326 protein-coding genes and 37 pseudogenes (2 of these 363 running past the window's edge) are annotated in these 461,373 nt (G+C 69.8%); 179 read left to right on the forward strand and 184 right to left on the reverse strand.

Going from position 1 to position 461,373, the window contains the following annotated elements:
- The 9 genes from OG254_RS00780 to eccD (OG254_RS00820) form a co-directional block, all read right to left on the reverse strand.
- On the reverse strand, positions 1-7,690 hold the beginning of the coding sequence (locus tag OG254_RS00780; protein ID WP_405576346.1) for a toxin glutamine deamidase domain-containing protein. The gene continues 26,588 nt to the left of window position 1, outside the view; the window shows 7,690 of its 34,278 coding nt (coding positions 1-7,690); its start codon is at positions 7,688-7,690; its stop codon lies off the left edge, out of view.
- Between the two features lie 30 nt (positions 7,691-7,720).
- Positions 7,721-8,056 carry a hypothetical protein gene (locus OG254_RS00785; protein WP_405576348.1) on the reverse strand — a complete coding sequence of 112 codons (336 nt, stop codon included), beginning with the start codon at positions 8,054-8,056 and terminating at the stop codon, positions 7,721-7,723.
- Positions 8,057-8,059: 3 nt separating this feature from the next.
- On the reverse strand, positions 8,060-8,494 hold the full coding sequence (locus OG254_RS00790; protein ID WP_405576350.1) for a YbaB/EbfC family nucleoid-associated protein: 435 nt from the start codon (positions 8,492-8,494) through the stop codon (positions 8,060-8,062).
- Positions 8,495-8,515: 21 nt separating this feature from the next.
- Positions 8,516-10,975 (reverse strand): AAWKG family protein, encoded by a 2,460-nt coding sequence (locus OG254_RS00795; RefSeq protein ID WP_405576352.1) that lies wholly within the window; start codon positions 10,973-10,975, stop codon positions 8,516-8,518.
- A 96-nt stretch (positions 10,976-11,071) separates the two neighbouring features.
- Positions 11,072-11,617: a type VII secretion system-associated protein gene (locus tag OG254_RS00800; RefSeq protein WP_405594766.1), complete on the reverse strand. Its 546-nt coding sequence runs from the start codon at positions 11,615-11,617 to the stop codon at positions 11,072-11,074.
- A 26-nt stretch (positions 11,618-11,643) separates the two neighbouring features.
- Complete coding sequence (locus tag OG254_RS00805) at positions 11,644-11,961, reverse strand: WXG100 family type VII secretion target (RefSeq protein WP_405576354.1); 318 nt, start codon at positions 11,959-11,961, stop codon at positions 11,644-11,646.
- 53 nt (positions 11,962-12,014) lie between these two features.
- Positions 12,015-12,365 carry a hypothetical protein gene (locus tag OG254_RS00810; protein ID WP_405576356.1) on the reverse strand — a complete coding sequence of 117 codons (351 nt, stop codon included), beginning with the start codon at positions 12,363-12,365 and terminating at the stop codon, positions 12,015-12,017.
- Positions 12,366-12,536: 171 nt separating this feature from the next.
- Positions 12,537-13,988, reverse strand: coding sequence for a type VII secretion protein EccB (eccB, locus tag OG254_RS00815; RefSeq protein ID WP_405576358.1), 1,452 nt, complete (start codon positions 13,986-13,988; stop codon positions 12,537-12,539).
- 16 nt (positions 13,989-14,004) lie between these two features.
- Entirely contained in the window at positions 14,005-15,405 is a 1,401-nt protein-coding gene (gene eccD / locus OG254_RS00820; RefSeq protein WP_405576360.1) for a type VII secretion integral membrane protein EccD, read from the reverse strand.
- Between the two features lie 259 nt (positions 15,406-15,664).
- Here eccD (OG254_RS00820) and eccCa (OG254_RS00825) point away from each other — a divergent pair, with 259 nt between their 5' ends.
- The 3 genes from eccCa (OG254_RS00825) (at position 15,665) to OG254_RS00835 (ending at position 21,958) form a co-directional block, all read left to right on the forward strand.
- Positions 15,665-19,645 (forward strand): type VII secretion protein EccCa, encoded by a 3,981-nt coding sequence (gene eccCa, locus OG254_RS00825; RefSeq protein WP_405576362.1) that lies wholly within the window; start codon positions 15,665-15,667, stop codon positions 19,643-19,645.
- A gap of 323 nt (positions 19,646-19,968) precedes the next feature.
- Positions 19,969-20,859, forward strand: coding sequence for an SAM-dependent methyltransferase (locus OG254_RS00830; RefSeq protein WP_405576364.1), 891 nt, complete (start codon positions 19,969-19,971; stop codon positions 20,857-20,859).
- A 43-nt stretch (positions 20,860-20,902) separates the two neighbouring features.
- Positions 20,903-21,958: a Rieske 2Fe-2S domain-containing protein gene (locus OG254_RS00835; RefSeq protein ID WP_405576366.1), complete on the forward strand. Its 1,056-nt coding sequence runs from the start codon at positions 20,903-20,905 to the stop codon at positions 21,956-21,958.
- 175 nt (positions 21,959-22,133) lie between these two features.
- Here the strand turns inward: OG254_RS00835 and OG254_RS00840 are convergent.
- A pseudogene (locus tag OG254_RS00840) lies at positions 22,134-23,635 on the reverse strand (ISL3 family transposase).
- Between the two features lie 383 nt (positions 23,636-24,018).
- Here OG254_RS00840 and OG254_RS00845 point away from each other — a divergent pair.
- A complete protein-coding gene (locus tag OG254_RS00845) occupies positions 24,019-24,825 on the forward strand; it encodes a transposase family protein (protein ID WP_405576368.1) in 807 nt (268 codons plus the stop codon).
- Positions 24,826-24,988: 163 nt separating this feature from the next.
- Here OG254_RS00845 and OG254_RS00850 read toward each other — a convergent pair whose 3' ends face one another.
- From OG254_RS00850 to OG254_RS00870, 5 genes are read right to left on the reverse strand one after another with little or no spacing between them, the layout of a single operon-like run.
- Positions 24,989-25,762 carry an FAD-dependent oxidoreductase gene (locus OG254_RS00850; RefSeq protein WP_405576370.1) on the reverse strand — a complete coding sequence of 258 codons (774 nt, stop codon included), beginning with the start codon at positions 25,760-25,762 and terminating at the stop codon, positions 24,989-24,991.
- Complete coding sequence (locus tag OG254_RS00855; RefSeq protein ID WP_405594768.1) at positions 25,759-27,642, reverse strand: prenyltransferase/squalene oxidase repeat-containing protein; 1,884 nt, start codon at positions 27,640-27,642, stop codon at positions 25,759-25,761. The genes OG254_RS00850 and OG254_RS00855 overlap by 4 nt, the downstream gene beginning before the upstream one ends.
- A gap of 25 nt (positions 27,643-27,667) precedes the next feature.
- Positions 27,668-28,819: a Rieske 2Fe-2S domain-containing protein gene (locus OG254_RS00860; RefSeq protein ID WP_405576372.1), complete on the reverse strand. Its 1,152-nt coding sequence runs from the start codon at positions 28,817-28,819 to the stop codon at positions 27,668-27,670.
- Positions 28,820-28,827: 8 nt separating this feature from the next.
- Positions 28,828-30,183, reverse strand: a complete 1,356-nt coding sequence (locus OG254_RS00865; RefSeq protein WP_405576374.1) for a cytochrome P450 — start codon at positions 30,181-30,183, stop codon at positions 28,828-28,830.
- Positions 30,180-31,301, reverse strand: coding sequence for an NAD-dependent epimerase/dehydratase family protein (locus tag OG254_RS00870; RefSeq protein ID WP_405576375.1), 1,122 nt, complete (start codon positions 31,299-31,301; stop codon positions 30,180-30,182). The genes OG254_RS00865 and OG254_RS00870 overlap by 4 nt, the downstream gene beginning before the upstream one ends.
- A 391-nt stretch (positions 31,302-31,692) precedes the next feature.
- Between OG254_RS00870 and OG254_RS00875 the strand changes: the two genes are divergently transcribed.
- The 4 genes and pseudogenes from OG254_RS00875 to OG254_RS00890 all read left to right on the forward strand — a co-directional run.
- Positions 31,693-32,991 carry an FAD-dependent oxidoreductase gene (locus OG254_RS00875; protein WP_405576376.1) on the forward strand — a complete coding sequence of 433 codons (1,299 nt, stop codon included), beginning with the start codon at positions 31,693-31,695 and terminating at the stop codon, positions 32,989-32,991.
- Between the two features lie 122 nt (positions 32,992-33,113).
- Positions 33,114-34,203, forward strand: a pseudogene (locus OG254_RS00880) (IS701 family transposase); the annotation flags it as partial.
- A 429-nt stretch (positions 34,204-34,632) separates the two neighbouring features.
- Positions 34,633-35,970 (forward strand): ferric reductase-like transmembrane domain-containing protein, encoded by a 1,338-nt coding sequence (locus OG254_RS00885; protein WP_405576378.1) that lies wholly within the window; start codon positions 34,633-34,635, stop codon positions 35,968-35,970.
- A gap of 150 nt (positions 35,971-36,120) precedes the next feature.
- A pseudogene (locus OG254_RS00890) lies at positions 36,121-36,291 on the forward strand (IS5/IS1182 family transposase); the annotation flags it as partial.
- Between the two features lie 76 nt (positions 36,292-36,367).
- Here the strand turns inward: OG254_RS00890 and OG254_RS00895 are convergent.
- Positions 36,368-36,961, reverse strand: a complete 594-nt coding sequence (locus tag OG254_RS00895) for an IS630 family transposase (RefSeq protein ID WP_405594770.1) — start codon at positions 36,959-36,961, stop codon at positions 36,368-36,370.
- Entirely contained in the window at positions 36,892-37,446 is a 555-nt protein-coding gene (locus OG254_RS00900) for a helix-turn-helix domain-containing protein (RefSeq protein ID WP_405576380.1), read from the reverse strand. Before OG254_RS00900 ends, OG254_RS00895 begins: the two co-directional genes overlap by 70 nt.
- A 180-nt stretch (positions 37,447-37,626) precedes the next feature.
- Between OG254_RS00900 and OG254_RS00905 the strand changes: the two genes are divergently transcribed.
- The 5 genes from OG254_RS00905 (at position 37,627) to OG254_RS00925 (ending at position 42,082) form a co-directional block, all read left to right on the forward strand.
- Complete coding sequence (locus OG254_RS00905; protein ID WP_405576382.1) at positions 37,627-38,811, forward strand: IS701 family transposase; 1,185 nt, start codon at positions 37,627-37,629, stop codon at positions 38,809-38,811.
- Positions 38,812-39,098: 287 nt separating this feature from the next.
- Positions 39,099-39,653: a helix-turn-helix domain-containing protein gene (locus tag OG254_RS00910; RefSeq protein ID WP_405576380.1), complete on the forward strand. Its 555-nt coding sequence runs from the start codon at positions 39,099-39,101 to the stop codon at positions 39,651-39,653.
- Positions 39,587-40,177, forward strand: coding sequence for an IS630 family transposase (locus OG254_RS00915; protein WP_405594773.1), 591 nt, complete (start codon positions 39,587-39,589; stop codon positions 40,175-40,177). Before OG254_RS00910 ends, OG254_RS00915 begins: the two co-directional genes overlap by 67 nt.
- A 20-nt stretch (positions 40,178-40,197) precedes the next feature.
- Positions 40,198-40,518 (forward strand): hypothetical protein, encoded by a 321-nt coding sequence (locus OG254_RS00920; RefSeq protein WP_405576384.1) that lies wholly within the window; start codon positions 40,198-40,200, stop codon positions 40,516-40,518.
- Between the two features lie 376 nt (positions 40,519-40,894).
- On the forward strand, positions 40,895-42,082 hold the full coding sequence (locus OG254_RS00925; protein WP_405576386.1) for a sulfotransferase family protein: 1,188 nt from the start codon (positions 40,895-40,897) through the stop codon (positions 42,080-42,082).
- A 36-nt stretch (positions 42,083-42,118) separates the two neighbouring features.
- Here OG254_RS00925 and OG254_RS00930 read toward each other — a convergent pair whose 3' ends face one another.
- From OG254_RS00930 to OG254_RS00945, 4 genes and pseudogenes are all read right to left on the reverse strand, one after another.
- The gene (locus OG254_RS00930) at positions 42,119-42,835 is read right to left on the reverse strand and encodes a glycoside hydrolase family 12 protein (RefSeq protein ID WP_405576388.1); all 717 of its coding nucleotides are present in this window, start codon (positions 42,833-42,835) and stop codon (positions 42,119-42,121) included.
- Positions 42,836-42,870: 35 nt separating this feature from the next.
- Positions 42,871-43,620, reverse strand: a pseudogene (locus OG254_RS00935) (glycosyl hydrolase family 95 catalytic domain-containing protein); the annotation flags it as partial.
- Between the two features lie 54 nt (positions 43,621-43,674).
- Positions 43,675-44,193 (reverse strand): hypothetical protein, encoded by a 519-nt coding sequence (locus OG254_RS00940; protein WP_405576390.1) that lies wholly within the window; start codon positions 44,191-44,193, stop codon positions 43,675-43,677.
- A gap of 52 nt (positions 44,194-44,245) precedes the next feature.
- A pseudogene (locus OG254_RS00945) lies at positions 44,246-45,414 on the reverse strand (IS256 family transposase).
- A 251-nt stretch (positions 45,415-45,665) separates the two neighbouring features.
- Between OG254_RS00945 and OG254_RS00950 the strand changes: the two are divergent.
- Positions 45,666-45,956, forward strand: coding sequence for a hypothetical protein (locus OG254_RS00950; protein WP_405576392.1), 291 nt, complete (start codon positions 45,666-45,668; stop codon positions 45,954-45,956).
- Between the two features lie 11 nt (positions 45,957-45,967).
- Here the strand turns inward: OG254_RS00950 and OG254_RS00955 are convergent, their stop codons facing one another.
- Positions 45,968-46,690, reverse strand: coding sequence for a DNA-binding response regulator (locus tag OG254_RS00955; RefSeq protein WP_405576394.1), 723 nt, complete (start codon positions 46,688-46,690; stop codon positions 45,968-45,970).
- A gap of 70 nt (positions 46,691-46,760) precedes the next feature.
- On the reverse strand, positions 46,761-47,180 hold the full coding sequence (locus tag OG254_RS00960; protein WP_405576396.1) for an Hsp20/alpha crystallin family protein: 420 nt from the start codon (positions 47,178-47,180) through the stop codon (positions 46,761-46,763).
- Positions 47,181-47,780: 600 nt separating this feature from the next.
- Between OG254_RS00960 and OG254_RS00965 the strand changes: the two genes are divergently transcribed.
- Both OG254_RS00965 and OG254_RS00970 read left to right on the forward strand, forming a co-directional pair.
- Complete coding sequence (locus OG254_RS00965; protein WP_405576398.1) at positions 47,781-48,161, forward strand: hypothetical protein; 381 nt, start codon at positions 47,781-47,783, stop codon at positions 48,159-48,161.
- Between the two features lie 290 nt (positions 48,162-48,451).
- Positions 48,452-49,309 (forward strand): transposase family protein, encoded by an 858-nt coding sequence (locus OG254_RS00970; protein ID WP_405576400.1) that lies wholly within the window; start codon positions 48,452-48,454, stop codon positions 49,307-49,309.
- Here the strand turns inward: OG254_RS00970 and OG254_RS00975 are convergent.
- From OG254_RS00975 to OG254_RS00985, 3 genes and pseudogenes are all read right to left on the reverse strand, one after another.
- The gene (locus OG254_RS00975; RefSeq protein ID WP_405576402.1) at positions 49,218-49,781 is read right to left on the reverse strand and encodes a DinB family protein; all 564 of its coding nucleotides are present in this window, start codon (positions 49,779-49,781) and stop codon (positions 49,218-49,220) included. The genes OG254_RS00970 and OG254_RS00975 overlap by 92 nt on opposite strands.
- Before the next feature lie 318 nt (positions 49,782-50,099).
- Positions 50,100-50,393 (reverse strand): annotated as a pseudogene (locus tag OG254_RS00980) (IS701 family transposase); the annotation flags it as partial.
- Between the two features lie 178 nt (positions 50,394-50,571).
- Positions 50,572-51,388 (reverse strand): annotated as a pseudogene (locus OG254_RS00985) (IS5 family transposase).
- Between the two features lie 411 nt (positions 51,389-51,799).
- On the opposite strand from OG254_RS00985, the gene OG254_RS00990 reads away from it, so the two are divergent.
- A complete protein-coding gene (locus OG254_RS00990) occupies positions 51,800-54,160 on the forward strand; it encodes an ATP-binding protein (RefSeq protein WP_405576404.1) in 2,361 nt (786 codons plus the stop codon).
- Positions 54,161-54,214: 54 nt separating this feature from the next.
- Here the strand turns inward: OG254_RS00990 and OG254_RS00995 are convergent.
- Both OG254_RS00995 and OG254_RS01000 read right to left on the reverse strand, forming a co-directional pair.
- A pseudogene (locus tag OG254_RS00995) lies at positions 54,215-54,580 on the reverse strand (transposase); the annotation flags it as partial.
- Positions 54,577-55,017: pseudogene (locus tag OG254_RS01000) on the reverse strand (5,10-methylene tetrahydromethanopterin reductase); the annotation flags it as partial. The pseudogenes OG254_RS01000 and OG254_RS00995, both read right to left, overlap by 4 nt.
- Between OG254_RS01000 and OG254_RS01005 the strand changes: the two are divergent.
- On the forward strand, positions 55,017-55,211 hold the full coding sequence (locus OG254_RS01005; protein ID WP_405576406.1) for a hypothetical protein: 195 nt from the start codon (positions 55,017-55,019) through the stop codon (positions 55,209-55,211). The pseudogene OG254_RS01000 and the gene OG254_RS01005 sit on opposite strands and share 1 nt — an antisense overlap.
- A pseudogene (gene istB / locus OG254_RS01010) lies at positions 55,208-56,012 on the forward strand (IS21-like element helper ATPase IstB). Before OG254_RS01005 ends, istB begins: the two are co-directional and overlap by 4 nt.
- 247 nt (positions 56,013-56,259) lie before the next feature.
- Here the strand turns inward: istB and OG254_RS01015 are convergent.
- Positions 56,260-57,065 (reverse strand): annotated as a pseudogene (locus OG254_RS01015) (transposase family protein).
- Between the two features lie 266 nt (positions 57,066-57,331).
- On the opposite strand from OG254_RS01015, the gene OG254_RS01020 reads away from it, so the two are divergent.
- Both OG254_RS01020 and OG254_RS01025 read left to right on the forward strand, forming a co-directional pair.
- Complete coding sequence (locus OG254_RS01020) at positions 57,332-58,084, forward strand: serine hydrolase (protein WP_405576408.1); 753 nt, start codon at positions 57,332-57,334, stop codon at positions 58,082-58,084.
- Positions 58,029-58,805: pseudogene (locus OG254_RS01025) on the forward strand (transposase family protein). The gene OG254_RS01020 and the pseudogene OG254_RS01025 overlap by 56 nt, the downstream one beginning before the upstream one ends.
- A gap of 496 nt (positions 58,806-59,301) precedes the next feature.
- On the opposite strand, the gene OG254_RS01030 reads toward OG254_RS01025, so the two are convergent.
- Positions 59,302-59,667 (reverse strand): hypothetical protein, encoded by a 366-nt coding sequence (locus OG254_RS01030; protein ID WP_405576410.1) that lies wholly within the window; start codon positions 59,665-59,667, stop codon positions 59,302-59,304.
- Between the two features lie 439 nt (positions 59,668-60,106).
- On the opposite strand from OG254_RS01030, the pseudogene OG254_RS01035 reads away from it, so the two are divergent.
- Together OG254_RS01035 and OG254_RS01040 are read left to right on the forward strand one after the other, a co-directional pair.
- Positions 60,107-60,770 (forward strand): annotated as a pseudogene (locus OG254_RS01035) (IS5 family transposase); the annotation flags it as partial.
- Between the two features lie 592 nt (positions 60,771-61,362).
- Complete coding sequence (locus tag OG254_RS01040) at positions 61,363-62,964, forward strand: ABC transporter substrate-binding protein (protein ID WP_405594775.1); 1,602 nt, start codon at positions 61,363-61,365, stop codon at positions 62,962-62,964.
- Positions 62,965-63,632: 668 nt separating this feature from the next.
- Here the strand turns inward: OG254_RS01040 and OG254_RS01045 are convergent.
- Together OG254_RS01045 and OG254_RS01050 are read right to left on the reverse strand one after the other, a co-directional pair.
- A complete protein-coding gene (locus OG254_RS01045) occupies positions 63,633-63,899 on the reverse strand; it encodes a hypothetical protein (RefSeq protein WP_405576412.1) in 267 nt (88 codons plus the stop codon).
- A gap of 335 nt (positions 63,900-64,234) precedes the next feature.
- Complete coding sequence (locus tag OG254_RS01050) at positions 64,235-66,577, reverse strand: ATP-binding protein (RefSeq protein WP_405576414.1); 2,343 nt, start codon at positions 66,575-66,577, stop codon at positions 64,235-64,237.
- A 445-nt stretch (positions 66,578-67,022) separates the two neighbouring features.
- On the opposite strand from OG254_RS01050, the pseudogene OG254_RS01055 reads away from it, so the two are divergent.
- Positions 67,023-67,322, forward strand: a pseudogene (locus OG254_RS01055) (transposase); the annotation flags it as partial.
- Positions 67,323-67,454: 132 nt separating this feature from the next.
- On the opposite strand, the pseudogene OG254_RS01060 reads toward OG254_RS01055, so the two are convergent.
- Positions 67,455-67,585, reverse strand: a pseudogene (locus OG254_RS01060) (IS5/IS1182 family transposase); the annotation flags it as partial.
- A gap of 113 nt (positions 67,586-67,698) precedes the next feature.
- Here OG254_RS01060 and OG254_RS01065 point away from each other — a divergent pair.
- The 3 genes and pseudogenes from OG254_RS01065 (at position 67,699) to OG254_RS01075 (ending at position 69,021) form a co-directional block, all read left to right on the forward strand.
- Positions 67,699-68,088 (forward strand): hypothetical protein, encoded by a 390-nt coding sequence (locus tag OG254_RS01065; RefSeq protein WP_405576416.1) that lies wholly within the window; start codon positions 67,699-67,701, stop codon positions 68,086-68,088.
- Positions 67,976-68,884, forward strand: a pseudogene (locus tag OG254_RS01070) (YcaO-like family protein). The gene OG254_RS01065 and the pseudogene OG254_RS01070 overlap by 113 nt, the downstream one beginning before the upstream one ends.
- On the forward strand, positions 68,881-69,021 hold the full coding sequence (locus OG254_RS01075) for a hypothetical protein (protein ID WP_405595661.1): 141 nt from the start codon (positions 68,881-68,883) through the stop codon (positions 69,019-69,021). The pseudogene OG254_RS01070 and the gene OG254_RS01075 overlap by 4 nt, the downstream one beginning before the upstream one ends.
- Before the next feature lie 148 nt (positions 69,022-69,169).
- On the opposite strand, the pseudogene OG254_RS01080 reads toward OG254_RS01075, so the two are convergent.
- Positions 69,170-69,370: pseudogene (locus OG254_RS01080) on the reverse strand (hypothetical protein); the annotation flags it as partial.
- Between the two features lie 308 nt (positions 69,371-69,678).
- On the opposite strand from OG254_RS01080, the gene OG254_RS01085 reads away from it, so the two are divergent.
- Together OG254_RS01085 and OG254_RS01090 are read left to right on the forward strand one after the other, a co-directional pair.
- A complete protein-coding gene (locus OG254_RS01085; RefSeq protein WP_328395468.1) occupies positions 69,679-70,263 on the forward strand; it encodes a GNAT family protein in 585 nt (194 codons plus the stop codon).
- Positions 70,264-70,338: 75 nt separating this feature from the next.
- Entirely contained in the window at positions 70,339-70,590 is a 252-nt protein-coding gene (locus OG254_RS01090) for a hypothetical protein (protein ID WP_405576418.1), read from the forward strand.
- 61 nt (positions 70,591-70,651) lie between these two features.
- Here OG254_RS01090 and OG254_RS01095 read toward each other — a convergent pair.
- A pseudogene (locus OG254_RS01095) lies at positions 70,652-71,390 on the reverse strand (transposase).
- Positions 71,391-71,569: 179 nt separating this feature from the next.
- Entirely contained in the window at positions 71,570-73,189 is a 1,620-nt protein-coding gene (locus OG254_RS01100; RefSeq protein WP_405576420.1) for an ISL3 family transposase, read from the reverse strand.
- A 374-nt stretch (positions 73,190-73,563) separates the two neighbouring features.
- Between OG254_RS01100 and OG254_RS01105 the strand changes: the two genes are divergently transcribed.
- Both OG254_RS01105 and OG254_RS01110 read left to right on the forward strand, forming a co-directional pair.
- A complete protein-coding gene (locus OG254_RS01105) occupies positions 73,564-74,622 on the forward strand; it encodes an alpha/beta fold hydrolase (RefSeq protein WP_405594777.1) in 1,059 nt (352 codons plus the stop codon).
- 143 nt (positions 74,623-74,765) lie between these two features.
- Positions 74,766-75,399, forward strand: a pseudogene (locus OG254_RS01110) (transposase); the annotation flags it as partial.
- Positions 75,400-75,465: 66 nt separating this feature from the next.
- Here the strand turns inward: OG254_RS01110 and OG254_RS01115 are convergent.
- Positions 75,466-76,842 carry a S8 family serine peptidase gene (locus OG254_RS01115; protein ID WP_405576422.1) on the reverse strand — a complete coding sequence of 459 codons (1,377 nt, stop codon included), beginning with the start codon at positions 76,840-76,842 and terminating at the stop codon, positions 75,466-75,468.
- Entirely contained in the window at positions 76,835-80,173 is a 3,339-nt protein-coding gene (locus OG254_RS01120; protein WP_405576424.1) for a right-handed parallel beta-helix repeat-containing protein, read from the reverse strand. Before OG254_RS01120 ends, OG254_RS01115 begins: the two co-directional genes overlap by 8 nt.
- A gap of 4,554 nt (positions 80,174-84,727) precedes the next feature.
- Here OG254_RS01120 and OG254_RS01125 point away from each other — a divergent pair.
- The 4 genes from OG254_RS01125 to OG254_RS01140 all read left to right on the forward strand — a co-directional run bounded on the left by OG254_RS01125 (position 84,728) and on the right by OG254_RS01140 (position 87,887).
- Positions 84,728-85,558, forward strand: coding sequence for a hypothetical protein (locus OG254_RS01125; RefSeq protein ID WP_405576426.1), 831 nt, complete (start codon positions 84,728-84,730; stop codon positions 85,556-85,558).
- Positions 85,559-86,015: 457 nt separating this feature from the next.
- Positions 86,016-86,591 carry a hypothetical protein gene (locus OG254_RS01130; protein ID WP_405576428.1) on the forward strand — a complete coding sequence of 192 codons (576 nt, stop codon included), beginning with the start codon at positions 86,016-86,018 and terminating at the stop codon, positions 86,589-86,591.
- 547 nt (positions 86,592-87,138) lie between these two features.
- Complete coding sequence (locus OG254_RS01135) at positions 87,139-87,642, forward strand: transposase family protein (protein WP_405576430.1); 504 nt, start codon at positions 87,139-87,141, stop codon at positions 87,640-87,642.
- Positions 87,612-87,887 (forward strand): transposase, encoded by a 276-nt coding sequence (locus tag OG254_RS01140; RefSeq protein WP_405576432.1) that lies wholly within the window; start codon positions 87,612-87,614, stop codon positions 87,885-87,887. Before OG254_RS01135 ends, OG254_RS01140 begins: the two co-directional genes overlap by 31 nt.
- Positions 87,888-87,958: 71 nt before the next feature.
- On the opposite strand, the gene OG254_RS01145 is transcribed toward OG254_RS01140, so the two are convergent.
- Positions 87,959-89,650 carry an ISAzo13 family transposase gene (locus OG254_RS01145; protein ID WP_405576434.1) on the reverse strand — a complete coding sequence of 564 codons (1,692 nt, stop codon included), beginning with the start codon at positions 89,648-89,650 and terminating at the stop codon, positions 87,959-87,961.
- Between the two features lie 99 nt (positions 89,651-89,749).
- On the opposite strand from OG254_RS01145, the pseudogene OG254_RS01150 reads away from it, so the two are divergent.
- Together OG254_RS01150 and OG254_RS01155 are read left to right on the forward strand one after the other, a co-directional pair.
- A pseudogene (locus OG254_RS01150) lies at positions 89,750-89,955 on the forward strand (transposase); the annotation flags it as partial.
- A gap of 399 nt (positions 89,956-90,354) precedes the next feature.
- Positions 90,355-91,308, forward strand: a complete 954-nt coding sequence (locus OG254_RS01155; RefSeq protein WP_405576436.1) for a LysR family transcriptional regulator — start codon at positions 90,355-90,357, stop codon at positions 91,306-91,308.
- Between the two features lie 63 nt (positions 91,309-91,371).
- On the opposite strand, the gene OG254_RS01160 is transcribed toward OG254_RS01155, so the two are convergent.
- Positions 91,372-92,022 (reverse strand): LuxR C-terminal-related transcriptional regulator, encoded by a 651-nt coding sequence (locus tag OG254_RS01160; protein WP_405576438.1) that lies wholly within the window; start codon positions 92,020-92,022, stop codon positions 91,372-91,374.
- 741 nt (positions 92,023-92,763) lie between these two features.
- On the opposite strand from OG254_RS01160, the pseudogene OG254_RS01165 reads away from it, so the two are divergent.
- The 3 genes and pseudogenes from OG254_RS01165 to OG254_RS01175 form a co-directional block, all read left to right on the forward strand.
- Positions 92,764-93,375, forward strand: a pseudogene (locus OG254_RS01165) (transposase); the annotation flags it as partial.
- A gap of 83 nt (positions 93,376-93,458) precedes the next feature.
- Positions 93,459-94,463 carry a polyprenyl synthetase family protein gene (locus OG254_RS01170; protein WP_405576440.1) on the forward strand — a complete coding sequence of 335 codons (1,005 nt, stop codon included), beginning with the start codon at positions 93,459-93,461 and terminating at the stop codon, positions 94,461-94,463.
- A 206-nt stretch (positions 94,464-94,669) separates the two neighbouring features.
- Positions 94,670-96,007: a cytochrome P450 gene (locus OG254_RS01175; RefSeq protein ID WP_405594779.1), complete on the forward strand. Its 1,338-nt coding sequence runs from the start codon at positions 94,670-94,672 to the stop codon at positions 96,005-96,007.
- Here OG254_RS01175 and OG254_RS01180 read toward each other — a convergent pair.
- The 7 genes and pseudogenes from OG254_RS01180 to OG254_RS01210 all read right to left on the reverse strand — a co-directional run.
- Positions 95,968-96,503, reverse strand: a pseudogene (locus OG254_RS01180) (helix-turn-helix domain-containing protein); the annotation flags it as partial. The gene OG254_RS01175 and the pseudogene OG254_RS01180 overlap by 40 nt on opposite strands.
- A gap of 540 nt (positions 96,504-97,043) precedes the next feature.
- Complete coding sequence (locus tag OG254_RS01185; protein ID WP_405576442.1) at positions 97,044-98,288, reverse strand: beta-ketoacyl-[acyl-carrier-protein] synthase family protein; 1,245 nt, start codon at positions 98,286-98,288, stop codon at positions 97,044-97,046.
- Positions 98,285-99,259, reverse strand: a complete 975-nt coding sequence (locus tag OG254_RS01190) for an acyl-ACP desaturase (RefSeq protein WP_405576444.1) — start codon at positions 99,257-99,259, stop codon at positions 98,285-98,287. Before OG254_RS01190 ends, OG254_RS01185 begins: the two co-directional genes overlap by 4 nt.
- A 162-nt stretch (positions 99,260-99,421) precedes the next feature.
- On the reverse strand, positions 99,422-100,645 hold the full coding sequence (locus OG254_RS01195) for an alpha/beta fold hydrolase (protein ID WP_405576446.1): 1,224 nt from the start codon (positions 100,643-100,645) through the stop codon (positions 99,422-99,424).
- A gap of 323 nt (positions 100,646-100,968) precedes the next feature.
- Entirely contained in the window at positions 100,969-101,379 is a 411-nt protein-coding gene (locus tag OG254_RS01200; RefSeq protein WP_405576448.1) for a hypothetical protein, read from the reverse strand.
- A 37-nt stretch (positions 101,380-101,416) separates the two neighbouring features.
- Positions 101,417-101,737, reverse strand: a complete 321-nt coding sequence (locus tag OG254_RS01205; RefSeq protein WP_405576450.1) for a GNAT family N-acetyltransferase — start codon at positions 101,735-101,737, stop codon at positions 101,417-101,419.
- 680 nt (positions 101,738-102,417) lie between these two features.
- A complete protein-coding gene (locus OG254_RS01210) occupies positions 102,418-103,260 on the reverse strand; it encodes a phosphotransferase family protein (protein ID WP_405576452.1) in 843 nt (280 codons plus the stop codon).
- 154 nt (positions 103,261-103,414) lie between these two features.
- Here OG254_RS01210 and OG254_RS01215 point away from each other — a divergent pair, with 154 nt between their 5' ends.
- A complete protein-coding gene (locus tag OG254_RS01215; protein ID WP_405576454.1) occupies positions 103,415-103,588 on the forward strand; it encodes a hypothetical protein in 174 nt (57 codons plus the stop codon).
- A 386-nt stretch (positions 103,589-103,974) separates the two neighbouring features.
- Here OG254_RS01215 and OG254_RS01220 read toward each other — a convergent pair whose 3' ends face one another.
- The gene (locus OG254_RS01220) at positions 103,975-104,430 is read right to left on the reverse strand and encodes a GNAT family N-acetyltransferase (RefSeq protein ID WP_405576456.1); all 456 of its coding nucleotides are present in this window, start codon (positions 104,428-104,430) and stop codon (positions 103,975-103,977) included.
- A gap of 629 nt (positions 104,431-105,059) precedes the next feature.
- Here OG254_RS01220 and OG254_RS01225 point away from each other — a divergent pair.
- Positions 105,060-105,813: pseudogene (locus OG254_RS01225) on the forward strand (IS5 family transposase); the annotation flags it as partial.
- A 36-nt stretch (positions 105,814-105,849) separates the two neighbouring features.
- Here the strand turns inward: OG254_RS01225 and OG254_RS01230 are convergent.
- Both OG254_RS01230 and OG254_RS01235 read right to left on the reverse strand, forming a co-directional pair.
- A complete protein-coding gene (locus OG254_RS01230; protein WP_405576458.1) occupies positions 105,850-106,251 on the reverse strand; it encodes a DUF6896 domain-containing protein in 402 nt (133 codons plus the stop codon).
- 600 nt (positions 106,252-106,851) lie between these two features.
- Complete coding sequence (locus tag OG254_RS01235; protein ID WP_405576460.1) at positions 106,852-107,913, reverse strand: Lrp/AsnC family transcriptional regulator; 1,062 nt, start codon at positions 107,911-107,913, stop codon at positions 106,852-106,854.
- 106 nt (positions 107,914-108,019) lie between these two features.
- Between OG254_RS01235 and OG254_RS01240 the strand changes: the two genes are divergently transcribed.
- The 4 genes from OG254_RS01240 to OG254_RS01255 all read left to right on the forward strand — a co-directional run bounded on the left by OG254_RS01240 (position 108,020) and on the right by OG254_RS01255 (position 110,940).
- Complete coding sequence (locus tag OG254_RS01240) at positions 108,020-108,409, forward strand: VOC family protein (RefSeq protein ID WP_405576462.1); 390 nt, start codon at positions 108,020-108,022, stop codon at positions 108,407-108,409.
- Between the two features lie 88 nt (positions 108,410-108,497).
- Positions 108,498-109,007 carry a hypothetical protein gene (locus OG254_RS01245; protein ID WP_405576464.1) on the forward strand — a complete coding sequence of 170 codons (510 nt, stop codon included), beginning with the start codon at positions 108,498-108,500 and terminating at the stop codon, positions 109,005-109,007.
- Between the two features lie 430 nt (positions 109,008-109,437).
- Entirely contained in the window at positions 109,438-109,806 is a 369-nt protein-coding gene (locus OG254_RS01250; RefSeq protein WP_405576466.1) for a DUF6207 family protein, read from the forward strand.
- A gap of 489 nt (positions 109,807-110,295) precedes the next feature.
- Complete coding sequence (locus tag OG254_RS01255) at positions 110,296-110,940, forward strand: GAP family protein (protein ID WP_405576468.1); 645 nt, start codon at positions 110,296-110,298, stop codon at positions 110,938-110,940.
- 375 nt (positions 110,941-111,315) lie between these two features.
- Here the strand turns inward: OG254_RS01255 and OG254_RS01260 are convergent, their stop codons facing one another.
- Both OG254_RS01260 and OG254_RS01265 read right to left on the reverse strand, forming a co-directional pair.
- Positions 111,316-111,948, reverse strand: a complete 633-nt coding sequence (locus OG254_RS01260; protein ID WP_405576470.1) for an HAD-IA family hydrolase — start codon at positions 111,946-111,948, stop codon at positions 111,316-111,318.
- 32 nt (positions 111,949-111,980) lie between these two features.
- Positions 111,981-113,156, reverse strand: a complete 1,176-nt coding sequence (locus tag OG254_RS01265; RefSeq protein ID WP_405576472.1) for an MFS transporter — start codon at positions 113,154-113,156, stop codon at positions 111,981-111,983.
- A 117-nt stretch (positions 113,157-113,273) separates the two neighbouring features.
- Here OG254_RS01265 and OG254_RS01270 point away from each other — a divergent pair, with 117 nt between their 5' ends.
- Positions 113,274-114,035: a DeoR/GlpR family DNA-binding transcription regulator gene (locus tag OG254_RS01270; RefSeq protein WP_405576474.1), complete on the forward strand. Its 762-nt coding sequence runs from the start codon at positions 113,274-113,276 to the stop codon at positions 114,033-114,035.
- Positions 114,036-114,128: 93 nt separating this feature from the next.
- Here OG254_RS01270 and OG254_RS01275 read toward each other — a convergent pair whose 3' ends face one another.
- Complete coding sequence (locus OG254_RS01275; protein ID WP_405576476.1) at positions 114,129-114,476, reverse strand: hypothetical protein; 348 nt, start codon at positions 114,474-114,476, stop codon at positions 114,129-114,131.
- 372 nt (positions 114,477-114,848) lie between these two features.
- Here OG254_RS01275 and OG254_RS01280 point away from each other — a divergent pair.
- The 5 genes and pseudogenes from OG254_RS01280 to OG254_RS01300 form a co-directional block, all read left to right on the forward strand.
- Positions 114,849-115,606 (forward strand): annotated as a pseudogene (locus OG254_RS01280) (serine/threonine-protein kinase); the annotation flags it as partial.
- 173 nt (positions 115,607-115,779) lie between these two features.
- Complete coding sequence (locus tag OG254_RS01285; protein WP_405576478.1) at positions 115,780-116,025, forward strand: hypothetical protein; 246 nt, start codon at positions 115,780-115,782, stop codon at positions 116,023-116,025.
- 680 nt (positions 116,026-116,705) lie between these two features.
- Positions 116,706-117,278 (forward strand): YceI family protein, encoded by a 573-nt coding sequence (locus OG254_RS01290; protein ID WP_405576480.1) that lies wholly within the window; start codon positions 116,706-116,708, stop codon positions 117,276-117,278.
- 88 nt (positions 117,279-117,366) lie between these two features.
- Entirely contained in the window at positions 117,367-117,648 is a 282-nt protein-coding gene (locus OG254_RS01295; RefSeq protein ID WP_405576482.1) for a hypothetical protein, read from the forward strand.
- Between the two features lie 264 nt (positions 117,649-117,912).
- Positions 117,913-118,938, forward strand: coding sequence for a 6-phosphofructokinase (locus OG254_RS01300; RefSeq protein ID WP_405576484.1), 1,026 nt, complete (start codon positions 117,913-117,915; stop codon positions 118,936-118,938).
- 1,059 nt (positions 118,939-119,997) lie between these two features.
- Here the strand turns inward: OG254_RS01300 and OG254_RS01305 are convergent.
- Together OG254_RS01305 and OG254_RS01310 are read right to left on the reverse strand one after the other, a co-directional pair.
- On the reverse strand, positions 119,998-120,204 hold the full coding sequence (locus tag OG254_RS01305) for an STAS domain-containing protein (protein ID WP_405576486.1): 207 nt from the start codon (positions 120,202-120,204) through the stop codon (positions 119,998-120,000).
- 518 nt (positions 120,205-120,722) lie between these two features.
- Entirely contained in the window at positions 120,723-121,388 is a 666-nt protein-coding gene (locus tag OG254_RS01310) for a class I SAM-dependent methyltransferase (RefSeq protein ID WP_405576488.1), read from the reverse strand.
- A gap of 334 nt (positions 121,389-121,722) precedes the next feature.
- Here OG254_RS01310 and OG254_RS01315 point away from each other — a divergent pair.
- Positions 121,723-122,527, forward strand: a pseudogene (locus OG254_RS01315) (TniB family NTP-binding protein).
- A gap of 701 nt (positions 122,528-123,228) precedes the next feature.
- On the opposite strand, the gene OG254_RS01320 reads toward OG254_RS01315, so the two are convergent.
- Positions 123,229-123,561, reverse strand: coding sequence for an ANTAR domain-containing protein (locus OG254_RS01320; RefSeq protein ID WP_405576490.1), 333 nt, complete (start codon positions 123,559-123,561; stop codon positions 123,229-123,231).
- A 114-nt stretch (positions 123,562-123,675) separates the two neighbouring features.
- On the opposite strand from OG254_RS01320, the gene OG254_RS01325 reads away from it, so the two are divergent.
- From OG254_RS01325 to OG254_RS01335, 3 genes and pseudogenes are all read left to right on the forward strand, one after another.
- Positions 123,676-124,239: a dihydrofolate reductase family protein gene (locus tag OG254_RS01325; RefSeq protein ID WP_405576492.1), complete on the forward strand. Its 564-nt coding sequence runs from the start codon at positions 123,676-123,678 to the stop codon at positions 124,237-124,239.
- A gap of 133 nt (positions 124,240-124,372) precedes the next feature.
- Positions 124,373-124,591 (forward strand): annotated as a pseudogene (locus tag OG254_RS01330) (DUF6233 domain-containing protein); the annotation flags it as partial.
- Between the two features lie 106 nt (positions 124,592-124,697).
- Positions 124,698-125,081 carry a helicase associated domain-containing protein gene (locus OG254_RS01335; protein WP_405595663.1) on the forward strand — a complete coding sequence of 128 codons (384 nt, stop codon included), beginning with the start codon at positions 124,698-124,700 and terminating at the stop codon, positions 125,079-125,081.
- A gap of 233 nt (positions 125,082-125,314) precedes the next feature.
- Here the strand turns inward: OG254_RS01335 and OG254_RS01340 are convergent, their stop codons facing one another.
- Positions 125,315-126,022, reverse strand: coding sequence for a hypothetical protein (locus tag OG254_RS01340; RefSeq protein WP_405576494.1), 708 nt, complete (start codon positions 126,020-126,022; stop codon positions 125,315-125,317).
- A 1,196-nt stretch (positions 126,023-127,218) separates the two neighbouring features.
- Positions 127,219-127,699: pseudogene (locus OG254_RS01345) on the reverse strand (DUF5990 family protein).
- Between the two features lie 282 nt (positions 127,700-127,981).
- On the opposite strand from OG254_RS01345, the gene OG254_RS01350 reads away from it, so the two are divergent.
- Positions 127,982-128,986, forward strand: a complete 1,005-nt coding sequence (locus tag OG254_RS01350; RefSeq protein WP_405576496.1) for a M64 family metallopeptidase — start codon at positions 127,982-127,984, stop codon at positions 128,984-128,986.
- Positions 128,987-129,295: 309 nt separating this feature from the next.
- Here the strand turns inward: OG254_RS01350 and OG254_RS01355 are convergent.
- A pseudogene (locus OG254_RS01355) lies at positions 129,296-129,945 on the reverse strand (IS5 family transposase); the annotation flags it as partial.
- Between the two features lies 1 nt (position 129,946).
- On the opposite strand from OG254_RS01355, the pseudogene OG254_RS01360 reads away from it, so the two are divergent.
- A pseudogene (locus tag OG254_RS01360) lies at positions 129,947-130,633 on the forward strand (GNAT family N-acetyltransferase); the annotation flags it as partial.
- Positions 130,634-130,886: 253 nt separating this feature from the next.
- Here OG254_RS01360 and OG254_RS01365 read toward each other — a convergent pair.
- On the reverse strand, positions 130,887-131,369 hold the full coding sequence (locus OG254_RS01365; protein ID WP_405576498.1) for an HIT family protein: 483 nt from the start codon (positions 131,367-131,369) through the stop codon (positions 130,887-130,889).
- Positions 131,370-131,525: 156 nt separating this feature from the next.
- On the opposite strand from OG254_RS01365, the gene OG254_RS01370 reads away from it, so the two are divergent.
- Together OG254_RS01370 and OG254_RS01375 are read left to right on the forward strand one after the other, a co-directional pair.
- Positions 131,526-131,897: a DUF2975 domain-containing protein gene (locus tag OG254_RS01370; RefSeq protein WP_405576500.1), complete on the forward strand. Its 372-nt coding sequence runs from the start codon at positions 131,526-131,528 to the stop codon at positions 131,895-131,897.
- Positions 131,897-132,139 (forward strand): helix-turn-helix domain-containing protein, encoded by a 243-nt coding sequence (locus OG254_RS01375; RefSeq protein ID WP_405594781.1) that lies wholly within the window; start codon positions 131,897-131,899, stop codon positions 132,137-132,139. The genes OG254_RS01370 and OG254_RS01375 overlap by 1 nt, the downstream gene beginning before the upstream one ends.
- Before the next feature lie 429 nt (positions 132,140-132,568).
- Here OG254_RS01375 and OG254_RS01380 read toward each other — a convergent pair whose 3' ends face one another.
- Both OG254_RS01380 and OG254_RS01385 read right to left on the reverse strand, forming a co-directional pair.
- Positions 132,569-133,339: a hypothetical protein gene (locus tag OG254_RS01380; RefSeq protein ID WP_405576502.1), complete on the reverse strand. Its 771-nt coding sequence runs from the start codon at positions 133,337-133,339 to the stop codon at positions 132,569-132,571.
- On the reverse strand, positions 133,332-133,913 hold the full coding sequence (locus OG254_RS01385; RefSeq protein ID WP_405576504.1) for an RNA polymerase sigma factor: 582 nt from the start codon (positions 133,911-133,913) through the stop codon (positions 133,332-133,334). The genes OG254_RS01380 and OG254_RS01385 overlap by 8 nt, the downstream gene beginning before the upstream one ends.
- Before the next feature lie 154 nt (positions 133,914-134,067).
- On the opposite strand from OG254_RS01385, the gene OG254_RS01390 reads away from it, so the two are divergent.
- Positions 134,068-134,541 (forward strand): cupredoxin domain-containing protein, encoded by a 474-nt coding sequence (locus tag OG254_RS01390; protein WP_405576506.1) that lies wholly within the window; start codon positions 134,068-134,070, stop codon positions 134,539-134,541.
- Between the two features lie 228 nt (positions 134,542-134,769).
- Positions 134,770-135,546, forward strand: a complete 777-nt coding sequence (locus OG254_RS01395; RefSeq protein ID WP_405576508.1) for an alpha/beta fold hydrolase — start codon at positions 134,770-134,772, stop codon at positions 135,544-135,546.
- A gap of 153 nt (positions 135,547-135,699) precedes the next feature.
- On the opposite strand, the pseudogene OG254_RS01400 reads toward OG254_RS01395, so the two are convergent.
- From OG254_RS01400 to OG254_RS01420, 5 genes and pseudogenes are all read right to left on the reverse strand, one after another.
- Positions 135,700-135,937 (reverse strand): annotated as a pseudogene (locus OG254_RS01400) (transposase); the annotation flags it as partial.
- Positions 135,938-135,990: 53 nt separating this feature from the next.
- Positions 135,991-136,383, reverse strand: coding sequence for a nuclear transport factor 2 family protein (locus OG254_RS01405; protein ID WP_405576510.1), 393 nt, complete (start codon positions 136,381-136,383; stop codon positions 135,991-135,993).
- 738 nt (positions 136,384-137,121) lie between these two features.
- The gene (locus OG254_RS01410; protein WP_405576512.1) at positions 137,122-138,051 is read right to left on the reverse strand and encodes a hypothetical protein; all 930 of its coding nucleotides are present in this window, start codon (positions 138,049-138,051) and stop codon (positions 137,122-137,124) included.
- Positions 138,052-138,363: 312 nt separating this feature from the next.
- Entirely contained in the window at positions 138,364-138,549 is a 186-nt protein-coding gene (locus OG254_RS01415) for a hypothetical protein (protein ID WP_405576514.1), read from the reverse strand.
- 633 nt (positions 138,550-139,182) lie between these two features.
- Positions 139,183-139,710, reverse strand: a complete 528-nt coding sequence (locus OG254_RS01420; RefSeq protein WP_405576516.1) for an SRPBCC family protein — start codon at positions 139,708-139,710, stop codon at positions 139,183-139,185.
- Positions 139,711-139,773: 63 nt separating this feature from the next.
- On the opposite strand from OG254_RS01420, the gene OG254_RS01425 reads away from it, so the two are divergent.
- Positions 139,774-140,370 carry a TetR/AcrR family transcriptional regulator gene (locus OG254_RS01425; protein WP_405576518.1) on the forward strand — a complete coding sequence of 199 codons (597 nt, stop codon included), beginning with the start codon at positions 139,774-139,776 and terminating at the stop codon, positions 140,368-140,370.
- A gap of 465 nt (positions 140,371-140,835) precedes the next feature.
- Here the strand turns inward: OG254_RS01425 and OG254_RS01430 are convergent, their stop codons facing one another.
- Positions 140,836-141,378: a hypothetical protein gene (locus OG254_RS01430; RefSeq protein ID WP_405576520.1), complete on the reverse strand. Its 543-nt coding sequence runs from the start codon at positions 141,376-141,378 to the stop codon at positions 140,836-140,838.
- Between the two features lie 479 nt (positions 141,379-141,857).
- Positions 141,858-142,115: a hypothetical protein gene (locus OG254_RS01435; RefSeq protein WP_405576522.1), complete on the reverse strand. Its 258-nt coding sequence runs from the start codon at positions 142,113-142,115 to the stop codon at positions 141,858-141,860.
- Positions 142,116-142,794: 679 nt separating this feature from the next.
- Here OG254_RS01435 and OG254_RS01440 point away from each other — a divergent pair.
- On the forward strand, positions 142,795-143,229 hold the full coding sequence (locus tag OG254_RS01440; RefSeq protein ID WP_405576524.1) for a subtilase-type protease inhibitor: 435 nt from the start codon (positions 142,795-142,797) through the stop codon (positions 143,227-143,229).
- A 646-nt stretch (positions 143,230-143,875) separates the two neighbouring features.
- Positions 143,876-143,974, forward strand: coding sequence for a hypothetical protein (locus OG254_RS01445; protein ID WP_405576526.1), 99 nt, complete (start codon positions 143,876-143,878; stop codon positions 143,972-143,974).
- A 496-nt stretch (positions 143,975-144,470) separates the two neighbouring features.
- On the opposite strand, the gene OG254_RS01450 is transcribed toward OG254_RS01445, so the two are convergent.
- Positions 144,471-145,436 carry an NAD(P)-dependent alcohol dehydrogenase gene (locus OG254_RS01450; protein ID WP_405576528.1) on the reverse strand — a complete coding sequence of 322 codons (966 nt, stop codon included), beginning with the start codon at positions 145,434-145,436 and terminating at the stop codon, positions 144,471-144,473.
- A 100-nt stretch (positions 145,437-145,536) separates the two neighbouring features.
- Here OG254_RS01450 and OG254_RS01455 point away from each other — a divergent pair, with 100 nt between their 5' ends.
- From OG254_RS01455 to OG254_RS01475, 5 genes are all read left to right on the forward strand, one after another.
- On the forward strand, positions 145,537-146,217 hold the full coding sequence (locus OG254_RS01455; protein ID WP_405576530.1) for a TetR/AcrR family transcriptional regulator: 681 nt from the start codon (positions 145,537-145,539) through the stop codon (positions 146,215-146,217).
- A gap of 198 nt (positions 146,218-146,415) precedes the next feature.
- Positions 146,416-147,882, forward strand: coding sequence for an aldehyde dehydrogenase family protein (locus tag OG254_RS01460; RefSeq protein WP_405576532.1), 1,467 nt, complete (start codon positions 146,416-146,418; stop codon positions 147,880-147,882).
- A 101-nt stretch (positions 147,883-147,983) separates the two neighbouring features.
- Positions 147,984-149,540, forward strand: a complete 1,557-nt coding sequence (locus OG254_RS01465; RefSeq protein ID WP_405576534.1) for a GMC family oxidoreductase — start codon at positions 147,984-147,986, stop codon at positions 149,538-149,540.
- The gene (locus OG254_RS01470; protein WP_405576536.1) at positions 149,537-151,003 is read left to right on the forward strand and encodes an APC family permease; all 1,467 of its coding nucleotides are present in this window, start codon (positions 149,537-149,539) and stop codon (positions 151,001-151,003) included. The genes OG254_RS01465 and OG254_RS01470 overlap by 4 nt, the downstream gene beginning before the upstream one ends.
- A 392-nt stretch (positions 151,004-151,395) precedes the next feature.
- Complete coding sequence (locus OG254_RS01475; protein WP_405594783.1) at positions 151,396-152,493, forward strand: methyltransferase domain-containing protein; 1,098 nt, start codon at positions 151,396-151,398, stop codon at positions 152,491-152,493.
- Positions 152,494-152,596: 103 nt separating this feature from the next.
- Here the strand turns inward: OG254_RS01475 and OG254_RS01480 are convergent, their stop codons facing one another.
- Entirely contained in the window at positions 152,597-153,505 is a 909-nt protein-coding gene (locus tag OG254_RS01480; protein WP_405576538.1) for an NAD-dependent epimerase/dehydratase family protein, read from the reverse strand.
- A gap of 142 nt (positions 153,506-153,647) precedes the next feature.
- On the opposite strand from OG254_RS01480, the gene OG254_RS01485 reads away from it, so the two are divergent.
- Positions 153,648-154,400, forward strand: coding sequence for a TetR/AcrR family transcriptional regulator (locus OG254_RS01485; RefSeq protein ID WP_405576540.1), 753 nt, complete (start codon positions 153,648-153,650; stop codon positions 154,398-154,400).
- Between the two features lie 61 nt (positions 154,401-154,461).
- On the opposite strand, the gene OG254_RS01490 is transcribed toward OG254_RS01485, so the two are convergent.
- Both OG254_RS01490 and OG254_RS01495 read right to left on the reverse strand, forming a co-directional pair.
- Complete coding sequence (locus OG254_RS01490; protein ID WP_405576542.1) at positions 154,462-155,172, reverse strand: response regulator; 711 nt, start codon at positions 155,170-155,172, stop codon at positions 154,462-154,464.
- Positions 155,120-156,319, reverse strand: a complete 1,200-nt coding sequence (locus OG254_RS01495) for a sensor histidine kinase (protein WP_405576544.1) — start codon at positions 156,317-156,319, stop codon at positions 155,120-155,122. The genes OG254_RS01490 and OG254_RS01495 overlap by 53 nt, the downstream gene beginning before the upstream one ends.
- Before the next feature lie 213 nt (positions 156,320-156,532).
- Here OG254_RS01495 and OG254_RS01500 point away from each other — a divergent pair, with 213 nt between their 5' ends.
- The 7 genes and pseudogenes from OG254_RS01500 to OG254_RS01530 all read left to right on the forward strand — a co-directional run bounded on the left by OG254_RS01500 (position 156,533) and on the right by OG254_RS01530 (position 163,039).
- Positions 156,533-157,129: a DUF308 domain-containing protein gene (locus OG254_RS01500; protein WP_405576546.1), complete on the forward strand. Its 597-nt coding sequence runs from the start codon at positions 156,533-156,535 to the stop codon at positions 157,127-157,129.
- Positions 157,130-157,467: 338 nt separating this feature from the next.
- Positions 157,468-157,896, forward strand: coding sequence for a hypothetical protein (locus OG254_RS01505; RefSeq protein WP_405576548.1), 429 nt, complete (start codon positions 157,468-157,470; stop codon positions 157,894-157,896).
- Positions 157,897-158,384: 488 nt separating this feature from the next.
- Positions 158,385-159,510, forward strand: a pseudogene (locus tag OG254_RS01510) (DUF6192 family protein).
- Positions 159,511-159,513: 3 nt separating this feature from the next.
- A complete protein-coding gene (locus OG254_RS01515) occupies positions 159,514-159,942 on the forward strand; it encodes a RacP protein (protein WP_405576550.1) in 429 nt (142 codons plus the stop codon).
- Positions 159,943-160,000: 58 nt separating this feature from the next.
- Positions 160,001-160,798: pseudogene (locus OG254_RS01520) on the forward strand (IS5 family transposase); the annotation flags it as partial.
- Positions 160,799-161,879: 1,081 nt separating this feature from the next.
- Positions 161,880-162,218, forward strand: a complete 339-nt coding sequence (locus OG254_RS01525) for a MerR family transcriptional regulator (protein ID WP_405576552.1) — start codon at positions 161,880-161,882, stop codon at positions 162,216-162,218.
- A gap of 695 nt (positions 162,219-162,913) precedes the next feature.
- On the forward strand, positions 162,914-163,039 hold the full coding sequence (locus OG254_RS01530; protein WP_405576554.1) for a hypothetical protein: 126 nt from the start codon (positions 162,914-162,916) through the stop codon (positions 163,037-163,039).
- Positions 163,040-163,316: 277 nt separating this feature from the next.
- Here the strand turns inward: OG254_RS01530 and OG254_RS01535 are convergent, their stop codons facing one another.
- A complete protein-coding gene (locus tag OG254_RS01535; protein WP_405576556.1) occupies positions 163,317-163,622 on the reverse strand; it encodes a hypothetical protein in 306 nt (101 codons plus the stop codon).
- A gap of 823 nt (positions 163,623-164,445) precedes the next feature.
- The gene (locus OG254_RS01540; protein ID WP_405576558.1) at positions 164,446-164,889 is read right to left on the reverse strand and encodes a nuclear transport factor 2 family protein; all 444 of its coding nucleotides are present in this window, start codon (positions 164,887-164,889) and stop codon (positions 164,446-164,448) included.
- Between the two features lie 202 nt (positions 164,890-165,091).
- Between OG254_RS01540 and OG254_RS01545 the strand changes: the two are divergent.
- Positions 165,092-165,629 (forward strand): annotated as a pseudogene (locus OG254_RS01545) (hypothetical protein).
- A 239-nt stretch (positions 165,630-165,868) separates the two neighbouring features.
- Here the strand turns inward: OG254_RS01545 and OG254_RS01550 are convergent.
- The gene (locus tag OG254_RS01550) at positions 165,869-166,228 is read right to left on the reverse strand and encodes a low affinity iron permease family protein (protein ID WP_405576560.1); all 360 of its coding nucleotides are present in this window, start codon (positions 166,226-166,228) and stop codon (positions 165,869-165,871) included.
- Between the two features lie 692 nt (positions 166,229-166,920).
- On the opposite strand from OG254_RS01550, the gene OG254_RS01555 reads away from it, so the two are divergent.
- From OG254_RS01555 to OG254_RS01565, 3 genes are all read left to right on the forward strand, one after another.
- A complete protein-coding gene (locus tag OG254_RS01555; RefSeq protein WP_405576562.1) occupies positions 166,921-167,679 on the forward strand; it encodes a serine hydrolase in 759 nt (252 codons plus the stop codon).
- 371 nt (positions 167,680-168,050) lie between these two features.
- Entirely contained in the window at positions 168,051-168,839 is a 789-nt protein-coding gene (locus tag OG254_RS01560; RefSeq protein WP_405576564.1) for an SAM-dependent methyltransferase, read from the forward strand.
- A gap of 646 nt (positions 168,840-169,485) precedes the next feature.
- On the forward strand, positions 169,486-170,670 hold the full coding sequence (locus OG254_RS01565) for a type III polyketide synthase (protein ID WP_405576566.1): 1,185 nt from the start codon (positions 169,486-169,488) through the stop codon (positions 170,668-170,670).
- A 99-nt stretch (positions 170,671-170,769) separates the two neighbouring features.
- On the opposite strand, the gene OG254_RS01570 is transcribed toward OG254_RS01565, so the two are convergent.
- Complete coding sequence (locus OG254_RS01570) at positions 170,770-172,932, reverse strand: SpoIIE family protein phosphatase (RefSeq protein ID WP_405576568.1); 2,163 nt, start codon at positions 172,930-172,932, stop codon at positions 170,770-170,772.
- 254 nt (positions 172,933-173,186) lie between these two features.
- Between OG254_RS01570 and OG254_RS01575 the strand changes: the two genes are divergently transcribed.
- The gene (locus OG254_RS01575) at positions 173,187-174,071 is read left to right on the forward strand and encodes an NAD-dependent protein deacetylase (protein ID WP_405576570.1); all 885 of its coding nucleotides are present in this window, start codon (positions 173,187-173,189) and stop codon (positions 174,069-174,071) included.
- 80 nt (positions 174,072-174,151) lie between these two features.
- Here OG254_RS01575 and OG254_RS01580 read toward each other — a convergent pair whose 3' ends face one another.
- The 8 genes from OG254_RS01580 to OG254_RS01615 all read right to left on the reverse strand — a co-directional run bounded on the left by OG254_RS01580 (position 174,152) and on the right by OG254_RS01615 (position 182,141).
- Positions 174,152-176,185 carry a hypothetical protein gene (locus OG254_RS01580; protein ID WP_405576572.1) on the reverse strand — a complete coding sequence of 678 codons (2,034 nt, stop codon included), beginning with the start codon at positions 176,183-176,185 and terminating at the stop codon, positions 174,152-174,154.
- Between the two features lie 550 nt (positions 176,186-176,735).
- Positions 176,736-177,401: a dihydrofolate reductase family protein gene (locus OG254_RS01585; RefSeq protein WP_405576574.1), complete on the reverse strand. Its 666-nt coding sequence runs from the start codon at positions 177,399-177,401 to the stop codon at positions 176,736-176,738.
- Positions 177,401-177,937: an SRPBCC family protein gene (locus OG254_RS01590; RefSeq protein ID WP_405576576.1), complete on the reverse strand. Its 537-nt coding sequence runs from the start codon at positions 177,935-177,937 to the stop codon at positions 177,401-177,403. The genes OG254_RS01585 and OG254_RS01590 overlap by 1 nt, the downstream gene beginning before the upstream one ends.
- Entirely contained in the window at positions 177,921-178,283 is a 363-nt protein-coding gene (locus OG254_RS01595; RefSeq protein ID WP_147994692.1) for a helix-turn-helix transcriptional regulator, read from the reverse strand. Before OG254_RS01595 ends, OG254_RS01590 begins: the two co-directional genes overlap by 17 nt.
- Positions 178,284-178,412: 129 nt before the next feature.
- The gene (locus tag OG254_RS01600; RefSeq protein ID WP_405576578.1) at positions 178,413-178,880 is read right to left on the reverse strand and encodes a GntR family transcriptional regulator; all 468 of its coding nucleotides are present in this window, start codon (positions 178,878-178,880) and stop codon (positions 178,413-178,415) included.
- Positions 178,873-179,667: a hypothetical protein gene (locus OG254_RS01605; protein WP_405576580.1), complete on the reverse strand. Its 795-nt coding sequence runs from the start codon at positions 179,665-179,667 to the stop codon at positions 178,873-178,875. Before OG254_RS01605 ends, OG254_RS01600 begins: the two co-directional genes overlap by 8 nt.
- Positions 179,668-179,858: 191 nt before the next feature.
- The gene (locus OG254_RS01610) at positions 179,859-181,112 is read right to left on the reverse strand and encodes a low temperature requirement protein A (RefSeq protein ID WP_405576582.1); all 1,254 of its coding nucleotides are present in this window, start codon (positions 181,110-181,112) and stop codon (positions 179,859-179,861) included.
- 186 nt (positions 181,113-181,298) lie between these two features.
- On the reverse strand, positions 181,299-182,141 hold the full coding sequence (locus OG254_RS01615; protein ID WP_405576584.1) for a GntR family transcriptional regulator: 843 nt from the start codon (positions 182,139-182,141) through the stop codon (positions 181,299-181,301).
- Between the two features lie 289 nt (positions 182,142-182,430).
- Here OG254_RS01615 and OG254_RS01620 point away from each other — a divergent pair, with 289 nt between their 5' ends.
- From OG254_RS01620 to OG254_RS01645, 6 genes are all read left to right on the forward strand, one after another.
- Positions 182,431-183,687 (forward strand): extracellular solute-binding protein, encoded by a 1,257-nt coding sequence (locus tag OG254_RS01620; RefSeq protein WP_405576586.1) that lies wholly within the window; start codon positions 182,431-182,433, stop codon positions 183,685-183,687.
- An 84-nt stretch (positions 183,688-183,771) separates the two neighbouring features.
- Positions 183,772-184,764: a carbohydrate ABC transporter permease gene (locus OG254_RS01625; protein WP_405576588.1), complete on the forward strand. Its 993-nt coding sequence runs from the start codon at positions 183,772-183,774 to the stop codon at positions 184,762-184,764.
- On the forward strand, positions 184,761-185,630 hold the full coding sequence (locus OG254_RS01630) for a carbohydrate ABC transporter permease (protein ID WP_405576590.1): 870 nt from the start codon (positions 184,761-184,763) through the stop codon (positions 185,628-185,630). The genes OG254_RS01625 and OG254_RS01630 overlap by 4 nt, the downstream gene beginning before the upstream one ends.
- 42 nt (positions 185,631-185,672) lie before the next feature.
- Positions 185,673-187,229, forward strand: coding sequence for a beta-N-acetylhexosaminidase (locus OG254_RS01635; RefSeq protein ID WP_405576592.1), 1,557 nt, complete (start codon positions 185,673-185,675; stop codon positions 187,227-187,229).
- Positions 187,230-187,276: 47 nt separating this feature from the next.
- Positions 187,277-188,710 carry a cellulose binding domain-containing protein gene (locus tag OG254_RS01640; RefSeq protein WP_405576594.1) on the forward strand — a complete coding sequence of 478 codons (1,434 nt, stop codon included), beginning with the start codon at positions 187,277-187,279 and terminating at the stop codon, positions 188,708-188,710.
- Positions 188,711-188,842: 132 nt separating this feature from the next.
- Positions 188,843-189,451, forward strand: coding sequence for a hypothetical protein (locus tag OG254_RS01645; protein ID WP_405576596.1), 609 nt, complete (start codon positions 188,843-188,845; stop codon positions 189,449-189,451).
- Positions 189,452-189,454: 3 nt separating this feature from the next.
- Here OG254_RS01645 and OG254_RS01650 read toward each other — a convergent pair whose 3' ends face one another.
- Complete coding sequence (locus tag OG254_RS01650) at positions 189,455-190,756, reverse strand: YhgE/Pip domain-containing protein (protein WP_405576598.1); 1,302 nt, start codon at positions 190,754-190,756, stop codon at positions 189,455-189,457.
- A 285-nt stretch (positions 190,757-191,041) separates the two neighbouring features.
- On the opposite strand from OG254_RS01650, the gene OG254_RS01655 reads away from it, so the two are divergent.
- Complete coding sequence (locus tag OG254_RS01655; protein WP_405576600.1) at positions 191,042-191,704, forward strand: pyridoxamine 5'-phosphate oxidase family protein; 663 nt, start codon at positions 191,042-191,044, stop codon at positions 191,702-191,704.
- A 120-nt stretch (positions 191,705-191,824) separates the two neighbouring features.
- Here OG254_RS01655 and OG254_RS01660 read toward each other — a convergent pair whose 3' ends face one another.
- Both OG254_RS01660 and OG254_RS01665 read right to left on the reverse strand, forming a co-directional pair.
- Complete coding sequence (locus OG254_RS01660) at positions 191,825-193,546, reverse strand: acyl-CoA dehydrogenase family protein (protein WP_405576602.1); 1,722 nt, start codon at positions 193,544-193,546, stop codon at positions 191,825-191,827.
- A gap of 78 nt (positions 193,547-193,624) precedes the next feature.
- Positions 193,625-194,191 carry a PadR family transcriptional regulator gene (locus tag OG254_RS01665; RefSeq protein ID WP_405576604.1) on the reverse strand — a complete coding sequence of 189 codons (567 nt, stop codon included), beginning with the start codon at positions 194,189-194,191 and terminating at the stop codon, positions 193,625-193,627.
- 363 nt (positions 194,192-194,554) lie between these two features.
- On the opposite strand from OG254_RS01665, the gene pqqA reads away from it, so the two are divergent.
- From pqqA to OG254_RS01725, 12 genes and pseudogenes are all read left to right on the forward strand, one after another.
- Entirely contained in the window at positions 194,555-194,683 is a 129-nt protein-coding gene (gene pqqA, locus OG254_RS01670) for a pyrroloquinoline quinone precursor peptide PqqA (RefSeq protein ID WP_147995344.1), read from the forward strand.
- Between the two features lie 10 nt (positions 194,684-194,693).
- Positions 194,694-195,581 (forward strand): pyrroloquinoline quinone biosynthesis protein PqqB, encoded by an 888-nt coding sequence (gene pqqB / locus OG254_RS01675; RefSeq protein ID WP_405576607.1) that lies wholly within the window; start codon positions 194,694-194,696, stop codon positions 195,579-195,581.
- A 32-nt stretch (positions 195,582-195,613) separates the two neighbouring features.
- Positions 195,614-196,357 (forward strand): pyrroloquinoline-quinone synthase PqqC, encoded by a 744-nt coding sequence (gene pqqC, locus OG254_RS01680; RefSeq protein ID WP_405594785.1) that lies wholly within the window; start codon positions 195,614-195,616, stop codon positions 196,355-196,357.
- A complete protein-coding gene (gene pqqD / locus OG254_RS01685) occupies positions 196,354-196,659 on the forward strand; it encodes a pyrroloquinoline quinone biosynthesis peptide chaperone PqqD (RefSeq protein WP_405576609.1) in 306 nt (101 codons plus the stop codon). The genes pqqC and pqqD overlap by 4 nt, the downstream gene beginning before the upstream one ends.
- A complete protein-coding gene (gene pqqE, locus OG254_RS01690; RefSeq protein WP_405576611.1) occupies positions 196,656-197,795 on the forward strand; it encodes a pyrroloquinoline quinone biosynthesis protein PqqE in 1,140 nt (379 codons plus the stop codon). The genes pqqD and pqqE overlap by 4 nt, the downstream gene beginning before the upstream one ends.
- A 47-nt stretch (positions 197,796-197,842) precedes the next feature.
- Positions 197,843-198,193, forward strand: a pseudogene (locus OG254_RS01695) (chemotaxis protein); the annotation flags it as partial.
- Positions 198,194-198,271: 78 nt separating this feature from the next.
- Positions 198,272-199,360, forward strand: coding sequence for a glycoside hydrolase family 105 protein (locus OG254_RS01700; RefSeq protein ID WP_405594788.1), 1,089 nt, complete (start codon positions 198,272-198,274; stop codon positions 199,358-199,360).
- Positions 199,361-199,484: 124 nt separating this feature from the next.
- Positions 199,485-201,443, forward strand: a complete 1,959-nt coding sequence (locus OG254_RS01705) for a glycosyl hydrolase family 28 protein (RefSeq protein WP_405576613.1) — start codon at positions 199,485-199,487, stop codon at positions 201,441-201,443.
- On the forward strand, positions 201,440-203,422 hold the full coding sequence (locus OG254_RS01710; protein ID WP_405576615.1) for a discoidin domain-containing protein: 1,983 nt from the start codon (positions 201,440-201,442) through the stop codon (positions 203,420-203,422). Before OG254_RS01705 ends, OG254_RS01710 begins: the two co-directional genes overlap by 4 nt.
- A gap of 262 nt (positions 203,423-203,684) precedes the next feature.
- Complete coding sequence (locus OG254_RS01715; protein WP_405576617.1) at positions 203,685-205,103, forward strand: CBM35 domain-containing protein; 1,419 nt, start codon at positions 203,685-203,687, stop codon at positions 205,101-205,103.
- Positions 205,104-205,108: 5 nt separating this feature from the next.
- Entirely contained in the window at positions 205,109-206,851 is a 1,743-nt protein-coding gene (locus OG254_RS01720) for a glycosyl hydrolase family 8 (RefSeq protein WP_405576619.1), read from the forward strand.
- A 13-nt stretch (positions 206,852-206,864) separates the two neighbouring features.
- The gene (locus OG254_RS01725; protein ID WP_405576621.1) at positions 206,865-209,315 is read left to right on the forward strand and encodes a PQQ-dependent sugar dehydrogenase; all 2,451 of its coding nucleotides are present in this window, start codon (positions 206,865-206,867) and stop codon (positions 209,313-209,315) included.
- A gap of 98 nt (positions 209,316-209,413) precedes the next feature.
- Here OG254_RS01725 and OG254_RS01730 read toward each other — a convergent pair whose 3' ends face one another.
- Positions 209,414-211,387 carry a protein-arginine deiminase domain-containing protein gene (locus OG254_RS01730; RefSeq protein ID WP_405576623.1) on the reverse strand — a complete coding sequence of 658 codons (1,974 nt, stop codon included), beginning with the start codon at positions 211,385-211,387 and terminating at the stop codon, positions 209,414-209,416.
- A 244-nt stretch (positions 211,388-211,631) separates the two neighbouring features.
- Here OG254_RS01730 and OG254_RS01735 point away from each other — a divergent pair, with 244 nt between their 5' ends.
- On the forward strand, positions 211,632-211,952 hold the full coding sequence (locus OG254_RS01735; RefSeq protein WP_405576625.1) for a hypothetical protein: 321 nt from the start codon (positions 211,632-211,634) through the stop codon (positions 211,950-211,952).
- Between the two features lie 263 nt (positions 211,953-212,215).
- Here the strand turns inward: OG254_RS01735 and OG254_RS01740 are convergent, their stop codons facing one another.
- Positions 212,216-212,848: a TetR/AcrR family transcriptional regulator gene (locus OG254_RS01740; protein WP_405576627.1), complete on the reverse strand. Its 633-nt coding sequence runs from the start codon at positions 212,846-212,848 to the stop codon at positions 212,216-212,218.
- A gap of 255 nt (positions 212,849-213,103) precedes the next feature.
- Between OG254_RS01740 and OG254_RS01745 the strand changes: the two genes are divergently transcribed.
- The 3 genes from OG254_RS01745 to OG254_RS01755 all read left to right on the forward strand — a co-directional run bounded on the left by OG254_RS01745 (position 213,104) and on the right by OG254_RS01755 (position 217,148).
- Complete coding sequence (locus tag OG254_RS01745) at positions 213,104-214,501, forward strand: MFS transporter (RefSeq protein WP_405576629.1); 1,398 nt, start codon at positions 213,104-213,106, stop codon at positions 214,499-214,501.
- Positions 214,498-215,718 carry an FAD-dependent monooxygenase gene (locus tag OG254_RS01750; RefSeq protein ID WP_405576631.1) on the forward strand — a complete coding sequence of 407 codons (1,221 nt, stop codon included), beginning with the start codon at positions 214,498-214,500 and terminating at the stop codon, positions 215,716-215,718. Before OG254_RS01745 ends, OG254_RS01750 begins: the two co-directional genes overlap by 4 nt.
- Before the next feature lie 407 nt (positions 215,719-216,125).
- The gene (locus tag OG254_RS01755) at positions 216,126-217,148 is read left to right on the forward strand and encodes a DNA-directed RNA polymerase subunit alpha (protein ID WP_405576633.1); all 1,023 of its coding nucleotides are present in this window, start codon (positions 216,126-216,128) and stop codon (positions 217,146-217,148) included.
- 509 nt (positions 217,149-217,657) lie between these two features.
- On the opposite strand, the gene OG254_RS01760 is transcribed toward OG254_RS01755, so the two are convergent.
- Entirely contained in the window at positions 217,658-218,104 is a 447-nt protein-coding gene (locus OG254_RS01760) for a DUF6924 domain-containing protein (protein ID WP_405576635.1), read from the reverse strand.
- A gap of 142 nt (positions 218,105-218,246) precedes the next feature.
- Between OG254_RS01760 and OG254_RS01765 the strand changes: the two genes are divergently transcribed.
- Entirely contained in the window at positions 218,247-218,771 is a 525-nt protein-coding gene (locus tag OG254_RS01765) for a GNAT family N-acetyltransferase (RefSeq protein ID WP_405576637.1), read from the forward strand.
- A gap of 261 nt (positions 218,772-219,032) precedes the next feature.
- Here OG254_RS01765 and OG254_RS01770 read toward each other — a convergent pair whose 3' ends face one another.
- Positions 219,033-219,866: a PIG-L family deacetylase gene (locus tag OG254_RS01770; protein ID WP_405576639.1), complete on the reverse strand. Its 834-nt coding sequence runs from the start codon at positions 219,864-219,866 to the stop codon at positions 219,033-219,035.
- A gap of 299 nt (positions 219,867-220,165) precedes the next feature.
- On the opposite strand from OG254_RS01770, the gene OG254_RS01775 reads away from it, so the two are divergent.
- Positions 220,166-221,233 (forward strand): PQQ-dependent sugar dehydrogenase, encoded by a 1,068-nt coding sequence (locus OG254_RS01775; RefSeq protein ID WP_405576641.1) that lies wholly within the window; start codon positions 220,166-220,168, stop codon positions 221,231-221,233.
- Positions 221,234-221,242: 9 nt separating this feature from the next.
- Here OG254_RS01775 and OG254_RS01780 read toward each other — a convergent pair whose 3' ends face one another.
- The 4 genes and pseudogenes from OG254_RS01780 to OG254_RS01795 form a co-directional block, all read right to left on the reverse strand.
- Complete coding sequence (locus tag OG254_RS01780; protein WP_405576643.1) at positions 221,243-221,938, reverse strand: hemerythrin domain-containing protein; 696 nt, start codon at positions 221,936-221,938, stop codon at positions 221,243-221,245.
- A gap of 7 nt (positions 221,939-221,945) precedes the next feature.
- Positions 221,946-222,425, reverse strand: coding sequence for an LLM class flavin-dependent oxidoreductase (locus OG254_RS01785; RefSeq protein WP_405594790.1), 480 nt, complete (start codon positions 222,423-222,425; stop codon positions 221,946-221,948).
- Positions 222,376-223,749, reverse strand: a pseudogene (locus OG254_RS01790) (BTAD domain-containing putative transcriptional regulator). Before OG254_RS01790 ends, OG254_RS01785 begins: the two are co-directional and overlap by 50 nt.
- A 62-nt stretch (positions 223,750-223,811) precedes the next feature.
- Entirely contained in the window at positions 223,812-224,183 is a 372-nt protein-coding gene (locus OG254_RS01795; protein WP_405576645.1) for a hypothetical protein, read from the reverse strand.
- A gap of 233 nt (positions 224,184-224,416) precedes the next feature.
- On the opposite strand from OG254_RS01795, the gene OG254_RS01800 reads away from it, so the two are divergent.
- The gene (locus OG254_RS01800; protein WP_405576647.1) at positions 224,417-225,052 is read left to right on the forward strand and encodes a nuclear transport factor 2 family protein; all 636 of its coding nucleotides are present in this window, start codon (positions 224,417-224,419) and stop codon (positions 225,050-225,052) included.
- A 192-nt stretch (positions 225,053-225,244) separates the two neighbouring features.
- On the opposite strand, the gene OG254_RS01805 is transcribed toward OG254_RS01800, so the two are convergent.
- The 15 genes and pseudogenes from OG254_RS01805 to OG254_RS01875 form a co-directional block, all read right to left on the reverse strand.
- Positions 225,245-225,451, reverse strand: coding sequence for a DUF2180 family protein (locus OG254_RS01805; RefSeq protein WP_405576648.1), 207 nt, complete (start codon positions 225,449-225,451; stop codon positions 225,245-225,247).
- A 167-nt stretch (positions 225,452-225,618) separates the two neighbouring features.
- A complete protein-coding gene (locus tag OG254_RS01810; RefSeq protein WP_405576650.1) occupies positions 225,619-228,066 on the reverse strand; it encodes a SpoIIE family protein phosphatase in 2,448 nt (815 codons plus the stop codon).
- Between the two features lie 149 nt (positions 228,067-228,215).
- Positions 228,216-229,622 carry a carboxylesterase/lipase family protein gene (locus OG254_RS01815; RefSeq protein WP_405576651.1) on the reverse strand — a complete coding sequence of 469 codons (1,407 nt, stop codon included), beginning with the start codon at positions 229,620-229,622 and terminating at the stop codon, positions 228,216-228,218.
- Positions 229,623-229,734: 112 nt separating this feature from the next.
- On the reverse strand, positions 229,735-231,285 hold the full coding sequence (locus OG254_RS01820) for an ABC transporter substrate-binding protein (RefSeq protein WP_405576652.1): 1,551 nt from the start codon (positions 231,283-231,285) through the stop codon (positions 229,735-229,737).
- Entirely contained in the window at positions 231,267-232,355 is a 1,089-nt protein-coding gene (locus tag OG254_RS01825; protein WP_405576653.1) for an ABC transporter ATP-binding protein, read from the reverse strand. The genes OG254_RS01820 and OG254_RS01825 overlap by 19 nt, the downstream gene beginning before the upstream one ends.
- Positions 232,352-234,298, reverse strand: a complete 1,947-nt coding sequence (locus OG254_RS01830) for a dipeptide/oligopeptide/nickel ABC transporter permease/ATP-binding protein (RefSeq protein ID WP_405576655.1) — start codon at positions 234,296-234,298, stop codon at positions 232,352-232,354. Before OG254_RS01830 ends, OG254_RS01825 begins: the two co-directional genes overlap by 4 nt.
- Positions 234,295-235,242, reverse strand: coding sequence for an ABC transporter permease (locus OG254_RS01835; protein WP_405576657.1), 948 nt, complete (start codon positions 235,240-235,242; stop codon positions 234,295-234,297). Before OG254_RS01835 ends, OG254_RS01830 begins: the two co-directional genes overlap by 4 nt.
- Before the next feature lie 475 nt (positions 235,243-235,717).
- A complete protein-coding gene (locus tag OG254_RS01840) occupies positions 235,718-236,533 on the reverse strand; it encodes a PaaX family transcriptional regulator C-terminal domain-containing protein (protein ID WP_405576659.1) in 816 nt (271 codons plus the stop codon).
- Positions 236,534-236,616: 83 nt separating this feature from the next.
- Complete coding sequence (locus OG254_RS01845; protein ID WP_405594792.1) at positions 236,617-237,357, reverse strand: Asp/Glu racemase; 741 nt, start codon at positions 237,355-237,357, stop codon at positions 236,617-236,619.
- Positions 237,358-237,448: 91 nt separating this feature from the next.
- Positions 237,449-238,354: a fumarylacetoacetate hydrolase family protein gene (locus OG254_RS01850; protein WP_405576661.1), complete on the reverse strand. Its 906-nt coding sequence runs from the start codon at positions 238,352-238,354 to the stop codon at positions 237,449-237,451.
- Between the two features lie 198 nt (positions 238,355-238,552).
- A complete protein-coding gene (locus OG254_RS01855) occupies positions 238,553-239,665 on the reverse strand; it encodes a cupin domain-containing protein (RefSeq protein WP_405576663.1) in 1,113 nt (370 codons plus the stop codon).
- Positions 239,662-240,705 (reverse strand): carbon-nitrogen hydrolase family protein, encoded by a 1,044-nt coding sequence (locus tag OG254_RS01860; protein ID WP_405576665.1) that lies wholly within the window; start codon positions 240,703-240,705, stop codon positions 239,662-239,664. The genes OG254_RS01855 and OG254_RS01860 overlap by 4 nt, the downstream gene beginning before the upstream one ends.
- A 35-nt stretch (positions 240,706-240,740) precedes the next feature.
- Positions 240,741-243,131 carry a bifunctional salicylyl-CoA 5-hydroxylase/oxidoreductase gene (locus OG254_RS01865; protein ID WP_405576667.1) on the reverse strand — a complete coding sequence of 797 codons (2,391 nt, stop codon included), beginning with the start codon at positions 243,129-243,131 and terminating at the stop codon, positions 240,741-240,743.
- Between the two features lie 73 nt (positions 243,132-243,204).
- Positions 243,205-243,618: an acyl-CoA thioesterase gene (locus tag OG254_RS01870; protein WP_405594794.1), complete on the reverse strand. Its 414-nt coding sequence runs from the start codon at positions 243,616-243,618 to the stop codon at positions 243,205-243,207.
- 96 nt (positions 243,619-243,714) lie between these two features.
- Positions 243,715-245,331: pseudogene (locus OG254_RS01875) on the reverse strand (AMP-binding protein); the annotation flags it as partial.
- Positions 245,332-245,791: 460 nt separating this feature from the next.
- Between OG254_RS01875 and OG254_RS01880 the strand changes: the two are divergent.
- Positions 245,792-246,751, forward strand: a complete 960-nt coding sequence (locus tag OG254_RS01880; RefSeq protein ID WP_405576669.1) for an alpha/beta hydrolase fold domain-containing protein — start codon at positions 245,792-245,794, stop codon at positions 246,749-246,751.
- Positions 246,752-247,020: 269 nt separating this feature from the next.
- Here OG254_RS01880 and OG254_RS01885 read toward each other — a convergent pair whose 3' ends face one another.
- Positions 247,021-248,034, reverse strand: a complete 1,014-nt coding sequence (locus OG254_RS01885) for a LacI family DNA-binding transcriptional regulator (protein ID WP_405576671.1) — start codon at positions 248,032-248,034, stop codon at positions 247,021-247,023.
- Positions 248,035-248,354: 320 nt separating this feature from the next.
- On the opposite strand from OG254_RS01885, the gene OG254_RS01890 reads away from it, so the two are divergent.
- A complete protein-coding gene (locus tag OG254_RS01890; protein ID WP_405576673.1) occupies positions 248,355-249,641 on the forward strand; it encodes a cytochrome P450 in 1,287 nt (428 codons plus the stop codon).
- Positions 249,642-249,778: 137 nt separating this feature from the next.
- Here OG254_RS01890 and OG254_RS01895 read toward each other — a convergent pair whose 3' ends face one another.
- Both OG254_RS01895 and OG254_RS01900 read right to left on the reverse strand, forming a co-directional pair.
- A complete protein-coding gene (locus OG254_RS01895) occupies positions 249,779-251,638 on the reverse strand; it encodes a glycoside hydrolase family 3 protein (protein WP_405576675.1) in 1,860 nt (619 codons plus the stop codon).
- 249 nt (positions 251,639-251,887) lie between these two features.
- Entirely contained in the window at positions 251,888-253,495 is a 1,608-nt protein-coding gene (locus OG254_RS01900) for a carboxylesterase/lipase family protein (protein ID WP_405576677.1), read from the reverse strand.
- Positions 253,496-254,006: 511 nt separating this feature from the next.
- On the opposite strand from OG254_RS01900, the gene OG254_RS01905 reads away from it, so the two are divergent.
- Positions 254,007-255,248, forward strand: coding sequence for an MFS transporter (locus OG254_RS01905; protein WP_405576679.1), 1,242 nt, complete (start codon positions 254,007-254,009; stop codon positions 255,246-255,248).
- Between the two features lie 114 nt (positions 255,249-255,362).
- Positions 255,363-256,268 carry a 5'/3'-nucleotidase SurE gene (gene surE, locus OG254_RS01910; protein WP_405576681.1) on the forward strand — a complete coding sequence of 302 codons (906 nt, stop codon included), beginning with the start codon at positions 255,363-255,365 and terminating at the stop codon, positions 256,266-256,268.
- Positions 256,269-256,304: 36 nt separating this feature from the next.
- Here surE and OG254_RS01915 read toward each other — a convergent pair whose 3' ends face one another.
- The 4 genes from OG254_RS01915 to OG254_RS01930 all read right to left on the reverse strand — a co-directional run bounded on the left by OG254_RS01915 (position 256,305) and on the right by OG254_RS01930 (position 259,999).
- Complete coding sequence (locus OG254_RS01915) at positions 256,305-257,606, reverse strand: glycosyltransferase family 39 protein (protein ID WP_405576683.1); 1,302 nt, start codon at positions 257,604-257,606, stop codon at positions 256,305-256,307.
- Positions 257,606-258,889: a glycosyltransferase gene (locus OG254_RS01920; RefSeq protein WP_405594796.1), complete on the reverse strand. Its 1,284-nt coding sequence runs from the start codon at positions 258,887-258,889 to the stop codon at positions 257,606-257,608. Before OG254_RS01920 ends, OG254_RS01915 begins: the two co-directional genes overlap by 1 nt.
- Positions 258,890-258,995: 106 nt before the next feature.
- Complete coding sequence (locus OG254_RS01925) at positions 258,996-259,472, reverse strand: hypothetical protein (RefSeq protein WP_405576685.1); 477 nt, start codon at positions 259,470-259,472, stop codon at positions 258,996-258,998.
- 20 nt (positions 259,473-259,492) lie between these two features.
- Positions 259,493-259,999, reverse strand: coding sequence for a SigE family RNA polymerase sigma factor (locus tag OG254_RS01930; RefSeq protein WP_147998802.1), 507 nt, complete (start codon positions 259,997-259,999; stop codon positions 259,493-259,495).
- Between the two features lie 286 nt (positions 260,000-260,285).
- On the opposite strand from OG254_RS01930, the gene OG254_RS01935 reads away from it, so the two are divergent.
- Positions 260,286-261,794: an endonuclease/exonuclease/phosphatase family protein gene (locus tag OG254_RS01935; protein WP_405576688.1), complete on the forward strand. Its 1,509-nt coding sequence runs from the start codon at positions 260,286-260,288 to the stop codon at positions 261,792-261,794.
- A 46-nt stretch (positions 261,795-261,840) separates the two neighbouring features.
- Here the strand turns inward: OG254_RS01935 and OG254_RS01940 are convergent, their stop codons facing one another.
- Both OG254_RS01940 and OG254_RS01945 read right to left on the reverse strand, forming a co-directional pair.
- Positions 261,841-263,199 carry an ABC transporter substrate-binding protein gene (locus OG254_RS01940; protein WP_405576690.1) on the reverse strand — a complete coding sequence of 453 codons (1,359 nt, stop codon included), beginning with the start codon at positions 263,197-263,199 and terminating at the stop codon, positions 261,841-261,843.
- Between the two features lie 7 nt (positions 263,200-263,206).
- On the reverse strand, positions 263,207-264,208 hold the full coding sequence (locus OG254_RS01945) for a DUF4239 domain-containing protein (RefSeq protein ID WP_405576692.1): 1,002 nt from the start codon (positions 264,206-264,208) through the stop codon (positions 263,207-263,209).
- A gap of 118 nt (positions 264,209-264,326) precedes the next feature.
- Here OG254_RS01945 and OG254_RS01950 point away from each other — a divergent pair, with 118 nt between their 5' ends.
- Together OG254_RS01950 and OG254_RS01955 are read left to right on the forward strand one after the other, a co-directional pair.
- Positions 264,327-265,067 (forward strand): VOC family protein, encoded by a 741-nt coding sequence (locus OG254_RS01950; protein ID WP_405576694.1) that lies wholly within the window; start codon positions 264,327-264,329, stop codon positions 265,065-265,067.
- Positions 265,068-265,188: 121 nt separating this feature from the next.
- Positions 265,189-266,127 carry a MerR family transcriptional regulator gene (locus OG254_RS01955; protein WP_405576696.1) on the forward strand — a complete coding sequence of 313 codons (939 nt, stop codon included), beginning with the start codon at positions 265,189-265,191 and terminating at the stop codon, positions 266,125-266,127.
- A gap of 108 nt (positions 266,128-266,235) precedes the next feature.
- Here OG254_RS01955 and OG254_RS01960 read toward each other — a convergent pair whose 3' ends face one another.
- The gene (locus tag OG254_RS01960; RefSeq protein WP_405576698.1) at positions 266,236-266,994 is read right to left on the reverse strand and encodes a DeoR/GlpR family DNA-binding transcription regulator; all 759 of its coding nucleotides are present in this window, start codon (positions 266,992-266,994) and stop codon (positions 266,236-266,238) included.
- A gap of 48 nt (positions 266,995-267,042) precedes the next feature.
- Here OG254_RS01960 and OG254_RS01965 point away from each other — a divergent pair, with 48 nt between their 5' ends.
- On the forward strand, positions 267,043-267,426 hold the full coding sequence (locus tag OG254_RS01965) for a DUF4406 domain-containing protein (protein WP_187284676.1): 384 nt from the start codon (positions 267,043-267,045) through the stop codon (positions 267,424-267,426).
- Entirely contained in the window at positions 267,423-268,100 is a 678-nt protein-coding gene (locus OG254_RS01970) for an NUDIX domain-containing protein (protein WP_405576700.1), read from the forward strand. Before OG254_RS01965 ends, OG254_RS01970 begins: the two co-directional genes overlap by 4 nt.
- A 59-nt stretch (positions 268,101-268,159) precedes the next feature.
- On the opposite strand, the gene OG254_RS01975 is transcribed toward OG254_RS01970, so the two are convergent.
- Positions 268,160-268,543 carry a nuclear transport factor 2 family protein gene (locus OG254_RS01975; protein WP_405576702.1) on the reverse strand — a complete coding sequence of 128 codons (384 nt, stop codon included), beginning with the start codon at positions 268,541-268,543 and terminating at the stop codon, positions 268,160-268,162.
- A gap of 87 nt (positions 268,544-268,630) precedes the next feature.
- On the opposite strand from OG254_RS01975, the gene OG254_RS01980 reads away from it, so the two are divergent.
- The 6 genes from OG254_RS01980 (at position 268,631) to OG254_RS02005 (ending at position 276,915) form a co-directional block, all read left to right on the forward strand.
- Positions 268,631-269,455 (forward strand): helix-turn-helix domain-containing protein, encoded by an 825-nt coding sequence (locus OG254_RS01980; protein WP_405576704.1) that lies wholly within the window; start codon positions 268,631-268,633, stop codon positions 269,453-269,455.
- Positions 269,456-269,563: 108 nt separating this feature from the next.
- The gene (locus tag OG254_RS01985; protein ID WP_405576706.1) at positions 269,564-271,183 is read left to right on the forward strand and encodes a serine/threonine-protein kinase; all 1,620 of its coding nucleotides are present in this window, start codon (positions 269,564-269,566) and stop codon (positions 271,181-271,183) included.
- Positions 271,184-271,399: 216 nt separating this feature from the next.
- On the forward strand, positions 271,400-271,903 hold the full coding sequence (locus OG254_RS01990) for a hypothetical protein (RefSeq protein WP_405576708.1): 504 nt from the start codon (positions 271,400-271,402) through the stop codon (positions 271,901-271,903).
- Between the two features lie 1,014 nt (positions 271,904-272,917).
- The gene (locus OG254_RS01995; protein WP_405576710.1) at positions 272,918-273,796 is read left to right on the forward strand and encodes an SDR family NAD(P)-dependent oxidoreductase; all 879 of its coding nucleotides are present in this window, start codon (positions 272,918-272,920) and stop codon (positions 273,794-273,796) included.
- Between the two features lie 115 nt (positions 273,797-273,911).
- Positions 273,912-274,478: a TetR/AcrR family transcriptional regulator gene (locus OG254_RS02000; RefSeq protein WP_405576712.1), complete on the forward strand. Its 567-nt coding sequence runs from the start codon at positions 273,912-273,914 to the stop codon at positions 274,476-274,478.
- A 262-nt stretch (positions 274,479-274,740) separates the two neighbouring features.
- Complete coding sequence (locus OG254_RS02005; RefSeq protein WP_405576714.1) at positions 274,741-276,915, forward strand: FG-GAP repeat domain-containing protein; 2,175 nt, start codon at positions 274,741-274,743, stop codon at positions 276,913-276,915.
- 772 nt (positions 276,916-277,687) lie between these two features.
- Here OG254_RS02005 and OG254_RS02010 read toward each other — a convergent pair.
- Positions 277,688-277,948: a hypothetical protein gene (locus OG254_RS02010; RefSeq protein ID WP_405576716.1), complete on the reverse strand. Its 261-nt coding sequence runs from the start codon at positions 277,946-277,948 to the stop codon at positions 277,688-277,690.
- 116 nt (positions 277,949-278,064) lie between these two features.
- Between OG254_RS02010 and OG254_RS02015 the strand changes: the two genes are divergently transcribed.
- Entirely contained in the window at positions 278,065-278,319 is a 255-nt protein-coding gene (locus OG254_RS02015) for a hypothetical protein (protein ID WP_405576718.1), read from the forward strand.
- Between the two features lie 390 nt (positions 278,320-278,709).
- Here the strand turns inward: OG254_RS02015 and OG254_RS02020 are convergent, their stop codons facing one another.
- From OG254_RS02020 to eccD (OG254_RS02060), 9 genes are all read right to left on the reverse strand, one after another.
- Positions 278,710-299,061 carry a hypothetical protein gene (locus tag OG254_RS02020; RefSeq protein WP_405594798.1) on the reverse strand — a complete coding sequence of 6,784 codons (20,352 nt, stop codon included), beginning with the start codon at positions 299,059-299,061 and terminating at the stop codon, positions 278,710-278,712.
- Positions 299,062-299,175: 114 nt separating this feature from the next.
- Entirely contained in the window at positions 299,176-299,553 is a 378-nt protein-coding gene (locus OG254_RS02025; RefSeq protein ID WP_351198089.1) for a hypothetical protein, read from the reverse strand.
- Between the two features lie 2 nt (positions 299,554-299,555).
- Complete coding sequence (locus tag OG254_RS02030) at positions 299,556-300,011, reverse strand: YbaB/EbfC family nucleoid-associated protein (RefSeq protein WP_147994537.1); 456 nt, start codon at positions 300,009-300,011, stop codon at positions 299,556-299,558.
- 157 nt (positions 300,012-300,168) lie between these two features.
- Positions 300,169-303,513 carry an AAWKG family protein gene (locus OG254_RS02035; protein WP_405576721.1) on the reverse strand — a complete coding sequence of 1,115 codons (3,345 nt, stop codon included), beginning with the start codon at positions 303,511-303,513 and terminating at the stop codon, positions 300,169-300,171.
- 24 nt (positions 303,514-303,537) lie between these two features.
- Positions 303,538-304,008: a type VII secretion system-associated protein gene (locus OG254_RS02040; RefSeq protein ID WP_405576723.1), complete on the reverse strand. Its 471-nt coding sequence runs from the start codon at positions 304,006-304,008 to the stop codon at positions 303,538-303,540.
- Positions 304,009-304,190: 182 nt separating this feature from the next.
- A complete protein-coding gene (locus OG254_RS02045) occupies positions 304,191-304,499 on the reverse strand; it encodes a WXG100 family type VII secretion target (RefSeq protein ID WP_351198083.1) in 309 nt (102 codons plus the stop codon).
- 88 nt (positions 304,500-304,587) lie between these two features.
- Positions 304,588-304,923, reverse strand: a complete 336-nt coding sequence (locus tag OG254_RS02050; protein ID WP_030955148.1) for a hypothetical protein — start codon at positions 304,921-304,923, stop codon at positions 304,588-304,590.
- Positions 304,924-305,400: 477 nt separating this feature from the next.
- A complete protein-coding gene (gene eccB / locus OG254_RS02055) occupies positions 305,401-306,966 on the reverse strand; it encodes a type VII secretion protein EccB (protein WP_405576726.1) in 1,566 nt (521 codons plus the stop codon).
- Positions 306,967-307,006: 40 nt separating this feature from the next.
- Complete coding sequence (eccD, locus tag OG254_RS02060; RefSeq protein WP_405576728.1) at positions 307,007-308,413, reverse strand: type VII secretion integral membrane protein EccD; 1,407 nt, start codon at positions 308,411-308,413, stop codon at positions 307,007-307,009.
- A gap of 457 nt (positions 308,414-308,870) precedes the next feature.
- Between eccD (OG254_RS02060) and eccCa (OG254_RS02065) the strand changes: the two genes are divergently transcribed.
- Complete coding sequence (eccCa, locus tag OG254_RS02065; protein ID WP_405594800.1) at positions 308,871-312,890, forward strand: type VII secretion protein EccCa; 4,020 nt, start codon at positions 308,871-308,873, stop codon at positions 312,888-312,890.
- A 361-nt stretch (positions 312,891-313,251) separates the two neighbouring features.
- On the opposite strand, the gene OG254_RS02070 is transcribed toward eccCa (OG254_RS02065), so the two are convergent.
- The 4 genes from OG254_RS02070 to OG254_RS02085 form a co-directional block, all read right to left on the reverse strand.
- Positions 313,252-314,472: a S8 family serine peptidase gene (locus OG254_RS02070; RefSeq protein ID WP_405576730.1), complete on the reverse strand. Its 1,221-nt coding sequence runs from the start codon at positions 314,470-314,472 to the stop codon at positions 313,252-313,254.
- Positions 314,469-317,780 (reverse strand): right-handed parallel beta-helix repeat-containing protein, encoded by a 3,312-nt coding sequence (locus tag OG254_RS02075; protein WP_405576732.1) that lies wholly within the window; start codon positions 317,778-317,780, stop codon positions 314,469-314,471. The genes OG254_RS02070 and OG254_RS02075 overlap by 4 nt, the downstream gene beginning before the upstream one ends.
- A 162-nt stretch (positions 317,781-317,942) precedes the next feature.
- Positions 317,943-319,148: a ricin-type beta-trefoil lectin domain protein gene (locus OG254_RS02080; RefSeq protein ID WP_405576734.1), complete on the reverse strand. Its 1,206-nt coding sequence runs from the start codon at positions 319,146-319,148 to the stop codon at positions 317,943-317,945.
- Positions 319,145-319,897, reverse strand: a complete 753-nt coding sequence (locus OG254_RS02085) for a type VII secretion system-associated protein (protein WP_405594802.1) — start codon at positions 319,895-319,897, stop codon at positions 319,145-319,147. The genes OG254_RS02080 and OG254_RS02085 overlap by 4 nt, the downstream gene beginning before the upstream one ends.
- Before the next feature lie 485 nt (positions 319,898-320,382).
- Between OG254_RS02085 and OG254_RS02090 the strand changes: the two genes are divergently transcribed.
- From OG254_RS02090 to OG254_RS02100, 3 genes are all read left to right on the forward strand, one after another.
- Positions 320,383-321,393, forward strand: a complete 1,011-nt coding sequence (locus OG254_RS02090; RefSeq protein ID WP_405594804.1) for a mannose-binding protein — start codon at positions 320,383-320,385, stop codon at positions 321,391-321,393.
- Between the two features lie 327 nt (positions 321,394-321,720).
- Positions 321,721-323,007 (forward strand): ThuA domain-containing protein, encoded by a 1,287-nt coding sequence (locus OG254_RS02095; protein WP_405576736.1) that lies wholly within the window; start codon positions 321,721-321,723, stop codon positions 323,005-323,007.
- Positions 323,008-323,055: 48 nt separating this feature from the next.
- Positions 323,056-323,619, forward strand: coding sequence for a hypothetical protein (locus OG254_RS02100; RefSeq protein ID WP_405576738.1), 564 nt, complete (start codon positions 323,056-323,058; stop codon positions 323,617-323,619).
- Here the strand turns inward: OG254_RS02100 and OG254_RS02105 are convergent.
- The 4 genes from OG254_RS02105 to OG254_RS02120 are packed head-to-tail and all read right to left on the reverse strand — an operon-like array spanning position 323,588 to position 328,378.
- On the reverse strand, positions 323,588-323,917 hold the full coding sequence (locus OG254_RS02105; RefSeq protein ID WP_405594806.1) for a SpoIIE family protein phosphatase: 330 nt from the start codon (positions 323,915-323,917) through the stop codon (positions 323,588-323,590). The genes OG254_RS02100 and OG254_RS02105 overlap by 32 nt on opposite strands.
- Complete coding sequence (locus tag OG254_RS02110) at positions 323,800-324,723, reverse strand: PP2C family protein-serine/threonine phosphatase (protein WP_405576740.1); 924 nt, start codon at positions 324,721-324,723, stop codon at positions 323,800-323,802. Before OG254_RS02110 ends, OG254_RS02105 begins: the two co-directional genes overlap by 118 nt.
- Positions 324,720-326,912 carry an FUSC family protein gene (locus tag OG254_RS02115; RefSeq protein WP_405576742.1) on the reverse strand — a complete coding sequence of 731 codons (2,193 nt, stop codon included), beginning with the start codon at positions 326,910-326,912 and terminating at the stop codon, positions 324,720-324,722. The genes OG254_RS02110 and OG254_RS02115 overlap by 4 nt, the downstream gene beginning before the upstream one ends.
- Positions 326,909-328,378, reverse strand: a complete 1,470-nt coding sequence (locus OG254_RS02120; protein ID WP_405576744.1) for an MFS transporter — start codon at positions 328,376-328,378, stop codon at positions 326,909-326,911. The genes OG254_RS02115 and OG254_RS02120 overlap by 4 nt, the downstream gene beginning before the upstream one ends.
- Positions 328,379-328,610: 232 nt before the next feature.
- Here OG254_RS02120 and OG254_RS02125 point away from each other — a divergent pair, with 232 nt between their 5' ends.
- Entirely contained in the window at positions 328,611-329,744 is a 1,134-nt protein-coding gene (locus OG254_RS02125; RefSeq protein WP_405576746.1) for an AI-2E family transporter, read from the forward strand.
- Between the two features lie 25 nt (positions 329,745-329,769).
- Here the strand turns inward: OG254_RS02125 and OG254_RS02130 are convergent, their stop codons facing one another.
- A complete protein-coding gene (locus tag OG254_RS02130) occupies positions 329,770-331,374 on the reverse strand; it encodes an FAD-binding oxidoreductase (RefSeq protein WP_405576748.1) in 1,605 nt (534 codons plus the stop codon).
- Positions 331,375-331,443: 69 nt separating this feature from the next.
- On the opposite strand from OG254_RS02130, the gene OG254_RS02135 reads away from it, so the two are divergent.
- The gene (locus OG254_RS02135) at positions 331,444-332,082 is read left to right on the forward strand and encodes a TetR/AcrR family transcriptional regulator (RefSeq protein ID WP_405576750.1); all 639 of its coding nucleotides are present in this window, start codon (positions 331,444-331,446) and stop codon (positions 332,080-332,082) included.
- Positions 332,083-332,140: 58 nt separating this feature from the next.
- On the opposite strand, the gene OG254_RS02140 is transcribed toward OG254_RS02135, so the two are convergent.
- The 8 genes from OG254_RS02140 to OG254_RS02175 all read right to left on the reverse strand — a co-directional run bounded on the left by OG254_RS02140 (position 332,141) and on the right by OG254_RS02175 (position 339,773).
- The gene (locus OG254_RS02140) at positions 332,141-333,436 is read right to left on the reverse strand and encodes an ABC transporter substrate-binding protein (protein WP_405576752.1); all 1,296 of its coding nucleotides are present in this window, start codon (positions 333,434-333,436) and stop codon (positions 332,141-332,143) included.
- Positions 333,433-334,572 (reverse strand): branched-chain amino acid ABC transporter permease, encoded by a 1,140-nt coding sequence (locus OG254_RS02145; protein ID WP_405576754.1) that lies wholly within the window; start codon positions 334,570-334,572, stop codon positions 333,433-333,435. Before OG254_RS02145 ends, OG254_RS02140 begins: the two co-directional genes overlap by 4 nt.
- Positions 334,565-335,464: a branched-chain amino acid ABC transporter permease gene (locus tag OG254_RS02150; RefSeq protein ID WP_405576756.1), complete on the reverse strand. Its 900-nt coding sequence runs from the start codon at positions 335,462-335,464 to the stop codon at positions 334,565-334,567. Before OG254_RS02150 ends, OG254_RS02145 begins: the two co-directional genes overlap by 8 nt.
- Positions 335,461-336,261 (reverse strand): ABC transporter ATP-binding protein, encoded by an 801-nt coding sequence (locus tag OG254_RS02155; RefSeq protein ID WP_405576758.1) that lies wholly within the window; start codon positions 336,259-336,261, stop codon positions 335,461-335,463. Before OG254_RS02155 ends, OG254_RS02150 begins: the two co-directional genes overlap by 4 nt.
- Complete coding sequence (locus OG254_RS02160; protein ID WP_405576761.1) at positions 336,258-337,139, reverse strand: ABC transporter ATP-binding protein; 882 nt, start codon at positions 337,137-337,139, stop codon at positions 336,258-336,260. The genes OG254_RS02155 and OG254_RS02160 overlap by 4 nt, the downstream gene beginning before the upstream one ends.
- Before the next feature lie 302 nt (positions 337,140-337,441).
- Entirely contained in the window at positions 337,442-338,770 is a 1,329-nt protein-coding gene (locus tag OG254_RS02165) for a helix-turn-helix domain-containing protein (RefSeq protein WP_405576763.1), read from the reverse strand.
- A 221-nt stretch (positions 338,771-338,991) separates the two neighbouring features.
- Positions 338,992-339,192 carry a hypothetical protein gene (locus tag OG254_RS02170; protein WP_351198043.1) on the reverse strand — a complete coding sequence of 67 codons (201 nt, stop codon included), beginning with the start codon at positions 339,190-339,192 and terminating at the stop codon, positions 338,992-338,994.
- A gap of 359 nt (positions 339,193-339,551) precedes the next feature.
- A complete protein-coding gene (locus tag OG254_RS02175; RefSeq protein ID WP_405576765.1) occupies positions 339,552-339,773 on the reverse strand; it encodes a hypothetical protein in 222 nt (73 codons plus the stop codon).
- Between the two features lie 239 nt (positions 339,774-340,012).
- Between OG254_RS02175 and OG254_RS02180 the strand changes: the two genes are divergently transcribed.
- Together OG254_RS02180 and OG254_RS02185 are read left to right on the forward strand one after the other, a co-directional pair.
- Positions 340,013-347,872 (forward strand): SDR family NAD(P)-dependent oxidoreductase, encoded by a 7,860-nt coding sequence (locus OG254_RS02180; RefSeq protein WP_405576767.1) that lies wholly within the window; start codon positions 340,013-340,015, stop codon positions 347,870-347,872.
- Between the two features lie 34 nt (positions 347,873-347,906).
- Positions 347,907-349,388 carry a tryptophan 7-halogenase gene (locus tag OG254_RS02185; RefSeq protein WP_405576769.1) on the forward strand — a complete coding sequence of 494 codons (1,482 nt, stop codon included), beginning with the start codon at positions 347,907-347,909 and terminating at the stop codon, positions 349,386-349,388.
- A gap of 104 nt (positions 349,389-349,492) precedes the next feature.
- Here the strand turns inward: OG254_RS02185 and OG254_RS02190 are convergent, their stop codons facing one another.
- Positions 349,493-351,025: an alpha/beta fold hydrolase gene (locus tag OG254_RS02190; protein ID WP_405576771.1), complete on the reverse strand. Its 1,533-nt coding sequence runs from the start codon at positions 351,023-351,025 to the stop codon at positions 349,493-349,495.
- A 179-nt stretch (positions 351,026-351,204) separates the two neighbouring features.
- Between OG254_RS02190 and OG254_RS02195 the strand changes: the two genes are divergently transcribed.
- A complete protein-coding gene (locus OG254_RS02195) occupies positions 351,205-352,170 on the forward strand; it encodes an NAD(P)-dependent alcohol dehydrogenase (RefSeq protein ID WP_405576773.1) in 966 nt (321 codons plus the stop codon).
- A gap of 300 nt (positions 352,171-352,470) precedes the next feature.
- On the opposite strand, the gene OG254_RS02200 is transcribed toward OG254_RS02195, so the two are convergent.
- The 3 genes and pseudogenes from OG254_RS02200 to OG254_RS02210 all read right to left on the reverse strand — a co-directional run.
- Positions 352,471-353,853: an MFS transporter gene (locus OG254_RS02200; RefSeq protein WP_405594809.1), complete on the reverse strand. Its 1,383-nt coding sequence runs from the start codon at positions 353,851-353,853 to the stop codon at positions 352,471-352,473.
- Positions 353,854-353,990: 137 nt separating this feature from the next.
- Positions 353,991-354,218: an EF-hand domain-containing protein gene (locus tag OG254_RS02205; protein ID WP_351198031.1), complete on the reverse strand. Its 228-nt coding sequence runs from the start codon at positions 354,216-354,218 to the stop codon at positions 353,991-353,993.
- Positions 354,219-354,393: 175 nt separating this feature from the next.
- Positions 354,394-355,296: pseudogene (locus OG254_RS02210) on the reverse strand (aminoglycoside phosphotransferase family protein); the annotation flags it as partial.
- Positions 355,297-355,429: 133 nt separating this feature from the next.
- On the opposite strand from OG254_RS02210, the gene OG254_RS02215 reads away from it, so the two are divergent.
- The 7 genes from OG254_RS02215 to OG254_RS02245 all read left to right on the forward strand — a co-directional run bounded on the left by OG254_RS02215 (position 355,430) and on the right by OG254_RS02245 (position 363,101).
- Complete coding sequence (locus tag OG254_RS02215; protein WP_405576776.1) at positions 355,430-356,119, forward strand: GAF and ANTAR domain-containing protein; 690 nt, start codon at positions 355,430-355,432, stop codon at positions 356,117-356,119.
- Between the two features lie 322 nt (positions 356,120-356,441).
- A complete protein-coding gene (abc-f, locus tag OG254_RS02220) occupies positions 356,442-358,103 on the forward strand; it encodes a ribosomal protection-like ABC-F family protein (RefSeq protein WP_405576778.1) in 1,662 nt (553 codons plus the stop codon).
- An 89-nt stretch (positions 358,104-358,192) separates the two neighbouring features.
- A complete protein-coding gene (locus tag OG254_RS02225; RefSeq protein WP_405576780.1) occupies positions 358,193-359,536 on the forward strand; it encodes an MFS transporter in 1,344 nt (447 codons plus the stop codon).
- 16 nt (positions 359,537-359,552) lie between these two features.
- Complete coding sequence (locus tag OG254_RS02230) at positions 359,553-360,212, forward strand: response regulator transcription factor (RefSeq protein ID WP_405576782.1); 660 nt, start codon at positions 359,553-359,555, stop codon at positions 360,210-360,212.
- Positions 360,213-360,221: 9 nt separating this feature from the next.
- Complete coding sequence (locus OG254_RS02235) at positions 360,222-361,640, forward strand: ATP-binding protein (RefSeq protein WP_405576784.1); 1,419 nt, start codon at positions 360,222-360,224, stop codon at positions 361,638-361,640.
- Positions 361,637-362,629, forward strand: a complete 993-nt coding sequence (locus OG254_RS02240) for a TAXI family TRAP transporter solute-binding subunit (RefSeq protein WP_405576786.1) — start codon at positions 361,637-361,639, stop codon at positions 362,627-362,629. The genes OG254_RS02235 and OG254_RS02240 overlap by 4 nt, the downstream gene beginning before the upstream one ends.
- Positions 362,630-362,705: 76 nt before the next feature.
- Positions 362,706-363,101 carry a helix-turn-helix transcriptional regulator gene (locus OG254_RS02245; protein WP_351198017.1) on the forward strand — a complete coding sequence of 132 codons (396 nt, stop codon included), beginning with the start codon at positions 362,706-362,708 and terminating at the stop codon, positions 363,099-363,101.
- A gap of 25 nt (positions 363,102-363,126) precedes the next feature.
- Here OG254_RS02245 and OG254_RS02250 read toward each other — a convergent pair whose 3' ends face one another.
- The 3 genes from OG254_RS02250 to OG254_RS02260 all read right to left on the reverse strand — a co-directional run bounded on the left by OG254_RS02250 (position 363,127) and on the right by OG254_RS02260 (position 365,938).
- Positions 363,127-364,287 (reverse strand): NAD-dependent formate dehydrogenase, encoded by a 1,161-nt coding sequence (locus tag OG254_RS02250; protein WP_405576788.1) that lies wholly within the window; start codon positions 364,285-364,287, stop codon positions 363,127-363,129.
- Between the two features lie 105 nt (positions 364,288-364,392).
- On the reverse strand, positions 364,393-365,319 hold the full coding sequence (locus OG254_RS02255; RefSeq protein ID WP_405576790.1) for a LysR substrate-binding domain-containing protein: 927 nt from the start codon (positions 365,317-365,319) through the stop codon (positions 364,393-364,395).
- A gap of 136 nt (positions 365,320-365,455) precedes the next feature.
- The gene (locus tag OG254_RS02260) at positions 365,456-365,938 is read right to left on the reverse strand and encodes a molybdopterin-dependent oxidoreductase (protein WP_405576792.1); all 483 of its coding nucleotides are present in this window, start codon (positions 365,936-365,938) and stop codon (positions 365,456-365,458) included.
- Between the two features lie 268 nt (positions 365,939-366,206).
- Here OG254_RS02260 and modA point away from each other — a divergent pair, with 268 nt between their 5' ends.
- The 4 genes from modA to OG254_RS02280 all read left to right on the forward strand — a co-directional run bounded on the left by modA (position 366,207) and on the right by OG254_RS02280 (position 369,589).
- On the forward strand, positions 366,207-367,031 hold the full coding sequence (gene modA, locus OG254_RS02265; protein WP_405576794.1) for a molybdate ABC transporter substrate-binding protein: 825 nt from the start codon (positions 366,207-366,209) through the stop codon (positions 367,029-367,031).
- An 11-nt stretch (positions 367,032-367,042) separates the two neighbouring features.
- Positions 367,043-367,906 (forward strand): molybdate ABC transporter permease subunit, encoded by an 864-nt coding sequence (gene modB / locus OG254_RS02270; protein ID WP_351198126.1) that lies wholly within the window; start codon positions 367,043-367,045, stop codon positions 367,904-367,906.
- Positions 367,903-369,006 carry an ABC transporter ATP-binding protein gene (locus OG254_RS02275; RefSeq protein ID WP_405576796.1) on the forward strand — a complete coding sequence of 368 codons (1,104 nt, stop codon included), beginning with the start codon at positions 367,903-367,905 and terminating at the stop codon, positions 369,004-369,006. Before modB ends, OG254_RS02275 begins: the two co-directional genes overlap by 4 nt.
- A gap of 163 nt (positions 369,007-369,169) precedes the next feature.
- Positions 369,170-369,589, forward strand: coding sequence for a molybdopterin-binding protein (locus tag OG254_RS02280; RefSeq protein ID WP_405576798.1), 420 nt, complete (start codon positions 369,170-369,172; stop codon positions 369,587-369,589).
- Positions 369,590-369,627: 38 nt separating this feature from the next.
- Here OG254_RS02280 and OG254_RS02285 read toward each other — a convergent pair whose 3' ends face one another.
- Entirely contained in the window at positions 369,628-369,843 is a 216-nt protein-coding gene (locus tag OG254_RS02285) for a tautomerase family protein (RefSeq protein WP_405576800.1), read from the reverse strand.
- A gap of 144 nt (positions 369,844-369,987) precedes the next feature.
- Here OG254_RS02285 and OG254_RS02290 point away from each other — a divergent pair, with 144 nt between their 5' ends.
- On the forward strand, positions 369,988-370,866 hold the full coding sequence (locus tag OG254_RS02290; RefSeq protein WP_405576802.1) for a helix-turn-helix domain-containing protein: 879 nt from the start codon (positions 369,988-369,990) through the stop codon (positions 370,864-370,866).
- A 42-nt stretch (positions 370,867-370,908) separates the two neighbouring features.
- Here the strand turns inward: OG254_RS02290 and OG254_RS02295 are convergent, their stop codons facing one another.
- The gene (locus OG254_RS02295; RefSeq protein ID WP_405576804.1) at positions 370,909-372,279 is read right to left on the reverse strand and encodes a helix-turn-helix domain-containing protein; all 1,371 of its coding nucleotides are present in this window, start codon (positions 372,277-372,279) and stop codon (positions 370,909-370,911) included.
- 214 nt (positions 372,280-372,493) lie between these two features.
- On the opposite strand from OG254_RS02295, the gene OG254_RS02300 reads away from it, so the two are divergent.
- Together OG254_RS02300 and OG254_RS02305 are read left to right on the forward strand one after the other, a co-directional pair.
- Positions 372,494-373,249 carry a DUF4232 domain-containing protein gene (locus OG254_RS02300; protein WP_405576806.1) on the forward strand — a complete coding sequence of 252 codons (756 nt, stop codon included), beginning with the start codon at positions 372,494-372,496 and terminating at the stop codon, positions 373,247-373,249.
- A gap of 167 nt (positions 373,250-373,416) precedes the next feature.
- The gene (locus OG254_RS02305; RefSeq protein ID WP_351197829.1) at positions 373,417-373,776 is read left to right on the forward strand and encodes a VOC family protein; all 360 of its coding nucleotides are present in this window, start codon (positions 373,417-373,419) and stop codon (positions 373,774-373,776) included.
- A gap of 7 nt (positions 373,777-373,783) precedes the next feature.
- Here OG254_RS02305 and OG254_RS02310 read toward each other — a convergent pair whose 3' ends face one another.
- Positions 373,784-374,713, reverse strand: coding sequence for a carbohydrate kinase family protein (locus tag OG254_RS02310; RefSeq protein ID WP_405576808.1), 930 nt, complete (start codon positions 374,711-374,713; stop codon positions 373,784-373,786).
- Positions 374,710-375,396, reverse strand: coding sequence for a class II aldolase/adducin family protein (locus tag OG254_RS02315; protein WP_405576810.1), 687 nt, complete (start codon positions 375,394-375,396; stop codon positions 374,710-374,712). The genes OG254_RS02310 and OG254_RS02315 overlap by 4 nt, the downstream gene beginning before the upstream one ends.
- A 57-nt stretch (positions 375,397-375,453) precedes the next feature.
- Here OG254_RS02315 and OG254_RS02320 point away from each other — a divergent pair, with 57 nt between their 5' ends.
- From OG254_RS02320 to OG254_RS02330, 3 genes are all read left to right on the forward strand, one after another.
- Entirely contained in the window at positions 375,454-376,104 is a 651-nt protein-coding gene (locus OG254_RS02320) for a TetR/AcrR family transcriptional regulator (protein WP_405576812.1), read from the forward strand.
- 46 nt (positions 376,105-376,150) lie between these two features.
- Positions 376,151-376,912: a YqjF family protein gene (locus OG254_RS02325; protein WP_405576814.1), complete on the forward strand. Its 762-nt coding sequence runs from the start codon at positions 376,151-376,153 to the stop codon at positions 376,910-376,912.
- Between the two features lie 110 nt (positions 376,913-377,022).
- On the forward strand, positions 377,023-377,772 hold the full coding sequence (locus OG254_RS02330) for an SDR family NAD(P)-dependent oxidoreductase (protein ID WP_405576816.1): 750 nt from the start codon (positions 377,023-377,025) through the stop codon (positions 377,770-377,772).
- Positions 377,773-377,881: 109 nt separating this feature from the next.
- Here the strand turns inward: OG254_RS02330 and OG254_RS02335 are convergent, their stop codons facing one another.
- The 3 genes from OG254_RS02335 to OG254_RS02345 form a co-directional block, all read right to left on the reverse strand.
- Positions 377,882-379,888 carry a DUF1996 domain-containing protein gene (locus OG254_RS02335; RefSeq protein ID WP_405576817.1) on the reverse strand — a complete coding sequence of 669 codons (2,007 nt, stop codon included), beginning with the start codon at positions 379,886-379,888 and terminating at the stop codon, positions 377,882-377,884.
- Between the two features lie 239 nt (positions 379,889-380,127).
- A complete protein-coding gene (locus tag OG254_RS02340) occupies positions 380,128-380,580 on the reverse strand; it encodes a flavodoxin family protein (protein ID WP_405576818.1) in 453 nt (150 codons plus the stop codon).
- 28 nt (positions 380,581-380,608) lie between these two features.
- Positions 380,609-381,295 carry an ANTAR domain-containing protein gene (locus tag OG254_RS02345; RefSeq protein ID WP_405576820.1) on the reverse strand — a complete coding sequence of 229 codons (687 nt, stop codon included), beginning with the start codon at positions 381,293-381,295 and terminating at the stop codon, positions 380,609-380,611.
- 129 nt (positions 381,296-381,424) lie between these two features.
- Here OG254_RS02345 and OG254_RS02350 point away from each other — a divergent pair, with 129 nt between their 5' ends.
- Positions 381,425-381,790, forward strand: a complete 366-nt coding sequence (locus OG254_RS02350; RefSeq protein WP_351197847.1) for a helix-turn-helix domain-containing protein — start codon at positions 381,425-381,427, stop codon at positions 381,788-381,790.
- A 45-nt stretch (positions 381,791-381,835) separates the two neighbouring features.
- Here the strand turns inward: OG254_RS02350 and OG254_RS02355 are convergent, their stop codons facing one another.
- Both OG254_RS02355 and OG254_RS02360 read right to left on the reverse strand, forming a co-directional pair.
- Positions 381,836-382,717 (reverse strand): YegS/Rv2252/BmrU family lipid kinase, encoded by an 882-nt coding sequence (locus OG254_RS02355; RefSeq protein ID WP_405576823.1) that lies wholly within the window; start codon positions 382,715-382,717, stop codon positions 381,836-381,838.
- 108 nt (positions 382,718-382,825) lie between these two features.
- Positions 382,826-384,424 (reverse strand): FAD-binding oxidoreductase, encoded by a 1,599-nt coding sequence (locus OG254_RS02360; RefSeq protein WP_405576825.1) that lies wholly within the window; start codon positions 384,422-384,424, stop codon positions 382,826-382,828.
- 73 nt (positions 384,425-384,497) lie between these two features.
- Between OG254_RS02360 and OG254_RS02365 the strand changes: the two genes are divergently transcribed.
- Positions 384,498-385,097, forward strand: a complete 600-nt coding sequence (locus OG254_RS02365) for a TetR/AcrR family transcriptional regulator (RefSeq protein WP_405576827.1) — start codon at positions 384,498-384,500, stop codon at positions 385,095-385,097.
- Positions 385,094-386,680, forward strand: coding sequence for a glycerol-3-phosphate dehydrogenase/oxidase (locus OG254_RS02370; protein ID WP_405576829.1), 1,587 nt, complete (start codon positions 385,094-385,096; stop codon positions 386,678-386,680). Before OG254_RS02365 ends, OG254_RS02370 begins: the two co-directional genes overlap by 4 nt.
- A 23-nt stretch (positions 386,681-386,703) precedes the next feature.
- Here the strand turns inward: OG254_RS02370 and OG254_RS02375 are convergent, their stop codons facing one another.
- Both OG254_RS02375 and OG254_RS02380 read right to left on the reverse strand, forming a co-directional pair.
- The gene (locus tag OG254_RS02375; RefSeq protein ID WP_405576831.1) at positions 386,704-387,342 is read right to left on the reverse strand and encodes a class I SAM-dependent methyltransferase; all 639 of its coding nucleotides are present in this window, start codon (positions 387,340-387,342) and stop codon (positions 386,704-386,706) included.
- A gap of 299 nt (positions 387,343-387,641) precedes the next feature.
- A complete protein-coding gene (locus tag OG254_RS02380) occupies positions 387,642-388,433 on the reverse strand; it encodes a maleylpyruvate isomerase N-terminal domain-containing protein (RefSeq protein WP_405576833.1) in 792 nt (263 codons plus the stop codon).
- A 92-nt stretch (positions 388,434-388,525) separates the two neighbouring features.
- Between OG254_RS02380 and OG254_RS02385 the strand changes: the two genes are divergently transcribed.
- Positions 388,526-389,224 carry a lipoprotein gene (locus OG254_RS02385; RefSeq protein ID WP_405576835.1) on the forward strand — a complete coding sequence of 233 codons (699 nt, stop codon included), beginning with the start codon at positions 388,526-388,528 and terminating at the stop codon, positions 389,222-389,224.
- A 63-nt stretch (positions 389,225-389,287) separates the two neighbouring features.
- Here OG254_RS02385 and OG254_RS02390 read toward each other — a convergent pair whose 3' ends face one another.
- The 8 genes from OG254_RS02390 to OG254_RS02425 all read right to left on the reverse strand — a co-directional run bounded on the left by OG254_RS02390 (position 389,288) and on the right by OG254_RS02425 (position 411,871).
- A complete protein-coding gene (locus OG254_RS02390) occupies positions 389,288-390,607 on the reverse strand; it encodes an endo-1,4-beta-xylanase (RefSeq protein WP_405576837.1) in 1,320 nt (439 codons plus the stop codon).
- 119 nt (positions 390,608-390,726) lie between these two features.
- Positions 390,727-391,380: an SRPBCC family protein gene (locus OG254_RS02395; protein WP_405576839.1), complete on the reverse strand. Its 654-nt coding sequence runs from the start codon at positions 391,378-391,380 to the stop codon at positions 390,727-390,729.
- On the reverse strand, positions 391,373-391,735 hold the full coding sequence (locus OG254_RS02400; protein ID WP_405576841.1) for an ArsR/SmtB family transcription factor: 363 nt from the start codon (positions 391,733-391,735) through the stop codon (positions 391,373-391,375). Before OG254_RS02400 ends, OG254_RS02395 begins: the two co-directional genes overlap by 8 nt.
- 81 nt (positions 391,736-391,816) lie before the next feature.
- On the reverse strand, positions 391,817-392,596 hold the full coding sequence (locus OG254_RS02405; RefSeq protein WP_405576843.1) for an alpha/beta fold hydrolase: 780 nt from the start codon (positions 392,594-392,596) through the stop codon (positions 391,817-391,819).
- A 69-nt stretch (positions 392,597-392,665) separates the two neighbouring features.
- Positions 392,666-393,805, reverse strand: a complete 1,140-nt coding sequence (locus OG254_RS02410; protein ID WP_405576845.1) for an alpha/beta hydrolase — start codon at positions 393,803-393,805, stop codon at positions 392,666-392,668.
- Positions 393,802-396,267, reverse strand: coding sequence for a thioester reductase domain-containing protein (locus OG254_RS02415; RefSeq protein ID WP_405576847.1), 2,466 nt, complete (start codon positions 396,265-396,267; stop codon positions 393,802-393,804). The genes OG254_RS02410 and OG254_RS02415 overlap by 4 nt, the downstream gene beginning before the upstream one ends.
- A 72-nt stretch (positions 396,268-396,339) precedes the next feature.
- Positions 396,340-409,965, reverse strand: a complete 13,626-nt coding sequence (locus OG254_RS02420; protein ID WP_405576849.1) for an SDR family NAD(P)-dependent oxidoreductase — start codon at positions 409,963-409,965, stop codon at positions 396,340-396,342.
- Between the two features lie 169 nt (positions 409,966-410,134).
- Positions 410,135-411,871 carry a fatty acyl-AMP ligase gene (locus tag OG254_RS02425; protein ID WP_405576851.1) on the reverse strand — a complete coding sequence of 579 codons (1,737 nt, stop codon included), beginning with the start codon at positions 411,869-411,871 and terminating at the stop codon, positions 410,135-410,137.
- Between the two features lie 504 nt (positions 411,872-412,375).
- Here OG254_RS02425 and OG254_RS02430 point away from each other — a divergent pair.
- From OG254_RS02430 to OG254_RS02455, 6 genes are read left to right on the forward strand one after another with little or no spacing between them, the layout of a single operon-like run.
- Positions 412,376-413,953 carry an ATP-binding protein gene (locus OG254_RS02430; RefSeq protein ID WP_405576853.1) on the forward strand — a complete coding sequence of 526 codons (1,578 nt, stop codon included), beginning with the start codon at positions 412,376-412,378 and terminating at the stop codon, positions 413,951-413,953.
- Positions 413,950-414,372: a roadblock/LC7 domain-containing protein gene (locus OG254_RS02435; protein ID WP_351197880.1), complete on the forward strand. Its 423-nt coding sequence runs from the start codon at positions 413,950-413,952 to the stop codon at positions 414,370-414,372. The genes OG254_RS02430 and OG254_RS02435 overlap by 4 nt, the downstream gene beginning before the upstream one ends.
- Complete coding sequence (locus OG254_RS02440; RefSeq protein WP_405576856.1) at positions 414,369-414,731, forward strand: DUF742 domain-containing protein; 363 nt, start codon at positions 414,369-414,371, stop codon at positions 414,729-414,731. The genes OG254_RS02435 and OG254_RS02440 overlap by 4 nt, the downstream gene beginning before the upstream one ends.
- Positions 414,703-415,341, forward strand: a complete 639-nt coding sequence (locus OG254_RS02445; protein ID WP_405576858.1) for a GTP-binding protein — start codon at positions 414,703-414,705, stop codon at positions 415,339-415,341. Before OG254_RS02440 ends, OG254_RS02445 begins: the two co-directional genes overlap by 29 nt.
- A gap of 5 nt (positions 415,342-415,346) precedes the next feature.
- On the forward strand, positions 415,347-416,585 hold the full coding sequence (locus OG254_RS02450; RefSeq protein WP_405576860.1) for a cytochrome P450: 1,239 nt from the start codon (positions 415,347-415,349) through the stop codon (positions 416,583-416,585).
- Positions 416,582-417,814 (forward strand): cytochrome P450, encoded by a 1,233-nt coding sequence (locus tag OG254_RS02455; protein ID WP_405576862.1) that lies wholly within the window; start codon positions 416,582-416,584, stop codon positions 417,812-417,814. The genes OG254_RS02450 and OG254_RS02455 overlap by 4 nt, the downstream gene beginning before the upstream one ends.
- Before the next feature lie 123 nt (positions 417,815-417,937).
- On the opposite strand, the gene OG254_RS02460 is transcribed toward OG254_RS02455, so the two are convergent.
- Entirely contained in the window at positions 417,938-419,467 is a 1,530-nt protein-coding gene (locus OG254_RS02460) for a helix-turn-helix domain-containing protein (RefSeq protein ID WP_405576864.1), read from the reverse strand.
- A 171-nt stretch (positions 419,468-419,638) separates the two neighbouring features.
- Between OG254_RS02460 and OG254_RS02465 the strand changes: the two genes are divergently transcribed.
- The 6 genes from OG254_RS02465 (at position 419,639) to OG254_RS02490 (ending at position 424,870) form a co-directional block, all read left to right on the forward strand.
- Positions 419,639-420,259: an L-threonylcarbamoyladenylate synthase gene (locus OG254_RS02465; protein ID WP_405576866.1), complete on the forward strand. Its 621-nt coding sequence runs from the start codon at positions 419,639-419,641 to the stop codon at positions 420,257-420,259.
- 123 nt (positions 420,260-420,382) lie between these two features.
- Positions 420,383-421,138: a dienelactone hydrolase family protein gene (locus OG254_RS02470; RefSeq protein ID WP_405576868.1), complete on the forward strand. Its 756-nt coding sequence runs from the start codon at positions 420,383-420,385 to the stop codon at positions 421,136-421,138.
- A gap of 99 nt (positions 421,139-421,237) precedes the next feature.
- Complete coding sequence (locus tag OG254_RS02475; RefSeq protein WP_405576870.1) at positions 421,238-421,831, forward strand: carboxymuconolactone decarboxylase family protein; 594 nt, start codon at positions 421,238-421,240, stop codon at positions 421,829-421,831.
- Entirely contained in the window at positions 421,828-422,688 is an 861-nt protein-coding gene (locus OG254_RS02480; RefSeq protein WP_405576872.1) for an RNA polymerase sigma-70 factor, read from the forward strand. The genes OG254_RS02475 and OG254_RS02480 overlap by 4 nt, the downstream gene beginning before the upstream one ends.
- A 158-nt stretch (positions 422,689-422,846) precedes the next feature.
- The gene (locus tag OG254_RS02485; protein WP_405576874.1) at positions 422,847-423,647 is read left to right on the forward strand and encodes a DUF899 domain-containing protein; all 801 of its coding nucleotides are present in this window, start codon (positions 422,847-422,849) and stop codon (positions 423,645-423,647) included.
- A 2-nt stretch (positions 423,648-423,649) separates the two neighbouring features.
- Entirely contained in the window at positions 423,650-424,870 is a 1,221-nt protein-coding gene (locus OG254_RS02490; protein WP_405576876.1) for an MFS transporter, read from the forward strand.
- Positions 424,871-424,882: 12 nt separating this feature from the next.
- Here OG254_RS02490 and OG254_RS02495 read toward each other — a convergent pair whose 3' ends face one another.
- Complete coding sequence (locus OG254_RS02495) at positions 424,883-425,881, reverse strand: alpha/beta fold hydrolase (RefSeq protein ID WP_405576878.1); 999 nt, start codon at positions 425,879-425,881, stop codon at positions 424,883-424,885.
- 152 nt (positions 425,882-426,033) lie between these two features.
- A complete protein-coding gene (locus tag OG254_RS02500) occupies positions 426,034-426,930 on the reverse strand; it encodes an arginase family protein (RefSeq protein WP_405576880.1) in 897 nt (298 codons plus the stop codon).
- A gap of 266 nt (positions 426,931-427,196) precedes the next feature.
- Here OG254_RS02500 and OG254_RS02505 point away from each other — a divergent pair, with 266 nt between their 5' ends.
- From OG254_RS02505 to OG254_RS02515, 3 genes are all read left to right on the forward strand, one after another.
- Positions 427,197-428,072: an MHYT domain-containing protein gene (locus OG254_RS02505; protein ID WP_405576882.1), complete on the forward strand. Its 876-nt coding sequence runs from the start codon at positions 427,197-427,199 to the stop codon at positions 428,070-428,072.
- A 74-nt stretch (positions 428,073-428,146) separates the two neighbouring features.
- Complete coding sequence (locus tag OG254_RS02510) at positions 428,147-429,649, forward strand: metallophosphoesterase family protein (protein WP_405576884.1); 1,503 nt, start codon at positions 428,147-428,149, stop codon at positions 429,647-429,649.
- 83 nt (positions 429,650-429,732) lie between these two features.
- Entirely contained in the window at positions 429,733-430,773 is a 1,041-nt protein-coding gene (locus tag OG254_RS02515) for an LLM class flavin-dependent oxidoreductase (RefSeq protein ID WP_405576886.1), read from the forward strand.
- Here the strand turns inward: OG254_RS02515 and OG254_RS02520 are convergent.
- Positions 430,718-443,068 carry an amino acid adenylation domain-containing protein gene (locus OG254_RS02520; protein WP_405576888.1) on the reverse strand — a complete coding sequence of 4,117 codons (12,351 nt, stop codon included), beginning with the start codon at positions 443,066-443,068 and terminating at the stop codon, positions 430,718-430,720. The genes OG254_RS02515 and OG254_RS02520 overlap by 56 nt on opposite strands.
- Positions 443,069-443,446: 378 nt before the next feature.
- Here OG254_RS02520 and OG254_RS02525 point away from each other — a divergent pair, with 378 nt between their 5' ends.
- Positions 443,447-445,717 carry a polyprenyl synthetase family protein gene (locus OG254_RS02525; protein ID WP_405576890.1) on the forward strand — a complete coding sequence of 757 codons (2,271 nt, stop codon included), beginning with the start codon at positions 443,447-443,449 and terminating at the stop codon, positions 445,715-445,717.
- A 238-nt stretch (positions 445,718-445,955) separates the two neighbouring features.
- On the opposite strand, the gene OG254_RS02530 is transcribed toward OG254_RS02525, so the two are convergent.
- Entirely contained in the window at positions 445,956-447,941 is a 1,986-nt protein-coding gene (locus OG254_RS02530) for a BTAD domain-containing putative transcriptional regulator (protein ID WP_405594811.1), read from the reverse strand.
- Positions 447,942-448,144: 203 nt separating this feature from the next.
- Here OG254_RS02530 and OG254_RS02535 point away from each other — a divergent pair, with 203 nt between their 5' ends.
- Both OG254_RS02535 and OG254_RS02540 read left to right on the forward strand, forming a co-directional pair.
- On the forward strand, positions 448,145-448,453 hold the full coding sequence (locus tag OG254_RS02535) for a hypothetical protein (protein WP_405576892.1): 309 nt from the start codon (positions 448,145-448,147) through the stop codon (positions 448,451-448,453).
- 112 nt (positions 448,454-448,565) lie between these two features.
- Positions 448,566-449,444 (forward strand): alpha/beta fold hydrolase, encoded by an 879-nt coding sequence (locus OG254_RS02540; RefSeq protein WP_405576894.1) that lies wholly within the window; start codon positions 448,566-448,568, stop codon positions 449,442-449,444.
- Between the two features lie 35 nt (positions 449,445-449,479).
- On the opposite strand, the gene OG254_RS02545 is transcribed toward OG254_RS02540, so the two are convergent.
- Positions 449,480-450,454, reverse strand: coding sequence for a TauD/TfdA dioxygenase family protein (locus OG254_RS02545; protein WP_405576896.1), 975 nt, complete (start codon positions 450,452-450,454; stop codon positions 449,480-449,482).
- A 128-nt stretch (positions 450,455-450,582) separates the two neighbouring features.
- The gene (locus OG254_RS02550; protein WP_405576898.1) at positions 450,583-452,133 is read right to left on the reverse strand and encodes a glycoside hydrolase family 32 protein; all 1,551 of its coding nucleotides are present in this window, start codon (positions 452,131-452,133) and stop codon (positions 450,583-450,585) included.
- 176 nt (positions 452,134-452,309) lie between these two features.
- Between OG254_RS02550 and OG254_RS02555 the strand changes: the two genes are divergently transcribed.
- Genes OG254_RS02555 through OG254_RS02570 form a run of 4 tightly spaced genes read left to right on the forward strand, consistent with a single transcriptional unit; the run spans position 452,310 to position 456,936 of the window.
- Positions 452,310-453,719 carry an extracellular solute-binding protein gene (locus tag OG254_RS02555; RefSeq protein ID WP_405576900.1) on the forward strand — a complete coding sequence of 470 codons (1,410 nt, stop codon included), beginning with the start codon at positions 452,310-452,312 and terminating at the stop codon, positions 453,717-453,719.
- Positions 453,716-454,669 (forward strand): carbohydrate ABC transporter permease, encoded by a 954-nt coding sequence (locus OG254_RS02560; protein WP_405576902.1) that lies wholly within the window; start codon positions 453,716-453,718, stop codon positions 454,667-454,669. Before OG254_RS02555 ends, OG254_RS02560 begins: the two co-directional genes overlap by 4 nt.
- Before the next feature lie 15 nt (positions 454,670-454,684).
- A complete protein-coding gene (locus OG254_RS02565; protein ID WP_405576904.1) occupies positions 454,685-455,539 on the forward strand; it encodes a carbohydrate ABC transporter permease in 855 nt (284 codons plus the stop codon).
- Entirely contained in the window at positions 455,536-456,936 is a 1,401-nt protein-coding gene (locus OG254_RS02570) for a glycoside hydrolase family 32 protein (protein WP_405576906.1), read from the forward strand. The genes OG254_RS02565 and OG254_RS02570 overlap by 4 nt, the downstream gene beginning before the upstream one ends.
- Here the strand turns inward: OG254_RS02570 and OG254_RS02575 are convergent.
- Positions 456,899-457,963, reverse strand: coding sequence for a LacI family DNA-binding transcriptional regulator (locus tag OG254_RS02575; protein ID WP_405594814.1), 1,065 nt, complete (start codon positions 457,961-457,963; stop codon positions 456,899-456,901). The two genes, OG254_RS02570 and OG254_RS02575, sit on opposite strands and share 38 nt — an antisense overlap.
- 96 nt (positions 457,964-458,059) lie before the next feature.
- On the opposite strand from OG254_RS02575, the gene OG254_RS02580 reads away from it, so the two are divergent.
- Complete coding sequence (locus OG254_RS02580; RefSeq protein WP_405576908.1) at positions 458,060-458,890, forward strand: aldo/keto reductase; 831 nt, start codon at positions 458,060-458,062, stop codon at positions 458,888-458,890.
- Between the two features lie 108 nt (positions 458,891-458,998).
- The gene (locus OG254_RS02585) at positions 458,999-459,433 is read left to right on the forward strand and encodes a cupin domain-containing protein (protein ID WP_405576910.1); all 435 of its coding nucleotides are present in this window, start codon (positions 458,999-459,001) and stop codon (positions 459,431-459,433) included.
- On the opposite strand, the gene OG254_RS02590 is transcribed toward OG254_RS02585, so the two are convergent.
- Positions 459,434-461,373, reverse strand: the 3' portion of a protein-coding gene (locus OG254_RS02590) for a SpoIIE family protein phosphatase (RefSeq protein WP_405576912.1). The gene runs 394 nt beyond the window's last position; 1,940 of the gene's 2,334 nt are visible here — the last part of the coding sequence; its start codon lies off the right edge, out of view — the gene reads right to left on this strand; the stop codon is at positions 459,434-459,436. It abuts the gene before it with no gap.

Raw genomic sequence — 461,373 nt, forward strand, 5'->3', positions numbered from 1 at the left:
CCTTGTCCATGACATCCCGGGCATGGCGGCCCTGGGATTGCGCGTGAACGAACGTCTCCGCTTCATTACGCCACCATTGCCCCTGGCTGAACACCTTGTCCCGGGGCCAACCGCCCTTGCTGGACATGGCATTCCAGTGTCCCTCCATCTGACCGTTGCCGGTGTGGACCCCCGCGGCCTCATACTCCTCGGTGCCCGGGGTCTCGAAGGCCCACGCGGTCGCAGAGGGGGCGAGTTCGGTGAACACATTACGTTCGAGACCGGCCAGGAGCCCGGAGTGGCCGATGCGCATGTGGTTGCGGGACACCGTCTCGTCCGCGGAGCGGCTACCTGGGGCATCCTCCAGCAGGGCGAGCACCTGGTCACGGCTGAGCGGGAGCGGCGTGGGCTCCGTGAGCCGGCCCGAGTCGCGGTGCACCGGGCGCACCTGGTGGGGCATGAAGGAATCCGGTTGCGAGAGCTGCCCCGTGACCTTGAAGACCAGCGCTCCGTCCTTTTCACCACTCAGAGGAATCGGGCAGGGCGCTTTCCGGAATATGTTGCCGGTGGACGCCAAGAGCCATCTTCGTGGCCGCTCTTGGTAGGTGGCCGTTACCCGAATTTCTCCGGTGGTGTCATAAACGTGCGTGCCCTTCCCACCCCACGTGCCATACCCACTGCCGGCCTGGAGGTTCGTCTCGGTACCGCGGCCCCGAGCGCGCCCGTACAGGAACTGCCCGCCGAGCCCGAAAAGACCTTCTCCGGCCAGACTCACTCCGCCCGTCACGTCCGGGCCCGCCCGCCACCCCTGGGTGACCCACATGCGCTGGGACGTACCCGTGGTGGCGAAGAGTATGTTCTCACCGACAATGTCAGGCCTTATACCCATCCATCTCGGATTCTCCACCCAATTCCCCCCATGCACCGTCAGGGTGAGTGCGTGCTTGCACCAACCTCCATCCCGGCGGAGCACCACGGTGTATTCGTCCTTTTGCGGGTTGTACAGGAGACGGACCCGGGTGGCGAGGCGGAGCGGGGAGAAGGACACGGGCAGTCGGTGCTCCGTGTTCCGACGTGCACTCCGGGTCGGCCATTTCCGGGTCCCCCGTCGCTGGACGCTTGTGCCCGCGCGATCCGGATCCTGCCCCTTGTTGCGCGTGTTGCGCGCCTTGCGAAGGGTGTGGGAGGCCTGGCGCGATGCTTCCCGGGCGATGCGCCGCCGCCATGCGCTCCAGGCCGACCGGACAGGCGGATCGACCAGCCGCCGCGTTTTCGGGTTCTGGCGCAGCGCATCCGTGATGGCGTCCGGTATCTGGAAATCCAGGGCCGACGGCTCATCATCTGGTAGGGGCAACGAGCCCTCGTACAGCAGAATGGGGTCGGTAGCTCCCCGCGCGGGGGACGACTTGGTGGGCCGCGGATGCGGCCGGCTTACCGGCGGCCCGCCGTTCCGCGCCGAGAAGAGCGCGGGAGCGGAGTGTGTTCGCGACAAGGTCCCCGTTGGCGTGCTCGGTTGGGTCGGCAGGGGCTTGCTGGTGAGTTTGGTCGACGAAAAGTGAGCGCCGTTAAGCGGTATGACATCTTTGGTACTGCCCACCAGTCTGGGCGGCGGGACGGGTTCTTTCGGTGGTGGCGTCGGCATACGGTCCCGATACTCTTCCGGCAGTGCCGATTTATCCTGCTTCCGCGGTCCGGCGTCCGGGTCGAATCCGCCCCAACCGCGAGCATCCTGCCTGGGTATGTTCAGCACGGCGTACGCGGGGAACCTCTTCGTCAACTCCCTGCCTTGCGTGCCTGCCGAAGATGTCGGGCCATCCGGCGTCGGCTTTGCTGCCTCGTTCGGGGGCGCCGAAGACTCCAATCCGGCAGCCCCGTCAGGGTGGAAGGTGACCTCCACCCGGAAGGGCGACGTGTACTGCCCGTGGACTCCGCGGTGGATCTTTGTGAACAGAGTCTGGCCGCTGTCCGTGCCCGACGTCGCGTCGGTGCGAGACGTGCTGACCTCCCCGAGGAGAGCCCCCCTCCCATACACCAGGGGGAATTTATACGCCGGCCCTAGAGCACTCGTCAGCTGCCCGGTCTTGATCACCCCCCGTTCACGGGAAACACCGGCCTCAGCGCTCACGGACACCCACAACTGGTCGCCGTTGACAGCTCGGTCCAGGATCGCGGGCTGGGAGTCGTCCACGACGGTGCGGTATGTGAAGCGCCCCAGAACCTTCCCCTTGGCATCCAGGAGGTCCAGGGGCGAATGCGCGCCCTGCATTGATCGGATCAGCCTGTTGGTCATCGCTTCCCGGCTGAATGACCTGAGAATGGTCCCGACCGCGGGCATGTCGAGGGTCACCCCATACTGGTGCGCCACTTCCCACACCCAGAGGAACAACTCCGGAGAGGAGGCGAAGTCACCGGCCAGGATGGGCATTTGCGACAGATCCTGCGGGACCCTGATCTTACTGGGCAGCCCAGTGACGCCCTCTCCCCTGCTGGTCAGGCTGTCAGGTACTCGCCACTGGAACCCGTTTCGCACAACGAACCGTTCGCCCCGCTCCTCCACGGCTTGCAGTTTGCCGTCGCTCCCCTGCTCGTACACCTCAACGTCGTACGCCATGTCGCTGACGTAGGTGGAGGAAGGGCCCGTACGGCGTGACATCCGCTGCTCAAGGGACGAATAGATGAGCTCAGTGGAGTGGGCCGTCTGGTTGTAGCTGCCGGCCGGCGTCACAGACACGACCGCGGGCACCCCGACGGCGTTCAGGGCGCCCCCCACGCCGAAGCCGAAGACGCGGTTCGTGGCCTCATTCGACTTCTGCTTGCTGCTATCGGTGTTCCTCTGGGTCCCCTCGGGCCGTACAATGTGCGCGTCCGCATAACGGCTGTAGGGTCCCGTATTGCGTCCCCCGATCCTTGCCATCCGGTGGCGTTTGTCCGCGTCTTGGAAGCGCAGAAGGTAACCATCTCCGAGCAGGATGCGACGCGCCTCCTCGCGCGATTCGCGGCCAGAGCGTTCCGAAGTCAGTCGCGCCCGGATGGCGCCCGGACTCCCGGTCAGGACGTCGAGGACTTCGCGGTATACCTTCTCCGCATCGTATGGGTCAAGGACCTTGACGATGGCGCGGGCCACGTCCTCCGTGGCCCGCAACATGAGGTCCGTGCCGCCGATCGAGGTGACGTCCCGCGACAGACTGACGCCGTCCTCGAAGACGTCCACAGCGCCTTCCTCGAACGACGGGTTGGTGTACTCGCGGTCCAGGAAAGCAGGCCTGTCAGCCTCCAAGACCCCGACCGAAAGCGTCAGATCACGGTCGTTCACAGATTCGGCAGGGGCGCCGTCGTCACGTCGCGGCGCGAACTTGACCTCACGCTGGAGGTTTCGCACATACGCCCACGCCTCGTCGCGGGCCTTCTTCACGCGGGCCTTGCGATCACCGGTGCTCTCACGCACCACAACTGCCAGTTCGCGCTCGACGACGTGTTCCACCCAGTCCCGCTGCTCGCCTGCGGTCAGGCTGCGGAGCGCAACTGTCTTCGACGGTGAGGCTGGAACGGTGGGATATCCGGGGAGCCCGGGCACGTGGGCGGGGTCGCGGCCGTGGACGCGGCGCAGACGGGTGCGCTCGTTCTCCAAGGTCTGGAGGGCTCGGAGTATGCGCTGGATCCGAGGGCGAGAGTAGCTCACCGGTTTCACCGGTTCGGGGGCGAACCGGACGCGCCGTACAGGGGCCGGACCCTCCTCTCGATTCCCCGGCGCCTTGGAGGCCGGCTGCTCCTGGCGGGCGGCCGACGGGCCCACGGCAGTGGCGCCCCGCGCACCGCGCTGCGGCCACCACCGGCTCCATGAGGTACCGCCACGCAACCTCAGCGGCTCATGTCCAGCCCTCTCGTCCCCCTGCGCCAGGCCAGTGGGTCGGATGCTGAAGCCTTCCCGCACGAGATTCCTCGCAAAGGCTTCGGTTTCCGAGTCAGGGTCGTCAAGGCCGCTCTCGTACAGGTGATAGGCAACCCGCCGGACGATCAAGTCGACCTGTCTATTGGACCCGTCCTGACTGACCGGGACGTGCACACGCAGCTCTCGGATCTGGCGTTCGACGAGGTCCTCGGCCTCGTCCACGGACCAGACAAGGCGATCACTGTCGGGGAGCTTGCCCCAGCGCCGTTCGAATGCCTTGGGGTCGAACGAGTTCTGACGCAACCATGCGGTTCCGCCGGGTACCTGCCATGGTCGAGCTTCGGGGAACCAGATGGTGCCCTCAGTGCGTGAGGCCCAAGCGTCGACCCGCCACAGGGGTGTGCTCGCGGTCTGTGCTGGGACGCTGCGAGAGCCCGACGGAGGCGGATCGGGAATGGCCTTGCCCCATCGAGAGCTTGGAAGCAGCACGGCCTGTCTGCGGGTGGGCTCATCACCACGACCGGCAACAGGGAAGGTCGACCAGGGTCCCTCCTTGGGGAACCAGATGGTGCGTCCGGTGCGTGAGGCCCAATGGTCGACCCGACCCCGACGCGAGTCGGCTTGCTCCCATTGGCCAGGAAGCACAACGACAGCCACCTCGGGTGCCTGGCCGGCCAGGGCGGGGTCGTTGGCGAGCAGTTTGCCGAATTCCTCGTCCGAGAGAGGGACGGTGTGCCCGCCTCTGGCGAGGACGACGGTCCCAGGCCGCCCCATATTCTTGATTTCGACCAGATAGACACCGGCTCCATGCTCCCGCCACGGTGGCGGCTCGTCGTGTGGACGGGGCCTTCCCTCGTGGCCTACGGGCCACCGGGCGGTGCTGACGTCGAAGGGGAGCTGAGGCGTTGCGGTGGCCCAGTTTCGACCGCACATCCCGCCCCAAGGCTCGGTGAGCGTTTCGTCATCCAGCAGGATCGGCATCACCTCGTGCGTGAAGTGAGTACTGCGCAGTTGCTGGAGGGAGAGCTGCTGACGACCTGGACCGAAGATGACGAAGTCATCCACCATCTTGTTGATCTTCTGCCAGTGCTCCTTGGTGACGGGCGTGTCGAGGTCCATGTGGAGCACGTGCCGGGCGAGGCCGTCCATGTCCTTGATGCCATGCGACGCCCCTTCCTTGCGCAGCAACTCGTCCAGGACGGGCTCGCTGCGAGGGGGCTGAATCTCCCTGGAGGCCGGCTGCTCCTGCCGGGCGGCCGACGGGCCCACGGCAGTGGCGCCCTGCGCACCACGCTTCCCCCACCACTGCCACCACCGGCTACCGGCGCCGCCCCGCAACCTCAGCGGCTCGTGTCCCGCCCCCCCGTCCTCCTGCTGCCCGGACCGGAAGAAGGGCGCCTCTCTCACGCTCCGGGATTCCGAATCCGGCTCCGGCGGCGAGTCCTCGAGGGCCTCACTCGTGATCCGCAGGGGAGCGGGAACGGACGGTGCGGCATCGGGGTCCACGCCGCGCGGGTCGTGCACAGGGTGGTCGCGGACGGCGGGCCCGGAGTCAGGCAACCGCCCGGCAGCCGAGCCGAGACCGGCATCCGCGCCGGACTCGGTGACCGGGCGCGGGGATGCCACCGACGGGATGGCAGCACCGGTGACCGAGTCAGTGACGGAGTCGGTGACCTCGAGGTGACCGGTCCCGGCAACGGCGGCCGGGGCAGAGGAGGCCTGGCCGGTGAGCCGTGCCATCACCCCGTCCACCGAACCAGGCATATTCCCCGAGACCACACCCTCAGAGCCCTTGGAGCCCGTGGAGCCCGTGGAGCCTTTAGAACCTTCGGGTGCAGGAACTGGTGGGGTGAAACGCCCGGAAGACTCCAGCACCTGGTGCCGCTGCGCAGGGGCTTGCAACGAGCCCGACGTCACCGGCCCGGCCTGGGGTTGGGCCTGGACCTGGGGTTGAGGCTGGGCCTGGGGCCCGGCCTGGGGCTGGGGCCCGGCCTGGGGCTGGGCCTGGGGCCCGGCCTGGGGCTGGGCCTGGGGCTGGGCCTGGGGCTGGGCCTGGGGCCCGGCCTGGGGCTGGGCCTGGGGCCCGGCCTGGGGCCCGGGCTGGGGCTGGGGCTGGGGCTGGGAGCTCACCGTGTCCTGCCGTGGCACCGTATCGATCGGCGGGAGCGCGCCCGGCCGAGCTGACACCTCGCCGGGTCCCGGCTGCTGCGCGGGCGCGGCAGCCGGGGCAGGCGCGTGTTCGTCCCGCCCGGTGAGGGAGACGGCGCCCGTCTCCTGAGTCGGTGCGGTGGAATCGCGGTCCTGCCCAGAGGAGGTGGGGTCCTCGGCATCTGGGCCGGCGCCCATCCCGCTGCTCGCCTGGGGCGGCAGATGCGATGCACCCACCGTCTGGAACCCATCCGGGAGCGGGGGCCGGCTGACCGCGTCCGGCTGCCCCTGCCCCCCCGCCGCCCCGGTGTCCGTCTGCGCGTGCGGCTCCGCCGCGGGCGGGCCTGGGACACCCGGCACCGAACCGGGCCCGCTTGGCCCGCCGCCCGCCTGCGGCGCCAGCGTGCCCGCCTGCTGGTCCACGGCATCCGGCCCTGCGGAGCCGGTACGCGCAGTCCCCGCCCCCGTCACCGCCTGCCCGGCCCCGCCAGGCAACGCATCCCCGCCCGCGCTCTCAGCCAAGGAGTCCGCCACCGACGACCGGGCCCCGCCCGCCCCCACAGCCGGCGCAGACCCCGGCCTATCCGAGACAGGTGTGTCATCCCCGCTGCTCACCACCAGCCCATCCGGCTGACGCCCCGCCCCGCCCCCGGGCGAGAACCCGGCACCGTCCCGCCCGCCATCGAGCGGGGGCCCGGTGAAGACCATGTCGCGCAGCGAGGACCCGGCGGCGACGACGCCCGCCTCGAGCCCCAGTTCACTCGTATTACTCAACCCCGCACCGAGAAATGTCGCCGCATCGAACTTCACCCGGTCACCGAAGAGGACGCTGGTCACCGGGACAGCAAGAAACTCCGCACCACCTTCAGCGACGAAGCCGCGCGAAGCCACACCGGCCCCATTCACAAAATCCTTCGCCGTGATCCGCGTCCCCGGATTCACTTTGCCCAGGACATCGCCGGCCAGATCCTTCTTCAACCCGCCGCCCAACGAGTTGGCCAACGCCTTGCCGGCATTATTCAAGGCCTCGTCGAAAACACCATGGAAAGCACCCGCAAAGCCCCCCATCACACCGGACTTCAAGATGTCGCCCACATCGAAGCCACCCGGACGGCGCCCCTTCGGCCCAGCCACGATCATCGCCAGACGCACCGCGAACGTCTGGAACGCCTCCTCGAACGCCTCCGACAACGAAGGCATCAAACGCGTACGACTGAGCAGCGTATCGAGCACCGTCAGCAAGAACACCCTGCTACGGAGCATCGCCAACGCCGACTGACCCGACGACAACCCCCCCGTGAAAAATGCCATCGCCGCCAGAACAGCCAATTCCGCAAGCAGCCGGAAAAGCTCAGCCATGATCTGCGACTTAGACTCCGTGATATGCATCGAAGTCTCAACACGGCCCCGGGAAATCTCCTCCAACTGACCGGCGAAATCCGCCAGCGCATTCTTGCCACCATCATCGACCAGCATCTTCATCGCACGGACATAACTCTCACCCGCACCCCCGGGAAGAGCATGCCCAATCGACACCACCGACCCCTCGATGGCGTCAGCCAGACCACGCACCTGCCTGGCCAGCGTGATATACGGATCGTGACTCTGGTAGCCAAGATCCTCATTCGCCCTCAGGGGCTTCTCCCCAATGAGAACGACCAGAAGGTTCTCCATTTCCCCCGAGAATTGAAGTGCCACCTACACTCAGGCCCTTCGTCCGCCCCGCCGCCGCTCCTGCGCGACAGCATCCATCACATCACCCTGATTGCGCAGAATGCTCTCCACATCACTCTTCGTGGCCCTCCCCGCAGCGGAGATCGCTTCCGCAATCGCCTCGAGGGTATCCACCGACGTCCTGTCCTCCCGCTCCACCCGAGGCCCGTTCTCCCCCGCGAAACTGTCACCCTCCCCAGGCCAACCCCGAGTCTCAGCAACCCCACCCTTAAAGTCCTCCAGCATCGCAGCCAAACGGCCGTTGTTCTTTTCTATCTCCTGCTGGAGTTGCAGGAGCCGCGCTGGATTGGCGTCGTACGCAGTCATGGCTTACTCCTCTTCGTTGATCTCGTCGCGCAACTGGTCGCTACCCGAAGGCTTCAGAGCATCAGTGAGATCGACTTCGCCGAAGATATCCGCCCAGTCGATCTGAGTGCCGGGTAGCTCGGACAAGGTGGGGCTGGCGGACAGCAGAGGCTGAAAGGTTTCCATCACACGACGGCTCATCAGTGCCCGCGCTTCGCCCGCAGCCTCAAGTACACTCGCAGCCAGCTGAGTGCCCTGCATAGTGCGGTACTTCTCTTCCAGAAACCTCAACCCCTTCAGCTCCCCTTGCGGGCCCACGGTCACCTCTACCGCCCGGTCCCGGGACCTCGACACGACCGTGGCGCCGCGCAGTTCGTCTTGTGCCTTAGCGAGCGCCGCCTCTGCGCGTTCGAGTTCACTCTTCGCCTGGGCCAGGCGCATTTCGATCGACTCGCTCACTGTGATTCCTCCTCGTCCCATTTATCGTCCGATCGCCGCTGGGGCACCGCCTTCGTCGGTGCCCCAGACGTCATCGTTCTCAGGTGTCCAATCGGCGCGCCGCGGGCCGCCGCTTTGCGTGAACCGAGCACCCTGGCCGGCGTCGTTCGTCCCGCTCTCCGGTCCAGCGGAACTGCTCGTGGCATTCCTGTGGCGGACATCGACCAGGTCCTCCTCCTCAACGCCTGCAGATGCGTGACTGATCGGCCTGGAGCGTCGGTCAATGGTGGCATCGGACGGATCGATCAGGACGTTTCGGACACGCTCATTGGATGACTGGCCAGTACCACCCATGCCACCCATGCCACCCATGCCACCCATGCCCATGGGCATTGGGTTCAGCGGAGTTTGGTTCCCGCTCATAGCGGAGCCGGCGCCGAAGGTTCCCGAAGGACCCCCAAGTGGTCGCGCGCCCGGGTCGTCGTAGTCGTCGTACGAGACCTGCTCTCCGGTCCTGTCTTGCGAGCTCGGGGACGACCCGCCTACGTTGTCGGCTGACTGATTGCCAGCAGTCCCAAGAATATCTCCGCCACCGGACCCTACGGACGACCCAAAGTCGTCAACTCCCAGGTTACTGGTGTCGAGGCTCGGGTTGAGCTGGCTGGTGGAGACATCGCCGTTGGGAGCCGTAGTCGTAACGGATCCACTATCCGGATTGATCGTGGTCTTGGTGCCGTCGGGGAACTGGGTGCTCAGGGTGCCGTCCGAGTTCAGCCTCGTGCTGCTGCCGTCCGCGTTGGTAACTGCACGACCGGAATTGAGGTCCGTGACGGTTTCGTCGCCGTCCGGGCTGACCGTCGTGATCGTCCCGGTGTCCGGATTGAACTTGCTAACGCTACCGTCGGGATTGGTGGTGACCAACGAGCCATTGGAGTCCAGCGCCGTCTTGCTGCCATCCGGGTTGTTGAGGTTGTCGGTGCTCAGATTTGGGTTAAGCAGCGATTCCGAAATCGACCTGTCCCGGCCCGTACCTACGGTCGACGGAGACACATTCGGCGGGATGTTCAATGGAACGAACGGCGGGGCTTGCCCCAGACCCTGTCCATTGAGATTGGATGACTCCCCGAAACCACCCAAGCCATTGTTGAGTTGACTCAGTTGGTCATTGAGCTTCTGCGAGGCCTGCTCGGTCTGCGCCTTGTTCTGCGCCGCCAGCTCAGTCTGGGTCTGCTGGGAGAGCGAACTGGTGGTTTTGGTCTCTACAGGCTCGCCGACGGCCGAGCTGGCATCTGCCCACTGGTTGTTTATGTTGGACAGTGCTATCTCGGCGGCGGTTACCAGTACATTGTTGACGTGCAAGTTCCATAGGTCGACGGCCGCCTCGCCGACCTGCTTCCAGGTGTTGGTGTCCTGGAGACTGCCCGAGATTGTACGGCCGAGTTCAGGTATCTCGAGGACTAGGTTTTCCTTGAAGGCTGCAGTGGTGGAGTAGTGAATGACGTCTGCCTTCTTCTTCGTAATGACCTGACTGATGTTGTTGACCCACACCCACACGGCCACGCGGTCGAGGATGCTGAGCACGGCATGGTGCGGATCATGAATGTAGTTGAAGTCGTGCGACCAGGTGTGCCAGGCCTCGTACAGGCGCCTCGCCTCTCCCGCCAGGACCTGCTGCATCTGGGCCATCGCCTCGCCGTACTTGGACGTGGGTACGTAGCCTCCGAGCGTCTGCTGGGCGCTCCGAAAGTCGGCACCCCCCATTTGGTCGGCGTATCCGTCATAGTTCGTGCGCAGCGCGTGGAGCAGATTCTTGAAGACACCGGCGGCTTGGCCGCTCCAGGCTGCGTCCTCGCGGCCCAGTGATTTCTCCCACGTGTTGAGCGTGGCGGCGTGGTCGACGAAGAACTGCTTCGCACGGTCGAACGCCTGAGCCACTGACTCAAAGGAGCCGAGATCCACGGCGTTCGCGTCGGCGACGCCAGCTCCGTAAGCGTCGCCGTAGCCTTTGGTCGTGTACGGGGGCTGCACAAGTGCACTCAACGCTCCGCCCGGACCGCCGATGTACTGGGCTTTACCGCTGCTGTCCCACTCGTCGCCCAAGATGCCCGTAAACTCGTTACTGGGGCCTCCTGAACCCTGGTCGAGCAGGCGTGCCCTGCCGTCTTCGACCGACGCTCCGATCATGATGATGTTGGCCTCACGCATCGACTCCTTTATTGCAGTAGACCCGTGCTCGCCATCCCCGCCTGCGATGTAGAACGGTATGTAGTAGTCCTCGCCCTCCCTCTTCATCCATCCGAGGTTGTTGGCGATCCACTCGAGGTCGCCGCCCTTGTTTTTACCCGCCGCCTCGATACTCATGCGGAAAAGGGGGATTCCTTCTTTACTGCTGAGATGTTCGAACAGAGACTTCCGACTGGGCATCGGAAAACCGGTAAGCAGCGTGACCGCCCTTGCCCAAGTATCATCGGGGTCAAATTGGGGCTCAGTGTTGTAGGGCATGACGGCGGCACTCCACGTGAAGTAGGGGCGAGGCCGAGGAAAATGAGTCCGACACGTTCGAGGCCTGCCGGAAGTCTGGCTTCCATGGTCCAAGATCTAGATCTGAACGTTGGACTGCTGTCCCGATGCAAGGTTCGGGGTCTGGCCAGGCACAAATCCCTGATCGACGTCCGAAAAGACTTCGAGCATCTTCTCCGCATTGATGGACGTGAGACTGTCACCTTGATTTTTCAGCAGAGTTTCTATCGTATCTGCCAAATTGCTGTCGATTTTCGGGAACAGGGTCTGCTGACCGTCGAGGATGCCCGATATCGAGGACAGTGCAGTCTTGACATTCTTGAGGAGCGTCTGCCCTTGCACGCTGTCATCAGCACCCAACATGCCGATCGCCACTGCGGGGTGGGCCGACGTGCCGGCGTACCAGAGCGTCTCCGGGGTGGTCCGGCCCTCCGCGAGGCTCTTAACGGCCTGGACACCTGCAGGGTCGTCCTTCTGAATCCTGTCGAGGTCACCGATGAACCCCGCCAAGTCGTTTTCCCGGAAGGTCTTCAGCGCCTGGGAGTCCAGGTGCGTAAGGTCTGGCATGGCAATTTCCTCCTCTCTCTTCTTCGTCGACGCATCGGGCTGTCCGGGGCGGAACATCACGGAGACGGACCGCCCCGGCTCAGTCACCCGATCTGCACGCTCTCCCAGCCCTGGGCCAGTTTCCTCTCATTGAGGTCGTAACTGGCCGATATGTCGTCCAGCAGGCCACTGTGGCTGAGCAGGATCTGGTTCAGCCGATCCGCGGCCTGGCCCCACTCACGCTGTTTCACATAGTATGCGTCGCGGTCCTGGCCCTCCCAGCTATTGACCAGAGGCTGCAAGCCCTGCTCCAGTTCTGAGAGCCTCTGGCGGATAGCGTTCGTGATCTGCTGCATCGAAGACACTGCTTCGCCCACAGTGTTGTAGTTGACGTGAACTATGCCGTCGTTCCCGTAGGGCATCGGTGAACCTCACATCTGTTGATCGCGCCTGTGAATCTGCTGCTTTTCGTTTACTACGGTGCCAGCCGACTGAATACGGCGTCGCCCGAACCCGCGCTGTTCCGCGCAGCCGTAATCATCTCCTGCGCTGCCTGTTGATTGTCACTCTTCGTCTTGAGGGTGCCCTCAAGGGTCTCCCGCATTTCGTCGAGCTTGCGGGCAACGACTTCGCACTGGGTCAGCCAGTCGTTCAGCAGGCGGGCGAACTCAGCTCCGTCGGTACCCTGATAGCCCGGGAGTAGGATGTTCTTGACGTCGTCGATGGAGGCCCTGCCACGCCTGATGTCGCCGGCTCCGTCGCTAAGGGAACTGATCCCCAGTTGTGTTTTCTGAAAGTCGAAGGTCTGCCTGGCACTGCCCGCCATGTTCCTGTCTCCCATTCCTTTGGGTCAACAATTTCTCCGACGCGCCACAAAGGCTTCTTGCCGCAGTATACGAACACCCTGCTAGCCTCACTCAAGGGCGAACCGAAAGGTAGCCGTTCATACTTTCACTTCCGGTACATTCGGCCAGCACCTAAGGTGCTTTGTCTCTATTCATGCGTAATCGCCACTGCGCAAGCACCCTGCCGTGGTGGCGCCCTCGCCGAGAGCAGCTGCCTTGACGTCGAGGTCCGGCCCCGAGGGGAGCATCGACAGTAGGGGGGAAGGCAGGGGCTGCGCCTTAGCGTCGGCGTAGCCGAGCGCTTGCAGTGCCTGTCCCGACCGCACGCGGTACTTGACCCCGTTGTCGGACACGAAGTACGTGGTGTCGCCAACCGCCTTGCCCCCAGCGCTGAGGGCCTGTACCAGAACGCCCCGTCCAGGTCGGACGATCAGCCGGTCCACCTGGATGCAGGACCCGTCAACAAGCGTTGGATCAGCCTTGGCGACCGGGGTCAGCGATGCCACGGGCACCACCTCCGAGGTCACTCGCGGAGCACCGCTCCCTGGCTGCACCCGAGCGCACGCCGACTGGCCGTCCGGTACGTCGACGGCGCGCGGCGGTGCCTTGGGAAGCCCCGTAGCCATGTCCCGGCCCCCATCACCCGCGGCCTGATGATCCTTGAGCGCGACGGCACCGAGTTCTACGGGCTCGGGTGAAACACCCTCGTATGCCTCTTCGCGTGTGGCGGGGTCACCGAGCACCAGAGCTGCCTGAGTAACCGTCAGTGGTACGAGCCCCTCGCGCTTGAGTAGGTAGTACTTCGGGGCCGAGCCGGGCACTTGCACCTGGAAGACCTGGCCCACCTTGCTGGCGTGGCTGCCCAGATCGGGCCCGTCATCGCCGCGGCCCGGCACATCGGGAGGGGTGAGGTCGGGGCCCGGCACCAGGGCCTGCAGGAAGGCCGCGGATACCGGGCGCGGGGTAACCGACCCGTAGCCGAGTGAGGCGGCCGTCTCCTCGTCCTCGTCCAGCCTCAGCCGTTGGCCCTGCCATACCAGATACGTCGTATTCATGTCCGGGCCGACCACGACCAGACCCTCGTCAGCTCCGAGCCTGTCCCCGTCGGCCGGCGCACCCGCTATCAAGGCGGTGGAATAACTTTCGTTCACGACGGAGCACACCTGCCACGCCCCCGTCTCCAGGTCGTCCTTGCCAGGCACGGAGTCCGGGGCACCAGGTATGCCGACCGGGGAACCCAGGGGCTTGCCGCGCAGTGAGGAGGTGTGCACAGCATCGGACTTCAGCCCATCCCCACCGAGGAGCAGCGCTGACGCATAGTTACGCACCGGCCTGAGCCGACCGTCGACATAAAGGTACCGGGCCCCTGTGTCCTTGTTGATGATCAAGGTGTTGGGGGACAGCTCATGCCCTCCGGGGTTGATCAGGCCGAAGACGAAGGCGCCTGCCGCCACCACGACACCGATGATCACGCCGAATACCGTGCCTCGTGTGGTGCGTCCGAGCGGGCTGTCCGGGGCATCCGGGTCAGCGAGCAACATGCCCGAGGTCAGCCGGCCCATCAGAAAGACGTGCGCCTGAACCTGGTCACGTTTGGACTGCATGAAGTCGCTCCCTTGGTCAGCCGTTGAGCGCTCTAAGGGCCCCGTACACGCCGAGCGTCCACAGCGTTAGGGGCAGCAGACTGATAGCCAGCACGGACTGCAGCAGCTCGGCAGCGCGGCCCCAGTGCGGCACGATCCGGCGGCCCGGGACCGTCCACGAGGCGACGGCCAGCAATGCGGTGACCATGAGAAGAGCAGCCACCACCACTAGCCCTTCGTGCGGGGCGTGCTCCTTGGCCCAGGCCAGCGCCAGCAGTATCAACCCCCAGGCGCCCGGCAAGACCAGGGCAAGCCGCTGCCAAACGTTTACCATGCCGCGTCCGTGCAGGAGCAGAAGCGCCGTCAGAACGCTGGCGGTCAGCACCTCCGGGAGTTCAGCCTGCGCGAGCAGGGCCGTCAGACAGCCCACGCAGATCGCGCCGGTCGCTCCATACAGCGCGGTCATCCACTCCCCGGCCCTCACCGTACGGGTGGTGACATCGCGTGGGTCGTACGGGTCGATATCCTCTTGAAGCTGCTGTGCATTGGTCGGCAGCGCCGGCATGCGCATCCCGGCGAGTTTGAAAGAGATCGCCGGTACGAACCCACCGAAAATCACAAGGAGCGCCCCCACCGCCGCCGAGGCGGCGGCGAGCGGCAGGTCGAAGCCGATCATCACTGCCCCGGCAGTTCCCGCGGCCACCGCCACCAGTGCGGCTGCCAGGAAGACGGCAACTTGGGTGCCGACTGCTACCGCAGCCAGCGCAGCCCCACCCGCTCCGGCGGCGGCAGCTGCAAGTAGCCGGGCTCCGACCATGTGGTGTGCGTTCGGGCCGCTGATGTCACCGCCGGGCAGCAACCAGCCGGCCAGCATCAGATAGGGCACTGCCATGAATCCGAGCGTCGCACCAACTGCCGTATCGCCCACCGCCCGGCTCGCCGAGGCGGCGCCGGCGAGCAGCAGTACCCCGCTGACAGCCGCGGTGATCACGCGGAGACCGACCGGGCCGCCCGCCCAGGCCAGCACCACCAAGCCGGTTACCAGAGCCAGCACGACCAGCCCACGGAGCAGCCTCCTGCTCGCCTCAGGGCTCCACTGGTGCTGCCGGTCACGTGTCACTGTGGCAATGCCGTCCACAAGGTCGTCGAGCCGTACCTCCGGCAACTCATCGCTGTACGGCCTCAGGTAGAGCACCTCGCCGTCCCGCAATTCCAGAGTTTCCAGGGTGCCCTCCCCGTCCAGGGCCGGGCGCCCGAGGCGCTGGAGCACCCAACCACCGTGATCCAGTCCGTTCTCCTCCAGGTTCTCACCGGCATACCGCAGCACAGTGGGAAGCAGGTCAGCTACCGGGACGTCGGCAGGAACGGCCAGATCGATGATGCGGGAGGGAGCACGCACGGTGAGACGGCAAAGCCCGGCCACGGAGTTGTCGGTCATCGCAAACGCCTCTCCGTTTCCCCAAGCGCCATCGGGCTTGGGAGTGGAAACACCGGTTGATGCGGAGCAGAGTACTGGGCATTGGCAGCCAATACAGATGAGTTAGATCCGTCAGGCGTCTGTGACCTTGATGCACTCGCGTTATCGTGCCCAGAATTACCTCGACATTTTCCCGAAATTACCTCTACTCGTTCGGAATCCCCAGGCGCGCTCCCCCTGGCCGTACGGTTGAGTCAGTTCTTCGTAAGGAGCCAGTGCGTTGAGTGTGATCCTTTTCCGCCGCCCAGCTCGCCGGCCCGACCCGGGCATACCCGAGGGAGAGCTGAGCATTCAGGAGCCGCCCACGCTGCCCGAGAAGGTGCCGGACTCGTCCGCCGTATGGACGTATTTGCCGATGGCCATGATGTCGATCTCGATGATCCTGGTCTTCCTCCGCCCGAGAGGGTCAGGCATCTTCGCCTATTTGGCGGCTGGCCTGATGGTGCTGGCAGCTGCCGCGATGATCGTCGGACACGTGGCACGTCAGAGCAGTGATCGTAAGCACCGACTGCTCGGCGAGCGCCGAGACTACCTACGCTATCTTTCGCAAATCCGACGCAAAGTGCATGATGCGGTCATAGGGCAACAGTTGGCGCTGTCCTGGCGTCATCCTCCGCCAACAGCTCTGTCATCGATGGTGCGGACAACCAGGTTGTGGGAGCGGCGCCCGAAGGACGAGGACTTCGCCGAGGTGCGGATTGCTGTCGGCGATCAGCAGCTCGCGCTACGCTTGACTCCGCTGTCGACGAAGCCGGTAGAGGACCTGGAGCCATTGTGCGCTCAGGCTCTGCGCCGGTTCATGCGTGCATACAGCACCGTGCCCGACCAGCCAATTGCGCTCTACCTGCGCTCTTGGTCGCGAGTGCTCTTGCGCGGCGATGAGACAGCCGTGCGATCCGCAGTACGCGCTCTGCTGTGTCAACTCGCCGTGTTCCACCCGCCGGAGGACCTGTGGATTGCGCTGTGTGTATCTGAGGAGCGGCGCTCGGAGTGGGAGTGGGCCAAGTGGCTGCCACACAACCTGCACCCGGATGAGCAGGACGGCGCCGGACCGGTGCGCATGATGGCGTCCTCGTGCAACGACCTGGAGGATCTGCTCGGCGCGGAATTTACGGAACGATCGGTGTTCGACCCGGAGGCCCAGGCTCTCAAGGACGAACCGTTCACCGTGATCGTGGTGGATGGCGTCTCGGTGCCGGCCAGCCACAGACTGGACGGCTCGGGCTTCCGTAACGCGGTCGTCCTGGACTTGTCCGGCACACTGCGCTGGCGCCCTGGCCGCACCACGCTGCGCCTAGATGTACACCCTGACTCCGTCGAACTGGTGCGCACCAACCGCAGCCGCAAGGAGCAGACCACGTACCTCGGCTGCCCAGATGCCGTCGGTCCCGTTGCTGCGGAGTCGCTTGCCAGGCTGTTGGCCCCGTACCGGATGAGCCTGAGTGCGGATGCCTCCGAACCACTTGCCAGTGATGTCGAGTTGACCACCCTGCTGGGCATCCCCGACCTGTACCGCCACGAACCTGCCTCGCTATGGCGGCGCCGTCATTCAGCAGAACGGCTGAGGGTGCCTATCGCCGTAGGGGCCGACGGTGTCCCTGTCGAGCTGGACATCAAGGAATCTGCACAGGGCGGCATGGGTCCGCACGGCATGCTTATCGGCGCAACCGGTTCAGGTAAGAGTGAGCTGCTGCGCACCCTGGTGCTGGGGCTGGCGCTGACCAATTCTTCGGAGACGCTCAATTTCGTCCTGGTGGACTTCAAGGGCGGCGCCACGTTCCTGGGCCTGGACGAGCTACCGCACACGTCGGCGCTGATCACCAACCTGGCCGACGAAGTGGCGCTGGTGGGGCGCATGCAGGACGCCTTGCACGGTGAGCTGATCCGCCGTCAGGAACTGCTGCGTGCCGCCGGCAATTACACGTCGGCGTTGGATTACGAGAAGGCACGGGCTGCAGGCGCCCCCCTTGCTCCACTGCCCAGCCTGTTCATCGTGGTCGACGAGTTCAGCGAGTTGCTGGCTGCCCACCGTGAATTCATGGACCTTTTCGTGATGATCGGCCGACTCGGCCGGTCGCTCGGCGTACACCTGCTGCTCGCCTCGCAACGCTTGGACGAAGGCCGGATGCACCAGTTGGAGAGCCACCTTTCATACCGCATCGGCCTGCGCACTTTCTCGGCGATGGAAAGCCGTGGAGTGCTCGGAGTCCCGGATGCCTACGAGTTGCCGCCACAGCCCGGCAGTGGCTTCCTCAAGAGCGGGGTGGAGGCACTGACCCGGTTCCGGGCCGCATACGTCTCGGGAGCCTACCGGCATCGCCGGGGATCGGTCGCGCAGGCACGCGTGGCCAGCCAAGTGGTGCCATGGACGTCGGAGTGGGTGGCAACGCGCGCACCCGAAACCGAGCCCAACGCAGAGCCCCCGGGCGTGGAGGAGGGCGAGGCCGACGACACCCTCCTGTCCGTGGCTCTCGACCGGCTGCGCGGCTCGGGTCCGCCGGCGTTCCAGGTGTGGCTGCCTCCGCTGGAACTGTCACCAACCCTCGACGGGCTGCTGCCGCCGCTGGCCCCCGAACCGGGGCGCGGACTCACCGCAATGGACTGGCCGGGAACTGGGAAGCTGCGGGTGCCGGTTGGGTTGGTAGACAAGCCTTTCGAGCAGTTGCGGGACCTGCTCATGGTGGACGTCTCGGGAGCTGGCGGTCACGTGGCGATCGCGGGCGGTTCGCAGAGCGGCAAGTCGACCGTGGTCCGTACCCTGATCGCCTCGCTGGCGCTCACCCACACCCCGCGCGAAGTGCAGTTCTACTGCCTGGACTTCGGCGGCGGCACACTGTCCGGGCTCGCCCGTGTACCACATGTGGGCGGTGTAGCCGCCCGGCTGGACAGCGATCGGATCAACCGCACGGTGGCCGAAGTCATGACGGTGCTCAACCACCGGGAACAGTTCTTCTTGGACCATGGCATCGACTCCATGGCGTCCTACCGGCGCAAGCGCGCAGCAGGTGAGTTCCCCGACGAGCCGCACGGCGATGTCTTCCTCGTGGTGGACGGTTGGCAGACGGTCCGCCAGGATTTTGACTCGGTCATCCCGACGTTCAACCAAATCGCCAGCCGCGGGCTGAACTACGGCGTCCACCTGATCATCACCACTGCCCGCTGGGTGGAGCTGTCGGCACAGGTCCGCGACCAGGCCGCCACCCGCCTGGAACTCCGGCTGGGTGACGCCATGGACTCGATGGTGGACATTCGCAAGGCCGCCACGGTGCCGCGCACTCCAGGGCGAGGTCTGACGACGGAAGGCAAGATGCACTTTCTGGCCGCCCTGCCGCGCATCAACGGCCAAGAGAGCACAGACGACCTCACTGACGGCGTCACAGCGCTGGTCGAGGGGATCGCCGAACACTGGCCCGGTCCCCCGGCGCCCCCCGTGCGGATGCTGCCGCACCGGCTTCCCGCCACCCAATTGCCGGAGCCGGAGTTGGCCGATGGTCTTCGCGTGCCCCTCGGACTCAACGAGGAGACTCTTTCCACTGTCTGGCACGACTTCGCTCGTACCCCGCACCTGGTCGGCATCGGCGACACCGAGAGCGGAAAGACAAACCTCCTGAGGCTGGTGGCGAAAGCTGTGACCGCGCGCTACAGCCCAGCAGAGGCCAATATTCTCGTAGTGGACTACCGGCGCGAGCTAGTCGACGCAGTGCCCGAGGCGTACCGGTTGGGACACGCTGTGGCAACGGACAGCCTCAAGGAACTCGTCGACGGCTCGGCCCGAGCTATCCGGACGCGGCTCCCGGGGCCAGACATCACGCCAGCACGGATGCGGAAGAGTGACTGGTGGCAAGGACCGCGCTTGTTCGTGCTCGTGGACGACTACGACATGGTCGGTGGCGGAAACTCATTCGACCAGCCTTTCGCCCCGCTCTTCGACTTTCTCGCCCTCGGCCACGAAGTGGGAATGCACTTGGTCGTGCTACGTTCCGCCACCGGCGCCGGCCGTAGTGTGAGCGACCAGCTCCTCCGCCGCCTCGACGAGGTGAACAGCCCGGGCCTGTTGATGTCCTGCCCGCCATCCGAGGGGCTCCTGTTCAGCAACATCAAGCCCCGAAATCTGCCGCCGGGTCGCGCCCAATACATCTCGCGCCGGAAGGCCACACTGATCCAGACAGCCTTGCTGGAAGAAGCTCCGCGGAACGAGTGATCTGAGTCAGAGATTCGTCGGCAATAGGTGGCGATTATGACGAGGATTTTGTCGGCGGTCTTGGTCCAGACGAAGGGCCTGGAGTGCTCATTCCAGTCGGCGAGGCAGTCTCAGATGTCGCGTTCGAGGGCCTGGACGGAGCGGTGGACGCCTCGCCGAGCGGGGGCAACGCCGTTCCCACGCTTGCCACGGCGAGGGGTCGTTCTGCTCTAGCACCGCGGCGAAAGCACAGACTCAGAGTCTGCGAACACTAGGCATGCAGACTCGGAATATCACAAGCGAAAAAAGCACGCGAAAACGACAAGGAATGAGAGGAAATACTGATGACTCAGGTATCACTCGACCACTACCAGCGACTGGCCTCGGCGGATGACACCGTACGAGGGGACAACTACCGCGAGCTGGTGACGTCCTACTACGAACTGGTGACGGATCTCTATCTCACCGGCTGGGGCGAGTCCCACCACTTCGCGCCGCTGACGTCCGGCGGTTCGCTCGCCGACGCGGTCGTGGCGCGCCAGATGTTCCTCGCCGACCGCGCGGGCCTCGCCCCCGGCATGACGGTGCTCGACGTGGGCAGCGGGGTCGGCGGTCCGGCGCTCAACATCGCCGAACGCACCGGCGCCCACGTGACCGGCCTCGACCTCAGCTCCAAGCGCATCGGACACGCCCGTGAGCTGACCCGGCAGCGCGGGCTGCTCGACCGGGCCGAGTTCGTCGAGGGCGATGCGATGGACATGCCCTTCGCGGACGGCACCTTCGACGTGGCCTACGCCTTCGAGGCCATCTGCCACTCGGCCGACAAGGACCGCGTCCACGCCGAGGTGGCCCGGGTCCTCAAGCCCGGTGGCATGTCGATCGGATACGAGTGGCTGGCCGCGGACGGGCTGAGCACCGAGGACGTGCACCGTCTTATCGACCCGATCTGCCGCTATCACGCCATGCCGCACCTCTCCACGCCCGGACAGCTCACCGAGCAGTTGCGCGGCGCCGGATTCACCGACATCGAGGTGGGCGATCCCGAGGCTGCCGGGAATCTGACCGCCACCTGGGACTACCTCGACCAGATGGCCGACGTGGGTGAGACCCCCGACGCGCCGCCCCTGCTGCGCTTCATGTGCGAGGGGGCGCGGGCGCTGACGCGGGGGGCCAGGGAGGGGGCCTTTGTCATCGAGTTCTGGCAGGCACGTAAGCCGGAGTCTGCGGCGGACTGACCGTCATCACAGTGGGGTACACACGACCGACAGAGGAGTTGCGATGTCAGACACCCGCGCGCACACTAACGACGACGCCGAACTGCCTTACCCCGATGGCTGGTTTGCGGTCGCCTACCAGGCCGAGCTCAAGCCGGGGCAGGTGCTTCGCCGTCGGCTGATGGGCGAGGACATCGTCGTCTATCGCACCTGCGGCGGGGCGGTCCGCGTCGTCGAGCCGCACTGCCCCCACCTCGGCGCGCATCTCGGCTACGGCGGCCGGGTCGAGGGCGAGAATCTGATCTGCCCCTTCCACCACTTCGCGTACGCACCGGGCGGCGCGTGCGTGCGGGCGTACGGCGGAAAGGTGCCCAAGCTCGCCTTGCGCGGGCGTGAATTCCGCGAGCGCAACGGCGTGATCATGGTATGGCGGCACGCCGCAGGACTGCCGCCGCAGTGGGAGATCCCGGAGCTGGGCGAGGACGGCTTCACCGCGCCGCTCCCGCGCACCATGCTGCTGACGGCGTACCCGCAGGACATCCACGAGAACGCCTTCGATGTGGGGCACTTCCCTACCCTGCACGACTATCGCAGCGCTACGATCACCTCCACCTCGTTCGAGGGGACCCGCTCCACCTGCCGGCTGGTGACCGAGCGCTACTTCCCCGTCATCGGCGCGCTCCACTTCCCGGTGTACTCACAGGGATTCGGCCTCAGCCTCAGCTACGTGCAGGTCAAGATGCCGTCGATCGGCGCGCAGGGGTTCGCCTACATCTACACGACGCCGGTGGGGCCCCGGCAGATGGAGCTGCGGGTCCTGTCAGCCTCCCGGTTCGGGGGCGGCGAAACGGCGCCGAAGGGCGCGCTCGGCCGCGTGAGTGTAGCGCTGTCGCGGCTGCTCACGCTCGCGCTGCGGCCGAGCACGGACAAGGACTTCGACGCCGACGGCCCGGTGTGGGAGCACAAGCGCTACGTGAACCTGCCCCGCCTGGCCGAGGGGGACGGCCCGATCGGCCCGTACCGGCGCTGGGCGCGGCAGTTCTACACCTGGCCGTCGGCAGCGCCGGAGCAGCTGCCGGGCGCCCGCGCCGCGGCACCTCACGTCAGCCAACGGCCTTGAAGCGCACGCCCATGCACATCCGGCCGAAGAGGTTGAAGCACTGGTTGGCCTCCGGGTTCACCCTGAACGGGTAGTCCGCGCCCAGCTGCCGGGCCACCGCCAGGCCGGAGAGGGGTCTATCAGGAATCAGGCTCTGACAAGATTTTCGTAGCTATTGATCGCTCGCCGGGATGGATCAGTTGAGCAGGATGCGGTGGCGGAGGAGGCGGAAGCCGGCCCGGCCGTACATCTGACGCTTGATCAGTTTTGTCTTGGTGTTGACGCCTTCGGTCCCGCCGTTGTGGAACGGGGGGGTGAGCCCGCTGGCGACGGCGTCGTGGTCGCGTTCCAAGCCGCGGGTGAAGGCGTGCAGGTGGGGGAGGTCGTCCTCGCGAACACGGGAGATCCACTCGTGGAAGCGACGGCTGTTGTCCGCGGCGGGTTTGAGGAGGTCCGCGAAGGTGCGGATGTGCCCGGTCAGGGCGGTCATCTCGGGGCACGACCCGGTCAGGGCCGTGAGGAGCTCGCGGTCTTTGTCCTTCAGCTGATTGGGGGCGGTGCAGAGCAGGCCCTTGAAGCGGCGGGGCGAGACGGCGGGGCGGTCGGACTCGACACGGCCTTGGTTGATGTAGCGGTAGAGGAGGCTCGAGCTGCCTTGGTAGCCGAGGTTCCTGATCTCCTTCAGGTGCTGCCTGACGCTCACGGCAGGATCGTCCTCGCGGCGCCGTCGCAAGTGGTCGCGGTAGGGGTGGGCCGGTACTGCGGGGCCTTCTTCAGCTGCTCGGGCTCGGGGACGCGGGCATAGCGCTTGACGGTGTTCAGCGCCAGTTGCAGGCGGCGGGCGCATTCCAGCAGGCCGACGCCCTGGTCAAGCAGGGTGTGGACCTGATGCCGGCGCTCGCGGGTGGTCTCCTCGCGGACGCGGGCCTGGGAGGGCGGCCCGCACTTCGCCCAGCAGCCGGCGTGCGCGTGGACCTCCTTGAGGACGGCCTCGCCGAGGATGTGCCACAGGTGCCAGCGGTCGGCGACCTGCAGCACCTCGGGCAGTGCATCGGTGACGGCCTGCGCGTAGCCAGCCGCGCCGTCCCGGCAGACCGCCTCGATACCGGGACGGCCACGCAGCCAGGCCGTCAGGGTCTCGGCCGTGCGGTCGGGCAGGACGGACCTCGACGCGCTCGCGGGTTTCGGCGTCGATCAGGATCGTGGCGTAGCGGTGGCCGCGAGCAGAGCGAAGTCGTCCACACCGAGCACCGTGGGCACCGCCACTGCGGGCAGGGGGATGCGTAACAAGCAGGTCAGCATCCTCGCCCACGACAAGGTCTGGTGCAGATGAAGCAGCAGCCAGGCCCCGGCTCTCCTGGCCAGGGCCGTCGCGACCGCCGCGATCACTTTCTGCAGGTTCGGGGTACGCCGCTGGTAGCGCACGGTCAGCCCGGGGACTTGTTCGACGAACGTGGTCTTGGAGCAGTCCGGGTTCTCGCAGTACAAGCGGCGCACCGACACATCGATCACCACCGGTCTCCCGCCGATCGCCTCGTCGGCGACATGCCGCACGTACCGGCTGTGCTCCCACGTCGATTCCTGCCCGCAGCCCGGGCAGACCACCGAGGCTCCGGCGGCGGTCCGCACCATGATCCTGACCAGGCCCTTGCCTGTCTCTACTGCCTCGACCAGCACCGAAGCCAGGTGAGGAAGCAGCGCCGTCAACTCGACATCACACGCCACCAGCCTGCCCCAACGGGTCACCCACCAAGGCCGGAACCGAGAAGACGATCAACAGCTACGAAATCTTGTCAGAGCCTGATTCATGACACTCCCGCACTTCAATATGACGCTGACCTGCGTAAAGGGGTTGGCAGCGCATGTGCCGACATATTGTTACCGGTCGTGCTACCTGCGGAAAATAGCGCAGGCAAGGGACAGGTAAAGGGGCCGTGGATCGGGTATGCAAGTGCACGCGATGGGATTATTCGCGCTGGAATGTGGTGTTTCGGTAAGTGAGCCTCTTTCATCCTGGGGTGGGAGGGTGAGATGGGCAGGTCGGGCGGGGTGGTGACGAGGCAGGGCCCCTGGTCGTTGGCGTGGTGATCTCACTCATCACACCGGCGACCGAGGGGCCCCTGTTGGTTCCGTATCCTTCCATGCTCGACGTCCCGTACGAGCTTGTCGAGCATGTCTCCTGGCTCATCTACGCCCGAAGGCGTGAACTGCGCTCACCCTGGCGGACGTTGAGTTGCTTCCGGCAGGCCCTGCCCGCCCTGGCCCATCTACGCAAGAACGAGACGTATCGGCAGGTCGGCGCCGGATTCGGGGTGTCCGAGGCAACCGCCTGGCACTACGTCGACGAGACCATCGACATACTCGCCTCCTGGGCGCCCGGCCTGCACGAAGCCCTGACCGGACTCGGCGAAGGCGACTTCGTCATCGTCGACGGCACCCTCATTCCCACTGACCGCATCAAGACCGATGAGCCGTACTACTCCCAGAAGCACAGGAAACACGGCATGAACGTCCAGGTCATCGCACGGCCGGACGGAACTCCGCTCTGGTTCTCGCGTGCGACACCGGGACGCACCCACGACCTGACCGCAGCACGAGCCCACGACATCATCCAGGCGTGCCTGACCCGGCAGATCCCCGTGCTCACGGATCGCGCCTACCAGGGCGCCGGCGCCACCGTCCGCACCCCCTACAACCACCACAGCATCCAGCCGCTCCACTACCAGCAGATCAACCGCGACCACGCACGACTGCGGGCACCCGGCGAACGCACCTTCGCCCAGCCGAAGTCCCGGCGACTGCTCCGGCGAGCACGCTGCTCCACCCGCCGCATCAGCACCATCGTCCAAGCCATCCACACGCTGCTGACCTGCGCCTATTCAGGATGAAAGAAGTTCAGTGATTGTCCTGCTGCAAAGAGCTCCTGCAGGCACCATGTCGACTCCCTGTAGGCATACGCAATCCCCGACGTTACCGCAGGTCAACGGCTTGCTCGGTTTCGTGTGCCTACCAACTGTAGAACTCGGGCGTCCGAGGATCCAACAAAGATCCTCAGAGGGTCACGAAGCCCCTTGCTGACCTGCACGAACGCCAACGCGTGTACCTGGTGACACCAGTCTTACAGACACCCCTTGTCGGGCCGGTCGCCGTAGTGGCGTACGAAGGTGCTCCGGCTCTCGGACACCTGCAGGCCGTCGTCGGGCAGGACCGAATCGTCCGTGTGTGCGCCACGGCCTCGTCGTGTGGCCCGGTGTCGTAGCGTACGGCCCCGAGGAGGCGCCGCTCCCTGGCGCTCGGGCGGGCGAGAAGCGCCAGCGACTGATCGACGTTGCAGGCCAGGATCACTTGGTCGAAGCGCTCGGTCCCGCCGCGCACGTCCTGCACCAGCACGCCTTCCGCCCGCCGGATCACCCCGCGCACGGGGCAGTCCAGAAGAATGCGGTCCGCGTAGTCCCCGGTGAGCCGCTGGTAGATGGCGCGGGTTGCGCCCCGCCAGGTGACCATGGGGATGCTGTGCTCGACGTCGAAGAAGTCCAGGCAGCGCACGAAGACGGATGCCGGCATGTCGCAGCGCCGCGGTAGGCACGGCCACCAGCAGCTCCAGCCGGTGCAGCTCCGCATGGCTCGCCGTCTCCCCTTCTCCGGCCAGATCGGACAGCGTGTGGTGTGGCCCCGCTTCCGCAGCGTCTGTGCGGCCTGTACGGACGGGGAGGCGGGGGCGAGATACTCACCAAAGACGGTGCGATCGAAGAACGGCCGCTCCGTCGCCACCCGGGCGAACCACCGCAGCACGGCGGCGTCCCCGTGCGGGCGGGTGCCCATCACGACCGCTTCTCCGAAGTCTCCGCCGACAGCCAGCGACCCAGCGCCGACAGCGGGAAGTACGCCTCGTACAGCCGGTAGTCGAGCATCGCGGAGCCGAAGAACACCCCGGCGGGCGCGTCCTGCCGCCAGCCGCCGCCCTGCTGCTGGTGGGCACAAAGCCACTCGATGCCGCGCCGGACGGCCGGGGCGCCGGGCTCGAGCAGGTCGAGCAGGGCAAGCAGGGCCCAGGCGGTCTGCACCGGGCGGCTGACGGTGTCCTCGGTGTACCGCCCGGTGAGGCAGCCGCTGTGGTGCTCGCCCCAGCCACCGTCCGGGCGCTGTACGGATTCGAGCCAGTCGGCTGCGCGCCGCAGGGCCGGATGCTCCTGGGGGACCCCGGCGGCGCGCAGCCCGCGGACCGCGAAGTAAGTGCCGTAGATTCGATACACGCCCCAGGCCGCGGGCCAGGAACCGTCGGGCAGCTGGCTGCCGAGCAGGAAGCGCACGGCCCGCCCGCAGGCCGGTCCCCGGTCCCGCATCGCGGCGAGCGCGGCCAGAGCGGAGCCGGTGCACTCGATGTACGAGTCCTCCACCACGCAGTTGGTGAACATCTCGGAGGGGTTGAGCCGTTCGAGGGCCTTCGGGCCGCGGCGCGGTTCGTACGTGCCGAAGCCGCCGTCGCGGTTCTGCCGGTGCAGCAGGAAGGCGCGCGCCCGCGCCACCCCGTCCGGTGGCAGCGCGGGGGCCTCCAGGTCTCCGGCCGCATGCAGCAGTGCCCCGGCGGCCTCGGCGGTGCAATCGCTGACCGGCCACCGGTGGCCGCCCTCGGAGAAGCACCAGCCGCCGACGCTGGGCGCCCGCGCGGTCACCGCGGCATCCGGCACGTCCCCGGTGAGCTGGGCTCCGGCCAGGAACCGGCAGGCGTTCCGCAGCGCGGCGGGGACCTCGGGGGTACGTGGCCCGGCGAGCAGGGCCTCCACGGCGAAGGCGGTGTCCCAGGACTGGGAGCGGGCGCCGGCATAGCGGATGCCCTCCGCCTCGTCCTGCAGGCGCCACTTCTCCACGCCCTCAAGCGCCTCGTCGACCCGCCGCGATCCGGCTCCCGAGGCGTGCAGCACCAGGACGTTCAGCAGCGAGCTCACCGGGGAGATGCCCGCCTGCCCGGTCACCGCCTGCTCGTGGACGACGCGGCGCAGACAGCGGCGCAGGGCACGGCCGCGCAGCCAGCCCACGGGGGCGCGTTCGTACCAGGTCAGGGCCGTGAAGAGCGCGCGCAGCAGCCGGTGCGGCGGATAGTGGGCGTCCGGGCCGAGCGCGGTCCGGTCCGCCGGTACCGGCGGCCGGCCGGCGAACAGCTCCACGCGGAGCTCGGGCGCAATGTCCGGGCGGGTGACGGCGCGGGCCCCGTACAGATAGGCCATGGCCTGATAGATGGTCCGGGTGTGGCAGTACAGCCGGTCGGGGTGGAACGGCAGCGCGCGCGGCAGCAGGAACAGCTCCGGCGGCAGCGGGTTGACGGCCGCGTAGTCGTACAGCCCGAGCTGTGCCAGCCAGAACTTGCCCCAGGTGGGGATGGCCCGCACCTGCCCCGGCTGGGCGTGCAGCCAGCCGCGGGCGCCCTCGCACAGCGGGTGCCCGGCATCGAGGCCGAGCAGCCGCAGGGCGCAGTACGCGAGCGTGGTGCAATAGACCGACGGGCCGGCGTCCGGGTGCAGGCCCCAGCCGCCCTCGGGCGTGCGCGTCACCTCGAAGTGCCGTACGACCAGGGCGTGATCGGCGGCCGGCACCGGGGAGGCGACCAGGGCGCGCACGATGACGTACTGCGAGAGGATCATGGTATTCCACACCACCTCCCCCTCCCAGCTGCCATCCGGCCGCTGCAGGGAGAGCAGGTGGGCCACCGCCCGCCGGTGGACGGCGCGGGCGTCAGCGGTGCGGGGGAATGCGCCCGTCGGCGGCGGCGATGCTCGATGGGCGGGTCCTGGCCCGGTCTCGGTCAAGGAATTCCTCCCACTTGCGGATGGTGAGGTCCTGGAAGAGGCCCACCGCGGGGTTGAGTTCGACGATGGGGGCGGTGTGGTGGATCTCGTAGCCGAGCTGCTCGGACTCCACAGCCGCGCCGTCCTCGCGCAGCAGCGGCCAGATGGCAAGGGCGCCGGCGACGCGCATGAACAGCGGCATGAGCCGGCGCGGCAGTGACCTGCGGGTGCCGGGGATCTTCAGCATGTCGAAGTAGAAGATGAAGAACGTCCGGGTGGTACGCCGGTCCAGCGGGAGCACAAAGCACCAGGACTTGATCGATCCGGCGGTGTCGGAGCGCTGGTACGGGTAGTCGAAGGCGAGCTCGATGGAGGTGGTGTCCACCTTGCGCCGGTCGATGAAGCAATTGAAGCGGCCGGCGCCAATGAAGGTGTCGTAGCTCAGCTCCACCCGGTCGTCGATCAGCTCGAGCCGGGTGAGCTTGGCGTCCCAGAACGGGCGGAAGCGGCGGTGCAGATAGGCGTGGGTGAAGTCGCTGACGTTGTCGATGATCATCGAGTGGTGGGCCCGCCAGGTGTACGAGGCGTCCAGCCGGGCCCAGGGGCGGTCGCCGGACAGCTCCGGAATTCCGGGGATGGCGCGGGTGCCTGCCTGCTCCGGGTTGCCCGGAAAGACCCAGATCAGCCCGTGCCGACTGGTCACCGGGTAGCTGGGCACCTTGACCTCGGGCTGGGCGCGGCCGAAAAGGTCGTGGGCGTAGTGCACGACCTTGCCGTCGCCGTCGTAGGTCCAGCCGTGGTATGTGCAGGTCAGATGGCAGCCGTTGACCTCGCCGCCGGACAGCTTCAACTGCCGGTGCGCGCACCGGTCGGCGAGCGCGTGCAGGCTGCCGTCCGTGCCCCGGTAGACCACGATGGGGTGGCCCCAGAAGCGGGTGGCCAGGGTCTTGCCGCGGGGCAGCTCGCTCTCGTACGCGACCGGGTACCAGTAGTCCGGGTCCATGCCGGCGGCCCGTACCTTGGCGCGCTTGCTGCGGGCGTCGGCGAACGCCGGGGGCTGGTCCGGGGCCGGGCGGGCGCGGCGGGCGTCGGGGCTCATGGTGACTCCTAGGAACGCTTGTGGATACGGACGGTGCAGGGCGCGGCCGGGGCGGCGACGAAGGTGGAGTAGTCCGGCTCGTAGGCGGGCCTGGCCGGCCGCAGGTCCACCTCCCGGAGCAGGACGTTCCAGATGGCCTTCACTTGCAGATAGGCGAGGGCGAAGCCGATGCAGCGGTGTTTGCCGCCGCCGAAGCCGATCAGGCTGTAGGGGCGCCGGTGTTCGGCCCGTCCGGGCCCGTAGCGCTCCGGGTCGAAGCGATCGGGGTTGGCGAAGACCTCGGGCATGCGGTGTGCCACGGCGGGCGAGATCATAACCAGCGTCCCGGCCGGGACGTCGTGGCCGCACAGTGTGGTGCCCTTCAGGGCCTTGCGCATCAGAAGGACGAGCGGCGGGTGCAGCCGCTCGGCCTCGCGGACGCAGGCGTCCAACAGCTCCAGCCTGTGCAGGACGCGGACGCTGGGTGGGGTGCCGGGCGGGCACACATCGTCCTGTTCGGCGCGCAGCCGCGAGACGAACTCCGGATGGCGCAGCAGCATTACGCCGGTCCAGGTGGCGAGCACGGTGCTCTGGTGCTGGCCGGCGAAGATCGTCCCGATCAGGATGCCGGTCACGATCTCGTCCGGCAGAGGGTCGCCCGCTGGCGTACGGACTGCTAGCAGGGCGGCCAGCATGTCGTCGCTCTCGGAAGGTCTGCGGCGGCGCTCGGCGATCACCTCCCCGTTGGCATGGGCGATGGCCGCCCGAGCACGGTCGCGGCGCCGGAAGGAGGGCAGCGGAACGCTCGGACTGAGCAGCCCCGCGAGCCGGATGCCGCTCTCCAGGTCGTGGTAGAGGCGGGACACTTGCGGTCCCATGCGGCGGACGAACTCCTCGCCAATGAGGCAGCGGGTGGCGATCGCCACCATCGTCCGCTGCATCGCGGCGAGCAGGTCTAGCTCGCCATGCACCGGCCAACTCGCCACCTCGCGGCGGGCCTCGGCGTCCATAATGCGGGTGTACGCGCCCAGTTGCCGGGACCGGAGGGCCGACCGCAGATGGGCGAGATGGGCGTCCATCTCCTCAGGCTCGACGTCGTAGGCGACGCCCTTACCGAACACCGGGGTCATGAAGCGATACGCCTCGCGTGGCGAGAGCACAGTCTCGTCGGCCTCGAACACCTCCGCGTGCGCCTCGGGCCCGCAGATGAAGACGACTTGCTGGCCGAGCAACGGGAAGGCGAAGGCGTTTCCGGCCCGTTCCCGGGCCGTGCGCAGGAGCGCGACCGGGTCGCGCCGAAAGGCGTGCAGCGGCCCGAGCCAGGGGAGGTGGCGGTCTGGCAGCCGGGGTGCCGGCAGGCGGCCCGCGGAGGTCTCGGCGGTCATCGGCCGCACACCCCCTGGCCTTTGGTGCGCGCGGTCGGGATCGTCGCCCGGCGGCGCTCCACAAGCCCACGCTCCACGAAGCAGCGGTATGCCTCCTCGACAGCGGCGGCGATGTCAGTGGGGCGATAGTGGAGGACTTCGCGGCTGAGGGAGATGTCGGCGCGCCGCTCGGAGCGTAGAAAACGAACCGCGGCGGGCGTGAAGCGCGCCTCCCGGCCGGGTGCGAGCAGCGCCCGCGGCCCATCGGCGAGCCGGGCCAGGGCCGCCATGGCCCCGGCGGGCATACGCAGCCGTGGCACAGGTTGTCCGGTGACCTGCGTGTAAAGCTCCATCATCTGGTCCACGGTGCGGAACTCGGTGGAGAGCAGGTACTTGTGCCCGGAGCGTCCGTGCTCCATGGCCAGCAGGTGGCCTTGGACGAGGTCGGACACGGATACGAACTCGAAGCCACCGGGGATATAGGCGAGCAGGCGCCCCTGAGCCTGGTCGAGCAGCACTCGGCCCATGCGCGATGGGCCGTAGTCGTGTGGGCCGATGATCGCCGTCGATACGGCGATCACCACCTCGAGACCTTGCGCGGCGGCCTTGTAGCACTCGTGTTCCATCTGCACCTTGCTGCGGGTGTACGGGGTGTCGTTGTCGCCCGGGCAGAACAGGTCCCGCTCCGTGCTGGGCCCCCCCGGCGTCGTACCCGTCGCGCTGAACGAGCCGGTCGCCACGACCCGCCGCACACCGTGCCTTCCGGCTGCCTGAAGCACATTGCGGGTTCCCAGCACATTCACCGCGTGGATCTCCCGGTGATTGCGGGCAGTGGTCGAGATGCGGGCCGCGCAGTGGTACACGCGCTCACAGCCTTTGACGGCGGCGTCGACCGCGTCCGGGTCCCGCAGATCACCGACCGCGCGCTGTACGGACAGGCCGGCCAATGCTCGTCCGTGCCGCTTGGTGGGTCGTATGAGGACCCGGATCTCATGGCCGTCTGCAAGTAGACGCCGGACCAGGTTCGCGCCCAAGTGCCCGCTCCCGCCCGTCACCAGAATCATGATCGCCTCCCGGGCGCGTACTAAACGGTGCCCGCGCTTCAGGGGAAAGCCCCCCGACACCAAGAACCGGCCCATGCCACATCCATGCAGCACAACCGAGGCAAGCAAGGATTGGCAACGCGCCCGTGTCCTACACGGTCACGCCTCATTTCCACTGTGCTGACCTCCACTGGTCGCACATCTCATATTCGCCAATAGTCACACGTATTTCGACACTTCGGACAACCCCTTTCGAGACCGGGCACTTTAAGGCAGCTCTGGTGCCTGTCTCTACCCTGAGCTGCTCTAAATAGCTGAAGAAATATACCGTTATCGTTCCTAGTTTTAACACACCTCTCTCAACGGGTTATTCGCGCCAAGGGTGGGGTCGATAATTGCCGATAGACCGTTTCGAATGAATGCTTAGTAAATGGTGACGCTGCAGCACCGTGCCACCGATCCGCCAACTCGAACAAAGGAACGCCGTGTGACTGGAGTGGAGGGTGTGGACGCAGTTGTGGTTGGTGCGGGTCCCGCCGGCTGTGCGGCAGCCCTGGGGCTGGCCCGCGGCGGGGCGCGGGTCCTGGTGCTGGAGCCCCATCCGGACCGGTCGACCCGCTTCGCCGGCGAGTGGCTGCACCCGACGGGCGCGGCGGTGTTGGCGCGCTTGGGTGTGGCCGTGCGCCCCCCGGATTTCATCCGCAATCGAGGCTTCGTGCTGCATCCCGGCGGCGGCGAGCCGCCCATCCAACTGCCCTACACGTGGGGCGAGGCCGCGGCCGCGCCCCATCATGCCTTCGTACGACCGCTCCAGGACGCGCTGGCCGCACAGACCGGCGTGCGGTTCGCGACGGGGCGCCGCTTTCGCGGTCTGACGGCGGGTGGCTGTCTCACGGACGAGGGCCCCGTCACGGCCGGGCTGGTGGTCGGAGCAGATGGGCGGAGCTCCGCCGTGCGCCGGGCAGTGCGTCCCGATGCGCCCCCGGGGGTCGCGCTGTCGTACACGGTGGGGGTCACGCTGCCCCATGTCCCGCTGCCGGCCGAGGGCTTCGGCCACGTCTTCCTGGGCGGCCCGGGACCGGCCCTGGCCTATCGCATCACCCCCGACCTGGTCCGCCTGACCATGGATGTCCCGCTCACCCGGCCCGGCCCGCAGCAGGTTCTCGGATACCTGGAAGGCAGCTTCACACCGCACCTGTCGCGGGAGCTGGCCGATGCTCTCAGGGCCCGGCTGCGCCGCGGCGGCGTGCAGTGGGCCGCCAACTCCTTCCGCAGGCGGGCCGACTTCGGCGCGGGCAGCGTGGCCCTGGTCGGCGACGCCGCCGGGCACGGCCATCCGCTCGCCGCCCAAGGCATCAGCTGCGCGCTGCTGGATGCCGAGTGCCTGGCCGCGCACGCCTGCCCGGATACGTACCGCCGCCTGCGCATGGCGAGCTCGCGGGTGCCCGAGCGAGTCGCGGCAGCTATCCACCGGGTGCTCACGGCCGAGGATCGGGCCACGGCAGCGCTGCGGCAGTCGCTCTTTGCCCTGTGGCGCGCCGCCCCACGGGAGCGCGCGCGCGCCATGGGTCTGCTCGGCCTGCAGGACGACCGCAGGACGGACTTTGGCCGCTCGGTCGCCGGCATCGCCGCGGGCGCCCTGACCTGTGCCACCAGGAGCCCGGACCTCCTCGATGCGGCCCTGACCGTCGGCGGACTCGTGCGGTGGCTGGGCTGGCTGGGCGGTCCTCACGTCGGCGTACCGCCGCGACCATCCGGCCGGCGGGTGGCGCTGATGTGGCCCTAGTACTCCAGTTGCGCTTCTCCATTTTCCCTGGTCAGCGTGCCTGTTTCGAGTCTAATGAGCTGACGCTGTATCAGGGTGGTGGTGGTTCGTGACCCACCCGATCGAGGTGCGTTGAGCCTGCCATGGAGCCGGATATCGAAGCAGGGCTGTGGGCCACCGAGTTAGAATCGTTGCTGTTGCGGGTGGGCCAGCGGTTCGGCCGCATCGAGCCGGGGCGTCGGATGCGGGACTATGTGCGCGGGCTGCTCGGCCCGGTGGGCCGGAAGAACTGCTGGCAGCTCGCCGAGCACGCCGGCCATCCCACCCCGTACGGCCTGCAGCGGTTGCTGTCGGCCGACCTGACGGTGTGCTGATCGTGGACGACACCGGCTTCCTGAAGAAGGGCACCATCTCAGCCGGGGTGGAGCGCCAGTACTCCGGCACGGCCGGCCGCACGGAAAACTGCCAGATCGGCGTGTTCGCCGCCTATGCCTCGGCGAGGGGGCGGGCCCTGGTGGACCGAGAACTGTATCTGCCCAGGTCCTGGACCGATGATCCGGATCGGTGCCGCACGGCGAGAATTCCTGAGGACAGGTCCTTTGCTACGAAGCCCGAACTGGCGCGGGCAATGGTGTCGAAGGCACTCGACTCCGCGCTGCCGATCGCCTGGGTGACCGCCGATGCGGCCTACGGTCAGGAGCGGGGTTTCCGGCGGATGCTGGAGGAGGCCGGTGTGGGCTATGTCCTGGCGGTTCCCAAGTCGCAGCAGGTCAAGTCGCCTGCCGGGAGTGGGCGCATCGACCATGTTCTGACCGGTGCCCCGGATGACGCGTGGGAGCTGATCTCGTGCGGGGACGGTGCGAAGGGTCCTCGGGTCTACGACTGGGCCGCAGCCAGGCTCCCCGCCGCCGACGAGCGAACGGCGGGGCACTGATGCATCACCGCTGGGTGCTGGCCCGCCGTGGCCTGGCCCGCCCCGAGGAGATCGCCTATTACCTCGCCTTCGCCCCCGCGGAGGCGAACGTCTCCGAACTGGTCCGCGTGGCCGGCTCCCGATGGGCCATCGAGGAATGCTTCCAGGCCGCGAAGAACGAGTGCAGCCTGGACCAGTACGAAGTCCGCCGCTACGTGGGCTGGTATCGCCACATCACGCTGGCCATGCTGGCGCACACCTTCCTGGCTGCGATGGCCGCCCACGCCCTCGAAAAGGGGGCCGACGAAACGGTCCGAGCAGCCTCGTTCCCCTCACCGTGGCAGAAGTGCGACGGCTCCTGGATCTTGCCCATTCCTCAGCAGCCTGGCTACCGAGGCCCGGGCACCGGCTCCACTGGTCGCGCTGGCGCCGACGCCATCAAGCCGTCGCCCGCCACTGTCACTACCACTGCCGCGTGCACCTCGATCGGATGGGTCACGAACCACCACCACCCTGATACAGCGTCAGCTCATTAGACTCGAAACAGGCACGCTGACCAGGGAAAATGGAGAAGCACAACTGGAGTACTAGAAGCGACTGGCAGGGTGGGGTGTTCTGGCATGAACTGATTGGGCCCAGCGGTCGTATTCATGTTTAGTCGAGGCACGTGGCTGCCTGATTTTCTCGGTTTTCATGGGGTTTGTGCGGACGGGTCGCGACTACCGCGGCCCGGGGGATGAGAGGCGACCATGGCGACAGCGAGCAACACGGTGCGCGGTACCGTGGTTCCGGTGCAGGCGGCGCGCTGGGCGATGTGGACATTCGTCATCGTCAATGTGGTGATCGTCGAGGCGTTGTTCGCCACTGCGGGCTCGGGCAAGAACGGCGTGCTGACGGTCGCCAAGTTCTTCGGCCTGCACGCGGCCCTGCTGTTGCTGTTCCAACTGGTGCTGGTGGCCCGGCTGCCGTGGCTGGACCGCCGTATCGGAATGGACCGGCTCACGGTGTGGCACCGCTGGGTCGGCTTCACGCTGCTGTGGACCGTCCTCACCCACGCCACCCTGGTGGTGCTCGGCTACGCCACACTCGACGACACGTCTATGGGGAAGACGTTCGTCGCGCTGAGCGGTGTGCCGGCCTCCCTGCTCGGCATGCTCGCCGCGACCCTCATCGTCGTGATCGCCGTGATCTCCACCCGTGGCCTGCGGCGGCGGCTCCAGTACGAGGTCTGGCACGGTCTGCACCTGCTGCTGTACGTGGCCCTGGGCCTGGCGTTCGTCCACCAGTTGCAGGAGACGACGACATTCACGTCCTCCGCGTTCGCCACGGCCTACTGGTGGGTCCTGTGGCTGTTCGCCTTCGGCTCCCTGCTGACGGGCCGTGTTGTCATGCCGCTGTGGCGCAACGCCTACCACCGGTTCACCGTCGCCGCCGTGGTGCCGGAGTCGGACAACGTGGTCTCCGTGTACGTCACCGGCCGGCACCTCGACAAACTCCCCGCCCGGGCGGGCCAGTTCTGCATCTGGCGGTTCCCCGGACACCACCACTGGTGGCTGGCCAACCCCTTCTCCCTGTCGGCGGCGCCCGACGGACAGGGGCTGCGCCTCACGGCGAAGGCGGCGGGCAGCACCAGCGCCGGCCTGCGGAACGTCCCGGTCGGCAGCCGCGCCTTCGTCGAGGGACCGTACGGGGCGTTCACCTCGCTGCACCGCACCCGGCCCGGCGCCCTGCTGATCGCCGGCGGCATCGGCATCACACCCGTACGCGCCATGCTGGAGGAACAGGCGACCGGCGACTTCGTCGTCCTGTACCGGGTCCGCAGCGAGGCCGACGCCGTACTCCTGGACGAGGTCCGCCACCTGGTCGCGCTGCGGGGCGGACGGCTACACCTCCTCACCGGCAGGACCGGCGAGGGCGGCACCCCGCCCTTCGACCCGCACAACCTGCACCGACTGGTCCCCGACATCACCGAACGCGACGTGTACGTCTGCGGCCCACCGGCCATGACCACGGCCGTCCTCACGGGCCTGCGGGCCTTGCGGGTACCGGCCCGGCAGGTCCACGCCGAGCGGTTCGGCCTCGCCTGACCCGGAAGATGTGTCGAAGCGGTCACATGCGGGATAGCGTCATCGACACAGGCCGCTGAACCTGCCCAGTGAACCTCCTCATCCTGTGCCGCGAGGGTGAACAGGCTGGTCAGAGGGCACGGTGACAAGGCAGGGCCCCTCGTCGTTGGCGTGGTGATTCCATTCAGCACACCGGCGACCGAAGGGGCCCTGTTGGTTCCGTATCGAGCCATGCTCGACGTCCCGTACGAGCTCGTTGAGCATGCTGCCTGGCTGCTGTACGAGCACCGCCGGGCCCGTAACACCAGATGGCGGAAGCTCGGCTGCTTCAAGCAGGCACTCCGCCCCATGCCTGACACAACGAGCCAACCGTCAGACAGTCACTTAATCGGGCGGACAAGTCCTAGTGCTGGGTTCCTCAAACGGCGTACGCATATCGGCGCCGTAGTCGGCGGGTTGGCGGTGCGGGCCTGCCCCAGACCCAGGGCTGGGCTCGGGTGTTGAGCTGGGCTGTTGCGAGACGGGTGGCTTGCTCGATCTCGGGTGGTCCTGCGAAGGACTGCCCGGCGAGGGCGGCCTTGCGGAAGATGCGCCACCAGCCTTCCTGAAGGTTGAGCCAGCAGGCGCCGACGGGGATGAAGACGTGCCGGATTCTGGGGTGGTCCACCAGCCAAGTCCGGGTGGACAGGCTGTTGTGTGAGGACAGGTTGTCGGTAACGACGTAGATGTCCCCAGCGGGATTGGCTGCCTCGACCTTCTGAAGAAACTGCTGGTAGAAGGCACTGTTGCGAGAGGAAGCGGTCATGGTGATTTCCTGTCCGTCCCGCACTCGCAGCGCACCGTAGACCCAGGTCTTCTCCGGTCCGCGGCTGTAGTCGACTTCGGACTTGATGCGGTGGCCGTCCGGCGACCAGCCCGGCGCCGGCGGGAACGTGCGGGGGATCACCGGTCCGAGCTCGTCGGCGCAGACGACCGTCGCGCCGCCGGGCGGGCGGGTGTAGAGCTCGATGATCCTTGTCCTTTTCCCTCGAAGTCTGCGTCCCTCGAGCGGGTCCAGGACCGGGTGCGGCGCCAGCGCACCCTCTCGGCCAGCAGGATCCGACGGACCTGGCTGCGGCCGATCTCGATGCCCCGCCGCTGGGCCTCCGCGGCCAGTGCGTCAAGGGTCCACTCCGGCGGCCCGGACTCGTCCTCTGCGGCCAGTTCGCCGCCTGCCTGCACGGTCAGCCGGCCCGGCGCCGGCTGTCTGACCAAGCCGATGATCATCGAGCGTTCCGCCTCGGTGATCCGCCGTTTGCGGCCCTGACCGCCCATATCCTCCAGTCCGTCCAGGCCAGAGCGGTTGAAGCGGTGCAACCAGCGGCGGACCGTCTTGGGGTTGCACCTCAACTCTTCCGCGATGGCCGGCACCCGCTGTCCGGACCAGCTCAGCTCGACCATGCGCGCCCGCACCACCAGATCGCGCGGCGCTTTGCGGGCTCGCGACAGTCGAAGCACGAGCCGTTGCTCGTTCTCGTCACGGCTCGGCCGTGCCCGTAACACCACCGTCCAGCACCCGCTCCCGAGCAACCGAACAGCCCCGCCACCAGGACATATACCCAGCAAAAGAGGAACCCAGCACTAGTACTGCAACGGTGCTTGCCGTGACTGCTGGCCAGCTCGTTCGTTGGTGTGGTTATGGGTGGGGACCTTGCTGAAGTCAGGCTGTGGGCCGGAGAGCTGGACGTACTGCATGAGCGGTTCGTGCACCGGTTCAGCCGGGAGGAGCCGCGTCAGTCGGCGCTTGCTTATATGCGGGGGCTGGTTGCGCCGCTGCAGCGCAAGAACGGCTGGACGCTGGCGGAGGAGGCCGGGCATGCCGGACCCGATCGCATCCACCGGCTGCTGAACCGGATCGAGTGGGACGCCGACGAGGTCCTGGACGACGTCCGCGACTACGTCGTCGAACACCTCGGAGACCGGGACGCCGTCCTGATCGTCGATGACACCGGGTTTCTGAAGAAGGGCATCCGTTCGGCCGGCGTGCAAAGGCAGTACTCCGGCACCGCCGGCCGCACCGAGAACAGCCAGATCGGGGTGTTCCTCGCCTACGCCACAGATCGCGGACGCACGCTCATCGACCGGCGGTTGTATCTGCCCACGTCCTGGACGGACGACCGGGAACGCTGCCGGCGGGCGGGCATCGACGACACGGTCGGCTTCGAGACGAAGGTGGCCATGGCCAAGGCGATGGTCCGCCGGGCCATCGCCGACCGGGTGCCGTTCGGCTGGGTGACGGCGGACGCCGCCTACGGCTTCAGCAAGGGCTGGCGGTTCGAGCTGGAGCAGGCGGACGTCTTCCACGTCATGGCCACCACGCGGCACGACACGGTCGTCACCCGCTGGTCCATCGACCACCCCGTCCACGACCTGTTTCCCGGCCTGCCGCGGCAGAAATGGAAGCGCCGTTCCTGCGGTGAAGGAGCACACGGCCGGCGGATCTATGACTGGGCCCGCGTCGAGGTGAGGCCCTGGCACCGCGAGGACCGCCGGCACTGGGTGATCGCCCGCCGCAGCGTGAGCAGGCCCGAGGAGATCTCCTACTACATCGCCTACTGCCCGGCCCAGACCACGCTGGACGAGCTGATCCGCATCGCGGGCAGCCGATGGGCGGTGGAGGAGTGTTTCCAGACGGCGAAGCAGGAGTGCGGTCTCGACGACTACCAGGTCCGCCGCTACCCCGGCTGGCATCGCCACATGACCCTCGCCATGGCCGCGCATGCCTGCCTGACAGTCCTGCGGGCCCGCGAGCTGGATGCGGAGAAAGCAGAAACGGATCCTCCCAGCTCATCCACTACAGCCTCGCCGAGATCAGAAGATTGATCACCCGCCTCACCAACCGCCGTCCCACCCCGGCCGACCACATCCTTCACTGGTCGACATGGCGTCGTCAACGCCAGCACCAAGCCCGCATCAGCCACTACAAACGACGCGGACACAGCCCCTGAACTGGTCAGCAATCAGCTCAAGCACCGTTGCAGTACTAGTGCTGGGTTCCTCTTTTGCTGGGTATATGTCCTGGTGGCGGGGCTGTTCGGTTGCTCGGGAGCGGGTGCTGGACGGTGGTGTTACGGGCACGGCCGAGCCGTGACGAGAACGAGCAACGGCTCGTGCTTCGACTGTCGCGAGCCCGCAAAGCGCCGCGCGATCTGGTGGTGCGGGCGCGCATGGTCGAGCTGAGCTGGTCCGGACAGCGGGTGCCGGCCATCGCGGAAGAGTTGAGGTGCAACCCCAAGACGGTCCGCCGCTGGTTGCACCGCTTCAACCGCTCTGGCCTGGACGGACTGGAGGATATGGGCGGTCAGGGCCGCAAACGGCGGATCACCGAGGCGGAACGCTCGATGATCATCGGCTTGGTCAGACAGCCGGCGCCGGGCCGGCTGACCGTGCAGGCAGGCGGCGAACTGGCCGCAGAGGACGAGTCCGGGCCGCCGGAGTGGACCCTTGACGCACTGGCCGCGGAGGCCCAGCGGCGGGGCATCGAGATCGGCCGCAGCCAGGTCCGTCGGATCCTGCTGGCCGAGAGGGTGCGCTGGCGCCGCACCCGGTCCTGGACCCGCTCGAGGGACGCAGACTTCGAGGGAAAAGGACAAGGATCATCGAGCTCTACACCCGCCCGCCCGGCGGCGCGACGGTCGTCTGCGCCGACGAGCTCGGACCGGTGATCCCCCGCACGTTCCCGCCGGCGCCGGGCTGGTCGCCGGACGGCCACCGCATCAAGTCCGAAGTCGACTACAGCCGCGGACCGGAGAAGACCTGGGTCTACGGTGCGCTGCGAGTGCGGGACGGACAGGAAATCACCATGACCGCTTCCTCTCGCAACAGTGCCTTCTACCAGCAGTTTCTTCAGAAGGTCGAGGCAGCCAATCCCGCTGGGGACATCTACGTCGTTACCGACAACCTGTCCTCACACAACAGCCTGTCCACCCGGACTTGGCTGGTGGACCACCCCAGAATCCGGCACGTCTTCATCCCCGTCGGCGCCTGCTGGCTCAACCTTCAGGAAGGCTGGTGGCGCATCTTCCGCAAGGCCGCCCTCGCCGGGCAGTCCTTCGCAGGACCACCCGAGATCGAGCAAGCCACCCGTCTCGCAACAGCCCAGCTCAACACCCGAGCCCAGCCCTGGGTCTGGGGCAGGCCCGCACCGCCAACCCGCCGACTACGGCGCCGATATGCGTACGCCGTTTGAGGAACCCAGCACTAGTCGGCGTGACCGCGACGGACCACTGGGCGTGGCCGCTGTGGAGCTACAGCCAGGCGGACAGCCGTTACCTCACCGCTGACTCGTTCGTGGTCGCGATGGAGGCGGTCACCGTGTTCGCCGGAGCCACCGGGCAGCTGTGCGCGCTGGTGCTGTTCCGGGCGGGCCGCAGGCGGATCGCGGCGATGATCGCCGTGCTGGTCGGTGTTACGCAGATCTACAGAGATGTGCTCTACTTCGCGACTGCGGCGCTCGACGGGTTCGCCGCGATCGACCTGGCGAACCCGATCAACCTGTGGCTGAAGTTCGTGCTCCTGAACGCGATGTGAATCGTTTCCCGCTGGTCACGGTGCCGATGCTGGTGGTCGCTCTGCTCCACGGTCACCCGGCGGTCTCGGACCGCGCTGCCGCGAGCAGGGCCGAGGCCGGGGAAAGCTGAGAGGTCGAGCCGGGAGTCGAGCACGGCGCTGCCGAAGAAGACCCCCTCGCGGACAATCTCGTCGATCAAGGAGCCAGACTCCGTCAAAGCGTCGGCATTCACTATGCTGAGCACGGGCGTGCCTTCCCGACCCGCGCTGCGAACGCGGGCCTACTCGGTGACCATCACAGGATCATTCGGGAAGGTACGCCCTCTGTACACCTCCCGGAACCGATCCACAAGTCCTGAGCAGTGCTCCGGTCAGTTCGGCGCGATAGGGTCCCTGCATGCCCACGCCCCCGCCGGCCCTCACCCTGGCCAATCAGCTGCTGCGACCGGCCTTCGGCTCGCGCCGCGACCCCGACCGCGTCTTCGACCGGATCGCCGTCGAAGCGGGAGAGGCGAAGGGAGACCGGCAGTTCGTCGACGACTTCCGGTCGCTGCTGACCTGGTGGGCGAAGGCCGAGAACCTCACCCCGGTCGGCTGGAAGTCCGCGCAGGTCTTCGTGCGCAGGCATCTCGCCAACCGGGCCCGCATCCGGCGGCTGATCGCCGAGCACCCTCACATCGAGCGGGAACCGGTCGACAAGCCGGTGTTCGTGGTGGGCCTGCCGCGCACCGCGACCACGGTGACGCACGCCGTGCTGTCGCTGTCGGCCGAGCACCGCGCTCCGCTGCTGTGGGAACTGCTGGCCCCCGACCTGGAGTTGCCACCCCGCGAGCGCCGCAGGGCGATCACCGCCGCGCGCCGGATGGTCCAGGGCGCCCACCTGTTCTCGCCGCGCTCCCGCGACATCCACCCGATGGCGGCCGAGGGCCCGGAGGAGTGCACCTTCGCCCTGCCGCACGCCCTGATGCCGCTGTCACAGGCGCTGATCCCCGAGTACGAGGCGTGGTACCGCGAGCGGGACTTCACCGACGACTACCGGTATCTCAAGCAGGTGTTCCAGGTCCTGCAGTACGGCCGTCCGCGCCGCCGCTGGATCCTCAAGTCGCCGGTGCACCTGGGCAACCTGGACGCGCTGCGCACGGTGTTCCCGGACGCCACGCTCGTGTGGTGCCACCGTGACCCGGTCACCGCGGTGGCCTCCCTCTGCAGCCTGATCGAGCACGCCATGGGCGTCAGCACCCGCCCCCTGGACCTGCACGGCATCGGGGCCACCTGGTTCGGCCTGCTCAGCCGTGCCATGGAGCGCGGGCTCGCGGCCCGTGCCGCCCTCCCGCGCGAGGCGGTGGTGGACGCCCCGTACTCCTGGCTCGGCGTCGAGCCCGCCACGGGCGCGCCCAAGCTCCACGACGCGGTGGGCGCACGCTGGACCGATGCCGAGGCAGCCCGGCTCGCCGGTGCGGTCGCCCGCCCGAAGGGCACCCGCCCGCACCGCTACGACCTGGCCCGCTACGGCCTGACCCGCGCCGAGGTCGAGGCCGCGTTCGCGGACTACAACGCACTGCGGGCCGAGGTCGACCCCGCCTGAGGCGAGACGCGGACCGATCCCGGCCCTGCTCACACGTCAGCTGCTGCTGACCGTCAGGTTGTTGGTGACGAAGTCCAGTCCGCCGGACGACGAGGTGATCTCGTAGCCGAACTGGACGTCACCGATGGTCTCGCCGCTGGACATCCAGCCCTTGGTGTTGGCTATCCAGCCGAGGATCGGCTTGATGTCCACGCTGCCGGAGCTGGAGTCGGACGTCCGCAGGAACGAGAACACCTCGTTCGCGCCGTTGCTGCCCTTGTAGACGGTCCAGGTGTGGCCGCCGAGGGTGACATTGCCCTGCGAGGTGCCGAGCGGGCCGACGCCGCCGTTGTAGTTGACCCAGAGCATGATCTCGTAGTCGTAGTCGGTGTCCCAGATGTCGTACGACGTGTTGTACGCGCCGGACGACGGAACGGTGACGTTGTAGCTGCTGGTGAGCGAACCGAGGGAGGCGATCGTCTTGTTGATCACCTTCTTGGAGTTCGGGTAGGACTTGATGCCGCCGGTGTTCGGGTGGTTGGCCCAGACGCCCCAGTTGGTGCCGGAGTTGGCCCAGATGCACTGGCTGACGGCACCGGAGCCCCAGATGTTGTTGTAGAGGGTGTAGCCGTTCAGGCTGGTGCTGCCCCACTGGTCGCAGGAGTTCCAGACGGCGGCCTGTGCCGGGGCGGAGGCGAGGCCGACGGTGGCGCCGAGGGCCATCGCCGGGGCCAGCACGGCCATGGTGATCTTGCGGAGCTTGCTGTGTGCCATGGTGTCCCTTCCATGGGTGGGGGGAGTTGCGGGGGTTACCACGCCCCGAGGCTGAGGACGTGGTCTTCTCCGGCGGTGAGGTCGAGCGATCGGGCTTTACCGTCGCCGGAGGAAGTCCGGAGTTCGATACGGAGGGTGCGGGTCGGCCTGAGGATCGCCGTGACCCCGCCGGGCGCCCAGGTCAGATCGAGCTGCGCGCCGAACCGGGTACGGATGCCCCGCAGTCGGCCTTCCGGCAGGTCGGGCGGCAGCGCCGGCAGCAGGACCAGCCGGTCCGGGGTCGACTGCACGAGCATCTCGATCAGTACGGCGGGCAGGGTGTGCGCCGCGTCCGCGTTGTAGACGTCGCGGTTCGGGTAGTGGGCGCTCATCAGGGAGGCGTGGAAGAAGTCGCCGCCGAGGACCTGGTCGAGGGCGTGGGCGACCCGGTCGCCGTCCCTGAGGCGGGCCGCGATCAGGGCGTGGTGGAGGTGGCCGTGCGCGGAGTCGTTCTCGGCGCCGCGCAGTTCGAGGGCGCGATGGGCGGCCGACGCGAGGTCCGGGGTGTCGTACGGGGTGATCTCGTCGAGCGGCCAGACGCCGTAGAGGTGGCTGAGATGGCGGTGGTCGTAGGTGTCCGCCAGGCCGGGCCAGGCCCACTCGGCGAGGGCGCCGTCGGCGTTGATCCGGTGCGGTGGGAGACGGTCGGCGAGGGTGCGCCAGCGGTCGGTCTCGGGGGTGTCCGGGTGGTAGTGGGCGGCCGTGCGCAGGGCGTGCCGGGCGGCCGAGAGGTCCATGGCCGCGTTGTAGTCAATACCTGTGGATCACGGCTGTCCGTTGAGGCCGAGCTTCCTCTTGCCTTAGGGGGAGAAGATCGATCCCCAGCCGGTCCAGCCGGCGTGGACCTGGGCGATCTGGGAGGGCAGCGGCATGACCGGGAGCAGGTCTCTGCCCTTGGCCCAGTTGGTGAGCAAGCCCTCGGTGGTGTCCACGGCGGAGACGACCATGGTGACCTTCGCGTTGCCGTCGACCCAGGTCTCCCACAACGCCCACCCTTCGGGGCGTGCTTCCACTCCCAGCCGGACACAGGCATGCGGGTAGGTCTCGTCGGTGCCGGCGGGCATGGCCTCGGGACGGATGACGGCCACGGCGGCGAGAGGAACCTGTAGGCGCTCTGCCTCCTCCTCCAGGCACCCGTCCAGGGGGAAGTGGTAGTGCAGCAGCGCCCGTCCCAGAGCGTTGACACTACGTTGGAGCGGCCCCTCGCCTTCGGTGTCGCCGGCGTACCACTGCTCACCGGCGGCCGCGGAGGCAACTGCCTTGGCGAGCCGTTCGATCTCCCGCAGATAGTCGAGTTCGGGGAGCTCTGGCCTGGTCATGGGGGCAGTGTCGCACCGCTGAGCCGGATCTGTGCACCTGTTTTTCGCGTGGTCACGCGGCCTGCTCCTGGCGCTCGACCAGGACGCCGTTCTCGAACCGGGCCCCCGCGCGGACGAGTGCCACCAGGCGGGCACCGGTGATCGCCCGCCATCGGTCCTGGGCGGACTCGACCAGCTTGAACACCATCGCCAGGGCGGCGGCCGGGCTGCCGGCGCCGCGGGTGACCTTGGTGCGGAGCTTGACGGTGGAAAAGGTGGACTCGATTGGGTTGGTGGTCCGCAGGTGGATCCAGTGCTCGGCGGGGAAGTCGTAGAACGCCAGCAGTTCGTCCCGGTCGTCGGTGATCTTCGCGGCGGCCTTGGGCCACTTGGTGCCGTAGGTCTTCGCGAATGCTTCGATGGCCTTCTCGGCGTGGGCGCGGTCCTCGGCGTTGTAGATCTCCTGCATCGCCCTGGTCGCGCCGGGCTGGGCCGACTTCGGCAGGGCATTGGTGACATTCCGGGATTTGTGAACCCAGCACCTCTGATGCCGGGCTGCGGGGAACACCGCAGCCAGGCCCGCCACAGTCCCATCGCACCATCGCCGACCACCAGCTCAGGGTCCCCCATGCCGCGTCGGCGGCAGTCCCGCAGCAGGTCCGCCCACGACTCCGTCGACTCCCGCAACCCCTCCGCGAGCGCGATCAACTCCTTGGTGCCGTCCACGCGGACGCCGAGCAGGACCAGCACGCACGAATGCGCCTGCCCGAGCCGGGCCTTCGGGTGCACCCCGTCGGCCCACACGTAGACGAAATCCCGGTCCGACAGGTCCCGGCTCTGGAACGCGGCATGATCCTCGCCCCACTGCTTCGTCAGCCGGGTCACAGTTGCGGCCGACAGGCCGGCGGCAGAGCCGAGGAACTGCTCCAGCGCCGACACGAAGTCCCCCGATGACAGCCCGTGCAAGTAGAGCAGCGGCAGCACCTCGCTCACCTTGGGCGACTTGCGGCACCACGGCGCCAGGATCTTCGAGGAGAACCGCTTCCGCTCGCCGGTGGCCTCATCGACGCAGCGGTCGTTCACCCGAGGCGCCGTGACGTCCACCGGGCCGGCCGCGGTGGCCACGGTCCGCGGCTGGTGGCGGCCGTTGCGCACCACCAGGCGCCGCCCTCGCTCGTCGGTCTCGGCCGCCAACTCGGCTATGGACTGGTTGACTTCCGCCTCCAGCGCGGCGGCCAGCATCCGCCGGGCGCCCTCGCGGACAATCTCGTCGATCAAGGAGCCAGACTCCGTCAAACCGTCGGCATTCACTACGCTGAGCACGGGCGTGCCTTCCCGACCCGCGCTGCGAACGCGGGCCTACTCGGTGACCATCACAGGATCATTCGGGAAGGTACGCCCTCTGTACACCTCCCGGAACCGATCCACAAGTCCTGAGCAGTGCTGGTTCCTGCCGGTTGGCCTCGGGCAGGGCGAGGAACGGCTCGGGTGGCATGCCGCGTGGACCGGATCGCGGCAACGATGCCAGCCAGCCACGTCGCTGGAGGAAGGCCGTCGCGCACGTCCTGCTCTGCGCGGTCGAGGTGCTGGAGCCGGTCACCGGGGGCGGAGTCGCCGAGCTTGTCGATCCACCTGGCGACTCCGGCAAGGAGATCTCGCCTGATCCCGCGCGGCAGCATCCGCATCGCGACGGGGAATTTCTCCTGCCCGGCACGCTTGCGCGGCTCCCTCGGCGACATCGCGAAGCGCGCGGCGACCGCTTCGCGCGGCTGCGCGCCGTCTAGCGGGGCCGTGCTCACTCCGCTATCTGGTGACCGACGCCGAGCCACTGCAGGATCGCCTGCGCACGGGTGGCTACCTGAAGCTTCGCGTAGATCTGGTTGATGTGGTTCTTGACCGTCTTCTCCCTAATGCCGAGAAGCATGGCGATGTCGGAGTTGCACAGCCCGCGCGCGACCTGGTCCATGACGTCCACTTCCCGTCTCGAGAGGTACCGCCGGACGTCGTGAGTGCCGCTGACGGGGAACTCGATAACGTCCGCTTCCCGGCTCCGGCCGTGTGTCTGGGGCTGTGTTGCCGCGGCACGGGATGGGTCGACGGCGGGGAGACCTGGCGACAACGGCGTCCGGCCCGTGGACAGCACCTCGTGCACCGCTCCGACGAAACCGGCGCGGCATACGTCGGCCCGGAGCAAGGTGTGCGCGCCCGTCCGGTGGGCCGGTCCGGTCACGTGTTCGTTCGGCAGCAGCACCAGCACCTTCGTGATCGCGGTGAGCCGCGGCAGCACGGTCAGCACCAGATGGGTGGAGCGTGATCCGTCGAGCACGACGATGTCGGGCCGCAGGCGAGGGGTGAGCCCGATCGCTTCGGGCAAGGTGGTCGTCTCGACAACCACAGCGTCACGCGCGCAGTCGCGCAGCAGAGCGCGCACGCCGCGGCGGGTGATGAGGTCGTGCGAGTAGACGAGGGCCCGCGCGAGGTGCGCCGCGACTTCCTCGTCTGCCTTCGGCGAGTGCATCGTCGACCTCCCAGTGCTGTTCGTCGTGAGTGGACCGGTGATCCACGATCGTTCTGTGGTGTGCCAACCGTCAGCCGATCCCGGCAGAGGCGCCAGGACACACGAGGGTGTGTGCCTCGTATGCACGCCGAACCTGCCCGTTAGGGCCTGTGTGGTTGTGATCAACTAGCCAGGACGTCACCTCGATGTGGCGTGCCCTGGCCTCCTCCGCCTTGGGCACCTGTACCGTGCGGACTCCGTCCGACAGCTCCGCGGTGATCTGCACGGGCGTCGACATCACCGGGCAGGCCGAGCCGGTAGTCGAAGCGCCGGAGTCTGCGGGCTTGCCGACGCACCACCCCCAGTGTTCAGTGTCTTTGGCCTCGCCGTGGATGGACAGCTGGGAGTCGGCGACTTTGAACTCCACCTGACCCTTCCGGGCTCCGAGCATGTCCACCACAACCAGGTAGGCGTCCTCGGTCTCCTCGACGTCGTCCCGAGGTGACCACATTCCAGGGGGGATGGACGGGACATCGGGAACAGGGAGGTGAAGCCATCGGCCCGTGAGGGGCGTACAGATCACGGAGCTGCCGGCGCCGGTGAGCTCCCCCCTTCGCCCACGGTGCCGCAGGACGCGCGGGAGCACACCCCGGCGCGGAGCCGTCACGCTTGCCGCGCCATCGGGCGCATCGGCAACCGAGATGCCATCGGACTCGATCAGGGGTTGCTGGGGCGTGGCAGCCGCCGGGGGCGTTACCCAGCCAGCCCATGTCGACAACGCGGGCCAGGAAGTCGACGGCTACGTAGGGCATTTGATCATCGAGATCCGCGCCCTCCAAACGCTGATGATCGCCCTCGGGGTCCTGCCCCCGGACCGGGCCTCGCGCCTCCGCCATCCGCGACCCGTGCTCCTCCTGGTGCGGCCTGGCAGGGTTTTCCCGCCTCACTGAAGCTGCGCCATCTTGAAGTAGCTGATCAGGGTGGTGGCGTGAGGGTCGTTCGGGGTGCTCGTGCTGGTGGTGGGCGGCAGTCTGAGGTGTAGATCGTCTGGCAGGGTTGGTTTTGCGGGTTCTCGTCCGTCGGGATCGGCGCCGCTCGTACGCTCCGGCGCATGATGGACCTCGAGATACAGGAACGAATCGCCGCGCGTCGTGCGGAGCTGGTCGGACTCGAAGAACAGCTGGTCAAGCAGCTGGCGGAGGCGCGGGATGAGCTTGCCGTGGCCGAGCGGGTGTGGCAGCGGATGAGTGAGCAGCTCGCCGACGAGCGGGCCCAGGCCGGATCGCCGGTGGTTCAGGTGGCGGGTCGGGCAGTGAAGGGTGGTCCCGGAGCGTGGCCGGGAGTTTTGGAGTCCGCGTTGCCGGCGGAGTATCAGCGCATCCTGGCTTGCGTGCGGGCGGCCGGCAGTCCGGTCGCTACCCGGCAGATCGGCGAGGCGCTGGGCGTGGACACCGGGGTGCGGGGCAAGCTGGAGCCCTGCGCGGGAGGCTGACGAAGCTGGCCGACCGCGGCTGGCTGCAGAAACGGCCCGACGGGAAGTTCACCGTCCGCCCGTGACCGGCCCGCACCGACGGCAGGGCGTAACCAAGGTACCCCCGGCGGCTGTTGGAATTGTGTGACGAAAACCAATAAGCATGCCGGGGACACCGTGTCCTGGTCCACCAGTGCCGCCTGCCGCTGTCCACGCGCACCGTGAACTACCTCGCCGATCTGCTGCGCGGCCACCTGAAGTCGATACGGTCCAGGTGGCGGGCACTGCCGGCCGGGAGGATCGCGACCATTGTGCTGGCCGTGCTGCGGCACGATCAGCGCCTGACCGACATGGCCGGCGGCAACGACGTCTCGGCCACCACCATCCGGCGCTGGCGCGACGAGCTGATCACCTTGCTGGCCGCCAAGGCCCCACGGCTGGACCGCGCCCTGAAGAAGATCGCCCGGCGGGGCGGCGAGGTCGTCCTGATCGACTGCACCCTGATCCCCACCCAGCGCCGCATCGGGACGGCGAACCGGCCGAACTACTCCGGCAAATACCACCGTCACGGCCTGCACGTCCTCGCCCTGACCGACGAACGGGGCCGGATGATCTGGATCTCCGCGGCTCGGCCCGGCCGCACTCACGACATCACCGCCGCCCGCCGTGACCGCATCCTGTCCCACCTACGCGCCGCTGGCCTCGGCGCCCTGGCCGATCTCGGCTTCCTCGGCCTGGACGACGACCCGGATGACCCCGTGGTCGTCACCGGCTTCAAGGCCACCCGCGCCCGCAAGCTCACCACCAGCGAAAAGGAAGCGAACCGGGCGCTCGCCGCCACACGCGCCCCGGTCAAGCACGGCTTCGCCCATCTCAAGAACTGGCGGATCCTCACCAAGCTCCGCACCGATCCCGCCCGCGCGACCGGCCTGCACCAGCATGACCACCCCGAACGACCCTCACGCCACCACCCTGACCAGCTACTTCAAGAGGGCGCAGCTTCACTGAAGCTCGCAGCCACGGAGCGTCACGGAGTCCACGTAGGTTTCCGAAGCTCGATCGCCGGTTACCGAAAAGTCATATTCGGCGCGGTACGGCTCCGTCCTGCCAGCGGTAGAGGTCGCGCAGCAGGGAAATCTCAGCGCCGTGATGGATCAGCTCCCTATTGACGTGCAGGACCCTGTTCTCCATGGGAAACCGCTCGGGACCCACCGTGGGCGGATTCTCCAGGTCAGCGTCCGAGAGCGCGCGGACCCCCTCGTTCCATCTCCCGTACATCTCATCGAGCTGTTTCAGCGCCTCGTCAGCGGTCCCCGCGTAGGCGAATGTCTCGGAGTCGACGTCCTGGCCGCCGAAGTACCATCCGACCCGATAGCCCAGGCACGAGACGATGATGTGCGCCAGCCGCCAGGCAATCGTGGTCACCGGCGCCGGCACCGGGCCAGGGGACGCGAAGTCCATCGTCCACTCGCCCGAACCTTCCGACATCGGTGCGGCCGACGTGCCACGCGGGCGGACGCTCCAGCAGCCACGCACCGGCTCCCAGAAGTACTCCTCATCGGTAAGACCGTCCAGCCGCGGCCGCAGGTTCGTGCGCCAGTGCCAGTCCAACTGCTCCGCGAGCCGCTCGCTTGTTGTCATTTCCGCACACTACAAACAATGGAGACCTGGCTGCGACCCTCGCGGACGCCGTCGCCGTCCGTGGGCCGCGAGAGCGTACCGCACCGGGAGATGACGCTGGGGGCTGATGTGCCCTTCGAGCCGCGCCGCCGCGAGCGACTGTTTGACATTGACAACCCGGCTGGCTGGGCTGGGTTCAATGACCCGAATGTGACAGCCCCGACCGATGACATGACGGATGATCAAGACCGCAGACTCCCGCCCGAGATCAGCATGAGTATCCCGAGCGAGCGCCACGCCAGAGCCTCCGACCTGCATGTTCGAAGATGGCGAAGACTCTCAGTACCTGATCAATGTGCCAGTGGTGTCCTGCCCTGGGGCGGCAAGTTGCCATGAGCCTTCGGATTTCCGCCAAGGTGAGGGGCGCGAGGGCTGATCCGTTTCTGCGGCCCCCCTTTCCGTTCCGCCCTTGGCGGCCATGGCGGCGAGGAAGGCGTGGGCGAGCATGGCCAGGGTGATGTGCCGGTACCAGCCGATGTACCGGCGGACCTCGTACTGGTCCAGGCCGCACTCGTTCTTCGCGCTCTCAAAACAGGCTTCGATGGCCCAGCGGCTTCCTGCGACCTCGACCAGCTCACTGACGGAGGTGCCGGTGGGAGCATGGGCCAGGTAGTAGGCGATGTTGTCCGGACGGGAGATGCTTCGGCGGGCCATGACCCACCTGTGATGGCTTGGCTCGTCGCCGTCGAAGAACGGGACGGCGGGAAGTTGAGGGGCTGCCCAGTCATAGAGGCGGGGGCCTTTACTGGCCCTAACAAAGCCTCTCGACGTGTCTGTGGGTGATCAGGCAGACGGCGAGTCCGAGGAAGGCCTCATGGATGTCGTCGCGGCGTTCCCAGCGGATCCGTAGGCGGCGGAAGCCGTGTAGCCAGGAGATCGTCCGCTCGACGACCCAGCGGAAGGTGCCCAGGCCGGTGCCGTGCGGTTGTCCCCGCTCGGCGATCGCGGGCCTGATCCCGCGCTGGCGCAGCAGCCGACGGTACTTGTCATGGTCGTAGCCGCGGTCCGCGAAGAGCATGTCGGGCCGTCGGCGCGGTCGGCCGACCACTCCCGCCACTGCTGGGATCTTGTCCAGCAGTGGCAGCAGTTGGGTGACGTCGTTGCGGTTGCCACCGGTCAAAGACACCGCGAGCGGGATGCCCTGCCCGTCCGTGATGATGTGGTGTTTGCTGCCCGGGCGTGCGCGGTCGACCGGGCTGGGCCCGCTTTTGGGCCTCGCCGTACGGCCCGGACGCGGGAGGAGTCGATCACCGCCCGCGACCAGTCCAGCTGGTTCTTCGACCGCAGCTTGTTCAGCAGCAGCTGGTGCAGCTGGTCCCAGACACCTGCCTCGTTCCAGGCCGCCAGGCGACGCCAGCAGGTCATGCCCGAGCCGAAGCCGAGCTCCTGGGGCAGGTACTCCCACTGGATGCCGGTGTGCAGCACGAACAGGATGCCGCACAAGGCCTGACGGTCGGGCACTCGCGGCCGTCCCTCCACCAGCTCGGCGCCGGCTCAGGCAGCAACGGCTCGATAAGCGACCACAGTTCGTCCGACACGATCCACGGCCGCGACTGACGCTTCCCCATGCCCCCTCAACGAGCGACAAAGCAGACAGTCACATGATCAACCCGCCCGAACCGGTGGCCAACCCGCAACAGCACCTCGTCCAGCTCTCCCGCCCACACATCAGGGCACACATCATCTTGCACGATCAGAACAACATCGATCGCGCACCGCCGGTCACGAACACCCGCCACATGACAGCCCATCAGCTCGCTACACTCGGAAACAGGCTCCTGACCAGCGGCGATAGCGAACTGCAACAGCCTTTAGTGGGCATACCGCAGGCATCAAGGGCCGTCAGCCCCTGTCGACACCACGCCTTGCAGGTCAGTAGACACTCCCCAGGGTCTCGGCAAACCGAACGAGAGGGGATCGGTATGACGTGGTCCCGGTGTGAAGAGTAGGCTTGGTGTCGGGTTGGGTAGGAATGGAGCATGTTCGAGATGGCACTCCGGACTGCGTCTGATGCTCGGGAGGGTGTGAGCAGTCTGCCAGTCGACGTCACCAGTTTCGTGGGGCGTCGGACTCAGATTGCTGATGCGAAGCGGCTTTTGTCGGGCGCTCGTCTGTTGACACTGACGGGTCCGGGTGGGGTGGGTAAGACGCGTCTTGCTCTGCGGGTGGCCTATGCAGTGCGTCGGGCCTTTGGTGACGGGGTGCGTTTCGTCGAGCTTGCGGAGTTGCGTGAACCGTCGCTGCTTGCCTACGCGGTGGCGGAGAAGCTGGGTCTGCAGGACCGGCCGTTTCAGTCTGCGTTGGAGACGATTGTCGAGCACCTTCAGCCCCGTGAGGTGCTGTTGGTGCTGGATAACTGTGAGCATATGGCTGAGGACACTGCGCTGTTCGTTGATGCTGTGTTGGGGGCGTGTCCTCAGGTGCGGATTCTGGCGACGAGTCGGCAACCGTTGGAGGCGTACGGGGAGACGACCTTGGTGGTCCCGCCGCTGCCGGTGCCCGAACCTGATGTGGCGCTCTCGCCTGATGCGCTGATGTTGTACGACTCGGTCGCGTTGTTTGCGGAGCGTGCGCGTGCAGTGCTGCCCGGGTTCGATGTGCGGAGCCAGGATTGTGCAGTGCTGGCGCGTGTGTGCCGGGATCTGGACGGGATTCCACTGGCGATCGAGCTGGCCGTGGTGTGGTTGCGGGCGCTGTCGCTTGACCAGATCGCGGAGCGGTTGTCAGAGCGTTTCCGGTTGCTTGCGCGGGGCCCCCGGAATGTGCCCCCGCGGCAGCGGACGCTGCGGTCGATGGTCGAGTGGAGCTATGACCTGTGCTCGGAGCCGGAGAAACGGGTCTGGGCTCGTGCGTCGGTGTTTTCCGGTGGTTTCGATCTGGCGGCGGTGGAGTATGTCGGCGGTGGCGAGGAGGCGGACCGTGAGGCGATGGCTGACACAGTCCGCTCCCTGGTCGACAAGTCCATTCTGATCCGGGAAGAGGCCGAGGGTGTGGTGCGCTATCGGATGCTGGAGACGATGCGGGAGTACGGTCAGGAACGGCTGGTGTCGGCGGGTGAGGACATCGCAATGCGGCGCCGTCACCGGGACTGGTGTGTGCGTCTGGTTGACCGTTTCGAGGCGGAGTGGATCGGGCCGGACCAGGAGGTGTGGGTCAGGCACTTGCGGCGTGAGCACGCCAACCTGAGGATCGCCCTCGACTTCTGCCTCGCCCAGCCCGGCGAGGCCCACGTCGCGCTGCGCATGGCCGTCAAGATTGATGACTACTGGAGCATCCGCGGAATCTACACGGAGGCGCGCCATTGGCTCGATCATGCGCTGACGGCCTCACCGGAGCCCACCAACGAACGCGTCCTGGCCATGTGCCTCAACGCCGTGATGAGGTATATGCAGGGTGACCACGACGCTGCGTTGACGATGCTGGCCGAGGCGGACGAACTATTGGAGCAGAGCGTCGCCAGCACCGCAGAACGTGCCTACGTGATGCTCAACACGGGCATAGTTCTCGGATCCACCGCAGATGTGGCACGCGGGATATCACTCATCGGCGATGCCGTCTCCGGGTTCCGGACCGCAAACGCAGCCCGTGGCCAGTTGCATGCACAGTTCCTACTCGGGCTGGCCCTTGGCTTGATGGGCGAACGCGAGCGAGGTCTGACCCTTCTCGACGAATGCCTTGCCAAAACGTCCCGATGGGGTGAGACATACTGGCGCTCGTGGGCACTGTGGGCTCTCGCCTTCATCGAGGTCGACCACGACCCCGAGCGAGCGGAGGCGGCAATAAGCGAGGCCCTGGGCGTCCAAAGCCGCATGCAGAGCAAGACCGGGATCGCCATGGGGATCGACATTCTCGCCTGGGTGAACGCACGGCAAGGACGACACAGGCGGGCCGCCACGCTCTTTGGTGTCGCCGCTGCCTTGTGGGACGAGATGGGCGTGTCCCCGGACAGCATCTCCCACCAACTCCGAATGACTGATCAGCAGTTCATCAGCACGACCCGGGCGGCCTTGGGAGATGACGGCTACGATGAGGCCTTTCGACGCGGATACCAGCTCTCCGAGCAGCGAGCGGTGGATTACGCACTCGAGAAGGACACACCAGTGCGGACAACGGCTCACCCCCGCGAGGAGGAAACACCGTTGACTCCCCGAGAACAGCAGATCTCCGCGCTGCTCGCCGAAGGCTTGTCCAATAAGGAGATCGCAGCCAGGCTGGTCATCGCCCAACGCACGGCGGAGTCACACGTGGATCACATCCTCACCAAACTCGGGTTCACCTCACGGGCACAGGTCGCTTCCTGGTTCACCGTGCAAAATTCCGCGCCGCCGACCGATGGCTGATCTTCTCAACTACCTGAGACGGTGCAATACCAGCACTGGAGCGCCAGCGCCTATGCGAACTTTTAACGCGCGGATGTGGGAGCCGTCGACCGCCGCCCGGGAGAAGTCAAGGGAGTTCACCCCACGGAACTCGGCGAGGTGGACCTCGTGCAGCCGAGGCCACACCCCGGCCTCGGTCCGTTCCGCCGGACGCTGCCAGCAGGTCATGCCGGAACCGAAGCCGAGTTCCTGTGGCAGGTGTTCCCAGGCAATCCCGGTGTGCAGCACGAACAGAATGCCCTGGAACACCAGCCGGTCCGGATGCCGCTTGCGTCCCGGATGCCGGGTCCGACGCTCCACCTTCGGCAGCAGAGGCTCGATCACCGCCCACAACGCAGGGCGATTGCAAAGTCTTGGTGATCTTGTAGGTGTACAGGTCAAGGACGTGCGGCAGGCGGGTCAGCCCAGGTGAGGAGTTTCGCGAGCAGGGCCATCTCGGTGGGCGGGTCGATCACCGGCTGGATGAGGAGTTCGTCGACGCCGGCCTGTTCCAGGGTGGTGATGCGGGCGAGGAGGTCCTCGCGGGTGCCGACCAGGGCCAGGGTGTTCATCAGGGAGGGCAGCACCAGGTCCCGGTCGTGCGGTGCGATGCGTCCGAGGTAGTTGGGGTAGAGCTTGGTGTGCCGGTCCGGCGCGGTGGCGGTGGTGCCGCGCCGGTCGAGGAGCCGCCGCACCGCCTCGCGTTCCTCGGGGCCGAGTTGTTCGGCGAAGGCGGGTGTGTCGGCGGCTGTGTCGGCGGCGAAGGCCAGCAGTGACAGGACGAGGTGGCCCGTCGCGTCCCGGGCCGCGTCGCCGTGGGGGTCCTCGTCCTCGTCGAGTGCAGGTTCCCGACTTCGCCGTCCGGCCCCGGCAGGCCGGCCCCTCTGACAGCCCGCTGCAGAACCTGCTCAACCGGCATGCCGTCGCCCAAGTCGCGGTCGGGAAAAGGACGTTGTCGTTCTACGACGACATCGTCGGCACCCGGCCCAAGCCCCGTCCCCACATCGTCCCGGACTCGAGGGACACCGCGTGAGTGAACTGGTCACCGCCCGACTGCGGTCCACTGCCACCAAGCTCGGCCTGCCCCACACCGCCATCAGCCTGGAGCATCTGATCCAGCGGGCGGACGCCAGCAAGATGGGCTATCTCGACTTCCTCGACCTGGCACTGTCCGAGGAGCTCGCCATCCGTGACGACCGCAGATTCCACACCGCACTGCGGCTCTCCCGGCTGCCGCACCACAAGACCCTGGACGAGTACGACTTCCCTTTCCAGCCCGACCTCGACCCTCGCAAGATCAGGGACCTGGCCACCTGGTCGTTCGTCGAGACCAAGACCAACGTCGCCCTGCTGGGACCGCCTGGCGTCGGCAAGACCCACATCGCCGTCGGCCTGGCCGTCGCGGGCCTGCCGGGCCGGCTTCACCGTCTACTTCACCAGCCTCGACGACATGGTCCGCCAGCTCAAAGAGGCCGACTCCATCGGCCGTCTGCCTGCCAAGATGCGGCTCTACCAGCGGCCCGACGTCCTGGTGGTCGACGAGGTCGGCTACCTCCCGCTCGACCGTGACGAGGCCAACCTCGTCTTCCAACTGATCTCGAAACGCTACGAAAAGGGCGCGATCATCCTGACCTCGAACAAGACCTTCGGCGAGTGGGGCCAGGTCTTCGGCGACGAGGTCCTGGCCACCGCGACCCTTGACCGCCTTCTCCACCACTGCGAAGTCGTCTCGATCAACGGCAACAGCTACCGGCTCCACAACAAGCTCTTCGCGATCGACGGCGGCGACGCAGCGACCGCCTGGTCACACCACGCCCACACCCCTGCCTCTTGACCTCAAACGACATGGGGTGTCTGAACCTGCGGCATCACCCCACACGGCCGGGGGGTCGAGGGCTGACGCCCTCGACCCCCCGGCCAAAACTTCGTACACACCTCTGCATTTGAGCCCGTACTTCACTCTGCAGATGAGCTAGAGCTCGTCCCGTATGGGGCGTGAGTTATTCAGTGAGGGCCAGGTTGTGGAGCCGGGCGATGCCCAGCATCGCTTAGTGAACGCCCTGGCCCTCACTGAACTTCTTTCATCCTGAATAGGCGCAGGTCAGCAGCGTGTGGATGGCTTGGACGATGGTGCTGATGCGGCGGGTGGAGCAGCGTGCTCGCCGGAGCAGTCGCCGGGACTTCGGCTGGGCGAAGGCGTGTTCGCCGGGAGTTCGCAGTCGTGCGTGGTCGCGGTTGATCTGCTGGTAGTGGAGCGGCTGGATGCTGTGGTGGTTGTAGGGGGTGCGGACGGTGGCGCCGGCGCCCTGGTAGGCGCGATCCGTGAGCACGGGGATCTGCCGGGTCAGGCACGCCTGGATGATGTCGTGGGCTCGTGCTGCGGTCAGGTCGTGGGTGCGTCCCGGTGTCGCACGCGAGAACCAGAGCGGAGTTCCGTCCGGCCGTGCGATGACCTGGACGTTCATGCCGTGTTTCCTGTGCTTCTGGGAGTAGTACGGCTCATCGGTCTTGATGCGGTCAGTGGGAATGAGGGTGCCGTCGACGATGACGAAGTCGCCTTCGCCGAGTCCGGTCAGGGCTTCGTGCAGGCCGGGCGCCCAGGAGGCGAGTATGTCGATGGTCTCGTCGACGTAGTGCCAGGCGGTTGCCTCGGACACCCCGAATCCGGCGCCGACCTGCCGATACGTCTCGTTCTTGCGTAGATGGGCCAGGGCGGGCAGGGCCTGCCGGAAGCAACTCAACGTCCGCCAGGGTGAGCGCAGTTCACGCCTTCGGGCGTAGATGAGCCAGGAGACATGCTCGACAAGCTCGTACGGGACGTCGAGCATGGAAGGATACGGAACCAACAGGGCCCCTCGGTCGCCGGTGTGATGAGTGAGATCACCACGCCAACGACCAGGGGCCCTGCCTCGTCACCACCCCGCCCGACCTGCCCATTTCACCCTCCCGCCCCAGGATGAAAGAGGCTCCTTGTCCAGGGCGGCGACGGAGGCGGGGATGCGTCGCCGTAGTCGTAGTTGCCGCTGAGGCGCAGGGGGTTGGGGCTTGGAGGCACTCTAGTGTCACCTGAAAAGTGGGCAGGGCGGGGATGACTAGCCAACATGCGACTTCTTTCACTCCCATTTCTTCGTATGGCTCAAGGGAGATTTGTGGGTGAGCATATTCAGGCTGGGGTGCTGGCTGATAGCGGCCGCGACGTCGCTTACCGTCATCGCGGGTGCCGGGGTTACTGGTACGACCGCTGCCGCACCGTGCAAGACTGGAGCGCCCGTTTCCGGCAACCTCTCCGTGGCCGTCGTCGACATGAGCACAGGAGCGACCGGCCAGTGCGCGCCTGCTGACCACAAGTTCGCCACCGCCAGCACCGTCAAAGTCGACATCCTGGCCGCTCTCCTTCTGAAGGCGCAGGAGGAAGGGCGCGAGCTGACCGCGGTCGAGCAGGCCAACGCCGAGAAGGTGATCAAGGTCAGTGACAACGCCGCCGCCACGTACCTCTGGAACGAGATCGGTGGAACGGACGGCCTGGCCAAGGCCAACCAGCAGCTCGGCCTCGTTGAGACCGCACCCGACACGGCCTGGGGCGTGACGACCACCACCGCGTCCGACCAGATACGCTTGCTCAAGGCGATCACAACCAGGCACTCACCCCTGACCCCCGAGAACCGCGCCTACGCGCACGACCTCATGACCCAGGTCGAGGCGGACCAGGCCTGGGGCGTATCGGCAGCAGCCGACCCCGGCAGCACAACGGCCCTGAAGAACGGATGGCTCCCCCGCAGCGCAACGGGCCTGTGGGTGGTCAACACCATCGGCGAGGTCCAGCACGACGGGCACCGACTCCTGATGGCCGTTGTTTCGGACGACCAGGAGTCGATGGAGGCCGGCGTCGGTCGACGTGCCGAATGAGCTGGTTGAACATGTCTCACCCATGCCCGAAGGTGTGAACTCCGCTCGCGATGGCGCAAGTTGGGCTGCTTCAAGCAAGCCCTGCCGGCACTGGTACACCTGCGCAAGAACGAGACCCTGCCCCACCTCGCGGCGGGGTTCGGTGTCTCCACCGCAACCGCATGACGGTACGTGCACGAAACTCTTGAGGTCCTGGCCTCCTGGGCGCCCGGCCTGCACGAGGCCCTCGCCGGCTTGGGCGAAGGAGACTTCGTCATCGTCGGCGGCATGCTCATCCCCATCGACCGCATCGCCGCGGACGAGCCGTACCACTCCCAGAAACATAAGCAGCACGGCATGAACCGTGCAGGTCGTCGCACGCCCGGACAGCACCCCGCTGTGGTTCTCCCGCGCAATGCCGGGCCGCACACACGACCTGACCGCAGCCCGCGCGCACGGAATCGTCCAAGCCTGCCTCACGAGACAGATTCGGGTGCTGGCGGACCGCGCCTACCAGGGTGCCGGCGCCAGGGTACGCACCCCGTACTACCACCACCGCGAACAGCCCGCCCACTACCAGCAGTTCAACCGCGACCACGCACGGCTCCGCACCCCCGGCGAACGCGCCTTCACCCAGCTCAAGACCTGGCGGCTGCTACGGCGAGCACGGTGCTCCACCCGCCGCACCAGCACAGCAATCCAAGCCGTCCACACCCCTATGACCTGCACGTATTCAGGATGAAAACGGTTCAAGGATCCAGCAACAGGGTCTACGCGGAGCGATCTGTTGGCGCTACGAAGACAGAACTAGCGCGTTACGGTTTTCGCGCGCTGCCCTTCGTCGAGAGGCTAGATCTGCACCCCGCCGCAAGTGAACGATAGTTTAGGAAAAATTGAGTAAGTTTGAGCTACTTTTCCCTCGAGGTCAGGGAGGTCAGGCATTTTCGGGCACCAGCGAAGCCATGTAGCTCTTGTTCGGCAGGTGTCCCCGCACTGAACTCCGCCGCGAACTGACCCAAGGCTCTGCGCACTGGAGGTGTCAGGCGGCGCCCTCGCCGTCTGGCCGGCCGCTGGCGCTCAAGAGCTGTCAACAACATGATCGGGGCGGCCGGTGCCGTGGGCGGGCCTGTGACCAGGGCGTGTCGCAGCTCGCGGGGTCGGGGTCGTACAGGGCGTGCCCCTGGCCACCGCGACAGCTCGGTGTGCCAGGGCCACACGGTCATCGCAGACGGACGACTTCAGACGCTCCACTGGTGGGCGCAGCCGCGCCACTCAATCCACCGGTCGTCGTCCAGGATGCTGTCGGGGTCGTGGATACCCGCGGCTTCGAGGAACACCACCAGGTCGTGATCACTGTGAGCGGTACCGAGGATTTCGTCAGTGCCGAGAATGTGTAGGGTGACGGTCCGGCCGCCGGTGAGGGAAGGCGGGTGCACGATGATCGGCGCTCTGCTCACACTTCCCAGCCTGCGCTGGCCAAGCCCGCGGGGCGAATCCTGGCCGCCGAGCTTCGCGGGCCTGAGGTTCCCTCGCTGTGCAGCAATGGCGGAGCGAGCGGTGCTGCGTGTCTGCCAGTCGCAAGCATCGTTGAATGAAGACAGCACGCAAGGACGAAACGAGTGTGCGACAACGGAGGACCTGGGACTCTGTACGTAGCCCTGCGCCCTCACCTTCCTCCACCCGGTACCCGTAACCAGCACACCGTCATGATCGTTAAGCAGAGCGGGCCCAACACAGCGAACGCTGCTCCGCCGAGGCCCGGCCGCCAAGAAACCGAACGCACCCCGACCGGAATCCTGACGGCCAGAGACCCGCTCCAGGCTTCCCCGGTCCTCAAGCGGGTCTTCTCCACGACCAACCCCAAGATCACTCCGGGGACCTTGACTGAGGGGCCTCGCGTTTCCCGGACAGGGATCTGACGTCACGAGGGGAGACCTTGGAGCGCGAGCAGCGCTGCGAGGGCTGTGGCGGGGTCGGGGTCGGGTTGACCGATGGGCCACCAGGCGCCGTCTTCCTTCGCGTTCGGATACCAGCGGCCGTAGCGCAGTTGGCGGTTGCGGCCGACGACGTTCTTCCCGTCTTCCGGGCTTGTCGATGACGAAGCATCACAGGGTGACCGAGAACTACGCCCTCCGCCGCCCCTCTTGGTCCCAGGCCCGTGGCTGGGCCAGACACCACCTCCTGGTGCCCGACGAACTCGGCGGCCAGGGCGAGCCGGACTGGTCCCGGTGCGCCATCGACTCCGTCAGCGTCCACGCTGTCAAAGGGAGCAGCTGACGGGACCGAATCCGACCCACCGCGGCAAAAGCGGATCGAAAATCCACCTCATCGTAGACAGCAAGGGCCTGCCTCTCTCTCCCTCGGTATCACCGGCGCCAACAAGCACGACAGCCAGGCATTCGAACCGCTCGTCCGCGGGATGCCGCCCATCCGCTCCCGACGCGGACCCCGCAGCCGGCGCCCGTCGAAACGTCACGCCGACAAGGGATACGACTACCCTCACCTGCGACGATCATTATGGACGCGAGGCATCACCCCACGCATCGCCCGCCGAGGAGTCGAGATCTCCCAACGGCTCCGTCGGCAGGTGGGTCGTAGAACGCACCACCGCCTGGCTCGGCGGACTGCACCTGCGCTACGAAGCAAGGCCGACCACTTCCCAGCCTTCGCCGCCATCGCCTGCAGCCTCATCTGCTACCGCAGACTCCCCACCATGAAATGGCCTGTAAGACAGAACACGGTCGGTATAAAAGGGAAGTCCGCGTGGCATTACGTGCCGCATTTGTGCGACGCCACGCATTGACCCACGGAGCGTTCCTACAGTCGTCGACGGCGCTGTGGAGGTAACACCTCCTCCAGACGCTTCAAGTCTCCGCCTCCCATGGGGAAAACAACATAATGGGCACCACGACGAATACCGCGGCAGCGATGCGGACACATGCCTTGGATCGGTGCTGTGCCGAGCCACATCCACCTGCCACAACAAGTGCGACTACGCTTCCTGCGGTACCGGAGACGCGTAAGGATCACTCAGTCCCTTAAACCCCTGACAAGTCCAATCGTTCTGCGCTGGAAAACTGCCTGCAGAAGCGGGGCATGCTCGGCCCCAGTAAGACGGTGATGGGCCAGACGGATACCGAGGCCTGCACAGACGATATTCCATGGACACAACACATCTTGCCTCGCCGATCCGTCCCGCTCTCTCAAGCATCTGGCTGAAGCATGTGACCCCCCGCCTCAACTTCAATCCGTCATACGCGGCCTGCGACGCAAGTTTGACTGTTCTGGAGAAATCGAGAATGAACCGTAAAGTCCTGGCGCTGACGGCTGTTGTCGGCGTGCTCATAGCTGTCCTGACTGTCTATTACAGGTACAGTCCCCTGCATCCGCACCGTGATTTCATCGTCGCAGGCACCACAGATCGACTCACCACCTCCCGCGATGTCTCTGCTCCGGTCGACCCAGCGTACGCGTACGACGTGGGTGCATGGAATCTATTGCGACAGACGGTACAAACGCTGATGGTCCATCGCGGCAATGGTGAACCCGAGCCAGAGGCCGCGCAGAACTGCGGGTTTACCGATACCGGTAGCGAGCGCTACGCATGTGTGCTGCGTAAGGGATTGAAATTCTCTGATGGCACCCCGCTGACTGCAGCCGACGTGAAATTTTCCATCGACCGCGCCCGTACCATCAAGGCGAACAGCGGCGCCTCGGCACTGCTCTCGAGTATTGACATGGTCGAGACGCTGGGTGTCGACAAGGTCGTCTTCCATCTCAAAACTGCAGACGCCACATTCCCGTTCAAGCTGTCAACACCCGTCGCCGGTATCGTCAGCTCAAAAAACTATGCGGAGGGCAAGCTCCGAAAGGGTTTCGCGATTGACGGATCCGGACCATATGCGATGCGGGCTTACGTGAAAGACAACACGTTGGTGAAAGCTACCTTCACCAAGAACCCTAACTATCATGGGTTGCTCACGCCGAAAACAGACACAGTGGTGCTGAAGTATTTCAAGAATGCGGCCGAAATGGGAGACTCGCTCGAGAAGGGCGGTATCGATGTTATGACCCGCACAATGTCGCCTGACCAGATCCGAAAATTCAAGGATGACGGTGATGGCAGTGCGAAACTCGTGGAGATGCTAGGGCTTGAGATACGCTTTCTCGGTTTTAATACCAACGCCGCTTCTGTGAAGAGCAAGGCTGTTCGCCAGGCCATAGCGCAGGCCATTGACCGTAGCGAGCTAGTGTCCACCGTATACGGCACCGAAGCGCAGCCGCTGTACTCGCTTGTCCCAGCCACCATCGTCGGCCACACCAACGCGTTCTTCAACAAATACGGCGAGCCAAGTGTGGCTAAGGCTCGCACCATCCTGGCCAACGGAGGCATCACCACCCCTGTGAAGCTGACACTGCACTACGCAAGCGACCGCTACGGCCCGACCTCCAAAAAGGAGTTCGAAGTGCTAAAGAACCAACTCAACAGCAGCAGGCTGTTCAACGTCAGCATCGAGGACACTCCCTGGTCACAGTTCCGTATAGCTAAACAGAAGGGCGGCTTCGACGTCTACGGCATGGGCTGGTTCCCGGACTACCCGGACGCCGAGAACTTCCTCGCGCCGTTCCTTGACACCAACAACGTTCTCAATTCGCCCTACAACAACAGCGTGATCCGTGACACCCTGATTCCGGAGTCCCGCCGCACGCCTGACCGAATCGCCGCGTCGAAGACCTTGGAAAGAATCCAGGAAATTGCCGCTGCCGATGTACCCATCCTTCCTCTGTGGCAGGGCAAGCAGTACCTTGCCGCCACCGACAGTACCGCGCGCAGCCAGTTCGCGACGAATAGCTCCTCCACCTTGCAGTTGTGGGAACTGGAACTCACTGGACTTCGTTAGGTCCTCACCACAGGCTGGTGCGGGAGCATGTTGGGTGTGTGGACCCACAGGAAGCGATCCGTGTCCAGGTGACGTTGGCCATATACGTGGTTGATGTGTTCGCCTCAGTGCCCCGCGAAGATCAGTGGGCCCAAAGGCGACGGCTATCTGCGGGACCTGATACTAAGCTTGGCGTTTATGCAGCTTTGCTACTTGTTGTGGCTGTCTCGAGGTTTGGTTTGGCCTGTTTCCCGACGGGGTGCTCGAGTGCACGGTGCTTGTTCGTCATGCCGGTTGGCTGGCCGGTGCCTGCGGTGCTGGGTTTCGGTGCGCTGGCCGGCTCAGAGATTTTCCCGTGGTGGCGGCGAAATCCTCGACGGACAAGCGCGGGTGTGAGGCGCCCTTGGCGTGCGGGTCGTTCCCGGGGCTTGCGGAGGCCTTCTGCGAGGGGCCGCGCGAGGCGGAGTTGGGTGTGGACGGCAACGACGAGCCAGACACCTCATGAAGCTAAGTGGTGGGCTTTGGAAGTCCTTCGGGGGTTGCTCCGGAGTCGATGTCGTGGGTGGCGTCTTGTCAGATGCCGGGCCTGCGAGGTAGAGGCCGCAGGCGCAATCCAGGGCTTTTTCGGGGGTCTCGACGAAGCTGCCGGTGGGTAGGATGTTGTCCTGGTACTTGTCGTTGCTGGCGAGCTAGAGGGCGAACCCCCAGGGGCCGGCGGATCCGGCGTAGCGCAGACGCATGAGCTTGATGTTCTCGCCATCGGTCAGTTCGCCGTCGAGGTAGGCGAACTGGCTGCGGTAGCGGACGTCCAGGCCTGCGAGTCCCGGCCAGGCGATACGGGCTCGCGCGGTCAGTTTCTGGGTGAGGAAGGACTTGGTCGACTCCGGCACGGTGGCCATGGGGGCATTGAGGACGACCAGGACCGGCGGGTCACCGACCTGCCACTGGCCTGCCACATACAGTGAGCGTTTTCAGCACGGCCACTGATCGGGTGACGCTGGTGGTGTGCGAAACGCACGAGGCTCCCGTGCCGTTGGGGGAGGTGTTCGATCGAACACAGCGTCGGGCCTTCGGGTCAGACAGACATATGACTCCGTCCGGAAGCCTGGCAGTTCGGCAAACGCATCTCGCGGAACATTCCGCTGCAACAGACTCATCGCTAGGGCCTTCGTGCTGGTCAAGCGCCTCTGTGACGGAGCACAGTATCCAGCGAAGGCCGCTCTCGCGTCAGGCACCCGGCCGAAAGCGTCAGCAAGTTCGAGGACATGTTCGACCACGGGCGATAAACAAGCTAAGCGTCGGCAGCCGGGGACGATTGTTGCGCGGCGAACCAGGCGGCAACCTGCGCCCGGGAGGTGAAGCCGAGTTTGGTCAGGATGTGCTGCACATGTGCTTCGGCGGTGCGCGGCGCGATGAACAGCCTTTCCGCGATGTCCTTGTTGGACAGGCCGGCAGCGATCTGCTCGGCGATCTGCCGTTCCCGCGGAGTCAGTGGTGTCTTCTCGTCGCTGGTGCGAGGCGCCTCCCTCGCCAGCGTCTTGGTCTCCAGCGCGTAGCCGAGTCCTTTGTGTCCGGGAAGCTGGTAGCCGCGGTGGAAGGCGGCCTCGTAGCGGTCGTCACCGATGGCCGCCCGGACCCTGGCGGCGTGCTCTTGGTGGTACGGCGCGAAAAAGTCGTAATTATCCGCGGACGCGCCGATCTCGTGCCACACGGCGGCGGCGATACCGAAGAGCGTGGCCGCCCGGATGTGGCGTCCCTGCCGTTCATTCACCCAGGCCAGGGTGTCGATCATAAACGCTATCCCGTGTCTGCTGTCCATCCGTCCGTGGATGCGCAGGGCCTCTTTTACGGCATCGTCAGCACGTTCCAGTTTGTCGCGGAGCACCTCAACATAGGAGACGCCCCACAGCGACCATGCGCGCCAGTACGACTCACCGTACTGCGAGGACAGCGCGACGGATTTCTCGAGAAGGGCCAAGCCCCGTTCGCGCTCTCCCTTCGCCCCCAAAGTAAGGCCGAGCATGAACAGCGCGAAGTGCTCGCCATCGGCCTCTTGTACAGCCCGGTGCCGGAGCACGGCGTCGCTGAGGAGCACCTCAGCCTTCTCCAAATCCCCGGTGAACAGGGCCGCCATGCCCCGGACGTGTGTCACCCAGGCGCTTTCGGCCTCGAAGCCGATGCGTTCGGCCAGCTCGGCTGCCTCGGTCAGCAGCGACATCCCGACCTTGCCGCCGCCCTGCAGGATGCTCTGCCACCCGCCCAGGCGCAGCGCCGAGGCACGTTCACGGGTGGGCTCGGGTGCTGCGGCAAGTGCCTGATCGAGCCAGTGGCGGGCCTCGGTGTGGAAGCCTCGGATGGTCCAGTAATGGTCGATGGTGGCCATGCGCAGGCCGGTCACGGCCTCGCCCGGCTCGGTGACGCAGAAATCCAGGGCGACGCGCAGGTTGGAATGCTCCTGCCGCAGTCGGCTGACCCAGGTTTCCTGGTCCGGCCCGAGCCACTCCGCCTTGAACTGCTCGACCAGGCCGGCGTACCAGTCTCGGTGGCGGCGCCGGACCGCGGTGTACTCCCCGGCCGCCATCAGCCGCTCCTGGCCGTATTCGCGCGTCGTCTCGAGCATCCGGTAGCGCACGCTGCCGCCGTGCTCTTCCCGGATCAGGACGGACTTGTCGACCAGAGAACGAACGACATCGGGGACCTCCGTCATTCCGTCGCCGCTGCCGACATATTCGATCGCGGCCAGGTCGAAGCTGCCGGAGAACACGGACGCGCGGGCCCAGATCCGCTGCTCGGTCTCCGCGCACAGGTCGTAGCTCCAGTCGATCAGTGCGCGCAGGGTCCGCTGCCGGGTGGGGGCCGACCGCGAGCCCCTGGTGAGCAGGCGGAAGCGCTCGGCGAGGCGTTCGTTGATCTGCTCCAGCGAGAGTGCACGCAACCACACTGCGGCCAGCTCGATGGCCAGCGGTATACCGTCGAGGGTGTGACACAGGTGGGCGAGTACCGCGCAGTCCTGGCTGCGCAGGTCGAAGTCGGGCAGGACGGCGGTGGCCCGGTCGGCGAACATCTGTACCGCGTCGTACTGGGCGAGCGCGTCGGGGGAGAACGTCTGCTCGGGATCGGGTGCGGGCAGCGGGGGTACCAGCAGGATCGCTTCGCCGTACAGGTTGAGTGACTGCCGGCTGGTTGCCAGAATGCTCACCTGAGGACAGGCCCGGATCAGGGTGTCCACGAGCAGCGCGCAGTCGTCGATCAGATGCTCACAGTTGTCGAGCACCAGGAGCGCGGTACGAGACCTGAGGTGGTCGATGATCGTGTCGACCGCAGCACGCGAGGCCTGGTCGTGTAGGCCGAGCTTCTCCATGACCGTGTGCCCGAGCAGGGCGGGGTCACGCAATTCCGCAAGCTCGACGAACCACACGCCGTCCTTGAAGGAAGCGCGCCGCATGGTGTCGGCCACGCGCAGGGCCAAGCGGGTCTTTCCGACCCCGCCGGGGCCCGTGAGGGTGAGCAGGCGGGATGCGGACAGGAACCGTTTCGCGTCGGAGATCTGGCGTCGTCGCCCGACGAAGCTGGTGACGTCGGCCGGCAGATTGCCGGCGCCCTCCCGAACACCGCGGGTAGCTGAAGGAGCCATTTCAAAGCAAACGAATGAGCGAATAATGCGACCCTAGTGCGAAACCCTGCATGCCTCACCCCTGAGTGTAGGGACCAGATTCCAATGCTAATGGCACGAGTCGACGGCTGGCCAGGGAAAATTCATCCCGGCCACGACGCTGGAGCCGGATGCACATGGTCGAGTGCGTCTCCGGCCCGTCCCCCCAGTCCTGTTCGAATGCGAAGGCGTCAGGGGTCGGGGAAGGCTGGGGAGCTGAGAAGCATCCATGTCAGATCATACACTGAAAGAGCTTTCTGTCCTGGCAGAGTTGGTGGCTCAGGATGCCGTACCTCGGGCCGTTTCGCCGTATTCGCTCCTGTCTGATCGCAAGGCGCGCCCCGTTGCCGCCGTTTGCGCCCTGGGGCAGTGCCATGCCTGACGGCACTACCGGAACACGGAGCGAGACCGACCGTATCCGAGTGACTTGCCCAACGCCCGCTGGGATCTGCTGGAGCCCGTCCTTTCAGAATGGCGGGCCGAGCGCAGAGGCAGAGGACTCGACATCGGCCGGCCACCCGAGCACGGCCTACGCCGCATCATGAACGCCATCCTGTATGTGGGCCGCACTGGAGTTCCCTGGCGCTACCTGCCGCACGATTTACCGCCCTGGGAAACCGTCTACGGGTGTTTTGCCGCCTGGCAGGAAGAAGGCGTCTTCCACCGGCTCAACAGCCTGCTGCGCCGCCCGGTACGCGAGGCAGAAGGCCGCGATGCAGAGCCGAGTGTCAACAGCTCGGGAGCCTCGCTCGTTGCGCTTCGTGGACCGTCACCTTTCGGCCCTCAGCGAAGGGGAGCTGGTTGAGGAGACCGGCTGAATCGGCTGCAGATCGAACGCGCCGCGGGGCGAGCCTGCGCCGACTCCGTGGCGACGCCCGCATGCGCCTGACCTTGCTGAGGTGGCCCGACCCTGCCGCACTCGGCGAGAGTGCCGTCCAGCAGGACGAAGCCACGTCGGACCTCGCCCAGGACCTTCAGCAGGCCCGACGCCCCTCAATGGCACACCCCGCTCGACACCAGCTCGCGCGAGGTGCTGCTCACCATCTGCTTCACCGACCTCACACGGTGTAGCAGTCCCTTCGAGTACAGGAGGAATCTCGCTCATGGCCGCTCAGATCACTCAGTCGTCGACCACGCAGGCGGTCGACCCGGCGGACTTCATCACCGACCTCCACGCGGAAGGCCAGCTGCGGCAGAGATTCAAGCCGCTGCTGGCCGGCTACGGGATGACCCGCGTCGCCGACGTCACCGGCCTCGACGATCTCGTCATCCCCGTCACCATGGCCGTACGGCCGCTCGCGCGGACGCTGTCGGTCGCTCAAGGCAAGGGCGTCACCCTGGACGCGGCCGCGTCGCCGGCGCCATGGAGGCTATCGAGGTATGGCACGCCGAGTGAGCCCTCCCGCCCGCCTCCTTCACCCCCGCCCCTGCTGCAGACCTCCAGTTGCCCTACGCAGTCACGGACTTGGAGCAGCATCCCGGCAGTCTCCTGACCGACCGCGTGCGGCTGGACCGGATCTCCGCACGCTCTGCGCTCGACAACACCGAGACCTTCGTGCCGGAGGCCGCAGTGCGGATGGGCCGCGGGGTCCACGACGACTGGCGCCAGCATCTGCCCACCGCCTCCAGAACGGCCTGGCGTCCGGGAACACGAGGGCCGAGGCGACCGTGCACGGACTGTGCGAGGTGATCGAGCGCGACGTCCTGTCCGGCCTCACCGACGGGGCCTAGGCCGAGCTGGTGGACCCGGCAACGGTGAACGCCCCATACTGCGCCGCGTTGTTGGAGCGGCTCGCCGAGCGAGGCTGCTGGTGGGAGCTACGGCACGTGCCCAACCGGTACGGCGTTCCGGTGATGTGCTGGCGCCTGTGGCGCGAGCCCCAGTCCGCGACCGTCGTCGCCGGGTCCGGCGCCCACCCGGACCCGGGCATCGCACTGTCGCGGGCGATCACCGAGGACGCGCAGACCCGGCTCACGCTGACCAGCGGGAGCCGCGAGGACAATCAGCCGCTCGCCTACCGCCCCGCCCCGCACCGTGCCCCTGCTCCCTCCGCCGGGAAGGCGATGCTGTGGCAGGAGATCGCGAGTCGCTACGGCGTCCCCGCCGACACCCAGCTCGCGCACGATCTGGCAACCGCCGTAGCCACCGCGACCGGACGAGCGCCGCTGACGGTGGATCTGACCTGGGGCCCGTACGGCGCGCGGTCGCCGTGGTCAAGGTGTGTGCCCCATCCCTGCGCTACACCGCCCGGCACACCGTGCCCCGGCCGAAGAAGGTGGCCTGAGTGAGCACGCATGTCTTCGCCGGGCCGACCATCACCGCGGCCCGCATCACGAGCATCCTGCCGGGCGCGATCGTGCACCCACCCGTTCAGCGCGGAGACCTCCTCTCCGTCTTCCCCTCAAGGCCGGCGACCGCGTCCTGATCATCGACGGGTTGTGGCACCATAGCGCACCCGTGCGGCACAAGGAGATCCTGATGCTCCTGGCCAAGGGGGGTCGCCGTCCCCAGCCGATCACCCAGCTCGACCCGACGGCGGCGACCAGCACCCCACCCACCGCAGGGCCCGCAATCTTGACGGTGTTCTGGCCGATCTTGAGCAGCGCGTTCGCCGCGTACCGCATCTCGGCTGGCACCACTTCCACCACGACGCCTCTGGCGGCCGGGGTGGAGAAGCTGCTCGCCGCGCCGCACAGTGCGGACACTGCCACCATGGCAGCCACCCGGGGCCCCAACGAAGAACTCTTGGCCCGCGGAATCCGCAGCCGCACCATCTACCTCGACAGCGTGCGAAACGACAAAGCCACACTTGAGAGGTCGTTAAGTCCGTTTCTAGTAGTGGCCTTGTGCGGTTGGGTGAGGAAGCCTTGGCGTCCGAGGCGGCTGCGGGTGACGTTCATGTCTGGGCCGTCGGTGGGCAGGCCGAGTAGTCGTGCCGTTCGCAGACCCTGAATGTCTGGTCGGGGGTGCTGGTTGAAGGCATGCACCAATCTGCTGGTAGGCGGTGCCTTGGTCGTGATGGCCGGACCGGGAACGGATATTCGGTGTTCTGCCCGCCCCATGAGGACACAAGATGGTGCGCATGACTTTGGCCACCCCCATACTGCACACCGCTCGCCTGCGACTGCGACCCTTCACCGACGCCGACGCGGACCCCCTGTTCGCGCTGCACAGCAGCACCTACGTGATGCGCTACTGGGACTCTCCGCCGTGGACCGACCGGGCCCGCGCCGAGCGTTTCATCGCGATGTGCCGGACGATGGCGGACGAAGGCACCGGGGCGCGGGTGGCCATCGACCGTGCTTCTGACGGGGCCTTCGTCGGCTGGTGCGTTCTGGCCGAATGGAACCCGGACTACCGCAGCGCGTCGTTGGGCTACTGCCTCGCCGAGGCGATGTGGGGCCACGGCTACGCGACGGAGGCGGCACACGCCCTGCTGCAGTGGGCATTCGACACACTGGACCTGAATCGAATCCAGGCCGAGACCGACACGCGCAATGTGGCGTCTGCCCGGGTCCTGGAGAAGATCGGATTCATGCGTGAAGGGACGTTGCGGGAAGACTGCGTCGTGAACGGCGAAGTATCCGACTCGTGGGTGTTCGGATTGATCAGGCGAGAGTGGCGGCCGTCGGCCGTGCCGATTCCAGCTCACGCAAAGCGGCGCTAAGCCCGTTTCTGGTAGAGACCGCGTCCGGGTTGAGTGAGGAAGCCTTGACGGGTGAGGCGTCCGAGGCGGCTGCGGGTGACGTTTCATGGCCGGTTCGCCGGTGGGCATGCCGAGGAGTTCGTGCAGCTCACGGACCCGGAACGCCTGGTCGGGGTGGGTGTTGAAGGCGTTGACGATGACCTGGCAGGCGGTGGTCAACTCAGGCGGTTCGCTTTCGGTTCCTGCCAGTGCGACTTCTGCGATGACCTTTCGGGCAGTGGCCAGATCGGCAAGCCGTCCTTCGGTTTTGACCAGAGCGGAGGTCAAGTGCTCTATCTGGTTGCGTAGTTCACCGGCCCGGGTGGTGGTCTCGTCATGCTGCGCTAGGAGGTCTGCCAGGAGTTGACGTTCATGCGGCCAGTCCGAGGGTGTCGCGCCAGGCCGGACTCGGGGTGGTGAGGCGGCGGGTCATGTTCGCGGTGGGGGCCCAGTAGACGCGCGAGGTGGAGGTGTCTGGTCGGTGGTCGTACTCACGGGCGAGGCGCCGGTGCAGGAGCAGGGTGCCGTTCGTCTGCTCCACCACCCACCGCTTCGGCTGCGGACCGAAGCCTTTGCCCTGGTCGGCGGGGTTGCGGCGGACGACGTCGACGGTGATGTCGAGCATCGCGCCGTGGATGACGACTTCGTCCTTGAAGCCCTGGTCCACCAGGGCCTTCTCCAGGCGGTGTCCGCATCGTTCGGCGGCCTGGTCGAGCAGAGCGTGCCGGCGGCGTTGTCGTGGGCGGACGCGGCCAGCACGACGACGCCGATAATCAGCCCCATCACATCCACGGCCAGCCCCCGCTTGCGGCCCGACACCTTCTTGTGCGCAGGAGTTCCTGGATCCGCTGGTCAAGCCCGTCCTCGCGCCACAGGCCGAAGTAGTAGAACACCGCCGACCAGGCCGGGAAGTCATGGGGAAGGTAGCACCACTGACAGCCCGTCCGGTTCTGATAGAAGATCGCGTTTACGACCTCCCGCAGGTCACAGGCTCCAGGGTACCCAGTCGCTGACCGCGCCACCCGGTCCTGCTTCCAGGCAGTGATCATCGGCTCGATCAACGCCCACTGGGCATCCGATAAATCGCTGAGGTACGACCCCCTCTCCATGCCCCGCATCTCAACATGGACATGCCCAAAGGATGACCCGCATGGCGACCAATACCACGATCGAGCGATCACCAACCGACGTGTCGGCGACGCTTGAAATGTGAGCCGATTCCGGCGGGTGAAAAGTGGTTCTGGATCACTTTCAGTGCCGAAGCAACGGAGGGTCACCACAAGCGCGATCATGAACGGCCTCGCGCCGCGAGAAGGACCCGTTTGCGGAGCAGATCGAAGTTGGCCCGGCCGAACATCTGCCGCTTCAGCATCTTGATCTTGTTGTTGTGGCCCTCGACGGCGCCGGAGCTGTAGCTAAGGCTGAGCCCGGCGACGACGGCGTCGAAGTCCTGGCCCAGGCCGTTGACGAAGCCGTGCAGGGCAGGCAGGTCGTCGGCCTGGGCATGCTCGATCCACTGGTCGAGGTGCTGGCCTTGGCGGTTGTTCATCAACTCGGCGAAGGCGCGGACGTGTTCGGCGGCCTGGTTGAGTTCGGGGCAGCGGGCAAGGATCTCCTTGAGCTGCTGGGCCTGATCGTCATTGAGCCGGTCTGGGCGGCGGGTGATCCAGCCGGTGACGTCCCGCACGGACGGCGCTTTGCGGGGCGGATCGTCGTGCGGGAAGGCTTTCCGGAGCCGCTGCACGTACTTCTTCACCACGCTCTCGCCGCCGGGGTAGCCGCGCTCGCGGAGTTCCTCGAACAGGCGGCGAGCGACGGTGCAGCCCTCCGCCCACCGCTGATGCAGATAGGGCTTGTAGGGATCGAGGACACTGGGGCGCCCGGTCCACCGCCCGACGAGGAGTTCGTCCGCATTGGTCGCGTGTGCGAGCCGGCGGACGGTGTTGCGGGCCAGCCCGAGCTGACGGGCGATCGCCCGCAGCCCGAGTCCCTCGTCCAGCAAGGCGTGAACGGCCGAGTGGTGCTCGCGCACCCGATCCGACAGGCGGCCGGACTGTCGCGGCTCGGATGGAGACTCCGCCGCAAGTCCGGCGGTCGCCGGCGGGAGGGCCGTGCGGACCGGGGCGATGTCCTCCGGTTTGCGGAGCAAGGCCCGATGCTGGACGACAGTCTTCTCGACCGCCTCGGCGAGGTTTTTCCAGATGTGCCAGCGGTCTGCGACATGGATCGCGTCCGGGGCGCCGAGCCGTCCGGCCTCTGCATAGGCGACGGAACGGTCCCGGCAGATCACTTCGACACCGGGATGGTCGGCCAGCCACCGGGCGACCGTCGCCGTGGTCCGGTCGGGAAGCAGATCGACCGGACGACGCGTGTCGATGTCGACCAGGACGGTGCCGTAGTTGTGGCCCTTGCGCAGCGCGAACTCATCCACCCCGAGCACCCTGGGGACATGCGTTGCGGGATCCGGCAGACGGCGTATCAGCCGCAGGAGCGTCGACCGGCTGGCCTGGACCGCGAGCGTATGCGCCAGACGGGCGCCAGCACGGCCGGCCAGCATCACCGCCAGCCGCTCAAGCACCGCTTGTAGACCGGCACTTCGCCTACCGTGCCGGAACGTCAGCCCGTCGACCTGCTCGGCGAACGTCGCCTGCGGACAGGCGCCCTGGCAGCAACGGAACCGACGGACCTGTAACTCGATCACCACAGGGCGCCCGCCGACCGCACTGTCGGCGAGGCGGCGTACGTACCGGCTGTGCACCCGGGCCGACACCGTTCCACATGCAGGACAGCCGGCGCGCTCCGCTGACGCGCGTGCCCGCACGACCACCAACTCACCGTCAGGTTCGACGTCTTCGATCAGAACACCTTCGACCTGGTGGAACCACAGGTCCTGGAGAAGCGCATCCACGGCCGTTCATGATCGCGCTTGTGGTGACCCTCCGTTGCTTCGGCACTGAAAGTGATCCAGAACCACTTTTCAGCCGTCGCCGACACCGACGAAGATCGGACTTAACGCCCACTAAGAGGCGGGATGCGCTACCTGCGTGGTGTATATCACACGGGGCGCCTTTACGGTGAGCCGCATCCGCGTCCAACAGTGCAGGTCGCAACGGCAATCCGGGATCCCCGCAGCAAATACCGTCGAAGCACGCGTGATGTAGCCAGCTCCGAAAATATCGCCTTGTCGTTTAGATTCCTCCAATACGCAGGTCGTTACAACCGCCTTAACCTGCGAGTCGCCGAGGGTCGCGGACGCCCTAGAAAGGAGTCGCTGTGGCAAGCATCTCCCCAGAGTCCGGCGAGTCCGCGCAGCTGCGGGTGATTCATCAGTCCCTCTCTCGCCAGTATCGGGTCATTCACGGCCACCGCTGGGCGTTCCGCATGATGGGCAAAGGACCGGCCATACTGCTGATCCATGGCATCGGCTCCTCGTCCGACACATGGGCCAATCTGATTCCCGAACTGGCACGCAACCGCACGGTGATCGCCCCCGACCTGATGGGCCACGGTTCCTCCGACAAGCCCCGCGGCGACTATTCGGTGCCCGCCTTCGCCAACGGGATGCGGGACCTGCTGGGAGTGCTGGGTATCGACAAGACGACGCTCGTCGGGCACTCACTCGGCGGCGGGGTGGCCATGCAGTTCGCCTACCAGTTCCCTGATCGCACCGAACGGCTGGCGCTGGTGAGTACTGGCGGGGCGGGCCGCGACGTCACACCATGGTTGCGCGCGGCCTCACTACCCGGGGCCCACCTGGCACTGTCGTCCCTGCGCTTTCCGACGGTGCGAATGCAGACAGCCAGGGCGATCCGGCTGCTGAAACTGCTCGACACCGGGCTCAGTCAGGACGCCCTGGATCTGCTGCGGCTGGTGGACACGCTGCCCGATGCCGCTTCGCGTGATGCGTTCATCCGAACGCTGCGAACCGTGGTCGACTGGCGCGGCCAAGTTGTGACCATGCTCGACCGCTGCTATCTGACCGCCGGGATCCCGACCCTGCTTGTCTGGGGATCCCGTGATCAAGTCGTGCCCGCCCGGCACGCCGAAGTGGCGCACGCAGCGATGCCCGGCAGCCGCCTGGAAGTCTTCGAGGGTGCGGGCCACTACCCGTTCCACACCGATCCGCGGCGGTTCCTGGCCGTACTGGAGGACTTCATCACTGCGACTGAGCCGGTCACCTGGAGCGCGGAGGAGTGGCGGGAACTACTGCGCTCAGGCGGCCCTGGTGCGGGGGCGTCGGTATCGCCAAGTACAGCGGCCGTCGCGGCCACGCACGAAATCGAGGGCCCCGCGAGCCCGAGGATGATCCGTATCCCGATGCAGCGCAGGGCCGATCCCTGATCGCTCCGGCTGCCAGCTGGTCAGAAGTCCAGGGTCGGAGGACGGGGTCATATACGGAGCCGGTTAGGAGAAGCCGTGAGGATGGACTGCGTGTCGCCCGAACCTCCCTGGTTGTGAGGTGCGCGGTCGGCCCAGTCGGCTCTTTCCCTGGAGTCGGTCGAATTTTACGAGGTCACCTCGCCGCCTGGCGCAACGAGGGAATCCTCACCCAGGTCAACTACGACCTCCCCAGCCTGGCCCGTGTGAAGGAAGGACGCAAGCCCGAACCGACCGCCTCCGTCATCGCCCCCCAGAGCGTGAAGACCTCCACCTATGCGCCCCTAACCAGCCAGGGAACCGACGCCGAAAAAGAAGATCGTCGGCAGGAAGCGGGGCATCCTCACCGACACGAACTCATCCTCGCCGTGCCTGTCACCACCGCGAGCCTGTCCGAGAACGCCGTCGGCATCCAACTCCTCGACCAGGCCAAGAAGACCCACCCGACCATCTCCAAGAGCTGAGGGCGTCACCGGCTTCAAGAACGCCGTCATCGAGCACGGCGCCAACCTCGGAATCGACGTCGAGGTCGTCAACAGAAACCCAGCTGTTCGCGGCTTCCACGTCGTCAAAAGGCGCTGGGCTGTCGAACGAAGTCTGGGATGCTCCAGCGGCGCCTCGCCCGCGACTCCGAGACCCTGCCCGCCACCTCCGAAGCCATGATCCACATCGCCTCGATCGACAACCTCACCAAGCGCATAAATGGAGGAGACGACACCCACCTGGCGAGGAACTTACTAGGAGATTAAGGGCAATCCACCCAGATCAAACGCCCTCTGACACCAATGGCCAACATAACCATCCTCCTTACAGATTTTCCTCTGAACTAGCTCTCACCCTGGGTCCTGGTCGATCATTTGGGTAGGGCTCCGTGACCCTTCGTGGAGAAGGACGGGCAGCCCACGGTCGCCATCCGCGCGAGCGTCCACGTGGGATCACGACAGTGCACCAGCCGACCATCACTAGGACACCAACGCCTGTGCCGACGAGAGTGAACGCCGCTCGGATGGCGCGGATCTCGGCCGGGTCTGCCGCTGGCAATCGGACCGGGTCGGGGTCGCGGGGCGGGGCCTCCGAGGAGGAGGAAGGAATCGCTGTCACTGCGGCGTACGGGTCGAGGTACGGCACGCTGGCCGGGAAGGCCGTGGAAATCAGGCGCTTCGTGACCTCGGCCCCAGTCAGGTTTGGGTACGCGGACAAGACGAGGGCCGCAGTACCCGCTGTGAAAGCAGCTGCGAGTGAGGACCCGGTTCCGAGAAAGTGTCCTGAACCCTTGGGGCCGATGCTCATGACCTTGTCCCCGGGCGCCGCAACATCGGCATAGCGAGGTGCGGGCACACCATCGGGCGGCTGACCGTCGGTGCCCAATCCCCACACGGAAACGACCCCAGCTTGAGCTGCCGGCCAGTAGTCCCGCGGAGTGTCGTCGGCGCTCCCTGACACGGAGTCGTCGGGGGCCGCTGCAGCAATCACGACGGCACCCTCAGCCAACGCGCCGGCGACAGCCGACGTCAGTTCGGCCGAGCGCTGGGGCAGCGCTGCGGAGATATTGATGACGTCGGCCCCCGCCTCGGCCGCTGCGCGAATACCGCTCGCCACGGACGTTGCGCTCGGCACCCCGCGTCTGTCGGTGCCGCGTACGGCGAGTATTCGGGCCTTGGGCGCCACTCCGGCGAAGCCGACATCCTCCTTGATTCGTGCGGCGATCAGACCAGCGACAAACGTGCCGTGGCCGACGCAGTCGTCGCCTGCGTCGGCCACGGTGGACACCCGACCGGCGAGCGCAGGTGACCGGGTCGACACTCCGGTGTCGACGACCGCCACGGTCACACCCTCACCCGATGCGAATCGCCAAGCTTCGGGGAGCTCGAGTCTCTGCTGTTCCCAAGGTGCTTCCTCGACCTTGGTATCCGACGAGCCGGTGCACGTGTCCCCGTCGGCCAAAGTTGGGGGCATCAAGGGGAGTCTCGCCGAGTCCGCCGGCAGTGCGGACACCGGCGGTGCTCCGAATAGCGAGGTGACGGCGGCGAGCACCAAAGAGAGCAGCAGGCACGGCAAACAACGGATCGGGCCAACGCGGGGAAGGCGCCGCGCAACCGTGCAGACGCGCCGACTGCCCCTGCCTGGCCGCCAGGTCTTCAACTGCCCAGGGACTCGTGCCTGGTATTTGCCTACCTCATCCATGAACCGCCCCCCGGCGCCGCACGTCCTCGGGCAGCAGCAGTCTCAGGTCGTCGATCCCCGGGGCGGCTATAGAACTGAGCCGACCGGCCTGGCGGGTAATCATTTCCTCGAGCACCTGACGGGCCAGGCGCGCGTTACCGAAGCTGCGATCGCGTGCCAGCGTGTTGAAGTAGTCCCGCAGTACGGCCCCGGTGCCCGGCCCGCAGTCGTATCCAGCCGCGGTTGCGTGCTGCCGTACGATGGTGACCAGTTCGTCGGACGTGTAGTCGGTGAATCTCACCCGCCGGGAGAACCGGGACGATAGACCGGGGTTGGAGGCCAGGAAGTGATCCATCTCCTCCGTATAGCCAGCGACAATGACAACCACCTGGTCGCGGTAGTCCTCCATGAGCTTCAACAGGGTGTCCACGGCCTCCTGCCCGAAATCCGAGCCGGACGACCCGCCACGGGGGGTGAGCGTGTACGCCTCGTCGATGAACAGCACGCCGCCCAGGGCACGTTCGAAGACTTCTCGGGTCAGCTGCGCGGTGTGGCCGATGTAGCGGCCAACGAGGTCCGCACGAGCCACTTCGACGAGCTGCCCGCTCGGTAGAACCCCCAAAGACACCAGCAGCGAAGCGTAGAGCCGCGCCACCGTCGTCTTGCCAGTGCCCGGCGGCCCGGTGAAAACCAGATGGTTACTGATACGCATAGCCGGCAGGCCCGCCGCTTCCCGCTGACGTGTGGTTGACAGGAGATTGACCATGTCGGTGACGTCTCGTTTGACAGCGTCGAGCCCGATCATCTCGCCCAACTGCGCAAGCGGGTCGCTCCCTTCGGGACCGTTGGGGGACGCCTCTTGGAGGACGGCCGCCGCCGCATCGTCGCTCACATCCTGTGGCAGCAGCAGCCGCAGGTCCCGCTCTCCCACGTCCGTCTGGGTGGCAAGCCGGAATGCCTGCCGGTCAACCATCTCCTCGAACACCTGTCGGGCCGTGCGGCCATTGCCGAATGCGGCGTCGCGCGGCATCCGCTCGAAGTGCACCGCAAGCGCCTTCACCGTGCTTTCGTCCAACTCGTACTGGTGCTGGGCGCACATGCTCTCCATGATCGCCACCAATTCGGGCACCGAGTAGTTCTCAAACTCGACGGTGCGAGAGAACCGGGAGGCCAGGCCAGGGTTGGATCCCAGGAAGGACTGCATCTCCTTGGGGTAGCCGGCGACGACCACGACCACGTCGTCACGGTGGTCCTCCATGAGCTTCAGCAGAGTGTCCACTGCCTCCCGACCGAAGTCCGCGCCGGAGCCACGGCCGTCGGACATCAGGCTGTACGCCTCGTCAATGAACAGCACGCCGCCCAAGGCCCGTTTAAAGGTCTCGGTGGTCTTGATGGCGGTGCCACCGATGACCTGAGCCACGAGATCGGCTCGGGACACCTCGACGAGGTGACCTGAGGGCAGGGCGCCCAGCTCGGCAAGGATCGCCCCGTACAGCCGAGCAACCGTAGTCTTGCCGGTGCCAGGCGGGCCAGCAAAGACGAGGTGGCGGCTCATGGGCGGAGCCGACATGCCGAGCCGGGCGCGACGCTGGGCGAGCTGAGTAAGATTGACCAGCATGCGAACCTGGTGCTTGACGTTGGCCAGGCCGATCAGTGCCTCAAGCGTGGCGAACGGACCTCCATCGCGGGCCAATGTGTCGACGTCACCGGGCCCACCCGCCCCCAACGCCGGGTCCGCACCCTGAGCCTCCCCAAGGCCCCAGGCGTCCCGCTTTCCGTTACCCGAGCTTGAGAGGCCCTCGACCGCCAGCCGTTCGCCGGGCCGGGCCTGGATAAGCCCCCCGCCGCGGTTGTCACGAGTGGTGCAATTGACGAGGGAGATCGGCTCGGTGGAATCAATCCGAAAGCCGTCTCCCCCGCTGTCACTGATCTCGCAGGCGTTGAAGGAGCCCCGACTTCCGGAGCCGAGCAGGACACCGTGGCCATCACTTCCCACGATCCGAACCCGTGTCGCGGTCAGCACCCCGTCCTGTTCCAGCAGGATTCCGGCTTGCGACGCCGCCTCGATCTCACAGTCGCGAATGGTGGCGTTGCCGTCCGCTCCCACTGACAGGCCGGCCGCACCGGCCGAGCGCACAGCTCCTGCGCCGACGTGCAGGTTGCCGCCGTCCTCGACCCGGATACCGGCGCCACCGGTCCTCTCGATCTCGCAGTCCTCCAGGCGCCCCTGCCCGTCGTTGACGACCTCCACCCCATGGCCCTTCGCCCCGCTGATCCTCGCCCGTCGCACCAGGGGCTTGGCGCCAGAACGGATGGTGATCCCGGCCCCGGCGGCATCGACGATCTCGAGTCGGTCGAATTCCGCCGCTGACTCCTCTTCCAGCACCACCGCGGTCTCCGCGCAGTCGCGGACCGACAGTCCGAGCAGTGTGGGAGAGCATGGGCCGCTCACCTTGAGAGCTGGTGCCGCCGAGGAGTCGAGCGAACAGCCCTCAAAGGTGCCGCGCGCACGGTCGACGACGAGCACGCCGTGGCCCTGGGTGCGTGAGGTACGGCAGTCGCGCAGTATGGGATTCGTGTCGCCGGACAGCACGATGCCGACTCCCGTGGTGCCGGTCACATGTACCTGCTCCAGCAGCGTCCGAGCCTGGCTGGCGAGGTGGACGCCGATCTCGGCGTCGTGCACCGTACTGCGCAACAGCCGCGTCGTGCTTCGCTCCTCCAGGGCTATCCCCGGCTTGCCCGTAGAGGAGATTTGGCAGTCTTCTACGGTGCCCTCAGCCTCGCCATTGGCGAATACCCCGTTACCGCGGGCGTCACGGATCGTGCACCCCCGAATCCTGATGCGGCCCCGCTCGCCGATGACCACGCCCGAGGTCTCCAGGTGTTCGATTGTGCAGGATTGGGCCAGACTGTCCGCAGCCGAGGTCACGACGAGTCCAGCACCGCGCGGATTGCTCACACGGCAGTCGCGCATGGCGAGGGAGCCCGAGCCGCGGGCAACGAGGGCTGCCCAAGCAGAGCCGATGACCTCGCAACCGTCCAATGCGGCCTGCCCCCGTTGCGCGTCCACGACCGGCAATTCCTCGTCCCTGCCACGCAACACAAGGTTGGTGAGCATCGCCGCGTCCCCCTGAAACACAACTGCAATGCCCCGACGGGGGCAGATCTCAACGCTGCCGGACGCCTCTTCGGCGGCGATGGTGACACGGGTGGTGACGATCAAGTTCTCCGTGTACGTACCCGGCCGGACGCTGATTACTGCGCCGCTCCGCGCGCGTGCCAAAGCCTCACCGATCGTAGGGAAGCTGGCCGACCCATCCGGACCGACCGTCAGTACCTGGCGTGACACGCACGAACCTCCTCGGGACGCCCAGTCAGACGAAACCTCAACTAGTGCTCTCCTTCGAGCCGGAGTGCGCGGCAGGACGCCGAGATTTGATCTCTCGCGAGAGGGCCTGAGTCCGGGCGACACGAACCATGGTCGTCATCGTGATAATCAGGGGCCGCCAGCTGCGTGAGATTGTCATGGCGTCCTTTCCGGTGCGGGGCCGTGCAGCGACACGGCACCAGGTCTCGGCTCCGTGCCCGCTGAGCGGCAGGGTCCGTGCGGGCTCCCGACCGGAACGTCCCGCCACCTCAGCGGTCCGCTGGTGCGGTGCCTCGGAGGCGCGATACGCCAGTGCCTTGCGCCGTCCCCACAGGCGCCTCCTGATCCCAGCAGGAATGCGTCGCTGCACGGCATATCTGAGTGAACCGGCTGACGCAGCGTGCTCCAAGGCGCTAGTTCAGAAGAGGCCAGCTGTACAGCAACATCTGCCTCAATACACTTTGGGCTGCATCGTCAACGGCTTACTTACGCCGTCCCCTCGTCCTCGTTAGGCGGGACTCCTTCGGTGGCATGCGTACTCACCCGCCCGAGCGGCGCAGAGACAATCAGCCCTGGTGGTGCGCTGAAAAACCATGCATACGACCTGGGGAGTGGTTCGCCGGCTCGCGCCTCCCGTACGGTGACGGCCGCAGTCTCCAATCCGGTGAGCGCGACGTCGTCCAGGGACGAGTGCTCGCTACGAGGCGGGCCGCCCATCGTGTTCTCCGAGGGAGCGAGTTCCCGCAACAGGAGCTGGTATCGGTCTCCGCTGGCCACCCGCAGGACCTTGAAACGGGTTCCAGGCAGGAACAGCACTCGGTCGGGGACTTCCGTCTCCATCAGAGCCGTACGACGTGCGGTCCTCGACCAAATCAGAAAGTCCGTGTTCCCCGGCAACCCGGAGCGGGCCGTGGTCAACGCACTGACGAAGCCCCAATCGGGCACCACCAGGCCCTCGCGATACCAGGCTCGTTCCTCATCTCCGAGCGCTGCCCTGAGTACCACAGCACCACGATAGGAGGGCAATCTGCGCAGACCGGAGGCTACGCAGCGAGCGAGCGACACATGAGGGCCGTCTTCACCTCGCCGTATCGGTTCGTCGACCGGACCGGCAGTCCCGGAGAGGTAGACCCATACCGCCACCAAGTCGTCCCGTGCCCCTGACACGCCGTCCCCCACGCGCAGGCCCGGGGACTCCGACATGATCCGCGCCACCGAACCCACAGCGGCGTCGTACCGTTTGCCGAGATGTCCCCTCAGCCAAGCACGTTCCCGGTCTATGCCGCCCTCGGGAGGCATGACGCACACCGCAGGCCCAGGAACCGGCTGAACCCGGACGCCAGGCTCCTCAGTCCGCGGCTCATCGCCGTTGTGGACAGGGGTGACCTCCCTCGTCGCCGTAGGTGAAGGCTTGTATCCGTCGGTGTCTGGGCGGTGCAAGCTCCGCCCGCTCGTCGCCGGATCCTCTTCTCCGCCAGCAGCTTGATGGTTGGCCATAGGTGTGGCGGCAACGGGCTCTCCCAACAGGTCCCTGAGGTCTCCACCATGCGGCGGGCCCGCCCCGGCACTGAGTGCTGTACCCCCGACCGCAACCGAGGCGGTTGGTAGACCCGTCTGTGGTGCAGTCCCTGAAGCCGGTGTTGGGGGTTCCAGGGCCGCGGCCAGTGGGATCGGCTCTGATTTCAGGCGGATTTCTGGGCCCGGCGCACTTGCAGCCTTTGTCCCATGCACCAACGGAGTGTCCGGCATCCTTGTCGGCTCGATCGCCTCTTCGCCTGACACCCATGGTGGACCTTCCCTTCCGACCATGTGCGCTGCGACCACTACGGCGGACGACGTTGTCGCAGGTGGGTGTGACACCGGGGGCGAAGCGTCCATCTCGGAGTCCAACGCAGGACCGTGAGCCACGGCGGCCTGCTCGGCGCCGGGCGGGTAGCCGACCTCGTCAAGACGCCGTGAAGGTGCCGCCCAGGGGTTCTCAATGCTCCCCGGAGCCGCCGTTGGCCAAGGAGAAGCCGTCGGATTGGCCACAGTCGTGGGATCGGCCGCCGCACTCGGCCCGTTCGGGGCAGAGGAGCGCCAAATGGCGTCAATGTTCGGTGCGGGTGTCACCGGGGCACGCCTGTCGTACCCGTCGTCCCACACGACTCGCCTGCCCGCAACCCGGCTGGCTGGCAGTACCAGACTGAGCCTCCGCGTGGCGAGGTCCAACTGCTCAAGGACCTCGTGGGCGAGGGTCCGCATCCGCTCGGCCGTCCTCGGCGTGGATTCGTCGAAGAGGATCGTGGCATGCTGCGGGTCTGCGGGTGTGAGCCGAACCGCGTCGGCGTCCTCTGGGTCCTCCAGTGGTCGCAGCCACAGACCACTCTGGACAATCTCCAAGACGGCGTCTGGCTCGTACCGGTAGACCCCCGGACCAATTTCGGCGAGCCCTGGCACCGGGGCACGACAACCCAGTGGTAGCGGGGGGCACGGGACGCCGACGGCCCCTGCCACAGGCGAGTAGCCGAGCTCACTCGCAAAGGGTCTCCAGCCGAGCGGTCCGTCCTCGCGGAGCGTGTGCACCTCGAGGGTGCCACCTGCCCGTCCCACTGCGGGGAAACCGTTGTAGAGGACGACTTGATGTGCGAGAAGGTTGGCGAGTGCCTGGCCCAATGCGCCCTCCGCCACCGCGACGGGCCCGTATGGGACGAATCGCACTCGTGGGCGAATGCTGGGCGCGAGATTCTCCCAGAAGGCGGAGACGGCCTCCAACGGCAGTGGCGCGGCGCCGGGCACTCCGAGCACCACGGCTAGCAGCTCGGAGTCCGCAATGACCCGGTCGACCAACTGCTGGCGCCGTTCCTCCCCCGGTTCCGCGTCAACGGACCGCAGCCACACCCCACCCGGTATTGGCTCAGTTGTGAGGTGCAGACCGAGAGGCGTTGGCCTGTCAGGGGTCGAGTACTCCCACTGTGGCTTGGGGAAGCGGCGCGAATCCGGCAGTGCTTGCCGGCCGGGCTGGTGACGCAGCCAGCCGAGCCCTTGCCCGGGTGGGACAAAGAGGCCGCCTCCGCCGGCCGGAATCAGCGTGCCATCTGGCGCCAGTACCACCCGGTGCAGGCGATCGGCCAACCACTGTGCCATCGTGCACGCAAATCTCCCGGAGCCTCGGGCAGGCACGAGGCGAAAACTCCCTGAGCGCCGCTGGAGCAACCGGACCAATGACTCGAGTTCCGACGCCTTCGGCTCAGGCGGAAGATCAAGGACCACCGGGGTGTGCTGACGGTCATGTGCCAGCCCCTCAGCAAATGCCTGGGCCTGCCGATCCAACTCTCGGCGTGGATGGATGATCAGGGCGTTACCACTGCCCCGGGCCACTGTAGATCGCAGTGGCCCACGTCGTCGCTCTGGCATTGGTATCACACGATCAGCCATCCCCGGTGAGGCCGGCCCCAGTCGTCGGCACGGCCAGAAGGGCAGAAGCATGCACCACTAGGAGCCCTGTCGGGCTGACACCAGCGGCGGGAGTCATAGATGGTCCGTGCATGAAAATGATCATAAACCTCTCGAGGAGGCGAAGGCACGCATGCTCGTCATGCGCCGGGCCGACAACGACATAAGCCCTGCAATATTGATACCGCCCAATTTGACACAGAGCGTCGCATTGTTGGAAGGAACGAGGAGGCCCGAGGAACTCACCGTCACCGATGGAACTGCCCGAGCGAGATCAGTCACAGCCGTACTCATCACAGCCCCCGTGTTCGGCTGTCGCGCCTGGGACATGCATACGCAACACTTTCATAAGCAAGACTAAGAAGCCGGAGGCGGGAGACCGCGCCCCCACTGGAAAGGTTACCCGGAAAACCACAGCAACCTGCCCCAATTTCCTGGACGGCAATGGAATTCCGTGCTCGCTCACGCTCAAGTAGAACTCTGTCGGTCGGTGCACCTACGCGATTGCACAGCCTTGGCACCTGCCAACACGTCGGTCAGGCGGCACATCTGGCAAGGGGTGTCGGAAACGCATGCAATCCAGGCCACTTCGAAAGGTGACCAGCGTAGGCCGACCGTGCTGCGGGAGCGGGTACGTGAGCTGCGGGCCGACTACAGTACCTACCTGCGGCTCCCGTCCAAGCCGGAGCACGAGGCCAAGCCCGCTCATCCCGTGCGATGTATGGTTCCCGCCGGCGGAGATCCCCGCTCGGCTTCGGGCAGGTGGGCACCCGGCCGGCCGGGGAACACGACCGCCTACTCACCTGGATCACGGCGAGGATGGCAGGCACCTGCACCTTGAGTGGACCGGCCGGACGATCGAGTACCACCGTGCGTAGATCCGCGGGCACCTGGGCTTCCATGAGTGCACCGTCGCGGACACGGACAGCTGACGGCCTGGCTGGCCGAGCACGTCGCATGCAAGAAACGGCGGCCGGAACAGGTGCGGGCGGAGCTGTTGGCCCGCTGTCGTAGTGCATCGAGCCGCCCACCCCAGGGCGGTGCGACCAGATCGCGGCGGCGCTGCGGGCCGCCGAGGAGGCGCTGACGGCGCGGCTTACGGTGGAGAGCGTCGAGCGGATCGTCGTCCTGGGCGCCAGCGCCGACCAGGACGACGACACCGAACCCGGTGACGCCGGTGCTGGTGAGGGCGAGGGCGGCCCACCGGTCCTGGGGAAGATCAAGGAGGCGCCCGGCAACGTCAGCCTGGAGACGATGCCCACCGAGATCGACGAACTGCTGGCGGTCCGGGCGGTCGGCCTGCCGCTGGACCTGTTCGCCGACATCGCGCCCAAGGTGGTGGCCGGGTGGCGGGCACGGGCCGCGGTGGAGTCTCCTTCCCATCTGCGGACGCATCCGCTGCCGTTGCGGGTGACGCTGCTGGCCGCGCTGCTGCACGAGCGGGAGCGGGAGATCACCGACACGCTGGTGGAGCTGCTGATCTCCACGGTGCACCGGGTCGGGGCGCGGGCGGAGAAGAAGGTCACCGAGCAGCTGCTCAACGCGTTCAAGAACCTCAAGCTCGCCGAGGCGTCGATCAGCGAGCCGGAGGGCACGGTCCGTGAGGTGGTCTACCCTGCGGTGTCCGGCGGTGAGCAGACTCTGCGGGAGCTGGTGCACGAGTGCAAGACCCGCGGCCCGGTCTACCGGCGCACGGTGCAGACCACGTTGAAGGCGTCGTACACCAACCACTGCCAGCGCGGGCTGATCAAGCTGCTGAACGTGCTGGAGTTCCGCTCAAACAACCACACCCACCAGCCGGTGATCGAGGCCTTGGCCTTGGCGGCCCGGTACGCGGCGGCGGGCAACACCACGTACTACCCGCTCGGCGAGACGGTGCCGGTCCACAAGGCGATGGGCGGCGACTGGGCGGAGGTCGTGCACAGCTCCTAGGTAGCGGTGGGGGCGTCGAACGGGAAGCCGCCGCCCGGCAAGCGTAGATCCACGCTACATCTTGCCGGGCGGCTTGTGGTCCCGCTAAAGCCAGGGAGACGGGACCTATTCCTGCCTGACAAGCCCCCCCACGGGCTTGCTAGGCAGCTGGTGGTCCCGCCACCTTGGGGGGCGACGGGACCGACTTCAGTATCGCGCAGACTGGCATTCCACCCAGGGGAACGAGCGCAGAGGGGCGGAAAGGCCATCGTCATTGCCCGTTCGAAGCCACGTGTCGGCGTACGAGTTGGAATGGCCCTGGCAAGATTTCCGTGAAGCCAGGGTGTGCCACCGTGCGCCGGTGACGCTCCGTCGCGGGTGGCGGTCGGGTGGGGGTGGAGTGCGGCGTGGTCCGTATCTCGGCACGCACTCGCCAGTTGACGGTGGCCTGTCGGGACTTTGGTTGGGGTTCAGCGCGGTGCACAGCCGCTATACCCGCAAGCTGGCTGATATCGCCGTCGGTGACCGCCCTGTGATGATCGGCCTGTCGGTGCGGTTGCTCTGTGACAGCCCGCGCTGCCGTCGTCGGACGCTCGCCGAGCAGATCGACGGGCTGACGGTGCGCTATCAGCGCCCCAGCCCACTGCTGCAGCACCTGGTGGAGATGGCGGACGTGCTGCTCGCCGGCCGAGGCGGCGCCCGGCTGCTGCAGATCCTGAATGTGTCGCTGTCGCGGACCAGCGTACTGTTCCACTTGATGCGCATGTCGCTGCCGTCGGCAGCGACTCCACGGATGCTGAGCGTGGACGATTTCGCACTGTACGCAGACGTCTGCGGCACGCTGCTGGTGGATGCCGATGCCCGACTGCCGATCGAGCTGTGGGCGAGACGCGACGCCGAGCAGTTGGCTGCCTGGCTGCGCGCGCATCCCGGGGTTGAGGTGGTGTGCCGGTACGGCTCACTGGTCTACCGGCAGGGCATCACCGACGGTGCTCCAGACGCGGTGCAGGTCAGCGACCTCTTCCACCTCTGGCAGGGCTGTCGAATCGGGTAACGGATATCGCCGCCGCCCATCGCAGCTGCCTTTCGGCTGCGGCGCCCGACCCCGAACCAGCCGCTCCGCCCATGGCCACGGCTGCACCGTCCGACCAGGAGGATACGCCCGCCTGTCGCCACGCCAAGCGGGTGCTTGAGGCAGTTCACGTGGTGACCGACACAGGCCGCTCGATCAACGCGGCAACGCGCGAGCTGAGCTTGGACTGGCGCACGGCGCGCAAGTACGCCCAAGCCGCCACCTGGCACGAGTGCGTACGCCGCCTCCGTCCCCGCCGACCGACGAGCCTCGATCCGTGCCTGGAGTACCTGCGGCATTGCTGAGAAGAAGGCGAGCACAGCGCGAAGCTGCTGCACCAGGAGCTGGTCGCCAAGGGCTACCGCGGCCGCTAACGACCTCGTGCACGCTTGGCCGTGGCTCGGCGCCCAGGTGACTCGTTGAGCTGTGCATGTTGGGGGCTGGGGCGCGTGAGTTGATCGTGGCGGAGTACCGGGTCATCGGGTTGTTGCCGGATGTGATTGCTGAACTCATTGCTGAGGTAGGGCCGTTGTGGCATCAGGGTCGGCTCGCTGCTCGGTCACGCCGGCGGGCTGTAGGAGCCGGAGCGAAGCACAAGCTCGTCTTCGTCGACCGGCTGCTGGCCACCCTGGTGAGTCTGCGCCATGGCACCACTCATGATGTGCTGGCCTGCTGGTTCGGTGTGGACCGTTCCACCATCACGCGCGCCATCGGCGAGGTGCGGCCGCTGCTGGCGCAGCGGGGCTGCACGGTCGCGCCGGGCATCCGGCTGTGCACTCCCGCCGAGGTCATCGAGCACCTGGGCGCCGATGGCCGGACTGGGATCATCGACGGCACGGAGATCGGTGTGCGACGTCCGGCCGCAGGCCGCAAGGACCGGGACAGGTTCGTCTCCGGCAAGACCAAGCAGAACGCCGTGAAGTCCATGGTCCTCACGGACGCCGAGGGCTTCTGGCTGACGGTCCGTTCATGGAGATCCTCGCGGATGCCGGCTATCAAGGCATGGGCGCCCAGACCGGCGGACGGGTGGTGACACCGCCCCACCGCAAGTTCAAGAAGAACGCTCCCGACTGGTACGAGGAACGGCACGAACTCCAGCCCAAGGCACACTCCTCACGGCGCATCCGCATCGAGCACGGCATCGCACACCTGAAGAACTGGCGGGCACTTGCCCGCCACCACGGCCGCCGCGAGCACATGAGTGACATCGTCCAAGCCGTCGCCGTACTGCCATCACACCAACAGACAGCCACACTCCACCGCGGCCGTCGAGCGTGAACACCGCCAGCACCGCACACCTCGACGAGCCACGGCCAACCGTGCACAAGGTCGTTAGGGCTCGCAGAGAATCAACATGCTGATTTGGTCTCTGTGGGGCTGCTGTTCGCGAGGAACGCGGTGACGTCAGCGGGCGTGCGGAACCTGGCTGTCGAGGGTGGAATGGTGTAGCCGTGCTCGGCCAGGAGGGGCTGGATTTGGTGAACGGCCCTGGTGAGGGTGCTGCCGTTGACTCCGAAGAGCTGGGCGAGCAGATCTCGGGTGCCGAGTTTGCGCAGGTAGAGCACGGTGGCCAGGACTCTGTCAGCGGTGGTCAGCTTGTCTTTGGCCCCTGCGCCGCGAGCACGGATGCGCTCCCCGCCTCGTTGCTGGAGCCGCCCTCGCTCACGTAACTCATTGAGCTTCTGGGCAAGTTGGTCGACGAGTTCGTCCAGCGCCGGTTCCGGCATGCCGGTCAGCTCCGGGTCGCGCAGGCATCCAGTGCAGGGCTGCGGGGACGGGATGCTGGCTGGCCGTGGGTTCTTGGCTGCGCTGGTGATGTCGTGAGGTTGAGGGTGGAGGGTGTAGTTCCAGTCGCCGTGGAAACGGTGCCGGTGCATGGGCAAGGCGTCGATGTCGCTGTCGCTGTCGGTGACCTTGATGCCGGTGTCGTAGGTGCTCGGGTCGAGTTCGGCGTGGACTGTCAGCCCAGTGCGGGTGGTGGTCGCCGCGATGCTGTTGACGATGACGTCGTGGCTGGTCAGCGGGCGGCCCCGCCAGTTCATAGAGATGTGGGAGAAGAGCCGGTGCTCGATCTTGTTCCACTTCGAGGTGCCCGGCGGCATGTGGCAGACCGTGATGTCCAAGCCCGTCTCGGCGGCCAGAGCAGCGAGTTCGGTCTTCCAGGCGCGGGTGCGGTAGCCGTTGGACCCGCCTGCGTCCGCAGTGATCAGCAGACGGGTGGCGGCCGGATAGTCGTGCCGGCCTTGGGCCTGCCACCAACGGCGGATGGAGGCGACAGCGAACGCGGCGGTGTCGTGATCAGTGCCGACACTGACCCAGCCGGTGTTCGCGGCGATGTCATAGATCCCGTACGGGATCGCCTTGCCCGGTCCCTGCCGGTCCAGGAAATCGTGCGTCTTGACCAGCACCGGCTCATGGGCCGGCCGCCACTGATGGCCCGCGTTCTTGTAGTCGCCGACGAGCTCCTTCTTCTTCGTGTCCACACTGACCACCGGCTGGCCGGCGCCCATGTGTTCGCAGGCCCGCTCGTTGATGTAGCGGAACTGGGCGTCACGGTCCGGATGCTGCTTGCCCTCGATGGTCTTGGCGCCGGCCTGCAGACTGAAGCCCTCCTCACGCAGCAAGTCCCCGACCGTGTCCGCGCTCACCCTGTGTCCCTGACGGGTGAGCTCGGCCGCGAGGCTTCTGGTCGACTTCACCGTCCAACGCAGCGGCGACATCGGATCGCCCCGCTCGTCAGGCTCCACCAGCGCCAGCAGCGCGGGCCGCAGACCCGCATCAAGGTCCACGGCCCTCTTTCGGCCACCACCGGGCCTGCGGACCCGACCCATTGGCTCCTCGCCGGCCTCCAACTCGTCCACGCCCTTACGGACCGTCGTCTCGCTGACCTGGGCCGCCCGCGCAACCGTCCGGATGCCGCCGTGGCCCAGGATCCGGGCCTCAGCCCCCATCATCAGCCGTCGCTGCCGCTCGTCCAGATGCGGGAACAACACCGCAAACTTCACCGCGAGTTGGTGACAGATCGACTCGGAGATGCGCATACCACACCAACGAGCCGGATCAGTGGAAGCAACAGGTTGATTCTCTGCGAGCCCTTAGTCAGGGTCGGCTCCCATCATCACGCCTCACCTGGTGCCACCCCCAAGGTCGCCGAGCATCTCGACGCCGTACAGGCAGAGCTGCTGGCGTTCGCTGCGTCCCCGCCTGAGATCTGGCGGCAGATCTGGCCGAACAGTCCGCAAGAGCGGCTGAAAAGGAGTTCCGCAGACGCACCGATGCGGTCGGCGTCTTCCCCGACCGCACCCTCATCCGTCTGGTTGGCGTGGTCCTGGCCAAGCAGAGCGACGCGGACCGCGGCCCGCCGCTGCGGGCCGCGAACTCCACGCCAAAACCCGCACCCACCCGATCGAGCCAGAGACCGACGAGCCCGCCCTGCCCACCGAACTCACCGCCTAGCCTGAAAACGAGATCACCGAGCGGCCGTCGATACACCACTCCCACGGACGGCCGTCGAGAGCAGCGCTGGGTACTTTTGTGCATAGCGGCAGGGACTTTTCCGCAGATGGCCTTGCGGGCTGGGCTGGCGTCGCCGTGTAGTGTCAGGCGAATAACCATCAAAGCGACCTGCTCGTCGAAAAATTTGGAAGGAAGCGTACTTCGACCGATAAGATCTTTCGGCCGTGGGCGATTTGTCCGAGTGGGGCAGCGGTAAAGTTGGGGTCACGAGTGCCTTTACGATGACCAAGTGCTTGATGTGCATCAATTGCAGGTATTGACTGAAGTCGCCCGTCTCGGATCGTACAGTGCTGCCGCAAAATCACTCGGTTTCACTCAGCCGGCGATCTCCTACCGTATGCGAGCTTTGGAGCGGGCGGTTGGAGTGCCGCTCGCTGTCAAAGTCGGTCGACGCGCCGAGCTCACATCGGCAGGAATGGAGCTTGCTCGTCGTGCCGAGGAGGTACTAGTTGCGCTGCGTGCGGTAGAGAACTACTTCGAGGGCCTTGCCGCGCATACTGTGGGGAAAGTGAGGGTCGGGGCGATCCAGAGCGTCAGTGCGGCTCTCATTCCCGGAGCAATGGCTAAGGTGCGTGCAGTGTATCCCGACATCGAAGTAGTGCTCAGCCAAGCAGCCTGCCCGGATTCCTACCGGATGGTACGCGCAGGAGAGATTGATCTCGCGCTGATGTGTGACTTGGAGATTGCGGACGGGTCACAACAGATTGTGGTGCCTGACCCCGCAATGATCCGGATTCCCCTGCTTGCCGACCGGAGATGCATTCTTCTCCCTCCTGAGCATCCACTGGCAGGACAGGAGACTATCCTCCTCAAGGATCTCGTAAACGAGCGATGGATCTTGGAAAGTAGGCATTCGCGCTTTCTCGCCAACTGTCAAGAGCTAGGGTTCGATCCCCACGTCATCGCTACTACGGATGATCAAGAGACAATATGGAACCTGGTCGCTAGTGGCGTGGGCGTGGCGATGATGGGCGGTTTGGGCGTCGTAGTGCCACGAAACCCTGACGTTGCAGTCCGCCTTCTCGGCGACTGGCCCCCTCGGCGCGTTTTCGCGCTGTTGTGGCCCGACACGATCAAGGTGCCGGCGGTGGCTGCGTTGATCCGCGCCTTGTGCTCCGAAGCAAAAGCGATCTCTCCAAGGCGAACCACAGCTCCGGAATCAGCTTGGGGTACCGCACCCTGAACGGTCGTAAACCGCCGTGGTTCTCAGCATTGAGGCTGGCGTCAGCTGGCATTGCGACTGTTGTCAGATAAGTCCGCTGCGTATCGCATGCGACACGGCGTGAGTGCGGTTGCGAAATTGATGGCGTTTCATCGCGTTGTAGAGAATGTTCTTGACCGTTCGCTCGGAGTACCGCATCTCTTGCGAGACTTGCTCAAGATCCAAGCCTTCCGATAGTAGCCGTAGAACTTCGATCTCACGGTGTGAGAAGGCCGATGAAGTAAGGCCGCGCGGGGCCAGAACTTCTCGCTGTACCTGCTGCACTTGGTGCATGAGCGTGCCCTGCAGCGAGGGCGGCAAGAAGCCCTCTCCTTCCGCCACCGCTTTAATCATGCGAGTGGCGGTAGCAATCGAGAACTTCGAGCGCCAAAGCACCGCGCGCACACCTGCCTCCACGGCGGCGTGCACGTCAGCATGCCATTTCCTGTCGACGACCAGAACGAAACGGCCCGTATGGGCTGGTGAGAGGCTCTTCAGCAATTCCAATGCAGAGAGGTCGGCATTCTCCACGGCAACAAGGTACACGTCGGGTTGCGCCTCTGTGTTGCAGTCGAGCACGGTGAACTGTGTCGAATCCCTCAAGCAGTTCACCAAGCCAACGTGAGTGAGTACGTCATCGGCGCGAATCCGTATGGTGATCGTCCGTGCGATTGCATCCGCGTGGACGGCAGTCACGCGAGTTGGCTTGTCCGTGGCTCTCTCCATCTGTCATTCCCCTGGTGGATCCAACCTGGAACGGTCGCACCGAGTCCAGGTCAGTGCACTGCGACTGTTCGGACGTGCACAGCTGGTGGCCTGAAGTCAACCTCTATGGCTCAGCACTCAACGCATCGGGCCTTCGCGGCCGACGGCTGCCACAGAGCATGCACATGCCAAGAGATCGAATGCGCGCTCGCGCGTGACTGTGAGCAACGCCCCGGGTGATTCAGCGAGGTGACTCCCGGCGGCCCTCATGCAACCCGGAATGTGCACGCCGCGCCCCAAAGAATCGTCATCGGCTTGGTCTCTGTTCATCGTGCAGGTGTATGTGCGTCGCGAGATACGAGTGATTCTGGGCATGGTGGAGCGTTTCGTCCAATCAGAACTTCAATCAAGTTGAATAAATAGAGTTAATCGTTAATCTGTTCGAGTAAATGTTGTTGGCAACGGGCACGTTGCCGAATCTGGGATTTTCCAAGCGCATCGGCAAGTACGCAGTGACGAGGGATGGGGCGTGTCCGCGTTCTGTCACCTGCGATGCCCGATTAGTGACCCACTCCGCCGTCGAATGGTCCGTCGAACTTGATCACTCGGTTCGGTAACTGCCGTACAGGGAGGCGGCCTTCGTCTGAACGTGTGCTCCGACCAAGGACCACACACATCCAGCACGAAGGCCGTGAGGATGAGTCTGCTGCATCACGACGCCCGGCGAGAGCCGTGGCGCAACTGTCATGCTTCCGGGGCGAGTTCTATGCCTGTCTCACTGCTCGTTCGGACGCGTTGTTCGAGCTGGCTGATGCTGTTCTGTGCGGCCACGGGCCGGTGAGGTCGCTGGCCGAGCTGTCGCTGATGAGTGAACACCGCCGCGGCCATGGAGGGCTCTACGCGGCGGTTGCTCGTGGACGCATCGATGCCGGCCGGCTGCGGCGGGCACTGGCCGAAGTACCACTGCCGCGGGCTGCCGACGGCCGGCTGGTCCTGGCCGTCGATGTCACCTGCTGGCTGAGACCCGACGCTCACACCTCACCGGAACGGATCCTCTGCCACACCTACGGCAGAGGCAAGGACCACCACGTCCCCGTCCCCGGCTGGCCCTACTCGATCATCTGCGCGTCGAGCCCGGCCGCAGCTCATGGACCGCACCGCTGGACGCACTGCGGTCTGACGCCCGGCGACGACACCGCCACCGTCACCGCCCGGCAACTGCGCGATCTGCTGCAGCGACTGATCACAGGGGGGCCGTGGCAGGCGGGCGACCCCGACATCCTCAACGTCGCGGACGCCGGATACGACGCACCCCATCTCGGCTTCCTCCTCAAAGACCTGCCGGTCCAGGTGCTGGCCAGGATGCGATCCGACCGCGTTCTGCGCAGAGCCGTCCCACCACGGCTCTGCGGGAGCCGGTCGAGGCGGTGCTGGCGGACTTCCTGGACCGCCGCGCTGAAGAGGCTGCGCAATGCGGGCACCCCGTCGAAGCCACTGAGGTGCTGCGCGGGTTGCTGTGCGCGGGTGTCAAGCGCATCCGGCCGGCGCTGTGCGCACTGGGATGGGCGTGCGCGGGCCGCGCGTCGGTGCCCGCGCCGGTGGTGCGGGTAGATGCGGCGCTGGAGACGTTCCACACCTTCGCCCTGATCCACGACGACGTCATGGACGGCAGCAGTGCCCGTCGCGGCCGGCCGACGGCGCACCGGGTCCTGGCCGCCCGGCACGCCGGACACACGGATGCGGACCGGCTGGGTACCAGCTCGGCCGTCCTCGTCGGTGATGTGGCGCTGGTCTGGTCCGAGCAGCTCGTGCGAGCGGCCGGGTTGACCGCGTCGCAGTTGGCCGGGGTGTTCCCGGTGCTGGATGTGATGCGCACGGAGCTCATGTACGGCCAGTATCTGGACCTGCTCGCCACCGGCGAGCCGACCGAGGATGTCGCGCATGCGCTGGCGATTGCCCGTTTCAAGACTGCCAAGTACAGCGTGGAACGTCCCCTGCACCTGGGTGCCGCGCTCGCCGAGGCAGGTCTTGAGCTCCCGGCGGCGCTGAGCTCTTTCGCCCTGCCGGCCGGCGAGGCGTTCCAGCTGCGCGACGACCTGCTCGGGGTGTTCGGCGACCCGGTGCTGACCGGCAAGTCGGCCGCCGAGGATCTGCGGGATGCCAAACACACCGTGCTGGTCGCCCTGGCCCTGCGCGCCGACAGCGGCCGCTACGGAATCCGCTCCCTGTTGTGTAGCCGAGAGAGGGGGACGGGCCGGATCGCCGCGTTGCGGTCGGCTCTTGAGGCATGCGGGGCCCGTGCCGCGGTCGAGGACATGATCGCTGACCGGTGCCGTCAAGCCCTGGACGCCTTGGAGCATCCGCTCATCGACCCGGCGGCGGCCGCCACTTTGCGCGTACTCACCCGGTCCCTGTGGAGCAGAACCGCGTGAACTCCGGCTGCCTCCTGGCACCGTGCCCGGGCTCCGAGCGGTTCCCATCCACAGCCCGCCATCCGCCGCCCCATACCGAGAGGACCGCCTCGCACGGCAGCGCCCGTACCCGCCCCTCTTGCCCCCCGCCTACACACGAAGTAGGAGGCTCCACCTTGAGCGTCCGCAACCAGACCGGCACCACAGTGCCCACCGCACCTGGGCGCATGCGCGGCCTGGGGCACACCGTCCAGCTGTACCGACGCCCGCTGGAGTTCCTTACCTCCCTCACCGCTCTGGGAGACGTAGTCCGCGTGTACCTCGGCCCACTTCCCGCCTACGTGCTCACCGCCGCCGACGTGGTCCGCCAGGTCCTGCACGACAACGGGCAGAACTTCGACAAGGGCCGTCTGTTCGAGCGGTCGCGGCCACTGGTCGGCCAGGGCCTGCTCACCGCTGAACCGCAACTGCACGGACTCCAGCGGCCGATGATCCAACCGGCCTTCCACCGGGCCCGGATCGCCCACTACACCGCCACCATGCGCGCCGCAGCCGAGGAAACCATGGCCGCCTGGCAGCCGGGCCAGACCGTGGCCGTCGACCGGGCCATGACCGACCTGACCCTCAGCGTCATCGCCCGCACCCTCTTCTCCGCCCCGCCCGGCGGCGCCGCCTTCACCGAGGTCCACCAGACCCTGCCGGTCTTCGTCAGCGGAGCCGGCCTGCGCGCCCTGCTCCCCGCCTGGCTGCTGCGTCTGCCTCTGCCCGCCAACCGCCGCTTCACCGATGCCGTCGCCCGCCTGCTCGCCCTCACCGACCAGGTCGAAAGCAGCCACAGAAGCACCCCCAACGGCCCCGATCGCCCTGACGAACCTGAGGACATCCTCACCCTCCTCCTGCAGGCCCGCGACGAGCACGGCCGTCCGATGAGCGCCCAGCAACTGCGCGACGAGGTGCTCACTTTGATCACCGCCGGAACCGAGACCAGCCAGGCCGCCCTCACCTGGGCCCTCTGCCCGACGGTCGAACAGCACCTGCACGAGGAGGTCGACACCGTCCTGGACGGACGCCCCGTCACCTTCACCGACCTCCCGCACCTGCCCCACACCACCCGGATCACCAACGAGGTCCTGCGCCTGTACCCGCCCTGGCTGCTCATGCGCCGCGCCCTGCGCCCGGTCACACTCGGCCCCGCCCGCCTCCCGGCCGGCACCGAGATCATCTACAGCCCCTGCCTGCTCCACCACGACCCGCGCCACGTCCCCGACCCGGACCGCTGGCTGACCGACCGCGCCCGCACCCTGCCCCGCCGCGCCTACATCCCCTTCGGCGCCGGCCCGCGCAAATGCATCGGCGACTCCTTCGCCGCCGCCCAGGCCACCACCGTCCTGGCCACCCTCGCCACCCACTGGACCCTGCGGCCCCACACCAATAGCCCCGTGCCGCCCCGCCCGACCGGCCCGCTCATCCGCCCGCCAGAGCTCCGCATGAGCGTCCTGCCCCGCCACCCGCACCCCACCAGTCCCGCCAGGCGGCTGTGGTCGTCGACGGCGGAGTGGATGTAGTCGAAGCCATGCTGTTGCGGGTGGCGCGGCCGGCCTGGCGGCCCAGGACCTTGTGGCCGCCGCCGTCGGGGATCCGGCCGAGTTTCTTGACGTCCACGTGGACCAGTTCGCCGGGCCGGTCGCGTTCGTAGCGGCGGATGACCTGCCCGGTGGGCCGGTCCAGGAAGGCCAGCCGGTTCAGGCCGTGGCGGACCAGAATGCGATGCGCGGTGGAGGCGGGCAGGCCGAGGACCGGGCCGATGCGGGCCGGGCCGAGTTTGCGGGCCTGCCGCAGTTGGCAGACGCGGGCTTCCACGGTCGCCGCAGTGCGGTGTGGCGTCGTGCGCGGCCTGCTGGAGCGGTCAGCAAGGCCCGGCTCGCCCTCGGATCGCCAGCGGCGGATCCACTTGTGGGCCGTGACGCGGGAGATGCCCATCTCGGCGGCGACATGGGCGACCGGGCGACCTGAGCGGACCTGCGTGTCGAGGTGCTCGACGGCCGCAGCCGAGGAGCTGATTCCGCTGTCGGTGAGTTTCTGCCGGGAGTGCACCAGACAGACGACGTTCCACCACTCAGCGGCCAGCGCAGTGGTGAGGTCGGCCGGGTCGACGAGAGATGGGATCGTGACTGCCGCCTGCCAGGCCGTTCGGCAGGCCTGCCACTCAGTGATGAGGTAGTCGCGCGCCTCGCCTTCAGGCCGATGGCTCAAGCGTCGGCCGGTTGCAGTGGCGTATCCCCGCATCTCCCAGCCAGAATGCTCACCCCAGATTCGGGCTCCGCGGCGGACGCGGGTCGCCGTGCCCCGACGGCCGCGCCAGCTCGGCGCAGCATGAGCAGACGGCGGGCTCGCCGTACGTCCTCGACCGTCAGCCCTGGTGCATAGGCGATGGCCGGCATGAAGCGACTCGACCAATCGTAGTGATGCCCCATCAGTGCCCTCCCCTCCCTGCCCACGCTCAGTGTGACAGAACAGCTGGCCCCGAGGGGCGGCACGCGCTTTCAGAGAGCTCATGGTTCCGTACAAGGCTCCCAGCGCCACGTGTGCCCCTGGCGCTCTCTAGGGCGACACGATGGCGAGCGCGGCGTTGTGCCCGCCGAATGCGGAGGCTCCGACGACAGCACACGTGGAAGCTGACGGCCGGGGTGTCCTTGCGACGATATCCAAGTCGGCTTCTGGGTCGAGATTGTCCAGATTGGCTGTTGGAGGGATTTCGCCCTGTTCCAGGGACATGATCGCGGCGACGGCGGCGAATGCGGCGGCCGCTCCTACTCCGTGGCCCAGTGTCCCTTTGAGCGCGGTGACGGGTGGGCTGTCGTTGAAGACACGGCGCACCGCGGCGGCCTCCGCGAGGTCCCCTTTCCCGGTTGATGTGGCGTGTGCGCTGTAGTGACCGACCTCATGTGGTGATAGTCCCGCGTCTCTGAGGGCCAATTCGATCGCACGCGCCGTCCCGTCGCCGGATGGGTGCGGTGCTACTGGGTGGCGGGCGTCGCAGGTCGCTCCGGTCCCGGCGATGAGCGCCCGTGCTCGCACCCCACGAGCGAGCGCGTCCTGGGGCCGTTCCAGCACCAGCACGCCGGCGCCCTCACCGAGGACAAAGCCGTCCCGATCGGCGTCGAACGGGCGTGATGCGGCTGCGGGTTCAGTGTTGCGACGGGAGAGGGCCCGCAGTTGGTCGAAGCAGGCCACGGTCATCGCACCGAAGGATTCGGCGCCACCGCAGAGGACGATGTCGCAGTCGTCGTCGTTGAGGAGCTTGCGTGCTTGGGCGATGGCCGTGGCACCTGAGGCACAGGCAGTGCCGACGGCGTAGGTGGTCCCCCGGGTGCCCAGGTCGAGGGCGATCTCCGACACCGGACTGCTGGGCAGACTCCGTGGGATCGCATGGGGGGAGATCTTGCTGGCGGAGCCCGCCGCGAGGCGGGCGAACTCGGGTGACCAGCTTTCCATCGAGCTGCTTCCCACACCCATCACCACTCCCACCCGCTGTGCGTCCCATACTGTCGGGTCCAAGGCGGCGTCGCTGATCGCTTCCCTGGCCGCGAGTACCGCGAAGGAGGCGAACCGGTCCAGGCGCCGCGCTGTCGGGCGGCTGTCCAGCCAGGTGGTGGCGTCAAAGTCTGGGACGCGGCAGGAGATACGGACGCGCAGGCCGTCGAGGCGGGTGAGTGCATCGTCGATCGCTGCGGTGGAGAGTCCTCGGCGCAGGGTGTTCCACATGGCCGCGGCGCCGATGCCCCCTGGTGAGACGGCTCCGATGCCGGTGACGGCGACCGGGTCCCGGTGGATGCGGGCTGTCATGCGCTCGCCCTCCGACTGCGGTGTTCAGGTTCCGTGCTGGACAGCTGCGCCCGCCGCATTTCGATCTTCTCCTGTTGCTTCGCTTTCTGGTCGTCGAGCACTGCGAGGAAGGCGGCCAGCTCCTCGCGGGCGCGCTCCCCCTCAGGGCCGACGTCGGTGCGGTGCAGGGCGTCGACGGATCGCAGCAGGGACTTGAGGACGTCGTCGCGGTGGATGCGCAGGTTGTAGATGTCGGCGTAAGCGATGGCCAGGCTCATCCGGTTGAAGCCGGGGATGAGGTGTCCGGGCATGCGGAAGGTGGTGACGGTGTCGGTCAGGGCGCGCATTGTCTGGTCGGGCCAGGCGTCGAAGGACGCTCCGAGCAGGCCCCGGTAGATGACCATGTGCAGGTTCTCGTCGGTCGCGATGCGTGCGAGGAGCCGGTCGCATACAGGATCGCCGGACATGCGGCCGGTGTTGCGGTGGCTGATGCGAGTGGCGAGTTCCTGTAGGGCGACGTAGGCGATGGAGTGCAGGCCGTGGGGCTGGTCGGCGGTGAAGCCTGTGGAGATCAGGCTCATGCGGGTTCGTTCCAGCTGGATGGGGTCGACGGCCCGGGTGGTGTGGAGGTAGGAACGGATGGCGGCGCCGTGCCGGTCCTCTTCTGCCGTCCACCGGTGCACCCATGTCCCCCACGCGCCGTCTCGTCCGAAGAGTGTGGCGATCTCGTGGTGATAGGAGGGCAGGTTGTCCTCGGTGAGAAGGGTCACGATCAGTGAGGCACGGACGGCGGGGGGCAGCGCCGATTGGGTGTCGTCCCAGGCCGCACCTTCGAGGGGGCCGTCGAAGTCGCGGCCTCGGCTCCAGGGCACGTATTGGTGAGGGAACCACTCCTGGGCTCGCATCAGGTGCGCGTGCAGTTGTGTTTCGACGATGGGCTCCAGGTCGTGGAGCCAGCCTCTGGGGGGTGTGGTTCGGGCGTCCGTGCTCATGCTGGCTCCCGGGCGGCGGCGGCGCGTTGCTTGTTGCGGAATGAGGCGAAGGTACATCGTGGTGCCGGGGCCGAGGCGCACGCTGGCGGGTGGGTCGGGCTGGTGCTGGAGGTCCTGGTTCATGTGCCGGTCACCTCACCAGCGGTTCATGAGCGTGTGCGATCACATCGGGTACAGCCGCCGCCGGCGCGTGCTCAGCGCGTGCGGCGTCGCACATGCGGGCCAGGATCGCGGTGACCGCGGCATGCCCGTGTTTGTCCGTCGGCAGACGATGCCCGGCTCCTGGAACGGCGGGTGCATGCGCGCGCGTGGGAGTGCGCGGGCCAGCTGATGCGTCTGGGTGCCGGGGATCATGTCGTCGAGCTCACCGGTGACGATCTCGATGCGGTGGCCGAGAGCGTTGAGCGCGGCGAGGGATGTGCTTGTGTCCAGGGTGCGCATGGAGCGCCAGAACTCAGCGACCGGTGCGGTGGGCGTGTGGTGGATGGCCTCTCGGCACGGTGGCGGAGTGCTGGGATCGGCCTCGTCGCTGGGCTTGAGCGCCCAGAAGTGACTGACCGGGAGATGGCGCCGCACGCGGTCGCTCAGGGACGGCAGCCGACAGGTCGGGTAGGCATACATCGCTCGGGATGCGGCTTTGGCCCAGTCCAGGGGGCGGTTGCCTGGTCTGAAGATCTTGGTACAGGAGGTCGAGATCAGGGCGACGCGCGGGCGGAACTGGGCGATCACCTGAGGCTGGGTGGCGGCCAGGGCCATGATCGACATGCCGCCCAGGCTGTGTCCGGCGAGCACGAGGGGGCCGCCGGTGATCGTGTGAGTGAGGATCTGTCCGAGGTCCGCGGCCAGCCGGCGAATCGTGGTGCGTTCAGTCCCGCCGGTGCTGTTGCCGTGGAACCTCTGGTCGTACCGGATGACTCGCCATCCGAGGGCTGTGAGTTCGCGAGCCTGCCTGCGCCATACGTCGGCGGACATCATGTATCCGTGGGTGACGAGCACGGTGGCGCCGGGGTCGCGGGGGCCGCTCGTATAGACGGCCAGGCGGGCGCCGTCGTCTGCCAGCACGGTGGAGCGTTCCGGTGCGTGCGTCATGTGGGTCCTCAGAGTTGGATGCGAAGCTCGATGTCTTGGGCGGGTTGGCCGGGCGTCGGGCCGCACACCGAGGAGGGCCATGCCGCGCAGGTGCGCGGTGTGGGACAGGACGGGGCCGCCGAGGTGCTCGATGATGGCCAGGACGCGCCAGTTCGTTTCGTAGGTGGTCACTGACAGCGTGTGGAAGCCGATCCCGCGGGCCCGGTCGGCGGCCAGGTCGGCGAGGGCGGTCCCGAGCCCGAGCGACTGGTAGTTCTCGGGCGCCTGGTCCGCGATCAGGATGGCCACATCGCACACGCCCCGTTCGTGTCGTACCGCAGCGATGGAGGTCAACGCGGGCAGTGCCGGCGCTGCACGGGCCGCGCCGACTCGGCTTCCAGGTGCTTGCACTGCCTGCACCAGGTAGAGCCTTCACAACCCGAGGCCAGCTGAACGCACTGCCGGACAGACGCGTGACGCCAGCGACGCGCCGTCGTTGAACCGTACGACTCCATATGTCACGGGCCTCGGGGACGCCTTTCCCCCCGGGGCCCGTGGAATGTCCGGTCCCGGCCTGGACGGCGGGTCACGTCGCAGCGGCGCACGCATGGCGGCGCTGCGTGGTCATTTCCTCCAGGAGTTCAGGGGGCCGGTGGGGAGGTCGGCGTCGTATTCTCCGACCAATCAACCACTGCGGCAGGGATGTTGTGACCGTAGGCGGCCCGTACTGCTGCGATGGCGCGCTCGAAGGTGTCGGCCTGGGTGTCGATGGTCAGCTGCATGCCCTCCCCATCTGAGGTACCCGTGCCCGTTTCGGGTGCGACGTCTCCCTCTTGGCGGCCGACGGGGGCGAGGCCGAACACGGCGGGGCGGAAGTCGCGGGCGGCGGCGCGCACTTCCCGGGCGCCGTCCCACTCCGTGCTGTGCTCGACATCGGGCACCCGCACCGTACGCACGAGGTGTTCGGCGACGTCGGCCACGTCCTGCGGTGTCGGGATGAGCGTGCGGAACGTGGGGAGCACGGTGTAGAGGAGGACGTCCTGGGGGCTCATGGCGATCAGTGCGTAGTACCAGCTGGCTTTGTCGAAGCTATGCCCTGACCACGGGTGCCGTTGCCGTCGTCCAGTAGGACACCCATCCAGTGGCATGACGCCGATCCACCGGGCCAACACACACCTGGCCGAGAACGAGGCCACGGCCATCGACGACGGCGAAGGAATAGGAAGAGTCCGCAGCCCACTGCTCACCACGAGCCGTTAGCCACCGCTCGGCGGCCTGGACAGAATCAACCGGCTCGATGGACTGGCCCCGCATCAGCGGATCCGCGAACGCGGTCATCAACGCCCGGGCGTCCTCGGCCTTCCATCCCCGCAGCACCAGGCCAGAGGACGCATCTACACGATCGCGCACGACGCGAGTCTTCCTCAGCAGGCATCGCCTGTCACGTCGGCCCCAGCAGTCGGCAACTCCCGCCAGGGAGCCCGGGCTCGTGTCAGGGACGTGAACCAGCTTCCACCACCGTTCGTGCCGTCATTTCTCATCGACATCCAGGCGACGAAAGATCACCAACTGCCTCCCGACCCCGTCCACATCTGCTGTTCCTAGAGATGAACGAAGCCAGTGCAGGGAGCGTGTCAGCAGCGGTCGGGGGCTGGAATCCGTGAAGTGGGTGCTGTCCCCGTTCATCATGCCCGTATCCCCCATCCTGTCCCGCATCCGTCCGGCTGTGCCCGCTCGCCTGCCCTGCACCCCGGCAGCGGCAGGTCTTCGTCATCAACCGGCCGGCCGCGGCCCGCTACCGCGACCGGAACAGCGTCAGCGGCAAGCAGTCCGGCCCCGGCAACGGGGGCGAGCCACTCAGCACTTGCGCAGAAGGCATGGGGGGCGTCCTGCAGACCGCATCTCATGTACGTGACGTGGATGAGGTGCGGTCCGAGGGACGTCAGGTCGCGCGGCCCAGGGGAATGCGGCGCAGGGGAATGGGCGCAGGGGAAATGACGACGTTCTCCCCCATGCGCTTGGGGTCGAGCCGTAGGCGCCCACGGCCTGGTCACGTGCGCGCGCCGGACCGGCACCGAGTTGCATCGAGTTCAGCCCGGTCCGCAGCGGTCGAGTGCGGCACGAACCTGGTTGAGCCCCTCTACTCTGCGCTGGCCCCGGTCGGGCATTTGGTCGTCTCGGCGCCAGCGCCAGGCCGAGTACATCGCCCAGCCCAGAGCGCGGCACCGGTGAATCAGATCGTGGTCGGCTCCCGCATAGTGCTGTGCCACCTCTTCGGGCGCATGGGCGAGGTCGAACTCGACCGGTCCACGGCAGCACGTGGCGAGGTCTACGAAAAGCGGCCCTCTCCTGGTGTTGAGGAGGTTGCCCGGATGCGGCTCGCCGTGCAACAGCTGGTCGCCGGCTTTTCCGATGCTGATCGCGGTGCTCAGTTCGCTGAGTGTGTTGCTGAGGAGTTCCCGGTCAGAATCGGGCAGCTCGGGGGACTGCTGCCGGTCGTTCACCTCTCTGAGCGCCCCGGCGACTCGATCGGTGAAATGCGGTGCGTCCAGATCAATCTGGCGCAGGGCGGCATGGTGGCGCCGGAGCGCGTCTGCGTAGTCGGCCGGCGCGATCTGTGATTCCACGGGTTCGTAGTAGGTCCAGAGCGAGATGGCGAAGGCATCACGTACATGGACTCGGGGGTCGAGGCGGGGCTCGAGCTCAGCCACAGGAGCGTCGACGTCGGCGAGACGGTGAGCAACCTCTACTTCGAACTCAGAACCAGCCAGATGTCCCGAAGGTGCGACCCGGGCCAGAACATCGCACGGGACCAGGCGCAGCACGACACGGTCCGAGTTGTTGATGACGACCACATCGTCGACGTGGAGGCCGAGCTCCGAAGCGGTCGCCCGTCCTGCCTCGACTGCGCGACTGAGTTCCCGTGGCTCCATACCGTCCTGCCTCCTTGTCCAGGCTCGTGAAGAGCCCGGGCCGAGGGTAGTTGAGCACGTCATCGGTGTTAACCGGGTTTCGTACGGGCCGGGGCTGACGCCAGGAGCGGGCTCGGCCGCGGCCGGACTCTGGTGTTGTGGGACTGCCGCGATCGTGGGCGCACTGATCACCGTGCTGCTCGCCCTGTCGTCGGTATACCTGGCCTGGGTGGCTTTGCGGCCCAATCCCGCCGAGGTCTGCGTCGTCGGCTTGGAGACGTCAAACCGGCGGCCTGGCACAAGCCGGCCCATCGAACTGCGACGCCACCTTGCTCAGCAACAGGCCTGAACGTCCTGCCGCTGTCCTGACGGTGTCACGCTGTCCGCCCCGGGTCCCCACGGATATGTCGTCGTGGCAGGGTCCGTGTGGCTGTGTCACTTTGTGAGGGCGTCATTGGGAGGTGGTTCCGGGAGCCACCTCGCATGAATCAGCAAGATCAATGTCCGTGAGTTTCGGCTCTGGCTCAAGTTCTCTGGTGCATCCACGCTCCGCTCCAGCACCGCGAGCCGAGGATTTCCAAGTGCCCGACTGCACCCTTACCGCTCCACCCCTTCAGGTGTACTACGGCCACTGTGCCAGCAGCGTGGTCAAGTCTCAGCCGGATTCGATACGAGAAGACCGCATTCGTTGCAGGGGTCGCCTGGATGCCCGCTGCGCAGGGGAATTGAGGGGAGCTACAGCTCCCGCTCGGCGACGATCTCGCCATCCACTACCTCGCCGGTGATGCGGAAGCCGAGCTGCACGTAGAAGGGTTCGGGTCCGCCGTCGCCCGGCTGCCAGGACACCCATAGCCGGCGTTGGCCGCGACGGCGGGCCTCGGCGCACACCGCTGCCACCGCGAAGCTGCCGTACCCCTGCCTCTGCCGGTCGGCGGCGATGTTCAGCCGCCACAGATAGCTCCGGTAGGGCTGAACCGGATGCACCGGGTCGAAACCGGCCATGACGAACCCGACCAACTCCTCGCCGTCACAGATCACTCGGGGCCAGGCGACGTTCCCGTACGCGTACGCCTCGGCGAGGGAGGTGACGACCGGATCGACGAAGCGCTCCTGGCCGGGCCGTACGCGCAGGCGGCATGCCGCATCGATGTTGTGCGGTGTGACCATCGCCAGGTACAGGGATGAACTCACGAATCGGCGCTCCTCGAATGCCAGGTCGGCACCCACTCCTACCAGCAGCCCGCTGATGAGTCACACGCTTTGTGCGGAATCTGGTGCGGTGGTGCTGGAGGGCGGCTTCGGAGCGGGCGCTCGCTTGCCGCCGGGCGTCAGCACCAGCAGGACATTGCCGCTGCAGGCGCCCGGCCCGAAAATACGAAGGAGGTCATCCCCTCTCGTACGGCCGATGTCGGCGGTGCTTTTGTGTGCTTTTCCAGGGAGCAGGGCCGGACTGGGTCCGAACGTACGTGGGGCGGGGTCGCGGCACGCGCCGGGAGATCCTGCGCGGCGGGACCGGATGGCAGCGTGTCGTCATCCGAGGCGTGATCACACGGCTCGTCGACCCGTAGGCCCATGTCCCGCAAACCCACCGCCGGTGGCCGATGAGGACGGCAGTGTCTGGAGGCAGGCGAAGTACTCCTGGAGGTCGTCGAAACGAGGCGGTGCCGCCCGGTGAAGGCCAGGCGGCGCAGTACGGCCCGGCGCCGGGCCGTACGCGGGTGAGGGTGTCGAACAGCATCCGGTCCGTGCGGCCTCCCGGAGGACGTCGCCGCTCAGGGTCTTAATGATCGTTTCAGAATGCTGATCTTGTTCCTGACGACCTGTGGGAGCGGGTGGCCCCGCTGCTGCCATCCGCTCTCGAACGGCGTCGGCGCTACCCCGGGTGACTGCGTGTTCCCGACCGACTGGCACTCGCCAGCGTTATGGACGTGCTGCGGACAGGTGTCACGTGGCGCGATGTCCCCGCAGAGACCGTGGGCTGCTCCGTTGTGACGGCCTGGCGCCGGCTGCGGGACTGGACCGAGGCCGGCGTGTGGCCGCGCCTGCACGCTGTCCTGCTGACCGAGCTTCGCGACGCGGGCGTGCTGGACCTGGACGACTGCTTGGTGGACGGTCGCACGTCCGAGCTCTCAAAGGGGGATCACGTCGGCCCCTCGCCGGTCGGCCGTGCCCGCCCCGGCTCCGAAAACCACCTGATCGTCGCCCGACACGGAACCCCGCTCGCCGTCAATCTGGCTGGCGGCAACCGACGTGACGTCACTCAACTCCTGCCGCTGCTGAACGCCATCCCCTCGATTCGGGGTCTGCGGGGACGCCCCCGACGCAAGCCCCGGCGCCTGTACGCCGACCGAGGCTACGACTTCGTAAGCACCGTCGCCTGCCGCGGAGGTGCGACATCAAACCCGTGATTGCCCGACGCAGGCGTCGGCCCACGGCTCCGGACTGGGCAAGGTGGGCTGGGTGGTCGAGCGCGCCTTCGCCTGGCTGCAGCAGTTCAAACGGCTCCGCACTCGCTACGAGCGATGCGCGGATCTCCACCAGGGCCTACTCGAACTGACCTGCAGCCTCATATGCCTCCTCCGCCGCCTTACGGGCCTGATCCTGAGACGATCAGTTGGCTACGCTGAACCACCCCGGTCGCACCTCGGTCAGAAGAGGTTGCAGCGACTGCACTGCGGACCGCACGTCCTGATCCGTGAGGTCAAGAGGCTCCGGCAGACTCCGCCCATACCAGCGCAGCCGCCAGAGGTCGAAAATCTCCCTCCCGTCGGCTGCGAAGTCCACATCCACCACAGTGCCGTCGCCGCTAACGAAGCGGCACCCTGCCCCATGGACCTTGTAGAAGTAGGTGCTGACGTGATCACTGCGGCTGATCCGGCGCGAACGGGCCAGGCCGACGACGTCCGCCAGCCGCTCAAGCGAGGGGATCGTCACCCTCATGGCCTCATCAATCGCGTTCAGAGCGCGGACGTAACCGAGTACGAGATCTCGCGCAACCTCAGTCCGTTCCATATGGCGTCATCCCCCCTGGGCCCGTGATTGACGGGATTGTTCCATGGGCCCCCAACGTCTCCGTCGGACGGCATTCCTGAAACGATCAGTTAGGGCCCGGCCGGGACGCCGGCGCGGGGACGTCCCGGGTCAACTGCCCGCCACGGCTGCGGGGCCTGAGTTTCCTTCGCGGCCTGCGCCACGGCGATCGCCTTCTCTTAGGTGTTGTGCCGGCCTGCGTCGATGGTCAGCTGCAGTCCCGGCCCCGTGCGTGATGTCCGGCCCCGTCCTGGACCCCGCCCCCGATCCGTGCCGGCCGGCGGGAGGCCGGAAGACAGCGCGGCGGGCGCCCAGCGCGTACAGCCGCGGCGCCTTCCAACTCCCGTACGGTGCTCCACATCGGGCCCCTTCACCGGGCGGACCGACTGGCCGGTCACGCCGGCCACGCCTGCGGCGGCGGGAGATGCGTGCGGAACGCGCGCGATGCCGGCGACTGCCCTTTGGCAGGCAAGTGCCGCCGCGCGATCAGCCGTGACGAAGCCCGGCGGCTCCTGGCCGCAGGACCGCCCGGGTGCAGCAGCTGCGAAGGCGGCGTCCCGCTGCGCAGGGACGACCTGGACGTCATCTCATGTGGCCGGCCCGGTGGGTTGTCGGTCGTGGCGGGAATCGTTGAGCGCGCTGCGCCATCGCCGGCACCAGGAGCGGCCCGGCCCGCTTGGCGCGGCGCTGGACAAGGGCGGTCTCCACCCGGGCGATGCCCGCCAGCGCGGCCAACTCGCCGGCCAGGTAGTCGTACAGGGCGCCGGTGTCACGGCACTGGACCATGGCGAAGACCGACGCCCGGCCTGTCGTGACGGCCGCGAAGGCGACTGCAGCGTGCCGTGAGAGTGCCTGCGTCACCTCGCCCAGCGCGGCCGGCGCCACTTCCAGCCACAGCAGCGCCTCCACCGGAAAGCCGAAGTGGGACGGGCTCACGTCCACCTCGAAGTGCAGCACTCCGGCCGCCCGCAGTGCGGCGACGCGGCGGCGCACGGTCGAGGCCGACCACCCGGTGGCGGCGGCGAGGTGGGCGATGTCCGCCCGGCCGTCCAGGGCCAGTTCGCCCGCAAGGCGCGCCTCCGCCTCGCCCCAGCCGGACGCCTCGGCAGGAACGTCCGGGCTGTGCGGTGATGGGAGTGCGAGGCCCAGGAGAGCCGCCTGCTCGGACGCGTCGAGCGCGCTCGTGCGGCCCGCCCAGCCGCCGACCCCGGCGACCGCGCGCAGCACGCAGCCCGCCTCGACGTCGCGTATCCCCGGGGTCCGCAGCAGGTGGTCGAAGAGCGGTCGTCCGCCGTCCGATCCCGCGCCCGGGGTACGGACCATGCACGTCAGCCGCGTCCCGCCGGCGAGCGGGGCGATCCACGAGGTGTCGTCGCGCTGCGCGAGGGCGGCGGTCAGCGCGTCGGTGGCCTCCGGCGTGCAGTCGATGCGGACGAACCAGTCGAGCATGCCGATACGCCCGCTGTCGACCAGCCCGACCACCCGGACCACCAGGGCCGACCGCAGCCGGTGGTAGCGGCGCGCCAGGGTGCGCTCCGGGACTTTGATGACGGCGGCGATGCTGCTGAACGAGGCGCGCCCGTCGATCTGGAGGGCATGGATCAGACGACGGTCCAGCGCGTCGAGCGTGACGGACTGCGTCACCTGACCCCCTCCGAACGACCGATCACGTCCATCTCGGCGACTTTACAGCGCGTAAGGGAGCACCGGACGGGACGCTGGCGGCGACCGTCGCAGAAAGGGGCAGACCATGCTGACCGTCCTTCCCATCAGGTACGTGGCCGACGTCGAGGCGTCCCGGGACTTCTACGCCGGGCTGGGGCTCGCCGTCCGGCAGGAGCCCGGCGCGGCCGTCTGGGTCCAGCTGAGCGCTGCCGCGGGCGCCGTCGGCGTCCACGCCGCCGCCGTCTCGCAGGGCCGGCCGCCCGGCACCACCGAACTGGGCTTCGCGACGGACGAACCGCTGGAGCAGATCGCGCAGCGCCTCGAACGCGACGGCTACCCGTACGAGCTCGTCGAGGAGAACTTCGGCCGCAGCATCCGGGTCACCGACCCGGACGGGGTCGTCGTGCAGATCCAGCACATCGACCCGGACACCGTCCGCACGTCAGCCGCGGCCTTGACCGGCGACACCGCCTGACCGGCAGGCCGGGAGGACCCGGCCGACCCGCCCCTCGCATTCCCAACAGATCCGTCACCGCATCGCTCAAGGGCAGGAAGGCCCGGACATGGAACCGCTCGTCACACTCGTTGCCGTCACAGGCCTGCTGCTGCTCGCCGGGGCGCTCGGGGTCATGCGGCTGCGCCGGCCGGCCGCCGCCCTGCGGGGCGGCCTGGCAGCCATGTTCACGCTCACGGCGGGCGCGCACTTCGTCGGGATGCGCGAGGAGATCGTCGCCATGGTGCCGCCGGCCCTGCCGGCCCCCGGCCTGCTCGTCACGCTCACCGGCATCGCCGAACTGGCCTGTGCGCTCGGGCTGCTGTGGTCGCGGACCGCCTGGGCCTCGGCCGCCGTGCTCAGTGCGATGCTGGTCGTGATGTTCCCCGCCAACGTGTACGCCGCCGACGGCGACGTGCCCTGGTGGGACGGGCTCGGCCCTCGGACAGTCATGCAGGTCGTCTTCCTCACGGCCACCGTCACCGTGCTGATCCGCCACCCCCGGGCAATCGCGGGGACCTCTACGGAGCCCCCGCTCAGCCCTCCGGCACCGCGACCGTCACCGGGCCAAGGCCAATGACCGCGACGATCGGTGATCCGCACCCGCGCGAGAGAAGGCTCGGCGCCGCCGGGCCCGCCACACAGCACACTTCGAACACTCGCGTCACCGGAGCGCTGCCCCTCAATCGCAGTGACGGGTGTTCGGGTGTTCGTCACCCGGAACAGCACCCGCGATGCCGACTCCCCCGCCCCCGGCCCGCGAGCCAGCCCCATCCGCACCGACCTGCACCCGGCAGCCACCACCACACGTACTGCCACAGCAGCCGCCCCGCGCGACAACACTGCCCGGCACCCGCGAGAAACGTTGAGGGCCCTGCGCGCGCGGCATCCTCACACGCAAACAGCACGACCAACACCGAACAAGGTCCCCTCCCAGCTCCCCGAACACCGGTACATGAGGCCGATCAACAAGAGGCCCAAGGCAGAGCCCGGGCCGGCCGAGGTGGAGGTTGCGGCCGCCGACGACGCGACCGCCTCAGGCCTTCTATGAGCCGCGCGCTGCGCCATCGCGCCGGCTGACCGTACGACCCGGCGAGCCCGGCGTACGGCTGCGATGCTTCTTGGACCGGCGCCAGGAGCCGATCCCGCAACTGTCGTACACCGCACGACGCCTACTCCCCCACGGCTCACGGAGTCGGCCCGGAAGCGGGCTCCGTGTCGCACGGGCCGACCGCCCGCCGGGAGAGCGAAGTTGCGGCCGTACGCAGCCTGTACCGCCGCAATGGCCCGCTCGTAGGTGCCGGCCTGGCCGTCCTGACGTACATCCTTTGGAGCTGGGCAGTCGCCAGCAACGCCCGCCCTGGTCCGGCTCCTGGTGACGGACCTGACCGAGCTCCTCGCTGCCACTCCAGAGGACTCCGCCGTGCAGGCGGCCGACGCCGCGCCGGAGCAGACCATCGAGCACGGGCGTCGGGGTATGGGCCCGGCCGCACCCGGCCCGGGCCGTGCTGCCAGCAGCTACGAGGACACGGTCACCTGGGCGTGTCGCCGGAGCAGTCCGGTTGTGCTGGTGCACCGTCATTGTCATGACGACGGCCGCCCACTGCCCGTCCGCGGCGCCGGCCCGCGCGATGGTGCGGATTCCCGGTGGTTCCTTCCCGGTGCGATCCGAGAATTCCTGTCCGGAGGAGCGTTTGGTACACCCGGTGGCGGCCGACGGCTCCTGGATGGACGAGCGTGAAACCAGCCAGCCGGGCCGCCGCCCGCAGAGGCGGGACACAGCACCACGGCAGCACCCCCTCACATGCCCGGCCGGTCCTCCCGTCCACAGGCGGCAGACGGCCCTGACACCCGGGAGCGGCTGACCGATGGTCCTCGACCTGATCGTGATCGGTACGGCCATCACCCTGGGGCCTTTGCACAACAGCGCCTTCATCCTGCTGCTCTCCTCACAGCGCGGCGTTCGCCTGGGCCTGGCATTCCTGTTGTCGTGGCTGGCCAACCTGATCGCGGTGATCGCCTGCGTGGTGCTGCTGACCGGCGGTCAGCCCCCCGCCCGTCACAGCGTGCCCTCGACCGCCGTGATCGATGTGAAACTCGCCATCGGCCTGGCACTGGTGCTGTACAGCGCATACCGGCACCACCGACCACCCCGCCCACACAACCCGCCACGCTGGACCACCCGGATCGACGACACCTCCCCGGTCACGGCCGCCGGCCTGGCATGGGTGCTGCAGCCCTGGGCACTGGTCGGCGCCGGCGCAGCAACCGCCGTCGACGCCGACCTCTCCACCCTCGCCAACTGGCTTGCACTGACCGGCTACTGCCTGCTCGCCACACTCAGCCTCATCGTCATGGAGACGTATGTGGTCCGGGCGCCCGCAGTCGCGAACGCCCGGCTGAACGCCCTGCGGAGCCGGCTGGAACGACACCAGGAACAACTGATCGTCACACTCTCCCTCCTCCTCGGCCTGTGGCTGACCGCCCGAAGCATCACCGAACTCGTCACCTGACACCGACAGCCCCGACGACACCAACCCCAACACACGCCACTCCGGTGCCTTCCTGGACGAGGCCGACCACCCCCACCACAACCAAACGACAGACCTCACCGCCTACGCCAAGCGGCGCGTGAGGGTCCATTTCCTATGACGAGACCGCGTTCTCCGTCTAGGAGCTGTTCGCCGGGCGATGGGCGATGGGGCCCGGCGGACCGTACTCGGGTCTGGTCGGCCGGAGTCGGCGTACCGCATTTCCTGCGGTGCGCCACCGCGGCCGGGCCTCGTGCGCTCCGCCAGCACCCCGGAGGATCCCTCCGAGGCACTGATGCGGTTGCCGGTCCGGGGTACCAGGACAGCTGGTCCCGGAGGCAGGTGGTGACGGATGTGTCATTTCCGCGTGAGTCCTCGCGTCGGCAACCAGGTGTCGATGACGGTTGCCAGCTCGTCGCGATCGGTGAAGACGTGTCCGTTCATACCGATGACCTGCGCGGTGCGTACGTTCTCCTCGCGGTCGTCGACGAAGAGGAAGTCGGTCGGGGCGGCCCGCATGGCGACGACGCAGTGATGGAAAGCTGCCGGGGCCGGCTTCGCCTCTTTGATCTTCCCGGAGAAGGCGACGTGGTCCAGATGGTGCAGCCAGGGCTGCGCGGCGAGGAACGCGTCCGCGTGGTCCGAGGGGATGTTGGACAGCAGGGCGACCTCGGCGACGTCGCGGAGGGACTGGGCGTAGGCGACCATCCGGTCGTCGACGCGTGACCAGCTGTCGATGTCGGTGAGGCGCAGTTCCTCGATGGTGTCGGCGTCGACGGGCAGGGACAGCCGTCGCAGTACGGCGGACCAGTACTCGGGCGCGGACTGCCGACCGGCGTCGTAGGGCGGGCGGCAGGCCCAGTAGGCCGCGGTGAAGGCGTCGGTTGGTGTGTGACAGCGGGCGGCCATCTTTCCCAAGGCGCCCGGGCGTTGGTGGCGGGCGATGACCCCGAAGAGGTCGAACAGCACGATGCGGCGGTCGGTGGACATCAGCGTGGGTTCCTCCGGATCCCGAGGGGTGTTCAGCTGCTGCTTGCTGCCATCTCGCTCCTGCGGTCGGATCCGGCGCGCAGGATCCCGGCCGCCACGGCGGTGGTCGCACAAAGCAGGATCAGCAGGACGAAGGCGTGGTTCAGGGCGACGAGGTGGGTCAGCCAGCCGATGGCGGCGGGGCCGGCGAGCATCCCGACGTAGCCGAGCCCGGCGACGCGGGAGACATTGGCCCCCGCGGCGGAGGGGTCGGCATGCCCTGCCGCGCTGAACAACTGCGGGACACAGCCGGACAGCCCCAGACCGAACAGCGCCCACCCCGCGAACGCGGCCCACGTCCACGGGGAGACGGTCACGATCGTGATGCCGACGGCAGCCGTCGCCGCGCCGTATCTCAGGATCGCCATGGACCCGAACCGGGCGACGAGGCGGTCGGCGAGCAGTCTGCCGATGGTCATGGTCGCCGCGAAGGTGCCGTACGCGAACGCGGCAGTGCTCGCGGGTGCGCCGAGGACGTCCTTCAGGTGCAGCGCGCTCCAGTCGTTGGCGGCTCCCTCGCACAGCATGACCAGCAGGGCCAGGGTGGCGAGGATCCAGATGCGCCTGCTGGTGCGGCGGCGCCCGGCGGCCGGCGCCTGCTTGGTCTCCCGCGCGGAGCCGGTGCCGGCAGCGGTGGGTGCGGTCGGCAGCAGGGCACGCGCCGACACCAGGGCGATGGCGATGCCCAGGACTCCCATGGCGGCCATACCCGTGGCGGGGCTCAGCCCGGCGCTCGCCGTAGCCGCTCCGACGAGCGCGGCGATGACGCCGCCGACCGAGAACGTGGCGTGGAAGGCCGACATGACGGGCCGGCCGTACGCCTTCTCCACGTGCACGGCGTGGGCGTTCATGCTCACGTCCAGGCAACCGTTGCAGAATCCGAAGGCCAGCAGGGCAGCTGCCAGCGTCCACGGCTCCCGGGGAAGGCCGGGCAGCACCAGGGTCGCGCTGCACAGCACGCCGGTGGCGGGAACGACGACGCGCGCCCCGAGCCTGTCAGTCAGAGACCCGGCCACCTGCATACCGATGAAGGCACCCAACCCCAGCAGCACCAGCAGTCCCCCGAGCGTCGCGTGGCTGATGCCCACGCGCTCCTCGATGGCGGGGATGTTCACCACCCAGGTGCCCATCAGGGTTCCGCACAGACTGAAGTAGACAAAGGTCGCCATTCGGGCAGCTCGAAGCGAATCATTCATGACGGACACCGTAACGAACATTCTGAGCGGTTGAACACTGTCACTTCGCACACATTGAATGTTCGTTTCGCGTGGTGTTCAATCGCGGTTATGAGCAACGCAGACCGGCACGGGGTGATCGCGCAGGCCGTCAGAGAGACGGGAAGGATCACGGTCCAGGAACTCGCCGAACTGACCGGCGCCAGCGAGATGACCATCCGGCGTGACCTCGACGCGCTGGCCGCGCAAGGCGTCCTCGAGCGCGTCCGCGGCGGGGCGCGCACCCTGCTGCTCAGGGGCGAGGAGCCGCCCTTCGCGCTGCGTGCTCACGAGGCCGTCGACGCCAAGCGACGCATCGCGGCCGAGGTGTCCTCGCTCATCGCCGACGGCGAGACCGTCCTCCTCGACAGCGGCACCACCTGCCTGGAGATCGCCCATCTGCTGCGCCGACGGCCGGTCACGGTGATGCCCCTGTCCTTGCAGGCCATCCAGGTATTCGGCGAGGGCCCGGGCCCGGCCACGCTGATGGTGCCCGGCGGGCAGCCACGGGCCGCCGAGGGAGCCCTCACCGGCCCCCTCACCCTCGCGTCCCTGGCGGCACTGCGCTTCGACACCGCGATCATGGGCTGCTGCGGTCTCAGCGCAGCTCAGGGCCTGACTGCCTACGACCTCGACGACGCGGCCGTGAAGAAGGCCGGCATCGCCTCCACACGCCGCATCATCGTCGCCGCCGACGGCAGCAAACTCGGCCACACCGCCTACGCCTACGTCGGTCCCTCCACCCTCCTGCACACCCTCGTCACCGACACCGCAGCACCCGTCGAGGAGATCAGCGCGCTCGAAAGCACCGGCACCGTTGTCAAGGCTGTCTGACAAGACCCGTCGGCCATCCGGTCGTGAGATTTGACCAAGGGACGTGAGGGCGACCGACATCGATCCCGTGCCGCGCCCTACGGCGAACCTCGCTCACGCAGGGCGCGAGGGAACCCCTCCGACCGACGGCCGCCGGGAAGCTGTGTCGCGGGTCGCTCGCAGGGATGCAAGGAGTTGGAGGCGCTCTGCGTCCGCAGTGCCGGGTTCGGCCGTGAAGACCAGGAGGACCGGACCCGGGTTGCCGGGCAGGGGGTAGGTATCCCAGTCGAGGGTGATTCCGCCGACCTCGGGGTGCTGGAACAGGGTCGTCCCGTGGACGTTCTCCCGAACGTCATGCCGAGCCCACAGCCGCCGGAAGTCGACACTGTGGATGCTCAGTTCGCCTACGACTGCCGTGGCACGCGGGTGATCCGGATCGTCCGCGACTGCGGCTCGCAGCATCGCCACATACGTCGGCGTGCAAGCGCCGCTGGGCGATCCTCACTATGCCGTTGACGACGCTGACGGCCACGGCCACCGCCGCGCCGACGATCACCGGATCCATGCCGTACTCTCCCCTTCCGGAGGGCCTACTCGGGTACGCCTGCGCATCGCATGCACCACAACAGTGCTGATTTCTCCGGCAGTTGTGACATTCGCCTGGTCACAGCCGCATCCCTGTTCCGGCTAAGTGCGCCCCCGCCGCGCAGCGGTGTTGGTTCCGCCGCCCGAGGCGGCGCACGGCTGATCTATTCAGTCGACTGCCGTCGGTCGCTACGGGGCATCGATTAGGCTCGATTCGTCGCGTCATGGACGAACGGCGGGGGTGGTCCCATGGCGGCACAGCGCAATCCCGGCGCGAACGCGGAGGCAGAACGTCCCGAGTACGCCGGCCGCTATCGCCTGGAGTCTCGTATCAGCTCCGATGGCATCGGCGTCGTGCTCCTAGCCCAAACCGACTCCGGAATGAAGGTCGTCGTGAAGGTCGTTCACGCCGAACTTGCCAGCAATCCCGAGTTCAGGCGGCGCCTGCGGCAAAATATCGCTGCGGCCCGCAGAGTGAGCGGCGCCTTCACCGCACCTCTCGTCGACGCCGATCCCGACGCCGAACGGCCCTGGCTGGCCCGGCCGTTCATCAGCGGCCGAACTCGCGGAAGCCTTGCGTGACATCCACAGTGCTGGGGTCGTACACCGGGACCTGAACCCTCACAATGTGTTGATCACTGAGGGCGAACTGAAGGTCATCGATTTCGGCATCATCCGACCCATGAACAGCGGACTTCGATCCGATGCCAGCGAGTTGATCGGTAGACCGCCCTTCATGGCTCCGGAGCAGTTCCAACGACCGCAGACGGTGCCCCGCCGCCGACGTCTTTGCCTTCGCGTGCGTGATCGTGCACGCGGCGACGGGAAGCGGACCGTTCACTTCCGACAGCCCCTACGTCACCGCCTACCAGGTCGTGCATGACGAGCCGGATCTGACCGGCGTACCGAAGGACATGACTCCGTTGCTGCGGCTGTGCCTGGCCAAGGATCCTGCGGAGCGCCCCACCCCCGCCCTTCTCATCCAGAAGCTGCACGACGCGTCATCACCGCTGGGGCGCCTGTGGCTCCCCCACAACCTCGTGCCGGCCGGCTGCCGGCGGAACTGACTCTCCTGGACGACAATCCCCGCGCCGGAATACCGGTCCGCCTCGCCGTGCGTCCGGTCGCCGAGCCCTCGCATCCCTGGGCCCGCCGGGAAGCAAAGCCTTCACTGGACATCATGGCCCTGCCGCTGAGCGGTGCCGAGATCGAGCCAGCCACCGTGCAGTACGGGCCCGGACACGCTGACGCCGCGCGATTTCGCGTCACGGCGCCCGAGCCGGGCCCTCACCGCATCCGGTTCAAGTTCATACATCACGACACCGGGATCGCCCTGCAGCAGGTAGAGACCGACCTGGAAGTCGCTGATGCCGCAGCCACCAGGGCGTGGACACGGCGGTGGTTGCCGCTGCCGGGGAGGTCCTGAGTCCATGCCGCGCGCCCTCCCCACTCGTATCGTCCAGGATCCCAGCGACGGCTTCCGCTGCCTGCCACACCTCGAAACCCAGCCTCCGGATCTCCGTGTCAGCTTCGATGTCCTTGGCGGCGACCGCATTCGAGCCCGTATGTCAGGCAGGTCGGTCCCCGCGCTGCAGGGCGGTGAACACAAGGCCGACCTGAGCTCCCGGCCCGAAGAGGTGCTTGGGGCGACGGCCAGGCTCTGTGCCCGCTGGAAGGAGCGGTTCGTCGACTTCCAACCAGCCGACGACCAAGGCCGGCCGCTGGCCGACCGGCGGCGCCCGTACGCATCGGCCGCCGATCTCCCCGCAGCGCGCCACCCTCGAGGCCGCGGCCAGACTCGGGCAACAAGATGGCTCCCGGGTGTCGCTCCGACGGCCTTGGGGTGCCATGGTTCGGGCCTGTGGTCGACTGGCCGACAGTGTGAGGTTCGCCCAGTGGCCCGCGGCGGGCGGGGGACACTGATCGGCAGGGCAATGTGGGCGGGCTCACCGCCCCGCCCACGGGGTCTCGCGGTGCGTCAAAGGGCACCGGCGACTGCGACCTTGCCCTCCGGCTCTGTTGCGACACCCTCTCGCCCCATGGGGGGACACGCCGACCGAACCGCGTCGATGGGTCCTTGCCGTGTCCGCCCGTACTCTCGGCGCTGTGACGCTGACAGACGGAACGTACCGGCTCGGGCCGTCGACCGGCCGCCTGTTGATCAAGACCGGCCGCGCCGGGCTGGGTCGCCGGGCGGGACACGACCTCACGTTCGAGGCCACCCAATGGTCCGGGGAGGCGGTCGTGGTCGTCGATGACCCCGAGAGGTCGTCGGTGAGGGTGACGGTCGAGACGGGCTCGCTGGAGGTCCGGGAAGGATCCGGCGGGCTGAAGGCGCTCACCGATGCCGACCGGGCCGAGATCAAACGGACGCTGGCGGACAAGGCCCTGCTGCACACCGCAGAGCACCCCACAATCACGTTCCGTTCCACCCGCATCACGGGAACCCCGCAGTCCTTCGAGATCACCGGGGAGCTCACCATCAAGGCCCGGACCCAACCGGCGACGGTGCACGGGAAGGCGAACGGCGAAGGGCTCTTGCGCGGCTGGGCTACCGTCACCCAGTCCGCCTGGGGAATCAAGCCCTACACCGCGTTCCTGGGTGCACTGCGGCTGGCCGACGAGATCCGGGTGGAGTTCGACGTGGCCAGGCTCGAACCGGTGGACAGGCTCGGATAGCCGCCGCGCGCGGCCAGGCGCGACAGCCCATCACAGCCGCCCGGCTCGAAGCTGCGGGCGGATCGGCCCCGCGGCCTACGGTAGAGGCATGAGCGACATCGTCGTCGTGTACGAGCTCGACAAGCCGACAGCCACACGCTCCTCCCCAGTTTCACCGGGGGAGGAAGAACGGCCCGTCCGCAGGGTGCACGCGGCGCCCACCGCTCCAGGCATGCCCACCGCGACGGGACCACGAACCCTCTGTGGCAAGGACACGTTCGCCATGGAGACCGCCCGATGCAGTCCCTCCGAGCACCGCGGGGCGCCCTGGTACCCGACGGAGTACGCATCCGTGGTCTGCCCCGACTGCGATGCCGTCATGGTGATCTGACCGGCGCACGCGCCAACAGCCCCGCCGCCTCCCCACACCGCCCTGCATGCGGAACTCAGATGATCAGCATGCAGTCGGCCGTCGCCGTCGGCGCTGACCGAAACTCCGAGCGAGCCGCCTGGATCGTACCGGGAGTCCGTGGAGTGGTCACTGCAGACCGGATGGAGGGAGGCTGGAGTGAGACGAACCATGTCCCACGACAGCCGTTCCAGTCGCCGAGAAGCTGCGACCAGGTGGGGGTGACCCAGCGGAAGGGAGGCAGCCATGAAGGTCGGAGTGCTGACCGGCGGCGGTGACTGTCCCGGCCTCAATGCCGTGATCCGCAGCGTCGTCCGCAAGGGCGTCCAAGAGTACGCCTTTGAGTTCGTCGGACTGCGAGACGGCTGGCTCGGCGCGCTCCAGGGCAATGTCGTGCCCCTCGACATCTCCAGCGTGCGAGGCATCCTCCCCCGCGGCGGAACCATCCTTGGCTCCTCCCGCACCAACCCGTTCAAGCACGAGGACGGGCTAAGACGCGTGCAGAACACCCTTGACATGCACAACCTGGATGCGCTCGTCGTGATCGGCGGCGAGGACACCCTCGGTGTGGCCGCCGAACTGAGCCGGCAAGGGATCAATCTCGTCGGCGTGCCGAAGACCATCGACAACGACGTGTCCGGCACCGACTACACCTTCGGCTTCGACACCGCCGTCGGCATCGCGACCGAGGCCATCGACCGCCTCCACACCACGGCCGAGTCGCACATGCGCACCCTGGTGGTGGAGGTGATGGGGCGGCACTCCGGGTGGATCGCACTGCACGCCGGCATCGCGGGCGGCGCCAACGTGATCCTCATCCCGGAACGACCGTTCGACATCGATCAAGTCTGCTCATGGGTGCAGAGCCGATTCAAGATCAACTATGCGCCGATCGTCGTGGTGGCCGAAGGAGCCGTCCCCAAAGAGGGGCGAGTGATCCTCAAGGATCGGACGCTGGACGAGTTCGACCATGTACGCCTGTCCGGCATCGGCGAGTGGCTGGCCCGGGAGATCTCGCACCGCACGGGCACGGATGCCCGCACCACGGTCCTTGGTCACATCCAGCGCGGCGGCACCCCCAGCGCCTTCGACCGGTGGCTGGCCACCCGCTTCGGGCTGCATGCCGTCGACGCGGTCAAGGACAGTGACTTCGGTGTGATGGTGGCCCTGCACGGCACCCAGATCATTCGTCTTCCCCTCGCCGAGGCCACAGCACAGACCAAGATGGTCGATCCGTCGCTGTACGACGAGTTCGAGGTGTTCTTCGGCTGACGGGCTGGGCGCCCGCCTGGCTGTCGGCTTGACCATCCTCGGTCATCCCGCCCAGCGCCCAGAGCGGGATGCTCTGGACCTCGATGCCCTTCCGTCGGGCAGTGCTCGCGTGAGCGGCCTCATAAGCCAACAGACTCTCCACAAGTAGCAAGTCACTTGACCTCGCACGACGCTCTGGCCGCGGCCGCAACCAGTCTTCAATCGCAACTGGAAACTCTGCTTCCCGACCCCCAAAGCTGGCGAGCACCTCACCAGCACCAAGGAGGTCTGCTCCCAGGATCCCGCCGCCGGCACCAAGCTCGAAGGCCAACCGGTGACGCTCAACGCCCGGAGTTCGAAGAGTCCTGCTGACACCCGCCCACTAACAGTCCCAGCAGCGGCGTCAAGGCCACTACTACCCGCGCCGACGCAACGCTGTCCCCAACCCGACGGCACCATGGAGGGTGTGAATCGATGGACGGACGTCACCGTCGCCGAGGCGTACGCCTCTCGGCGCGGCTAGGAGGTCGGCTACCGCGGAGCGGGCGAGCAGGAGTCGACGTACGGAACCCTCGACGACCACGCGTTGCGCTATGGCGCGGAGGTGCTCGTCCGCGGGGCCCTCAATGGCCGCCACGAGCGGCGGCTGTGGTCAGTCGTCCTCGTCGCCGCTATGGCGGTCCCGGCTTGTTCTGCTTGCCGCCCCTCTCCCCCTTCGGGGCTCTCTGTCCCTTCCGAGTCCTGCCCCTCGTCGTCGGCACGGGTAGAGGCGGAGGGCGACGACAGGGAGCCCGTAGGCATCGGCGATGCGCTCGGGTCGGTCTGAGTCTCATCGGCGGGGCCGCAGTCGGCGCGGGGAGGAGGCATCCCTCGGCAGGGTGACCTTTCCGCCCGGCGCCGGGCTTGTCCAGCGACGGACAGTGAGGCGAGAAGACTGGAGAAGTCCCGTCCTCGGGACGCCGTGTCCGCCCGCACAGCGGAGGCCGTGGTTCCGATGCGTCACTGGAGAGCAGGGTGTTGTCCATGGAGGGAGGATCCGCAGTACCTGATCGAGACCGGTGATGCGCAGCATGCGCAGGATCAGCGGGTCTGCGCACACGAGGACGTGCCGCCGCGCTCCCGCAGTCGTCGCCTGGCCTGCACGAGCAGGGACAGGCCCGAACAGTCGATGAACGTCACTGGGCGCAGGTCCACGACCACCTTGGCTAACCGACGGCGTGTCACCGAGTCGAAGCGGTCACGAAGGGCCGTCGCACCGCTGATGTCGATCTCGCCGACGAGCTCCACGATCGGTGTCCTGCGACGCTGCGCCGACGTAGGGCAGTGGCGGCGGCGTTGCCTGTCGAGTACGACGGCAGCGACTGCCCGGCGTCCTGCTGCTCCTCACGCATCACAGCGCTCCTCCGATCGAGCGGACAGCGCCTCCACGCCCGCAGAAGGCGTCATCCCGAGGTCTACAGGCGCGACTCGAGGTCCGTACATCGGAGTGTCGGCAGACCGCCGTCACTCGATCGGGTGAGTGAACAGGCAGGAGTCGATGGCGCAGGGATGCGAGAGGCAAGCAGGCGTGCCAGGTATCGCACGCGGGCGTCCGACGCTCGCCAGCCGCCGGCGCAGAGCAGATCGCCGCCCGGCAACCAGGGGTGCGCCGTCCACAGCGCAGGCAGGACGAGCGGCGGGCGGATCGGCTGGAGCAGTCCTTCGCGGGCGGCCTCCAACCCCCAATGGCACGGCCGGTGTTCGCCTCCACTGGTTCCGGATCGGGCCGCGGCGCCATCAGTCGGCACAGTGGGCGGCTGTGGCGTTCACCGGGGACGGGTCTGGGTGATGCGCCACAGGCGGCGGGGCAGCTCGCCTTCCTCGAAGGCGTGGACCTCGTTCAGGATCCACCCGTCGGCGAGGGCGTCTACGAGGTGCCGTGGGAAGAAGTGCACGGCGAAGCCGCCGTGCTCGAAGATGTCGTCGCCGTGAGCGGTGCCGGCGCCGTAGTGGGCGTCGCCGGTGTGGCGGACGGTGTAGACGAACACGCCGCTCGGCCGGAGCACGCGGTGGATCTCGTCGACGGCTGCGTGGATCTCCCTGGTGGACAGGGCCATGCACAGCAGCATGTGCGCGAACACTGCGTCCACGGAGGCGTCGGCCAGTGCCAGCGGCTCGCGTACGTCGTGCACGGAGACGGTGACCTGCTCGGCCACGCCCCGGGTGCGGGCGGTTGCCTGCAGTTGCTGAAGGCCAACAGGGCTGAAGTCGGTCGCCTGGACGGCGAAGCCTTCCCGCGCGAAGTACAGGGCGTCGCGGCCGTGCCCCGCGCCGAGCTCCAGCACGTCGCGGGCACCGGCCGCATGGAAGACGGCGGCGGCATGGACAGCTGCGCCGGAGGGCTCCTCGCCGTACATGCCGGGGTGCGCCGTGTAGGCGTGCTGCCAGTGCTCTTGCTGGGCTTGGGCAAGGTCGCCGTCGCGATCTGGCATGGCGCCTCCCGCCGCTCGTTCCCCGCCCGCCGCGCGGCGGGCTGTCGGAGCTGATCCTGCCACGCTGTGCGACCACGGCGTGGCCGCGACGGATCAGTCAGCGGGCTGTTGCGACCGGTCGCGGCGAGACGCTCGATCATGCCGAGGCAGTAGCGGTCGCGGCGGCTGATGGTGAACCCCGCCTCCTGGGCCAGACGCAGCGGGCGGCGTAGCTGGTGGCCGCCCGCGAAAGGGCTGCGACATCGGCCCCGCCGCAGAACACTGCCCCTTCTTCCGGCAGCGCAAGGGCAGCCACCTCCTCGCATTCCTCGACCTCGCCGCCGCACTGACCTTGATGATCCTCGGCCGCCATCAACAGGCCACCGCACGGCCCTCACTGAATCGTCACCGGACCCGCCGCAGCCGGCAAAACCACCGCCCTCCTCCACGTCGGCCGCGCCTGCCACCTCGCCCACACCCGCAAAAGCCCCACGCCGCCCGGGTCAGCCCACACCGCGGCACCCGTGGCGTACGTCCTCGTCCCGCCCGGCGCCACCGCGAAAACCCTCATCACCGAATTCGCCCGCTACCTCGGCATCCCCACAACCACGCGCATGACCCAGACCCAGATCACCGACGCCGTCTGCCACACCTACACCGCCGCTGGTGTCCAACTCGTCCTCATCGACGAAATCCACCGCCTCAACCCCCGCACCACCACCGGCGCACAAACCGCCGACCTATTGAAAGACCTCACCGAACGCCTCCCCGCAACGTTCGTCTACGCCGGCATCAACGTCACCGACACACCCCTCTTCTCCGGGACACGCGGCGCCCAACTCGCCGGACGCGCCAGCCTCATCGACTGCGGCCCACTCCCCGCCCGCCACGGCACCCGCCGCCCCTTCGCCCACGTCATCACCGACATCGAAAACAACCTCGACCTCCAACAGCACAAACCCGGCATCCTCCCCCGCCACGCCCCATACCTCCACCAACGCATCGCCGGCCACATCGGAAGCCTCACCCGACTCATCCGCCAAGCAGCCATCACCGCCATCAGCGACGGCACCGAACGCATCACCAAACGATCACTCGAAGCCATCCGCCTCGACCACCTCGCCGAAACCCACCACCGCCCCCGCACACGAGGCCGCTAACCCCACCACCCCGCCAGCACAAACAGCCCTGACCAGTACAAACACCAACCAAGCCTTTTCACGCTAGAGCTACCTACGACGAACCCAGCCAGGCTCAGCGCACAACACACAACCCCAGCTCACACACCCCGACCTCACCGCTGGAACCGGTCACCCGACCTCTCAACAAACCAGCAACGCACCAGGTCAGCCAGCGCCCGGTACACCAACCAGCCCCCCTCCGAGCGTCACGTTCGGCCTGGGCCATGGTGGGCGAGCTCGTTGGACTCCGTGCCGGTATGGATGATCGCGCGTCAGGACAGATCGTGGAGCGGGTGGAGCCGCAGGGCGGTGTGAGTTACCTGGGCGGCGTGCGCTTCGTTGAGCTGGTGATCGCGCCATGAACATCCGTCCCCCACGGATGCGCGATTCCTCGTGAGGGCCCGGCTTAGCCAGTCGCCCGGCCCCGGGCCCTCACCCCTCTTGGGTTGCACGTGGTCGGCAGCGTTTTGTCCCAGATCGGGATCACGACGCGGAACCGGGACCAAGCCAGCCAGGCACGGGCCCCTCAGTCGCTCCGAACCGTTGAACGCGATAGCGGCCCCGCGCCCCGCCTGCCTGGCCAGGGAGCGGGCCGCCAGCCTCATCCAGCTGAGCCAGCGCCCACACCGGACCGGCCTGGGCGCGCAGGGCCGCAGTAACAGCGGATCCGAAGGACCAGGTCACTCCTGTGGCGACCCGGGAATCTGCGTCGGGCCGAGCCGCTCCAAGGCCTCTTCGAGCTCGACACGAATCTCGGACGGCATCCTCCCGTCCCGCCCCCAGATGAGAATCAACTCCGCCACATGACGGAGCTTGATGTTCGTGTGCTGGGAGACCTCCTTCAAAACCTCCCACCCCTGCTCCGGCGTCACCCGCCCGAGCGCGACGACCATGCCGATCGCCTGGTCCACCACGGCATGCGAAACCACAGCCTCCTTGAGCTGATCAACCTCGGCCTCCAGCTCAACGCCCCGCTCGCTGCCGTCATCGGACTCATCCGGTACCTGCGCCACACCCCCATCCTGTCCCCTGTGTCAACCATTGGGCCCTCGGTGTGGCCTGACCGATGAGTTTTGCGCGCCGTGCTGGTCTGTACGCCGAATACCGACTCACGGGAGGCTGACGCCATGCGGAATCTGACCTTCGCCATGAACATGAGCCTGGACGGCTGCATCGCCGCGCCCGGCGACGACCTCGGCTGGAGTGTGCCGAGCGACGAGCTGTTCCAGTGGTGGTCCGACCGGGTGGACGCGACGGGCCTGGCGCTGTACGGGCGCAAGCTGTGGGAGACCATGAGCTCCCACTGGCCGACCGCCGACAAGCAGCCGGGTGCTACACCGGCGGCGATCGAGTTCGCCGGCCGCTGGCAGGACATGCCGAAGGTGGTGTTCTCCTCTACGACCAGCACGGTCGACTGGAACACCCGTCTGGTCACCGGCGACGCCGTCACCGAGATCACCAGGCTCAAGGCCGACGACGGCGGCCCCATGGACATCGGCGGTGCCACACTCGCCGCGGCGGCCATGCGGGCCGGACCCATCGACGAGTACGCGATCGTCACCCATCCGGTCCTGGTGGGCGGCGGCACGCCGTTCTTCACAGCCCTGGACAACTGGGTGAACCTGAGCCTGGTGGAGACCCGGACGTTTCCCGACGGCGTGGTGCTGACCAGGTACGAGACCAAGCGCTGAGTGCCCGACGGCGGATCAGCGCGGGCTTCGGGCCACCCAAGGATCTCGTGGCGCTGTGCTCCGAGGCGATCGTGACGTCCCTGCCGGATCGATCCTGTTCTTCACCGCAGACGATCCGTCCGGATAGAGATCCGTGCAACGACGGCAGGCGGAAGAAGAATGCGGCCGGCGCAGCCGGCCGGAGCGCCCGGACTGGATCGTCGAACTCGGCATCGGCGCCGACCGCACCCCCGTCCAGGTCCACGCCGGCGACTGCTACATCGCGGGCAAGCGGCGCCGCGCGGTCAGCCGCAACGAAGCCCGCCGCCTCCTCGCCGCAGGCCTCGAAGCCGGCACCCACCGCGAACCCGACACCCAGCTGCACATCCTCGACCTAGCCCGACCCTCGCAGCAGTGGCCCCTCGCGCCTGGAATGCGAGCTGGAGGACATCGACCCGTCCAGGTGCTCCGCCTGGCCCGTGGAGTGGCAGCGCGCCTTCCACCTCACCTGCCTACACCTGGACGAAGGCGGTGCGCTGCCCACGAAGGCCAGGAGTGTCGTGCGCCAGGGCGAGGACCTCGGGCGGTGGGTACGCGCCCAGCGCCTCGGCTTCGACAAGCTCACCGCCGTCCAGCAGTGGATGCAGGTCCTCGGCATCGAGCCCGCGAGTGAGGACGAGAAGCCGAAGCCGCGCCTTACCCAGGCCGACAAGTGGGCGCTCAACTTCGCCGCCGCCACCCAGTTCTACGAGCGTGAGGGGCATCTCCGGGTGCCGCGCAAACACGTCGAGACGCTCGCGCCCGCCGCCTGGCCGCCATCGCCCTGCCCGAGCAGGAAACCGACGCGCTGGTCCGGCTGCTGACCGTCCGCCAAGTACCGGTCCGCGTCGCATGACCCTTCGTGCTGTCTGGCCCTGTACGCGCCAGGGACAGATAGCTCATGGCCGAGGCCTGTGGCAGGGCTGCGGTTAGTCCTTCAGGACTGCAGTCGTGCTCGCACTGGACGATCCGGAAAGACAAAACGCAGTTACACAGGAGAGACCATGTGAGGGTAGAGCCAATGCGGGTACGACTACAGAATGCCGCCAGGCGGCACTCAAATTAGTCCCTTCAGCGATTTCTCAGAAATTCTGACAGCATGCTCACCATCGCAACCGTCAGCAATCCCCGCCACCTCTCGGTCAATCACGCCACCAATCCGATTGAGCTCACTCAATCCAACAGATGGGAAGGCCCACCGCATCCATTCAATGATTTGCCGCACTCTGGCAGAACGGCGCACCGCGGCGCGCTGTGACGTATCCGCCACCGACTCACGAATGATCAAGTCCACAGCATTAACTAGGCGCGCTTTAGGGCGGTCGAAATCCGCGAAGATCAGATTCAAGATATCAGCAGGCGCGAGAGGAGCGGAAACCCCTGCGATGGCGGACAATGGGTAGGCATCAAGCTTGGAAAGCTCCATCATATTTTCTCCGCCATCCAGCACCAGATCAATTCTGGCCGCCTCGGCCACTTCGTCCATACGGACGGTGAGACGATGACTGCCGGGCGCGCCGCACTTGCGAGAAAATACAGTCAGTCGTTCGACATCAAGAACAAACAACGACCCGTCAGGGAGGTAGGCGGAACCGTCAAATGCGACTGTTCCCAGATCTGGATGGGGTCCACGCCAAACCTGAACCAATACCGGCGCCACCTGAGCCCGTGTCCGAGCTGCAAGGTGGCCACCCTCAACGAGACTAGCTTCAGGTGATGGAATTTCCATAAAATCCTCCACCACCTCTGTCGAGCCAAAAATCACACGCGGGTGGTTCCAGCATCTGAACGGCTGCGATTCGCATATTCTGCTCCCGAAGATCTATTACACCAGAACGGGGGTCGCCGCAGCGAGGCGACCCCCGTCATCCATTCGGACTATCCGCTGGTATGACTTTCCAGGATCGACATTAGCCTCGAATAGTAACCGTCGGCACTGGGGTCTGGCATGTTGAAATGATCTCGCATCAGTTTTTGTGCCCTCGTAACGGCCCTCGACTGCTCCCCACTGCACGCTGGGCACTGCGGATAGAGATTCTGTGAGGCACCGGGAGCGAGTCCCGTCGGTGGCTGATGATCTCCGACCATCGTGGCACCTTCAGGAGACTCACCACAGGAATGGCAGCGCAAGCCCTGCATGGCTTCAGACTGAGCCGCAGTCACATCTGCACCAGTTGCGGGGACTGACTCATCCGCGTGTGGCCCCTCCCTGATGAGACTCACCTGACGCTCCGGACGCGAGAACCCACCCACGGCGTCGCACACCACTCCCCGGACAGCACACAGGGGCCTCTCGCGCCTCCTGCCACGGAAAGCTCGCCGAAGCCCCTGCTGTGCAGTCCACCCCTACCTCTATTCGCTTCTGTATCTACAGAGCGTGTAAGGAGAAGAGACCGTATGGCCGACCTTACGCCGCCTGCCCCGACGCCACCCCCCAATTCGGGGGAGGCTCAGAGAGAAGCCAAGGTGTTGCTCGGCGACTGGGCATTCACCGGACTCACGGTGGTTCTGTACGTGGCCGTTGTGGCTCTGCTTCTCCTGGCTTTGTCGATGTTCCAGGCCGGGGACTACACAGCCTTTGGCCCACTGCTCCTTGGCGGCGTTGCCTTGGGGTCGGTCGCTCACAAGCCATACCGGCACGCCAAGCGGCGCAATAGGCAGCGGGCCGAATCGCACGCCCGCCGTGAAGTCGAGTGGGCCAATGCAGAGGCGGACGCTGCCGCGGCTGAGGAGCTAAGGACTTCCACACAGAGTGGGCCGGTCAGCCAACTGACCGGCCCACTCTTGAGGGGGGCGTCAATGGTCACAGCGGCGGCCCGCCAACTGCGGATCGACTCGTCGGCCGGGTCCGGCTCGTAGTGACCGACATGCTCAAGGTGCGGGGCTCCGCGCCCAGGTAGACGGACAGTCGTGACGGTCCGCGGCAGCAGCAGAGCCGCGGACCGTCACACAACCGTGCACTCAGTCATCGGCGTCGGCGGGTTCTGCGGTCCAGGTGATGTGTGGCGGCACCACTCGTGCACACAACGGTCCCCGCGAACATCGGTGAGGCCGAGACGGCCGACCAGGAGGCCGGTGCCCACGGAGGCATCCAGGACCTCGACGGGTACGGCGTCAAGCAGCAGCTTGGCCCGGCGGAACATGGTGAAGGTTCCGGAGTCGCCGATGGTGCCCCCCGACAGGTAGATGAACCGGCCGCCTGGACGGCCCTGAATGTGGCTCCCCTCACATCGCGGCCACTCGGTGTTGCCGGCATGGCGCAGTCCAGGGTCCAGGTGGCGAAGACGGCGTCGCCGGGCTGCGGGGCGAGGAGTTCGGTAGGTCGGTCTCGGCGTTGCACGGCAACGTGGATGTTGCGGTACTCCGGGACGTCGGCGCCGGAGAATGTTTCCGGCGGGCAGGTGAGTCCGGGCAGGTCGACGGCGTCGATGCGGATGTGCATGCCGGTCATCGTCTGCCCATCTGGGTCAACTCTCCGCAACTCAGGCGCACTTCATCTCTGATCGACCCGAATGGCTTGTCGGTGACCCTTCATGTCGCTAACTTAAGTCGTCAAGTAACCCAAGTTAATTGGCGACTTACACTCCTCCTCTCCTCCCCTCTCTCCGGGGCCGGGAGTTCCAGGGTCCGAGGTCGCACCTGTCGCGGCAGCGCGTGCACTCCCCATGACGCCGCGGCAGGGCACACCCCCCACCGCACCCATCGAGGTACCAGGAGGGCGCTGATGCGCCGAAGAGGTTCCAACTTCCTGACCGCGGCCATGCTCTGCGCCGCGGGATTCGCCGCGGCACCCGCTCCCGCCGGAGCGGCGGACGCAGGCCCATCAAAGCCGACCGAATGGCGAGAGGCATTCTCGCCGGACGGCACCATCACCCGCGTGAAGATACCGAGGCAGGCCGAGGCCGCACCCTCACGCGCCGACGAACAAGCAGCCGCAGCTGCCGACGTGATCCCCATCCAGAACTCCGGGCCTTCCGACTCCCGCTTCGACATGGTGATCGTGGGCGACGGCTACACCGCCTCCGAGATGGGCCTTCTCCGTCAGCACGCACAGTCGAAGTGGGACGAGCTCTCCACCACGGCCCCCTGGGACAAGTACCGCCAGAGCATCAACGTATGGCTGGTAAACGTCGTCTCCAACCAGTCTGGCGTGGACAACGACCCCACCGAGGGCGTCGACCGTGACACCGCCCTGGACATGGGCTTCTTCTGCGGCGGCCTCGAACGGCTGCTGTGCCTGAGCGAGCCGAAGGCCCAGGCGTACGCGGCCCAGGCCCCCGGCGTCGATGCGATCGTCGCCGTCGGCCACACCACCAAGTACGGCGGTGCCGGCTACCCCAGCCTCGCCACCGTCGCGGGCGGCAACGAGCACTCCGGACGCATCGCCATCCACGAACTCGGCCACTCCGTGGGCGGCTTGGCCGACGAGTACTTCACCCCGGACACGACCTACCCCGGCGGCGAACCCGGCGAGCCCAACGTCACCACCGACCCGTCCGGCTCCAAGTGGGCGTCCCACCTCGGACAGAGCACTCCGGACGGCGGCACCATCGGCGCCCACGAGGGCGGCAGCCAGTACGAGCGCGGCATCTACCGGCCGTCGCAGGACTCCCTGATGCGCAGCCTCGACAAGCCGTTCAACCTCATCGGCCTCGCCGCGATGGACCAGGCCATCGACTCCAAGATCAGTGGAGTGGCACCCGGCACCTCCGAACCGGCCCCACGCTAGACAGCAAGGCCCTCGGCCCGTCCGCGCCCTCACCTCACCAAGGGCCGGACGGGCACGAGTGAACGAGGAACCCCGCCGGCACCGCTGCCCACCGGCAACCAGACCAACGCCCTGAACAGCACGTACACAGAACTGCTTCCGCCTGGCAGAAGCTGCCTTGCCGAGCCACCACAAACCTCACGACCCTGATTCCAACCAAGGACAGGCGGGGCGACACTCGCCGTCGACCGCAAGAATTTTCGCGGCCGACAGTGTGCTCACCCTCACCCTGCGCCCCCCGCTTGGCGAGCAGCTCCCTCAGACGTCATTTCAGTTGGTGAGTCTGCGGTGGCATATGAGGGTCGCGGCGATGGCGGTGAAGGCGAGGAAGTATTCCGGCTTGCGCTCGTAGCGGCGGTGGAGGCGTCGGCAGCCGGACAGCCAGGAGACGGTTCGTTCCACGACCCAGCGGTGTTTGCCCAAGCGTTGGGATGACTCGATGCCTCTGCGGGCAAGGCGGTGCCGGATGCCTCGGGAGGACAGCCAGCGCCGCAGGTGCCGATAGTTGTCTCCGTTGTCTCCGTTGTCTCCGTGCAGCTTTCCGGGGCGTCGGCGCCGGGGGACCGCGACGTGAGCGGATGGGTGGGATGCCGCGGACAAGCGGGATGAGGGCCTGGCTGTCGTGGAGGTTGGCGGCGGAGATACCGATCGCCAGGGCGGACCGCGACGGTCGACGATGAGGTGGATTTTCGATCCGTTCTTGCCGCGGTCGGTCGGATTCGGTCCCGTCAGCTGCCCCCTTTGAGGGCTCGAACGCTGACGGAGTCGATCGCGCACCGCGACCAGTCCAGGTCGCCGCGGGAAGCGAGTTCGTCCAGGACCATGCGGTGGAGTTTGGCCCACACCCGGGCCTCGGTCCACTCGGTGAACCGGGGGAAGGCGGTGACTCCCGACAGTCCCAAGCCCGGTGGCAGTTGGTGGATCCTCGCTGTCGGGATGCTGGATTCGCCGACGGTGGTGCGGATGACGGTCGCGCCTGACGCTTTCCATGACGAGGACTTGGCGCGGCGGCTCGTCGAGGACTTCTCGCTGCCCGAGCGCGGCGTGCTGCCGGAAGGAGCGGTGTCCATCGAGGCGCCGCAGGGCCTGCTGCTCCACGACCTGTTGACCAAGGAGGGCTGGGGCGTCGACGACCCGTGGACGCCGCTCTTCCGCGACCTCGCCGAAGCGGTGGAGGACCCCGGCGTGCGGATCAAGGAGATCGGCCTGGAGCAGGCGCAGGACTTCGCCGACGTCCTGCGGTCCGCGTTCAACACCACGAAGCCCACGCGCGAGTACCGGCACAAGATGTCCGCGGCACCGTTCTACGCCGACGCCCGCTGCCTGGGTGCTTACGACGACCAGGGCAACGCCGCGGCGGTGGTGACGGTCTGGTCGGCCGGCCCGGGGAGACCAGGACTGGTCGAGCCGATGGGCGTCCACACGGACCACCGCGGCCGCGGCTATGGCCGGGCGATCACCGTCGCGGGGGCGGCCGCACTGCGGGAGATGGGCTCGTCAAGCGTGCGCGTGTGCACGCCGAGCTCCAACGTCGGCGGCGTCGCCACGTACATGGCGGCCGGGTTCGCGGCGAGGCCGGAGATCGCCGACCGGATCCGGAAGGTCTGACGTCGGGTCTGCGGACCTTCTCACCATGCCGCAGCACCTCGTATGGCGGCCATGCGCGCGCCAGAGCCTCGTGCGGTAGCCGTACGAGGTGCTCTGCTCTCGACTCGATCGAACATCCACTGCTCCAACTCCGAGGAGTCCGGCCGACGAGGGCGGTTCCATCCGTCATCCGCATAGCACCTACCAACGACGTACTGCGCAAATGACCGTCCGCCAGCCGTACAAACCAACCAACCACTTCAAAGCGCCGAAATCAGTAGCGCGCGGACTGCAACTGGTCCAGCTCCTCGCCGATCGCCTCCCGCAGCACATCGTGCTGCGGACTGAGCGCGAACTGCTCGTCGCTCCACCTCTCGCGCGGATACAGCCACACCGGCATACCCACGAGTTCCGCCGGCTCCCACTCAAACCGCGGCCACACATGCGCATGCAGAAATCCATCGGTATTGCCAAGAATCTCCAGGTTCACCCGACGGAAAGCCGGATCCAACCGACTGCACGCACGCGCGACCGCTTCCCCCAGCTGATCCATGTCGGACAAGAAGGCCAATCTCCTCGCTCTCGGCAGGTCCGACAGCCGCTGCACAGTCGCGTCATCCGCCAGGAGCACTGAATAGCCCGGCAGGAACTGGACGTCTCCGATCACCGCGAAACCCGCTTCGAGACGCCTGAGCACGGCGGGATTCTCCCCTCGCAGTGCGCTTCCGATCCGGTCCATCCGCCAGTCATCACTCATGCCGGGACCCTACACACACATGATCAACCTGCCCCCGAGCCCATCCTGCCAGGGGAACCACGCTCTTCACTCCCCATCCCCCTCACACCGTTCAAGATCCAACCATGTGAGGGGAAGAGCGATACCGGCCGATTCCAAGGCTCTGTCCGCGCTTTCGTGAACCTGCGCACTGGGGTGCTGTCCCTCACCCTGTCAGTAGGAGGGTCGACCCAAGTCGCCCTGGTCAGCGTCTGGCGGCTGGTGACGATGGTGCGACGCCGAACCATGTTCTCCCATGCCGCCTTCCGGTACGTGGACGCCGTGATCGGCACGATCGTGGCGGCCGCCCACCTGTGGTTCACGGTCACGGCCCTCAATGCGCCGGGCCAGCGGGACGACCCGGGCGTCACCGTCATCATGGGCGGGATCGGCCTGGCCATCCTGGGGGTCGCGCTCATCGTGCTCGTACTGCGGATGCTGCTCGCCCAGGCCGTCGCGCGCGACGTCGAAGCGGCGCAGATGCAGGCCGAGTTGGATGAGGTGATCTGATACCGATCGTCGTCGACATCGACGTGATGCTGGCCAGGCGGAAGATGTCCGTGGGCGACCTCGCGGACCGCGTCGGGATCACGCCCGCCAACCTGGCGGTACTCAAGAACGGCCGCGCCAAGGCGGTGCGCTTCGCGACGCTCGCCGCGCTCTGCGAGGTACTCAAGTGCCAGCCGGGCGACCTGCTGCGCTGGGAGGCCGAGGACGCCGCGAGCGGGCGACGTGCCCCAGAGCGGGCGTGAAAACGCCTAGCACCACCGGCCCGTGACACGGCACGTCGACCGCATGGACGTGAATCGCCGATCAACCGCAGCACCATCCCGACCTCGTTGGGCAGATTCCGGTTGACTTGCACCGCACCGTCTTGGTCGACGATCGCGACCTGCGAACGTGACCTCCCGACAGCGAGCCCCCGCCCTTCCAGCGCGGAAGGGCGGGGGGTCGTCGCTGGGCGGGCAGCCAGGGCTTCGCCGTAGTCGCTTTACACCAGATTCGCGACGATCCGTCAGGTCGACGGGGTTACTCGACGGATCTGGTTCTGCGAGAGAGACGAGACGCGGTGCATTCAGCGGATCGTGGACCGCCACGAGGAGTTCAGTTGCGACGGCTACTGCGGACGACGCGTCTGACGACACTGGCCGAACCGGGCCGGGCAGAGGGGTGAACTGCGGTCACGGGTTCTGCCGTGCGTCGAAGTGGGCCGTGGCCAGGACGGAGCCGTCCGCGTCCAGCACCCGGGCACCGGACACCGTGTCCAGGTCGACTCGCGTGGGGGCTCCCCAGTAACCCCGGCCGGCGTCGTCGAGGGAGAACTCCCCGATGTTGACCGACGTGCCGTCCGTACGCTCCAGCCGGCAGCTGACCCTCCCCGCCTCCGCGTATTCGTCGCGCGAGTCGGCGGCCTCGGACTCGTCGTCGGCCCGGGAGTCGGATCCGGACCCGTCCGGGCCGAGGTGGACCGACATGTAGATCCAGCCCGGAGATCCGGTATAGGCGAAGATCCGGCCCACCGGTCGATCGTCGGGGGCCAGCAGAGACGCTTCGAGCAGGCCGTGCTCCGCGCCGCGGGGCTCCGAACTCCGCGAGGAGGGAGCCGACGCTCCCTCGATGACCGTACCGACGGCCCAGCCACCGAAGCCGAACCCGACGGCGGTCACGGCGGCGGCCGCGATCGCCACGCCGGCCCGTGGTCGCCGCCGACGTGCCGGCCGGTTCAGGCGCAGCCTGTCCGTCACCCGGGTCTCGAAGCCAGCGGGTGGCTCGCTGCCCGGCAGGAGAGAGAGCAGTCCGTCCCCGACGAGCGTCAGCTGCTCGACGTGCTCCCGGCAGGTGGGGCAGCGGTCCAGGTGGGCGATGGCCTCGGCGCGCTCCTGACCGGGGAGGATACCCAGCGCCAGCTCGCCGGCGACGGCCCTCAGCCACTCGCAGTCCCGGTCAGTCATGATCGGCTCGCTCGGGTCCCAGAACCGTCCGCAGTCTCCCCATCGCCGTCCTGATCCGTGTCTTCGCGGTGCCCAGGGGGATCCCTTCGAACTCGGCGATCTGCCGTGCGGTCATCCCGTAGATCCCGGCCATGACCACGGCACGCGCCTGCTGGCGCGGCAGACCGGCCACCGCGGCCCGTATCCGGGATGCCGCCTCGCCGGCCAGTGCCCACTGTTCGGGCGTCCGCGTCACGATGCCGAGCAGAGCCTCGAGGTCCTCGGGGGAGACCGGGGTCGCGTTGCGCGCGCGGACGGCGTCGATCGCCAGGTTGTGCGTGATGGTCGCCAGCCAGGTCTTCACCGATCCGCGCCGGGAATCGTAGACCTGCGCGTGACGCCAAGCCCTTTCGAAGGTCTGCTGGGCGATGTCCTCGGCGAGCTGGGGGTCGTCGATGACAGCGATGGCGATACCGAAGACCATGCGCTGGAACCGGCGGACGAACGCGAGGGCGCTCTCCGGGGCGCCGGTCGCCATTCCCGCCAGCAGCGCCTCGTCCGAGAGCCGCCCGAGTGGTAGGCCCGATCTGCGCATACCAGTGGATACGGCGAACCTCGCCGAACGGATTCCCCCCGTTCCACGCGGGACCACGGCCCCATTCTCCCGCTTGCTCCCGCTTGCCGGAAATCCCCTGGCGCGGTCCGCCCGTACCTCTGGGCAGGAACGATTTCTCACGGAGGGCCGAGACATGGCGACGACGCTCATGACGTTCGTGCGCAGGAACGTCGGGCCCGGGCTGGCCGCCGGAGCACTGGCGGGCATCCTCGTGGCGTGCGGAGGCGGAAACGACAACGACTCGACATCGTCGGCCCCGGAACAGAGCGGCGAGTCGGGAACCAGCCAGGTGGACGTCAAGATGACCGACTTCAAGATGCAATTGTCCCGAACGACGCTGGAGGCGGGTGACTACACCTTCGTCGCCAAGAACGACGGAGACCACGACCACGCCCTGGAGATCGAGGGCTCCGGAACGGAAGAGAAGACGCGCACGCTGGAACCCGGAGAGTCGGCGAACCTCACGATCACGCTGAAGGACGGCACGTACGAGGTCTACTGTCCCGTCGACGGGCACAAGGACATGGGCATGAAGACCGAGCTCACCGTCGGTGGCACCGCTTCACAGGACGGCGGCACCAACACGACCGACGGCAATGGCTACTGAGCGCACGGTCGCGCTCATCGCGCTACGGCTGGCCGCGGCGGGAACGGGCGCGGCCATGGGCGCGATCCACCTCCACCCCGCAGTTGTTGCGTTAGCCAAGTAGACGCTCCCAAGAGAGGAAGGTCTGACGATCCGGCCCCCGCGGCCCGCTCGAGCTGCTACGCCGTTGGAGCGGACACTCCAGCCGACGGGATTCCTGGCCCGGCCCGGAGGGGGAGACCCAGCATTGTGACAGGCCATGTAGCAGGACACGCAATTCCGTATGAGGTACAGGGCAGCGGTCCGGAGCGGGTCCTCGCACTCCACCACTGGCTCAGCGACAGGTCGAGTTTCGGCAATCTGCGGCGGTACCTGGACGGCAGCGCGTTCAGTTACGCATTCGTGGACTGCCGTGGGTATGGCGAGGCGATGGACACCCCCGGCACGTACACGATGGAGGAGGTCGCGGCGGACGTCCTCGCCGTGGCCGACGACCTCGGCTGGGACACCTTCTCGGTCATCGGTCACTCCATGGGCGGCAAGGCCGCCCAGCTGATGTTGTTGGACGCCCCCGCGCGGGTCCGCTCGATCGTCGGCATCTCGCCGGTACCCGCGTCCGGGTTCCCGCTCGAAGGGGAGATGTGGGAGCTGTTCGTCGGGGCCGCGGAGGATTTCGGCAACCGCAGGACGATCTTTGACGTCACCACCGGTAGCCGGCACGACGATGCATGGCTGGATGCCAGGGTGCGCGGCTCGGAACGCTCCTCATCGGCTGCCCTACGCTCCTACCTCGAATCCTGGACTCGCGGCTCCGACATCCACGAGCGGCTCGAGGGAAATCCGACCCCGGTGCTTGTCGTGGCTGGTGCGAACGACCCGGCGATGGGCCCCGACACCATGCGGTCCACCTGGCTGCAGTGGTATCCGAACGCCGAGCTCCAGGTCTTCAACGACGCCGGCCACTTCGCCCCGGATGAGAGCCCAGAGGCCCTGGCCACAGTGCTCGAAAGATTCCTCAGCCGCTAGCCCAGATCTTTCGTGACAGGTCGTCGGATTCTCCAGCGGCCCGTTTCGGCCTTTCGAGCCGATGATGGACAGGGCGACGGCCCGCCTTTCACGCCGGGTTCCACGATTCCGGTCATGGTCGTTCTGCTCGTCGAGCCAGATGATTGCTGCAGGTCAGCCGCGGTCGGGGAGCGTGTCGAGAGTGTCGATTGCTGGTGATCACGCCGGTCTGGGGCCCGTTGACGAGCGAATCTCAGGTGCCGCCTGCGGGCCGTGGTGACCAGCCGGGCGGCGGCGGAGAAGAGGCGGAGCCGTAGCCGGCGGGGTTCCTAGAGCCGGGGCTTGCCACTCAGGGCCCGCAACGGCAGCCAGGCCAGCAAGTCAAGCGCGAGCTGAACGATCTCAGCCAGATCTGTTTCCGGACGGTCCCGCGCAGGAGGGCGCCGCTTGGCGACGTGAGCTTCATCAGCTCCAAAACTCGTCGAGCTCGGTCTGGTCTGTCCAGGTCTCCCAGCCCTCCACGATCTTTCCGTCCTGGATATGGAGGATCAGGGCGTAGTTCATGTCGAGTGTCTTGCCCTCGCGCGCTGCCGTCACGTGGAGCAGTGCGACCGTGTGGGTGTCGTTGGCGAGCACGTCGTGGATCACCGGCCGGTAGGTGCCACCAGAGCGCTCGAACTCCTGTGCGAATGAAGCGAATGCGGCATCCCGGCCCACATGGTCTCCCGACTGGGGGTGGCGGCCCGGTGTGTGCCATACGACATCGGCGGAGAACACCCGCGCCAGCGCTTCCATATCGCCCGCGGTGAAGGCCGCGTACGCCTTCCTGAACACAGCGATGTCAGGGTGCTCGGTCATGGCCCGTCCTCCTGGAACTCGGCCCCGACGGGCCATCCCTTCCGATCCCACCACGACTATGCGCTCCTCACCCGCCGTGGTGGTCCTTGATGCTGTGCCCGTGCGACGGCGGCCAAGGCGCCCCAGCTGCTGGCTTGGGCCAGAGCGCTCGCGAACAGGTCGTCGTGTCGGCCGTTCGATGCCGGCGACGCAGAGGGCTTCGCAGGACGAGGTCGGGTTCGCCCGGCGCGGTGGGTTCGCCGAGGGTATTGCACTGCAGGTCGTGCGGTTCCTTGTCCGCCGGTCCGCCGGCGCGTTCGGCGTTGAGGGCCCGTCCAGGAGAGGCGTCTATTCTGTGCCGCCCGGACTGGGCCGCTCCACCGGTCCCCATGCGAGACGATCCACTTCAGAGCGGCGGCGTGCCGCTGGAACGCCTGCCCGCTGTGCGGGGCGAGTCGCACGTGGGCGCGCGCAACTGCCTGCCTTCTATGGGCGTCAGGCTGTACGAACTCCGGACTCATCACCTGCGTCAGCCTCAACTCAGCTGCCACGGTCATGGGTTGCACGGTAGGTCCGACCACCGACGTCCCTCCCCCGCGTCGAACGCTGGGGGCGACACCGCCCGTACTGGTGCTTGTTCAAGGAGGTCCCCGCAGCCTGCGCCCTGGTCACTGGGTGTTGGAGCCAGGATCACGGCGAACCGGTGCACCACTGCGCGACCCGACCGGGATACCGGCGGGTGGGCCTCGGTGACAGGGATCAGAAGTGCTCGCCGCGGGAGGGATGCGTGGGTAGGCCAAGGCCCGTGAGCCACAGGTCGCCGTTATCACCCGCACTGATGTCGTGCGCCCGCAGCTCGTCCGGACAGGTGGCTCTGCGCGCTCGGCACTCGGCGATCATGAGCTCAGCGATCAGCCGGGGCCCGTCAGGATCCGTTTCCGGCAGTTCGGTACGCCACCACTGATGGTCGGTCAGGGTGTGCCAGCCACGCTCCCCCATCTGGGCCTGACGCTCCGCAGTCTGTTCGCTGCCTCGGTCATGGATGCAGACGGCCAGTTCCCTCCCGTGATCGGCCGGTGTGTACGACACGATCATGTCGCGGCGCCAGTCGCGGGCGGTCCACAGATTGAAGCCGATCCAGTCTCCGGGAGCCTGCACGGGATACTGCTCCACCCAAGCGGCGAGCATGAGCTCAAGACCCGTGACCGCGTGATCCCAACTACCCGCGACAAAGATCCCGTTGAACGTCCATGACGTTGCGTTTCCCGGCCCCTTGCGGTCCAGCTGCCACGTGTAAGGCAGCGCATCGAAGGCGTGTGGCTGCCCCTTGCGCCCGGGCTTCGTGCGGTCGAAGGTCTTCCATTCCTCGTCTACGAACCTGTCCGCGTCGTGCACCGACAGTTCGGCGTGGGTGTGGTCGCCGGACAGCAGCAGGATCCGTTCACGAGTGCACCAGCGCACGCTTGGCCCGCTGGCGGATCCTCCCAGCAGGGTAGGCGCGCCGATACGGGCCACGATCGCCTCATACACCGGCCGCAGCGCCTCACGGCGAGCGAGGCGACCTGCTCCGTCGGGGTAGGCCAGGACGGTGACAGGCTCTGGGGCAAGGGCGCCAGGAGTGTTGAACAGCGTCTCTGCTATCTCCCCGGCCCGAACGGCATGCTCACTAGCGTTCATCATGTGCGCCATCGTTGCAGTCCTGATCTGGTCTCATACAACTGGCCCGCCGTCGATCCGGCGCCGGCTGCAGAAGCACTCCGAGCACCCGTGGGTGCGGGGGTTCACTGGGAACCCTCAGACCTCAGCGCGGGATGTCGACGCGACGTGAGCCGTGTTTGCGCACGTCAGAGAGTTCCGTCGGCGGCTCGCAGGACACGGCGGCGGCGAGCGGCGAGGAAATCCATTCGAGGGTCGCTCCGATTCCTGGTCACCGGACGTCGAGCACAGAACCCGGTAGGTACTTGCGCTCGCCTCGCGACTGGGGGGCGGGGCGTTCGCGCACTATGCCTTGGGGTCGGGCAGCCGGCCAGGTCCGGCGGGCACGATCTCTCTGTCGGCGGCGCCGGCGGTCTCGAGTTCGGCCCGTCGTTGTTCGGCGGTCTTCATGTCGTGGGCGACGGCGGATGCGCGGAGTGTGCCGTCGAGGTCGGTCCAGGTGAGCGCGAAGTTCCGCATGGTGATCGTCATGCGGCCATCATCGCTGGTGGCACTGACAATGCCCCGGTTGCAGGGTCTCGCGGTTGGTATCGGAGACCGCCCTCGTGACCTGCTTCTTCCTGTGTTGCAGACCGCCGGGCTTTTGACCCGGGCTGTCGCGCACCTTCGGAGTCAGCAGCCCACAGGTCTCCCAACTGAGCGGTTGCCAGGGTTGGGGACGAGCTGGGTGTCGAGTCGGCAGTGCGGGCACGCGTCGACTCCGTCGGCGAGGGCCTGGACGCGGGCTGCCGGACGATGAGTTCGGCCTGGCCGGGGCCCTGAATGCTCACGCTGGAGGAAGACGTGGGTGCTCACGCTCTGCGTCGCCAGGGATGGACGATCTCGGCGATCACACGGCATCTGGGCCGGGCCGCAAGACGATCCGCGCCTATCTGAACGGTGAGCGGCTCCCCGGGCAGCGGCCCACTCCGTGCGGTGCCCCACATCGGGCACCATTCGCCCGCACACCAGTTGGGGAGGGACGTCCGGCCACGTCGGCGACCACTTCCGGCTGCCAGTGAGGCGCCTTTCACGAGCCCGAGGTATTCGGGCAGGTTCATCCAGGTGCCCCGGCTCGGTCCGTGCCCACTGCGGCACGCGGGGCTCCGTCCCGCACTCTGCGCCTCAGTCGCCGGTCGGGCCCTTTCGTGCGGGGCGGCGGATGGCGCGGGCGGCCAGGGCGTGGAGGAAGCGGACGTACGGTGACCAGCGGGCCGGCCGGGATACTGTTCCCGTACAGGCGAGTTCGGCGCGGTCGAAGGCGTCCTCCAGGCAGGCGTCGTGCATCGGGCGGAAGGCCAGCGGCCAAGTGAGCCTGGCCAGGCCGCTGGTGGACATCGTCAGCGTGTGGTGCAGCCGCGTGTGCTCCGGACCGGCGGGCAGTACGGCCAGCTCGTGGAAGCCGTGGAACCCCCGTGGACCGGTGAACTCGAAGCGGATCCAGCGCCCGGGCACGTAACCCGACACCGTGTAGCGCACGGGCCCGTGGCCCCCTACCGCGCCGGGCCCCAGCGGACGGTCGAACTCCATTGGCGACCAGTGGCGGCCGGGCCACAGCCGGTCGCGCTGCCCACTTGCCAAGGTATCGACGAGCGCCCCCACTTCGCTCTCCTCGGCGGCCAACAGGCGTTCGTGCACGTTATGGACGCCCATGCGTCCTCCCCTCAACCATATTGGAGGCTGTCCTCCAATAAATTGGAGGGTACTCTCTGATTCATGGCGAGACCACCCCGCTTCGACACCGACCAGCTCCTCGACGCAGCCGTCCGCCTCGCCGCCGCGGGCGGACCGGCCGCCGTGACCATGTCGGCGGTCGCCCACGCCGTCGGCGCCCCCAGCGGCTCCCTGTACCACCGCTTCGCCGGGCGCACGGCACTCCTCGCCGAGGTGTGGCTGCGGACCGTCGAGCGCTTCCAGGAGAGCTACCAAGCCGTCCTCGGCAGCCAGAGCGACCCCCGCCGGGCAGCGCGTGCGGCCGCCCGCCACGTGGTCGGCTGGAGCCGGGAGCACCCGGACGAAGCGGCCCTCCTCCTCTACGGCGCCGCCGACTTCGGCCGCGCCCAGTGGTCCGAGGAGCACACCCGGCGCGCCGACTCCGGCAACCGGCAGGTGTTCGCCTCCCTGAGCGCCCTCGCCGAGGCCCTGGACGCCACGGACGAGCAGGGCCTCGACCGCGTCACCCTGGCCCTGGTCGACCTACCGCTAGCCATGGTCCGCCGCCACCTGCGCGCGGGCACACCGCTGCCGCCACACGCCGAAGACCTCACCGAAGAGTGCACCAAAGCGCTGCTGCGGCAACAGCCTTGCCCCTGACCCAGATCACCCCGCAGCCCACACGAGGACGGGGGCGAAGTGGAGTCCGGCTTCGTAGCCCGTGACCGTCGGTCGTAGCGGGCGGCAATGCCTCATCAACACCCGAGCGGTTGATGCATCGCCGGACAGTACTGCGCTGCTTGGCTCCCGCAGCGCGTAAGCGGGCCATGACGTGTGTTCGCAGCGACCCGCAAGGCCCGCGAAAACACCGCACCACCGGGTCCTCTCCATGGAGAGGACCAAGGCCCTGGGGAGGCCGCATAAGGTCGACCCGCCCCACAACACCCTGCACACCGGCTCTGACGGTGGGCCCGTCACCGTCAGACGGTGCTGTCGTGCCCTCGTCCGGGGGCTTTCCGACGATGACGAATATGACGAACCCAAACGGCCTTCGCGCAGATCAACAACCAGTCCGACGGCTCCTCGTGGCGATGAGGGCCACCGCCCGGTTCCGGGCCCGGTGCATCAGGTGGCATCCGCGCGGTGAGAGCTTCGTACCGGGGGACGGGTTCGCAGACGTGCAGCAGCGTGGACATCCTGCATGGTGGTCCGGCCAGCCCTGTATGCCAGGTCTTCGAAGTACACCATGGAGAGGTTTCGGTACTTTTCTCGCTCGGCGTACACGTACGGCGCGAGGGTGTCCCAGGTGCGGGAGATCGCGTTGCCATAGGCGCCGAGGATGAGTTGTTCGCCGACAATGTCATGGGCGACGAGCTTCCCGACGTCGTCGTAGAACAGTCCCACGCGGCGGATGTGCACCTTCACCTCTTCTGGAAGGTTGCGGTATCCGTTGCCGGCGGGGTGGTCGGCCGCCAGCCGGTCCCGGATGTACTCCATCGACCGGGAGAACTCGAGGGTCCGGGTCTCTTTGAACAGATCGAGGACGATCGGCAGCAGGTTGGAGTGATGAGTGAGTCTGAGCTGCCGACGTGCTGCCACGAAGGACGTGGCGAGAGCTGCGGCCGAGACCACCAGTGCGAGCGCGTTTAGTGCCACCGAACCGTCCATCCGACAACTGTGCCCGTTCTCGCCTGCCGTGCGAAGGGCTTCATGCGGGCTGGACCGGGCCGTCGGCCTGGCCCGCTACGCGCCTTCGCCTCGTAGTGCTGTCTGCAGCTAGGGGCTGGTGCTCGTGCGGGTGACGAGAACATCCGCTTGGCGCCCTCGCAGGAGGCACGGACTGGCCGACGTCCGGCGGGTGTCGGGGCGCACGCTTGGCAATCCGCGCGTCCTCATCATCTGGACCGTTGGACCTCCACACGCGTGCAGCCAGGCCTCGTGCCGGCACCAGGCCGGACAGGCCGCCCGCTTCAAGGGAGGCACGGATGCCCCCCGGGTTCGCAGACGAGGATCTGATGGCGGTCTGTGCCGTCAGGGGCGGGACAGCGTGGTGGGGGCCTGCGGCAACAGGCCCCCGTTCGAAGGGCAACCGCCGTGTGGACCTCGGCGTCAGTCGCAGTGTCGCTCTGAGCTGTCCCTGACCGTCCTCATTGATCCAACGGTTTGCCAACCAGTGTGAAGATCGGGCCCCTTGCCCCGTGTCGTTCCGTCCCTTCGCCGTCGATCTGCCGCTGCATGAGCTGCAATTGGGCTTCAGCCGCATCAGCCTGCCGCCGAGCAGACAGCGCCGAGTCCTGCGCAGTCTGCGCTTGCTGCGTCGCGAGCACCGCCTGCCAGACCGCGACTCCTGCTGCGACGGCGCTGACCGCAGCGCCGGCAATAGCCACTACGGCTTGCGTGTTCACCGTTCCCCTCCCCGCCCTGCTGATCTCCGAGCAGCGCGATAGCGCGCCCCGCCCACCGAGCCGCGCGCCAGTTCGACGTACGTACCCCGGGCGTCCTGCTACCGCAGATCACCGTGTTCACCAGGCCGAAGGCAATCCGTGCTGAGGTCATGATTCTCAGTGTGACGCCTGCGACGGGTGCGCTGCTCGCTACCCGCACCCCGCCGCCACTAGCACCGCCCCCACGCACCATGCGTCATCCCCTCCCCCGAGAACAGCGCGACCCTAGATCATCCGTACGACTACCGAATCGACATAAAGCCCGTCCACCCGCCGGGTACAGCGCCTCGCCCGGCAGCTGGTGGCCTTCGAGCCCGAGCTAGATTTCGCCGCCGGCATGCATCCGCCTCATGGTCCTGCGCTGTACGGCAGCGCATTACGACACCCACGGCACGCTCACAACATTCAGGCCATTTCGCACCCCGGGCACCTCGGCCACACCCGCAGCTGACGGGTAGCGCGAAAAGCCCCTCACCTCCTCAGCCATGAAGACCGCCCAGCCAATCAAGCCACTTATTCAATAGGCAATTTGGTCCGAATTATAGCGATGAGAGCGGTTGATTCTTGTCCGCCCTGAAACGGGGGCACTAGGACGGGTACTTCGAAGCCTTCAGCACCGCAAGGAGAAGGGAGACACACCATGCGACCAATGGCACGCTGGGCAGTGTCAGGAGCTTTGCTCACCGCAGCCGTGGCGGGACCCTTGAGTACGCCCGCCCACAGCGCCCCCGCAACGCTGTACGCCCCCTCGGCCCTGGTCTTCACCACAGGTCACGGCGAGAAGGCCGTCACCACGACGCCGGAGCGCGCGGTGACGCTGAACTGTGCGTACACCACCTCGGGGACTCACCCCGACCCGCGGCAAGCCTGTGCGGAACTGGATCGCGTGAACGGGGACCTCGGACGCCTGGCCACCCTGCGCGGAAATGAGGCCGGGCGACCCTGCACGAAGGAGTACCGGCCCGTGGTCGTCACCATCCAAGGTGTATGGCGAGGGACGCGCGTGAACTACGAGCACACGTTCGCCAATTCATGCGTCAAGGAAACCCAAGGAGCAGCGGTATTCGCCTTCTGAGCATCACGGCTCAGTAGGCCTCTATCCGGTGGGACCTGGTGGTCGGCCGCATATCGCCGGGCGAGACCTCAGCGTCAGGTGAGAAAACCGGCCACAAGGTCCCTTCGCTCCAGGTACGGCAGAGGATGCCTCGAGTCCAATTCAGCGAGGCCCCCTGGAAAGTGACGTACGAACAGGCATCTTGAGCATTTCCCAGCCTTCGCAGCCGACGTATGCGGGCAGCGAAGACTCGGTCATGCCGAGCCACGGCGATGGTGCCGCGACCGAGCCAGCGTGACCTCGGAGCGCCGAAGGTCAGGAGTTCCGGGAGGCGAGGTACTCCTCCACACCGGGCGCCAGGGGGTCTGCGCGTCCACCACGTTCACCGCGGCGCCGACCTCGATAGGGGGACGCGCCGCTCCGCGACCCCGGGGGCAGGACGATGCGAGAGAGCTCCGACGGCGACCTCGGCCGTCGCGCTTTAGGGCCGAAGGGCGCGCTGCGGCTCTTCAAGGTCGCCAGCGAGTGCCCGGGCACCGCGTTCGCTCCGCGCCGCCAGAACGAGGACGGGCCCGGGCCTGTTGCGAAAGTGGATCATCGCCGTGAATGATTACGCCTTGCGGGGCGTGGAGATCTGACAACTGGACAGTGGGCCCGGCTGCAGGCGTTGCTGCCGCAGGACATCAAGCCGGGTCGTCCGCGGGTGTGGACGCGGCGGGAACTGGTAGACGGGATACGTTGGCGGACCCGGACCGGCGCCCCGTGACGTGATGTTCCGGAACGCTATGGGCCATGGGACCGGGTCTATGACCTGTTCCGACGCCGGCAGCGGAACGGTACCTGGGCGAAGATCGTCGTCCAGCTCCAGGCCCAGGCCGCTGCGCAGGGTCTCATCATCTGAGACGTGAACGTCGACTCGACCGTTCTGCCGAGCCCACCAGCACGCCGCTGGGGCTGCGAAAAGGGGGATCTCCAGAAGGAGTCACCCGGCGGGGTCGTCGCCGAGCCAGCCGATTCCCCACAGTTCGAGCCGGTCCTTGAAGCGATCCGTGTCCCCCGGATCGGACTTGGACGACCGAGCAAACGCCCGGACAGGATCCGCGCCGACAAGGCATACGACTCCCGCAAAAAAGCCGTTCCTACCGGCTCAAGCGCCATCGGGCCGTGGCTACGAGGTGCGACAGACTCTCCGTCCGATACGAAGCGACCGTGCTGATCGCAGCGATCAACGAGTGGCTCTGACCAGAACCTTCACAGGGGTCCTATGCGACCCTGACCACGTACTTACCCTGCACGCCACCCGCCTCCAGCGCCCGGTGTGCCGCTGCTGTCTCCTCCAGAGGGAAGACCGTGTCCACCGCCGGGCTCAGCTTCCCCTCGACCACATGGCGGGCGAGGTCGTCCAAGTGCCCCTGCGTGGGGTTGCCGCTGAAGAAGCGCACCCGGCCGTGTCCGTGGACGGTGCTGGCCGCGAGGTAGCCGAGCGATACGGCGGGCCGTTTCAGGTCGAAGGCGATGGTGACCATCCGCCCGTCGGGATTCAGTAGGCGCCGGAAGGCCCGCAGGTCGGTCCCCGCGGTGTCCAGGACCACGTCGAAGCGACCCAGATCCGCTGGCCGGACGGTCCGGTGGTCGACGGCCTGGTGCGCGCCGAGCCCGCGGACGAAGTCGACGTTGGCGGCGCGGGCGAGGGCCGTGACCTCAGCACCGTACGCCCGTCCGAGCTGGACGGCGGCGTTGCCGACGCCGCCCGCCGCGCCCCGTACGAGGAGTCGTTCGCCGGGGCGCAGCCCGGCTTTGTCCCGCAGCGCGGTGACGGCCGTGGTGGCCACCGGCAGCGCGGCGGCGTCCACCAGTTCCAGCCCGTCGGGGACCCGGCCGACCCGCTCGGCGGGCACGGTCACGTACTCGGCGGCACTCCCGAACCCGGAGGTGCGGCCCAAGACCCCCCATATGCGGTCGCCGACCGCGAACCGCGTTACTCCGGCTCCCAGTGCGGCGACCTCGCCGGTGAAGTCCAATCCGACGCGCTGGGGGAATTTCCGACCGGTGAGGAGGCGGAGACGGCCGGCCCGGGCTGCCAGTTCGCCGCCGTTGACGCTGAACGCGCGCACCTTCACAAGGACCTCGCCGGGGACCGGCTCGGGGCGTGGCACCTGGCCCACGTAGAGCACATCGGGGCCGCCGTAGCGGTCGTAGAGCACTGCCTTCATCATGCGGTCGTTCATCGTCTGCCTTTGCCGCCGGTGGCCGAACAGGAATCTGACAGCGACCGTAAGCTCTTAAGTGGACGCAATCGTCCGCTTGGACCGGAAGCGAGAGACAGTGATGGCGGAATCCTCTCGGATCACAGCCCAACACGGGGTACGGGCGGACGCCCGGCGCAACCGGGAACGCGTCCTTGTCGCCGCCCGCGCGGTCTTCGCCGAGCACGGGATCGACGCCCCGATGGCGACCGTGGCCCGCCGGGCCGGGGTCGGCGTTGCGACGCTGTACCGGCATTTCCCGACCCGGGACGCGCTGGTACGGGGCGCGTTCGCGCAGCAGATGGATACCTGCGCGCGGGCGCTCACCGAGGCTCTGACCGCTCCTGACCCATGGCAGGGCTTCCAGCAGCTGGTCGAGACAGTCTGCGGGCTCCAACGGGAGGAACGAGGGTTCCCGGCCGCGTTCGTCGCAGCCTTCCCGGAAAGCACGTCGGAGCACACGCAGTCCCGGAAACAAGCCGAGCGGGACTTCATGACCCTGGTACGCAGGGCTCAGGCGGCGGGCGCGCTGCGGGCCGATTTTCACCCTTCCGACCTCGCCGTGGTCCTGTTGGCACACTGCGGTCTGGTGAGCGCCCTACCGGGTGACGGTGCAGCATCCCGGCGCCTGGTGGCCTACCTGCTCCAGTCGTTCCGCGCCGACGCGGCCAACCAACCGCTGCCTCCGCCGGCTGCGCTGACCCTGCACAGTCTCCCGATCGTAGCCGACAGCCCCCAGGGGCGGCGGTCCTCCAGAGCCTGACATGAAGCGGTACCTGCGCGGGGCACGTCCAGTCCGGCAACTCCACTTTCGCAACAGGCCCTAGCCCACCCGGGTCCTCTGGGCCACCCGGACGCAATCCCGGCGGTGCGTCCCGCGGTCGCAGGCCGTCAGATGGGCCATGTTGCTGAAACGTCGAACTGATCGATCGGCCCCGGCCGGACGCGAAGGAGGCCCGCGGTGGGTGAGCTCTACATCGGCGGTGAGTGGACCCAGGCTGCGGCCGGTGCGCGGCGGGAGGTGGTCAACCCCTACGACGCCTCCGTCGTCACCACGGTCGACGAGGCCGACGCCACCGACGTGGACCGCGCCGTGCGGGCTGCCCGGCGTGCCTTCGACGAGGGGGAATGGGCGAACGCACCCTCCCGGCGCCGGGCCGACCTCCTGCTGCGCGTCCGCGATCTGCTGCTGCGTGACAAGGAGGACATCGCCCGCACCGAGACACTCGACACCGGCAAGACGCTGACCGAGGGCCGGATCGATGTGGAGGACGTGGCGAATGCCTTCCGCTACTTCGCCGAACTCGCGGGCAAGGACGGCGGCAGGGTCGTGGACGTGGGCCCGGACGTCCTGAGTCGTGTCGTCTACCAGCCGGTCGGCGTGTGCGCGCTCATCGCCCCCTGGAACTACCCCCTCCTCCAGGCCTCCTGGAAGGTGGCCCCGGCCTTGGCCGCCGGCAACACCTTCGTCCTCAAACCCAGCGAGATCACACCGCTCACCACGATCGCCATGATCCGGCTCATCGAGGAGGCCGGCGCGCCACCCGGCGTCGCCAACCTGGTGCTCGGATCCGGTGCCACCGTCGGCGCCGCCCTCACCAGCCACCCCGAGGTCGACCTGGTGTCCTTCACCGGTGGCCTGTCCACCGGACGGTCCATCATGGCCAGCGCCGCCCAGGGGCCGAGGAACATCGCCCTGGAGCTGGGCGGCAAGAACCCCAACATCGTGTTCGCGGACGCCGACTTCGACGCCGCCGTGGACTACGCGTTGGACGCCGCCTTCCTGCACTCCGGGCAGGTCTGCTCAGCCGGTTCGCGTCTGATGGTCGAGGACTCGCTGCACGACCGCTTCGTCGAGGCGTACGCCGACCGCGCGCGGGCGATCCGGCTCGGGAACGGACTGGAAGAGGGCACCGAAAGCGGTCCGCTCAGCTCCGCCGCGCACCGCGAGAAGGTCGAGAGCTACATCGCCGTCGGCCGGGAGGAGGGCGCTCGGCTCGTCACCGGCGGCACCCGCCCCGACGACCCCGCCCTGAGCCGCGGCTTCTTCCTGCTGCCGACGATCTTCGCCGACTGCGACCGGTCCATGCGCATCGTCCAGGAAGAGGTCTTCGGCCCGGTGGTCACCGTGGAGCGTTTCCGCACCGAGGACGAGGCGGTCGAACTGGCCAACGACACCCGCTACGGCCTGGCCGGCGGCGTGTGGACCTCCGACGCGAGCCGCGCCCAACGCGTCGCGCAGCGGCTGCGGCACGGCACCGTGTGGATCAACGACTTCCACCCCTACGTGCCGCAGGCCGAGTGGGGTGGCTTCGGCCGCTCCGGCGTCGGACGCGAACTGGGCCCCACCGGGCTACGCGAGTACCAGGAGGCAAAGCACATCTACCAGAACCTCGCCCCCGCCCGCTCCGGCTGGTTCAAGGGCTGACCTCGGCCTACTCAGCGCCCGTCCGCCCGTCCCTGGCGCGACGACCACCACAGACCTGCCGTGCGCCCCTTTGCGCGACAGCCGACGAAGAAAGGCACCGCATGGCCCCCACTACCGCGTACGGCGCCGAGTCCGCCTACGACTACGTCATCGTCGGCGGCGGCACCGCCGGCTGCGTGCTCGCCGCCCGGCTGAGCGAGGACCCCGACTGCCGCGTCTGCGTCATCGAGGGCGGCCCCAGCGACGTCGGCGACGAACGCATTCTGCGCCTGCGCAACTGGATCAACCTGCTCGGCTCGGAGTTCGACTACGGCTACACGACCGTGGAGCAGCCGCGCGGCAACTCCCACATCCTGCACTCACGTGCCCGCGTGCTCGGCGGCTGCTCCTCCCACAACACGCTGATCAGCTTCCTGCCGCTGCCGCAGGACCTGGAGGACTGGGTGAGCCGGGGCTGCGCCGGCTGGGACCCGGCGACGATCCTCCCGTACCGTGACCGGCTGCTGACCGAGATCGTCCCGGTGGCCGAGGCCGACCGCAATCCCATCGCCAAGGACTTCGTCACCGCGGCCGCCCGCGCCCTCGGCGTCCCCGTCGTCGACGACTTCAACGCCAAACCCTTCGCCGACGGCGTCGGATTCTTCTCACTGGCCTACCAGCCGGAGGGCAACCTACGCTCCTCCGCCTCCGTCGCCTACCTCCACCCCGTCCTGGACCGGCCCAACCTCACGCTCCTGCTGGAGACCTGGGCCCACCAACTCCTCACCGACGAGTCGGGACGGATGACCCGCGTCGCCGTCCGCGGCGCCGATGGCGAGCCGGCCACCGTACGCGCCGAGCGGGAACTCCTGCTGTGCGCGGGTGCCATCGACACCCCGCGCCTGCTGATGCTGTCCGGTATCGGCCCGGCCGACGACCTGTACGGCCTGGGCATCCCCGTGAGGGCCGACCTGACCGGCGTAGGGGAAAACCTGCTGGACCACCCCGAGTCGGTGATCATCTGGGAGACCGACGGGCCGCTGCCGCCCAACTCCGCGATGGACTCCGACGCCGGGCTGTTCCTGCGCCGCGACAAGGACCAGCCTCGCCCCGACCTGATGTTCCACTTCTACCAAGTGCCCTTCACCGTCAACACCGAGCGTCTGGGCTACCCCGTGCCGCAACACGGAGTGTGTATGACGCCGAACGTGCCGCGTGCCCGCTCCACCGGCCGCATGTGGCTGCGCAGCGCCGACCCCGCCGAGCACCCCGCCCTGGACTTCCGGTACTTCACCGACCCGGAGGGCCATGACGAGCGCACCATCGTGGACGGACTGAGGATCGCCCGCGAGGTCGCCGCCACCGACCCGCTGAGCGACTGGCTGGTCCGCGAGGTCGCGCCCGGCCCGGACGTCGTCTCCGACGCCGACCTGTCGGAGTACGGCCGCCGTGCGGCACACACCGTCTACCACCCGGCAGGTACCTGCCGCATGGGCGCTCCGGACGACCCGATGGCCGTCTGCGACCCGGAGTTGAGAGTGCGCGGCGTCGAGGGCCTGCGGATCGTCGACGCGTCGGTGTTCCCGACGATGCCCACCATCAACCCCATGGTGACCGTCCTGCTCGCCGCCGAACGCGCCGCCGACCTGATCACCGCGGGACAGGGGGCGCGGCCATGACCGGTACCCAACCCCCCGCACCCGCGTCCGGCATCCCGACCGGGGAGCCCGGCTCGGAGTTCCGCAAGGACATGGGCCCCTGGGCCAACTTCGCCCTCGGCTTCACCTATCTCTCCCCGGTGGTGGGCACCTACACCCTCTTCGGCATCGCGATCGCCGACGGCGGACCGCCGATGATCTGGGCGTTCTTGATCGCCGGCTGCGGTCAGTTCCTCGTCGCGCTGATCTTCGGCGAGGTCGTCGCCCAGTACCCGATCGCAGGCGGTGTCTACCCCTGGGCCCGGCGGCTGTGGGGGAAGCGCTGGGCGTGGATGACCGGCTGGGTGTACATGTGGGCGCTGCTGGTGACCATCACCTCCGTCGCCTATGGCGCCGGCCCTTACATCGCCATCCTCTTCGGCTTCAGAGCCACCGTGCACACCACCGTGCTGTGCACCGCCGTGCTCATCGTCGTCGCCATCCTCATCAACTACCTGGGCACCAAGGCACTGTCGGTGGCGGCCCTCATCGGTTTCGCCGGCGAGCTCATCGGCGCCCTCGTCGTCGGCATCTACCTGCTGGCCACCCACCGTCACCACGGCCTCGGCGTCATCTTCGACACCTACGGCGTCGAACAGGACGGCTCCTACCTCCCGGCGTTCCTGGCAGCCGCCATCATCGGCCTCTACCAGTACTACGGCTTCGAGGCGTGCGGCGACACGGCAGAGGAGGTCGCCCACCCCGGTCGGGTCATCCCCCGCGCGATGCGCCGCACCATCTACATCGGCGGCGCCGCGGCCACGTTCACCTGCATGTCGCTGCTGCTGTCGGTCACGGACTTCAACGCGATCATCTCCGGCGAGCAGGCCGACCCGGTGGTGGACGTGCTGTACGACGCCATGGGCGAGACCGGGGCCCGACTGGTGATGGCCGTGGTACTGATCTCCTTCCTGTCCTGCACCATCAGCCTCCAGGCCGCCGCCGGACGGCTCATCTACTCCTACGCCCGAGACAAGATGATCGTCGGGCACCAGCTGCTACGGCGGTTCTCACACGCCCGCGCGGTGCCGGGTTATGCGCTGTTCGTGTCCGCGGCGGTGCCGCTGCTCATCGCCTTCGCCTCGCTGCTCTCCGAAGACGCCCTCACCAACATCGTCTCGTTCGCGATCCTCGGCATCTACGCCTCGTTCCAGATGGTTGTCCTGGCCGCGCTGCGCGCCCGGCTCAAGGGCTGGCGCCCGGCAGGAGAATTCACCCTGGGCCGCTGGGGCCTCACGGTGAACATCGCGGCGCTGGTCTACGGCATCCTCGCCATCATCAACATCTCCTGGGCCCGCAGCCCGGAGAAGACATGGTGGGAAAACTGGATCGTGCTGCTGTGCGGCGCGGTCGTCCTGGTCACCGGCCTGCTCTACATGTTCATCACCCATCACTACGGCCGCGGGGACGCCCCCGCCGGTGACGCCGTACCGGAAAAACGATGACCGTCCGACGACTGACCTGCGAGGCGCCGGTTCGACGCGATGCTTCGGCGGTTGCGGCGAGCAATGTGTGAGCGCCGGGCCGGGTGCTGCAAGATCTGCGGATGGTGGACAAAACTCCACTGCGGACGCTGACGCGCCCCTGAGAAACTGAGACCAGGCCCCGTCGCGGAATCCCCCGTCGCGACGGGGCCGTCGTACGCCATCCTGAACCCATGCCTGCTGCGTCGGGGCAGCCTTTTGAGGTTCTCCGCACGCCGGATGCGATCGATCAAGCTTCCCTGAAGCAGACCATCGCCCTGGCGCGTGGGACTCGCCTCGTACCGCTTCGTTCGGCTCTTGACCCTCACGTGGCGTCAGGCTGCACAGTCTCTCCCGTGGAGGATCACTGGACCGTGGGACGCGTGGCCGAGCTGGCCGGTGTCAGTGTCCGCACGCTGCATCACTATGACGAGATCAGGCTCGTTCGGCCGTCGGCGCGGACCGCGGCCGGGTACCGGGCCTATTCGGCGGGCGACGTGGAGCGGCTGCGGGAGGTGCTGGCCTATCGGCGGTTGGGCTTCGGGCTGCGGGAGGTTGCAGAACTGGTCGACGACCCGTCCACCGACGCGGTCGCCCACCTGCGCCGACTGCGCGGCCTGCTGCTGGAGCGGCGTGATCGCGCTGCCGCCATGGTCACGGCCATCGACAGGGAACTCGACGCACGCGCGAAGGGGCAGAAGGTGACACCGCAGGAGCAGCTGGAGATGCTCGGTGCGCGGCTGTACGACGCGATCGGCGACGCGTACACCGCGACGCGGCGTACCGAACCGCGGATCGCCGCGCAGATCTGGGACGCGCTCGGGGACGCGCAGACGGTGCTGAACGTCGGGGCCGGCACCGGCTCCTACGAGCCTGTTGATCGCAACGTGACCGCGGTGGAGCCATCGGCGGTCATGCGGGGACAGCGGCCCGTCGGCTCGGCGCCGTGCGTGGCAGCCGCCGCGGAGAGCCTGCCGTTCGAGGATCAGTCCTTCGACGTCGCGATGGCCGTCTCCACCGTTCACCACTGGGGGGACCCGCTGGCGGGGCTGCGCGAGATGCGGCGCGTGGCCCGCCGCGTGGTGGTGCTCACGTTCGATACCGACGAGCCCGGATGGCAGGACCGGTTCTGGCTCACCCGCGACTACCTGCCCGAGTTCACCGCAGTCCTCGCGGACTTTCCCTCACTTACCGGGATGGCAGACGCGATCGACGCCCGCGCTGAGCCGGTGCCCATCCCGTGGAACTGCGCCGACGGCCTGTTCGAGGCGTACTGGCGCCGACCGGGGGCGTACTTGGAGGATCACGTGCGCCGTGCGATGTCGGTCTGGACGAGGGTCGGGCCGGAGGCCGAGCAGCGGGCGGTGCGATGCCTCAGCGGCGACCTCGAGTCCGGCCGGTGGGCCGAGCGCAACAGCGATCTCACCGATCTCGACGCGGCAGATCTCGGCCTCCGCCTGCTCGTCGCTTGAGCCGGGTCCAAGTGTCGCCGTCATGGCGGCTTCCGGCCTACCAGCCGGTCATGTGCGGCGCTGAGGGGCTCGTATTCTCCTGTGCCGGTCAAACGCTGGGCAGTCAGGCGACCATCTCGCGTAGTGATTCCGCCAGTGGATTGGCCTCGATGCCGAAAGTGGTGGTCGTGGCCGAGGAGTCCAGTAGGAACGGGCGGCGGAACTGGTATTGCGTCTCGCGGAGTTCGCGGACGAGCGGGTCGCTGAGCCCGCCGAGCCACAGCACGGCCTTGGGCATGGTGGAGAGGCGCGGCGCCGGAGCTCCGGCCAGCGCGCAGGCCCTGGCGGCGAGTTCGCGCATGGACACCGGCGCTGCGCTGGGCACGTGCCACGGCCGGCCCCACGCCCGCTCGTCTGCGCCGACGGTCACAAGGGTGCGGGCGACGTCTCCGGTGTAGGTCCAGCTGTGCGGGGCGTCCAGGTCTGCGGGGACACTCACGCGGGCTCCGGCCAGCACTTTGGGCAGGACAAGCATGCTCAGCAGGGACTGGGTGTCGGCGCCGAGGTAGTCCGAACCGCGGACCTCGGTCGCCCGGACGTCGCCGGCCTCATGCGCCGCGAGGGCTTCACGCCACAGGTGGGCCCGGAGTCGGCCCTTGACGCTCGTCGCGCGCTGTGGGGTTTGCTCGGTCATGGGGCCGTCGACCGGCCCGTAGCCGTAGAGGTTGCTCGTGGTGACCAGGACGGCGTCCGTGGCATGCGCGGCGGTCAGGCACGCCGCCGCCAGCGGCGGTAGATAGGTCGGCCACTGGTGATAGGGAGCGCCTGCGCAGTTGTACAGGGCACTTGCGCCGTTGGCGAGTTTGGTGAGCGTGCTCGGGTCGGACGCGTCGGCCGCTACCTTCTCGATGGCCGGGTGGTCGGGTCCGGTACCGCGTCGCGTCACGATACGGACCTGCTCGCCGCGGTCGGCCAGCAGCCGCGCTGTGGCTGAGCCGACCGGCCCGGCCCCGACGATCACATGCAGTGACATGACTGTACACCTCTAAGTACGGTGATCCGATCAGAGAACACTGTTCTCTCTTTATGTCGAGCATGTCGCGGCGATCGCCCCCTGTCAAGAACAGTGTTCTCTGATCGGTCGCTCGTTCTCGCAGCGTGCCAGAATCGGTGGCGTGACGGCAAAGACACTCCGCGAGCGCGTGCGCGCGGAAATGACCGAAGAGATCCGGGCGGTCGCCCGTCGGCATCTCGCGATCGACGGTGCGAACCTCTCCCTGCGGGCGGTGGCGCGCGATGCCGGCCTCGTCCCCTCCGCGCTCTACCGTTACTTCGCCAGTCGCGACGCCTTGCTCACCGCGCTGATCATCGAGGCGTACGAGGCGCTGGCCGAGGCGGTCGAAACAGCCGAGGCGGCCGTGCCGAGAGCGGACCTCGGTGGCCGGTGGCTGGCCGTGTGCCGAGCCGTGCGTGCCTGGGGGCTGGACAACCCCGCCGAGTACGCCTTGATCTACGGCAGCCCGGTACCCGGCTATGCAGCCCCGGAGGACACGGTGAGCCCTGCATCGCGAGTTCTCCTCACCTTGAGCGGCATCCTGTTCGACGGTGCGGACGCCGGGCAACGCGCAGTGAGCCCTGCCAGACCGCTGCCCGCGGCGGTACACGAGGACCTGGCCCGGCTGATGAACCACTGGCCAGGAGAACAGCCGCAAGAGCAGGAGCCGTCATCGCCCGAGGCTCTCCTCGCGATGGCGTTGACGCTGTGGACGCACCTGTTCGGCCTGGTCGGATTCGAAGTCTTCGGCAGGCTCAACACCATGATTGACGCACGCGAGGAGTACTTCGACCATCAGGCGCGGGTGATGGCCGACCTGGCCGGCCTCACCACTCCCACCGAAGGCACCGACGGCGACACAGCGCCCGCCTGATCGCCGACGCACGGCCTCTCTGCTCGGGCGGCCACCCGTTTCGAGGTTCTGCTCGGCAGACTCAGGGGTAGAGGCCGGCCCGGAACGTGAACGAGACGAGTTGTGCTCGATCACGTGCGCCGACCTTCGTCATGGCCCGCACCGCATGCGTCTTCACGGTGAAGGGCGACACGGACATCTGGGCCGCGATCTCGTCGTTGCCGAGACCGCTCGCGACGAGAACGACCACGTCCCGCTCCCTGGGTGTCAGTGCGTCGAAGCGTCGCAGCAGTTCCCGGTCGATCACCGGAGGCGGACTGTCGGTCATGTGGCCGATGAGCGCGGCCGTCGCGGCGGCCGACAGCGCACCGCCGCCGCCTACGACCTCGGTGATCCCGGCGACGAGTTCAGCGGGGCTCACGGTCTTGCTCAGGAAACCGTTGGCGCCCGCGCGAAGGGCGGCGAGAACGATGTCGTCCTGATCAAAAGTGGTCAGCACGATCACCCGCAACTCTTCGGGTGGGTGCTCTTTGCGGATCCGGCGAGTGGCTTCGACGCCGTCGATGCCGGGCATCCGGATGTCCATCAGAACCAGGTCGACGGGATGGTCCCGGAGGAAGGGGATGACCTGGAGTCCGTCGGAGAGATCACCCGCAACAACGAGACTCGGGTCGAGCCGAGCATCGCTTTGATGCCGGCCCTTATCTCGTCCTGGTCGTCGACGATCAGAATCCGCGTCGTCATACGGCAGCGCCCAGGGGGCTGAATTCCGCGTGGACCCGGAATCGCCCATCGTCACTGTCGATCGTCAGCCGCCCGCTGGAGGACTCGACGCGTTCACGCATCCCCACAAGTCCGAGTCCGCTGCCGGAGCCGGAGCCCGAGCCGGAACCGGAGCCACGTAGTGAGTGCCCGACGCGGTTCTCCACGGTGACGCAGACCCTGCCGTCGCGCTCGCGCACCTCCACCGTCGCCGCACCCTCTCCGTGCCGATAGGCATTCGTGAGAGCTTCCTGAACGACTCGGTAGACCGTCACGCCGACGCTGGGCTCCACGAAACCGGCGGGGATGTCGATGGAGGGCCGCACGTCGAGGCCGATGCTCTCGAAGGAGGCGATGAGGCCTTCCAGACCACTGAGCGCCGGGGTCGGCCGAAGCGCCTCGTCGTCCGAGATCTCGTCCCCGATGCGCAGGAGCGCGAGGATCCGTTGCGTTTCGACCACGACGGTGCGGGCGCTGGACCTGGCTGAGACGAGGGCCTGCCGGGAGGAATCGGAGTCCTCGGGCAGCCCGATCTCCGCGGCACCGAGATGCATGCTCAGCATCGCGACCTGGTGGCCGATGACGTCGTGGAGGTCCCGGGCGATGCGGAGTCGCTCCTCGGTCACCCGTCGGGTGGCTTCGATCTCGCGGGTGGCGATGGCGCTTTCTGCCCGTTCCTCCAGGGTGCGCCAGTGCTCTCGATGGATGCGCAGCGCGGCCCCTGTCGCACCTCCTGCGATGGCGGAGAAGAGCGCGGCGGCTCCTACGATCGCGCCGCCCCGGAATCCTCCCAGCGTCATGAACGCCCCCAGGAAGAACGCCGCCACGATGCCGGTTCCGGCCAGCGGCTGCTTGCCCCTGAGGGTGACCGAGAACAGCACGAGCACCGCCATCATCCACACCGACAGGGGGTCGTGACCCACCGCTGTGACCGCGAAGGACGCCGCGCTGGTCACGACCAGTCCTGCCCACGGCCTCCACCACGAGAGGGCGACACCGCCGCCGGCGAGGAGGACGGAGAGGGCCGTCGGCCAATCCGCCCCTCGCGCAATCGCTGCCACGATCTGGCTGGTGAACACCAGCGCGGCCGCCGAGTAGGCGACCAGGTGCAGTGCCTCGGGGCGGCGGACCCACAGGGGTGCCATGGGCCCGTCCGGATTGTTCTGCGCCTTGACCATGGCCTGATTCTCGTCCACGTGTGCGGCGGCCGTGTACTTCGAATGATGTAGACGGCGAGCCCGGGCCGGGCGATGAGGACGGCAGAACTCATTCGATTCGAAGTGGATGGCAGAACTACTTCGCTCGAAGTACGCGGCCCCTCCCGAGGCCGCTGAGACTCCTCATCGAGGCGACCGCCTCACACCATCACGATCACAAAAACGGGACACCGGATGACTCAGACCACCATCACTTCGAGCACGACTACGACCACGCCGACGCCGCCCGGACTCCGATCGCTGTACCTGATTCGAGTCGCCTTCTCCCTGATCTGGGCGGCACTCGTCGTCACGACCTCGGCCTCGCTCGTGTCGACGGACAAGCCCACAGTGATCGCGGCCGTGCTGTTGGTCATCTACCCCCTGTGGGACGTCATCGCCACGCTCCTCGAGCGTCGCATGACCGGCACCGGCTCCACGGACCGCGTCGGTACCACCAACATGGCTCTCGGCCTCGCCACCACCGCCGCGATGATCATTGCCGTCTTCTCCGCCATCGGGACGGCCCTGCTCGTGTTCGGCATCTGGGCCCTCCTTTCCGGAGCGATCCAGCTCGTCGTGGCGATCCGGCGCCGACGCACCGTCGGTGCCCAGTGGCCCATGGTCATCAGCGGCGGACTGTCCGTCCTCGCCGGTGCCTCCTTCGCTGCCATGGCCACCTCGGCGACGAGCGGCCTGTCCTCCGTCGCCGGATACTCGGCCTTCGGTGCCTTCTGGTTCCTCGTCTCCGTCATCGCCCTGAGCGTCCGCGGCCGACACGAGAGGCGTTGACCACCGCCGCCGGAGCCACCGCCTCTCCCGGAGGCGCCGTCTTCACCAGAGGCCGGCCCAGCCCACCCTCGGAGAGGCATGACCATCGACATTCAGCTGAACAACGGAATCACCATGCCCGTCAGAGCCCCGACTCCGACTGCTCGGAGATATCGGACACGACCTCGGACCGCTTGCCCCAAGAACGCTTGCCGTCTCATGATTTCGCGCACTCATTCCTCGCCCGCGAAACAGCCCACACGGGCATCCGGCACGAATGACAGACTCGACCCATGTCCTCCTCAACATCCGCCCGCCTCAGGGCAGTTGCCGGAGCCGGCCTTGTGCTCACTGGCGCGTTGACCCTCACTGCCTGCGGTGAGGTGCGTGCCCCGGGCTCAACGGCCGCAGCCACGCCGTCCGCTTCGGCGAGTGCCCGGGGAGCCTCACCGTACGTCGAGCCGGGGACCGGTGACGGCGCCCCGCACTACAACGAGAACAACGCCTACCGCCAGTCCGGCGATATGTCGCCCGCGCATGCGAAGGACGCCGAGCGGGAGGCCGAGCGCATCAGACCGGTGCTCAAGCAACTGTGGGAGCAGCGGAAGTGGGAACCCTCGGCAGTGCGCTCGGCTCTGCTGCGGCTCGGCTACGAGGAGGAACGCATCACGAAGGACGGCAAGCGGCTCGGCGGGACGCTCACTGTCCGGGATATGTTCTCGCGCTACGAGAACGACGGTTACGTCACGCCCGAGGGCTCAGAGCCTGTTCCATATCTCCGGTTCTGAGTGGACTTGGCGCCTAGGCTGGCTGTGTGTCCGAGGGCGCCGGGCGGGCCGGGGAGCGGGTGTGCGGGGGCTGTGGTGAACGGCTGAGGCCGGGAGCGCGGCCCGATGCGGTGTTCTGTTCTGGTGTCGTGCCAGGCAGTGGCGTCGGATTCGTCGGCTGCGGAAGCGGGTGGCGGCCGAGCTGGGCGGCGACGGAGTGGCCAAGTGCCTGGTCTGTGGGGCGACTTGGGTGGTGGGGGTGGACCGGCGGTCGAATGCCGTCTACTGCTCGCGGCGGTGCGTGACGAGGGCCTGGCGGGCCCGGAAGGATTCGTACGGCGAACGGTCACGGTGACCGTTGCGCGAACACGTCCGGATCGCACTTCTGACCGAATCCCGGTCAATCATTGTGATCATAGGATTTACGGTCTGACTCTCGGGTTTGAGAGGCGGGCCGTGTCTCGTCACGGTCAACGGCCGTGCCCGGCCCGCGGGTTGGGGTGAGAACCGTGCCCGAAGAGACCGGGAAGACCGGCGACGGCGACAGGGTCGGCAGTGTCAGCGCGAGCCGGTACGCGGCGATTGTGGCCGAGCTGCGGAAGCTGGTGGAGACGGCCAGCCGCATCCAATTCGCGATCGGCGACTACGCGCTGGAAGTCGAGCCGATGCGCGAGTACGGCGGCAACGAGAGGAGTGAGGCGCCGTTCACGGCGAAGGAGTCGCTGTTCCGGCTGGCCGAGGACATCGGGGTGTCGTACTCGATGGTGACCCGGACGAGGTGGACCGCGTCCCGGTGGCCCAAGGAGTTCCGGGTCTCGGGTGTCTCCTACACGGTCCACCGGATTCTGGCCGGGATCGCGGACGAGGAGGAGCGGTTCGAGGCGATCGGCACCCCGCCCGAGGGGAAGTCGCGGTGGACGCCGGACGAGGCGAACCGGCGGGCGGGCCGTCAGGTCGTCAAGCCCGTCACCCCACAGGAGAAGGTCAGCGCGATCCACACGCTGGCGAAAGGGGAGAAGATCGCGGCGACGGTGACCGGGGACCTGCTGAAACGTCCGGCGGTCGTCGCGCGGGTGAGGACCGAGGACCGGGTGAAGGCGGTCACGGAGCTGGCCCGTGAGGACGCGGTCGCCGCCGCGGTCGCGCCGGAGATCCTGCGCCGTCCGGACGTGGTGGCGAAGGTCGCGCTGGCCGACCGGGTGAAGGGTGCAGGCGCTGACGCAGGACGAGTCCGTCGCGGCCGAGGTGACCACCGGTCTGCTGCGCCGCCCGGATGTCGCGTTCAAGGCGATGTCGGACGACACCGCCCGTCACCAGGTCAACCACGCGCAGGTCGAACGCAGCCGGCAGGCCCGCGAGGACTTCGAGGAGAACAGCCCGATCGCCCCGGCGATCCGCGCGATCGACCGGTCGGTGGAGTTCCTCGACCTCGTCACCGCCTGCCACGCGTTCGTCGCGTCGGCCGGACGGACCGTTCCGGGGCTGCGCGACCGGCAGCTCGGTGACGACGAACGCGTCCTGGTCCACGAGAACGTCGCCCGGGTGCGGGCCACCCTGGACTGGATCGAGACGGCCGTCGACACCGGGAAGGTCGATGTCGACGGCGAACTGGCCAAGCTCCTGCAAGGCGAATAGCCGGTGCCACGCGCTTTAGAGCGCAGATCGGCGGCCTCCCAGCGGCACGCCGACACCGTCCGGTTCGTACTCTTCGAGGCCCGCCCGGCCGGGCTGACCTTCCCCCAGCTCGTCCGCTCCGGCGAGCTGACACCCAGCCAGACCCGCGCGGGCCTGGCCTGCCTGCGCGACATCATCACCGAACGGGGCTGGCCTCCCCTGATCTGGACGAAGAAGGACGGCTACCGCTTCTGCACCGACACCGCCGAGCTCCAGGCATACGAGATCGGGATCGTGAGGGAGAAGCTCACCGAGATCCGCCGGTTCATCACCGCCGTCGTCGGCCCGCACGCGTCCCTCCAGCCGAAAGGACGGTGGATCAAGCACCTCAACACCCAGCTCAGCTCGGTGGAGTCCACGCTCGACATCATCTCCGAGTACATCGACAACTGACCGGGTTGGGGGATGGCGTCGCCGTCCCCCAACCCCCGTTCCTCGAAGGGGGGTTGAGTTGTCCCGGCACCGCTGCTACCCCTCCGACACCTACGACGAATGGACCCTCATCGAGCCCCTCCTCCCGCTGCCGGCCTGCGAGTCCCCCAAAGGGGGCCGCCCCGAGAAGCACCCGCGCCGCGAGGTCGTCGACGCGATCCGCTACGTCGTCGATACCGGATGCAAGTGGAGGGCCCTGCCCAGGGACTTCCCGCCCTGGCGGACCTGCTACAACTTCATGGCCCGCTGGGCGGCGGCCGGCGTCGTCGGGCAGATCCGCGACCATCTGCGCAAACGCATCCGCCGTGAGAGGGGCCGGGCGCCCGGCGCGGTCGCCACCGCCATCGACTCCCAGTCCGTGAAGGCCGCCGAGACCGTCGGGATGGACTCGCGCGGCTACGACGGCGCGAAGAAGATCAACGCCCGCAAGCGGCACCTGGTCGTGGACACCAAGGGCCTGCCGCTGTTCGTCATGGTCACCCCGGCCGACATGACCGACCGTGATGCGGCGAAGGAAGTGTTGTTCCGGCTGCGGCTGATGCACCCTGAGATCACCATCGTCTGGGCCGACTCCGGCTATGCCGGAAAGCTCGTGACCTGGGCGAAGAAGCACCTCGACCTGACGCTCAAGACCGTCAGCCGACCACCGAACACTCCCGGCTTCGTCATGCTGCCTCGCCGCTGGGTCGTCGAGAGGTCGCTCGCCTGGATCATGCACGCCCGCCGTCACGCCCGGGACTACGAGCGGCTCATCCAGCACTCGGAATCTTTGATCACCTGGGCCGCGATCACACTGATGACCAGGCGCATCACCCGTCGGTCCTCCCGCAGGAGCGGACAGCCCGTCTCCCGCGAGGCCAACCGGGACTGATCGTTCTCAAGTTCACGGTCGGCAACTCCACCGGACCGGCCCGGGATCCCGGCCGGGAGCCCACTTTCCCACGAACTCCCCTGATCCCGCAGACGGTTCAGCCGTCGAGCCGCCGCATCAACGTGGCCTTCACCTCCAGCCTGCACCACTCTTCGGATCGCCCATTCCCGGTCTCGTCTGCGCGGTGCTTGTGCCCCGGGACTGCGCCCGTTGATCGGGCCGTGTCGGCTTCGCACCTGCCCGCGCCACTGTTCGAAGCCGACTGTCTCACCCTCGAATGCGCGGAAATCTGTGTTTGTTGGAGTAGACATTGGGGTGGGAGCGTGGTTATGGTTTCTCTCGTAGCCGAGATCAAACGGGGCCTGGCAGACACGAACTGCCGGGCAGCACTACAAGCAGGTGCAGTACGCAGGACGGTGCGGTGGTGGAGTTGCGAAGCCAGGGTTGTTGCAGGACGGCGACGGGACTGGCGACCGGACCGGGTGGCCCGCAGTGATCAGGGGCCGCCGTGAGCAGGACCGCGGTTGACGCGGTGGCAGTACCCGTAAGTGCAGTTCGCGGTACCCAGCAGTGAAGTCAGTGAGCAGCACCTCGGTGAAGGCGTCGGCTGCGGACGCGCGCACCGGGAGGTTCGGCAGTGGGGTTCCAAGCCAGAGCAGACGCAGGACGGGCGACGGGGCTGGCTGCCGAATGCGGCGCTGTCACAGGCCGCTGAGCAGTTCGCATCACCAGCAGTACGCAGTACCCACTAGTAGGCAGTTGATCCCAGAGGGAAGAACGGAGGAGCCGAGCGCCATCAGGATCGCCCGGGCCGACATCTTGAACCCGGGTACCGCAGGACATCGATAGTGAGGTGGTCTCCGGTCAAGCAACCGCGATCCCAGCACCCCCGACAGCATCAAGGTCAGGGCTGCGGAAACAGACGGCCGACGCCCTGTCAGGGTCGGCAGATGGTGTAGCAGTTCCTTCGGGGCCTTGGTGCCGTACGGCACCAAGGCCCCTCGACGCGTTCCACAGAGAGGTGCAGATGACAGCAGACGACTCGTTTGGCCGTATCGACGACGAGGACTACCCCGCCTACACGATGGGCCGGGCCGCCGAACTCCTCGGCACCACCCAGGGCTTCCTCCGCGCCATCGGCGAAGCCCGCCTCATCACCCCGCTCCGCTCCGAAGGCGGACACCGCCGCTACTCCCGCTACCAGCTGCGCATCGCCGCCCGCGCCCGGGAACTCGTCGACCGCGGGACTCCCATCGAGGCCGCCTGCCGCATCATTGTCCTCGAAGACCAGCTCGAAGAAGCCCAGCGCATCAACGCCGAACACCGCCGCGCCGCCCAATCAGCGGACCCGACGGCCACGGCCTGAAACGGCTATGCCCTGAGGGCTCGCCCAGGAGCTTCGCGGCTGCCGCCCACGCATGCTGCTCGGAACGCAGGCGTTCCGAGCAACTTCGTCTTTTGCGGACACCAAACGGCGACCGTCGCGCCGGCTGCGGCACAGCACCCTGTCCGGGACACTAGGCGAGCCCGATTTCCAGCAGTTCCGGACAGGTGTCCGCGGCGAGTCGCCGACAAGGGTGGTGAAGGCGCTGAGCGGTATGAACAGCCAGGCTGAACGGTGGACCCTCCTGACCAGCCATGCACGGGTACTGCTGACCCTTGCCCGCGACCCGACCGCACGGCTACGGGACATCGCCGCAGCATGCCGGATCACCGAACGCACTGTCCTGGCCATCGTGACCGACCTTGAACAGGCGCCTACCTACATCGGGAACGCATCGGGCCACGCAATCAGTACGCCCTCCACCTGGACGGATCGTTCCGGCACCCAGCGGAGGCCGACATGCCCATCCGCGTCCTCTTGGAACTCTTCACCGGCCGCGAAGAAAGAGCCGCACCACCCCCGCCGCGCAAAGCACTGCCGCCACAAGGAGAACCCAAGGCACAGCCCCGGCCTGACTAACGCCTGCACAGGCCGTCCAGCGTGTGGCCGACCAGCACGAACGACGCACGGCCCTGACACTTGGCCAATGGCATGCCCGCTTCAGGAACAGGCACTCATTGGTCGCGCTGCGCGTCCATGACGACGCGTGTGTCTCGGCGTTCGTGCAGAAATCCAACTACGGCGTGGAGACCAACGGCCCGTACCCGGAGACAGGCTGCTTCGAGCCGCCCTACGGCCACTGAACGGCGTACCCGTCAGGTCCCTCTCCACCTCGTTCCCGGCGCCCATTCCCGCGCACCCCACGATCGTGCCCTCACCCCGGAGGCGATCGCCCGTATCACCGACACCGGCCGGCCGGCCCCCCTGATCGCCCGTGCGGCGCAGACCTCTCCACTGTGCCCGCACGGGCCAGAACAATCGGCAGATTGGAGGCCGTCGGCCCGGGTACGCGTGCTCGGCCACCGCTGACCAAGCCGCTGGCCGGATCCCCCTGTGGCGTTCCGGCCAGTGGCCACAGTGCTATGCGAAGCGTGCCCAGTCCGGGTCTCGCGGATGTGCCGGGCTGTCCCACACCAATGTCTCATCGACAAGACCGGGCACCTTCGTGTCCTGGTGTCCGTCCGCGTACTCCACGCCTCGGTTCTCATACAGGGCATCGGCGACTTCGATGAGGTAGTCGGCAAACGACAGCCACACGCCCAGCTTGGGGATGCCGGCTTCTTCGAAGGTTCCGATCCGTCCGTAGCCGGGTCCCGGGGTGCAGTCCGCAAACAGCCCGTACAGACCGGTGCCGTCGGTCGCAGCGAAGGCCAGGTACTGCACCATGGGGTCGTCCGGCCGGCCGATCGTGAGGGCCCTCATCCCAGTACGGCAGATGCTGCACCGGAGGGATCCCATGCTTCCTCGGCAACAGCCAGGCTGTTCCCTGTCCATGCGGCGCGAGCCCGGTCCAAGGCGCAGGCGTCCAGCCGAAGTCGGCAGGGTGACCACCAGTGCCGTCGTGAAGAAGGTAGAAGGCCCGTAAGCCCGCGGGGACGGTCAGATCGAGGTCCTGCTCAACCCCACGGATATCGGCCTCCGCAGCGGGCGGAGCAAGCATCCGATAGGAACGCGGGGCATACCGCTGCAGCCACGCTTCGATCCTCACCCACGCGCCTTCAACTACCCGTGCCTGCTGATGGTCGTCACTCATGCCTGCGACTCTACGAACCTCCAGCGAACGCAACTGTGGCCCGCCCCCACGGCAGTTCACACGTCAAGGACTGGTCCTCGCGCCGAGCACGGCGTCAATCCGGCTGACGATCCGTCGGAGTTCGCGAGCACTTCGCGGCGAAATCGCCTGCATCACGGCATCAAAGGAGAGCACGGGCCTCGAAGGGGTTACCTCAATGACCGGCGTCGCTTCTCGTGTCTGGTGGCGGGTATTGCCAACCCGGATGTCTCGTGGCCGCCTACGGGGCATGGACCTTTCGGTTCGTCGTCATGCCGTACGTCGTGGCACGATCTCGAACGGTTTTGAACGGGTTAAAGGCGCCGAGCCATGGCGACGAGGTACGACCAACTCGCATTCCGCTATGAGGTGACCGTCCTCGTCGCGGCCATCGTCGAGTGGCTGTGAGCAGGACCTTCGCGACTGGCCTGGTGCCCTTCACCGATTGTCCGCCTCGAATGCCTGGGCGACGGCCAGGCTGTCCTCATAGACGTGGTGCCGGGTGACGAGGCCGTCTTCGACGGTGAGATGGAGAGCGAACCGCGCGTGATACGCACGTCCGGTGGGCCGTGCGGTCTGACGGATCTCGCCGATCACGACCGCGTCGCTTCCGTCGATGAGGATGCGCTCGACCTCAGTAGCCACACACTCGGGCACGTGGTACTCGGCCAGCTCGCGATAATGGGTGGCTGCGTCGGCCCGGGTGGACCGGTGACGGATCCACGGTGTGGCGCTACGGCCGTGCTCTGCCTCCGGCCAGTTGAACTTCCAATCGCCCTGTTCGGCATACAGCTCGGCGATGCGCTCGGGGTCGCCCTTGCCAATCCTTCGCAGTAGCTCCTCTACCGCAGTGCGCGTATTCGTAGGCGCGGCTGTTGACATCTCTGACCTCTCCGTCTGATCCGCGTCCTCTGACGCGGAGAGATCGCCAAGCCTGCCAGCGCAGGGATCCCGCGACGATTACCACCGAGGTAAGGCAAGCGCAGCATCGAGATCCACTCTCGAACCATCTGGCCAGGCTCCATCTCGTTCGGCCTGCTTACTTCTCTGAACAACCAGTTGAGGCAGCTCGTTGTTTCGATGACTGAGTCAGCGCACCTGGTGCATCGCCGCCGGGTGGGCGCTGGATCTGTTCCGCGGAGGACAGTCGCGGCCCCACGGCGATCTGGAGATCGCGGTGCCCTTGGCGGGGTTCGCCGAGATTCGAGATCGCTTTCCTGAATACGTGTTTGACGCGGTGGGGTCAGGACGGCTCTGGGTGAGTGCAGGAGATGAGGCAGTCGCAGCAACTCATCAGACATGGCTGCGGGATCCGGCGACCGGACAGCTTCTGCTAGACGTCTTCCGCGAGCCGCGCCAGGGCGGGACGTGGATCTGTTGGCGGGACGAGCGCCCTGCGGCTGCCGTACGAGGCGGTCATCGAGCGGACCGCGGACGGCATCCCCTATCTGGTGCCGGAGCTGGTGCTGCTGTTCAAAGCGAAGGCGGCGCGGCCCAAGGATCACGCGGACTTCGACAGGGTCCTACCGATGCTGAGCCAGACGCGGCGCGATGTTCTTGGCACGTGGCTGACACATGTTCATCCCGGACATCCCTGGCTGGTGACATTGGCAGGGCGATGACGCGGGGCCTGAGGGCAGGGGTGGGCGGGGTCTCGGTCCAGAGGGGAAGCTGATCTCGTGTCGGGCTGGGCTGCAGGTGGCTGAGGAGCCTGTCCAGATGGGCTGTCAGGTTCCTGTGACGCCGTAGCTCGCGGATCTGCTCGACTGAACGCTCACGCCAGTTGCCGGGAGCGGACAGCTGGTGAAGCAGGGGGCCCGGCGTACTGTGCTGCGCCCCCTGCGCAGCAACCACTGAGGCGTCAGACCTCCTCGTCCATCCCGATGGTCTTCCGCAGCTCTTCCGAGGCCTCGCCGGTCTTGCCCTCCCGCTCCTCCAGGAGCGCGGCAGCGATGGCGTCCAGCTTCTTCTGGATCGCGTGCTCGGCCCTCTGCTCGGAGTTCTTCAGCAGGGCGAGCAGCAGCAAGGTCACTGCGGTCATCATGTCCCCCGCCAGGAACTGCCAGTGCTCCCCCAGTCCTGCCACATGCACGGCGATGAAAAAGGCCACGAGCGTCAGGCAGATGGCGTAGAAGGGCGGGGAGCTCGTGAAGTGGGCCGCGGCTTCGGACAGACGGTTGTACCGTCCGCCGGACCGCTCAACAGGGTGTCGAACTGCCATTGCGTGTGCCTTCCACCCGGACGGGCAAGATCCCACACCATGTTCCCGCCTCGGCCGGCTGCATGCCCTGCGCACCGCCGCTGGCGCCTGCCCGTGCCATCGCTGTGACGAGCCATCGGCTGGCACGTGCGGGCACGCCCATAGCGGACCGTCACCGCGCTGCGGGCCGCCCGCCAGGAGCGTGAGGTGTCCGTCTCGTTCTAGGCGTCGACACGTTCGGCGAATGCAAACGCGCTGTGCTGGGGCCTGGCAGGCACTGCGGTGTGGTCCGTGTCAGTCGCCGGCCGTTTCCCCCGGAGAACCGGGCCGGACTGGGTCGGCATGAACTGGGCTGGGCCAGGGGCCGTATGTGTGAGGCTGCTCCGCCTTTCAGGTAGTGACCCGCCTGTCGGGTGTCAGATCACCGCCTCCACATCCCGCATGCCATATTTTCCAATTGCTCGCTGTCGTTCCCCACAGAAATACCAAGGCCTGCCCCACCCATGCTCGACGCACCGAACCGGACGCACCCCAAGCGCGGCCTGCGCGCACGCACGCTGAGGGTCTGCGCCGCGTGCGCCGCCGCCGCGGTTGCGGCGTCGCTCGTCGCCTGCTCCCCCATCGGCCCTCCCTCCCGGAAGCAAGACCCATCAGTACGCGCGGCGCCGCCTGCCCTGGGCCCACCGCAAAGTGAGAGGCAGGGGCGGGGCGCGATGCTCGCGCGGGCGCTGAAGCCCCTCCTGCCGGACGGTGACAGGCGGCTGGCGGTGGCGGTGTTCGATCTGGACAGCGCCGACCAGGAGGTCGCCTCCTACAGGGCAAAAGACTCGTTCGACACGGCCAGCATCAGCAAGCTGGGAATCCTCGCGGCGCTGCTGCTTCAGGCGCAGGATGAGGACCGTGCGCTGACGGCCGAGGAGCGCGGGTACGCCGAGGAGATGATCCGCACCAGCGACAACGAAGCAGCCAACTCCCTGTGGCAATCGATCGGCGAGGCGGTGGGCCTCGACGCGGCGCACGAACGGCTGGGACTGGAGGCGACCAAAGGCGGTCCCGGCACCAGTTGGGGCCTCACCCAGACCACCGCCAGAGATCAGGTCCAACTGCTGCGCGCGGTCTTCGCCCGGGGACCGGTGTCCACCCCCCGCCCGCCGAAGGGACTGAACCAAACCTCCCGCGCCTACATCCGCCGGTTGATGGGCCAGATCATCGACGAGCAGGACTGGGGGGTCTCCGCGGCCGGCTCCCCCGGCGCCCAGTGGGCCCTGAAGAACGGCTGGATCCAGCGCAACACCACCGGCCTGTGGGTCATCAACAGCGTCGGCCAGGTCACCGTGCACGGCCACCGCTACCTGGTCTCGGTCCTCAGCAGCGGCAACCAGTCGATGGAAAGCGGCGTCAGGCTGGTCGAACGCGCGGCGCGAGCAGCCATCGGCGCGGCCAGCGCCCACGTGCGGCCCTGGCCACAGTAAGACCTGACCGAGCCTCGCCGGCCCACTGATGGAGGCAGCCCGCTGCGGACCGACTGGCCGCACTCGTCCTACGTTCCCGCCCATGCGCCCTTTGCCCCGGTGGCACCCGGGCCGACCGCCAGGCTCCAGCCGACCCCGCCTTCGCCAGCCTGCTGCGACAGACCAGCGGCCGGGTCCTCACCCCTACCCGGAACAGCTGCGCCTCGTGGCGCACGATCCGGCACCGCAAGGCAGAGTCACGCTGAGCAGTCTGTCGGCGGTCGTAGCGAGTTGCGTTGTTCAACTCGGCCCGTACGCAAGGAAGATGAGATACCCGAGTATGATCATGGCGAACTCGGTCTGCATCTCTCACCCGGCGCGATGGAGCTGTCATGACGACCAACCCACAGCCGTCTCTGCCGATCGACACCAGTAAGGCACACCCTGCGCGGGTCTATGACTGGCTGCTCGGCGGCAAGGACAACTACCCGGTCGACGAGGCGGTCGGTGAGATGCTGCCGCCCGAGGCGAGGGACGCTGCGCGGCAGAACCGGCAGTTCATGCACCGGGCGGCCGCGTGGCTCGCCGCGCAGGGCATCGATCAGTTCCTGGACATAGGCACGGGAGTTCCGACCGAGCCGAATCTCCACCAGATCGTGCAGAACGTCGTGCCGTCGGCCAAGGTCGTCTACACCGACAACGACCCGATCGTCCTGCGTCACGCAGAGGCGCTGCTGATCAGCCGCCCCGAGGGAACGACCGATTACATCCAGGCCGATGTGCGCGACCCGGAAGCGATCGTCCAGCATGCCCGACACGTTCTGGAGTTCGACCGCCCCATCGCGCTGTCGCTCATCGCGCTGATGCACTTCATCACCGATGAACAGGACGCCCACGGAATCGTCCGCGCCCTGATCGACACGCTGCCGTCGGGTAGTTATCTGATCCTGTCGCACGCCGCGTCCGACCTGTTTCCGGAACTCGCCGAACAGGTCGTCGCCCAGTACGCCAAGGGCGGTATCCAGCTCGCCTTCCGCACACGCGGAGAGGTGGAGCGCTTCTTCGACGGCCTGGATCTCATGCCACCCGGCCTGGTGACGGCAACCGACTGGTTCTCTTCCACCCCGGCCCCGGAGGCGGAGGCGAGCGGCATCTACGCAGGAGTGGCCCGCATACGCTGAACCAGGTCGTCCCAGTGGGCCTGGAAGTTCCGCCGCCGGCTGACCAACTGACCAACCGCAGTGCACAGGTTCGCGACGGCATCGCGACAGCCCCAGCCATGGCCCCGTAACCGATGGCGGGGGGCACGGGGGCGCCGGGGACATCCACTAGGCAGACCGAGACCTCCTGCCATGAGTGCCGTCAGCTAAGCGGCCGGGCGGAAGCCGTCTGATCACGTCGAAACGGCGACGTCACGGCGACGCCCTCTTTGCTGTTGTCCATCAGACGACAGCCCTTCCGAAGCGAGCCCGAGCCTGCATCAGCGCCGCCACGGTGCGAGACACGGTGCGAAATACGGGCATCCGTGCCGCCGCCTCCTTTGGAGGCCGAGCCGCGAACCCCTCACCTTCGGACTGACGGTACGCCAGGTAAGTAGGGCACCGCGTCGGACCCCTGAGGCAACGATGCGCGCCGTGTCACGCATCACAAGGCCCACCCAAGTTGCCCAGATCACAGCGCAAATGTCCATTTAGCGTCCATGCTCGAACCGGACACAGAGGCCCGAAGTAGAGCGCATAGGCAGTGACTTGGATGCGCCGTGCCGAAGTGATCCATGACACAGCGTTCGTGATGTTCCACCTCGTTCCCCGTAGAAAGGTGCCAACCATGGCCGCTTACCTCTGCCCGCCTGCCGTGATACACGGCAAGCACACCGTGAAGACCAGCGAGATCGTGGCGGAAGTGCGCGGCCGGCACCCGCACGCGGCGTGGGCGCCGCGGATTGACGGCATCGCGGCCAGTACGGGCATCGAGACCCGCGGGTGGATGCTGCCGCTGGAGACCGCCGTCGCGCCTGGCAGCGGGAGCGGCCTGCCGGCCGCCGGCATCGGGCCGACCCGAGAGGCGCTGGCCGGCGACGGGTTCAACGAGCAGGACGTGGATCGCGTGATCGCCGCCCTTGAGTCGATACCCGCGCCGCAGACCGTCCAGGAACGCACCGCGCCGGCGTGGGCAGCCGTGCAGTCCTACGGGGAGCATGCGGCGCGCGGGGCCCTGCAGATCGCCGGGCTGGACGCCGCAGACGTCGACTGCTTGATCACCAGCCACTCCACCACCCCGGCGCTGCCGGGGCTGGACGTCGCCCTGGCCAACAAGCTCCCGCTCCGCAGCGACGCCATGCTGCTGCCGGCCACGCAGTGGGCCTGCATCGCCGGGACCCGCTCCCTTGCGCTGGCGGCGGATCTCGTGGCCGCGGACCCCGACCGGGTGGTCCTGGTCGTGATAGCGGAGGCACTGAGCACGACCTACCAGCCCGCGGACGACACTCTGGAGTCCTTGATCGTGCGGTTGCTGTTCGCGGACACCGCGGTCGCCGCGGTGGTCACGGGCCGCCCGAGGCCCGAGTCGGTGCTGCGACTGGACGCTGCCTGGAACCACACTCTGCCCGGCACCCAGGACCTGCACCGCCTGGAGACACAGGCGGACGGCACCCACTTCGTGATGGACCGGCGCGGGCCGCGCGCCGTGCAGGAGACGGTCACCGCAATGTGGGAGTGGTTGCGCCTGCGTCACCAGGACGACCCCGAGTCCTGGCACCCCGATGTTCTGCTCGCGCACCCCGGTGGGACGCGAGTGCTGGAGTACATGGAGCAGACGATGCCCGACGGCTGGCCGTCGGGGCTGCTGGACCACAGCCGGGACAGCTACACCAGCGGCAACCGCGGTGGCGCCGCCGTGTTCGACATCATGCGCAGGGCGCACGACGCCGGGCAGGAACCGGGCAGTCGTGCCGTGCTGTACGCAGCCGCCCCGGGCCTCACGGCCACCGCCCTGGCAGGGGAATGGCTGTAGCGCGAGTTCGTGTCATCCGTGACAGCGGTCGCCGCCCATTCCGCCGTGGCGGCGTCTGACGAGCGCACGCCACCCGCGCCACCCGCAGCCGCAGCCGCGTCACCTCGCGACCGACGCCCAGACCACCTTGCCGGTGTCTGTCCACCGCACCCCCCACCGGGTGGTGAGTCCATGCACGACGTGCAGGCCTCGGCCACCGTCGTCCAGGACCCCGCCCCGGCCCAGCCGCGGCCTGCCGTTCCCTGTGTCGCCCACCTCGCACAGCAGCCCGTCGCCGGTCCTGATCAGCCGCAGCGTGATGGGTCCGGTGGCGAAGCGGACCGCGTTGGCGACCAGTTCGCTGACCACCAGCAGCACGGTGTCCCGGGTGTCATCCCGGGTGCCCCATTGCCCCAGCAGCACGGAGACCAGCGCGCGGGCCCGGGCGGCCGCGTCGATGCGGGCGGGCAGACGCCAGGTCGCGGTGTCCTCCTTGCGGTAGCCGATCATGCGCGCGAGCAGCAGAGTCACGTCGTCGCGTCGGCGCGCGGGCGCCAGCGCGGAGACCAAGCGCCGCGCGGCCTGCGGCAGGCCGTCCCACGGGTGCACCGTGGACACCGCGTCCGCCAGCATGCCGATGCCCTCGTCGATCGGCAGGGCGGGATCCTCCACCAGGCCGTCGGTGTAGAGGGCCAGCAGCGAGCCCGGGGGTGCGGCGAACGCGTGCACCTCGAACGGCTCCCGCAGTGCGAATTCGGCGCCCAGCCCGGGGTGGGGGCGTATGTCGACCGGGCCGCCGGGGCCGTCCGGGGGCACCAGGACCGGGGGGAGGTGGCCGGCGCTGGACAGTGCCACTTGGTGGCTGACCGGGTCGTATACGGCAATGCAGCAGGTCGAGCCGAGGGCGCTGTAACCGGCCGCCAGCCCGGACTCCGCGTCGTCCAGCAGCGTCACGGTCTCGTCCAGGTGCTCCAGCACCTCGTCGGGCGCCAGCCCCGCAGACAGCAGCGCGCGGGCCTCCATGCTCAGCTGTCCCATGGTCGCCGCTGCTCCCAGGCCGTGCCCGACGACGTCACCGACCACCAGTGCAGTACGGCCGTCCGGCAGCGGAAAACTGTTCACCCAGTCACCGCCGACGCCCGCACTGTCGGGGGTGGCGGGCTGGTAGACGCTGGCAGTCTCGATGGTGTCGCCGCCGGACCGTGGCAGGAGTCGGCGCTGCAGTGCCAGCACCTGTGTGTGCTCGCGCTGGTGCTGACGGGCCAGGTCGACGTGATGCGAGGTCCTGGCCACCAGCTCTTGCAGGTCGAGCAGCTCGCTGTCGTGGAAGGGGCGGTCCGCCCGCCGCCAGATCTCCGCCACCCCCAGAACGACGGGCGGCGCACCGTCCAGGACCAGCGGTATGTACGCCACACCTGCCGCTCGGTCACTGGGCACCAGGGCCCTTACCAGTCGCGCACTGCCGAGTACCCGCTCGATCGCCGCCCGGTCGGGTATGACGATGGCCTGCGCGGCGTCATCACGCCGTATCGCCTGTGACAGCAAGCGACTCGCATCGCTGGGAAGATCGTCGCCCGGAGTCATGTAGCCGTCGGGCCACGCCCGGTCCGGGACCAGGGCCGCTCGCCGCAGCCGGATGCGCCGCTGTGGCTGCTCGGTGACCACCTCGCCCGTCCACACGGCGAAGTCGAGGTCGATGGCGGCCACATCTCCCCAGGCCAGCAGAGACTCGGCCAGCGATTGCGCGGTCTCTCCGATGTCCAACGAGGTGCCGATCGCGGTCTCGGCGGCGTACAGGTGCAGCCTCTTGGCCATGGCGATCACAGTGACGGTCAAACCCTCCTGGGGCGCCGCGGCGGCCAGGATGCTCATCGAGACGACCAGCTCCGACCCGTCGCTGCGCCGCAGGCGCTGGACCCGGGCGACGTGTGGCTCACCGGTCTCGAGGACCTGTCGCAACCGTCGCGTGACCGTCGGTACGTCCCAGGGCGGCAGAAGAGCGACGAAAGGCCTCCCGGTCACGGCCACGACCCCCGCGAAGACGGGGGCGTCCAGATTGCTGCCGGTGATTCTCAGCTCCCGGTCCAGGTTGACCACGCCGAGGATCTGCTCCTGACGGCCGGGGGGCGAATTGGCGTGTACGCGCTGGCGGGCGGCGCTGTCGCCCTGCGGGTCGGCCGAACCGGCTGCCGCTGCCGCTGCGCCGCGTGGGATGTACCGCCCCAAAGCGCTGCTGACCTTGTCGAACGGCGACGAAGAGGAGGAGGACGATGTGGATTCCATGCGGCTCTCTCAGCTCGCTCGCCAACCCCGGCACAGCGTCGGGGCCGTACCAGAACCCGGGCGACAGGGTCCCGAGATTCCTGACCGCACACCTCATTCAATAACACCCGGGGCTGCTTCGCCCACACAGCGGACCGCACGCCTCACCGACGCCCCCTGGACCTGTCCATCGCGCCGGGGCTGGCCGCGCGCAGGTCAGGACGGGGTCACCGTGCGCGAGAACCTCACGGCAGCCCGCTGCGTACCCTGGCGGCATGCGCATGCGCCCCACTCTCGCCTGGACCCCGCCTCAGGACTGGCCGTCGGGCACCACGGATCTGGAGCCGGTCGCCAATGCGCTGAGCACCGGCGGTGTGCTGGTACTCAGCGGGGCGGGCATCTCCACGGAGTCGGGCATCCCTGACTACCGGGGCGAAGGCGGGAGCCTGAGCCGGCACACGCCGATGACGTATCAGGAGTTCACCGCCAGTGACCAGGCCCGGCGTCGGTACTGGGCACGCAGCCACCTCGGCTGGCGCACGTTCGGTCGTGCCCGCCCCAATGCCGGGCACCGGGCCGTGGCCGCGTTCGCGCGGCACGGCCTGGTGGCTGCGGTGATCACTCAGAATGTCGACGGCTTGCACCAGGCCGCGGGCAGCAAGGATGTCGTCGAGCTTCACGGAAGCCTGGGGCGGGTCGTCTGCCTCTCCTGCGGCACCTTCAGCCCGCGCGGTGAACTGGCCAAACGGCTTCAGGAGGCCAACGCGGGCTTCGATCCGGTGGCCGCAGCGATCAACCCGGACGGTGACGCCGACCTCACCGACGAACAGGTGGGGGACTTCCGAGTCGTGCCCTGCACGCTGTGCGGAGGCATTCTCAAACCGGACGTGGTGTTCTTCGGCGAGAACGTCCCCCCGCAGCGGGTCGAACACTGCCGCACGCTGGTCCGTGAGGCGGCCTCGCTGCTGGTCCTGGGCTCCTCACTGACAGTGATGTCCGGGCTCCGGTTCGTCCGCCAGACGGTCCAGTCCGACAAACCGGTGCTGATCATCAACCGGGATCCGACTCGGGGCGACCTCCACGCCGTCACCCGCGTCGCCCTCCCGCTGGGAACAGCCCTCACCACCATGGCTGAACGGTTGGACATCCAGGTCGATTGAGGTCCGGCAGTGATCCGACTGGACGTGCGTGCCGCGTCCGGTGATCCGGTGCCGTTCAGAAGAAACCCCTTGGTCTCGGCTTATGCGGATGGCCGCCGGAACGGTGACCACGGCTTCCGGCCGGTGGCATGGAGGGTGATCGCGCAGGCCAGCGTCAAAACGAACAGGGCGCCGGACAGCGTCCCCGCGAACGGGGTCTCAGGACCGGGTTCGGTGAACGGGAGGGCGCGGACCCGGGGCCACTTCACGGTCACGTCGCCCGAGGCGTCGAGGTAGGCCACCGCGCCGTCGAAGCGGTCCACCGCCCAGAACAGGCCGCGCCGGTCCTGCGGGGTGTGGGCCGGTGACGGCAGTGGGCTCAGCTCGCTCGTGCCGACGCGGTCGGCGGGCACCGCGTCCGGGAAGTAGGTGATCAGCAGCTTGCGTGCCGCGGTCGCCTGGCTGACCAGGTATCCGTTGGCCAGCTGTGCGTATCCGGACGGTACGTCGATCAGCCGCCCCGTGGCCCGGTCGTACACACCCGCATCACCGCCGGGCCCGCAGGACCAGTAGATCCAGCGGCCCACCACCTGCAGCTCCTCGGGAACGCAGGTGGCGCCGACGGACTGCGTGCCCACTGTCTTCAGGGACGGCAGAGAGACCGCAAAGACCCTGCCGGGTTCGCTGCCCGGCGTCCACAGAGTGTTGTTCCACAGGGCCGCGGGCTGCCGGGGACCGCTGCTCAGTACCTTGTCCCCGTCCCGTACCTCCTGGCTGCCGGTTCCTACCGGGCAGATCTTCTGGTCCGACGGGCGGACCACCCGGTAGGGACCGGCGGCCGCCACGACCTTCCCGACCCCGCAGACGTTGTGGGCGACGGACGACCTGCCCGTGGCGGTGAGCTGCAGGCAGTCCTCGTAGCACGGCTGGTCCCAGCCCGCGCTCATGGCGTCGACGTAGGGCTCTTGGTCCGGCACCCGGTACCCCAGGTTGCCCAGCTCCTCGAGCGGTCCGGCGGTCAGCTTTCCGCCCGCCGTGAGGGAGAGTTTGGACGCGGTGAGGAAGGTGTTGCCCTCGCCCGGTGCGGGCGCCCTCTCGGTGGCGAGCAGCAGCCGCCCGTGGTCGAGGGCCATGCCGCCGGCCTCCCACACCGTGACCGCAGGCAGCGGCACGACCGGTTCGGCGACCGGAGTGCCGTCTCCGGCAAGTGTGATGCGCTGCACCGCCCAGTGCTCCTGGTCGCTGCCACCGTCGATGTAGACGCTGCCGTCCTGGGCGTTGACGAAGCGGGTACGGAGGGTGGAACGGGGCAGCAGCGTCCGTGCCGGGCCGCCCGCGACGGGTACGGCGTGGACCGTGCCGTCGATCATGTTGGCGTACACCAGCCAGTCGCCGACCGCCCGGACCATGTCCGCGCTCCATTGGCCTTCGAGGGGCTTCTCCTCGTCATGCAGCCGGTCGACGAAGGTTCCGGGCTTGTCCGGCCGGGCACGGTCGATGACGTACAGTTTCGACCTTTTGAAACTCTTGTCGCCAACCTCGAAGACGACCTTGTCGCGGCCGAGGTGCAAGGCGCGCATCCGGTCGAAGCCCCGTCGCGGTACATAGGTCACCCGGGCGGTCGCGAGATCCAGCAGCGCGGTGCGCCCGGCATCGCCGCCCGCGGGACTGTAATGGAACACGCCGCCGCGCCCGTCCGATGTCGCGCCGTGGACGAAGTCGCCGTCGTCGTTGGCAACAGCGTTGTCGAGGTCGTTCTGGATTCCGGACACTTGGCGATCAGTCGGCGGGCCGCCGCCGTCGGGGATTTCGAGAAGGTGCAGGGTTCTCTCGCCGTCGACCACGCGCTGGGTCACCAGACGGTTCTCGGCGAACATCTGGGTGGCGGTGTCGGTCGCGGGCAGGTCCACCTGTACGACCTCGCCGGTCACGTAGTGGCGGATCCGGTAGGTGTTCGTCTCCTTCACCCGTTCCAGCCCGAGGCCACCGAGGACAGCCACCGGAGTGGGCAGGCCTTCAATGGTCGAGCCGTCGTCGCCGACCCACGTCGACAGGCTCGACGGGTCGGTGGGCGATGGCGACGACAGATAGCCGGAGCTGTCCGCGGCGTGCAGGTGCGCCGGCCTTGTCGTCATGTGTGCTGCCTGAAGCGTGACGGACGGCATCCCCTCGTCGTCCGTCACGGCCGCCGAGGCCGGTGTCAAGGTCAGCAGCCCGGCCCCTACCGACAGAACCGCGGCACCGACGGCCAGTCCCAGCGTGCCTCTTCTTCCTCTCCCTCGCGCTGTTCGCACCACGCGCCCCCTGAACCCTTGAGTGCCCTTGATCGGCTGTCCAGCCGGTCCGACTCACAGCACGGGGCACAGGTTGCGTGCGCCTGGCGGAAAGATCCGAACTGACTCAGGCCTCTTCGAAGCAGACATTCGGCGGTCATGTGCCATACCTGCGGGGGCCGTTCGGTATTCATCTCGCCGGCATTGGTCAGCCACACCTACTCATCCGTTTCAGCCGCGTCGTCACCAACGCGGTGAGCTGGTCGAGGCTGTGTTTGGTGAGGTTGGCCAGCGAACTCGGTGAAGCCCTTGCGACGGCCCTTGGCAGGACCACGGTCGAGGTGGATGCGGTCTGCGCCCCACCCTGCGCGACCCGGGCCGCGGGGTGGGGCCCGCCGGCGTGGTGCGTCGGCTACCGCTTCCCGACGGTGTACGTCAGGTGGGTCACCCGGGATGATGCGTCCGTGCGGGTCTGGTCGAGGGCGAGGTGGGACGGGTCCACGCGGTCGAACAGGCGGATGCCAGTGCCGAACAGGACGGGCGCGAGGGTGATCGAGAACTCGTCGATCAGGCCGCCGTCCAGGTACCCCTGGATCGTCTCGGCGCCGCCGGCGATGCGGACGTCGCGGTCGCCGGCGACCTCGCGGGCCTGGTCGAGGGCGCTGGAGATGCCGTCGTTGACGAAGTGGAAGGTGGTGCCGCCCGGCCGCTCCCACGGGTCACGCTTGGTGTGGGTGACGACGAACACCGGGGTGTGGAACGGCGCCTTCTCCGGCCATGCCAGCTCGCCGGCGTCGAACATGCGCTTGCCCATGACGCTCACGCCGGTGCGCTCGTACGTCGCCCGTGCGATGTCGTTGTCGAGTCCTTCCTCGCCGCCCTCGCCGAGCCCCAGGTTCTCCCTGAACCACCGCTGCGGGAACGCCCACGCCTGCAGTTCCGACCACTTCGCCATCCAGCGCTGGACCCTCGGGTCGTTCTGACCTTCGGGCGAGAAGACGTCCTCGACGGGCACGGCCTCCGGCGCCATGAAGCCGTCGAGCGACATCGTCACGCTGAAGAACACCTTCCCGGCCATCAGCCCTGCGCTCCCTTCGGTCCGGTCTCGTTCCGGGCGGTCTCGCTCCGGGTGAGTTCGGCGACGTAGGCCGCCAGGTTGCCCAGCGTCTGCTCGCCACCCTCGACCGCGTGGTACTTCTCCACCGCCTCGTCGCGCAGTTCCTTGGTGGGGAACACCGTGCGCATCACGATCCTGGTCTCCTCGCCGGCCGGCTCGAAAGTCAGGACCGACTCGAAGGCGTTGGGGTCGTCGCGGGACTCGCCGTGCACCAACGCGATCCGCTCCGGCGGGACGATCTCGGTCCAGGTGATCCACTCCTGGTAGTCGGTCCCGTCCGGGCCGTGCATCACGAAGGCCCAAGCGCCGCCCGCGCGGAACTCGAAGGACCGCGTCGTGGTGGTGAACCCTTCCGGTCCCCACCACCGCGACAGGTGCCGGACCTGCGTGAACGCCTCGAACACCAGCTCCCGTGGGGCGCCGATGGCCCGGGAGATCACGATCTCGCGGTCCGCGGTCGTGCGGTCAGGCTCGCCGCCGCTACTGGTCGTCGTCATCCGGTGGTTCCTCCTGCCTTGCCTGTTTCAGATCCTGCACGTACTCGTCCAGCCGGTCGAAGGTCGCGTTCCAGAACTGTTCGAAGCCGCCCACCCACTCGTGGACCGGCCGCAGCCCGCGGGCGTCCAGGTCGTACAGCCGCTGCTTGCCCGCCCCGCGGACCCGCACCAGACCGACCTCGCGAAGCACCCGCAGGTGCTTGGACGCCTGCGGTTGGGTCATCCCCAGGTCCCGCGCCAGTTCGGTCACGGGCCGCTCGCCGCCCCGCAGCAGCGCCAGGATCTCCCGCCGCTGCGGCTCGGCGATCGCGTTGAACGCGTCCGAGGTCGTCGCCGCTCGTGCCATGCCAGCAATCATATGCCTATATCGGAATGCGTCAACGCGAGGACTGCGGACTGAGGACCGTGTGAGCAACGACCGACTCGGACTTGCAGAGGTCCGGGTGGCACTACCGCGGCTTGCAACGCCCGTCCACTACGTCTGCTGCTCAAGCCCGTTCCTCACGCCTGTGACTTTCACCGACGCCTCGGTCGTCTTGGAGCCACTGGCCGAAGCGGGGGCGGGGCCCGAGTTCAGCGCGTTGCGGACGGCCGTCAGGATGTCCTCGGTGTCGGCGCCGAGCGCTCGGGCCGCGGAGGTGAAGTCCCGGGCCAGAGTGCCGAGTTGGTGGGCATCGTGCGCGTGCGGCCCGGACGGGAGCGCCGCCACTCGCGTACCCGCGCCACGGCGGGTGCGGATCAGTTCGGCGGCCTCCAGCTCGCGGTAGGCACGGGCCACGGTGCCCGGCGCCAGGCCGAGGTCGGCAGCGAGCTGGCGCACGGTGGGCAGGCGTTCGCCCTCCGACAGCTGGCCGGTGCGAATCAGCGCGGCCAGCTGGGCGCGGATCTGCTCGTACGGCGGTACCTGACTGGTGGTGTCGACACGGACTGCGCGGTCACTCATCGTCGAACGTCCCATCGTCTGCTGCCTCGTCGCCAACCGCCCGCGGTGCCACCACGGTTACCAGGGACCATCCGAACGTGAACACACTCAGCAGACCCAGGGGACAGATCGCCACGATGGTGACGGCGCCCAGCACGCCGGCGCAGGCCCTCTCGGTGAGTGCGATGAGAAGCATCAGAACGACGAGGAGCACCTGACTGGACACCAACAGCCCCCAGGCTCCCGTAATCGCCCACGCACGGTCGCGGCGCTGCTGGTAGTCGCCCGGCCCGAAGGCGATACGGCGCAGGGCCCAGACGCAGGCGGGGGTTCCGGCCGCGAGGGCGGCGAACATCGGGCCGCTGTAGTACAGGCCGGGCCAGGGACCGAGGGACGCGGTCATCCCTTCGCAGGCGACGGTCATGACACGCCCCGCTCCGCCTATCCGGTCGGGGCCGGAGGAGGCCGTGACGGCGCCCATGACCAGCAGAGCGACGAGGGAGGCCGCCTGCAGAAGGAGCAGGGGTCCCATACGGGGCGGCACGTGCTCTCGGACCAGACGTGGGGCGAGACTCGCGGTGCGTACCGCTTCCTGGGGACGCAGGGTCAGGGCGTCGCCGAGCAGGACACCGCCCACCGCGCACAAGCCGAAAGCAGTGATGGCGAACACGAGGGGAATGGTGATGTCGCCGCTCTCCATCGTGACCAACTGCTGTGCGACCACGATTCCGATGGCCAGGCCGGACCAGCGGGCGTAGTGGTCGGCGTGGTCGAGAAGCCGGGACTGGAGCGGGACGGTGTCGAGCACGTGGAGATCCCCCAGAGCATCTTGTACCAAACTGTGGGTACAAGATGCCCTGGTCGGAATCTTGTGTCAAACGCTCGATACAACGAGACGCGGGCAATTGCCCGGTGCGGTCCGGTTCTTGGGCGTGAGGGCAAAGCCGGCGAGGTCCACCTGCTCCTCAATGCCGCGTGCGCGTCGAGGCCGGCGCGGCCTCAGTCGGCTGACCTCTCGTTGATCAGGGAGCCCTGGCTCAGCCATCGAACGAATGCGAAAACCCAGGTCGCGGAGAGGAGGAGCAACAAGATGAGGGCCAGGAGCCAGGGGGCGGGGCGGGACCAGCCGACGAGGAGGGCGACGACGGCTGCCGCGACGAGTACGGCTTGCACCGACTTGTAGACGGATGGATAGCGGTCGTAGTCCTCCAGGGTGGGCAGAAGCACCACGGTGGTGAGCAGCATGACGGCTACGGACCCACCCATCAGCCAGCTGATGGCGACTGGTGTCCGGTGATCGGTGGCGTGCTCCACAAGCCCGACCGTGCCCGCCCCGGCTGCCGCCACCGCCATGGCCATAGGCAAGTGAGTGAAGATCCACGTCGCCAGGAAGTGGCCGGCCTCGCGGGGCAGCCGTCCGGACACCAAGTCGGCGTAGTTCCACCAGAAGCCGAAGCCGATGGCGAGCCCGAGCAGGCCCGTGGTCGTGACGAGGGTGCTGCGTTCGGTGTCCGTCAGGCCGTTCACGACACCGATGACGACTTCACCGAGCACGATGATGATGAACAGTCCGAAGCGCTCGACCATGGGGTCGGTCACGACGCCATAACTCGGCGTCCTGCGCCAGAAAATGAGAATGACGCACTCAACGCTGCACCACGCGACGACGAACACCGCCCAGACGACGAGACGGACGTCGGCCGACAGAGGTACCGAAGCCGCGATCACGATGATGCCCGCGACCATGACGATCAGATAGCGACGGGGCGTCCTGCGCAGTTCCGGCGGGTCCTGCCGGTACACGGAGTACCACTGGTAGGTCAGCAGAGCCAGAAGCAGTGCGTAGAGTGCCGCCAGGGTGCGGCCGTCGTCGCCGTCGGCGTGGCCGACGTAGACCGCCATGAGGGACAGCAGCAGCATCTGCACGAAGATCAGCAAGCGGGTGTGACCGTCTTCGCGGCCGTGCAGTTCGTAGAAGAGTGTGCCGTTCAGCCAGGCGATCCAGATCAGCCCGAAGACCACTGCGAAAGTCGCCGTGCCTCGCCAGGTGAAGTCCTCCGCGAGGGTGTGGGCCGCCTGCCCGACCAGGACGACGTAGACCAGGTCGTAGAAGAGCTCCAGGAAGCTGACGCTGCGACTGGTGTCGACCTCACCGTGGCGCCGCGGCGGGCGGAAGAGCCATCGGCGGGTACCCGTGCCCAGGGGGACTGCCTCCGCGGCGACGGGACGAGGCTCGGGGGCACTGTCGGACATGTGAGGCTCCTGTAGGGCGCGGCCGAACGTGTGGCGCAGCGATGGTGACGGCTGCACTGCCGCGGTAGCCGCGGGCACGCCGCAGTACGTCGGACTGCTGCCGGTATTTCGGCAGGGCGGAGCAGCGAGGGTTGCGGCACTCGATCCGCGCGGTTGCGCGAGCCGCCAGGACCACCCGGGGCCCCGTCACCGGTCAGCGTGGACGTCCCCCTGAGCCGTGAGGACGACGGCTTCTTGCTGGGGGAAGGCGCCGGGCGGGATGCCCGGGAAGGATTGCGCCGGGGTAGCTTGCTCGTCACCGGCCGACAGACCCAAGGTCAGGCGGGTGACGATGCGGTAGCGGTCGCCGCGGTAGATGGAGTGGACGTACTCGACGGCCTGGCCATTCGTGTCGCTGGTGAGGCGCTCGAAGAGGAGCGCCGGCGACAGGTGCGGCACCCCGAGGATCTTGGCCTCGGCCTGACTGACGACGGTGGGCTCGATCGTCTGCACGGCTTCACTCACCCGGACTCCGTGGCGGTCGTGAAGGTGCTCGTACAGGTCGCCCGTCTCCAGTTCCTGCGCGGTCAGCGCGGGCACCAGGCTCGCGGGAATGTGCAGGTGCTCGATGGCCATGGGGGCGCCGTCGACGAGCCGTAGCCGCGCCACGTAGACGATGTCGGCGGCGGGTGACAGGTGCAGTTTGCGGCCGACCCGGGCCCCGGCGGCGATGGTGGTGAACTCCAGCAGGCGGCTCGTCCAGGCGCCGGATGCCCTGGGAACGACCATGGCCCGGCGGTCCGACACCAGCTCCTGCGTGATCTTCTCCGGCGCCACGAACATGCCTCGGCCGTGCTCACGCACGAGACGTCCTGCGGCGACCAGTTCGTCGACGGCTGCCCGCAGGGTTGGCCTGGAGACGTGCAGAGCAGCGCACAGGGACCGCTCGGAGGGGATGGCGTCGCCGGGGTTGAGCGATTCCATGAGTTCGAGGATGTGGTCCCGGACGCGTTCTCGCTTGAGAACCGTCCCCGACTCGCCAGCGTTCATGCTGCTGCTCCCGCCCCGCCGTCCGTGACTTCACCTGACCAGTCCTCACTTCTTCTTACCACTGGTCGAGTACTGGTCAGCCGGAGTGTAGCCATCAATCGTCCACCATGGCAGCCGTGTCGCACGGCTCAACGTGCATCGTTCAACCAACAGCCAGGCCAGCGTGGAGGGTTGACGCTTCGATTGGTCTATGCCACCTTCATCGACCAACAAGAGGTCACCTGACCAGTCGATGAACTGGTCAGGTGGCGTGGTGCTTTCCTCTCAGGGGTGAACTGTGAAGCTCCGCATGCTTGCTGGTGTTTCCGCGCTGGTGATCGCCGGCGGCCTCAGTGGCTGCGGCGGCGATTCGGAGTCGTCCGGCGATTCCGCCGACGGCCGGACGACGATCGATGTCTGGCTCATGCGCGACAGCGTCTCGGCGCAGTTCCAGAAGGAGTTCGTCGCGGGCTTCGAGGCAGCTCACGCGGACATCGACGTGAAGGTCCAGATCCAGGAGTGGGACGGAATCGGCGAGAAGGTGACCGCCGCCCTCGCCAGCAATGACGCTCCGGATGTCATCGAGACGGGCAACACCCAGGTCGCCCAGTTCGCGCAGAGCGGCGGCCTGCTCGACCTCAGTGACAAGGCCGACGAGCTCGGGGGCGGCAACTGGCTGAAGGGGCTCGCCGAACCGGGCGCGTACGAGGGCAAGCAGTACGGCATCCCGTACTACGCGGCCAACCGAGTCGTGATCTACCGCACTGACCTGTTCAAGAAGGCCGGCGTCGACGCCGCTGCCATCAAGACCCGCGCCCAGTGGATCGCCGCGACCGAGAAGCTCAACGCGGGCGGGACACAAGGCATCTACCTGCCGGGGCAGATGTGGTACGCGCTGGCCGGGTTCATCTGGGACGAGGGCGGCGACCTCGCCACCCGGTCCGGCGACACCTGGAAAGGCGCACTCGACACCCCGCAGGCCATACGCGGCATGAACTTCTACGAGCAGTTGCAGGGCCTCGGCAAGGGCCCCAAGGACTCCGACGAGGCGCAGCCCCCGCAGGCCGAGGTCATGGCCAAGGGGCAGGTGGCGCAGATCATTTCGACCCCCGGCGGGGCCAACGTCGTCATCGCGAACAATCCCGGCCTCAAGGGCAAGCTCGGCTTCTTCCCGATCCCCGGCAAGACCGCCGGGCGGCCCGGTTCGGTGTTCATCGGCGGTTCCGACCTCGTCATCCCGGCGGCATCGGGCAAACAGGACGCCGCCTTCACGTTCATCAAGGAACTCACCGGTGACACCTGGCAGCGCAAGCTCGCCGCGGCCATGAGCTACGTACCGAACAAGACGACCCTGGCCGACGCGGTCGCCGCCGACCCCGGCGCCTCCGCGATGGCAGTGGGCGCCGCCGTCGGCCGGGCGACACCCAACACCCCCGGCTGGGCCGCCGTCGAGGCGAAGAACCCCATCAAGGACTACATGACCGCGGTGCTCACCGGCGCCGATGCCCAGGCCGAGGCCGAGAAGGCGTCCGCATCGATCACGGCGGCCATGGCGACCGGATCCTGAGCCGTCATCGACGCCGCGCTCGGCCCGCCCGTGCCCTTGGACCCACCGCACAGCACGAGCCGCACACCGAGAGGAGAGGACATCGTGACCGTCGTCCGTGAAGCCGGCGCTCCGCCCACCTCGCTCCCCCGGCCGGCCGACGGCTCCGCCCGACCGGGCCGCGGGGGCAAGCGCGGGCGCGGGCCCGTCGGGAGCGGAGCCTGGCCCTATCTGCTGATCGCCCCCGCGGTCCTGGGCATGCTGTATCTGCTCGCCTACCCCCTGGTGCGCACGGTGCTGATATCGCTCCAGGACTTCCGCTTGCGTCAACTCATCCAAGGTGACGCCCGGTTCGTGGGCCTGCGGAACTACGAGACCCTGCTGACGGATGCCCACTTCTGGCAGGTCGTGCGCCGCACGTTCCTCTTCATGGCCGTGAACGTCGCCCTGATCATGCTGCTCGCCACCCTGGTCGCCCTGGTGATCGAGCGGTTGGGCCGCGTGGGCCGCATCGCCGTACTCAGTGCGCTCGTGCTGACCTGGGCCATGCCGGTGATCGCCGCCACGACGGTCTTCCAGTGGCTGTTCCACTCGGAGTTCGGCATCGTCAACTGGGCCTTGCAGCAGCTGGGGTTCACGTCGTTCGACCGCTACCCCTGGTTCGCCCACGGCACGGCCGCCTTCAGCATCCTGGTCGCGCTGATCGTCTGGCAGTCGGTGCCGTTCGCGGCCATCACCCTGTACTCGGCCCTGGTCACCGTGCCGACGGAACTGTACGAGTCGGCGCGCATCGACGGCGCCTCGGCACGGCGCATCTTCCGCGCCATCACGTTTCCCATGATCCGGCCGATCTTCATGCTGGTGTTCTCGCTGGAGGTCATCTGGACCTTCAAGGCGTTCGTACAGATCTGGGTGATGACCAACGGCGGCCCCGGCGACGCCACCACGATCCTGCCCGTCTACGCCGTGCAGACCGCGCTGTCGAGTCAGCGCTACGACCTCGGCTCGGCCGCCTCGATGGTCACCGTGCTGATGCTGGCCGGCGTGCTCGTCTTCTACTTCCGTCAGATGTTCCGCCAGGAGGGCGAGGCCCTATGAGCGTCCCGCGAGGCGTCACCAGCAGCACGACGCGCCCCCGGCTTCGGCTTCGGCGCATGCCGCTGCACATCGCCGCCGGAGTGATCGTCGTAGTCTGTCTCTTCCCCGTCTACTGGATGGTCGCCACCGCGTTCAAGCCCAGCCGGGACATCCAGTCCGCCAGTCCCCAACTGCTGCCCCAGACCTGGACGCTGGACCACTTCCGTGCCGCTGTCGACGCCGACGGCTTCGGATTGTTCTGGCGCAACAGCATCCTCGTGACCCTGGGCGCCGTCCTGCTCTCCCTGCTTGTCGCACTGGGCGCGTCGTTCGCCGTCGCCCGCATGCGCTGGCGCGGCAGACGGCAGTTCATGCTCATGGTGTTCATCGCGCAGATGGCGCCGTGGGAGGCGCTGATCATCCCGGTGTACATCATCTCCCGCGACACCGGCATGCTCGACCGGCTGCCCACCCTGACGCTGGTCTACTTCATGATGACGCTGCCGTTCACCATCGTGGTGCTGCGCGGGTTCATCGCCGCCATCCCACCGGAGCTGGAGGAGGCGGCACAGGTCGACGGCTGCACACGCCTGACGGCTTTCCGTCACATCGCCTTCCCGCTGCTCGCCCCCGGGCTGATGGCCACCTCACTGTTCGGCTACATCACCGCCTGGAACGAGTTCACCTACGCCAACTTCCTGATCATCAAGCACCAGGACAGCCGCACCCTGCCGGTATGGCTGTCCTCCTTCCAGAACGTCTTCGGCACGGACTGGGGCGCCACCATGGCCGCCTCCACACTCTTCGCCCTCCCCGCGCTCGCCGTGTTCCTGCTGCTCCAGCGCCATGTGACGGCCGGCTTCGCCGCCGGCGCCGTCAAGGGCTGACACTCCCCCGCTCTGTCCCGCACCCGACCCCCGGAGACAGCTGTGCCCGCACCCCCGCCCGTGGCCTTCTCCCTGCTCCCCCGCCCCACCAAGGCCCATGCCAGAGCCGGCCACTTCACCTTCGGCCCCGATACCTGCCTGCGCATCAGCAGCGGTGCCGAACCCGCCGCCCAGCTGCTGCGCACCCTGCTCACCCCCGCCACCGGTCTGCCGCTGCAATCCGCCGAGGACGCAGCCGTCGTCCTGGCTCTCGACCCGGCCCTGACCGGACTCGGCAGCGAGGGCTACGGGCTGACGGTCGGACAGCACTCCGTGCTGCTGCGCGCCGCACAGGCCACCGGCCTGCTGCGCGGAGTGCAGACGATCCGCCAGCTCCTGCCCGTGCAGGCCCTGGCGGCATCCCCGCAGCGTGGTGTGCGATGGTCAATTCCCTGCCTGGAGATCACGGACATCCCCCGGCACCGCTGGCGCGGAGCGATGCTCGACGTGGCCCGCCACTTCCAGCCGGTGTCCTACCTACGCCGCTACGTCGACCTCCTCGCCCTGCACAAGATCAATGTCTTTCATCTGCATCTGACCGACGACCAGGGCTGGCGGATGCCGATCTCGGCCTACCCCAAGCTCACTGAGATCGGCGCCCATCGACTCCAGTCCATGATCCGCGCCGGCAGCGATGACTACGACGGCGTGCCGCACGGCGGCGCCTACACCCGCGCCGAGTTGACCGACCTGGTGGAGTACGCGGCTACCCGAGGCATCACCGTGATGCCCGAGATCGAGATGCCCGGCCACGTCCGTGCCGCCCTGGCCGCGTATCCGCACCTGGGAAACCGTCCCGACCGGGTGCTGGACGTGTGGACCAGGTGGGGAGTCTGCGACACCGTCCTCGGCGTCCACGAGGAGGTCTTCGACTTCTGCCGCACCGTGCTGGAGGAGGTCATGGACGTCTTCCCCTCCCCCTACCTCCACATCGGCGGGGAAGAGTGCCCCGTCACCGAATGGGAGCAGAGCCCGGAAGCCAGGGCGCGTGCCCGGTATGCGGGGTTGAGCGGTCCCGCCGCACTGCACGGGTGGTTCATGGGCCGCGTCGGAGCGTTCCTGGTCCGGAACGGTCGACGGCCGGTCGGCTGGGCCGAGTCCGGTACCGAGCTGTCCGACGACTTCACCGTGATGGCCTGGCGCGACCCTGCGCATGCCCTTGCCGCCGCCGGGCGCGGCCACGACGTGATCAACGCCCATTACCGCGCCACCTACTTCGACTATCCGCAGAGCAGCGGTACCCAGGAGCAGCCGGCGCAGCCAGGAGCCGTCGTGGCGCTGAAGGACGTACACGCGCACGATCCCGTCCCCGAGGGGGCGGCACCCGAAGCCGCCGCCCGCATCCTGGGCACCCAGGCGCAGCTGTGGACCGAGTACGCCGCAACGCCCTCCCGCCTCGAGTACCTCACCTATCCGCGCCTGTGCGCCTTGGCGGACCGCGCCTGGAGCGGTCCCACGCCCTTGGCGGAGTTCCGCTCCCGTCTGGCCCGGCACACTGCGCGCCTCGACGCCCTCGGCGTCAGCCGCCATCCCGGAAGCCGCACCACAGCACAGCCCTGATCCCCCGAGCACGACGAACCCCACATCCCGTCCCGGAAGGATTCAGCATGAAGTCCCGAACCAAGCCGAACAGACTGCGCGTCGCCGCAGCCGCCGCTGTGGCCATGGCCATGGGCACCGTCGGTCTCACCGCCCTGACCGGCACCGCGAGCGCCGCGACGGACAACGTGACGGTGCAGTACCGGACCAGCGCCACGGGCGCATCGGCTGACCAGGCCGAACCCTGGCTCAAGGTCAGGAACACCGGCGACAGCGCCCTGCCGCTCAGCACCGTCAAGGTGCGCTACTACTTCAGGGCCGACTCGGCCGGCGCCGCCTACCGTTTCGCCTGCTCCTGGGCGGTCAAGGGCTGCGCCAACATCACCGGCACCTTCGGCACACTGGCCAACCCCACGGCCACGGCCGACCGTTACCTGGACATCGGTTTCACCTCAGGGGCGGGCACCCTCGCCGCCGGAGCCGACACCGGGGACATGCAACTGCGCTTCCACCGGGCCGACTGGCAGCCCCTCAACCAGAGCGACGACTACTCCTTCGGCGGTGCCCAGACGTCGTACGCGGACTGGTCGAAGATCACCGCCCAGGTGTCGGGCAGCACGGTGTGGGGCACTGCCCCCGAGGGCAACGAGCCGACCGATCCCCCGACCGACCCGCCCACCGACCCTCCGGCCGGCGGACCGAGCCTGTTCGACGACTTCAACTACAGCGGCTCCAGCGACCCGAAGATCTCGGCCAACGGCTGGAGTGTTCGCTCGAACTCCGGCGGGCCCGGAGTGCCCGGTGCGACGTGGTCCCCGGAAAACGTCACCTTCGCCAGTTCCGGCGGCAACTCGGTGATGAACCTGCGGACCTCGACCGCGGGAACGCCCGAGAGCACCAAGCAGACCGAAGTCCTCACCAAGGCGATGAAGTTCAAGAACGGCACTTACGCGGCCCGGGTCAAGTTCGCCGACGCGCCGGTGTCCGGACCGGACGGTGACCGCCTCGTCCAGACGTTCTTCACCATCAACGACCTCAAGGCGCCCATGGCCGACGACTACGCGGAGTACGACTTCGAGTACCTGCCCAACGGCGGCTGGGGCGAGCCGGCCAACATCCTGTACACGACGTCCTGGGAGACCTACAACCCCGATCCCTGGCAGGCCGTCAATCAGCACACCGAGTCCCGGCAGAGCTGGGCGGGCTGGCACGACCTGGTGCTCACCATCGACAACAGCACCATCAAGTACTACGTCGACGGCGGGCTCTTCGGCACCCACGACGCCGCCTATCTGCCCGAGCGCCCCATGTCCATCAATTTCAACCAGTGGCTGATCGACCTCGCGGGCCAGACCAGCACCACCCCGCGTGCCTACGACGAGCAGGTCGATTACGTCCTGCACGTCAAGGACCAGGTCTTGAGCCCCGCTGAGGTCGCCGCCAAGATCAGCACCTACCGCACGGCCGGCATCACGTTCGAGGACACCGTCCCCAACAGCTAGGCGTTTCTGCGGGCGGCGGCATCCGACCTCCCAAAGTGCCCCCTCGGCCCGGGACCTGACGGTAGATCAGCGGGCCGTGGTGGCGCATCATGGAGGCCGCCCGTCCCGTCAGAAGCGAGGTGGCGCGTCCCGATGAACCGCAAGACCAGAATCCTCCTGGCGGGCCTGGCCTCCGTGGGCGGCGCCGTCGCCGGGGCGGGCCTGCTGCACAACCGCCGGCCTGATCGCAGGGAACACCTCCACGTCACGGTCTTCAGCGAGCCCGGCTACATGGGCCGCAACGAGAGACTGACGTGGACCGGCGGCGTCCGCGAAGTCGTACCGCTCACCCGGGTACAGCTGCCGCGCATCGGCTCGATCAGGCTGGAGCGGCTCGTGTACCGCTTCCAGCCCGAGGTGCGGCTACCGAACATGTACATCCTCTGGCACGCCCTCACCGAGCGCCCGGACCGCACGGACCCCGAGGAGGGCGTGCTCAGCTTCATCGCCATGCACCAGCTCGCCGGCATGTTCTCGGTGGGCTGGTGGGAGCCGGTCCGCGAGTCCGAGGCGCGGTCGGGAGTGCGGCTCTGGGCCGAGCGCCCCGGCCATCCGCTGCCCGCGCACGGTGAGGGGGACCGTGCCGGCAAGGCGGCCGCTCCCGGCGCCCAGTCCTGGCAAGACATCCTGGCCAACACGCCCGACCTCGGCTCCTGGAGCACCCGCGCCCGCTACCTCGAACTCGGCTACCACAAGGAATGATCTTCAGTCCTCGGCATCTGTTGTGGCAGGCCGCGCAGTCAGGCGGTGCAGGCCCTTGCGGTCGTAATAGAGGGTCATGGCGAAGCCGAACAGCAGGGCGAGGGCAACGCCGATGGCGATCATGACCCAACCGCGGGTCAGCCCGGCGTCGGCCCGGGCGTCGAAGTAGAGGATGGCCCGCACACCGTCGCTCAGTTGCCGCATCGGTTCGAAGAGCGCCAGGAAGCGGTAGAAGCCCGGAACGGCATGGAGGGGAATCGTCGCCCCCGAGGACGGCAGGGCCAGGGCGATGAACACGAACATGGACACCACCTGACCGATCCCGCCGAAGGCCGCGTTGATGGCCTGCACTCCCAGGCCCACGGCCAGGCTCGCGCAGTAGGAGAAGATCCACAGCAGTGGCAGGTGCGACGCGTCCATGCCCAGGATCCCGATCGCGGCGATCATCAGGAGGCTGGTGGTGAGCACGGTGATGCCCGCGGTCATCAGCATCTTCAGCAGCAGCGTCTGCGTCCGACTGATCGGCACCGTGGGGCGCCGGGTGTGCCAGGGCCCGATCTCGTTGTCGGTGTAGCCCAGGCCCGCGTCGACGCCGTTGGTGATGATGTTTCCGCCCACGAACCCGGTGAGCACCAGGAGCAGAGTGAAGTAGAAGGCGGTCAGGCCGAGGCCACTGTGCTTGCCGAGGGGGTGGCCCACCTGGGTGGTGACGGTGATCGGGTCGCCGAGGAGCACGCGGGTCGTGGCGTTGACGCCCTGGGCGGAAGGCTGGGTCGTCAGCTGTCGGCCGATCGACAGGGATGCCTGGTGAGCCGCGCGCTGGGTGATCTGACTGGCCAAGGAGGAGCCGAGGCTGCCCAGGCCGGGGTTGGTCAGGACAGTGAGGGCGGGCTGCGCCGTGGCCTGAGGGGTCGTCAGCGCCGCCACCGACGAGGTGAAGTCGGCTGGGATGACCAAGGCGCCGTAGATCTTGCCCGACGCCAGTTGGTCCTCCATCTGGGCCTGGCTGAGCCGGCGCCACTCCACGGTGCCTGCCGGGGTCGCTGCGGTGACCGAGCTGCTCACCTGCGCGCCCAAGGTCTGTTGTTGTCCCGGCAGCGGCGGGCCCTTGTCCTCGTTGACCAGGGCGATCGGCAGATCGCGCAGGTTCCCGTTCGGGTTGAGGATGCCACCCAAGTAGAGCAGCGTCAGGCACAGGGCCACCAGTGCGCACAGGATGGTCGGCACCAGCCAGAGCTTTCCGTGACGCGCCACAACAAGGGCGCGTGCGAGCGATGGCTGCTGCCCGGAACCCGGCGCGGTCATGGAACTCCCATGGGGACACGGTCCTGCGCTGTCTGGACCTGCCTGCGGAGTTGGCTGTGGCACAGGAGCCGTACGCCCTGTGCCACAGCAGTCCACACACTCGGGAGTGACGAGCTCGGCCGACCCTCGAGCGACGATAGCCCTCTGTCGTCAGGGCATCACTCCACGACACGACCCGGTCGCGGGTCGCCTGGCTGTCCCGCCCACGACACCGTGCTGCATCCGGAGTTAGAGTGCCGTCGCTCCCCACGCCCAGCTGAAGGCCAGAGGAAGGCAGCGCATTCCGTGACCCACCCCCACGAATCCACGGGCTCCGTCGGCGAGCGCCGCCTGCAGCACGTTCTCGGCACGGCCGACCAAGCCGCCACCTTCTACGACCGCCAGGTGCAGACCTGTCTGACCCCACAGATGACGGACTTCATAGGACGGCAGACCATGGCGTTCCTGTCCACGTCGGACGCCGGCGGAGCCTGTGACGTCACCTTCCGTGCCGGCCCCCCGGGCTTCGTCACGGTGCTGGACGACGGCACCCTCACCTACCCCGAATACCGTGGCAACGGCGTCCTCGCCAGTGCGGGAAACATCACCGAGAACCCTCATATCGGCCTGCTCTTCGTCGACTTCGCCCATGACCACATCGGCCTCCACGTCAATGGCGCGGCTCGGCTCCATCGGGACGAGGAGCAGCGGCGGGCCTACCCCCACCTTCCTGTGGACACCGCTCCGGGACGCAGGCCCGAATTCTGGGTGCACATCACGGTGGAGGAGGCGTATGTGCACTGCTCGAAGCACATCCCCCATCTCGAGCCGGCGCCGCGTCCACGCCCCGGGGCCCAGCGGCCGAAGGATGCCGATTACTTCGTCCCCCGAACCGAGCACCAGTTCCCGCCGCACCAGAGCGAGCAGACCGCGGGAATTCATACCGGATCGCTGCCGGGCAGGGGTTGATCCGGCACCACGTACCGTCGCGGCCTCCGCGCGGCAGGGCGCGCGGAGGGCCACGGTACGGGTGTCACTGCTCCCGGGGACCATGACCGTCACGGGTCGACGAGCCCCCTGGGCACGCCGTCAGGGCGCCATCTCGTACGCCCCGGACAGTGCCTCGACACGCTCCCAGACGCGCTGCGAACGCGCTTCGTCGACGACGGGACGCCGGACCGCACCGAGCGCCCAGCTCTGCTGATCGGCAGTGGCGGAGTCCTTGCCGTGCAGCTCGACGGCGAAGGCGGAGAAGTCGCGGACGAGGACGGAGAACAGCTCGTCGAGCACGTCCTCGTCAAGGCCCGTCAGGCGGGCCTGCTCCAGGATCAGCTGGCCGTGCACCACGAGTGCGAACAGCTGGCCGACGGCGAGCAGGAGATCGAGGTCGCGGCTCTGCTCCTCGTCGGGGGCCGCGGTGGTGACGAACTCGCACAGGGCGTCGGCCTGCTCCCGGAAGCGGGCGACGTTCGGGACGCCGGCGTACGCGTCGTAGGCGGGGCGCCAGTCGTGGAAGCGTACGGAGCCGAGGCCACGGGCCGGTCCCTGATCGAAGAGGAACGTGTCGTCGGCCGCGTCGAGGCGGGTCGGCACGGGTGTGAACTCGGCCGGGTTCAGGAGGTGGTTGCGCATGAACTTGAGGATCAGCGCGAGGTTGACGTGGACCGTGCCCTCCAGCTTGGGCAGCCCCCGGATCTCGACGGCGGCCTGCGCGAAGTAGGTGTCCTTCTCGAAGCCCTTGGCGGCGATCACGTCCCACATCAGGTCGATGACCTTCTCGCCCTCCGTGGTCACCTTCATCTTCGTCATCGGGTTGAAGAGCAGGTAGCGGCGGTCGTCCGGCGAGGCGGAGCGGAAGTAGTCGACGGCGCGGTCGCTGAACAGCTTCATGCCGACGAGGCGGACGTACGCGTCGGCCAGCTCGCGGCGCACGTGCGGGAATGCGGTGACGGGGCGGCCGTACAGGATGCGGTTGTGCGCGTGGGTGACCGCCTCGTACATCGCGTGCTCGCAGATGCCGATCGAGGCGGTGCAGAGATTGAACTTGCCGACGTTGACGGTGTTGAGGGCGGCGTCGAAGGCAGCGCGGCCCGTGTGCAGAACGTCCTCCGGGCCCACCGGGTAGTCCTCGAGGCGGAACTCGCTGACGTACTTCGAGGAGTCGACGACGTTCTTTACGAGGTGGTAGGCCGGGTGGCGGCTGTCGGCGGCGAAGAAGACGTAGCCGTCCGGGCCCTCGATGTCGGTGCGCCGGCCGAAGACCGAGACGAGCGCTGCGGCATTGCCGTTGCCGATGTAGTACTTGGAACCCGACGCCCTGAAGCCGCCGTTGCCGTCCGGCGTCAGCAGCATGTCGGTGGAGTAGATGTCGGCGCCATGGGTCTTCTCGGAGAGGCCGAAGGCGAACACCTCGCCCTGGGTGAGGAGTTCGGCCGCGCGGGCGCGAGCCGCAGCGTTGTCGCTCTGCCAGACCGGTCCGAGACCGAGGATGGTCACCTGCCACGCGTACCAGTAGTCGAGACCGTAGAACCCGAAGATCTCGTTGAGGGCGGCGATCCGGGCCGTGTCCCAGCGCTGGTCCTTGTCGCCGGTGGCGGCGGACGCCGGGGTGAGGAAGGTGGCGAAGAGCCTTTCCTTGGCGGAGAACGCGAGGAAGTCGGCCAGCCAGGCGCGGGAACGGTAGTCCTCGATGAGCCTGCGCTTGCCTCGGTCCTCGAACCAGTCGACGGTGGCACGCAGCAACCTGCGGGTCTCCGGGTCGAACTGTGCCGGGTCGTACGTGCGCGGGTTGAAGAGGAGGGAGTCGGCCATGGAGGTCCGCCTTCCGTGGGTTGAGGGTGAGGGTGAGGGAATGAAGGTCGCGGAGCGCGGGCGGCGGTGGCCGGCGGCTCAGGGGTGTGGGTGCGGCGTGCAGAGTCGGTGGAGGGTGGCGAGTACGTCGTCGAGCCAGGCGATCGTCATCCGCTCGTACGCGATGCCGCCGCGCAGCACGACATGCTGGAGCTCCTGACCGGCGTCGAGCGAGGTGGGGGCCGTCGGGCCGGTGAAGTCGCGCAGTTCCCCGGCGAGATAGTGCGCGAGCCGGTCGCTGTGCACCTGGTGGTGTCGTTCGACCTCACGGATCAGCACGGACGGGTCGTCGAAGGCCGCGCCGCGGATCTTCACGGCGAGGTCGTGCCGGATGCTCTCGGGTTCGATCGGTTCGTGCAGCCACTCAGCGAGGGCGGCGCGGCCGGGGCCTACGACGGAGTACTCCTTCTTGTCCGGCCGACTCTGCTGAGGCAACCCGCGGACGGTGAGCAGGCCGTCGCTCTCCATGCGCTTGAGAACGCGGTAGATCTGCTGGTGCGTGGCGGTCCAGAAGTATCCGATAGACCGGTCGAACCGCCGGGCCAGCTCATAGCCGGAGCCCGGCTTCTCCAGCAGGGAGACGAGGATCGCGTGCTCGAGCGCCATTCCTCGATCTTCATATGCAACTCGTTGCATAGCCAAGGGGCCATGCCCGGATGAGACGGGGCTCACGCCGTGACACGTCGCCCGGTCGATCCCCGACCGCCAGTGCAGGGCGAGCTCAAGGCTTGGGCGTGACAGGGGGCAGCTCATATGACACCCCGGCGTATTGCTCCGACCTTCTTCGTCCAGACCATTGACCGGGTACGGCCAAGTCGCCACTCTGATGCATGTAGCTATGTAGCTGAATGCAGATCAGTTATATGAACCCCAATGAACCCCTGATCGCGTTCTGTGTCCTCGCGCCGCATCACGGCGTGCACCTCGTTCACTCCTGAACCCCCCACCTCAGGAAGGCAGGCCCCACCCATGAATCCTGTCCTGGACGTCATGGAGGAAGCACAGGAAACATCGGAGGAGAGCGCCTGGCAGAGCCCCGGGTACGCGGTCGTCGAGACCGCGCTCGAGGTCACCGCCTACGCCCTCGCCGACCGGTAGCCGCTCCGCCATGCTGCTGCGGGTGCTCGGCACCGCGGCGGGCGGCGGACTGCCCCAGTGGAACTGCGCGTGTCCCGGCTGTGCCGGGGCGCGCGCACACCCGCAGCGGCGCCGTCGGCACGCCAGTCTCGCCGTATGCACCGAAGCCGGCCGGTGGTACCTCGTCAACGCCACCCCAGACCTCGGCGACCAGATCGAGGACAGCCCCGAGCTGCACCCGGGCCCAGGCCCGCGCCAGACCCCCGTGGCCGGAGTCCTGCTGACCGATGCGGAGCTCGACCACACCCTCGGCCTGGCCCGGTTGCGCGAGGCGCGCAGCGTCGAGGTCCTGGCGACGGCCCCGGTGCTCACCGCGCTCCTCGACCGGCTGAGCCTGGGCGAGGTCCTCGGCCCCTATACCGGCATCGAATGGGGGGAGTTGACCACCCTCCCGAGACCGCTGGGCGAGCTGACGGTCAGCGCCGTCCCGGTGTCGGCCAAGCGCCCCCGCTATGCGGCCGGTACCGGCACGGACGAGCCGATGTGGTCGGTGGCACTACGGCTGCACGATCCCGCCGCGCGCAAGACGCTGCTGTACGCTCCCGCGCTCGCGGTGTGGAGCGAGGAGTTCCAGGAGGCCTGCGAGGGCGCCGACTGCGTCCTGGTCGACGGCACCTTCTGGGACGACGACGAACCGCTGCGCGCCGGATTCTCCACCCGCACCGCGACCGGCATGGGACATCTGCCGATCGCGGGACCGGGCGGCACCGCGCACCGGCTGTCGGCCCTGCGAGCCCGCTGTCTCTACACGCATCTGAACAACACCAATCCCCTCGGGGACCCCGGCGCCGCCGAGCACGAACAGCTCGCCGCCTGGGGACTCGAGACCGCCACCGACCGGATGGTGATAGAGCTTTGACCACCAACGCCCAGCCGGACGCCGCCTTGCCCCTGCCCGCGCCGGCCCCGGTAGCACCCCGCGCCCCGCTTCCTGAGGTCGCGCCAGCATGGAGCGCCGCGGAGTTCGAGGAGCGGTTACGCACCGTCGGCGCCGAGTCCTACCACGACCGCCACCCCTTCAACGTACGGATGCACGCGGGCGATCTCACCCCCGGCGAACTGCGCCGATGGATCACCAACCGGTTCCACTACCAGCGGCACATCCCCGTCAAGGACGCGCTGATCCTCGCCAAGTTCGACAGCGCGGCACTGCGCCGCAGCTGGCTGCGGCGGATCCAGGACCACGACGGCACCGTCGACGGCGAGGGCGGCATCGAGCGCTGGCTGCGCCTCGGCGAGGCCGCCGGGATCGAGCGGTCGCTGCTGCTCGACGGGCGGGCGGTGCTGCCGGGTGTGCGGCTGGCCGTGGACGGTTATGTGAACTTCTGCCGGCTGCGCCCCGCACTGGACGCCGTCGCCGCGTCCCTGACCGAACTGACCGCCCCCGCCATCATGCGCACCCGCATCGCCGCCTTCGAGCGCCACTACCGGTGGATCGACGAGGCGGGGCTCGGCTACTTCCGCGGGCGGATCGGGCAGGGCCGACGCGACAGTCAGGAAGCGCTCGCTCTGGTGCTCGCCTGGGCCCGCACCCGCGAGCAGCAGGAGCGCGCCATGGCCGCCCTCACCTTCAAGTGCGAGGTGCTCTGGTCGCTGCTCGACGCGGTGGACCGAGCCGAGGGAGGCGTGGCATGACGGGCGATACGTCGGCCGCAGCCGGGGTGCGAGAGGCCGAACCTGTCATGAGCTGGCGGCCCGCGCTCCGTCGCTCGGTCATGCTCCGCCACGACCGGATACGCGGCTGCGACCTGCTGCTCCTGCCGGAGCGGGTGGTCGTGCTGCACGGCGCCGGTGGGCAGATCCTGCGGCTCTGCGACGGCGTACGCGACCTCGGTGCGATCGTCGCCGTCCTGGCGGAGCGCCACCCCGACGCCCCCGTGGCATCGGAAGTGCCCGCGTTCCTGGCGCGACTGCGCGAGGAGGGCTGGCTGCGATGACCTCCGCCCTGCCCCACCCCGCAGCCGCGCAGGGTTCGGTCCCCGTGCCCGAGCCGCCCTGGGCCCTGCTCGCCGAACTGACCCACGGCTGTCCGCTGCGCTGCGCCTATTGTTCGAACCCCGACCAACTGGTTGGCCGGTCAGTAGAGTTGACCACGCAGCAGTGGACCGACGTGCTGCGCCAGGCCGCCGCGCTGGGTGTCGTACAGACCCATCTGTCGGGCGGCGAACCGCTGTTGCGGCGCGATCTGACGGCCATCGTGGCGACCGCGGTGGAGGCGGGCATCCACACCCAGCTCGTCACCAGCGGCGTCGGCCTTCACCAGGCCCGCCTCGAGGGACTGACAGCGGCCGGCCTGCACAGCGTCCAGTTGTCCGTGCAGCACTCCGACGCCGGGGCCGCCCAGCGCATCGCGGGTGCGCGGGCGTCGGCCGCCAAGGAGAAGGCGGCCCGCCTGGTCCGCGCCGCAGGGCTGCCGTTCGGCGTGAATGTGGTGCTGCACCGGGCCAACCTGGACGCCCTCGACGACCTGATCCGCCTCGCCCTGTCCTGGGGCGCGGACCGCCTGGAGCTGGCCAACACCCAGTTCTACGGCTGGGCCCTGCGCAACCGCGACGCCCTGCTGCCCGGCCCGGATCAGGTGGCCCGCGCCCGCGAGGTCCTGGAGACCTGGCGTACGCGGCTCGCCGGCCGCATGGAGCTGGTCTGGGTGGCCCCCGACTACGTGGACGGCGTCGCCAAGCCCTGCATGGGCGGCTGGGGTGCCCGTTCGCTCACCGTCGCACCGGACGGCTCCGTGCTGCCCTGCCCGGCCGCGGCCATGCTGCCCGACCTGGATCCGCCCCGGGTCACCGAGCATGAACTGGCCTGGATCTGGCGGGAGTCGAAGGCCTTCAACCGCTTCCGCGGCACGTCCTGGATGGGCGAGCAGTGCCGCACCTGCCCGCAGCGCGAGCGCGATTTCGGCGGTTGTCGCTGCCAGGCGTACGCGCTGACCGGCGACGCAGCCCGCACCGACCCGGCCTGCCGGCTCTCGCCCGACCACCACCTGGTCCGCGGCCTCGTCGAGCGGGCCGACCAGGGACATTCCACCGCCGTCAGCCCGCCCTACATCTACCGCACGGAGGGACCGTGAGAAGACCGTATGCGCTGCTGACAGCGGGCCTGGTACTGGCCGGCTGCGTGCTGACCGCACCACCCGGCGCCGCCTCGCCGGCAGCGGCCGACGCCCGCCGCGCCGACGTACAGGCTCCGCCGTACGAGGCCGAGAACGCCCGGATCTTCCAGGGCGCAGTCGAATCCAACCACTCCGGATTCACCGGCACGGGATTCGTCAACTACACCAACACCAGCGGGAGTTACGTCGAGCTCACTGTCACCGCCGACCAGGCCGCCGCCACCGCCCTCACCCTGCGCTACGCGAACGGAACCACCACCGACCGGCCGCTGGCCCTCACCGTCAACGGGACCCCCGCCGCCACCCCGGCCTTCGCGCCCACCGGCGGCTGGTCCAGCTGGCGCACCCAGTCCCTGACCGTCCCGCTGAGACAGGGCAGCAACACCATCCGCGCGACCGCGACCACCGCAGGCGGCGGCCCCAACCTCGACGCCCTGCTCCTCGGGCACGACGACACGGGCGCCATCGACTGGTCGACCGCCATGATCGACTCCACGATGGCGCGCTACACCCCCACCACCATCGGCGGCTGGTCCTACCCGGTCGGCCTGTACCTGTACGGGCAGTACCTCACCTATCAACGCACGCACGACGCCCGCTACCTGACGTACATCAAGAGCTATGTGGACCGCTTCGTCGCCGCTGACGGCTCGATCGGGCAGAGCTTCAGCAACCTCGACAGCATGCAGGCCGGCCGGCTGCTGACGATCCTGCACCACGAGACCGGCCAGGACCGCTACCGCATCGCCGCCCGCAAGATCCGCGACCGGTTGAACACCTACCCGCGCACCAGCGAGGGCGGCTTCTGGCACGCCACCTCCGACAGTCGCGCGCACCAGCTGTGGGCGGACGGCGTCTACATGGTCAACCCGTTCCTCGTCGAGTACGGCAAGGAGTTCGCCGACACCACGTATGCACATGACGAGGCGGCCAAGCAGCTCTACGTCTACGGCAGCCATCTTCAGGTCGGAAACGGCCTGCTGCGCCACGCCTGGGACGAGTCCAAGACCGTGAGCTGGGCCGATCCGCAGACGGGGCTCGCGCCCGAGCACTGGTGCCGGGCCGTCGGCTGGTACTCGATGGCCCTGGTCAACGTCCTGGACGCGATTCCCGCCGACCATCCGCGCCGCACCCAGCTCCTTGCCATCCTCACCAAGCTCGCCGCCGGCCTGGAGCGCTACCAGGACCCGGCCACCGGCCGCTGGTTCCAGGTGATCGACAAGGGCGGGCGCAGCGACAACTGGACCGAGACCTCGTGCTCCAGCATGTTCACCTACGCCCTCTCGCGCGGCGCCGAACAGGGCTATCTGGACGCCCACTACGCGGACGTGGCCCAGCGCGGCTACCAGGGCGTCCTGGCGAAGATCGCGCTCGGCGGCGACGGCCGGACCAACCTCACCGACATCTCCATCGGCACGAACGTCGGCGACTACGCCTACTACGTGGCCCGCACCAGGGCGACCGACGACTTCCACGGTCTCGGCGCCTTCCTGATCATGAACGAGCAGCTGAGAGGCAGGTAATCCGCCAGGTGCGCCTCAAGCGGGGCTTCCACCGCTCCCTGGGCGACACCTCCGGTCCCTGCAGGACTACCGCACGCTCCTGACGAATCTGCGCGCCTATCAACTCGTCCGAGGAGGCGACGACATGAGCCGCACGGGAATGTTCCGCACGAGATGCACCGTCATCGTCACGCTCCTGGCCCTGCTCGGCCTGTTGGGCATCGACCGCCCCTCGGCCGTGTCCGCCGCGCCCGCACCGGTCGCACTGCCCGTCGTCCAACCGGCCGAGCCACTCGCGGAGTTCGACGTCCGCGACTACGGTGCCAAGGGCGACGGCTCCACCAACGACAGCGGCGCCATCCAGAAGGCCATCGACGCGGCCGACGCGGCAGGCGGCGGCGCCGTACGCTTCCCGGCGACTTCCGGCAGCGCGACGTACGAGTCGAAGAACACCCTGCACATGAAGAGCCATGTGACGCTCCAGGTCGACACCGGCGCCACCCTCTCCGGCAACGGCGCCGACACCTACGACCCGCCCGAGCCCAACCAGTGGGACGACTATCAGGACTACGGGCACAGCCACTTCCACAACGCCATGATCTACGGCGACCGGCTCACCGACATCGGCTTCGTGGGCGGCGGCGTCATCGACGGCGACGGCGCGCTGATCACCGGCAACCCTGCTGCCGGCGAAGCCGACAAGATCATCTCGCTGACGCGGTGCTCCGGGCTGCGCATCGGCGACGGGCTCACGCTGCGCGAGGGCGGCCACTTCGCGGCGCTCATCAACGGCTGCGACAACGTGGTCTCCGACCGGCTCACCATCGACACCGCGATGGACCGCGACGGCTGGAACATCATCTCCACCACCAACGTCACCGTCACCAATGCCCACTTCGAGGCGAACGACGACGCCCTCGCCTTCAAGAGCGACTACGCACTCGGCGCCAAGCTGGCCAACGGCCATGTGCGGGTGGGTGATTCGTTCCTCTCCGCCGACTGCTGCAACGCCCTCATGTTCGGCTCGGAGACCTGCGGCGACTTCACCGACTACCGCTTCGACCGCATCACCATCCGCGGCTCGGACAAGTCCGGGCTCGGCCTGGTCTCCATGGACGGCGCGAAGATCACCGACGTCCACTACCGGGACATCACCATGACCGACGTCCACTCGCCGATCATGCAGAAGGTCGGCACGAGAAAACGCTGCGGCAACAGCCCGGGCGTCGGCTCCATCAGCAACATCACCTACACCAACATCAAGGCCACCGGCTCAAGCCCGTCCTTCTCGCCGACCCTGTGGGGCGAGTCCGGCAGCGGCCGCATCCACGACGTCACCTTCGACAACGTCGACATCACCGTGCCCGGCGGCAACGGCACCATGTCCACGACCCCGCCCAGCAATGACCCGAACAACTACAACCCGAACTCGATCGGCACCCGGCCCGCGTACGGCTGGTACGTCCGCAACGCCGACAACATCCGCTGGACCGACAGCGAGGTCCGCTTCGGCGCCGACGACGGCCGGCCCGCGGTCATCGCGAACACCTCCACGCACCTGCGCTTCGACCGCTTCACCGCCCAGCGCGGCAGCAACAGCCCCGCCGACCTCAACTTCCAGACGGTGACCGGCTATTGCGTCGCGGACAGTCACAACACGAGCGGTGGCGCCCTGCGGATCACCCAGTCGGGGTCGACGCAGAACTGCGGGACCGCGCCGCAGCGGTACGAGGCGGAGAGCGCCGCCTACCCGGCGGGCTCCACCATCGACTCCCACCACGCCGGCTACAGCGGCACCGGCTTCGTGAACACGCCCAACGCGGCGGGCGCCTATGTGGAGTGGACCGTGAACGCCGCGCAGGCCGGCACCGCGAACCTGGTCATCGGCTACGCGAACGGCACCACCACCGACCGGCCCATGGACCTCGCCGTCAACGGCACCGTCGTACGCGCCGGCGCCTCCTTCGCCCCCACCGGGGCTTGGTCCACTTGGCGCACGGTGACCGTCCCCGTCCTGCTGGCGGCGGGCGCCAACAAGGTCAAGGTCACCGCGACCGGGGCCGCCGGCTGTCCCAACCTCGATTACCTGGACGGCCCGGCATGAGACGGAGACGACGCCTGCACCTGAGCGTTCTGGCCGTCCTGGCGCTGCTCCTCGGAGCCGTGATCGCCCTGCCAGGACCCGCCGCCCGTGCCGATGTGATCCACCCCCGCCAGGACTTCCTGCGGGGCTCCACCTCCGGCCTTTTCCTGCACTGGGGGCAGCGCACCGCACCGGCCCACACCAGCTGCAGCGGCTGGGAGAACGATGTGACCAGCGGCGGCTGGAGCGCGGACTACTGGGTGCGGGAAGCCCAGAAGCTGCACTCCCAGTACCTGGTCCTGGCCACCTTCCACTCCCGGCTCGGCTATGCCCGCCCCTGGCCCTCCAAGATCCCCGGCAGCTGTGCGACCGAGCGGGACTTCCTCGGCGAGCTGATCGCCGCGGCCAAGGCCAAGGGCCTCAAGACGATCCTCTACATGACCGACGACCCCCAGTGGCACGACGAGGGCGGCCACGAGTGGCTCGACTCGGCGGCGTACTCCGCCTACAAGGGCCGCGACATCGACCTCACCACACGGGACGGCTTCGGCGAGTACTCGTACGACCTGTTCTTCGAGGCCATGGACCGCTACCCCGACCTCGGCGGGTTCTGGATCGACAACGACAACGCCTACTGGGAGCGGAACAACCTCTACTCGAAGATCTACGAGAAGCGGCCCAACTACACCCTCAGCAACAACAACGAGGACACGCCGATCATGGACATGGTCAGCAATGAGCAGAAGACCGGCATGTCCCCGGCCTACGACTACCCGCAGGCCGTCTACACCTCGGCCCCGCGCCTGATCGAGGCGGACTTCAAACTCCCCTCCACCGGCGCCTGGTGGTACGACGGTTCCGATCCGAGCGTCGACCGCAAGCTCACCCTGGGGCGGCTCGTCAGCAACGCCGGCTCGTCCGTCAAGGCCCTCATGGCGGAGACAGCCCAGGTCAACAGCAAGTTCCCGGCCAACCAGGCCGCGTTCAACGACTTCGCGAGCGGCTACCTCGGCCCGATCCGGGAGTCCCTGAACGAGGTCGATGGTGGCGGCTATCTGCACGGCGGCCTCAAACCGGGGCTCTGGAACGACGGCGCGCACGGCGTGACGACCGTCAGCAAGAGCGATCCCCTCCGGCACTACGTGCATGTGCTCACCCCGCCCGACACCTCCACGCTGAAAGTGCGGGACAACGGCTACAGGGTCACCGGTGTCACCAATCTGCGTACCGGGGCGGCGATTTCCTTCTCCCAGTCCGGCGGCACGCTGACCCTGACGGGCCTGGGCGACTGGGACGCGTACGACACCGTCCTCAAGGTCATCACCGCCGGCCGCGAGGGAATCATCGACCCCTCCTCGTACACGATGAGCGCCAGCGCCTCGGCGAGCGGGCACGGCGCCGCGGCGGCCACGGACGGCGACTACCAGACCTACTGGGACAGCAGCAAGACCACCCCCGTCTCGCTCCGCTTCGACCTCGGCTCGGCCAAGCGCGTGCAGTACCTCGCCGTCAACCAGCGCGAGGACTCGGTCAGTTACGCACGCTCCGCCACCGAGCAGTCAGCGCGGATCAGGGACTATCGGGTGTACGTCAGCAGCGACGGCACGAACTGGGGCAGCCCGGTGAAGACCGGCACGCTGCCCAGCCACCGTGGCGTGGCGATCGTCGACCTGCCGGCGACCACCACCCGCCATGTGCGGCTCGAGGTCGTCAACACCCATGCGGCGTCCACCGATACGACCCGCTACCAGCGGCTTCGGATCGACGAGGCATGGCTCGGCACCGCGTACGCAGGCGGCGGATCGACGCCGACGCCAGTGCGGTACGAGGCGGAGAGCGCTGCGTACTCGGCGGGTTCGACGGTGGACTCGGCGAGCGCGAGGGACATCTGGGCCACTTCGACGCTCACCGTGCCGCTGAACGCGGGCAGCAACACCGTTCGCGTCACGGCCACTACAGCGAATGGGGCACCCAACCTGGATTATCTCGACAGGGAGTAGAACCAGGCCTTTCGAGGTCCTTTCGAGGTCCTTTCGAGGTCCTTTCGGAGAGGGGCGGCGGGAATTCCCGTCGCCCCTGATAAGGCTGCCCAATTCCGGGTGAACAGCCCGCTGACAAACCGGAATTGACCCCTGTCGGTGCCATTGACAACACGCCTTTGAGGCACTGCTATTCAGTGTTGGTTAGGAACCTTTCCTAACCCGCTTCACGCGTCCCCGTCCCGTCCTCGTCCAACTTCCGTCCTCCGAAGGGTGATCCCCCGTGCACGCTGCCGCGCCTCCACGCCGCACCTGGGCGATACTCGTCGCCGTCTGCGGGCTGCTCCTGCCGCTGATCATCACGTCGATGCCGACGGCCCGGGCCGCCGCCACCGCACACCGAACGGCGAACGCCGACGCCACCCGGTACGAGGCGGAGAGCGCCGCCTCCATATCCGGCAGCACTGTCGACACCAACCACACCGGCTACTCGGGCACAGGATTCGTCAACACGCCCAATGCGAGCGGCGCCTGGATCGAGTGGACCGTCAACGCCGATGCCGCGGGCACGGCCGCCCTCGGGATCCGCTACTCCAACGGCACCACCGCCGACCGGCCGCTGACCATCACAGTCAACGGGAGCACCCTCGGCACGGGGACGGCCTTCGCGGCCACCCCCGACTGGGACACCTGGGCCACGAACAACATCACCGCCACGCTGAAGGCGGGCAGCAACACGGTCCGCGTCACCGCCACCACCGCAGGTGGCGCCCCCAACCTGGACTACCTGGAGACCGGCACCTCGGCCCCGATGATCCCGGGCATGGCCGTCGCCCCGTACGAATACTTCGGCTGGGGCAATCCGCCCAGCCCGACCGCGGTCATGGCGGCCACCGGCGTGAAGTGGTTCACCCTCGCCTTCATCCTCTCCGACGGTGGCTGCAACCCCGCCTGGGACGGCTCACGGCCGCTCACCGGCGGCGACGACCAGGCGAAGATCAACGCGATCCGGTCGGCCGGCGGCGACGTCATCATCTCGTTCGGCGGCTGGAGCGGCGCCAAGCTCGGCGAGAAGTGCGGCAGCGCCTCCGCCCTGGCCGGCGCGTATCAGAAGGTGATCAACGCCTATGGGCTGAAGGTCATCGACATCGACATCGAGAACACCGAGTGGGCAAACGCCACCGTGCGCCAGCGGGTGGTCGACGCACTGAAGATCGTCAAGCAGAACAACGCGGGCATCAAGACCATCATCACTTTCGGCACCACCACCTCGGGTCCGGACTCCACCGGCGCCGACATGATCAACCGGGCCGCGCGCTCCGGTCTGGCCAACGACATCTGGTGCATCATGCCGTTCGACTTCGGCGGCGGAAGCACCAACATGGGCACGCTCACCACCCAGGCCATGGAGGGCCTGAAGGCGAAGGTGAAGGCGGCCTACGGCTACAGCGACGCGGCAACGTACGCGCACATCGGCCTGTCGTCGATGAACGGCAAGACCGACGTCGCCGGGGAACTGGTCCGCATCCAGGACTTCCAGACGATGCTCGCCTACGCACAGCAGCACCACATCGCCCGCCTCACCTACTGGTCGGTCAACCGGGACCGGGCCTGCGGCTCAGGCAGCGACGGCGATTCCTGCAGTGGTGTCCCGCAGCAGCCGTACGACTTCCTCAAGGTCTTCGCCCGGTACGCGGGGTGATGCCCATGACGACGACTGCCGCCGCCGGCGCACCCGCCGTCCGGCGCCGCCTCGGCTTCGGCGCGATCCAGATCGACCCTCCGGCCCACGAGAGGACGAACGTGCGGTTCACACGACTCAGAAGAATCCTGCCCTGGTGCGCGGCGGCGACCCTGGCCGCCGGACTGCTCGGCACGCTGGCGGCGGCCCCCTCGGCCGCGGCCCTCGTCCGCTACGAGGCGGAGTCCGCGACCATTTCACAGGGCACGGTCGCCGGCAACCACACCGGCTACTCCGGCACCGGCTTCGTCGACTACACCAACGTCGCAGGCTCGTACGTGGAGTTCACCGTCGACGCCCCGGCGGCGGGCAGCATGGCGTTGTCACTGCGCTACGCCAACGGCACCACCACCAACCGCCCCATGGACCTCACGGTGAATGGGACCGCGGCGGCGTCGGGCCTGTCCTTCAACGGCACCGGCAGCTGGGACACCTGGGCCGGCAAGTCCGTCAACGCGAACCTGAACGCGGGCATCAACAAGATCCGGCTGACCGCGACCACCGCGAGCGGCGGCCCCAACGTCGACTACCTCGACCTCGGCGCACCCGCCGGCGGCGGCCCGGCCGTGCCCTTCGGCAGTCATCAATTCCCCTACGCGCCCGGCACGTTGAAGCCCACCGGCGCGCAGTCGACCATCGACCAGGCCGTCGTGAGCAAGTACAACGCCTGGAAGTCGGCCTTCGTCCGGCACAACTGCGGCAACGGCTGGTACCAGGTCATCTCCCCCGACGCCGACCATCCCTACGTCGCCGAGGCACAGGGCTACGGCATGGTCCTCACCGCGATCATGGCGGGCGCCGACCCGGAGGCCAAGACCGTCTTCGACGGCCTCACCAAGTACATGCTCGCCCACCCCTCGGTGAACAATCCCAACCTCCTCGCCGCCGAGCAGGACACCTCCTGCCGCAGCGTCAACGGCTCGGACTCCGCCACCGACGGCGACCTCGACGTCGCCTACGGACTGCTGCTCGCCGACATGCAGTGGGGCTCCTCGGGGACGTACAACTACAAGGACCTGGCGATCAAGCACATCAATGCCATCAAGGCGAGCGAGGTCAACCCGACCACCCATCTGATGCGGCTCGGCGACTGGTCCACCCCCGGCGAACCCCACTACTGGATCACCCGCTCCTCGGACTGGACCGTCGACCACTTCCGCGCCTTCAAGAAGGCCACGGGCGACAGCGCCTGGGACACCATCCGCACGGCCCACCAGAACCTCATCACCTCCCAGCAGAACGCCTACGCCCCCAACACCGGCCTCCTCGCCGACTTCGTCGTCAACACCAACACCACCCCCAAGCCCGCGCCCGGCGAGGTCCTCGAAGGCCCCAACGACGGCGACTACTCCTGGAATGCCTGTCGCGACCCCTGGCGCCTGGGCGCCGACGCGGTCACCAGCGGCGACTCGGCGTCCCTGGCCTCCGCACGCAAGATCAACTCCTGGATCAAGGCCAAGACCGGGTCCAACCCCAACAACATCACCACCGGCTACCGCCTGGGCGGGTCCGCGCTGGACAGCGGCCACGACATGGCCTTCACGGCCCCGTTCGCCGTCACCGCGCTGACCGACCCCGGCTCACAGGCATGGCTCGACGCCCTGTGGAACAAGCTGACCGCCACCCCCATCGACCCCCAGCTCTACTACGGCGGCAGCGTCCAGCTCCAGTCCATGATCGTCGCATCCGGCAACTACTGGGTGCCCTGACGGAGGAAGCAGCATGAGATTCAGCAGATCCGCCGGCGCCCTGCGCGGGAAGGTCGCCGCCACAGCCGTCGTACTCCTGTGCGCGGGGCTCGTCCAGGCCGCACCGCCGTCCGCGTCGGCCGCCCCCACCCGGTACGAGGCGGAGTCGGCGACCATCTCCCAAGGGGTGGTGGAGGCCAACCACACCGGCTACTCCGGCACCGGCTTCGTCAACGGCGACAACATCGCGGGCTCCTACGTGGAGTTCACCGTGAACGCCGCCACCGCCGGCACCGCGACCATCGCCCTGCGCTACGCCAACGGCACCACCACCAACCGCCCGGCCGACATCGCCGTCAACGGCAGCGTGGTCTCCGCCGGACGCGCCTTCAACGGCACCGGAACCTGGGACACCTGGGCAACCTCGACGCTGACCGCCCAACTCACCGCGGGCACCAACAAGATCAGGCTGACGTCGACCACCGCGGCCGGCCTGCCCAACCTCGACCACCTCGAGACCGAGGTCACCGCGGCCGGCACCGACTACCAGGCCGAGAGCGCCACCATCTCCCAGGGCGTCGTGGCCACCAACCACACCGGCTACACCGGCACGGGCTTCGTCGACTACACCAACGTCGCCGGGTCGTACGTGGAGTTCACCGTCAGCGCCGCGGCGGCGGGCAGCGCCTCGATCACCCCGCGCTATGCCAATGGGACGACCACCGACAGACCCCTGGACATCTCCGTCAACGGCACGGTCGTCGCGTCGGGGGTCTCCTTCGCCGGCACCACCAACTGGGACACCTGGGCCACCAAGTCCGTCAACGCGAACCTGAACGCGGGCAGCAACAAGATCCGGCTGACCGCGACCACCGCGGGCGGCGGCCCCAACCTCGACAAGCTCACCGTCGGGGAGCCCGCCGACACCGAGGCCCCGAGCCGTCCCGGCCAGCTCAGCTGCACCGACATCGGCGAGACCGGCCTCACCCTCAACTGGGGCGCCTCCACGGACAACGTCGCCGTCACCGCATACGACCTCTACGAACACGGCAACAAGCTCGGCGAGGCCTCCGGCAGCGCCACCTCCAAGGCCCTGACCGGGCTCACCCCCGACACGACCTACAACCTGACCGTGATCGCCCGCGACGCCGCGGGCAACACCTCCCCGGCGAGCATCGCCCTCGACTGCAAGACGCTCGTCTCCACCGACCCGCCGCCCAGCAAGCCGGGCACACCGACCGTCTCCGGGATCACCGCCACCAGCGCCCATCTCACCTGGGGCGCCGCCACGGACGACAAGGGCGTGGCGGCGTACGAGATCCGCAGCGGCGGCACCGTACTGAAGACCGTCACCGGCACCCCGCCGGCCACCTCCACCACGGTCAGCGGGCTGGCCTGCCATGCCTCCTTCAGCCTGACCGTGGTCGCCAAGGACACCGTCGGCGGCTACTCCACGCCGTCCGACCCGGTGACCTTCTCGACCGCCGACTGCCCCTCCGACGGTGGCATCCCCGGCACCCCGACCACGCTCTCCAGCGGCTGGTCCATTCCCTGGGGCACGTACTGGATGCCCGACGGCAGCCATGCGCTGATCACCGAACGGGACAGCTTCAAGGTGTTCAAGCTGACCGGGTCCGGCACCAGGACCCAGGTCGGCAGCGTGCCGAACGTGGTGACCACCGACGGCGAGGGCGGCCTGCTGGGCGTCGCCGTCGACCCCAACTGGTCGAGCAACCACTACGTCTACTTCATGCACACCGCCAGTGAAGGCAACCGCATCGCCCGCATGACGTACAACGGCACGTCGCTCAGCGACTACACGACCCTGGTGCGGGGCATCAAGAAGAACCGCTACCACAACGGCGGCCGGCTCCTCTTCGGCCCCGACGGCTACCTGTACGCCACCACCGGCGAGGCCCAGACCCCCGACCTCGCGCAGGACAAGAACTCCCTCAACGGCAAGATCCTGCGCATGACCACCGAGGGCAAACCCGCCCCCGGCAACCCCTTCGGCACCCTCGTCTACAGCTACGGCCACCGCAATCCGCAGGGCCTGGCCTTCGACCGCAACGGACGGCTGTGGGAATCCGAGCTTGGCAACAGCTCGCAGGACGAGCTCAACCTGATCAAGGCTGGCGCCAACTACGGCTGGCCGATCTGTGAGGGCTCCTGCTCCACCTCGGGCATGACCAACCCGAAGAAGACCTGGTCCGTCTCGACGGCCTCGCCCAGCGGCATCTCCATCGTCCGCAACGTCATCTACATGGCGTCCCTGCGCGGCGAACGCCTGTGGCGCATCCCGATCTCCGGCGACACCGAGAACGTGGGCACGGCCACCGCCTACTACGTCGGCACCTACGGACGCCTGCGCACCGTCACCGAGGTGCCCGGCAAGGACGAGCTGTGGCTGTCCACGACCAACAGCGACAACAACGGAGGAGAGCCGGACGGATCCGACAAGATCTTCCGGATCACGATCTCCTAGGCATCCGCCCGTCCTCAGATCGAGGCGGGCCGCCCGGCGCATCGCGCGCCGGGCGGCCCGGCCCACCCTTGGTGGCTATGAACGCCCGCCACCAGGTGCTACGGCGTCGTCAGTCCTGCCGGCTTCCACCAGGCGGCGGAGGCATCACGCAGGGTGTTGGTGCCGCAGTGCACCTCGCCCATGCCGAGGTGGTACGTGTACCAGTCGTCGATGTACGACACCTTCAGGCCCGCCCGTACGTAGGCCGCTGTGACGGCTTGGGTGAAGATGTCCTTGCCGCCGATGACAGGACCCCATTGGCGAGGAGCAAGGTAACGGTCGCGGCTGAGGAGGATGCCGTTGACCGCGCCGGGGACGTATGCGCTCGTCTCGGCGGTCGCCCGTGGAGCCGCGGCGGAGTCGTTTCCGTCCCCGGCCAGCCACCGCTGTTGGCCGTGGTTCTTCACCGCGTCCGGCAGGCGGGTGTTACCACCCATGCGTGTCAGTCGCGGCACGGGGACGTCCTCCCCGCCCTCCGTACGGGCCATCGAGCCACGGGTGTACAGAGCCGGCACGCGCACGATCTCGTCCTCGGTCACGCCGGTCTCACGTTTGAGGGTCTCCAGATTGGCCGTAATCCGCTGGGTCGCCAAGGTGTTGTCGGCCACCAGGTGTCGAGAGGCGAGGGCCTGGTCGATGGTCTCCTGCAGCGGCGGGGAGCCCCCGAGGCCCGGGACGGAGAACATCCTGGTGCCTCCATGGCCCGCGCGCTGGGCATCGCGCAGCAGTTTCAGCCCCGCTTCGGGGTCGGCAACGCCGATCCGCCAGCCGCGCGGGGTGTCGGCAGGCAGGAACTGCACGAACTCGTCGACGTGGCCGACTTCCAGCCAGGAGGTGTCCAGGAGCAACGGGTCCTGGAGTCCCTGGGACTTCAGCAGCGTGCGCATCGTCGCCGAGGGCCGCTTGCCGCTGTCCTTGCGCCACCCCATGATGATCCGTCCGGCCGGGAACGAGCGGCCGCCCAGGGCGTACGGCGGGATGGTCTCCAGGTTCCCCATGGAGTTGAGCGACCAGTCCGCCGGTGCCGATCTGTCGAAGGCCTGCACGACGCCGATGTCCCGTCCGCGGACCTTCTCGAACAGTTCCCGGCCGGCCTTGCGGTCCGGTTGCGCAGAGCGGAGCATCACACGGATCACGTGCCGGCGCCCGTCGGTTCCGGTCATGCTGACGTAGGCCGGTTCGACGAAGTCTTGCGCCCAGGAGTCCTGGTACTTGTCGAATGTCACCAGCGGCCGGGTGATGCCGGCTTTCTCCGCTTCGCGCTTCAGGTCGGTGACGAACTTGCCCTGCAGCCCGCTCCAGTCTGCGTCGGAGCCCAGCTTGGTGACCATGAGCTGCTGGGTCTTCTGGAGATGGTGGTGAGTGAGGAGTGGGGCGACGCGCAGGGTGACCGAGTCGGATGTGCTCCGGTCGCCCGCGGCCACGGTCAGGCGGATGACCGCCCTGCCGTCCCACTTGCTGGCGTCCCGGATGACGTCGGTGGCTTCGACCCCGAACTCCACGCCGACGCGCAACTCCGCGGCCGACAAGCTGGTCCGCGACGTGACCATGACCCAGTTGCCCGCACGCTTGAGGTAGACGCGGGTGTGGTCGGCTCCCGTGGTGACCTTGACGGTGCCCTTGGCTCCTGTGGGCAGGTCCCGCATCGGCATCGTGCGGACCCGGGCGAGGTCGGCGGCGTCGGCCGAGCCGTTGACCCGGGTGTCGGAGGCGTCGTTGCACGCGGCCAGTTTGGCGTCGGACAGCGGTCTGCCGCCGGGTCCGGTGACCGGGCAGCGTTTGGTGTCATCGTCGATGTTGGGCAGGTAGACCGCTCCACGGCCCAAGGTCCAGGTGTCCTCACCAGTCGTGTCGGTGGCGCCGGTGACATCGACCCGCCCGTCGCGGTTCACATCGGCACGGAGATCGGCCCGTGCGGCCGGCTCCGCGGCCGAGGCTGGTGAAATCGGCGCAGCCAGGGCGGTTCCGACCGCGGCGAGCGCGAGGACCACGGGCCCAGCAGGGTTCGTCCGTATACGTCGGTGTGAGCGCACAGCGCGTTCCTCCTCAGTTCGGGGGGTGCACCGTGCAAGAGATGAAGAAGCGGCTGTGCGTTCACTGTGCTGACAGAAAGTCATGCCGGAGTGCGACGGGATCACGCCCGTCGCACGTCTGCGCGTACAAGGTCGACGAGGATGGCCCGGCAGTCCAACAGTTGGTCTTCCGCTTGCGCAACCCGCTCCGACGTCTCCGCGTCCAACTCCACGACAGACGACTGTCGATCACCCGGGAGAGCACGTGGCGAAGAAGGACCAGACGACGGACGCGGCCAAGGAGAAGGACCGCGAGAAGTGGATGGCACGCTTCCAGGTACGACTGGCCATGCAGCCGGGCGTGGACCGGACAGTCGTGCTCCAGGCGGTCAAGGAGGTCACGACGCACTGCGCGGAGACAGGAGCACACCCGCGAAGCGCCTTCGGCGACCCGGACGCCTACGCCGTGGAGGTCGCCGCGCGGCTGGTGCCATCGGATCAAGCGGAGCGCGCAGGGCGCCGCAACGCCGTCGTGGACGCGCTCGACTCCGTACGTAACGCGGCTGGCAAGATCGCCGGTCTGTGACCGGTTGAAGCGACTGCTCCCGCCACGACGACAGCCCTCCTCCCCCGCGGAGCAACGTTCGGAGTCCTCGCGGGTGATGGCCCACACGACGTCGAGGTCACCGGCCGGGTCGAGCGGCCGGTGACCGGCTCGGCACGGATCCGGCCGAGGGCCGACCCTGTCTCGCCAGGGCACCGAAACCAGACCGGCCCCGCGTCCCGGGACGCCCGCGCAGTACGAGAACAGGCGCCGTGCGACGCCGCCTCCTTCGTGCCGCCCCAGCCCTACCTGGTTCGGTAGGCCCGCAGAAAGGTCCGCACTCCCTCGACGACGAGTGGCCGGACGCGGATGTCCTCCGCCGCATTCGCGGAGCCGAGCCTGTCCAGCGCGACGCCGAAGGTCAGCGCGATGAACTGGTCGGCCGCGAGTCGGGGGTCGGGGACGTCGAGGAGCCCGGCCGCGGCGAGGGCGGCGAACCGCTCGGCCAGTGCCTCGTCGGGAGTGTCGGCCATGGAGTTGTAGCCGCGGTGCGGCAGATGGCCGGATTCCGCCCGGACCAGCCGTTGCAGCGTGGCGTACTCCGCCGAGCCGAGCATGTCCGTCGCGATGCGCATCGAGAACGTGACCAGGGCGTCCTCGAGGTCGACGTCCTCGGTGACCTCGGTGAGGGTGTCGTCGAGCGTGCGCCGGATCGTGGTGATCAGTGACTGGCCGACGGAGTCGACGACTGCTTTCAGCAGCGTCTGCTTGTCGCCGAAGTAGTCGTAGACCGTCCGCTTGGACACCTCGGCCCGGGCGGCGACCGCGTCGACGCTGGACCGGTCGAAGCCGTCGGCGAGGAACAGTTCCCGGGCCGCCGAGAGGATGGCGGCCCGCTTCCGCGTGGATCCCTCGCGCAGTGTCTTCGTGGTCGGCATGGGCACATCTTAACCGTTCTACACTGCACGGTGTAGTGTAGTCTCAGAATGGTGGCGGGCGGAGCCGTGGCCGCGCCAACTCCGGGTCTGCTTCCCCGGGCTCATCCGGCGGGACGAATTCGGCTCCGGCCACAAAGCACCACACACACTGCGCCCCGCGTGAATGGCCGCTGTGTCCGCGCCGGGCCCGGCAAGGCGGCAGCGCTTCGGGTACGGCCGACCCCTACCCGCCCGGCAATGACGGAAAGGACGTCCATGACCGCAACTCAGGCTCCCCCGGTCCTCATCGGCAAGGCCGCTGTCGGGGCCCTCGGCATGCTGGCAGTCGCCACAGGGGCCTTGGAGTCGGTGGTGACGCCGACGCTCCCGCTCCTGCAACGCGAGCTGGCCATGAGTCCCGCCGAAGGGGCGTTGCTCAGCATCATGTTGCTCATTACCGGCGCGCTCGTCACACCGGTCGCAGGCAAGTTAGGCGACCGCTACGGCGGAAAGCGGGTCCTGATCCGGCTGATGGCGGTGGTCTCGGCCGGCGGCCTGGTGTCGGCCCTGGCGCCCAACCTGCCCGTGCTGCTGCTCGGCCAGGTACTGCAGGGGGCGATGGTGGGCGCGCTGCCCCTGTCGTTCATCCTGGTGCGCAAACACCTCCCCGCGGGAGAGTCGAAGGTGGCCATCGGGACGGTCAGCGGGCTGTTCGTGGGTGGCGGGATGGCGGGGACACTGTCGGCCGGACCCGTGGCGGAAGGACTGTCCCGCCACTGGATGTTCGCGCTGTCGACGATCGCGGTCATCGGGGCCACCATGCTGGTGAACAGGCTGATGCCGCATGATCCGCCGGGCCGTTCGGACGGCGCCGGGATCGACTGGCCCGGCCTGGTTCTCCTGAGCGGGACGCTGGTCACGCTCATGCTCGTACTCGCGCTCGCGCCCGACATCGCCTCGCAGCCACTCGTGCTCGGCGCCCTCATCGCGGTCCTCGCCGCCTTCGTGACCGGATGGATCGCCGTCGAGCGCCGTGCGGCCTCGCCGATGGTCGACCTGGGCATGCTGGCACGGCCCGCCGTGTGGAAGTCGTGCGTGCTGACGTTCGCCATCTGCGTCGGTACCTCGGTGCCGGTCTATCTCGTCCCGCAGCTGTTCGCGGTGCCCGCCGACGAGTACGGCTTCGGGGCCGGCGCCACCGAGATCGGCTTCTACCTGCTGCCCGGCGCCGTGGCGGCGTCGCTGGCCGGGCCGATCAGCGGGATCGGGGCCCGGCGTTTCGGCTCGCGTGCCGTGGTCACCACCGGAATCGTCCTCATGGCCGCCGCCCTGATCGTCCTGGCGGCCGTGCACACCGAGGTCTGGCACCTCGTCATCGGCAAGATGCTGATCGCGCTGGCCAACGGCCTGTGCGTCACCGCGATGGTGACCAGCACCGCCACATCCGTCGATCAGAGCGACACCGGCATCGCCACCAGCCTGGTCCTGGTGACTCGCGTGATCGGCTTCGCCGTGGGTGTGCAGGTCAGTGGCGCGATCCTCACCGCCGGAACGCCTTCCGGGTCGGACGTCCCGGCCGAATCGGCCTTCGTCACCGGCTTCGTCATAGCCGGCGTCGTCACGGCGCTGTGCCTGCTTGTCGCCCGTTCCATGAGCAAGGGAGTCGAGAAATGACCCGCAGTGATCGGTCGAAGAACATCCGTACGACGCCGGGGCGCAAGGTCCTGATATCCGGGGCCAGCGTCGCGGGACCCGCCCTCGCGTTCTGGCTGAACCGCTACGGATTCGCGGTCACGGTGGTCGAAAAGGCGGACGCCCTTCGTGACGGTGGTTACCCCATCGACGTACGCGGCACCGCACTCGAGGTCGTCCGGAGGATGGGAATCCTGCCGCGGCTGCGGGCCGCGCACATCGACCTGCGCCGGCTGACCTTCCTCGCCGGGGACGGCAGCGAGGTGGCCTCGCTCAACCCGCACGCCGTCACGGGCGGTGTCGCGGGACAGGACCTGGAGGTGAGGCGCGGGGATCTGACCAGCGCTCTCTACTCGGCGGTCCGTGACGACGTGGAGTTCTTGTTCGACGACTCCATCGACACCCTCGACCAGTCCGGCCACGGGGTCGACGTCACCTTCCGCGGGGGCAGCAGGCGTACGTTCGACATGGTGTTCGGTGCGGACGGTCTGCATTCACGTACCCGCGAGTTCCTGTTCGGCCCCGAAGGGCAGTTCCACCGGTATCTCGGCTACTGCTTCGCCGGGTTCACCATGCGCAACACCTTCGGGCTCACCCGCGAGACCGTGATGTGGAACACCCCGGGCAGGGCCGCGGCACTCTACGCCGTGGGGGACAACGACGACGTTCACGCCTTCCTGAACTTCGCCCACCCGGAACTGCCGTTCGATGCCTTCCGGAACCCACAAGCCCAACGGGACCTGGTCGCCGCGGTCTTCGCCGACGCGGGATGGGAGGTCCCGGGCATGCTTGCCGCCCTGCGTGACGCGGATGACCTGTTCTTCGACGGGGTCAGCCAGATCCGCATGCCCCGCTGGTCCAGCGGCAGGGTCGCGCTGGTGGGCGACGCCGCGTACGCGCCCTCGTTCCTCACCGGACAGGGCACCAGCCTCGCACTCGTCGGCGCGTACATGCTCGCCGCTTCCCTGGCCGACCGGGACCACGCCGCGGGCCTCGCCGCTTACGAGCACGACACCCGTGAGTTTGTGACCGTCAACCAGGATCAGGTCGGCGAGGGCGATGCCACCCTTTTCCCGACCACCGCTCGGGCCCTGGAGCAGCGCAACGACATGCTGCGCAATCTCAGCGCCCTGCCCTCCGCGGAGGGACGACCGGCCCATTCGGGCCTCACCCTGCCCGAATACATGCCGATGACGTGACCCCGGACCCTCGCGCCGATGACGGGCGTCACCGGCTGTCGGGGCCGGCGGTTCGGACTCAGCGCTGGTCACGGTGGGTGCGCTGATCGCGGAGCGCCACCCGGCCGATTCCGTCGCTCGCACCCGCCGACGGACCGGCGGCTGTCCCGGCCAACACCATGATCAGGGCATCATCACCCCGGCCACGGCCGCGCGTGCCTGCCTGCGCGTCCTGCGCGCCCGAGGGCTGACACACGCGGAGCGCGAACGGCCTGCACAGCGGTCGGAAGGGAGGCCAGAAGCCTCCTCGGTGGGACAGAGTCGGGCGGCTCGGCCTCCTCGGAGAACGTATCGCCCGAACTGCCCGTACCCTTCATGGTGTCAACGGCGTCACATAGCGGGCGCCAAACCACTGGAGGCAACACCTCGTGCTGATTGCTCAGCGTCCGTCCCTGACCGAAGAGGTCGTCGACGAGTTCCGCTCCCGGTTCGTGATCGAGCCGCTGGAGCCGGGCTTCGGTTACACCCTCGGCAACTCCCTGCGTCGCACTCTCCTCTCCTCGATTCCGGGTGCGGCGGTCACGTCCATCCGCGTCGACGGGGTCCTGCACGAGTTCACCACCGTGCCGGGCGTCAAGGAGGACGTCACCGACCTGATCCTCAACATCAAGCAGCTGGTCGTCTCCTCGGAGCACGACGAGCCGGTCGTGATGTACCTGCGCAAGCAGGGCCCGGGTCTGGTCACCGCCGCCGACATCGCGCCGCCGGCCGGTGTCGAGGTGCACAACCCCGACCTGGTCCTCGCCACGCTCAACGGCAAGGGCAAGCTGGAGATGGAGCTCACGGTCGAGCGTGGCCGTGGTTACGTCTCCGCCGTGCAGAACAAGCAGGTCGGCCAGGAGATCGGTCGTATCCCGGTCGACTCGATCTACTCGCCGGTGCTGAAGGTCACGTACAAGGTCGAGGCCACGCGTGTCGAGCAGCGCACCGACTTCGACAAGCTGATCGTCGACGTCGAGACCAAGCAGGCGATGCGTCCGCGTGACGCCATGGCCTCCGCCGGTAAGACGCTGGTCGAGCTGTTCGGGCTCGCCCGCGAGCTCAACATCGACGCCGAGGGCATCGACATGGGCCCGTCCCCCACGGACGCCGCCCTTGCCGCTGACCTGGTCCTGCCGATCGAGGAGCTGGAGCTCACGGTCCGCTCCTACAACTGCCTCAAGCGCGAGGGCGTCCACTCCGTGGGTGAACTCGTGGCTCGTTCCGAGGCGGACCTCCTCGACATTCGTAACTTCGGTGCGAAGTCCATCGACGAGGTCAAGGCGAAGCTGGCCGGCATGGGCCTGGCCCTGAAGGACAGCCCGCCCGGATTCGACCCCACCGCCGCTGCCGACGCCTTTGGTGCAGGCAATGACTCGGACGCGGGCTTTGTGGAGACCGAGCAGTACTGAACGCTGCGCTAGGGCCGGGTCACGGGGGACCCGACCCGGTGCTGAGGACACGGTGCAGCGGACGACCGCATGCCTTTCCCCAGCCAGGAGGTCCCGGCAGGCGCGCCATGACTATCGCCGAATCACGGTGTAGCTACTGGCCGGCCCCCGTGACCTCCCCGTGCGCCTCCCCGCCGCTGAGCCTGACCGTCAAGGCGGATCCGGGGTTGCGCGGGCCATGGTCCGGACGCCCTTCGTACGGCGCCCGGACTCCGGGCTCTTGAGCGGTCGATGGCCGTTCGAGAAGCGCTTGGTTGGTGCTACGGGCCGACCGCGTCGCCGGTGCACTGGCCTACGCTCTTGGCCGGCGCACCGGCATCTCCCCGCGTCGGCCCGGCCGATTTGCGACCAAGATTCCAGGGCATTCCCGGGCCGGCCAGAGGCCGGTCCTGGCAGCGCTCGGCTGCACGAGGGCGGATGGCACGACCAACACCTGCACACCCTGGTACAGGGAGACCCCACCTGTGAGGTCACAGATCGACGAAGTCGCAGAAGTCCATGTTGGCGAGGGACAGGTTGCAGTGCATCTCGTGCGGGACCTCCAACGCCGGTATACGGAATGGCTGCTCGGTCTCCTCCGCGTCAGTACTCACCGCGAGCAGCGTCGGTTCCGCTCCCTCCATTCCGGCGCAGTCGGCGAGGAAAACCACGTCCCAGCCGCACTCTGACGGTTCCTCGCCGTCCTCGGGCGCGATGAGCGCGGCGAGGATGTCGGCGGGAGTAGCCTCCGCCCACACTGGGTCGTCCACGCAGAGGATCTCCTCCTTGAGCCGGCCCTCGTCCTCGTCGGCTTCATCGAAGACCCAAGGCTGGTCGAGGGCGGCTCGCACCCGCCGCCAGGCGTCATCGTCCCCGTAGTGGGTGCGGACGAGCAGCATGGGCGGGTACGACTCGTCGGTCTTCGGTAGAACGCGCACAGGCAGGCACTCCTTCCAACGGGCGGCGCAGTGAGCCGCGTTGACGGTAGGTCGAAGCGTAGAGGCCGCGTCCTCCAGGGGGCCTGTCGGGCCTCTGGCCGCTGATTGCCGCATGGGTGGACGTCTGTGCGAAGATCGCGGCGTGGATGATCTACGTTTCCGTCTCGCCGGCGACGCCGACCTTGCCGCTGTCGTCCATCTGCGTGACGACGCTGCCCGCTGGATGATCGCCCAGGGCGTCACTGGTCAGTGGCGGCCCGGTGAGCTGGGTGGAGACCACTTCCGCCGGATCATGGCGAGCGGGGAGCTTTGGCTCGCGGAGGCTGCCGATCGTGTGGTCGGGGCCTGGGAGCTGTGGTGGGAGGACGAGGATGCCTGGGGGCCGCAGCCCCCGACGGCCGGCTATGTGCATCGGCTGATGGTGGATCACAGCAGTGTTCCGCCCGGGACCGGGAGGCAGCTCCTGCGAGTCGCGGAGCGCCGCGTGGCCGAGGTGGGCCGACCGCTCGTACGTCTGGACTGCCTGGCCGGCAACGCGCGCCTGAAGGCGTACTACCTCGACCTCGGCTACCAGGTCGTCGGGTGCAAGGAGGGAAAGCCGCAGCCGAGCGGCACGCCCAAGTCGTTCACGCTCCTCGAAAAGTCCATACGGGACGGCGGGGAGTAGGAATCGCTTGGGCCTTCGACCACCCAACGGCGAGGCAAGGCTTCGACCAGGGCCCATTCGGCGTCGGTGGTGTCTTCTGGTCGTGCCAGGCGGGGCCGTCGCCGACGTACAGGCACGCGCCGACGGCGCCGATGAGAGCCTGTCGGCCTGGTCGCGGGCTGCCGGAGCGGAACCCGAGTGGGCAAGCCTCGGGGCGTGCGAGCATGCTCGATCACGCCGTGCGGCCGATGCGCCTTCCCGGGCCCCGGTCCGACAGGCGGATCAGCGCAGGCCGGCGAAGAGATCGTTCTCGGGTATGGCCGCGCCGGTGGAGTCCTGGACGCGTACGAAGGTCTCCATGCCCATCAACTCGCCGAACCTCTCCTTGCCCATCTTGAGGAAGAAGATGTTCTCGCCCTGACTGGCGTGCGCGGCCAGCGCGTCGAACTTCTGACCGCTGAACGCGGTGGTGTCCACCCACGTGGTGATCTCGTCGTCGGGGAGGCCGATCTCGGCGATCGCGGCGGCCTCGGCAGGATCCGGCTCCGGCATGTCCTCATGGAACTCGCGCATGATCTCACCGAACCGCTGCATCATCGAGCGGGGCATCGTCGTCCAGTACACCTTCGGTGTCAGGTCAGTCATCTTCACCGCCGCCATCGTGATGCGGTGGGCCTGGATGTGGTCGGGGTGGCCGTAGAAGCCGTTCTCGTCGTAGGTGACGACCACATCGGGACGGTAGTGCCGCATGAGTTCCGCGAGTCGGGCCGCACCTTCCTCCACGGGGGTCTGCCAGAAGGATCCGGGGGCGTCGTTGCTCGGCCAGCCCGCCATCCCGGAGTCGGCATAGTCCAGCATCTCCAGATCGCTGACCTTCAGGACGTCACAGCTAGCTTCGAGTTCTTGGCGGCGCATCGAAGCAACGGCCGCCGGATCGTGCCCGGGATCGCCCGGCTTGACGCCTCCCGGTCCATCACCGCAACCGCCGTCGGTACACGTCACGAGAACCGTGCGGATGCCCTCCGCCGCGTACTGCGCGAGGACACCTCCGGTTCCGGTGGCCTCGTCGTCGGGGTGAGCGTGCACTGCCATGAGCGTCAACGGCCGGTCAGTCATGAAACGGTCCTCCTGCAGAAATACGTATCGGTCCGAGTGCGCGGCGGGCGTACCGCGATCCCGAGGGCCCGGATCCTGTCGGGGCGACGACCCAGTGGTCTCCGTGTTCCCCGCCCGTGCGGCGCCGGTCCCTCGCTCGATGCAACAGTGCCGGCCGGACCTGCTGTTCCCGGCGCGGCGGTGCAGTCGGGATCACGCAGCAGGTCACCGTCATTGGCCGGCTTGCATAGCCAATCCTTCAGCTAACGGTCACCGTTTCGAGGTGGATGCCCCGCAGGGGCAATTCCTAAGGTCACCGGGTGCGATGGCGACGGGTACTCGTACTTGGCCTGGCCGGCCTGCTGGCGGCGGCGGGCGCTGTTGGGGTGTACTCCTACGGTTCCTTCTATGGCTGGTGGGCCCGCCCGACCGTCCGCGACGCTCCGGAGGCGAAACCGGCGGCCGTGGAGCCGCTCGTGAGCGGGCTGCGCTACCCCTTCGACCTGGCGTTCCTCCCCGACGGGTCGGCGCTGGTCACCGAGCGTGAGAGCGGCCGCCTGCGGAAGGTCTCCCCGGACGGGCAGCTCACCGACGTCCGGACGATCGAGGAGATCGCCGAGCCGGTCGTCCAAGCCGGGCTGCAGGGGGTAGCCGTCTCCCCCTCCTACGAACGGGACGGCTGGATCTACGTCTACTACACCACCGAGCAGGACAGCCGGGTGAGCCGGCTGCGGCTGGACTCGTCGGCTCCACCCGAGCCGATCCTGACCGGGATCCCCAGCGGCGAAATCCACAATGGCGGGCGGATCAGGTTCGGCCCGGACGGCATGCTCTACGTGACCACCGGCGAAGCCGACGACCGTTCCAGGGCCCAGGATCGCAACGATCTGGGCGGCAAGATCCTGCGAGTCACGCCGGAGGGCAATCCCGCACCGGGCAACCCGATCGAGGGCTCACCGGTGTACAGCTGGGGGTTCCGCGACCCGCAGGGGCTCGCCTGGGACGAGAAGGGTCAGCTCTACGTCTCCGAGTTCGGCCACCACAACCTCGACGAGCTGAACCGGGTCGAACCCGGCGCCAACTACGGCTGGCCCGAGGTGGAAGGCACCGGTGGGGAGCCCGACTTCACGGACCCGATCGCGACCTGGAAACCCGCCGACGCCTCACCCAGCGGGATGACGTACCACGACGGGCGGATCTGGGTCGCCTGCCTGCGCGGGGAGCGGCTCTACCGGATCGCCACCGACGGCTCGTCGCCCGAGCAGTTGCTGACCGGCCAGTTCGGCCGGCTACGACTCGTGACAGAGGCCCCGGACGGCTCGCTCTGGGTGCTGACCAACGGCCGCACCGGCCCCGACCACGACCTGATCCTCCGGGTGACCCCGTGACGTGACGGGTCACGTCCCGTACAGACGGGCCTCCCAGCGGGCGTGGGAGCGGCGGCCGGACAGGCGCCACAGGATGCGGGCGGGCAGGGGCGCCTTGCTGAGGAACGTGCGCTGCTCTTCGGGCCTCGCCACCGCCATCAACGCGCTGAAGGCGCGCAGCAGATGCTTCCTCTCCAGCTTCGCCAGGCTGATCTCGCCGAGTTCCTCCCATTCGGCGACGCTGAGATGTTCGGCGGCCAGCGGCAGGATCGTCTTCTCCTCCTCGTCCATGTGTGCGTTCAACACCGAGCCCAGTTCGGCGAGTTGGTCCGCCACCTGAACGCAGAGGGATGGCCGGGGATCGGCGGTCAGTTCGTCCAGCGCGCCCGTGACCTGCGTGACCAGCTCTTCGAGGCGGTGGTGCTGTTCCTCCATGCGCGTGATCGCCTCGGCGTGCCCCGCCGTCCGGGCCGCGAGCCGGGGCCAGAGGAATTCGTCCTCGCTGACGTGGTGGGCTTCCAGGCTCATGAGCATGAACCGCACCGCGTCGACGACCAGCGCGGCCCGCGCGGTGTCGCCGGGCCGCAGTCCGCGCACCAGACGCGGCAGTTCCGCGCACGACTGACGGAAGCTGCGATGCACCACCACCATGTCGTGGACATCCGGCTTCGAGTTGACTGCCTCGGACATGTTGCCTGCCTCGGACACGTTGACTGCCTCGGACATGCTGTTCCTAGCCCATGCTCAGTTGGTCGTGAAAGCGGTGTGCGAGGTCCGTGAGCTCTTCCGCGTTCCGCGCGGTCTGCTGGAGGTCGACGAGGACTTCGTCGGCCCCGGCCGCGTGGGCGGCGAGCAGGTAGTCCGACACCTGCTCGACCGTCCCCCGGTGCGGAACGGCGTCGCTCGGGGCGGCCTCGGGCGTCACCACGGGGTTCACCCGGACGACGGTGCGCAGGGCCTCGGGGTCACGTCCGTTCGCCTCCGCGATCTGCCTGATCTGGCCGATGACGTAGGCCAGTTGCGGCACCGGCAGCGCCACTCCCGCCCAGCCGTCCGCGCGACGGCCGATACGTTCCAGCGTGGCCGGGTGCCCGGCGGTACGAGTGAGCGGTGCCGGGTCGTGATCAGCGCGGCGTTGCCGGGGGTGCCCGGGAGCAGCGGAGTCACCTGGGCGGTGTGGACGCGTTGTCCAGGAGCACCAGGATCCGGCGATCGGCGGTCAGGGTGCGGTAGGCCCCGGCGCGGCCGGTGGGCGTCGCGGGGATCGCGGCGGCGGGCATGCCGAGCGCGAGCAGGAAGTCGACCAATACGTCGGCCGGATCGGCGGGTTGGCCGCCGTCGCCCCGCAGGTCCACGTAGAGTTGCCCGTCCGGATAGTCGCCGCGGATGCCGTGGGCGACGCGCAACCCGAGCGCCGTCTTTCCCACGCCGCCGATACCGCTGAGCACCGAGATCGCGACGGCTTCCCCGCTGGGCCGCAACGCGAGCCGGAGCCGCTCGCGCAACCGCTCCCGCCCGATGAAGTCGCCCGGCGCGGGGGGAAGTTGCTGCGGGCGGAGGCCGGTCGGGGGCTCTGGAATCTCCGGAGCCTTGGGGGCGTCCAGGGCCTCCGGAACCTCCCGAAAGTCCTCGACACGCGTCGGGGCAGCGCCGGTCGACGCCGTGACACCGGCCGGCGTCGTCACACCCGTCGAAGGCGCGGTCGTAACAATGCCAGAGACAGTGTCACCGAGGATGCGTGCCTGCAACTCACGCAACTCCGGCCCCGGGTCCATGCCCGGTTCGGCCACCATCATCTCGCGGGCCGCGGCGTAGACCGCCAGTGCCTCCGCCGCCCGCCCGGAGTGTTACAGCGCACGCATGCGCAGCGCGTACAGGTCCTCCCGCAGTGGATGGTCGGCGATCAGCGAGACCAGTTCCGTCGCCACACGCGCGTGCTCGCCCAGTTCGTCGGCGCACTCCAACTGCGCCACCTGGGCGTTCAGCCGCAGTTCGGCGACCCGTCGGCGGTACCGCCGGACGTAGGGGCCGGGCACGCCGGACAGCGGCTCCCCCGACCACAGCGCCAGCGCGGCGTCGAACGCGCGCAGGGCGGGGCCGGCCTGCCGCACGGCCCGCAGTGCCTCGCCCTCGCGGGCGAGCCGCTCGAAACGCAGGGCGTCGACGGCCTGTTCCGGAATGTCGAGCTGGTATCCGCCCGGCATGGTCTCCAGCCGGGAGCGCTCCTCGCCCAGCGAGAGGCGGATGCGGTAGACGTACGTCTGCACCGAGCGCACCGCGTTGACGGGGGGCTCCTCCCACAGCGCGTCGATGAGGTGGTCGAGGCCGCACTGACGTCCTTGTGCCAGCAGGAGCCGCACCAGGACCGCACGCTGCAACGGGCTGCCGAGATCCAGCTCGCGTCCGTCATGACGACCGCTCAGCGGCCCGAGCAGCCCGAACTCGTACCCCTGTACCCCCGTTACCACCTGCCGGAATCTAGCGGGCAGTTCGTTCGGCCCGTGGTCGGTGGCGTCGGCCGGACACACCAGCACCATCAGCAGCAGGCCGAGGCCTCCCCGAGACAGAAATACGGCTTCTCGGGCAATCGTTTGCCTGGTCAGCAGCCGACGGCGGCGTCCCCGCGGAACGCCCCAGCCACCACGGGGACCAGCTGCCGCTCGATCCGCTCGGCGGACATGACGGCCAGCTCGGCGCCGATGGGTGCCAGCGCGAGCCAGTTCAGCAGGCCGGCTGCGCATCGCGTACGGAAGATCAGTTCCTGGTCGTCGACTCCCGGAAGGTGCGCTGTCAGCACCCGAAGGGCAACCCGGCGAGACTCGTCGAACTTGCAGGCCAGCCGCTCCCACCCCCGGGGCGCATCGATACCGACGACGCGCGCCACAGTCCGCATCACGGCCAGGTCTTGTCCACCGGCCACGAGTGCCCGCACCATCGGCCGGGCGCGATCTGTGATCTCGCGGACTGTCACGCCCTCCTGGCCTCATTGAGCGAACAACTCCAAGGCGGCCGCCTGCAGGCCGTCCCGCGTGCGCCGACCGGCCTCTCGGCGCAGATCCTTCTTATTCGCCCCTGTCACAGCATGAATTCAAACATCTGCTTGACAGCCTGAACCGCCATCCATAGGCTCCATCCATGAAGTCAAGCGAACGTTTGAATTACTAAGAGCGTGCGAGAGACCGCTGCGACCTGGAGGAACACGACATGAAGCTGCTCAACCGGAAGACGATCATCGCCGCGGCCGCGATAGCGAGCCTGGGTGGTCTTGCCATCGCCGCTGCGCCGACACAGGCCGCAAGCCCCGTCGCCGGCAGCGCGGCGGTCCACGCGGACCTGACTCCTGGCGACCTGGCGAAGCTGCCGCTCACGAACCGCCATCTGACCAAGCACGAGAGGGCCAATCTCGCAGTCGTCCTGCGCGCGTACCACGTGGCGGAGGGCAACAGCCTGGACGTCGACGCGTTCGTCAACAGCTTCGCCAAGGACGGCGTATTCAACGACGAGGTCGCCGGCCAGAGCTACCAAGGCAAGGCGCTCGGCGACGTTCTGCCCTACATGGCCAACCTCTTCCCCGATGTTCACCGTGACCTCAAGCGCATCACCGTGAACGGTGACGTGGTCAGCATCGAGCTGTCGATCCAGGGCACGTTCGAGGGGCCGCTGCAGTCGCCGGCGGGCACCGTCAAGCCGACCGGCGCGAAGGTCGACGTACCGACTGCCGACTTCTGGTACCTGCGCAACGGCAAGGTCGAGAAGTTCAACTGCTACGTCGGGTACTCGACCATGTACGCCCAGATGGGCATCAACTTCGACTGGGCCTCGGCGGTCAACAAGGACTGAGCCGTTCCCCGGGGGGTGATGCCCAGTGCGGCCGCGCATCCCCCCCGGGGAAGGGGGATGAGATCGGGCTTCGCCGCGAGCTGAGCTCGAACGGTCGGCCCGTCCCGCCCGTAGGTACTGCTCAACCCACCGCAAGCACGCCCCAGCGTGGCAGTCGGAAGTGCCGCTTGGAGAGACGGGCGGGCGAGTGACTCAGGTAGTCAGTTCCGCCTCACGGCACACCGGGCAGGTCAGGCGCCTGGCCGGCCGGTCGTGGATCACTTTGCCGGGTTGGGCGCTCCCCCGCATGACCACCGACTCGGACCGCACGTGCTCGGGGCAGACAGCGGCCCCGCACACTCGGCAGACGGCTACTGGTTCCGTGGTCCGCCCCGCCTGGGCGCATTCATAGCAGTTCATCTACGTGCCTCTCAGCCGTGCAGCAGACATTACGAGCGTATCGCCGCAGAACCGGACTCGCTTGTCGTGCGCATCGGGCACATCGGGCGCATCAGAGCGCCGCTCGTCTCCGCATTCATGACGGGCCTGCGCACTCTGGGCCGGGGGGGCGCCCGGCGCCTTGCTTTTCAGAAGCCCTCACTCGCAAGAGAAACTTCCGCCCAGATCGTCTTGCCGGCCCGCGTGTGGCGGCTTCCCCAGCGCTGTGCGAGTTGGGCGACGATGAACAGACCGCGGCCGCCTTCGTCGAATGTGCGGGCGCGCCGCAGGTGGGGGGCCGTGCTGCTGGTGTCGCTCACTTCGCAGATGAGCGTGCTGTCGCGGATCAGTCGCAGCTGCACGGGTGGATGGCCGTAGCGGATGGCGTTGGTGACCAGTTCGCTGACGATCAGTTCGGTGGCGAAGGCGAGGTCCTCCAGATGCCAGTTTGCGAGCGCACCGTTTACCAGTTCCCGGGTGCGAGCGACAACGGCCGGTTCCGAAGGCAGTTCCCAGTCGGCTACCTGATCGCCGCCCAGGGCCCGGGTGCGGGCCAGTAGGAGGGCGGCGTCGTCGGTGCGGACGCCGGGCAGCAGAGCCTTGAGCGCGCTGTCGCAGGTGTCCTCCAACGGACGTTTCGAGTCGGCGAGGGACGTTCGAAGCACGGCTCGGCCCTCGTCGACGTCACGGTTCGCACCGTCGATGACACCGTTGGTGTAGAGGGCAAGGACGCTGCCTTCCGGCATGTCGAACTCCGCTGTTTCGAAAGGCAGCCCTCCCAGGCCCAGCGGGGGGCCGGCCGGAAGGCTCAGGAAGTCCGTGGTGCCGTCAGGCGTGACGAGAACCGGCGCGGGGTGGCCCGCCCGAGCCATGGTGCAGCGGCGGGAGACGGGATCGTAGACGGCGTAGAGACAGGTGGCTCCCACCTCGCCCTGTCCGTCGACGGGCGTGTGGCTGGTGCCGTCCGCCGGGTCGCCACGGTCCATGCGCAGGACGAGGTCGTCGAGCTGGGTGAGCAACTCGTCGGGCGCGAGGTCGACATCGGCGAGAGTACGGACGGCCGTGCACAACCGACCCATGGTCGCGGACGCCTGAATGCCGCGTCCTACAACGTCTCCCACCACGAGTGCCACCCTCGCTCCCGACAGCGGGATGACGTCGTACCAGTCACCGCCGATGCCCACCTCGGGGTCCGCCGGCAGATACCGGCAGGCCACCTCCACGGCGGCCTGATGGACAACGCGTTCAGGCAGGAGACCGGCCTGCAGAGCGAGTGCGATGTCGCGTTCGCGGGTGTAGCGGCGGGCGTTGTCGATGTAGACCGCCGCTCGGGCGGCGAGCTCCTCCGCCAGCCGAAGGTCTTCCTCGTCGAAGTCTTCGGCGGTGCGGTGGCGACAGAAGACCGCCACGCCCAGGGTCACACCTCGGGCGCACAGAGGTGCCACCAGCAAGGAATGAATCCCATGAGTCCTGATGCTCCTGGCGCGGTCGGGGCACCCCACGGCCCACGACCCGAGAGTGGTGTCGTCGACCTGATGGCGCGAGGCGCTGCCGGTGGCCAGGGCGCGGCCCGGCGGGGACTGCTCGTGGTAGCTGTGCACCTGCCTGAGCGCGACCACGGCCTCGGGGCATCCCGGTATGACGGAGTGCTGGGCGGTGCGGCGCAGTGACGAGCGGTCACCGGCAGGAGGTGTCTCGAATTCGGTGACGACGAGGCTTTCGATCAGGTCGACGGTGACGAAGTCGGCGAAGTGTTCTGTGGCCACTTCCGCCAACTCCTGCGCTGTGCGTGTGACATCGAGTGTCGTACCGATCCGCAACCCGGCTTCGTTGAGAACGCTCAGCCGCTGGCGGGCACGGAACTGCTCTGTCGTGTCGGCTGCCGCCTGGGACAGTGCGCATACCTGGCCTTCGCGGTCCTTGACCGGATAGAGCGAGAGCAGCCATGCGTGGGGGTGCGTCTCGCCGGGGGTGCGCAGATAGGCCTCCACCTGCGTCGGCTCACCCCGGCGCCAGACTTGTTCGGCAGCCTCTCCGATGCGTTCCAGACCCTTCATCGGTTGTCCCGGGCCGGTATGGCCGATCTGGATGCCGAGGAGATCGCGCTCCGGCATCCCCATCACACGGGTCGTAGCAGCATTGACCGCACAGCACAGACCCTCCCGGTCGAAGAGCGCCATCGGCAGCGGAAGCTGTTCGAGCGCCCACAGCTTGACGCGGGAGAGATCCGGTTCACCCGTAGCAGCCGGACCTGTGGCAGAACGTTCAACACCCGTGACGGTGAGAAACCAGTCGGTCTCGCCGATCGCGTTGAGCAGAGGGTGGGCCTCCAGGCGGACGCGAAGAGTGTGGCCGTCATGGTGATGTACAGCGACGGAGCCGGTCCATGGCACGGCCTCGGCCCAGCAGCGCCGGTACTCGGCCGGAAGGGGCCCGGACAGGAATCCGGCAAGGCGCTTGCCGAGCACGTCCTCGGGCCGGTAGCCCAGCAGCTCACGCGCCGCGTCACTCCAAGCAGTGGCAACGCCCCGGGCATCCAGCGCTATGACGGCAGCCTGCCTCGGTACCAGCCGCCCGTCGTCAGGACCGGCCGACACAGCGACCTCCTCGTCCACAGGTGGACCACTGTCCTGGTCGCCCTCGTCCGCAGGGCGCTCCAGGCTTCTCCAGCCTGCGCCCGTCGTCGCACTTTCTCAACGACAGGACCTTGTGGACTCGCGGCACTCGTGCGCCGGCGAGAGGGACGTCACGGCTCTCTCACGCCCCGCAGCGTTCGGATGTCCCTCAAGGGGTCCGACTCGATCCGTGAGATCTCGTCGAAGATCATGCCGGCCCGGTGAGTGGTGTCGAACGCGGGCCAGGCGGCGCCGGGATGGCCGTGGCGCGCGAAGGACGCCCACGCGGAGCTCATGGCGTCCGCGAGGCGCTGTGGCGCGGCGGGGCCGGTGAACCGGTCGACGCCCGGGGCACACAGATTGTCGAACACGAAGGGGAGGTCGAGCGAGTGGCAGGCGCCCAGCTCCCCGTTCCGGGCCGTGGAACGCCAGGTGAACAGGTACGTCCACACCTGGCTGGTTCGGGCTGCGTGCGCCTCGACGAGCCTCGCGGTAGGCGCGTGGAACATGCGTTCCCCCATGAGGGCGGCGAGGATCTCGTCTCCGCGCGGCGCCTGCGGGCCGACCAGGAACAGACGCTCCTCTTCCAGGGTGGTTCCCGAGATCAGGGGTATCGGGGGTACGGCTCCTGAGGTGAACGCTGCCAGCGGCGCCTGCGGAAGGGTGATTCCGTCAACGACGGGAGCGAACGGCAGGCCGAGAGGGTCGCCGCGCTCGCGCATGCTCTCCCCCACCGATTGCTGCGCATGGAGAAGGGTGTCGACCGGGAGGTCGAGGAGCCGCCGTGCCTCGTGTTCGGGAAGGGCGAGCGCGGACAGCAGGTCCCGGGCCACGGCGGTGGCCCGCTCGCGGGTGTGCGTGTACTCGGCGCTGCCGCTCTGGGCGATGGCCTTGTGAAAGAGGCCCTGTGCGGCCGGCATGGCCATCAGCGTGAGGACGCTCATCGCCCCGGCGGACTGTCCGAACACGGTGATGTTGTCCGGATCGCCGCCGCACCCGGTGATGTTGTCCCGCACCCAGTGCAGGGCGGCGATCTGGTCCAGCAGACCCAGGTTGCCGGATGACGCGTACTCGTCCCCGAGCAGCTCGCCCAGGTACAGGAACCCCAGGAGGCCGAGTCGGTAGTTCACGGTGACGACGACCACGTCGTGCCGTGCGGCGAGCCGGCTGCCGTCGAACACCAGGTCACGGCCCGAGCCCGTCAGGAATGCTCCTCCGTGCAGCCACACCATGACGGGCAGGTTGTGGGCGCCGCGCTCAGGCGTCCATACGTTGACGGTGAGGCACGACTCCTCGCTCGTGGGAAGCGGCGGATGGCCGAACATCTGCTCCAGCACCGGGTCACGCGGTTGCGGTGCGGCAGGGCCGTAGTCCGTTGCCGGTTTCGGCCGCGTCCAGGGCTCCGGCGGCTGCGGGGGCCGGAAGCGCAGGCGTCCCACCGGCGGAGCCGCGAACGGGATGCCTTTGAATACGCGCACGCCTTCGTCGGTGACGCCCTGGACCGGTCCGTGCGTCGTGTCGGCAGTCTGTCCGACCATACGGAACTCCTTCGTCAACGGGCGGCCCGGTGCGTGTCCGGCATCGTCCGCCGGACACGCTCGCCGCTCTCTTCGTGTGCCGATGCTGTCTTCGTGGGCCGATGCGCCGCCGCTACTTCGGGGTGACGGCCCAGGCGAGGTCGGGTATGTAGCTGGGGGCGGCGGTGAAACCGGCCAGCTTCTTGCCGTTGAAGGCGAACAGCCCATCCATGCGCAGCACGGAGACGAACCACGCCTGGTCGACGACGTAGCGCATCGCGTCCTGGTACAGGGCCCGCCGGTTTTGCGCAGGCGCCGCGTTCGCCTTGGCGATCATCCGGGTCAGCTTGGGATCCGACGTGGCGAAGGGGTTGAAGGCGGTCGGGTGCGGCAGCATCCAGTCCAGGGCGAGTGTGTAGGTAGGTGCGCCGCCGTAGCCGAAGCCCAGGACCGGGTACTTCTTCGATGTGGCGGACGCGAGCCACTGTCCGACGCTGGTGTCGGTGGTGACGTCGGTCTTGACACCGATCTTCTGCCACTGCTGGACCACGGCCTGGGACACGAGGTCGATACCGAAGAATCCCTGGGTTTCCATCTTCAGCCGGAACCCGTTCGGGTATCCCGCCTCCGCGAGGAGCTTCTTCGCCTTTGCCGGGTCGTAGGAGTAGTGGTCGTCGTAGTCGGGGGCGAAGCCGTCGAGGCCGGGCAGGGAGATCTGGTCCGTGGGGTGGCCGTGTGTCTGGACGACGGCCTTGGTGATCGCGGCTCGGTCGACGGCGTAGTTGAGCGCCCTGCGGACGCGCACGTCCTTGAGGGGCGGGGCGAGGGTGCCGTCGCGGTCGGCGAGGGTGACTCCGAGGAAGACGTTGGGGCTGCCGGTGACGTTGAGTCCCGCGGCCTTGGCGGTGTCGACCTGGTTGGCGGTGATCGCCATGGCGTCGGCCTGTCCCGTCCTGATGGCCTGGAGCGCCGAGTTGGGGTTGGCGACGACCTTGATGACCACCTTCTTCCAGTGGATCTTCTTCTTGTCCCAGTAGTTCGGGTTGGGTGTGTAGGTGTAGTGGTCGCCCGTCGCGGTGTGGGCCGTGTCGAGCACGTAGGGTCCCGCTCCGAAGGACTTGGTGCCCATGGCGCCCGGCGAGGACAGAGCCTTGGGGCTGATGGCGGAGCCGATCATGAGTACCTGGCTCAGGAGCTGGGGCAGGATCGGGTTGGGGTCGGCGCACCGGATGCGCACGGTCAGGGGTCCGGTGGCGGTGACCGAGCTGATGGCCGAGGTCCAGGAGACGTTGAGGCCGTTCTTCCGGGTGTAGTTGAGGGAGGCTGCGACGGCCTTGGCGTCCAGCGGGGTGCCGTCGGCGAACTTGAGGTTCGGGCGCAGCGTGAAGTCGAAGGTCTTGTTGCCAGTGCCGACGTAGCCCCACTTCGTCGCCAGGCCCGCGGTGGTTTTGCCGCCCGGACCCAGGCGGAGCACCGTGTCGTAGGCGAGGTTGACGAACCAGTTGTCCGAACCGACATTGGCCTTGGCGGGGTTGAGACTCGCGGGCGCACCCGCCGAAACGACGGTGAGCGTGCCCCCGGAGGCGCCGTCGGAGCCCGAGGACCCTGAGCCGCTGCACGCGGTGGTCGCTGCCGCGAGCGCGGCGAGCGCCGCCACTCCCGCGGCTATTCGCTGTCTGCGCATGATGCTTCCTTACGTTCCGGGCCGCTGGGTGCGGATTCGAGTTGCTGTCCGGTCGTGGGCCGCGGCATGGGCGGCCCGTGGAGTTCCGCGGAGCGGTGACAGGCGACGGTGCGATCGCCTCCGTCGGTGCTCTCCCGTCCGCTCGGCAACGGCTGCAGATCGGGGCGTTCGCGGTGGCACAGGTCGATGGCGTGGGGACAGCGGTGGACGAAGGCGCACCCCGTGCCGCCGGACGCAGCGCCCAGGACCCGGTTGGCCTCTCGTGCCGACCTGCGCACCCGCTGCACGCGAGGATCCGGTTCGGGCACGGCCTCGAGCAGCATGCGCGTGTAGGGGTGCACCGGATCGCTGTACACCGTCTCGGCAGGCCCCGATTCCATGACCTGGCCCCGGTAGAGCACGACGATGCGATGGGACAGATGGCGCACCACGGGCAGGTCGTGGGCGATGAAGAGATAGCTGAGGGAGAGTTCCTGCTGGAGGTCCGCGAGCAGGTTCATCACCTGTGCCTGGATCGAGAGGTCGAGGGCGCTGACCGGTTCGTCGCAGATCACCAGGCGGGGATGGAGCATCAGCGCGCGGGCGATGGCGATGCGTTGGCGCTGGCCGCCCGAGAACTGTCCGGGAAAGCGGTGCGCGGTGTCGGCCGGCAGGCCCACGCGTTCGAGCATGGACGTGATGCGCCGGCTGACGGCCTTGCGGTCCGTCCCGCCGTGCGCCAGGAACGGCTCGGCCAAGGTCTGCCCGATGGTGCGGGCCGGATTGAGGGAGGAATAGGGATCCTGGAAGACCACCTGGAGCCGGGCGCTCAACGCACGCCTGTCCCTGGTCGAGGCGCGGAGGATGTCCCGTCCCTCGAACTGGATGTCGCCCGAGTGGACCGGGCCCAGTCCGAGCACGGCGCGGCCGAGGGTGGACTTGCCCGATCCCGACTCGCCGACGAGACCGACGGTCTCGCCCTCGGCGATCGTCAGCGAGACGCCGTCCAGGGCCCGGAACGGTGGTGTCCGACGGCCCTGCCGGAACTGGACGACGAGGTCGCTGATGTGCAGGAGGGTTGGCTGGGTCATGCGCGGCTGCCTTCCGCGAGGAGCTGCTGGTGGTGGACGCAGCGGGTGAGCCGGTCGGGCGCGGGCACGGTGAGCGGCACCGGGCCTTCGCCGCACGTCTCGTCGGCGAGACGGCAGCGGGCGGCGAAGCGGCAGCCGGCCGGCCAGTCGCCGGGCGCGGGCACGGTTCCCGGGATCGTGGGCAGCGGTTCGCCGTGGCGGGCGAGGTGAGGGTTGGCGCCCAGCAGTCCCACCGTGTACGGGTGGAGGGGCCGGTCGAACATCGGCTCCACCTCGCCCTGTTCCACCACCTGCCCGGCGTACATCACCACGGAGCGGTGGCACAGGTCGGCGACGACGCCCCAGTCATGGGTGACGATGAGCACCGCCATGCCCGTCCGCTCCTGCAGCGTGCGCAGCAGGCTGAGGATCTCAGCCTGCACAGTGACGTCGAGCGCGGTCGTGGGCTCGTCCGCGATCAGCAACTCGGGGTCACCCGCGAGGGCCAGGGCGATGGCCACCCGCTGTGCCATCCCGCCGGACAGTTGGTGGGGGTAACGCGTCGCCACGCCGGCCGGGTCGGGAATGTTCACCATCTCCAGGAGCTGCGTCACCCGTGCGCGTGCCGCGCGGCGGTCGCTCTTGTGGTGCCTGCGCACCGCCTCGGCGAGCTGCTTGCCGACTGAGAACGTCGGGTCGAGGGCGACCATCGGCTCCTGCGAGACGTAGGCGATGCCGGTGCCGCGGACGTGCTCCAGGGCGCGGGGCGCGCCGACGAGATCGACGCCGTTGAAGAGGACCTGTCCCCCGGTGATCTCGCCGCCTCCCGGGACGAGCCCCAGGATGCCCAACGATGTGACCGACTTGCCGCATCCCGACTCGCCGACCAGGCCGAGGGTCTCCCCCGCGTCCAGCTGGAAGCTGACGCCTTGCACCACGGGCGTCCCGCCGATGCTGATCGACAGGTCGCGTACCGTCAGCAGTGCTCCGGATTCGGTCGGCGCGCTCGCCACGGCGCCGTTCCGGGGGAAAACGACTGTGGCCGTACGCGACTTGGCCCGCCGCTCCGGCGCGCCCAGTTTCGGTATGGACCAGTTCTCCGTGGCCGCGTCCCTGATGGCGTCGCCCAGGATGGCCAGTGCCATCACGGTGAGGACGAGCGGGACACCGGCGGGAACGAGCATCCACGGCGCGCGGTCGATGTTCTGGGAGGCGTCCGCGACGAGACCGCCCCAGGACGGGGCGGGCGGTTGGGCGCCCAGCCCGAGGAAGCCGAGGCCGGACTGGATGACGACGACGACCGCGGCGAACAGCGACGACTGGACGATGACCGTACTGGCCAGCCGCGGCAGGATGTGGCGGCGCATGATCCCGGCCCGGCTCAGGCCCGCCACCTGGGCCGCGGCGACATAGAGTTCCTCGCGGATGCCGAGGGTCTGGGACCTCAGAACGCGGGTGATGCCGGGACTGCCGAGAACACCGAACGTGATCATCGCGGCGTGCAGATTGCCCGGGAACACCGAGAGCACCACCAGGACGATGATGATCCCTGGAAGGGCGAACAGCAGATCGGCGGTCCGCGTGACGAGCCAGTCGACCCATCCCCTGAGGAAGCCGGCCGCCAGTCCGGAGGTGACGCCGATCAGAAGAAAGACGGCCAGTGCCTCCGCGACGGCCAGGAGCGTGGAGCGGCCACCGTAGAGCAGGCGGCTGAGCAGGTCCCTGCCGAGGTTGTCGGTGCCGAGAAGATGGTGGCCGGAGGGGCCGGCGAGTACCTGGCCCAGGTCCTGGTCCAGCGGACCGTGGGCGGACACGGCGGGGGCCGCGAGCGTGGCGACGGTGACCAGGACCAGCCAGCCGAAGGACAGCGCTCCTCCGGGACGGCGCAGTACCCGTTTCATGAGTCCGGGGCGTCGGACGGCCGGAGCGGACGGGGTCGGAGCGGACGTCGGGGCGAGTTTCATGAGGTACGCACCCTCGGGTCGAGTCGGCCGTAGGCCAGGTCCACGAGCAGGTTGACGATCACCACGAGGACGGTGATGTAGAGGACGGCTCCCTGGATGACGGGGATGTCGTGCTGGACGGTCGCCTGCTGGGTGAGACTGCCGAGCCCGGGCATGGCGAACACGGTCTCCACGAACACGGACGCGGCGAGCAGGCTGACCAGCACGACGCCGAGAACCGTGACGACGGGCAGGGCGGCGTTGCGCAGCGCGTGCCGGTACAGAACCGAGCGCCGGGAGAACCCGTTGGCCTCCATCACCCGGATGAAGTCCCGGCCGAAGGTGTCCAGCACCGCGTCACGGGTCTGCTTGGCGATGATCGCCACCGCGCTCAACGACAGTGACAGAACCGGCAGGACGAGCGAGCGCGCCCACTCGGCCGGGCCGTCGGCGAAGGGCACATAGCCCGTGACGGGGAACCAGCGCAGCTGCACGGAACCGACCGCGATCAGCACGAGTGCGAACCAGAACGCCGGCACCGCCAGGCCGACGAGCGACAGGCCGTCGACGAGCTTCACCAGGAAGCCGCCGCGCCGTGCGCTCACCAGGCCGAGCGCCACTCCGAGAACACCGGAGACCAGGGTGCCCGCAATGATCAGGGACAGGGACACCGGCAGCCTGGCGCCGAGTACGTCGGTCACCGCCTCGCCGCTGAACAGGGAGGCGCCGAGGTCACCGTGGAAGACGCGCGCCAGCCATTGCCCGTACTGGACGGGCAGCGCCTCGTCCAGACCCAGCTGCCCGCGCACGGCCTGGTACTGCTCGACGGTCGCGTGTTGACCGACGATCGTGCGAGCCGGATCTCCGGGGACAAGGGACACCAGGACGAAGGTCAACGCGGAGACCAGAAACAAGAGGGGGATCGACGACAGCAGTCGCCTTGCCACCAGGCGCAGGATTGCCATGCTCACCTCACCGTGAGTCGTGCAACTGATCGGTCGTTCATGTCTTTTCGGGGGCGCTAGTCACAGCCGCCCGCCACCGGAGCCGGGCGGGAGAGCGGTGACCGCGAGAACGAGAAGGAAGTCGGCTCCCAGAACGGGGCCACGAAGAGGTCGGCGCGCAGGTCCTGTCGCGGCGTCTGGTTCCACCGGCGGGACGGTGCGGCTACCCAAGCCGGGACGTTATAGCGAAATTTCGTCGACCGCTAGAACTACGACATAAACGTTGAGTAACGAGCCGCACGACCCGCTTGTGCACCCATGCGTCGCCATGGAGACTGCTTACACGTGTTACCAGCAAGACGTCCAGAGGGTGAGCAGAGTGAAGGAGAAAGGCTAAGGGTGGGGTGCCCGCTGCCGCCATGGACGGCACGACCCTGCCCCAGGGAAGCGCGTTACTCGTATTAGCAGCGGGGCGAGGAACCCCGGCGTCGCAGGCTCAGAAGCCCGTCACCTTGCGTACATGCTCCAGGCTCGGTGCGGCGAGCACGCCGTGCAGCCGCTGGAAGAGCTGACGGGCGGTCACCGCGTTCCAGTCGTCGGGGAGCAGTTCGGCGGGCAGACCCGGGTCGAGGTAGGGCAGGCGCCGCCACTGCGTGAGCATGGGGACGTAGTGGCGGAACGCCTCTCCCGCGTCGATGTCCTCGCGCTCATTGATGGATTCGAGGACGGGGCCGTAGTGGTCGGTGAAGGCGGCGTACTGGGCCTCGATCGCGGGGAAGTCCCACCACGTGCTCACCGTGGCTCGCAGGTCGCTGAACGCCGCGTACTGCGACGTGAACAGGTGGACGTAGTCACTGAGGCCGAGGCGCTCCAGCGTGGTGCGGGCGGGCTCCAGCAGTCGGGCCGGCGCCAGCCAGAGGCCCGGTGCCATGTTTCCGAAACCGAGCCAGGTGAGCCGCGTGCGCAGCTGGTAGCGGTAGGTGCGTTCCGATTCGGGAACGGAGAAGACCGCCATGACCCAGCCCTCCTCCAGCGCGGCGGGTTCGAGGCTCTCGAAGATGCGGCGGTCACCCTCGTCGAAGACGGGGTGCATGGCGGGGCTGAGGCTGTAGCCCGTGCCCGAGCGGCGCTCGGGCACGAGGACGCCTCGCTTCTTCAGCCGGGAGATGGCGGAGCGCACCGCCTGGCTGTCCACGTCGAGCTCCCCCATCAGCACGATCAGGTCGGCGATGGACGTCCATCCGCCGAGCCGCCGGACGAATGCTCCGTAGACCGTGTTGATGAGGGAGCTTGGCCGAATGGAGCTTTCCACCTGATCGCCTTCCGTCGTGTGCGGTGGCGATCCTATCGACCGGTACGGCGCCGCTCCGGCGCCAGGCGGCTCCCCTGCCGGGGTCATTCCCCGCTGGTGGAACCGGTTCCGAGCGGCGCTTGCGCGTACGCTCCGGACAGCAGGTGGCCCGCGCCCGGGGCCACCGCGGGAAGGCCGAGCGCCCGGAGCATCTGGTGGGCGGTGCAGATCGCCGCGGAGACCACGGGCTTGCCCAGCAGCTGTTCGGCCTCCTCGACGGCACCGAGCGACGGCATCTGGACACACGCGGACAGCACCACGGCATCGGCGTCTGCGTGGTCGAGCGCCCGCGCGAGGCCGGGCAGCTTCGCAGGATCGTGGGCGGCCACGTCGAGGTTGTTGGGGATTTCCAGTGCCTCGTAGTCGAGGACCTCGATGCCCTCGTGGGTGAGGTAGTCGACGACCGTCCGGGTCAGGGGACGCATGTAGGGCGCGAGCAGGGCGATCTTCTTGGCGCCGAGCGTGTGCAGGCCGTGGACGAGCGCTCCCGCGCTGGTGACAACCGGTGCCGGGGCTCCGTTCTCGACGGTACGGCCGTGCAGGCGCTCCTCGGAGACGCGGTGGTAGCCCAGGCCCATGCTCATGATGGCCACCAGACAGGCGTAGCCGAGGACATCGACGTGGGCGTCGGAGAGTTCCAGGGCGCACCGGTCGGAGTCGGCGTCCATGGCCTTGAGCTGCTCGGGCGTGACGTGTGTCATGCGCATGCGGCTGGAGTGGAAGGTGAAGCGTTCCGGCGCGACGGTTTCCCGGGCGCGCAGGATGGCCGGCACCTCCGTCTCCATGGTGATGTTGGAACTCGGAACGATCTGGCCGATCCGGTACGTGCGTGGAGCCAAGGGGATTCTCCTGGTGAACGTGGGAGGGGACGGTGCGTCAGCGTGCGTCGACGACGGGGTTGGTGAGGGTGCCGATGCCCTCGACGGTGGCCTCGACCGTGTCCCCGGCCACGAGGAACTGGGGCGGCACCATGCCGGCGCCGACTCCGGACGGGGAGCCGGTGGCGATGACGTCGCCGGGCTCCAGCGTGACGCCGGAGGAGATGTCGGCGATGAGCCGGGCGATCGGGAAGAGCATGTGGCGGGTGTTCGACTTCTGCTTGGTCACCCCGTTGACCCGCAGTTCGAGGTCGAGGGACATGGGGTCGGAGATCTCGTCCGCGGTGACGACGGCGGGGCCGAACGGCGCGTAGGAGTCCTGTCCCTTGGAGAAGAACCACTGTCCGGAGCGGCGCTGGTCGCGGGCGCTGATGTCGTTGACGATGCTGTAGCCGAAGACGTGGTCGAAGGCGTCGTCCTCGCTGACCCGGAAGGCGGTGCGGCCGATGACGACGGCCAGCTCGCACTCCCAGTCCAGCTGCTGGGTGAGGTCGCCGTTGTGCAGGATCGGCCGGCCGGGGCCGGTGACCGCGGTGGACGGCTTGCTGAAGAGGACGGGGCGCGGGGGCAGTTCCTTGTCGGTGTCGAGGCTGCGGCTGGACTCCTCGACGTGCTCGACGTAGTTCAGGCCGACCCCGATGATCTTGCCGGGGCGCAGGGGGGCGTGCAGGGAAACCTCGTCCAGCCGGTGGCAGACATCGGCGGGCCAGGCGGCCGGATCGGTCGCGAGCAGGCGGCGGGCGATGGCCTGGCTTGCGTCGCCGGCCCGGATGAGGGACAGCAGATCCTGCGGCAGTTCCTCCTCGTGGAACGCGGTCAGGCCGGACAGGTCGATCACGCTCTCGTCGGTCTGGGCGCCGAGGCGCGCGGGGCCGTCGCCGAGGCTGTAGGTCACCAGGCGCATGGGGACTCCTTGGGGCGTTGGGTACGGGCAATGCGTACGGATGTCAGGCGGGGAGGGTGGGGCAGTGGCGAAGGTCAGGTCTCGTCGCCACCGCCCCGGGACCGGGGGCGGCGCGGGGCAACGGGCGGCCGTCCTCGGTCGCGCCGCCGTCGCCACCACCGGTGTCAGAGCCGGCGGCGGTGGGACGGCGGGCACGGTCTAGGCGGTGGGCTGGCGCCCACCGTTGTCGGTGTACGCCTCCTCCCGCCAGAAGCCGAGCGAGCTCATGACGGGGAAGTCGTTGAAGGAGAACAGGCAGGCGTCCTCGCCCTGGTCGAGGTTGTGGTGCTCGTGCCACGCCCAGGAGGGGACGCAGAAGATGTCGCCCTCCTTCCAGGCGAACCGCTCGCCGGCAATGACCGACTGTCCGCGGCCCTTGGCCACGGTGTAGATCACCGATCCGGTGTGACGGTGGGCCTGGGTGGCCTGACCGGGCCGGAGCAGCTGCATGTGCGCGCCCATGGTGGGCATGACCGAGCCGCCGGTGACCGGGTTGGTGTACTCGGCGATCACGCCGTCGTAGGGGGAGCCTTCGGATGCCCGTGCCAGGTTCCGCAGGGATGCGTAGGTCGGCTCCCAGGGGTAGGCGAGCAGCGGTGAGTAGGGGCGGGTCCACTTCTCGACGCCGTAGGGCAGGAGGTTGGCGCCGTAGGTGAGCGCTGAGGAGTTGATGACCTTCCCGGGCTTTTGGTACAGCTCCGGGTGGACTTCGTAGAAGCCGGCGTCCAGGGCGTTGACGAGGGGGATGTCGAGGCCGTCCTGCCAGATGACCGGGGCGTCGTCGGACTCGTTGCCGTGCTCGTGCCAGGTGTTGTTGGGGGTGATGGCGAAGTCGCGCGGGCCGACCTTCAGTTTCTGTCCGTCGACGATGGTCCAGGCCCCGGTGCCCTCGTGCACGAAGCGCAGGGCGGCCGCCTGGTGACGGTGGGCGGTCATCGCCTCGCCGGGGCCCATGATCTGCAGGCCCGTGTAGAGGAGGCCGACTGCGGCGCTGACCTCCTTGCGGCCCGGATTGACGAGCATCACCACCCGGCGGCCGGCGTCGTCGGCCTTGACCAGGTCGAGTGCCTTGCGGACCAGGGGGCGCAGCTCCTCGTACCGCCACAGGACGGGAACGGACTTGGGCTGCGGGTACCAGGGTTCGATGTCGTTGGCGACGGTCCACAGGGCGCCGGCGTCCCGTTCGGCGAGTTCACCGTAGTAGGCGGTGAGTTCGGGGGTGTCGGACACGCGGGCGCGTCCGAGCTGGTTGTCGTCGTGTGCGGTGGTCATGCGTCGTCCTCCTTGGTGGTGTCGGTGCCGTCGGCTGGCAGCGGGATGCGGTGGTGGGCCGTGGGCTGGCGCGCAGAGTCGGCGGTGAAAGTCACCGGGGTGCGGGGCGTGTTGTCGACGTGGAGCTGGAAGACGTCGAAGCGGTTGTAGTGGCCGACGATGTCGTGCATCTGCTTGGGCTGGATGCACTTGGCCAGATCGATCTCGGCGTAGACGATGCCCTCGTCGTCCACGAGCGGTTCGGTCACGGGCCTGCCGTCGGGTCCGAAGATGCCCGACAGTGCACTGCGGGGACGGGCGAGCATGCGCCGTATCTCTTCGTCGTCGCCGGCGACGGTGTCGACGATCTCCGGTGAGATCGTCGAACAGGAGACGACGGAGAAGACCTTGCCCTCGAAGCTGTGGGCGGCGGTGCGTACGGCGATGGCGTCCGCCATGTCGTAGTCCTCGGGGGCGACCGGCAGCGCGATGTAGCTTGCGGCGTGGACGAGTTCGCCCTGTGCGAGGAGCGTGAAGCGGGCGAGGGTGTTGGTGTTCTCGCCGCAGGCGAGGGCACCGAGCGGCCCGATCGGGGTCCGGTGGACGCGCAGGGAGCTGCCGTCGCCGCCCGTCCAGGTGAGCTTCTCCGCCCAGGTGGGCACCAACTTGCGGTGCACACCCAGCAGTTGACCGTCGGGGCCGATGGTGAGAAGGGTGTTGTAGAGGACACCCAGGCTGTGCGGGCCGCGCTCGTTGACCCCGATCACGACGACCGCATTGTGCTTGCGGGCCGCCGCGCACAACCTGTCCACGTGGGGACCGGGTACGTCGATGGAGGAGCGGTAGAGGCGTTCGAACCAGGGCGAGCCCTTGACCGGGTTCATCGTCCAGTTCCAGTACGGGTAGCCCGGGACGAAGACCTCGGGGAGGACGACGAGCGAGGCGCCGTTGCGGGCGGCCTCCTCGATGAGGGCAACCGCCTTGTCGACGGTGGCGGCCGGGTCGAGGTAGACGGGGGCGGCCTGGATCGCCGCGGCGGTGAAGCGGGGAAGGGTGTCCACGAGTTCCTCCTGGGACCTGGGGTGCCCTGGGCGGGTCAACGGACGGCCGCCGCGGCGACGGTGGCCCGCGTGTGCGGCAGCCAGCGCTGGTGCACGGGCGCGGGCGCATCGCGCAGGAGCTGCAGGCGGGGCGGGACACGGTCGGTCCGCGCGCCGGGGGGTCTGCCGCTGCCCGCCCGCCAGGAGGCCGGCCACGGTGCGGCGGGTCCCGCGTACTCCTGGGCTGCCGCGGCGTGCAGGGTCCACAGCGGATCGTGCAGCTGGGCCCGGCCGACGGCGCAGAGATCGGCGCGGCCGGCCAGGATGATGGAGTTCACGTCGTCGTAGGTGGAGATGGCTCCGACGGCGATGGTGGGAATGCCGGTGGCGTTGCGGATGAGGTCCGCGTACGGCGTCTGGTAACTGCGGCCGTAGCGGGGCCGTTCGTGGGCGACGACCTCGCCCGTGGAGACGTCGATGGCGTCGGCGCCTGCCTTTGACAGGGCGCGGGCGATCTCGACTGCCTCGGCCTGCGTGGTGCCTCCCTCGGCCCAGTCGGACGCCGAGATGCGGACGATCAGCGCCTTGCCCGGCGGCCACACCGCACGCACGGCCTCCAGCACCTCGACGGGGAAGCGGAGCCGGTTGGTGAGGCCGCCGCCAAAGGCGTCGGTACGGGTGTTGGTCAGCGGTGACAGGAAGCCCGAGAGCAGGTGACCGTGCCCGAACTGCAGCTCCAGGGCGTCGAATCCGGCCCGGTCGGCACGGCGCGCGGCGGCGGCGAAGTCCCCGGTGATGTCCTCCATGTCCTGGCGCGTGACCTCCCGGGGCGTGCTGCCGGCGCTGTCCCAGGGGAGGGCCGAGGCCGCGACGAGTGGCCATCCGTGTTCCCCGAGTGGGGCGCTACGGCCGTCGGCGTGCGGCACGCCGGTGGCAGCACGGCGGCCGGCGTGGGTGAGCTGAACTCCCAGACAAGCGCCCGACTGGCGGTGGATGAAGTCGGTGATCTCCGCCCAGGCGGCCTCCTGCTCGTCGTTGTAGAGACCGGGACAGCCGGGCGTGGCGCGGGCGTCCGGGCTCACGGCCGTCATACCGGCGATCACCAGCCCGGCCCCGCCGAGGGTTTGGGTGCTCAGGTGCACCAGGTCGAAGTCTCCCGGGACACCCCCACGCGCCGAGTACAGCGCTACCGGGGGCGCCACGACACGGTTGCGCAGGTGCAGACCGCCGAGCTGGAACGGCCGGAACATGGGAGGCACGACGGCGGCGGTGGTCATCGGAGTCCTCGTGGTGGCGTGCCATGCCTGCTCCACCGCGTCCGTGAACTCCCGGTCCCGCACGCGCAGGTTGTCGTGGGTGACACGCCGGCTGCGGGTCAGCAGGTTGAAGGCGAACTGGTGCGGCTCCTGCCCGGTGTACCGCCCCACGTTCTCGAACCATTCGAGGCTTGCCTGAGCGGCACGCTGGGTGGACTCCACCACCGGCTTGCGCTCTGCCTCGTACGCGGCCAGAGCCGTTGTGAGGTCGGGCTGCTCGTGGAGGCAGGCGGCGAGCGCGAGGGCATCCTCCATGGCGAGCTTGGTGCCCGAGCCGATGGAGAAGTGCGCGGTGTGGGCGGCATCGCCGAGCAGCACGACGTTGCCGTGCCGCCAGGTCGTGTTGCGGACCGTGGTGAAGCGGATCCACTTGGAGTTGTTGGGTATCAGGCGGTGCCCGTCGAGGTGGTCGGCGAGGATCTCCTGGCACAGCCGGATGCTGTCCTCGTCGCTGGTCCCCGGCGGGTGGTCGCGGGCGGCGTACTCGGCGAAGCCCGCGCGCCGCCAGGAATCCTCGTCGATCTCCACGATGAACGTGCTGCGCGTCGCGTCGAAGGGGTAGGCGTGCACCTGCACGGTGCCGAAGTCGCACTCGGCGACGATGAAGGTGAACGCCTCGAACACCTTGTCCGTGGCCAGCCACATGTAACGGCAGTGCCGTTCGTCGAGGTCCGGCTGGAAACTGTCGGCGTAGGTGGTGCGGGCCGCCGACCGTACGCCGTCACTGGCGACCACCAGGTCGTAGTCGGCGGCGAGTTCGGCCACCGGCGGAGCCGGGGTGCGGTAGCGCACGTCCACGTTCAGGGCGGCGCACCGTTCCTGCAGGATGGCCAGCAGCCGCTTGCGCCCGAGGGCCGCGAAGCCATGGCCCCCCGAGGTGAGCACCTGCCCCTTGTAGCGGATGTCGATGTCGCTCCAGCGGGCGAACTCGGCCGACATCGTCGTGAAGATCTCGGGATCGGCCTGCGCGATGCCGTCGAGGGTCTCGTCGGAGAACACGACGCCGAATCCGAAGGTGTCGTCGGCCGCGTTGCGCTCCCAGACGGTGACCTCCCAGTGCGGGGAGAGCTGCTTGGCCAGAGCTGCGAAGTACAGCCCGCCAGGCCCTCCCCCGATGACTGCTACGCGCACGGCGTCCTCCTTGTGGTTCCAGGACAAAATATGCCGCCAAATCTACGGTCGTCAAGAAAACGATATACGAGGCTCAAAGGAGTCGTTCCGGCGCCTGAGGTCCCGCCTTGGTCAGCACCTCGCGCACGTCCTCGGGCCACGGGGTGGCGCCGGTCGCCCGTGCGGCCGAGTGCGCGATCGACATGCGTCCGGTGGCCGCCACCTCGCTGTCGTCGGCCCGCACAGTGAAGGCGTAGTGCAGGGATGCCGTGCCGACCTTCGTGACGCTCAGCTCGGTGCGGACGAGTTGGCCGAACCACAGACGGGCGCGGTAGTCGGCTTCGAAGTGCACCCTCGGGGTGCTGCCGAAGAGTTGGGCGAGCCCCAGCCGCCTCAACAGCACCGCTTCGGCCGCCTCCACCCAGCGCACGACGGTCGAGTGGTGGTAGTGGCCGGCCGCGTCGGTGTCCGGCCATTCGACACGTCGCTCGATGACGACGCTGGGCAACTGGAGCTCGCGCGCGTCGAGGACTTCGCCGGAAGAGTCGTCGTCCCCGGGGGTATCCGACAGGGGACTCGGTGCATCCCTGAGAGTGCCTTGCGACGCTCCCGAGGCACGCTTGCGCAGTTCGGAGCGCTGCAGCTTGCCGTTGATCGTGCGCGGCAGGTCGGCGACGAACTCGACGGCACGGGGGTACTTGTAGGGCGCGATGGTCTGCTTGACGTAGTTCTGGAGTTCCTTGATCGCGGTCTCGTCGCCAGTGACGCCCGGCCCGAGGACGACGTACGCCTTCACGATCATCCCGCGGCGTTCGTCCGGGGCCCCCACAACAGCGCAATCCGCGACGTACGGGTGGGTGACCAGGGCTTTCTCGACCTCGGGGCCGGCGATGTTGTAACCGGAGGACACGATCATGTCGTCGCTGCGGGCCACGTACCAGAAGTAGCCGTCCGCGTCCCGGATGTAGGTGTCGCCGGTGATGTTCCAGCCGTTCTGCACGTAGGTCGTCTGCCGGTCGTCGTCCAGGTAGCGGCATCCGGTGGGGCCGCTCACGGCGAGCAGTCCGGGCTCGCCGTCAGGCACGGATGCGCCGGTCTCGTCGACGACCCGCGCCCGGTATCCGGGGACGGGCCTGCCCGTGGAGCCGGGGCGTATGTCATCGTCCGCGGCGGAGATGAACACATGCAGCATCTCCGTGGCGCCGATGCCGTCGATGATGCGCAGCCCGGTGGCGGTATGGAAGTCCTCCCAGACCTGCGCCGGGAGCGCCTCGCCGGCGGACACACAGCGGCGCAGCTGCGCGAGACGGTCCGCCTTCCCCGCAGCCATGATCGACCGGTATGCGGTGGGCGCGGTGAACAGCACGGTGACGCCATGCTCGGCGACATGCTCCGCCAACTGGTCCGGTGTCGCCTGTTCCAGCAGCAGGGAGGCCGCGCCGGCATGCAGGGGGAAGACGACCAGTCCCCCGAGGCCGAAGGTGAAGGCGAGTGGCGGTGTCCCCGTGAAGACGTCGTCCGGCCCGGGTTTCAGGACGTGCCGCGAGAACGTGTCGGCGTTGGCGAGGACGTCTCGATGGAAGTGCAGCGTGGCCTTGGGCCGCCCGGTGGTTCCGGAGGTGAAGGCGATCAGCGCCACGTCGTCCGCGGCGGTGTCGACGTGGTGGAACGTCGGCTCCTTGGTGGCGCAGCGGGCGACGAGGTCGTCCGCCTCGCCGCCGCCGTAGGCGATGACGCGCATGCCCGGTGCATCGGCGGCACTCAGTTCCTCCAGGAAACGGTGATCGCACACGGCGACGGCCGGAAGGCTGATCTCGTGCAGTTGCCTCAGTTCCGCGGCACGCAGCAACGGCATGGTGGTGACCGCGACGCACCCCGCCTTCAGAACACCGAACCAGGTGGCGACGAGCCAGGGATTGTTGGGGCCGCGCAACAGGACACGGTTGCCCGGTCGGACGCCGAAGTCCTCGGTCAGAACTCGGGCGACCTGATTGGCCCGGCGCAGCAGGTCGCCGTAGCTCCACGACTCGGTGGGCGTCAGCAGACAGGGTCGGTCGGGGCCCCAGCGCTCGACGGCGTCGTCGAGCAGCCGTGCGGCGCAGTTGAGTCGCGCGGGATACGTCAACTCGGGGAGGTCGTAGTGGAGTTCGGGCCACAGGTCGAAGGGTGGGAGCCGATCGCGGCAGAAGGAGTCCACATGTGCGGACGGGGAGAGCTCCATGGGGTGCACCTCGTCTCGGGGCAGCAGGGAGAGTGCCGCAAGTATCCTGCTTTTATGACGACAGTCAATCTTTCGCTATACATCTGGGACGGGGGCGCGCTGATTCGGAGCCGGTCCGTGGCCGCATGGCGGACCACGCTGGACGCCAACTCCGCGGCAATCAGGGGCATCAGGCTCTCGATGTCCGACGAAACCCCGCGCGCCCACAGGGCGGCACGGACGAGGCGCGGGCGGCAGCCGCGCGACCTCCCCATGGGGGCCACTCGCGACTCGCCTCTGCCACTGAGCGCGTTACACGTGTAACATCGTGCTTGCCGGCGGTCCTACGCGCAATACATTCCGGACATTTTCCCGGCCGGAGCCCAGCGCTCCCGCCGAAGAGCCGCTGAACCACCGCCCCTGCGGCGCGACCGGCCGCCGGGCCACACCACCACACGTGCGACCCAAAAGTGAGGCACACATGACGCAGTCACCGCCCGCCGAGCTCGACCTCGGGTGGCCTCCGCCGCCCTTCCTCGCCCCGCCTCCCGCCCTGGTCAGCCCGGAGGGTGTCCGCCGCTACGACGGAGTCACCTACGCGACAAGCCCGGGGTACCGCCCGCGCCTCCTGGACGTCCAGGTGCCTGCGGGCACGGAACCCGTACCGGCCGTCATCTGGATCCATGGAGGCGGCTGGCTGGAGGGAGACCGGCGCTATCCGCCGCCCACCGTCCCCGTCGAGCTGCTGCACGGATCCGTGTTGCGGGCCGGCCTGGCCCTCGTCTCCGTCGACTACCGGCACAGCCTGGAGGCTCCGTTCCCGGCGCAGCTGCACGACGTCAAGGCCGCCATCCGCTACGTGCGCCGCTTCGCGGACACCCTCGGGATCGACGGCGACCGCATCGGCGTATGGGGCGAATCAGCGGGAGGCCACCTGGCCGCTCTCACCGGCCTCGTCGGTACGGGCGATCATCGGCACACCGATCTCGAGGGCGGTGAAGGAAGCACCGAGGAGAGCAGCTCGGTGCGCGCTGTTGTCGACTGGTACGGCGTCTCGGACCTGATACCTCTGCTGTCGCACACCCTGCCGGCCGCCCCCGGGTTCGACTATCCCAACCCGTTCACGGCGCTTCTGGGAGGCGCCACCGGCGAGGACCTCGTGACACGGGCCGCGATCGCCAGCCCGGTCACCCATGTGACGGCAGGTTCTCCGCCGCCGCCGTTCCTGCTGATCCACGGCACGAAGGACGGACTGGTGCCGTACGGCCAGAGCGAAGTTCTCGCCGCGGCGCTCGAACAGATCGAGGCGGACGTGACGTTGCAGCCCGTCCCGGATGCGGATCACATCTTCCTGGGCGCGCAGGACGTCGCACCGATCGTGACGCAGAGCGTCGACTTCCTCGCACGTCACCTCAAGGCCCCTGAGGCCGCTGCCCGCTGAGTATCGCTCAGGCGGCCAGGCGCACGGCCACCGCGCGCGTACGGCCCGTGTCGATGCCGTGGTTTCAGTTCCGTTCCCCGCTTCGGCCCGGGCCCGTGTGGAGCCGCACTTGGCTCCACGCTCACTGGCTCAGCGGCTGCGTGGCCGGCACGTCGATCGGGGCGGGCGCGGCGCTCGTCCTGTGGCGTGCCTTCGCACCAGTACAGGCCCGGGAACACCTGTCACCACTGGCCCGGGAACACCAGTCACTACTGGCCCGGGAACACCTGTCACGACGACTGGCGGGAGACCAGCACGGCGTCGTTCGGCGGCGCGTCGGGAACGCCGGTGCCCTTGAGCAGCGCATCGATCGTGTCCGCAACCAGCGCGGGTGACGGCACTTCCAGGCGCACCGTGGTGAGCGGGGGGCGTTGCAGGGCGGAGGGTACGAGGTCGTCGGCGCCCACGACCGCGACCTCTTCCGGGATGACGATGCCCCGGTCCTGGAGGGCGTGCATGAGCAGGGTGGCGTACTCGTCGTTGTAGGCGAACACCGCGTCGAGGCCGAGACTCGGCCACCGGTCCGCCACCTCGGCCGCCGACTCCCGCGTGTAGTTCATCGGGACGGGAGTGACCGTGGCGGCACTGCGTGAGGCGACGCCCTGGGCGCCGGCCAGGCGGGGCTGCGCGAAGATGTCCAGCCCACGTTCGCCGGGCATGATCACGCCGATCCGCTCACGGCCCCTCGACACAAGGTGCTCCGCCGCAACCTCGCCGACCCTGGCGTGGTCGAAGGCGAACGTGTGGGCCCCCGCGACGGGCCTCGCCGCAAAGGCGAGGAGGGCGACCCCGGCCCGCTGGAGCACGTCGACCGCGCGGCTCGTCAGCCGGTCCCCGTCCAGTGCCAGGATCGCGGCCGGACGCAGCTCCGCCCAGGCGCGGGCGCCGACGGCAGCGTCGGCATACCGGCCCGCGTGCAGCACCGCGATCAGGCCGTGCCGCTCCAACTCGGTGTGCAGATCGTCGAGCCAGCTGCTGACCAGGCCGCCGACCGCCGCGACCGACGCCGGAATCAGCACCAGGTTGCTGCGGCCGGCGCGCAGGGACCGGGCCGCGGCATGGGGGACGTATCCCAGCTGCTGGGCCGCGGCCAGCACCCGCGCCCGCGTCGCGTCGCTCACGCGGTGCGCCTGGGTGTTGTTGAGAACGAACGAGACCGTGGCCCGCGACACTCCGGCCAGTCGGGCCACGTCCGCGCTCGTGATCGACGCCGTCGCGTTCGACTCCTGGGCCATCGAGTACATCACCTTGTCACGTGCGGTTCTGTCCTTCTTACGAGAGAAGGTTACACGCGTTACAAAAGAGGATCGCGCAGTTCAGGCAGCAGTGGGCGGGGCCCTCACGACGGGATATCTCGAACCATTGACCCACGCAACAAAAGCTCGATATTTTACACGTGTCACCCATTCTGGGTGAAGCCAAGGTCGACGAAAGCCGTGCCGCGTCGCGTCGTCGCGCACGCCGTCCCTTCCGCGCGCACTCCGTCGCCCCTTCCGCGCGCACGCACGCCTCATGGCTCGAACAGGGCCTTCCTCGCCAGTGCAGAGAGGCTGAGAGCGATCTCATGAACCCAACCCGTGGGTATGACGAGCTGCGGCACGTCTGGGGCCCCGTCGCCCCCGTCAGCATCCATCCGGGAGTCACCGCATGGCTGGTCCTGGGGCACCAGGCAGCCCTGGAGGTGATCTGGAACGAGCACCCTTTCTCCTCCGACGCGCGGTGCTGGAACGCCGTCACCGACGGCAGACTGCCGGCGGACGCACCACTGCTGGCGATGCTCGGCTGGCGTCCGGCGGTCTCCCGCCTCTCCATGGACGCGCATCGGCGGCACCGCCAGGCCGTGACCGGCGTCCTTGAGCAGATCGATCTGCGGCGCCTGCGCCTGGTGGTCCAGCTACGGGCCGACGGCCTCATCGACCACTGGGCACAGCGGACGAGCGCGGACCTCGTCACCGAGTACAGCCGTCCCTTGATATGGGCCGTCTTCGCCCACCTGCTCGGCTTCTCCCCCGCATCGGTTCCGGCACTGGAGGCACTGGTGATCGCCGTCACCGACACCGCGGACGGTGCCGCTGAGGCGGATGCCGAACTGCTGGAGGCGGTGCGTCGGTTGTTGCAGACCAGGATCGCCGCACCCGGCCCGGACCTCGCGTCCTGGATGGCTCACGCGACCACGCTCACGGAGACCGAGATCGCGCACAACCTCGTGCAGCTTCTGCTCTTCGGAGCTCGAAGCACGGTCGACTGGATCGGCAACGCCCTGCGGCTCCTGCTGTCCGACAGGCACGTGAACGCGCTTGTGGCTACCGGCCGCATCACCCCGGCGGACGTTCTCGAGCGGACGCTCATGGACGACCCGCCCGTCCCGAACATCCCCGGCAGGTGGGCCACGAAGGACCTGATGCTCGCGGGCCACCCAGTCCGCGCGGGTGACCTGCTCATTCCGTGCCTGGCGGCCGCCAACACCGATCCGGCGATCCAGGGCGGCGGCGGTTCCGCACGCACGGGCAGCCGTGCGCACCTGGCCTGGGGTACGGGCGCTCACGGCTGCCCCGCCAAGGACCTGGCCCGGCTGATCGCGGAGACGGCGGTGGATGCGGCACTACGTCGCCTGCCGGAGCCACGGCCGGCCCACTCGGGGTCCGCCCGTGCCACACAGCAGTCCATGTGGGCCGGCGGACCGGCCGAGTTGCCGGTCGATTTCGCCCAGGCGACTCCTGCGCACCGCGCTGAGGTACCCCACGGCCTGCCGGCCGTGATGCTGGTTCCGGAGAGGACACGGACCGTGCCGGTGCAGGAGGGAGAAGCACCGCAACGGTGGGGGTGGTGGGACTCCCTCACCGGGTGGTGACCGTGTCCGTCCCGTGCGCCACGGGTCCTCCGGAGCCGCCTCTTCCCTCCGGGCGGCCATCCGGCTCCCGACAACCGCGCATCACCGCCGATGACTCGGCGGCGATGCGTTCACGTCACGGTCGACCGGGCGAGAACCTAGAGGCCGTGGCCGTGGCCGTAGGAAAAGAGCGGATCGACCGAGTCGTTGGGCACGTCCTCCCGGCCGGCGACAACGGCGGCCATGGACCGGGCCAGTTCGAAGGGAAGACGCCCCTCGGCCCGCACCCTCCCGAACAGCACATCCAGCAGGGCGGTATCCGAGGCACCGTAGTCGGCCACAAGAGCGGCCGACTGATCGGCGATTTCCGGTATGACGGCGGGCCGGTCGAGGAAGACGTCGACCACCGTGGGCACCGCCTCGACGACCTCCAGGATCGGCCGCAGTTCCTCGGCGGTGAAGTCGAGCCTGCCGGCCCGGAAGAAGCCTTCGAAGCCCTGCGTCCGCTGCTCGAAGGGAGCGCTGATGCGCAGGACAGCGACGTCGGCGTCGCCCGGCGCGGCCACCACAGTGCCGTACCGACCCGCCACCTCCGGGTCGACGCCCCGGACATAGATCCTCGTGCCGGCCGCGAGAGGAAGCACGGGTGTCGCGGCGCCGAGCGGGCGGTCTTTCAACACGGTCATGGAGCGACTCTGAGCCGCCAGGCCCTCTGCGGTGAACTCCCTGCTACCGCAGACGCGTTCAGCCTCGTCCGGATCGACGTAGGGGTCGTCGAACAGACCCAGTACGAACTTCTCCCGGAGGAGTCGTGCCGCCGACGTGTCGATGCGGTCCAACGACACCCTTCCGGTGCGTACGAGTTCCACGATCAGCTCGGGTGCCGCTTCGCCGCCGAGCTGGTCGGCACCGGCGTCGAGGATCCGCTCCACCCGGGCGAGCCGGTCGAGATGCTCCACACCCCATGCGCGGGCCGGGAAGGGCGCCCCGAAGATGGTCGAGTCGGTGACCAGGCCCCAGTCGGTGCAGACGATGCCGTCGAAGCCGTACTTCTCCCGCAGCAGCCCGGTGATGACGCCCTTGTTGAACCCGAAGCCGACTTCCTCGTAGTCGGTGCCCACCGGCATGGCGTAGTAGGGCATGACCTGCGAGGTTCCGGCGGCGAACGCCGCCTCGAACGGGATCAGGTGGTAGTCGAGATTGTCGCCCGGGTAGACCTGCTCACGGCCGTAGGGGAAGTGGGCGTCCTCGCCGTCCTTCTGCGGGCCGGCGCCCGGGAAGTGCTTGGTCATGGTGCTGACGCTGTCCGGGCCGAGGGACGCTCCCTGGAGGCCGCGGATGTAGGCGCCGATCAGACGGGCGGCCGTGGCCGCGTCGGAGCCGAAGGTCCCCAGATTTCGCGCCCATCGAGGCTCCGTGGCGAGGTCGGCCATCGGATGCAGCGCGAGACGGATGCCCACGGCGAGGTACTCCTGGCGGACGATGTCGGCGTGGCGTCGGACCAGGTCCTCATCGCCGATGGCCGCGAGCCCCAACGGCTCGGGCCAGAGCGAGAAGCCCTGCGTCTGCACCGCTGCGGCCGGATTGTCGACGAAGCCGTTGCGGGGGTCGGTGGAGACGGTCACCGGAATGCCCAGGCGGTTACCTGTCGCGAGGTCCTGGATGCGGTTGTTCCACTCGGCCATGCGGCGGGGAGCCGCGGCCCCGAAGAGGTTGAAGTGGTTCATGCACTTCGCGGTCACCATGCGGGACGTGGAGGAGCGCATCGGGTCGTCGTCCGGCGCCCCGAGCTCCGGCTCCACGAGCGAACCGTCGTCGTTCATGGTGATCATCGTCTGGAACAGCAGCCCGGCCTTCTCCTCCAGAGTCATGCGCCCGAGCAGATCGCGCACACGGTCCTCCACGGGCAGGCGGGGATTCTCGTACGGCTCCATGGTGCCGTTGCCGTTGAGGTCCCGGAACCGAGAGCCGCAAGGAGCGGTCAGCAGGCGCGGGCGGACGGGAGGTGTCTGTGCCATGAAGGATCCAATTCAACCGGTGACCGCTCCGCGATCGGTGAAGCGGCCGGACAGGGCCGGGGGCCGAGGCAGCGCGTCGACGGCCATGGGCGGGTGTGCCCGGTCCCATGCGGTCAAGTCGCATGGGACCGGGGGCGGCCACTCCCCTGGTTGGCAGCCGACCTCAAGTTACTCGTGTAACCGACCAGAGGGAAGGGGGCCTGTAGGGCGATTTCGCAAGAGCGACGACAAGAGCGACTGCAAGAGCGACTATCGGGATGCACCGAGGTGCAGCAGGCGGGAGTGACCGGCCAGATCGTCCATCGCCGAGACGACCGAGTCGAAGCGCATCGTGGAGCGAGAGCCAGCCTCGTAGGGCGGCCACTGCGGGAGTCCCGGGTGGTCAGGACGTCCGTCACGCACGAAGGAGATCCATGCCTGGTGCATGCTGCGCGCCAGGCCCTGACGGACGCCGGATTCGACCCCTTCCAGGAACGGGGCTCCGGACCAGTTGTCGAAGTTGCCGAAGACGAAGGGGAGTTCAAGGCAGTGGGCCGCCCCCAGCCGACCCTGGTGGGCGGGCGTCGCGAAGTCGAACTGATACGCCCACACCGGCCGCCCCATCTCCGCCCGGCCCTCCGCCAGCTGCAGGGCGGGAACGCGGAACAGTTCGTCGCTGACGAGATCCATCAGAACATCCACGGGCCGTGAACCGGGCCGGGTGCGTTCATAGGCGGCATACACCTCGGGCGCACCGTCTCCGAACGTGTCCGCGATCCGGTCGAGCACCTGCCTCCTGGTCGCCGACTCATAGCCGGCCCCCGGGAGGGCGAAATGGAAGTTGGCCTCGTCGCGGGTCCAGCCGATCATGACGTCCATGTCCGCGGCGCCGTCGCAGAGCAGGGTTTCGACGGGGTGACGGGACAGCGTGATCCCGTCGATGACAGGGAGGAAGGGCGTGGGCCAGTACCCCCAACGGGCACACGGCCCGAACAGCGCCATCGTCGCCCCGACCAGTCGCTGCCACGGGACCTGCCGCAGCGCCTCGACGTCGCTCACACCCACGGCCTTGAGGAACATGTCGGTGCGCTCGGCACAGCCCGCGGGGTCGGGAAGCGCCAGCCCGAACGGAGGGCTCTGGAGGATGATCCGGTGGACCAGACCTTGAGCAGCGGGATGCCCCGCCAGCGCCGCGGTGGACAGCGCGCCACCCGACTGACCGGCAACCGTGACGTTGTCCGGGTCGCCGCCGAAGTGCGCGATGTTCTCGTGCACCCAGCGCAGGGCGGCCAGCTGGTCGGTGAGCCAAAAGTTTCCCGGCTCCGGCTCGCCGTGGCCGGGGCCGAGGTAGAGGTAACCCAGCGGGCCCAGACGGTAGTTGAGGGTCACCACGACGATGTCGCCGTCGCGGGCGAAAGTCTCGCCGGAGTAGTAGGGCAGGGACCCGGATCCTGAGACGAAGCCTCCGCCGTGGATCCACACCATGACCGGCCGCCGGGCGTCGTCGGCCGCCGGTGTCCACACATTGAGGGTCAGACAGTCGTCGTCGAACGGCGGGAACCCGTGACCGCCCAGCACCGGGTCGCCCCCCTCGATGAACGGCTGCGGCGCGCTGGGTCCGAATTCCACCGCTTCCCGGACACCGGTCCACCCGGCGTGAGGCTGCGCAGGCCGCCACCTCAGTTCCCCTACGGGTGGGGCGGCGTAGGGCACTCCCTTGAAGACGGCGACGCCGCCTTCCGTGCCCCCTCGCATACGGCCCGCGGGAAGATCCACAAAGGGTGCACCGACAGCAGATCGGTCAGTCATGGTCCGTCTCTCCTTCATCGTCCGCGCCCGGGGGCCCGACTGGAGGGCCTGCGTCGAGGCACGCCCCATCCACACACGGTATGCATTATTTTTTACGGACGTCAATCATTCGCTACACGACTCCTCCGCTCCGAACCACACAACAGCGGTCACCCCCAGAGGCCGAGGAACAGGACCGGCCCCACGGAGCCGCACGAGCACGCAACCAACTGCCACATCAAGGGAGTTGACGAGCCCCGGCCCCACCGAGGACAGCACGAGCGAGCAGCGACTCCGACTCGGCAGGCGCCGTTCGCGCACCCGACCGGCCCCCGCACGTCGGCGGCCCGACGACAGGTCACGACATCGAACGGCTCGTACTCGACCCTGGCGCAGCCTGGCGAAGGGTGCTACACAATGTCTGCCCACTAGGTAACACGTGTAACTAGATCGTTCTGGGGTGCATCCGTTCCGTACCCGCCGCACCCAGCCTGGCGGCCCCTCCGGCGCCCTGCCCCCGCACCACCTCCTGAGGAGTCGACATGTCTGTCTCCCCGTCCCCTCGCGCTTCAAGCGCCCGCCCCACCGCACGGGGGTCACGATGAACGCCGCCGAGCTGATCCAGCCGCAGAAGGCGGCCACCGAAACGCCCCGTCAGAGAGGGCTGCTGCTGGCTCTCCTGATCGCCAACTCCTCCATGCTGGCGGTCTACATGGGAGTCGGCTCCGTTCTCCTCCCCACGCAGATCGCGTCGATCGACCCCGCCAACAAGGTGGCCGTCCTGGGCGTCATCGGAGGCATCAGCGCGATCTTCGCCACCGCCTTCAACCCGATCGCGGGCGCACTCTCCGACCGCTCCGGCAGGCGGAATCCGTGGATCCTCGGCGGGGCGTTCCTCTCGTGCGCAGGTCTGGTCTTCCTCGGCACGGTCCGTACGGCGCTCCTGCTCGGCATCGGCTGGTGCCTGGTGCAGGCGACCATGAACACGTACCAGGCCGCGGTGACCGCCATCGTGCCCGACAGGGTGCCTCAGTCCCGGCGCGGGGCCGCCTCCGCACTCGTCGGCCTCGCTCTGCCGGTCGGCGGCACGCTGGGGGTGCTGATCGCCTCACGTACGGCCGGCAACCTCACCACGGGCTACCTGATTCTGGGCGCCATGGTCGCCGGGTCAGCCGCGCTGCTGTCGTTCTTCTTCCGCGACGTGCCCCAGCAGCGGACGGCGCCCGAGGTGTCCCGCCAGGCCAAGATCGCCGCCTTCCTCTCCGCGCTGTCCCACCACGACTTCCGCTGGGCCTTCATCGGACGGGCCCTGCTCGTCCTCGGCTACTTCTCCGTCGTCGGCTACCAGCTGTACATCCTGGACGACCACATCGCACTGCCGGAGGGCATGCAGCCCACCGAGGCGATGGCGGTCCTGACCCCCGTGTCCATGGTGGCCATGGCAATCTCGACCGTCGTCGGCGGAGTCCTGTCCGACCGCTGGAACCGGCGCAAGGTCTTCGTCGGCGTATCGGCGGCCCTCGCCGGCCTCGTCACCGTGATTCCCGTCATCAGCCCGACCTGGCCCGGCATGCTGGCGTTCAGCGTCCTCAACGGCCTGGCGTTCGGCTGCTTCATGGCGGTGGACACCGCCCTCGTCACCCTGGTGCTGCCGAAGGCCGAGGACGCCGCACGGGACATGGGCGTCCTGAACATCGCCAACGCCGGACCCCAGATCATCGCCCCCTTCGTCGCCTCGACCGTCGTGACCGTCGCGGGGGGCTACGGCCCACTCTTCCTGACCGGCGGTGCCCTCGCGCTCCTCGGCGCCCTGGCGATCCTGCCGATTCGCGAAGTGCGCTGACATCCGCTTCGGCCGCCCGCCCCGCGCCCGGGATCCCTACCCCGGCGGACGCATGCCGAGGGTTCGTGCGTCCGCCGGTCCTGCCTCGACCCTCACGCTTCCAAGGAGCATTCCATGAGACGCAAGCGAGTTCTGCCGCCGGCCGCCCTGTTGTTGTGCGTGCCCGCTCTGGGCGTCTCGACGCCGGCGACGGCATCGTCGCCGGGCGACACCGGCGGTCCGCTGCGCATCCTGCTCACCAACGACGACGGCTACAACGCACCCGGCATCCGGATCATGTTCGACCGGCTGACGACCGCCGGGTACGAGGTCACGATGGTCGCCCCGCTCACCAACCAGAGCGGCGCGGGGACGAAGATATCGAGCGCGAGTACGGTGACGGTGAAGCACCCGGAACCCCGCGTGTGGGCCGTCGACGGCACTCCTGGCGACTCGGTGGCCTTCGGCCTCTCCGAGGTGTTCGCCGACCGGGCGCCGGATCTGGTGGTCTCCGGCACCAACTTCGGCCCGAACGTCGCGGGACTGGCCACGCACTCGGGCACGGTGGGCGGTGCGATCGCCGCACTGGAACAGGGCGTGCCCGCCATCGCGGTGAGCACCGGCGGTCTCTCCGCGCCCGTCTACGAGCCCACCGTCAACGCGATGAAGCCGACCAGCGACTTCACGCTCAAGCTCATCGATCGGCTCAAGGACCACGCGACGTCCGGCCGTCTCCTGCCCGAAGGTGTCGGCCTCAACGTCAACCACCCGGTGATCGGCAAGGACGGAACGGGGACAGCCAAGGACACCGCCCTCACCACCCAGGACCCCCAGCAGTTCCTCAAGGCCGACTACACCGACAACGGTGACGGCACGTGGAAGGTGAACGTCAACGTCGTCCAGCAGCCCGCCGCGAAGGGAGCCGACGTCGAAGCCGTGAACGCCCTCAAGGTCTCCATCACCCCGATCTCCCCCGACTGGAACACCGGCCCGTACACCTTCGCCAGGACCGCGACGCTGCTCAGCGGCCTGCGGCCGTAAGCGGGGGGGGTGCCTGGCGCCAACAACGAGCAAGCCCTACGGCACCCCCAGCTCGAACAGCACGAACCCCGCGTACGACCCCGAGGCCACCGCTGCGATGCCGAGCGGCCAGCACATCATCAGCGGGCTGAGGCGGCGCAGGGTGAAGGCAAGAGGCAGGAAGAGCGGGAAGGCAGGGAGGAGATAGCGCGAGACGTTGGCGAAGATCTGCTGGCTGCCGAGGATCAGCGCCAACGTCAGCACCGTGTAGACGACGAGCACGGCCGGCGGCCGCCGCCGGATCAGCAGCGGAAGCGTCATCAGGGCGAGCAGTACGACGCCGACGCCGACGATGTCCGCGAAGGGAAAGTGGGAGAGATAGTCGAAGCGGCCGACCGGGACGGACGTGAGGACGTCGAGGGTATGCCTGCCGTAGTCGAAGGAGTGGGCCCAGGCGCCGTCCTGCAGCTTGAAGTAGCCGCCGTAGTCGCCCATTTCGTGTCCGACCCAGCCCAGGTAGCCGACGAGCCCGAGCGGTGCGATCGCCAGCGCCGCCAGTGGCCGTACGATCCCCTCCTCCCGTCGGTGCCGGTGCAGCGCGAGGAGTGCGGCGACGCCGAGGGCGGCGATCAGGGCGCCGGCGGTGGGGCGGTTGAGGCCGGCGAGACACGTGAGCAGTCCGGCGGTGAGCCAGCGCCGGTTCATCACGGCGTGGCAGGCCCAAGCGGTGAGGGCGACGTAGAGGGAGTCGGAATAGACGGCCCACTCGACGCCCGACCCGGGCCACACCGCCCACAGCCCGGCCGCCGCCAACCCGCTTCGCCGACCGCCGAGTTGAGCCGCGATGGCGTAGATCCCGAGCGCGGCGACGAACGAGGCGACGACCGAGACGACGATCCCGGCGCCGTACGAGCCCAGCCCGGTCACCTCGGATACCAGTCGCATCGACGCCGGGTAGAGCGGGAAGAACGCCGCCGAGTTGCCCTCGAGCGTGATCAGACCCTTGGCGCCGGGCACGGGGACGAGGGCCGGGTCGTAGCCGTGCTCGGCGACCTGCCGGTACCACCAGCCGTCCCAGGTCGCGAGTACGTCCCAGGCATGAGCGCCGCCGCCGAAGCGTGGATGCTTGTCGCGGAAGGTGCCCGTGGCGTCCAGCAGACACATGAAGACGGTGAAGCCGATGAGCTTCAAGGAGCCGTAGAGGGCGAGGACGGGGCCGTAGCGGCGGGCGAGGAGATGGGCGCGTTGGCGTGAGGTCGAGGCCTGGCCGGTCGCGGGCGGGTGCGCGGCGGCCGGGTCCGTGGGCCTGGCGTTCCAGGCGGGCGGCGAGTCGGCGTGCCGCGGGGTCGTCGTACTCATCAGGCGTGGGATCCCGTCCGTCGGCGGCGGGCGGCGGTGCCGAACACCCAGGCCCTGAACAGCAGGAACCGCAGTAGCGTCGCGGCGAGGTTGGCGGCGACGAGTACGGCGAGTTCGACGCGTGACCCCGCGTCGGGGACGGTGTGGTGCAGCACGGCGAGCGCCCCGCTGGTCAGGGCGAGCCCCACGCCGAAGACGACCAGGCCCCGGGCCTGCTGGCGCAGCGCCCCGCCCCGGCCGCGCACGCCGAAGGTGAGCCGCCGGTTGACGGCGGTGTTGGCTACGGCGCAGACGAGCAGCGCCAGCGCGTTGGCGGCCTGCGCTCCGGCGGCCGGGCGCAGGGCGGCGTAGAGCAGCAGGTGGGCGAGGGTGCTCACGACGCCGACGGCCGCGAACCGGACGAGCTGCGAAGCAAGTTGGGGTGGTTGCGCAGGGCCGCCGTCCGCTCCGGCTCGCCGCAGCCCGGCCGGCGGAAGGGTGCCGCGGGCGAGGGCGGTGCCGATCCGGACGATGCCGCGCAGGTCGGCGAGGGCGGTGGCGAGGATGTCGACCCGGCTGTCCGGATCGTCGACCCAGTCGACCGGCACCTCGTGGATCCGCAGCCCGGCCCGCTCGGCGATCACCAGCAACTCGGTGTCGAAGAACCACCCTTCGTCCCGCACCAACGGCACGAGCCGCTCGGCCACATCACGCCGTACGGCCTTGAACCCGCACTGCGCGTCCGAGAACCCGACGGCGAGGGTGGAGCGCAACAGGGTGTTGTAGCCACGGGAGATGAACTCACGCTTGGGCCCGCGCACCACCCGCGCACCGGGCGCCAGGCGCGTCCCGATGGCGAGATCGGAGTGCCCGGAGATCAGCGGCGCGACGAGCGGCAGCAAGGCGGCCAGCTCGGTGGACAAGTCGACATCGACATACGCCACCACGGGCGCCGAAGACCGCTCCCAGGCGGCCCGCAACGCCCTCCCCCGCCCCTTCTCCTCCAGCCGCAGCCACCGCGCCTCGGGCAGCTCGCGGGCCAGTCGCTCGGCGATCCGGGGTGTGGCGTCCGTACTGGCGTTGTCGGCGACGGTGATGCGGAAGGAGTACGGGAAGCGGTCCTGCAGGTGAGCGTGCAGCCGCCGCACACTCCGTTCGAGATCGGCCTCCTCGTTGAAGACGGGGACGACGACGTCGAGGACGGCTTCGTGGTGGGGGGCCGATATGGGCGTACGGCAGGGAAGGGGACGCTGGAGGACCACCTCTCGTCGTTCGGCGTCTTCGCGATCCTCGTGGTCCGGCATCACAACCGCCCGGGAACTTGTCACTGTTCGTCCTTGTCTGTGCTATGCGTCAGGGCATGCCGAAGTCACCGGCGGGCGGGGGTGTTCAGGAACCGCGGCGCGGGGCTTACGGGGTGGGGCTCACCGGTGGCGAGGCGGGCTCGGTCGTGGTGCTCACCGGCGGTGAGGCCGTCTCGGTGGTGCCGGTCGGCGGCGGCGAGGTGGCCCCGGTCGTGGCGCTCTCGGTCGCGGGAGGCGGGGACGTGGTCGTGGCGGCGCCGCCGTCCGCCGTGGAGGGTGGCGCGCTCGGCGAGTGCGTCGAGGTCAGCGTGGGCGAGGGGCCCGGCTCTGAGCTGGTGGGGCTGGTTGCGGGCTCGGGGCGGGGGGAACTGGGCTCGACGTGTTCGGTGCCCTCGGGCCGCAGCAGGAGCACGAGCCCGATGGCGGCGACCGCGAGGACGGAGCCCGCGGCGTTCCGGGCGGCGCGCAGCCGGCGCCGGACCCGTACGCCCTCATGCAGCCGTTCCTGCTGCCGGACTTCGTAAGGGGTGTGCTCCTCCGTGGACCGCATCATCAGGGCGAGCTGCCGCTCGAAGTGATCCATCTCAAGGTCCTCCATATGGCTCACCCCACCGGCTCGTTGACGTCGGCCAAGATCTGCCGCAGCCGCGCCACACCCCGGGCGGCATGCGAACGGGCGGTGCCCACCGGGCATCCCAGCGCTTCGGCGACCTGCCGGTCCGGCAGATCCTGGTAGTAGCGCAGCACCACGGCGGCCCGCTGCCGGGCCGTGAGCTGCGCGAGGGCGGCCTCGAGACGGGACCGCTCGGCGACGGTGGCGGACACATCGCCGGTGACGGCCATGTCGGGCACCTGCTCGACGGGGCGCTCGCCCCACCAGCGCCGCCGCGCCGACCGCGCGGCGGCCCGCGCCATCACCTTGCGCACATACGGCTCGGGCGCCTCCTCGCCGACCTTCGCCCACACGAACCACAACTTGACCAAGGACTCCTGCAACAGGTCCTCGGCCCGATGTCGATCCCCTCCGGTGAGCAGCCGCGCGAGATGGAACAAGCCCGACCAGCGGGCCGCCACAAACTCATCGAACTCACCGGCCCGAGCCCGCTCCATTCACACGCCCCTGTTGTCGCCGGTTCCCTACACCTTGGAAAAGACTGTGGGGCGGGTGGAACGCTGCGCTTGGAGCGTGTGACGTGGGACACATGAGCGGGAAGCCCGTCGCGATAGTGCGCAGCACGAGGGGAAGAGTCCGGGGGGTACAGGGAAATCGAGACAGAGAGATGCTCACTTGTTCAGACAAGTTGGCTCGGTTTGGGCGGGAAGTCGACTGGAGGCCATCGGAATTCCACCTCCGAAGGTCACCGTGGGCGCCCATCCCTCTCCCCAAGGAGCGCCCATGCGCAGACTCCTGGCACTTGTGATGGCTCTCGCAGCCGCCTTGCTGTTCATCAGACCCGCCCAGGCCGCCGCGCCGACCGGCACGCTCAACGTGACCTCGGCGACCGTCACGGCAGGCTCGCCCGTCTCGTTCAGCTACACGACGACGTTGAACAACGCCAAGAACTGGGTCGGTCTCTACTCCGATCCGGGGAACGGGCCGGTCAACCAGACCTATGTCGGGCCCTCGACCAAGTGGGTGTACACGCCCGGGACGAGCGGCACGAGTTCGCTGTCGACCACCGGCCTGACCCCCGGCAACTACGTCCTGTACTACCTCCACAACGACGGGTACACCTGGCTCGCGCAGCCTGTCTCGTTCAGGGTGGTGGACACTGCCGCGCCGTCGTGGGTGTCATCCGCGTTCCCGCTGCGCAACGGCAAGGTCTCTGCCCCCTACAGCGCGACGGTCGCCGGTCTCGTGCGGGGCAACACGACCGGGCTTACGTTCAGCAAGACCTCCGGCCCGGCGTGGGCGTCCGTGTCTTCGGCGGGTGTGGTGTCCGGGACGCCCACAGCGGCGGGAACCGTGACCGTCGGGGTGCGGGCTTCCAACTCCGCCGGGAACACCACGGACGCCACCGTGACGATCCGCGTCCAGTCCGGTGTGCTCGTCCCGCAGCTCAAGGCACTGACCTGGAACCTGTGGCACGGCGGCACGATGGTGAACGGCGGGCTCGACAAGGAACTGAAGTTCCTGCTCGACAAGGACGTCGACGTCGTCGGCGTGCAGGAGAACGGCGGAACGGCCGCCCAGCAGATCGCCTCCGCGCTCGGCTGGAGCTACTACCAGAACAGCGACCAGGCGGTCATCAGCCGCTACCCGATCACCGCGACCACGCCCACGGTCGCCGGCTCGGCCGTCGCCGCCACCATCGACCTCGGCTCCCGGTCGCTGCGGCTGTGGAGCGCCCACCTCGGCTACACCCCGTACGGCCCGTACGACGCCTGCTTCGGCCACCTCACCGTGCAGCAGCTGAAGGACCGCGAGGCATCCTCGGGCCGGACCGGTCAGATCACCTCCATCGTCTCCGCGATGAACGGCGACCTCGCAGCCTCGGCGTCGACTCCGGTGCTGTTGGTCGGCGACTTCAACGCCGCCTCCCATCTCGACTGGACCGCGGCCAACAGCCGTTGTGGCTACGGCGCCGTCCCGTGGCCCACCTCGGTCGCCGTGCAGAACGCGGGTCTCACCGACTCCTACCGTCAGGCCCACCCGAACCCCGCCACCGACCCCGGCGCGACGTGGTCCCCGGTCTACAAGACCTTCACCGGCGGCTACGGCTACGACAGCCACGCCGGTGAGCCCGAGCCGCAGGACCGGATCGACTTCGTCCACTACAAGGGCCCGCTGACCGTCCTGTCGTCCGAGACGCTCTGGACCGGAAACCCGTCCCAGACCAACCCCGCCAACAACCTCTGGACCTCCGACCACGCCGCCGTACTGACCGTGTTCAAGGTCGGCTGACACTCCCCCACCGGCCCCGGCCTCCCACCGCCCGGGAGGCCGGGGCTCACCCCCGGTATCCGCCGCCTTCAACCACGTCCCGCGCGAACAACTGCGACTTCGCCAGCGCCTCATCAACCGTCTGCCGGCCGGCGATCGCGGCGGAGATCTCCGCGGACACCCGGTTGCCGAGGCCCGCGTACTCCGGGATGCCGACGTACGAGATGCCGGTCCACTGCTGCTCATGCATGCCGGGGCGCTTGAGGTTCACCGCGGCGAGCGCGTTCAGGGTCGGTTCGACGAAGGCCTGCGTGGCCTTCCGGTACTGCGGCAGACGGTAGGTGGACAGGCGGCTGCCGGGTGGCACGCGTACCCAGCCGAGCCTCTCGCCGTAGCGCTTGAGGTAGCCCTTGGAGGTTGCCCAGGCGACGAACTCCCAGGCTGCCCGCGGGTTCTTGGCGGTGACCGGGATGGCCAGCGACCAGGCCCACAGCCAGCCCGAGCTCGCCGTGCGCACCACCGGCGCGGCAGCGTAGCCGATCCTGCCGGCGACCTTGCTGTGCCTCGGGTCCTCGAGATGGCCGGCGAGCGCCGTGCTGTCGTACCACATGGCCGCCCTGCCCTGCTGCATCGTCGCCAGGCAGTCGGCGGGCCCGCTCTCGGAGGCGTGGGGCTGGCCGTGGCGGCGGACCAGGTCGACGTAGAACCGCACCGCCTTCGTCGTCTCCGGCGAGGTGAGCCGCGGGTTCCAGTGCTCGTCGTACCAGCGGCCGCCGAAGGTCAGGATCACCGTGTTCAGCGGCATGAGGAGGTTCCCCCAGCCGGGGCCGCCGCGCAGGCAGATCCCGGCGACGCCGCTGCCGGGGTCGTGGAGTTGCGCCGCCAGCCGGGCGACCTGCTGCCAGGTCGGGTGCGCCGGCATGGTCAGGCCGGCCTTCGCGAAGAGGTCCTCGCGGTACATGAGGAAGGACGACTCACCGTAGTACGGCACCGCGTACTGGCGGCCGTTGTACGACAGCGCCTTGCGTACGGTCGGGATGAAGTCCCGTATGTCGTAGTTGCCTTGGGCCGCGTAGGTGTCGAGGCGGGTCAGCCATCCCCGCGATGCCCAGATCGGTGCCTCGTAGGGGCCGATGGCGACGACGTCGTAGTGGCCGGCCTCGGTGGCGATGTCCTTCGGCACCCGGGCCCGCAGCGTGTTCTCGGGCAGGAACACGAGGTTCACCTTTATGTCGGGGTGATCCTTCTCGAAGTCGTCGACGAGTTCGTCGATGTTGCGCATGAAGTCGACGGCGGCCACCGTGACCGTCGTGCCGTCCTCGTCGGCGGAGTTCCCTGTGCAGGCGGCCGGGCCGAGGGCGAGCGAGGCGAGCAGGGCTCCCGACAGCGCCATCCGGGTCAGTCGCCCACCGCGCCTGTTCGGCATCAGTACCTCACTCCGGCAGTCGCTCCGAGTTCGCGAACGACACGTAGTCGGACACGCTCAGAAGACAGCCCGGGACCCGGTCCGCCGTCGACTCTCCGAAGTAGGTGGACACCTGTTTCTGGCCCTCGGGGGGCACCCCCATTCCTTTCGTGAGCGCGACCTGCCAGGGCTTGGGCGGGATCGAGTTGCTGTCCTGGAGGGGGTAGTCCAGCGCGACGATCAGGGACAGGAAGACGCCGATGAAGAGTGACAGGAGGCCGGTGATGGCCATGTGGTCGATCAGTCTGACGCCGACCAATCCCCAGGTCGCCCCGAGGGTCACGGCCGCGCCGAGAAATATGACCGTGTAGAGGACGGGCAGCAGACCGATCTCCACCTCGCCCTGCCGTTCCCGACGAAGATTGTTGTAATCGTTGAAGGCTTCGAGCGTGACGGACTGGGCATTGGATTCCTGTTCATTCTGCGGCTTGTAGAACATCAGCGACTCGAACACCGCGTCCAGTCTCCCCCGGTCCTCCTCGATCTCCCCCTGTTTCTGCTTAGGCCACACGTCGTCGATGACGTTCTCGGCGTAATTGCGTACCTGCGACTGGAGTCGGCAGCGGCGGCTGTTGGGAAATGACTGAGCCGCGCGATAGACGGTGGTGAGCTGTGAGGCTTCCTGATTGACCAGCCTCTTCACCTCCACGTAGTGGTCGTAGGCGCCGACCGCCACCAGCCCGACCAGCAGGGCGTAGAAGACGCCGACGACCTCCACGAGGAAGGTGACGCGCTCGTCGTGGTCGGAATCGTCGTCGAAGTGCCGCCGAAACCAGGGACGCGCGAGAAGACCACTCAATCCGAATGCGAGAAATCCGAAAGCCAACACCAGGGCCTGGGCCCAGGCCGGGACATGCAGGAATCCGCCAGGCACGGCAGAGAGATGCCCAGGCGTAGCTGTGGCTACGCAGCGAAAAGGGTCGCGCTGACCGATGGGGGGCGATCCGGCGACGTCAACGCCGAATTCCACGAACGGACTTACGAGACACGAACTGCATCAGCAGGAGTGGGCCCCGCCCGACCGCGCCGGGAAGCCAGGAAGCCCTGTCGCGGAGGTCGTTGCACTACGGGTGCATAGGATCGTGGGCATGGCGCTGCGACCGGTTCAGGTGAACATGAAGGCTGTTGACGGGTTGGCGGTCGGCCGGTTCTGGGCGGAGGCGCTCGGCTGGAGTGCCTACAGCCCTGGCGTGACCACGTACGTCGGGCCCGTCGGGGGCATTGTCTGGCCGGACCCGGTCGTCGTCGGCATTGACGTCGTTCCCGTCCCGGAACCCAAGACGACGACCAAGAACCGTGTGCACCTCGATCTCGCCACCACCTCTGCTGCCCATCAGGCGGAGTTGGTCGCGCGACTCAAGGCCTTCGGTGCCACGCCCGCCGACGTGGGGCAGGGCGACGTGCCATGGACGGTCCTCGCCGACCCGGAGGGCAACGAGTTCTGCGTACTGGAGCCTCGGGAGGTCTACCGGGACACCGGGCCGATCGCCGCGGTGGTCGTCGACTGCGCGGATCCGCGGGCCATGGCCCGGTTCTGGGGCGAGGCGACGGACTGGGCCCTGCAGGAGGTGAGCGACGGACATGCGGTGTTGCGCTCCGCCAAGGGTGTCGGCCCGTATCTGGAGTTCCTCCGCACGCCCGACGTGAAGACGGTGCCGGATCGCGTCCATCTTGACCTGCTGCCGTACCCCGGTGACGACAAAGCAGCGGAGGTGGACCGGCTGCGGGCCCTGGGCGCCACCGACCTCGACCTCGGCCAGGGCGACGTCCCGTGGACGTGCCTGACCGACCCGGAGGGCCACGAGTTCTGCGTCCTCGCCGTGTCCTGACGCGGAGCCTTTGACGGGCCTGTGCCCTCGCTCGGTGACGCTGTGTGGTGGTGGACCATCGCCCAATGGACGCGGGACGCAGACTTGAGTCTCCTGCAGGGGGAGACAGGAAGGTGGGCTCATGGACGGCGGCACCTTCTACTCGATCGGTGAACTGGCCCAGCGCACCGGGCTGACGGTCAAGACGATCCGGTTCTACTCCGATCGCGGCATCGTGGCGCCTGCCGACCGCACCCACGCCGGCTACCGGCGCTACGCCCCGGATGCCGTCGCCCGCCTTGCGCTCGTGCGGACACTGCGGGGACTGGGGCTCGGTCTCGACGTGATCCGGCGGGTCGTGGACCAGGAACTCACGCTCGGCGAAGTCGCCGCGGAGCATGCCGCCGCACTGGACGTGGAGATCAGCATCCTGCGTCTGCGACGGGCGGTGCTGACGGCCGCCGCCCAACGCGAGCCCACCCCCGAGGAGATGGAACTCATGCACCAGCTGGCCACCCTGTCCGAAGCCGAACGCCGACGCTTGATCGACGACTTCCTCGACACCGTCTTCGGTAGCCTCCACACCAGCTCCCTCCATGCCGCAGCCCGGCGCTCCATGACACCCGAGCTCCCCGACAACGCAACAGACCTGCAGGTCAGGGCATGGGTGGAGCTGGCGGAACTGACGCTGGACCCGGACTTCCGCGCCAGCGAGCGGCGTCTGGCCGAAGACCATGTGGCCCACCTGCCCGTCGGCTCCCCCACACCACCGCGCCCGGACACCATCGCCGTCGCCCGTGATCTCGTGGGACCGGCCGTGGCGTGCGGCATCACCCCGGATTCGCCGCAGGCCGATCGTGTCGTCGCGGCGCTCACCGCTCACTGCGCGCCGGCCAATGGCTGTCCCGATGACGCCGAACTGCACCGCTCGCTGCTGAACCGTCTGGAAGCCGCGAGCGATCCGCGCAGGGATCAGTACTTCCAACTGCTCGCGCTGATCAACGATTGGCCGGCACCGGAACGCCTCGCCCCGGTGATCGACTGGTCCGTCACCGCTTTGCGGATACGGGCAGCTCGGTGACCTCGGTGGCGCAACAGCCTCACCCCGCCGCGCAGCAAGACGTAGCGCTCAAAGCCACTGCGGCCACGCACCCTCGGCCGATGAACATCCCCGTGCGGCACTCAGCAGTCAGCCGGCCTCCAGGACCTCGACACCCAGCGCCGTGAGCTGCTCGACGACGGCGTTGCGCGGGTCGGCGTCGGTGATCAGGCCGCTGACCTTGTCCCAAGGCAGGACCCGGAACCGCGACGCCGTGCCGATCTTCTCGGACGATGCGAGGACGTAGGTGTCCGCGGCCCGCGCAGCCAGCGCGCGCTTCATCGCAGCCTCCTCGGCGTCACCAGTCGTCAGTCCCGCCTCTGGGTGCACGCCGGTGACGCCGAGGAGGCAAAGGTCGGCGGAGACGTTCTGCGCCGCCTCGACCGCGGCCGCACCGCAGGCGACCGCGGAGTGCTTGAAGATGCGGCCGCCGAGGAGGAAGAGCTCGACCTGCGGATGGTCGAGCAGGGCGGCGGCGATCGTCGGACTGTGGGTGATCACGGTGCAGGCCAGGTCCCGCGGGAGCGCGTGGGCGACGGCCAGGGCAGTCGTGCCGCCGTCGAGGATCAGCGTGCCGCCCGGCCGGACCAACCCGGCGGCCACCGAGGCGACCTTCCGTTTGCCGTCGGGCGCCACGGTCTGCCGGGCGGCGTAGTCCGCCACGGCCGGAGAGACAGGCAGCGCACCGCCGTAGACCCGCTGGCAGAGTCCCTCGGCCGCGAGCTCGCGTAGGTCGCGTCGCACGCTGTCCTCGGAGATCCCCAGTTCGGCGGCGACGTCCTTGGCGACGATCTTGCCCTGGTGGGCGAGCAGACCGAGCAGGTGGTCACGGCGTTCAGCAGCCAGCATCCGCACTCTCTCCTGTTCTTGCACGTTTCTGCATGTATCGTAGCGCCCGTGACCGACAAGCCCATGCTCATCCTGATCGCGGGGCCCTACCGCTCCGGCACCGACGGCTCCCCGGAGGCCATGGCCGCCAACCTCGCCCGCCTCGAAGCGGCCGCCTGGCCTGTCTTCGCCGCCGGCCATCTCCCGGTGATCGGGGAGTGGATCGCCCTGCCCGTCCTGCACTCGGCCGGCGCCGGCCCCACCGACCCCCTCGCCGATCAGGTGCTCTACCCGACCGCCGACCGCCTCCTCGCCCACTGTGACGCCGTCCTGCGCCTGCCCGGCGACTCCGCCGGAGCAGACCAGGACGTCGCCACCGCCCGCCGCCGCGGCCTGCCCGTCTACCACGACGTGGCCGAGATCCCCCGCCGCATCCCACAGGAGACCGCGTGACCGACCGCCCCGGCATCGACGCCCCCGACCATCGCGGCCGCACAGGCCTCGACCGGGCCGGACATGGCCTGTCCCGTAACCCCGACGTCATGGTGCGCGACGTCGAGCTCACCTCCCAGGGCTGGCACGTGCTGCGCCGCACCACCTTCGACTACCGCCGTCGCGACGGGCGTTGGGAGACCCAGCAGCGCGAGACCTACGACCGCGGCAACGGCGCCGTCGTCCTGCCGTACGACACCGGACGCGGTTGTGTCCTGCTCACCCGTCAGTTCCGCTACCCGGCCTACGTCAACGACCACCCCGACGGCATGCTCGTCGAAGCGGCCGCGGGACTGCTCGACGCGGACGACCCGCCGACCGCCATCCGGCGTGAGAGCGCTGAGGAACTCGGCGTCACGCTCGGCCCGCTCACCCATGTCCTCGATGCCTACATGAGCCCCGGATCCGTCACCGAACGCCTCCACTTCTTCGCCGCCCCCTACACCCCGGCCGACCGGACCGGGACCGGCGGCGGACTCGAGGAGGACGGCGAGGACATCGAGGTCCTCGAACTGCCCTTCGCACAGGCCCTTGCCATGACCCGCGACGGCCGCATCGCCGACGGCAAGACCATCCTGCTCCTGCAATGGGCAGCCCTGGACGGACCTTTCGCCCCCGCAGCGGGCGGCCGCTGACAACGCCGCCCCCCAGGTGGCCGCCCGCACGATCGAGGTGGCCGAATCCAACTGTCAGGTCAGTGCTCAGCAGGCTCCCACCACACCAGATGGGCGGCTGCCTGAGACGCCGGCTCGAGGATCTCCCACGCCTCGGCAATCAGCCCGTCGTCGAACCGCCAGATGTCGACGCCCGCGATCTCCAGCCCCGCGCTGGGAATCCGGCGCAGCGAGTGCATCACGACGTAATTGTCGCCGGACAGCAGGTGTTGGACATCGACGCGCATGTCAGCGAGCGGCGAGGCGCGTACAGCGGCGAGCCATTCCGTCTTGGTGCGCGAGGTCGAATCCGGCCTGTGATGGACGAAGTCCTCGCTCAGCGCCGCCTCGAGCGCATCGACCTCGCCCGTCGCGACCAGTTCCGCCAGCACCCGTTGGACGATGTGCATGTTCTCCGTCGTCATGGGGGAAGTGTTTCTGCCGCTGCGACGGCTGTCGATGAACTCGGATTTCATGGCGCACGGCTCTACGAGGACATAGCCTCGACGACCATGTACACGGTCGGGGAGCTGTTGCGGCAGTGGCGGCAGCGCCGACGGCTCAGCCAACTCGATCTTGCGATCGCCGCCGACGTCTCCGCTCGCCACGTCAGCCTGGTCGAGACCGGCAAGTCCAACCCGAGCGCCGACATGGTCCTCCGGCTCGCGGCGCAGCTCGATGTGCCGTTGCGTGATCGCAACCGGCTCCTGCTCGCCGCCGGGTTCGCGCCCCGGTACTCCGAGCGCCCGCTCGACGGTGACGCGATGACGGCAGCCCGGGACGCGCTCGAGCGGGTGCTGACCGCGCACGAGCCGTACCCGGCGCTGGTCTTCGATCGGCGATGGAACATCGTGATGACCAATCGCGCTGTCGACCCGTTCTTCGCACACGTTGCTCCCGAACTGCTACGGCCGCCGATCAACCTGGTGCGGCTGGGACTGGACCCGCGCGGGTTCGCCCCGATGGTCGTCAACCTCGCCGACGTGCGTGCGGTGTTCCGCACTCGGATCACACGACAGCTCGCCACCGCTCCCGACGCCGAACTCACCGCGCTCTACGAGGAACTGCTGGCGCCGGACATCGAGGACACAAGCCATCCCATCGAGTCCGAGGTCGTGATCCCCATGATCATTCACTTCGACGGACGAGAACTGCGGTTGTTCTCGACCATCACCACGTTCGGCACCCCGCTGGACATCACCCTGGACGAGGTGGCGATCGAGTCGTACTACCCGGCCGACCGGGAGAGCGCTGCCTACTTCACCGATTCCGGCAACGAAGGCCAGTGCCGCACCAGTCGAACCCCACCCCCCCCCTGCACTCGGGATATGAACTGATATGAATGCATCGCGTGCAGGATAGGCCCGCCTGAATCACGGCGGCGCTACGTCTCCCGCACCCACGGTGTCCCGCCCCTGCGGGCAGAACAGCGCCCGGAGAGGTTCATGAGACGTCTGGATCCCACCGATCCGCCGGCCATCGGCGGCTACCCCCTGTTGGCGAGACTCGGGGCCGGCGGAATGGGGCAGGTGTTTGTCTCCCGCACCGCGTCCGGTCGTCCGCTGGCCCTGAAGACCGTACGGACCGAGCTCGGGCTGGACCCCGGCTTCGAGCAGCGGTTCGCCCGCGAGATCACCAACAGCGACCAGGTGCGCTCCCCTTGGACGGTGTCGGTCGTCGACTACAGCCCCGCGGGGCACCGGCCGCAATGGCTGGCCACGGAGTACGTGGCCGCGCCCTCGCTCGCGGACTGGGTGGAGTCCGACGGCCCGCTGCCCGAGTCCGCCGTCCGAGCTCTGGCGGCCGAACTCGCCGAGGGGCTGCGGGCCGTGCACCGCGCGGGGCTCGCGCACCGCGACGTGAAGCCGTCCAACGTGCTGCTCGCCCGCCGTCACCCACTGCTCATCGACTTCGGAATCGCCCGGGCCGCGGACGACACCCGGCACACCCGTACCGGCGGTGTCATCGGCTCCCCCGGTTACATGGCGCCGGAGCAGGTCACCGGGGGGATATCGGCCGAGCCCGGCGACATCTTCTCCCTGGGCGCGGTCCTGGTGTACGCCGTCACCGGGAACGGGCCCTTTCTGCGCCCGGGCGAGGAACCGTCCGCCGCACAACTGCTCTACCGCATCGCCCACGAGGAGCCCGTGCTCGACGGCGTACCTCAGACGCTCGCGCCGCTGCTGACCGCCTGCCTGGAGAAGTCACCGCAGGCCCGTCCCACCGCGGACGAGTTGCTGGAGAGGCTCGCCGCGGGTCCCGGCATCTGGACCTCGGCACTGCCACCGGGGCTTGAGGCGGACATCACCGCGCGGGAAACCGAGCTGTCGGCACTGCTGGAGCCCTCCGCACCCCTCTCCCCGGAGCCACAGCTACCACCACCCCCGCACCAGGCACCGCAGACCGGGTTCGGGCCTCCGATCGCGTACGGCCCTCCCCCCGCCCTCCCGTCGGGCACCACTCTCGGGCCCCCACCCGTCGCCCCGACCGGGCCGGCCCGACGGTCGGCACGGGCATGGACGGCCGCCGTGGCCGGGGGCGCGGTGGTGACCGCTGCCGTCGTCACGGCGCTGGCCTGGCCCGACGGCACCGATGACGGGGCGGGCGGGAACGGTCGTACGACCCCGACCGCCTCCCTCTCTCCCTCCCCCACCGCCGCACAAAATGCCCTGCCCGCGTCCTGGGTGGGCACATGGAAGGGCACAGGCCCCGGCAGCCCCTCAGGCGACGGCATTGTCAACGCGCGCACGAACCGGGTGGCCGTGACCGTGACCCTCCACGCGGCGGACCGGGGCGGGATCGTGGGCCGACAGGTCAGCCACGTGACCGAGGACGGCACAGGCCGGGACCTCGGGTGCACCGAGACGCTGAGTCTGCGGGAGACGCATGGAACATCCATGGTCTTCGAGGCGGTCACCAGCGCTCCCACGGATCCGTCGGCCGGCGTGATCTGCCAGCGAGGCAACCTCTACACCCTGACGAAGACCGGCGCCGAGACCCTGACCCTGGGGAACGAGGGCAGTCAGACGACAGGGTCGCCCTCCCGGCTGATCCGCTCGCCCTGACAACTGATCGACCGCCCGGTCCACCTCTCACCCGAGGGCTCCTCCGATGCCTCAGCTGTTGGGAGCTTGCAGCCCTTGCGCGCCGGGTATCGCAGGCACATGCGGGCATGGGGAGAGGCCCTGTGGACGGCACCCCGGTTGGACACCTTTCTACGGGGCGTCGTGATGCGAGTGCTGTCGAGGGACGAACCGCAGCCCTGGTGGATGCCGCGGCGCGTGCTGACCGTGGTGTCGGCCGATGTCGACGCCACTGCCGGTGTCGGGGCGATCTGGATCGAGTGGCGGCCGAAGTCACCGCGGGTGCGCGAGCACTTGGCGCTCCTGGAGTGGTACGGCGAGCAGTGGCGGTGCGTCGGGGTCGGTAGCGGCTCTGGAGATGATCCTGCCCATGTCGATGTGCTCGACGTTCGCAACGGCGCCGGCGTCCTCAGCCTGGCAGGCAGGCGGGACGACCTTCCACCCTCCATCACCGACGCGCCTTGGATCAGCTGTGCCAAAGTGCGCCTCGGGCGGGACGTGGGTCACGTGCTCATCGGTGGCCGCCGGATCGAGAATCCGGAGCAGCGCAGGCTCATCGCTGTTTGGACGTCCCCCTACGTCAGCCGCGGAGCCCGTCCCGTCATCGTGGCCCTGGGACACGACGGCGCCGAACTCTCCCGCATCGGCCCCCATGACAGCCTGGACACGTATACCTGGGCGCGATTGCGAGAGGAGTTGTAGCCCGTCGGTTTCTGGGTCTCCGTCGTGCCGACGGTCTTGGCAGTCTGCTGCCCGGTCAGCCGGCGAGGCTGAGGTTGTGCAGGCGAGCGATGCCGTTGGCCCATTTCCGAGGACCCGGGTCGTGACAGAATGCCGCCATGATTCTGATCCGAAAGGGCGATGCCGCGTAGGCGCCCCAAGGCCCTCCGCGCCGAGCGGTGGCGGCCACCCAAGCACGCGCCGGTCCGTCGAATTCCGTGTGTGACGGCTCGAACTCGGGCAGCGGTGCGACGTGTTGAGGCCGAATACCTGTGGCCGGACGCAGTTGCTGTTGCTCTCAGCCGTTTCGAGTGGGCTTTCAGGCAACCGGGACGCTATCTGACTGGCCCTGCCGAGAGTCCCGGCATCGAGATCGAGGACGCCCGAGATGACCTGGAATTGGCCCTGCGGCATCTGCCCAGAGGGGCCCGAGCGGATTTGAGCCGCCTGGTGGAGCGGATCGACAGGGAGTTCGAACGTCGCACTCTTCCCAACCCGGGTTGGGTGAGCGAGTGGACGGCGGGGCGCTGGTGGTGGTGGCGCATTCGGGAACGGTGACGCCGGCGACCGATTGGCCCGTGGCGAGGTATGGGGATGGTCTCTGACCCCGCTGTGGGGCGAGGACACCGCCAGGACGCAGAACGCCCTTTTCTGGCGCCGGTCTTCGGTCCCGCCTGGCCAACCGTCGACTGGCACTTCGTCCTTGCCCACCGCGGTGGGCCGCGCGTGCAGCCGGTCGAAGGCAGCCGTCCATCTCGGCTCCAGCACCCGCATGGCTCCCTCCCGGGTGATCGCCAGCCGCAAGACCTACCCTTCCGCCTCTTCTGCCCTGGCCAGTTCCTCCGTGTGCTCCTCGATCAGCGACCCCATCCGAGGCCTCCCTCCCCCTGCGCGCCACCACGCCGGCGCACCTCACCCCAACCGGATAGATCATCCACATCTGCTATCGTGACGCCAACCGGATAACCCATCCACATACGCGGAACGGATCGTGCGATGAAACAGACAGCCGTGGTCACGGCAGGGACAGCGGGAATCGGGTTGGAGACCGCCCTGGGCCTGGCCGAGGCGGGCCTCGCGGTCAGCGTGGTCGGGCGGAACGTCGAGCGCGGCGCCCGGGCGGTCGAGCGGATCAACGCCACGGCACCGTTGCACTCGGCGCGGTTCCTGGCCGCCGACCTCTCCTCGCTCGACGCCGTCCGCGAGCTCGCCAACCGGATCACCGCGGACGGTCCGCTGACCGTGCTGGTCAACAACGTCGGGGCGATGTTTGCGGACCGGCAGGACTCGGCCGACGGGATCGAGGCGTCGTTCGCCGTCAACCACCTCTCGCCGTATCTACTCACCGAACTGCTGCTGCCCGCACTGCGAGCGGGCGCGCCGAGCCGGATCGTGAATGTCACCTCGGGCGCGATCGGCGTCGCCAAGCGGGTCTTCGACGCCGTCGAGCCGCCGGGTGGCTACTACGGCTTCCACTGGTACGGCCGGGCCAAACTCGCCAACCTCGCCTACACGTTGGAGCTGGCCGGCCGGCTCGACGACACGGGCGTCTCGGTCTTCGCGGCAGATCCCGGGGGCGCCGCGACCGACATGACCAACGGCACCATGCGCGACCCGAAGATCGTCTCGCCAGGGCTGCGGCTGCTCTGGCCGCTGGTCCGCCGTAAGTTCGAACGCTCGACCTCGGGCCCGGCGTCCGTGGCGGCCAAGCCGTCGATCTTCGCCGCCACCGACGATTCGCTGGCCGGCCGGACCGGCGTCGTCATCGGACCCCAGGCGCATCCGGTCACCCCCTTCCGCGCGGCAACGGATCCCCGCACAGCCGACGCCGTCCGACGCCTCAGCGAGCGCCTCGCACCGCTCACGGCCGGGTGACAGGAGCTCAAGTCGATCGGCCGTGACCCGCGAGCAGGCACGGCAGCGTGGAGCTGTGGTTCGTCCGGATCGCGCCCCCGCGATGCGGATGAACCATCCAGATAGACTTTCCGCCATGACGACCGCACCCCTGCGCAAGGACGCCGCCCGCAACTGGGAACGGATCGTCGCCGTGGCGCGTGAACTCGTGGACGAAGGCACACCACTGCAGCTCAACGACATCGCCCGCCGCGTCCACATGGGCGTCGGCACCGTCTACCGCCACTTCCCCACCGCCGAGGCACTCCTGGAGACCGTGGCCACCCCCAGCCTGGAGGCACTCACCGCCCACGGCGAGCAGGCGCTGGCCGACGAGGACCCCAAGCGCGCCCTCACCGACTTTCTGACCCGCACCATCGAAGCGCAGGTGACCGACGCCTCCCTGTCCCCGGTCACCGCCGCGCCCACGGATGCCCTGCCGCGCACCACCGAACTGAAGCGGACCCTGCGGTCGGTCGGCGGGCAGTTGCTCGATCGGGCCCGCGATGCCGAGGTCGTGCGCGCCGACCTGACCTCCGACGACATGGTCCCGCTGATGTGCGGCATCGCCTTCGCCGCGAGCGTCCATGGCAGCCCGGCCGCCCGCGTCGAGACCGCCCGCCGGTATCTGACCGCGCTCTTGGAAGGCTTGTACGTCCGTTGACGACCTGGCCGGATCCGCGAAGTCACTGTTGCCGCCGAGAGTCTCATCGACGCTGAGCGTGCGCGGTCTCCCCGCTGTCGTCCGCGACGGATGAGCCTGCAGGGCGGGTCGCACACTCGATGCGCTCGCCGCATTCCTCTCAGCAGGGACCGGGAAACCCCCCACCCGGGACGATCTTGGCTGATATACGCTGCGCCCATCTTGATCGAACAGTTCGGCGAATCCGGGTCACCGGATTCGCCCTGCCCGGGGGGGCATTCCCATGACTTCGCAGTCCCGCGCGGTGCTCGGCATCGCGCTCACTCCCGTACTCGCCCTGACGGCCGCGGCCCCGGCCGCCGCGCACACCACCGCCGCAGCCTCGGCCGCCGACAGCACCGCACAGGCCGTTGGCACCGCCCAGGCTGCGGTCGGAACGCGTGCGCCAGGCCCGTGGGGTGCTCGTGCCCTGCACGCCGCCAACCCCAATCCCGCGTCCGCCTCTGGCGGGCTGAACGCCCTGGTGTCGGCCGGGAACGGTGCCCTCGTTTCCCTCACCGGGGACGGGCTGTCCCGTTCCACCCGGATCCGGCCCGCCGGCAGCACCGGCTGGCTCGCCCCGCAGAACTGGCCGGACGCCGGTGGGTACAACACCGAGCTGGTCGCGCTCGGCGACGGCTCTGTGCGCCTGGTCTGGCGCGCCAAGCGTGCCGACGACCAGAGCAACTACTGGCTGAAGACGGCCACCCTCACCCCCGGCGCGACCGCTTTCTCCGAGCCCGAGTACGTCGCCGCGGTTCCCGAGAAGGGCTACCACCATCTGGCGGCGGCCCCCGACGGCCGGCTGGTCGCCGTGTGGACGGTCTCCGGTGTGGTGAAGGCTGCCGAGAAGGCCGGCCCGCAGGCCGCGTGGACCGCTCCGGCCGACCTCAACGAGCAGCCGCCGTCCGGCAGTCGGGACATCTCCAGCATGGACCTGGCGGTCGCCAAGGACGGCACGGCCCTGCTGGTGTGGCAGTGGCAGTCGAGCAAGGCCGTCGTCGCCCTGGAGAAGGCCGCCGGCTCGGCCACCTGGAGCGTGGTCCAGGACTTCCCGGTCCCGGGCGTGGATCTGGCGCGCCCGAAGGCGTTCGCCAATCCGCAGGGTGGCTTCGACGTCTTCTACGACAACATCGCGCACCTCATGCACACGCGCCGCTCCGCCGGTGCCACGCAGTGGAGCGCCCCGCGGTCGGCCGCCAACTACGGCAGTACGTCCGTGATGGCGGCGCCGGTGTACCTGCCGGGCGGCGACCTCTTCGTCGCCGGCGGACCCGGCTACTCGACCGGCGCCTGGTACGGGGTGCGCTCGGCGGCGACCGGTGTCTGGCAGCCGTACACGCAGCGGTTCTCCACGCACAAGAAGGTGCGCGCGGTCGGCGCCGTCGCCACCTCGGGCGGCACGGTCACGGTGACGTGGCGGGAGGGCTACTCGTACGAGGAGTACACGATGGCCGCAGTCTTCAAGGGGGGCACCTGGTCCACCGCGCGGCGGCTGAGCGCGACGAGCGCGCAGTTCACCGGGGCGCCCCAGGTGACCGCCGACGAGCTCGGCCGGCCCGTCGTGCTGTGGGACGAGTACAAGCGGACCGAGACGAACAGCGCCGTCCTGTACGGCGTCTACCAGGCCGGCACCACCAGCCGAGCCCTGCCCAAGTGGCGTGACTACACGGACGACGGCAAGGCCGACCTGTTCGGCCAGGGCAGCACCACCGGGCTGAAGGTGTACGCGGGCGACGCGACGAAGCTGTCCGCGGGGCAGCGCGCGAGCACCTGGCCGGCGGGCACGCAGGTGCTGCCCTTCGGCGACCTGGACTCCGACGGCTGCAACGACGTGTTCGTCCGTACCTCAAGGGGCGCGGCCGATGTCTACCCGACAATGTGTGGCGGGCTGCCTGACCAGCTGTCGTTCCACGTCAAGGTCTCCTCGGACTGGAGCGGGTACAACGCGGTCCTCTCCCCCGGCGATGTGACGGGCGACGGCCGGGCCGACCTGCTGACCCGGTCCGCGTCGACCGGGAAGCTGTATGTGTACGCGAACAGCGGCACGGGCGGCTTCAAGGCCCGTACGGACGCCGGGTCCGGCTTCGGCGGCTACAAGAAGCTGATCGCCGCCGGGGACCTCAACGGCGACGGCAAGAGCGACCTCCTGGCCATCGACTCGTCGAACGAGCTGTGGCGGTTCAACGGGACCGGCGCCGGCACGTTCAAGCCCCGGGCGCTGGTCTTCAAGGACTGGGGCACCTCCTACAAGGACGTGGTCGGCGGGCTCGACCTGTCCGGGGACGGCCGGGCCGACCTGGTCTCGCTCGACAAGGACGGCCGCGCCTGGCTGAACCGGGGCAACGGGCAGGGCGGTTTCGCCAACAGGTCGCAGGTCGGCAATTCCACGAACTGGTCGGACATCCGCATCTCCTGACGGCGCGGGTCCGAAGGCCACTCGGGACCCCGGGGTCCCGAGTGACCGACCACCGAGCTCCACTTGGCCGTCGCGGACTGCAAGCCCCTACTTCTCGCTTCACGGCTGATTAGGTGCTGGTCCGGCCCCCGCCAACGCCCCTTTCCGGTTCCTCCGTGAGTTCCGGGCCATCGGGATCCTCGGAATCGAGCGGGCCGGAAGAGGGAGACGGCGGGGCATACGATCGGCCCGAGGAAGGTGGTTCGGGCGGTGTGAGCAGGGGGGATCCCGCCGTGCCGCCCATGGCCCCGCCTCCTGCCGAGGCGGAACACGGCGACGAGTACGACCCGGGTACCGCACCCACCGAGGAGCCCACAGAACCGTGCGGAGACGGTGCTGACTGCCCGGAGGAGTCGCCCGTCGTCGAGCCACCGCAGACATGTGAGGCGGACTCGGAGTGTGCTGAGAGCCCACCCGCCGAGGAGTCGCCCGCGCCCCCTACGCCGACTTCGAGTACGGGCTCGCCGGGCCCGACGTCCCCGCCACCGACTTCATAGCGACGCCGTGCCCAATTCCCCTGCTTCCGGCCGCACTCCACTGCCCCGGCACCGCCGTCGCCCCGCCGAGACCGGCACAGGAACGCCGTCGGCCACGAGCCAGCCACCCGCATCAGCCCAGCGTGCGCGACTGCGGGCTCACCGGCGACGTCTCCAGGCCGGCCCATCACAGCGGGCACGTGCCACGCGCAACGCCCCGAGCCCTGAACCGGCGAGCGCCGGCTCGGCAGAGTGGATCAACGCGGTCGTGGCCGCCGGATCGACCGCTGCTGGCCCTCCTTGTCGTAGACGACCACCTTGTGGTCCCGTCCACCGTCGAAGACCACATGGACGCGGCCGTCCTCGGACGCGTCGAAGCCGCTGAGGGTGCGGCCCGAGACCCTGCCGGGCGTGCTCCAGCGCTGGACCCCGTCGAGCGTGGCGGCGCTGATGAATCCGCCCGGGACCACCGCGCTGGCCGGCCACGCCGTGTAGAGCCGGTCCGCGCCCTCCGCCACCCGCAGACCGACCGGGCCCTTCGCCGAGATGGTCGCGTTGGGCAGGTCGGGCGGGAGCCCGGTGAGGGGGATGTGTGTGCCGACGCCGCCGGGTCCGGCTTGAGCACCCGTCGCACATGCTGGTCGATGGCGTAGAACCCGCCGCTCTCGGCGGCCTCCACACCTCCCGGCGAGTAGTAGCCGACGTCGTCGGCGGCGGCGAACTCGTCGTAGTGGCCGAGCTCGTTGAAGTGGACGTCCCAGAAAGTGATCCGGTGCGGGAAGTGGGCGTCGGCGGTCGCGATGACGCCCTGCGCGTCGGCCGTGATGCCCTGCGCCGCGTACCCGACCCGGGCGAAGGTCTGCTCCGAGCCGTCCGGCTTGAGCCGTAACGCACGGCCGTCGGGCCGGCCCCCGACGACGAGATAGACGTAGCCGTCCCGGCCGAACCCCATCCGCAGGGTCGGTACGTCGAAGACGGGGTGGTACCGGGACACGACCTGCTCGATCGTCCTCAAGCCCACGCTCACGCGGATCTCCCCCTTGAAGACCGGGCCACGCCCCTCGTGGACGCGCCACGGCACCCGCCGTCCGCGGTTGACGCGGGCATGCACCAGCATCACCGCGTGCATCACCGCGTGGACATGGCGAGCGAAATCGCCTCGCCGGGCGAATGGTCGAACTCCCGGCCGAGCTACGCCGATTACGCCTCCCGGACCACCCCGCACACGCCCCCGTGATCAGGGACGGGGACAGCTACGGCTGCCGATCCATGGTTGGGCTCAGGTCGCGTCGGTCTGCTGGATGCTGTCGCCGCGGTTGTTGATCGCGATGTAGGTGCCGATGCGCCGGAAATCGTTGATCACGCCGAACATGCTCTTGTCCGACGGCAGGAGGGTGCGCGCAGGGGAATCCTGCGCCAACTGGGCGAGGAACGCCGCCTTGTAGGCGTTGTACACCTTCGCCGTGTAGCCGGGCTCCGTCGCCGCGTTCATCCGGTGGTCGTTGGTGACCGCGATCGAGGCGAGGTCCATGAGATAGCAGTCGATCAGGTCCGTGACGTCCTTGGCCTTTGCGTTGTCCTCCCCCCTCACCGCGTCCTGGGCCAGGATCTGGGCCATCCCCACGACGATGTCGCGGTAGATCCCGTGCCGGGTGCTGCTGGGGAAGGCGGCCATGATGTGGTCGGCCTGGCCCGCGCCCTCGGTGCTCATGGTCCGCGGAGTCCTCAGGTCCGTCAGGCCCGGCACTGCCAGCGGCACGCCCTCGAACATGGCTTCCTCGTCGGGGATGTTCGTGTTCCGGGAGGCCAGGGGATGCAGGCCGATCTCGTGGGCGAGCATGCCCATGATGTAGCCGATGTCGTACTTCTCGAAGTAGTAGCTGGCCAGGTTGATGTCCACGCCGTCGTCGCCACGGTCGATCACGTCGGCCGGGGTCTCGGTCGTGCGCAGACGGAGGGTGACGCGGCAGGGACGGTTGCCGATGTAGTCCCGGATGGTTTCGTGCTTCCGCAGCATCTCGATGATGTGGACGGCCTTGTCGCGGTACTTCTCGTCCGTGTGCTTCAGATTCGTGAACTCGAAATTGCCCGACTTGAAGGGGGTGATCGTCGCGTCCTGCGGCATGAGCGGCGGGACGTCGGCCTCGGCAGACCGGGGCAGCGAGACCGGGTCCACCCACACGGACTTGTGCAGGACGGGCGTGCTGGCAGTGCGGGCGGCGTCCCAGGTCTGGTCTTCGGGCTGGGGCTGTGGCGTCACATCGCCGATGAGGGCGGCCAGGAGGTCGAGGTGCCGGCCGCGCAGGCCTGCGGCGGTGAGGGAGGAATCCTCCGGGGGTTCGTTCAAGTCGCCCAGGAGGCTGCCCGGGATATGAGGCCGGTGCGGCGAGTCGGCGTCCCGGTACTCGTCACGTAGGCCGAGCTGGTGGGTGAGTTCGTGGGTGAGTTGGACCGGGGCGGCGTCCGTCCACCAGGTGCTCTGGTTCATCACCTGGTCGCGGCCCGCCAGGTCCACCGTCAAGTGCGGGTCGTCGGCCGGGTCGACGTGCTCGACGGTCACGTGCAGACGGTCACCGTTGGGCAGGCGATAGGCCGGGTCATTCAGCAACTCCCGCACACCCGCGTCGAGTTGACTGCGCACGTGTGCGGCCTGCCCCTCCGGACCCCGGATCGCGAGCCGTACCGTGAGGTCGGTGACCGGCTCGCCCGCGTACGAGAACCGCCGTGTGTCGAAGCCCGACCGCACCACGAAACGCGGGCGATGGTCGCGCCGGCCTCGCAACTGGGGTGTGGCGGACGGGGTTTGCTGTGCGGGCGCGTCGGTCTCGTGCGGGAGCCGTGGGCGGGCCTCGTCGGTCGTGATGGGCTGCTGGATGCTGTCGCCGCGGTTGTTGGTCGCGAGGCTGGTGGCAAGCGTGGCGAAGTCCCGTACGACGCCGAACAGCCCTTTGTCCGCCGGCAGCAAGGGGCGGGCCGGGCTGTCCTCGGCCATGTGCTCGGCGAGCAGGGCCTTGTAGGCGTTGTAGACCTTGGCGGTGTTGCCGGGCTCCTTGGCCGCGTTCATCCGGTAGTCGCTGGTGATCGCGATGGAGGCGACGTCCATGAGGTAGCAGTCGATCAGGTCGGTGACATCCTTGCCCTTGGCGCCCTCCAGGCCGGCCTGCGCGGCCCGGGCCAGCATGTCGGCCATCGTCAGGACGATGTCGCGGTAGATCCCGTGCCGGGTGCTGCTGGGGAAGGCGGCCATGATGTGGTCGGCCTGGCCGGCGCTGTCGGTGTTCATCGTGCGCGGCGTCTTCAGGTCTGCCAGCCCGGGCACCGGGATCGGAATGCCCTGGAACATGGCCTCCTCGTCGGGGATGTTCGGGTTCCGGGAGGCCAAGGGGTGCAGGCCGATCTCGTGGGCCAGCATGCCCATGATGTAGCCGATGTCGTACTTCTCGAAGTAGTAGCTGGCCAGGTTGATCTGCACACCGTCGTCGCCCATGTCGCGTACGTCGGCCGGGGTTTCGGTGGTGCGCAGGTGCAGGGTGATGCGACAGGGGCGGTTGCCGATGTAGTCGCTGATCGTCGGGTGATCCCCGAGCAGCTCGATGATGCGGATGGCCTTGTCGCGGTACTTCTCGTTCGTGTGCTTCAGGTTCGTGAACTCGAACTTCCCCGACTTGAAGGGAGTGAGCGTCGCCTCCTGCGGCGTGCGGGCCGCGACGTCGGTCCCTGATTCGGCCGCCGGGGGCAGGGACACCGGATCCACCCAGACCGACTGGCGCGGCACCGGTGCGGTGCTCGTACGGGCCGCGTCCCAGGTCTGGTCGTCGTGCTGGGGCTGCGGGGTCACATCGCCGATGAGGGCGGCCAGGAGGTCGAGGTGCCGCCCGCGCAGGCCGGCGGCAGTGAGGGAGGAGTCCTCGGGCTGCTCGTCGAGGGCGCCGAGGAGGCTGCCGGGGATGTGGGGGCGGTGCGGGGAGTCCGCGTCGCGGTATTCGTCGCGCAGGCCGAGCTGGTGGGTCAGCTCGTGGGCGAGTTGGACCGGGGCGGCGTCCGTCCACCAGGTGTTCTGGTCCATGGCCCGGTCCCGGCCGGTGAGGTCCACGGTGAGGTGCGGGGAGTCGGCGGGGTCGACCTGCTCGACGGTGACGTGCAGGCGGTCGCCGTTGGGGAGGCGGTGGCCGGGGTTGTTCAGGAACTCGTGCACGCCCGCAGTGAGTCGGTCGTAGACGTTGGTCGCTTCTGCGTCGCTGCCGCGGAGAGCGACGCGGACTGTGAGGTCGGTGACCGGCTCACCGTCGTACGAGAAGCGGCGGGCGTCGAAGCCGGAGCGTACGACGTACCGAGGACGGCTGTCGCGCCTGCCTTGCGGCTTCGGCTCGGGGTTCGGCCGCGGCGCGGTGTCGGTGCCGGGCTGGGGTAGCCGGGGGCGGGCTTCGCCCGTGTCGGTGCCGGTCTGGATGCTGTCGCCCTGGTTGTTGAACGTGAAGCTGGAACCCAGACCCAGGAAGTTGCCGGTGACATTGTACCAGCTCTTGTCCGCCGGCAGCAGCGGGCGGACCGGACTGTCCTCGGCCAACTGCGCGACGAACATCTCCTTGTACGCGTTGTAGACCCTCGCCGTATTGCGAGGCTCCCAAGCAGCGTCCTTACGCCGGTCGCTGGTCACCGCGATCGTCGCCAGATCCATCAGATAGGTGTCGATCAGATCGGTGACGTCCTTGGCCTTCGCGCCCTCCTCCCCCGCCCGCGCATCGTCGGCCAGTACGCCTGCCATCTTCACGACGATGTCCCGGTAGATCCCGTGGCGGGTACTGCTCGGGAAGGCCGCCATGACGTGGTCGGCCTGCCCCGCAACGTCGGTACTCATCGTGCGCGGCGTCTTCAGATCCGACAGACCCGGCACCGCCAGCGGAACACCCTCGAACATCGACTCCTCGTCCGGAATGCTCGTGTTCCGCGAGGCCAAGGGATGCAGCCCGATCTCGTGGGCCAGCATGCCCATCACATAGCCGATGTCGTACTTCTCGAAGTAGTAACTCGCGAGATTGATGTCGACCCCGGCCTCGCCACGGTCGATCACGTCGGCCGGGGTCTCCGTGGTGCGCAGGTGCAGCGTGATGCGGCAGGGACGGTTCCCGATGTAGTCCCGAATCGTGTCGTGCTTACGCAGCAGATCAATGATCCGGACCGCCTTGTCACGGTACTTCTCGTCCGTGTGCTTCAGATTCGTGAACTCGAAATTGCCCGACTTGAAGGGGGTGATCGTCGCGTCCTGCGGCATGAGCGGCGGGACGTCGGCCTCGGCAGACCGGGGCAGGGACACCGGGTCCACCCACACGGACTTGCGCGGGACGGGCGTGGTGGCAGTGCGGGCGGCGTCCCAGGTCTGATCTTCGAGCTGAGGCTGTGGCGTCACATCGCCGATGAGGGCGGCCAGGAGGTCGAGGTGCCGGCCGCGCAGGCCGGCGGCAGTGAGGGAGGAGTCCTCGGGCTGCTCGTCGAGGGCGCCGAGGAGGCTGCCCGGGATATGGGGCCGGTGCGGCGAGTCGGCGTCCCGGTACTCGTCACGTAGGCCGAGCTGGTGGGTGAGTTCGTGGGTGAGTTGGACCGGGGCGGCGTCCGTCCACCAGGTGTTCTGGTCCATGGCCCGGTCCCGGCCCGCCAAGTCCACCGTCAGGTGCGGGGAGTCCGTGGGCTGGACCAGTTCGACGGTGACGTGCAGGCGGTCGCCATTGGGGAGTCGGTGCCCGGGGTTGTTCAGGAACAGGTGCACGCCCGCTGTGAGTCGGTCGTAGACGTTGGTCGCTTCTGCGTCGCTGCCGCGGAGAGCGACGCGGACTGTGAGGTCGGTGACCGGCTCACCGTCGTATGAGAAGCGGCGGGCGTCGAAGCCGGAACGCACCACGAAACGGGGCCGGTTGTCACGCGGGCCCTTCGGGACCGGCGGAGTTGCGGCGGCCGGGGTCTGCTGGGCGGTCCCCTGCGGGAGCCGAGGGTGGGCCTCCTCGGTCGCGATGGGCTGCTGGATGCTGTCGCCCTGGTTGTTGAACGTGAAGCTGGAACCCAGACCCAGGAAGTTGCCGGTGACATTGTACCAGCTCTTGTCCGCCGGCAGCAGCGGGCGGACCGGACTGTCCTGCGCCAACTGCGCGACGAACATCTCCTTGTACGCGTTGTAGACCCTCGCCGTATTGCGAGGCTCCCAAGCAGCGTCCTTACGCCGGTCGCTGGTCACCGCGATCGTCGCCAGATCCATCAGATAGGTGTCGATCAGATCGGTGACGTCCTTGGCCTTCGCGCCCTCCTCCCCCGCCTGAGCGTCATCGGCCAGCACACCCGCCATCTTCACGACGATGTCGCGGTAGATCCCGTGCCGGGTACTGCTCGGGAAGGCCGCCATGATGTGGTCGGCCTGCCCTGCAACGTCCGTACTCATCGTGCGCGGCGTCTTCAGATCCGACAGACCCGGCACCGCCAGCGGAACCCCCTCGAACATCGACTCCTCGTCCGGAATGCTCGTGTTCCGCGACGCGAGAGGGTGCAGGCCGATCTCATGGGCCAGCATGCCCATCACATAGCCGATGTCGTACTTCTCGAAGTAGTAACTCGCGAGATTGATGTCGACCCCGGCCTCGCCACGGTCGATCACATCGGCCGGGGTCTCGGTCGTACGTAGGTGCAGCGTGATGCGGCAGGGACGGTTGCCGATGTAGTCCCGGATCGTGTCGTGCTTGCGCAGCAGATCAATGATCCGGACCGCCTTGTCACGGTACTTCTCGTCCGTGTGCTTCAGATTCGTGAACTCGAAGTTGCCCGACTTGAACGGAGTGATCGACGCGTCCTGCGGCATGAGCGGCCAGACGTCGGCCGCGGCAGACCGGGGCAGGGACACCGGATCCACCCACACCGACTTGCGCGGCACCGGCGTCGTAGCAGTGCGGGCCGCGTCCCAGCTCTGGTCCTGCTGCTCGGGCTGTGGGGACACATCGCCGATCAGCGCGCCAAGCAGTGCCAGGTGCCGATCGCGCAGACCGGCCGTGGTCAGCGAGGAGTCCTCGGGCTCCTCGTCAAGGGCGCCGAGGAGGCTGCCCGGGACGTGGGGGCGGTGCGGGGAGTCGGCGTCCCGGTACTCGTCACGCAGGCCCAGCTGGTGGGTCAGCTCATGCACCAGATGGGCCGGGGCCGCATCCGCCCACCACGTCGTCTGGTCCATCGCCCGGTCCCGGTCCGCCAGATCCACGGTCAGGTGAGGCGAATCGGCGGGGTCGACATGCTCGACGGTCACGTGCAGACGGTCACCGTTGGGCAGGCGATAGGCCGGGTCGTTCAGCAACTCGCGTACACCTGCGTCGAGTTGATCGCGAACGTGTGCCGCCTGGCCCTCCGGGTCCCGGATCGCGAGGCGCACCGTGAGGTCGGTGACCGGCTCGCCCTCGTACGAGAACCGCCGCGTGTCGAAGCCCGACCGCACCACGAAACGGGGCCGGTTGTCACGCGGGCCCCTCGGGACCGGCGTAGTGGCGGCAGGCTCGTCCGGTGTGAGTGACGGAGATTGCGGCAGGCGCGGACCTACCGCATCCGTGCCCGGTGCCGGCGAGCCGGGCACCGCGTCCGTGTCCATCTCGTCCTCGCCGGACTCGTATTCCGACGAGGACCCGGCGGGATACTGCGCGTTCGCGTTCTCGGTCCTGGCGCCCTGGAGCACCCCGTCCTGGTCCAGGTAGGCGCCGATGTTCTCCGCGTTGTCCCTGATGTGCTGCATCAACTGGGGCCGCTCGCGCATCCACTGCGGCATCCGCCAGCCGGGGAAGAACATTCCGTGGGTGCCGGACGCCTGCACCTGGTGGCCGAGCGCGTTCCCGACGTGCTCGTTGACGGCCTGGTAGGCGAGGTCGCAGGAGGCGCAGGCCATCTTGAACCCGCCCAGGTTCAGCGTCTGGGGGGCGTTCGGGTCGCCGGGGTTGTTCTCCCAGTGCTCGACCCAGTGCCCGAGCAGGGTCAGCTCGCCGTGCTCGGAGCCGTACGATCCGGCCGCCGGGGTACCGTCCCGGCCCGCCACGTTGAGGATGCGGGGCCTCGCCAACGCCCGCTTGACGAGGTCGAGTTCGGGCGACCCGGGATGGTAGAGCCGATACCAGCCGGTGGCCAGGGCGCGCAGCTTCGTGCGGTCCCGCACGTCCCGCGCGACACCGGGCCGCCTGCGCGCGAGCCACCGCTCGTCCCGGCGCCACTGCTGCCGGTCCGCCGTCAGGCGCTCCTGCTCCTGCTGGGCGGCCGCTTCATCGTCCAGCAGGGTGTCCCACTGCTGCTGATGCCCGTCGTCCCACACGCCCGACTCGTACTGCTCCTCCAGTCGCGGTCGCAGCTGCGCCTGTTCCAGGGACCGTTGGTCGAGTTCGCGCTGCTCCTGGTCCAGCCGCGCCGACCACTGCCGGTGCGCCTCCTCGTCCCTGGACCACTGCTCCAGTTCCCGCTGCCGCCGGGTGCCGCCCGGCTCCTGCCCGGAGACGAACCAGCGCAGTTCCTCCTCCACCAGGGCTGCCTCGTCCGGCGTGAGCGCCTTCGTGCCGGTGTTGCCGGCGATGCCGAGGGAACCGTCCGGCATCAGTCCGACGGCGATGTGCGGGGTGACCTGGGCGTCCGCCTGGCGGTCCGGTTTCCGCAGCACTTCCTTCACCAGGCGGGCCACGCGGTCCAGCATCCGCAGCGTCACTTCGCGGTCCCGCTGGGAGGTGCCGGTCGGGCGCGTCTGGGTGAAGGGGCCGCCGGTACCGAGGCCGAGCGCTTCCCGCAGCTGCTCGTACTCCTCGGGGGCCAGCCTTCCGGCCTGCTCCGCCGCGTCCAGGGCCTCGGGCACGCCGATGCCCGCGTGCTCGGTGAACGCGCTGTCGAACGCGACGTCCGGGAAGCCGCCGAGTCGTGCGTTGCGCCGTCGCACCACGTCCAGCAGGGCGCCGGCCCGCAGCTCGGGCTCGTCCAGCAGGTCGGCGAACTCGGCCGCGAACTCGTGCTCCGGGCTGGTCAGGACGGCCGCCTGCTCGCTCTCGGAGCCGGAGTCGAGGTCCATCTCGACGTCCGAGTCCGCGCCCCCGTCGATCGTCTCGCCGGCTCCGGACAGCGTGCTGAGTTCGTACGCCTCCTCCTCTCCCGGCATGCCCGGGACGGGGCTCGCGGGCGGGGACACGGGCGACGGGACGGTGGCCGGGTCCGGGTCCTGCGGCGTCGGGGCCGGCTCGGGTGCCGGGGTGCGCAGGATCAGGGGGACGAAGTCGCCGCCGCGGCGGCGGAGCCGGAGGTGCGGGCCGGCTTCGCCGGACGGACCGGGGTAGGTGTGGGCGGTGCCGTTCTCCTCGATCAGGGTGACGGTGGTGCCGGTCGCGGCGGCGGCCCACTCGGCCACCGCGCGGTCGGCCCCGGGGCCCCAGGGTGCATCGGCGAGGTGGCGCCGCAGGTGCCCGTCGCGGGCGTCCTGGCTCGGCGGGGGCGCACCCGGGCGGAGGGTCAGGGGCGGGGGCGTGAAGAGTGAGTCGCGTTCGGCGCGGGTGCCGGGCAGGCCGTTGAGGCGCATCAGCCGGGTGGGCGGTGCCTCGGCGCGCAGGCGCAGTCGATTCGACTCGTGGCGGTCCAGGCCGGGCTGCTGGGAAGCGTCGTGCAGCGCCGAGGAGAGCGCACCGAAGAAGCTGTTGCCGCGGCCCGTGGGGGTGCCCTGGGTGTAGGTCGCGCCGTCCGGTGCGGTGAGGACGCCGTCGCGGTCAAGACCGTAGCGCGGGCCGGTGCTCTCGGCGGGCGGGTGCCAGGGCGGGGTGGCGTGGCTGCGGTGCGCGGGGGTGGTGGTCGTGTCGGCGGTGTCCGAAGTCCCGGTGTCTGTGTCGGTGTCGGCCGTGGTCGGCAGCACGGTGGCGACCGGGGGCGGGGTCCCGGGCGGCAGGGTGGCGTGGAAGAAGCCGTCGGCGGCGAAGAGGACCGGATCGGTCGCCGGGGCGACGGCGGCCGGATCGGTGCCGTGCGGGAGGAAGCGCTGCTCGCGGCCCTCACCCGTCACGACAGTGACCGGGGTGCCGATGACCCGGGCGGCGAGGGCGGGCAGCAGGTCGGCGCCGCCGTGGTCGCCGGCGCGGCGCTCGGGCGGGGCCGGTTCTCCGTCCGCTCGCCCGGGGCCGTCCGGCTGCGGCTCGCTGGTGAACGGGCGGAGCATGGCCGCGGTGGCCAGGCCCACCCGCTGCGCCGGGGTCGGCCAGAACGTCTGCGGGAGGCGGCCGAGGGCGTCGAACTCGGCCTGCTGGGCGGGCGTCAACCGCACCTGCGCGAAGTCGAGTTCGTCCTGCGTGAAGGTGTCCTCGGCGTCCAGGGCGAGGGAGTCGAGCAGGTCCTCGTTGCCGTCCTGGCCCAGTTCCCAGGCGAGGCGGTTGCGGGCGGCCCTTACGGCCCGTTCGGTGATCGCCGGGTCGCCGGGGGCGGCGGTGAACCGGGCCGCGAGGTCGGTGCCGAGCAGGTGGGGCAGCCGGCCGCGGTCCTGGGCGACGGCTATGAGCGCGTGGAAGAACGAGGCGCCGTCGTGCGGCATGTCGTGCACCTCGCGCACCGTGGTGCCGTCCGGCGAGGTGAGGGTGCGCGGCGCGGAGTCGGCGCCGTCGGTGATCGTGTACGGCTCGGACGCCTCGGAGCGCCAGTCCGGCTCGGTGTACTCCTGCGGCCGGTCCGCCACCGGCATCGTGGCCCGGCCCTGGTGGTGGGCGGTGAGGCGGGAGGCCGCGAGGTGCAGCCGGTGGTGGTCCGCGGCGGCGGCGTCGGTGTGCCCCTCCCAGCGGCGGACCTCTTCACGGGCGGCCTGCCAGGCGGCGACGGCCGGCGACTGGGCCATGGCCTGCGGCAGGACGGTCGCCTGGTCGGGATGGTCGTCGCCGAGCGCGGCCTGTTCGTCCGCGCTGAGGTCCAGCCAGGTCTCGCGGGCCCGCGCCCGGGCGTCGTAGTAGTTCTTCTCGGCCGCGGCGAGGTCGCCGGCCGCCTTGGCCAAATCGTCCCAGGCCCCGCTGACCTCGTCGGGGAACGAGGTGTCGTCCAGGAGGCCGTAGTCGCGGGCGATGTCCTCGCGCAGCCAGACCAGCGCGGTGGTCTCCGCCTCGGCCGCGCGGGGGCCCCGCTTGGCCTTGCCGAGCGCGTGCAGCGGGCGGCTGTCGGTGATCCGGTGGTCCACCTCGGCCACCGAAAGCCAGCTCACCGGCACCGCGAACAACATGCTGCGGTCGGTGACGACCTTGAGGTGAGTGCCGAGGGTGGTGTCCGCAGTGCCCTTGAGCGCGGTGCCGTCGGTCGCGCCGCCGATCGGGACCGAGGCGCCCGGGTTCATGACACCCGCGTTGCTGTTGCCCGCCAACGGAGCTGTGCCGACGACGCCCTCGACGCTGTCGGTGATGCCGGCCTCATGCGCGTCGGAGGTCTTCGAGCGCTGCATGGCCTCCATGCGCGGCTTGCTCTCGACGGCGAGCAGCCGGGCGCCGCTGCGGTGCATCTTCGCGTAGAGCCGGGAGTCGGCGGTGTGGGACTGGCCGAAGAGGCGGGCGGAGGCCTGGGCGGGCAGCGGTGAGCCGTTCGCGGTGAGCGCCTCACGGAAGCCGGCGGTCAGGCCGACCTGGCTGGTGGCCTCCTGCTGGGCCTGCGCGGGGGCGGTACCGAGGCCGGTGAGCGGGGTGAGGCGGGCCATACGGACGCGTTCGGTGAGGGACCTGCCGGTGTGCCGTTTGCCGAGGTCACCGTCACCGAGGCCGTCGGCGCGGGCGGTGGCCAGGGTCAGGGCGTCCTGCACGTTTTCCGCGCCTCGGATGTCCACGGCGAGGATGCCGGAGCCGATGCGGTCGTCGAAGGGCAGCACATCAGAGGCATCGGGGTCGCCGCCGCGCCAGGCGGCGATGCCCTCCGGGCGGGCCTGATCAGCTGTCAGCATCCGTACCGTGCGCTCCGGTTCGGGCACGTCCTCCTCGGTGAGGGCGCCGTCGGCGCCGTCGCCGGCGGGGGTGAGGAGCCCGGCCGGGACGATCTCGTTGAGCGTGCCGACCGACGCGACGGCGTGGGGGGACAGCGCCTCGCCGGTCGCGTCCGTCATCGTGACGGTCAGGACGTAGCTGGTGACGATCTCGGCGTGCGCCTGGGTGGTGGCGATGTTCGGCATCGAGGTGTTGCCGGTGGTCTCGGTCCGGGTGCTCGACTGCCCCTGGGCGGCGGTGCCCTGGATCGAGGGGTTGGCGAGGAGGACGCCGCTGTCCGCCGCGCGCTGGCCGACGCCGAGCGTCACGTCGCCGCCGCGGTCCTGGGAGGAGGCACCGGCGTCGTCGCGGGCGGTGGTGCGGTAGTCCTCCAACTCGTAGCCGGTGCGCAGCCGCTCCACGGTGGTGGTGATCGGCGTCAGCTTGAACCGGACCTGCCCGGGGCTGCCGCCGACCGGCAGATGGGTCGGGCTGGTCCAGGTGCGGTAGCGGACCGGCAGGGTCATCCCGTCGGTCGTCAGCTCGTGCAGATGGGCGCGCAGGAAGTCCGGGGAGAGCCGTTGCAGGACCTGCTCCCGGTCGTGCGAGGACACTCCGATCTTCTTCATCCGCCCCATCAGCTGCTGGGCCGCGTGGCTCGCGTCGAGCTGGCCACTGGGGTGGCTGGGGAAGCGGCGGCCGCGTAGGAAGGGAGGCAGCCGGTAGCCGCCGCCGAGGTTGCGCGGGGTGGTCGTGCCCAGGCCGTCGGGGGCGAGCCCGGCCTCGATGACGTCCTGCATCGGCAGGTGGAACATCACCGCGTCGCGGACGCGTTGGAGCGCGGCGGCGGCCCGGCGCGGGGCGAGGCCACGGCCGAGGCGCTCGGACAGCCGTCCGGCTGCGGAGCTGATCGTGGCCCCGGCCTTGGTGCCCATCGCACCCATCGCGGCAGTCCAGTTGTCCCGTACGGCGACGGTCTCGGCGGCGTCGGCGACCACCAGGTACATCCGCCCGCCGTAGCTGAGGGTGGTGTTGCGCCCCCGGGTGAGCGTCTGCGCGATGCCGCGGCCCTTGCCCCAGGCGTACTGGAGCGCGGTCGAGTAGGAGCCGACCACCGCCGGCCCGCCCGGGGCCTGTTGCAGCGGCATGTCGGCGCCCTGGACGCCGACGGTGGTGCGCGAGACGGTGCTCGCGCTGCCGGCGACGCGGTGCTCGTTGCCGATGGTGGCTTCGAGGGTCGCCGGCTTAGGGTCGCTCTTGACCCGTAGGTTGTCCAGCTCGCCGCGGACCGCGGCCTTCAGGTAGTGGGTCTGGAACGGTCCGGCGCCATTGAGTCCGGAGATGCGGGAGCCGAACGGGCCCAGGTACTGGCCGAGTTGACCGGCCACATGGAGGTTCGCCATCGCCCGCCTGAGCGCGCCGCGCACCGGGGCGCCGGGCGCGCTGACGTGCCACGAGGTGCCCGAGGCACGGTCGGCGGTGTCCTGCATGAGCTGCTGCCGCTGCGTGCCGCCCTCGGTGCTGAGCACCACGTGCGGGGCGCTCAGCAGCTTCCGCACGAGCCGCCGGTCGGCCGAGTCCGCCCTCGGCAACGGACGGATTCCGTCGAGGAGTTGGTCGGCCTCGGTGGCGGAGAGCCGCTGCGGTGCGGGGTCGGCGGCCGGTGCGGGCCCGGTGGGCGTCGGGTCGGCGGGGGCGTGGCGGTCGGAGCCGTGCGCCATGGGTACGGCCAGCTCCACCCGGCCCACCGTCTCACTGCCCCGGGCGAACAGCGGGCGCTCCTCGACCTTGCTGACGAAGACGCCGGCGCCGAGCAGGCCGACCGAGGCGAGCCGGGCCCAACCACGCGGGCGGCGATGGCCCTCGAAGGTGGCGCCCAGCTCCACCTGGTAGCTGTAGAGGTCGGCGCCGTTCTGGAACATCAGGTGGTCGTGGTTGACCGCGACGGTGCTGCGGGTGGCCTTCTGGTCGGTCTTGGCGTAGCGGGCGCCCAGGGACACGTTGCCGGTCTGGCGCGGCAGCCCGGCCTCGGGCACCTTGTCGTGGTCGCGTGGTGAGATGCCCAGCTCGACACCGGCGGAGAGCGTGCTGGACTCCTGCTGCCCCTGACCGGAGACCTCGGTGCCGATCACCGCGTTGCGCAGCGACCGTTCGCTCATGGTGGTCTCGAACCGCCGGTCGGTGAGCCTCGCCCGCAGGATCAGCGTGTGGTGGCCGCGGCGCACCTTGCCGTCCTCGGTGAGGGTGACCGGCACCCCGGTGGTGGTCAGGTCGTCCAGGCTCTGCGCCAGGCTGGGCCGGTTGAGCGCCTCGCGGACCTGCCGGTCGTTGTGCAGCGCGGTCCGCATCCGCCCGTCGCCGTACCAGAACTTCGCCAGTCGCGGGTGCCGCAGCATCAGGGGCGGAACAAACAGCGACGGGTAGGAGCGGTGCAGGGTGTCGAGGACGGTGTCCGCGAAGGCGCGCAGGGGGTCCTGGGGGGTGGGTTGCCCGTCCTGGTTCTGTGTCGGGTCCGGCTGCTGATCCGGTTGCGCGTCGGGCCGCTGATCCTGACCCGGATCCTGATCCTGGCCCTGGTTGGGTACGGCGTTCTGCGCGCGGTCGGGGCGGAAGCCCTCGGCGCGGACCTGGCCGCTGAGGTGTACCGGGTCCTCCCGGGTGAGGTACCAGGGCACCGGCGGCTCGGCGTCCGGGTTCGGACCTGTCCGGCCGGGCGTACGGCTGTCCCAGCCCGCGAGCCGGCGGGCGTCCTGGGTGGAGATCCAGTCCAGGCTGACCACCCGGACCGGGCGGGCCGCGGAGGACGGCTCGCCGGCCTTGCGCACCATCAGCGTGCGCTCCACCCGGTAGAGCGCGACCGGGTGGTTGCGGACACGGCCGGTGGTCTTGCGGGCGGCGTCGGTGCCGAGGTAGTGGCCGCGCCCGGTGCTGAGGTCGGTGCGGACCAGTGGCCCGCCCTGGAGTCGTACGTCGGTCTCGGGGCCGACGAGGGTGTAGTTGGGGCCGGCGGTGACCTGGACGCCGAAGCGGGTGTCGCGGACGTGGCCGCGCTCGTTCTGGTACGTCGTCTGGGTCAGGTCGCGCAGCTCCGCCTTGACCGACTCGGTGACCAGGGTGGCGCGGTGCGGGATCGACCGCTCGACGACGAGGTGACCCAGCGGGTGCTGGCCGCTCCCCCGCGTCAGTTCGGGTCCGCTGACGGGCCCGGAAAAGCGACCGAACAGGGCGAGCAGCCGCCCCGGACGGACGTATGAGACGAGGGTGCGGTGCGCGGAACTGCCGGGTCGTGCACCGGAGATGGCGAGCGCGACGTCCTCGGGCGGGTCCGGCAGATGCAGTCCGGTGGTGTCGGTGACGCGCGGCTCGACCCCGTCCGGGAAGGTGAGCGTCTCGGGCGCCCGCCGAGGCCCTTTGAAGGGCACGGTGAGGTCGTCCGGCAGCCGCCAGCTCAGCCCGTCCCGCATGGCGAACTCCGCGGTGTGGACCGGGCTGCGCTGCCAGCGGGGGCCGGGCGCGGGCGGGTCGGCCGCCGGCTGCTCGGCGGGGTTGCCGTCCGGGCCGGTCGTGTTCGGGCCGGTGCTGTCCGGGGCGGAGGTGGTCCTCGGGCCGGTGGTGTTCGGGGCGGCGGTCGTCGTCGGGCCGGTGGTGTTCGGCGCCTCGGTGACCCGCTCCACGCGCACCCGGTAGTGGACGTCGTCCAGGTGCAGGTGCGAGCCCTCGTGGGCGCGGTACTCGGTCTGGTGGTACGCCTGGGTGCCCAGGGAATAGTCGGTCCGGCGGGTCCAGCCCAGCGAGACGCCGATCTTCAGCAGCCAGTTGAGGGGCGGGCCCATGCTCAGCGCGGCGGCGATCCGGCGCCCGAAGCCGACGCTGCGGCCGCCACCCGTACCGGCCTGGCCGCGCCGCATGGTGTCCAGCCGGGTGGTGCCGCCGTCCACGTCGGAGAAGCGTTCCCAGCGGTGGTACGGGATGGCCTCGACGGTCATCTCGTGGCCGACCCCTGACTTCTCCCGGCCCACGAAGCGCGCGCCGCGCGGGGCGGTGAAGGCGCCGGGCTGGTCGGTCAGCAGGCGCAGCAGTTCCGCTTCGTCGAACTGGGAGCGCAGCTTCTTCGGCAGGTTCCCGAGGATCTCCTGGGCCACCTGCTCGGGTGAGCGCAGGGTGAGGACGCCGGGGCCGGTGAAGAGGCCGGTCCTGGCGCTGTGCGGGGTCGTGTCGTCCGTGCGGGAGTCCGGGCTCCCGTCGTGCGGATCGGCGTCGGGGCTGATCAGGATGGTGGGCAGCCTGCTGCCGTCCTCGAAGGTGACGGTGCGCGGTGCCGGTCCTGGTGGTGGGGCGTCCTGGCCGGTCAGCAGGCGTGCCGGGCGGTGCCGTTCGAGCTGGGTCTCCAGCGGCACCAGGTCGCCCCGGTCGGGGGTCTCGGTGTCGGGGCGGTCGAGATCGGTGATCCCGCCCATGCCGCGCAGCCACTCGCTGAAGGGGTCGGAGCCGTCCGGCTCCTCGGTGGCCGGGTCCCCGGTGGCCGGACTGGTGGTGTCGTCCGGTACGGGGGTGAGCGGGGCCGTGGCGGGAACCAGGGCGTCGTAGTGGTCGCTGCCGTTGTAGGCAAGGTGCAGCGTGCCGCCCCGGCCGCCCGGGTGGAGGGTGGTGACGTGGGTGTTGGCCGGTGCGTGCGGGTCGGGCTGGACGAGGCGCAGGTCGAGGTCGAGGGTGTGCGCCAGCGCCTGCGGGAGCAGGTCGGCGAAGGGAGAGGACCACAGCCCGGGGAGTTCGGCCGCGGAGGCGATGAGTGCCTCGGTGCCGAGTCGCCGCGCGTCGGCGGGGGTCGGTGCCACTCCGGCGAGCTGCGGGTATCCGCTGTCGCGGAGGATGCGCCGCCACTGGCGGGCGTCGCCGTCGGTGACGACCGCCTGGGCGATGCGGTTCCAGCGCTGGGTGATCCGGCCGCGCGCGTCGGGGTCCCGTACTCCGGCGAGGGCGGTCATCCGCAGGTCGTCCACCACGGCGAGCACCGGGTCCGGGGTGGCTTCGGCCGCCGCGGCGGCCAGTTCGGACCCGGTGATCCGGTCGCGCAGCAGGGTGCGAAGCCCGGCGACGTTCCGCGCGGCCCACGCGGGCGGTATGTCCTGGCTGCGGGCGCTGTCGAGCATCGCCCGGAAGAGGCAGTTCCCGCCGCCGGGGGTGTCGAGCCGCTTGAAGTTCCGGCCGTCCGCGCGCACGGTGTCCGTCGGGCCGGGTGTGGTGGCGCCGTTGCTCAGCACGGCCACGTCTTCGGCGAGGCTCTCCGGGCGGCTCGGCGCGGGCGCCAGGTCGGGCCTGCGGCGGGCGAGTTCGGCGGTGTCCTTGGGGCTGAGTGCCAGCTCGGACAGCGGCAGCGGGGTGTCGGAGAGCGACCAGGTGATCTGCGCGGAGGGCGCGTAGGAGAGACCTCGCACGTCCTGCGGCGAGACCAGGGTGTTCGGCGGGAGCGCGGGCGGCGGCGGGGGCAGCAGGGCGTCCAGCGTGGTGTCCGGCCCGGCGGTGGAGCGCAACTCGGCCGCGGCGCGCAGGAAGTCCGTGTACTGCTCGGCGGTGGGGCCCGTGGCCGGATCGACAGTGGTTCCGGGCCGGTCGGTGACCATCCGGCGCAGCAGGTCGGGGGTCATCCGGCCGTCGCCGTAACGGGCGGCGGTGTCCGGGCTGAGCCAGCGCAGGCCGTCCACGTAGGCAAGTCCGGCGAGCAACTTCCGGTTTCCCGGCTGCTGTTCGGCGTCGGGGCCGAGGGCGTCCCGCAGTGTGCGGATCTGCTGGAGGGTACGGGCCCGGGCGAAGGCGTCGGCCGGTTCGGGGCCCGTGTGCAGGCCGGCGTCGCGGGCCAGGCCGTCCAGGTCCGCGCCGTCGGGCTCCGGGGTGAACAGCCGCCAGCGTCCCGGCCCGTCCGGGCCCTCGGTCAGCACCGGGCGGACGTCGCCGTTGCCGTCCCGGGCCGTGCCCACCTCGGTGGTCGGCGCGTACACCTGCCGTCCGGTGCGGTTGGCGACGTGCTGGGCCACCGGTAGCCCGGCGATGTGCGGCTGCCGGCCGGTCTCGCAGGAGAACAGCACCAGCGGCCGGCCCTGATCGCCGTCCTGCGTCCAGGACTTGAGCACCTCGCCGAGTTGCACACCGCTGACCTTCACGGTGGGGCGGGCCGCGTCGTCGGTGCCGAGTGTGACGGTACGAGGGGTGCCGTGCCCCGTGAAGTAGTCGGCGCCCCGCTCGGTTCCCGAACCGGGCAGCGCGACCGGAGGGCCGGTGAACACCGTACGCGGCGGGGGCTGGACGGAGTTGGTCTCCGGGGCGAGGGGGCGGGAGGTGGTGCGCACACCGCGGAAGGTGTCCTGGCCGAGCAGAGCCTGGCGGGCCGCGCTGTGCGGCGTACCGTCCTCGGCGGGGCTCTGCGAGATGGTCAACGTCTGTACCGCACGCCCGGGTTGGGGCTTCACGGACGTGTCCGGCACCAAGCGCCGCAGCTGCGCGAGGGGCACCGTGTGACCGTCGAGCGTGGTGACGGCCGGCTCGCGGGCGGGCGGGGTGGGGCCGTTGCCGTTGTCCGCGGGGCGCACGACGATCCGTCCCGGCGGCGGGGGCAGCACGGTGGGTGTCGCCGCGGGGGTGTCCGGCGTGGTGGGCGGGGGTGGGGGCGGTGTGCCGTCGTTCCCGGGTCCGCGTCCGCCGCCGAGGCCGGGTGCGTGACCGTCGGTTCCGTTGCCGTCACCCGACTCCAGGTGCAGGTCGGTGGCCGGTTCGGTCCAGGGGCGGGACAGGGTGTCGAGTTTGACCGCGGGGGGTTCGGTGGTGGCGGTCGCGGTGGAGATGACGACTTTGGAATCGGGGTCGACTCCGTTGTCGTGCACGGGGGTTGTGGACTCGGTGAGCACCTTCGAGGGCGGCGTCGGCGAGCTCTCGGTGGCAGGGCGGGGTGCCGGGCCCAGGGCGTCGGCGAGAGGCAGCAATACGTCCGCGCCGGGGAAGTCGGTCTCGGTGGTGACCGGGACATCCGTGGTCTCGGTGGTGCCGTCCGGCGTCACGGTGGGCGCAGGGCCGGTCAGCGGCCGGACCCGAACCGGGGCGCCCGGTCCCTCGCGGGTCAGTTCCACGGCGGCGCGAACCGGGCGGCCGGTCCCGTCCGGCGTGACCTGCGGCCCGAGCACCACGGCCCGGTCGGTCCCGGCCCGGTCCAGCAGCTCGGCCGCCTCGGGCGCCCCCTCCCCCGGCGGCGGCGTCTCCGAGACGACGATCGTCAGGGGCGGTGCGTGGGTTGCACCGCCGGTGTCGCTTGCGCCGGCGGTGTCGGCGTACGAGCCGGTGGTGCTCACCTTCGGCGGAGCGGTGGTGATGTCGCCGTCCGGGGTGGAGGCGCTGTCGGTGGAGCCCGAAGTGACGGTGCTGTCGGACGAGTCGACGCTCTGCGGAGAGGGGGAGGTCTCGGGAGAGGGGGTGGACTCCGGCGAGGACGAGGTCTCGGGAGAGGAAGAGGTCTCCGGCGAGGGCGTGGTCTCGGGAGAGGAACTGGCCTCCGGAGAGGGCGTGGTATCCGGAGCGGAGGGCATCTCCGGAGAGGGCGTGGTCTCCGGCGACTGCGACGTCTGCGCGGAGTCGTCCGTCGTCGACTGAGAACCGTCCACCTGCGCCGTGCCGTCGGGCGTACGGGTGTCCTGGGACTGCGGGGTCGAGGGCCCCTGGGTGCCTCCGGCGACGAGTGCGCCACCCGGCCGACCGCCGGTGCTGCCCGTCCCTGTCCCCGTACCCGTACCCGTCCCAGAAGCACTGGAGTTGTGAGAGCCGTTGGAGGCCACGGGACCGTTGTTCACCTGGCCCGGCATCGGAGCCGTACGGTCGTCCTGCTCGGCTGCCACATCCGGGTCCGGCGAGTTCTGGACGTTGCTCTCCGGGGCCCCCTCCACGGTGAGTGGGGTGTCCACCGTGACCGGTGTGCCGAAGCCGTCCAGGGCGCGGCGGACGTTGTCGGCGTCGACCTCGACGCCGGGTCCGTTCCCGGCGGGCACCACCCGGACCTCGGGCTGCTGCGACAGGTTGCTGTGCACGCTGTCGCGGACGTCGATCTCGGTGCTGCCGGGCGGCGGGGTGCCGCGCAGGTCGGCGAGGTCGCGCAGGGCCTGCTCGCGGACCTCGGCGGGGCCGTTGTGGACCTGCTGCCACAGGGCGTTCTCGGCGGAGGTCGCGGGCAGCGGGCCCGGGGAGTACCGCGGCGGGTCCTGGGTGGTGTAGGACGGCGGGTCCTGCGTCGAGTACGGCGGCGGGTTCTCGGCGAAGTCGGGCTGCGGCGACGTGCGCGGGGAGCCTGCGCCGCCGGTGAGGTCCGTGGTCGAGGGACCGCCGGTGCGGTCGGGTCCGTCGCCGTCCTGGGTGCGCGAGGAGTCGGTGGAGTCCCGCGTGTCGGACTCACGGGTGTCGCCGGTGTCGCCCGAGGCACCGGCGGAGACGGTCGGCGGCTGGTTGCGCATCTTGTCGATGACGTGGCGCAGTTCGGCGCCGCTGTTCAGGGCGCCGTCGGTGAGTGTGGACTCGACCTGGCTGCTGACGCCCGCGCCGACGAAGGTGGACCAGCTGGTGGACCAGTCGCCTTCGAAGGCGCCCTTGATCAGGATCTCCGCGACGGACTCGCCGGCGCCGGCGGCGATGAAGTCGGCCGTCCCCTTGATCCCGTAGTGCCCGGCCAGCGCGCCGGGCCGGTCGGCGTTGTTGCGCAGGAGCTGGTTGTTGCGCCACAGGTCGGGGTTGTTCCGGAAGGAAAGCGGGTCGTTGCGGAACGTCACCGGCGTGTTGTTGGTGACGTTGGGGCCGTTCCCGTTCCCGTTCGGGTTGGGGGTCGGGTCGGGGTCGGGGCGGTTGTTCGGGCCCGGGCCGGGGTCGGGGTTCGGCTTCGGGTTGGGACTGTTGTTCTTGAAGTCGAGGTCGGGCGTGTTCCGCAAGTTGGGGTTGGGCGCCGGCTTGAAGTCGAGGTCCGGCCCGTTCTTGAGGAAGTTGTTGTCGTAGCTCTTGACGATGTTCTTCGCGAAGTTGTCGAAGATGCTGGTGAAGAATCCCGCGGCGGCGCCGAACGCGGCCGACTTCAGGATGTCGTTCCAGTCGAAGCCGTCGGGACGCCGGCCGTCCGGGGCGAAGTTCATCATCGCCAGACGCACCGCGAAGGTGGTGAACGCCTCAGCGAACGCCTCGGTCAGCGAGGGCGCGATGTGCAGCCGCTGGAGCAGATGGGTGAGCGTGGTGAGGATGAGGAAGCGGCTGCGCATCTTGGCCATCATGATCTGGCTGGCCGAGGCACCGCCGGTGAAGAAGGACATGGCCAGGTAGATGGCGATCTCGATGAGCAGCCGGATGACCTCGGCGATGACCTGCCATTTGGACTCCATGATGTCCATGGAGGTCTTGCGCCGGCCCTCGGCGATCTTGTCGAGCTGCTCGGCGAAGTCGCGCAGGTAGTTCTTGCCGCCGTCGTCGATGAGCATGCCCATCGCCTTGGCGTACGACTTGGACAGGTCGTCCGGCATGACCTCGGCGATGTCGTGGATCGACTTGTCGATCAGCGAGGACATCCGGTCCAGCTTGCGGCCCAGCCCGGAGTAGGGCTTGCGGCTGTCGTAGGCCAGGTCCTCGTCGGCGTCGATGAGCTTCTCCCCGGTGAGGATGAAGATCATCGCGTTGACCTCGGGCGATGCCTTGATGCTCACCGGCTGCCGTCCTGGGGGCCGTGCGGGCACGACGAAGCGGCCGCTCCCGGTGTGGTGCGGGAGCGGCCGACGGTACGGAGGTCAGCGGCGGCCATGCCCGCCCGGGCCGTCGTCGCCGTTGAACCCGTTGTTGTTCAGGCGGTTGTTGCCCCGCTCGATGTCCTCGAGGTTGCGGTCGCGCGTGCCCTTCATCATCCGGACCTGGCTGACCGTGGCGTCGGTGATGCCCACGACCGCGTCGCGGATGGACATCATCGTCTCCTTGGTGGTCTGCCGCTCCTTCTGCTCCTGCGGCCTGGCCTTCTCGGCGAACTCGCCCTCCGTGCCGGGCCAGCTGACCGTGGGCAACAGCTCGTCGAGGAACTCCTCGGTGACGCTCGTGGCCAGGGTGCCGATCTCCTCCAGCTGCCTGGCCAGGGCCTCGATGCGCTGCGGGTCGACGTAGTAGCGCTGTCCCATCGTCAGTCCTCCCCGTCCTCGCCGAGCGCGTCCCGCCAGGCAGGAGTCGCCTGGCCGTCGCGCGCGGTGTCCTCGTCGTCGTCGCGCAGCACCTCGGGGCCGAAGATCCGCTCCCAGTCCAGCTCGAAGCCCTTCAGCTCCGGCACATTGCTGCTGGGCTCCGCGAAGGGCGCCATCGCCTTCATGACATGCCGGTTCATCTTCAGACGCGCCGCGTTCGCCGCCTCCAGGACGCTGGCGGCCAGCTCCTGGGGCGACATGTCGCGGTACTTGTTCTCCAGGAACTCGATCCCGGACAGCTCGCCCTGCGGGCCCACGGTGGCGCGGACGGCGCGGTCGGAGGAGAGCACCGCGAACGACGCCTGCCGCAGCTCGCGCTCGGTGCGCGCGACCGCCTCCTGGGCGGCCTGGAGTTCGGCCATGGCCTTTTCGAGGCGCTTCTCCAGCGGTTCCGTCACGCCCGCTCCTGCCTTGTGAGTCGGTCTCCGTACGCCCGGCCGGGTTGCCGGTCCCTCAACTGCCCTGCTGATCTTGCCTGGTGCGGCCCCGCCTGCGGAAGCCGGGGCCGCGTGGTGTTCGTCTCCGCGCGCTGGTCACACCGAAGCCGAACGGTGCTCACCGTCCGATGACGGCCGGAGTGCCGCCCTCTTCGGTGCCCCACACGTCCGCGTCCTCCTCCAGGTAGTCGGCGGAGCTGCTGGTGGCCCTGCGGCCCGGCTCCGTCTCCTCCTCGGGGGAGTCGCCGCCGGTGGTCGCCACCCGGGAGGCCGGCGCCAGGAAGGTGTCGTCGTCCTCCTGGCGGTTCCACGGGCTGCGCCGCCGGCGGTTACGGCGCTCGCTCTCCTCCGCCGCGTCGACCAGGACGGCGCGCACTCGCTCGCCGTTGCCCTTGTCGCCGCCCGCGCCCATGCCGCCCATGCCCCCGCCGCCCATCGGCATACCGGGGCTGCCGGGCATGCCGGGCGCCCCAGGGGTCCCGGCCGTGGCGGCGGGAGCGAGCGGGGTGCCCGCGCCGGCGGCAACACCGTCCGAGAGGGGCTCGGCACCGAGTCCGCCTCCGCCGGAGAGGTCCGAGGAGAGGGAACCGTCCCCGGACAGGCCGCCGCCCGAGGCCCCGGCGCCCGTGCCGCCGCCGAGTCCCAGGTCGGACAGGGACATGTCCCGGGTGGTGGTGCCGTCACCGCCGCCACCGCCACCGCCGAGGTCGCCGATGCTCTCCAGATCGCCGAGCCCGTCGAGGATGTCCGAACTGTCCACGTCCCCGCGCGAGTTGAGATCGTGCAGGTTCACCGTCTCGGTCTTGCCCTGCGGGTCGGTGACGGTGGCGATGCCGGTGTCCGGGTCGATGACCTGCTTGCTGCCGTCCGGGAAGTCGGTGGTCAGCTGGCCGTTGTCGAGGCGGGTGACGGAGCCGTCCGGGTTGGTCACCGTCGCACCGTGGGTGAGATCGGTGGTCGTGGTGGTGCCGTCCGGGTTGGTGCTGGTGAGCAGGCCGCTGTCCGGATCGAACTTGATGCTGCTGCCGTCCGGGAACTCGGTGGCGATGTCACCGCCGGCGAGGCTGGTGCTGCCGCCCGTCGGGGTCGGAAGGCCGGAACCATCGGTGTTGAGGTTTCCGAGATTGCCCAGGTCGCCGACCGACTCGGTGGGCAGGTCGGTGTTGATGTCGCCGAGGTCGCCCAGGTCTCCGAGCCTGTCCTGGCCGTTGAGGTTGCCCAGGTTGCCGAGGTCCTGGGTGGTCGTGTTGCCGTTCGGGTCGGTGACGGTGGCCTGACCGGTCGTGGGATCGACGGTCTGGACCGTGCCGTCGGGGAACGTGGTGGTCAGCTTGCCGTCGTCGCCGAGGGAGGTGACCGAGCCGTCCGGGTTGGTCACGCGGGTGCCGTCGCCCAGGTTCTGCGTGGTGACGCTGCCGTCCGGGTGGGTGGTGGTGAGCACCCCGCTGTCCGGGTCGAAGGAGGTGCTGCTGCCGTCCGGGAAGTCGGTGGTGAGCTTGCCGCCGTCGAGCTGGGTGTTGCTGCCGGTCGGGGACTTGAGGGAGCCGCCACCGCTGTTCAGGCCGCCGAGGCTGCCGAGGTTCTCGGTGATCGCGTCGTTGGCGGCGTTGGCTGCGTTGTTGTTGTTCGTCCCGCCCGGTCCGTTGTTCAGCGATCCGAGGTTGCCCAGGTTCGTGGTGACGGGGGTGCCGCCCGGGTTGTTCACGTCGCCGAGGTTGCCCAGGTCCGTGGTGGCCGGGGGCCCTTCGGTCCTGAAGGCCTGCTGCATGTTCAGGGGGGTGAGGTCGCCCAGGCTCTCGGTGACCGTGTTGGACAGGGCGTTGGGGTCGTTGATGCCGCCGAGGCTCTCCTGCATGGCCTTGGCCTGCTCATCGGCGAGGCGCTTGGCCTCCTCCTGCTCACGCTTCTGCTCTTCGCGCAGCTCGTCCTGGTACTTCTTGTCCTCGTCGCGCTGCTGGTTCTGCTCGTTGCGCAGCTCGTCCTGGAGCTTCTTGTCCTCTTCGCGCTGGCGGTTCTGTTCCTCGCGGAGCTCGTCCTGGTACTTCTTGTCCTCTTCGCGCTGGCGCCGCTGCTCCTCGCGGAGTTCCTCCTGGTACTTCTTGTCCTCTTCGCGCTGGCGGTTCTGCTCCTCGCGCAGCTCGTCCTGGTACTTCTTGTTCTCCTCGTTCTGCCGGTTGATCTCTTCCCGCTCCTGATCGGCCTTGCGCTCCTCGTACTCCTCCGAGGCGGTGCTGGTCGACTTCGGCTTGGGCACGTTGTCGGAGAAGTCGTCGCCCAGGTCGAGGAAGTGGTTGTTCAGGTTCGACTGCACCGTGGCGGCGGGCTTGCCCAGGAACTCGTTGACGCCCTGGCTCCAGATCTTGACCGCCTTGTCGCCGACCTTCGCCCAGTTGGCGATGTCGGTGAGATCGCCGTACTCGGGGTGTACCTGGGTGAAGTCGGCGTGCGGGCTGTGGCTGACGGACGTGGTGTAGCGGGAGGTGTACGACTTGATGTCCGTCTTGGCGACGTTGTTCGCGTCCACCCACTGGGCGAGGTCGTCCAGGACGTAACGCAGGACCTGGTGCGGGTCGTAGTACGGGGACTTGGCCCAGGCCAGCCAGGCCTCCAGCAGCTTGGTCGCCGCGTCCTCCAGGTACTTGCGCCCCAGCGAGAGGGCCTTCGAGTACACGGTGCCGCCGGTGCCGGTCTCGTCGCCGGAGCCGGGGCTTTCGTTGAAGGTCTCGACGTAGTTGTCGTAGTTCTCGCGGATCTTCTTCAGCAGGCTGCGGAAGACCTCCGCGGCCTCGCCCTTCCAGCTGGCGTCGTCCCGGCCGAAACGGTCCTCCCAGTCCTTCAGCACCACCGCGTGGTCCCTGAAGAACTTCGCGGCGAAGTCGAAGGACTCGCCGGTGGTGTTGAAGGATTTCAGGTCCACCACGTCGGCCCCGGGCACGCCCAGGTTGCTGAACCGGGCGTCCGTGGTGTTGCCGCCCAGCAGGGCGAGGAGCGCCGCCCGCGGCCCGTTCATGTACCGGGCGAGCGGGATGGTGCTCATCTTGTCCTTGTTGTAGTCCGTGAACTCGTTGCCCTCACGGACCTGAGCGTCATGGACGTTGTCCGAGCCCGGACCGGCGAAGATGATCTCTTCGCCGTCCTTCACACGGCCCTCGAAGACGATCCGGGCCTGCATGATCGACCGCTTCTTGCCGCTGTCGAAGAACCAGATGTCGTAGTCCTCGCCCTTGTTCCTCAGGAACCCGGAGTCCTTGACGAGCAGGGAGAGGCTGCGCTCGGGGATGTCCATCCGGAACAGCTTGCCGCCGTGTTCGGAGCGCAGCGTGTCGAAGACGGTGTTTCGGTCGGGCACCGGATAGCCGGTGATGTGGGTGACCAGGGTGGCCCAGGTGTCGCCCGACGGATCGCCGGCGTTGTCGAACTTGTCGAGGTTGGCGACGGAGTTGGGATCGTACCGATCGGCCACCTGGCGCCCCTTCTGTTGGGTTGGTCAGGACTCGTCGTCCGGATCGCCGCTGCTGCCGGCGGTCAGGGTGTCGACCTCGTCGAAGGTCTGGAGCAGGGTCTGCGCGTCGATCGCGTCGAGGTTCTTGTCCTTGGTCTTGTTGGCCTCTTCGATGGTCTCGGTGAGGGCCTCCTTCAACTCCTTGAAGAGGTCCATCTGGTCACCGAGCAGCTTGTCGATGGCCGTTGCCGCGGTGCGGATGTCCTCGATCAGCTTCGGTCCCGAGACCAGGGGTTCGGTGACCATCCTGCCGATGCGCAGGAGTTGCTTGTCCTGGGCGAGGTTGTCGGGCGTGGTGTGCCCGTCGATGAGGTGGCCGAGCGGACGGATGTGGGACCCGTCGCCCTCCTCCTTGTGCTTCTTCGCGGCGGTGTAGACGGGCTGTACCTCGTTGTCCCGGAAGTACTCCATCTGCTTGAGGTCGAAATGCTTGACGTCGGCCTTCTCACCGGCCATGGGACGCTCTCCTGCCGCTTGGTGCCGGACGGGGTTTCGGGGGCCCGGCGGGCGCCCCGTGCACGGACGACGGCCGTGCCGGGCGCCACGCGTGCCGCCGGGGCGCACCGGCCGGTCCGGAGATTCCCGCCGGCTCCGCGACGCCCGGCACGGCCTGCCCGGGACTCTTCTGAGCTCAGGCCCTAGCGGGCCCGCACACCGCCCCAGTTGTCGGCGCTCTTGCGCTCGTCGCGGGAGTGGTTGTCGTGGATCTGCTGGATCAGCTCGCCGTTGTCGCCGAGGAGCTGGGCCATGTTCTTGGTGGCCTGGTCCCACTCGGCCTGGACCTGACGGTACGTCTCCTGGTCCGAGCCCTCCCAGGAGTTGACGAGCGGCTTCAGCTCGTCCTCCAGGTTGTTGAGGGTGGTGATGATCTGCTGTGTCTGGGACATCAGTTCCTCGATGGCGTTGCGGACCACGGGGTACTGCACGTCGATGATGCCGTCGGCCATGACGTCTCCTCTCGTACGGCCGGGCGCCGGCCCGGGGAAGCTCAAGGGGTCCGGCCTCGTCGTGACGGGGCCGGTGCTGCCGGTCGGGTCAGCTCAGCGCTTCGAAGACGCCCTGGCTGGTCTTGCTGTTGAGGACCTCGGTGAGGTCCTGGTTCTCCTGCGCCAGACGGTTGGCGGAGGTCACGTTCTCCTGGAGCGCGTCGACCATCTTGCTGATCTGGATGACGACCTTCTGCGCCTCGGCGTTCCAGCTGCGGAAGAGCTTCAGCAGGGCCTGGCCCTCGTCGCCGCCGACGCCCGAACGCGCCGCGATCTCCGCGACGTTGTTCTGGATCTTCTCGACCTGGCTGCGGGCCGACTCCAGGGAGGAGACACCTCCCAAGCCCTTGGCATAGTCCGCTTTCCTCGCGGCGCTGTCCGCCATGTCGCGCTCCCTTCGTTCAGGCCTGTCTCGTCGTACGTTGCTCGCTGAGGCTAAAGAGAAGCCGGCGTTCCGCGCAACGCGATCAGAGAAACATTTGAGCTTCGGTCAGCTCACCTCAGAATTCTTGCGTGGCAAGGGAGTTGTGCCGGGGTTTCACGGAAATGAACAAGCCTCCCCGGTCGGGCGGGGCGGACGGAGGCGCACCCTCCACCGGGTGACGCGATGCGGGCAGAAAGCGGGCACGCCCAGATGGGATACGGGCACCAGGGAGCGCCGTATCCCGGCATTGAGAGCGCTTCCACGGGATTCCGCGGGCACGGCCGGCCGAAATATCTGAGCTTTGTTTGAGGTTCGCTGCGCACTCGATGCCGCGATGACTCCGGGGAGTTCACATCATCGACACCGAGTTTGGCTCAAATTCTCTGTTGCCGCGCCCTTTTCCTTTTCATCGGCGGCGAATGCCCCCCCTTGCCGTGATCAGCGCGCGGTGTCCGCCTTGTCCGGTACGGCGCTCTCCTCGCCCTGCTCCCGCTCTTCGGCGGCGTCGCAACTCGGAGCCGTCACCTTGGGCTCCGCGGCGCCCGCGGCGGCGGCCGGGTCGAGGTCCGCGCCGGTCGGCAGAGCCGCGAGCAGCGGCGCCGGTACCGAGCCGATGTCCGCGGCCCCGTATCCGAGGGCGGCCAGCGAGTTCTTGCTGGAGACGCGGTACTTCACACCGTTCTCCGCCACCAGATAGGTCGTCCCTGCGTGTGCGGCGCCGCTGGCGTGCAGGGCCCGGACCAGGGCCCCCCGGCCGGGCCGGACCACCGTGGCGTCGGTCGGGACGCAGGCCTGCTGCACCGGCTGGGCGGTGCCCTGCGACACCGCGACCGGGGCGAGCCGGGTCAGCGGCACGAGCACCGACCTGATCCGGACGCCGCCGTCGTCGCCGTCCACCTGCGCGCAGAGCGCGGTGCCGCGTGGCGCGGACTGCGGGACGGGGGGCGCGTCCGGCAACTCCTCGGACCCGGTGGGGTCCTGGTCCGCGGCGCGGTGCTCGCGCAGCGCGTCGGCGCCGACCGTGCGCACCTCGGGCGAGCGCCCCTCGTAGGCGTCCTTCTGGGTGGCCGGGTCGCCCAGCACCAGGGCGGCGCCGAGCCGGGTCAGCGGCACCAGGCCGTCCTCGGTCAGCAGGTGGTACGTACTGTCGCCACCGGGGACGCTGACCTTGAACAGCTGGCCGATCCGGCTGGCCTCACCGCCGAGCACGGGGCCGTCCTCCCCGCGCCCCGGTACCGCGGGCGGCTTCAGGACGGGGCCGGGGGCCAGCGCGTCGAGGAAGGCCGCCGAGACCGGCATCGGCTGCTCGGAGCCGTAGCCGAGGGCGTTACGGGCGTCGGACTCGCGGTCCAGCGCCAGCCTGCTGCCCCGCCACACCAGGTACTCGGTACGGTCCGGCCCGCGCACCAGCATCGCGCGCTCGCCGTCGATCCCGCGGGAGTCCAGCGGCGACCCGGCCACCAGGGTGGTCGCCCCCGGCTCCTCCACGCCGGTGCTCGCCACGGCACCGGAGGTGTCCGGCAGCGCCCCGTCAGGACCGGTGACGCACATGTGCCAGGCGCCGGAGTCGAGTTGGCCGGGCTCGGGCACGGTGTCGGGGACGCCGGGGATGCCGGCCGGGGCGCCCACGGGGACGTCCCGCAGCGAAGCGGTGCCGACGTCGACGGTCTCCAGGTCGGAGCCGCCGATCAGCCGCGCCGAGGCGTAGTTGCGCACGGGGTGCAGTGCCCCGTCGGTCCCGGTCCACAGGTAGCGGGCGCCGGTGTCGCGGTTGACCACCAGGTGCTCACCGTCGCGCCAGGCGTCGTTGCCGCCGGGGCGCAGCAGGCCGTAGACGGTGGCGCCCGCGCCGATCAGGACGGTGACCAGCATGCCGAAGGCCACGCCGCGGGTGGTGCGCCCGAGGGGGCTCTCCGGGGCGTCCGGATCGGCCATCAGCAGGCCCGAACTGAGCCTGCCCATCATGAAACTGTGGGCGTGTACCTGGTCGCGTTTGGACTGCACGGCCTCTCCTACTCGTTCTCTTGCCGCAGTGCGGGTGTGCTCAGCCGAACAGGCCGCGCAGCCAGCCGAAGAGTCCCGCCACCCACAGGCTCAGCGGCAGCAGCGCCACCGCGAGGCCGGTGTGCGCGATCTCCGCGGCACGGCCCCAGTACGGCAGCATCCGGCGGCCGGGCACCGTCCAGGCGGCGATGACCAGGGCGGCCGCGGCGCCGAGGAGCACCGCGAAGACCACCAGCCGCCCGTCGCCGTCGCTGTCCACGGCCCAGGCCCGCGCGAGCAGCAGCAGCCCCCAGATGCCGGGCACCGCCAGGGTCAGCCGCTGCCCGATGTGGACCAGGCCGCGGGAGTGCAGGAGCAGCAGCAGGCTCAGTGCGACCGAGGTCAGGACCTCAGGCAGGTCCGGGTGGTGGGCGAGGACGGCCAGGGCGGCCGCGGCGATGACGCCGGTGACGGCGAAGAGCGCGGTGACCCAGCGCCCGGCCAGCTCGGTGCGCTCGGCGACCTCGTCGCCCGCGTAGGGCTCGATGCCCTCCTGGAGCTGGCTGGCGGAGGAGGGCAGGGCGGGCATCCGCATCCCGGCCAGCTTGAAGGCGAACGGCGCCACGGTCCCGGCCGCGAGCGCGAACACCGTCGCCACCAGGGCCACCGCGGCCTGCACGTCCAGGCCCGAGTACCCGATCAGGGCCCCGGAGATCGCGATGGCCACCGACACGACCGCGGTGCCCAGCAGGGCCGGTGCGCCGACCGCGGTGGCGGCCAGCGCGAGGACCGCGCCGCCCGCACCTGCCGCACCCGCGGCGAGCAGTCGCGCACCCGCGACCTGCGCCGCGTCCGGGCCGGTCAGATCACCGCCGGGCAGCACCCAGCCGGCCAGCGCCAGGCAGGGCGCGACCAGCAGGCCGAGCGCGGTCGCCGAGAGACGGTCGCCGACCGCGCGGCTGGCGGTGCCCGCGCCCGCGAGCAGCAGCACTCCCACCACGGCCGCGCAGGCGGCCTTGAAGGAGCCGGAGCCGGTCACCCCGGGCCGGAACACAAGGACCAGGGCGGCCACCACGGTCGCCACGGTGGTGCCCACCAGCAGCCCGCGGGCCGCCTCGGGGTGCCAGGTGTGCAGCCGTCGGGCGGCGGTGTCGGCTATCCCGTCGACCAGGTCGTCGAGCCGTGCCTCGGGCAGCGCCTCGGTGTGCGCGCGCAGATAGAGCACGTCGCCGTCGGCGAGCCCGGCTCGCGCGAGGGTGGTCTCCTCGTCCAGCGGGGCGTCGCCGAGCCGCTGCAGCACCCAGCCGGCATGGTCGAGTCCGGCTTCCTCGGCCTCCTCGCCGACATAGCGCAGCAGCGTGGGCAGCAGATCGGCGACCGGAACGTCGGCGGGCACGGCCAGATCGACGGAGACGCTCGGCGCACGTACGGTCAGGCGGCACAGTTCGGCCACCGCGCTGTCGGTCATCAGCTGAACTCTCGTCTTCCTTGGAGGGTTTGGCAGGAGGACTTCCCCCGCGAGCGGGGCAGTGCGAAGAGTACGGAAGGTTCGCACGGGCCAGAACAGGGGGGTCGGACCGGGGAATTGTGTCCGCGCACCCGGCAAGCACCCCTCCCGCGTGGACAGGTCGCGTTACGTGAATGCAGACTACTGCCTACGCTCGCCGGATCGTGCTGGGGACCGGGCTCCTTGTCCGGTATGCAGTTGAATGGTGGGGGAGTTGAGAGTTCCCTGCTCTTTGCCCACAACATTCATCCGGCGTTCACCGCGTACCCGGGTCCCCGGAAAATGAGCGCGGTGCGGTCTTTCCCGCTAGCGGGAGTGTGCCGGTATTCGGCGCGGGCCGGAAAGCCAGTGAAACCGGAGGTTCTGTTCCTTGAGTGTGGTGCTGTTTCGCCGGCCGGCCCGCAGGCGCGGCCCCGAGATGCCCGAAGGGCAATTGACCCTCCAGGAGCCACCGGTCCTGGCCGAGACGGTCCCCGACACCTCGGCGATATGGACCTATTTGCCGATGGCGCTGATGTCGGTGTCGATGATGCTGATGTTCCTGCGCCCGGGCGGCGGCAACGGAGTCTTCATCTATCTGGCGCTGGGCGTCATGGCACTGTCCGCCGGCGCGATGCTGCTGGGCCAGCTGATGCGCCGCTCCAGCGAGCGCAAGCAGCGCCTGAAGGGCGAGCGCCGCGACTACCTCCGCTATCTGGCGCAGACCCGCAAGCGGGTCCGGGCCACCATCGTGGAGCAGCAGCGGGCGCTCGCCTGGCGCCACCCGGAGCCCTCATCACTGCGTTCGCTGGCTCGCACCACACGTCTGTGGGAACGCCGTCCGGCCGACGAGGACTTCGGCGAGGTCCGGCTCGCGGTCGGTGAACAGCAGCTCGCGCTCACCCTGAACCCCGTCTCCACCCGCCCGGTGGAAGACCTCGAACCGCTCTGCGCGCACGCCCTGCGCCGCTTCATCCGCGCCTACTCCACCATCCCCGAACAGCCCCTCGGCCTCTATCTGCGCTCCTCCGCGCGGGTCATGGTGCGGCCCGAGGAGACCTCCGGCGAAACGTCCGGCGGCACGTCGGAGAACAGCCGGACGTCGGAGAACGGCGGCACGTCGGAGAACGGCGGCACCGACGCCGTACGCGCCCTGGTGCGCGCCGCACTCGGCCAGCTCGCGGTGTTCCATGCCCCCGAGGAGCTGTGGATCGCGCTGTGCGTCAGCGACGAGCGGCGGGCCGACTGGGAGTGGGTCAAGTGGCTCCCGCACGCGCTGCACCCGCACGAGGAGGACGGCGCCGGCCAGGTCCGCCGGATCACCGCCGACCTCACCGAGCTGGACGATCTGCTCGGCGCCGAGTTCGCCGAGCGCCCCGGCTTCGATCCGGACGCCCGTCCGGGCCGTGACGAGCCCTACACAGTCGTCGTCCTCGACGGCATCACCGTCCCCGAGGGCCACCGCTGGGAGGGGCACGGCTACCGCAACGCCGTGGTCCTGGACGTCTCCGGGGCGCTGCGCTGGCGGCCCGGCCGCAACACGCTGCGGCTGACCGTCGGGCCGGACCTGGTGAACCTGGTGCGCACAGACCGCAGCCGCAAGGAGCGTTCGGTGCCGCTCGGCCGGCCGGACCGGCTCGGCCCGCTCGGCGCCGAGGCGCTGGCCCGGCTGCTCGCCTCCCGCCGGATCAGCCTGGGCAGCGACATCGCGCAGCCGCTGGACGCCGACGTGGAGCTGACCACCCTGCTCGGCATTCCCGACCTGCACCGGCACGACCCGAAGGCCCTCTTCGCCCGGCAGACCGGATCCGCGCGGCTGCGGGTGCCGATCGCGGTCGGCGTGGACGGCCGCCCCGTGGAGCTGGACATCAAGGAGTCCGCGCAGGGCGGCATGGGCCCGCACGGCATGCTCATCGGCGCCACCGGCTCCGGCAAGAGCGAACTCCTGCGCACCCTCGTCCTGGGCCTGGCGCTGACCAACTCCTCCGAGACCCTCAACTTCGTCCTGGTCGACTTCAAGGGCGGCGCCACCTTCCTCGGCCTGGAGGAGCTGCCGCACACCTCCGCCGTCATCACCAACCTCGCCGACGAGGTGGCCCTGGTGGAACGCATGCAGGACGCCCTGCACGGCGAACTCATCCGCCGCCAGGAACTGCTGCGCGCCGCCGGCAACTACACCTCCGCCCTGGAGTACGAGCGGGCCCGTGCCGGCGGGGCGGACCTCAGGCCGCTGCCCAGCCTGTTCGTGGTGGTCGACGAGTTCAGCGAACTCCTCGCGACGCACCGGGAGTTCATGGACCTGTTCGTGATGATCGGCCGCCTCGGCCGCTCCCTCGGTGTGCACCTGCTGCTGGCCTCGCAGCGCCTGGACGAGGGCCGCATGCACCAGCTGGAGAGCCATCTGTCGTACCGCGTCGGTCTGCGCACCTTCTCCGCCATGGAGAGCCGCGGCGTGCTCGGCGTGCCGGACGCCTACGAGCTGCCGGCCCAGCCCGGCAGCGGCTATCTGAAGTCCGGCGTGGAGGCCCTGACCCGGTTCCGCGCCGCCTACTCCTCGGGCACGTACCGGCGCCGGACCGGCGCGGTGGTACAGGCCCGGGTGGCCAGTCAGGTGGTGCCGTGGACCAGCGGCTGGGTCGTGCCGCGCACGCTCGAAGCCGCGCCGGAGCCGGAGCCGGAGACCGAGGAGACCGGCGACGAGGAGACCCTGCTCGACGTGGCCCTCGACCGGCTGCGCGACTCGGGCCCCGCCGCCCACCAGGTGTGGCTGCCGCCGCTGGACGAGCCGTCCCCGCTGGACGCCCTGCTGCCCGGCATCGCCCCCGACGCCGAGCGCGGCCTCACCGCCGCCGGCTGGTCCGGCACCGGCAAGTTGCGGGTCCCGGTCGGCCTGGTGGACAAGCCCTTCGATCAGCGCCGCGACCCGCTGATCGTGGACCTCTCGGGGGCCGGCGGCCATGTCGCCATCGCGGGCGGCTCACAGAGCGGCAAGTCCACCCTCGCCCGCACCCTGATCGCCGGCCTCGCCCTCACCCACACGCCCGCCGAGATCCAGTTCTTCTGCCTCGACTTCGGCGGCGGCGGTCTCTCCCAGCTCGCCGGGCTCCCCCATGTCGGCGGTGTCGCGGCGCGGCTCAACCCGGAGCGGGTGCACCGGGCCGTCGCCGAGGTGATGACGCTGCTCGCCCGGCGCGAGCAGTTCTTCGTCGACCACACCCTCGACTCCATGCAGTCCTACCGGCGTCGCCGGGCCGCCGGGGAGTTCCCCGACGAGCCGTTCGGCGATGTGTTCATGGTGGTCGACGGCTGGTCCACGGTCCGCCAGGACTACGACGAGCTGGTCCCGAAGTTCAATGAACTCGCCGCCCGCGGCCTCAACTACGGCATCCATCTGCTGATCACCACCACCCGCTGGGTGGAGTTGTCCGCGCAGGTCCGCGACCAGGCCGCGACCCGCCTGGAGTTGCGGATGGGTGACCCGATGGACTCGGAGATCGACACCCGCAAGGCCCGCTCGGTGCCGCGCAGCGGCGGCCGGGGCATCACCGCCGACAGCAAGATGCACTTCCTCGCCGGGCTGCCCCGCCTGGACGGCAGCGGCTCCCTCGACGACCTCGGCGACGGTGTCGCCCACCTGGTCGCAGAGATCGCCAGGCACTGGTCCGGGCCGGCCGCCCCGCAGGTCCGGATGCTGCCGCACCGGCTGCCGCTCGTCGAACTCCCCGCGCCCGAGCCGACCGAGGGCGGCGGCATGCGGCTCCCGCTCGGCATCGACCAGGACGCGCTGGAGCCGGTCTGGCACGACTTCAGCCGCACCCCGCACCTGATCGTGGTCGGCGACACCGAGAGCGGCAAGACCAACCTGCTGCGCCGCATCACCGAGGGCATCACCACCCGCTACGCCCCGAACGAGGCGAAGATCATCGCGGTGGACTACCGGCGCACGCTGGTGGACGCCATCCCGGAGGAGTACCGCATCGGGCACGTGATCTCCCTGGACAACCTCACGGAGACCATCGACGGCGCGGCCCGCGCGCTCAAGACCCGCGTCCCGGGCGCGGACATCGCCCCCGCCCGCATGCGCAAGTGCGACTGGTGGACAGGGCCGCGCCTGTTCATCCTCGTCGACGACTACGACATGGTCGCCAGCAACTCCTTCCAGAGCCCCTTCGAGCCGCTCTTCGAGCACCTGACCCTCGGCTACGAGATGGGCCTGCATCTCATCATCGCCCGCAGCGCCATGGGCGCGGGCCGCGGCCTGAGCGACTCCCTCATCCGCCGCCTGGACGAAGCGAACAACCCCGCCGTCCTGCTCTCCTGCCCGCCCACCGAAGGCCGCCTCTTCGGCAACGCGAAGCCCCTCAACCTCCCGCCCGGCCGGGCCCAGCACATCGCCCGCCGCAAGTCGCGGTTGATGCAGACGGCGCTCGTGGAGTCGAGCCACGGACAGGAGGACTGAGCGGACGAGACGGTGAGGCAGGCGGCGGGGGTCATCCGGGATGGCCCCCGCCGTCGGCTGTGCGGGAGGGGCCGCGTGGGCCGGGTAGGTGGGCAGCCGTGGATCCGGCAGCAGCCGTCCTCGGAGGAGACACGAACCCTCTCCGCCTTGGAGCCCACCGCACACGCCCCGGGACCGGCCGCACGCACCAGGTGCGCAGCCGCCACGAACCCACGCCGTCCGAAACGGCCTCCGAGACCGGTCGCCTGTGCCGAGTACGGAGCCGTCGGTAGCCGGCAGGCGATGCCCCCGCCGGGTGCACAACGGCCAGCACCCGTGACGACCCGCCCCGCCGTCTACCCGGCCGTCCCCCGGGCTCGGCTCAGTCCTCCTGCGTACCGCCCGCCCCCGCCGGGCGCCAGCCCCGGGCGCGGGCCCGGGGAAGGGTGAACGCGGCCCACAGGACGGTGAGTACGGCGGCGGAGCCGAGGATGACGAAGAGGGTGGCGCGGCCGGTCGCGCGGTCGGCGGCGGAGGTGTCCCGGACGGACACGGGTTCCGCGGCACGCTCGCCCCCGGCCGGCGCGCCCGAGTCGCCGAGGACCGTGGTCACGGCGGCATAGGCGTCGAGTTGGGGGATGTCGGCGGGGTAGGCGGTCGCGGTCAGGCGGTGCGTGACGGCGTCGGGCGAGTCGTCGGGGTGGGCGGCGAGGACGACCGCGGCGGCCCCGGCGGCGTAGGCGGCGGCCACCGACGCGCCGGCGCCGAGGTAGTGGCCGTCACCGCGCGGGCCTCCGGAGACCACCCCGGCCCCCGGGGCGGCCAGGTCGATGCCCGTGGTGGGCAGGGCGCTGTCCGGGCGGACGCCGCCGGGAAGCATGTCGGCGACCGAGAGGACGCCGGGTTCACCGGCCGGCCAGTACACGCGGGACGGAATCTCGTCGGTGCCCCGGGACGGCGGGTCCGGGGTGGCCGCGGCGATCACGACGGCACCCGCGCGGCGGGCCTCGGCGACCGCACGAGTCAGTGCCGCGTCCCGGCGCGGCAGGGCCACGGTGACCGCGATCACGTCGGCCCCGGCGTCGGTGGCCTCGCGTACCGCCTCCGCGACCAGCGCGGCGCTCGCCTCACCGCGCGTGTCGGTGCCACGCAGGGCCAGGATCCTTGCGCCCGGGGCGACTCCGGCGAGGCGCGCGCTGTCCCCGCCGGTCCCGGCGATCAGTCCGGCCAGGAAGGTGCCGTGCCCGACGCAGTCCTCGGCGGCGCCACCGCCGGCGGTGACCCGGCCGTCGAGGCCGTCGGCGTCAGGGTCCACACCGGTGTCGACCAGGGCGACGGTCACGCCCTCGCCGGAACCGTGCCCGCGCAGCCGGTCCAGGTCGAGGCGCTGGCGTGACCAGTCCTGCCTCTTCGCCGTCTCCCGGGACGCGGCGGTGCAGTCCGCCTCCTCCGCGTCCGGATCGAGCGCGGAGGGCATCGCGGGAAGCTCCTGGCCCTTCGCACCGTCGGCCGTATGAGCCGGCACGGCCGTGGGCAGCAGCAGGGCGGCGGCGAGACCGGCGCCGGACAGCAGACGGACGGCCCCTCGGGCGTACGGCGTCACAGTCCGACCCCCTTCGGAGCCGCCACGACATCCTCGGGAATGAGGATGCGCAGGTCGTCCAGCGTGGGCGCGGCCAGCGAACTGAGCCGGCCCGCCTGGCGGGTGACCATCGACTCGACGACCTGCCGGGCCAGCCGGGCGTTGCCGAACGAGCGGTCCCGGGGCAGCGCGTCGAAGTACGCCTTGAGCACCGGGCCGGTGCCGGGTCCGCACTCGTAGCCCATGCTCGCTGCCTGTGCGCGCACGATGGTGACCAGTTCCTCGGAGGAGTAGTCGGCGAAGGAGATCCGGCGCGGGAAGCGGGAGGACAGACCCGGGTTGGAGGCGAGGAAGCGCTCCATCTCGCCGGTGTACCCGGCGACGATGACGACCACCTCGTCGCGGTGGTCCTCCATCAGCTTCAGCAGGGTGTCCACCGCCTCCTGTCCGAAGTCGGCGCCGCCGCCCTGCGGGGTGAGGGTGTAGGCCTCGTCGATGAACAGCACGCCGCCACGGGCCCGTTCGAAGACCTCGCGGGTGAGCTGGGCGGTGTGACCGATGTAGCGGCCGACCAGGTCGGCTCGGGCGGCCTCCACCAACTGGCCCCGTTGCAGGATGCCGAGCTGGGTCAGGATCTCGCCGTAGAGGCGGGCGACGGTGGTCTTACCCGTACCGGGTGGGCCGGTGAAGACCAGGTGGTGGCTGAGCGAGGGCACCGGCAGCCCGGCGGCGGCCCGATGGCGGGCGGTGGTGATGAGGTTGACCAGGTCCGCGACGTCGCGCTTCACCTCGGCCAGGCCGATCATGTCGCCGAGACGGGTCAGCGGGTCGTCCTCCGGTACGACGGACTCGGCGGTCTTCGCGGCGGTGGCGGAGACGTCCTCCGGCAGCAGCAGCCGTAGATCGTGCTCGCCGACCTGGGGCAGGGAGGCGAGGCGGACCGCCTGCCGGTCCACCATCTCCTCGAACACCCCGCGCGCGGCACGGCCGTTACCGAACCCGGCGTCCCTGGGCATCGACTCGAAGTGCGCGGCCAGTGCCTCCGCGGTGCCCTCGCCCAGTTCGTACTGGTGCTGGGCGCACATGTTCTCCATGATGGCGACCAGTTCGGGCACGGAATAGTTCTCGAACTCGACGGTGCGCGAGAAGCGGGAGGCGAGGCCGGGGTTGGAGCCGAGGAAGGACTCCATCTCGCGGGAGTAGCCGGCCGCGACCACGACCACGTCGTCGCGGTGGTCCTCCATCAGCTTCAGCAGGGTGTCCACCGCCTCGCGGCCGAAGTCGGCGCCGCCGTGGCCGCTGTCCGCGGTGAGCGTGTACGCCTCGTCGACGAACAGCACGCCGCCGAGGGCCCGTTCGAAGGTCTCCGTAGTCTTGATGGCGGTGCCGCCGACGACCTGTGCGACCAGGTCGGCTCGGGAGACCTCGACGAGGTGCCCGCTGCGCAGGGAGCCCAGTTCGGCGAGGATCGCGCCGTAGAGGCGGGCGACGGTGGTCTTACCGGTGCCGGGAGGTCCGGCGAAGATCAGGTGGCGGCTCATCGGCGGGGCGGACATGCCGAGTTGTTCGCGGCGCTGGGCGAGCTGGGTCAGGTTGACCAGGGTGCGCACCTGCTGCTTGACGTTCTCCAGGCCGATCAGCGCGTTGAGGGCGCCGAGCGGGCCGTCCTCGCGGTCCGGCTGGGGCCCGTCCGCGGCGCCGGAGCCGGCCGGGTCGGTGTTCTCGGCGCTGCCGGTGCCCCAGGCGTCCCGCTTGCCGTTGCCGGTGCTCTTGAGGCCGTCCACGGCGAGCCGTTCGCCGGGCGCGGTCTGCACCAGGCCGCCGCCCTCGTTCTCCCGGGCGAGGCAGTTCACGAGCGAGACCGGCGCGGTGGACTCCACGCGGAAGCCGTCCTGGGCGCCGCCGGAGACCTCGCAGCCGCTGAGCGAGGCGAGCGCGCCCTCGCGGAGCAGGAAGCCGTGGCCCTGGGCGGCATGCACCGTGGTGCGGTTGGCGGTCAGCTCGCCGCCCGCCTCGACCAGGACGCCTTCCTCGCCGGATATCTCGATGCGGAAGTCGCGGACGGTGACGTTGCCGCCGTCGTCCACGACCAGGCCGTTGGTGGCGGTGTCGGAGACCCCGCCACCGGCGAGGTAGAGGGTGCTGCCGGAGCCCGCGCGTACGCCCGCGCCCTTCGGCCGGACGATCTCGCAGTCCTCGGCGCGGCCGCGGGCGTCCTTGCCGGCCACGATGCCGTCGCCGGCCGGCTCCACCAGTCGGGCCCGGCGCAGCAGCGGGTTGGCGCCGGCGCGCACGGCGATCGCGGGCGAGCCGCCGATCACCTCCAGGCGGTCCAGCTCGGGCGCCGAGTCCTCCTCCAGGAGCAGCCCCGTCTGTTCGCAGTCGCGGACCGTCAGGCCGGTCAGCGCCGGGGAGGCGGCCCCAGCGACGCGCAGCGCCGCGCCCTGCGCGCCGTCCACCCAGCAGTCCTCGAAGGTGCCGCGCGCCCGGTCGGTGACCAGCACGCCGTGGCCTCGGGTGCGCGAGACGCGGCAGCGGCGCAGCACCGGGTCGGTGCCCGCGGCCAGCGCGATCCCGTTCCCGGAGGCGCCCGTGACGCGGACGTCCTCCAGCGTCGTACGGCCCGCGCTGCTCAGGTGCACGCCGGTGCTGGTGTCGTGCACCACGGTACGGATCACCGTCAGGGAGCAGTTCTGCTCCAGGGCGATGGAGGGCTTGTCGGTGGAGGAGATGTCGCAGTCCTCGACGCTGCCGGTGGAGTCGCCGTTGGCGAGCAGGCCGTTGCCGCGGGCGGCGCGCACCGTGCAGCCGCGCAGGCGGGCCTCGCCCTGTTCGGCGAGGACCAGGCCGCTGGTGCCCAGGTGCTCAAGGGTGCAGGACTCCACGGTGGTGGGCGTGGTCGAGGTGACCACGATGCCCGCGCCCTGCGGATTGCTCACCCGGCAGTCCCGCAGCGCCAGGGAGCCGGTGCCTCCGGCCAGCATCGCGGTCCAGGCGGCGCCGATGATCTCGCAGCCGTCGAGCGCGGCCTGCCCGCGTCGCACGTCCACGGCGGGCAGCTCGGCGTCGCCGCCGCGCAGGGTCAGCTCGGCGAGCATCACGGCGTCGGCGCGCAGCGCGAGCACGCTGCCCGTACGTGGCCGGATCTCGACCGTGCCCCGGCCCTCGGCGGCGGTGAGGGTGACCCGGGTGTGGATCACCAGGTTCTCGGCGTATGTCCCGGGCCGGACGCTGATGAGCGCGCCGGTACGGGCAGCCGAGAGTGCCTCACCGATCGTCCGGTAGCGGTCCCGGTCCCCCGGACCGACCGTGAGTACCTGGCGCGACACGCACCAACCTCCTTGCTGGGGGGCGTTTTGAGCGGGCGCCCCCGGGGCGTCGGGAGCGCGTGGTGTCGGCGAGCCGACGGTGCCATCATGCCCCGCTGCCGGGGCGGACGGTTACCGGGAGCGATGCTCTCGGCCTGAAGGCGTCTGACCTCCCGCGTCCGGTCAGACACTCCACTTCTGGTTGTCGGTGCCGGCGCAGGTCCACAGTTGCAGCGCGGCCCCGTTGCCCGTGTTGTTGTCCTTGATGTCGACGCACTTGCCGACAACGGTGTTGACGAGGTCGTGGGCTTCGTTCACGACGAACTTCTGGGCGATGTTGCCGCTGCACCAGGCGATCTGGATGGGCGTGCCGTCATTGAAGTTCGCGTTGGCGACGTCCAGGCACATGCCGTTGATGCGGATGGTGCCGTCGGAGGCGAACCGCCACCTCTGCGCCGCGCCGTTGTTGCAGTCCCAGACGATCAGCTTCTTGCCGTCGGTGAAATCGGCGTTCGGTACGTCGACGCAGCGGCCGGAGAGATGGCTGCGTATGGAGACCGGGGCACTGAACGTCACGCCCGAACCGGAGTTCGCGGGCTGGCCGCCACCGGACGCCTTGTCGCCGGTCGACTTCGCCGGCTGCTCCTGCTTGCCCGTGTCCGCCTTGGGCTCGTCCTTCTGGCCTGCGTCCTGCTTCGGTGTGTCCTTGCCCGAGCCCTGCGCCGCGCCGCCCGCGGGGGCTTTCTGCACCGGCTTGTCGGGCTTGGCGGAGTTCTTCTCGCCGTCGGCCGGGGCGCCGGTGTCGGGTTTGGTCACCACGAAGTCGCCCGGAGCCTCCTTCTCTCCGCCACCGAGGACGGTTCCGCCGGCCGGCGCCACCTTGGAGTCCTTGTCGTCGCCCCCGGTGAGGACGAGGAACGGCACCGACACGAGCAGCGCTCCGGCGACGGCCGCCCCGGCCAGCACCGCCTTGCCCGGCCGCCCCACGTGACGGGTCTGCTGCTCGGGCCGGTCGATGGCGGTCGCGGTCATGGTCCGCACGAGTGCGGGGAGCCGGCTCTTGGCCGCCGCGGCGGCACCCGGGTCGGCTTCGGCCTCGGACGCCGATTCGGACTCGGACCGACCGCCGGGGGCCGCGCCTGCTCCGGCTCCGGGACCGGTCTCGGCTTCGGGGTCGGTGGTGGTCCGGCCCTCCGTGGCGGCTTCGGCCTCGGCGGCCGTCTCCTCGGCGCCGGTGGCCTGAGCCCCGGTCTTCGCCTCGCTCGGCTCGACCTCGACCTCGGGCCGGGGCTGGGGCTCGGCGACGGCGGCAGCGGTGGCGGCTGTCTCCTCGCCGCCGCCGGACTCCGCCCTCGGGGAGGTGGGGTTGTGCTGGACCGAACGCGTCACGGCGTCCTCCCTGTTGTGTGGGGCCAGGGTTCAGATGGGCTGTGGGTCAGGTCCTCGGAGCGGGCCACGGGTGCCTGCTCGGCTCCCGGTTCGCCTACGGGATCGGGGAGTCCGTCCGCCGGGACGAGCAAGGGGGCCGCGGCACCGACGTTGACCATCAGCTGAGTGCCCGAGCCGCGTAGTGAACGGGCCAGCTCCCGTGCCGGAACGGTGTCATGTCGAAGTGCCTCGGACATGAACTCGTGGGCCGGGGAGGTGAACAACAGCACCACGGGCGCCCCGTCCAGCCCGGCAGCCGTGAGCGGCCCACCGTCCGGTCCGAGCACCACCGTGATCTCCGCTTCCGCGAGCGCCGCAAGCGCCTCGTCCACCGAGCCGTAGCCGGTGGCGGCCCGCTGCGCCGCCGCGTCCACCGGGTCGGTGGGCTCCGGCCAGCCGAGCACCCGAGCCGAGGGCCGGTACGCCGGGTTGGGGCGGTAGTCCCCCACCGCCCCGCTCTCGTCCGACTGCCACTCCCCCAGCACCGCCCATTCCGGCGGCGTCCGCTCCTCGGTCCACTCCGGGTCCACCACGCCGATCCAGTGACCGGGCGCCCGGCGGGCGGCCGCCTGCACGGCCTCGGGTATCTCGGGGGTGTCGGTGGCCACGGCGTCGTCGGCGCCGGATGACTCGGCGGCGGCCGGGCCGGAGCCGTCGGGCACCGCGGGCCGGACGTCGTGCCCGCCCTCTTGCCGTTGTCCGGGCCGCATCTCCACCTGAACTCTTCGGTCTGTACGAACACTTGGGTGCCGACGGCGTACGCACGCGCCGACACTGATCAGATCGGGGAGTCAACAGAATGCCACACCCGCCCCGCCCGTTGCGGGACAGGCAGGGTCCGAATCGGGCGTCCACGTGCCCGTTTACGGCCCGAGTGGGGGACGTTCCGGGATCAGGGAGGCGGGAGTGGACAAAGCGACGGGAGCGTTGAGGCAGGTGGTACGACTGATCACCCCCGGGACGGGCTAAGTTGGGCCGCACGGGAAGACCTCGCAGCTCGGAAGGGCGTCGGATCGGCCTGCGGCCGCCACCGCGGCGGGTCATGTACGCCTCGACGACCGGGGCCGGGCCGAACCAGGTCCACCCCGGCGCGGCGTTCGACCAACGCCCGCCGGGGCTCCCGGCGTTCGTCCAGCCGGTCACTGCGCGGGTCCCGCCCGCCACCGACAGCTCCGCCACCGAGGAGGAGTACCGCATGTCCCCCCAGCACCCCACCACCGGCGCGAACGCGGAGGCGGCCGCCGCCCGCGTAGGGGAGGCCGGTTTACCGCCCGCTCCCTCCGAACCGGACGAGGCGGCGCCGACCCAAACCCGGGCCCCAGAGGCGGAGTCCGGGGCCACGGGTTCAGCGTCCGGCGCCTCCGGCACCGCCGAGACGGAGTCCGGCACCACCGGGGCCGAGGAGACCGCGGCCACCCTGTCCCCGTCCGCGCCTGCGGCCGCCGCCGGAACCACTGAGGCGTCCGAGGAGCGCGTCGCCGTCGCGGCGGCCGTCGGGACGACCCCTCCGGGTGTCAGGACCGAAACCGGCGTCGGCAGCGGACGCCCCCGCAAGCCGATCCTGGCGGGCGCCGCTATCGCCGGCGCCGCGCTGATAGCGATACCTCTGCTCCTGGCCGGGAGCGCGAAGGACGACGGGCCCCCCGACTCCGCCAAGGGGCTGGCCGCAGAGGGCTCCGACACCGTCCTGAACCCGAGCTCCGCCCCCGCCGGCCTCGACGACTACGTGGCCGAGAAGCCCAGTCCGTCCCCGAAGAAGACGAAGAAGAGCGAGCCGCCGAAGGTCACGGCCCCGGTGCCCGCCGCGCCCGCGCCGGAGCCCAGCCCGAGCCGCACAGCCAAGGCGAAGCCCGCGCCCAAGCCCAAGGCGACCCCGCAGCCGAACTGGAGCACCGAGACCGTCTTCGCGACCAGTGTCCTGGAGGTCAACCAGGCCTGGACCACCAACCGCATCCGGATGGTCATGCAGACCGACGGCAATCTCGTCGTCTACAACGAGCAGGGCAAGCCCATTTGGGCATCCATGACCTTCGGCTCGAACCACCGGGCGATCTTCCAGCAGGACGGCAACCTCGTCATCCACAACGCCGAGGACCGCCCCATCTGGGCCTCCCAGACCTGGGGCCGCGAGGGCGCGCAGCTGGTTCTCCGGGCCGACGCCAAGGTGGCCATCGTGCACAACGGCGGGGTGGCCTGGTCGACCTGACGACCTGACGCCCTTCGGCAGGGCCAGATGTCAGATGTCAGACCTTGCCGCCTGCACCCGGACCGTGATCGCGACCCCGCCGACGCCCACGCGTCGGCGGGGTTTCGTGACCGGATCTCGGCGGAGCCTGGATGATTGGCCTATACCAAAGCCTTGACAGGGCATTTCCATCGCCACTTAAATCACGCAGTGAAATAAGGCGTCCTGTCATGCTCACGCGGACCCCTCACCCCCGCTGGGACAAGCACATCACTCGGACACCGGTACAGGAGAAGACATGCCTGACACCAACTCCCCCGCCAGCACGGCCGATCCGGTGAGCCACCCGTGAGGCGGCTGGCCGTACGGCTTCTGGCGGGACTCGCGATCGTGCTGGGGCTCACGGCCGCCCCGACCCCCGCCGCACCCGATGCCTCCGCAGCGCCCCAAGCAGCCGACTTCAAGGTCGTCGCTTTCTACAGCGGCACCTGGGACGCCGCGCACATCGACTTCGTGAAGGAAGCCAACGAGTGGTTTCCGCGCACTGCCGCCCAGAACAACTTCACCTACACCGCGACGACGAACTGGGATCTGCTCGCGAACGGAGGCGTGAACGAGTACCAGGTCGTCCTCTTCCTCGACGACGCGCCGCACACCGCGGCCCAGCGGGCCGGCTTCGAGCGGTACGTGCGGGCCGGGGGCGGCTGGATGGGCTTCCACGTCTCGGCGTTCACCACCGACGCCGGATCGTGGCCCTGGTACTACAACAGCTTCCTCGGCAGCGGGAACTTCCGCTCCAACACCTGGGAGCCGACGACCGCGGTGCTGCGTACCGAGGACCGCACGCACCCGTCCACCACCGGCCTCCCCACGACGTTCACCTCGTCGGTCAGTGAGTGGTACAGCTGGTCCAACGACCTGCGCACCAACCCGAACATCAAGATCCTGGCCTCTGTCGACCCGTCGAGCTTCCCCCTGGGCACCGACCCCAACCAGTCCTGGTACAGCGGCTACTACCCGATCCTGTGGACCAACACCCAGTACCGGATGCTGTACGCGAACTTCGGCCACAACGCCATGGACTACTCCACCAACACCCGGCTGTCGTCCACCTTCGCCAGCGCCACCCAGAACCGCTTCCTCATCGACGGGCTCAAGTGGCTCGCCGGCACGAACGGCACTCCCACACCCACCGATCCGATCTCCGACACGGCCTGGTACTCACTGGCCAACACGGGGAACGGCACCTGCGTGGACGCCAGGGCGGCGGCCACGGCCAACGGCACCGCGATCCAGCAGTACGCCTGCAACCAGACCCTGGCCCAGCAGTTCCAGTTCCGCCCCACCGACAGCGGCTACGCACGCATCGCGATCCGGAGCAATCCCCAGCAGGTCGTCGATGTCACCGGCGTCTCCACCGCGGACGACGCGCCCCTGCAGCTGTGGTCGTACGAGGGTGGCGGCAACCAGCAGTGGCGGCCCGTGCGGGAGGCATCGGGGAGCTATCACTTCGTCGCACGGCACAGCGGCAAGTGCCTGAGCAGCACCGGCAGTTCGGCGAACAGTGTGCAACTGGTGCAGCGTCCCTGCGACAACTCGGGTGCGCAGTCCTTCCGTCCGACCGAGCAGCCCTGACGGGGCGACCACGGCTGGCAGGATGGCCGTATGGCGAACAGTCGATCGATGACCTATGTACGGATTGCCGAAGTTCTCACCGGCCTGGGAATGATCACCGAAGCGAAAGCCCAAGGGGTCCTGGAGGAGTTCGCCGAGTTCGCCTCCGAACCGATCGAGTCGGGCTATGAGATCGCCAGTGCCCTCGAATCGTTCGACGTGGCCGTTTCGATCCACACCGACGACGTCGACTTCGCCGACGCGCACTACGAATGGCTCCTGAACGAGGCCGCAGCCCTCACCGGAGGCGAAGTCACCGTCTCCGACTACCGCTTCGACAAGTACCACCCGCAGGACGAGGACTGCGGCCTGGGGACGATGTACTTCGCATGCAACGGCAAGCCGCTCTCCTTCGGCGTCGAGCAGGAGTCGAACGACTACCTCGACATGGGAGCGGCCAGGGCGGCCATCGAAGCGCTCCGCAGCGACGGTTACCCCCGGGAATTCCGCTGCGTCGTGCAGGAAGGCCCACAGCTCAGCGACGACATCATGGTCCTGGCCTCGTCCGAGCAGCGGGAAGGTCTCCTGCAGCACCTGGGCATCACGTTCGACCAGCCTTGGTATCGAGGCTGACCGCCAGGGAGAGGGCGAGGACGGCCCGGTCGTCCTTGTCGGACTGTGTCGACCAGCGGTCCGCGTCGGTGCGTACGAACGACACGACCGTCTCCGGGTCGGGTGCGCGCTCCCCGGAGAATCGTTCGGCGAGCCGCTTGAGGACCGGGTAGAAGACGCCGTCCGCGTCGCGTGCCTCGCTCACTCCGTCCGTGTGCAGGACGAGCACCTCCGAGGGTTCGAGCGGGTGGACGGTCGTGTCGTCGCCGTTCGGCGCCAGTGCGCCCAGCCCGAGTGGCAGTCCGGGCGTTGTGGCCAGGCGTCGGGCGCCGTTCGGGCCGACCGCCAGGGGTGGGGGGGGTGGCCGCGGTCGACGATGCGGATCTCGCCGCCGCCCGGCGGGAACTCCAGCACCAGCGCGGTCACGAACAGCTCGGGGTCACCGTCCTCGCCGGCCGGGCTGTTGCGGGCGATGCTGAGTTCCAGCCGGGTGGCCAGGGCGCTCAGGCTCTGCCACTCGTGGGCCGAGACCCGGAAGCTGCCCAGCACCGCCGCGTCCGTCTGCACCGCGCCCAGGCCCTTGCCGCGGACGTCGCCGATGATGGCCCGCACCCCGAAGGGCGTCTCGCACACGTCGTACAGGTCCCCGCCTACGAGGGTGCCGCCCTCACCGGCCTCGTAGAACCCTGCTGCGCGCACCGGGCCGAGCCTGCGCGGCACGGGACGCAGCAGGGTGCACTGCATGGCCTCGGCGACGGAGTTGGCGCGGATGAGGTGTTGCCGGGTCCGCTCCCGCTGGGCGGCGAGCGCGACGCCGGCGATGCCGATGAGGGTCGTGGCGATGTACATGGCGACGTGGTGCTGTTCGTCGAAGTGGCCGGGGCGGCGGGCGGCCATCCACATCTGAAGTCCCAGGCACACGAACGTCGACATCGCGGTGCCCAGCGGGCCGCGCGTCGCGGCGGCCAGTGCCGGGACCGCGACGAGCATGAAGCTGACCGGTTCGCGGCCCCTGACGATCAGTTCGGCGGCCACGTCGACGAGGACGGCGACCAGTGGCAGCCACCACACCCAGCCGCGCGGGGTGGGGGCCCGTGGCTCGTGGCGGACGTTCGGGCCGGTCACGGCGTGCCTCTGGCGTCCGGTCCTGCGGGGCCGGGCCTGGAGCTCCCGGTCTCGGCCACCGGCGTGCCGCGTGGCGGTCGTCGGATCGCCTCGGGCAACTCGGCCTCGATACGGGTGAGCTGGGCGGTGAGGCTGCGCAGCCACATGTCCAGGTCGACCAGCGCGGGCATCGGTGGCCCGGCCGGTTCCCCGGGCGGCGGTGCCGTGCCGGATGTCCGGGGTCGTCTGCCGCCGCACAGGTCGGCGAGCCGGTCGGTGGTCTGTGCGAGCGCGCGGGCGCGGGCCTGCGCCCGGTCGGCGGCGCCCGGTGGCAGGGCGGTGGCGGGCAGGTCGAAGCGTGGCAGCCACTGGGCGCCGAGCAGGATGTGGTGGGAGGTGATGAGGACGGCGTGCCAGTCGGCGCGGACGTGCGCGTCGCTTCCGGGTTCGCTGCGGAACTGGGCGTAGGCGGACTCGGCCAGCCGCAGGCGGTGCAGCGCGGGCAGCGTGGGTGGTGCCGGGACCGAGCCCGGCGGCACGGCGCCGAGCATGGCGACGGTGCCCCTGATCAGCGGGCCGCACTCGCGTAGGAGGCCCGCCATGGTTCTGCGTACCTCCGCGCGGGCGCCGGCCGGCCAGGCGAGCATCCCGCACAGCAGGCCGATGGCGCTGCCGGTGACCACGTCCACGATCCGCGCCTCGGCGAGCCGCCAGGATGCCGGGGCGATCTGGGCGAACGCCGTGGCCACCACCAGCGTGAACAGTCCCTGGGCCCAGGCGATGCCCAGCAGCGGCCCGAGTGCGAAGGCGATCAGCATGGCCGGTGCCAGGATCGCGGCGTACGCCTCGGTGTGCCGGCCCAGGCCGATGAGGAGGGCGCCCGCGGCGACGGCGCCCACGAGGTTGCCGATGACGACTTGGCGGATGGCCGACCAGGTCTCGATCACGCTCGTCCGGCTCAGCGTGAGCACCGCGAGCAGCACCCAGAAGCCGTGCGTCAGATCGAGCGAACCGGCCACCAGACGCGCGGCGGCCAACGCGATCGCGATCCGCAGGGCGTTGTGGAACTGCACCGAGCGCAGCGTCATGTTGCCGGTGATCCGGCGTAGCCACAGCTGGGGCGTGGCGGCGTGCGTGTACCAGAACAGCTCCCGGGGTTCGATGGGCGCGGTGCGCCTCCCGTCGAGGCCGACCCGGACGGAGATCTCCAGGGCGCGCACCGACTCGGCGACCGCCAGCAGGGCCGCCTGCCGGCGCAGCACGTCCGCCGGGGGTACCTCGTCGACGGGTCCGGCCGCCTGCCGCGTGCGCATCCGCTGGAACTCGTCGATGGCGTCGTCCGTTCGCTGCGGGCCGGGAGCCGTCCGGCCCGTGTGCAGGGCGGTGACGGTCGCGTCGAGGAGGGACACCACGCGCGGCAGCAGCGAACCCAGCGCCGAGTCCGTGCCGCGCGGGCCACTGCCCGCGCGGCCGCGGACGAGGTCGCGCAGTTCGCCGATCTCGGTCAGGTGGGCCAGTTGTTCGAGCAGCCGACGGGCGGCGGATCCCGCCTGGGCCTGGCCGCGGGCCGCACGCCCCGGGCCCGCCGGGCGCTGTGCGGGCGCGATGCCGGAGAGCCGGAGCCGCGCGCCGGCCTCCCTCAGTTCCTTGGGTGAGAGGCCGTTGCTCCCGGCGATGGTGTCGCGGGCCGTCGCGAGGGCCTGGGCGAGGGTGACCCGGTACGACGGGTCCGGCGGGTGCGGCAGCACGAACAGCTCACCCAGCACCAGCGCGACCACTCCGAAGATGAGCCCGGCCAGCCGCAGCCCCAGCGTCTCGGGCTCGTACGGCGGGAAGCAGGCCAGGATGTAGAAGAGCTGGAGTCCCGGCGCCGCACCGGCGGGGCGCGGGCCCGCGATCGCCGCGAAGGCGAGGAGGAAGCCCACGACGAACATGCCGAGCACGGCCGCCCAGGTGTGCACCGCCAGCACGGTCCCCAGGGTCACCAGCCCCAGGCCGACGGGCAGTGCCTTCAGCATCACTTCGGCGCGCTGCCGTCCGGATCCGGGGATCGGGGACAGCAGGCCGAGCGAGATCGGCGCGAAGAGCGCGTACAGGGCCAGGACCGGTTCGTCGAGCCCGTACACGAAGGTGTAGAAGCCCACGGACGCGGCGAGGGTCACCCGCACCGACCGGTGCAGGATCCGGTTCCACTCCGGCCCGCCCCTCACGGCAGGTGCCCGCCGCGTGACGGCCGTGAGCCGGTGCCGCCCGGGACCCGCGAGCCGGCCGGGCCCGGGGTTCCCGTCGCGCCGGGCGGCGGGATGCTTGCGGTGCCCACGAGTCGGTGGCCCGCGACCAGGGCGACGGCGGAAGCCGCCAGGATCACCACCCCTGCGAAGCGGAGGATCGCGTCGTACGCGGCCTGCGGTGATCGCTCCGGCAGCATCGCCGTGATCGCGGCCGCGGCCCCCGCCAGCGCGACCGCGCCCATCGTGACCAGGGACGTCAGCAGTACGCCGGAGGCCTCACCGGCCCGCTCGGGCGCCACCACCTGCTGGGTGGCCACGCTCGCGAAGGTCCAGCCGAGCCCCAGGCCCAGTCCGGACCAGGCGAACACCGGAACGTACAGCCACCAGGCCGTGACCAGGGTGAGCACGATCAGCCCGGTTCCGGCGACCGTCCCGGCCAGCGCCATCACCGACACCGGCCGCATCCGCCCGGACAGTCTCGCGCCGAGCGGCCCGCTGAGCGCCACCAGCGCGGCGGGCGCCAGGAACACCACGCCCGCCACCAGCGGTGACAGCCCCCGCACCTGCTGGAGGTACAGCGTCGACACGAAGACGGTGACCGCGTAGGCCATGTTGGTGACGGTTCCCGTGCCGGTCACCAGGACGTAGGGCGTGTTACGGAAGAGCCCGAGGTCGATGAGGGGATGCCGGGCACGCAGCTCCCGCCGTACGAACAGTGCGCCCGCCGCGGCGGACAGGGCCAGCAGGGTGAGCGTGCGGGCGTGGTCCCAGCCCCAGGCGCTGCCCCGTTCCACGGCCGGCGTGAGCGCCGCCAGCGCGCACACGACGGCGGCGCAGCCGGTCAGGTCCAGCTGGCGCGGGGCGGTGGGATCGCGGGAGTCGGGCACGTACAGGTACGCCACGGCCAGCGCCAGCAGGCTCAGCGGTGCCAGGAGCCAGAAGATCCAGCGCCAGCCGGGCCCCTCGGTGAAGCCGCCGCCGACGAACGGGCCGAGCGCCGTGCCCACGTTGGCGATCCCGAACACCGCTCCCAGCGCGCGTGCCCGGGTGGTGTCCGGGAAGGCATTCGTGATCACGGAGACCGACACGGGGAAGACGAAGCCGGCCCCGATGCCCTGCACGACCCGCGCCCCGACGAGCGCCCACAGCCCCGGCGCGAGCGCGCACCCGACCGATCCGGCCGCGAACAGGGCCGTGCCGCCGAGCAGGGCGCCCCTGCGTCCGAAGACGTCGCCGACCCGGCCGCCCACGATGAAGCAGCAACCGATGGCGAGCATGTAGGCCGACAGTGTCCACTGGGCTGCCGAGGCGGTGACGCCGAACTGGTCGGCGATCCCGGGGACGGCCAGGTTCAGTGCGAAGAAGTCGAGCTGGATGCAGAACAGGGCGACCGCCACCGCGATGAACGCTCCCGTCCGCGCCGTCGGCGAAGACTCAGCGCCCATGTGCACGTTCCTCTCGGACCGACACCACCACGGCAACGGACCACGCCCTCGCGCGACCGGCCGGACATGCCCTCCCGCGCCCAATTGTCGGCCGACCCCGCACCGCTCGCAGCCCGACGCGACGCGTTGCTGCCCGTCGCAGCGCTGCTCAACGACGTCGAGATCGAGGCCTTCGGGCGAATTCCGGGGCGGCTCCGCGATCCGAGGGCGGACGGGTGGTACGGGCATGGGGATGTCCACGCCCCCCGATCCGCCCGCCCCACCTCTCGGCCGCCCGAGCGGCGCGGAATCGCGCGTGCCGGGCTGGCTGGCGATCGCTGCCGCGTACGCATGGCGGATCATCGCCGTCGCCATCGTCGTGCGTGCCACCTTCTCGGTGCTCGGCCAGTTTCACCGGATCGCCGTCGCCGTCTTCCTGGGCCTGGTCCTGACCTCCCTGCTGCGCCCCGTGGCCGACCTCCTCGCCCGCCGCGTGCCTCGTCCGCTCGCGGTCGCCACCGCGGTCATCGGCGGCATCGTCGTCGTCCTCGGGGGGCTGGCCCTGGTCGGTGAGATCGTCGCGGAGCAGCGCAGAGGGCTGCAGAGGGAGTTCGTGGCGGGTATCGACCGGATCGAACGCCAGCTGGAGGAGCCTCCTTTCCGGCTTCCCGCGAACACCTTCGACGACCTCCAGTCCCGGATCGGCAAGCTTCTCTCCAGCCACCGCTCCACCCTCATCAGCGAGGCGGTCAGCGGCGCGAGCCGACTGCTGGAGGTCCTGACCGTGCTCGCCCTGGCCCTGTTCTGCGCGGTCTTCTTCACCCACTCCGGCGACCGCCAGTGGCAGTGGATCTGCGACCAGCTTCCCGCGACGGCACGTCGGCACCTCACCGTCGCCGGCCGGGCCGCTTGGCGGACCTTCACCGGCTACACGCGCGGCATCCTGCTGGTCGCGGCGACCAACGCCTTCCTCGTCTGTATCGCTCTGCTCATCCTCGGCGTCCCCCTCGCCGTACCGCTGGCACTGCTGGAGTTCGTGGCCGCCTTCATCCCGCTGATCGGCTCACCCATCGCCCTGGGTGTCGCGGCCGTCGTGGCACTGGCGACGAAGGGTCCGGTGACCGCTCTGATCGTCGTGGCCCTGATCGTGATCATCGGACAGATCGAGGGCCATCTGCTCCACCCGATCGTCATGAGCTGGGCCGTGCGCCTCCATCCGGTGGTCGTGGCCTTCGCCGTCGTCGGCGGTGCCATCGCCGCCGGGTTCATCGGCGCCGTCGTGGCCGTCCCCTTCGTGGCCGTCTTCTGGTCGGTCCACCAGGCCCTGCGCGGCCGTGCCGAAGGCCCGGAAGGGGGCGGGAGCCGGACCGCGGACGCCGGCCCGTAGCCCGGCCCGCCCCACCCGCCTGCCGTCAGTCCAGCAGCACGCCCGGGTTGAGGATGCCGTGCGGGTCCAGGGCGTTCTTGGTGGCCCGCAGGGCCAGGGCGAAGGGGGCCGGGCGCTGGAGGTCGTAGCCGGGCCGGTGGTCGCGGCCGACGGCATGGTGGTGGGTGATGGACGCGCGGTGTCGGTGCAAGACGTCGCTCGCGGCGGCCTTGATGTCGTCCCAGACGGCGACTTCGTCACCCGGGCGGCCGGCGACGGCCACGGTGAAGTAGGGGGCGGCGCCGTCGGGATAGACGTGGGTCAGGCGGCAGTTGATGGTGGCCTCATGGCCGGTGGCCTTCAGGGCGGCGGCGCCGACCTCGGTGCGGACGGCTTCGATCAGGGCGGGGATCCTGTCCCAGGTGGCGGCGGTCTCGAAGGTGTCCACGACGGCGCCCATGCGGGCCAGGCCGTCGCGCAGGTAGGGCATGCGCAGGAAGGCGGAGCGCCAGGCGCTCACGGCCGCGTCCGCCCGGGTGTCGCGGTCCGCGGTCGGGGCCTTGCCGCGGCCTCCGTGGGCGCGGGCCAGGTCCAGGGCGGTCGCGAGGCGGTCGTCGACGGGGTTGGTGGCGGACTCGAAGCCCAGGACCAGGACGGAGGAGCCGTCGTGCGAGGCGCCGGAGAGCAGTGCCTCGCCGGGGTCGAGCAGGCGGCAGTTGGCCGGGGCGAGGTCGGACTGGGCGATGGCCCGCACGGCGTCCAGCGCGCGGTGGAAGTCGGTGAAGGCCACGGACGCGGAGGCCTTGTGCCGGGGGCGTTCCTGAAGCCGCATCCACGCCTCGGTGATGACGCCGAGCGTTCCCTCACTGCCGAGGAACAGCCGGTCGGGCGACGGTCCGGCGCCGGATGCGGGCAGGCGCCAGGACGTGCCGGCTCCGGCGGGCGTGACGACGCGCAGGGACTGCGTGAAGTCGTCGATGTGCGTGTGGACGGTGGCGTAGTGGCCGCCGGCTCGGGTGGCCAGCCAGCCGCCGAGGGTGGAGAACTCGAAGCTCTGCGGGAAGTGGCGCAGCGTCAGGCCGTGCGGCCGCAGCTGTTCTTCCAGCACGGGACCGAGCGCTCCGGCCTGGATGAGGGCGCTGCGGCCGACGGTGTCGATCTCCAGGACCCTGTCCATCGAGGTAAGGTCGAGCGACAGCACGGCCCGGTGGGTGTCGCCGCGGTACTCCACGCCGCCGACCACCGAGGAGCCGCCACCGAAGGGGATGACGGCGACGCCGTGCTCGCCGGCCCAGTCCAGCAGGTCGGCCACCTCCTGGTCGTCGGTCGGGCGGGCCACGAGGTCGGGGATGCGGCCCGGTCGGCCGCGCAGCGCGCGGATGACGTCGCGGTAGGCCTTGCCCATGGCGTGGGCGGCGCGCGCTTCGGGATCGGTGGTGACCAGGTGGGCCAGTGCGGGCGGGGGCGAAACGCCGGGGCGGCCGATGGGGAGGTCGGCGACCCGCGGTATCGGCAATGGGCGGACCAGGGTGCCCGGCAGCAGCGTGCCCATCGCGATGCACTCGGCGTCGTCGGGGTGGGCGTCGGTATAGCCCCAGCCCCACCAGGAGCGGGTGCGGGAGGTGCCGGGGTCGGTCGCGGTGGCAGGCATGAGTGTGCTCCCAGCAGGGGTCCAAGGAATTTACCCAACGGTAAATTACCGTAGGGTAAGATCGCTGTCATGACAACGCACTCCTCCAAGGCCGGCACCAAGGGCGTGCCGAGGGCCGCGCGCGAACGGCAGTTTCTGACCGCGGCCACCGAGGAGTTCGGCCGTCATGGCTACGAGGCCACCACCATGGCCGCCATCGCCGCGCGGGTGGGTGTCACCAAGCCGCTGCTGCACCAGTACTTCGGCAGCAAGCAGGACCTCTACCTCGCTTGCCTCGACCCGATCGGCGACCGGCTGCTGGGCGCCGTCCGCACCGCGATGACCGAACCGGCCGCCGAGGCGCCGCCCACCTCCCTGCGTGTGCTGGACGCCCTGTTCACCGCACTGGACGGGCAGCGCGACGCCTGGTTCGTCCTCTACGACGCCACGTTGCCGCCCGACAGCGAGGCCCTGCACCGGGCGGCGTACTACCGCGGCGCCATCGACGACCTCGCCGCGACCGGCACCGCAGACCTCCTGCAAGGGGCCGGCTCCAGTGACCCGCTCGACGCCGACGCCCTCAAGTACGCCTGGCGCGGCCTGTGCACCGCCCTGGTCCGTTGGTGGATCAACCACCCCGACCAGTCCCCCGCGGCCATGACGCGACGCTGCGCACGGATCTTCGCCGCCGCCCGCTCCCTCGTCCCCGCCGACGGCTTCCAGGCGTAGGCCGCACCCGGGGCCCTGCGAGCGGGGGCGAGGCCCAACTCGGCCTCGCCCCCTGGGATCACGACTCCCGGGAGGCGAGGTACTCCTCGACGCCGGGCGCGGTGTGCGCGTCCTCCACGTTGACCACGGCACCGACCGCCTTGGCGTCCGGCTTGTGCACGTAGGTCGAAGTGGCGGCGGGCTGCGCCTTGTCGGAGAAGTTCTGCGCGGTGCCGAGACCGACGTCGACGTTGGACTGCGCGCGGTGCGCCTTGACCACGTCCTCCCGGGCGAGGCTGCCGCCCTCGCAGGCCTTCTTAAGGTCGGCGCCCATGAGCTGGGCGGCGTTGTAGCCGGAGAGGACGCCGGCGTCGACCAGGGAGTCCGGGTACTTCTTCTGATAGGAGGCGACCATCTTGCGTACGCCGGCCAGGTCGGAGCTGACGGCCGGTGCGGCGCTGACGACGTTCAGCATGGCGGCGAGCGCGGGCGCGGCCGGGGTCTTCATCAGCTGCGGGGCGTAGCCGGGGGCGCTGCTGACGACGGGCACCTTCAGTCCCCGGGAGGCCGCGACCCCGACCAGCGAGGCGGTCTGGGCCGGTCCGGCGCTGATCAGGATCGCCTTCACGCCCTCCTTGCGCAGCGCGGAGACCTGCGCGGACAGGTCGGTGTCGGTTGCCTTGATCTTCTGTCCGACGACCTTGAGGCCCGCCTTCTTCCCGGCCCACTGGGAGCCTTCGAGCGCGTTCGCGCCGTAGTCGCCCTCGAAGTAGACGTGGCCGATCGTGTCGCCCTTCGCCAAGCCCTTGGTGCGGGTGAGGAAGTCGACCGCGGCGATCATGTCGATGTCGTAGGTGGTGCCCAGGACCTGTACGGAGTCCCGGCCCAGCAGGGAGGCGGCCCAGGCCTGCGGGAAGGTCAGCACCTTGTCGCGCTCGATGTCGTCGAGCAGCGCGGCCATCACCGGCGATCCGATGACCTGGGGCAGCGCCACGACGTCCGCGGAGATGTCGGCGTAGGCGGTGACGGCTTTCTGGACGTCGTAGCCGTGGTCCTTGACGACGATCTCCACACGCCGGTCGCAGATGCCGCCGCGGGCGTTGACCTCGTCGGCCCACATCTGCTGGGCCTGCACGATGCTCTTGCCGAGGGTGGCGTAGGGGCCTGTGAGGTCCGTCAGGGCGCCGAGCTTGATGGCCTTGTCGGTCACGCCGGGCCCGGACTTGACGCCGTCGGCGCCGTCGTCGGCGGTGCCGGACGAGTTCGCCTTGGAGCTGCATCCGGTGCCCGCGAGCAGCAGGGCCGCCAGGGCCGCGGCCAGGAGCGTCTTGGTGCGCGGTGCGGCGCGGTGCGTGTGGTCGTGCGTGGGCTTCACGGGGTGGGCTCCTTGGCTCGTACGGCGGGCGCGGGTCGGGGAGACGGGGAGTCGGGGTGCGCGGGTGGTGGTTCGGTTCGGCGGCGGGGCAGGCGGGCGCGCAGGCGCCGGACCAGGCCGTGCAGTCCGTCGGGGGCGAACAGCAGGATCAGGACGATCGCCGCGCCGTAGAGGTAGCGGGCCGCCTCGGTGGGGCCCACCGTCCCGTCGGTGGTGCCGGGAGCGGCCACCAGCGGCAGTTGGTCGGCGTAACGGGTCATCAGCAGGGGCAGCGCGGTGACGAAGACGGCTCCTGCCGTGGCTCCGGCCACCGACCCGAGTCCGCCGATGACGATCATGGCGAGGTAGTCGACCGACAGCACCAGGCCGAAGTAGTCGGGCACCACGCGGCGGAAGGAGAGGGCGAGGAGCACTCCGGCCAGGCCCGCGTACATCGACGACACCACGAAGGCCGCCGAGCGGTACCGGGAGACGTCGACGCCCATCACCGCGGCGGCGGTCTCGCTGTCGCGCAGCGCGACCAGGGCGCGTCCGGGACGGCCGCGGAGCAGTCCCCGGGCGGTGAACCAGGTGACCGCGAACAGCGCGAGTCCCAGGTACCACAGCCGTTCCTCGGCACCGAACGGCACGCCCAGCAGGGTCAGTTCGGAGTCGGCGGAGAAGGAGAAGCCGCCCACTTCCAGCGGCGGCACCGAGCGGCCGTTGAATCCGCCGGTGACGGAGTCCGCGGTGAGCAGGACGTGGTGCCCGAGGAAGACCAGGGCCAGGGTGGCGACGCCGAGGTAGACGCCCCGCAGGCGGCCGGCGACGGGGCTGAACAGCCCGCCCGCCGCGCCGGCCAGTAGGACCGCGAGGACGGCGGCAAGCGCGGTCGGCAGCCCGGGTCCCGGCTCACCGGCCAGCCATACGTAGCCGTAGGCGCCCACGGCCAGGAAGAAGGCGTGGCCGAGGGAGAGTTGCCCGGCAGTGCCGGACAGCAGGCCGAGGCCCACCGCGCCGACGGCCGCGGCCATCGAGAACAGGCCGATGCGCAGCCAGAACGCGTCGAGGTAGAAGGGCAGCGCGCACAGGACGGCGACGGCCGCGAAGGTCCAGCCCAGCCGGATCGCGCGGGCGCGGGAGAGTCGCTCAGACACGGACCGCCGCCTTTCCGCCGAACAGCCCGGTGGGCCGCACCAGCAGAACCAGCACCATCACCGCGTAGGGGGCGACGTCGCCGAACCCCTCACCCAGGACATGGAGGTCGGACTGGTAGCCCGCGACGAGCGCCTCGGTCAGGCCGATCAGCAGACTGCCCGCGAGGGCGCCGGGCGGCGAGGCCATCCCGCCGAGAATCGCCGCCGGAAACGCCTTCAGGGCGATCTGCCCGGTCGTGCGCTCCAGTCCGGGCGCGGGGAACGCCGCGAGGAAGACGGCCGCCAGGGCCGCCAGCGCTCCGGCCAGGCACCAGGCGAGGGTGCGCACCCGCACCAGCCGCACACCCATCAGGGCGGCCGCCTCGACGTCCTCGGCCGAGGCACGCAGCGCCAGACCCCAGGACGTGTACCGGAACAGGGCGAAGACAGCGCCGATGACCACGCTGGAGACCACGATCGCGGCGATCCGGCTGTCGGCGACGGTCACCGGCCCCAGCCCGCTCACCGAGTCGCCCCACGGGTCGCCCAGCGAGAGCAGGTCGCCGCCGATGCGCCGCGACAGGTCGGTGAGGATGACGATGTCGACGCCGATGGTGACGATGGTCTGCACATGGGCGGCGTGCGGGTCCGCTCCCCCGCCGGCCTGGAGCAGGAAGCGGTCCATGGCACCGGCCACGGCAGCGGTCACCAGGACGGCCACCGCGAGGGCCCCGGCGAAGCCGAGGTCGTCGTGGAGTACGGCGGTGAGATAGCCGCCGAGCAGGAGCAGCGAGCCGTGGGCGAAGTTCATGACGCCGGACGCCTTGAAGATGATCACGAAGCCGAGGGCGACGAGGGCGTAGACCGCGCCGAGGGCGAGGCCGTTGAAGACGTTGTCCAGGAAGGTGGTCATGCCGCGTCCTCCTCTTCGGCCCCGGTGCCGAGGTAGGCGCGCAGCACTTCCGGGTCCCGGCGGACCTCGTCCGGGGTGCCGTGCGCGATGGCGCGACCGAAGTCGAGGACGGTGACCTCGTCGGCGAGCCGCATCACCAGACCCATGTCGTGCTCCACCAGCACGACGGACAGGCCGAGTTCGGCGCGTACGGCGTGCACGACCTCGACCGTCCGGGCCCGTTCCGCCGCGTTCATCCCGGCGACCGGTTCGTCCAGCAACAGGACGCTGGGCTCCAGGCACAGGGCACGGGCGAACTCCACGCGCTTGCGGTCGCCGTAGGAGAGCAGGGTGACGGGACTGTCGAAGTGCGGTGCCAGACCGGTGAGTTCGGCGATCTCACGGGCGCGGGCGAGGTGTTCGCGCTCCTCGCGCCGCGCGTGCGGCAGACGCAGCGCGCTGGCGGCGAACCCGGCCCGGGACAGGGCGTGCCGGCCGAGCATGAGGTTGTCGGCGACGGTGCCCTGGGTGGTGACGATGTTCTGGAAGGTGCGGGCGACTCCGAGGGCGGCGATGCGGTGGGGTGCGAGCCGGGTCAGTTCGGCGTCGCCGAGGCGTACGGTGCCGACGGCCGGGCGGCACAGTCCCGACAGCACGTTGAAGCAGGTGGACTTGCCCGCTCCGTTGGGTCCGATGAGCGCGTGGACCGAGCCCGGGGCGACGGTGAAGGACACCGCGTCCAGGGCGATGAGCCCGGCGAAGCGGACGGTCACGTCCGTGACGGCGAGTTCGGGCGGCGCGGCGGTACGGGCGATCACGCGGCTCCCTGCCCCTCGGTGGTCGGGGTGGTGCTGGTGGTGTCGGCGGTGTTGTCGGTCCCGGTCGACTTCGTGGACTTGGGGGTGTCGGCGGGCTCGGTGGCGTCGGTCGCCTCGGTGGTCTCGCCCAGGTACAGGCGTCGTACGGCGTCCGTGCGGGCGAGTTCGTCGGCGGGCCCGGAGAGCCGGACCTCGCCGACCTCCAGGACGTGGGCGGTGTCGGCGAGGGACAGCGCCATGCCCGCGTTCTGCTCGACCAGCAGGACGGCGGTCCCCTGGGCGTTGATCTCGCGGACGACCTCGGCGATCCGGTGGACCATCTGCGGGGCGAGGCCCAGGGAGGGCTCGTCGAGCAGGAGCAGGCGCGGGGCGGCCATCAGGGCGCGGCCGATGGCGAGCATCTGCTGCTCGCCGCCGGAGAGCAGCCCGGCGGCCTGCCGGGTGCGTTCGGCAAGGCGCGGGAAGAGCGCGAAGACCCGGTCCCGGGCCTCGGCGACCTGGGTGGGGCGCCGCCGCCCGAGGCCGAGCCCGCCGGTGCGCAGGTTCTCGTCGACGGTGAGCCCGGCGAACACCCTGCGCCCCTCCGGGACCTGGACGACGCCGGCGCGCACCGCCGCCACCGGGTCGCGGCCGTCGAGTTCCGTGGCGCCGTAGCGGATGCGGCCGGCCGTGACCGCGCCGCGGTGCAGGCGCAGGGTGCCCGACACCGCCCGCAACAGGGTCGTCTTGCCGGCGCCGTTGGGGCCGAGCAGGGCGACGACCGCGCCGTGCGGGACGGTCAGGGACACGGAACGAAGGGCGGACAGGGCGCGGCCATAGGTCACGTCGAGGCCCTCGACGTACAGGGCGGCCTCTTCGTCCGGTGGTGCTTCGGGCATCGCGGCTCCTCGGGTCCGTGCGGTCAGGCACGGTGCTTCGGGGGGGGGGGGAGGGGGAGGCAGCCCACGACAGCACGGGCGCGGTGGGGCGGTACAGGTGTTCGCGCGAGGTCGCTGCGTGGTCCCAACGGGGGTGGCCTGGGGTTGTGCGGGTGCCCAGGGGCGGTGCGGGACGAGTCGGCGGGCAGGCGTACAGGAGCGGTCGAGGAGCGCGCCCGGTCAACGGGCCGGGCAGGGCGACGCAGTGGACGGCGCCCGGTCGCTCGAAGGTCGTGCCCCGCCGCAGGACCTCAGCGGTGCCGTCAGCCCCGCAGCAGTCGGCGCGCCGTCAGGGCGAGGCTGATCTCCACCACGTCCGCCGGACGGGCCAGGGAGCGGCCGGTGAGTTGCTCACAGCGGCGCAGCCGGTTCAGGACGGTGTTGCGGTGGCAGTACAGCCGCTCACCGGCACGCTGGGCGGAACCGTCGCAGGCGAACCATGCGGCCAGGGTGTCCAGGAGTACGTCCCGGTCGGCCGGTTCCAGGCGCAGAAGGGGGCCGAGTACCTGCTCGGTGAGGGTGGCGCCCAGTTCCGCACAGGAGATCACCAGGGCCTCGGGGAGGTGCTCGGTGAGCCGGACCGTGCCGCCCTCGGGCGGGCAGATGCTCAGCGCCAGGTCGGCCAGGCGCCGGGCGTCACCCACCGCGGCCAGTCCCGTCACGGCGCTGCCGACGCCGATCCGGCCCCCGGGAACGCCGTCGGCCGGGAGGCCCAGCGACTCCAGGGGGTTCACGGGGTAGACGGAGGCCACGGGGTTCGCGGGCTCCCGGTCGTCCTGCCCGTCCCCTTCCTCACCGACCAGGACGATGCCGTAGTCCACTTCCACCCCGGAGTGCCAGTAGACGCTCGCTCCGGGCGGTACGGCGGTGGTGTGGACGCCCGCAGGCCACTGCGGGCGGCCGCCGACGACCGCGACGACGACGTACCGGCCGTGCTCCGGCAGGCGCAGTCCGTCGGCGGTCTCGGGCAGGTCGGCGATCCGGCTCGTGCCGTCCAGGAGGGCCGCGGCGAGCAGCCGAACCCGGTTCTCACGCCGCCAGGCCAGCTGCCGTTCGGCCTGTCGGTAGGCGTCCGCCACGAGGCTGGAGTGCTCGTCGACGAAGTTCCACACGTCGGTGGCCACGTGCACGAGGAGCCGGATGTCCTCGGGTGCCGAGCGAGAGGTCTCCTCCACGAGCCGCTGCCACACCAGGGACCCGCCCAGCCGGAAGGCGTGCAGCAGGGCGTCCAGTGGCAGCCCCTGTTCGGCCCGGGCGACGCCGATCCGCCACGTGCAGCGGTGGGCGGCCTCGCGGGTGCCGCGCGGGTCGAGCAACGAGGTCACGCTGTGCCGCAGCGACCGGTGCACTTCCTCCCAGGTGCCGGCGTGGTCGTTCTCCAACGCGGTCCGGTACGCCGGTTCCTGCTCACGCAGGACCGCCAGCAGCCGGTCGGTCAGCTCCGGCAGATCGTCGATGAGGACGCGGGCCGCCCGATGCAGGGCACGCAGCGCGTCGGCGTCGATCAGCGACCGGATGCGTCGTGTCCGCGGCTGCGGAACGGGCGTCGGTCCGGTGCGGATCGTCGCGCGTGTGCGTACGGCAGGATGCATCGCGGCCTCCCCCAACCTCGGCTTCCCGGCAGTGCTCCGGCTTCGTCGGGCCGGCCCAGCAGGGCGCGCTGCCCGTGGGGCGTAGCCACCCGACGCGTCGTCCTGCCCCGAAGGATGGCATACCGTCCGGTCGGTCCCTAGGGTCGTGCAACGGCATTCTTCCGTGGGGCTCGCACGCCGAGGGCGCGAAGAAGTTGCGCAGGAGGGGTCACATGAGTGCCTCATCCGGCTTCCGGGCTGCCCGCCAGACGGCGTCTCCACCACCGGTCGGAACGCCACTGCCGATGCGTGGCGAGGGGATCCGGCAGCGTGCGCTCGACGTACTTGGCATCCAGGGCGCGTACTTGGTGTTCCAGCTCGACACGGGCCCGGTACGGCAGCTGCCGCACGACCTCCTCCAGGACGTCACGTGCGTGCCGCACGTCGTAGAAGGAACATCCTCGGCACGAACACGTCGACTCCTGCGGATACAGGGGCCGACGTCCCGGCGGTCGGAAAAATGCTCGATACTGCCGCAGCGCGCGGTCGGTGGCGCCGGGGTAGATGTAGTAGTCGCCCGAGAGCCGCTCTGTTCGGTCTATCGCGCTGCTGGTTCGGGCAGAGAGCCCGTGGATCCGGTCCGGAGGCAGGCTCCAGGCGAAACGAGGAGGCTGCTGAGCGCGCAGTGCGCCGGGCCGCTTACGCGGCATCGGCCTTTCGGTAGGTGGTCATGCGGTTCATCATGCCAGCCCCTGCGGTCCCGCGACGGATCCAGGCGGGTACGGCACCTGCACGCCCTTCCCTAGGCGGACAACCCCCCGGGGCCGACGCCGAGGACCCGTCCGCGGATGGTGGTGTCTCCGTCGGCCGCCATGTCTGTCCACGACAGGAAGACGCTTTCGGGGCTGTCGCCGGCGAACACGGCAGCGGCGCTCAGGTGGAATCGCTTGCCGCTGGTGCCGGAGCTGACCTGGACCTTGGGCCCGATCTCGAGCTGGGAGTCCGAGCAAAGCTGTGCCATCACGGTCGGCACCGTCTCGACGGTGTCCGCTCTCTTCCACCCACGCGAGGACGAAGCGCCCTCCTGAGATCGCCTGAACCGCGAGGACATCCCCCACTCCTGCCGCAGGACCGAGTCCGGCTTCGTCGCGTTGTGCGCAACCCGAAGTCGTCGTCCGCCGTCCTACGCAACGCCACAGGTCCGCTTACGCTGATCAAGGGGCCGCCGTGGTGCGGGCGGGGTGAGGGACGGGGGGACAACTGGTGGGAGTGTTCGGAGAGTTCGAGGTGCGGACTGTCGCGGAGTTGCTCGTCGAGAACTCCTTATGGCGCGGCGACAAGCCCGCTTTCACCGATGATCGGCGCGAGGTGAGCTGGGCCGAGCTGGAGCGCAGGACCGCTCGGTTGGCGGTGGGGCTGGCGGTCGGGCGCGGTGCCAGGGTGGCCTTCTGTCTCGACAACAGCGTGGAGTTGGTCGAGGGTCTCCTCGCCACCGTGCGGGCCGCCGCGGTAGGTGTGCCGCTGAGTTCGCGCGGTACCGACTCCGAACTCGCGGAGCTGTTGACCGACTGCGATCCGGCCGTACTGGTCACCGACCGGCGGAACCTGCCGCGGATCGCCCGGCTGGCGGAGGGCCGCCCGTCGATGCGGCTGGTGGTGACCGGCGAGGGTGCGGGCCCGCTGCCGTACGACGTCGCGCGCTTCGAAGAGCTCGTCGGCGGACCGGCGTCCTCGCCTCCCGACGACCTCGGCCTGGACGAACCGGCCTGGCTCCTCTACACGTCCGGTACCTCCGGCTCGCCCAGGGCCGCCGTGTCCAGCCAGCGCTCCGCGCTCTGGTCCCCGGTCGCCTGCTATCTGCCCCGTCTCGGCCTGTCGGCGACGGACCGGGTGCTGTGGCCGCTGCCGCTCACGCACACCTACGCCCACTCACTGTGCGTACTGGGCACCGTGGTGGCCGGCGCGAGCGCACGGATCACCGCGGCACCGGAGCCGGCCGCACTGGCCCGGCTGGTCGACGCGTACGCGCCGACCGTGCTGGCCGGAGTGCCGCTCACCTACCGGCAGTTGCTCGACGCCGGGCTGGGGGCGGTGCCGTCGCTGCGGCTGTGCGTCACCGCCGGGGCGCCCAGTGAACCGGAGCTGCGGGAGCAGGTCGAGACGCGGTTCGGCGCCCCGCTTCTCGACGGCTACGGCAGCACCGAGACCTGCGGCAAGATCGCCATGGAGGCGCCCGACGGGCCGAGGACCCCCGGCAGCAGCGGGCCACCGCTGCCCGGCACCGACGTCCGGCTGGTCGATCCGGAGACGGGGCGGGACAGCGCCGGCCCGGAGGGCGAGATCTGGGTACGCGGCCCCGGCGTCATGCTGGGCTACCACAACCGGCCCGAGGAGACCGCCGATGCCCTGCGCGACGGCTGGTACCGCACGGGTGACCTCGGCCGGCTCGGCGAGGGCGGCGCTCTGACCGTCACCGGCCGGGTGAACGACCGGATCGTGCGCGGCGGCGAGAACGTCGACCCGGCCGAGGTCGAGCAGGTGCTGCGCGGCCTGCCAGGCGTGCGTGACGCGGCCGTCGTAGCGCGGGCCCATCCGCTACTCGGTGAGGTTCCGGTGGCGTTCGTGGTTCCCGAGCAACAGACACTCGACGCGGCAGGCCTGCTGCGGGCGTGCGCGGCAGTGCTCTCCGCGCACAAGGTGCCCGACGAGGTGCTCTTCACGCCGGCCGTTCCGCGCACCGCGGCGGGCAAGCCGCGCCGGGCCCTGCTGCGCGAGGCTCTCGCCGAGCGGGCGGCCGAGCCGAGGCTCGAACTGCTCGCCGACCGCACGCCCGGCGAGCGGCTGGCCGCGCTGACCGACCTGGTGTGTGCGGAGGCGTCGGCCATCCGCGGGTCGGCCGCCGATCCGGGCACCGCGTTCGCCGACCTCGGCCTCACTTCCATGGACGCGATGACCCTGTGGCACCGGCTCAGCCTGCGCACCGGACTGCGTCTGCCGGCGACGCTGGTCTGGGACCACCCGAACCCGGCCGCGGTCGCCGCCCACCTGGACACCGAGCTGCACGGTTCGGCCGTACCCGCAACGGCGGTACCCGCAACGGCCGTACCGCAACGCGGCCCGAGGGCCGAGCCCATTGCGATCGTGGCCGTGGGCTGCCGCTACCCGGGCGGGGTGAGTGCGCCCGAGGACCTCTGGCGCCTGGCGGCCGACGGTGTGGACGCCACGAGCGACTTCCCCACCGACCGCGGCTGGGACCTCGCCTCCCTGCACCATCCCGATCCCGACCGGATCGGCACCACGTACACCCGCCGCGGCGGGTTCCTCGACAACGTTGCGGACTTCGACCCGCTGTTCTTCGGCATGTCGCCCCGCGAAGCGCTGGCCACCGACCCCCAGCAGCGGCTGCTGCTGGAGGTCGCCTGGGAGACGCTGGAGCGCGCGGGCATCCCCGCGCCGGCGCTGCGCGGCACCAGCACCGGCGTGTTCGTCGGGCTGATGCACGTCGGCTACGGCAGCGGAGTCCCGGCGCACGAGCTGGAGTCGCACATCGGCATCGGCTCGTCGGGCAGTGTGGCGTCCGGCCGTATCTCGTACGTTCTCGGTCTGCGCGGCCCGGCCATGACCTTGGACACGGCCTGCTCGTCCTCGCTGGTCGCGATGGACCTGGCCGCCAAGTCGCTGCGCGCCGGGGAGTGCACGCTGGCGCTGGCCGGCGGGGTGACGGTGCTGTCGAGTCCGCAGCCGTTCATCGCGTTCAGCCGTCAGCGCGGCCTGTCGCCGGACGGCCGTTGCCGGTCGTTCGCCGCCGGCGCGGACGGCACGGCGTGGGCCGAGGGCGTCGGACTGGTGCTGCTGGAGAAGCTGTCGGACGCCCGCCGCCTCGGCCATCCGGTGCTGGCCGTGCTGCGCGGGTCCGCCGTGAACTCGGACGGCGCGTCGAACGGCCTGACCGCCCCCAACGGCGAGGCGCAGCGCGAACTGATCCAACTGGCGCTGGGCGACGCGGGGTTGCAGGCGGCCGACGTCGACGTGGTCGAGGGGCACGGTACAGGGACCGCGCTCGGCGACCCGATCGAGGCCGGCGCCCTGCTGGCCACCTACGGGCAGCACCGCGATCCGGACGACCCTGTGTGGCTGGGGTCGGTCAAGTCGAACGTCGGGCACACCCAGGCCGCGGCGGGCGTGGCGGGCGTGATCAAGATGATCGAGGCGATGCGCCACGACGAACTGCCCGCCTCGCTCTACGCCGAGAAGCCGTCGCCGAACGTCGACTGGACCGCGGGCGCGGTGCGGTTGCTCGACCGGGCACGGCCGTGGCCACGAGGCGACCGCCCACGCCGCGCGGCGATCTCCTCCTTCGGCATCGGCGGAACGAACGCCCACGTGATCATCGAGGAGCCGTCGGCCGCCGACGACAACCCGAGTCCATGCGCGCCCGCGACCCGACTGCCCCTCACTCCTTGGCTGGTCAGCGGCGGCGACGAAGCCGGTCTACGCGCCCATGCCGCGGCGCTGGCGGCCGCGCTGGCCGATGTGACCGACGAATCGACGGCACTGGACGCCGCGTACTCACTGGCGACGACCAGGGCGCCGCTGTCCCACCGGGCGGCCGTCCTGGCCTCCGATGCCGAGGGTCTGCTCGCCGGGCTGCGCGACCTGGCGGACGGTGTCGACGGCCCTGCGCTGCTCCGGGGCACCGCGCTCACGCGTCCGAAGGTGGCGCTGCTCTGCGCCGGCCAGGGCTCCCAACGCCCGGGGATGGGCCGCGAACTGCGCGCGGCTTTCCCCGTCTTCGACGCGGAGTTCACCGAGCTGTGCGAGGAGTTCACGCCGTACCTCGACCGGCCCTTGCCGACGGTGATCGACGCCCCCGACGACGGCCTGCTCAACCGCACCGACTACGCGCAGCCCGCCCTGTTCGCCTTCTCGGTCGCCCTGCACACGCTGCTCGCCGACTGGGGAGTGCGACCGGACTACCTGGTCGGCCACTCGATCGGCGAGCTGGCCGCCGCCCATGTCGCGGGTGTGTTCTCCCGCTCCGACGCGGTGCGGCTGGTGGCCGCCCGTGGCCGGTTGATGGCGGCGCTGCCGACCGGTGGCGCGATGATCGCGGTGCGTGCGTCGTCGGCCGAAGTGGCGCGCGTGCTCGGGGAGGTCCCCGGCCGGGTGGCGATCGCGGCGGTCAACGGACCGACATCGGTGGTGCTCTCCGGTGACGAGGACGCGGTGGCCGCGCTCGTCGCCCGTATCGGACGGCCGTCCAGGCGGCTGCGGGTGAGTCACGCCTTCCACTCGCCGCTGCTGGATCCGATGCTGGCCGAGTACCGTGCCGTCGCCGAGGCGGTGACCTATCACCGGCCGTCCGCTGCGGTGGTGTCCACGCTGAGCGGTCGTCCCGAGCCGGACGCGCTCGCCGGCGCCGACCACTGGGTGCGGCAGGCGCGGGAGACCGTCCAATTCGCCGACGCGGTGGAATGGCTGGCCGGTGAGGGCGTCACGGCGTTCGTCGAGGCCAGTCCGTCCGCTTCGCTGGCGCTGGCGGCCGAGGACTGTGTCGCGCCGGACGCGCAGGGGGCGTTCCTGTCGTGCCGCGACCCGCGTACGGCGGTCGAGGCGCTGGCCTCGCTGCAGGTGCACGGCGTGCCGGTGGACTGGCGGTCGGTGTACGCCGGCAGCGGTGCACGTCGGCGCCCGCTGCCCACGTATCCCTTCCAGCGACAGCGCTACTGGCTGGACGCGGTCCGGCACCGGACACCGGCCGGACACCCCCTCATGGGACAGGCGCAGCCCGATGCCGACGGGCCGGTGATCCGGCACACCGCCATACTGTCCACCGCCCAGCACCCCTGGCTCGCCGACCACACGATCGGCGACCGGGTGGTGGTGCCCGCGACGCTCTTCGCCGAGCTGGCGTGCCGGGCCACCGGTGCGCCGGGCGTCGTCCGGCTGGCCGAACTGGCCTTCCACGAACCGCTCGTACTGTCCCCGGCGGAGCGTGTGCAGGTTCAGGTGGTGGCCGGGGCCCCGGACGAAGCGGGCGGGCGGCCGGTCACCGTATGGGCTCGCACGGCCGACGCCGAGGAGCCATGGAAGCGGCATGCCACCGCGACGACCGCACCGGCCGAGGCGCCGCCCACCGATGCGCCCGGGGCGTGGCCTCCCCCGGACGCCGAGCGGATCCCGGTCGACTACACGCGCCTCGCGGCCGACGGCCATCGCTACGGGCCCGCCTTCCGCGCGGTGACCGCCCTGTGGCGACAGGAGGGTGACGTCTTCGCCGAACTGGCGCTGGCGCACGGGGAAGCGGCGACCGCGGGCTCGTACGCCCTGCACCCCGCCCTGTTCGACGCGGCTCTGCACGCCGCGCTGCTGGCCGAGGCACCCGGCGAGCGGGCACGTGAGCCCCGGGCCCCGCTCGCCTGTACCGGCGTGACCGTGTACGCCACCGGTGCTTGTGCCGCGCGGGCCGTCGTACGGCGGCTCGGCCCGGACGAGTTCCGGGTCACCCTCACCGACCCGGCCGGCCGTCCTGTCGCCGCGGTGGAGTCCGTGGTCACCCGCGCGATCCCGGCGGCGGCCCTCACACGTGCCGAGACGTACCGCCTCATCTGGCGGCCCGCGGCGCCGGTCCACGACGCGATCCCGGAGCACGAGCTGCTCGATGTCGCCCAACTGGCCGCTGCCCTGCCCGACAACGCCACCCGGCCCGAGCGCGTCCACGGGCTTCTGACGGCCGTGCTGGACGTCGTACGCGACTGGACCACCGATGCGCGGCCGGGCCGGCTGATGGTGCTCACGCACAACGCCACGGGCGACGACCCGGACCTCGCCGAGGCGGCGGTCGCGGGACTCGTGCGCAGTGCCCAGTCCGAGCACCCCGGACGGCTCGTGCTGGTCGACCAACAGGGAGTCCCGGCTTCGCCGGAGGAACGGGAGACGGCACTGCGGACCGGCGAACCGCAGGTCTCCCTGCGTGACGGTCTGGCCCTGGTGCCCCGGCTGGCTCCTGCCGATGCGCCCACCGCCGAGCCGCCCGTCTTGGGCCCCGAGGGCACCGTGATCGTCACCGGCGGCACCGGCGCGCTCGGAGCGAGCCTCGCCCGGTATCTGGTCGTCGAGCGCGGGGTCCGGCACCTGCTGCTGACCGGTCGGAGCGGCCGGGTACCGGACTGGGTGGCCGACCTGCCCGCCAAGGTGCGTGTGGTGGCGTGCGAGGTGAGCGACCGTACGGCCGTCGACGCGTTGGTGGCGTCCTGCCAACCGGTGCCGACCGCGGTGTTCCACCTTGCCGGGGTGGTGGACGACGGCGTGGTGGACAGCATGACCTCCGGCCGGCTGGGACACGTGCTCGCGCCGAAGGCGGACGGTGCCTGGCACCTGCACGAGGCGACGAAGGACCTCGGTCTGTCCGCCTTCGTGCTGTACTCGTCTGCCGCCGGCGTACTCGGCCGGCCGGGCCAGTCGAACTACGCGGCCGCGAACGGCTTCCTCGACGCGCTCGCACGGCACCGGGTGGCCCGCGGACTGCCTGCCCAGGCACTGGCCTGGGGCCCGTGGTCCACGACGGGCGACGACGGGATGGCCGGCCGCGGCCGCGTCGCGCCCGAACGCGTCGGGGAGGGCGGTGTCCTGTCGGTCAGCAAGCGGGAGGGCATCCGGCTCCTCGACACGGCGCTGCGTATCCCGGAACCGGTGCTGGTGCCGATCCCGCTGGACCGGGTGGCGGCAGTGGCGGCGGGCCCGGCCGCGCCGGCTGTCCTGGCGGACCTGCTGCCGCGGCGCGCGGACCGGGCCGGGCGACTGTCTGAGCCTGATGGACCTGCTGGACCTGATGGACCCGATGAGTCTGGTGGGCCCGGGTCCGCGGGACATGTGGTGGCGGTCGAGGCGGTGGGGCAGGCGCCCGGCGCGTGGCGCGAGCGGCTCGCCGAGGTCGCCGCGCACGAACGCGAAACCGTCCTCGCAGAGCTGATCCGCGTCGAGGTCGCCGCGGTCCTGGGGTTCGCGGACCCGGCGGCGCTCCCTGCCGAACGGCCCTTCACCGACCTCGGCTTCGACTCCCTGACCGCCGTACAGGTCCGCAACCGGCTCAGCGCGTTCACGCGCGTACGGCTGGCTCCTACGGTCGTGTGGGAGTACCCCACCCCGTCCGAGCTGGCCGCGCACGTCCACGCCGCCCTGATCGAGGCGGGCGGCCTGCCGCAACAGGCCATTGGCGTGCCGGAGGCATCCGCCGCACCGGCCTCGGACGGCCCGCGGGAAGCGCAAGCCGGGCCCGGCACCCCCGAACCCCCCGCCCCGCAGTCGCTCCACCGATTCAGCACCGTCTACCACCAAGTGCTCTGCGAGCAACGGCCATTGGAGGCGATGGCACTGCGCTACCTCGCGTCCTACGCCCTGCCGACCTTCCGCGACGGCGACCACGCCAGGTATGCGGTCCCGCCGGTCCGGCTTGCCCACGGTGGCGGCACTCCGGTGGCGTACATCCCGGACTACCTCTCGCCGCTCCATCGCGTCCCCACAGGTCTGGCCGGACAGCTCGAGGGCGAACGGGACCTGTTCCTGCTGGAGCATCCCGGGTTCGGAGCGAGCCGGGCCGTCCCCGACGGCATGGCCGCGCTGGTGCGGACGCACGCCGAGACCGTGCGCGCGCTGCCCACGGACCTGGCACCGGTCCTCGTCGGCCACTGCGCCGGGGGCGCGGTCGCGCACGCCGTGGCCGGGCACCTCGCGCGAGCGGGTCAGCCTCCGGCCGGGGTGATCCTGATCGACACCCATGCGGGCGTGCTGCGCCGCGACGACCCGCGCGGGCTGGCCCTGATGATGGCCGGTGCCGCCCTGCCGGACGATGTCATCGACCAGTTGGACGACTCTCTGCTGATCGCCGGAGGCGGCTACGCCCGCGTGCTGGAGAACTGGCAGCCCGAACCATCGCCGGTTCCGACCCTGTTGCTCCGCGGCCGGCCCACCTCGCACATGCGCGCAACAGACTCTGACCGGGACTGGCAGCCACTGTGGCCGCTGCCGCACGACAGCGCGGACCTCCCCGGCGACCACTACTCCGTACTCAACCGGGACGCCGACAGCACGGCCGCGGCGATCCGCACCTGGCTGACCAGGTGACCCGTGACGCAGCACAGGAGAACAGGAGCCCTTGATGACCTCGGACTACGACCTCGTCGTCGTGGGCGGTGGGCCGGCCGGCTCGACCGCCGCCACGGCTGTGGCCCTGCGGGGTCATCGGGTGCTGCTGCTGGAGAGGGAGACCTTCCCGCGGTACCAGATCGGCGAGTCGCTGTTGCCCGCCACCGTGCACGGCCTGTGCCGCATCCTCGGAGTCGCCGATGAGGTGGCCCGGGCCGGCTTCACCGTCAAGCGGGGCGGGACGATGCGCTGGGGACGCGCCGCGGAGCCCTGGCAGTTCTCGTTCTCCATGACACCGCGCCTGCCCGAGCCGACGGCGACGGCCTTCCAGGTGGAGCGTTCCCGGTTCGACGAGATCCTGCTGCGCAACGCCGAACGCGTGGGCGTCGAGGTGCGCGAGGGCAGTCCCGTACGCCGCGTGATCACCGAGGGCGAGCGGGTGCACGGCGTCGAGTACACCGACCCGGACGGTACGGCGCGCACGACGCACGCCCGGTTCGTGATCGACGCGTCCGGTAACACGAGCCGTATCCACGGCAAGGTCGGCGGAGCGCGCGTGTACTCCGACTTCTTCCGCAACCTCGCGGTGTTCGGCTACTACGCCGGCGGCACCCGCCTCCCCGCACCGAACAGCGGCAACATCTTCTGCGCCGCGTTCGACGCCGGCTGGCTCTGGTACATCCCGCTGCGCGACGACCTGACCAGCGTCGGCGCCGTGATCTCACCCGAGCACTACGCGGCCGTGCAGCACGACCCGCGCGCCGCCTGGCAGGACATGATCAAAGCGTGCCCGCAGGTCGCCCGGCTCCTGACGGACGTGCCGGTCGCGACCGAGCCGCCGTACGACCAGGTACGCGTGCGCAAGGACTACTCCTACTGGAAGAAGTCGCTCTGGACACCGGGCATGGCCCTGGTCGGCGACGCCGCGTGCTTCGTGGACCCGGTGCTGTCCTCGGGCGTCCACCTGGCGACATACGGCGCGCTGCTGGCCGCCCGCGCGGTGAACTCCGCCCTGGACGGCAGCGTCCCCGAAGAGCGCGGCTTCGCGGAGTTCGAGGCGCGCTACCGCCGTGAGTACAGCGTGTTCTACGACTTCCTCATCGCCTTCTACGACATGGAGCGCAACGAGGACTCGTACTTCTGGGCGGCGAAGAAGGTCACCGAGGTGGACATCGACGAGGTCGCCGCCTTTGCCGAACTCGCCGGCGGAGTGGCCTCCGGCGACGAGGCGGTGGGCGCGACGGGCCGGCTCGGCACCTACTGGACCGCCGCCGCGGCCCAACTGGACACCGCGGTGCACCGCCTGACAACCGGCGAGGACCGAGTAAACCCCCTGCTCTCCACCCAGATCGTCACCGACACCTTCCACACCGGCAACACCCTCCAGGAACAGGCCCTGTACGGCGGCCCCCTCGACGACTCGGCCCCGGCCATACAGGACGGACTCACCGTCACTGCGGACGGCTTGTCCTGGGTCGGACGTGCGGGGCACTGATCAGGCAGGGGAATCGGCACCGCCATCCGGCGACCGCAGATCATTTCGCCGTGCGAACCGGGCACGGGCTGCGTCGTGGGCGTAGTAGAAGAACGGGTCCCCTTTCAGGATGATTCGCAGCGGCTCCCGGGAGCGGGAAGGATGAGTTCCGCGAGGTAGTCGTCCACGGCGTCGCGGGTGCAGTCGTTGCGGCCGTAGACGCTGTGTCCTGCCCCCTCGTACGGCAGTAGGACGGTCGTCTCGCGGGTCTGCCTGTGCACATTGGCCGCCCAGGAGAAGTGGTTCGCCGGGTCGTGCCGCGAATGGAGCAGCAGGATCTTGGGCGCCTCGGTGATGCGGAGACGGTGCTCGGGGTTGTTCACCCGGCTCGGCCAGCCGATGCAGCCGGCGACTCCTTCGTGGACGCGAGGGGTGCCACGCATGTGGGGTGCGGCCTGGAGCTCGGCCTGGGTGAGGGCGGCGTACTCCCGGTAGTTCTTCGGGCGCATGCTCCAGTCCTGGCAGAACACCGCGTGGAAGGGCGCCGCTTGTGTGTGCTGAGGCTGTACCCGGTCGGTCTGCTGCCGGGACTTCTTCTCCTCTCCCGGCTTCTGGCTGTCCAACTGCGCTATGAGGGCGGCCAGTTCCTCCCGGTCCGGGCCGTAGAACGCCTTGAAGGCGGACAGAGTGATGTCGTGGGCGGTGAGAGGCTGATCCGGGTTCTCGGGGTCCTGTATCTCCCCTCGGTCGGCCCGGGCGAGCACCGCGTCCCATACGGCGGTGACGTCCCGGCCGTACAGGGCACAGGAACTGGTGGACTCGCACCACTTCACGAACTGTTGGAAGGAGTCCTCGGCAGCGGACGCCGACGAGGTGAGGAACTGCCGGGTGCCGAGGCTGTGGTCGACGTTCGCGGTGAGGGCCATGGCCCGGATCCGGTCGCCGTACTCCTCCGCGTACTGCTGGCCGATCAGTGTGCCGTAGGAGTGGCCGAAGTAGTTGACCTTCCGCTCGCCCAGGGCCTTGCGCAGTGCGTCCATGTCCCGGACGACGCTCAGGGTGTCGGCGTGGTCGAAGACGGGGCCGGTGTGCCGACGGCAGTCCTCGCGTAACGCACCGTTGTACCGGGCGAGTTGATCGAACTCGGCCTGGTTGCGCGGGTAGGACGACGGCCGTTCGGCCAGCAGCTCGGACGAGCACATCACTGGCCGGCTGCCCCCGACGCCTCGTGGGTCGAAGCCGATGATGTCGAACCGGGCCAGGGTGTCCGCGCTGAAGTGGGACGGGGCGCGCCGTACGGCGAAGTCGACGCCCGAATCGCCCGGCCCACCCGGGTTGACCAGCAGCACGCCCACCCGGCGATCCGGATCGGCCGCTGTGCGCCGGGCCACCGCGAGATCGAACGTCTCCCCGCCCGGGCGTGCCCAGTCGACCGGCAGTCGAAGGGTCCCGCATTCCGCCTTGGCGTCCTGGGCGCAGGGCTTCCAGTCGATGGCGTCGGACGCCGCCGGCGCACGGTCGTGCGTCGTCGCACTGGCGACGGGAGTTGAGGCACCCTGCGTCTCCTCCCCCGACGCCGACGTTCCTCCGGCGAGCACTCCGGTGGCGAGTAACCCGGCGGCGAGCGCTCCGGTGAGTGCTCTGAAGAGCGGTTGCATGTAGTTCCTTTCCGAGGCGGTGCCCGTTGATCACGGGCGTTCCTCGATCAACCGTGGCGGGAGCTCACCGCTGTCACAATCGAACGGAAGGGGAATCAGGGCAGAGGCAGGGACGCCGTCGGGGACTTCCTCCGGGTGACTCCTAGGGGTTGCATCCGAATTGCCGCTACCGTTCGGCCATGAGGGCAGCGGTGCACAGCCGGTACGGGCCGCCGGACGTGGTCCGGATCGCCGACGTGGACAAGCCGTCGGCCGGTGAGCGGGACGTACTCGTCAGGGTGCATGCGACCACGGTCAACCGGACGGACTGCGCCTACCGCGCGGCCAAGCCGTTCTTCATGCGCGCGCTCACCGGCATCGCCCGTCCGCGGCGGGCCGTACTCGGGACCGAGTACGCGGGAGTGGTGGAAGCGGTCGGCAGCGACGTCACCTCGTTCGCCGTCGGCGACCGCGTGTTCGGCTACAACGAGGGCGCGTTCGGTACCCATGCCGAGTACCTGGCGGTTCCCCAGGACGACGCGATCGCGCCCATGCCCGACGGCGTGACGTTCGAGGAGGCCGCGCCCGGCACCGAGGGAGCGCACTACGCCCTGTCGTTCGTCAGGACCGCCCGAGTACGCCCCGGGCAGACCGTCCTGGTCAACGGCGCGACAGGCGGCATCGGCTCGGCTGCCGTGCAGTTGCTCAAGCACTACGGGGCCACCGTGACCGCGGTGTGTGACACCACCCACCTGGACCTGGTGAAGGGCCTCGGCGCGGACCGGGTCATCGACTACACCGCGCAGGACTTCACCCGGGACGAGCAGCGGTACGACGCGGTGTTCGACACCGTCGGCAAGAGCACGTTCGGCCGCTGCCGACGGCTGCTGAAGCCCGGCGGGGTGTATCTGTCGTCGGAGCTGGGACCCTTCGGGCAGAACCTCCTCCTGCCCCTCGTCACTCCCCTGTTTCGCGGCAGAAGGGTCAAGTTCCCCTTTCCCCAGCAGAATCAGGAGGTCGTGCGGGACTTGGGGGGCCTGATCGAGGCCGGAAGCTTCAAGCCGGTCATCGACCGACGGTATCCGCTGGAGCAGATCGTCGACGCCTATCGGTACGTCGAGACAGGGCAGAAGATCGGCAACGTCGTCATCACCGTCGCGTCGTGAGACGCGACTGAGCCGCCCGGCGGTCATTTCCGTGGCGGGCGGCTCGGGTCGTGAAGCGTTCAGAGATCGAGGTCGGCGGCGGCACACTGTAGGTGTCCTGGGCCGCTGGACGACACCGGCCGGTGATGCCGATGGCGGGATTCGAACCCGCGTTTCCCGCTGGAGAGGCGAAGTAGCCGCAGCCTGCGCACCTGAACACCCCACAACTTAGTGCTGGCCGGCGCAGCCGTGCACCTGGTTTTCCGGCAGCGCAGGCGGCGGTCCCCCGGCACCGGTCCGTGGGGTGGTCCCACGACGCGCCTACGTTGTTCTGGGCTTGACCGGCACGCACACCCACGCGAGGACAGCGGCGGTTAGGTAGGCGAGCGCGCCGATCGCCATGCTGGTGCGTAGGCCCGTGCTGTGGGCGCCGGCCGTGGCGAGGAGGCTGCCGCCGAGGGCCACGCCGGTGGCGCTGCCGATCTGGCGAGTGGTGTTGAACAGGGCGGAGGCGGTGCCCGAGTAGGAGGCAGGCGCGGCGCTCATCACGGTGGCGGTCGAGCCGGTCAGGGCGAAGGAGGTGCCGAATCCCGCGGCCATCATCGGGGCCACCAGCAGCGCGTACGCGGGGTCGGTTCCCGCCGCGGCCCAGCCGGCCAGGCCCAAGGCGGCCAGGAGCATGCCGGAGACCACCAGCGGGCGGTCACCGGTGCGGCGGCTCAGCCGTCCGGACAGGACGGAGGCGAACATCGTCATCGCCACCGCCGGGAACAGCGCCAGCCCGGTCTCGAGAGCGCTGTAGCCGCGCTGGTGCTGGAATTCCAAGCTGGCGGTGAACACCATGCCGTAGAAGCCGAAGTTGAACAGCAGGCCGATGACGGCGCCGCCGCTCATCGCGCGGGAGTGCAGCAGGTTCAGGGGAAGGGCGGGTGCGCGGGCGAGCCGCTCGCGTACGGCGAACGCCACTGCGGACAGGACGGCAAGGGCGAGGCCGGCGAGTACCGCAGGATCGGACCAGCCTCGCCGTCCTGCCTCGTTGAGCGCCGCGGTGAGCAGTGCCACCGCCGCCACGACCGCGCACTGGGCCGGCCAGTCGAGGGCCCGGGTGGCGCGCCGGGGCGAGGGTGATACGTGCCGTAGCGTCAGTGCGAGGCAGGCCGCGCCGACCGGCAGGTTGATGAGGAACACCCAGCGCCAGCCCACTGTGGAGACGAGCAGGCCGCCCAGCAGCGGGCCGGCGGAGGCCGCGATGCCCGCCATGGAACCCCACAGGCCGAAGGCCCGTGCGCGTGCGGCCGGTGCGGGGTAGGCCTGCTGGAGCAGCGCCAGGGATCCGGGCACGATCAGTGCCGCGCCGAGCCCTTCGACGAGTCGGGCCGCGACCAGGACGGGGGCGTTCGGCGCGAGCGCGCACGCGGCCGAGGACGCCGTGAACACCGCCACGCCCCAGCAGAAGACCCGACGGTTGCCGAGCCGGTCGCCGAGGGCGCCGCCGGTGAGCAGGAATCCGGCGAAGACCATGGTGTACCCGTCGGTGATCCACTGGATGCCGGTGAGGGAGGCCGACAGTTCGCGGCCGACCACCGGTACCGCGACGTTGATGATCGTCACGTCCAGGATCACCATGAAGTACCCGGCGCAGACCGCCAGCAGCGGTGCCCAGGAGCGTTGCCCGGGCTCGGCGCCGTCCGTCGACTCCGCCATCGCCACGGCCCCAGCTCCCTCCCGCCGACGGAAGTACCACGTCGAGGGTCACGGTAAGGGACATATGACGCATAGTTCCCGAAGCCCGCTCCCCCGGCTGGTCGAGCCGCCGAACACCCCGACACTCGCGCCCGGTTCTACTCGAACGCCCTCCGCGCCGCGGAAACGGCCTCCTCGTACCCGAGCGCCCCGTCACGGTCCTTGTCGGCTTCCTCGAACGCGCGTCGGGCCCGAGCCAAGTCGATCCCGATGCCTCTGAGGGCCGCGAGGAATTCCTCGATGTCTATCCGACCGTCGCCGTCCGCGTCGCCGATGACTCTCATCTGGTCGGTGACGGCCTTGAGTGCCGGGTCCAGCGCGGTCATCTCGTCCTCCAGCCGGTCGTCTGGATGTGACTCCTGCCAGGCTGAGTGACGACGGTGCCGCTCGCGTGCCCGGACGGCCAGTCGGGTGACGGTTGCCTCATGCGCCCCTTGTCCCCGTCGGACCTGTCCCGCGTGTGCCCGACGCATCCCGCTCATCGCGCGTGGGGCGGGTGAGCAGCGCCTGCGAGATCGCCACGGCGGACGGGTCGAGCGCGCTCTCGCCGTCCTCCACGTCCCAGATCGCGTTCTGCAGCAGTCGTCCGAGGGTCCAGCCGGTCGCGCGTGCGCGGTCCAGGTCGAGGACCGAGGTGACGAGGTCGAAGCGGCGGCGCACCACGCGCGGGGTGTCGCCCTTGGCGACCAGGTCGTCCCACCTGCTGTTCAGGGCGGGCCAGAGGTCGAAGCCGGGATCGCCGGCGAGCGGCTCCGGATCGATGGCCAGCCACGGCTCGCGTTGTGCGGCGAGGACGTTGTCGTAGTGCAGGTCCCAGTGCAGCATCCGGTCTCCGGGCTCGTCGACCAGTTCGGCCACCGCCGACGCCCAGTCGAGCAGGAGGCGTCGATCCGCCGGGTCGGCCAGGGCGGCGACCGTCTGCGGGACCCCTTCCAGCATCTCCCTGGCGATACTGCCGAGACCGCGCAGTCCCGGCGGCGCGGGCACGCGGACCAGCCGGGACTGGAGCTCGGCGAGGATGCCCATCGCGACGTCGTCGTCCTCGACGGAGCTGAGCGCGCGGGCGGCGTCCAGGCGTTCCAGAAGCATGCCGGTGCTCGCGGGATCGTGGTCGAGCAGCCGCACCATGCCGTGGCCGTTCCAAGTACGCAGCCCGATGAGCGCGGCCGTGACCTCCTCTCGCCGCATCTGGAGCTTGAGGACCGCGCGCGTGCCGTCCTTGCGCAGGACCGGCAGCACGAGTGAGGCCTCCCCGGATCCGGGGTCGCCGTCGCGTCTCAGCTCCCAGCGGTCCATGAGTTCCGTGGCGAGAGCCGGCAGTGCGGCGATCCAGGCCCTCCCCTCGTCGCCGAAGGCTCTGGCACAGGACGTGGCCAGGGATTGCGGGACCTCGGCCGCTTCCAAGGGGCTCCCGCGCCGCTCACGCACAGCCGTGTTCCCTCCGGTCCTCGCCATACGCCCCCAGACCCGCTGCGGGCCGTGCGTGCCATGCTGGATCCAAGGCCTGATCGAGGCAAGCCGACAGGTGGAGTACGCGATGGACTGGGCCCGGTTCGCGCAGCAGCTGGCGTCGATGGCGCGCGATCTGCTCTCGCAGGAGTCGGTCGACGCCACCCTGGAACGGATCACCGCCTCGGCGATCGAGCTCGTGGAGGCCTGTGACGCGGCCGGGATCCTGGTGCTGCACGGCCAACAGGTCCAGTCGCTGGCGCCCACGCAGGAGCTGGTCGTCAAGAGCGACCGGTTGCAGGAGCAGATGCGCGAGGGGCCCTGCTTCGACGCCGCCCGCACGAAGCAGGGCGAGCGCGTGTTCCGGGTCCGGGACTTCACCCAGGATCAGCCGCAATGGCCCTCGTTCGGGCCCGCCGCCCGCGAGCTCGGCGTCGGCAGCATGATGGGCTTCCTGCTCTACACCGAGGACGAGGACCTCGGCGCGCTGAACGTCTACTCGCGCAAGCCCGGCGCGTTCACCGAAGCCAGCGAGCTGGCCGGCTGGCTGCTTGCCTCGCACGCCGCGGTCGCCTTCTCCAGCGCACGCGCCCACGCCCAGATGGAACACGCCGTCGCGACCCGCCACATGATCGGCGAGGCCATGGGCATCATCATGGGCAGCCACGACCTCACCGAGGAGCAGGCCTTCGACGTGCTGCGCCGCTATTCGCAGGAGAACAACATCAAACTGCGTGAGGTCGCCCGCCTGGTCTGCGATCACGGCAGCCTGGCCTGACGGGACGGTTGGGGCGGCTCCCCGGGCTCGTGGTCTGAACCAGAGGAGCCTGGCCGAACCCAGCCCCCAGGGGCACGCCGCCGAGCCCGGCCTCGCACTCCAAGTCCCCAGCCCGGCGCATTTCATCCCGCAGCCAGAGCGCGCACTCGGCATCGCGTCAACAAAATGACTGGAGACGAGACGGTCCGTTTTGTTATGGTGGACGCGTGGCTTTCTACTACTTCCCCTGAGTCCGGGCACGGCGCAGGCCGCCGTTTCCGCTGCCCGTAGACCCTTCGCACACCCCAGGGAAAGTCACGTGCGCGAACGCGCCCATACGCCCATGCCCGCTGCCGTGGCGCAGCTGTCCGTCAAGGACGTCACCAAGTCCTACGGCACCCGGACCGTCCTCGACCAGGTCACCTTCACCGTCCGCCCGGGCGAGAAGGCGGCCGTCATCGGCGAGAACGGCTCCGGCAAGTCCACCCTGCTCCGGCTGCTCGCCTCGGCCGAGGTGCCGGACGCCGGGGAGCTCACCGTCCATTTCCCCGGCGGCATCGGCCACCTCGCCCAGACCCTCGACCTCGACCCGGGCCGCACCGTTCAGGACGCCGTCGACCTCGCCCTCGCCGAACTGCGCGACATGGAGCGGCGGTTGCGCACGGCCGAGGAGCAGCTCGGTGAGGCGTCCGAGGACGAACTGGCCGCGTACGGTGAGCTGCTGATCGCGTACGAGGAACGCGGCGGGTACGACGCCGACGTACGGGTGGACGCCGCGATGCACGGACTCGGGCTCGCCGGGATCACCCGTGACCGCTTGCTCGGCTCCCTCTCCGGCGGCGAGCAGTCCCGGCTCGCGCTGGCCTGCGTCCTGGCCGCCGCCCCCGAGCTGCTGCTTCTCGACGAGCCGACGAACCACCTCGACGCGGCGGCCGTGCACTGGCTGGAGGAGCATCTGCGCGCCCACCGCGGCACCGTGGTCGCGGTCACCCATGACCGCGGCTTCCTGGAACGGATCGCCACCACGATCCTGGAGGTCGACCGGGACACGCACGCCGTACACCGCCACGGCGACGGCTGGGCCGGTTACCGCGCCGCGAAGGCCGCCGCCCGGCGCCGCGCGGAGCAGGATCACCTCGAGTGGCTCCAGGAGATGGCCCGTACCGAGGAACTGCTCGGCGCCGCCGGGAAGCGGCTGGCCACCACCGGCAAGGACCCGCGGCAGGGCTTCGGCAAGCACCGCCGCTCACACGACGCCAAGCTCGGCGGCCAGGTGCGCGCGGCCCGGGAGCGGCTGGCCCACCTGAGGCGCAACCCGGTGGCGGCACCGCCGCAGCCACTGCGGTTCACGGCGACACTGTCGTCGGCGGGCGACGAACCTCCCGGCGGCCACGTCCCCCACCCCGACCACCCGCTCGCCGAACTCGACGCCGTGACGGTCGGCACGCGGCTGCGCCTTGACGGGCCGCTGACCATCGCGCCCCGTCAGCGGCTGCTGGTCACGGGCGAGAACGGCGCCGGCAAGACGACGCTGCTGCGTGTCCTGGCGGGCGATCTGGAGCCGGACGCAGGCTCGGTACGCCGCCCTGCCCGGATCGGATACCTGGCGCAGGAGCTGCCCGCCCGCTCCACGCGGCGGCCGTTGCTCGCCGCCTTCGCGGCCGGGCGGCCCGGGCTGCCGTACGAGTACGCCGAACAGCTCCTGGCGCTTGGCCTGTTCCGTGAGGAGGACCTGGACGTCCCGGTCGCCGCGCTGTCCGCGGGGCAGCAGCGGCGGCTCCAGCTCGCCGCTCTGGTGACCCGGCCCGCGGACCTCCTCGTGCTCGACGAACCCACGAACCATCTCGCGCTCGACCTCGTCGAGGATCTGGAGGCGGCGCTCGCGGCCTACCCGGGGGCGGTGGTGGCGGTCTCGCACGACCGTGCCTTCCGCGAGCGGTTCCCGGGCGAGCGGCTCGAGCTGCGCGGCGGCCGCGGGTTCACCCTCACGGGGCCCGAGTCCTAAGGGACTGTTAGGTCTTGGTCCGCGCTGTTGAACGGCCCCGTCGTGCCATCGACTCTGTGTGCTCCCGGGCCGCAGACAAGGGAGTTTCGATGGCCACACAGACCACGACCGCGGGTGCGCGCGAGTCACGCCACGGCGAACGCAGGGTTGTCAGCAACATCCTGCGCGGATCGATCGGCAATCTGATCGAGTGGTACGACTGGTACGCCTACACCGCGTTCAGCGTGTACTTCGCCGCGGCGTTCTTCCCGTCCGGCGACCAGACCGCCCAACTGCTCAACACCGCCGCCGTGTTCGCCGTCGGCTTCCTGATGCGTCCGATCGGCGGCTGGGTGCTGGGGCGGTACGCCGACCGCCGTGGCCGGCGCGCGGCGCTGACGCTGTCGGTGACGCTGATGGCGGCCGGTTCGCTGATCGTGGCGCTGACGCCGTCGTACGACGCGATCGGGGTCGCCGCGCCGGTGCTGCTGGTGGCGGCGCGGCTGTTGCAGGGTCTGTCGGTCGGCGGGGAGTACTCGACCTCGGCCACCTATATGTCGGAGGTCGCCTCGCCCGGCCGGCGCGGCTACTACTCCAGCTTCCAGTACGTCACGCTCATCGCCGGCCAGCTGACCGCCCTCGGCCTCCAGATCGTCCTCCAGCAGCTGCTCAGCGGCACGCAGATGGAGTCGTGGGGCTGGCGGATCGCGTTCGTCGTCGGTGCCGCAGGGGCGATCGTCGTGCTGTGGCTGCGGCGCGGCATGGACGAGTCGGAGAGCTTCGAGCGCGTGGCCGCCGAGGGCGGGGACGAGAAGGACGGCGGTCCGGCGCGCGGCAGCCTGCGCATGCTGCTGTCCTACCCGCGGCAGTGCCTGATCGTCGTCGGCCTGACCATGGGCGGCACGCTGTTCTTCTACACGTACACGACGTACCTGCAGAAGTTCATGGTCAACACCAGCGGCATCGCCAAGCCGACGGCGGCCTGGATCAACTTCTTCGCGCTGCTGGTGTTCGTCGTGCTCCAGCCGGTCATGGGACTGCTGTCCGACCGCATCGGCCGGCGTCCGATGCTGATCGGGTTCGGCGTGCTGGGGGCGATCGTGGTGGTGCCCTCGCTGACGCTGCTGTCGCACACCAGCGATCCCGTGTACGCGTTCCTGCTCATGGTCGGTCCGCTGGCCGTCAGTTCGCTGTACACCTCGATCAGCGCGGTGGTGAAGGCCGAGCTGTTCCCGACCTCGATCCGGGCGCTGGGCGTCGGCCTGCCCTACGCGCTGACCGTGGCCCTGTTCGGCGGGACGGCCGAGTACGTCGCCCTGTGGTTCAAGGACGCCGGCCACGAGAGCTGGTACTTCTACTACGTCACCGCCTGCGTCCTGGTCTCGCTGCTCGTCTACATTCGGATGCGCGAGACGTCGGACGGATCGCCGCTGGAGAGCGAGGCCAAGGACTGACGGGAGGGTGGCGGGCGTGCACGTACTGCTGGCCGAGGACGACGACGGGGTAGCGGGTGCGCTGACCGAGGTGCTGTACGAGCACGGTCATCTGCCCACCCGGGTGCGGCGCGGCGAGGACGTCCTCGCCCGCCACCGGCAGGCCGACCTGCTGCTGCTCGACCTCGGTCTGCCCGACCTCGACGGGCTGGAGGTGCTGCGCAAGGTGCGCGCGGTGAGCGGCCTTCCGGTCGTGGTCCTCACCGCGCGCGGTGACGAACGGTCGGTGGTGCGCGGCCTGCGGCTGGGCGCCGACGACTACCTGGTCAAGCCGGTGCGGCTGGCCGAGCTGCTGGCCCGGATCGACGCCGTCACCCGCCGCGCCGCCCCGCCGACCGCGCCGGCGCCGCGTACGGTGCGCGCCGGTGACGTCGAGGTCGATCTCGACGCGCGCAGGGTGACGGTGGGCGGCGCGGAGGTGCGGCTGACCACGAAGGAGTTCGCGGTGCTGGCCGCGCTGGCGGGCCGGGCGGGTACGGCGGTCAGCCGGCAGCAGCTGATGGACGAGGTGTGGGGCGACGCCTATCTGGCGGTGTCCCGCTCGCTGGACGTCCATCTGACCCAGCTGCGGGCGAAGCTCGGCCGCCCGGACGTGCTGACCACGATCCGCGGCTTCGGCTACCGGTTCGGCGGCTGACCCCGTCCCATGCGTACCCGGGTGCTGACCGTCGTCCTGGCCTTCGCGGTGCTCGCGGTGGCCGGTTTCGCCGTGCCCCTGCTCGGGGTCACCGGCACGCAGCGCACGGAGCAGCTCGTCGCGGCGCGCACCGGCGACCTCGACCGCTTCGCCGGTCTGGCCGGGCAGGCCGCCGAGAGCGGTGACACCGGCGCGCTGACCGCCGAGGTCACGCGGTACGCCGAGCTGTACGGCGAGGCGGTCGTGGTCGTCGACGCCCGCCGTGCCCCCGTGGTGGAGGCGGGAGGTCTGCGCGCCGCGGACCCGGCCGTGGCCCGTCTCGTCGACGCGGCGCTGCGCAACCAGCGCGTCTCGCCCGGAGGCACGCTGCGCCCCTGGTCCCGGGGCGACAAGCTGCTCGCCCGCCCGGTGGGCACCGGCACCCGGGTGTCGGGCGCCGTGGTGCTGCGGGCCTCGGTGCGGGCCGCCGCCGACGACATCGCCCTGCGCTGGGCACTGGTCCTGGCCGGGGCGGGCCTGTTCGCCGTGGCCTGCGTGCTGCTCGCCCGCGCCGCCACGCGGTGGGTCGTACGGCCCCTGCATCACCTGGACCGCGCGGTCGGCGCGCTCGCGGCGGGGCTGCCGGCCGAGCACGCCCGGGGCGGCGGCCCGCCCGAGCTGCGGCAGCTGGCCACCGGCTTCAACCGCATGGCCGACGCGGTGACCACCGCACTGGAACAGCAGCGCCGCCTGGTGGCCGACACCTCGCACCAGCTGCGCAATCCGCTCGCCGCGCTGCGCCTGCGCATCGACTCCCTGCAGCTCCGTCTGCCCGACTCCGCCACCCGCACGTACACGGGCGTGACCGCAGAGCTCGAACGCATGGAGCACCTCCTGGACGACCTGCTCGCCCTCGCGAACGCCGAGCACCGCGCCGGGGAACTGGCTGTGACGGACGCGCCGGAGGCGTCCTGCGACGCGACGGGGGTCGCCGACGCCCAGACGCAGCTGTGGCGCCCGGTGGCCGAACAGGGCGGCGTCCACCTCGACCGCGTCCCCGGTCCCGCCGTCCTGGTGGCCTGCACGGAGGGCGAGCTGGCCCAGGTCGCCGACATCCTCCTGGACAACGCGATCAAGTACGCCGGGAGCGGCGCCCGCGTCGAGACGCGCTGTTTCGCGGCGGGCCCGGACGCGGTGTTCGAGGTGCGGGACGACGGCCCGGGGCTCGGCCGGGCCGAACTCCCCCAGGCGGGCACCCGCTTCTGGCGCTCCGAGCGCCATCGGGACGTACGCGGCAGCGGCCTGGGGCTGGCGATCGCGGAGCAGCTGGTGGCCGGCCGGGGCGGACACGTCGAGTTCGCGTCGGCCGAACCGCACGGGCTGCGGGTCAGGGTCGTGCTCCCGCGCGCCCGGCAGGAGACGCCCACGACGAAGGGGCGTACGCCATGACCGGCACGGCTCGTCGCACCGTGCTGCGCGCCGCCCTCGGCGTGGCGGGTACCGGACTGCTCGCGGCCGCCGGGACGGCCGACTCCCGGCACACGGACCGTGGCCCGCAGGGCAGGCTGCGGATCGCGACCGGCGAGTCCGGCAACCTCTACGCGGCCTTCGGCCTGCTGCTCGCCGACCAGGTGCGGGCGGCCTACCCCCGGCTGTCCTGCGAGGTGATCAACAGCGAGGCCAGCGTGGACAACATACGCATGCTGCAGTCCCGCCGGGCCGATGTGGCGCTGTCCCTGGCCGACATCGCGTGGGCCGCGTACGGCGGTTCGCAGCCGTTCGCCCGGCGGGTGCCCCTGCGGGCGATCGGCCGGGTGTACGAGAACTACCTTCAGTTGGCCGTGCGCGCCGACGCGCCGATCCGGTCCGTCGCCGACCTGGCGGGGCACACCGTCTCCCTGGGCGCGCCCGCGTCCGGCGGCGCCGTGCTCGGCGAGCGCCTGCTGCGTGCCGCGGGGTTGACCCCGGGTGCCGACGTCCGGGTCCGCCGTATGTTGCTGCCGCGGGCGGTACGCGCGATGCGGGACGGTGAGATCGACGCCCTGCTGGTGTCGGGCGGCCTGCCGCTGCCGGCGCTCTCCGGGCTCGGCGCCCGGCGCGGCATCCGCCTCCTGCCGCTCGCCGCGCTGCTCCCCCGCCTGCGTGCCGGTACGGAGCCCTCCGGGCCGGGTCTCGAGGCGGTGACGGTGCCGGCGGGGGCGTACCCGGGCACGCCCGAGGTGACCACCATCGGTGTGGCCAACCTGCTGCTGTGCCGCCCCGACCTGCCCTCCCCCGTCGCCGCCGCCCTCACCGACGTCCTGGTGCGCCGCGCCACGCACCTCGTCCCCACCACGGCCCTGGGCACCCAGTTCCTGGACGCCCGCAGCCTGATCTCGACCGGCGCCGTGCCGCTGCATCCCGGTGCGGTCGTCGCGTACCGCGAACTGCACGGCTAGCAGCGCGCCGGCAGGCCCCGCCCGTACGGGTCCCTCGTGCGCGGACCGGTCCCGCCCCTGACCTATCTTGGCCTGCATGCAGTCATACACGATCGGCCAGGCCGCACGGCTGCTCGGCGTGAGCCCGGACACCGCGCGGCGGTGGGCTGACGCGGGGCGCGTGGCGACCCATCGCGACGAGGGCGGCAGACGGCTCATCGACGGGAAGGACCTGGCCGCCTTCTCGGTGGAGCTCGCCAAGGGCGGCAGCGGCGAGGAGGACGCCTCCTACACCTCGGTCCGCAACGCCTTCCCCGGCATCGTCACCGCGATCAAGCTGGGGGACGTGGCCGCCCAGGTGGAGATCCAGGCCGGACCGCACCGGCTGGTGTCGCTGCTGACGCGGGAGGCCGTGGAGGAGTTGGGGCTGGAGGTGGGCATGGAGGCCACCGCCCGGGTGAAGTCGACGAACGTGCACATCGACCGCGTCTGAGCGTGCCGGGCGGTGACCCCCGCGCTCACTTGGTGACCGAGTAGGAGTGCGCGCCGGTCCCGGCGAGGGCGCCGCCGTCCACGATCAGGTACTCGTCGCGGATCGGGCGGCCCGCGAACCAGGACTCCAGGATCTCGCGGGTGCCCGCGGCGTAGCGGGCCTGCGCGGAGAGGGAGGAGCCCGAGATGTGCGGGGTCATGCCGTGGTGCGGCATGGTGCGCCAGGGGTGGTCGGCGGGGGCCGGCTGCGGGTACCAGACGTCTCCTCCGTAGCCCGCCAGCCGCCCGCTGCGCAGGGCGCGGTCCACGGCGTCCCGGTCCACGATCCTGGCCCGGGCGGTGTTGATGAGGTAGGCGCCCCGCTTCATCGTCGCGAGCAGTTCGTCGCCGAAGAGGCCCTCGGTCTCCGGGTGCAGTGGTGCGTTGATCGTGACGACGTCGCAAGTAGGCACCATGTCGGCGGCCGTCGCGTGGAAGGTGAGCCCGAGTTCCTCCTCCAGCTCGCGCGGCAGCCGGTGCCGGTCGGTGTAGTGCAGCTTCACGTCGAAGGGCGCGAGGCGCCGCAGCACCGCAAGGCCGATGCGGCCCGCGGCGACCGTCCCGACGTGCATGCCCTCCAGGTCGTACGAGCGGGCCACGCAGTCGGCGATGTTCCAGCCGCCGTCCCGCACGACCTGGTGGGACGGCAGGTAGTTGCGCACCAGGGACAGCGTCGTCATCACCACGTGCTCGGCGACGCTGATGCTGTTGCAGTACGTCACCTCAGCGACCGTCACCCCGTGCGCGATGGCCGCGTCGAGGTCGACGTGGTCGGAGCCGATGCCCGCGGTGACGGCCAGCTTCAGGTTCCGGGCGGCCGCGATGCGCTCCGCGGTGAGGTACGCCGGCCAGAACGGCTGCGAGATGACGACGTCCGCGTCGGGCAGTTCACGGTCGAAGACGGATCCGTCGCCCTCCTTGTCGGAGGTGACGACGAGGGTGTGGCCGGCCTTCTCCAGGTAGTCGCGCAGGCCGAGTTCCCCGGAGACGCTGCCGAGGAGGTGGCCGGGGGTGAAGTCGACGGCCTCGGGAGTGGGGGTGGTCTGGCCGCCGGGGTAGTGGTCGATGGCCGGCAGGTCGTCGCGGGCGTACGCCTTCGGGTATCCGTCGGTGGGGTCGTCATACAGGACGCAGAGCACCTTGGCCATGTCGCGGCTCCTCAACTGGCGTTGCGGGAAGATGCGGTTCACGATCCTCGTCGCCGAACGCCCTGGTCAAAGCGAACCTCGCTATGCCCGGATAGGCCGCGGCTATCAGCTGCGCAGATACGTCCGCAGACGTGCCTCCAATGCGTCGCGCACGCCCGCCTCGCGTGCCACCTTCAGCAGCGCCTGCGCCAGGACCGACTGGGGTTCGCTGCGGGCGACGACCAGCCCGACGCGTGGTCCGTGCGCGGGGCCCTCCAGCGGGACCACCCGCATCCCCTCCGGCACCCCGAACATGTGCAGCCACGCGTGAGAGATCACGCTCGACCAGCGGCCGCCGGGCAGATGGGCGTAGAGCCCGGCGACGCTGTCCGTCTCGATGGCGGGGGCCGCCGTGGCGCCGTCGGCGGCGAAGCAGTCGTCGATGATCCGCCGGTTGCGCATCCGCGGGGACAGCAGGCACAGCGGCAGGGCGGCGGCCTGCGACCAGCGCGCGGTGTCGGAGCCTCCCAGCGGCCCGTCGACAGGGGTGAGGAGCATGTACCGCTCCTCGTAGAGCGGATGGCGGCGGACCTGGCGCAGCGTGTCGTCGTCCAGGTAGGTCATCGCCGCGTCCAGCTCGAACTCCGCCAGTCCGTGGGTGATCTGCGCCGACGACAGCGACTCCAGGGCCACCGCGGCGCGCGGGTGCCGCTCGCAGAAGGGAGTGGTGAGGAGGGAGGCGACGGGCAGGGCCGTCGGGACGACACCCAGCCGCAGGGTGCCGGTCAGGCCGCCACGCAGGGCCGACAACTCCTGGCGCAGTGCGTCCTGCTCGGCGAGGATGCGGTGCGCCCACGCCAGGACCACCTCGCCCTCCGGCGTCAGTCCCTCGTAACGGCGGCCCCGGCGCACGATCGGCACGTCCAGTTCGCGTTCGAGCCGACGGATCGCGGCGGACAGCGACGGCTGAGAGACGTAGCAGGCGGCGGCCGCCCGCGCGAAGTGCCGCTCGCGGGCGAGCGCGACGAGGTACTCCAACTGACGCAGCAGCATGCGCGACCCCCTGGGGTTCCGGTGTGCCGACGTACAGCATGGTCGCGGTTCGTGCGGGAGCGGGCGGCCGAGGAGAGCCCCTTCAACCCGGTCGCCCCCGCCTTCGCCGACGCCCTGCCCGCTGCCGTCCTCCCCGTCAGTCCCAGGCGCTGTATCCGCCGTCCACGTGAATCGCCTCGATGCCGCTGATGTACCGGGCGCCGCAGCGGTCCTGGGGCAGGACGAGCTGCGGTCCCGCACGGTCGAGCGGCGTGCCGTCGAGGGTGACCGCCAGCAGGACGGGGGCACGGCCGAAGTCCGGGTCGATCTCCGCCCAGGACAGCAGGGCACGGTGGCCGTCGGCGCCGCGCACGGCGATCAGGAAGCGCAGGCGGTCCTTGCGGCGGGCGGGGTCGAAGACGGGACCGGCGTCCGTGAGGACGTCGTGCAGGAGCGGCCCGGTGAAGCGATGGTTCTGCACGCCGCTGGTGGCGCACTCGAAGGCGACCTCCGCGCGGTGCTGGGGCCAGCCGAGCAGGTCGGGCACCGTGAGGCGGGCCGGGTGGTCCAGGTCTCCGGCGAGGACGAGTTCAGCCGCCGGTCCGGCGGTCGTACGGGCAGCTGCGAGGGACTGACTCACGGGCTACCACCTCCCGGGTGACCGTACCCGAACACCGCCCCCGTAGAAACGCACATGCCATGCCAACAGATGATGGATGCGGCTCATGCAAAGCGACAGGAGACTTTCCCCTCGCAGTTGCGGCATTATCATCGGCGTATCGTCACCGACGTGATCCTCGGGGATGTGTCGGCGCAGGTGGAGATCCAGGCCGGACCGTTCCGGATGGTACGAGGTCGTCGAAAGACCGTAGCTGAGTCCGTCAGGACCAAAGGGGAGTGGACCCGTGATGACCCGTTCCGTGCGCCGGACCCGCCGGATGTTGAAGGTGACCGGCGCAGGCGCCGCCGCCCTGCTGGCCCTGAGTGCCTGCTCGTCCTCCGACTCGGATTCCGCCGGGTCGGACTCCTCGGCGTCGGCCTCCGCGTCGGACAAGCTGTCCGGCGAGGTGACCGTCTTCGCGGCGGCCTCGCTGAAGGAGAGCTTCACGACGCTGGGCAAGGAGTTCGAGAAGGAGCACCCGGGCACGAAGGTGACCTTCAGCTTCGGCGGCAGCGACGCCCTCGCCGCGAGCATCACCGGCGGTGCGCCCGCCGATGTGTTCGCCTCGGCCAGCCCGAAGACGATGAAGATCGTCACCGATGCCGGGGACGCCACCGGCACTCCGGCCACCTTCGTCCGCAACCAGCTGGAGATCGCGACCCTGCCGGGCAACCCCGACAAGATCGCCTCCCTGAAGGACCTGACCGAGTCGGACCTGAAGGTCGTGCTGTGCGACAAGACGGTGCCGTGCGGCGCCGCCGCCCAGAAGGCCGTCGACGCGAGCAAGCTGAAGCTGACGCCGGTCTCCTACGAGGAGGACGTCAAGTCCGCCCTCAACAAGGTGGTGCTGAAGGAGGCCGACGCGGCGGTCGTCTACAAGACCGATGTGAAGGCCGCGGGTGACACGGTGGAGGGCGTGGAGTTCCCCGAGTCGGCCGACGCCATCAACGACTACCCGATCACCGTGCTGAAGGAGTCGCAGAACACCGAGGCCGCCAAGGCGTTCATCGCGCTGGTGCAGTCCCCCGAGGGCCAGAAGGTCCTTTCCGAGGCAGGGTTCCTCCAGCCGTGACCTCCCCGTCCATGGACAAGGCCGACGCCGCGGACACCCTGACCGGTGGCCCGCGGCGCCGCCGCGTTCGCGGGGACCGTGCCGGCCGGCGCGTACGCGGGGGTGCGCCGCTGCCGCTGCTCCTGCCCGCGCTGATCGGACTGGCCTTCCTTGTCCTCCCGCTCGTCGCCCTGCTGATCCGGGCGCCGTGGCGCAGCATGCCCGACCTGCTGACCAGCTCCGAGGTGTGGCAGGCCCTGCAGTTGTCCCTGGTCTGCGCGACGGCGGCGACCGCGGTGAGCCTGGTGATCGGGGTGCCGCTGGCCTGGCTGCTGGCCCGGGTGGAGTTCCCCGGGCGCGGTCTCGTACGGGCCCTGGTCACCCTGCCTCTGGTGCTGCCGCCGGTCGTCGGCGGTGTGGCGCTGCTGATGGCGCTCGGCCGCAACGGCGTCGTGGGCCGGTGGCTGGACGACTGGTTCGGGGTCACGCTGCCGTTCACGACGGCGGGCGTGGTGGTGGCGGAGGCGTTCGTCGCGATGCCGTTCCTCGTCATCAGCGTGGAGGGCACGCTGCGCGCCGCCGATCCGCGCTACGAGGAGGCCGCCACGACCCTGGGCGCCTCCCGCTTCACCGCGTTCCGCCGGGTCACCCTGCCACTGATCGCCCCCGGCATCGCCGCCGGAGCCGTCCTCGCCTGGGCCCGGGCGCTCGGCGAGTTCGGGGCGACGATCACCTTCGCCGGCAACTTCCCGGGCCGTACCCAGACCATGCCGCTCGCCGTCTACCTCGCCCTCCAGAACGACCCCGAGGCGGCGATCGCCCTCAGCCTGGTGCTGCTGGCCGTGTCGATCGCCGTGCTGGCGGGGTTGCGTGACCGATGGATGACCGCCTCATGACCGACACCGAGAAGACCACAGTCTTCGAGAAGACCACAGTCGACGCTCGCACCGGGACCGGTGAGGGCCTCGACGCCCGGCTGGTGGTGGAGCGTGGCGCCTTCCGACTGGACGTGACCCTGAACGCCGCACCCGGCGACGTGGTCGCGCTGCTCGGTCCCAACGGCGCGGGCAAGACGACCGCCCTGCGGGCCCTCGCCGGTCTCGTCCCCCTGTCCGACGGTCATCTCCGGCTGGACGGTGCGGAGTTGGACCGTACGCGTCCGGAGTCCCGGCCGGTCGGGGTCGTCTTCCAGGACTACCTGCTGTTCCCGCATCTGTCCGCGCTGGACAACGTGGCGTTCGGGCCGCGCTGCCATGGGGCCACCAAGGCTCAGGCCCGTGCGCGGGCTGCCGGGTGGCTGGAGCGCATGGGTCTCGCCGAGCACGCCGGCAGCAAGCCGCGCAGGCTCTCCGGCGGTCAGGCGCAGCGTGTCGCCCTCGCCCGTGCGCTGGCCACCCATCCGCGGCTGCTGCTGCTCGACGAGCCGCTCGCCGCCCTGGACGCCCGCACCCGCCTCGACATCCGCGCCCAGCTCCGCCACCACCTGGCCGATTTCGAGGCGGTCGCCGTGCTCGTCACGCACGATCCGCTGGACGCCATGGTCCTGGCCGACCACCTGGTCGTCATCGAGGGCGGCCATGTCGTGCAGGAGGGCACGCCGTCCGACATCGCCCGGCATCCGCGCACCGACTACATCGCGCACCTGGTCGGCCTCAACCTCTACCGGGGAGAGGCCCAGGGGCACACGGTCCGCGTCGACGCGGGACCCGCGATCACGACCACCGAGGACCTCACCGGGCCGGTCTTCGTCGCCTTCCCGCCCAGCGCGGTCACCCTGCACCGCGAGCGCCCCACCGGCTCCAGCGCCCGCAACCTCTGGCGCTGCGAGGTGGCGGGCCTGGAGACCCACGGCGACCAGATCCGCGCCGACCTCACCGGCGAACTGCCGCTGGCCGCCGACCTCACCACCATCGCCGCCGCCGAGCTCGACCTGCGCCCCGGCGTCACGGTGTGGGCGACAGTGAAGGCCACCCAGACGCACGCGTACCCGGCGTGAGGGACAGCGCGTCGCAGGGCTGCCTTGGTCTGCGAGGGGTCGCGGGGTGTTTGCCTCGCGGCTGCGACGGGGTTCCCGCGGGCGGCGCACGTGCCGGACTACGGTGGACCGGACAGCACCCCGAACGGGGGCAAATCCCCCATACCCTGCGAGGCGTACGACCATGAGCCTGAGCATCCGCAACCAGATCCCCGGCACCGTCACCTCCGTCACCCCGGGGGAGGCCATGGCGACGGTCAGGGTCCGCCTCGCCGGCGGCCAGGACGTCACCGCCGCCATCACCGCCGACGCCGTCAAGGACCTGGGCCTCGCGCAGGGCTCCGCCGTACACGCCCTGGTCAAGGCCACGGAGGTCGCGCTGGCGACCGGCCCGGTGGAGGGGCTGTCCATCCGCAACCGGCTGTCCGGCACGGTGCGCGAGGTCGCGACGGGCGCCGCCATGGCCTCGGTGCGCGTCTCGGTCGACGGCGGCGAGATGACCGCCGCCATCACCAAGGACGCGGTCACCGATCTCGGCCTCGCGGCGGGCTCCGCCGTCACCGTCCTGTTCAAGTCGACCGAGGTGTCGCTCGCGACCGTCTGAGCCCGGTACGGCGTCCCAAGGGGGCGAGTCCTGAACGGTCAACTGCCGGGTGCCTCCTGGAGCTTGGCGAGGGTCAGGACCTCGCCGCCGATGCCCCAGCCGCCGTCGGGGACCTCCTCGACGAGCACCAGGGTGGTGGCCCGGGCGCGTTCGCCGTAGACGTCGACGTACAGCTGGGTGGCGGCGGTGACGAGGTGCTCCATCTGCTCGGTGGTGAGGGTCCCGGCGGGGACCTTGAAGTTCGCGAACGGCATGGTGGGGGCTCCCTGGACTCGGGGTCGGTAACGGCACTTGCGGGCTCCACCATCGGTCGGCGCCAGGCCCGTGACCAGGGCTGTGCTCACCCTGGGGTTGCCATCCCCTGGGTGGGCGGGCCGGTCGGGGGCAGGATGGGCGGCGTGAACCTCTCCGAACTCGCCGCGTTCCTCAAGTCCCGGCGCGCCCGTGTGCGGCCCCGCGATGTCGGGCTCACGGCCGGGCCCCGCCGTCGCGTCCCGGGTCTGCGCCGCGAGGAGGTGGCGCAGTTGGCCGGCCTGTCCGCGGACTACTACACGGAGCTGGAGCGCGGCCGAGGGGCACAGCCCTCCGACCAGACGCTGGCCGCCCTGTCGCGCGCGCTGCGGCTGAGCAGGGACGAGCGCGACCACCTCTTCCACCTGGCGGACCGCCGTATCCCCCCGGCCGCGCACGGCCCGGCCGCACACGTCGAGCCCGGCCTGCTCAGCCTGCTCGACCGGCTCACCACGACGCCCGCCATGGTCATCACCGCTCTCCACGAGACCTTGGCGCAGAACGCACTGGGCGCCGCCCTGGTCGGAGCACATCCGCCGGTCGGCGCGCCGGCGGCGGCCGGCCCCACGACCGGTTTCCTCTACCGCTGGTTCACAGAGCCGTCCTCGCGCGACCTGTATCCGCCCGAGGACCACCCCCACCACTCCGCCGTGTTCGTCTCCGACCTGCGGGCGGTGGCCGCCCGGCACGGCCGGGACGCCGGGATCGCCGGGCTGGTGGCCCGACTGCGGCGGTCCAGCGAGGAGTTCACCGCGCTGTGGGACACCGGTGACGTGGGCGTGCGCCGGGCCGATCACAAGCGGATCGTCCATCCCACGCTCGGCGTCATCGAGGTGGACTGCCACAGCCTGTTCAGCGAGGACGGCCACCAGCGGCTGCTGTGGTTCACCGCGCCGCCGGGCTCGCAGGGCGCGGCGCGGCTGGAACTGCTCCCCGTGATCGGACGCCAGGACATGTCGGCGGCGGGTGAGGAACGGGCCGTCTGAGGGCCGGCGAGCTCGCCGGGCACACCGGCTCGGGAGCCGCGCTCACCCCTCTGGGGAGTTCAGCCACTTCTGGCCGCCGAGCGGGAACTCGTACGCCGGACGCCCATTGTTGCCGCTCGTCCGGAACGGCTTCCCGCCGTCGTCGACGACCAGCGTGCCCTTGCGGTCACCGCTGGACCACGCCAGCTCCAGGTACCACCGCACGTCGTACGCCGACGCGTCGGCCGTGACCTCGAAGACCTCCGGGTCCGACTCGCTCACCTTGAACGGGAAGTCCCGCTGCCCGGCACCGGCGACGACGGTCGGCCGAGCGCCGTCGAGTGCCACGGTGAAGGGCCGGGTCGGCACGTTGCCTCCGCACCCGACGCCCATCACGTAGTCGTTCCAGACCGGTGGCGTGTCCTTGCCGACCACCCGGACCTTCAGGCCGTCGACGACCACCGTCTCCTCCCCCGTGCCCTGGACGGTGAGCGTCAGCAGCTGCTCCCCTGCCGACACCGCCTTGTACGCCCCGACCCAGGCCGGCGCGTCCTGCTCCACCGGCGGCGGACCGACCTCCGTCGCGGGCCGGTCGATCAGATAGTGCTGGGAGCAGGGGCCCTCCCAGCTGTACGGCCGGGTGTGCACGGTGAGGGGAGGCTTGGAGTCCGGCTTGTCGGCCGTGCCTGCCCCGCCGTTTCCCGTGCCCTTCGTCGAGGTCGCAGAGGGCGAGGGGGACTTCGGCCGGTCGGGCTCGGTGCTCTTCGACGGGGACGCCGACGCGCTCTCCTCGCTCTTCGCCGGACGGCCGGATGCGTCCTTCGAGGCGGCGGCGCCGACGGCGCTGCCCCGGCCCGCGTCGCCCTGCTCCCCGCCCGACGGCAGACTCACAGCCAGCGCGGCGCCGCCGAGGACGACGGCCAGGCCGACACCGGCGAGGACGGCGGTACGGCGCTGGAGGCGACGAGGGCGCTGCGGACGGTCGGGCTGGATGGGGCCCGGGGTGTCGGCGGAAGCGGACGCGACCTCGGGAGGGTCGGCGGGGGCGGACACGGCTGCAGGAGGGCTGGCGGGGCGGGACACGGCCGCAGAGGTATCGCCGGTAACCGACACGGTCTCAAGCGGGTCGGGCACGACGGTCGCGCTGTCGGAGGGAGTCTGCGCGTCCCCCGCCCCCTTCCTCCCCCGAAGCGCATCCGCCAGCACCCACCGCCGGTGCAGCTCCACCAACTCGTCCGGCGATGCCTTGCACAGCCGGGCCAGCCGCTCCACGGGCGCGTAGTCGGTGGGCACGGCGTCGCCGTTGCAGTACCGATGCAGCGTCGACGTGCTCATGTGCAGCCGTTTGCCGAGGACTCCGTAGCTGAGTCCCGAGCGGTCCTTCAACTGCCTCAGGAATGCAGCGAAATCGGCCGCCGCAGTGCCTTCCGACACCGTTCCTCCCTCCCCCAGGTCCCATTCCCCCGTTCCAGGGGAAGGGCATTTCACCAGGTCAGACGCGTTCCAGTCGTTCCAGTGTCCCTCATCGCCCGCCGGACGTGGCGGCCGGGACGGGACCCGGATCATGCTCTGGTCATCCAAGCACGCCGCTCCCGGCAACCGGTCGAGCGGATGCGCCCAAACCCTTTGCACGGACAAGGAATCAGCCATGCGCACCTTCCGCCACGCCCGCCTCCTCGCCGCGACCGGCGCCGCCCTGACCGCCCTCTCGCTCACCGCCTGCGAGAACGGCTCCGGCACCCGCGACGAGGGCGCCGGAGCTTCGGGGTCGCCGACCTCGACGACGCAGGAGACGAAGCCGGCTGAGGACAAGTCGTCGCAGGGCCAGTCGTCGGGGGGCCAGTCGTCGCAGGGCCAGTCGTCGCAGAGCACCGGCTCCGGAAAGGGCTCCGGGCAGACCTCCCAGCCGGGCGACTCGGCGCAGAACGGCTCCGGCGGCAGCGCCGACAAGGGGGGCAAGGACGACGACGCCCCGAGCGACCTCGCCATCTGCAACGGCTCCAACACCCGGACCACGGCCCAGCCGGTCCCCCGCCCGCTCAACCACGTGCTGCTCACCGTCACCAACACCGGCTCGAAGCCGTGCGGTCTGATGTACTACCCGGTGCTCCGCTTCGACGAGATGCAGTGGGTGCCGCAGGCGATCGAGGACACCAAGCCGCAGGCCGTGACGATCCTGGACCCGGGCGCGTCCGGCTACGCGGGCGTCCTGCTCAGCGCGGCCGACGGCAGCGGCATGGGAGGCGACACCGGTCGCAAGCTCACGATCGCCTTCCAGGGCAGGACCCCGAACAGCGACGGCGGCCCGTCGGCCACGCCCTCCCTGCCGGCCAAGGGCGTCCACTACGACAGCGCCCTGAGCGTCACCTACTGGCAGACGGACATCGAGACGGCCCTCAACTGAACGGCGACTCGGGGGAACGACGACTCGGGCTGATCCCCGGGGCCTCCGGGGCACTTCGGTGCCCCGGAGGCCGCACGGTCCGCGGCCGACGGGCGCCGGTGCACGCCACGGGGGCGGGGGAAGCGTAGCGTCGGGGGCGCGCCAGACAGGTTCGGAAAGGAATCACGATGGAGCCCACCGGCATCACGCCCAACCTCCACGTCCCCGACATCGCCGCCGCACGCGACTTCTACACCGGCTACCTCGGCCTGAGCGTCCAGGACTTCGACATGGGCTGGGTCGCCCGCTACCGGTCACCCGACGGGCGGGCCCAGATCCAGCTGGTGACCCGCGACGCGAGCGCGCCCGAGCTCGCCGCCGTCTCGGTCCGCGTCGGCGCGGGCGTCGACCAGGCCTACGCCGACGCGCTCCGCCGCGGTTACGAGATCGTCCACCCGCTCACCGACGAACCGTGGGGCCTGCGCAGGTTTCTCGTCCGCGCGCCCGACGGCAACGTCCTCAACATCGTCAACCACCGGGACGACTGACGGCACCTCACGCGCGAGGCTTGTGTGTCGCCGCGAAGGCATCCGCGGCGGCGAGGTCGAAGTCCCCGTGATCGCTGCCGAGTCCCTGCGCCACCAGGGCCGCCGCCGCGCAGCCGAGGACGGCCGAGGCGTACGGCGTCCGCCCCAGACCCGTGCCGCGGACGAACCCGGCCGAGAACGCGTCGCCGCAGCCGGTGGTGTCCACGACGTCGATCGCGAAGGCGGGTACCTGCTCCGCGGTGTCCGGGGTCACCAGCAGCGCGCCGTCCCCGCCCCGCGTGACCGCGACCAGGCCGGCCCCGGCGGCGAGGAGCTTGCGTGCGCCCGCGATCAGGTCCTGCTCGCCGGTGAAGCCGAGGACCTGGTCCTCGTTGGGCAGCATGTGGTCGACGAAAGGCAACGCGGACTCGATCTGGTCGAAGCTGCCGAGCTCGCCCGGCGCGAGAAGGTCCATGGAGGTGGCCACGCCGTGCTCCTTGGCGTGCGACAGGATGCGCGTGGCGGTGTCGACACCGATCAGCTCGGGGCCGCCGAGGTGCAGGTGGTCCGCTTCGGCGATGGCGTCCCAGGGCACGTCGTCGGGGCCGTAGGTGATGTTGGCGCCCAGGAGGTGGAGGGAGGGGCGGTCGCCGTTCGGGCGGATGGGCAGGACGCTCGCGGAGGTGGCGGTGTCCGTGCGGCGGACGAGGAACCGGGTGTCGATGCCTGCCCTGTCGAGGAGTTGGACCAGCATGTCGCCGGTGGGGTCCGACCCGATCGCCCCGGCGCTGTGGACCGAGGCGCCGAGCTTGGCGAGGGTGAGCGCGGTGCCGCCGGCCGTGCCGGCGGCCGTCATCCTGATGTCCTCGACCAGTGTCGCGCCCTGGCCCTCGGGTATGGCCTCGACAGGCCGCACCAGCACGTCCAGCACATGCACGCCCAGCGTGACGACCTTCATCGGTTTCCCTCCTGCACGGGTGGTACGGGGTGGGTGGTGCCGTAGTTCCGGGCGAGCGCGGCCTCGATCACGCCGAGTTGCTGCTGTTCGTCGAGGACGCGGGGCGTGCCGACGGCTGCGGCGTGCTGGTAGACGCCGCACGCCCACTCCAGCAGCAGCGCGTGTTCGACCGCCTTGCTCAGTGTCGGGGCGTGGGTGAGCGCGCCGTGGCCGGCCATCAGCGCCGCGCTACGGCCGTCCAGCGCCGTCAGGACGGACTCGGCGAGCTCGGGTGTGCCGAAGGTGGCGTACGGCGCGACCCGCACCGAGCCGCCGAGGGCGAGCAACTGGTAGTGGATGCAGGGCAGTTCGTCGAGGACGCAGGACAGCGCGGTCGCCATCGGAGCGTGCGTGTGGACGACCGCGCCCGCGCCATAGCGGCGGTAGACGCCCAGGTGCAGGTCGAGTTCGGAGGTCGGCTCGAACGTGCCGGCCACGACGGCTCCGTGGAGGTCGACCACGGTCACCTGGTCCGCCGTGAGTTCGGCGAGGACCGCGCCGGTCGCCGTGATCGCGACTCGGTCGTCCACCCGTGTGCTGACGTTGCCGGCCGTGCCGATCAGCAGCCCCTGCGCCCCCAGTCGACGGCACGCCTCGGCCACGGCGGCGCGCTCCTGACCCAGCACCGAGCTTGAGCCTGTCATGTTCGCGACGCTAGCCTAAAGCTGAAACAAAGTCACGTTCACATTCGGAGGCCGCACATGGGCGATCCGCCCCCGGAGCCCGGCGGCACCTGGCAGGTCCCGCTGCGCCGCACTCCCCAACAGGCGCGCAGCAGGGCCCGGCTGGCCCGGGTCCTGCAGGCCGCGGAACGCGTCCTGGTCCGCGAGGGGCCGCAGGCGCTGACGACGACCCGGATCGCGGCGGAGGCCAAGGTCTCGGTCGGTTCGCTGTACCAGTACCTGCCCGACCGGGACGCCATCGTCGACGCCCTCGCGGCGGGCTACTTCGCCCGGCTGGAGGCGACCATGGACGACCTGGTCCGGGCCGCGACGACCGAGAAGTGGGGCGACCCGGTCGGCGTGCTCATCGACACCTACGCCGCTATCTACCGCACTGAACACGGCTTCAGAGCCCTGTGGTTCGGCAGCAGCCTCACCGAGCAGACGCGGTCGGCGGACCGCGAGCACAAACGCCGGATGGCGGACGGCATCCGGCGCATCCTGCTGGCCCTGGGCCTCGCCCGGGACGACGAGGCGCTCGCCCGCGCCTGCCACGCCGCGGTCCTCGCCGCCGACGCCCTCGCGCAGGAGGCGTTCCGCCGGGATCCCGAGGGTGATCCGGGTCTGCTCGACGAGGCGAGGCTCATGCTGCGCGGGTACCTCGCCGGCGTCACCGCGCGCTATCGCTGACCTGGGGCTCCGCGAACGGCGGAGTCGGCTCTGGCATCCTGGCGTGGTGCTGAAACCCACGCCGGTCACTCCGGACGCCCCCGGACGCATACGCATCCCTCTCCTCACCCAGGAGTGGCTCGACCTCACCTTCATCCACTGGGCCGTCGAGCCGGACGTGGTGGCGGGGCTGCTGCCGAGGGGCACCGTTCCGGACACGCACGACGGGGTCACGTACGTCGGCCTGGTCGCCTTCCGGATGCATCGGGTCGGCTGGCTGCGGATGCCCGGAGTGCCGTATCTCGGGACCTTTCCGGAGACCAATGTGCGTCTGTACTCGGTGGACGAGCACGGGCGGCGCGGTGTCGTGTTCCGGTCGATGGACGCCGCACGGCTGATCCCGGTCGTGATGGGACGCGTCGGCTTCCGGCTGCCGTATCTGTGGTCCCGGATGACCGTCCAACCGTCCAGCGACACGGTCACCTACACCAGTTCCCGCCGCTGGCCCGGCCCGCGCGGCGCGTCCAGCCACCTCACCGTGCGCACCGGCGAGCGCATCGAGGAGCCCACCGAGCTGGAGCACTTCCTCACCGCCCGCTGGGGCATGCACAACGCCTTCTTCGGCGAGCCCGAGCCGCTGGCGTACCTGCCCAATCATCACCCTCGCTGGCCCCTGTACCGCGCCGAGCTGCTCACCTGCGAGGAGAACCTGATCACGGCGGCCGGACTGCCGGCCCCGAGTTCCGCCCCGGTCAGCGTGCTGTATTCCCCCGGCGTCCCCGTCCGGCTCGGCCGTCCGGCGCGCCCCGCGGGCATCCCCACGCCCTGACCGGCATGCGCGTGTCGAATTTCCGTGCCCGGCGCCGACGTATCGGATGAGGGCCGGCGCCGCGCCATGCGGCCGCACGGCCGGTAGCCGGTTCGGAACGGAGATCGATCATGTTGCTGAAGGACAAGGTCGCTGTGGTGTACGGCGCGGGTGGCGCCATCGGCGGGGCCGCCGCGCGCGCCTTCGCCCGCGAGGAAGCGCGGGTCTTCCTCGCCGGGCGAACCGCGGCACCGCTGGACAAGCTCGCCGAGGACATCCGTGCCGCGGGCGGCGAGGCGGAGACCGCCGTGGTCGACGCGCGCGACGAGTCGGCGGTTGACTCCTTCGTCGACGGCGTCGCCGCGCGGGCCGGGCGGATCGACGTCTCGTTCAACGCCATCGGCTACGGAGACGTCCAGAAACCGCTGATGGAGATCTCGGAGGCGGACTTCCTCCAGCCCATCGTGACCGCGATGCGGTCGCAGTTCCTGACAACGCGGGCGGCGGCCCGGCACATGACCGCGCGCGGCACCGGAGTGATCCTCGCCTTCGGCGGCGGCGGGCCGCAGACACTGCCCGGCCTCGGCGGTTTCAAGATCGCGCTGGACGCCCTGGAGGGACTGCGCCGCCAGTGGGCCATCGAGCTGGGCCCGCACGGCATCCGAGTCGTGACCCTGAAGACCGGCGGTGTGCCGGAAACCCTGCCCGAGGGGTTCCCCGGCGGGGACGCGATCGTCGACAGCCTGGTCGGGGCGACGCAGCTCGGACGCGCCGCGACCCTCGCGGACGTCGGTGACGTGGCCGCCTTCGTCGCCTCCGACCGGGCTCGTACGCTCACCGCGACGGACGTGAACATCTCCTGCGGCGCCATCGTGGACTGAGGCGCCGCGGGCTCGGCACGGCGAACGCGAGGGGCCCGGACCGGTCTTCCCGGTCCGGGCCCCTGCGGAACGTCGGCGCGTCAGGCACCGTTCTGCTGTGTCGTCACCCTCATCGGGCGCTGCGCCTGGCGCGGATCAGCACCAGGAGGCCGCCCATCAGGAGGACGGCGCCGGCCGCGGCCGGCCACAGCGTGGTGCCCGTCTCGGCCAGGTTGCCGCCGACCGCCTGTGGCTTGGTCCCCAGACTGTCCTCGGTGTCCTCGCCGGGGGGTGGCGTCTGCGCCGCGGCGCCTGACGCGTTCGCGTCGTCGTCGCCGGAGCCGCCCTGCGCCTGATCGTTGTCCGCGGCGGCCGACGGGGTTCCGTCCGACTTGGGCGCCACCGTGCTCGACACGGTGGGCTTGTCATCGTTCACCGGGTCGGTGGCCGGCTCCTCGTCACCGGGCTCCTCGGTCGCGGGGGCCTCGGTGGCCGGGTCCTCAGTGGCGGGGTCCTCGGTGGCCGGGTCCTCGGTCGCGGGGTCCTCGGTCGCCGGCGGGTCCGTCTGCTCGTCCCCTCCGTTGCCGGGCTCGGGCTTGTCGTCCGCGGGCGGCGCAGTGGTGGGATCCTCGGTCGGCTGCTGGGTCGGCTCCTCCTGGCCCGGGTCGTCGCCCTCGTCGGCGCCGACACCGCACTTGCGGCCGTCGTTGATGCAGTCGACCATCTCGCCCATCAGGTCCTCGTTGAAGACATTGATGAAGTCGCCGTGGTCGGTGACCGGCTTGTGCAGCTGCTCGGGGAAGGAGTCCACCGCGAACAGCGGGGTCGTCTTCCCGCCGTCCTGGAGGCTGGGCGCGTCGACGTCGTACACGATCCGCTGCACCAGCTGCGGAATGGCCTTGAAGCCGTTCGCGCAGCTGCCGTCCGCGGCGGCGAACGCCACGTGGGTGCGGTGGTTGGCGCTGTCGATGTTCGTCCCGTCCCAGCAGCTCTGGAACTTGAAGGTGCGCACCACGTCACTGCCCTGCGGGCACAGCGGGTACTTGTCCTTCAGCTGGCGGTCCTCGAACCCGGTGCAGCTCCAGGAGGCGTTGGCGTTGGCGGTGCCGTTGACGAACGCCTTGGCGTCACCGGTGATGATGCGCAGCAGGCGCGGCATCTCGGTGACCTTGCTGCGGGGGTTGCCCACGAAGTTCAGCGTCACTTCCTTGGGAGTGACGATCTCGCCTGCGTTCCCCTCGATGCCGCCGCCGGGCTTGGCGGCGTCCTGTTCCTGGCTGCCGTTCTGGAGACGGATCACAGGCCAGTAGTACGTGGACTTGTCGCCCTGGTTGACGCAGCTCGTCTCGGCGTTCGCCAGGTCCTCGTCGCTCGCGAAGGCGTCGTTGGACTGGTTGCCGATGTAGTCGTGGAAGTGGTGGGCGCCGTTGGAGACGCCGGGAGCCACGATGACGTTGTCCGAGTTGAACAGGCCGTTCTCGTTGACTCCGCAGCTGGTGGCGAAGGTGCCGCGGGAGGCGTCCGACGACAGGGCCGGGCTGGGCACGTTCGGCTGCACGGCCTTGATGTCCGCGTAGTCCGCGACAGCGGGGCCGTTGCCGGCCTGGCCACCGTTGCCGGCCTGGCCGCCGTCGCCGTTCTGGCCGCCGTCGCCCTGCTGTTGGCCGTCCCCGGCGCCGTCCTGGTTGTCGCCGCCGTCGTCCTGGCCGTCAGCGCCGTCCGCCTGGTCGCCGCTGCCGCTTTCGGGGGCGCGCAGGGTGCAGGCGGCGAGGTCCTCCAGGCCCTGCGGCCGGTCTCCCACGCGGTCCACGGCGATGGCGATCCGCTCGATCGTCGCGCCACGCTTCTCCTTCAGCGGCTTCATGATCGCGTTGTCGGCGAAGCCGGCGTCCTGCTGGATCGCCTGCGCCGACTCCGTCAACCGCTGGTAGGCATCGGCGATCTGCTGGTCCAGGAGGGCGAGTTCCTTGGCGACGTCCTCCTTCGCCTCGTCCGGCACGGCCGTCAGCTTGGTGCCGACGTCCGGGCAGTCGATGGTGCCGGACGGGGAGGACAACGTCTGAGCGGGGTCCTCTCCACCGTCTTCGGTCGCCGAGGCGTAGACGTTGGCCCCCACCAGGCCGCCGCCGCCCAACATCAGCGCGACCGCTGCAAAAGTCGCGCGCCGTGCGCCCGTTGGGCGTCTTCGCGTGCTGCGTCCCAAGGAAGTACTCCTACGCCTCGTGGTCGGTCAGGGCATCAAAATCCCCTGCCCCTATACGGAGGCCGACCCCACAGTGTTCAACCGTCTCGAGAATTATCAGCAATATCTTATGAGCCGCCTAAACCTCGTCCGAGCCTCGGTGTGCGGCCCCCTGCCGCACGGCCGGGCCGCGCTCACTCCATCAGGCCGGCAGCGAGTGTCGCCCCCAGTTCCCAGCACGCCTCGATGTCGGCCTTGCCGGGCTCGCCCGTCACCGTCACGGGTTGGGCGGTGCGGCGCCAGGCGAGGCCGGTGGTGATGGCGTCGATCGCCCGCACGGCGCCGGTCACGTCGCTGCCGCCGTGCACGTAGTAGCCGAAGGGCCTGCCCTGCGTCGCGTCCAGGCACGGGTAGTAGATCTGGTCGAGGAAGTGCTTGAGGGCGCCCGAGATGTAGCCGAGGTTCGCGGGGGTGCCCAGGAGGTATGCGTCGGCGCCGAGCACGTCGGACGCCGTGGCCGACAGCGCCGGTCGCCGTACGACCTCGACGTTCTCGATCTCGGGCGCGGTCGCCCCGGAGACGACGGCCTCCAGCATGGCCTGGCAGTTGGGCGACGGGGTGTGATGGACGATCAGCAAGGTAGGCACACTCCGAACCCTGCCGCCGCGCCGCTGATCAACGCAACCGCGACGCTCCGGCCGTGGGGCCGCCGGAGCCGACCTTGGCGACCGCGCAGGACAGCTGGTCCCGCACCGCTTCGGGCAGCGGGTCGCCCTTCACGGCGCCGACCAGGTCGCCGGCGAGGGTGTGCAGTTTGGTGTTGGTGTTCTGGGACGCCTCGACCAGCACCGTCCAGGCGTCCTCGGAGCTCAGGCTGAAGGAGGCCATCAGGATGCCCCGGGCCAGATCGATGGTGGGACGGGTCTGCATGGCCCTGCGCAGCTGGGCGACCTCGATCCGGAGGTCCTGCAGGAAGTCCTCGGAGGCGTCCGTACCTCGCGTGCCCCGAGTCGGGGTGTCCTGGGCCTGCGTGTCCCGCCCCTCGCTGCCCGGGGCGGCGAACAGCTCCTGAGTGTGGGTCAGGGCGAGCAGCCGGTCGACGACCGCCCCACTGGCCCGGATCACGACCGTCTTGCCCTGCCTGAGCGCGCGCAGGCGCAGGGCGAGCAGGATGTTGAGGGCGGCGCAGTCGCAGAACGTGACGCCCTTCAGGTCCAGATCGACGCCCCGGACGGAGCGGTCCACGGCTTCGCGCAGGGCCTTGCGCAGCCGCTCACTGGTGTCGAGGTCGAGTTCTCCGCGCACCTCCACACCGACCCGGTCACCGTCGCGGCCGTGCACGCAGGACGTGAGCTCCGGCATGTCAGCCTCTCCCTCAGCTGCTTCCCGTCTCCGTACCAGAGTGAACCCGAACTGCCGAACACGTCAACAGATACATGAAATGCAGTGCGTGTTTTTGTATACGTGAACGCCCAGTCGTACTGTTGGGGCATGGACGGAGTCCCTGAGCCGCACACCGGATGGACATTCCTGACCAACCACGCGCGCGTACTGGCGGTGATCGCCGATGACCCGAACGTCCGCATCCGCCATATCGCCGCGCACTGCCGGCTCACCGAACGGGCCGTCCAGAAGATCATTTCCGAACTGGAGCGGGACGGCTATCTGTCCCACATCCGTGAGGGCCGCACCAACATCTACCGGATCGAGCCGGGCAAGCTCCTGCGGCACCCCGCCGAGGCCGGGCTCCCCGTGGCGGCCCTGCTCGCCCTGCTGATCCACGACGAGGCCGATCGCGGCGACGCCGCCGAGCAGCTCAGTGCCGCACGGCAGCGGATGCCGCTGGACGGCGGATGATCTCCCGCCCGTCCCCGTCGTGGACGTGAGCGCGGCGGCTCGGGCTCAGCACAGCACGCGCAGGGCGCCCGGCAGGACTCTGACGGTGACCGGGAGGGTGGCCTCGACCTCGCCGTCGGCGCCGTAGGGCACCTCGCGATCGGCCGCGATCCGGATCTCCTTGCCCCGCAGGATCTCCACCTCGGGGCGGCGGACGTGGGCACCGGTCTTGAGCTCGTTCATCAGGGTGAAGAACAACCGGCGCGGGGCCTCGCGGATCATCACCACTTCCAGCATGCCGTCGTCCACGCGGGCGTCGGGCGCGATGAGCCGACCGGAGCCGTAGTAGCCGGAGTTGGCGGCCACGACCGTGTAGCCGGTGTGCAGGTGTTCCTGGCCGTCGACGGTGACCCGGTAGCGTGCGGCGCGCCAGGTGGTGACGGCGCGCAGTCCGCCCGCGTAGTAGGACGCGGAGCCGCGCAGCAGGGTGGCGTTGTTGGCGTGGCGGTTGGCCAGTGCGTCGACTCCGGCGTAGACGCTGCCGAGGACCACGGTGCGGTCGTGGACGGCCGACTCGACCTCGATGGTGTCGACCTTGCGGGGCTCGTGGTGGAGCAGCACCTCGGCGAGCGCCGCCGGGTCGGTGGGCAGGTCGAGTGCCCGGGCGAAGTCGTTGCCGCGGCCGGCGGGGACGAGGCCCAGCACCATGTCGGTGCCGCTGAGGGCGCCACCGATGCCGCCGGCCATTCCGTCGCCGCCGACGGCGAGCACCACCCTCCCCCGCTCCCCGGCGTCCCGGGCCAGTTCCTGGGCGTGGACCAGGCTGCGGCTGTACTGGGTCTCCAGGTCGGCCCCGGCCTCCCGCAGCGGCCGGGCCACTTCCAGCAGCGCGGCCGCTGAGGCGGATCCGCCCGCCGTGGGGTTGACGATGGCGGTGAACTGTCGCATCGGGGTGCCTTTCGGGCCGACGGGAGGGAGCTGCCGGAGGCGGGCCCGGTGGTGGGCCGGGGTGCGGGTGAGGGGGGTGGAGGAGCGGGCGCGGCGGGTGGGCCGGGCTCAGTCGAGGGGCAGCAGGACCCCGGGGTTGAGCAGCCCCGCCGGGTCCAGTCGGCGCTTGACGGCAAGCAGCGCCTCGACGCCGAGGGGGCCCGCCTCGCGGACGTACCAGTCCCGGTGGTCGGTGCCCACGCCGTGGTGGTGGCTGATCGTGCCGCCCGCGGCGAGGATCGCCTCGTTCGCGGCGTGCTTGGCCCTCTCCCAGTGTGCGACCGGGTCGTCGCCCTGGGCCGAGACGACGGTGAAGTAGAGCGAGGCGCCGTTCTCGTAGACGTGGGAGATGTGGCACATGACCAGGGGCGGGGTGCCCGCCTCGGCGAGTGTCGTCGTGAGGGCGTCCCGGACGGACGCGTACAGCTCGGGGACACGTGACCAGAAGGTCGCCGTCTCCAGCGTCTCGACGAACGCACCCGCGTCCAGCAGGGAGTCGCGGAGGTACGGGGCCGAGTAGCGGCCGTGGGCCCACCGCTCGCCCGGTTCCTCGCCGAGCGGGGTTCCGCCGCAGTCACGCAGGACGGCCGCGGCGTTCTCGCTGCGGTACGCGACGTCCTCGTCCGTGCCTTCGAAGCCGGCGATCGCCATGCACCCGGCGGACTGCTGCGCCTCGTCGGAGCCCCCGATGGCGTCGGGCTGGGCCAGGCCGATCAGGGTCTCGGTCTCGTCGGACAGCCGCAGCACCGTCGGACGCGGGCCGTCCTGGGCGAGACGGCGCAGCGCGGCGGCGCCCTCCTCGAAGGAGGCGAAGCGCCAGCCCGCGTACACGCGGGTCTGCGGGACGGGCCGGATCCGCACCGTCACGGAGGTGATGACGCCGAACGCGCCCTCTGAGCCGAGCAGGAGCTGACGCAGGTCGGGGCCGGCCGCCGAGCGCGGTGCGCGGCCGGTGTCGATGGTGCCCTCGGGGGTGGCGACGGTCAGGCCCAGGACCATCTCGTCGAAGCGGCCGTATCCGGCGGAAGCCTGGCCGCTGGAGCGGGCGGCGGCGAATCCGCCGATGCTCGCCCACTCGAAGGACTGGGGGAAGTGGCCGAGGGTGAAGCCGTGTTCGGCCAGCAGCGCCTCCGCCTGCGGCCCGCGCAGGCCGGGTTGCAGCGTGGCGGTGCGGGAGACCGGGTCGACGGCGAGCAGCGCGTCCATGCGGCGCAGGTCCAGGGCGACGAAGGCGCCGCGCCGGGACGGGGCGAGTCCGCCGACGACGGAGGTGCCGCCGCCGAACGGGACCACGGCCAGGCCGTGTTCGGCGCAGGCGCGCAGCACGGCGAGTACGTCGTCGTGGGTGGCGGGCAGGACGACGGCCGCGGGGACGTCGTCGACCTCGCCGTCGCGGATGCGCAGCAGGTCGGGCGTGGACTTGCCGCGCGTGTGCCGGATGCGGGTCTCGGCGTCGGTGCAGACGTGCTCCTCGCCGCCTACCGCGGCGGACAGGGCCTGGCGCGCGGCGGGTTCGAGGCCCGGCTCGGGTACGGCGATGTCCTCCAGGGCGACCGGCCCGGCGGTGCGCGGCTTGACTCCGAGCAGATCGCGCAGCAGGCCGATCACGGTCTCGGGCAGCGGCGCCGCCTTGGCCGGGTCGCCCCAGCCGCTCCACAGCATGTCCATGACTGTCGTCCTCACCGGTCGATTCGAGCGATGCCGTGTCCCGGACGGCCTCGCAGGCGTTACACTGTGACACATGACGCCTATTCGTCACAACCACTCGGACGGCGACGCGGTGCTCGACGCGGTGCGCGACTGTGTCCTGGCCGTCGGAGTCCGCCGTACGACGCTGACCGACGTGGCCCGCCGCGCGGGCGTCTCCCGGATGACGCTGTACCGGCGGTGGCCCGATGTGCGCTCCCTGGTGGGGGACCTGATGACCCGGGAGTGGGTCGCGGTCGCCACGGGAGCCATGCCCGAACGGCGCCCGGGGACGGCCACGCGCGGCCTGATCGTCGACGGGCTCGTGGCCGGGGTGGAGGCCTTCCGGGCCCACCCGCTCTTCCAGAAGATCGTGGACGTCGACCCGGAACTGCTCCTTCCGTACGTCCTCGACCGCCGGGGCGCGAGCCAGGAGGCGCTCCTCGCCCTGCTCGCGGACGCCGTGCAGGAGGGCCACGCCGACGGCTCGGTCCGGGCCGGACATGTCCAGCGGCAGGCGCGGTCCCTGCTGCTGATCGTCCAGTCCTTCACCCTGTCCCTGCGGACCATGACCGACGAGGACGACGCCGACCTGAGCAGCGATGCCTTCCTGGCGGAACTGCGCAGCATCCTGGAGAGGACCCTCACGCCATGACCCCTGCCACTCCCCCGGTTCCCGGATCGTCGCTGTCCGCCGCCCGGCGCTCGCGCGAACTGACCGAGACGGTCGGCGGTCCGGTCGTGGACGTCCTGGTCGTCGGCCTCGGTGCGACGGGCGCGGGAGCCGCTCTGGACGCCGCGGCACGCGGTCTGACCGTGGCCGCCGTCGACGCCCACGACCTGGCCTTCGGCACCTCGCGCTTCAGCAGCAAGCTCATCCATGGCGGGCTGCGCTACCTCGCCTCGGCGCAGCTCGACGTCGCCCACGAGAGCGCCGTCGAGCGCGGGGTGCTGATGGAGCGCACGGCACCGCATCTGGTGCGGGCGCAGCCCTTCGTGCTGCCCCTGACTCCGCTGGTCTCCCGCGCCCAGTCCACCCTGGCCTGGGCCGGGTTCCGGGCCGGTGACGCCCTGCGCCTGGCCGCCCGCACGGCCCGCGCCACGCTGCCCGCCCCGCGCCGCCTGTCCACGGTGGAGACCCGGCACCTCGCCCCCGCCCTGCGCACCCAGGGCCTGCGCGGCGGCCTACTGTCCTGGGACGGCCGGCTCACCGACGACGCCCGTCTGGTGACGGCGATCGCCCGCACCGCCGCCGCACGGGGCGCGCGGATCCTGACCCGCGTCAGGGCTCTGGAGCTCACCGCGTCCGGCGCCCGCATACGTGACGAACTCACCGGCGAGGAGGGCGAGATCAGGGCTCGCGCCGTGATCAACGCGTCCGGCGTCTGGGCGGACGGCCTGGTGGACGGCATCCGGATCCGCCCCTCGCGCGGCACCCATCTCGTACTGCGCTCCGACCACCTCGGCCCCCTGCCCGCGGGGCTGCACGTCCCGGTCCCCGGCGAGACCAACCGCTTCGTCCTGGTCCTGCCCCAGGGCGACGGCCGGGTGTACGTCGGCCTCACCGACGAGCCCGTCGAGGGTGACATCCCCGACGTTCCGGAAGTGCCCGAGACCGACATCGGCTTCCTGCTCGACGTCCTCGGCTCGGTCCTGGACGTCCCGGTCCGACGCGACGACGTCGTCGGGGCGTTCGCCGGTCTGCGCCCTCTGCTCGACACGGCGCCGACGGCAGGTTCCGGGGCGCCGCGCACCTCCGACATCTCCCGTCGGCACGCAGTCCTCACCTCGTCGGAGGGCGTGACCACGGTCGTCGGCGGCAAGCTCACCACCTACCGGCGCATGGCCGAGGACGCCGTGGACGCCGCCGTCGCCACCCACCGGCTCGCCGCCGGCCCCTCCTCCACCGCCACCCTGCCCCTAGTCGGCGCCGCGTCACCCACCGCGCTCGGTGCGCTGCGCGCCCCGCGCCGTCTGGTCCAGCGCTACGGCACCGAGGCACCGGCCGTGCAGGCGCTCGGCGCGGAGGATCCCCGTCTCGCCGAACCCGTACTGCCGGGCCACCCCGTCACCGCCGCCGAACTCCTGTGGGCCGTACGCCACGAAGGCGCCCTCGACGAGTCCGATCTGCTCGACCGGCGCACCCGCATCGGGCTGGTGCCGGCCGACCGGACGGCGGCGCTGGACGTGGTGCGCGAGGTACTGGGCGAGGTGTCCGCGCAGGTGGGTGAGGTGTAGCCAGGACAGGTATCCGGGGTGCGTCAGCTGTTCCCGCGCCGCACTCGCCACACGTTGTCCTGCCGGAAGCCCTCCACGCCGTCGGGCGACACGTGCGCGCTGCGCACCGTCTCCAGCGTCTGGACGGTCCAGTCGGCCTCGGGCAGGGCGAGTTCGTCGAGGACGCCCTGCAGCGTCGGGAAGTCCGCCTCGAAGGGCGGCTCGCTCTGCCAGGACGGCCAGCCGGCGTGCATGACGATCAGCAGGGTGCCGCCCGGCGCGACCGCCCGCGCCGCGTGCCGCAGAACCCGGCCCTGGTCCAGCTCGACCGGCGACTGGAGGAACTGCGCGTTCACCAGGCCGAAGGAGCCCTCGGGGAACGTCTCGCCCAGCACATGGCGTTCCCAGAGCGCGCGGTCGCCCACACCGGCCTCGGCGGCGTGCCGGGCGGCCCGCTCCAGGGCCGTCTGCGAGATGTCGACACCGGTGACCCGCCAGCCGCGCGAGGCGAGCCACACCGCGTCGGCGCCCTCGCCGCAGCCGAGGTCGAGCGCGCGGCCCGGGGCGAGGTCGGAGGCTTCGCGGACGAGCAGCGCGTTGGGTCGTCCGCTCCACAGCGGGCCGCCGTCGCGGTAGCGGGCCTCCCAGAACTCGGCGGCCTTCGAGGGGTGGGTCTCGGTCATGTCTTCTCCCGGATGCGCAGGTGTGTTGGCGGGACCGGACAGCCGCCCGGCTGGTCCGGTCCGCGCTCAAGAAGCCTGCGGGACGCGTCCCGGGTACGACAAAGAGTCTTGCCGGTTCGGCAAATCGCTCGGGGAGCCGGCGCCCCAGGACTACGACCTTGGTGCCGGTCCGCCTGGGCGCGGGGCACGACGTGCTGCTCGGCTCACGCAAGCCGGAGGAACGGACCGATCTCGGGCTACCGGTGGCGGACTTGAGCGCAACAGCGACCTCCACGTGGTCACCCGCGCGGCCGGCCAGGTCACGCGTCCGGCGCCTCCAGCCAGAAGCCCGCGCGGGTGCGCCAGAGGTCGAGCAGCGCCGTGTCGCCGAACGCGTCGACGGCGGACGCGGGCCGCTTGTAGAAGTACAGGAGCAGGTCGGCCACCGGGCCGCGTGCGGTCGCGGCCGCCTTGTCGGCCCCGGGGCGCCAGACGGGCCGCTCTCCGGTGAGGTCGACGAGCCATTCGCCGGCGTCGGTCGCGTCGAAGTGGAGCGTACGGCCGGGACCGAGCAGGTCGGGCAGGTCCGGCCGGGGCTCGAACGCCTCGGGGAAGGTGGAGTACTCCAGCCATTCCTCCACCGCGCCGACGGCCAGGTCGCCGTCGAGCCCGAACCCCGCTCCGGCGGCGAGGGCCGCGTCCGCGCGATGCACGACGGTCTCGTACGTCATGCGCCGGGCCCAGAACTCCACCGGCGCCGGCCGCTCCTGCGAAGGGTTCCATGCCTGGGCGTCGGGCCCTGCGGCGCGGAGCGTGGCGCTGAGACGGGCCGCGCCTTCCGTGAGCCACGGGAGCAGAACGGACTCGTCCTCGTCGGTGTATGCGGTGAGGTCGTTGACCAGGTCGTCGGGAACCGGACCGGCGGCCCGGGTCCGCACGATCTCCTCGGCCCAGCGATGGTCGCCGCCCACGTGCCGCAGCAGCTGGCCCAGGTTCCAGCCGGGGCAGGTGAGCACGGGGGCGGTCAGCTCCGCGCCGCGCACATGGGCCGTGAGCCGTTCGGTCTGGGTGACGATCTCGTCGCAGAAGCGCCCGAAGGTCAGCGAGGTCATCAGCTCATGATGCCGCAGGCGCAGGACCGGCCCTGTCGGTGGTCTCGGATACTGTATGCCGCCTGAGCAAGATCGGGAGGGGAGAGATCACGATGGTGGTGGGGGTGGGACCCGTTAGACGTCGGCTGGCCCAGGTGGCTTTGCTGGCCGGGGTGCTGACGGGCTGTTCGGGGGCAGCTGAGGGCGATCCGGGAACGTCGTCGAGCGCCTCGGCGTCGGCCGGCGCGGCGAGCGCGAGCGATACGGCGGTCAGGAGCGGGGGCACGATCGGCGCGGCCAAGTCGGCATGTCCGCTGCCCGTCACGTTCGACATCGCCGAGGACTGGAAGGCCAAGGCCATCGACGCCGGCACGGACGACGGCGGTGACAGCTCGGCGGATCCCGACAACGAACTCGCCCAGGAGATCGTCGACGCGCTGCTGCACCAGGGCCCGGTCACGGCCGCCTGCGAGGTCGACGCCAAGCCGGCGGGGAACATCGGCTTCCTCCGCGTCTGGACGGGCAAACCCGGCGACGAGGACGCACGCGCCGTACTGGAGGCCTTCGTGGCGGCGGAGAACGGCGTGAGCAAGGCGAAGTACAGCGCCTTCGAGGCGGGCGGCGTCTCCGGTGCGGAGGTGAAGTACCTCGTCACCAGCAAGCTCCTGGAGGAGACCAAGGAGGAGTCCGCGCTGGCCGTCACCACGAAGCAGGGGCCGGTCGTCATCCACCTCGGCGGGATGGACACCGACGAGCACCGGGAGATGCTGCCGGCGTACGAGCTCGCCAAGCGGACCCTGCGCGCCGGCTGAGCGACGGGTGTGTCCGGCGCGGGCGACGAGCACACGCGCCGGACACAAAGGACCCCCGGCCGGTCAGGATGCGGTGCAGGAACCGATCGCCGGGGCCGCGCTGTTGCCGTTCGTCATGACGGTGAAGCCGAAGCTGGTGGACGCTCCGGCGGCCAGGCTGCCGTTGCCGTTCGGCCTCATGGTCATGACGTTGCCGCTGCTGTCCCAGCTGGGCGTGCCGTTCCAGGTCGCGGAGATCTTCTGCGGCGCTGTCACGGTGACGGTCGCGGTCCAGTTGCTGATCGCCGAACTCCCCGCCGTGATGGTGACCTTGCCGTTGAAGCGGTCACTCCACTCCTCGGCCTTGCTGTACGTCGCCGTGCAGGCGGCACCGGAGGAGGAGCCGCCGAGCGTGGTCAGCACCGCGCCGTACGCGGGCTTCTTGGCGTAGTTGTCGTCGAACAGCAGGGGCGTTCCGCTCGCGCGCCAGGAGTACTTGTCGGTGACGCCCCAGACGGTGATGCCGGTGCAGCGCGTGACGGCGAGGCAGGCCCGCACCACGTTGCTGTAGCTGCCCGCCTGTGCGGTGCCCGAGCCCTCGATGTCCAGCTCGGTGATCTGGACGTCCACACCGAGGTCGGCGAAGCGCTGGAGGTTGGCCTGGTAGTCGGACGGGACCGGCGAGGCGCTGTTGAAGTGGGACTGGAAGCCGACGCAGTCGATCGGCACGCCACGCGACTTGAAGTCCCTGACCAGGTTGTAGACGGCATTGCTCTTCGCGTTGACGCCGTCGGTGTTGTAGTCGTTGTAGCAGAGCTTGGCGGCCGGGTCCGCGGCGCGTGCGGTGCGGAAGGCCTCCTCGATGAAGCCGTCGCCGAGCTTGTCCTGGAAGGGCGAGCTGCGCCGGGCACCGCTGCTGCCGTCCTGGAAGGCCTCGTTGACGACGTCCCAGGAGTGGATCTTGCCCTTGTAGTGCTGCATGACCTGGGTGATGTGGTTGTTCATCGCCGATCGGAGGTCGGCGGTGCCGAGTGCCGCGACCCAGCTGGGTAACTGGGAGTGCCAGACCAGGGTGTGGCCGCGGACCTTCATGCCCCGGCTCTGGGCGTGGTTCACGATCTGGTCGGCGGAGCCGAAGGTGAAGGTGCCGCGGGTGCCCTCGGTGGCGTCCCACTTCATCTCGTTCTCCGGGGTCACGGAGTTGAACTCGGTGTTGAGCGTCGAGGCGTACGCTGCCTCGCCCAGGTGGTTGGCGGCGACCGCGGCGCCGAAGTAGCGGCCCTTCTCGGCGGCCGCCGCGCCGAGGGTGGTCGCGGCCTGGGCGGTGCCGGTGAGGGCACCGGCACCGGCCACGGTGAGCAGGCCGGCCAGACCGAGGGCCAGTAGGGATGTGCGGGTCACCATCTCGTCCCCTTCGTCGACTACGAAAGTTTCGGAACAATTTCCGAATTTCGCGGCAGACCATAGGAGCGCCACACCCCGGCGTCAACAGACGCCACAAGACGCCACATCTCCGAAGCGTTCTACGACTGGTTGTCGCCGCTCTCCGCCCCCGTGTAGAACGCGATCGTCGCCGTCGTGGTCGACGCCACGGTCTCCTCGTCGACCCCCGAGGCGGCGTAGGCCTCTCCCCACAGCTCGCCCGAGCGCGTTGCGTAGGCCTTTCCTTCGGGTGAGACCTGCCAGGCCTCGCCCTCCTCCTTGCTCATCCCGCCGCCGGCGAGGTGCATGCCGAGTCCGAGGAACGCGAGGTCCCAGCCGACGCCGACCGCACCCGGCCCGAACTGGTCCCAGAAGCCTTCCGGCACCACGGCCACGTGCTCCAGCTCCAGCACGGTGCGCTCATCACCCTGAGGCGTGAGCCGCACCTCGACCTCGCTGAATCCCGGGTCGGGCCCGTACAGCCAGCTCACCCGCAGCCGGGTCGGCTCCTGGCAGTCGAGGATCTCGCCGCCGGCGTTGCCCTCCAACTGGTAGCGGCCGCCGACCTTGAACTCCCCGGTGACGGGCAGGAACCAGCGGCCGATCCGCTCCGGTGACGTGACCGCGTCCCACACGTCGGCGACCTCGGCGTCGTAGGTGCGCCGCAACAGCACTGTGCGGGCCTCGCCCGCCTCGACCTGGCGCACACCGACCTGCCGGTGCAGGCGGTTCAACTCGTCGACGATCTCACTCATCGCTCTTCACGTCCTTTCTCTGTCGCCGTTCGCGCTTGCCGCGCGCGAGTTCCGTTCCGAGGGCGTCGAGCCGCTGCTCCCAGAAGCCGCGGAATCTCTCCAGCCATGCGTCCACCTCCCGCAGCGGAGCGGCGTCGACGGCGTACAACCGTCGGGTGCCCTCCGCCCGGACGGACGCGAAACCGCTCTCGCGCAGCACCCGCAGGTGTTGCGACACGGCGGGCTGGGAGATCCCGAACTCGTCCTGGATCACGGCACTGATGTCGCCCGATGCCTGCTCACCCGAGGCGAGCAGCTCCAATATCCGGCGCCGTACCGGATCACCCAGCACATCGAATGCGTGCACGGCATTCACTATGCCAGCCTCCACTTATATAAGGCAACACTTAAATAAAGCACGTACGCGGGCCTGGGCCCGCTCGCAGCGCCCGATGGCCTATTCGGGCCGGGTGAGGAACCGGTCCAGTGCCGTCGTCAGTTCGGCGGGCTTCTCCACCGGCAGTTCATGGCCCGCGTCCAGGACACGGATCACCGCGTCCGGGTAGCTCTTGGCCATGCGCAGCATCTGGGACAGGGGCAGCTGGATGTCGTGGTAGCCGTGCACCATCAGGGTCGGCACCTGTATCCCGCCGACCTTGTCCAGCACGTCGAAGGCGCGCATGGCGCCGTAGAGCGTCATGACGACTTCCCGGGGGGTGTCGGCGGAGGCGCGGATGTACTCGCGGATCTCCTCGCGCGGGTAGCCGGGGGCGAAGGCGCGCTGGATGTTGGTGGCGACGAACAGCTTGAAGGGGGCGAGCGTCGAGGCGGCCATGAGCAGGGCGCGGCCTCGGCTGTAGGCCATCTTTCCGATGGAGTTCACCAGCACCATGCGCTCGACCCGCTCGGGGTGGGCGAGGGCGATGGTCTGGGCGATCATGCCGCCCATCGAGTGGCCGATGATCGCGAACCGCTCGATCTTCAGGTGATCGAGGAGGGCGAGCACGTCTTTGGCCAGGTCGTCGATCCTGCGCGCTCCGGCCCCCGAGCTCTCGCCGTGCCCGCGCAGGTCGAGCCGCACGACGCGCCGCTTCTCGGCGAAGTGGGTCATCTGGTGGTCCCAGCGGTGCCGGTTGGCCGTCCAGCCGTGGACGAACACCAGGGGCACACCCTCACCGTCGCGGGGGCCCTCGTCGTCGTACGTCAGTGTCGCTGCGTCGACTTCGAGCTGCGGCATGGGGCGCCTCCTGGCGTGCGGTGCGGTGTGGTTACTGGGCGGTACGGTATCCGGCCCCATGGGGTGCAGTCACCGGCGTTCGCCCAGGAAATCGAGGATGTGACCGAACACGTCGAGGGCCGCTCCCCTGCCGAGGAACGTGTCCAGGTGGCCGTAGCCGGGGATCTCGGTGTAGCTCACGTCCAGCTGCGGCTGGCGGTGGGCGAGGACGTCGTGGCACAGCCGCTGGGAGTCGAGCCACAGGCCGTTCTCGCTGCCGGCCAGGAGCAGGACGGGCGTGTCGATGCGGGCCGCCGCGTCCAGGGCGTTCTGCGGCAGGGCCCGGTAGCGGTGGTCGGTGTCGTGCCAGCGGACGACGGTGCGGGCCAGTTCGATCCGGCGCAGGTGCGGCAGGATCCACAGCGGGGCGGGGCCGAGGAGTTCGGCGAGCCGGCTGTGGGTGGTGTCGGCCAGGTGCTCGTGGACGAAGAGGGAGGCACCGGTTCCCCAGGCCGAGTTGTGCAGGATCTGGCAGGTGGGGTCCGGGCAGTCGGCCTTGCGGGAGGCCAGGGCGAACAGCGGGGTGTACTTCGACCACAGGCCGACCTTGCGGAAGTCGACGGGTATGTGGTCGATACGGGACTTCAGCAGCTCCCCGGCCAGGCTCATGCGCAGCGAGGTGCGGCCCGCGAGCTTCGGGGTGAGGAAGACACCCTGGGACACCACGCCCGCCAGGCCCGGCACCAGGCCGGCCGTCATGCTCAGGGAGAGCGTGAGGGAGCCGATGCAGTGGGCGACGACGAACAGCGGGCTGTCGCCGATGCGGGTGCGGATGTGGGCGACGGCCTCGGGGATGTCGTAGAGGGCGACGTCGTCGTAGGTGTAGCGGCGGCCCGTCTCGTTGTAGGGCAGCCGGCAGCTGCCGCGCCAGTCGAGCAGCCAGGGCTCGTAGCCCTCGTCCAGGAGGACGTCGACCAGATTGCGCGTCTCGGGCAGCAGGAACATGTCGGCCGAGGCGGTGTGCCCGTGCAGGAGCAGCACGGCAGGGCGGCCCTGGTCGCCGGGGTCGACGCGGGTGAGGCCGAGGCGGGTGCCGTCGCCCGCGTGGAACGGGATCTCCTCGACCGTCGCCGGGTCGAGACGGTGGCGCAGCGGGCGCAGGGCCGTGGTGGTCCTGACCTTGCGCAGGGCGGGCCGGGTGGGCCGCGAAGGGGTTGTCCGGAAGATCATCGGTGGTGCTCCGTGGGGGTCTGGGTGCGGCGCAGGTCGAGCAGGTCCGCGGCGGCCCGGGCGAAGGGGCCGACCAGTCCGCGGCCCATCTCCAGGCCGAACCAGGCGAGCCAGGTCAGCTTGGCGGCGCGCTTCTCCTGGCTGGTCAGGCGCTGGTCGACCTTGATGCCGTCGATCTGGTCGCGTACGTAGGAGTCGGGCGGGACGACGACCTCGCCCGCGAGGCTCGCCGGTTCGCCCTCGCGGCCGAGTTCCACGGTCAGGGCGCGGGTCTGGCGCCAGACGTCCCGGCGGGCGCGCGCGTACTTGTGGCCCTCAAGCCACCAACGGCCGCCGTCGACATCCCGCAACTCCAGCCGGTAGCGCAGGAGTTGGTGGCGCAGGCCGTGCCGGTGCGGGATGCCTTCCTCGGGGCGGATCCAGACGTCGCCGCATTCCACCGTCAACGGCTCGGCGTGCAGGGCCGGGCAGGTGACCTCGCCGCGGACGTCGACGCGGCGGTCCGTCACCAGCTGGTGCATGCTCGCGATGGAGAGCGTGAGGGACATCGAGCAGGGACTGTCGGGGGCGGCGTCGATCGGGCCGACGCCGCCTCGGGTGGTCTCGGAGAACCACAGGTAGGGCTGGTCGTCCTTGTGCGGGAGCCGGGCCAGGCCGTCGCCGGCGAGGCGCTCGAAGGTCTTCACCTGGGCCCGGGCGTCGTAGCGTGCGGCGGGCGCCAGACCGAGGGCTTCGACCAGGGCCGTGGTGCGGTCGGCGATGGCGGCCGGGCCCTTCAGAGTCGCCTCGCACAGCTTCAGCGCGGTGGGGCTCTGCAACACGCGGCTGAGGAAGGTCAGTTCGGGGATCGGCTCGGCCGCCAGGCGGGCCAGGGCGTCGGTGCGCCACTCGTCCCAGTCCTGTACGCGGACGTGCATGCCGCCGAACGCCATGTCCCGGACGACGTCGTCCAGGGTGTTGGGAACGCCGGTGAGGTTGTAGTCGAAGCCCCAGGCGTCCGGCTCGCAGACGACGGCGACCGCGACGCGGCTGACCCAGTCGACCGGGGCGGCGTTGAGATAGCGGAAGGCGGGCACGGTGCGGAAGCGGCCGAACGCCGAGATGAGGCCGCTGCTGAGGTCCTGGGCGTTGTAGGCGCCGGTCCTGGTGTGGCCGCCGATGCCGCCCGGGCGCAGGGCGGTGACGATCAGGCCGTGGTCGCGAGCGCGGCGCAGGGCGACTTCCGCGGCCCACTTGGTCTGGTCGTAGCCCGCGACGAGACGGTCGATGTGGGCGAGGGGGTCGTCCTCGCCCATCGACGGGATGCCGACCTCGTTGAAGACGGCGATGGAGGAGATGTGGTGCAGCGGCTTGGGGCGGCCTGTCGCGGCGAGTTCGGCCAGGGTGAGGGCACCGAGGACGTTGCTGGTGCGCAGCGACTGGTAGCCGCGCAGGAAGTCCACGGCGGCGGCGACGGAGACGACGCTGTCGAGCTCGTGGGTGAGGGTGTTCCAGAGGTCGTCGGACAGGCCCAGGTGGGGTTGGCGGATGTCGCCGGGGAGCACCGTGATGCGGCGGCGGACCTCCGACGACCAGGGCAGCGCGTAGCCCTTGAGCGCCGCGCCGAGCCGGGCCACGGCCGCCTCCTCGTCGGCGGCCCGGACCAGGCAGTAGACGTGGGCGTCGCTGTGCCGCAGCAGGTCCAGCAGCATGTGGCTGCCGAGGAATCCGGTGGCGCCGGTCAGCAGGATGCGGCGGGGCGGGAGGGGCTCGGGGGACGCGGTGAAGGGGAGGCGGTCGGCGAGGGCCAGATCGGCGAGGATCTGGGTGAGGTCCTCGGGGCGGGCCAAGGTGTCCGGCCGGTAGGTGAGGGACGGGGCGGCGATCGGCGCGGGGTGAAGCGCGTGCGTCGCGGCGGGAACAGCCGTTTCCGGTACGGCGATTGCGGCTCCGACTGGGGTGGAGCCTGCGGTTAGGGCCGTCGCATCGGGCAGCCGGCGCTTGGCCAGTGCGACCGGCCTGGCATCGGCGAAGACCTCGTCCAGGTCGACCGTCACACCTAGCTCGTCCTCCAGCGCGGAGACGAGCTCCACCGCGTTCACGGAGGTGCCGCCGGCGTCGAAGAAGTCGGCGTCGGGCGCCAGGTGGCCGGCGGGGACGTAGCGGCCCGCCACGGCCGCGATGGCGGTGGCGAGTTCGTCGAGGTCACCTGGCCGGGCCGGCGGGGCGGCGCTCGGGGTGGCCTCGGGCGACTCGGGCGGGGTGGTGCCATGCGCCAGGGACGCAACGGTCCCGTGCGACAGCGACTCGGTCCTGTCGGGCACGGAGGAATCCGCGGCATCGGGCCGCACGGGGGCATCGGCCGACCCCGTGACCTTGGCCAACAGGTCGGTCACCGTCAGACCGACGCCGCCCCGCTCGATCGCCTCCGCGGTCGCCCCCTGGTCGGCGGCTGCCGACGCGTTCTCGTGTCGCTCACGCATGAGTGCCCTTCACGGTGTTGCCCTGCCCTTTCCTCGCTGCTGTTCGCGCGTTCTCGCGCACGTCCCGGACCGTCACTGCCGCCGCCAGGAGCGGAACGTCCTGAGGTGCTCCGGTGTGACCACCGCTTCCAGGTGGTCGTCGTCCTGCTCGCCGCCGCCCAGTGCCGACAGGACACGGCGGGCCGGGGTGTTGCGCGGCGTGCGTTCCGCGGTCAGGCGGATCTTGGCGCAGTGCAGTTCCTCGGCTCGGTCGGCCAGCCATTGCAGCAGGCGTTCCTCGACGCCTCGGCCCAGTGCACGGCAGCTCATCAGCCAGGCCAGGACGTCGAGTTGGTCGCCGTCGTGGCGTACGGCGAGAAGGCCGATCTGGCCGTAGTCGCCGAAGCGGTCACGGGCCGTCGCCGTCCAGATCTCGCCGTCTTCGCGCCACCGGGCGACGTCGCCGCCGTCGGCGGAGCGGGCACGAAGTGTGAACTGGTTGGTGCGGCGCACGAGTTGCTCCGCACGCTGCACGTCGGCGTCGGAGAGGGCCCGGACGTCGACCTCCAGTTCCAGCTGTTCCAGGAACTCCTCGAAGCCGGCCTGTTCCCGGACGGCGTCCCGCTCCCGCTCCTGTGTGTAGAACCGCGCCCGCAGCGCGTCCTCGGCGGTCGCCGCCGCGGGGACCAGCGGCCACAACCGGCCGAGGAACCCGGGGAGTTCGTCGGCCACCGGGCAGGTCACCGACAGCACCTGCGGCAGTGCGGCGCGCATCTTGGCGATCTCGGCCGGGTTGTCGTCGAGGAACAGGAAGCTGTCCAGGCCGAGGTTGAGTGTGTGTGCCGCGTCGGCCAGGCGGATGGGCTTCGGGCCCCAGGCCGCCGAGAGCACGCTGAAGTGCTCCGCCTTCAGCGGACTGTCCGGGCGGTCCAGTACGGCGCGGACGGTGTCCTCGTCGTTGTTGCTGACCAGGACCAGCAGCGCGCCCGCCGAGCGCCACTGGAGCAGCCGGCGTGCGAGCAGGGCGCGCGAGCCGGTCAAGTCCACGGCCTCGGGTCCGATCTCCCCGGCCACGCCGCCCCACAGGGTCTCGTCGCCGTCGACCGCGATCACCTTCGGCGCCGGGCGCCGAACGGCCCGGACGACCTCGGCGAGGCGGAGGGCGACGGCTGCCTGGAAATGCGGGGTGAACGGGAGGTGGGCCAGGCGTTCGGTGCGCTCGTCGAAGGGTTCCTCGACGGGGTGGTGGCGCGTGAAGTCCTCGGGGCCGAGGACGGCGATGCCGGGCACGTCGGCCAGTTCGGCGGCGATGTCCTGTTCCCACCGGCTGAGTCGGTCCTCCTCCTGGGCCGTGGGCAGGAGGCCGACGACCAGCGGCCCCCGGCTGTGCTCGGCGACCGCACGCAGTGCGGCCGGGTAGGCGGTGCGCAGTTCGGCCAGCAGTTGGTCGTCGAGCGGGCCGAAGCGTTGCAGGTCCGTCGCCCGCAGGAGGACGACGCCCTCAGTCGTGGCCGGGTCGGCGAAGACTCCGGACGGGTCGCGCAGGGCGGCCAGGACGTGGTGGTACGGGGCCTCCGTGACGGTCGTGACGCTGCCGTCGCTCACCGAGGCGTCGATCGCCGTCTCGCACATCAGCGGCAGGTTGCCGAGGGCGAAGGTGGCGGCGAGGGCGAGCGAGGAGCTCTCAGTGGTGGTCGTCGTCGTGCGCACCGCCCCCGACGGATCCTCGGCCGCCTGCGCGAGCAGGCTCAGCAGCTCCTCGCCCAACTCCGTGGTCGTGGCGGCGTCCAGGATGTCGAGGTTGTGGTCGAGGCGGATCCGGCCCGCGTCCGGGGTCATGGTGATCATCAGGTCGAGGTCGGAGTAGCCCGTACCGGCCGGCAGCACCTCCAGGCCGGTCAGCCCGCGTGCCGCTCGTACGTAGTTGAAGTACACCTCGACCAGCGGCGCGTTGGCCCGGTACAGGCCCTGTCGGGCCAGCACGGGCAGCACGTCGGAGAACATCGCGCCCTTGGTCAGCACCCTCTCCAGCCGGCCGTCGGTGCGGCGCAGCACCTCCTCGATCCGCTCGTCCGGGTTCGCCTCGGCGGGGAAGGGCACCGGCACTCCGAAGAAGCCCAGCGCGTCGTAGGCGTCGGCGTGGATGCGGGTGTCCACGGGCACGGCGAGGACGAAACGTTCACGCTCGCGCTTCCGTGCCAGCAGGACGGTCAGGGTGCCGAGGCAGAACGCGGCGGGTGTCACGGCCAGGCGGCTCGCGGCGGCCGAGATCCGGTCCATCAGCCCGTCGGGGATCGGCACGGTGACGCTGCCGGCGCGGTACGAACGGGTCTGCGGGCGCGGCCGGCTCAGGGTCAGGTCGAGGCGTGCGCTGTCCTGGAACACCGTGCGCCAGTCGGCCGCGTCGGTGCTCCCGCCGGCCTGCTCGTCGGTTCGCTGGGCCTCGATCAGCAGGTGGACGTCGCGATTGGTGAGGTGGTCGCCGAGCGTGTCACCGGACAGCTCGGCGTCGATCTCGCCGGCCACCAGCAGCAGCGACTGGAGATCACTGACGGCGTGGTGGGCGCCGTAGACCAGGATCTGGCCGCGCTCGCCGCCGTCCAGCAGCTCGAATCGCCACAGCGGCGGGGCAGCGAGGTCGAACGGTGGCTCCAGGAGCTCGCGCAGCCCGTCGGCGGCGTCGAGGGCGGTGCCGTCCGGTACGACCGTCCACCGCAGGGGCGGTTCCGGCAGTTCGCGGTCCACCCGCAGCCGCCGTCCGCCTTCCGCGGCGGTGACGATGGCCGTGCGCAGGGCCGCGTGACGTGCGGTGAGGCGGTTGAGGATGCCGGTGAGGGCCTCGCGGGTGGTGGGCGTCGTCAGGCGTACGGCGAGTCCGACGGCGTGGGCCGCGTCGGGCATGCCGGGCTGGGCGCTGCGCAGCAGGCGTACGACGTCGCGGGTGGCGGGGTGCTGTTCGGTGGCCGGAACCTCCGTCGGGGGCTCCGGCTCCCGCCGCGCCGTGGTCTCCCGTTCGGGCAGTGCCGTGCCGAGCGCCTGGGCGAGGCCGCGGATGTCGGCGGCCGAGAAGACGGTGGCGGCGGGGAGTTCGACGCCCAGTTCGCGGGCGAAGGCGTTGCGCAGGCGCACGAGCATGAGGGAGTCGAGGCCGAGTTCCTTCAGGGCGGTCGTCGCCGACACCCGGACCACACCGCCGGCGACCTCGCCGACCCTGGCGCGCACGTATGCCTCCAGTCGCGCGGTCCGCTCGGTGGCCGTGGCCGCCGCGAACACCTTCTTGACGAGGTCGTCCGAACCGGGCGTCCCGGTGGGCAGGGTGATCAGGTCGGCGAGGATCGGGCGGGTGCGGGCGGCATCGGGATCGAGGGCCAGCATCTCCCAGTCCAGGGCGAGCGGTGCGAGCTGGCGGCGGGCCGTGCCGAGGACCCGCTCGAAGAGCTCTCCGCCGTCCTGCGCGGAGAACGCGACCAGGCCCGAGCGGGCCGTCTCGGACTCGCGGGTGCCGGACTCGGCCACCATGCCGACGCCCGACCAGGCACCCCAGTCCAGGCTCAGCGCCCGACGGTCCGCACGGGACAGGTGGTGGGCCCAGGCGTCGAGGAAGGCGTTGGCCGCCGAGTAGGGGCTCTGTCCGGCCGAGCCCAGCAGACCGGCCGCCGACGCGAACAGGACGAAGTCCGACGCGTCCGGGGTCAGTTCGGTGAGCAGGGCGGTGCCCAGGACCTTGGGGGCGAGGACGCGCAGGACCCGCTCGTCGGTCAGGTTGGCGACCGTGGCGTCGTCCAGGACACCGGCCGCGTGCACGACCCCGGCGATGGGGCCGAGCGCCCGCCGTACGGCGTCCAGGGCGACGGTCAGACCCTCGCGGTCGGCGACGTCCGCGCGGGCCAGGTGCACGCTCACGCCGCGCTCTTCGAGTCGGCGGATCCAGCCCACGGCGTCCGCGTTCGGCGCGCCGCGGCTCATCAGGGCCAGCCGCCGGGCGCCCCGGCGGACCAGCCGCTCGGCGACGACCCGACCGAGTCCGCCCAGACCACCGGTGATCAGGTACGCCCCGTCCGGAGAGGTCGCACCGTGTCCGGCGTCGTCGGGGCGGGTGCGGGTCAGGCGGGGTACCAGTCGCCCGTCCCCGCGCAGCGCCACGAGCCGTTCGTCGTCCGCGTGCCGGAGCTGGGTCCACAGGGCGTCGGCGCCGTCCGTCGGCGGCAGGTCGACGAGGGTGGTCCGCAGCTCCGGGTACTCCTGCGCCACGGCGAGGCCGAAGCCCCAGCCGAGGGCCTGCTGCGGGTGCGTCACCTGCGTGCTGTCACCGGCCGCCTGGCTGCCCCGTACGACGACGAAGAGGCGGGGTGCCGCGCCCTGCGTCCGGTCGGCGAGCGTCCGCACCAGGTGCAGGGTGCTCAGGCAGCAGAGCCGGGCCGCTTCCTCCGCCGTGCGGTCGTCCTCGATCGCGGGTGCGTCGAGAGCGGACAACTGCACGACTCGCTCGGGCGGCTCGCTCGCGAAGGCCTCGTCGAGGAGACGGGCCAGGTGCTGCGGGTCTGCCGGGTCGAGGACATAGCGGCCGGGCCCCTCGGCGGCGAAGGATTCGCCCCTGCGGGCGATCACATACGGCACCGACGTGTCCAGCCGCTCGACCAGTTCGGCCGCCATGCCGGAATCATCGGCCAGGATGAGCCAACTTCCCTTTGCGAACGGCTCGTCGGCGATCGGACGCGGCTGCCAGCGGGGCTCGAAGAGCGCTCCGTCCAGCGGGGAGAGCGCGGCCAGCGCGAACTCCTCGGCCTCCAGGATCAGCCGGTCCGTGTCGTCGTACAGACGAAGGTCCAGTGTCGCGCCGTCGCCGGACACGGACCGCAGCTCGCACGCCACCCACGCGGGGGTGGTGCGCAGCCCGGTGTGGCGGAGGCGACCGACTCCGGCGGGCACGAAGGCCCTTCCCTGGGGCGCGTCGCCGGGCAGCGCGGCCGTGTGGAAGGCGGCGTCGAGGACGGCCGGGTGGAGCAGATGACCGGCGGCGGGCTTGTCGGCGAGTCGGGCGAGGCCGGCGGAGTGAGCGCGGTGGCCCGACTCCAGGCCGCGGAAGGCGGGGCCGTACTCGATGCCGAGGGTGGCGAGAGTGCCGTAGACGGCCGGCAGGTCGACCTGCTCGGTGCAGCGGTCCCGCAGCGCGGCGAGCGACTCGCCCGGGTCGGCGACGGGTGGGGCCGAGGGTTCTTCGGCGGTGACGGTGATGCGTCCGGTGACGTGGCGTTCCCAGGTCGCGGAATGTCCGGCGCCGGCCGGGGCCGAGGCGATGGTGAAGTCCCGGGTGCCGTCGGTGGCGGGGCGCAGGACCAGTTGCAGCCGCGTCGGGCGGGACTCGTCCAGGCGCAGCGGCTTGAGGAACCTGACGTCGGCGAGCCGTACGTCCCCGCCGTCCTGCACGGCGGACGCGGCCTCCAGGGCCATGCCGAGGAAGGCGGCGCCGGGCAGCCACACCTCGCCGGTCACGCGGTGGTCGGTCAGATAGGCGAAGCGGCTGTCGCGCAGGTCCACCTCGCTCTGGAAGAGGTGCCGGTCGGCTTCGTCGCTGGCCTGGACGTGCGTGCCCAGGAGCGGCGAGGCGCCGGTCGCGGTGGCCGGTGCGGGTGCGAGCCAGTGGCGTTCGCGGGCGAAGGCGTAGGTCGGCAGGTCGACGCGGCGGCCCGCCGGGAACAGCGCCGGCCAGTGGGGCGTGTGCCCGGCCGTGTACAACTCCGCCAGCCGGTCGAGCAGTACGTCCCGCCCGCCCCGCTGCCGGCGCAGCGAGCCGACGCTCACCGCGTCGATGCCGGTCTCGGCCGCCACCGCCTCGATGGACGAGCCGAGCGAGGGGTGCGGGCTGAGCTCGACGAAGTAGCGGTAGCCGTCGTCCAGCATGCGCCGGACGGTGTCCGCGAAGCGGACGGGTTCGCTGAGGTTGGCGTACCAGTACTCGGGGTCCAGGCGCTCGCCCGGCACCGGCTCGGCCAGCACCGTCGAGTACAGCGGGGTCGGGGTGTGCGTGCCCCGGCTGCCGGAGAAGCGGTCGAGCAGTTCGTCGCGCAGCGGGGCCATCAGCGGGGTGTGCGAGGCGAACGGCGTCGACAGCGAGCGGGCGTCGATGCCCTGCTCGTCGAGGCTGCGCCGCAGCTCGGCCAGCGCGTCGCCGTCGCCCGAAACCGCTGTGGAGTGCGGGCTGTTGACGGCGGCCACGAACAGCCGGCCGGCGTACGGGGCGAGCAGTTCCTCGACCCGGGGGCGCGGCAGGTCCAGGGACAGCATGCCGCCCTTGCCCGCGACCGGTACGACCGCTTGGGCCCGCCCGGTCACCACGGCCACGGCGTCGTCCAGGGTGAGGGCGCCGGCGCTGTACGCGGCGGCGATCTCGCCCAGACTGTGCCCGGTCACGGCGTCCGGGGTGACGCCGAGCGAGCGCCACGCGGCCGTCAGGCTCGCGTTGACGGCGAACAACGCAGGCTGCAGGTACTCGGTCCGCTCCAGCGGGGAGAACTCCTCCGGCGCCCGCAGCGCGTTGAGCACCGACCAGCCGGCGTGCCGCTGCACCGCCTCGTCGATCCGCGTCAGCTCCTCGCGGAACGCCTCCGACTCCCCCATCAGGTCCAGGCCCATGCCGGGCCACTGACCGCCGTGGCCGGAGTAGACGAAGGCGACCTTGCCCGTGTGCTCCTCCCGGGGCGGGGGAAGCGGGATCCGCCCGGCGGCCAACTCGGCCAGCACGGCGCGCAGTTCGTCCCGGTCCTCGGCCACGACCGCGGCACGCCTCTCGAAGTGGCTGCGGTGGCGGGCCAGGGTGTGTGCGATGTCCGGCAGTTCGGCGGGGTCGTCGGCGAAGTGGCGTGCCAGTGCGGCGGCCTGTCCGCGCAGGCCCGTCTCGCTGCGGCCGGACAGGACGAACAGGTGCTGTCCCAAGGGGAGGTCGGCGGTCTCGGACCCGACCGCGGGTTCGGCTTCCTCCACGATCACATGCGCGTTGGTGCCGCTGATCCCGAACGCGCTCACGCCCGCCCGGCGCACCCGATCCGCCGACGCGGGCCAGGCCACCTCCTCCCGCAGCAGATTCAGTCCGCTGTCCGCCCAGTCGACGTGCCGGCTGGGCGTGTCGGCATGCAGGGTGCGCGGGAGGGTCTGGTGGCGCAGGGACTGCACGACCTTGATCAGACCGACCACGCCCGAAGCGGCCTGGGTGTGCCCGACGTTGGACTTCAGCGAGCCGAGGTGGAGCGGGCGCCCCTCGGTGCGGGAGGCACCGAAGACCTCGGTGAGGGCGTTCGCCTCGATCGGGTCGCCGAGGGTCGTGCCCGTGCCGTGCGCCTCGACGAAGTCGATGTCCTCGGGCCGCAGTCCGGACTGCTCCAGCGCGCGCCGGATCACCTGCTCCTGCGCGGGGCCGTTCGGCGCGGACAGGCCCTGACTGCGGCCGTCCTGGTTGACGGCGGTGCCGCGCAGCACGGCCAGGATCCGGTCGCCGTCCCGCCGAGCGTCGCTCAGTCGCTTCAGTACGACCATCCCGGCGCCCTCGGCCCAGATCGCGCCGTCGGCGCCGTCCGAGAAGGAGCGGCAGCGGCCCGTCGGGGACAGCCCCCGCAGCCGGCTGAACTCGACGAAGGTCTGCGGCGTCACCATCAGCGTGACACCGCCGGCGAGCGCCAGATCGCACTCGCCCGCGCGCAGCGCCTGCGCCGCCAGATGGACGGCGACCAGCGACGACGAGCAGGCGGTGTCGACCGTTAGCGCGGGCCCGCCCAGCCCGAGGGTGTACGCGAGCCGCCCCGAGGCCACGCTGAGGGCGGAACCCGTGCCGACGTATCCGTCGAGCTGGTCGAGCCGGGTGCCGGACAGGTAGTCGCTGCCGAACATCCCGACGTACACGCCGGTCGTGCTGCCCGCGAGATCGGCCGGCACGATTCCGGCGCGCTCCAGAGACTCCCAGACCGTCTCCAGCAGCAGTCGCTGCTGCGGGTCCATGGCCGCGGCTTCCTTCGGGGTGATGCCGAAGAAGCCGGCGTCGAAGGATTCGATGTCGTCCAGGAAGCCGCCCTCGCGGGCGTAGGACTTGCCGAGTGCGTCCGGGTCCGGGTCGTACAGCGACTCGACGTCCCAGCGCCCCGCCGGGAAGGGCCCGACCGCGTCCCGGCCCTCCGCGACGAGGCGCCACAGGCCCTCCGGGTCGCGCACGCCGCCGGGCAGACGGCAGGCCATGGCGACCAGCGCCACCGGCTCGTCGGAGGACGGTGCGGGTGCAGGCGCGGTCTTGTGCGGTGTGCGGGCCGTCGCCGCCAGGACACCGGCCAGCAGGTAGTCGGTGAGGCGGGTCGGTGTGGGGTGGTCGAAGAGGAGCGTGGCGGGGAGCTTGGTGCCGATGCGGGTGCTGATGCGGTTGCGCAGGTCGACGGCCGTCACGGAGTCCATGCCGAGGTCGCGCAGCGGCTGGTCGGAGCGGACGGATTCCGCGGAACGCAGGCCGAGCGCGTGCGCCGCCTCCTCGCGGACCAGGGCGAGGACGCGCGCGGCACGTTCAGGCTCCGGCAGCCGGGCCAGCCGGTCGGCCAGGGTGTGGCCGCCGGGTCGGGCCGCGTGCGGCGCGGGGAGCAGGGAGCGCCACAGTGCGCCGGAGGGGGTGGCCGCCCTCAGCCGGGGCAGGTCCAGTACCCAGGCGACCAGGTGGGCGGCGTCGCGGCGCAGGCTCAGCCCGGTCAGTTCGCGGCCCTGCTCGGGGGTGAGGGCCCGGTGTCCGAGGCGTGCCATCCGCTCCAGGTCGGCATGCTCGGCGGCGAGTCCCTCCCCCGCCCATGCGCCGAAGGAGACGGAGACGCCGGGCAGGCCCAGAGCACGGCGGTGGTGGGCGAGTTGGTCGAGGAAGACGTTGGCGGCCGCGTAGTTGGCCTGACCGGCGTTGCCGACGACGCCCGCCGCCGAGGAGACCAGCAGGAACAGATCGAGCGGCCGGTCGACGGTGAGCCGGTGCAGGTGGGCGGCGCCGTCGACCTTGGGGCGCAGCACCCGCGCGAGCCGGTCGGGGGTCAGATCGGCGACCACGCCGTCCTCGAGAACTCCGGCACAGTGGACGACGCCGCGCAGGGGTGCCTCGTCGCCGATGCGGTCCAGTACGTCCGCGAGGGCAGCCGCGTCGGCGATGTCACATGCGGCGACCTCGACCTGGGCGCCGAGTGCCGCCAGTTCGGCGGCCGCTTCGGCGGCACGAGGGTCGTCGGCGCCTTGACGGGACGTCAGCAGGAGGCGAGAGGCGCCGTTCTCGACGAGCATGCGGGCGATGTGGCGGCCCACCGCGCCGAGGCCACCGGTGATGAGGACGGTTCCCTCGGCGGGGATGCTCGCGGGGCTCTCGGGCGGTGCGGGACGGGCTCGCACCAGGCGCGGGGCGAGCAACTGCCCTCCACGGAGGGCGAGTTCTGGCTCGTCGGCGTGTGCCACGGCGGACAGGGGCAGCGGATCGCCACTGTCGATGTCGATGTCGATGTCGATGTCGATGTCGATGTCGATGTCGATGTCGAGCAGGGTCAGCCCGAGGTCCGGGTGTTCGGTACGGGCGCTACGGGCCAGGCCCCACAGCACCGACTGGGCGAGCCCCGGAACCGTGTCCCCTCCGGCGGCCGCGACGGCTCCGCGCGTCACCCAGATGGTGCGCGCGGGCGCCTCGTCCGGCGGGAGGGCGATCAGGGCCTGCAGTTCGGCGAGCCCCTCGGCCGCCAACTCGTGTGCTGCAGCGGCTGGTTCACCTTCCACCAGGGGACGAGGCCAGAACCGCAGGACCGTATCGGCACCCGCAGCGGACGTCCCGGCCGACTGCTCCGGCAGGGCCGTCCACGCCACCTCGTACAGGTGCCGCCCGTTCTCCGACCCGCTGTCCAGGTCGGCCGGGTTGGCGGCGCGCAGACGTACGCCCTCCAGGCGGCCCGCCGGGAAGCCGTCGGCGTCCCACAGCGTGACGTCGAGGGTGACGTCGGTGCCGGAGCCGCCGGTCCGGCGTACGGAAGCGATGAGGTCCGTCGCGCCGCCGGGCGGCAGGACGCAGCGGGCCATCGCGACCGGCAGCAGTACGCGCCGGTCGGAGGCGTCCAGGGCTGCGGCCACCTGGAGTGCGGCATCGAGGAGCGCCGGGTGCACCGGGTAGGCGTCGGCCGCTTCGCGGGCGACGGGGGGCAGCGCGAGGCGGGCCAGCAGGGTCCCGTCGCCGGTCGCGGTGGCCTGTCGTACGCCCTGGAAGGCGGGGCCGTAGCCGAGGCCGAGTTCCTTCAGACGGTCGTAGGTGTCCTCGGGCCAGGCCGGTTCGGCCGTCTCGGGCCAGGTCGGTGGCTGGTCGGCCGGCGTGGTGGCGGCCGGGTCGGCGGCGGAGGCGGTGGCGTGCAGGGTCCAGTCCGTGGCGTCCTGGCCGCGCGGGCGGCTGTGGACGGTGATCTCCGGTGCGTTGCCCGCGGTGACCACCTCGACGGACACCTCGACCGTGCCGGTGCCCGGCAGCATGAGGGGCGCCACGAGGAGAAGGTCGGTGACGTCGGCGCGGGTGTCGGGGCGGGCCACGGCGAGGGCGGCGCGGCAGAGCTCCATCAGGGTGGTGCCGGAGACCACGGTCCGGCCGAAGACGGTGTGGTCGGGCAGCCAGTCGGCGGTGGCCGGGGACCACTCGCCCCGGAAGGTCCAGCGGGTCTCGTCCGCCGACTGGAGCTGGATGCCGAGCAACGGATGCGCGGCGCGGTCGAAGAGGCCGGGGCCGGTGGCGGAGGTGGCCGGCTCGATCCAGTGGCGCTGTTCGTCCCAGGCGTACGTCGGCAGGTCCACCGGGGCGGTCAGCGGGGCCGGGCGGCGCCAGTCGATGCGCCGTCCGTGGACATGGAGTTCGGCGGCGGCGCGGTCCAGGCAGGCGGGGCCGTCCTCGTCCCGGCGCAGCGATCCGACGGCGACCAGGTCCTCGTCGACGGTGCGCAGGGCGGTGAGCAGCGAGGGGTGCGGGCCGAGTTCGACGAAGCAGCGGTAGCCGTCGGCCACCATGCGCTCGACGGTCGGCGCGAAGCGGACGGGTTCGCGCAGGTTGGTGTACCAGTAGTCGGCTTCGAGTTCCTCGGTGACCGGTTCGCCCGTGACGGTGGAGTACCAGGCGACGGAGGCGGGGTACGTGGTGACGCCGTCGAGTTCGTCGAGGATCGCGGCGCGGACGGTCTCGACCTGGGAGCTGTGGGAGGCGTAGTCGACGTCGAGGCGGCGGACGAAGACCTGTTCCCGGTCGAGGTCGGCGAGCAGGGCCTCCACCGCGTCGACGGCACCGGCGATCACGGTCGAACGGCCGCTGTTGACGGCCGCGACGCCGATCCTGTCGTCGTGGTCGGCGAGTCGTGCCTCGACCTCGGTGTGCGGCAGGGCGACGACGGCCATCGTGCCGCTGCCGGAGAGCTGCGTCAGCGCCTGGCTGCGCAGGGCGACCACCGCGGCGGCGTCGTTGAGGCTGAGGGCCCCGGCGACGCACGCGGCGGCGACCTCGCCCTGGCTGTGCCCGACGACCGCGTCCGGCCGTATGCCTCGCGCCCGCCACACGGCGGCCAGCGACACCATCACGGCGAACAGCACCGGCTGGACGACGTCGACGCGGTCCAGGCCCGGGGCGCACGCGTCGCCGCGCAGGACGGACGTCACCGACCATTCGGTGAACGGGCGCAGGGCGGCGTCACAGCGGTCGAGCTCGTCGGCGAACACCGGGTCGCGGTCCAGGAGATCCCGTGCCATGCCGGGCCATTGGGACCCCTGGCCGGGGAAGACGAACGCCACCTTGCCCGTGGGCCCGGCCTGTTGGGGACCGGCGGTCCGCTCGGGATCGGGCCGGTCCTCGGCGAGCGCGCGCAGGGCGGTGAGCAGTTCCGTGCGGTCGCCGGCCTGGACGACGGCCCGGTGCTCGAAGTGGGTGCGGTGGTGGGCCAGGGTCGCGGAAACGGCCGGGAGCGGCAACTCCGGCTGCTGTTCCAGGGTGTGGAGCAGCCGGTCGGCCTGGGATCGCAGTGCGGGCAGGGTGCGGGCCGAGAGCGGGAAAAGGGTCGTGCCGGGGAGATCCGCAGGTGTCGGAGGCAGGTCCTCGGGGGCTTCCTCCAGCACCACGTGAGCGTTCGTGCCGCTGATCCCGAAGGCGCTGACTCCGGCGCGGCGTACCCGTTCGGGGTCTCGTGGCCAGGCGTGGGCCTCGTCCAGGACGCGCAGACCGCTGTGCGCCCAGTCGATGTGCTCGGTCGGGGTCTCGGCGTGCAGGGACGCCGGTATTCGCTCGTGCCGGAGCGCCAGCACGGTCTTGATGACACCGGCGATGCCCGCCGCGGCCTGGGTGTGGCCGATGTGGGACTTGAGGGAGCCGACGCCGAGGGGGCGGTCGGCGGGGCGGCCGGGGCCGAAGACCGCGGACAGGGCGCGGCCCTCGATGGGGTCGCCCAGCCTGGTGCCGGTGCCGTGCGCCTCGATGTGGTCGAGATCGTGCGGCTGGAGCCCGGCCGCGTCGAGGGCCGCGCGCAGCACCCGTTCCTGCGCCGGGCCGTTGGGGGCGCTCAGGCCCTGGCTGCGGCCGTCCTGGTTGATCGCCGAGCCCTTGACCACCGCGAGGACCCGGTCGCCGTCGCGGCGCGCGTCCGCCAGCCGCTTGAGCAGCACCACGCCGCAGCCCTCGGCCCACACCACGCCGTCGGCGTCCGCCGAGAAGGGGCTGCACCGCCCGGACGGCGACAGCCCGCGCAGCCTGCTGAACTCGACGTGCCCGCGCGGCGTCACCAGCAGCGTGGCACCGCCGGCCAGCGCGAGGTCGCACTCCCCGCCCGCCAGGGCGCGTGCCGCCAGATGCAGGGCCACGAGGGACGACGAGCAGGCGGTGTCGACGGTGACCGCCGGGCCCTGGAGACCGAGGGTGTAGGAGATACGGCCGGACGCCACGCTGGACGCCGAGCCGGTGCCGACGTGCCCGTCGAGCTGGTCCAGGGCGGCCGAGGCCAGGTAGCCGCTGTCGTACAGGCCGATGTAGACGCCCGTGGAGCTGCCGTTCAGCGTCTCCGGGACGATCCCGGCGCGTTCGATCGCCTCCCAGCCGGTCGACAGGAGCAGCCGCTGCTGGGGGTCCATGGCTGCGGCTTCGCGGGGCGATATCCCGAAGAAGGCCGCGTCGAAGCGGTCGATGCCGGAGAGGTAGCCGCCGTGCAGCGAGTAGGCCTTGCCGGAGACCTCCGGGTCGGGATCGTGCAGCCCCCGGGTGTCCCAACGGCCCGCCGGCACCTCGGTGATGGCGTCCTCGCCCTGTGCCAGCAGCCGCCACAGCGCCTCGGGGTTGTCGGCGCCGCCGGGGAACCGGCAGGCCATGGAGATGATGGCGATGTCGTCGTCGGCCCGCGCGGGCGCCTCGCCGGGCGGCGCGGCCGCCACCGACGCGGGTGTGGGCGGGTCGGCGAACACCGCCTCGGAGAGGGCGGCGATGGTGGGGTGGTTGAACACCAGGGAGGGGTCCAGGGTCCGGCCGGTCGACGCGGACAGCTCGGCCGCCAGAGTCACCAACTGCCGTGATCCGAGCCCGAATTCGGCGATCGGCCGGTCCGGGTCGACGGCCAGCGGGTCGAGCCCGGCCGCCTCGGCGACGGTCGACGCCAGCCAGATCCGCACGCCCTCCGCAGTGGTCGGGGACGGCTCGGTGGACTGCTTCGGGGACTCGTGCGCAGGCATCTAGACAGGTGTCCTCGTGGATTTCGGCAAAGGGCGGGGCGGTGGCCGTACGACCCATGGAGCTCGCGTGCCGGTACGGCCGCTGCTGCCGTCCGTACGGCGGATGCGCGCGGCGTGCGACGAGCGGGCGGGCGGGGCGGCGGGCGACGTCAGGTGATGGCGGGCGGTGTCAGCTCACGGCGGGCGCGGCGATCACGGCGAGCTTGCCCTCCAGGTAGGCCGCCCGGGAGGCGCGGCGCTGGATCTTGCCGCTGGACGTCTTGGGGATGGTGCCCGGCTGGACCAGGACGACGTCGCGCACGGACACGCCGTGGGCCTCGCCGATGCCGCTGCGGACGACGTCGATGATCTTCTCGGCCTCGGAGGCCGCGTCCGGGGCGATCTCGGCGATCAGGACGGCCTGTTCGCCGCCGACCGCTCCCTCCTCGGCCCCGTCGACGGAGAACGCGGCGGTGCAGCCGGGGCGCAGGGCGGGGTGGGCCATCTCGGCGGTGAGTTCCAGGTCCTGCGGGTAGTGGTTGCGGCCGTCGATGACGATGAGGTCCTTGAGGCGGCCGGTGACGAACAGCTCGCCGTCGCGCAGGAATCCGAGATCGCCGGTGCGCAGGAAGCGGCCGTCGTGGCCGGTCAGGGTGGCGCGGAAGGTCTCGCGGGTGGCGAGCGCGTTGCGCCAGTAGCCCTTGGCGACGCTCGCGCCACGCACCCATATCTCGCCGGTCTCGCCCTCGGGCAGTTCCTCGTGCCGTTCGGGGTCGGCGATGGCGACGGTGACCTCGGGCCCCGGGCGGCCGCAGCTGACGGCCGCGGCGTCCCACTGGCCGGCGTGCGGGCCGGTTTCGGGGGCCTGGAGCAGGGTGGGCGGGGTGTGGACCGTGCTGCCGGTGACCATCAGGGTGGCCTCGGCGAGGCCGTAGCAGGGGTAGAGGGCCTCGCGGCGGAATCCGGCCGGGGCGAAGGTGTCCGTGAAGCGGCGCAGGGTGGCGGCGCGTACGGGTTCGGCGCCGTTGAAGGCGACCTTCCAGCTGCTGAGGTCGAGGCCGTCGAGGAGTCCGGGGGTGGCGTGCTTGAGGCAGAGCTCGTACGCGAAGTTGGGGCCGCCGCTGGTGTGCGGGCGGTAGTGGCTGATCGCGGTCAGCCATCGCTCGGGCCGCTGGAGGAAGTGCAGCGGCGAGAAGAGGGTGGCGGTCGCGCCGAGGTACACGGTGTTGAGGACCGGGCCTATGAGGCCCATGTCGTGGTATACGGGCAGCCAGCTGACGAACATCTCGTGGCCGTATTCCTCGAGGACATCCGGCGTGTGCCCCATGCGTTCGGTGATGACGCGCTCGTTGTCCAGCAGGTTTCCGTGGGTGACCATCACGCCGCGCGGGGCGGAGGTGGAGCCGGAGGTGTACTGGAGGAAGGCGACGGAGTCGGCGGTGAGGTCGGGCTCGCGCCAGGAGGCGGCCGCCTCGTCGGGGAGGTCCTCGGTGGCCACGCAGGTGACGTCGGCGAGTTCGGGCAGGTGTTCCGCGAGGCCGGACAGGGCGTTGATCACCTCGCGTCCGCCCAGGATCACCTTGGCGTCGGCGTCGGCGATGAGCCGCTTCATCCGGGTCAGGGCGCGGTGGTTCTGGGTGCGGCCCTGGGGCGGGACGCCCGGCACGGCGACCACCCCGGCCGCGAGGCAGCCGAGGTAGCCGCAGATGAACTCCGGGCCGGGCGGGTACAGCAGCATGGCGCGGGTGCCGGCGAGGCCGCGCTCCTGGAGCCAGGCGGCGACGGCCCGGGAGCGCTCGGCGAGACGGCCGTAGGAGATCTCCTGGATCTCGCCGTCGGGGTCGCCGGTCGCGAGGTAGCGGTAGGCGGTTCGGTCGGGGTTGTGGGCGGCGTGCTGGGACAGCAGATCGACCAGGGATCGAACCATGTTGCGAGTCTCACCTGTCTGCATCGATGGGCGACGAACCTTCAGTTCGCGGCCAGGTGCTGGAAGGGTGCGGACGCCTCGGTCGGTCCGGCCCCCTTGCCGAACGTCCGTCTCGACGACCCGCCCAGGGGTCACGGCACCGCTGTGCCGACCCCCGGCATCCCCCCGTCCGGCTTGCTACCGGTGAGTAGCACCATAGCAACTCTCCGGAGTTCGACTGGCCGAACGTAAGTAAACCCTACGTATCCATAGCGGGTTGACGCAGCAGGGGTCCCCCAACACGCCGTAACACGCCGCTCGAGACGCCAACTCCGGCCTGCTGTATGGCAATTCAGACAGTCCGCGCAGAAGTGAGCAGAGTCCCTTCACTTTCGAAGCGAAGTATCCGTCCACCGTGCGAGATCGGTCGATGACGGTGTGTACTGTGCTGCGAGCGGGCCCTCCCGACGGCCCTCGGAACCAGCCCTGCCCGACTGCCCCGACCGACCTCTGGAAACCGACTCGATGATCGAATTACCGGACCTGGCGACCGGCGGTCTCGCCGTCGGCATGCTGTCCGCACTCGCCTTGGGCGGCGGGCTGCTGCGGGCACAGCGACAACAGGCGCGCCAGCGCGCCGAGATCGACGCGCTGCGCCGGCAACTCGACGGAGCGGTGAAGGCGTTCACGGCCGAGATCGAGCATCTGGCGGCCCGGCGTGTTCCGGCCGCCGCCCAGCAGCTCACGCATCTCCATGTCCCCGTGCCGGGTCCCCTGCATCCGCAGACCGCCGACTCACCCGTGGGTCCGGCGCTGGAGCACGTGCTGGGCGGGCTGCGCGTCGAGCTGGTCGCGCAGCGCACCCGCATCGACGCCGCCGCACAGGCGGGCATGCGCGGGGCGACACGTGAGATCCAGGCGGCCCTGTACCGGCTCCAGGACGCGCTGCGCGGACTTCAGCAGAAGTACGACGACCCCGAGTTGACGCAGACGCTGTTCCAACTCGACCACGAGAACGAGCAGTCGCTGCGCCGGGCGCAGGTCGCCGCCGTGGTGTGCGGGGCCTGGGTCGGGCTCGCCCGCGAGGAGTCGCACCTGGTGGACGCGGTGACCGGCGGCCAGGCCCGGCTCGCCGGCTATCACCGGATCCGGATCCACAACCACCTCACCGCGGGCACCGGGCTCGTCTCCCACGCGGTGGAGCCGGTCGCGATCATCGTCACCGAACTTCTCGACAACGCCCTGCGGCACTCCGCTCCGGACACCGACATCGTGGTCAACCTGGAGCACGTCCATCACGGCGTCTGTGTCACGGTGGACGACGCGGGCCTGGGCATGACCCAGGACGAACGCGCCCGCGCGCAGCGGTTGGTGGCGGGCTCCGACCCGATCCTCCTGACCGAGCTGGGCGATCCGCCGCGCATGGGTCTCGCCGCGATCGGGCAGCTGACCCGGCAGTTCGATCTGAGCGTCGATCTGTCCTCGCCGTCGCCCTACGGCGGCGTGCGGGCGGTGCTGCGGGTCGACAGCCACCTGCTCAGCCATGTCGACCCCGACGAGCGACCTCCCGCGGCCAGCGCGCCCCGCTCCACCCGCCCGGCCGGCCGGGACACGCGGGGTACCGAGGACACCCCGAGCGCGCAGGACACCCGCGACGAGGCGACCGGCGACACCCGAGGCGAGGCGTCCCCCGACGCACGGCAGCACACGTCCACCGCCTCCCCCACCGAACTCCCCGCCGCCACCCACGGATACGGCGCCGAGCACGACGACGCCTCCGACGCCGTGTCAGGGCATCACGGGCCACGGGACACCGGCGGTCTGCCGCAGCGCCGGCGCCGTACGCGGATGGCCGCCCCGTCCGACGACGCGCCCGCGCCGAGACCCGCCGAGCGCCGCCCCGAGCAGGCCGCGGCCGCGCTGGGTGCGCTGCAGGCCGGCACCGCGGCGGCCCGCAGCGCGGCCGGTGAGTCCGGCGGCGACGACGCCTCCACCGCCGTACCGCAGCCCCTGCGAGCGGATCGCGGACGGGACGAAGCCGTCGCACAGGACACCGATCAGACCGAACGTGATCACGACCACGAAAGGGGAACGGCTCGATGACCAGCCGCGACGCGGGAGACACGGCCTGGGTGCTCGAACCGATCCTGCAGGTGCCGCATGTGGTGGCCGCCGTACTGCTCACGCGGGACGGGCTGGTGACGGGGTACACGGACGCGCTCACCCAGCCGTCGGCCGAGCGGGTGGCCGCGATCACCAGCACCGTGCAGGGGGCGTGCCGTACGGCGGCCGCCGCGTTCGCCGACCGGGAACGGGCCGAGGTACGGCAGGTCGTGATCGAGTCCGACCACGGGTACGTGCTGATCGTGCCGACCGACCACGGCTCCTGTGTCGCCGCGTACGGGGACGCGGAGGTGCGCCTGGACATGCTCGCGCACCGGGTGCACTCGCAGGTGGCGCGGCTGGGTGAGAAGGCGATGGCCGCCGCGCCCCGAGGTGCCGACGGCGGCGCGTCGGCATGACCGGCCGCCGTGGCGGCCGCCCCCTGGTTCCCGCGTATCTGTCGACCGGCGGCGTGGCCCGGCCCAGCCGCCCCCATCTGGAGCGGCTGTCGGTGCTCAGCAGCACCGGCGCGGCCGCGCCCGCCGGTCTGCCCGCCGCCCAACTCGCCCTGCTGGACGCCCTCGACGACGGTTCGCTCACGGTGGTGGAGGCGGCGGCGCTGCTGCGGCTGCCCGTGTCCGCCGTACGCGTCCTCGCGGGTGAGCTCCTCGACCGGGAACTGGCGTCGTCCCGCGCGCCGATCCCGCCCGCCGAACGCTTCGACCCCGACCTGCTGAAGAGAGTGGCCGATGGCCTTCGCGCCCTCAAGCACACCTAGCACCACCGGCGACGCCCCGCCCGCGACCGGGGACATCCATCTGCCGGACACCGCCCGTGACCTGGTCAAGATCCTGGTCGCCGGCCCGTTCGGGGTGGGCAAGACGACCCTGATCGGTTCCGTCTCCGAGATCCGGCCGCTGCACACCGAGGAGCCGATCAGCGAGGCGTCCGCGCCGCTGGACGATCTGGCCGGGGTGCGCGACAAGGCGACGACCACCGTCGCCGTCGACTTCGGCCGGATCAGCCTGCCGGGCGGAGTCGTGCTGTATCTGTTCGGCACGCCCGGGCAGGAGCGGTTCCGGGCACTGTGGGACGACATCGCCTACGGCGCGCTGGGGGCGCTCGTCCTGGTCGACAGCCGTCGCATCGACGCGTCGTTCGACGTACTGGGGCTGGTGGAGGAGTCGGGGCTGCCGTACGCGGTCGCCTTCAACGCCTTTCCGGACTCCCCCCGGCACCACACGGAGGAACAGCTGCGCGCCGCCCTGGACCTGGCGGCGGGCACACCGATGGTGACGTGTGACGCGCGCGACGCCGACTCGTCGGTCGACGCGCTGCTCGCGCTGGTCCAGCACCTGATCGACCGTCACACTCCGGAGGACCGGTGACCCGGATGACCACCCACTCCCCCGACCGGCAGGCCTTCTCCCGCTCGGAGCCCGTGCGGCTGTGGGAGGACGGCTTCGCTCTGGATCCGTACCCCTACTACGACGCCCTGCGCGCCCAGGGCCCGGTCGGCTGGGCCGAGTTGGCGCCGGGTGTGCCGGCGTACGTCGTCACCGACCGGCGGGCGGCGCTGGATCTGCTGCGCGACTCGGACACGTTCTCGCACGATCCGCGGCCGTGGGAGGCCACGGTCGCCGACGACTCGCCGGTCCTCGGCATGATGCGCTGGCGGCCCAACTCCCTGTTCGCCGACGGGGCGGCCCATGTCCGCTACCGCGCCTCGCTGATCGACACCTTCGACCGGATCGAGCCGCACGACCTGCGGACCCGGGTGCACCGGGCGGTGCGGGTGCTGGTCGGCCGGTTCGGGCCGCAGGGCGAGGCCGATCTGGTGACCGACTTCGCGCGGCCGCTGATGGCGCTGGTGTTCAACAGCCTCTTCGGGCTGCCCGACAGCGACAGCGACCGGCTCAACGCGGCGCTGGGCAAGATGATGGAGGGCGGCGCCGAAGCGGCCGAGGGCGAGGCGGAGTTCGGCGGTTACGTACTGGAGCTGATCGCGGCCAAGACCGAGCAGCGGGGCGACGACCTGCCGAGCCGCCTGCTGGACCACCCCGCCGGGCTCACCCCCGAGGAGGTCACCTGGCAGGTGTTCCTCACCCTCGGCGCCGGCCACGAGCCGACGGCCAACCTGGTGTCGAACGCGCTCTCCCGCATCCTCGGCAACCCGCTGTACTACTCCACCCTGACCAGCGGGGCCCGCCCGGTGACGGACGCGGTGGTGGAGGTACTGCACCACGAGACGCCGCTCGCCAACTACGGCATCCACTACGCGCGCAGCCCTGTGTCCTTCCATGGCGCGTGGATCAGAGCCGCGGTGCCGGTGGTCGTGTCCTACGGGGCACTCGCACACTTCACCGAGCGGGAGGTCACCAGCGGGCGCCATCCCCGGGACGCCTCGCATCTGTCGTGGTCGGCGGGCCCGCACGCCTGCCCGGTGCGGCAGCACACGCTGCTCATCGCCACCGAGGCGATCGAGCGGCTCACGCAGTGGCTGCCCGACCTGGAGCCGGTGCTGCCCCGGGAGCGCCTGACCTGGCGGCCCGGCCCCTTCCATCGCTCGCTGACCTCGCTGCCCGTCCGGTTCAGCCCTCGCTCCCCCGACCAGCCAGGAGTTCCGTCGTGACCGTGACCGACCGCACCGACCGCCTCGCCATCGACCCGTTCGGCGCCGACATCCCCGGCGAGAGCGCCCGGCTGCGTGCCCTCGGCCCGCTCGTGCCCGTGGAGCTGCCGGGCGGCATCCCCGCGTGGGCGCCGACGGGCTACGACACGCTCAAGGAACTCATCCTCGATCCCCGGGTCAGCAAGGATCCCCGGCAGCACTGGCGGCTGTGGCCCGAGATCGGCGAACACCCCTCCTGGGCCTGGATCCTGGGCTGGGTCGGCGTCATCAACATGCTCTCGACGTACGGCGCCGACCACACCCGGCTGCGCAAGCTGGTCGCCCCGAGCTTCACCCAGCGGCGCACGGAGTTGATGCGGCCGCGCGTCGAGGCGATCACCGCGGAGCTGCTCGACGCCCTGGACAAGGGCGATGCGGAGGTCGATCTGAAGGCCGGGTTCGCCCATCCCCTGCCGATGCGGATGATCTGCGAACTGTTCGGCGTTCCCGAGGAGTTGCAGGAGGCGACCGCGACCCTCATCGCCGCGATCATGGACACCTCCGACCCGAGTCCGGAGCACGCCGCGTTCGTGCAGGAGCAGATCGGTACGGTGCTGCCCGCGCTCATCGCCCATCGCAGCGAGCACCCCGGGGACGATCTGACGACCGAGCTGATCCGGGTGCGGGACGAGGACGGCGACCGCCTCAGCGACGAGGAGTTGCTGTACACGCTGCTGCTGGTGATCGGCGCCGGGTTCGAGACGACGGTCAATCTGATCGGCAACGCGGTCGTCGCCCTGCTGACCCATCCCGAGCAGCTGGCGGCCGTACGGTCCGGGGAGATCGGCTGGGACGCGGTGATCGACGAGACCCTGCGGGTGCACCCGTCGATCGCTTCGCTGCCCCTGCGCTTCGCCGTCAGCGATATCGAAGTCGGGGACGTGACCATCGCGGCCGGGGACGCCATCATCACGACGTATGCCGCCGCGGGTGTGGATCCGGCGCACTACGGACCGGACGCCGACACCTTCGACGCGTCGCGCGGGGCCGACGACCACATGGCCTTCGGGATCGGGGTGCACCGGTGTATCGGCGCGCCGCTGGCCCGCGTCGAGGCGCTGACGGCGCTGCCCGCCCTCTTCGACCGCTTCCCCGACCTGCGGCCGGCCGTCGGCGAGGAGGAGCTGCGTCAGGTGCCGTCGTTCATCGCGTTCGGCTGGCGGGAGATCCCGGTGCGCTTGCGGGGATGACCGTTCGGGCGTGGGGACCCGACCGGTCCCCCGTTCCGGTCGTGCCCCCACGGAGAGTCGAACTTACGTCTGCGACGCAAGGCTTGGGTATCGCGTCGGTGCCCACTGCGGGGCCCGCGGGACTCACTCGTGCACAGGTGAGTCCGGAAGGCCCGTTTTCGCCGCCTGCAGGACGGGCTGATCCAGGTCGCCCAGCGCGAGATGGGCGAGGACGACCTCGTACAGGCCGCTGCCGCCTGCGAGCAGTTGACGTTCGAGGACGGGTTCCGCACTGCGGACGTGCTCGCGGACGGTCTGGGCGTGGACGCCGAGCGTCTGTGACGTCCGTTCGGCGTTGCCGCCCTCGGCGATCCAGGTCCGCAGGGTGCGGCGCAGATCCCGGGTGTCCTGGTCGAGGCGGGCGAGCAGGTCCTGCGCCCAGGTACCCATGGCGGGCCCGGAGAGCAGGTCGTACAGCGAGACGGCCCTTTCCGCGCTGCCGGTGTCGGCCGGTGAGTCCGGCCGGCTCACCTGGATGTTGAGCGCGAGGTGGACCACGGCACGGGCGGTGAGGTCGGCGAAGTCCGTGCACAGCAGGGCTTCCACGCGTTCCATGCGGGCGCGGACGGTGTTGCGGCTGACGCCGAGGACCTTCGCCGCGTTCACGGCCGTGAACTCCAGGCCCAGCCGGGTGGTGGCGAGCAGTTCGGCGCGGGTGTGGTGGGGCAGGGTGTCGAGCGGGGCCAGCAGCCGGTCGGTCCACTCGCGCAGGGCCGCCGGGTCGATGAGGCGCTCGGGGTGGGTGCGTTCGGCGTAGACCGCGGCCTTGTCCGGGCGGAAGTGGGCGACGGCCAGGGCGCTGACGGCCTGTCCGTAGGCGGTGGCGGTGCGGGCCAGGCTCTGCCGGGCGCTGCCGCCGATGAAGGTGCGGGGGCGCCTGCCGATCAGCGACCGCAGTTCCCGGGCCTCCGACTCGCCGGGTGTCACGACGATCACGTGCTCGTCGACGGCCGGGCAGAGCACGACCAGCGCCCGCTCGCCCGTCGCGTCGATGCACTCCTCGGCGACCCGGTCGCGCTCCTCGACGGTGCCCTCGACGACGTGGACGCAGGCGGTGTCCGTGTCGAGCAGGCCGGGCCACAGTCCCGCGGCGACACGCCGCGCCGAGACGGTGTCCTCCACCATCAGCAGTTGCAAGATGGCCAGGCGCAGATCGGACGTGGCGCGTTCGAGCCGGAGTCCGGCCGTGATCGTCTCGTCCGCCTTCAGCAGGAGTTCGATGACCTGGACGGTGTGCGTGACGATGTCGGAGGCGCGCCGGTCGAAGGGCGTCTCGCGCGACACGGCGAGGACGCCCGCCCTCGAGGGGTTCGGATACGTCACCCTGACCAGCCGCAGATGACGGCCCTGTCCCTCCCAGGCGGCGGAGGCGATACGGCCGGCGGCGACGGCGGCGACGAGGTCGTGGTCCAGGGCCAGTCGCGGGCCGGCGAAGAGTCTGCCGGTGTCGTCCTGGAGCGAGGCGCTGCCCTGCACGGCGTCGGCGAACCAGGCGACGACCCGGCGGACGTCCCGTCCGTTCGGCCGCAGATGCTCCAGCAACTCCTGCGCCCACGCCGAGCCGTCGGCACTCCTCTCCCCCGTCTGACGGTCCCCGTCCTCTCTGCCAGCCACGTCGGCCTTCACCTCGCCCTGCACTCCATCCACGACGTACCGGTCGGGGACGTTACCTCACGGGTCTGGGAGCGGGGGGTGGGCGGACGTCGACTCGATCGACCGCATGCCGCGGACGTGGCTGTCGCGGCCTGCGCGGCTGTGGGGGCGTACAGGGCATAGGCTCGGCGAATGGCGAAGTACTTTGACGTGCACCCCGACAACCCTCAGCCGCGCACCATCGCGCAGGTCGCAGAGAGCATCCGCTCGGATGCGCTCATCGCGTATCCGACGGACTCCTGCTACGCGCTGGGCTGTCGGCTGGGCAGCCGTGACGGCATCGAGCGGATCCGGACCATTCGCCGTCTGGACGACCGGCACCACTTCACCCTCGTCTGCCAGGACTTCGCGCAGCTCGGCCAGTTCGTGCACATCGACAACGATGTATTCCGCGCGATCAAGGCGTCGACGCCCGGCAGCTACACGTTCATCCTGCCCGCGACGAGGGAGGTGCCGCGCATGCTCCAGCACCCGAAGAAGAAGACGGTGGGCGTGCGCATCCCCGACCACGTCGTGACGCAGGCGCTGCTCGCCGAGCTCGGTGAGCCGCTGCTGTCCAGCACGCTGCTGCTGCCCGACGAGGACGAGCCGATGACGCAGGGCTGGGAGATCAAGGACCGGCTCGACCATGTGCTGGACGCGGTCGTCGACTCCGGAGACTGCGGCACCGAGCCGACCACCGTGATCGACTTCTCGGGCGGCGAGGCCGAGATCGTGCGGAAAGGAGCCGGAGACACGTCCCGGTTCGAGTAAATGCGTCCCCAAGCCGGAGGGGGCGCCGCGGGGCAGATGGATGGCCGGTGAAACCATGTGCGCGGCCCGGCTCCACCGGGTCGGCGACCCGTTCGCCGTGGACTGCGCAGAGAGGCAACCCCCATGACCTCCGTACAGGGAACCGCCGTCGACATCCCCACCGAGGACGGCACCGCCGACGCCTATCTGGCTCATCCCGCCGACGGCGAGCCCCGTCCGGCGGTCCTGCTCTACATGGACGCCTTCGGGCTGCGGCCCCGGCTGGAGGAGATGGCGGACCGGCTCGCCGAGGCCGGGTACACCGTGCTGGTGCCCAACGTGTTCTACCGGGCCGGGCGCGCCCCGGTCTTCGACCTGCCCGAGTTCATCGATCCGGCGGCGCGGCCGGAGATCTTCCAGAGCATCATGCCGGTCATGCAGCAGCTGACGCCCGAGGCGGCGATGCGGGACGCCGGTGCCTATCTGCGCTGGCTGGCCGACTGCCCCGTGGCGGCCGACGGCCCGGTCGCGCTGACCGGTTACTGCATGGGCGCGCAGCTGTCCCTGCTCACCGCCGGTACCTATCCGGACCGGGTCGCCGCGGCGGCGGGCTTCCACGGCGGGCGGCTGGCGACCGAGGCGCCGGACAGCCCGCATCTGGTGGCCGAACACATCACCGCCGAGCTGTACTTCGGGCACGCCGACCAGGACCCGTCCCTGCCCACCGAGCAGATCGAGCGCCTCGAGAACGCACTGACCGAGGCCGGCGTACGGCACCGCTGCGAGGTCTATCCGGGTGCCGGGCACGGATACACGCAGGCCGACACCTCTTCCTACGACCGTGAGGCGGACGAACGGCACTGGGCGGCGCTTCTGGATCTGCTGAAGCGGACGTTCTGAAATAGGCCGGACCGCATCGTCCCCGTGGCGGCGCCTGTCACGTTCGCGGGTTCGCCGGTGTCTTCATGCCGAAACCGGCCGACGTACCAGGAGGACACCATGGCGCTTCGCCTTCCGAAGGCAGAGCTTCCGCTCGAACTCAAAGAGAGCATGATCAAACAGCTCGGGGCCGTGCCCGAGAACGTCGAGGTGAACTGGCACAGCCCCGAAGTCTCCCGGGACAACCTGGAGTTCGGCGCCAAGGTCGGCGCGTGGGACGCGGCGGACGCGAGTCTGAAGTCGTTCGCGCACATGGCCGTCGCGGCGCAGGTCGGGTGCAGCTGGTGCCTCGACGTCGGCTACTACCAGGCGCACAACCAGAACCTGGACCTCGTCAAGGCGAGCCAGGTGCCCCGCTGGCGGGAGTCGGATGTGTTCACGCCGCTGGAGCGGGACGTGCTGGAGTACGCCGAGGCCGTGACGAACACGCCGCCGACCGTCACCGACGAGCTGTACGCGGGTCTGCTGGAGCGGCTGGGCCCGGCCGCGATGGTCGAGCTCACCGCGTTCATCGCCTTCGTCAACCTGGCGACCAGGGCCAACGTGGCGAACGGGGTCAAGTCGCAGGGTTTCTCGGACGCCTGCGAGATCCCGCTGGCGACCCGTGCGCAGACGGACGGCGCGCAGGAACCGCGTGCGGCGTCCGCGTCATGACCGAGGATCCCTTCGTCGCCCACCGCAGCCTGCTGTTCACGGTCGCCTACGAGATGCTCGGCTCGGCCGCCGACGCGGAGGACGTGCTCCAGGAGTCCTGGCTGCGGTGGGCCGAGGTGGACCACGCCCAGGTGCGTGACCCGCGCGCGTATCTCGTCCGTGCCGTCACCCGGCAGGCGCTCAACCGTCTGCGGTCGCTGGCGCGCAGGCGCGAGGACTACGTCGGCGAGTGGCTGCCGGAGCCGCTGCTGACCAGCCCCGATGTCGCCGAGGACATCGAGCTCGCGGAGAGCGTCTCGATCGCGATGCTGACCGTGCTGGAGACCCTCGCACCCGTGGAGCGGGCGGTGTTCGTGCTCCGCGAGGTCTTCGACATGCCGTACGGCGAGATCGCCGAGGCCGTCGGCAAGTCCGGGCCGGCGGTGCGGCAGATCGCTCGGCGGGCCCGCGAGCATGTGGCGGCCCGGCGGCCCCGGATTCAGGTGAGCCGGTCGGAGCAGCAGGCCGTGGTGGACCGGTTCCTGGCGGCCCTGCGCACCGGGCGGTTGCAGGACCTGATGGAGGTCATGGCGCCGGACGTGGTCCTCGTCGTCGACGGCGGTGGGCAGGCGGCCGCCGCTCTGGTCCCGGTCCACGGTGCCGAGGTCGTGGCGGCGCTCCTCGCGCGCACGGACCGCTCCGCGTCCGAGACGACGGCCGTATGGCTCAACGGCGCGCCGGGAGCCCGGATCGAAACGGACGGACGGCCGGCCGCGGTGAGCCTGGTGGTGGAGGACGGCCTGATCACCCGTATCTACGCCACGGCCAACCCGCGGAAGCTGACCCGGCTGGACAAGTTGGTCGACCTGGCCAGGTGATCCGCGCACGCGGGCCCGGCGCGAGACCGCGTGAGTGCTCCGGACGGTGCGTACCGTCCGGAGCACTCACGGGTGTTCATGCGGTGGCCGAGCCCGCACGGCGGGCGCAAGCTGGGGGCGTGCCCGCCGACCGCACGAGACCTGTGGGGAGAACCCGGATGACTTCGATGGCGGACCTGCCTGACGTGGTGTCGCGCGAGGAGTGGCTCGCCGCCCGCAAGCAGCTGTTGGCCCGGGAGAAGGAGGTCACGCGGGCGCGCGACCGGGTCAACGCCGAGCGGCGGCGGCTGCCGATGGTCCGCGTCGACAAGCCGTACTCCTTCGAGGGGCCGAACGGGCGGGTCGGCCTGCTCGACCTGTTCGAGGGTCGGCCTCAGCTGGTCATGCACCACTTCATGTGGATCTACGACATCGACGCCGACGGCACCGAGCATCCACGCGATACCGGCTGCTCGAGCTGTTCCTCGGCGGCCGACCAGATCCCCGCCAGGCTGCGGCAGCTGAACGTCCGCAACACGGCCCTGGCGGCGGTGACCCGTGCGCCGTACGCGAAGCTGGCCGCGTACCGGGAGCGGATGGGGTGGTCGTTCCCCTGGTACTCCTCGGCGGGCAGCGACTTCAACTACGACTTGCACGCCACCGTCGACGAACGGGTCGCACCGGTCCAGGTGTTCCACCGCACCGAGGCCGAACTGGCCGAGGCGGGACAGCCGTGGACGGAGAGGATGCGCGGCGACTATCCGGGGATCAGCGCCTTCCTGCGCGTCGGCGACGAGGTCTTCCACACCTACTCCACGTTCGGCCGTGGCATCGAGGAGTTCCACAACGGCTACCCGTACCTCGACCTCACCGCGCTCGGCCGCCAGGAGGCGTGGGAGGAGCCGAAGGGCCGCGCGCGGCCGCTGGGCCTGCAGGTCGGCGGGCCCGCCATGCGGCTGCCCGACGAGTACGACGTCTGAACATGCCGGTCCAGGACGGTGTCCAGGAGGCGGTCCTCGCTGATCGGAGAGGGTGGCGGGCGTGTCTGCTCGCCGGGGCGGTGTTCGCCGTCGGCATGGCCGGGACCACGCTGCCGACGCCCCTGTACGGCCACTACCAGGACAAGTTCGGGTTCTCCGAGCTGACGGTCACCATCGTGTACGCCGTGTACGCCTTCGCGGTCATCGGTGTACTGCTGGTCGCGGGCAACGCCTCGGACACGGTGGGCCGGCGTCCGGTGATCTTCGCCGCCCTGGGCTGCGCGGCCGCGAGTGCCGTCTGCTTCCTGCTGGCCACCTCACTGGCCTGGCTGTTCGTGGGGCGGCTGCTGTCGGGCCTGTCGGCCGGTCTGCTCACGGGGGCCGCCACGGCGTATGTGATGGAGCTGGCGCCGCGCGACGGCGCCGCCCGCGCCACGCTGGTCGCGACCGCCGCCAACATGGGCGGGCTGGGCTGCGGTCCGCTGCTGGCCGGGGTGCTGGCGCAGTACGCTCCCTGGCCGCTGTATCTGCCGTTCGCCGTGCACCTCGTCCTGGTGGCCTGCTCGGCGGCGGTCGTGCTGTGGCTTCCCGAGACCGTCCGGGCGCGGCGGTCGCTCGCCGCCGTACGGCCGCAGAAGCCGAGCCTGCCTCCGCAGGTGCGGCCGGTGTTCGGCCCGGCGGCGACCGCCTCGTTCGTGGGTTTCGCGCTGTTCGGCGTGTTCACCTCGGTCAGTCCCGCCTTCCTCGCGGAGTCCCTGGACGAGCGCAACCACGCCGTGAGCGGGCTCGTCGTGGCGATGGCCTTCTTCGCCTCGACCGTCGGGCAACTGGCCGTGGGCCGGGTGGGCGTGAGCCGGTCGTTGCCGCTGGGCTGCGCGCTGCTGCTCGTGGGGCTGGCGCTGCTGGCGGGAGCGCTCTGGTGGGACCTGCTGGCGCTGGTGGTGGCGAGCGCGGTCGTCGGCGGCGTCGGTCAGGGGCTGGCGTTCCGGGCGGCGCTGTCGGCGGTGGCCGGGGCGTCTCCGGCGGATCAGCGCGCGGCCGTCATCTCGACGCTGTTCGTGGTGGCGTACGGCGGCATCTCGCTTCCGGTCATCGGCGTGGGGGTGCTGACCGGCCCGATGGGTCTGGAGGGGGCGGGTCTGGTGTTCATCGCCTGCATGGCGGTCCTGGTCACGTCGGCCGCCGCCTATCTGGTGCGGCGGCCGGTGGCCGCGGGGACGTGAGCGTTCCGCCGACTAGACGATCCCCGGCAGGGAGTCGAGCCATTCGGTCAGCAGTCGGTTAGTCTCCTGCGGGCGTTCCTGCTGGATCCAGTGGCCGCAGCCGTCCAGGACGTGGGAGGAACTCAGGCCGGGCAGCGTGGTGGGGTAGGCCGCGATCGCGTCGGCGAGCCAGGTGGTCGAGGGGTCCAGCGCACCGCCCAGGAACAGCGAGGGCTGGGTGAGAGGGGCGCCGTGGTGGTCGGCGAGGTCCGACCAGTCCCGATCCATGTTCCGGTAGCGGTTGAGGGCCCCGGTCAGGCCGGTGCGTTCGAACTCCCCCGCGTAGACGTCCAGGTCCGCCTCGGCGAGCCAGGCGGGCAGAGCGCCGGCGGGGAAGCGGTCGCGCAGGGTGGCGCCGGGGGTGACGAAGTGCGGGTCGGGAGCGCCGGGGCCCGGCATGGTGTCGGCGGACAGGGCGGCGTAGAACCCGGCGAGCCAGCCACGGACGTCGGGCTCGATCTCGGCCTCGGCACGGCCGGGCTGCTGGAAATAGGAGACGTAGAACTCCTGCGGACCGCCCATCGCCGCGAACACCTCGCTCGGCTTCGGGCCGCCGGGCGGGGTGTAGGGCACGCTCAGCAGCCCAACCGCGCGGAACACGTCGGGGCGCAGCAACGCGGAGGTGGCGGCGATGCTCGCGCCCCAGTCGTGCCCCACGATCACCGCGGACCGCTCACCGAGGGCGTCCACGACGGCGACGTTGTCGTCGACGAGCGCCGTCATCCGGTACGAGTCCACGGCCTCGGGCCTGGAGGAGCGGCCGTAGCCGCGCACGTCGACGGCGACCGCGCGGTATCCGGCTGCCGCCAGCGCGGGCAGTTGGTGGCGCCAGGAGTACCAGCACTCCGGGAAGCCGTGCACGAGCAGGACCAGCGGTCCTGTCCCCTGTTCCACGAGGTGGAGCCGGCCGGCGGGGGCGGGGACGAGGCGGTGGGTGACGTCTGTTGACGTCGCGTGGGCGGGGTGCGACATGTTTCCTCCGGAACTCCGCATGGACTGCGCGCGGTCCCGCCATCCTGCGGTGGTCGCGAGAGGCGTCGCGACCGTCGTTGCCGGTTCGGCAAACTCGACGACAGCCGGCGGACGGGCGTCTCCCGCCTCGCCGAGGATCGAATGCGCCCTGTTCACGCCGCCGCTTCGGAGCGCGCCGACAGTGCACGCCGCAGGCACTCGGCGAGGCGAGCGGCGATCGTGCCGTCCGGGTCGAGACGAGGGTTGAAGATGGTGACGTCGAGTCCCACGGCAGCGGGGTCGCCGAGTGCCGTGCTCAGCACGCTCTCCAGTTCCGCCCAGGTCAGTCCGCCCGGCTGCCGGTAGTCGACGGCGGGCATGATCGCGTCGTCCAGGACGTCGACGTCGAGGTGCACCCAGAACCCGGTGTTCGTGCCGGCGGTGAGCCGGTCGACGGCCCGGCGCGCCGCGGTGGCCGCACCGGACGCGCGCACTCCGTCCAGGTCGACGGCGTGCAGCTCGGCCGGCAGCGGCTGCATCCCGGCCCGGGCGGATTCCTCCGTGTCGCGGAAGCCGAAGGCCACGACGTCCTCGTCCCGCAGCAGCGGCCCGCGCCCCTCCGGATCGGTCAGCAGGCCGGGGCCGCGCCCCGTGGCCAGGGCGAGTTCCATCGAGGCCGCCTCGCCGTTGGGCTCCGCCGAGGGCTGGTAGAAGTCGGTGTGGCCGTCGAGGAACAGCAGTCCTGGTCGTCCGCGCCGGCGCAGCGCGAGGAGGTTGCCGAGCAGGACGGTGCAGTCTCCGCCGAGGACGACCGGGAAACGGCCGTCGTCGAGGGCGTCGCCGACAGCGTCGGCCAGCCGGACGGAGTACTCGGCGATGCCATGGGGGTTGAGGACCCCGGTGTCGGCGTCACGCGCCGGGTCGTACGCCGGTGGCTCGATCCGGCCGGTCCGTACCGCGTGGAGGCCGGTGAGGAGTCCGGCGTCCAGCAGAGCCGCCGGCAGGTCCTGGACGCCGGAGGGACGCAGGCCCAGCACGGACGGTGCCTCGATGATCGCGAGTTCCTGCATGTCGGGCCCTTCCCGCCGATGCCTGCCGCGTGCCTCCCACCGCCCGCACTCCATCTGTGCCACATCCTCGGGCCCGACACCACTTCTCGCCCCGGCAGGCTGTCCGGCCCCGGCCGCCCTGTGGCCGATTCCCGTCCCTCTGTAACCGGAGTCGACTCATGTTGTTGCGGAGTTCAACGGCTACCGGCGGTAAGTGCTTGCTTCGCGCTCCGTTGCCCCGTACAGCTTGCTCCACAACTGGCCATGACTCTGGGGGGAGTTGGCTTATGCAAGGCACGATTGACGGGTTCCGCTATGGTGCGGTGACCCCGGTGGCGGCCTATCTGATGGCCTGCCTGGGAGGGGCGCTGGGACTGCGGTGCATCGTGCGGTCCCTGCTGGGCGGGCATTCCTGGAAGCCGGGTTGGCTGGCGCTCGGCGCGGCGTCCATCGGCTCCGGCATCTGGACGATGCACTTCATCGCCATGATCGGCTTCCAGGTCGAGGAGACCCGGATCCGTTACGACACGGGCCTCACGGTCCTCAGCCTCGCCGTGGCGATCGCCGTGGTCGGCATCGGCGTGTTCATCGTCGGCTATGCCGGCGCCGGCCGGGGGGCACTGACCGGCGCGGGCGTCGTCACGGGGCTCGGTGTGGCGGCCATGCACTATCTGGGGATGGCGGCGCTGCGCCTGGACGGCGACGTTCGCTACGACGCGTTCGCCGTGGGGCTGTCGGTCCTGATCGCCGTCATCGCCGCGACCGCCGCGCTGTGGGCGGCCGTCACGATCCGCGGTTTCCTCGCCAGCCTCGGGGCCAGCCTGGTCATGGGTGTGGCGGTCTCCGGGATGCACTACACGGGCATGGCCGCCGTGAGTGTGCATCTGCACGGCACGACCGGTGCCTCGTGGTCCGGTGACTCGCCCACCTCGCTGCTGCTTCCCATGCTGCTGGGGCCGGTCATCTTCCTGGTGCTGGCCGGCGTGGTGGTGATGTTCGACCCGCTCCTGGTGCTGGGCGACGGCGAACGGGGCCGCTCCGTCGCGGCTGTTCGGACCGGACCGGGCGACAGTGCGGTGCAACGGCCCCGCCAGGAACCCGCGTTGAAATCCCCTGCCGGGACGCGGCCGCACCGGCGGGATTCCTACGCCCGCAAGCGGTGACCGGGTGGCGTGGCGACGCGCCGCGCCCCCGCTCCCCCTCTCGGCGTTCCCTAGATCATTGTTACGGTGCACCGGTGTCTGACTCCTCTCGCGATACCGCCGAAGGCGCCGGCTGGGGCGCCACCGAACTCGGCACGTACAAGCGGCTGATGCCGACCGAGGTCGAGAAGATCTCCTGGCTCGACCCCAGAATGCTGTGGGCCGCCCGCAACGGTGTGCTGGCGTCCTGGTTCGGGGACCCCACGGGACGTACCCGCAGCCGTTGGGTGGCCCAGCGCACGGCCGCCGGCGCACCCGCCGACAAGGTGATCCGGCGCGACGACCCCGACCGGTTCTCGTTCCTCGTCATCGGCGACACCGGCGAGGGGGACGACCCTCAGTACGCTGTCGTGCCGGGCTTTTTGACGGCAGGTCAGGACACCCGGTTCGCGGTCCTCGCCAGTGATGTGATCTATCCGGTCGGCAGTGCCGACGACTACGGCACGAAGTTCTTCCGGCCGTACCAGGACTATCAGGCGCCCATATACGCGATACCGGGCAACCACGACTGGTACGAAGACCTCGGCGCGTTCATGCGCGTCTTCTGCGCCGACGCGCCGCCCCTGGCGCCCGAGCCCGCGCCCCGCCTCCTCAGCCGGGCCTGGCTGCGGCAGCTGCTGTGGCACCGGCCGCGCAAGGGGGACGGTCAACAACTGGACGCCGCACGGCAGTTCAGGTCGGCGGCCGCTCAACAGGCAGTCCAGCCGGGGCCGTACTGGGCGATCGACGCCGGGCCGGTGCGGATCATCGGCATCGACACCGGTCTGCTCGGCACCCTCGACGCCGAACAGGGCGCGTGGCTGCGCGAGGTGTCGCAGGGGCCGCGCCCGAAGATCCTCATCACGGGCTCGCCGCTGTATGTGGACGGCGAACACCACCCCTGCGCGATCGAGGGCGGCGGCACCGTCGACGACATCGTCCGTGACCCGGCGCACCACTATGTCGCGGCGATCGGCGGTGACATCCACAACTACCAGCGCTATCCGGTCCAGGTGGACGGCCGCACCATCCAGTACGTGGTCTCGGGCGGCGGCGGTGCGTTCATGCACGCCACGCACACCATCCCGCGGGTCGACATCGCCAACGTCACCGAGAAGGAGTTCCGCTGCTATCCGCTGCGCGGCGACTCCCTGGCCTTCTACAGCAGGCTCTACGGCCGCCGGCTGCGCCTGCGCCGCTTCTTCACCCTCACCGAGGCCGAGGCGTCGGCCGTGGTCGCGGAGCGTCTGGGAATCCCGCTGACCCGGGCCCAGCAGAAGACGGCGCGCCTCACCTGGCGCACCCGCCTTGTCGCCGGTCTGCTCGGCGCCGGCCGCCGCCCCGACCGCGCCGCGCGCTTGCGCCTCCCGGTGCGCAAGATCTACACGTCGTTGTTCTCCCCGAGCTCGGCGACGTACAGCCCGCCGTTCTTCAAGCAGTTCCTCCGTCTGGACGTCACCCCGGAGACCGTCCGCCTGCGCTGCCAGGCCGCCACTGGCAGCCACGCGCAGGAGGTCGACCCGCCGGTCGAGGACGAGGTCACGATCCCCTTGAAGTGATCGCGGGTGGCGGGAACACGGCGGGCCGTGATCGAGTTGGGTTCCGATGCAACCCCATTGAATTTTCAATGATGGAGGAGTCCATGCCGCCGTTGTCCCGCCCGCTGCGCAAGCTGGGCTTCCTCACCATCGGGCTCTTCGACGAGACGGATCCGCGCCGGGGACACGAGTCCACGCTGGAGATCATCGAGCTGGGCGAGCGGCTCGGCTTCGACAGCGCGTGGGTCCGCCACCGTCATCTGCAGTACGGCATCTCCTCGCCGGTCGCCGTCCTGGCGGCGGCCTCGCAGCGCACCAGCCGGATCGAGCTCGGCACCGCGGTCATCCCGCTGGGCTGGGAGAACCCGCTGCGGCTGGCGGAGGACCTGGCGACGGTCGACCTGCTGTCCGGCGGCCGGCTCAACCCGGGCGTGAGCGTGGGCCCGCCGATGCACTACGACCGGGTCAAGGAGGCCCTCTACGCCGACACGGCCGACGCCGAGGACTTCGGGTACGAGCGGGCGCGGCGGCTGCTGGACTTCGTGCGGGGCGAGCCGGCCACGGACTTCAGCGGGGTCGAGGGCGTCGAGGTGTTCTCCGACCGGGTGCAGCCGCACTCCCCGGGTCTTGGCAGCCGTATGTGGTACGGCGGCGGCAGCCTGCGTTCGGCGCAGTGGGCAGGCGAGCACGGGATGAACTTCCTGACCAGCAGCGTCGTCAAGGCCGAAGGGCCCGAGGACACGGCGGCCGGGGCACCGGACTTCGCACAGATCCAGCTCTCCCACATCCGTGCCTTCCGCGCCCGCCACCCGGACGGCGACGACGCCCGGGTCTCCCAGGGCCTCGTCGTCATCCCCACCGACTCCGCGACGCCCGCACAGCGCGCGAAGTACGAGGAGTACGCCGCGAAACGCACCCCTCGCACCACGGCACCGCAGGGTCCGGCGCGGCTGCTGTTCGCGCCGGACCTCGTCGGCACCTCGGCACAGATCGCCGAACGCCTCCACGCCCACGCGGCGTTCCGCGAGGTGGACGAGGTGGCGTTCGCGCTGCCGTTCACCTTCGAGCACGAGGACTATGTACAGATCCTCACCGATGTCGCGACCCGGCTGGGTCCGGCGCTGGGCCGGCGCTCGGCGGCCTGAGCGGCAGTCCGACGCCTTCGGCGATGACGCGGTCGAGCAGGTGCAGCGGGGCGGGCCGGATTCCGGCCGCCTCGGCCGCGTCCCAATGGGCGAGGGCTCGGGGCAGGTCGACGAGGCCGTGGATCAGGGGCAGTTCGCCCGGGGGCCGGCCGGGTGCGCCGAGGTGGGCGTGCAGCAGTGACTCCAGTCGGCACGAGGCCAGGGTGCCCGGGATCCCGGGTCGCATCGCGAATGCCGCGCTCGCCACGGCCGGCAGGTCCTCGCCGAGCCGGGTCTCGGTGGAACCGAGCGCCAGCAGGCCGCCTCCGACAACCAGGACATCCTGGCGTCGGCTCATCCGGTCCAGGGCGCTCGCGGTGTCGAAGCAGTGCGGGAAGGAGTCGTCGACCACGATCGTGCCGGGACGCAGGCGCTCGACGTCCAGGAGGTTGGTCGCGCCGCTGACTGCGGTGACGATCACGTCGGCCGCGTAGACGGCGGCGGGCAGCGTCCGCCCCGACTCGACGACCTGGACCGGCATCCCCGGCTGCTCGGACGTCAGCTCCGCCGCCAGCCGTTCGAGTTGCGCGGTGCTGCCGGGCAGGTCGCACAGCAGCAGCCGGGCGGGTGCGCCGGGCGCCGTCGCCAGGAGCAGCCGCAGGGACGAGGTGCCGATCGAGCCGCAGCCGACGACGGCGAGGGAGAGCTCGTCGAGGCGGCGGCCGGTCGCCTTGAGCGTGGCATGGACGGTCTTCACGACGGCGACGGTCGTGGAGCCGTGTCCGGTGGTGAGCGCCGCGCCGGCCGTGGTCTCGCGCAGGACGTCGTAGCCGTAGCCGGTGAGCGACGGGATCATGCCGGCGAGGGAGACGCAGCGGGCGCCCAGCGAGGCGGCGTGCTCGACGGCGCGGGCGGTGCGGGCCGCCAGATCGCCGGTCGGGGCCAGTTCGTCGGCGAAGAGCGGGAGCGCGACGAAACCGGAGTTCCCGAGCGGGGTGCTGGTTTCCTCCAGCAGACGGGACCGACCGTCCGGGAAGAGGAGCGCCCGGATCTCCTCGCGGCCGAGTCCGGGGCTGTCGTACGGGAGCCCGGCGAGGGTCGCGAGGTGGCGCGGGGACGGCAGATACCCGACGAGCGCGGCGTCCAGACGGGGGCGCCGTCGGCGGCTCGGGCCGCGCACGGCATCACTCAGGTCCCGCTGCATCCGCTCGGCGAACCCGGCCACTTCCCCTGGTGAGAGGGCAGCCCCCGAGGCCCGCACGGTGACGCGCAGGCCTTCACCGTCCGCCACCGGCCGCACGGCCAGGAACACGTCGGTGCCGAGCGGCGGCGGGGCGAGCGAGGTGTCGGAGTCGTCCGCGTGCAGGGACAGGCCGCCGCTCGCCTCAATGCCCAGGGACGTGAAGTCGAGGAAGGTGAAGAAGAACTGGGCGTGGCTGGGAAGCCCTGCCTCCGTGCGCAGCTCGCTGGGGCCTTCGGCCCGGGCCAGATCCGCCTCGGTGGCGAGACGCCGCAAGTCGTCCTCGAAGCCGACCGGTTGGTCCTCGACGGCTCCGTCGACGGACGGCGCGGGGCGCAGGGCCACCGCCTCCGCGAACGGGCCGAACACCCGGTGCGCGTCCGCCGTGGACTCCTCCCGTCCGGTGACGGCAAGCCCGAGCATCAGGTCACGCCTGCCGGTGAGTTCCGTGAGGGCCCGGTAGTACGCGGTGAGCAGCGGTGCGTACAAGGTGCGCTGCGCCGCTCGGGCGAGTCGGCGCAGTCCGGTGGTCGTGGCGGCGTCGAGGGTGAAGCCCGCGGTGTGGAACGCCGGCCCGGCGCCGGAGCCCGCGCCGCCGGGCCGTCGCAGGGCGGGCGGCGTGTAGGGCGCGCGAAGTCGGGCGCGGTACTCGTCGGCCTCGGGGCCCTGCGGGCGCGATCGTACGGCGGACTCGGTGACGTGGTCGCGGAAGGTGCTGTGGACGGGCGGCAGGCCGTGCGGCAGATCGCGCGTCAGACGGTCGTACGCGGTGAGCAGCTCTCTGGTGAGGAGGGCGGCGCTGTAGCCGTCCCCTATGAGGTGATGGGCGTGCACGACCAGGACGTGCTCGGTCGGCGCCAAGGTGAACAGCCGCAGCCGGAGCAACGGCCAGGCCCAGGGCTCCAGTCGGCGCCGCGCCTCCTCGGCGATCCGCTGCTCCAGCAGGTCGGGGTGCGCGAGCGTCTCCGTCTCCACGGGCAGCCGCAGCGACTCCGGCAGCTCCTGCTGCACGGGCGGACGGGCACCGGCGGGGAAGGTGGTGCGGAGCATCGGGTGACGGACCGTCAGAACGTCGACGGCACGCTGGAGGACGTCATGGCGCAGCGGCCCGCTCAGCCGGAACCGGGCGAGCCAGCCGGTGTCGGACTCGGGCGTGAGGGTGTCGGCGAGGAGGAAGCCCCGCTGGGAGGGCGTGAGGGGGTAGGGGCCGCCCACGGGCTGCCGCACGGTGTCGGCGTCGGTGTCGCAGGCGGGTTCGGGCAAGGGGTGGTCCGGGGCCGACTGCTGGGCGGCGGTGTCGAGAGCCGTGGCGAGGGCGCCGAGCGTGCGGTGGGTGTAGACGGTCGTCGGCCGTGGGACCGCGGGGAGTTCCTCGCGCAGGCGGGAGAAGAGCTCCAGCACCAGGATGGAGTCGCCGCCGAGCTCGAAGAAGTCGTCGTCGCGGGAGACATCGGGAACGTCCAGCAGGGCCGACCAGATGCGCGCCACGGTGTGCTCGGTCTGGGTCCTCTCCCTTTCCCTCTCCCTTTCCACTTCCCCTTCCGTTTCGGTCTCCGCCTCCGCCTCCGCCTCCGCCTCCGTCGTCGTCCCCGTCTCGCTCGCCAGCCGGGTGCGGTCGATCTTTCCGGTGCCGGTCAGGGGCATCGCCGGGAGCGTGCGGACACGTCCGGGCAGCATGTACGGGGGCAGTACGCGGGACAGGAAGGCGCGTACCTCGCGCGTGGTCGGCTCGGCAGCGCCGGGCCGGGGCTCGACGTACGCCACGAGTCGTCCGTCGACGAGCAGCACGGCGGCACGGGCGATGTCCGGGTGGGTGAGCAGCGCGGCCTCGACCTCGCCGAGCTCCACTCGGTGGCCGCGGACCTTGACCTGGTCGTCGAGGCGGCCGAGGAACTCCAGCACGCCGTCCGGGGTTTGCCGGACCCGGTCGCCGCTGCGGTACCAGCGGCGGCCGTCGCGTTCCACGAAGGCGGCCGCGGTGAGCTGCGGGTCGCCGAGGTAGCCAGGGGTCAGTCCTGTTCCGGCGATGAGCAGTTCACCGGCCTCGCCGGGAGCGCAGGGGCGGCCGTCCTCGGTGATGACAGCCAGCTCGGTGCCGGCCACGGGGCGGCCGATGGGCAGCTGCCGTACGTCGTCGGCGGGCCGGGTGTCGATGATGTGGCAGGTGGCGTTGATGGTGGCCTCGGTGGGCCCGTACAGGTTGGAGATCCTGTGCTCCGCTCCCCCGCGCGCGTCGACCAGGTCGAACCATCGGCGTACGTGCGCGGCGGGCAGCGCCTCGCCGCCGACGTGCACCCAGCGCAGGGCCGACAGGTCGGGGGGTGTGCCGTCCTGCCTGGCCCGGTTCTCCGCGGCGCTCAGCAGCCGCTCCCACAGCGTGGGCACCGAACTCCACACCGTGATCCGGTCGTTGACGAGACGGTCGAGGAGTGCCTCGGGGTCCCGGAGGAGGTCGGAGGTGAGGGTGTGGACGGTGGCGCCGGCCAGGAGCGGTGCCAGCAACTGGCGTACGGAGGCGTCGAAGCAGACGGACGCGGTCTGCACGAGGTGGTCCCGGGGGCCGTATCCGAAGGTGGCCAGCGACCAGTCGAGGTAGTTGAGCATGGACCGGTGAGTGATCGGGACGGCCTTGGGGCGGCCCGTGGAACCCGACGTGAAGATGACGTAGGCGAGGGCGTCAGGGTCCGGGGCGGGCAGCGGCGGTTCGGTCGGGGGCGGCGAGGCCGGTGTCCGGTCGTCGGTGGTGACCGGAGTGACGCCGTCCAGCAGGGCGACGGTGTCGCGTGTCGCGGCATGGCAGACCACCGCGGTGACGCCGGTGCGGCTCACCTGGTCCCGGAGCCGGGCCACGGGATGGGTCGCGTCCAGGGGCACCCAGCCCGCGCCGGCCCGCAGGATGCCGACCACGCCCGCGACGGTGTCCGCGCCGCGCTCGGTGAGCAGGCCGACCAGGTCGCCCGGGCGGACGCCGTGTGCTCGGAGCCGGGTCGCCAGGGTGGCGGAGGCGGTGTCGAGTTCGGCGTAGGTGAGCGTGCCTTGGCCGGTGTTCACCGCGACCGCCGACGGTGTCGCCCGGAACCGGGCACTCAGGCGGTCGACGATCCCCTCGGCGCCGCCACGCGGTTGCGCGGGGGCAGTGGGTTGCTCGGCGGCGGCCCGCAGTTCCCGCACGTACTCCCCCGCGAGGCGCTCCACCGTCTCGGGGCGGAAGAGTTGCGCGGGGTGGTTCCAGGAGAAGTGCAGGGCCTCGTCCGACTCCCAGCACAGCAGTCCCAGCCTGGTCGCCGCGGTGGCGGTGGCCGCCGCGGTCGGTGTCACGGTGACCGGCCAGTCGCGGCCGTGGCTCACGGGGAAGCGGGCGAAGCTGAAACCGGCCGGGGCGACCGTGCGGGGAGAGGGGCCGGTGGCGGGCAGCAGCGCGGCGATGTCGGGGCTGGTGAGCGTCGCGTGGGACTCCGCCTCGCGCCAGATGTCGCGCAGCCGGCGGGCCAGTGCGGTCACGGGCTCGTCGGGGTCGACGGTGACGAACACGGGCAGGGTGTCGGCGAGCGGCCCCACGAGGCGGTCGATGCCGGGCAGCGGCGCTTCACGGCGGGCGCGCGCGACGTTCACGGCGACGGCCCGCTGTCCGCCCCAACGGGCCAGGCAGCGGCCGTACACCGCGAGGAGCAGATGGAAGAGGGATACCTCGTGCCGGGCAGCCACCTCACGCAGCGCCGCCGTGAGCGAGTCGTCGACCGTCGACTGGTGGTGGGTGAGCGGCGGCGCCGGGACTGCTTGCGGGTCGCCGTCGTACGGCAGTGCCGGGGCCGTGCCCGCCGAGGTGTGCTCGGCGATGCGGGCACGCCAGTACTGCTGGTCCCGGGTGAAGGCCGCGGACTCGCGGTCGGTGGTGACGTGGGCCGCGTAGTCGGCGAACTCGGCCCGGGGGGAGGGAAGTTCAAGGGGGCGATGGCCCTGGGCGAGCGTGGTGTAGATCGACCAGAGTTCCTCGCACAGGACCTTCAGGCTGAAACCGTCCGCCGCGCTGTGGTGGATGACGAGGAGCAGGTGAGCGAGGTGTGCGTCGTCGCCGCGGGGACGGATGAGGAGGGCGCGGGCCGGGTCCTCGGCGGTCAGGTCGAAGGGGCGGTTGTACAGCCGCTGTTCGAGGTCGGGCAGGGGCGGCGTGGCGCTGTCGTCGCTCTGCTCGTACACCTCGTACCAGCGGGGAGCGCGGTCGCTGGGCTCGACGGGCGCGGTGTACTGCCGCGGGGGTGTGCCGGGCGCGGTGATCCGCAGGCGCAGCATGGGGTGGCGGGCCGCGAGGTGGGCCAGGGCTTGGCCGAGGAGGTCGGGGTCGAGGGGTCCGCGGACGGTCTGGCGTATGTAGCCGTAGGCGGCGACGCCTTCGTAGAGCGCCTCGGTGGTGAGGAAGGCGCGCTGGAGCGGGGTGAGGGGGCGCGGGGTGTCGTCCTGAGCGCGGTGCACGGGGGCCGGCGCGGGCGGGGCCGGCTGTGGCGGCTGTGCGCCGAGGTGGGCGCTCAGTTCGCCGACCGTCCGGTACTCGAAGAGCAGGGTGGCGGCCAGCGGTTGCCCGAGCTCCGTCTCCAGGCGACGCGCGAGGTCGACGGCGGTGAGCGAGTCCAGGCCGAGGCTGAGGAACTGCTCGTCGACGCCGATGTCCTCGGGCGCGCGGCGCAAAGCGTCGGCCAGCAGGCGGCGTATCAGATCGGCGATGCGGGCAGGGTCGGTCACGGCGCCCGCGCCGCCGAACGAGGCAGGCGTCGCGGGGGCAGGGACGTGCACGGAGCCGCCGCTACGGCGCACCGGGTCCACGGCATCGCCGGTTCCACCCACGGGTGCGGCGATGTGGCCCGTCGCATGCGCGCCCGAGTGCTCCTGGGGCCGCGCGGGCGTCCCCGCAGGGGCCACCAGCAAGTGCGCGGCATCCGTGGCGACGGCCGTTCGCAGTGCCGTGATCGCGTCCCGCGTGGTCATCGGGCTCAGTCCGCGGGCACGCAACCGTGACTCGACCGGTGACCCGGCGGCCAGCCCCGCGTCGGCGACGGGACCGAACCCGATCGACGTCCAGGACCGGCCCGCGGCGCGCTCGGCGGCGGCGAAGGCGTCCAGGAAGGCGTTGGCCGCAGCGTAGTCGCCGAGTGCGCCCGCGAGACCGGGCTGGACCGAGGAGACGGAGGAGAAGGCGATGCGTACGGCCGGTTCCTGGCCGTGTCGGCGCAGCGCCTCGGCGAGCAGGACCGTGCCGCGCACCTTCGCGGCCAGCGACTGCTCGATCTCCGCGTCGGTCTTGGCGCGCAGCGTGCCGGGCCGGACCGTACCGGCGGCGTGGAAGACCCCGTCCAGCGGGGGCAGCGTCGCGAACAGCGCGTCGACCGCGGCTTCGTCGGACACGTCGGCCGCGTGGTAGCTGGCCCGGGCCCCGTGGGCACGGAGATCGGCGAGCAGCGCGTCGGGCGCCGTAGCGGAGCGTCCGGTCAGGATCAGCTCACCCGCGCCTCGGCCCGCCAGATCACGCGCGAGCGCCGAGCCGAGCCCTCCGGCTCCGCCGGTGATCAAGTAGGTGCCGTCCTGCGGCAGTTCCGCGAGCGCGGCAGAGGCGTCGGCCACGTCGGCGGGCGTACGGCCGAGCCTGCGCCCGCAGCGCCACGCGACGGACCTCTCGGCGCCGGGCTCGTGGGCCGAGTACAACTCCCGTTCCAGGGCCTCGGCTCGGGCGGCGAGCGGGTCGCCGCAGGACAGGTCGACGCCGCGGGCGGCCAGTCCCGGGTGCTCCTGCGGGAGTGCCAGTGCGAAGCCGTGCAGGACGGCCTGTGCCGGGCTCGCCTGCTGCGCCGAGGTGCCGGTGGCGTACGCGTCCTCGGTGACCACCAACAGGCGGGAGCAGTCGGCGCCGAGCACGTCGAGGACGTGGCGCAGGGAGGTGACGGCGGCCTTCGTCGTGGCGTCCGTGACGTCCAGGGCCAGCGGGCTGCCGTCTCCCTCGGCCCGTTCCTCGCCCAGCCACACCACGGTGTCCGCAGGCGTCGCGAGCTGCCCGTGTGCGGCGTCGTCCCCCAGTACCGTCACGCCACGGCCGACGAGCCGCTCGGCAAGCGCCCGGCCGAGCGCGCGATCGCCGCCCACCAGCCGTACCACGCGGGGCCCTTCGGCGGGCGTGAGCGGTGCGTCCCGCCAGTCGAGACGCCGCACCATGGACGCCGCGCCGGGCCGGCGCGGCCAGTGACGCGTGCGCTGGAAGGGATACGTCGGTACCGGCACCCTCGGTCTTGCGCCAGCCGGAGCGGCCCGATCCACGGCCGCCGGATCCTGGGCCGCCGGATCCTGGGCTGCCGGATCCTGGGCTGCCGGATCCACAGCCCTACGATCCAGAGCCGTCCGGTCCACGGCCGCGCCGCGTGCCCACAGCCGCCCCGCCGTCTCCAGCAGCGCTCGCGCCCCGCTCTCGTCCGCGTTCCCGTCCCCGTCACGCCCTGCCGTCGAAGCCCCCGTCGACAGCACCGCGACGTCCCGCGGGCCGGCGACCGCTCGGACCGCTCCGCCCAGGGTGTTGCCCGGGCCGAGTTCGAGGAACGTGTCGTAGCCCTCGTCGAGCAGCCGTTCCACGGCCGCCCCGAACCGCACGGGCTGGACGGCGTGCTCCAACCAGTAGGCGGGCGTGAGGCCGGGCCGCCACTCCCCGGTGACCGTGCTCAGCATCGGTACGGCTCCCGGCCGCACGGTCAGTGTCTTCGCGGCGTCCCGCAGCGGTTCGAGGACCGGCTCCAGCAGCGGCGAGTGGAAGGCATGGGAGACACTTAGTCGGCGCGTGGCCACACCGCGCCTCGACAGCTCCGCGAGGGCACGCTCGACGGCGTCCTCGGCACCCGAGATCACCACCTGACCGGGCCCGTTGACGGCGGCGATGCTCACCGAGCCGGCGAACTCGGCGACGGTGTCCTCGTCCCCGCGCACCGCGGCCATGGCTCCGGGCCGGGCCAGTTCACCCACCGAACGACCGCGTTCCGCGGCGAACCCGACCGCCTCGGCCAGGCTCAACGACCCGGCGACACAGGCTGCCGCGATCTCGCCCACGCTGTGCCCGGCGACCGCGTCGGCGCTCACGCCCCACCGCGCCAACTGCTGTGCCAGGCCCACGCCGAAGGCGACGAGCAGCGGCTGCGCCACCTCCGTCCGGGCCAACTCCCGCGGATCCACCCGGGGATCGAGGCACCAGTCGGCGAGCGAGCGCCCGAGCACCGGCCCGGTCAGCGAGGATGCCTCGTCCAGGACCTCCCGGAACGCCGGTGCCGACCGGTACAGGGCTCGGCCCTGGCCGGGCCGCTGGGCGCCCTGGCCGGGCAAGAGGAACACCGTCCGTGGACGCGACCTGGTGACCGTGAAGTCCGCCGCGCGGGCGGCGTGGAGGCGGTCCGCGAGGTCACCGTCGGCGACCACGGCGAGCCGGTGAGCGCCGTCGTCGCGGGCGGTGTTGACGGCGGCGCAGACGTCCGCCTCCGGCAGGTCCGGATGCCTGCGCAGATGCGCGGCCAGGTCGGCGGCGGCCGCGCGCAGGGCGTCGGCGCTGTGGGCGGACAGCGTGAGCAGGTGCGGGCCGTCGGCGGTGGGCGTCGGGGTGGTGGTCCGCGCCGGTGCCTCCTCCAGGACGGCGTGGGCGTTGGTGCCGCCGAATCCGAAGGCGTTGACGCCCGCGACCAGGGGCCCGGGGGCCCGCCATTGCTGCTGCTCGGTGGCGAGTCGGAAGCCGGGGGCGACGTGTTCCAGGTAGGACGCGGTCGGGGCGGTGTGCGGGGTGGGCGGTATCTGCCGGTGCTGGAGCGCCAGGACCGTCTTGACCAAGGCCGGCATGCCGGCGGCGTTGAGCAGGTGCCCGATGTTCGCCTTGACGGAGCCGAGCAGGCGCGGCTGCCCGTCGGTGCGGGGCGCGAAGGCGTGCCCGAGCGACTGGGCCTCGACGGGGTCGCCGACCGGAGTGCCGGTTCCGTGCGCCTCGACGTACGTCACCGCGTCGGGGTCGATGCCGCACTCGTCGTACGCCCGGGTGATGACCTCGCGTTGGGTGCGCGGGTTGGGGGCGAGCAGGCTGAGCGAGCGGCCGTCGTTGTTGACGGCCGTCCCCCGGACCAGGGCGAGGACCGGATCGCCGCCGCGCCGCGCGTCGTCCAGGCGGGCGAGGACGAGGGCCGCTCCGCCCTCGCCGGGCACGATCCCGTCGGCGGCGGCGCCGAAGGGGCGGCTGCCGCCCGTCGGGGACAGTGCGCCCGCGCGGGCGAGCAGGCGGTGGCCGGTCGGGGTGAGGGCGAGCTGGACGCCGCCGACGACAGCGATGTCGCATTCGCCGCTCTGGAGGCTGCGCCGGGCCAGGTGGAGCGCCACGAGCGCCGACGAGCAGGCCGTGTCCACGGCCAGGGCGGGGCCGTCGAGGTCGAGTACCTGGGAGAGGCGGGCGGCGATCAGGTTGGGCAGGTTGCCGGTGAGGGCGCCTGGATGAGCGGTGAGGTCGCCGTCGGCGGTCGCGGCGAGGATCTCGCGGTATCCGCTGTCGCCGACGGCGGCGAAGACGCCGATCCTGCGGCCGATCCGGCGTGCCCCCGCGTATCCGGCACGCTCCAGGGCCTCGTGGGCGAGCTCCAGGAAGATCCGCGCCTGCGGGTCGGTGGCGCGGGCCTCCTCTTCGTCCATGCCGAAGCAGCCGGCGTCGAAGTCCGCGGGGGCGGGGAGGAAGGACCCGCGCAGGCCCGGGTCGCCCGGTGCGCTCTCCCACCGGTCGTCGGGTACGGCCGTCACCGTGTCGCGGCCGGAGACCAGCAACTCCCAGAAGGCTTCCGGCGTTTGTGCTCCGGGAAAGCGGCAGGCCATCCCGAGAACGGCGACCGGTCCGTTCTCCGCGCTCTCGCTCGGCGCCGTCCCGGCGCGGCTCGCCGCGGGCGCCGCGCCTGACGCACCGTCGATGTCGGCGACCAGGGCCAGCACATGGTCGGCCAGTGCGGCCACGGAGTCGCGGTCACGCAGCGCGCGGGGCTCCACGGTGACGGAGAAGCTGTCCTCGATCCCGGCGAGCACCGCCATCGCCTTGAGCGAGGACCCTCCGAGGGCAAAGAAGCGGGCGTCCCGGTCGATGTGGGCGGGAGAGAGGTCGAGTGCCTGTGCCCAGATCTCCCTGATCGTGTCCTCGACGTCGCGCCGCGAGCGCGGCTCGGACGGCTGGGAAGGCCGGCCGGCGCTCTGCGGGCCGTGCTCCGCCCTCCCGGTGGTCGAACCCTCGTCGCCCATCCCTGCGGTCGAACCCTCGTCGCCCATCCCTGTGGTCGAACCCTCGTCGCCCATCCCTGTGGTCGAACCCTCGGCGCACATCCCGGTGGTCGAACCCTCGGCGCACATCCCGGTGGTCGAACCCTCGGCCCGCGCCGCCGTCAACCGCTCCTCGATCGCCGCGTAGGCGCCCGCCTCGAACCGGTCTCGCATCAGCGCGCGCCGCAGCTTGCCGCTGGTCGTGCGGGCAAACGCGCCGGGTGGCAGAGGCAGCACCCGTACGTCGTCGTGGCCCAGCGCCTGGCGGACCCGCTCCGCCGCCGCGTCCAGCACCGGAAGTGCCGTGGCCAGGGCCGGCCGTGCCCACTGCACGAACACCACGACCCGGTCGCCGCCGGTGTCGGGGTCGGGGGACCCGATCGCCGCCACCGTTCCCTCCGGCAGCCCCGCGGTGGTGGCGGCGGTCTCCTCCAGGTCGGACGCGTGGAAGGTGCGGCCGCCGGCGAAGACGACGTCCTTGTGCCGGCCGGTGACGCAGAGTCGGCCGTGGTCGAGGAACCCGAGGTCGCCGGTGCGCAGCCAGCCGTCGGTGAACGCGGCCGCGCTCGCTTCGGGAGTGCGGTGATAACCGCGGGCCACCTGAGGACCGCGTACCTCGACGTGGCCGACCCGCCGTTCGCCGAGCGGCTTGCCGGCATCGTCGGTGACCCGGACCTCGCAGTCCGGGACGGGACGGCCCACGTCCATGAACTCGACGGCATCGGGGCCGGGCTGCACGGGGACGGCCCTCCCCCGGCTGAGCGCCCTGCGGTCCAGTGCCGCAGGAGCGGCGGCCTCCCCGAGCGGGGGCACGGTCACGGCGAGCGTGGCCTCGGCCAGTCCGTACACGGGAAGCATGGCCGTGGCGTCCAGCCCTGCCGGGCCGGCCTTGGCGGTGAACTCCCGCCACACGCGCGGTGCGATCGGCTCGGCGCCCACGAGCATCAGGCGTACGCAGCTCAGGTCCAGCCCGGCCCAGACGTGGTCCGGCACGCGCCGCACGGCGAGCGCCAGCGCGAAGTTCGCAGCCGACAGCAGGGTCGCCCCGTGCCGCGCCACCGCCTCCAGCCACAGCGCCGGGCGCTTGGCGAAGGTCAGCGGTTCGAGTCGTATCTGCTTCAGGCCCGCGGCCATGGGGACGAGGTGGGTGCCGATCAGACCCATGTCGTGGAAGTACGGCATCCAGGTGGCCACGACGTCGTCGGACGTGACCGCGGTGGCGGCGCGGATCTGGCGGAGGTTGGCGAGGACCGCCTCGTGGGTGAGTTCCACGCCCTTGGGGGCGCCGGTGCTGCCGGAGGAGAACTGGAGGAACGCGAGGTCGTGCGGGGCCAGGGAAGGCAGCTCGGGCAGCGGCCGGCCCGCACGCAACTCGCCCAGCCGCAGGCCGCGCACCGGCCCCGGGAACTCGGCGAGCAGGTCCTCGGTCGCGTCGTCCACGAGGACGGCGGGCCTGCCGAGGAATTCCCACACCGGTCCCGCCCGCCGCGCCTCCGGGGCCAGCGGCACGGGTACGAGTCCCGCCGCCAGCGCTCCCCAGAACATCGGCTGGAAGTCCTCACCCGGGCCGGCGAGGAGCGGGACGGGGGTACCGGGCGCCAGTCCCGCCGCGTGCAGGCCGCCCGCCACGCGCAGCGCGTCGTCGCGCAGCTCCGCGAAGGTCACGGTGTGCTCGTCGCCGTCGCCGCGGACATGGACGACGACCTGCCCGGGCGCGTCCTCGGCTGCGTGCAGCAGGACGTCGAGGAGTGTGGCGGCGGTCCGGGGCCCGGGAGTCGGCATGTACTTCCTTCCACGTCGCACCGGGGCGGGGGCCCGCGGGCGCGCCCTGCCGGCGTCGGGAACCCGGCAGGAGCGTTGTCGATCATTCACCTGTACGACGAGCAGTCTCGCCTACCGGTTCACCGGCGAGGCGATCGACCGTCCACGTGAGACGTCGTCCGCCACCTCCGCCGAGCGCTCGCCTCACGCCCTGGCGCGGTCGGCCGGCGTCAGGTTCGGCATCCGCGCCGTTCCCCTGCTCGCCACGCGACCGCGACACGCCTGATGCCGATCCGAAGGCACGGCATTGCTCCTGATCGGTGTCGTGGTTCATCCGATGAGGCGAGAACCTGCGAAAGGGTCACCGGTCGGCGGGCGGCCGCCTTCTAGGGTGCGGGGGTGATCACCCCCGCGTCTTCCGCCCCGAAGCAGCCCTCTGCCCCGACACCGCAGTCACTTCCTGGCACGCGGCACTTCGGCGATGCGGACCCGTCGGCCGGTGCCGAGAGCTGGTATCTGACCGGACATTTGCGCGACGAGGACGGCGCCGCCCACACCTGGGCAGTCGGCCTGCTGCGCCAACGGGACCCGCAGGACCCGGCCGCCGAGCCCGGCTACCGCTTGTACGTCCTGCACCGTGGTCCGGGAGGCATGTCCTACGGCACCTGGATCACCCCCACCGCGCTCCGGGCGCTCCACGACACGATCAGCTCCGACGAGGCACTGGATCCGCGGGTCCGCAGGGCGCTGACCGAGGCCCTGGCGCAGGGCCCGCTGCTTCCCGACCGGCTGTTGCGGGAGCCGGTGACCGAGTCGTCCGACGGACTGGACCTGCGCGTGGGCGATGTCGTGAGTCTGCGTCGTGAGGACGACGGGCGCTTTCGCCTGGCCTTTCGTCAGGCGGCACACTTCGAGCTGCTTCTGACCCCGGTCAAACCGGCCGCCACGGAGACAGAATCCGAGGGCGACGGCGTCGGTGACACGGCCGGGTTCGCGTCGCTGTTCCTGCCTCGGCTGGACGTGCGGGGCACCTTGCGCCTCGGCGAGGGAGCGTCGAAGCGGGTGACGGGCCAGGCCTGGTTCCAGCACGGTCGGCAGGCGGGCCACGGCCCGGACCCACAGGCGACGGGCCCGGCGGGGCACACCTGGACGTGGACGGGCCTGCATCTCGACAACGGCTGGGAGATCAGCGCGACCGCGCACGCCCCCGAACCCGCGGACACCACCTCGGCGGTGCTCGCCCGCGCGACCGCGGTCGACCCGGACGGCGTCGTCAGTCATCACGACATGTCCTGCGAGCCCCTGCGGCACTGGACCTCGCTGGCCACGCTCAACACCTACCCGACCGCGCTGCGGCTGAGTGTCCCGGCCCTCGACCTGCATCTGGACGTCACCGCTGCGCACTCCCCGCACGAGGTCCGCACGTTCATCGTGGGCCGGGCCTTCTGGGAGAGCCCGGCCACCGCGCGCGGCACCATGAACGGACTGCCCACCACGGCGACGGCCGTACTGCGCACCATCCCGAACAACACCATCGACGACATCGAGGGCTACATGCGCCGGGGGCACGGCATCGCCCGCGACGAAGCCGCCGTCGTCTATCCGGACACCGCGGCGGACATCGCCGGCGTCGACCGCCTCGCGGGCACGCACGCCGGAACACGGCTCGACGCCACCGCCCACACACGGCTCCACCAGGCCCTCGCCGCGCCGGTCCTGCACCTGCTGAACAAGCCCGGACGCTCCTGGCGCGCGTACGTCGCGGGAAGTGTCCTGTGCCTGCTGGACACCGACCCCGAGCCCTACCGCCCGCTGACCGCGGCCACCGAGATCCTCCACACCTCGGCCCTGGTCATCGACGACATCCAGGACGGCTCGACCACCCGGCGCGGGCTGCCGAGCGTCCACGAAGTCTTCGGCACGGCGGCCGCGATCACCGCCGGGACGCTCGGCTACTACACCTTCGACCCCCTGCTCCAGCGCGTTCCCCAGGCCGACGCGTCCACCATGCTGCGCGTCTACCAGCTGTATCTGCGGGCGATGCGGGCCGCGCACGCGGGGCAGGCCCTCGATCTCGCCGGCCACCACTCCACCTTCGACGAGGCCATCGAGACCGGCGATCCCACGGCACTGCTGGAGCAGATCCGCACCACCCACCGCCTCAAGACCGGCATGCTCGTGCGCAGCACCGCCGAGGTCGCCGCCATCCTCGGCGGCGCGGACGAGGCCCAACTCGCCGCGATCTGCGACTACTTCGAGAACGTCGGCCTCGCCTACCAGATCAGCGACGACGCCGCCGACCTGTACGGCATGGCCACGCCCGCCGCGTACCGGCAGGGCGTCGTCGTCCGTACGCCCGCCCTGGACCTGATCAACGGAACCGTGACCTATCCGGTGGCCCAGGCCATCGGACTCCTCGACGCGCACGACCGCCGCCGGCTGCACAGGGCCCTGCACGTCCGCTCCGAGGCCGATGTCGCGGACGCCGCCGAGCTGTTGATGTCCTGCGGGGCTCTCACCGCGTGCCTGGCGGAGGCCCGGGACCTGGTCGACCGGACCTGGGAGACCCTCGATCCGCTGCTTCCCCACACACCCCACAAGGCGATGGCACGCGCCCTCGGCTGGTACGCGGCCCAGCGGGGTCCCGAGAACGACCACGTCCCGGCCTAGGGCCTGTCCGGCGGATCATGCCGGCGTCGCGGGGCCTGGCACGCCCTCCCCCAGAGGGGGTACCCCCAGCCGCGTTGTCGTCGGTTGCCGACTCCCCCACTCTCGACTCCGCTCGAGCGGGGGGGACCCCCATCGCGTCGACGCCCTCCTCCGCCTTGCAGCTGGACGCACCAGGCCCCGCTCACCAGCGCTGATGAGACGCCGCTACTTGCAGCCGGCCTGATCCGCCGGACAGGCCCTAGCCCGAGCACCGCTCCAGATACCCCGCCACCGGCCCCAGGGTGAGCAACCCGCTGCCCGCGCCCGCCAGTTCGTGCGCCGCCGGGACGAGGGCGGCATGGGAGAGGGCCATGATCCGCCGGTCGCCGAGGGCCACGGCCGCCCGGGCGGTGAGACACCACAGGGCCTCCTGGAGGAGGTCGCGGGGTGGCTCGGGCGTCGTGTGCAGGGCGTCGGCGGCCTCGGCGCGGCGGCCCTGGCCGAGAAGGAGCAGGGGGTGCGCCCAGGGGGCGTAGGGGCCCCAGTCCGTGTCGTCGTCGAAGTCGAGCGGAAGGTCGTGCCGTACCCGCAGGCACAGCAGCGCGAGCGGGAGCAGGCCGTGGGCCAGGCCCGGCATTCCCGCGCCGTTCAGCAGGGCGGCCGCGTCCCGGTAGGCCGCCTCCACCTCGGCCACCGGTGTCCGGCCGGTGGCATCCCGTCGCAGTGCGGCGTACCAGCCGGTGAACACGCCCACGAGGGGCCGTTCGTGACGGGCGGCCAGGGCGTCGGCGGCGGCCGCGTGGTGGTCGGCCGTGGTGAAGTCCCCGAGGGCGCTGCGGGCCTGGAGGCGGACCAGGTGGCCGAGGATCTCGAACGTGGACAGACCGTGCCGGGCGCTGAGCGCGACCAGTTCGGCGCCGATCTCGTCACGGCGGGGCGCCAGGCCGGTGCGCTCGAAGCACTGCATGAAGGCCGCGTTGAGGGCGAACGCCAGCAGGGCCGGATCGTCCAGGCGGCGGGCGATCTCCTCGGCCCGGCGTGCTGCCTGCGGGCCACGGGCGAGCCGGGTGCCGCGCGATTCCACGGCGATCGTGGCGAGCAGCCGGGCCGTGTCCGCGTCGTGGGCCACGGGGGTGGCGCCGGGCGAGGACGCGGAGTCGGCACGGGCAAGGGCGGTGAGGGTGCGCTCGGCGGCGGCCACCACGCGTGCCGCCTGTTCCGGGTCGTCGAGGCGGGTCCAGATCGCCGGCACGTCGTAGGCGCCGATGACCCGGGCGGTCAGTTCGGGGTCGCCGAGTTCCTCGGCGGCGGCGACGGCGACGACCCGGTGCTCACGGGCGGCCGGCAGTCCGCTGCCGCCTGTCAGGGCGAGGTTGCGCAGCAGGCCGGTCGTGGACTCCAGGCGGGCGCGGGCGTCGGGGGCGACGGCGCGGTCGTAGGCGGAGGCGACCTGCTCCCAGACCCGGCCGGCCGGGTTGGCCGGCGCCGGGGCGAGGTGGCCGGCCTGCCGGAGGACGTCCTCCTCCAGGGAGCGCAGGCCGGGGCCGGGGTCGATGCCGAGCTGGTCGGCGAGCAGCGCCCGGGCCGCGCGCAGCACCTCCAGCGCGTCGGCCTGACGGCCCGTGCGGTACAGGGCGAGGGCGAGCAGGCGCCAGGCGTTCTCACGCCAGGGGTGCTCGGCCGCGTGCGCCCGAAGGTCCGCGGCGGCCCGGTCGGCATCGCCGAGGGACATCAGCGCCTCGGCACGCAATTCCACGGCGTGCAGCCGCAGTTCGGCCAGGCGGCGGCTGTCGGCGCGAGCCCACGGCTGCTCCGCGAACTCCGCGTAGGCGGGGCCGCGCCACCAGCCGAGCGCCTCGTCGAGCCGTACGGTCGTCTCCTGGGGCGACAGCGCCGCGGCGTCGGCGACCGCTGCTTCGAACCGCCAGGCGTCGACCGCGTCCGCCGTTGCGCGCAGGGCGTAGCCCGGGCCTTCGGTGACCAGCAGCCGGGCCGGGGTCCGGGGCGGGCGGTCGGGTTCGAGGGCGCGGCGCAGGGCGGCGACGAAGGTACGCAGGGCGCCGACGGGGTCGGCGGGCGGGTCGGTCCAGAGATCGTCGACTAGGCGGGAGACGGGTACGACACGGCCCCGGGCGACGATCAGCCGGGCCAGGACCGAGCGGTGCCGCGGCCCCTTCAGCGCGATCGTGTGCCCGTCCGGGTCCCAGGCGGTCACCGGCCCGAGCACACCGAGGCCAAGGCTCACGTCCGCCACCGCCCTCCTCCGACGCGCTCGTCGGTCACCGACGGAACAGGTGATCCGCGGTGGTTCCAAGATAAATCGCCGCGGGTGGCCGCAGGTTTCGGCGACGCCGTCGGCCGTGCGCTGAACCACCTGCACCTCGGCCCGCGTCCTCCCGTGTGACCACGACACTCACAGAAGTCACGACACTCACAGAAGTAGGGACCATGAGCGACAAGGACGTTGAGCGCAACGACGAGCGGCACGACGGCCCGGAGCCCTGGTGGGCCGGTCTGGGTACCCGAGGGGCTGTGACGTTGATCGTCCTCGGCGTCGCGGCGGCGGCGTGGGCCGTTCTCGCTCCGGCCCTGGGGCTCGGGTGGCTGCCCCTCACTCCGCAGAACCTGACGACCGGCTTCTACCAGGCCGCCAAGATCGTCGCCATCGGCGTGGTGCTCCTGGTGGGCGCCGTGCTGACCCGCCGGAGCAGCCGGGCCACGGCCACCGAGGCGGCGGCCGGGCCGGAACGGGACTGACGGCAGGGGGCGTGCACGCACGCCGCGCGGCTGCTCATTCGTTGCTCATCGGCGCCGGGGAGTATCGAGGAACAAGATCCCCCAAGAGGAACCGGAAAGGAGCGGAGCCACCGTGTCCCCTGTGATCCCCGGCTTCGAACATCACCGCGTCCCCGTCGCCGACGGAGTGTCCCTGCACACGGCCGTGGGCGGCACTGGCACGCCCGTCGTGCTGCTGCACGGCTTCCCGCAGACCCACCTGATGTGGCGCCATGTGGCCGTCGATCTCGCCGCCGACCACACGGTGATCTGCCCGGACCTGCGCGGTTACGGCGCCAGCGACAAGCCGGAGGAGACCGACGGCACCGTCTACGCCAAGCGGACCATGGCCGCGGACATCGTGGCCCTGGCCCGCGAACTCGGGCACGAGCGCTTCGCCCTGGCCGGGCACGACCGTGGCGCTCTGGTGGCCTTCCGGGCCGCGCTCGACCATCCCGACTCGGTGACCCGTCTGGCGTGTCTCGACGTCCTGCCGACCCTGGACATGTGGGACGTGATGCAGGGCGTCACGGCCGCCGTGGGCTTCCACCTCTACCTGATGGCCCAGCCGCCCGGCCTGCCCGAGCGCGTGATCGGCGCCGCCCCGGACGAGTTCTTCGGCCACTTCCTCGACATCTGGACGGCCGACCGGCGAGCCGTCCCGGACGACGTGCGCGCCGCCTATCTGACGGCCTGCCGCGAGGCGGTGCCCTCGATCGTCGCGGACTACCGGGCCTCCGCCGGCGTCGACATCGAGCACGACCGGGCCGACCGGGACGCGGGGAGCACGCTGCGGATGCCGGTCAGTGTGCTCCAGCAGGACTGGGGCGCGGCCCTCGGCTTCGACGCGGCCTCGCTGTGGCGGGCGTGGGCGCCCGATCTGCGGCACGCCACGGTCACCTGCGGCCACTTCATGGCCGAGGAGGCACCGGACGACATCGCGAAGGCGCTGCGGGACCTGCTCGCCCGCTGAGACCACGACCCGGAGCCCGCGGCTCGAAACGCCGGCTACCAGCGCCCCACCTCGGTCCCGACGATCGCCTCCGACGGCTTGCCGTCCACCCCCACCGGTACGTCCCCGGTGAGCATGACGCGGTGCATGGTCCGGGGGAAGTCGAGGTGGGCGTTGTCGCCGGGGGCGAGGTGGATGGTGGCCCGGTTGTCCCAGAAGGCCACGCTGCCGGGCTCCCAGCGGAAGCGGACCGTGTACTCGGGTCGCACCGCCTGCTCCAGCAGCATCTCCAGGATCGCGCTGCTCTCGGCGCGCGAGAGGCCGGCGATCTGCTCGACGTAGTAGCCGTTGACGTACAGCACCCGCTCCCCCGTCTCCGGATGCACGCGCACCAGCGGATGCAGCGAGGCGACCTGATGGTCCAGCAGATGACGGACGTACGCGTCGTCGCCGGGCCGGGGCTGATAGCCGACGCCGAGGCGGTGCTCGGCACGGAGGCCGGCCACGAACTCCCGCACCGGGCCGGAGAGTCCGTCGTAGGCGGCCGCCAGGTTGGACCAGGTCGTGTCGCCGCCGTACGGGGGTACGGTCTCGGCGCGCAGGATCGTCGCGGCGGGAGGGTCGATCCGGGCGCCGTGGTCGCAGTGCCAGCCGCGCAGCAGGGTGTGGCGGCGGCGCCGCAGCCACTCGTCGTGCTCCATGCCGAACCTGCCGCCCAGTTCCAGCCGGTCGGCGGTCGTCTCGATCTCGGGGAAGTCCGGCGGCGAGGCGCTCCCCCGCTTGCGCAGGACGACCGGTTCCCCGAACCGCCGTGCGAACTCCACATGCCCGGCGTGGTCCAGCTTCTGTCCCCGGAAGAACACGACCTTCCAGCGCAGCACCGCCGCCCGGATCGCGGCGACCACGGCCTCGTCCGGCTCACCGGCCAGGTCGACGCCCGTGATCTCGGCGCCGATGTGCCCGGCGACCGGATGCACCTCGATCCCGGCGACCTGCTCCGCCCTGTCCGCGGTGGCCCTGTCCCTCGTCATCCGCACGCTCCGTCGGTCGCCCGGCCCGGCTCCGGTCCGAGCCGGTTCCAGGAAGATCGTGACAGCGTTCGGCGGACGTGGCGACAGGGCCTCGGCGGACCGGCATCCCGGCAGCCCTCAGCACCGCGTCACAGCCGGAACTCCCGTATCACCACGTCCCGGAAGACCGCTGTGCCGTCGATCGTGAACAGTGCGAGCCCCGTGTCGATCAGATACGGAAAGACTTCCGAGGAGTGCGTGTACCGGCCGTCGTCCACGAACATCTCGACCGATGTGCGGTCGACCAGGATGCGCAGTTTCACACTGCGGGCGGCCGGGTCGAAGGGGCTGTGGCTCTCCTGCCATCGGCCGGACGCATCCGGGTTCACGGTGGGGCGCCGGTTGAGGAAGGCGTAGTCGCGGTAGATCCCGGCGTCGACGTGGCGGCCGCCGTCCGGCGACCGGCGAAGCTGGAGGCCGGCGCCGGTGAGTTGGTCCCAGTTGATCTCGCAGGTCACTTCGTAGGCGGTGCCCTGGTAGTCGAGCACTCGGGTGCCGGAGACCTCCAGGTCGCCCAGATTCAGCGTGCGGGAGACGTGGCCGTCCAGTGCGGCGATCGGCTGGGAGGCCAGGTAGTACGTTCCGGAGGAGGAGCGTTTCATGGTGATCTGCCGGACGATCGAGTCGGTCCCGTTGAAGCCGTCGCAGTCGATGGTGGGCGTGATGCTCGCGTAGTCCCAGTTGTTCAGCCAGCCCATGGCGTAACGCATGGACGGGTCGACGGAGCCGTCCGCGCGGTGCCTTTCGAAGGTGACGGCCGCGTACCAGTCCCAGCCGTGGTCGAGCCACTGCGGGTCGTCGGCGTCGGCGGTGAAGACGGTGCCGTCGAAGGTGCCCGTCCAGTAGGCGTACGTGTTGGGCAGCCCGGCCCCCTTGCCGTTCGCGCTCACGCCGAGCACCCACTTCACGGTGCCGTCGTCGGCGGTGATGCGGAACAGGTCCGGGCACTCCAGCACGCCGATGCCGCCCTTGATGAAGCCGCTGACGTATGTCCAGGACTTCAGGTCGGTGGAGTGGTAGAAGCCCACCTTGTCGTTCTCGGCGAGGGTCATCACCCACCGGCCGCGCTCCTGATCGCGGATCACCTTCGGGTCGCGGAAGTCCCGCACGCCGGGGTTGGGCAGCACGGGTTCGGTGCCGTGGTGGGTGAACGTGCGGCCGCCGTCGGTCGAGTAGTACAGGTACTGCGCCTGCGTCACCTCGTCGGGCGCCATGGTGACGACGACGATCACCGCGCCCGCGCCGAAGCCCGCCGTGTTGTCCGTGTCGATCACCGCCGAGCCGGACCAGACGTCGCCGTTGGGGGTCGTGTCCTTCGGTACGGCGATCCCCCGGTCCCGGAAGGTGACCAGGTCGGTGGTGGTGGCCAGGCGCCAGGCCGTGCCCGCTGTGGTTCCCCCGGTCAAATAGTCCGGGTTGTACAGGTAGTAGTAGTGGTATTCGCCGTCGATCCAGACCGGGCGCTGCGGGTCGTTCTTCCACTGGTCGGGGACCGTGAAGTGGTATTCGGCGCGGTAGCTCGCGCAGGCGGCGGCTGCCTTCCGGGGCTTCGCGGCGGCTGGGGGCGCGGTCGGCAACAGCGCGGCCGAGGCCCCCGCGGCCGAGCCGGCGAGCAGGGCTCTTCTGGTCATCGCGGGCATCACACATCGTTCCTCTCGTCGGACGTGGCGAGCGTCGGGACGGCGGCTCATGTGGACCAGGACTCTGCGACCTAACTCGTTAAAGGTCAAGTGGTTTCACGACTCTTGACAGGGCCGTGCCGGGCTTCCCATCATCTGGGGCACCACTACCGACTAACACGAGTTAGGCCCGCTGCATGACCGACTCGCATCCCACCCGCCGCACGCTGTTGCGGTACGGCGCCTACGGCGCGGGAGCCGCCGCGCTCGCCGGTACCGCCGCGAGCTGGGACCGGCTCACCGGAGCCGACATCCCCGGCCGCGACGACGGCTCGCTCGTCGTCGCCACGCTCGGCCCCGCCTACGGACCGGAGGCCGTCCGCACGCTCACCGAGGGCTTCAAGCAGGTCCACCCCGACATCAAGCTGCGGATCAACGCCGTTCAGGCCGTCGACTGGTCCGACTTCTTCGCGAAGATCCTCACCCAGATCGCGGCGGGCACGGCCCCCGATCTGGTGTACGTCGCCACCGAGGGCGTCCAGTTGTTCGCGCAGCGCCTCGGAGTCCCGCTGGACGACTGGGTGAAGCGGGACGCCGAGGAGCTGCGCGAGTACTTCGCCGACGTCCACCCCTCGCTGGTGGAGTCGATGATGTACGAGGGGTCCCTCTACCAGCTCCCGGTCGAGTTCAACGCCGCCGACATGTACCTCAACCATCAGGTGCTGAAGCGGGCGGGCGCGGACCTCCCCGCCGCCGACTGGACCCGCGACGACTTCACCGCGCTGCTGCGGGACATGAAGCGGGCCAGCGGTTCGCAGTTCACCCCGTACTTCTGGACCAACCGCCTGTGGGGCGGCGTGGTGCCGTGGCTCTTCGCCAACGACACCAACCTGCTCGCCGAGTCCAAGGCGCCGGGCGGTGCCTGGCTGTGGGACTCCTTCTATCCGGCCGCCGCGCGGGAGGGCCGCGGGGGCGGCTACCGGTGGACGACGCCGCAGGCCACCGACGCGCGCGTGGAGGAGGCGTACGACTATCTCGCCTCCCTCGTCCAGGAGGGCCTGTGCACCCGGCCCGAGGGCGGCAACGGCCAGAACCTGATCGGCGTGTTCTCCACCGGCCGGGTCGGCGTCACGCCCGCGGGCGGCTTCTGGGCGGGCGGTCTGCACCTGGCCGGCATGAAGCGGGACGCCTTCGACGTGCAGTACTTCCCGCGTTGGCGCACCCAGCGCATGCAGTTCGGCGCCGCCGGCTATGCGCTGCTGCGTACCTCGAAGCGGCAGGAGGAGGCCTGGGAGTTCATCAAGTACGCCGCCCGCAAGGACACCTTGACGCGGCTGTTCTCCACCAACCAGACCACCCCGGCACGCCGCTCGATGCTCACCGCGGACCGGTACCGGGAGACCGGCCCGGAGCACTGGCCGGTCTTCTACGACACCCTCGACAAGTTCCCCGACACCGGGCCGATCCCCGCGCCGCCGCAGGTCGCCGAGGTCGAGCAGGTGCTGCTCAAGCACACCGGTACGGCACTGGCCTCCCGGCGCTCGGTGGGGTCGGCGCTGCGCCGGATGCAGGGCGATCTGGAGAAGGCCATGGAGCGTGACGTATGACGAACACTCAGATACCGGCCGTACGGACGCAGCCGCCGGCCGCGTCACCGGCCCCCGCCCCCCGGCGCTCCGCCCGCGACCGCGGCACCCGGCTGCTGGCCACGCTGTTCCTCGCGCCCACGATCGTCGGCATCGTCGTCTTCACGGTCGTCCCGATCGTCGGCTCGGTGGTGCTGAGCCTGTTCCACTGGAACGTGATCGACGACCCGAGCTTCGCCGGCGCCGCCAACTACCGTGAGGTCTTCACCGATTCGACCGTGCTGGTGTCCTTCGGCAACACGCTGGTGTTCATGGTGTTCGCGGTCGCGCTGCAACTGCTGATCGCCCTGGTACTGGCCCTGGCGGTGAACGGGCGGATGCCGGTGTGGCTGCGGTCGGTGTTCCGGTCGGCGTTCTTCTTCCCGCTGATCCTGTCCGCGGCGTCGATCTCGGTGGTGATGAAGTACCTGTTCAACCAGGACTTCGGGGTCGTGAACTGGCTGCTCGGGATGGTCGGGGTCGCCCCCGTGCCCTGGCTGACGTCGGAGAACGCGGCGATGGCCACGGTGGTCCTGGTCTACGTCTGGCAGCAGTTCGGGTTCTCGTTCCTGCTGTTCGTCGGCGGTCTGAACAACATCCCCAAGGAGATCCACGAGGCCGCCTCGATCGACGGCGCGACCGGGCTGCGCAAGCACCTCGGCATCACCCTGCCGCTGCTGTCGCCCACCCTGCTGGTGGCGTCGGTGGTCGGCATCATCAACGCGCTCCAGGTCTTCGAGCAGCCCTACGTCCTCACCAACGGCGGTCCCGGCGACGCCACCCGCACCGTCGTGATGGTCATCTACGAGAGCGCGTTCGAACAGCTCCGCTTCGGCGCCGCCTCGGCGGTGGGTGTGCTGCTGTTCGTGCTGATCATGGCGGTCACCGCCCTCCAGTTCCGGCTCAGCCGGCGTTTCGTCCACTACCAGTGAGCCGGTGACCCTCTCATGAGCCAAGCGACACTCTCCCTCAGCCGCACCCGGCACTCCCTCGCGCCATGGGCCCGGATCGCCGGCCTTGCGGTGTGCGCGCTGCTGACCCTGGGGCCGGTCATCTGGACCGTGTCCACGTCCCTGCGCACCCCGGCCGAGGCGTTCGACCTGCCGCCGCGCCTCATCCCGACGAGCCCGTCGGCGGAGGCGTACCGCGGGGTCTTCGACCAGATCGACGTCTGGCTGCTCGCCCTCAACTCGACGCTGGTGACCGCGCTGATCGCGGTCGGCCAGATGATCACCGCGGGCCTCGCCGGGTACGCCTTCGGCCGCCTGGAGTTCCGGTTCAAGAAGCCGCTGTTCGGGCTGGTGCTGGCGACCATGATGGTGCCGCTCCAGGTCACGATCGTGCCGGTGTTCCTGGTGCTGAAGTCGATGAGCCTGACCGACACCCTGCTCGCTCTGATCATCCCGGCCTTCCCGACCGCGTTCGGAACCTTCCTGATGCGCCAGTACTTCCTGGGCATGCCCAAGGACCTGGGCGAGGCGGCGATGCTGGACGGCTGCGGCCCCTGGCGGATCTTCCGGTCCGTGTACGCCCCGCTGGCCGCGCCCGGTCTCGCGATCGTCGGCGTGCTCGCCTTCAACTACCACTGGAACGAGTTCTTCCGCCCGCTGATCCTGGAGACCTCGGCCCAGAACTACACGTTGCCGCTGGGCCTGGTCTCCCTCCAGGGCAACCTCGGCACCGGCTCCATCTCGGTGGTGCTCGCCGGTGTCGTGCTGTCCATGATCCCCGCCGTCGCCGTGTTCGTCGTCGGTCAGCGCCCTCTCCGCGAGGGCATCACGTCCGCAGGAGTCAACCGTTGAGCCTCGCAGCTCAGTGCACGGACCCCGGCGCCCCGCGCTTCCGGGTCCGTCCCCCCGCCAACTGGATCAACGACCCGAACGGTCCCTTCCGCTGGCGGGGCCGCCATCACCTCTTCTACCAGCACAACCCCGACGCCCCCGTGCACGCGAACGTCCACTGGGGCCATGTCTCCAGCCCTGACCTGGTCCACTGGGAACACCATCCGATCGCGCTCACCCCGACACCCGGCGGCCCCGACGAGGCGGGCTGCTGGTCGGGCTGTGTGGTCGACGACGACGGTGTGCCGACGGCCGTCTACACGGGCGTCGACCGGCAGCACACCGGCCTCGGTTCGATCTGTCTGGCGCGGGCGCTGATGCCGGAGGACGAGACGCTCACCGACTGGCGGCCCCTGCCCGCGCCGGTGGTGACGGGTCCGCCGGCCGGTCTGGACGTGGTGATGTTCCGCGACCCCTTCGTGTTCAGCAGCGGCGGACGCCGGTGGGCGCTGGTCGGCGCCGGGCACGCGGACGGGACGCCGTCGGTGCTGCTGTACGACTGCGCCGACCTGACCGACTGGCGGTTCGCGGGGGTGCTGCTCGACGGCAACGACCCGGTGGCCGCGCGCGCCTTCGGCGACGGGGCGACGGGTTGGGAGTGCCCGCAGATGCTGCGCACGCCGGACGGCACATGGGTGCTGGTGCTGTCGCTGTGGGACGGAAACCCCGGCACCACCGGCTATCTGACGGGACGTCTGATCGCTGGCGGCGAGGACGGATTGCGCTTCGAGGCCCGCGCCGGAGGCCGGCTGGACCACGGCCGGGACTTCTACGCGCCCGCCGTACTCCAGGAGTCCGAACGGGCGTTGATGTGGGGCTGGTCCTGGGAGGCACGGGAGCAGGCCGAGGTCGACCGGGTGGGCTGGGCCGGAGTCCTGACCGCGCCGCGCGTGGTGGACGTGCGTCCCGACGGGTCCCTGCGTGTCGTACCGGCGCCGGAGCTCGAACTGCTGCGGGCCGCCGAGCCGTTCGTGACGGCCGCGGGTCCGCCTGCCGCGCTGCCGGAGGCGTACGACCTGACGGTGACCGCGTCCGGCCGCACGGGCGTGCGGCTGCTGCGGTCCGCCTCGGGTGCGGAGCTGACGGTGCTGCTGGACCCGGACGAGCAGACGGTGACGCTCGACCGGGGTGACTGGCCGCGCGGCGGTTCCGAGGGAGCGGGGCCGATCGTGGTGCGGGTGCCGGCCGACGAGGTGCGGATCCTGGTCGACGGGTCGCTGTTCGAGCTGTTCGTGGGCGATCGGGCGATGGTCACCGAGCGGGTCTACCGGCGGCCGGACGACGTGGCAGAGCTGCTCGTGACCGGTGCGGGGGCCACGGTCACCGGCTGGGAGCTGGTCCCACCGACGCACGGCTGATCACCGGACAGGCCAGGCGCCGTACCGTCGCGGGCGGCGTCCGGCCCGTGCCGATGGCGTCGAGCAGCAGGCGTGCGGCGGCGTCGCCCATCTCCCGGTGCGGGAGGGCGACGCTGGTCAGGGGCGGAGTGAGGAACGCGGCCATGTGTTCCTGATCGTCGTAGCCGACCACCGACAGCTCGTCGGGGACGGTGATGCCGAGCCGGGTCGCGGCGTGCAGGACGCCCGCCGCGACCCGGTCGTTGTAGCAGAAGAGCCCGGTGGGGCGCCGGTCGGCGGGGACACCGTCCAGGACACGCGTCGCGCCCTCGTACCCGCCGGAGATCTCGCCGCCGGTGCGGACGACCCACTCCTTGGGCACGCTGATCCCCTCGGCGCGCAGCGCGTCCCGGAATCCGCGCAGGCGGTCGACGGAGGCGATGTCGTCCTGGCCGCCGACCATGGCGACCCGGCGGTGCCCCGCGTCCAGCAGCAGCCGGGCCGCCGTACGGCCGCCGGCCCGCTCGGCGGGGATGACCGCGGGCAGCGAGTCGTCCTCGGGCAGGCAGTTGGCGAGGACGGAGTGGGTGCGGTGCAGGCCCTCGGGGACGCGGACCCTGCGCAGCGACATGGCCGCGTAGATGATGCCGTCCACGCGCCGGTCGAGGAGCTCGGCGACGGCCGCGTCCTCCTTGGCCGCATCGCCGCCCGAGTCGATGGTCAGCACGAGGTGCTCGCTGTCCCAGGCCGTCTCCATGGCACCGCGCAGCAGCCGCCCCGCGAACGGCGAGGAGGCGATCTCGTCGGTGACCAGGCCGATCACGGCCGTACGGCGGCGGCGCAGGCCGCGGGCGACCGGGTCGGGCCGGTAGCCGAGCTCGGCGGCGGCGCGGCGGATCCGCTCCTGGGTGGCGGGCGAGAGATTGCCCTCGGCGCGGCCGTTGAAGACGAAGGAGACGGCCGTGTGCGACACCCCGGCGAGCCGGGCGACATCCCGTGACGTCGGACGCCCGGATCCCGCCGCCTGCTTCTCCTCGGTGCCGCCCATCCCGTCGCCCGCTCTCATCCCCCACCCGTCCGGTTGATCATTCCTCACCCTATCCGTGACGCTGGGTGTACGGCACAGTCGAGGGAAGGTCCGACAGTGATCAGCATTGCGCTGCACACGCTCAACGACGGTACGACGATCCCCGCCATCGGCCTGGGTACCTGGCCGATGGACGACGCCCGGGCGGAACAGGCGGTGGCAGACGCCCTGGATCTGGGCTACCGCCTCGTCGACACCGCGACGAACTACCGCAACGAGACGGGGGTCGGCCGGGGCATCGCCGCGAGCGGCGCCCCGCGCGAGGAGGTGGTGGTGACGACGAAGCTCCCGGGCCGGCACCACGGCTACGAGGAGACCCTTGCCTCCTTCGAGGAGTCCCGGCGCCGCCTGGACCTCGACTACGTCGACCTGTACCTGATCCACTGGCCGCTCCCCCGGGTCGACAAGTACGTCGACTCCTGGCGGGCCATGATCAAGCTCCGCGAGGACGGTCTCGTCCGGTCGATCGGCGTCTCCAACTTCACGCCCGGGCACATCGAGCGGCTGGAGCGGGAGACCGGCGTCCTGCCGTCCGTCAACCAGATCGAGCTGCACCCGCTGTTCCCGCAGGACGAGCTGCGCGCCTTTCACGCAGGCAAGGGCATCGTGACCGAGAGCTGGAGCCCGCTGGGGCGCGGCAGCGACCTCCTGGACGACCCGGCCATCAAGGGCATCGCCGACGCCCTGAAGGTGACGCCCGGCCAGGTCGTCCTGCGCTGGCACACCCAGTTGGGCGCCCTGCCCATCCCGAAGTCGGCGGACCGGGAGCGTCAGCGCGAGAACCTCGACATCTTCGGCTTCACCCTGGACGCGACGCAGATGGCCGCCGTCGCCGACCGGGCGCATCGCCGGCTCGGCGGGGACCCCGAGGTGCATGAGGAGTTCTGAGCGGCGAGGTCCGGTGAAATCAGTGGATGTTGTGGTTCCGACCTCAACTACCGCTGCCTGCCTCTATGTTCACGGCGAATGCCACTCTCGCCTCAGGAGGCACCTGATATGCGCCCCGCGCTCCGCACCGCCGTCACCGGCGCCGTGGTCGCCGCCACCGTCCTCGTCGCTGGGCCCGCCCAGGCAACTCCACCCGGGCCCGGCGTGACCGGCCGGATCATCAGTCAGAAGACCGTCGGCGACACCGACTACATCGTCAGGGAGATCACGATTCCGCCGGGCCAGGCCACCGGCTGGCACTACCACGACGGGCCGCTGTACGCCTTCGCCCAGCAGGGCACCCTCAGCCACTACGACTCCACCTGCGCCTCGGACGGCGTCTATCCGAAGGGCAGTTTCATCAAGGAACCGGCCGGGTCCGGCAATGTGCACATAGGCCGCAACGAGGGCGACACGCCGGTGATCCTCGATGTGCTGTACGTGCTGCCGCACGGCGCGCCGTTCTCCCAGGACGCGCCGAACCCGGGCTGCTCGTTCGAGTGATCACACCGGCGGCAGCGGCTGTTCCGCCCAGATCGTCTTGCCGCTGTCGGTCTGCCGGCTGCCCCAGCGCTGGGTGAGCTGGGCGACGAGCAGCAGACCGCGTCCGCCCTCGTCGTAGGCGTGGGCCCGGCGCAGATGCGGCGAGGTCGAACTGCCGTCGGAGACCTCGCAGATGAGGGTGCGGTCACGGATCAGACGGAGCTGGATGGGCGGTGCGCCGTACCGGATGGCGTTGGTGACGAGTTCGCTGACGACGAGTTCGGTGACGAAGGCCGCCTCGTCCAGCCCCCACTCGGTCAGCTGGTCCGTGGCCGCCTGCCGACTGGTCGCCACGTGCTCGGGGTCCGGGGCCACGTCCCAGGTCGCGATGCGGTCGGCGCCCAGGGCCCGGGGGCGGGCGAGCAGGAGGGCCACGTCGTCGCTGGGGTCCTCCGGCAGGACGGCCTTCAGCACTCCGTCGCACAGCGCGTCGAGGCTCTCGGCGGGCGCGGTCAGCGCGCGGCACAGTTCGGCGGTGGCGTGGTCGATGTCGCGGTCGCGGTCCTCGATGAGACCGTCCGTGTACAGGGCGACCAGGGCGCCCTCGGGAAGCTCCACCTCCATGGCCTCGAAGGGCAGCCCCCCGACGCCGAGGGGCGGCCCGGCGTTCATGCCGAGGACCTGCGCGGTGCCGTCGGGCAGGACGACGGCAGGCGGCGGATGACCGGCGGCGGCCAGGCTGAGCCGGCGGGTGACGGGGTCGTAGACCGAGTACAGGCAGGTGGCGCCCAGTTCGGCGACCTCGGTGTCGTCACCGGCGAGGTGGGTGACGAGGTCGTCGAGGTGGGTGAGGAGCTCGTCGGGCGGCAGGTCCACGTCGGCGAGGGTGCGCACCGCCGTGCACAGGCGGCCCATGGTGGCCGACGACGGGATGCCGTGTCCGACGACGTCGCCGACGACGAGGGCGACCCGGCTGCCGGACAGCGGGATCACGTCGAACCAGTCGCCGCCGATGCCGGCCTGCGATCCGGACGGCCGGTAGCGGTGGGCCACCTCGACGGCCGCCTGCCCGGACAGTCCCCGGGGCAGCAGGTTGTGCTGGAGGGCGAGCGCGGTGGTGCGTTCCCGGGCGAAGCGGCGGGCGTTGTCGATGCAGACGGCGGCCCGGCTGGCGAGTTCCTCGGCGAAGACGGCGTCGTCGGGGCCGTAGTCGTCCGACTGTCTGATGCGCACGGCCACCGCGACGCCGAGCGTGGTGCCGCGGGCCCGCAGCGGCACCGCCATCATCGAGTGCGCGCCCACGCGGTGGCGCCGGCCGGCCGGGCCCCGGGCGTCGCGTTCTGCGATCCACCGCATGAACGCGGGCTCGCCCGCCTGGCTCTGGATCACCCGGCCCTCCAGGATCGCGCGGGCCGGCGGTGAGAAGGGCGGGTAGAGGTCGACCTCGCCCAGGTGGATGGCCGCCTCCGGGGTGCCCTCGGTGCCGGAGCCGTGGGCGACCCGGCGCAGGGCGATGTCGCTGCCGGTGAGTGCCGGGGGTTCCTCCGCGTCCAGGACCCAGTCGAACAGGTCCACGCCGGCGAAGTCGGCGAACCTGGGCACGACGATCCCGATCAGTTCCTCGGCGGTGCGCACCACGTCCAGGGTCGTGCCGATGGCGGCGGCCGCCTCGTTCAGCAGGGCCAGCCGCTCGCGGGCCCAGTACTGGTCGGAACTGTCGAACGCGGCGAGCGCGGTGCCCACGACGTCGCCGGAGGCGCCTCGCACCGGCCACATCTCGATGCTCCAGGCGTGCTCGCGGTTCAGGGCCGGGGCTCCGGTGAAGCTCCCGTAGCGGACCGGTCTGCCCGTCTCGGCGACCTGGCGCAGATGCCAGTGGAAGCCGTGGCTGTGCCGGGCCTCCTCCACGGTCTCGGGGAAGTCCCGGCCGATGAGGACGTCCTCGGGGACGCCCATCACCT

Source organism: Streptomyces sp. NBC_01092, from assembly GCF_045039535.1.
Lineage (GTDB): Bacteria > Actinomycetota > Actinomycetes > Streptomycetales > Streptomycetaceae > Streptomyces.

Excerpts from the sequence above, each read along its gene's own strand:
- OG254_RS02250 (WP_405576788.1), bottom strand. The coding sequence starts at position 364,287 with ATGGCCAAGGTGCTCTGCGTCCTGTATGACGACCCCACCGACGGATAC.
- OG254_RS02025 (WP_351198089.1), bottom strand. The coding sequence starts at position 299,553 with ATGGGACAGCGCTACTACGTCGACCCGCAGCGCATCGAGGCCCTGGCC.
- OG254_RS02015 (WP_405576718.1), top strand. The coding sequence starts at position 278,065 with ATGCTGGTCGATGGCGTAGAACCCGCCGCTCTCGGCGGCCTCCACACC.
- OG254_RS02195 (WP_405576773.1), top strand. The coding sequence starts at position 351,205 with ATGAGGGCAGCGGTGCACAGCCGGTACGGGCCGCCGGACGTGGTCCGG.
- OG254_RS01240 (WP_405576462.1), top strand. The coding sequence starts at position 108,020 with ATGCTGACCGTCCTTCCCATCAGGTACGTGGCCGACGTCGAGGCGTCC.
- OG254_RS01495 (WP_405576544.1), bottom strand. The coding sequence starts at position 156,319 with ATGGTCAAGGCGCAGAACAATCCGGACGGGCCCATGGCACCCCTGTGG.
- OG254_RS02280 (WP_405576798.1), top strand. The coding sequence starts at position 369,170 with ATGAGCCTGAGCATCCGCAACCAGATCCCCGGCACCGTCACCTCCGTC.
- pqqE (WP_405576611.1), top strand. The coding sequence starts at position 196,656 with ATGACCTCCGCCCTGCCCCACCCCGCAGCCGCGCAGGGTTCGGTCCCC.
- OG254_RS02450 (WP_405576860.1), top strand. The coding sequence starts at position 415,347 with ATGACCACCCACTCCCCCGACCGGCAGGCCTTCTCCCGCTCGGAGCCC.
- OG254_RS02005 (WP_405576714.1), top strand. The coding sequence starts at position 274,741 with ATGACTTCGCAGTCCCGCGCGGTGCTCGGCATCGCGCTCACTCCCGTA.
- OG254_RS02545 (WP_405576896.1), bottom strand. The coding sequence starts at position 450,454 with ATGACGAGGGACAGGGCCACCGCGGACAGGGCGGAGCAGGTCGCCGGG.
- OG254_RS00805 (WP_405576354.1), bottom strand. The coding sequence starts at position 11,961 with ATGCCCTACGGGAACGACGGCATAGTTCACGTCAACTACAACACTGTG.
- OG254_RS01615 (WP_405576584.1), bottom strand. The coding sequence starts at position 182,141 with ATGAACGCTGGCGAGTCGGGGACGGTTCTCAAGCGAGAACGCGTCCGG.
- OG254_RS01850 (WP_405576661.1), bottom strand. The coding sequence starts at position 238,354 with ATGCGCCTGGTGACCTACAGCCTCGGCGACGGCCCCGCGCGCCTCGGC.
- OG254_RS01650 (WP_405576598.1), bottom strand. The coding sequence starts at position 190,756 with ATGACCGCGCCGGGTTCCGGGCAGCAGCCATCGCTCGCACGCGCCCTT.
- OG254_RS01580 (WP_405576572.1), bottom strand. The coding sequence starts at position 176,185 with ATGACGACAAGGCCGGCGCACCTGCACGCCGCGGACAGCTCCGGCTAT.
- OG254_RS02435 (WP_351197880.1), top strand. The coding sequence starts at position 413,950 with ATGACCAGCCGCGACGCGGGAGACACGGCCTGGGTGCTCGAACCGATC.
- OG254_RS02420 (WP_405576849.1), bottom strand. The coding sequence starts at position 409,965 with ATGCCTGCGCACGAGTCCCCGAAGCAGTCCACCGAGCCGTCCCCGACC.
- OG254_RS02120 (WP_405576744.1), bottom strand. The coding sequence starts at position 328,378 with ATGGGCGCTGAGTCTTCGCCGACGGCGCGGACGGGAGCGTTCATCGCG.
- OG254_RS02480 (WP_405576872.1), top strand. The coding sequence starts at position 421,828 with ATGACCGAGGATCCCTTCGTCGCCCACCGCAGCCTGCTGTTCACGGTC.
- OG254_RS02245 (WP_351198017.1), top strand. The coding sequence starts at position 362,706 with ATGCAGTCATACACGATCGGCCAGGCCGCACGGCTGCTCGGCGTGAGC.
- OG254_RS01930 (WP_147998802.1), bottom strand. The coding sequence starts at position 259,999 with ATGGAGCGGGCTCGGGCCGGTGAGTTCGATGAGTTTGTGGCGGCCCGC.
- OG254_RS01255 (WP_405576468.1), top strand. The coding sequence starts at position 110,296 with ATGGTCCTCGACCTGATCGTGATCGGTACGGCCATCACCCTGGGGCCT.
- OG254_RS02100 (WP_405576738.1), top strand. The coding sequence starts at position 323,056 with ATGACCTATGTACGGATTGCCGAAGTTCTCACCGGCCTGGGAATGATC.
- OG254_RS01645 (WP_405576596.1), top strand. The coding sequence starts at position 188,843 with ATGAACCGCAAGACCAGAATCCTCCTGGCGGGCCTGGCCTCCGTGGGC.
- OG254_RS01115 (WP_405576422.1), bottom strand. The coding sequence starts at position 76,842 with ATGGATGAGGTAGGCAAATACCAGGCACGAGTCCCTGGGCAGTTGAAG.
- OG254_RS01725 (WP_405576621.1), top strand. The coding sequence starts at position 206,865 with ATGAGATTCAGCAGATCCGCCGGCGCCCTGCGCGGGAAGGTCGCCGCC.
- OG254_RS01630 (WP_405576590.1), top strand. The coding sequence starts at position 184,761 with ATGAGCGTCCCGCGAGGCGTCACCAGCAGCACGACGCGCCCCCGGCTT.
- OG254_RS01880 (WP_405576669.1), top strand. The coding sequence starts at position 245,792 with ATGACGCAGTCACCGCCCGCCGAGCTCGACCTCGGGTGGCCTCCGCCG.
- OG254_RS01830 (WP_405576655.1), bottom strand. The coding sequence starts at position 234,298 with ATGAAACTCGCCCCGACGTCCGCTCCGACCCCGTCCGCTCCGGCCGTC.
- OG254_RS01750 (WP_405576631.1), top strand. The coding sequence starts at position 214,498 with ATGACCCGCAGTGATCGGTCGAAGAACATCCGTACGACGCCGGGGCGC.
- OG254_RS02225 (WP_405576780.1), top strand. The coding sequence starts at position 358,193 with ATGGCCACACAGACCACGACCGCGGGTGCGCGCGAGTCACGCCACGGC.
- OG254_RS01405 (WP_405576510.1), bottom strand. The coding sequence starts at position 136,383 with ATGACCGAGCACCCTGACATCGCTGTGTTCAGGAAGGCGTACGCGGCC.
- OG254_RS01265 (WP_405576472.1), bottom strand. The coding sequence starts at position 113,156 with ATGGCGACCTTTGTCTACTTCAGTCTGTGCGGAACCCTGATGGGCACC.
- OG254_RS01200 (WP_405576448.1), bottom strand. The coding sequence starts at position 101,379 with ATGAGCCCCCAGGACGTCCTCCTCTACACCGTGCTCCCCACGTTCCGC.
- OG254_RS01500 (WP_405576546.1), top strand. The coding sequence starts at position 156,533 with ATGACTCAGACCACCATCACTTCGAGCACGACTACGACCACGCCGACG.
- OG254_RS01575 (WP_405576570.1), top strand. The coding sequence starts at position 173,187 with ATGCGCATGCGCCCCACTCTCGCCTGGACCCCGCCTCAGGACTGGCCG.
- OG254_RS02550 (WP_405576898.1), bottom strand. The coding sequence starts at position 452,133 with ATGCCCGCGATGACCAGAAGAGCCCTGCTCGCCGGCTCGGCCGCGGGG.
- OG254_RS01455 (WP_405576530.1), top strand. The coding sequence starts at position 145,537 with ATGGCGGAATCCTCTCGGATCACAGCCCAACACGGGGTACGGGCGGAC.
- OG254_RS01275 (WP_405576476.1), bottom strand. The coding sequence starts at position 114,476 with ATGCTGCGAGCCGCAGTCGCGGACGATCCGGATCACCCGCGTGCCACG.
- OG254_RS01820 (WP_405576652.1), bottom strand. The coding sequence starts at position 231,285 with ATGCGCAGACAGCGAATAGCCGCGGGAGTGGCGGCGCTCGCCGCGCTC.
- eccB (WP_405576358.1), bottom strand. The coding sequence starts at position 13,988 with ATGCAGTCCAAACGTGACCAGGTTCAGGCGCACGTCTTTCTGATGGGC.
- OG254_RS02440 (WP_405576856.1), top strand. The coding sequence starts at position 414,369 with ATGACCGGCCGCCGTGGCGGCCGCCCCCTGGTTCCCGCGTATCTGTCG.
- OG254_RS02255 (WP_405576790.1), bottom strand. The coding sequence starts at position 365,319 with ATGCTGCTGCGTCAGTTGGAGTACCTCGTCGCGCTCGCCCGCGAGCGG.
- OG254_RS01950 (WP_405576694.1), top strand. The coding sequence starts at position 264,327 with ATGGCGCTGCGACCGGTTCAGGTGAACATGAAGGCTGTTGACGGGTTG.
- OG254_RS01935 (WP_405576688.1), top strand. The coding sequence starts at position 260,286 with ATGCGCAGACTCCTGGCACTTGTGATGGCTCTCGCAGCCGCCTTGCTG.
- OG254_RS02465 (WP_405576866.1), top strand. The coding sequence starts at position 419,639 with ATGGCGAAGTACTTTGACGTGCACCCCGACAACCCTCAGCCGCGCACC.
- OG254_RS00975 (WP_405576402.1), bottom strand. The coding sequence starts at position 49,781 with ATGACAACAAGCGAGCGGCTCGCGGAGCAGTTGGACTGGCACTGGCGC.
- OG254_RS01925 (WP_405576685.1), bottom strand. The coding sequence starts at position 259,472 with ATGGATCACTTCGAGCGGCAGCTCGCCCTGATGATGCGGTCCACGGAG.
- OG254_RS01550 (WP_405576560.1), bottom strand. The coding sequence starts at position 166,228 with ATGGCAGTTCGACACCCTGTTGAGCGGTCCGGCGGACGGTACAACCGT.
- OG254_RS02045 (WP_351198083.1), bottom strand. The coding sequence starts at position 304,499 with ATGGCCGACGGCATCATCGACGTGCAGTACCCCGTGGTCCGCAACGCC.
- OG254_RS01600 (WP_405576578.1), bottom strand. The coding sequence starts at position 178,880 with ATGAGTGACCGCGCAGTCCGTGTCGACACCACCAGTCAGGTACCGCCG.
- OG254_RS01815 (WP_405576651.1), bottom strand. The coding sequence starts at position 229,622 with ATGGTCGGACAGACTGCCGACACGACGCACGGACCGGTCCAGGGCGTC.
- OG254_RS01145 (WP_405576434.1), bottom strand. The coding sequence starts at position 89,650 with ATGCGCATCTCCGAGTCGATCTGTCACCAACTCGCGGTGAAGTTTGCG.
- OG254_RS02370 (WP_405576829.1), top strand. The coding sequence starts at position 385,094 with ATGACCCCTGCCACTCCCCCGGTTCCCGGATCGTCGCTGTCCGCCGCC.
- OG254_RS02505 (WP_405576882.1), top strand. The coding sequence starts at position 427,197 with ATGCAAGGCACGATTGACGGGTTCCGCTATGGTGCGGTGACCCCGGTG.
- OG254_RS01560 (WP_405576564.1), top strand. The coding sequence starts at position 168,051 with ATGACGACCAACCCACAGCCGTCTCTGCCGATCGACACCAGTAAGGCA.
- OG254_RS02415 (WP_405576847.1), bottom strand. The coding sequence starts at position 396,267 with ATGCGTGAGCGACACGAGAACGCGTCGGCAGCCGCCGACCAGGGGGCG.
- OG254_RS00865 (WP_405576374.1), bottom strand. The coding sequence starts at position 30,183 with ATGACCGCCGAGACCTCCGCGGGCCGCCTGCCGGCACCCCGGCTGCCA.
- OG254_RS02515 (WP_405576886.1), top strand. The coding sequence starts at position 429,733 with ATGCCGCCGTTGTCCCGCCCGCTGCGCAAGCTGGGCTTCCTCACCATC.
- OG254_RS01190 (WP_405576444.1), bottom strand. The coding sequence starts at position 99,259 with ATGAGCACGGACGCCCGAACCACACCCCCCAGAGGCTGGCTCCACGAC.
- OG254_RS01210 (WP_405576452.1), bottom strand. The coding sequence starts at position 103,260 with ATGGAGCCACGGGAACTCAGTCGCGCAGTCGAGGCAGGACGGGCGACC.
- OG254_RS01740 (WP_405576627.1), bottom strand. The coding sequence starts at position 212,848 with ATGCCGACCACGAAGACACTGCGCGAGGGATCCACGCGGAAGCGGGCC.
- OG254_RS02020 (WP_405594798.1), bottom strand. The coding sequence starts at position 299,061 with ATGATCTTCATCCTCACCGGGGAGAAGCTCATCGACGCCGACGAGGAC.
- OG254_RS01720 (WP_405576619.1), top strand. The coding sequence starts at position 205,109 with ATGACGACGACTGCCGCCGCCGGCGCACCCGCCGTCCGGCGCCGCCTC.
- OG254_RS01295 (WP_405576482.1), top strand. The coding sequence starts at position 117,367 with ATGAGCGACATCGTCGTCGTGTACGAGCTCGACAAGCCGACAGCCACA.
- pqqD (WP_405576609.1), top strand. The coding sequence starts at position 196,354 with ATGACGGGCGATACGTCGGCCGCAGCCGGGGTGCGAGAGGCCGAACCT.
- OG254_RS01285 (WP_405576478.1), top strand. The coding sequence starts at position 115,780 with ATGGCCCTGCCGCTGAGCGGTGCCGAGATCGAGCCAGCCACCGTGCAG.
- OG254_RS01430 (WP_405576520.1), bottom strand. The coding sequence starts at position 141,378 with ATGGACGGTTCGGTGGCACTAAACGCGCTCGCACTGGTGGTCTCGGCC.
- OG254_RS02520 (WP_405576888.1), bottom strand. The coding sequence starts at position 443,068 with ATGCCGACTCCCGGGCCCCGGACCGCCGCCACACTCCTCGACGTCCTG.
- OG254_RS02310 (WP_405576808.1), bottom strand. The coding sequence starts at position 374,713 with ATGAAGGTCGTCACGCTGGGCGTGCATGTGCTGGACGTGCTGGTGCGG.
- OG254_RS01185 (WP_405576442.1), bottom strand. The coding sequence starts at position 98,288 with ATGACAGCCCGCATCCACCGGGACCCGGTCGCCGTCACCGGCATCGGA.
- OG254_RS01985 (WP_405576706.1), top strand. The coding sequence starts at position 269,564 with ATGAGACGTCTGGATCCCACCGATCCGCCGGCCATCGGCGGCTACCCC.
- OG254_RS02125 (WP_405576746.1), top strand. The coding sequence starts at position 328,611 with ATGTCCACGCCCCCCGATCCGCCCGCCCCACCTCTCGGCCGCCCGAGC.
- OG254_RS00870 (WP_405576375.1), bottom strand. The coding sequence starts at position 31,301 with ATGGGCCGGTTCTTGGTGTCGGGGGGCTTTCCCCTGAAGCGCGGGCAC.
- OG254_RS01770 (WP_405576639.1), bottom strand. The coding sequence starts at position 219,866 with ATGACTGACCGGCCGTTGACGCTCATGGCAGTGCACGCTCACCCCGAC.
- OG254_RS02390 (WP_405576837.1), bottom strand. The coding sequence starts at position 390,607 with ATGGTGACCCGCACATCCCTACTGGCCCTCGGTCTGGCCGGCCTGCTC.
- OG254_RS01570 (WP_405576568.1), bottom strand. The coding sequence starts at position 172,932 with ATGGAATCCACATCGTCCTCCTCCTCTTCGTCGCCGTTCGACAAGGTC.
- OG254_RS02275 (WP_405576796.1), top strand. The coding sequence starts at position 367,903 with ATGACCGACACCGAGAAGACCACAGTCTTCGAGAAGACCACAGTCGAC.
- OG254_RS01885 (WP_405576671.1), bottom strand. The coding sequence starts at position 248,034 with ATGTACTCGATGGCCCAGGAGTCGAACGCGACGGCGTCGATCACGAGC.
- OG254_RS02410 (WP_405576845.1), bottom strand. The coding sequence starts at position 393,805 with ATGATCTTCCGGACAACCCCTTCGCGGCCCACCCGGCCCGCCCTGCGC.
- OG254_RS02040 (WP_405576723.1), bottom strand. The coding sequence starts at position 304,008 with ATGGCCGGTGAGAAGGCCGACGTCAAGCATTTCGACCTCAAGCAGATG.
- abc-f (WP_405576778.1), top strand. The coding sequence starts at position 356,442 with ATGCCCGCTGCCGTGGCGCAGCTGTCCGTCAAGGACGTCACCAAGTCC.
- OG254_RS02360 (WP_405576825.1), bottom strand. The coding sequence starts at position 384,424 with ATGGACATGCTGTGGAGCGGCTGGGGCGACCCGGCCAAGGCGGCGCCG.
- OG254_RS02405 (WP_405576843.1), bottom strand. The coding sequence starts at position 392,596 with ATGCCGCAGCTCGAAGTCGACGCAGCGACACTGACGTACGACGACGAG.
- OG254_RS02345 (WP_405576820.1), bottom strand. The coding sequence starts at position 381,295 with ATGCCGGAGCTCACGTCCTGCGTGCACGGCCGCGACGGTGACCGGGTC.
- OG254_RS01995 (WP_405576710.1), top strand. The coding sequence starts at position 272,918 with ATGAAACAGACAGCCGTGGTCACGGCAGGGACAGCGGGAATCGGGTTG.
- OG254_RS02205 (WP_351198031.1), bottom strand. The coding sequence starts at position 354,218 with ATGACCGCGCTGGACCCGGCACTCAAGGCCGTCACCGACCAGATGAGA.
- OG254_RS01440 (WP_405576524.1), top strand. The coding sequence starts at position 142,795 with ATGCGACCAATGGCACGCTGGGCAGTGTCAGGAGCTTTGCTCACCGCA.
- OG254_RS01175 (WP_405594779.1), top strand. The coding sequence starts at position 94,670 with ATGCGCGGCCTGGGGCACACCGTCCAGCTGTACCGACGCCCGCTGGAG.
- OG254_RS02240 (WP_405576786.1), top strand. The coding sequence starts at position 361,637 with ATGACCGGCACGGCTCGTCGCACCGTGCTGCGCGCCGCCCTCGGCGTG.
- OG254_RS01890 (WP_405576673.1), top strand. The coding sequence starts at position 248,355 with ATGAACCCAACCCGTGGGTATGACGAGCTGCGGCACGTCTGGGGCCCC.
- OG254_RS01410 (WP_405576512.1), bottom strand. The coding sequence starts at position 138,051 with ATGGCGCACATGATGAACGCTAGTGAGCATGCCGTTCGGGCCGGGGAG.
- pqqB (WP_405576607.1), top strand. The coding sequence starts at position 194,694 with ATGCTGCTGCGGGTGCTCGGCACCGCGGCGGGCGGCGGACTGCCCCAG.
- OG254_RS01470 (WP_405576536.1), top strand. The coding sequence starts at position 149,537 with ATGACCGGTACCCAACCCCCCGCACCCGCGTCCGGCATCCCGACCGGG.
- OG254_RS01980 (WP_405576704.1), top strand. The coding sequence starts at position 268,631 with ATGTACACGGTCGGGGAGCTGTTGCGGCAGTGGCGGCAGCGCCGACGG.
- OG254_RS02445 (WP_405576858.1), top strand. The coding sequence starts at position 414,703 with ATGGCCTTCGCGCCCTCAAGCACACCTAGCACCACCGGCGACGCCCCG.
- OG254_RS02365 (WP_405576827.1), top strand. The coding sequence starts at position 384,498 with ATGACGCCTATTCGTCACAACCACTCGGACGGCGACGCGGTGCTCGAC.
- pqqA (WP_147995344.1), top strand. The coding sequence starts at position 194,555 with ATGAATCCTGTCCTGGACGTCATGGAGGAAGCACAGGAAACATCGGAG.
- OG254_RS01450 (WP_405576528.1), bottom strand. The coding sequence starts at position 145,436 with ATGAACGACCGCATGATGAAGGCAGTGCTCTACGACCGCTACGGCGGC.
- OG254_RS02305 (WP_351197829.1), top strand. The coding sequence starts at position 373,417 with ATGGAGCCCACCGGCATCACGCCCAACCTCCACGTCCCCGACATCGCC.
- OG254_RS01705 (WP_405576613.1), top strand. The coding sequence starts at position 199,485 with ATGAGCCGCACGGGAATGTTCCGCACGAGATGCACCGTCATCGTCACG.
- modB (WP_351198126.1), top strand. The coding sequence starts at position 367,043 with ATGGACAAGGCCGACGCCGCGGACACCCTGACCGGTGGCCCGCGGCGC.
- OG254_RS01940 (WP_405576690.1), bottom strand. The coding sequence starts at position 263,199 with ATGCCGAACAGGCGCGGTGGGCGACTGACCCGGATGGCGCTGTCGGGA.
- OG254_RS01900 (WP_405576677.1), bottom strand. The coding sequence starts at position 253,495 with ATGGGGCGTGCCTCGACGCAGGCCCTCCAGTCGGGCCCCCGGGCGCGG.
- OG254_RS01780 (WP_405576643.1), bottom strand. The coding sequence starts at position 221,938 with ATGTCCGAGGCAGTCAACGTGTCCGAGGCAGGCAACATGTCCGAGGCA.
- OG254_RS01915 (WP_405576683.1), bottom strand. The coding sequence starts at position 257,606 with ATGAGTACGACGACCCCGCGGCACGCCGACTCGCCGCCCGCCTGGAAC.
- OG254_RS02300 (WP_405576806.1), top strand. The coding sequence starts at position 372,494 with ATGCGCACCTTCCGCCACGCCCGCCTCCTCGCCGCGACCGGCGCCGCC.
- OG254_RS01260 (WP_405576470.1), bottom strand. The coding sequence starts at position 111,948 with ATGTCCACCGACCGCCGCATCGTGCTGTTCGACCTCTTCGGGGTCATC.
- OG254_RS01465 (WP_405576534.1), top strand. The coding sequence starts at position 147,984 with ATGGCCCCCACTACCGCGTACGGCGCCGAGTCCGCCTACGACTACGTC.
- OG254_RS01620 (WP_405576586.1), top strand. The coding sequence starts at position 182,431 with ATGCTTGCTGGTGTTTCCGCGCTGGTGATCGCCGGCGGCCTCAGTGGC.
- OG254_RS00885 (WP_405576378.1), top strand. The coding sequence starts at position 34,633 with ATGGCGACAGCGAGCAACACGGTGCGCGGTACCGTGGTTCCGGTGCAG.
- OG254_RS01140 (WP_405576432.1), top strand. The coding sequence starts at position 87,612 with ATGGGCGCCCAGACCGGCGGACGGGTGGTGACACCGCCCCACCGCAAG.
- OG254_RS01415 (WP_405576514.1), bottom strand. The coding sequence starts at position 138,549 with ATGACGATCACCATGCGGAACTTCGCGCTCACCTGGACCGACCTCGAC.
- OG254_RS01640 (WP_405576594.1), top strand. The coding sequence starts at position 187,277 with ATGAAGTCCCGAACCAAGCCGAACAGACTGCGCGTCGCCGCAGCCGCC.
- OG254_RS01975 (WP_405576702.1), bottom strand. The coding sequence starts at position 268,543 with ATGACGACGGAGAACATGCACATCGTCCAACGGGTGCTGGCGGAACTG.
- OG254_RS02085 (WP_405594802.1), bottom strand. The coding sequence starts at position 319,897 with ATGCGGCCCGGACAACGGCAAGAGGGCGGGCACGACGTCCGGCCCGCG.
- OG254_RS02285 (WP_405576800.1), bottom strand. The coding sequence starts at position 369,843 with ATGCCGTTCGCGAACTTCAAGGTCCCCGCCGGGACCCTCACCACCGAG.
- OG254_RS00800 (WP_405594766.1), bottom strand. The coding sequence starts at position 11,617 with ATGTTCCGCCCCGGACAGCCCGATGCGTCGACGAAGAAGAGAGAGGAG.
- OG254_RS00930 (WP_405576388.1), bottom strand. The coding sequence starts at position 42,835 with ATGGCACACAGCAAGCTCCGCAAGATCACCATGGCCGTGCTGGCCCCG.
- OG254_RS01895 (WP_405576675.1), bottom strand. The coding sequence starts at position 251,638 with ATGGCACAGACACCTCCCGTCCGCCCGCGCCTGCTGACCGCTCCTTGC.
- OG254_RS01480 (WP_405576538.1), bottom strand. The coding sequence starts at position 153,505 with ATGTCACTGCATGTGATCGTCGGGGCCGGGCCGGTCGGCTCAGCCACA.
- surE (WP_405576681.1), top strand. The coding sequence starts at position 255,363 with ATGAGACGCAAGCGAGTTCTGCCGCCGGCCGCCCTGTTGTTGTGCGTG.
- OG254_RS01555 (WP_405576562.1), top strand. The coding sequence starts at position 166,921 with ATGCTCGCGCGGGCGCTGAAGCCCCTCCTGCCGGACGGTGACAGGCGG.
- OG254_RS01805 (WP_405576648.1), bottom strand. The coding sequence starts at position 225,451 with ATGAACTGCTATGAATGCGCCCAGGCGGGGCGGACCACGGAACCAGTA.
- eccD (WP_405576360.1), bottom strand. The coding sequence starts at position 15,405 with ATGACCGACAACTCCGTGGCCGGGCTTTGCCGTCTCACCGTGCGTGCT.
- OG254_RS01825 (WP_405576653.1), bottom strand. The coding sequence starts at position 232,355 with ATGACCCAGCCAACCCTCCTGCACATCAGCGACCTCGTCGTCCAGTTC.
- OG254_RS00960 (WP_405576396.1), bottom strand. The coding sequence starts at position 47,180 with ATGTGGTCACCTCGGGACGACGTCGAGGAGACCGAGGACGCCTACCTG.
- OG254_RS02320 (WP_405576812.1), top strand. The coding sequence starts at position 375,454 with ATGGGCGATCCGCCCCCGGAGCCCGGCGGCACCTGGCAGGTCCCGCTG.
- OG254_RS01855 (WP_405576663.1), bottom strand. The coding sequence starts at position 239,665 with ATGACCACCGCACACGACGACAACCAGCTCGGACGCGCCCGCGTGTCC.
- OG254_RS02380 (WP_405576833.1), bottom strand. The coding sequence starts at position 388,433 with ATGACCTCGCTGACCTTCGGGCGCTTCTGCGACGAGATCGTCACCCAG.
- OG254_RS02185 (WP_405576769.1), top strand. The coding sequence starts at position 347,907 with ATGACCTCGGACTACGACCTCGTCGTCGTGGGCGGTGGGCCGGCCGGC.
- OG254_RS01525 (WP_405576552.1), top strand. The coding sequence starts at position 161,880 with ATGACAGCAGACGACTCGTTTGGCCGTATCGACGACGAGGACTACCCC.
- eccD (WP_405576728.1), bottom strand. The coding sequence starts at position 308,413 with ATGACCGACAGCGCGGTGGCCGAACTGTGCCGCCTGACCGTACGTGCG.
- OG254_RS01380 (WP_405576502.1), bottom strand. The coding sequence starts at position 133,339 with ATGACTGACCGGGACTGCGAGTGGCTGAGGGCCGTCGCCGGCGAGCTG.
- OG254_RS01535 (WP_405576556.1), bottom strand. The coding sequence starts at position 163,622 with ATGGTGCAGTACCTGGCCTTCGCTGCGACCGACGGCACCGGTCTGTAC.
- OG254_RS00830 (WP_405576364.1), top strand. The coding sequence starts at position 19,969 with ATGACTCAGGTATCACTCGACCACTACCAGCGACTGGCCTCGGCGGAT.
- OG254_RS02130 (WP_405576748.1), bottom strand. The coding sequence starts at position 331,374 with ATGCCTGCCACCGCGACCGACCCCGGCACCTCCCGCACCCGCTCCTGG.
- OG254_RS01845 (WP_405594792.1), bottom strand. The coding sequence starts at position 237,357 with ATGGAGACGGAGGTGCCGGCCATCCTGCGCGCCCGGGAAACCGTCGCG.
- OG254_RS01660 (WP_405576602.1), bottom strand. The coding sequence starts at position 193,546 with ATGGCCGACTCCCTCCTCTTCAACCCGCGCACGTACGACCCGGCACAG.
- OG254_RS01425 (WP_405576518.1), top strand. The coding sequence starts at position 139,774 with ATGGCGAGACCACCCCGCTTCGACACCGACCAGCTCCTCGACGCAGCC.
- OG254_RS02190 (WP_405576771.1), bottom strand. The coding sequence starts at position 351,025 with ATGCAACCGCTCTTCAGAGCACTCACCGGAGCGCTCGCCGCCGGGTTA.
- OG254_RS00835 (WP_405576366.1), top strand. The coding sequence starts at position 20,903 with ATGTCAGACACCCGCGCGCACACTAACGACGACGCCGAACTGCCTTAC.
- OG254_RS02560 (WP_405576902.1), top strand. The coding sequence starts at position 453,716 with ATGACGAACACTCAGATACCGGCCGTACGGACGCAGCCGCCGGCCGCG.
- OG254_RS01065 (WP_405576416.1), top strand. The coding sequence starts at position 67,699 with ATGGCCGCTCAGATCACTCAGTCGTCGACCACGCAGGCGGTCGACCCG.
- OG254_RS01665 (WP_405576604.1), bottom strand. The coding sequence starts at position 194,191 with ATGGCGCTCGAGCACGCGATCCTCGTCTCCCTGCTGGAGAAGCCGGGC.
- OG254_RS00905 (WP_405576382.1), top strand. The coding sequence starts at position 37,627 with ATGGGTGGGGACCTTGCTGAAGTCAGGCTGTGGGCCGGAGAGCTGGAC.
- OG254_RS01905 (WP_405576679.1), top strand. The coding sequence starts at position 254,007 with ATGAACGCCGCCGAGCTGATCCAGCCGCAGAAGGCGGCCACCGAAACG.
- OG254_RS00965 (WP_405576398.1), top strand. The coding sequence starts at position 47,781 with ATGATGGACCTCGAGATACAGGAACGAATCGCCGCGCGTCGTGCGGAG.
- OG254_RS01325 (WP_405576492.1), top strand. The coding sequence starts at position 123,676 with ATGCGGAATCTGACCTTCGCCATGAACATGAGCCTGGACGGCTGCATC.
- OG254_RS02425 (WP_405576851.1), bottom strand. The coding sequence starts at position 411,871 with ATGGTTCGATCCCTGGTCGATCTGCTGTCCCAGCACGCCGCCCACAAC.
- OG254_RS01835 (WP_405576657.1), bottom strand. The coding sequence starts at position 235,242 with ATGGCAATCCTGCGCCTGGTGGCAAGGCGACTGCTGTCGTCGATCCCC.
- OG254_RS02235 (WP_405576784.1), top strand. The coding sequence starts at position 360,222 with ATGCGTACCCGGGTGCTGACCGTCGTCCTGGCCTTCGCGGTGCTCGCG.
- OG254_RS01565 (WP_405576566.1), top strand. The coding sequence starts at position 169,486 with ATGGCCGCTTACCTCTGCCCGCCTGCCGTGATACACGGCAAGCACACC.
- OG254_RS02535 (WP_405576892.1), top strand. The coding sequence starts at position 448,145 with ATGAGCGACAAGGACGTTGAGCGCAACGACGAGCGGCACGACGGCCCG.
- OG254_RS01230 (WP_405576458.1), bottom strand. The coding sequence starts at position 106,251 with ATGGAACGGACTGAGGTTGCGCGAGATCTCGTACTCGGTTACGTCCGC.
- OG254_RS01590 (WP_405576576.1), bottom strand. The coding sequence starts at position 177,937 with ATGACGACGACCAGTAGCGGCGGCGAGCCTGACCGCACGACCGCGGAC.
- OG254_RS00785 (WP_405576348.1), bottom strand. The coding sequence starts at position 8,056 with ATGACTGCGTACGACGCCAATCCAGCGCGGCTCCTGCAACTCCAGCAG.
- OG254_RS02050 (WP_030955148.1), bottom strand. The coding sequence starts at position 304,923 with ATGGCGGACAGCGCCGCGAGGAAAGCGGACTATGCCAAGGGCTTGGGA.
- OG254_RS01585 (WP_405576574.1), bottom strand. The coding sequence starts at position 177,401 with ATGGCCGGGAAGGTGTTCTTCAGCGTGACGATGTCGCTCGACGGCTTC.
- OG254_RS02385 (WP_405576835.1), top strand. The coding sequence starts at position 388,526 with ATGGTGGTGGGGGTGGGACCCGTTAGACGTCGGCTGGCCCAGGTGGCT.
- OG254_RS02490 (WP_405576876.1), top strand. The coding sequence starts at position 423,650 with ATGCCGGTCCAGGACGGTGTCCAGGAGGCGGTCCTCGCTGATCGGAGA.
- OG254_RS01040 (WP_405594775.1), top strand. The coding sequence starts at position 61,363 with ATGAACCGTAAAGTCCTGGCGCTGACGGCTGTTGTCGGCGTGCTCATA.
- OG254_RS01390 (WP_405576506.1), top strand. The coding sequence starts at position 134,068 with ATGGCGACGACGCTCATGACGTTCGTGCGCAGGAACGTCGGGCCCGGG.
- OG254_RS02200 (WP_405594809.1), bottom strand. The coding sequence starts at position 353,853 with ATGGCGGAGTCGACGGACGGCGCCGAGCCCGGGCAACGCTCCTGGGCA.
- OG254_RS02565 (WP_405576904.1), top strand. The coding sequence starts at position 454,685 with ATGAGCCAAGCGACACTCTCCCTCAGCCGCACCCGGCACTCCCTCGCG.
- OG254_RS00950 (WP_405576392.1), top strand. The coding sequence starts at position 45,666 with ATGCCGCGTGGACCGGATCGCGGCAACGATGCCAGCCAGCCACGTCGC.
- OG254_RS00925 (WP_405576386.1), top strand. The coding sequence starts at position 40,895 with ATGCCCACGCCCCCGCCGGCCCTCACCCTGGCCAATCAGCTGCTGCGA.
- OG254_RS01310 (WP_405576488.1), bottom strand. The coding sequence starts at position 121,388 with ATGCCAGATCGCGACGGCGACCTTGCCCAAGCCCAGCAAGAGCACTGG.
- OG254_RS01955 (WP_405576696.1), top strand. The coding sequence starts at position 265,189 with ATGGACGGCGGCACCTTCTACTCGATCGGTGAACTGGCCCAGCGCACC.
- OG254_RS02215 (WP_405576776.1), top strand. The coding sequence starts at position 355,430 with ATGGACTGGGCCCGGTTCGCGCAGCAGCTGGCGTCGATGGCGCGCGAT.
- OG254_RS01365 (WP_405576498.1), bottom strand. The coding sequence starts at position 131,369 with ATGAGTGATGACTGGCGGATGGACCGGATCGGAAGCGCACTGCGAGGG.
- OG254_RS01540 (WP_405576558.1), bottom strand. The coding sequence starts at position 164,889 with ATGTCAACAGCCGCGCCTACGAATACGCGCACTGCGGTAGAGGAGCTA.
- OG254_RS00795 (WP_405576352.1), bottom strand. The coding sequence starts at position 10,975 with ATGCCCTACAACACTGAGCCCCAATTTGACCCCGATGATACTTGGGCA.
- modA (WP_405576794.1), top strand. The coding sequence starts at position 366,207 with ATGACCCGTTCCGTGCGCCGGACCCGCCGGATGTTGAAGGTGACCGGC.
- OG254_RS01960 (WP_405576698.1), bottom strand. The coding sequence starts at position 266,994 with ATGCTGGCTGCTGAACGCCGTGACCACCTGCTCGGTCTGCTCGCCCAC.
- OG254_RS02335 (WP_405576817.1), bottom strand. The coding sequence starts at position 379,888 with ATGTTGGGCGGCGGCGGCCTGGTGGGGGCCAACGTCTACGCCTCGGCG.
- OG254_RS01420 (WP_405576516.1), bottom strand. The coding sequence starts at position 139,710 with ATGGGCGTCCATAACGTGCACGAACGCCTGTTGGCCGCCGAGGAGAGC.
- OG254_RS01300 (WP_405576484.1), top strand. The coding sequence starts at position 117,913 with ATGAAGGTCGGAGTGCTGACCGGCGGCGGTGACTGTCCCGGCCTCAAT.
- OG254_RS01350 (WP_405576496.1), top strand. The coding sequence starts at position 127,982 with ATGCGCCGAAGAGGTTCCAACTTCCTGACCGCGGCCATGCTCTGCGCC.
- OG254_RS01385 (WP_405576504.1), bottom strand. The coding sequence starts at position 133,913 with ATGCGCAGATCGGGCCTACCACTCGGGCGGCTCTCGGACGAGGCGCTG.
- OG254_RS02555 (WP_405576900.1), top strand. The coding sequence starts at position 452,310 with ATGACCGACTCGCATCCCACCCGCCGCACGCTGTTGCGGTACGGCGCC.
- OG254_RS02330 (WP_405576816.1), top strand. The coding sequence starts at position 377,023 with ATGTTGCTGAAGGACAAGGTCGCTGTGGTGTACGGCGCGGGTGGCGCC.
- OG254_RS01245 (WP_405576464.1), top strand. The coding sequence starts at position 108,498 with ATGGAACCGCTCGTCACACTCGTTGCCGTCACAGGCCTGCTGCTGCTC.
- OG254_RS02315 (WP_405576810.1), bottom strand. The coding sequence starts at position 375,396 with ATGACAGGCTCAAGCTCGGTGCTGGGTCAGGAGCGCGCCGCCGTGGCC.
- OG254_RS02375 (WP_405576831.1), bottom strand. The coding sequence starts at position 387,342 with ATGACCGAGACCCACCCCTCGAAGGCCGCCGAGTTCTGGGAGGCCCGC.
- OG254_RS01490 (WP_405576542.1), bottom strand. The coding sequence starts at position 155,172 with ATGGGCGATTCCGGGTCCACGCGGAATTCAGCCCCCTGGGCGCTGCCG.
- OG254_RS02430 (WP_405576853.1), top strand. The coding sequence starts at position 412,376 with ATGATCGAATTACCGGACCTGGCGACCGGCGGTCTCGCCGTCGGCATG.
- OG254_RS02500 (WP_405576880.1), bottom strand. The coding sequence starts at position 426,930 with ATGCAGGAACTCGCGATCATCGAGGCACCGTCCGTGCTGGGCCTGCGT.
- OG254_RS00810 (WP_405576356.1), bottom strand. The coding sequence starts at position 12,365 with ATGGCGGGCAGTGCCAGGCAGACCTTCGACTTTCAGAAAACACAACTG.
- OG254_RS01920 (WP_405594796.1), bottom strand. The coding sequence starts at position 258,889 with ATGCCGGACCACGAGGATCGCGAAGACGCCGAACGACGAGAGGTGGTC.
- OG254_RS02165 (WP_405576763.1), bottom strand. The coding sequence starts at position 338,770 with ATGCATCCTGCCGTACGCACACGCGCGACGATCCGCACCGGACCGACG.
- OG254_RS02585 (WP_405576910.1), top strand. The coding sequence starts at position 458,999 with ATGCGCCCCGCGCTCCGCACCGCCGTCACCGGCGCCGTGGTCGCCGCC.
- OG254_RS01595 (WP_147994692.1), bottom strand. The coding sequence starts at position 178,283 with ATGGCACGAGCGGCGACGACCTCGGACGCGTTCAACGCGATCGCCGAG.
- OG254_RS01745 (WP_405576629.1), top strand. The coding sequence starts at position 213,104 with ATGACCGCAACTCAGGCTCCCCCGGTCCTCATCGGCAAGGCCGCTGTC.
- OG254_RS01800 (WP_405576647.1), top strand. The coding sequence starts at position 224,417 with ATGAAGCTGCTCAACCGGAAGACGATCATCGCCGCGGCCGCGATAGCG.
- OG254_RS02000 (WP_405576712.1), top strand. The coding sequence starts at position 273,912 with ATGACGACCGCACCCCTGCGCAAGGACGCCGCCCGCAACTGGGAACGG.
- OG254_RS00940 (WP_405576390.1), bottom strand. The coding sequence starts at position 44,193 with ATGACCAGGCCAGAGCTCCCCGAACTCGACTATCTGCGGGAGATCGAA.
- OG254_RS02485 (WP_405576874.1), top strand. The coding sequence starts at position 422,847 with ATGACTTCGATGGCGGACCTGCCTGACGTGGTGTCGCGCGAGGAGTGG.
- OG254_RS00860 (WP_405576372.1), bottom strand. The coding sequence starts at position 28,819 with ATGAGCCCCGACGCCCGCCGCGCCCGCCCGGCCCCGGACCAGCCCCCG.
- OG254_RS02090 (WP_405594804.1), top strand. The coding sequence starts at position 320,383 with ATGTCCCCCCAGCACCCCACCACCGGCGCGAACGCGGAGGCGGCCGCC.
- eccCa (WP_405594800.1), top strand. The coding sequence starts at position 308,871 with ATGCCCGAAGGGCAATTGACCCTCCAGGAGCCACCGGTCCTGGCCGAG.
- OG254_RS02135 (WP_405576750.1), top strand. The coding sequence starts at position 331,444 with ATGACAACGCACTCCTCCAAGGCCGGCACCAAGGGCGTGCCGAGGGCC.
- OG254_RS00990 (WP_405576404.1), top strand. The coding sequence starts at position 51,800 with ATGTTCGAGATGGCACTCCGGACTGCGTCTGATGCTCGGGAGGGTGTG.
- OG254_RS01085 (WP_328395468.1), top strand. The coding sequence starts at position 69,679 with ATGACTTTGGCCACCCCCATACTGCACACCGCTCGCCTGCGACTGCGA.
- OG254_RS01050 (WP_405576414.1), bottom strand. The coding sequence starts at position 66,577 with ATGGCTCCTTCAGCTACCCGCGGTGTTCGGGAGGGCGCCGGCAATCTG.
- OG254_RS02355 (WP_405576823.1), bottom strand. The coding sequence starts at position 382,717 with ATGCGACAGTTCACCGCCATCGTCAACCCCACGGCGGGCGGATCCGCC.
- OG254_RS02575 (WP_405594814.1), bottom strand. The coding sequence starts at position 457,963 with ATGGGCGGCACCGAGGAGAAGCAGGCGGCGGGATCCGGGCGTCCGACG.
- OG254_RS02495 (WP_405576878.1), bottom strand. The coding sequence starts at position 425,881 with ATGTCGCACCCCGCCCACGCGACGTCAACAGACGTCACCCACCGCCTC.
- OG254_RS01610 (WP_405576582.1), bottom strand. The coding sequence starts at position 181,112 with ATGTCCGACAGTGCCCCCGAGCCTCGTCCCGTCGCCGCGGAGGCAGTC.
- OG254_RS02350 (WP_351197847.1), top strand. The coding sequence starts at position 381,425 with ATGGACGGAGTCCCTGAGCCGCACACCGGATGGACATTCCTGACCAAC.
- OG254_RS01710 (WP_405576615.1), top strand. The coding sequence starts at position 201,440 with ATGAGACGGAGACGACGCCTGCACCTGAGCGTTCTGGCCGTCCTGGCG.
- OG254_RS02160 (WP_405576761.1), bottom strand. The coding sequence starts at position 337,139 with ATGCCCGAAGCACCACCGGACGAAGAGGCCGCCCTGTACGTCGAGGGC.
- OG254_RS02395 (WP_405576839.1), bottom strand. The coding sequence starts at position 391,380 with ATGAGTGAGATCGTCGACGAGTTGAACCGCCTGCACCGGCAGGTCGGT.
- OG254_RS00955 (WP_405576394.1), bottom strand. The coding sequence starts at position 46,690 with ATGCACTCGCCGAAGGCAGACGAGGAAGTCGCGGCGCACCTCGCGCGG.
- OG254_RS02150 (WP_405576756.1), bottom strand. The coding sequence starts at position 335,464 with ATGACCACCTTCCTGGACAACGTCTTCAACGGCCTCGCCCTCGGCGCG.
- OG254_RS02470 (WP_405576868.1), top strand. The coding sequence starts at position 420,383 with ATGACCTCCGTACAGGGAACCGCCGTCGACATCCCCACCGAGGACGGC.
- OG254_RS01270 (WP_405576474.1), top strand. The coding sequence starts at position 113,274 with ATGAGCAACGCAGACCGGCACGGGGTGATCGCGCAGGCCGTCAGAGAG.
- OG254_RS02475 (WP_405576870.1), top strand. The coding sequence starts at position 421,238 with ATGGCGCTTCGCCTTCCGAAGGCAGAGCTTCCGCTCGAACTCAAAGAG.